Source organism: Achromobacter sp. T5-5, assembly GCF_055397965.1.
In genome coordinates this window covers 2,430,156-2,882,043 of record NZ_AP027919.1, presented here as the reverse complement: position 1 = coordinate 2,882,043, position 451,888 = coordinate 2,430,156, and the positions used below count along the sequence as shown (strand labels likewise).

424 protein-coding genes, 3 tRNA genes, 3 pseudogenes, 1 riboswitch and 1 other annotated feature (1 of these 432 running past the window's edge) are annotated in these 451,888 nt (G+C 65.3%); of the genes and pseudogenes, 190 read left to right on the top strand and 240 right to left on the bottom strand.

What is annotated here, in order from left to right:
• Positions 1-190: the 3' portion of a DUF6708 domain-containing protein gene (locus ACZ50Q_RS13050; protein WP_464081780.1), read on the top strand. It extends 641 nt beyond the left edge of the window; only the last 190 of its 831 coding nucleotides appear in the window; the start codon falls outside the window, past its left edge; its stop codon occupies positions 188-190.
• Between the two features lie 196 nt (positions 191-386).
• On the opposite strand, the gene ACZ50Q_RS13045 is transcribed toward ACZ50Q_RS13050, so the two are convergent.
• Positions 387-1,280 carry a LysR family transcriptional regulator gene (locus tag ACZ50Q_RS13045; RefSeq protein WP_464081779.1) on the bottom strand — a complete coding sequence of 298 codons (894 nt, stop codon included), beginning with the start codon at positions 1,278-1,280 and terminating at the stop codon, positions 387-389.
• A 149-nt stretch (positions 1,281-1,429) separates the two neighbouring features.
• Here ACZ50Q_RS13045 and ACZ50Q_RS13040 point away from each other — a divergent pair, with 149 nt between their 5' ends.
• Positions 1,430-2,947: an MFS transporter gene (locus tag ACZ50Q_RS13040; RefSeq protein ID WP_464081778.1), complete on the top strand. Its 1,518-nt coding sequence runs from the start codon at positions 1,430-1,432 to the stop codon at positions 2,945-2,947.
• Positions 2,948-2,960: 13 nt separating this feature from the next.
• On the opposite strand, the gene ACZ50Q_RS13035 is transcribed toward ACZ50Q_RS13040, so the two are convergent.
• The 4 genes from ACZ50Q_RS13035 to ACZ50Q_RS13020 all read right to left on the bottom strand — a co-directional run bounded on the left by ACZ50Q_RS13035 (position 2,961) and on the right by ACZ50Q_RS13020 (position 7,153).
• Positions 2,961-4,244 (bottom strand): cystathionine gamma-synthase family protein, encoded by a 1,284-nt coding sequence (locus tag ACZ50Q_RS13035; protein ID WP_092578420.1) that lies wholly within the window; start codon positions 4,242-4,244, stop codon positions 2,961-2,963.
• 147 nt (positions 4,245-4,391) lie between these two features.
• Entirely contained in the window at positions 4,392-5,381 is a 990-nt protein-coding gene (locus tag ACZ50Q_RS13030) for a Bug family tripartite tricarboxylate transporter substrate binding protein (RefSeq protein WP_464081777.1), read from the bottom strand.
• Positions 5,382-5,486: 105 nt separating this feature from the next.
• Positions 5,487-5,906 (bottom strand): aconitase X swivel domain-containing protein, encoded by a 420-nt coding sequence (locus ACZ50Q_RS13025; RefSeq protein WP_056561912.1) that lies wholly within the window; start codon positions 5,904-5,906, stop codon positions 5,487-5,489.
• 5 nt (positions 5,907-5,911) lie between these two features.
• Complete coding sequence (locus ACZ50Q_RS13020) at positions 5,912-7,153, bottom strand: aconitase X (protein WP_464081776.1); 1,242 nt, start codon at positions 7,151-7,153, stop codon at positions 5,912-5,914.
• 130 nt (positions 7,154-7,283) lie between these two features.
• On the opposite strand from ACZ50Q_RS13020, the gene ACZ50Q_RS13015 reads away from it, so the two are divergent.
• Complete coding sequence (locus ACZ50Q_RS13015; protein WP_464081775.1) at positions 7,284-8,210, top strand: LysR family transcriptional regulator; 927 nt, start codon at positions 7,284-7,286, stop codon at positions 8,208-8,210.
• Positions 8,211-8,270: 60 nt separating this feature from the next.
• Here ACZ50Q_RS13015 and ACZ50Q_RS13010 read toward each other — a convergent pair whose 3' ends face one another.
• Genes ACZ50Q_RS13010 through ACZ50Q_RS13000 form a run of 3 tightly spaced genes read right to left on the bottom strand, consistent with a single transcriptional unit; the run spans position 8,271 to position 10,936 of the window.
• Positions 8,271-9,749 (bottom strand): aldehyde dehydrogenase, encoded by a 1,479-nt coding sequence (locus ACZ50Q_RS13010; RefSeq protein WP_464081774.1) that lies wholly within the window; start codon positions 9,747-9,749, stop codon positions 8,271-8,273.
• A 51-nt stretch (positions 9,750-9,800) separates the two neighbouring features.
• Positions 9,801-10,400 (bottom strand): thiamine pyrophosphate-dependent enzyme, encoded by a 600-nt coding sequence (locus tag ACZ50Q_RS13005; protein ID WP_464081773.1) that lies wholly within the window; start codon positions 10,398-10,400, stop codon positions 9,801-9,803.
• Positions 10,400-10,936, bottom strand: a complete 537-nt coding sequence (locus tag ACZ50Q_RS13000; RefSeq protein WP_464081772.1) for a phosphonopyruvate decarboxylase — start codon at positions 10,934-10,936, stop codon at positions 10,400-10,402. Before ACZ50Q_RS13000 ends, ACZ50Q_RS13005 begins: the two co-directional genes overlap by 1 nt.
• A 115-nt stretch (positions 10,937-11,051) precedes the next feature.
• On the opposite strand from ACZ50Q_RS13000, the gene ACZ50Q_RS12995 reads away from it, so the two are divergent.
• The 4 genes from ACZ50Q_RS12995 to ACZ50Q_RS12980 all read left to right on the top strand — a co-directional run bounded on the left by ACZ50Q_RS12995 (position 11,052) and on the right by ACZ50Q_RS12980 (position 14,829).
• Complete coding sequence (locus ACZ50Q_RS12995; RefSeq protein ID WP_464081771.1) at positions 11,052-11,984, top strand: LysR substrate-binding domain-containing protein; 933 nt, start codon at positions 11,052-11,054, stop codon at positions 11,982-11,984.
• 116 nt (positions 11,985-12,100) lie between these two features.
• Complete coding sequence (locus ACZ50Q_RS12990) at positions 12,101-12,796, top strand: alpha/beta hydrolase (protein ID WP_464081770.1); 696 nt, start codon at positions 12,101-12,103, stop codon at positions 12,794-12,796.
• A gap of 69 nt (positions 12,797-12,865) precedes the next feature.
• Positions 12,866-13,834, top strand: a complete 969-nt coding sequence (locus ACZ50Q_RS12985) for a Bug family tripartite tricarboxylate transporter substrate binding protein (protein WP_464081769.1) — start codon at positions 12,866-12,868, stop codon at positions 13,832-13,834.
• Positions 13,835-13,872: 38 nt separating this feature from the next.
• Positions 13,873-14,829, top strand: a complete 957-nt coding sequence (locus ACZ50Q_RS12980) for a tripartite tricarboxylate transporter substrate binding protein (RefSeq protein WP_464081768.1) — start codon at positions 13,873-13,875, stop codon at positions 14,827-14,829.
• Positions 14,830-14,868: 39 nt separating this feature from the next.
• Here ACZ50Q_RS12980 and ACZ50Q_RS12975 read toward each other — a convergent pair whose 3' ends face one another.
• Entirely contained in the window at positions 14,869-15,789 is a 921-nt protein-coding gene (locus ACZ50Q_RS12975) for a LysR substrate-binding domain-containing protein (protein ID WP_464081767.1), read from the bottom strand.
• Between the two features lie 129 nt (positions 15,790-15,918).
• Here ACZ50Q_RS12975 and ACZ50Q_RS12970 point away from each other — a divergent pair, with 129 nt between their 5' ends.
• The 11 genes from ACZ50Q_RS12970 to ACZ50Q_RS12920 all read left to right on the top strand — a co-directional run bounded on the left by ACZ50Q_RS12970 (position 15,919) and on the right by ACZ50Q_RS12920 (position 26,957).
• Positions 15,919-16,578, top strand: a complete 660-nt coding sequence (locus ACZ50Q_RS12970) for an RraA family protein (protein ID WP_464081766.1) — start codon at positions 15,919-15,921, stop codon at positions 16,576-16,578.
• Between the two features lie 41 nt (positions 16,579-16,619).
• Positions 16,620-17,300, top strand: coding sequence for an RraA family protein (locus ACZ50Q_RS12965; protein WP_464081765.1), 681 nt, complete (start codon positions 16,620-16,622; stop codon positions 17,298-17,300).
• Between the two features lie 11 nt (positions 17,301-17,311).
• Positions 17,312-18,529, top strand: a complete 1,218-nt coding sequence (locus tag ACZ50Q_RS12960; RefSeq protein ID WP_464081764.1) for a pyridoxal phosphate-dependent aminotransferase — start codon at positions 17,312-17,314, stop codon at positions 18,527-18,529.
• 343 nt (positions 18,530-18,872) lie between these two features.
• The gene (locus ACZ50Q_RS12955; protein WP_464081763.1) at positions 18,873-19,748 is read left to right on the top strand and encodes an NAD(P)-dependent oxidoreductase; all 876 of its coding nucleotides are present in this window, start codon (positions 18,873-18,875) and stop codon (positions 19,746-19,748) included.
• 73 nt (positions 19,749-19,821) lie between these two features.
• The gene (locus ACZ50Q_RS12950; protein WP_464081762.1) at positions 19,822-20,787 is read left to right on the top strand and encodes a Bug family tripartite tricarboxylate transporter substrate binding protein; all 966 of its coding nucleotides are present in this window, start codon (positions 19,822-19,824) and stop codon (positions 20,785-20,787) included.
• A gap of 35 nt (positions 20,788-20,822) precedes the next feature.
• A complete protein-coding gene (locus ACZ50Q_RS12945) occupies positions 20,823-21,494 on the top strand; it encodes an RraA family protein (RefSeq protein WP_464081761.1) in 672 nt (223 codons plus the stop codon).
• A gap of 2 nt (positions 21,495-21,496) precedes the next feature.
• Positions 21,497-22,549 (top strand): hydroxyacid dehydrogenase, encoded by a 1,053-nt coding sequence (locus tag ACZ50Q_RS12940; protein WP_464081760.1) that lies wholly within the window; start codon positions 21,497-21,499, stop codon positions 22,547-22,549.
• Positions 22,550-22,610: 61 nt separating this feature from the next.
• Positions 22,611-23,270, top strand: a complete 660-nt coding sequence (locus ACZ50Q_RS12935; protein ID WP_464081759.1) for a GntR family transcriptional regulator — start codon at positions 22,611-22,613, stop codon at positions 23,268-23,270.
• A gap of 217 nt (positions 23,271-23,487) precedes the next feature.
• Positions 23,488-24,963, top strand: a complete 1,476-nt coding sequence (locus ACZ50Q_RS12930; RefSeq protein WP_464081758.1) for an aldehyde dehydrogenase — start codon at positions 23,488-23,490, stop codon at positions 24,961-24,963.
• Positions 24,964-25,000: 37 nt separating this feature from the next.
• On the top strand, positions 25,001-26,032 hold the full coding sequence (locus ACZ50Q_RS12925) for a Bug family tripartite tricarboxylate transporter substrate binding protein (RefSeq protein ID WP_464081757.1): 1,032 nt from the start codon (positions 25,001-25,003) through the stop codon (positions 26,030-26,032).
• 16 nt (positions 26,033-26,048) lie between these two features.
• Complete coding sequence (locus ACZ50Q_RS12920) at positions 26,049-26,957, top strand: NAD(P)-dependent oxidoreductase (protein WP_464081756.1); 909 nt, start codon at positions 26,049-26,051, stop codon at positions 26,955-26,957.
• Positions 26,958-27,019: 62 nt separating this feature from the next.
• Here ACZ50Q_RS12920 and ACZ50Q_RS12915 read toward each other — a convergent pair whose 3' ends face one another.
• The 11 genes from ACZ50Q_RS12915 to ACZ50Q_RS12865 all read right to left on the bottom strand — a co-directional run bounded on the left by ACZ50Q_RS12915 (position 27,020) and on the right by ACZ50Q_RS12865 (position 38,026).
• Complete coding sequence (locus tag ACZ50Q_RS12915; protein ID WP_464081755.1) at positions 27,020-27,910, bottom strand: LysR family transcriptional regulator; 891 nt, start codon at positions 27,908-27,910, stop codon at positions 27,020-27,022.
• A 115-nt stretch (positions 27,911-28,025) separates the two neighbouring features.
• A complete protein-coding gene (locus tag ACZ50Q_RS12910) occupies positions 28,026-29,429 on the bottom strand; it encodes an MmgE/PrpD family protein (RefSeq protein ID WP_464081754.1) in 1,404 nt (467 codons plus the stop codon).
• Between the two features lie 58 nt (positions 29,430-29,487).
• Entirely contained in the window at positions 29,488-30,291 is an 804-nt protein-coding gene (locus tag ACZ50Q_RS12905; protein WP_464081753.1) for an N-acyl homoserine lactonase family protein, read from the bottom strand.
• A gap of 21 nt (positions 30,292-30,312) precedes the next feature.
• Complete coding sequence (locus ACZ50Q_RS12900; protein ID WP_056561970.1) at positions 30,313-31,026, bottom strand: ABC transporter ATP-binding protein; 714 nt, start codon at positions 31,024-31,026, stop codon at positions 30,313-30,315.
• Entirely contained in the window at positions 31,013-31,810 is a 798-nt protein-coding gene (locus ACZ50Q_RS12895; protein ID WP_464081752.1) for an ABC transporter ATP-binding protein, read from the bottom strand. The genes ACZ50Q_RS12900 and ACZ50Q_RS12895 overlap by 14 nt, the downstream gene beginning before the upstream one ends.
• Positions 31,807-32,808: a branched-chain amino acid ABC transporter permease gene (locus ACZ50Q_RS12890; protein ID WP_464081751.1), complete on the bottom strand. Its 1,002-nt coding sequence runs from the start codon at positions 32,806-32,808 to the stop codon at positions 31,807-31,809. Before ACZ50Q_RS12890 ends, ACZ50Q_RS12895 begins: the two co-directional genes overlap by 4 nt.
• A 7-nt stretch (positions 32,809-32,815) precedes the next feature.
• Complete coding sequence (locus tag ACZ50Q_RS12885; RefSeq protein WP_464081750.1) at positions 32,816-33,679, bottom strand: branched-chain amino acid ABC transporter permease; 864 nt, start codon at positions 33,677-33,679, stop codon at positions 32,816-32,818.
• A gap of 19 nt (positions 33,680-33,698) precedes the next feature.
• Complete coding sequence (locus ACZ50Q_RS12880) at positions 33,699-34,874, bottom strand: ABC transporter substrate-binding protein (protein WP_464081749.1); 1,176 nt, start codon at positions 34,872-34,874, stop codon at positions 33,699-33,701.
• A gap of 84 nt (positions 34,875-34,958) precedes the next feature.
• Entirely contained in the window at positions 34,959-35,270 is a 312-nt protein-coding gene (locus ACZ50Q_RS12875; protein ID WP_464081748.1) for a DUF4387 domain-containing protein, read from the bottom strand.
• Between the two features lie 15 nt (positions 35,271-35,285).
• Positions 35,286-36,650: an acyclic terpene utilization AtuA family protein gene (locus tag ACZ50Q_RS12870; RefSeq protein WP_464081747.1), complete on the bottom strand. Its 1,365-nt coding sequence runs from the start codon at positions 36,648-36,650 to the stop codon at positions 35,286-35,288.
• 11 nt (positions 36,651-36,661) lie between these two features.
• On the bottom strand, positions 36,662-38,026 hold the full coding sequence (locus ACZ50Q_RS12865) for an LLM class flavin-dependent oxidoreductase (RefSeq protein WP_464081746.1): 1,365 nt from the start codon (positions 38,024-38,026) through the stop codon (positions 36,662-36,664).
• A gap of 106 nt (positions 38,027-38,132) precedes the next feature.
• On the opposite strand from ACZ50Q_RS12865, the gene ACZ50Q_RS12860 reads away from it, so the two are divergent.
• On the top strand, positions 38,133-39,068 hold the full coding sequence (locus tag ACZ50Q_RS12860; protein ID WP_464081745.1) for a LysR family transcriptional regulator: 936 nt from the start codon (positions 38,133-38,135) through the stop codon (positions 39,066-39,068).
• 158 nt (positions 39,069-39,226) lie between these two features.
• On the top strand, positions 39,227-40,315 hold the full coding sequence (locus ACZ50Q_RS12855; RefSeq protein ID WP_464081744.1) for a flavin reductase: 1,089 nt from the start codon (positions 39,227-39,229) through the stop codon (positions 40,313-40,315).
• 20 nt (positions 40,316-40,335) lie between these two features.
• Here the strand turns inward: ACZ50Q_RS12855 and ACZ50Q_RS12850 are convergent, their stop codons facing one another.
• The 9 genes from ACZ50Q_RS12850 to fes form a co-directional block, all read right to left on the bottom strand.
• Positions 40,336-41,349, bottom strand: coding sequence for a diguanylate cyclase (locus ACZ50Q_RS12850; protein ID WP_092578429.1), 1,014 nt, complete (start codon positions 41,347-41,349; stop codon positions 40,336-40,338).
• Between the two features lie 34 nt (positions 41,350-41,383).
• The gene (gene cheB / locus ACZ50Q_RS12845) at positions 41,384-42,394 is read right to left on the bottom strand and encodes a chemotaxis-specific protein-glutamate methyltransferase CheB (RefSeq protein ID WP_464081743.1); all 1,011 of its coding nucleotides are present in this window, start codon (positions 42,392-42,394) and stop codon (positions 41,384-41,386) included.
• Complete coding sequence (locus ACZ50Q_RS12840; protein ID WP_464081742.1) at positions 42,391-44,766, bottom strand: response regulator; 2,376 nt, start codon at positions 44,764-44,766, stop codon at positions 42,391-42,393. The genes cheB and ACZ50Q_RS12840 overlap by 4 nt, the downstream gene beginning before the upstream one ends.
• Positions 44,763-45,416 (bottom strand): chemotaxis protein CheW, encoded by a 654-nt coding sequence (locus ACZ50Q_RS12835; RefSeq protein ID WP_464081992.1) that lies wholly within the window; start codon positions 45,414-45,416, stop codon positions 44,763-44,765. The genes ACZ50Q_RS12840 and ACZ50Q_RS12835 overlap by 4 nt, the downstream gene beginning before the upstream one ends.
• Positions 45,417-45,420: 4 nt before the next feature.
• On the bottom strand, positions 45,421-46,704 hold the full coding sequence (locus tag ACZ50Q_RS12830; RefSeq protein WP_464081741.1) for a CheR family methyltransferase: 1,284 nt from the start codon (positions 46,702-46,704) through the stop codon (positions 45,421-45,423).
• The gene (locus tag ACZ50Q_RS12825; protein WP_464081740.1) at positions 46,701-47,240 is read right to left on the bottom strand and encodes a chemotaxis protein CheW; all 540 of its coding nucleotides are present in this window, start codon (positions 47,238-47,240) and stop codon (positions 46,701-46,703) included. Before ACZ50Q_RS12825 ends, ACZ50Q_RS12830 begins: the two co-directional genes overlap by 4 nt.
• A gap of 8 nt (positions 47,241-47,248) precedes the next feature.
• The gene (locus tag ACZ50Q_RS12820; RefSeq protein ID WP_464081739.1) at positions 47,249-48,868 is read right to left on the bottom strand and encodes a methyl-accepting chemotaxis protein; all 1,620 of its coding nucleotides are present in this window, start codon (positions 48,866-48,868) and stop codon (positions 47,249-47,251) included.
• 274 nt (positions 48,869-49,142) lie between these two features.
• Positions 49,143-50,606: an amidase gene (locus tag ACZ50Q_RS12815; protein ID WP_464081738.1), complete on the bottom strand. Its 1,464-nt coding sequence runs from the start codon at positions 50,604-50,606 to the stop codon at positions 49,143-49,145.
• Positions 50,607-50,811: 205 nt separating this feature from the next.
• Positions 50,812-52,401 (bottom strand): enterochelin esterase, encoded by a 1,590-nt coding sequence (gene fes, locus ACZ50Q_RS12810; protein ID WP_464081737.1) that lies wholly within the window; start codon positions 52,399-52,401, stop codon positions 50,812-50,814.
• Positions 52,402-52,578: 177 nt separating this feature from the next.
• Between fes and ACZ50Q_RS12805 the strand changes: the two genes are divergently transcribed.
• Complete coding sequence (locus ACZ50Q_RS12805; protein ID WP_464081991.1) at positions 52,579-52,941, top strand: group III truncated hemoglobin; 363 nt, start codon at positions 52,579-52,581, stop codon at positions 52,939-52,941.
• Positions 52,942-52,953: 12 nt separating this feature from the next.
• On the opposite strand, the gene ACZ50Q_RS12800 is transcribed toward ACZ50Q_RS12805, so the two are convergent.
• From ACZ50Q_RS12800 to ACZ50Q_RS12775, 6 genes are all read right to left on the bottom strand, one after another.
• Positions 52,954-55,227 carry an ATP-dependent DNA helicase gene (locus ACZ50Q_RS12800; RefSeq protein WP_464081736.1) on the bottom strand — a complete coding sequence of 758 codons (2,274 nt, stop codon included), beginning with the start codon at positions 55,225-55,227 and terminating at the stop codon, positions 52,954-52,956.
• Positions 55,224-56,870 carry a VRR-NUC domain-containing protein gene (locus tag ACZ50Q_RS12795; protein WP_464081735.1) on the bottom strand — a complete coding sequence of 549 codons (1,647 nt, stop codon included), beginning with the start codon at positions 56,868-56,870 and terminating at the stop codon, positions 55,224-55,226. Before ACZ50Q_RS12795 ends, ACZ50Q_RS12800 begins: the two co-directional genes overlap by 4 nt.
• 21 nt (positions 56,871-56,891) lie before the next feature.
• Positions 56,892-57,458: a P-loop nucleotide/nucleoside kinase family protein gene (locus tag ACZ50Q_RS12790; RefSeq protein WP_464081734.1), complete on the bottom strand. Its 567-nt coding sequence runs from the start codon at positions 57,456-57,458 to the stop codon at positions 56,892-56,894.
• Positions 57,459-57,741: 283 nt separating this feature from the next.
• Positions 57,742-59,070, bottom strand: coding sequence for a c-type cytochrome (locus ACZ50Q_RS12785; protein ID WP_464081733.1), 1,329 nt, complete (start codon positions 59,068-59,070; stop codon positions 57,742-57,744).
• Between the two features lie 12 nt (positions 59,071-59,082).
• Complete coding sequence (locus ACZ50Q_RS12780) at positions 59,083-60,858, bottom strand: GMC family oxidoreductase (RefSeq protein WP_464081732.1); 1,776 nt, start codon at positions 60,856-60,858, stop codon at positions 59,083-59,085.
• Between the two features lie 2 nt (positions 60,859-60,860).
• Positions 60,861-61,574 (bottom strand): gluconate 2-dehydrogenase subunit 3 family protein, encoded by a 714-nt coding sequence (locus ACZ50Q_RS12775; RefSeq protein ID WP_464081731.1) that lies wholly within the window; start codon positions 61,572-61,574, stop codon positions 60,861-60,863.
• Between the two features lie 442 nt (positions 61,575-62,016).
• Here ACZ50Q_RS12775 and ACZ50Q_RS12770 point away from each other — a divergent pair, with 442 nt between their 5' ends.
• A complete protein-coding gene (locus ACZ50Q_RS12770) occupies positions 62,017-63,630 on the top strand; it encodes an NAD(P)/FAD-dependent oxidoreductase (RefSeq protein WP_464081730.1) in 1,614 nt (537 codons plus the stop codon).
• Positions 63,631-63,647: 17 nt separating this feature from the next.
• Here ACZ50Q_RS12770 and ACZ50Q_RS12765 read toward each other — a convergent pair whose 3' ends face one another.
• The 3 genes from ACZ50Q_RS12765 to ACZ50Q_RS12755 form a co-directional block, all read right to left on the bottom strand.
• A complete protein-coding gene (locus tag ACZ50Q_RS12765) occupies positions 63,648-66,167 on the bottom strand; it encodes an AAA domain-containing protein (RefSeq protein ID WP_464081990.1) in 2,520 nt (839 codons plus the stop codon).
• A 10-nt stretch (positions 66,168-66,177) separates the two neighbouring features.
• A complete protein-coding gene (locus tag ACZ50Q_RS12760) occupies positions 66,178-66,555 on the bottom strand; it encodes an imm11 family protein (RefSeq protein ID WP_464081729.1) in 378 nt (125 codons plus the stop codon).
• 127 nt (positions 66,556-66,682) lie between these two features.
• Entirely contained in the window at positions 66,683-67,495 is an 813-nt protein-coding gene (locus ACZ50Q_RS12755; RefSeq protein ID WP_464081728.1) for an SDR family NAD(P)-dependent oxidoreductase, read from the bottom strand.
• A 90-nt stretch (positions 67,496-67,585) separates the two neighbouring features.
• On the opposite strand from ACZ50Q_RS12755, the gene ACZ50Q_RS12750 reads away from it, so the two are divergent.
• A complete protein-coding gene (locus tag ACZ50Q_RS12750) occupies positions 67,586-68,383 on the top strand; it encodes an aminoglycoside adenylyltransferase family protein (RefSeq protein WP_464081727.1) in 798 nt (265 codons plus the stop codon).
• 48 nt (positions 68,384-68,431) lie between these two features.
• Here the strand turns inward: ACZ50Q_RS12750 and ACZ50Q_RS12745 are convergent, their stop codons facing one another.
• Genes ACZ50Q_RS12745 through ACZ50Q_RS12735 form a run of 3 tightly spaced genes read right to left on the bottom strand, consistent with a single transcriptional unit; the run spans position 68,432 to position 71,629 of the window.
• Positions 68,432-69,715, bottom strand: coding sequence for a hypothetical protein (locus ACZ50Q_RS12745; protein WP_464081726.1), 1,284 nt, complete (start codon positions 69,713-69,715; stop codon positions 68,432-68,434).
• Positions 69,716-69,760: 45 nt separating this feature from the next.
• A complete protein-coding gene (locus ACZ50Q_RS12740) occupies positions 69,761-70,657 on the bottom strand; it encodes a methylenetetrahydrofolate reductase (protein WP_464081725.1) in 897 nt (298 codons plus the stop codon).
• 54 nt (positions 70,658-70,711) lie between these two features.
• A complete protein-coding gene (locus tag ACZ50Q_RS12735; RefSeq protein WP_076520538.1) occupies positions 70,712-71,629 on the bottom strand; it encodes a LysR family transcriptional regulator in 918 nt (305 codons plus the stop codon).
• A 216-nt stretch (positions 71,630-71,845) separates the two neighbouring features.
• Between ACZ50Q_RS12735 and msuE the strand changes: the two genes are divergently transcribed.
• The 4 genes from msuE to ACZ50Q_RS12715 all read left to right on the top strand — a co-directional run bounded on the left by msuE (position 71,846) and on the right by ACZ50Q_RS12715 (position 75,666).
• Entirely contained in the window at positions 71,846-72,427 is a 582-nt protein-coding gene (gene msuE, locus ACZ50Q_RS12730) for an FMN reductase (protein ID WP_464081724.1), read from the top strand.
• Positions 72,428-72,595: 168 nt separating this feature from the next.
• Complete coding sequence (locus tag ACZ50Q_RS12725) at positions 72,596-73,579, top strand: DUF1852 domain-containing protein (protein WP_464081723.1); 984 nt, start codon at positions 72,596-72,598, stop codon at positions 73,577-73,579.
• A 27-nt stretch (positions 73,580-73,606) separates the two neighbouring features.
• A complete protein-coding gene (locus tag ACZ50Q_RS12720; protein ID WP_464081722.1) occupies positions 73,607-74,635 on the top strand; it encodes a methionine synthase in 1,029 nt (342 codons plus the stop codon).
• A gap of 269 nt (positions 74,636-74,904) precedes the next feature.
• Entirely contained in the window at positions 74,905-75,666 is a 762-nt protein-coding gene (locus ACZ50Q_RS12715; protein WP_464081721.1) for a class I SAM-dependent methyltransferase, read from the top strand.
• Positions 75,667-76,053: 387 nt separating this feature from the next.
• On the opposite strand, the gene ACZ50Q_RS12710 is transcribed toward ACZ50Q_RS12715, so the two are convergent.
• The 4 genes from ACZ50Q_RS12710 to ACZ50Q_RS12695 form a co-directional block, all read right to left on the bottom strand.
• The gene (locus tag ACZ50Q_RS12710; RefSeq protein ID WP_464081720.1) at positions 76,054-77,097 is read right to left on the bottom strand and encodes a TOPRIM nucleotidyl transferase/hydrolase domain-containing protein; all 1,044 of its coding nucleotides are present in this window, start codon (positions 77,095-77,097) and stop codon (positions 76,054-76,056) included.
• A gap of 95 nt (positions 77,098-77,192) precedes the next feature.
• Positions 77,193-78,341 (bottom strand): UvrD-helicase domain-containing protein, encoded by a 1,149-nt coding sequence (locus ACZ50Q_RS12705; RefSeq protein WP_464081719.1) that lies wholly within the window; start codon positions 78,339-78,341, stop codon positions 77,193-77,195.
• Positions 78,334-79,935 (bottom strand): ATP-dependent nuclease, encoded by a 1,602-nt coding sequence (locus tag ACZ50Q_RS12700; protein WP_464081718.1) that lies wholly within the window; start codon positions 79,933-79,935, stop codon positions 78,334-78,336. Before ACZ50Q_RS12700 ends, ACZ50Q_RS12705 begins: the two co-directional genes overlap by 8 nt.
• 66 nt (positions 79,936-80,001) lie before the next feature.
• Entirely contained in the window at positions 80,002-80,871 is an 870-nt protein-coding gene (locus tag ACZ50Q_RS12695) for a DUF5677 domain-containing protein (protein ID WP_464081717.1), read from the bottom strand.
• 227 nt (positions 80,872-81,098) lie between these two features.
• On the opposite strand from ACZ50Q_RS12695, the gene ACZ50Q_RS12690 reads away from it, so the two are divergent.
• Positions 81,099-82,016 (top strand): hypothetical protein, encoded by a 918-nt coding sequence (locus ACZ50Q_RS12690; protein WP_464081716.1) that lies wholly within the window; start codon positions 81,099-81,101, stop codon positions 82,014-82,016.
• Between the two features lie 182 nt (positions 82,017-82,198).
• Here the strand turns inward: ACZ50Q_RS12690 and ACZ50Q_RS12685 are convergent, their stop codons facing one another.
• Together ACZ50Q_RS12685 and ACZ50Q_RS12680 are read right to left on the bottom strand one after the other, a co-directional pair.
• Complete coding sequence (locus ACZ50Q_RS12685; RefSeq protein ID WP_464081715.1) at positions 82,199-82,438, bottom strand: DUF2274 domain-containing protein; 240 nt, start codon at positions 82,436-82,438, stop codon at positions 82,199-82,201.
• Positions 82,435-82,818 (bottom strand): annotated as a pseudogene (locus ACZ50Q_RS12680) (TraB/TrbI/VirB10 family type IV secretion system protein); the annotation flags it as partial. The gene ACZ50Q_RS12685 and the pseudogene ACZ50Q_RS12680, both read right to left, overlap by 4 nt.
• Before the next feature lie 158 nt (positions 82,819-82,976).
• Here ACZ50Q_RS12680 and ACZ50Q_RS12675 point away from each other — a divergent pair.
• Both ACZ50Q_RS12675 and ACZ50Q_RS12670 read left to right on the top strand, forming a co-directional pair.
• Positions 82,977-85,094, top strand: a complete 2,118-nt coding sequence (locus tag ACZ50Q_RS12675; protein ID WP_464081714.1) for an ATP-binding protein — start codon at positions 82,977-82,979, stop codon at positions 85,092-85,094.
• A gap of 46 nt (positions 85,095-85,140) precedes the next feature.
• Complete coding sequence (locus ACZ50Q_RS12670) at positions 85,141-85,572, top strand: very short patch repair endonuclease (protein WP_464081713.1); 432 nt, start codon at positions 85,141-85,143, stop codon at positions 85,570-85,572.
• Between the two features lie 3 nt (positions 85,573-85,575).
• Here the strand turns inward: ACZ50Q_RS12670 and ACZ50Q_RS12665 are convergent, their stop codons facing one another.
• Both ACZ50Q_RS12665 and ACZ50Q_RS12660 read right to left on the bottom strand, forming a co-directional pair.
• Positions 85,576-87,015 (bottom strand): DNA cytosine methyltransferase, encoded by a 1,440-nt coding sequence (locus ACZ50Q_RS12665; protein WP_464081712.1) that lies wholly within the window; start codon positions 87,013-87,015, stop codon positions 85,576-85,578.
• Positions 87,012-89,114 carry an ATP-binding protein gene (locus ACZ50Q_RS12660; RefSeq protein WP_464081711.1) on the bottom strand — a complete coding sequence of 701 codons (2,103 nt, stop codon included), beginning with the start codon at positions 89,112-89,114 and terminating at the stop codon, positions 87,012-87,014. The genes ACZ50Q_RS12665 and ACZ50Q_RS12660 overlap by 4 nt, the downstream gene beginning before the upstream one ends.
• A gap of 106 nt (positions 89,115-89,220) precedes the next feature.
• Here ACZ50Q_RS12660 and ACZ50Q_RS12655 point away from each other — a divergent pair, with 106 nt between their 5' ends.
• The gene (locus ACZ50Q_RS12655) at positions 89,221-89,502 is read left to right on the top strand and encodes a hypothetical protein (RefSeq protein WP_272570001.1); all 282 of its coding nucleotides are present in this window, start codon (positions 89,221-89,223) and stop codon (positions 89,500-89,502) included.
• A 355-nt stretch (positions 89,503-89,857) separates the two neighbouring features.
• Positions 89,858-90,220 (top strand): helix-turn-helix transcriptional regulator, encoded by a 363-nt coding sequence (locus ACZ50Q_RS12650; RefSeq protein ID WP_464081710.1) that lies wholly within the window; start codon positions 89,858-89,860, stop codon positions 90,218-90,220.
• A gap of 234 nt (positions 90,221-90,454) precedes the next feature.
• Here ACZ50Q_RS12650 and ACZ50Q_RS12645 read toward each other — a convergent pair whose 3' ends face one another.
• Genes ACZ50Q_RS12645 through ACZ50Q_RS12635 form a run of 3 tightly spaced genes read right to left on the bottom strand, consistent with a single transcriptional unit; the run spans position 90,455 to position 92,575 of the window.
• The gene (locus tag ACZ50Q_RS12645) at positions 90,455-90,979 is read right to left on the bottom strand and encodes a helix-turn-helix transcriptional regulator (protein ID WP_272570005.1); all 525 of its coding nucleotides are present in this window, start codon (positions 90,977-90,979) and stop codon (positions 90,455-90,457) included.
• Positions 90,980-90,983: 4 nt separating this feature from the next.
• Complete coding sequence (locus ACZ50Q_RS12640; RefSeq protein ID WP_464081709.1) at positions 90,984-91,259, bottom strand: hypothetical protein; 276 nt, start codon at positions 91,257-91,259, stop codon at positions 90,984-90,986.
• 59 nt (positions 91,260-91,318) lie between these two features.
• A complete protein-coding gene (locus ACZ50Q_RS12635; protein WP_464081708.1) occupies positions 91,319-92,575 on the bottom strand; it encodes a tyrosine-type recombinase/integrase in 1,257 nt (418 codons plus the stop codon).
• On the opposite strand from ACZ50Q_RS12635, the gene ACZ50Q_RS12630 reads away from it, so the two are divergent.
• On the top strand, positions 92,562-92,795 hold the full coding sequence (locus ACZ50Q_RS12630) for a hypothetical protein (protein ID WP_464081707.1): 234 nt from the start codon (positions 92,562-92,564) through the stop codon (positions 92,793-92,795). The genes ACZ50Q_RS12635 and ACZ50Q_RS12630 overlap by 14 nt on opposite strands.
• An 81-nt stretch (positions 92,796-92,876) precedes the next feature.
• Here ACZ50Q_RS12630 and guaA read toward each other — a convergent pair whose 3' ends face one another.
• A complete protein-coding gene (gene guaA, locus ACZ50Q_RS12625; protein ID WP_076520533.1) occupies positions 92,877-94,469 on the bottom strand; it encodes a glutamine-hydrolyzing GMP synthase in 1,593 nt (530 codons plus the stop codon).
• Between the two features lie 100 nt (positions 94,470-94,569).
• Positions 94,570-96,030, bottom strand: coding sequence for an IMP dehydrogenase (gene guaB / locus ACZ50Q_RS12620; RefSeq protein ID WP_076520532.1), 1,461 nt, complete (start codon positions 96,028-96,030; stop codon positions 94,570-94,572).
• Positions 96,031-96,159: 129 nt separating this feature from the next.
• On the opposite strand from guaB, the pseudogene ACZ50Q_RS12615 reads away from it, so the two are divergent.
• The 5 genes and pseudogenes from ACZ50Q_RS12615 to ACZ50Q_RS12595 form a co-directional block, all read left to right on the top strand.
• A pseudogene (locus tag ACZ50Q_RS12615) lies at positions 96,160-96,408 on the top strand (DUF2239 family protein); the annotation flags it as partial.
• A 64-nt stretch (positions 96,409-96,472) separates the two neighbouring features.
• Positions 96,473-97,846 (top strand): HdeD family acid-resistance protein, encoded by a 1,374-nt coding sequence (locus tag ACZ50Q_RS12610; protein ID WP_464081706.1) that lies wholly within the window; start codon positions 96,473-96,475, stop codon positions 97,844-97,846.
• Between the two features lie 101 nt (positions 97,847-97,947).
• Positions 97,948-98,169: a hypothetical protein gene (locus ACZ50Q_RS12605; RefSeq protein ID WP_464081705.1), complete on the top strand. Its 222-nt coding sequence runs from the start codon at positions 97,948-97,950 to the stop codon at positions 98,167-98,169.
• A gap of 217 nt (positions 98,170-98,386) precedes the next feature.
• Positions 98,387-98,764 (top strand): DCC1-like thiol-disulfide oxidoreductase family protein, encoded by a 378-nt coding sequence (locus ACZ50Q_RS12600; protein WP_464081989.1) that lies wholly within the window; start codon positions 98,387-98,389, stop codon positions 98,762-98,764.
• A gap of 72 nt (positions 98,765-98,836) precedes the next feature.
• Positions 98,837-99,337 (top strand): hypothetical protein, encoded by a 501-nt coding sequence (locus ACZ50Q_RS12595; RefSeq protein WP_464081704.1) that lies wholly within the window; start codon positions 98,837-98,839, stop codon positions 99,335-99,337.
• Positions 99,338-99,400: 63 nt separating this feature from the next.
• Here ACZ50Q_RS12595 and ACZ50Q_RS12590 read toward each other — a convergent pair whose 3' ends face one another.
• Together ACZ50Q_RS12590 and ACZ50Q_RS12585 are read right to left on the bottom strand one after the other, a co-directional pair.
• Positions 99,401-100,525 carry an extracellular catalytic domain type 1 short-chain-length polyhydroxyalkanoate depolymerase gene (locus ACZ50Q_RS12590; protein WP_464081703.1) on the bottom strand — a complete coding sequence of 375 codons (1,125 nt, stop codon included), beginning with the start codon at positions 100,523-100,525 and terminating at the stop codon, positions 99,401-99,403.
• 27 nt (positions 100,526-100,552) lie between these two features.
• On the bottom strand, positions 100,553-100,975 hold the full coding sequence (locus tag ACZ50Q_RS12585; protein WP_076520527.1) for a CopG family transcriptional regulator: 423 nt from the start codon (positions 100,973-100,975) through the stop codon (positions 100,553-100,555).
• A gap of 185 nt (positions 100,976-101,160) precedes the next feature.
• Between ACZ50Q_RS12585 and ACZ50Q_RS12580 the strand changes: the two genes are divergently transcribed.
• On the top strand, positions 101,161-101,544 hold the full coding sequence (locus ACZ50Q_RS12580) for a hypothetical protein (RefSeq protein WP_076520526.1): 384 nt from the start codon (positions 101,161-101,163) through the stop codon (positions 101,542-101,544).
• Between the two features lie 13 nt (positions 101,545-101,557).
• On the opposite strand, the gene ACZ50Q_RS12575 is transcribed toward ACZ50Q_RS12580, so the two are convergent.
• Positions 101,558-102,469: a LysR family transcriptional regulator gene (locus tag ACZ50Q_RS12575; RefSeq protein WP_464081702.1), complete on the bottom strand. Its 912-nt coding sequence runs from the start codon at positions 102,467-102,469 to the stop codon at positions 101,558-101,560.
• A 173-nt stretch (positions 102,470-102,642) separates the two neighbouring features.
• On the opposite strand from ACZ50Q_RS12575, the gene ACZ50Q_RS12570 reads away from it, so the two are divergent.
• The 18 genes from ACZ50Q_RS12570 (at position 102,643) to ACZ50Q_RS12485 (ending at position 119,321) form a co-directional block, all read left to right on the top strand.
• The gene (locus tag ACZ50Q_RS12570; protein WP_464081701.1) at positions 102,643-103,638 is read left to right on the top strand and encodes a Bug family tripartite tricarboxylate transporter substrate binding protein; all 996 of its coding nucleotides are present in this window, start codon (positions 102,643-102,645) and stop codon (positions 103,636-103,638) included.
• A gap of 55 nt (positions 103,639-103,693) precedes the next feature.
• A complete protein-coding gene (locus ACZ50Q_RS12565; RefSeq protein ID WP_464081700.1) occupies positions 103,694-104,659 on the top strand; it encodes a 2-hydroxyacid dehydrogenase in 966 nt (321 codons plus the stop codon).
• A 129-nt stretch (positions 104,660-104,788) separates the two neighbouring features.
• Complete coding sequence (locus tag ACZ50Q_RS12560) at positions 104,789-105,082, top strand: hypothetical protein (RefSeq protein WP_464081699.1); 294 nt, start codon at positions 104,789-104,791, stop codon at positions 105,080-105,082.
• A 132-nt stretch (positions 105,083-105,214) separates the two neighbouring features.
• Positions 105,215-105,526 carry a hypothetical protein gene (locus tag ACZ50Q_RS12555; protein ID WP_464081698.1) on the top strand — a complete coding sequence of 104 codons (312 nt, stop codon included), beginning with the start codon at positions 105,215-105,217 and terminating at the stop codon, positions 105,524-105,526.
• Between the two features lie 80 nt (positions 105,527-105,606).
• Positions 105,607-106,287 (top strand): class I SAM-dependent methyltransferase, encoded by a 681-nt coding sequence (locus ACZ50Q_RS12550; RefSeq protein ID WP_464081697.1) that lies wholly within the window; start codon positions 105,607-105,609, stop codon positions 106,285-106,287.
• A 168-nt stretch (positions 106,288-106,455) separates the two neighbouring features.
• Entirely contained in the window at positions 106,456-107,433 is a 978-nt protein-coding gene (locus ACZ50Q_RS12545; protein ID WP_464081696.1) for a LysR family transcriptional regulator, read from the top strand.
• A complete protein-coding gene (locus tag ACZ50Q_RS12540) occupies positions 107,430-108,899 on the top strand; it encodes a flavin-containing monooxygenase (protein ID WP_092578493.1) in 1,470 nt (489 codons plus the stop codon). Before ACZ50Q_RS12545 ends, ACZ50Q_RS12540 begins: the two co-directional genes overlap by 4 nt.
• The gene (locus tag ACZ50Q_RS12535; RefSeq protein WP_092578495.1) at positions 108,896-109,870 is read left to right on the top strand and encodes an ABC transporter permease; all 975 of its coding nucleotides are present in this window, start codon (positions 108,896-108,898) and stop codon (positions 109,868-109,870) included. The genes ACZ50Q_RS12540 and ACZ50Q_RS12535 overlap by 4 nt, the downstream gene beginning before the upstream one ends.
• Positions 109,867-110,784, top strand: coding sequence for an ABC transporter permease (locus ACZ50Q_RS12530; RefSeq protein ID WP_076520516.1), 918 nt, complete (start codon positions 109,867-109,869; stop codon positions 110,782-110,784). Before ACZ50Q_RS12535 ends, ACZ50Q_RS12530 begins: the two co-directional genes overlap by 4 nt.
• Positions 110,781-111,794, top strand: a complete 1,014-nt coding sequence (locus ACZ50Q_RS12525) for an ABC transporter ATP-binding protein (RefSeq protein ID WP_464081695.1) — start codon at positions 110,781-110,783, stop codon at positions 111,792-111,794. Before ACZ50Q_RS12530 ends, ACZ50Q_RS12525 begins: the two co-directional genes overlap by 4 nt.
• The gene (locus ACZ50Q_RS12520) at positions 111,791-112,810 is read left to right on the top strand and encodes an ABC transporter ATP-binding protein (protein WP_464081694.1); all 1,020 of its coding nucleotides are present in this window, start codon (positions 111,791-111,793) and stop codon (positions 112,808-112,810) included. The genes ACZ50Q_RS12525 and ACZ50Q_RS12520 overlap by 4 nt, the downstream gene beginning before the upstream one ends.
• A 75-nt stretch (positions 112,811-112,885) precedes the next feature.
• Positions 112,886-114,457, top strand: a complete 1,572-nt coding sequence (locus ACZ50Q_RS12515) for an ABC transporter substrate-binding protein (RefSeq protein ID WP_092578501.1) — start codon at positions 112,886-112,888, stop codon at positions 114,455-114,457.
• A gap of 3 nt (positions 114,458-114,460) precedes the next feature.
• The gene (locus ACZ50Q_RS12510; protein ID WP_464081693.1) at positions 114,461-115,777 is read left to right on the top strand and encodes an acyl-CoA thioester hydrolase/BAAT C-terminal domain-containing protein; all 1,317 of its coding nucleotides are present in this window, start codon (positions 114,461-114,463) and stop codon (positions 115,775-115,777) included.
• Between the two features lie 20 nt (positions 115,778-115,797).
• Positions 115,798-116,967 carry a CMD domain protein gene (locus tag ACZ50Q_RS12505; protein ID WP_464081692.1) on the top strand — a complete coding sequence of 390 codons (1,170 nt, stop codon included), beginning with the start codon at positions 115,798-115,800 and terminating at the stop codon, positions 116,965-116,967.
• An 89-nt stretch (positions 116,968-117,056) separates the two neighbouring features.
• Positions 117,057-117,905 carry a class I SAM-dependent methyltransferase gene (locus ACZ50Q_RS12500; protein WP_076520510.1) on the top strand — a complete coding sequence of 283 codons (849 nt, stop codon included), beginning with the start codon at positions 117,057-117,059 and terminating at the stop codon, positions 117,903-117,905.
• Between the two features lie 26 nt (positions 117,906-117,931).
• Positions 117,932-118,486, top strand: coding sequence for an SMI1/KNR4 family protein (locus tag ACZ50Q_RS12495; RefSeq protein ID WP_464081691.1), 555 nt, complete (start codon positions 117,932-117,934; stop codon positions 118,484-118,486).
• Positions 118,487-118,591: 105 nt separating this feature from the next.
• Positions 118,592-118,882, top strand: coding sequence for a contact-dependent growth inhibition system immunity protein (locus tag ACZ50Q_RS12490; protein WP_464081690.1), 291 nt, complete (start codon positions 118,592-118,594; stop codon positions 118,880-118,882).
• A 106-nt stretch (positions 118,883-118,988) separates the two neighbouring features.
• Entirely contained in the window at positions 118,989-119,321 is a 333-nt protein-coding gene (locus ACZ50Q_RS12485) for a hypothetical protein (RefSeq protein WP_464081689.1), read from the top strand.
• A 185-nt stretch (positions 119,322-119,506) separates the two neighbouring features.
• On the opposite strand, the gene ACZ50Q_RS12480 is transcribed toward ACZ50Q_RS12485, so the two are convergent.
• The 3 genes from ACZ50Q_RS12480 to ACZ50Q_RS12470 form a co-directional block, all read right to left on the bottom strand.
• Complete coding sequence (locus tag ACZ50Q_RS12480) at positions 119,507-121,042, bottom strand: hypothetical protein (RefSeq protein ID WP_464081688.1); 1,536 nt, start codon at positions 121,040-121,042, stop codon at positions 119,507-119,509.
• 207 nt (positions 121,043-121,249) lie between these two features.
• Positions 121,250-122,062, bottom strand: a complete 813-nt coding sequence (locus ACZ50Q_RS12475; protein ID WP_464081687.1) for an IclR family transcriptional regulator — start codon at positions 122,060-122,062, stop codon at positions 121,250-121,252.
• Positions 122,059-122,691: a flavin reductase family protein gene (locus ACZ50Q_RS12470; protein WP_464081686.1), complete on the bottom strand. Its 633-nt coding sequence runs from the start codon at positions 122,689-122,691 to the stop codon at positions 122,059-122,061. The genes ACZ50Q_RS12475 and ACZ50Q_RS12470 overlap by 4 nt, the downstream gene beginning before the upstream one ends.
• 242 nt (positions 122,692-122,933) lie before the next feature.
• Here ACZ50Q_RS12470 and ACZ50Q_RS12465 point away from each other — a divergent pair, with 242 nt between their 5' ends.
• The 6 genes from ACZ50Q_RS12465 (at position 122,934) to ACZ50Q_RS12440 (ending at position 127,734) form a co-directional block, all read left to right on the top strand.
• Positions 122,934-123,902: a Bug family tripartite tricarboxylate transporter substrate binding protein gene (locus ACZ50Q_RS12465; protein ID WP_076520503.1), complete on the top strand. Its 969-nt coding sequence runs from the start codon at positions 122,934-122,936 to the stop codon at positions 123,900-123,902.
• Positions 123,903-124,027: 125 nt separating this feature from the next.
• Entirely contained in the window at positions 124,028-124,408 is a 381-nt protein-coding gene (locus tag ACZ50Q_RS12460; RefSeq protein WP_464081685.1) for a RidA family protein, read from the top strand.
• A gap of 12 nt (positions 124,409-124,420) precedes the next feature.
• On the top strand, positions 124,421-125,293 hold the full coding sequence (locus tag ACZ50Q_RS12455) for an amidohydrolase family protein (protein ID WP_464081684.1): 873 nt from the start codon (positions 124,421-124,423) through the stop codon (positions 125,291-125,293).
• A complete protein-coding gene (locus ACZ50Q_RS12450) occupies positions 125,290-126,177 on the top strand; it encodes a fumarylacetoacetate hydrolase family protein (protein ID WP_464081683.1) in 888 nt (295 codons plus the stop codon). The genes ACZ50Q_RS12455 and ACZ50Q_RS12450 overlap by 4 nt, the downstream gene beginning before the upstream one ends.
• The gene (gene hpaH, locus ACZ50Q_RS12445) at positions 126,167-126,949 is read left to right on the top strand and encodes a 2-oxo-hept-4-ene-1,7-dioate hydratase (RefSeq protein WP_464081682.1); all 783 of its coding nucleotides are present in this window, start codon (positions 126,167-126,169) and stop codon (positions 126,947-126,949) included. The genes ACZ50Q_RS12450 and hpaH overlap by 11 nt, the downstream gene beginning before the upstream one ends.
• Before the next feature lie 8 nt (positions 126,950-126,957).
• Positions 126,958-127,734, top strand: coding sequence for an HpcH/HpaI aldolase family protein (locus tag ACZ50Q_RS12440; RefSeq protein WP_464081681.1), 777 nt, complete (start codon positions 126,958-126,960; stop codon positions 127,732-127,734).
• Positions 127,735-127,791: 57 nt separating this feature from the next.
• On the opposite strand, the gene ACZ50Q_RS12435 is transcribed toward ACZ50Q_RS12440, so the two are convergent.
• From ACZ50Q_RS12435 to ACZ50Q_RS12425, 3 genes are all read right to left on the bottom strand, one after another.
• Positions 127,792-128,007 carry a hypothetical protein gene (locus ACZ50Q_RS12435; RefSeq protein WP_076520497.1) on the bottom strand — a complete coding sequence of 72 codons (216 nt, stop codon included), beginning with the start codon at positions 128,005-128,007 and terminating at the stop codon, positions 127,792-127,794.
• Between the two features lie 130 nt (positions 128,008-128,137).
• Positions 128,138-128,746, bottom strand: coding sequence for a hypothetical protein (locus ACZ50Q_RS12430; protein WP_464081680.1), 609 nt, complete (start codon positions 128,744-128,746; stop codon positions 128,138-128,140).
• 103 nt (positions 128,747-128,849) lie between these two features.
• The gene (locus ACZ50Q_RS12425; RefSeq protein ID WP_464081679.1) at positions 128,850-129,599 is read right to left on the bottom strand and encodes an SDR family oxidoreductase; all 750 of its coding nucleotides are present in this window, start codon (positions 129,597-129,599) and stop codon (positions 128,850-128,852) included.
• A 152-nt stretch (positions 129,600-129,751) separates the two neighbouring features.
• On the opposite strand from ACZ50Q_RS12425, the gene ACZ50Q_RS12420 reads away from it, so the two are divergent.
• Positions 129,752-131,734, top strand: a complete 1,983-nt coding sequence (locus ACZ50Q_RS12420; RefSeq protein ID WP_464081678.1) for an eCIS core domain-containing protein — start codon at positions 129,752-129,754, stop codon at positions 131,732-131,734.
• Positions 131,735-131,776: 42 nt separating this feature from the next.
• Positions 131,777-132,199 (top strand): hypothetical protein, encoded by a 423-nt coding sequence (locus tag ACZ50Q_RS12415; RefSeq protein WP_092578533.1) that lies wholly within the window; start codon positions 131,777-131,779, stop codon positions 132,197-132,199.
• Between the two features lie 13 nt (positions 132,200-132,212).
• Here ACZ50Q_RS12415 and ACZ50Q_RS12410 read toward each other — a convergent pair whose 3' ends face one another.
• Positions 132,213-133,241: an NADP-dependent oxidoreductase gene (locus tag ACZ50Q_RS12410; protein ID WP_464081677.1), complete on the bottom strand. Its 1,029-nt coding sequence runs from the start codon at positions 133,239-133,241 to the stop codon at positions 132,213-132,215.
• A 111-nt stretch (positions 133,242-133,352) separates the two neighbouring features.
• Here ACZ50Q_RS12410 and ACZ50Q_RS12405 point away from each other — a divergent pair, with 111 nt between their 5' ends.
• The 3 genes from ACZ50Q_RS12405 (at position 133,353) to ACZ50Q_RS12395 (ending at position 135,873) form a co-directional block, all read left to right on the top strand.
• Entirely contained in the window at positions 133,353-134,252 is a 900-nt protein-coding gene (locus ACZ50Q_RS12405; RefSeq protein ID WP_464081676.1) for a LysR family transcriptional regulator, read from the top strand.
• A 181-nt stretch (positions 134,253-134,433) separates the two neighbouring features.
• On the top strand, positions 134,434-135,177 hold the full coding sequence (locus ACZ50Q_RS12400) for a DUF899 domain-containing protein (RefSeq protein ID WP_464081988.1): 744 nt from the start codon (positions 134,434-134,436) through the stop codon (positions 135,175-135,177).
• 117 nt (positions 135,178-135,294) lie between these two features.
• Positions 135,295-135,873: a hypothetical protein gene (locus tag ACZ50Q_RS12395; protein ID WP_464081675.1), complete on the top strand. Its 579-nt coding sequence runs from the start codon at positions 135,295-135,297 to the stop codon at positions 135,871-135,873.
• A gap of 3 nt (positions 135,874-135,876) precedes the next feature.
• Here the strand turns inward: ACZ50Q_RS12395 and ACZ50Q_RS12390 are convergent, their stop codons facing one another.
• Positions 135,877-136,929 (bottom strand): C1 domain-containing protein, encoded by a 1,053-nt coding sequence (locus tag ACZ50Q_RS12390; RefSeq protein WP_464081674.1) that lies wholly within the window; start codon positions 136,927-136,929, stop codon positions 135,877-135,879.
• Between the two features lie 171 nt (positions 136,930-137,100).
• On the opposite strand from ACZ50Q_RS12390, the gene ACZ50Q_RS12385 reads away from it, so the two are divergent.
• From ACZ50Q_RS12385 to ACZ50Q_RS12375, 3 genes are all read left to right on the top strand, one after another.
• Positions 137,101-137,604, top strand: coding sequence for a nucleoside deaminase (locus ACZ50Q_RS12385; RefSeq protein WP_464081673.1), 504 nt, complete (start codon positions 137,101-137,103; stop codon positions 137,602-137,604).
• Positions 137,605-137,779: 175 nt separating this feature from the next.
• Positions 137,780-138,421: a hypothetical protein gene (locus ACZ50Q_RS12380; protein ID WP_092578543.1), complete on the top strand. Its 642-nt coding sequence runs from the start codon at positions 137,780-137,782 to the stop codon at positions 138,419-138,421.
• A 13-nt stretch (positions 138,422-138,434) separates the two neighbouring features.
• Complete coding sequence (locus tag ACZ50Q_RS12375) at positions 138,435-138,917, top strand: hypothetical protein (protein WP_464081672.1); 483 nt, start codon at positions 138,435-138,437, stop codon at positions 138,915-138,917.
• Here the strand turns inward: ACZ50Q_RS12375 and ACZ50Q_RS12370 are convergent.
• Positions 138,823-139,902 carry a GlxA family transcriptional regulator gene (locus tag ACZ50Q_RS12370; RefSeq protein ID WP_464081671.1) on the bottom strand — a complete coding sequence of 360 codons (1,080 nt, stop codon included), beginning with the start codon at positions 139,900-139,902 and terminating at the stop codon, positions 138,823-138,825. The genes ACZ50Q_RS12375 and ACZ50Q_RS12370 overlap by 95 nt on opposite strands.
• A gap of 105 nt (positions 139,903-140,007) precedes the next feature.
• On the opposite strand from ACZ50Q_RS12370, the gene ACZ50Q_RS12365 reads away from it, so the two are divergent.
• Both ACZ50Q_RS12365 and ACZ50Q_RS12360 read left to right on the top strand, forming a co-directional pair.
• Positions 140,008-140,703: a GNAT family N-acetyltransferase gene (locus ACZ50Q_RS12365; RefSeq protein ID WP_464081670.1), complete on the top strand. Its 696-nt coding sequence runs from the start codon at positions 140,008-140,010 to the stop codon at positions 140,701-140,703.
• An 86-nt stretch (positions 140,704-140,789) separates the two neighbouring features.
• A complete protein-coding gene (locus ACZ50Q_RS12360; protein ID WP_464081669.1) occupies positions 140,790-141,623 on the top strand; it encodes a TetR/AcrR family transcriptional regulator in 834 nt (277 codons plus the stop codon).
• On the opposite strand, the gene ACZ50Q_RS12355 is transcribed toward ACZ50Q_RS12360, so the two are convergent.
• The 4 genes from ACZ50Q_RS12355 to ACZ50Q_RS12340 all read right to left on the bottom strand — a co-directional run bounded on the left by ACZ50Q_RS12355 (position 141,567) and on the right by ACZ50Q_RS12340 (position 146,630).
• Complete coding sequence (locus ACZ50Q_RS12355; RefSeq protein ID WP_464081668.1) at positions 141,567-142,412, bottom strand: enoyl-CoA hydratase/isomerase family protein; 846 nt, start codon at positions 142,410-142,412, stop codon at positions 141,567-141,569. The genes ACZ50Q_RS12360 and ACZ50Q_RS12355 overlap by 57 nt on opposite strands.
• An 88-nt stretch (positions 142,413-142,500) precedes the next feature.
• Positions 142,501-143,238 (bottom strand): SDR family NAD(P)-dependent oxidoreductase, encoded by a 738-nt coding sequence (locus tag ACZ50Q_RS12350; protein WP_464081667.1) that lies wholly within the window; start codon positions 143,236-143,238, stop codon positions 142,501-142,503.
• Between the two features lie 23 nt (positions 143,239-143,261).
• The gene (locus ACZ50Q_RS12345) at positions 143,262-144,908 is read right to left on the bottom strand and encodes an AMP-binding protein (RefSeq protein ID WP_464081666.1); all 1,647 of its coding nucleotides are present in this window, start codon (positions 144,906-144,908) and stop codon (positions 143,262-143,264) included.
• 63 nt (positions 144,909-144,971) lie between these two features.
• On the bottom strand, positions 144,972-146,630 hold the full coding sequence (locus ACZ50Q_RS12340) for an MFS transporter (protein ID WP_464081665.1): 1,659 nt from the start codon (positions 146,628-146,630) through the stop codon (positions 144,972-144,974).
• A 353-nt stretch (positions 146,631-146,983) separates the two neighbouring features.
• On the opposite strand from ACZ50Q_RS12340, the gene ACZ50Q_RS12335 reads away from it, so the two are divergent.
• On the top strand, positions 146,984-148,285 hold the full coding sequence (locus ACZ50Q_RS12335) for a UDP-N-acetylglucosamine 1-carboxyvinyltransferase (protein ID WP_464081664.1): 1,302 nt from the start codon (positions 146,984-146,986) through the stop codon (positions 148,283-148,285).
• A 173-nt stretch (positions 148,286-148,458) separates the two neighbouring features.
• Complete coding sequence (locus tag ACZ50Q_RS12330) at positions 148,459-149,052, top strand: YceI family protein (protein ID WP_464081663.1); 594 nt, start codon at positions 148,459-148,461, stop codon at positions 149,050-149,052.
• 24 nt (positions 149,053-149,076) lie between these two features.
• Here the strand turns inward: ACZ50Q_RS12330 and ACZ50Q_RS12325 are convergent, their stop codons facing one another.
• The 8 genes from ACZ50Q_RS12325 to ACZ50Q_RS12290 all read right to left on the bottom strand — a co-directional run bounded on the left by ACZ50Q_RS12325 (position 149,077) and on the right by ACZ50Q_RS12290 (position 158,589).
• Positions 149,077-150,381: an acyl-CoA thioester hydrolase/BAAT C-terminal domain-containing protein gene (locus ACZ50Q_RS12325; protein WP_464081662.1), complete on the bottom strand. Its 1,305-nt coding sequence runs from the start codon at positions 150,379-150,381 to the stop codon at positions 149,077-149,079.
• 25 nt (positions 150,382-150,406) lie between these two features.
• A complete protein-coding gene (locus tag ACZ50Q_RS12320; protein ID WP_076520475.1) occupies positions 150,407-151,396 on the bottom strand; it encodes a Bug family tripartite tricarboxylate transporter substrate binding protein in 990 nt (329 codons plus the stop codon).
• Positions 151,397-151,632: 236 nt separating this feature from the next.
• Complete coding sequence (locus ACZ50Q_RS12315; protein ID WP_092578564.1) at positions 151,633-153,294, bottom strand: TRAP transporter large permease; 1,662 nt, start codon at positions 153,292-153,294, stop codon at positions 151,633-151,635.
• Positions 153,295-153,296: 2 nt separating this feature from the next.
• Positions 153,297-153,959: a TRAP transporter small permease subunit gene (locus ACZ50Q_RS12310; protein ID WP_076522063.1), complete on the bottom strand. Its 663-nt coding sequence runs from the start codon at positions 153,957-153,959 to the stop codon at positions 153,297-153,299.
• Between the two features lie 121 nt (positions 153,960-154,080).
• Positions 154,081-155,175 carry a TRAP transporter substrate-binding protein gene (locus ACZ50Q_RS12305; RefSeq protein ID WP_092578566.1) on the bottom strand — a complete coding sequence of 365 codons (1,095 nt, stop codon included), beginning with the start codon at positions 155,173-155,175 and terminating at the stop codon, positions 154,081-154,083.
• A gap of 359 nt (positions 155,176-155,534) precedes the next feature.
• Positions 155,535-156,092, bottom strand: a complete 558-nt coding sequence (locus tag ACZ50Q_RS12300; RefSeq protein WP_076520472.1) for a DUF1415 domain-containing protein — start codon at positions 156,090-156,092, stop codon at positions 155,535-155,537.
• Positions 156,089-157,558: a M20 family metallopeptidase gene (locus tag ACZ50Q_RS12295; RefSeq protein ID WP_092578568.1), complete on the bottom strand. Its 1,470-nt coding sequence runs from the start codon at positions 157,556-157,558 to the stop codon at positions 156,089-156,091. The genes ACZ50Q_RS12300 and ACZ50Q_RS12295 overlap by 4 nt, the downstream gene beginning before the upstream one ends.
• 113 nt (positions 157,559-157,671) lie before the next feature.
• Positions 157,672-158,589, bottom strand: coding sequence for a LysR family transcriptional regulator (locus ACZ50Q_RS12290; RefSeq protein ID WP_092578570.1), 918 nt, complete (start codon positions 158,587-158,589; stop codon positions 157,672-157,674).
• Between the two features lie 161 nt (positions 158,590-158,750).
• On the opposite strand from ACZ50Q_RS12290, the gene ACZ50Q_RS12285 reads away from it, so the two are divergent.
• Positions 158,751-159,707 (top strand): alpha/beta hydrolase, encoded by a 957-nt coding sequence (locus tag ACZ50Q_RS12285; RefSeq protein WP_464081661.1) that lies wholly within the window; start codon positions 158,751-158,753, stop codon positions 159,705-159,707.
• 19 nt (positions 159,708-159,726) lie between these two features.
• Entirely contained in the window at positions 159,727-160,710 is a 984-nt protein-coding gene (locus tag ACZ50Q_RS12280; RefSeq protein WP_092578574.1) for a Bug family tripartite tricarboxylate transporter substrate binding protein, read from the top strand.
• Positions 160,711-160,827: 117 nt separating this feature from the next.
• Here the strand turns inward: ACZ50Q_RS12280 and ACZ50Q_RS12275 are convergent, their stop codons facing one another.
• Both ACZ50Q_RS12275 and purL read right to left on the bottom strand, forming a co-directional pair.
• Positions 160,828-162,459 (bottom strand): methyl-accepting chemotaxis protein, encoded by a 1,632-nt coding sequence (locus tag ACZ50Q_RS12275; RefSeq protein ID WP_464081660.1) that lies wholly within the window; start codon positions 162,457-162,459, stop codon positions 160,828-160,830.
• A gap of 208 nt (positions 162,460-162,667) precedes the next feature.
• Positions 162,668-166,717: a phosphoribosylformylglycinamidine synthase gene (gene purL, locus ACZ50Q_RS12270; protein ID WP_464081659.1), complete on the bottom strand. Its 4,050-nt coding sequence runs from the start codon at positions 166,715-166,717 to the stop codon at positions 162,668-162,670.
• A 359-nt stretch (positions 166,718-167,076) separates the two neighbouring features.
• Between purL and ACZ50Q_RS12265 the strand changes: the two genes are divergently transcribed.
• The 3 genes from ACZ50Q_RS12265 to ACZ50Q_RS12255 all read left to right on the top strand — a co-directional run bounded on the left by ACZ50Q_RS12265 (position 167,077) and on the right by ACZ50Q_RS12255 (position 170,023).
• Positions 167,077-167,619, top strand: a complete 543-nt coding sequence (locus ACZ50Q_RS12265) for a TRAP transporter small permease (RefSeq protein ID WP_464081658.1) — start codon at positions 167,077-167,079, stop codon at positions 167,617-167,619.
• Entirely contained in the window at positions 167,616-168,914 is a 1,299-nt protein-coding gene (locus tag ACZ50Q_RS12260; protein WP_092578590.1) for a TRAP transporter large permease, read from the top strand. Before ACZ50Q_RS12265 ends, ACZ50Q_RS12260 begins: the two co-directional genes overlap by 4 nt.
• Positions 168,915-168,994: 80 nt before the next feature.
• Positions 168,995-170,023 (top strand): DctP family TRAP transporter solute-binding subunit, encoded by a 1,029-nt coding sequence (locus ACZ50Q_RS12255; protein ID WP_076520458.1) that lies wholly within the window; start codon positions 168,995-168,997, stop codon positions 170,021-170,023.
• A 129-nt stretch (positions 170,024-170,152) separates the two neighbouring features.
• Here ACZ50Q_RS12255 and greB read toward each other — a convergent pair whose 3' ends face one another.
• From greB to ACZ50Q_RS12240, 3 genes are all read right to left on the bottom strand, one after another.
• Positions 170,153-170,704 (bottom strand): transcription elongation factor GreB, encoded by a 552-nt coding sequence (greB, locus tag ACZ50Q_RS12250; RefSeq protein ID WP_092578592.1) that lies wholly within the window; start codon positions 170,702-170,704, stop codon positions 170,153-170,155.
• A 68-nt stretch (positions 170,705-170,772) separates the two neighbouring features.
• Positions 170,773-171,618, bottom strand: coding sequence for a 3',5'-nucleoside bisphosphate phosphatase (locus ACZ50Q_RS12245; protein ID WP_076520456.1), 846 nt, complete (start codon positions 171,616-171,618; stop codon positions 170,773-170,775).
• Positions 171,619-171,686: 68 nt separating this feature from the next.
• Complete coding sequence (locus tag ACZ50Q_RS12240; protein WP_464081987.1) at positions 171,687-172,553, bottom strand: alpha/beta fold hydrolase; 867 nt, start codon at positions 172,551-172,553, stop codon at positions 171,687-171,689.
• Positions 172,554-172,888: 335 nt separating this feature from the next.
• Between ACZ50Q_RS12240 and cfa the strand changes: the two genes are divergently transcribed.
• Positions 172,889-174,079: a cyclopropane fatty acyl phospholipid synthase gene (cfa, locus tag ACZ50Q_RS12235; RefSeq protein ID WP_083714301.1), complete on the top strand. Its 1,191-nt coding sequence runs from the start codon at positions 172,889-172,891 to the stop codon at positions 174,077-174,079.
• A 99-nt stretch (positions 174,080-174,178) separates the two neighbouring features.
• On the opposite strand, the gene ACZ50Q_RS12230 is transcribed toward cfa, so the two are convergent.
• On the bottom strand, positions 174,179-175,801 hold the full coding sequence (locus ACZ50Q_RS12230; protein WP_464081657.1) for a GMC family oxidoreductase: 1,623 nt from the start codon (positions 175,799-175,801) through the stop codon (positions 174,179-174,181).
• 247 nt (positions 175,802-176,048) lie between these two features.
• On the opposite strand from ACZ50Q_RS12230, the gene ACZ50Q_RS12225 reads away from it, so the two are divergent.
• The 7 genes from ACZ50Q_RS12225 (at position 176,049) to ACZ50Q_RS12195 (ending at position 184,965) form a co-directional block, all read left to right on the top strand.
• A complete protein-coding gene (locus ACZ50Q_RS12225; RefSeq protein ID WP_464081656.1) occupies positions 176,049-176,996 on the top strand; it encodes a LysR family transcriptional regulator in 948 nt (315 codons plus the stop codon).
• A 341-nt stretch (positions 176,997-177,337) separates the two neighbouring features.
• Entirely contained in the window at positions 177,338-179,899 is a 2,562-nt protein-coding gene (nirB, locus tag ACZ50Q_RS12220; RefSeq protein WP_464081655.1) for a nitrite reductase large subunit NirB, read from the top strand.
• Positions 179,899-180,249: a nitrite reductase small subunit NirD gene (gene nirD, locus ACZ50Q_RS12215; protein WP_464081654.1), complete on the top strand. Its 351-nt coding sequence runs from the start codon at positions 179,899-179,901 to the stop codon at positions 180,247-180,249. The genes nirB and nirD overlap by 1 nt, the downstream gene beginning before the upstream one ends.
• Positions 180,250-180,299: 50 nt before the next feature.
• A complete protein-coding gene (locus ACZ50Q_RS12210; protein ID WP_076520447.1) occupies positions 180,300-181,112 on the top strand; it encodes a formate/nitrite transporter family protein in 813 nt (270 codons plus the stop codon).
• Positions 181,113-181,125: 13 nt separating this feature from the next.
• Positions 181,126-182,871 carry a protein kinase domain-containing protein gene (locus ACZ50Q_RS12205; RefSeq protein ID WP_464081653.1) on the top strand — a complete coding sequence of 582 codons (1,746 nt, stop codon included), beginning with the start codon at positions 181,126-181,128 and terminating at the stop codon, positions 182,869-182,871.
• Between the two features lie 12 nt (positions 182,872-182,883).
• On the top strand, positions 182,884-183,660 hold the full coding sequence (gene cobA / locus ACZ50Q_RS12200; RefSeq protein WP_464081652.1) for a uroporphyrinogen-III C-methyltransferase: 777 nt from the start codon (positions 182,884-182,886) through the stop codon (positions 183,658-183,660).
• Between the two features lie 42 nt (positions 183,661-183,702).
• Complete coding sequence (locus tag ACZ50Q_RS12195; RefSeq protein WP_464081651.1) at positions 183,703-184,965, top strand: nitrate- and nitrite sensing domain-containing protein; 1,263 nt, start codon at positions 183,703-183,705, stop codon at positions 184,963-184,965.
• Positions 184,966-184,975: 10 nt separating this feature from the next.
• Here ACZ50Q_RS12195 and ACZ50Q_RS12190 read toward each other — a convergent pair whose 3' ends face one another.
• The 3 genes from ACZ50Q_RS12190 to ACZ50Q_RS12180 all read right to left on the bottom strand — a co-directional run bounded on the left by ACZ50Q_RS12190 (position 184,976) and on the right by ACZ50Q_RS12180 (position 189,174).
• Positions 184,976-186,502 (bottom strand): MFS transporter, encoded by a 1,527-nt coding sequence (locus ACZ50Q_RS12190; protein WP_464081650.1) that lies wholly within the window; start codon positions 186,500-186,502, stop codon positions 184,976-184,978.
• A 112-nt stretch (positions 186,503-186,614) separates the two neighbouring features.
• Complete coding sequence (locus ACZ50Q_RS12185) at positions 186,615-187,076, bottom strand: MarR family winged helix-turn-helix transcriptional regulator (RefSeq protein ID WP_092580382.1); 462 nt, start codon at positions 187,074-187,076, stop codon at positions 186,615-186,617.
• A 97-nt stretch (positions 187,077-187,173) separates the two neighbouring features.
• A complete protein-coding gene (locus tag ACZ50Q_RS12180) occupies positions 187,174-189,174 on the bottom strand; it encodes a transcriptional regulator (RefSeq protein ID WP_464081649.1) in 2,001 nt (666 codons plus the stop codon).
• Between the two features lie 149 nt (positions 189,175-189,323).
• Here ACZ50Q_RS12180 and ACZ50Q_RS12175 point away from each other — a divergent pair, with 149 nt between their 5' ends.
• The gene (locus ACZ50Q_RS12175; protein WP_464081648.1) at positions 189,324-190,172 is read left to right on the top strand and encodes a class I SAM-dependent methyltransferase; all 849 of its coding nucleotides are present in this window, start codon (positions 189,324-189,326) and stop codon (positions 190,170-190,172) included.
• A 263-nt stretch (positions 190,173-190,435) separates the two neighbouring features.
• On the opposite strand, the gene ACZ50Q_RS12170 is transcribed toward ACZ50Q_RS12175, so the two are convergent.
• On the bottom strand, positions 190,436-191,497 hold the full coding sequence (locus ACZ50Q_RS12170; protein WP_092580379.1) for a LacI family DNA-binding transcriptional regulator: 1,062 nt from the start codon (positions 191,495-191,497) through the stop codon (positions 190,436-190,438).
• 112 nt (positions 191,498-191,609) lie between these two features.
• Here ACZ50Q_RS12170 and ACZ50Q_RS12165 point away from each other — a divergent pair, with 112 nt between their 5' ends.
• The 5 genes from ACZ50Q_RS12165 to ACZ50Q_RS12145 are packed head-to-tail and all read left to right on the top strand — an operon-like array spanning position 191,610 to position 197,755.
• On the top strand, positions 191,610-192,632 hold the full coding sequence (locus ACZ50Q_RS12165; protein WP_464081647.1) for a TRAP transporter substrate-binding protein: 1,023 nt from the start codon (positions 191,610-191,612) through the stop codon (positions 192,630-192,632).
• Positions 192,633-192,643: 11 nt separating this feature from the next.
• Positions 192,644-194,524, top strand: coding sequence for a TRAP transporter large permease (locus ACZ50Q_RS12160; RefSeq protein WP_076520439.1), 1,881 nt, complete (start codon positions 192,644-192,646; stop codon positions 194,522-194,524).
• 60 nt (positions 194,525-194,584) lie between these two features.
• Positions 194,585-195,124, top strand: a complete 540-nt coding sequence (locus ACZ50Q_RS12155) for a VOC family protein (protein WP_464081646.1) — start codon at positions 194,585-194,587, stop codon at positions 195,122-195,124.
• Positions 195,125-195,149: 25 nt separating this feature from the next.
• Positions 195,150-196,427: a ribulose-bisphosphate carboxylase large subunit family protein gene (locus ACZ50Q_RS12150; protein ID WP_464081645.1), complete on the top strand. Its 1,278-nt coding sequence runs from the start codon at positions 195,150-195,152 to the stop codon at positions 196,425-196,427.
• Positions 196,424-197,755 (top strand): four-carbon acid sugar kinase family protein, encoded by a 1,332-nt coding sequence (locus ACZ50Q_RS12145; RefSeq protein ID WP_464081644.1) that lies wholly within the window; start codon positions 196,424-196,426, stop codon positions 197,753-197,755. The genes ACZ50Q_RS12150 and ACZ50Q_RS12145 overlap by 4 nt, the downstream gene beginning before the upstream one ends.
• Before the next feature lie 268 nt (positions 197,756-198,023).
• Here ACZ50Q_RS12145 and ACZ50Q_RS12140 read toward each other — a convergent pair whose 3' ends face one another.
• On the bottom strand, positions 198,024-198,299 hold the full coding sequence (locus ACZ50Q_RS12140) for a hypothetical protein (protein ID WP_464081643.1): 276 nt from the start codon (positions 198,297-198,299) through the stop codon (positions 198,024-198,026).
• Between the two features lie 118 nt (positions 198,300-198,417).
• On the opposite strand from ACZ50Q_RS12140, the pseudogene ACZ50Q_RS12135 reads away from it, so the two are divergent.
• Positions 198,418-199,108, top strand: a pseudogene (locus ACZ50Q_RS12135) (IS3 family transposase); the annotation flags it as partial.
• Positions 198,707-198,823, top strand: a sequence feature (AL1L pseudoknot). (Overlaps the previous pseudogene by 117 nt.)
• 89 nt (positions 199,109-199,197) lie before the next feature.
• On the opposite strand, the gene ACZ50Q_RS12130 reads toward ACZ50Q_RS12135, so the two are convergent.
• The 3 genes from ACZ50Q_RS12130 to ACZ50Q_RS12120 all read right to left on the bottom strand — a co-directional run bounded on the left by ACZ50Q_RS12130 (position 199,198) and on the right by ACZ50Q_RS12120 (position 216,482).
• Positions 199,198-199,464: a hypothetical protein gene (locus ACZ50Q_RS12130; RefSeq protein ID WP_464081642.1), complete on the bottom strand. Its 267-nt coding sequence runs from the start codon at positions 199,462-199,464 to the stop codon at positions 199,198-199,200.
• Positions 199,464-213,566: a LysM peptidoglycan-binding domain-containing protein gene (locus ACZ50Q_RS12125; RefSeq protein ID WP_464081641.1), complete on the bottom strand. Its 14,103-nt coding sequence runs from the start codon at positions 213,564-213,566 to the stop codon at positions 199,464-199,466. Before ACZ50Q_RS12125 ends, ACZ50Q_RS12130 begins: the two co-directional genes overlap by 1 nt.
• 612 nt (positions 213,567-214,178) lie before the next feature.
• Positions 214,179-216,482 carry a DNA internalization-related competence protein ComEC/Rec2 gene (locus tag ACZ50Q_RS12120; protein WP_464081986.1) on the bottom strand — a complete coding sequence of 768 codons (2,304 nt, stop codon included), beginning with the start codon at positions 216,480-216,482 and terminating at the stop codon, positions 214,179-214,181.
• A 286-nt stretch (positions 216,483-216,768) separates the two neighbouring features.
• Here ACZ50Q_RS12120 and ACZ50Q_RS12115 point away from each other — a divergent pair, with 286 nt between their 5' ends.
• The 4 genes from ACZ50Q_RS12115 (at position 216,769) to ACZ50Q_RS12100 (ending at position 220,712) form a co-directional block, all read left to right on the top strand.
• Entirely contained in the window at positions 216,769-217,692 is a 924-nt protein-coding gene (locus ACZ50Q_RS12115) for a LysR substrate-binding domain-containing protein (protein ID WP_464081640.1), read from the top strand.
• A 166-nt stretch (positions 217,693-217,858) separates the two neighbouring features.
• Positions 217,859-218,836: a Bug family tripartite tricarboxylate transporter substrate binding protein gene (locus ACZ50Q_RS12110; protein ID WP_464081639.1), complete on the top strand. Its 978-nt coding sequence runs from the start codon at positions 217,859-217,861 to the stop codon at positions 218,834-218,836.
• A 47-nt stretch (positions 218,837-218,883) separates the two neighbouring features.
• Positions 218,884-220,170 carry a M28 family peptidase gene (locus ACZ50Q_RS12105; RefSeq protein WP_464081638.1) on the top strand — a complete coding sequence of 429 codons (1,287 nt, stop codon included), beginning with the start codon at positions 218,884-218,886 and terminating at the stop codon, positions 220,168-220,170.
• Positions 220,171-220,262: 92 nt separating this feature from the next.
• On the top strand, positions 220,263-220,712 hold the full coding sequence (locus ACZ50Q_RS12100; RefSeq protein ID WP_464081637.1) for a PA2169 family four-helix-bundle protein: 450 nt from the start codon (positions 220,263-220,265) through the stop codon (positions 220,710-220,712).
• A 53-nt stretch (positions 220,713-220,765) separates the two neighbouring features.
• Here the strand turns inward: ACZ50Q_RS12100 and ACZ50Q_RS12095 are convergent, their stop codons facing one another.
• Positions 220,766-222,469, bottom strand: a complete 1,704-nt coding sequence (locus ACZ50Q_RS12095) for a hypothetical protein (protein WP_464081636.1) — start codon at positions 222,467-222,469, stop codon at positions 220,766-220,768.
• Between the two features lie 183 nt (positions 222,470-222,652).
• Between ACZ50Q_RS12095 and ACZ50Q_RS12090 the strand changes: the two genes are divergently transcribed.
• The 3 genes from ACZ50Q_RS12090 to ACZ50Q_RS12080 all read left to right on the top strand — a co-directional run bounded on the left by ACZ50Q_RS12090 (position 222,653) and on the right by ACZ50Q_RS12080 (position 226,478).
• The gene (locus ACZ50Q_RS12090; protein ID WP_254792017.1) at positions 222,653-223,219 is read left to right on the top strand and encodes a DUF2846 domain-containing protein; all 567 of its coding nucleotides are present in this window, start codon (positions 222,653-222,655) and stop codon (positions 223,217-223,219) included.
• Positions 223,220-223,314: 95 nt separating this feature from the next.
• A riboswitch (TPP riboswitch) is annotated at positions 223,315-223,441 on the top strand.
• 29 nt (positions 223,442-223,470) lie between these two features.
• Positions 223,471-224,286 (top strand): hydroxyethylthiazole kinase, encoded by an 816-nt coding sequence (thiM, locus tag ACZ50Q_RS12085; protein ID WP_464081635.1) that lies wholly within the window; start codon positions 223,471-223,473, stop codon positions 224,284-224,286.
• A gap of 74 nt (positions 224,287-224,360) precedes the next feature.
• Positions 224,361-226,478, top strand: a complete 2,118-nt coding sequence (locus ACZ50Q_RS12080) for a 5'-nucleotidase C-terminal domain-containing protein (protein ID WP_464081634.1) — start codon at positions 224,361-224,363, stop codon at positions 226,476-226,478.
• 51 nt (positions 226,479-226,529) lie between these two features.
• Here the strand turns inward: ACZ50Q_RS12080 and ACZ50Q_RS12075 are convergent, their stop codons facing one another.
• From ACZ50Q_RS12075 to ACZ50Q_RS12055, 5 genes are read right to left on the bottom strand one after another with little or no spacing between them, the layout of a single operon-like run.
• Positions 226,530-227,288: an iron ABC transporter ATP-binding protein gene (locus ACZ50Q_RS12075; protein WP_092580363.1), complete on the bottom strand. Its 759-nt coding sequence runs from the start codon at positions 227,286-227,288 to the stop codon at positions 226,530-226,532.
• Positions 227,285-228,247, bottom strand: a complete 963-nt coding sequence (locus ACZ50Q_RS12070; protein WP_464081985.1) for an iron chelate uptake ABC transporter family permease subunit — start codon at positions 228,245-228,247, stop codon at positions 227,285-227,287. Before ACZ50Q_RS12070 ends, ACZ50Q_RS12075 begins: the two co-directional genes overlap by 4 nt.
• 13 nt (positions 228,248-228,260) lie before the next feature.
• Positions 228,261-229,253 (bottom strand): ABC transporter permease, encoded by a 993-nt coding sequence (locus ACZ50Q_RS12065; protein ID WP_464081633.1) that lies wholly within the window; start codon positions 229,251-229,253, stop codon positions 228,261-228,263.
• A 28-nt stretch (positions 229,254-229,281) separates the two neighbouring features.
• Positions 229,282-230,232: a siderophore ABC transporter substrate-binding protein gene (locus tag ACZ50Q_RS12060; protein ID WP_464081632.1), complete on the bottom strand. Its 951-nt coding sequence runs from the start codon at positions 230,230-230,232 to the stop codon at positions 229,282-229,284.
• A 41-nt stretch (positions 230,233-230,273) separates the two neighbouring features.
• Positions 230,274-232,295, bottom strand: a complete 2,022-nt coding sequence (locus ACZ50Q_RS12055; RefSeq protein ID WP_464081631.1) for a ligand-gated channel protein — start codon at positions 232,293-232,295, stop codon at positions 230,274-230,276.
• Positions 232,296-232,507: 212 nt separating this feature from the next.
• On the opposite strand from ACZ50Q_RS12055, the gene ACZ50Q_RS12050 reads away from it, so the two are divergent.
• Positions 232,508-233,221: a response regulator transcription factor gene (locus ACZ50Q_RS12050; protein ID WP_464081630.1), complete on the top strand. Its 714-nt coding sequence runs from the start codon at positions 232,508-232,510 to the stop codon at positions 233,219-233,221.
• Positions 233,221-234,627 (top strand): HAMP domain-containing sensor histidine kinase, encoded by a 1,407-nt coding sequence (locus tag ACZ50Q_RS12045; protein ID WP_464081984.1) that lies wholly within the window; start codon positions 233,221-233,223, stop codon positions 234,625-234,627. The genes ACZ50Q_RS12050 and ACZ50Q_RS12045 overlap by 1 nt, the downstream gene beginning before the upstream one ends.
• A 37-nt stretch (positions 234,628-234,664) precedes the next feature.
• Here the strand turns inward: ACZ50Q_RS12045 and ACZ50Q_RS12040 are convergent, their stop codons facing one another.
• The 3 genes from ACZ50Q_RS12040 to ACZ50Q_RS12030 form a co-directional block, all read right to left on the bottom strand.
• Positions 234,665-235,483, bottom strand: coding sequence for a TatD family hydrolase (locus ACZ50Q_RS12040; protein WP_464081629.1), 819 nt, complete (start codon positions 235,481-235,483; stop codon positions 234,665-234,667).
• A gap of 90 nt (positions 235,484-235,573) precedes the next feature.
• Entirely contained in the window at positions 235,574-236,287 is a 714-nt protein-coding gene (locus ACZ50Q_RS12035; RefSeq protein WP_076520421.1) for an ABC transporter ATP-binding protein, read from the bottom strand.
• Complete coding sequence (locus ACZ50Q_RS12030; protein ID WP_231952292.1) at positions 236,280-237,512, bottom strand: lipoprotein-releasing ABC transporter permease subunit; 1,233 nt, start codon at positions 237,510-237,512, stop codon at positions 236,280-236,282. Before ACZ50Q_RS12030 ends, ACZ50Q_RS12035 begins: the two co-directional genes overlap by 8 nt.
• 178 nt (positions 237,513-237,690) lie before the next feature.
• Here ACZ50Q_RS12030 and ACZ50Q_RS12025 point away from each other — a divergent pair, with 178 nt between their 5' ends.
• From ACZ50Q_RS12025 to ACZ50Q_RS12000, 6 genes are all read left to right on the top strand, one after another.
• Positions 237,691-238,641: a hypothetical protein gene (locus ACZ50Q_RS12025; protein WP_464081628.1), complete on the top strand. Its 951-nt coding sequence runs from the start codon at positions 237,691-237,693 to the stop codon at positions 238,639-238,641.
• Complete coding sequence (recJ, locus tag ACZ50Q_RS12020; protein ID WP_076520418.1) at positions 238,623-240,323, top strand: single-stranded-DNA-specific exonuclease RecJ; 1,701 nt, start codon at positions 238,623-238,625, stop codon at positions 240,321-240,323. The genes ACZ50Q_RS12025 and recJ overlap by 19 nt, the downstream gene beginning before the upstream one ends.
• A gap of 197 nt (positions 240,324-240,520) precedes the next feature.
• Positions 240,521-241,625, top strand: a protein-coding gene (prfB, locus tag ACZ50Q_RS12015) for a peptide chain release factor 2 (protein WP_139208535.1) whose coding sequence is annotated in 2 segments (ribosomal slippage) — positions 240,521-240,601 and positions 240,603-241,625 — 1,104 coding nt in all. Because the reading frame shifts where the segments join, the coding sequence is not laid out codon by codon here.
• Between the two features lie 43 nt (positions 241,626-241,668).
• On the top strand, positions 241,669-242,424 hold the full coding sequence (locus ACZ50Q_RS12010; protein WP_464081627.1) for an SDR family oxidoreductase: 756 nt from the start codon (positions 241,669-241,671) through the stop codon (positions 242,422-242,424).
• Positions 242,425-242,436: 12 nt separating this feature from the next.
• The gene (gene lysS / locus ACZ50Q_RS12005; RefSeq protein ID WP_464081626.1) at positions 242,437-243,960 is read left to right on the top strand and encodes a lysine--tRNA ligase; all 1,524 of its coding nucleotides are present in this window, start codon (positions 242,437-242,439) and stop codon (positions 243,958-243,960) included.
• Positions 243,961-243,975: 15 nt separating this feature from the next.
• Positions 243,976-244,296, top strand: a complete 321-nt coding sequence (locus ACZ50Q_RS12000) for a preprotein translocase subunit TatB (RefSeq protein WP_076520415.1) — start codon at positions 243,976-243,978, stop codon at positions 244,294-244,296.
• Here the strand turns inward: ACZ50Q_RS12000 and ACZ50Q_RS11995 are convergent.
• From ACZ50Q_RS11995 to ACZ50Q_RS11960, 8 genes are all read right to left on the bottom strand, one after another.
• A complete protein-coding gene (locus tag ACZ50Q_RS11995) occupies positions 244,280-244,930 on the bottom strand; it encodes a TetR/AcrR family transcriptional regulator (RefSeq protein WP_092580343.1) in 651 nt (216 codons plus the stop codon). The two genes, ACZ50Q_RS12000 and ACZ50Q_RS11995, sit on opposite strands and share 17 nt — an antisense overlap.
• A gap of 5 nt (positions 244,931-244,935) precedes the next feature.
• Positions 244,936-246,090, bottom strand: a complete 1,155-nt coding sequence (locus ACZ50Q_RS11990; RefSeq protein ID WP_464081625.1) for a thiolase family protein — start codon at positions 246,088-246,090, stop codon at positions 244,936-244,938.
• A complete protein-coding gene (locus tag ACZ50Q_RS11985) occupies positions 246,087-247,955 on the bottom strand; it encodes an AMP-dependent synthetase/ligase (RefSeq protein ID WP_464081624.1) in 1,869 nt (622 codons plus the stop codon). Before ACZ50Q_RS11985 ends, ACZ50Q_RS11990 begins: the two co-directional genes overlap by 4 nt.
• Positions 247,952-248,746: an ABC transporter ATP-binding protein gene (locus ACZ50Q_RS11980; RefSeq protein WP_083714458.1), complete on the bottom strand. Its 795-nt coding sequence runs from the start codon at positions 248,744-248,746 to the stop codon at positions 247,952-247,954. The genes ACZ50Q_RS11985 and ACZ50Q_RS11980 overlap by 4 nt, the downstream gene beginning before the upstream one ends.
• A gap of 64 nt (positions 248,747-248,810) precedes the next feature.
• Positions 248,811-249,992: an ABC transporter substrate-binding protein gene (locus ACZ50Q_RS11975; RefSeq protein ID WP_092580335.1), complete on the bottom strand. Its 1,182-nt coding sequence runs from the start codon at positions 249,990-249,992 to the stop codon at positions 248,811-248,813.
• A gap of 52 nt (positions 249,993-250,044) precedes the next feature.
• Entirely contained in the window at positions 250,045-251,082 is a 1,038-nt protein-coding gene (locus ACZ50Q_RS11970) for a branched-chain amino acid ABC transporter permease (protein WP_076520410.1), read from the bottom strand.
• 3 nt (positions 251,083-251,085) lie between these two features.
• Positions 251,086-251,964 carry a branched-chain amino acid ABC transporter permease gene (locus tag ACZ50Q_RS11965; protein ID WP_008159212.1) on the bottom strand — a complete coding sequence of 293 codons (879 nt, stop codon included), beginning with the start codon at positions 251,962-251,964 and terminating at the stop codon, positions 251,086-251,088.
• Positions 251,964-252,788, bottom strand: a complete 825-nt coding sequence (locus ACZ50Q_RS11960; RefSeq protein WP_464081623.1) for an ABC transporter ATP-binding protein — start codon at positions 252,786-252,788, stop codon at positions 251,964-251,966. The genes ACZ50Q_RS11965 and ACZ50Q_RS11960 overlap by 1 nt, the downstream gene beginning before the upstream one ends.
• A gap of 253 nt (positions 252,789-253,041) precedes the next feature.
• Here ACZ50Q_RS11960 and ACZ50Q_RS11955 point away from each other — a divergent pair, with 253 nt between their 5' ends.
• Positions 253,042-253,845: an enoyl-CoA hydratase/isomerase family protein gene (locus tag ACZ50Q_RS11955; RefSeq protein WP_464081622.1), complete on the top strand. Its 804-nt coding sequence runs from the start codon at positions 253,042-253,044 to the stop codon at positions 253,843-253,845.
• Between the two features lie 30 nt (positions 253,846-253,875).
• Here ACZ50Q_RS11955 and ACZ50Q_RS11950 read toward each other — a convergent pair whose 3' ends face one another.
• From ACZ50Q_RS11950 to ACZ50Q_RS11940, 3 genes are read right to left on the bottom strand one after another with little or no spacing between them, the layout of a single operon-like run.
• Positions 253,876-254,661 carry an enoyl-CoA hydratase/isomerase family protein gene (locus ACZ50Q_RS11950; RefSeq protein WP_464081621.1) on the bottom strand — a complete coding sequence of 262 codons (786 nt, stop codon included), beginning with the start codon at positions 254,659-254,661 and terminating at the stop codon, positions 253,876-253,878.
• Positions 254,658-255,869 carry a CaiB/BaiF CoA transferase family protein gene (locus ACZ50Q_RS11945; protein WP_464081620.1) on the bottom strand — a complete coding sequence of 404 codons (1,212 nt, stop codon included), beginning with the start codon at positions 255,867-255,869 and terminating at the stop codon, positions 254,658-254,660. Before ACZ50Q_RS11945 ends, ACZ50Q_RS11950 begins: the two co-directional genes overlap by 4 nt.
• 20 nt (positions 255,870-255,889) lie before the next feature.
• Entirely contained in the window at positions 255,890-256,864 is a 975-nt protein-coding gene (locus ACZ50Q_RS11940; RefSeq protein ID WP_464081619.1) for a Bug family tripartite tricarboxylate transporter substrate binding protein, read from the bottom strand.
• A gap of 128 nt (positions 256,865-256,992) precedes the next feature.
• Between ACZ50Q_RS11940 and ACZ50Q_RS11935 the strand changes: the two genes are divergently transcribed.
• Positions 256,993-257,934 carry a LysR family transcriptional regulator gene (locus ACZ50Q_RS11935; RefSeq protein WP_464081618.1) on the top strand — a complete coding sequence of 314 codons (942 nt, stop codon included), beginning with the start codon at positions 256,993-256,995 and terminating at the stop codon, positions 257,932-257,934.
• Between the two features lie 3 nt (positions 257,935-257,937).
• Here ACZ50Q_RS11935 and ACZ50Q_RS11930 read toward each other — a convergent pair whose 3' ends face one another.
• From ACZ50Q_RS11930 to uvrB, 11 genes are all read right to left on the bottom strand, one after another.
• Complete coding sequence (locus tag ACZ50Q_RS11930; RefSeq protein WP_092580331.1) at positions 257,938-258,822, bottom strand: methylglyoxal synthase; 885 nt, start codon at positions 258,820-258,822, stop codon at positions 257,938-257,940.
• Between the two features lie 170 nt (positions 258,823-258,992).
• Positions 258,993-259,187 (bottom strand): Fe-S cluster assembly protein IscX, encoded by a 195-nt coding sequence (iscX, locus tag ACZ50Q_RS11925; RefSeq protein ID WP_076520406.1) that lies wholly within the window; start codon positions 259,185-259,187, stop codon positions 258,993-258,995.
• Positions 259,187-259,528, bottom strand: a complete 342-nt coding sequence (gene fdx, locus ACZ50Q_RS11920; RefSeq protein ID WP_092580329.1) for an ISC system 2Fe-2S type ferredoxin — start codon at positions 259,526-259,528, stop codon at positions 259,187-259,189. The genes iscX and fdx overlap by 1 nt, the downstream gene beginning before the upstream one ends.
• A gap of 9 nt (positions 259,529-259,537) precedes the next feature.
• Entirely contained in the window at positions 259,538-261,400 is a 1,863-nt protein-coding gene (gene hscA, locus ACZ50Q_RS11915; protein ID WP_464081617.1) for a Fe-S protein assembly chaperone HscA, read from the bottom strand.
• Positions 261,401-261,473: 73 nt separating this feature from the next.
• Positions 261,474-261,986 carry a Fe-S protein assembly co-chaperone HscB gene (gene hscB / locus ACZ50Q_RS11910; protein WP_464081616.1) on the bottom strand — a complete coding sequence of 171 codons (513 nt, stop codon included), beginning with the start codon at positions 261,984-261,986 and terminating at the stop codon, positions 261,474-261,476.
• Between the two features lie 3 nt (positions 261,987-261,989).
• A complete protein-coding gene (iscA, locus tag ACZ50Q_RS11905; protein ID WP_008159199.1) occupies positions 261,990-262,313 on the bottom strand; it encodes an iron-sulfur cluster assembly protein IscA in 324 nt (107 codons plus the stop codon).
• Positions 262,314-262,315: 2 nt separating this feature from the next.
• Positions 262,316-262,720: a Fe-S cluster assembly scaffold IscU gene (gene iscU / locus ACZ50Q_RS11900; protein WP_076520401.1), complete on the bottom strand. Its 405-nt coding sequence runs from the start codon at positions 262,718-262,720 to the stop codon at positions 262,316-262,318.
• 33 nt (positions 262,721-262,753) lie between these two features.
• Positions 262,754-263,965 (bottom strand): IscS subfamily cysteine desulfurase, encoded by a 1,212-nt coding sequence (locus tag ACZ50Q_RS11895; RefSeq protein WP_076520400.1) that lies wholly within the window; start codon positions 263,963-263,965, stop codon positions 262,754-262,756.
• 21 nt (positions 263,966-263,986) lie between these two features.
• Positions 263,987-264,526 (bottom strand): Fe-S cluster assembly transcriptional regulator IscR, encoded by a 540-nt coding sequence (iscR, locus tag ACZ50Q_RS11890; RefSeq protein WP_092580324.1) that lies wholly within the window; start codon positions 264,524-264,526, stop codon positions 263,987-263,989.
• Positions 264,527-264,717: 191 nt separating this feature from the next.
• Positions 264,718-265,209 (bottom strand): low molecular weight protein-tyrosine-phosphatase, encoded by a 492-nt coding sequence (locus tag ACZ50Q_RS11885; RefSeq protein ID WP_006386176.1) that lies wholly within the window; start codon positions 265,207-265,209, stop codon positions 264,718-264,720.
• Positions 265,210-265,460: 251 nt separating this feature from the next.
• The gene (gene uvrB, locus ACZ50Q_RS11880; RefSeq protein ID WP_076520398.1) at positions 265,461-267,527 is read right to left on the bottom strand and encodes an excinuclease ABC subunit UvrB; all 2,067 of its coding nucleotides are present in this window, start codon (positions 267,525-267,527) and stop codon (positions 265,461-265,463) included.
• Between the two features lie 75 nt (positions 267,528-267,602).
• Here uvrB and ACZ50Q_RS11875 point away from each other — a divergent pair, with 75 nt between their 5' ends.
• Positions 267,603-268,802, top strand: a complete 1,200-nt coding sequence (locus ACZ50Q_RS11875) for an amino acid aminotransferase (protein WP_464081615.1) — start codon at positions 267,603-267,605, stop codon at positions 268,800-268,802.
• 151 nt (positions 268,803-268,953) lie between these two features.
• Positions 268,954-269,604 carry a transcriptional repressor LexA gene (gene lexA / locus ACZ50Q_RS11870; protein WP_076520396.1) on the top strand — a complete coding sequence of 217 codons (651 nt, stop codon included), beginning with the start codon at positions 268,954-268,956 and terminating at the stop codon, positions 269,602-269,604.
• Positions 269,605-269,747: 143 nt separating this feature from the next.
• On the opposite strand, the gene lon is transcribed toward lexA, so the two are convergent.
• The 5 genes from lon to loiP form a co-directional block, all read right to left on the bottom strand.
• Positions 269,748-272,198, bottom strand: coding sequence for an endopeptidase La (gene lon / locus ACZ50Q_RS11865; protein ID WP_076520395.1), 2,451 nt, complete (start codon positions 272,196-272,198; stop codon positions 269,748-269,750).
• A 258-nt stretch (positions 272,199-272,456) separates the two neighbouring features.
• The gene (gene clpX / locus ACZ50Q_RS11860; RefSeq protein ID WP_056318854.1) at positions 272,457-273,755 is read right to left on the bottom strand and encodes an ATP-dependent Clp protease ATP-binding subunit ClpX; all 1,299 of its coding nucleotides are present in this window, start codon (positions 273,753-273,755) and stop codon (positions 272,457-272,459) included.
• A 102-nt stretch (positions 273,756-273,857) separates the two neighbouring features.
• Entirely contained in the window at positions 273,858-274,511 is a 654-nt protein-coding gene (gene clpP / locus ACZ50Q_RS11855; protein ID WP_092580318.1) for an ATP-dependent Clp endopeptidase proteolytic subunit ClpP, read from the bottom strand.
• A gap of 4 nt (positions 274,512-274,515) precedes the next feature.
• Positions 274,516-275,826 carry a trigger factor gene (tig, locus tag ACZ50Q_RS11850; RefSeq protein ID WP_092580316.1) on the bottom strand — a complete coding sequence of 437 codons (1,311 nt, stop codon included), beginning with the start codon at positions 275,824-275,826 and terminating at the stop codon, positions 274,516-274,518.
• A 164-nt stretch (positions 275,827-275,990) separates the two neighbouring features.
• Positions 275,991-276,746 carry a metalloprotease LoiP gene (loiP, locus tag ACZ50Q_RS11845; RefSeq protein ID WP_464081614.1) on the bottom strand — a complete coding sequence of 252 codons (756 nt, stop codon included), beginning with the start codon at positions 276,744-276,746 and terminating at the stop codon, positions 275,991-275,993.
• 259 nt (positions 276,747-277,005) lie between these two features.
• On the opposite strand from loiP, the gene ACZ50Q_RS11840 reads away from it, so the two are divergent.
• Positions 277,006-277,548 (top strand): TIGR00645 family protein, encoded by a 543-nt coding sequence (locus ACZ50Q_RS11840; protein ID WP_092580314.1) that lies wholly within the window; start codon positions 277,006-277,008, stop codon positions 277,546-277,548.
• A 144-nt stretch (positions 277,549-277,692) separates the two neighbouring features.
• On the opposite strand, the gene ACZ50Q_RS11835 is transcribed toward ACZ50Q_RS11840, so the two are convergent.
• The 5 genes from ACZ50Q_RS11835 to ACZ50Q_RS11815 all read right to left on the bottom strand — a co-directional run bounded on the left by ACZ50Q_RS11835 (position 277,693) and on the right by ACZ50Q_RS11815 (position 280,288).
• On the bottom strand, positions 277,693-277,899 hold the full coding sequence (locus tag ACZ50Q_RS11835; protein WP_042794090.1) for a cold-shock protein: 207 nt from the start codon (positions 277,897-277,899) through the stop codon (positions 277,693-277,695).
• Positions 277,900-278,199: 300 nt separating this feature from the next.
• Positions 278,200-278,763 (bottom strand): DUF924 family protein, encoded by a 564-nt coding sequence (locus ACZ50Q_RS11830; RefSeq protein ID WP_464081613.1) that lies wholly within the window; start codon positions 278,761-278,763, stop codon positions 278,200-278,202.
• Positions 278,764-278,902: 139 nt separating this feature from the next.
• Complete coding sequence (locus ACZ50Q_RS11825; RefSeq protein WP_006220190.1) at positions 278,903-279,106, bottom strand: cold-shock protein; 204 nt, start codon at positions 279,104-279,106, stop codon at positions 278,903-278,905.
• 370 nt (positions 279,107-279,476) lie between these two features.
• A complete protein-coding gene (locus tag ACZ50Q_RS11820) occupies positions 279,477-279,797 on the bottom strand; it encodes a hypothetical protein (protein WP_076520388.1) in 321 nt (106 codons plus the stop codon).
• A 92-nt stretch (positions 279,798-279,889) separates the two neighbouring features.
• A complete protein-coding gene (locus ACZ50Q_RS11815; protein ID WP_092580310.1) occupies positions 279,890-280,288 on the bottom strand; it encodes a hypothetical protein in 399 nt (132 codons plus the stop codon).
• A gap of 124 nt (positions 280,289-280,412) precedes the next feature.
• On the opposite strand from ACZ50Q_RS11815, the gene ACZ50Q_RS11810 reads away from it, so the two are divergent.
• On the top strand, positions 280,413-280,712 hold the full coding sequence (locus tag ACZ50Q_RS11810; protein ID WP_076522051.1) for a DUF2513 domain-containing protein: 300 nt from the start codon (positions 280,413-280,415) through the stop codon (positions 280,710-280,712).
• 49 nt (positions 280,713-280,761) lie between these two features.
• Here ACZ50Q_RS11810 and ACZ50Q_RS11805 read toward each other — a convergent pair whose 3' ends face one another.
• The gene (locus tag ACZ50Q_RS11805) at positions 280,762-281,049 is read right to left on the bottom strand and encodes a hypothetical protein (protein ID WP_464081612.1); all 288 of its coding nucleotides are present in this window, start codon (positions 281,047-281,049) and stop codon (positions 280,762-280,764) included.
• A gap of 68 nt (positions 281,050-281,117) precedes the next feature.
• Positions 281,118-282,275, bottom strand: coding sequence for a DSD1 family PLP-dependent enzyme (locus ACZ50Q_RS11800; protein ID WP_464081611.1), 1,158 nt, complete (start codon positions 282,273-282,275; stop codon positions 281,118-281,120).
• Positions 282,276-282,399: 124 nt separating this feature from the next.
• Between ACZ50Q_RS11800 and ACZ50Q_RS11795 the strand changes: the two genes are divergently transcribed.
• On the top strand, positions 282,400-283,314 hold the full coding sequence (locus ACZ50Q_RS11795) for a LysR family transcriptional regulator (RefSeq protein WP_464081610.1): 915 nt from the start codon (positions 282,400-282,402) through the stop codon (positions 283,312-283,314).
• A 17-nt stretch (positions 283,315-283,331) separates the two neighbouring features.
• Here ACZ50Q_RS11795 and ACZ50Q_RS11790 read toward each other — a convergent pair whose 3' ends face one another.
• Positions 283,332-283,730, bottom strand: a complete 399-nt coding sequence (locus ACZ50Q_RS11790) for a RidA family protein (protein ID WP_076520382.1) — start codon at positions 283,728-283,730, stop codon at positions 283,332-283,334.
• A 153-nt stretch (positions 283,731-283,883) separates the two neighbouring features.
• Between ACZ50Q_RS11790 and ACZ50Q_RS11785 the strand changes: the two genes are divergently transcribed.
• On the top strand, positions 283,884-284,192 hold the full coding sequence (locus tag ACZ50Q_RS11785) for a hypothetical protein (RefSeq protein ID WP_076522050.1): 309 nt from the start codon (positions 283,884-283,886) through the stop codon (positions 284,190-284,192).
• 39 nt (positions 284,193-284,231) lie between these two features.
• Here ACZ50Q_RS11785 and ACZ50Q_RS11780 read toward each other — a convergent pair whose 3' ends face one another.
• Together ACZ50Q_RS11780 and ACZ50Q_RS11775 are read right to left on the bottom strand one after the other, a co-directional pair.
• On the bottom strand, positions 284,232-284,489 hold the full coding sequence (locus ACZ50Q_RS11780; RefSeq protein ID WP_076520381.1) for a hypothetical protein: 258 nt from the start codon (positions 284,487-284,489) through the stop codon (positions 284,232-284,234).
• Positions 284,490-284,583: 94 nt separating this feature from the next.
• Positions 284,584-286,233: a PqiB family protein gene (locus tag ACZ50Q_RS11775; RefSeq protein ID WP_464081609.1), complete on the bottom strand. Its 1,650-nt coding sequence runs from the start codon at positions 286,231-286,233 to the stop codon at positions 284,584-284,586.
• Positions 286,234-286,393: 160 nt separating this feature from the next.
• On the opposite strand from ACZ50Q_RS11775, the gene ACZ50Q_RS11770 reads away from it, so the two are divergent.
• Positions 286,394-286,879, top strand: a complete 486-nt coding sequence (locus ACZ50Q_RS11770; RefSeq protein WP_076520379.1) for a GNAT family N-acetyltransferase — start codon at positions 286,394-286,396, stop codon at positions 286,877-286,879.
• A gap of 13 nt (positions 286,880-286,892) precedes the next feature.
• Here ACZ50Q_RS11770 and ACZ50Q_RS11765 read toward each other — a convergent pair whose 3' ends face one another.
• The 4 genes from ACZ50Q_RS11765 to ACZ50Q_RS11750 form a co-directional block, all read right to left on the bottom strand.
• Positions 286,893-287,201 carry a DUF3892 domain-containing protein gene (locus tag ACZ50Q_RS11765; protein ID WP_076520378.1) on the bottom strand — a complete coding sequence of 103 codons (309 nt, stop codon included), beginning with the start codon at positions 287,199-287,201 and terminating at the stop codon, positions 286,893-286,895.
• A 66-nt stretch (positions 287,202-287,267) separates the two neighbouring features.
• Positions 287,268-288,125 carry a 3-deoxy-8-phosphooctulonate synthase gene (kdsA, locus tag ACZ50Q_RS11760; protein WP_076520377.1) on the bottom strand — a complete coding sequence of 286 codons (858 nt, stop codon included), beginning with the start codon at positions 288,123-288,125 and terminating at the stop codon, positions 287,268-287,270.
• 92 nt (positions 288,126-288,217) lie between these two features.
• A complete protein-coding gene (aqpZ, locus tag ACZ50Q_RS11755; RefSeq protein ID WP_092580301.1) occupies positions 288,218-288,931 on the bottom strand; it encodes an aquaporin Z in 714 nt (237 codons plus the stop codon).
• A gap of 286 nt (positions 288,932-289,217) precedes the next feature.
• On the bottom strand, positions 289,218-289,427 hold the full coding sequence (locus tag ACZ50Q_RS11750) for a cold-shock protein (protein WP_076520375.1): 210 nt from the start codon (positions 289,425-289,427) through the stop codon (positions 289,218-289,220).
• Between the two features lie 691 nt (positions 289,428-290,118).
• On the opposite strand from ACZ50Q_RS11750, the gene ACZ50Q_RS11745 reads away from it, so the two are divergent.
• From ACZ50Q_RS11745 to ACZ50Q_RS11730, 4 genes are all read left to right on the top strand, one after another.
• The gene (locus ACZ50Q_RS11745) at positions 290,119-290,658 is read left to right on the top strand and encodes a hypothetical protein (RefSeq protein ID WP_464081608.1); all 540 of its coding nucleotides are present in this window, start codon (positions 290,119-290,121) and stop codon (positions 290,656-290,658) included.
• A 10-nt stretch (positions 290,659-290,668) separates the two neighbouring features.
• The gene (locus ACZ50Q_RS11740; protein WP_464081607.1) at positions 290,669-291,331 is read left to right on the top strand and encodes an SOS response-associated peptidase; all 663 of its coding nucleotides are present in this window, start codon (positions 290,669-290,671) and stop codon (positions 291,329-291,331) included.
• Between the two features lie 187 nt (positions 291,332-291,518).
• Positions 291,519-291,695, top strand: a complete 177-nt coding sequence (locus ACZ50Q_RS11735) for a hypothetical protein (RefSeq protein ID WP_464081606.1) — start codon at positions 291,519-291,521, stop codon at positions 291,693-291,695.
• Between the two features lie 93 nt (positions 291,696-291,788).
• On the top strand, positions 291,789-292,031 hold the full coding sequence (locus ACZ50Q_RS11730) for a CrpP-related protein (protein WP_464081605.1): 243 nt from the start codon (positions 291,789-291,791) through the stop codon (positions 292,029-292,031).
• A 68-nt stretch (positions 292,032-292,099) separates the two neighbouring features.
• Here the strand turns inward: ACZ50Q_RS11730 and ACZ50Q_RS11725 are convergent, their stop codons facing one another.
• The 29 genes from ACZ50Q_RS11725 to ACZ50Q_RS11585 all read right to left on the bottom strand — a co-directional run bounded on the left by ACZ50Q_RS11725 (position 292,100) and on the right by ACZ50Q_RS11585 (position 315,075).
• On the bottom strand, positions 292,100-292,276 hold the full coding sequence (locus ACZ50Q_RS11725) for a hypothetical protein (RefSeq protein WP_464081604.1): 177 nt from the start codon (positions 292,274-292,276) through the stop codon (positions 292,100-292,102).
• A complete protein-coding gene (locus tag ACZ50Q_RS11720) occupies positions 292,209-292,625 on the bottom strand; it encodes a hypothetical protein (protein ID WP_464081603.1) in 417 nt (138 codons plus the stop codon). Before ACZ50Q_RS11720 ends, ACZ50Q_RS11725 begins: the two co-directional genes overlap by 68 nt.
• Complete coding sequence (locus ACZ50Q_RS11715; protein WP_464081602.1) at positions 292,622-293,032, bottom strand: M15 family metallopeptidase; 411 nt, start codon at positions 293,030-293,032, stop codon at positions 292,622-292,624. The genes ACZ50Q_RS11720 and ACZ50Q_RS11715 overlap by 4 nt, the downstream gene beginning before the upstream one ends.
• On the bottom strand, positions 293,029-293,307 hold the full coding sequence (locus tag ACZ50Q_RS11710; RefSeq protein WP_464081601.1) for a hypothetical protein: 279 nt from the start codon (positions 293,305-293,307) through the stop codon (positions 293,029-293,031). Before ACZ50Q_RS11710 ends, ACZ50Q_RS11715 begins: the two co-directional genes overlap by 4 nt.
• 1 nt (position 293,308) lies before the next feature.
• A complete protein-coding gene (locus ACZ50Q_RS11705; protein ID WP_464081600.1) occupies positions 293,309-293,617 on the bottom strand; it encodes a hypothetical protein in 309 nt (102 codons plus the stop codon).
• 67 nt (positions 293,618-293,684) lie between these two features.
• Positions 293,685-294,353 (bottom strand): hypothetical protein, encoded by a 669-nt coding sequence (locus ACZ50Q_RS11700; RefSeq protein ID WP_464081599.1) that lies wholly within the window; start codon positions 294,351-294,353, stop codon positions 293,685-293,687.
• Positions 294,353-294,640, bottom strand: a complete 288-nt coding sequence (locus tag ACZ50Q_RS11695; protein WP_464081598.1) for a hypothetical protein — start codon at positions 294,638-294,640, stop codon at positions 294,353-294,355. The genes ACZ50Q_RS11700 and ACZ50Q_RS11695 overlap by 1 nt, the downstream gene beginning before the upstream one ends.
• 1 nt (position 294,641) lies before the next feature.
• Positions 294,642-297,830, bottom strand: a complete 3,189-nt coding sequence (locus ACZ50Q_RS11690; protein ID WP_464081597.1) for a TipJ family phage tail tip protein — start codon at positions 297,828-297,830, stop codon at positions 294,642-294,644.
• Between the two features lie 8 nt (positions 297,831-297,838).
• A complete protein-coding gene (locus tag ACZ50Q_RS11685; protein WP_464081596.1) occupies positions 297,839-298,441 on the bottom strand; it encodes a tail assembly protein in 603 nt (200 codons plus the stop codon).
• Positions 298,434-299,237, bottom strand: coding sequence for a C40 family peptidase (locus tag ACZ50Q_RS11680; RefSeq protein ID WP_464081595.1), 804 nt, complete (start codon positions 299,235-299,237; stop codon positions 298,434-298,436). Before ACZ50Q_RS11680 ends, ACZ50Q_RS11685 begins: the two co-directional genes overlap by 8 nt.
• A 1-nt stretch (position 299,238) precedes the next feature.
• Entirely contained in the window at positions 299,239-299,985 is a 747-nt protein-coding gene (locus ACZ50Q_RS11675) for a phage minor tail protein L (RefSeq protein WP_464081594.1), read from the bottom strand.
• Positions 299,986-300,017: 32 nt separating this feature from the next.
• Complete coding sequence (locus ACZ50Q_RS11670) at positions 300,018-300,476, bottom strand: hypothetical protein (protein ID WP_464081593.1); 459 nt, start codon at positions 300,474-300,476, stop codon at positions 300,018-300,020.
• On the bottom strand, positions 300,473-302,275 hold the full coding sequence (locus ACZ50Q_RS11665) for a pyocin knob domain-containing protein (protein ID WP_464081592.1): 1,803 nt from the start codon (positions 302,273-302,275) through the stop codon (positions 300,473-300,475). The genes ACZ50Q_RS11670 and ACZ50Q_RS11665 overlap by 4 nt, the downstream gene beginning before the upstream one ends.
• Before the next feature lie 20 nt (positions 302,276-302,295).
• Positions 302,296-302,631: a phage tail protein gene (locus ACZ50Q_RS11660; RefSeq protein ID WP_464081591.1), complete on the bottom strand. Its 336-nt coding sequence runs from the start codon at positions 302,629-302,631 to the stop codon at positions 302,296-302,298.
• Positions 302,631-305,426, bottom strand: coding sequence for a phage tail tape measure protein (locus ACZ50Q_RS11655; protein WP_464081590.1), 2,796 nt, complete (start codon positions 305,424-305,426; stop codon positions 302,631-302,633). The genes ACZ50Q_RS11660 and ACZ50Q_RS11655 overlap by 1 nt, the downstream gene beginning before the upstream one ends.
• Positions 305,427-305,428: 2 nt before the next feature.
• Entirely contained in the window at positions 305,429-305,674 is a 246-nt protein-coding gene (locus ACZ50Q_RS11650; protein ID WP_464081589.1) for a DUF1799 domain-containing protein, read from the bottom strand.
• Between the two features lie 62 nt (positions 305,675-305,736).
• The gene (locus ACZ50Q_RS11645) at positions 305,737-306,048 is read right to left on the bottom strand and encodes a phage tail assembly chaperone (RefSeq protein WP_464081588.1); all 312 of its coding nucleotides are present in this window, start codon (positions 306,046-306,048) and stop codon (positions 305,737-305,739) included.
• The gene (locus ACZ50Q_RS11640) at positions 306,048-306,701 is read right to left on the bottom strand and encodes a phage tail tube protein (RefSeq protein ID WP_464081587.1); all 654 of its coding nucleotides are present in this window, start codon (positions 306,699-306,701) and stop codon (positions 306,048-306,050) included. Before ACZ50Q_RS11640 ends, ACZ50Q_RS11645 begins: the two co-directional genes overlap by 1 nt.
• Before the next feature lie 62 nt (positions 306,702-306,763).
• Positions 306,764-307,123, bottom strand: coding sequence for a DUF3168 domain-containing protein (locus tag ACZ50Q_RS11635; protein ID WP_464081586.1), 360 nt, complete (start codon positions 307,121-307,123; stop codon positions 306,764-306,766).
• Complete coding sequence (locus tag ACZ50Q_RS11630; RefSeq protein WP_464081585.1) at positions 307,113-307,610, bottom strand: HK97 gp10 family phage protein; 498 nt, start codon at positions 307,608-307,610, stop codon at positions 307,113-307,115. The genes ACZ50Q_RS11635 and ACZ50Q_RS11630 overlap by 11 nt, the downstream gene beginning before the upstream one ends.
• Positions 307,603-307,953, bottom strand: a complete 351-nt coding sequence (locus tag ACZ50Q_RS11625; RefSeq protein WP_464081584.1) for a phage head closure protein — start codon at positions 307,951-307,953, stop codon at positions 307,603-307,605. Before ACZ50Q_RS11625 ends, ACZ50Q_RS11630 begins: the two co-directional genes overlap by 8 nt.
• On the bottom strand, positions 307,950-308,369 hold the full coding sequence (locus tag ACZ50Q_RS11620; protein WP_464081583.1) for a head-tail connector protein: 420 nt from the start codon (positions 308,367-308,369) through the stop codon (positions 307,950-307,952). Before ACZ50Q_RS11620 ends, ACZ50Q_RS11625 begins: the two co-directional genes overlap by 4 nt.
• Positions 308,370-308,371: 2 nt before the next feature.
• Positions 308,372-308,749: a hypothetical protein gene (locus ACZ50Q_RS11615; protein ID WP_464081582.1), complete on the bottom strand. Its 378-nt coding sequence runs from the start codon at positions 308,747-308,749 to the stop codon at positions 308,372-308,374.
• 66 nt (positions 308,750-308,815) lie between these two features.
• Positions 308,816-310,054: a phage major capsid protein gene (locus ACZ50Q_RS11610; RefSeq protein WP_464081581.1), complete on the bottom strand. Its 1,239-nt coding sequence runs from the start codon at positions 310,052-310,054 to the stop codon at positions 308,816-308,818.
• Positions 310,055-310,122: 68 nt separating this feature from the next.
• Positions 310,123-310,863 (bottom strand): head maturation protease, ClpP-related, encoded by a 741-nt coding sequence (locus tag ACZ50Q_RS11605; RefSeq protein WP_464081580.1) that lies wholly within the window; start codon positions 310,861-310,863, stop codon positions 310,123-310,125.
• Positions 310,829-312,169 (bottom strand): phage portal protein, encoded by a 1,341-nt coding sequence (locus ACZ50Q_RS11600; protein WP_464081579.1) that lies wholly within the window; start codon positions 312,167-312,169, stop codon positions 310,829-310,831. Before ACZ50Q_RS11600 ends, ACZ50Q_RS11605 begins: the two co-directional genes overlap by 35 nt.
• On the bottom strand, positions 312,169-313,872 hold the full coding sequence (locus ACZ50Q_RS11595) for a terminase large subunit (RefSeq protein ID WP_464081578.1): 1,704 nt from the start codon (positions 313,870-313,872) through the stop codon (positions 312,169-312,171). The genes ACZ50Q_RS11600 and ACZ50Q_RS11595 overlap by 1 nt, the downstream gene beginning before the upstream one ends.
• A 3-nt stretch (positions 313,873-313,875) precedes the next feature.
• A complete protein-coding gene (locus tag ACZ50Q_RS11590) occupies positions 313,876-314,415 on the bottom strand; it encodes a terminase small subunit (protein ID WP_464081577.1) in 540 nt (179 codons plus the stop codon).
• A 375-nt stretch (positions 314,416-314,790) separates the two neighbouring features.
• On the bottom strand, positions 314,791-315,075 hold the full coding sequence (locus ACZ50Q_RS11585) for an HNH endonuclease signature motif containing protein (RefSeq protein WP_464081576.1): 285 nt from the start codon (positions 315,073-315,075) through the stop codon (positions 314,791-314,793).
• A 225-nt stretch (positions 315,076-315,300) separates the two neighbouring features.
• Here ACZ50Q_RS11585 and ACZ50Q_RS11580 point away from each other — a divergent pair, with 225 nt between their 5' ends.
• Both ACZ50Q_RS11580 and ACZ50Q_RS11575 read left to right on the top strand, forming a co-directional pair.
• Positions 315,301-315,567 carry a BrnT family toxin gene (locus tag ACZ50Q_RS11580; protein WP_464081575.1) on the top strand — a complete coding sequence of 89 codons (267 nt, stop codon included), beginning with the start codon at positions 315,301-315,303 and terminating at the stop codon, positions 315,565-315,567.
• The gene (locus ACZ50Q_RS11575) at positions 315,554-315,832 is read left to right on the top strand and encodes a BrnA antitoxin family protein (protein WP_464081574.1); all 279 of its coding nucleotides are present in this window, start codon (positions 315,554-315,556) and stop codon (positions 315,830-315,832) included. Before ACZ50Q_RS11580 ends, ACZ50Q_RS11575 begins: the two co-directional genes overlap by 14 nt.
• A gap of 3 nt (positions 315,833-315,835) precedes the next feature.
• Here the strand turns inward: ACZ50Q_RS11575 and ACZ50Q_RS11570 are convergent.
• From ACZ50Q_RS11570 to ACZ50Q_RS11525, 10 genes are all read right to left on the bottom strand, one after another.
• Positions 315,836-315,929: transfer RNA gene (locus ACZ50Q_RS11570), tRNA-OTHER, on the bottom strand.
• A gap of 3 nt (positions 315,930-315,932) precedes the next feature.
• Positions 315,933-316,005 (bottom strand) — tRNA-Gly (locus ACZ50Q_RS11565).
• Between the two features lie 63 nt (positions 316,006-316,068).
• The gene (locus ACZ50Q_RS11560; protein ID WP_464081983.1) at positions 316,069-316,377 is read right to left on the bottom strand and encodes a four-helix bundle copper-binding protein; all 309 of its coding nucleotides are present in this window, start codon (positions 316,375-316,377) and stop codon (positions 316,069-316,071) included.
• Positions 316,378-316,589: 212 nt separating this feature from the next.
• Entirely contained in the window at positions 316,590-317,273 is a 684-nt protein-coding gene (locus tag ACZ50Q_RS11555; RefSeq protein ID WP_464081573.1) for a hypothetical protein, read from the bottom strand.
• A complete protein-coding gene (locus ACZ50Q_RS11550) occupies positions 317,273-317,695 on the bottom strand; it encodes a putative PDDEXK endonuclease (RefSeq protein WP_464081572.1) in 423 nt (140 codons plus the stop codon). Before ACZ50Q_RS11550 ends, ACZ50Q_RS11555 begins: the two co-directional genes overlap by 1 nt.
• On the bottom strand, positions 317,692-318,396 hold the full coding sequence (locus ACZ50Q_RS11545) for a hypothetical protein (protein WP_464081571.1): 705 nt from the start codon (positions 318,394-318,396) through the stop codon (positions 317,692-317,694). The genes ACZ50Q_RS11550 and ACZ50Q_RS11545 overlap by 4 nt, the downstream gene beginning before the upstream one ends.
• The gene (locus ACZ50Q_RS11540; RefSeq protein WP_464081570.1) at positions 318,380-319,210 is read right to left on the bottom strand and encodes a YdaU family protein; all 831 of its coding nucleotides are present in this window, start codon (positions 319,208-319,210) and stop codon (positions 318,380-318,382) included. Before ACZ50Q_RS11540 ends, ACZ50Q_RS11545 begins: the two co-directional genes overlap by 17 nt.
• The gene (locus tag ACZ50Q_RS11535) at positions 319,207-319,683 is read right to left on the bottom strand and encodes a nuclease domain-containing protein (RefSeq protein WP_464081569.1); all 477 of its coding nucleotides are present in this window, start codon (positions 319,681-319,683) and stop codon (positions 319,207-319,209) included. The genes ACZ50Q_RS11540 and ACZ50Q_RS11535 overlap by 4 nt, the downstream gene beginning before the upstream one ends.
• Positions 319,674-319,979 carry a hypothetical protein gene (locus ACZ50Q_RS11530; RefSeq protein ID WP_464081568.1) on the bottom strand — a complete coding sequence of 102 codons (306 nt, stop codon included), beginning with the start codon at positions 319,977-319,979 and terminating at the stop codon, positions 319,674-319,676. Before ACZ50Q_RS11530 ends, ACZ50Q_RS11535 begins: the two co-directional genes overlap by 10 nt.
• 294 nt (positions 319,980-320,273) lie before the next feature.
• A complete protein-coding gene (locus ACZ50Q_RS11525; protein ID WP_464081567.1) occupies positions 320,274-320,717 on the bottom strand; it encodes a phage regulatory CII family protein in 444 nt (147 codons plus the stop codon).
• 256 nt (positions 320,718-320,973) lie between these two features.
• On the opposite strand from ACZ50Q_RS11525, the gene ACZ50Q_RS11520 reads away from it, so the two are divergent.
• Entirely contained in the window at positions 320,974-321,195 is a 222-nt protein-coding gene (locus ACZ50Q_RS11520; protein WP_105240807.1) for a hypothetical protein, read from the top strand.
• Between the two features lie 154 nt (positions 321,196-321,349).
• Here ACZ50Q_RS11520 and ACZ50Q_RS11515 read toward each other — a convergent pair whose 3' ends face one another.
• Positions 321,350-321,550, bottom strand: coding sequence for a hypothetical protein (locus tag ACZ50Q_RS11515; RefSeq protein ID WP_142054242.1), 201 nt, complete (start codon positions 321,548-321,550; stop codon positions 321,350-321,352).
• A gap of 96 nt (positions 321,551-321,646) precedes the next feature.
• Here ACZ50Q_RS11515 and ACZ50Q_RS11510 point away from each other — a divergent pair, with 96 nt between their 5' ends.
• The 13 genes from ACZ50Q_RS11510 (at position 321,647) to ACZ50Q_RS11450 (ending at position 333,793) form a co-directional block, all read left to right on the top strand.
• Complete coding sequence (locus ACZ50Q_RS11510) at positions 321,647-322,750, top strand: S24 family peptidase (protein ID WP_464081566.1); 1,104 nt, start codon at positions 321,647-321,649, stop codon at positions 322,748-322,750.
• Positions 322,751-322,877: 127 nt separating this feature from the next.
• Positions 322,878-323,891, top strand: a complete 1,014-nt coding sequence (locus tag ACZ50Q_RS11505) for a hypothetical protein (protein WP_464081565.1) — start codon at positions 322,878-322,880, stop codon at positions 323,889-323,891.
• A gap of 647 nt (positions 323,892-324,538) precedes the next feature.
• Positions 324,539-325,246 carry a hypothetical protein gene (locus ACZ50Q_RS11500; protein WP_464081564.1) on the top strand — a complete coding sequence of 236 codons (708 nt, stop codon included), beginning with the start codon at positions 324,539-324,541 and terminating at the stop codon, positions 325,244-325,246.
• A gap of 21 nt (positions 325,247-325,267) precedes the next feature.
• Positions 325,268-325,516: a hypothetical protein gene (locus tag ACZ50Q_RS11495; protein ID WP_175137416.1), complete on the top strand. Its 249-nt coding sequence runs from the start codon at positions 325,268-325,270 to the stop codon at positions 325,514-325,516.
• Positions 325,517-326,023: 507 nt separating this feature from the next.
• On the top strand, positions 326,024-326,149 hold the full coding sequence (locus tag ACZ50Q_RS11490) for a hypothetical protein (protein WP_464081563.1): 126 nt from the start codon (positions 326,024-326,026) through the stop codon (positions 326,147-326,149).
• The gene (locus tag ACZ50Q_RS11485) at positions 326,146-326,379 is read left to right on the top strand and encodes a hypothetical protein (RefSeq protein ID WP_464081562.1); all 234 of its coding nucleotides are present in this window, start codon (positions 326,146-326,148) and stop codon (positions 326,377-326,379) included. The genes ACZ50Q_RS11490 and ACZ50Q_RS11485 overlap by 4 nt, the downstream gene beginning before the upstream one ends.
• Positions 326,376-326,648 (top strand): hypothetical protein, encoded by a 273-nt coding sequence (locus ACZ50Q_RS11480; RefSeq protein WP_464081561.1) that lies wholly within the window; start codon positions 326,376-326,378, stop codon positions 326,646-326,648. Before ACZ50Q_RS11485 ends, ACZ50Q_RS11480 begins: the two co-directional genes overlap by 4 nt.
• A 37-nt stretch (positions 326,649-326,685) precedes the next feature.
• A complete protein-coding gene (locus ACZ50Q_RS11475; RefSeq protein ID WP_464081560.1) occupies positions 326,686-327,582 on the top strand; it encodes a recombination-associated protein RdgC in 897 nt (298 codons plus the stop codon).
• 300 nt (positions 327,583-327,882) lie between these two features.
• A complete protein-coding gene (locus ACZ50Q_RS11470; RefSeq protein ID WP_464081559.1) occupies positions 327,883-328,884 on the top strand; it encodes a ParB/RepB/Spo0J family partition protein in 1,002 nt (333 codons plus the stop codon).
• Positions 328,881-329,582 carry a hypothetical protein gene (locus tag ACZ50Q_RS11465; RefSeq protein WP_464081558.1) on the top strand — a complete coding sequence of 234 codons (702 nt, stop codon included), beginning with the start codon at positions 328,881-328,883 and terminating at the stop codon, positions 329,580-329,582. The genes ACZ50Q_RS11470 and ACZ50Q_RS11465 overlap by 4 nt, the downstream gene beginning before the upstream one ends.
• Complete coding sequence (locus tag ACZ50Q_RS11460; RefSeq protein WP_464081557.1) at positions 329,576-331,588, top strand: DNA cytosine methyltransferase; 2,013 nt, start codon at positions 329,576-329,578, stop codon at positions 331,586-331,588. Before ACZ50Q_RS11465 ends, ACZ50Q_RS11460 begins: the two co-directional genes overlap by 7 nt.
• Positions 331,585-332,355: a hypothetical protein gene (locus tag ACZ50Q_RS11455; RefSeq protein WP_464081556.1), complete on the top strand. Its 771-nt coding sequence runs from the start codon at positions 331,585-331,587 to the stop codon at positions 332,353-332,355. Before ACZ50Q_RS11460 ends, ACZ50Q_RS11455 begins: the two co-directional genes overlap by 4 nt.
• Before the next feature lie 196 nt (positions 332,356-332,551).
• Positions 332,552-333,793 carry an Arm DNA-binding domain-containing protein gene (locus tag ACZ50Q_RS11450; protein WP_464081555.1) on the top strand — a complete coding sequence of 414 codons (1,242 nt, stop codon included), beginning with the start codon at positions 332,552-332,554 and terminating at the stop codon, positions 333,791-333,793.
• A gap of 32 nt (positions 333,794-333,825) precedes the next feature.
• Here the strand turns inward: ACZ50Q_RS11450 and ACZ50Q_RS11445 are convergent.
• Positions 333,826-333,912, bottom strand: a tRNA-Leu gene (locus ACZ50Q_RS11445).
• A gap of 47 nt (positions 333,913-333,959) precedes the next feature.
• Between ACZ50Q_RS11445 and dapC the strand changes: the two genes are divergently transcribed.
• The 5 genes from dapC (at position 333,960) to ACZ50Q_RS11420 (ending at position 340,071) form a co-directional block, all read left to right on the top strand.
• Positions 333,960-335,156 carry a succinyldiaminopimelate transaminase gene (gene dapC / locus ACZ50Q_RS11440; protein ID WP_464081554.1) on the top strand — a complete coding sequence of 399 codons (1,197 nt, stop codon included), beginning with the start codon at positions 333,960-333,962 and terminating at the stop codon, positions 335,154-335,156.
• A 24-nt stretch (positions 335,157-335,180) separates the two neighbouring features.
• Entirely contained in the window at positions 335,181-336,002 is an 822-nt protein-coding gene (dapD, locus tag ACZ50Q_RS11435) for a 2,3,4,5-tetrahydropyridine-2,6-dicarboxylate N-succinyltransferase (protein ID WP_076520373.1), read from the top strand.
• On the top strand, positions 336,002-337,141 hold the full coding sequence (gene dapE, locus ACZ50Q_RS11430; protein ID WP_464081553.1) for a succinyl-diaminopimelate desuccinylase: 1,140 nt from the start codon (positions 336,002-336,004) through the stop codon (positions 337,139-337,141). Before dapD ends, dapE begins: the two co-directional genes overlap by 1 nt.
• 105 nt (positions 337,142-337,246) lie before the next feature.
• A complete protein-coding gene (prmB, locus tag ACZ50Q_RS11425; protein WP_464081552.1) occupies positions 337,247-338,143 on the top strand; it encodes a 50S ribosomal protein L3 N(5)-glutamine methyltransferase in 897 nt (298 codons plus the stop codon).
• Positions 338,140-340,071 carry an ABC-F family ATP-binding cassette domain-containing protein gene (locus tag ACZ50Q_RS11420; RefSeq protein ID WP_092580294.1) on the top strand — a complete coding sequence of 644 codons (1,932 nt, stop codon included), beginning with the start codon at positions 338,140-338,142 and terminating at the stop codon, positions 340,069-340,071. The genes prmB and ACZ50Q_RS11420 overlap by 4 nt, the downstream gene beginning before the upstream one ends.
• Before the next feature lie 72 nt (positions 340,072-340,143).
• Here ACZ50Q_RS11420 and ACZ50Q_RS11415 read toward each other — a convergent pair whose 3' ends face one another.
• The 3 genes from ACZ50Q_RS11415 to ACZ50Q_RS11405 are packed head-to-tail and all read right to left on the bottom strand — an operon-like array spanning position 340,144 to position 343,882.
• Positions 340,144-340,449 carry a chorismate mutase gene (locus ACZ50Q_RS11415; protein ID WP_076520370.1) on the bottom strand — a complete coding sequence of 102 codons (306 nt, stop codon included), beginning with the start codon at positions 340,447-340,449 and terminating at the stop codon, positions 340,144-340,146.
• Between the two features lie 5 nt (positions 340,450-340,454).
• Entirely contained in the window at positions 340,455-342,749 is a 2,295-nt protein-coding gene (locus tag ACZ50Q_RS11410) for a UvrD-helicase domain-containing protein (RefSeq protein ID WP_464081551.1), read from the bottom strand.
• Positions 342,746-343,882, bottom strand: a complete 1,137-nt coding sequence (locus ACZ50Q_RS11405; RefSeq protein WP_371467162.1) for a DesA family fatty acid desaturase — start codon at positions 343,880-343,882, stop codon at positions 342,746-342,748. Before ACZ50Q_RS11405 ends, ACZ50Q_RS11410 begins: the two co-directional genes overlap by 4 nt.
• On the opposite strand from ACZ50Q_RS11405, the gene ACZ50Q_RS11400 reads away from it, so the two are divergent.
• Together ACZ50Q_RS11400 and ACZ50Q_RS11395 are read left to right on the top strand one after the other, a co-directional pair.
• Positions 343,802-343,978 (top strand): hypothetical protein, encoded by a 177-nt coding sequence (locus ACZ50Q_RS11400; protein WP_464082053.1) that lies wholly within the window; start codon positions 343,802-343,804, stop codon positions 343,976-343,978. The two genes, ACZ50Q_RS11405 and ACZ50Q_RS11400, sit on opposite strands and share 81 nt — an antisense overlap.
• A 341-nt stretch (positions 343,979-344,319) precedes the next feature.
• Positions 344,320-344,700, top strand: coding sequence for a hypothetical protein (locus tag ACZ50Q_RS11395; RefSeq protein WP_254792016.1), 381 nt, complete (start codon positions 344,320-344,322; stop codon positions 344,698-344,700).
• Here the strand turns inward: ACZ50Q_RS11395 and ACZ50Q_RS11390 are convergent.
• On the bottom strand, positions 344,684-346,024 hold the full coding sequence (locus ACZ50Q_RS11390) for an RsmB/NOP family class I SAM-dependent RNA methyltransferase (protein ID WP_464081982.1): 1,341 nt from the start codon (positions 346,022-346,024) through the stop codon (positions 344,684-344,686). The two genes, ACZ50Q_RS11395 and ACZ50Q_RS11390, sit on opposite strands and share 17 nt — an antisense overlap.
• 1,078 nt (positions 346,025-347,102) lie before the next feature.
• Positions 347,103-347,759 (bottom strand): phosphoribosylglycinamide formyltransferase, encoded by a 657-nt coding sequence (gene purN, locus ACZ50Q_RS11385; protein ID WP_156902942.1) that lies wholly within the window; start codon positions 347,757-347,759, stop codon positions 347,103-347,105.
• Between the two features lie 125 nt (positions 347,760-347,884).
• Between purN and ACZ50Q_RS11380 the strand changes: the two genes are divergently transcribed.
• From ACZ50Q_RS11380 to ACZ50Q_RS11355, 6 genes are all read left to right on the top strand, one after another.
• Complete coding sequence (locus ACZ50Q_RS11380; protein ID WP_092580288.1) at positions 347,885-348,850, top strand: bifunctional riboflavin kinase/FAD synthetase; 966 nt, start codon at positions 347,885-347,887, stop codon at positions 348,848-348,850.
• Complete coding sequence (gene ileS / locus ACZ50Q_RS11375; RefSeq protein ID WP_464081550.1) at positions 348,840-351,701, top strand: isoleucine--tRNA ligase; 2,862 nt, start codon at positions 348,840-348,842, stop codon at positions 351,699-351,701. Before ACZ50Q_RS11380 ends, ileS begins: the two co-directional genes overlap by 11 nt.
• Before the next feature lie 2 nt (positions 351,702-351,703).
• On the top strand, positions 351,704-352,234 hold the full coding sequence (gene lspA, locus ACZ50Q_RS11370; protein WP_254792014.1) for a signal peptidase II: 531 nt from the start codon (positions 351,704-351,706) through the stop codon (positions 352,232-352,234).
• A 158-nt stretch (positions 352,235-352,392) separates the two neighbouring features.
• Complete coding sequence (coaBC, locus tag ACZ50Q_RS11365) at positions 352,393-353,589, top strand: bifunctional phosphopantothenoylcysteine decarboxylase/phosphopantothenate--cysteine ligase CoaBC (protein WP_092580284.1); 1,197 nt, start codon at positions 352,393-352,395, stop codon at positions 353,587-353,589.
• A 279-nt stretch (positions 353,590-353,868) separates the two neighbouring features.
• Positions 353,869-354,696, top strand: coding sequence for an RNase A-like domain-containing protein (locus tag ACZ50Q_RS11360; protein WP_464081549.1), 828 nt, complete (start codon positions 353,869-353,871; stop codon positions 354,694-354,696).
• Complete coding sequence (locus ACZ50Q_RS11355) at positions 354,693-354,986, top strand: contact-dependent growth inhibition system immunity protein (RefSeq protein WP_464081548.1); 294 nt, start codon at positions 354,693-354,695, stop codon at positions 354,984-354,986. Before ACZ50Q_RS11360 ends, ACZ50Q_RS11355 begins: the two co-directional genes overlap by 4 nt.
• Before the next feature lie 139 nt (positions 354,987-355,125).
• Here the strand turns inward: ACZ50Q_RS11355 and ACZ50Q_RS11350 are convergent, their stop codons facing one another.
• From ACZ50Q_RS11350 to ACZ50Q_RS11325, 6 genes are all read right to left on the bottom strand, one after another.
• A complete protein-coding gene (locus ACZ50Q_RS11350) occupies positions 355,126-356,115 on the bottom strand; it encodes a Bug family tripartite tricarboxylate transporter substrate binding protein (protein WP_464081547.1) in 990 nt (329 codons plus the stop codon).
• A 112-nt stretch (positions 356,116-356,227) separates the two neighbouring features.
• Complete coding sequence (locus tag ACZ50Q_RS11345) at positions 356,228-356,917, bottom strand: AroM family protein (protein ID WP_464081546.1); 690 nt, start codon at positions 356,915-356,917, stop codon at positions 356,228-356,230.
• Positions 356,914-357,843, bottom strand: coding sequence for a DUF1177 domain-containing protein (locus ACZ50Q_RS11340; RefSeq protein ID WP_464081545.1), 930 nt, complete (start codon positions 357,841-357,843; stop codon positions 356,914-356,916). The genes ACZ50Q_RS11345 and ACZ50Q_RS11340 overlap by 4 nt, the downstream gene beginning before the upstream one ends.
• Positions 357,840-358,544 (bottom strand): dipeptidase PepE, encoded by a 705-nt coding sequence (pepE, locus tag ACZ50Q_RS11335; protein WP_464081544.1) that lies wholly within the window; start codon positions 358,542-358,544, stop codon positions 357,840-357,842. The genes ACZ50Q_RS11340 and pepE overlap by 4 nt, the downstream gene beginning before the upstream one ends.
• 99 nt (positions 358,545-358,643) lie before the next feature.
• Positions 358,644-359,411, bottom strand: a complete 768-nt coding sequence (locus tag ACZ50Q_RS11330; RefSeq protein WP_464081543.1) for an IclR family transcriptional regulator — start codon at positions 359,409-359,411, stop codon at positions 358,644-358,646.
• A 137-nt stretch (positions 359,412-359,548) separates the two neighbouring features.
• Positions 359,549-360,589: a metal-dependent hydrolase gene (locus ACZ50Q_RS11325; RefSeq protein WP_464081542.1), complete on the bottom strand. Its 1,041-nt coding sequence runs from the start codon at positions 360,587-360,589 to the stop codon at positions 359,549-359,551.
• 106 nt (positions 360,590-360,695) lie between these two features.
• Here ACZ50Q_RS11325 and ACZ50Q_RS11320 point away from each other — a divergent pair, with 106 nt between their 5' ends.
• The 3 genes from ACZ50Q_RS11320 to ACZ50Q_RS11310 all read left to right on the top strand — a co-directional run bounded on the left by ACZ50Q_RS11320 (position 360,696) and on the right by ACZ50Q_RS11310 (position 362,645).
• A complete protein-coding gene (locus ACZ50Q_RS11320; protein ID WP_076520356.1) occupies positions 360,696-361,334 on the top strand; it encodes a DedA family protein in 639 nt (212 codons plus the stop codon).
• Positions 361,335-361,347: 13 nt separating this feature from the next.
• Positions 361,348-361,887: a hypothetical protein gene (locus ACZ50Q_RS11315; protein ID WP_464081541.1), complete on the top strand. Its 540-nt coding sequence runs from the start codon at positions 361,348-361,350 to the stop codon at positions 361,885-361,887.
• A 107-nt stretch (positions 361,888-361,994) separates the two neighbouring features.
• A complete protein-coding gene (locus tag ACZ50Q_RS11310) occupies positions 361,995-362,645 on the top strand; it encodes a dUTP diphosphatase (protein ID WP_464081981.1) in 651 nt (216 codons plus the stop codon).
• Positions 362,646-362,734: 89 nt separating this feature from the next.
• Here the strand turns inward: ACZ50Q_RS11310 and ACZ50Q_RS11305 are convergent, their stop codons facing one another.
• From ACZ50Q_RS11305 to ACZ50Q_RS11280, 6 genes are all read right to left on the bottom strand, one after another.
• Positions 362,735-363,847 (bottom strand): NADH:flavin oxidoreductase/NADH oxidase, encoded by a 1,113-nt coding sequence (locus ACZ50Q_RS11305; RefSeq protein WP_464081540.1) that lies wholly within the window; start codon positions 363,845-363,847, stop codon positions 362,735-362,737.
• A 94-nt stretch (positions 363,848-363,941) separates the two neighbouring features.
• Positions 363,942-364,712 (bottom strand): ectoine/hydroxyectoine ABC transporter ATP-binding protein EhuA, encoded by a 771-nt coding sequence (gene ehuA, locus ACZ50Q_RS11300; protein WP_092580260.1) that lies wholly within the window; start codon positions 364,710-364,712, stop codon positions 363,942-363,944.
• A complete protein-coding gene (ehuD, locus tag ACZ50Q_RS11295) occupies positions 364,709-365,380 on the bottom strand; it encodes an ectoine/hydroxyectoine ABC transporter permease subunit EhuD (RefSeq protein WP_464081539.1) in 672 nt (223 codons plus the stop codon). Before ehuD ends, ehuA begins: the two co-directional genes overlap by 4 nt.
• The gene (gene ehuC, locus ACZ50Q_RS11290; protein ID WP_464081538.1) at positions 365,377-366,030 is read right to left on the bottom strand and encodes an ectoine/hydroxyectoine ABC transporter permease subunit EhuC; all 654 of its coding nucleotides are present in this window, start codon (positions 366,028-366,030) and stop codon (positions 365,377-365,379) included. Before ehuC ends, ehuD begins: the two co-directional genes overlap by 4 nt.
• 9 nt (positions 366,031-366,039) lie before the next feature.
• The gene (gene ehuB, locus ACZ50Q_RS11285; protein ID WP_464081537.1) at positions 366,040-366,954 is read right to left on the bottom strand and encodes an ectoine/hydroxyectoine ABC transporter substrate-binding protein EhuB; all 915 of its coding nucleotides are present in this window, start codon (positions 366,952-366,954) and stop codon (positions 366,040-366,042) included.
• 177 nt (positions 366,955-367,131) lie between these two features.
• Complete coding sequence (locus ACZ50Q_RS11280; RefSeq protein ID WP_092580254.1) at positions 367,132-368,286, bottom strand: ABC transporter substrate-binding protein; 1,155 nt, start codon at positions 368,284-368,286, stop codon at positions 367,132-367,134.
• A 279-nt stretch (positions 368,287-368,565) separates the two neighbouring features.
• Here ACZ50Q_RS11280 and ACZ50Q_RS11275 point away from each other — a divergent pair, with 279 nt between their 5' ends.
• Together ACZ50Q_RS11275 and ACZ50Q_RS11270 are read left to right on the top strand one after the other, a co-directional pair.
• Positions 368,566-368,991, top strand: coding sequence for an OsmC family protein (locus tag ACZ50Q_RS11275; protein WP_076520348.1), 426 nt, complete (start codon positions 368,566-368,568; stop codon positions 368,989-368,991).
• Between the two features lie 141 nt (positions 368,992-369,132).
• Entirely contained in the window at positions 369,133-370,422 is a 1,290-nt protein-coding gene (locus ACZ50Q_RS11270; protein WP_092580252.1) for an Nramp family divalent metal transporter, read from the top strand.
• A 76-nt stretch (positions 370,423-370,498) separates the two neighbouring features.
• On the opposite strand, the gene ACZ50Q_RS11265 is transcribed toward ACZ50Q_RS11270, so the two are convergent.
• Positions 370,499-370,720 carry an XRE family transcriptional regulator gene (locus ACZ50Q_RS11265; protein WP_076520346.1) on the bottom strand — a complete coding sequence of 74 codons (222 nt, stop codon included), beginning with the start codon at positions 370,718-370,720 and terminating at the stop codon, positions 370,499-370,501.
• 181 nt (positions 370,721-370,901) lie between these two features.
• Positions 370,902-371,525 (bottom strand): TetR/AcrR family transcriptional regulator, encoded by a 624-nt coding sequence (locus ACZ50Q_RS11260; RefSeq protein WP_464081536.1) that lies wholly within the window; start codon positions 371,523-371,525, stop codon positions 370,902-370,904.
• Positions 371,526-371,648: 123 nt separating this feature from the next.
• Between ACZ50Q_RS11260 and ACZ50Q_RS11255 the strand changes: the two genes are divergently transcribed.
• On the top strand, positions 371,649-372,932 hold the full coding sequence (locus ACZ50Q_RS11255; protein WP_464081535.1) for an MFS transporter: 1,284 nt from the start codon (positions 371,649-371,651) through the stop codon (positions 372,930-372,932).
• Between the two features lie 46 nt (positions 372,933-372,978).
• On the opposite strand, the gene ACZ50Q_RS11250 is transcribed toward ACZ50Q_RS11255, so the two are convergent.
• The 13 genes from ACZ50Q_RS11250 to clpS all read right to left on the bottom strand — a co-directional run bounded on the left by ACZ50Q_RS11250 (position 372,979) and on the right by clpS (position 396,075).
• A complete protein-coding gene (locus ACZ50Q_RS11250) occupies positions 372,979-373,707 on the bottom strand; it encodes an ABC transporter ATP-binding protein (protein WP_076520343.1) in 729 nt (242 codons plus the stop codon).
• Positions 373,704-374,507 carry an ABC transporter ATP-binding protein gene (locus ACZ50Q_RS11245; protein ID WP_464081534.1) on the bottom strand — a complete coding sequence of 268 codons (804 nt, stop codon included), beginning with the start codon at positions 374,505-374,507 and terminating at the stop codon, positions 373,704-373,706. Before ACZ50Q_RS11245 ends, ACZ50Q_RS11250 begins: the two co-directional genes overlap by 4 nt.
• The gene (locus tag ACZ50Q_RS11240; RefSeq protein ID WP_076520341.1) at positions 374,504-375,592 is read right to left on the bottom strand and encodes an ABC transporter permease subunit; all 1,089 of its coding nucleotides are present in this window, start codon (positions 375,590-375,592) and stop codon (positions 374,504-374,506) included. Before ACZ50Q_RS11240 ends, ACZ50Q_RS11245 begins: the two co-directional genes overlap by 4 nt.
• Positions 375,589-376,440 (bottom strand): branched-chain amino acid ABC transporter permease, encoded by an 852-nt coding sequence (locus tag ACZ50Q_RS11235; RefSeq protein ID WP_369825618.1) that lies wholly within the window; start codon positions 376,438-376,440, stop codon positions 375,589-375,591. Before ACZ50Q_RS11235 ends, ACZ50Q_RS11240 begins: the two co-directional genes overlap by 4 nt.
• A 228-nt stretch (positions 376,441-376,668) precedes the next feature.
• On the bottom strand, positions 376,669-377,814 hold the full coding sequence (locus tag ACZ50Q_RS11230; RefSeq protein ID WP_076520339.1) for a branched-chain amino acid ABC transporter substrate-binding protein: 1,146 nt from the start codon (positions 377,812-377,814) through the stop codon (positions 376,669-376,671).
• A gap of 243 nt (positions 377,815-378,057) precedes the next feature.
• Positions 378,058-381,879, bottom strand: coding sequence for a trifunctional transcriptional regulator/proline dehydrogenase/L-glutamate gamma-semialdehyde dehydrogenase (gene putA, locus ACZ50Q_RS11225; RefSeq protein ID WP_464081533.1), 3,822 nt, complete (start codon positions 381,877-381,879; stop codon positions 378,058-378,060).
• 169 nt (positions 381,880-382,048) lie between these two features.
• Positions 382,049-382,744, bottom strand: coding sequence for a PqiC family protein (locus ACZ50Q_RS11220; protein WP_464081532.1), 696 nt, complete (start codon positions 382,742-382,744; stop codon positions 382,049-382,051).
• A 6-nt stretch (positions 382,745-382,750) separates the two neighbouring features.
• Positions 382,751-384,415 (bottom strand): PqiB family protein, encoded by a 1,665-nt coding sequence (locus ACZ50Q_RS11215; protein ID WP_464081531.1) that lies wholly within the window; start codon positions 384,413-384,415, stop codon positions 382,751-382,753.
• Between the two features lie 47 nt (positions 384,416-384,462).
• Positions 384,463-385,797 (bottom strand): paraquat-inducible protein A, encoded by a 1,335-nt coding sequence (locus ACZ50Q_RS11210; RefSeq protein WP_464081530.1) that lies wholly within the window; start codon positions 385,795-385,797, stop codon positions 384,463-384,465.
• The gene (gene clpA / locus ACZ50Q_RS11205; RefSeq protein WP_076522044.1) at positions 385,797-388,109 is read right to left on the bottom strand and encodes an ATP-dependent Clp protease ATP-binding subunit ClpA; all 2,313 of its coding nucleotides are present in this window, start codon (positions 388,107-388,109) and stop codon (positions 385,797-385,799) included. Before clpA ends, ACZ50Q_RS11210 begins: the two co-directional genes overlap by 1 nt.
• A 55-nt stretch (positions 388,110-388,164) precedes the next feature.
• The gene (pbpC, locus tag ACZ50Q_RS11200; RefSeq protein WP_464081529.1) at positions 388,165-390,375 is read right to left on the bottom strand and encodes a penicillin-binding protein 1C; all 2,211 of its coding nucleotides are present in this window, start codon (positions 390,373-390,375) and stop codon (positions 388,165-388,167) included.
• Positions 390,372-395,582 (bottom strand): alpha-2-macroglobulin family protein, encoded by a 5,211-nt coding sequence (locus ACZ50Q_RS11195; protein WP_464081980.1) that lies wholly within the window; start codon positions 395,580-395,582, stop codon positions 390,372-390,374. Before ACZ50Q_RS11195 ends, pbpC begins: the two co-directional genes overlap by 4 nt.
• A gap of 178 nt (positions 395,583-395,760) precedes the next feature.
• Entirely contained in the window at positions 395,761-396,075 is a 315-nt protein-coding gene (clpS, locus tag ACZ50Q_RS11190; protein WP_008168033.1) for an ATP-dependent Clp protease adapter ClpS, read from the bottom strand.
• A 226-nt stretch (positions 396,076-396,301) separates the two neighbouring features.
• Between clpS and ACZ50Q_RS11185 the strand changes: the two genes are divergently transcribed.
• Both ACZ50Q_RS11185 and ACZ50Q_RS11180 read left to right on the top strand, forming a co-directional pair.
• A complete protein-coding gene (locus tag ACZ50Q_RS11185; protein ID WP_006220277.1) occupies positions 396,302-396,547 on the top strand; it encodes a cold-shock protein in 246 nt (81 codons plus the stop codon).
• Positions 396,548-396,645: 98 nt separating this feature from the next.
• Positions 396,646-397,191, top strand: coding sequence for a DUF192 domain-containing protein (locus tag ACZ50Q_RS11180; RefSeq protein WP_464081528.1), 546 nt, complete (start codon positions 396,646-396,648; stop codon positions 397,189-397,191).
• A gap of 97 nt (positions 397,192-397,288) precedes the next feature.
• Here ACZ50Q_RS11180 and pcaF read toward each other — a convergent pair whose 3' ends face one another.
• The 3 genes from pcaF to ACZ50Q_RS11165 form a co-directional block, all read right to left on the bottom strand.
• On the bottom strand, positions 397,289-398,494 hold the full coding sequence (gene pcaF, locus ACZ50Q_RS11175; RefSeq protein WP_076520333.1) for a 3-oxoadipyl-CoA thiolase: 1,206 nt from the start codon (positions 398,492-398,494) through the stop codon (positions 397,289-397,291).
• A gap of 166 nt (positions 398,495-398,660) precedes the next feature.
• Positions 398,661-400,055 (bottom strand): chloride channel protein, encoded by a 1,395-nt coding sequence (locus ACZ50Q_RS11170; protein WP_092580228.1) that lies wholly within the window; start codon positions 400,053-400,055, stop codon positions 398,661-398,663.
• A 111-nt stretch (positions 400,056-400,166) separates the two neighbouring features.
• Entirely contained in the window at positions 400,167-401,873 is a 1,707-nt protein-coding gene (locus ACZ50Q_RS11165) for a methyl-accepting chemotaxis protein (protein WP_464081527.1), read from the bottom strand.
• Between ACZ50Q_RS11165 and ACZ50Q_RS11160 the strand changes: the two genes are divergently transcribed.
• Positions 401,845-401,979, top strand: coding sequence for a hypothetical protein (locus ACZ50Q_RS11160; RefSeq protein WP_255376812.1), 135 nt, complete (start codon positions 401,845-401,847; stop codon positions 401,977-401,979). The genes ACZ50Q_RS11165 and ACZ50Q_RS11160 overlap by 29 nt on opposite strands.
• A 171-nt stretch (positions 401,980-402,150) precedes the next feature.
• Here the strand turns inward: ACZ50Q_RS11160 and sodB are convergent, their stop codons facing one another.
• Both sodB and xseA read right to left on the bottom strand, forming a co-directional pair.
• Complete coding sequence (gene sodB, locus ACZ50Q_RS11155) at positions 402,151-402,729, bottom strand: superoxide dismutase [Fe] (RefSeq protein ID WP_056324270.1); 579 nt, start codon at positions 402,727-402,729, stop codon at positions 402,151-402,153.
• A gap of 224 nt (positions 402,730-402,953) precedes the next feature.
• The gene (gene xseA, locus ACZ50Q_RS11150) at positions 402,954-404,321 is read right to left on the bottom strand and encodes an exodeoxyribonuclease VII large subunit (protein WP_464081526.1); all 1,368 of its coding nucleotides are present in this window, start codon (positions 404,319-404,321) and stop codon (positions 402,954-402,956) included.
• 351 nt (positions 404,322-404,672) lie between these two features.
• Here xseA and ACZ50Q_RS11145 point away from each other — a divergent pair, with 351 nt between their 5' ends.
• The 10 genes from ACZ50Q_RS11145 (at position 404,673) to rpsT (ending at position 412,820) form a co-directional block, all read left to right on the top strand.
• Positions 404,673-405,296, top strand: a complete 624-nt coding sequence (locus ACZ50Q_RS11145) for a MotA/TolQ/ExbB proton channel family protein (protein ID WP_092580224.1) — start codon at positions 404,673-404,675, stop codon at positions 405,294-405,296.
• The gene (locus tag ACZ50Q_RS11140) at positions 405,293-405,706 is read left to right on the top strand and encodes an ExbD/TolR family protein (protein ID WP_076520329.1); all 414 of its coding nucleotides are present in this window, start codon (positions 405,293-405,295) and stop codon (positions 405,704-405,706) included. Before ACZ50Q_RS11145 ends, ACZ50Q_RS11140 begins: the two co-directional genes overlap by 4 nt.
• On the top strand, positions 405,703-406,791 hold the full coding sequence (lpxK, locus tag ACZ50Q_RS11135; RefSeq protein ID WP_464081525.1) for a tetraacyldisaccharide 4'-kinase: 1,089 nt from the start codon (positions 405,703-405,705) through the stop codon (positions 406,789-406,791). Before ACZ50Q_RS11140 ends, lpxK begins: the two co-directional genes overlap by 4 nt.
• 69 nt (positions 406,792-406,860) lie before the next feature.
• On the top strand, positions 406,861-407,043 hold the full coding sequence (locus ACZ50Q_RS11130; RefSeq protein WP_092580219.1) for a Trm112 family protein: 183 nt from the start codon (positions 406,861-406,863) through the stop codon (positions 407,041-407,043).
• Positions 407,044-407,053: 10 nt separating this feature from the next.
• A complete protein-coding gene (kdsB, locus tag ACZ50Q_RS11125) occupies positions 407,054-407,818 on the top strand; it encodes a 3-deoxy-manno-octulosonate cytidylyltransferase (protein ID WP_464081524.1) in 765 nt (254 codons plus the stop codon).
• A gap of 91 nt (positions 407,819-407,909) precedes the next feature.
• The gene (adk, locus tag ACZ50Q_RS11120; RefSeq protein ID WP_076520325.1) at positions 407,910-408,566 is read left to right on the top strand and encodes an adenylate kinase; all 657 of its coding nucleotides are present in this window, start codon (positions 407,910-407,912) and stop codon (positions 408,564-408,566) included.
• Positions 408,567-408,700: 134 nt separating this feature from the next.
• The gene (locus ACZ50Q_RS11115; protein ID WP_076520324.1) at positions 408,701-409,459 is read left to right on the top strand and encodes a 3-hydroxyacyl-CoA dehydrogenase; all 759 of its coding nucleotides are present in this window, start codon (positions 408,701-408,703) and stop codon (positions 409,457-409,459) included.
• 105 nt (positions 409,460-409,564) lie between these two features.
• Entirely contained in the window at positions 409,565-411,124 is a 1,560-nt protein-coding gene (murJ, locus tag ACZ50Q_RS11110) for a murein biosynthesis integral membrane protein MurJ (protein ID WP_464081523.1), read from the top strand.
• Positions 411,125-411,319: 195 nt separating this feature from the next.
• Positions 411,320-412,279 (top strand): FecR domain-containing protein, encoded by a 960-nt coding sequence (locus tag ACZ50Q_RS11105; protein WP_092580211.1) that lies wholly within the window; start codon positions 411,320-411,322, stop codon positions 412,277-412,279.
• Positions 412,280-412,556: 277 nt separating this feature from the next.
• The gene (gene rpsT, locus ACZ50Q_RS11100) at positions 412,557-412,820 is read left to right on the top strand and encodes a 30S ribosomal protein S20 (RefSeq protein ID WP_043542310.1); all 264 of its coding nucleotides are present in this window, start codon (positions 412,557-412,559) and stop codon (positions 412,818-412,820) included.
• A gap of 125 nt (positions 412,821-412,945) precedes the next feature.
• On the opposite strand, the gene ACZ50Q_RS11095 is transcribed toward rpsT, so the two are convergent.
• Positions 412,946-413,863, bottom strand: coding sequence for a LysR family transcriptional regulator (locus ACZ50Q_RS11095; RefSeq protein ID WP_092580209.1), 918 nt, complete (start codon positions 413,861-413,863; stop codon positions 412,946-412,948).
• Between the two features lie 114 nt (positions 413,864-413,977).
• Between ACZ50Q_RS11095 and lysA the strand changes: the two genes are divergently transcribed.
• Positions 413,978-415,210 (top strand): diaminopimelate decarboxylase, encoded by a 1,233-nt coding sequence (gene lysA / locus ACZ50Q_RS11090; protein ID WP_092580207.1) that lies wholly within the window; start codon positions 413,978-413,980, stop codon positions 415,208-415,210.
• A gap of 117 nt (positions 415,211-415,327) precedes the next feature.
• On the opposite strand, the gene garL is transcribed toward lysA, so the two are convergent.
• The 5 genes from garL to ACZ50Q_RS11065 form a co-directional block, all read right to left on the bottom strand.
• A complete protein-coding gene (gene garL, locus ACZ50Q_RS11085) occupies positions 415,328-416,095 on the bottom strand; it encodes a 2-dehydro-3-deoxyglucarate aldolase (RefSeq protein WP_076520319.1) in 768 nt (255 codons plus the stop codon).
• A gap of 83 nt (positions 416,096-416,178) precedes the next feature.
• Entirely contained in the window at positions 416,179-417,924 is a 1,746-nt protein-coding gene (gene araD / locus ACZ50Q_RS11080; RefSeq protein ID WP_464081522.1) for an L-arabinonate dehydratase, read from the bottom strand.
• 71 nt (positions 417,925-417,995) lie between these two features.
• Positions 417,996-419,036 carry an Ldh family oxidoreductase gene (locus ACZ50Q_RS11075; protein ID WP_254792023.1) on the bottom strand — a complete coding sequence of 347 codons (1,041 nt, stop codon included), beginning with the start codon at positions 419,034-419,036 and terminating at the stop codon, positions 417,996-417,998.
• Between the two features lie 120 nt (positions 419,037-419,156).
• A complete protein-coding gene (locus ACZ50Q_RS11070; RefSeq protein WP_076522041.1) occupies positions 419,157-419,873 on the bottom strand; it encodes a FadR/GntR family transcriptional regulator in 717 nt (238 codons plus the stop codon).
• A gap of 188 nt (positions 419,874-420,061) precedes the next feature.
• Positions 420,062-420,991 carry a dihydrodipicolinate synthase family protein gene (locus ACZ50Q_RS11065; RefSeq protein ID WP_092580201.1) on the bottom strand — a complete coding sequence of 310 codons (930 nt, stop codon included), beginning with the start codon at positions 420,989-420,991 and terminating at the stop codon, positions 420,062-420,064.
• 281 nt (positions 420,992-421,272) lie between these two features.
• Here ACZ50Q_RS11065 and ACZ50Q_RS11060 point away from each other — a divergent pair, with 281 nt between their 5' ends.
• The 3 genes from ACZ50Q_RS11060 (at position 421,273) to ACZ50Q_RS11050 (ending at position 424,395) form a co-directional block, all read left to right on the top strand.
• A complete protein-coding gene (locus ACZ50Q_RS11060) occupies positions 421,273-422,274 on the top strand; it encodes a Bug family tripartite tricarboxylate transporter substrate binding protein (RefSeq protein ID WP_092580408.1) in 1,002 nt (333 codons plus the stop codon).
• Between the two features lie 74 nt (positions 422,275-422,348).
• Positions 422,349-423,320 carry a Bug family tripartite tricarboxylate transporter substrate binding protein gene (locus ACZ50Q_RS11055; RefSeq protein ID WP_092580199.1) on the top strand — a complete coding sequence of 324 codons (972 nt, stop codon included), beginning with the start codon at positions 422,349-422,351 and terminating at the stop codon, positions 423,318-423,320.
• Positions 423,321-423,438: 118 nt separating this feature from the next.
• The gene (locus ACZ50Q_RS11050) at positions 423,439-424,395 is read left to right on the top strand and encodes a 2-hydroxyacid dehydrogenase (protein WP_464081521.1); all 957 of its coding nucleotides are present in this window, start codon (positions 423,439-423,441) and stop codon (positions 424,393-424,395) included.
• A gap of 177 nt (positions 424,396-424,572) precedes the next feature.
• Here the strand turns inward: ACZ50Q_RS11050 and ACZ50Q_RS11045 are convergent, their stop codons facing one another.
• The 3 genes from ACZ50Q_RS11045 to radA form a co-directional block, all read right to left on the bottom strand.
• Entirely contained in the window at positions 424,573-424,797 is a 225-nt protein-coding gene (locus tag ACZ50Q_RS11045; RefSeq protein ID WP_464081520.1) for a hypothetical protein, read from the bottom strand.
• A gap of 196 nt (positions 424,798-424,993) precedes the next feature.
• On the bottom strand, positions 424,994-425,773 hold the full coding sequence (locus ACZ50Q_RS11040) for a sulfite exporter TauE/SafE family protein (protein ID WP_464081519.1): 780 nt from the start codon (positions 425,771-425,773) through the stop codon (positions 424,994-424,996).
• 28 nt (positions 425,774-425,801) lie between these two features.
• Entirely contained in the window at positions 425,802-427,163 is a 1,362-nt protein-coding gene (radA, locus tag ACZ50Q_RS11035; RefSeq protein ID WP_076522039.1) for a DNA repair protein RadA, read from the bottom strand.
• Positions 427,164-427,579: 416 nt separating this feature from the next.
• Here radA and ACZ50Q_RS11030 point away from each other — a divergent pair, with 416 nt between their 5' ends.
• The 3 genes from ACZ50Q_RS11030 to hpaI all read left to right on the top strand — a co-directional run bounded on the left by ACZ50Q_RS11030 (position 427,580) and on the right by hpaI (position 429,709).
• Positions 427,580-428,230, top strand: coding sequence for a hypothetical protein (locus tag ACZ50Q_RS11030; protein ID WP_092580193.1), 651 nt, complete (start codon positions 427,580-427,582; stop codon positions 428,228-428,230).
• Positions 428,231-428,398: 168 nt separating this feature from the next.
• A complete protein-coding gene (hpaR, locus tag ACZ50Q_RS11025) occupies positions 428,399-428,863 on the top strand; it encodes a homoprotocatechuate degradation operon regulator HpaR (protein ID WP_092580191.1) in 465 nt (154 codons plus the stop codon).
• Positions 428,864-428,908: 45 nt separating this feature from the next.
• Entirely contained in the window at positions 428,909-429,709 is an 801-nt protein-coding gene (gene hpaI, locus ACZ50Q_RS11020) for a 4-hydroxy-2-oxoheptanedioate aldolase (protein ID WP_464081518.1), read from the top strand.
• Between the two features lie 72 nt (positions 429,710-429,781).
• Here hpaI and ACZ50Q_RS11015 read toward each other — a convergent pair whose 3' ends face one another.
• Positions 429,782-430,501: an SDR family oxidoreductase gene (locus ACZ50Q_RS11015; RefSeq protein ID WP_076520305.1), complete on the bottom strand. Its 720-nt coding sequence runs from the start codon at positions 430,499-430,501 to the stop codon at positions 429,782-429,784.
• A 155-nt stretch (positions 430,502-430,656) separates the two neighbouring features.
• On the bottom strand, positions 430,657-431,784 hold the full coding sequence (gene alr / locus ACZ50Q_RS11010) for an alanine racemase (RefSeq protein WP_092580181.1): 1,128 nt from the start codon (positions 431,782-431,784) through the stop codon (positions 430,657-430,659).
• A 150-nt stretch (positions 431,785-431,934) separates the two neighbouring features.
• Here alr and hpnC point away from each other — a divergent pair, with 150 nt between their 5' ends.
• Genes hpnC through hpnE form a run of 3 tightly spaced genes read left to right on the top strand, consistent with a single transcriptional unit; the run spans position 431,935 to position 434,961 of the window.
• Entirely contained in the window at positions 431,935-432,765 is an 831-nt protein-coding gene (gene hpnC, locus ACZ50Q_RS11005; protein ID WP_464081517.1) for a squalene synthase HpnC, read from the top strand.
• 13 nt (positions 432,766-432,778) lie between these two features.
• On the top strand, positions 432,779-433,642 hold the full coding sequence (hpnD, locus tag ACZ50Q_RS11000) for a presqualene diphosphate synthase HpnD (protein ID WP_076520302.1): 864 nt from the start codon (positions 432,779-432,781) through the stop codon (positions 433,640-433,642).
• Positions 433,639-434,961, top strand: coding sequence for a hydroxysqualene dehydroxylase HpnE (gene hpnE / locus ACZ50Q_RS10995; protein ID WP_092580175.1), 1,323 nt, complete (start codon positions 433,639-433,641; stop codon positions 434,959-434,961). The genes hpnD and hpnE overlap by 4 nt, the downstream gene beginning before the upstream one ends.
• A 25-nt stretch (positions 434,962-434,986) precedes the next feature.
• On the opposite strand, the gene ACZ50Q_RS10990 is transcribed toward hpnE, so the two are convergent.
• From ACZ50Q_RS10990 to ACZ50Q_RS10970, 5 genes are all read right to left on the bottom strand, one after another.
• On the bottom strand, positions 434,987-435,442 hold the full coding sequence (locus ACZ50Q_RS10990) for a carboxymuconolactone decarboxylase family protein (protein ID WP_076520300.1): 456 nt from the start codon (positions 435,440-435,442) through the stop codon (positions 434,987-434,989).
• A gap of 78 nt (positions 435,443-435,520) precedes the next feature.
• Positions 435,521-436,507: a tripartite tricarboxylate transporter substrate binding protein gene (locus ACZ50Q_RS10985; protein ID WP_464081516.1), complete on the bottom strand. Its 987-nt coding sequence runs from the start codon at positions 436,505-436,507 to the stop codon at positions 435,521-435,523.
• A gap of 73 nt (positions 436,508-436,580) precedes the next feature.
• Positions 436,581-437,585: a cyclase family protein gene (locus ACZ50Q_RS10980; protein WP_464081515.1), complete on the bottom strand. Its 1,005-nt coding sequence runs from the start codon at positions 437,583-437,585 to the stop codon at positions 436,581-436,583.
• A gap of 52 nt (positions 437,586-437,637) precedes the next feature.
• Positions 437,638-438,867 carry a CaiB/BaiF CoA transferase family protein gene (locus tag ACZ50Q_RS10975; RefSeq protein ID WP_464081514.1) on the bottom strand — a complete coding sequence of 410 codons (1,230 nt, stop codon included), beginning with the start codon at positions 438,865-438,867 and terminating at the stop codon, positions 437,638-437,640.
• A gap of 92 nt (positions 438,868-438,959) precedes the next feature.
• The gene (locus ACZ50Q_RS10970) at positions 438,960-439,805 is read right to left on the bottom strand and encodes an HpcH/HpaI aldolase/citrate lyase family protein (protein ID WP_464081513.1); all 846 of its coding nucleotides are present in this window, start codon (positions 439,803-439,805) and stop codon (positions 438,960-438,962) included.
• Positions 439,806-439,890: 85 nt separating this feature from the next.
• Here ACZ50Q_RS10970 and ACZ50Q_RS10965 point away from each other — a divergent pair, with 85 nt between their 5' ends.
• The 3 genes from ACZ50Q_RS10965 (at position 439,891) to ACZ50Q_RS10955 (ending at position 442,632) form a co-directional block, all read left to right on the top strand.
• Positions 439,891-440,772 (top strand): LysR family transcriptional regulator, encoded by an 882-nt coding sequence (locus tag ACZ50Q_RS10965; protein WP_464081512.1) that lies wholly within the window; start codon positions 439,891-439,893, stop codon positions 440,770-440,772.
• An 80-nt stretch (positions 440,773-440,852) separates the two neighbouring features.
• Positions 440,853-441,818, top strand: coding sequence for a tripartite tricarboxylate transporter substrate binding protein (locus ACZ50Q_RS10960; RefSeq protein ID WP_464081511.1), 966 nt, complete (start codon positions 440,853-440,855; stop codon positions 441,816-441,818).
• A gap of 25 nt (positions 441,819-441,843) precedes the next feature.
• Entirely contained in the window at positions 441,844-442,632 is a 789-nt protein-coding gene (locus ACZ50Q_RS10955; RefSeq protein ID WP_464081510.1) for a GntR family transcriptional regulator, read from the top strand.
• 10 nt (positions 442,633-442,642) lie between these two features.
• Here ACZ50Q_RS10955 and crcB read toward each other — a convergent pair whose 3' ends face one another.
• Together crcB and ACZ50Q_RS10945 are read right to left on the bottom strand one after the other, a co-directional pair.
• A complete protein-coding gene (gene crcB / locus ACZ50Q_RS10950; protein ID WP_464081509.1) occupies positions 442,643-443,035 on the bottom strand; it encodes a fluoride efflux transporter CrcB in 393 nt (130 codons plus the stop codon).
• 5 nt (positions 443,036-443,040) lie between these two features.
• Positions 443,041-443,595, bottom strand: coding sequence for an HdeD family acid-resistance protein (locus tag ACZ50Q_RS10945; RefSeq protein ID WP_076520293.1), 555 nt, complete (start codon positions 443,593-443,595; stop codon positions 443,041-443,043).
• Positions 443,596-443,812: 217 nt separating this feature from the next.
• Here ACZ50Q_RS10945 and ACZ50Q_RS10940 point away from each other — a divergent pair, with 217 nt between their 5' ends.
• Genes ACZ50Q_RS10940 through ACZ50Q_RS10920 form a run of 5 tightly spaced genes read left to right on the top strand, consistent with a single transcriptional unit; the run spans position 443,813 to position 448,257 of the window.
• Complete coding sequence (locus tag ACZ50Q_RS10940) at positions 443,813-444,439, top strand: PepSY-associated TM helix domain-containing protein (protein ID WP_464081508.1); 627 nt, start codon at positions 443,813-443,815, stop codon at positions 444,437-444,439.
• A gap of 27 nt (positions 444,440-444,466) precedes the next feature.
• Positions 444,467-444,982 (top strand): DUF2271 domain-containing protein, encoded by a 516-nt coding sequence (locus ACZ50Q_RS10935; RefSeq protein WP_464081507.1) that lies wholly within the window; start codon positions 444,467-444,469, stop codon positions 444,980-444,982.
• Between the two features lie 47 nt (positions 444,983-445,029).
• A complete protein-coding gene (locus tag ACZ50Q_RS10930; RefSeq protein ID WP_092580157.1) occupies positions 445,030-445,830 on the top strand; it encodes a DUF4198 domain-containing protein in 801 nt (266 codons plus the stop codon).
• A 15-nt stretch (positions 445,831-445,845) separates the two neighbouring features.
• Positions 445,846-446,874 carry an FAD:protein FMN transferase gene (locus tag ACZ50Q_RS10925; protein ID WP_464081506.1) on the top strand — a complete coding sequence of 343 codons (1,029 nt, stop codon included), beginning with the start codon at positions 445,846-445,848 and terminating at the stop codon, positions 446,872-446,874.
• 6 nt (positions 446,875-446,880) lie between these two features.
• Positions 446,881-448,257: a sulfite reductase subunit alpha gene (locus ACZ50Q_RS10920; RefSeq protein WP_464081505.1), complete on the top strand. Its 1,377-nt coding sequence runs from the start codon at positions 446,881-446,883 to the stop codon at positions 448,255-448,257.
• Positions 448,258-448,351: 94 nt separating this feature from the next.
• Here ACZ50Q_RS10920 and ACZ50Q_RS10915 read toward each other — a convergent pair whose 3' ends face one another.
• Together ACZ50Q_RS10915 and ACZ50Q_RS10910 are read right to left on the bottom strand one after the other, a co-directional pair.
• Positions 448,352-449,311 carry a tripartite tricarboxylate transporter substrate binding protein BugE gene (locus ACZ50Q_RS10915; RefSeq protein WP_464081504.1) on the bottom strand — a complete coding sequence of 320 codons (960 nt, stop codon included), beginning with the start codon at positions 449,309-449,311 and terminating at the stop codon, positions 448,352-448,354.
• 29 nt (positions 449,312-449,340) lie between these two features.
• On the bottom strand, positions 449,341-450,798 hold the full coding sequence (locus ACZ50Q_RS10910; protein ID WP_464081503.1) for an N-acyl-D-amino-acid deacylase family protein: 1,458 nt from the start codon (positions 450,796-450,798) through the stop codon (positions 449,341-449,343).
• An 89-nt stretch (positions 450,799-450,887) separates the two neighbouring features.
• On the opposite strand from ACZ50Q_RS10910, the gene ACZ50Q_RS10905 reads away from it, so the two are divergent.
• Positions 450,888-451,853: a LysR family transcriptional regulator gene (locus ACZ50Q_RS10905; protein WP_464081502.1), complete on the top strand. Its 966-nt coding sequence runs from the start codon at positions 450,888-450,890 to the stop codon at positions 451,851-451,853.
• The last annotated feature ends 35 nt before the right edge of the window (positions 451,854-451,888 follow it).

The following is a 451,888-nucleotide window of genomic DNA, read 5'->3' as shown; positions in this document are numbered from 1 at the left end:
GCAAGCGCTCGAACCCTGCGACGCCCCGATGCGCGACGCCAACGACACCTACAACCCCATCACCCGACTGGCCCCTAAGGTGCAGTGGCCAGAGGCGATGGATATCGAATCGCGCACTGCCCCATCCTCGTATTCCGGTGCGCCTGCCGCCGGCGTTTTTCTCTGTGGGCAATCGCCGGAACCGCGATGAACCAACCACGTGTCGTCCTGAACGATACGACGACTTACGGCGCCACGCTCGTCGCCTCCCAGCGTGGCGTCAGCGTGCGGGCGTGATTCCGCTCAAAGATGAATGCCCCCAGCAAGAATAATCAAGCCGGCAGGGCATCCGGAGCACGTTGCCTCCGGTCCCATCCCCAATAAACTCGCCTGAACCTGCCGCAGGACTAGCTGACCCGCACCCCAGACCCATCGGCCCGCAGCAACTGCTCCATGCGCTGCTGCAACCACAACTCCGTTTCACCCGGCGCCGCGCCCTGCAGCCACAGCGTGCGCACGGACAACATCGGCAACGCCAGTTCCGCGCAGGGCACCGGGGTCAGCGTGGTGCGAAAGCTTTCGTATTCCGCGATGTTCAGGGGCAGGATCGCAAAGCCCAGGCCGTCGGCCACCATCCCCGCGATGCTGTAGAAGCTGTCGGTGCGCCACAACGTCGGGCTCAGCACCATGTCCTCGACGCCTTCCATCTGCATCACAAGCTGGCGGTGCCGCGCCAGATCCTTGCGCGACACGCTCGGCAAGGCCGCCAGCGGGTGGCCCGACGCCACGAAAATGCCCTGCGCCACGGTGCCCAGGTACCGGTGCGCGAAGTCGCTGCCCGGATCGCCCCGGTCGAAATGGAACGCGATGCTCGCCCGGCCCTGCCGAACGAAATCGGCCACTTCGGTCGCGGTGCCGTTCAACTGGGTCAGCTCCAGCGCCGGAAACCGCTCGGCCAATTCCACCACCAGCGCGCCCAGCACGAGATACGGCAGGGCCTCATCCAGCGCAATGGACAGCCGCGCCTCTTGCCCGCCGGCGAACGACAGCGCGCGTTGGGCAAGACCGCCGGCCTGCCGCAGCAGCTCCCTCGCTTCCAGCAGCATCACTTCGCCGGCCGGGGTCAGCACCGCATTGCGCCGGGACCGGTCGAACAGCGCCACGCCCAGATCCGCCTCCAGCAATCCCACCGAGGTGCTGACCGCCGACTGCGCGCGGCCGATGCGCCGGCCCGCCGCCGAAAACGAGCCCGCCTCTGCCGCCGCCACGAATTGCCGTAATTGATCCAGGGTCCATTGCATGGTCCGCTCCGGTTGATTCCGTTTTACCCATCGATTTTATAGATGGAATCCAACTTCTAATTGAAATTATCCAGATGGATAATGCGCGCCCAGGGACCGGTGCGCGCCAGGCGCGCGCGCAAATCCCTGCTTTATGAAGGAGTAGAACCATGCAGCGCACTTCCCACGCTGTCGCCGCGTCCGCCCCCGGCCGCTGGCTGGTGCTGGCCATCGTGTCCAGCGCCTTGCTGCTGATCGTCGTCGACATGACGGTCCTGTACACCGCCCTGCCGCGGCTCACGCACGAACTGGGCGTCACTGCCTCGGCCAAGCTCTGGATCGTGAACGTCTACGCGCTGGTCGTGTCCGGCCTGTTGCTGGGCATGGGCACGCTGGGCGACCGGCTGGGCCACAAGCGCCTGTTCATGATGGGGCTGGCCGTGTTTGGCGCAGCTTCGCTGGCCGCCGCCTATTCGCCGGGCGCCGCCGTCCTGATCGCGGCGCGCGCGCTGCTGGGCGTGGGCGCGGCAATGATGATGCCCGCCACCCTGTCCATCCTGCGCCTGGCCTTCGCCGACGAGCGCGAGCGCGCCGTCGCCATCGGCGTCTGGGCCTCGGTCGCCTCGGGCGGCGCGGCGCTGGGGCCCGTGGTGGGCGGCCTTCTGCTGGAGCATTTCTGGTGGGGCTCGGTGTTCCTCATCAACGTGCCCATCGTGCTGCTGGCGCTGCCGCTGGCGTGGCGCTGCATCCCGGCCAGCGTGCCGGACGCCTCGCGGCCCTGGGATCTGACCGGTTCGCTTCAGGTGATGGCGGGCATGGTCCTGTGCGCCTACGCGCTCAAGGAACTGGGCCGGGCGTCGCCGTCCTGGCTGCATGCCGCGCTGGCCTGCGCGGCGGGCGCGGCGATCCTGACCGTCTTCGTGCGCCGCCAGCGACGCCGGCCCCACCCGCTGATCGACTTCGCCATCTTCCGCAACGCCTCGTTCAGCTCGGCCGTGGCCGCGGCGCTCTTCGCCGCGGCCGCGCTGCTGGGGATGGAACTGGTGTTCAGCCAGCGGCTGCAACTGGTGCTGGGCATGTCGCCGATCCAGTCCGCGCTCTTCATCCTGCCGCTGCCGCTGGCCGCCTTCGTGGCCGGGCCGCTGGCCGGACTGCTGCTGGGGCGCGTGGGCAGCCGGCGCATGCTGTTCCTGGCGCTGCTAGTGTCGGGCGTGGGCATGGGCGGCTACCTGCTGACCTACGACGCCGCGGTCGTGCCGCAGATGATCAGCCTGTGCGTGCTGGGCCTGGGCATCGGCGCCACCATGACGGCCGCGTCCAGCACCATCATGCAGAGCGCCACGCCCGAGCGCGCCGGCATGGCCGCATCGATCGAAGAGGTGTCCTACGAACTGGGCGGCGCGCTCGGCGTGACCCTGATGGGCTCGATCCTGTCGGGCGTCTACGCGCAGACGCTGTCCGTGCCGGCCGGGGTTGCCGAGGCGGCCGCCACAAGCGCCGCGCGCGACAGCCTGGACGAAGCGCTCGTCATCGCCGCCGGCCTGCCCACGGAGCTTGCGGCCACCCTGACGGCGCTGGCCCGCGGCGCCTTCGAGACCGGCTACGCGGCGGTCATCGCCACCGCCACGCTGATGCTGCTGACCACCGCCGCCTTCGTGTTGCTGAATCGCGCCCGGCGCACGGGGTAGCCGGGCTGACGGTTCAACAGTTGCGAAACGCGTGATCCAAGTCCGCGATCAGGTCTTCCTCGTGCTCCAGGCCGATGGACACCCGGATCAGGCCTTCGGACACGCCCGCCGCGTCGCGCTCGGCGGCGGGTACGCCGGAGTGCGTGGTCGACGCCGGGTGGCAAATCAGCGTCTCGGTGCCGCCCAGGCTGACCGCCGAGCGGAACAGATGCAGGGCGTTGATGAAGCGGAACGCGCGCTCGCGGCCGCCCTCCAGCACGAAGGCAAAGGTTGAGCCGGGGCCAGTGCACTGGCGCTTGTACACCTCTTGGTAGGCGCGGTCGGCGATCAGTTCCGGATGGAATATCTGCACCTTCTCGTGCGGATTACCCGCCAGCCATTGCGTGACCTTGGTGGCCGTGCGCGCGGCCTGCTTCATGCGCAGCACCACCGTCTCCATCGACCGCGTGATCATCCAGCAGGAATGCGGATCCAGTTGCGATCCGAACGCGCTGCGGATCGCGCGCACCTTCTTGATCAGCTCCTTGCTGCCCGTGACGGCCCCGGCCACCAGGTCGCTGTGGCCACCCACGTACTTCGTCAGCGAATACACCGACAGGTCCACCCCGTGCTCGGCCGGCTTCTGGAAGATCGGCCCGAGCAGTGTGTTGTCGCACACTGAAATCGGACGGTAGCCGTGGCGCGTCTCGAACGCGTCCAGCTCATTCTTCATGGCCTCGAAGTCGAATAGCGCATTCGTCGGATTGGCGGGCGTCTCCACGTAGAACAGCTTTACCGGCCCCTTGGCCGCCGCCTGTTCCAGCGCCGCGCGCATGCTGCTGGGCGACAGCCCATTGGCCACCGGATGGGAACCAATGCCCCATTCGGGAAAGACCTTGCCGATCAGGGTCTCGGTCCCCCCGTACAGCGGCACGGACTGCACCAGTTGATCGCCCGGCCGCAAAAACGCCATCAGCACCGCGCTGATCGCGGACATGCCGCTGGACGTTACCGCCGCGTCCTGCGAGCCATCCAGCAGCGACAGCCGGTCTTCGACGATCTCCAGGTTCGGATGATTGAAGCGGCTGTACACCAGCCCCGCCGACTCGCCCTGCGGCAGGGGCTTGCGGCCCGACACCAGATCAAAGAACGCGGCGCCATCCTCCGCCGTGCGAAAGGCAAACGTGGACGTGAGGAACACCGGCGGCTTGACGGCGCCTTCCGACAGGAAGGGATCGTAGCCGTAGGACATCATCTGCGTTTCGGCATGCAGCGGGCGGCCGAAGATGTCCTTCTTGTGGTAGCTCGAGTAAGTCATGGAGTGCCTCTCTCTGGTGTTCCAGCCGACCGGGCGGGCGCGTCACGCATCTTCCAGACAATAACGCCGAGCTGCGGGGGAGTTATTGCAGGTTGTGACGTGCGCGCGCCGCGCAACAGCAGGATCCGGGAGAGGCGGCCCCAGGCCTCAGTCCACCGTTGCCCCGGACAGCTTCACCAGCTTGGCCCACTTGTCGATTTCCTGGTCCAGGAAGGCCTTGAACTGCGCCGGCGACTGGCTCGTGGGCGCGGAGCCTTGATCCAGCAGCACCTTGCGGAACGCTGGGTCTTGCGTCACCGACTTCAGGGCCTGGGCGAGCCCATCGACAACGGCGGGCGGCGTGCCGGCGGGCACGAACACACCGTTCCACAGCGATACGTCGAATCCGGGCAGCGCTTCACCCACCGCCGGCACATCGGGCAGGCGCGGCGAGCGCTCCGGGGTGGTCACGCCCAATGCGCGCAACTTGCCACTTTCCAGGTACGACAGCACTTCCACCAACGGCGAAAACACCGCCTGCACCTGGCCGCCCATCAGGTCCACGTTCGCCGGCGCCCCGCCCTTGTACGCCACATGGACCATGTCGCCCTTGGCCATCGCGTTGAACAGCGCACCGGACAAATGTGAGGCCGACCCGTTGCCCGCGGAACCGTAGTTCACCGGCGCGTCCTTCTTCTGGACCAGCGTGATGAACTCCGTGAGCGACTTGGCCGGCACGCTGTTGTTCACGGTCAGCACATTCGGAATCGACGCGATCTGCGACACGGGAATCAGATCACGGCGCAGGTCGAAGCCCATGTTCTTGTACAGCGTCACATTGGTGGCGATCGTGCTGGTGGCCAGCAGCAGTGTGTAGCCGTCGGGCGTTGCGCGCGCCGCCACGCTCGATCCCAGGTTGCTCCCCGCCCCCGCCCGGTTCTCCACGATCACCTGTTGCTTGAGTTGCCGGGACAGATGTTCGGCGAGGAGCCGCGCGGTCGCATCCGTGCTGCCGCCGGCCGCAAAGGGAACGATCATCGTGATGGCCTTGCGCGTGGGCCAGTCGGCGCCCGCGTCGGGCTGGGCCGCGTGCGCGGCCGGGGCGCCCGCGCCAAGACAGGCGCCCAAGACAAGGGCGATGCGTACTCGTGAGGTCATGGTTGTCTCCTTGATTGGAATAAGCGCGGCCGTTCCGGGCGTTGCGTCGTGCGCGCAACTACCCGAAGGCCGGTGAAGAGTGCGGCTGGCGCCGCGTGCGAACTGCTATTGCGGTGTCACGACAACGGTGCCGGCGTCGGCATCCACGTCCAGCCAGTCGCCCGTGGCGATGGCCTTGGTCGGGTCTTCGTCCAGCCCGGCCACGACGGGGATGGCGCCGATGATCGCGCCGATCGTCGTGATCGGTTCCGGCGTCACCTGCACGAACGCCAGCGGCGCCGTACCACGCGAGACCATGTCGTAGATCTTGTAAGAGCCGCCGGTCGATCCCTTGCCGGTCAGAAAGACCAGCACCTTGCCGGCGATGTTCACGCCTTCCAGCTCGTGCCCGGGTTCGGTGACGATACCCGTCATGTTGTCGACGCCGCCGTTAAAGCTGATCGCCTCTCCCGTCACGACGGCCTGTCCGCTGGTCTTGCCCTTGACGATCTTGCGCCCCGTCAGGACGCGTTTGGCTTGGATCATGGCGCTTACCTCCAGACGCCGCTGACGGCGGCCTGCATGACGCGATTGAGATTGCCGTAATGCGTGGGCAGGCCGAACTGGCCGGGCGCGTAGAACGCCATTTTGGCGGAGTTGGTGGTCAGCGTGCGATAGCCCTTGGCTGGCGCGATCACGCGGCTGCGGGCCAGGAACGGGCAGGTTTCGCGCACCACCGTCCCGCCGGCATCCTTGATCGTCTGGATGTATCCCATGCGATCGGCCATGGCGTACATGGCGCCGGCCGTGGTGACCCACAGCGCGACGTCCGGATGCACCCGTTTGCCCTCCAGCGCCTCGGCCACCTCGCGGATCTCCTGCACCGACGCATTTGGACAGCCCACGAGGATCCAGTCCACGTGATCCGATTGTTCCTTGTTCAGCGCGGCCTCGGCCTTTTTCTTTTCGGCGTCGTCAAAGACCAGCACTTTTTCGGGCTCATGGCCACCGAATGCCGCCTCAAGCGTGGGCGCTTCGGGCGTGACGCCGACCGCATGGAACATGCTTACCGCGCCCGAAGCCGCCAGCGCGGCGCTCAGCGCTTTCAACTGCTCCAGCGTGGGATCGGAGGGGATGCCCGTGAACACCGGCGTGTCCTGCCCAGCGATGCGGCCGGCAAAGTAGCCCAGCGTGCCGTAATCGGTCATGTCGTCGAGCGTGGTCTCGACCTTGACCAGCAGTTTTCCGTAGCGGTTCTCCGTCAGGTGAAATCCGTACTCCGGCGTGCGTCCCGTCAGCGCGGTGGCCAAGCCGCTGGGGCCGCCTTCGCGATTGGTGCGGGCGCCGCACACCGAGTTGGCGTACACCACAGCAGACGACTCGCCCCACGCCATGTGCTCGCCGAATCGCGGACTGTTGCCCACCAAGTAGGGAATACAGGTATTGCAGGTGTTGGCGCCCATGCCGGCATAGGCGTCCGTCAGGCGGGTTTGCAGCGCGCTGTCCGACTCCGGAATGCCGATCTCGCGCCACTGCACCGGATCGACTGCCGTCGGGTTCGTGGTCACCCGGGTGACGAACGTGCCGCCCTGGCGCTTGATGTCTTCGACAAAGCGCGTGCCGGCCTCTTCCGCGACGAGGACAGACGAACCTGCCATGTGGACGTTGCTGACCTGCAGCAGGCGTTTGGCGCCAAAACTCTCACCCAGGGCCACCAGGATTTCCATGGCCTTTTGCACGGCAGGCCCCTTGCCGCCCGCCAGCATGACCGACTCTTCTTCCGTGAGAAACATATGCACGCCTCCAATGCGTTCGAATCCTCAGGCACAAATTGTGATCGCGGCGTTAAATCAAAAAAAGCGATAAATTGGAATCCAATCAGATTCCTCAATTAGATGTTTTCCGGCCACAAAGGAGGCGCCGTTGATCACGTTCAAGCAGCTCGAAGCCGTGTATTGGGTCGTTCAGCTCGGCGGGTTTGCACCGGCGGCCAACCGGCTGCACACCACGCAGTCCGCGGTATCCAAGCGCGTGCAGGAACTGGAAGCGCTCTTCGACACGCCGCTTTTTGACCGCACGTTGCGCACGGCCCGGCTGACGGAGAAAGGCGAAGAGATGTTCCTGCTGGCCAAACGGCTGCTGGAACAGCGCGATGCGGCCATCGAGCAGTTCCAACGGCCGGACGTCATGGAGCGCCATGTGCGCATCGGCATCACGGAACTGACGGCCATGACCTGGTTGCCCAGACTGGTAAGCGCCATCCAGGCGCGCTATCCCCGGGTCATCATCGAGCCCCATGTCGATACCAGCGCCATCCTGCGCGACAAGCTGCTGGCCGACGAGGTGGACCTGATGATCGTGCCGGACGTGTTCGACGACCAGCGCTTCGTCTCCCGGCGGGTCGGTCAGGTCGTCAATTCGTGGATGTGCAAGCCGGGGCTGGCGCCTCGGCGGCGGCTCAAGGTGCAGGACCTCGTCAAGCACCGGCTGCTGACGCAGGACGAACGCTCCGGCACCGGCCAGCTCTACAACCGCTGGTTTCGCTCGGTGGGGGTGCGGCCCGAGCAGACCGTGCTGAGCAACAGTCTGGTGGCATTGATCGGTCTGGCGATCTCAGGCATGGGCATCAGCTACCTGCCCAAGACCTTTCTGGCGCCCATGGTGGAGTCGGGCGCGCTCGAGATCCTGACGGTGACGCCCGCCTTGCCGCCTGCGGCCTATGCGGCGGTCTTTCGCGGCGACCGCCCCAGCAGCCTGATTACCGCCATCGCGGCGCTGGCACAGGAACAGTGCGATTTCGGCAAGATCTTCCAGTCGGATGCGCAGGCGACGCGCGTGGCTGGTACGTAGCAGGCGGCAGGGGCGGGAAACAACGCAAGCAAGGCGCGGCCCGTGGCCGCCCATGCCGGATCAACGCAGTACGAACGGATTGCTGGCGGTCGCCCCGCTATTGAGCCAGACGCTCTTGACCTGCAGGAACTCCTTGACGGCGTCCATGCCGTTCTCGCGCCCCAGCCCCGAATCCTTGTAGCCGCCAAAGGGCGCCATGAAGCTGACCGCACGATACGTGTTGACCCAGACCGTGCCGGCCTTCAACCGTTCCGACATCCGGATCGCGCGGGCGATGTCCTGCGTCCACACCGCGGCGGCCAGTCCGAAGCGGACATCATTGGCGATCCGCAGCGCCTCGGCTTCGTCCTTGAAGCGGATGATGGACAGCACCGGCCCGAACACCTCTTCCTGGGCGATGCGCATGTCGTTGCGCACGTCGCCGAAGATGGTCGGTTCCACGAACCACCCCTTGCCGCATTCCGGCCGTTGCGCGGCCTTGCCGCCCAGCAGCAGGGTTGCCCCCTCGTCCCGCGCGATGCGGATGTAGTCCAGCACCTTCTGGAATTGGGGCGGCGTCGTCACCGGCCCGACCTGCGTGGCTGGATCCATCGGATCCCCCATGCGCGCAGCGGCCGCCAGCGACAGCAGCTTTTCGACAAAGGTGTCGTAGATGCTGTCCTGGAGCAACAGGCGCGAACCGGCGATGCAGGTTTGCCCGCTTGCCGCGAAGATGCCCGAGATCGCGCCGAATACGGCCTGTTCCAGGTCCGCGTCCTCGAAGACGATGTTGGGCGACTTGCCGCCAAGTTCCAGCGAGGAGTGCTTGAGCAGACGCGCGGCCTGCTCGTTGATCAGGCGGCCGGTCTGGTCCGACCCCGTAAAGGTGACTTTCTGCACCAGCGGATGCTGGACCAGCGCGGCCCCCACTTCCTGGCCATAGCCCGTCACCACGTTCAGCACGCCGGGCGGAAACCCCGCCTCGTCGAACAGTTCGGCGAACTCAAGCGTCGACGCGGATGTGAACTCCGACGGTTTCACGACCACCGTGCAGCCGGCCGCCAACGCCGGCGCGATCTTCCAGCCCAGCAGCAACAAGGGCGAATTCCACGGCGTGATCGCCGCCACCACGCCCAGCGGCTCGTGGCGCGTGTAGGTGAAATAGCCTTTCTTGTCCAATGGCAGCGTCGACCCGTGGATCTTGTCCGCCAGGCCGCCGTAGTAGCGGAACCATTGCGGCAGGTAGGTCAACTGTCCCAACATCTCGGCGAACAGCTTGCCGTTGTCCTGGACTTCCGTTTCCGCGAGCTTGCGCGCATCGCGTTCGATGAGATCGGCCAGTCGATACAGCAACCTGCCGCGCTCGGTGGCGGTCAGTTCCGCCCACGGTCCTTCCGAAAAGGCGAAGTGGGCGGCCTGCACCGCCACATCGACGTCTTGCGCGGCTCCGCGGGCAACCCGCGCCCAGGCCTCGCCAGTGTAGGGGTTCTGCGTCTCGAACCATTCGCCCGAGATGGCAGCGGCCGGCGCACCCGCAATCCGCATTGAGTAAGTCTTCATCACAGCCTCCTGGCCTGAATGCAGCATGGCAGCCCAAGGGGCTGCCGCTGCTCAGAACGTCGAAAATCCCAGGGCGGCCCGGAAGCGGTTCTTGACGTACACACCGTCGCGCGGCGGCAGCGCGCGCGGCGGTTCGTCCGGCTTGATGAACACCTGGGCGAAGGCGACGCCACGACGCGCCATCACGCGCTCGGCGACCTCGCCCGCCCGGCCCGCTTCCCTGACGGCAAACGCGTCCTTGATGCCGAACCCCTGCGCCACGGCCACCAGGTCCGTGCCGAGGCTGGTATGGCTGCGCTGCATGCCGGTCTCGCCGAAATGGCCGTTGTCCAGCACCACGATGGTCAGGTTCCTGGGCTGTTTGGCGCCGACGGTGCCCAGCGTGCCCACGCCCATCAACTGTTCGCCGTCGCCGGTGATGACAAGCACGGGCCGGTCCGGCTGCGCAAGCGCCAGGCCCAGGCCAAGCGCCACGGCGCCGCCCATGGCGCCCCACAGATAGAAATTCTGGTCCCGGTCGCCCGCGGCAAAAACGTCATAGGACGGAGACCCCAGGCCCGAGACGATCAGCGCGTCGGGCGACGCCGCGATCAGTTGCGACACGAAGGCGCGGCGGTCCACGGCGCCCGAAGCATTCAAGGTGGTCGACATCAGTTGCGCTCCCACTTCTTACGTCCAATCAAGGTTTGCGACAGCAGGACGGCTACCTGCTCGCCTGCCAGAAATGCGGAGTCGGCAGCGGCACTGACGATCTCTCCGACCTCCTCGGGGTTCGACGCCCGCAGCACCGTGATGCCCATCAGTTCAAGCGCCTGCTGGGTGGTCTTGCCCATCGGCCCCTGCCAGGGATTGAATTCCGCGTACTCGCCCCGCATCGTCACCAGCGTGAGAAAGGGAAAGTTGCAGCTGCGCAGCAGCGAGAACATGTTCACGCAATTGCCCACGCCGCTGCTTTGCATCAGCAGCGCGGCACGCTGGCCGCCCAGCCACGCGCCGCTGACGACGGCGACGCCCTCTTCTTCCGTGGTCAGGACCACGTCGGTGATGTCCGGATCTTGCTGCGCCTGCCGGATGGCATAGGAATGGCCGGCGTCCGGCACGTACGCGATCTGGCGGACGCCGCCGGCTTTGAGCGCGTCGAACACGGCTTGCTGCCAGGCAGGCGCCTCGGTGGTGGTGGTAGTCATGAGTGAATTTCCCGGTGGCTAAGTGCTGCGAGGCATCTTATATCGCTATAGAATCACCAACTAAATAGAATTTTGTGATGGAATTCATCACCCTTGCGCATACCCGGAGCCGCAGATGGACTTGAAGCAACTGAAGGCGTTCGTGACCGTGGCCGAGACCGGCAGCGTGACCAGTGCCGCCCGCCTGCTGAACATCGTGCAGCCAGCGGTCTCCCGGCAACTGAAGCTGCTGGAAGACGATATCGGCACGCCGCTCTTCACGCGTGGCCGCCTCGGCATGGAACTGACCGACGCCGGCAAGACGCTCGAGGATTACGCCCGCCGTGCCCTGAACGAACTGGACCGCGCCCGCGCCGAGATCCGGCCGTCCAGCGGCACGGTGGGCGGCATCGTCACCGTGGGCCTGCTGCCCAGCACCGCAGACATGCTGTCCAGCGCGCTGCTGTCCGCCGTGGCGGCCCACTATCCCGGCATCCGCCTGCGGCTGACGGCGGGGTATGCCGGACACCTGCAGTCGTGGCTGGAGACCGGCGACGTGGACATCGCGCTGCTGTACGACTCCAAGCCGAATCCCGCGCTCAAGTTCCGCACCTTGCTGGAGGAGAGCCTGTGGTTCGTGGGTCCGCCAGACAGCGGACTCGATACCCGCACGCCCGTTCGCATGGCCGTCATCATCGGCCGGCCCCTTGTGCTGCCGGGCGCGCCACATGGATTGCGCTCGCTGGTCGAACAGGCCGCGCGCACGCAAGAGACCGAGCTGCACATCGTGGCCGAGACCAATGCAATGAGCGTGCAGAAGCGCCTGGTGCTGGACGGCCACGGCTATACCATCCTGCCCTCGATCGCCGTGGCCGACGACGTGGATCGCGCAATCCTGGCCGCTGCCCCGGTCGTGGATCCGCTGCTGGTGCGGCGCATCGTGCTGGCGCAACCCGCCACCCGTCCCATCGCCAATTCCGTGCATTGCGTCATGAACGAATTGATCCAATGCGCCCGCGACGCGGTGCGCAATGCACGCTGGCCCTCCGCCCGCTGGTTGGCCAAATAGCCCCGCCCGCCGGCCGCGCCATCTCCCGCCGTGATGAAACCCATCACAAAATTCTATTTATTCGGCTTTTTCATAACGGATTAATCTGGGACACCTGACAGCGCTATCTAGCCGACATGTCCCACCTGATTGATACCGCACTCCCCGCCGGCGCAAGGACGGAAACACGGCTGATCCCCGGTCCGGCCGGTCCGCTGGAACTGCTGATCGACCGCCCCGTCACGCCGCGCGTTGGGGTGGCCATCGTTACCCATCCGCAACCGCTCTTGGGCGGCACGCCGCGCCACAAGATCCCGCACAGACTGGCGCACGGCGTCCGGGATGCGGGATGGCTTGCGATACGGCCCAGCTTTCGGGGCGTAGGCGCCAGTGCCGGCGTGTATGACCACGGCCTGGGCGAATCCGAAGACATTCTCGCCGTCGTGCATGCCGTGCGTGCCGAAGCCCCCGATACGCCACTGGCGCTCATTGGCTTTTCATTTGGCGCTTACGCCCTGGCCCACGCGATTCGCGCGCTGACCGACCAGGACGCCGCGCCTGCGGCCGCCGTCCTGGCCGGGCTGCCGGTTGGCGCCGTCGAGGACGACCGGGTCTACGACACGCCCCCCTTGCCCGCCGACGTGGTGCTGATCCATGGCGAACTGGACACGCAGGCGCCCTTGCCGCCGCTGCTGGCGTGGGCACGGCCCACCTCCCATCCGATCATCGTCATCCCCGGCGCGGATCACTTTTTCAACCATTCGCAGGACCTGCTGCTGTCCCTCGTCCTTGCGTATCTTCCCAAGGAGGCCGCCACGGCTAGTACAGATTGATCGCGGCGCCTTTTCACACCTCCCCGACACGCCACCGAGCAAGAGGGAGGGTTCAACAAGGAGACAACCATGCGCTTTCCCATCAAGCGTTGGGCGTGCGGCGCCCTCGCATCCGCGTTCAGCGCGGCCGTCATGGCCGCCTCGCCGTATCCGGACAAACCGATACGCCTCATCGTGCCGTGGCCCGCGGGCGGCTCGGCGGACACCATTGGCCGCTCGCTGGGCGATGCCTTGGGCAAACGCCTGAATGCGACGGTCGTGGTCGAAAACGTGGCGGGCGCTTCCGGCACCATCGCAACCACTCAATTCGCCCGCGCCGCGCCGGACGGCTACACCCTCCTGCTGGCCAGCAGCTCGGCCAACGTCTCGGCGCCCAACCTGTATGCCAAGGTGCATTTCGATCCGATCAAGGACTTCACGCCGATAGGTGAAGTCGCGCTGGTGCCCAGCGTGCTCATCGTCCCCGAGAACTCGCCGTTCAAGCGTCCGGCCGACATCGTCGCCGCGGCGCGCAAGCAACCCGGCAAACTGACCTACGGCTCCGGCGGCACCGGCAACTCGGGACATCTGTCGGGCGAACTGTTTCGCGCGATCAACAAGATCGAGGTCACGCATGTGCCCTACAAAGGCAACAACCCTGCCTTGACCGACCTGATGGGCGGACGGCTGGACTACATGTTCGACAACGGCGCGATTGGCCACATCCAGAGCCAGCGCGTCCGCGCGTTGGCCGTTGCCGCCGACGCCCGGCTCAAGGCCATTCCCGACGTGCCGACGTTCGAGGAACTGGGCATGGCGGGCATGCAACTGACCACGTGGTTCGGCCTGGCGGCGCCGGCCGGCACGCCGGCGCCCATCGTGGACAAACTGAGCCACGCCCTGAACGCCGTGATGTCCGATCCCGCCTATTCGCAACGGCTCATCGCCATGGGGGCCGAATTGCGCCAAAGTACGCCCGCGGCGTTCACGGCGTTCTGGGCAGAGGAACTGGACCGCTACCGCCAGCTCATCCAGTCCGCAGGCATCCAGGTCAATTGACGCGCAAGGGCGCACGACAGCCATTCAAGGAGACAGGCATGAAGGCAAATGCATTTCAGCGGATTCTCGTGGCCGGGGCGCTGGCCCTGGCGGCCAACGTGGCACATGCCGCCTGGCCCGACGACCGTCCGATCGAACTGGTGGTGGGTTTCGCACCCGGCGGCGGCACGGACGTGATGGCGCGGCTGGTGGCCCAGCACATGGAAAAGCGCCTGGGCGACAAGACCCGGATCATCGTCATCAACAAGCCCGGGGCCGGCGGCGAGATCGCCGTGCGCTACGTAGCGGCGGCCAAACCCGACGGCTACACGCTGGGCATGATCAACGCGCCCGGCTTCGTGTACCTGCCCGTCAGCAAGGGCGCGAAGTACAAGCCCGACGACATCCGGCTCATCGCGCGTCTGGTCGACGACCCGCTGCTCTTCATCAAGCGCCGCGGATCCAACGCGCCGGATGACCTGCCCGCGCTCGTCACAAAGCTGAAGCAGTCTCCCGAATCGCTGTCCTTCGGCCACAGCGGCGACGGCACGACCGGCCATCTGGCGCTGATGGACATGGAGCGCAGCCAGAACGTGCAAGGCACCAGCGTGCCCTTCAAGGGCGGCGGCGACATCCGCCTGGGGATCCTGGGCGATCACATCGACTACGGCCTGATCACCGTGAGCGAGGTGCCGGAACTGATCGACCCGAAAGGCCCTTTCGAGGCCATCGCCATTGCCAGCGACAAGCGCCACAACGCCATCCCCACCGCGGCGGAATCCGGGGTGGCGCTGCGATACTCGTCCGAGCGCGGCATGGGCGGCCCGGCGACCTTGCCGGACGCCATCCGCGACAAGCTGGAACAGGCGCTCCAGGACACCCTCAAGGATCCCGCCTTCCTCGCGGCATCGGGGCGCGACGCGGCCGTGCTGGCCTTTCAGCCGGGTGAGGAATGGCGGGCCAGCCTGGCCCGGCAGACACGCGCCTTCCAGCAAGAGGCCGCCGCGAAAAAGTAGGCGTCTGATGCCAGGCAGCGCTTGCCCCGTCGCCTGGCATCACCCTTCCGGACGCCGCTTGCGATGCGTCTTTTCAAGCCACTGCACCGCCACATCGACCAGCGGGTGAAAGCGCGCCGCATTCCACGCCAGCGCGGCAGTGACCACCATGACCTTTTCCTTCAACGGCCGGATGACGACGTTCGCGGGCGCCAGCTTCTTCATGGACGCCGGCACCAGCGCGACGCCCTGGCCGCATCCCACATAAGCGACCTGCGAGGCCACCGACCGCACCTCGTGCAGCACGCGGGGGGTGAAGCCGTGGGCGCGGCAGATCGCGGTGAGCATGTCGAAATACACCGGGCTGACCTGCCGAGAAGACATCACAAGCTGCTCTGCCGCCAACGCCTGAAGGCGCACACGAGGCAGCGCCGCCAGCTTGTGATCGTCAGGCAGCGCCACCGCCAGCCGGTCCTCAGTCAACGGCAGCGTCGAGATGCCCTCGCCGACGTCGCCATCGATGCGCACGAACGCCATGTCCAGTTCCCCCGACAGCAGCGCCGGCACCGCCTCGACACTGTCGATCTCCCGCACGAAGACCGTCAGGCTAGGGTGCGCCCGCTTCAGCTCATTGAGCAGCGGCGGAACGGTGTCCAGCATTGCCGAGGTGATCGCGCCCACATGCAGCACGCCCGACTGGCCCGACGCGACCTCCCGCACGACACGCTCCAGGTGTTCGACCTGGCCGGCGAACTGCCGCACCGCGGGCAGGATCGCCGCGCCCGCGCCCGAAAGCTGCGTGCCACGGCGCGACCGTTCGAACAGTTGGAGTTTCAGCGATTGTTCCAACACCTTGATCTGCTCGGTCAGCGGCGGCTGCGACATGCCCAGCCGCGCTGCCGCCCGTCCGAAATGCCGTTCCTCGGCCACCGCCAGAAACATCCAAAGCTGCCGTATCAGCCTGAAGTCGATCGTGCTCATGCCCTGCCCTCGTTGCTGGCTGCGCGCTTCCGCGCTGATCCTGAAACCGTATCACAGAGATACTTGAAAACGATTTTATCTATCAAGAAGCGGTTCCCATAATAAAGCCTTCACTCAGGAGGTTTCCCCATGCCCCAAGCATCCACGCTCGACCGCCTTGCCTCGCTGGATACCAATACCGTCTCGGACGCCCTGGACTTTCTGGGACTGCCCGGCGCCACCTACGGCCTGCGGCCGCTGTGGGACTGTCCGAAGATCGTCGGCCGCGCCAGCACCATCCAGCTGGGCCCAAAGACGGACGCCAAGCCGGCCGTGCATCTGATCTCGCCCGTCATCGACGCCGTGCAGACCGGCGACCGCGTGCTGGTCATCGCCGGCGGCGCCGAGGGCATTTCCTGCTGGGGCGACATCCTGGCCAATGCGGCGCGCGCCAAACACGTGCGAGGTTCGGTCATCGACGGCCTGAGCCGCGACATCGAAGGCAGCGAATCGATCGGCTATCCCGTCTATGGACGCGGTGTGACGATGATCAGCGCCCGCAACCGCGTGATCCAGATCGATGCCGGCAAGCCCGTGCAGATGGCCGGCGTCACGGTGCATGAAGACGATTACGTCATCGCGGACCGCTGCGGGACTGTGTTCGTGCCTGCGGCCCGCATCGACGCAGTGCTGGACCTGGGAGAGCGTATCGCCAGGCGGCAGGATGGGATGGTCGCCGCCGTGCGCGCGGGCCGCTCGGTCGCCGAGGTCATGCACGACAAGGAATTCGAAGCCATCCACGCGAAGTGATCCGACGCGCCCTCATTGCCCCTCTCACCAAAGGAACGACGATGACAAACCCCAAGAAAGCCGCCGCACACGACCAGGAGTTGGTCGCCCTGTTTGAAGGACTGGATACGCCGGGCGTGTCCGACGCCATGGACAAGCTGGGCCTGCACGGCCAGGCGCTAGGCATCATGCCGCTGGACAACTATGCCCGCCCGGTTGTCGGCCCCGCCTTCACGATCAAGTACGTTCCCGCCGCGACGCCCGCCGGCACCGTGGGCGACTTCATCGATGACGTCGCCGAAGGCGACATCGTTGTGATCGACAACGATGGCCGCACGGACTGCACGGTATGGGGCGACATCATGACGCAGTACGCCGGCCTGCGCGGCATCGCCGGCACCGTGATTGACGGCGTGTGCCGCGACGTGGGCAAGGCGCTGGGCGACGGCTATCCGGTTTTCAGCGCCGGCCGCTTCATGCGCACCGGCAAGGACCGGGTGGAGGTGGAGTCAGTCAACACCACCGTTGCGGTGGGCACCGTTCGCGTGGCCGCGCGTGACATCGTGGTGGCCGACGCCAACGGCGTGGTGATCGTGCCGCGCGAGCGCGCCCGTGAAGTCGCCGAGACCGCGCGCAAGATCGAATCCGTGGAGGCCGCGATCCGCGAGCGGATCAGCCAGGGCGCGACCATCCGCGAAGCGCGCGCCGCGTTGGGCTATCACCTGCTGCAACGAAAGGAATGAAGCGCTCCGGCATGAATCCCAAAGTCCAGCCCCTGAACCGCCACCTGGCGCAAGCCCGGCCATCCGCCACGTACAAGGTGATGGATCGCGTCGCCGCGCGTCTAAGTTCTGGCGCCCGCATCATCTCGCTGAGCGCGGGTGAGCCAGACTTCGACACCCCTGAACATATCCGCGAGGCCGGGATCGCCGCGATTCGCGCGGGCCATACCCGTTATACCCAAGTCGCGGGACTGCGCCCCCTGCGCGAAGCCATCGCGACGAAGTTCCAGCGCGAGAATGGCCTGCAGGTCGACTGGCGCCACACGCTGGTAGCCAACGGCGGCAAGCAGGTCATTTTTAATGCGCTGGCCGCCACGCTCAATGAAGGAGACGAGGTCATCGTGCCGGCGCCCTACTGGGTCAGCTATCCCGAGATCGTCCAGTTGTGCGGCGCGACAGCCGTCAACGTGACTTGCGGCGCTGAAGCCGGCTTCAAGCTTACGCCTGGCGCGCTACAGGCCGCGCTCACCCCCCGGACGCGCTGGATCATCCTGAATTCGCCTTCGAACCCGACCGGCGCGGTGTACAGCCGGGCTGAATTGCAGGTCCTGGCGGAAGTACTTCTGGCCTACCCCGACGTTCTAATCCTGTCGGACGACATCTATGAACACCTGGTGTTTGACGGACTGCCCTTCCACACCATTGCTCAGGTCGCGCCGCGCCTTCGCGACAGAACATTGACCATGAACGGCGTTTCCAAGGCTTACGCCATGACCGGATGGCGCATCGGGTTCGGCACGGGGCCGGACTGGCTGATTGATGCCATGGAGAAACTGCAGGGACAGCAGACTTCCGGCGCCAGCACCATTTCCCAGCACGCTGCCCTGGCGGCGCTGACCGGGCCGCAAGACTTTATCGCGCAGTCCCGCACAGCATTCAAACGTCGCCGCGATGCCGTTGTCGACGCCATCAATCAAGCCCCTGGCCTGCATGCGCAAATTCCACAGGGCGCCTTTTACGTGTTCGCCTCGTGCGAAGCGTTGCTGGGCAAGACCACGCCAACTGGCACGCAGCTCAATACCGATGAAGATGTCGTCAACGCGCTCCTGGACGAAGCGAATGTCGCCACCGTGCATGGCAGCGCCTTCGGCCTCGGCCCCTACTTCCGCATCGCCTACGCGCTCGATGACGAGTCGCTGCGCCAGGCTTGCCACGCCATCCATGGCTTTTGCCAATCCCTTTCCCGTTGAAGCCAGGACAGATTGCAATGCAGCTTGAAATTCAGCGCACCGCCCATGCCCTGCGCGTGGACAAGGTGGACCTGCGTGTCGCCGCGAGCCAGCGGGCGGCCCGCTGGCGCCGATCCTGCTTTTGCACGGGTTCGGCTCCACCAAGGAAGACTACGCGGACATCGCGCGCCACCCCGCATTCGACGGGCGCCCGTTCCTGGCCTACGCCGGCTGAGTTTTCCCTGCCCAATGCCTGATGTTTTTTTTATGTATTTTTTTTCGTAAGAACTTAGGGTAAATACCTGCTTTTATCCGCGGGACCGCGGATATATAAACACTTATTGTTTTTTTAATGTGTTTTTTTATGAAAATTGCACTCATTGGATGCGGCGAAGTCGGACACTGCTATGCCCGCGCCTGGACCGCCGCCGAACATCGCATCGTCGGCATCTGCGATCTGCGATCGGACGCCGAAATGGCGGACCGCGCAGTGGCCGCAGGGGCGGCCTTGCATGCCGAACCGGGACCTTGGCTGGCCGAGGCCGACGTCGTGGTCTCGGCCGTGTACGGCTACAGCGCGGCGGAAGTCGCCGCACAAGCCTTTCCCCATATGCGCGCCGGCGCCGTCTACGCGGATTTCACCACCGCCAGCGCGCCCGACATGCAGAAAGCGGCCGCGGCCGCCGCCGCGAGCGCCATCCCTTTCATGGACGTGGCCATCATGGGCGCCATCGCCTTGCTGGCCGAAAAGACGCCACTGCTATGCGCCGGCGAAGGCGCGGCCGTGGTGACGGCACTGGGCGAAAGCGCGGGCGCAACGGTCCGGATCATCGAAGGCAAGCCCGGCGACGCGGTGCGCCTGAAGCTCTTGCGCAGCATCATGACCAAAGGCATGGAAAGCCTGGCCGTCGAATGCCTCGTTGCGGCCGAGCGCATGGGTCTGCGCGAATCGCTGTACGAAGTGCTGGCCGACATCGACCGCACGCCGCTGACCGCGTTCATGGACTCGTTCGTGCGTTCGCATGTGCTGCATGCCCCGCGCCGGCTGGCAGAGGTGCGCGAAGCCCGCGACCAGCTGCACGAGGCGGGCCTGGAGCCCTTGGTGCTCAATGGCGTCGAGCAGCTCTTTGACCGGACGACCCGCGGCATCGAAGCCGCGCGCGCCAAGGGCGACGCCCCCGCGCCCGACACGGTCGAAGCCCGGCTTGCCTGGCTGACCACGCTGGCCCGCCAGCCCTGAATTCCAACCCAGACTACCGACCCCGCCGCAGAGCGCGGGCCCGATCCCAAATAAAACCCCTGTGAGGAAGACAATGAAACTGTTCAAGAAACTGCTGGCCGCAACGCTCGTACTGAGCTGCGCCGCCGCGCATGGCGCCGACCTTGGCAAGTCCCCCATCACGCTGATCTCGCCGTTTCCCCCCGGCGGCGGCACCGACACGCTGACGCGCATGATCGGCAGCGCCATCAGCCAGGACGCTGGCTGGAACATCGTCGTCGAGAACAAGCCCGGCGCGGGCGGCAACCTGGCGCTGGATGCGACGGCGCGCGCCCGGCCGGACGGTCACACGCTGGTCATGGCGCAGACCGACAACATCGTGCTGAACCCCTGGCTCTACAGCAAGCTCAGCTACGACACCTTCAAGGACTTCAAGCCGGTGGGCCCGGTGGCCTCGTCGCCCAGCGTCTTCGTCGTGCTGCCCGATTCCCCGTTCAAGTCCATCGCCGACGTCGTGAAGGCCGCGCAGGCCAAGCCCAACCTGGTTTCGCTGGGAATTCCGGGCATCGGCGGCACGGGCGACCTGACCGGCTATCTGTGGCGTAAGGCCGCGAACATGGAACTCATGCATGTGCCGTACCGCGGCTGGAGCCAGGCGTTCCCCGACCTGGCCAGCGGCCGGATCGACATGTATGTCGGATCGGTCGCGTCGCTGCTGCCGCAGATCCGCGGCGGCAAGGTGCGCGCGCTGGGCGTCGTCGCCGATGAACGTTCGCCCGCCCTGCCCGACGTGCCCACGTTCGTGGAGAGCGGCTTCAAGACCATCAACCAGTCGATCTGGTGGGGCCTGATGGCGCCGGGCAAGACGCCCGATGACGTGATCGTGGCGCTGAACAAGGAGCTGCAGAAGGTGCAATCCAACCCCGAACTGATCAAGAAACTGGAAGACGCCGGCTACACCGTCCTGAAGGGCTCGCCCGAGGATCTGGCGCGCCGGCATCGCGCGGACCACGACGCCTTCGGCAAGGTCGTGCAGGAAGCCGGCATTCCCAAGCAATAGTCCCCTACGGCATACATCCCCCATCAGGAGCAGTGATGACAGGCTTTGAAATCCATGCCCGCCAGCGCGCGGTCAGCCAGGAACTCGTCGAAAAATTCCGCCAGGTGCCGGTCGCCAACGTGAGCGACTGCATGTCGCGCATGACGGCCGGCGGCGCGCGCCTTCGCCCCATGCACGACGGCACTCCGTTGGCCGGCCCCGCCCTGACCGTGCGCACGCGGCCCGGCGACAACCTGCTGGTGCACAAGGCCCTGAGCCTGGCGCAGCCGGGCGACGTGATCGTGGTGGACGCCGGCGGCGACCTGACCAACGCGATCATCGGCGAAATCATGACGACCTACGCCGAGTCGCGCGGCATCGCGGGCATCATCATCAACGGCGCCATCCGCGACTGCGGCACGATCCGCCGCAGCGCCTTTCCGGTCTACGCGGCCGGCGTCACCCATCGCGGCCCCTACAAGGACGGCCCCGGCGAAATCAACGGCGTGATCGCGCTCGACGGCATGACCATCGCCCCGGGCGACCTGATCCTCGGCGACGACGACGGGTTGCTCGCCGTCCCGTACGAGCAGGCGGAGGCCATCTACCAGGCCGCCGCGGCCAAGCATGACGTGGAAACCAAAATGCTGGCGGACATCGCCGCCGGCACCCTGGACACCTCCTGGATCGACGCCCGTCTGCGGGCCCTGGGCTGCTCGGGAGTCTGACCATGAGCGTTCCGGCAGTCGGCAGGCCCGCGTTGCGCGTCGCGCGGCTGGATCTCTGGATCGATCCGGCATTCGATGCGGCGATCGCGCGCGACCACACCCTGGACCTGCGCGTGCTGCCGGTCAACGGCGATGCCGTGACGGCGGCCGGCCTGGCCTGCGCTCACGCCTACCACGTCAGCGCGGCCAAGGACGAGGTGCCTGCCCGCTGGCAGGTCTCAGCCGACCTGCTGGTGCACTGTCCGCAATTGCTCTGCGTGTCTTCCGGCGGCGCCGGGTACGACACGGTCGACGTCGCGGCCTGCACCCGGGCGGGCGTGGCCGTGGTGAACCAGGCCGGGGCCAACGCCGCCTCGGTCGCGGAAATGACCTTCGCCCTGCTCCTGTCCCTCGTCAAGCGGCTGGGCGAGTCCGAGGCCGCGCTGCGGGCCGGCACGGCCGTCAGCCGCGAAGCCCTGATGGGCCACGAAATCGAAGGCCGCGTGCTGGGCATCGTCGGCATCGGTGAAATCGGCCGGCGCGTGGCGGCAATCGCGGCGGGCTTCGGGCTGCGCGTCCTCGCCTACGACCCGCTGGTCGCGCCGGACGAGATTCGCGCGCGCGGCGCCCAGCCCGTCACCTTCGACGCGCTGCTCGAACAGGCCGACATCGTCAGCCTACATTGCCCGCTCGATGGCGTCACCCGGAACCTGTTCGACGCCAGCGCCTTCCAGCGCATGAAACGCGGCGCGCTGTTCATCTCCACCGCGCGCGGCGGCATCCACGACGAGGACGCCCTGCTCGCCGCGCTCGATTCCCGCCACCTGGCCGGCGCCGGACTGGATGTATGGAAGGTGGAGCCGCCGCCGCCAGGCAGCGGCCTGCTGCAGCGTTCCAACGTGGTCGCCGCCTTCCACACGGGCGGCGTCACGCACGAAGGCCGCCGCAAAGTGGCGCAAGGTTCGGCGACGCAGATCATGGACATGCTCGCTGGCCGCAAGCCCGCCCGCTTGCTCAACCCCGAGGTCTGGCCGCGCTTTCTGGCGCGCCTGGCCGAGTGCGGCGTGAAGGCGTAGCGTCGCGGCGCGCGCCGTTGGTATAGTCCACTGTTTCACATCCGCAAGGGCAAGCCCTCTCATGTCGAGCGCCAGTGATTACGTATACGGGGAATTGCGCCGGCGCCTGATGGCCGGATCGTTCCTGCCCGGCGAACCGCTGCGCGAAGAACACATCGCGACCCAGCTCTCCGTCAGCCGCACCCCCGTGCGCAACGCCATCGAACGCCTGATCGCGGACGGCCTGGTCACCCGCGAAGGCCGGCGCGGCGCCGTCGTGCTGGGCTGGCAGGACCGCGACATCGACGAAGCCTTCGAGCTGCGCATGCTGCTCGAGCCCTATTCCGCCAAGGCGGCCGCCCAGCGCGCAACGCCCGAACAGATCGACGAACTCGAGCGCATCAACCAGTGCATGCTGGACGCCATCAACGCCGGCGCGCCCGACCACGTCGCCCAGGTCCAGCACTACAACAACCAGTTCCACCACGCCCTGCTCGATGCCGCGCAATCGGCGCGGGTGCGATCCCTGGTGGAAAACCTGCTGGATATGCCGATCATCATCGGCTCCTTCTATTTCTACGGCCGCGACGACATGCTGCGCAGCGTGGAACACCACCGCCAGATCATTGCCGCGCTGCGCGCCCGCGACGCCGAATGCGCCGAGCTCGCCATGCGCTTTCATCTGGCCGCGACGCATTTGTTGTTCCGGACGCACCGGAAGGATCGCAAGACGGGCGGGTAATCCCGGCCTTCCCGCTTCTCCCAGCCCGCGGCCCGGCCCTGCTTCGGCCCGCGGCGCCGATACAGCCACGTATCGCTATCACAGAATTCGTGATTCCGTATTGGACGCGCGCAAGGCGCGGCCCCAGACTTTGCGCATGGCACGAAGCGGCCGGCGCACGCAGCACCGGCCGCCCTTCGCAACAAAAATCCCCTCATGCCAATCGGAGACCGCGCACATGCAGCGTTATGGCTTGTTCATCAATGGTCAGAGCATCCCGCCCGCGCAGGGACGCATGATCGCCGCCCACAACCCGTACACCGGAGAAGTGTGGGCCGAAATCCCTGACGCCTGCGCCCAGGACGTCGACCGCGCCGTCATGGCGGCGGAACATGCCTTCGAACACACGTGGCGTCACACGCCCGGCATCAAGCGCGCCCAATGCATGCTGCGCCTGGCGGAACTGATCGAGCAGAATGCCGACCGGATGGCACGCATCGAATCCACCGACAACGGCAAGATCATCCGCGAAACCCGGCCGCAGATGGTGTGGGTGGGGCGCCAGCTCCGCTATTACGCTGGCTATGCGGACAAGCTTTATGGCCAGCAGATTCCGCTGGACCAACCCGACACGCTGGACTACCTGAGCCTGGAACCCTACGGCGTGGCGGCCTTGATCACCGCCTGGAACTCGCCGCTGGCGCTGCTGGCCAACAAGCTCGCGCCGGCGCTGGCGGCAGGCAATTGTGTCGTGGTCAAGCCCAGCGAACACGCGTCCGCGTCGACGCTGGAGTTTGCCAGCCTGGTGCAGGCGGCCGGGTTTCCGGACGGGGTGTTCAATGTGGTCGCGGGCGGCGCCGACACGGGCCGCGCGCTCGTCGAGCACCCCGGCGTCGCACTCGTCAGCTTTACTGGCAGCCCCGCGGTGGGCGCCGAGATCGCCTCGATGGCGGGCCGGCGCCTGACGCCCGTGAAACTGGAACTGGGCGGCAAGTCGCCCAACATCATCTTCGAGGACGCGGACCTCGACAAGGCGATCGTGGGTGCGCTGGCCGGCATCTTCGGCGCGACGGGCCAGACCTGCGTGGCGGGGTCAAGGTTGCTGGTGCAGCGCAGCGTGATGGACCGGGTTCTGCCGCCGCTGATCGACCGGGCGCGCAAGATCCGGCTGGGCAATCCGCTGGATACGGCGACCGAGATGGGCACCGTCGCCAACCGGCCGCAATTCGATCGCATCCTGGCCACGATTGATCGCGCGCAGACCGCGGGCGCTACGCTGGCTTGCGGCGGCAAGCGGGCGCTGGGCCCAGGCCTGGAGCGTGGCTACTTCATCGAGCCGACCATCTTCGCCGGTGTCGACAACGACAGCGAGCTGGCGCAGGAAGAGATTTTCGGGCCGGTGCTGGCGGTCATTCCGTTCGACACCGAGGAGGACGCCATCCGCATGGCCAACGGCACCCGTTATGGCCTGGCGGCCGGCCTGTGGACGCGGGACCTGAACCGCGCCATGCGCGTGTCGCGGGCCATGCGCGCCGGTTCGGTCTGGGTGAATACCTACCGCGCCATCGCCGCCCAGGCGCCCTTCGGCGGCTTCAAGCAGTCGGGCATCGGCCGCGAGCGTGGCGAAGCCGGACTGCGCGAGTTCCTCGCCACACGTAACGTCATGATCGATTTTTCCGAAGCGGTCCGTGACCCCTTCGCCATTCGGACCTGAGCCGATCGAGCCAGGCCAACCTGCCAAAGGAAGAGACATGAACGCACGAAAACTGGAGCCTCGGCCCGCGAGGCGCCGCCTCCTGCGCGCCGCTATCACCGCCATGGCGGCGACGGCCGCACTGCCCTTGTGGCAAGTCGCGCACGCCACCACGCCATGGCCCGCACAACCCATCCGCATGGTGGTGCCCTTTCCGCCAGGCGGCTCGGTCGACACCGTCGCCCGCACGCTGGGCCAGGCACTGCAGGACGCATTGGGTCAGCCCGTGATCATTGAGAACAAGCCGGGCGCCAGCAGCGTGCTCGGCGCCCGCTACGTCAAGCAGGCTGAGCCGGACGGCTACACATTGCTGCTCAACGCCTCGCTGCAGGTCGCCAATCCGCTACTGCTCGACACCGTCACCTACGACGCGCTCAAAGACTTCGCGCCCGTGACCGAAATCGGCGCGCAGCCCCAGCTCGTCCTGGTGCGCAAGGACAGTCCCTACCAGACCCTGAAGGATCTGGTGGCGGGCGCGAAGGCCAAGCCGGGCGAACTGACCTGGGCCATCGCCGCCTACGGCGCCGCGGGCCACTTGGCGTGCGAACTGGTGAACGAACAGGCTGGCGTGAAGATGGAGGTCATTCCCTACCGGGGCGGCGGCCCGGCGCTGGTGGACCTGATGGGCGGTCAGGTCACCGCGATGACCGAGCCCATGGCATCGGCCTATCCCCACGTGCGGGACGGCAAGCTGCGCGCGCTGGCCGTAACCAGCAGCCAGCGCGTCGCCTCCATCCCCGACATTCCCACCGTGGCCGAGGCCGGCTACGCGGGTTTCGACATGCCCAGTTGGTACGGCATCTGGGCCCCCGCCGGCACGCCACAGGCCGTGATCGACAAGGTCTATGCCGCAACGCAGCAGGCGCTGCAGCATCCCGCGGTCAAGGCAAAGTTCGACGCCCTTTCCTTCATTCCGGTGGGCTCCAGCCCAACGGAATTCGCGGCCTTCCAGGCCAATGAATACAAGACCTACGAGAAGATCATCAGGGCCATCAAGGCCCGCGGCGCCAACGCCGCTCCCCGTACCTGAGCAAAGGAGACATCGCATGAAGCAGAACGAATCGGAAGTCCTTGGGTTCATCGGCCTGGGCGTCATGGGCGGGCCCATGTGCGCCAACCTGCTGAAAAAGGGCGGCCGCAAGGTCGTCGCGTATGACTCGGCGCCGTCCGCCGCCGACGAGGCCGCCGCCCAGGGCGCCGAACTGGCAACCGGCGTGGCGCAGGTGGCCGAAAAGGCCGACATCGTCTTTCTGTCCCTGCCATCCATCGACCAGGTCGAGTCGGTCTGCGAGGCCATCCTGGCCTCGCCCCGCCGTCCGTCCCTCATCGTGGACATGAGTACCAGCAACGTCACGCGCTCGCGCGCGCTGGCCGGGCGTCTCAAGGCCGAAGGCATTGCCTTCGCCGACGCGCCCGTGGCCCGCACCAAGCAGGCCGCCGTCGACGGCAAGCTGTTCATCAGCGTGGGCGGGTCCGAGCAAGACTTCGCGCGGGTAGCGCCTTACCTCAACTGCATGGGCAGCGACGTACTCCATTGCGGCGAGGTGGGCTGCGGCCAGATCGTCAAGATCCTGAACAACTACATAGTGTTCATGACGGTCAACGCGCTGTCCGAGGCCATCACCATCGGCCGCCAGGCCGGCATGGAGGCCGAAAAACTGCTGTCGCTCCTGTCGCAAGGGTCGGCCGACAGCTTCGTGCTGCGCAACCATGGCATGAAGTCGCTGGCCAAAGACGACTTTCCGGAGAAGACCTTTCCCATGACCTACGCCATCAAGGACTGCTCGCTGGCGCTGGACCTGGCGCGGGAAGGCGGCTTCAGCCCACGCATCGGCGCGTACACGCACGACATGATGTGCCGGGCGCGCGACGCGGGCTATGCGCAGAACTACCATCCCGCCGTCATCCGGCTGATTGATGGCCGCGTCAAGGCCGACCTGCCCGAGCGCGTCTGAGCCCCGATATCAGGTCGAACGGGCAGCTCTGCCGGAATTGCCATGGGCCGTGAAGACGGCTGTCAGGGGTCGAGCGCCATGCGTTTCGCCAGGTGGCCCAGGACGCGCCGAGCCAGGTCGCTGGCGTGCTTGTCGCTCCAGATCAATTCCATGCAGACCTGCCCCGCGCTCTGCGGCAGTTCGCGAAACACCACGCCTGCAAAGCCCGTGGTCGCGTAGGACGCCGGCGCAATCGATACGCCCAGGCCCAGGCGCACCATCTGAAAAATGGTCAGCGGGCTGCGGGCCATGTGCCGGATTTCCGGACTGAAACCGGCCTCATGGCAGCAGGCCAAGATGGCGTCATAGATCGCGGGCCCGTGCTCGCGATGCAGCGCCACCATGGGTTCGTCCGACAGCATGGACAGCTTGAAGCCCTCTTGCTGAGCCAGCGGATGCCGGCTGGGCAGCACCGCCACCAGCGGCTCGCGGTGGATGAGCTGGCGCCGCACGTCGGTACGCTCCGGCCTCGCATGGACGATGCCTGCATCCAGCAGGCCCAACGAAACCGCCCTCACCTGTTCGGCCGACACCATATCCACCAGCGACAGCGTCACGCCCGGAAACTCGGCGGACACCAGGCGCTGGATGACGGACACAAGGTGGAACAACGCGGACGTGGCCACCCCCACGCGCAGCACACCCGTGTCGTCGTTGCCGGCCCGCACCGCGGCATTGACCGCCGTGCGCATCTGGTCCAGCAGGATGCGCGTCTCGCGCAGAAAGGCCTGCCCGGCCGGCGTGAGCCGGACCTCGCGGCGGGTGCGCTGGAAAAGCTGCACCCCCATCTCCTCTTCCAGCGATTTGACGTGCTGCGACAAGGGCGGCTGGGAGATGTTCAGCCGTTCAGCCGCCCGCCGGAAACTGAGCTCCTCGGCAACCGTCACAAAGTAGCGCAATTGGCGCATGTCCATGGCATGACATCTTCTATCTGGGGTCAGTGTTGCGGACCGCCCTGTGGCAGGCGGCCGGCTAGCATACTGCGCCCCGTTGTCCTTGCCCATCCTGAACATGGCGCCGGCGCCGCCCTCACCCCAGCAGTTTCGTCAGGTCGCGCACCGGCGTGGAGGAATCCGCCGACAGGAAGGCGTCCAGGATCAAGGTGGTGCGCACGTCGGGCAGCGTAAGGCCCGCGTTGGCCTTGAACTTCTCGACGATGGCGGCCTGATCCAGCGCCCGGTCGCCGCTGCCCAGGTTGACAGGCACGTCCTCGCGCAGCTGCGTGCCGTCGTGCAACGTCACGGTCACCGCGCCCGAGAAGTACTTCGGAAACGCAGTCACCTCCTGCGCGCGGCAAGTGGTACGGCCGGCAAGCGACAGCAGCGCATTGTCCGCCAGCCGGGCAGGCGCGAGTTCCTGCAACGTGAAGCGGCCCAGCGCCAGGCAGGCGGCCACGACGAACTGCACGCTGAACTTGGCGTCGTAGTCGCTGCGCGGCCGGGTCTTGATGTGCGCCGGCTCGGCGACGATGGGCAGCGTGGCGGCAGGCAGTTCGCACTCCACCGAACGGATGCGGCCCGCGTCCAGGATCCGCCCCTGGATGCGCAATGCGGCTTCGGCGCAGCCGTGAATGAAATGGCACACGGGGTAAGGCTTGATGGACGTCTCCAGCAGTGTCCACTCGTGGCCCAGCGCGCTGATGACGGAGTCGGCGTCCACCTGGTCCGCACGCGTCTGCATGTGGGTCTCGTACAGGCCGAACTGCCCTTCGTAGGGCCGGCGCGGGCCGAAGAAACCGGCCTGGGCCATCTGCGCCGCGGTGATGCCGGCAAAGGCGCCCCAGCCCGGGTGCAGGCGCTTGGTCCAGGCCCCATCCTCCAGGAATACCTGTACGCCCGACGCCGTGCTTGCGGCGATGCCCTGCGCCGCCACAAGCTGTTCCTCGGTCAGCCCCAGCAGCTTGCCGGCCACCAGTGCCGAGCTGAAGTGCGACACCACGCCGGTGGCATGGTAGCCGCCCTGATGAAAGCCGCCCTTCACCGACCTGCCCAGGCGTATGGCCGTCTCCATGCCGATGGCGTAGGCGGTCAGCAGCTCGCCCCAGCGCATGTCGCGGGTTTCGCCCAGCGCCAGCGCCGCGGGCAGGCAGGCCACCGACGGGTGCACGATGGCGCCGGGATGCGTATCGTCGAAATCCAGCCCGTGCATCAGGTAGCCATTGGCCATGGCGGCGTCGCGCGCCTGCAAGGCCGGGCCGCCGCCGATGACGGTGGCGTCGCCGGACGCGCCGGCCGCGCGGATGCCGGCCAGCCCGGGCCCGGAAAAGTCGAACTGATGCGCGGCGATGCCCAGCCCGATGGCGTCGATGATGTGGAGCAGCGATTTTTCGCGCACCGCCGCCGGAAGCGATTCCAGCGTCAGGCCGCGCGCAAAGCGGGCCAGGCCCAGCGCCAGGCTGGATGACGGGGCGCGCAGATTGGAGGTTGCATGCATGATGACCAGGGTTCCAATGTGAGGGTCGGCGCGCCCGGCGAGCGCGCCGCTTGGGTGTTCAATCCAGGGGGTTTTCGTGCAGCACGGCGACCGGCACGGGCAGGTCGCCCGGCAGGCGGGGATAGCGTTTGAGCACTTGCGGGTCGTGGCCCGGCACGAAGTGGCTGACCGAGCCCGCCAGTTTCAAGAGGCGCTTGTGACCGGCCAGCATCTGCTCCACATCCACCACCACGGGAAACGGCAGCTTCAGCGTCGCGTTGTCGTAGTAGTGCGCGGCGTCCGAGGCCAGCACCACCCAGCCGCGCGCCGTATGCACGCGAACCGCCTGCAGCCCTTTGGTATGGCCGCCGATGCGCAGCAGTTCGATGCCGGGTTGCAGCACGTCGTCGCCATCGTGGAACTCGACGCGGTCTTCGTACAGCCGGTGGACGAATTCGCAGACGTCCTCGACCGCGAAGGCGCGGCGCAGCACCGGCTGGCACATGCACGGGCCCGTCGCAAACGCCGCTTCGGCCTCCTGCAGGTGGAAGCGCGCATTGGGCAGCTTGTCCAGGTTGCCGGCGTGATCCCAATGCAGGTGCGTCAGGATCACGTCCCGGATCTGTTCGGGCCGCACGCCAAGATGGCGCAGCGCGTCGATGGGGCAGCAGTCCAGCGGCCGTCCGCGCTGCGTCGCGCCGCGCTCGCCAAAGCCGGTGTCCACCAGAATCGCGGTGTCGCCCAGCTTGATCAGCCACACGTAAAAGTCCATCTCGACGGTGCCATCGTGCGCGTCGTGCAGGATGAAATTGTGCGAGGCCGGACGGGTCATACGCGCGTATCGCAGCGCATAGACTTCATAGCAGGGTAAGTTGTCGGTCATGGCCGGGCGCCTCCTACGCCCTTATACGCCAAGATAGGCTTGCCTTACGAAATCATCTTCAAGCAGTTCCTGGCCGGTGCCGGTGCGCACGACTTCGCCGCGCTCCAGCACGTAGGCCCGGTGCGACAGCCGCATGGCAAGCCGGGCGTTCTGCTCGACCAGCACGATGGACAGCCCCGATTCCCGGTTCAGCCGTTCGACGGCTTGGGCAATTTCCGCGATCACCTTGGGCGCGAGACCCAAAGATGGCTCGTCCAGCAGCAGCAGTTTCGGCTGGGCCATGAGCGCCCGGCCGATCGCCACCATCTGCTGCTCGCCGCCCGACAGCGACCCGGCCATCTGCGCGCGCCGTTCCTGCACGCGCGGAAACAGCCCATAGATCATGTCGAGCGTTCGCCGCCGTGTGGCCGCGCAACGCGTGGTGTACGCGCCCAGTTCCAGGTTGTCCATGACCGTCATCCGCGGAAACAGGCGCCGGCCCTCGGGCGACAGCGCGATGCCGCGCGCCACGCGGCCCGCTGCGGGCATGGCGGCGATGGACTGGCCGTCCCAGCGCAAGTCCCCGCGCGCCAGCGTCTTCAGCCCCATCATCGCCTTGAGCGTGGTGGATTTGCCGGCGCCGTTAGACCCCACCAGCGCCACAATTTCGCCGTCGCCGACCTGCAGCGACACGTCGTGCACGGCCTCCAGCTGGCCGTAGCGCACGGCAATGGATTGGGCTTCAAGCATGGGCATAGTCGGGGGCTCCCAGATAGGCTTCGATCACGGCGGGGTTGGACTGGATCTGTTGCGGGGTGCCTTCCGCGATCTTGCGCCCCTGGACCAGCACGTAGATGCGATGGCACAGTTCCATCACCACGGCCATGTGGTGTTCGACGAACAGCACGGAAATGCCGCGATGCGTACGCAGCCGCTGCAACAGCCGGCCCAGTTCGGCGCACTCCTCGCCATTCAGGCCGGCGGCGGGCTCGTCCAGCAGCAGGATCTTGGGATTCGTGGCAAAGCCGATCGCCACGCCCAGCAGTTTCTGGTGCCCATAGGCCAGCCCGCCCGCCGCCACGTCCCGGTACGGCCCCAACCCGGACAGTTCCAGAATCTCGTCCACCTCGCGCGCCACGCGCTGCAACGCAGCCTTGCGGGCACGGGTGGTGACGGTGTGCGTCCACACGGAGCCCGGCAGCGTCGACAGCGCGCCGCGCAGCAGGTTCTGAGCCACCGTGGCGCCCTGGTAGACCGAGGTCGACTGGAACGTACGGGCCAGGCCGCGCCGCACCACCGCGCTGGGCGCCTTGCCCGTGATGTCCGCGCCCTCCAGCACCACCTGGCCGGCCGTGGGAATCAGCGTGCCGCTGATCAGGTTGAAGGCGGTGCTCTTGCCGGCGCCGTTCGGGCCGATCAATCCCACCACCTCGTCCCGCGCCACATGCAGGTCCAGGCCGCTGACCGCCTGCAGGCCGCCGAATCGTTTGGACAGGCCCTTGACCTCAAGCAGGGGCCGCGAAGTCGTTGACGTCGTCATGGCTGCTTCCTCCATTTACGCGGCAGGCGCATGCCGGCCAGCCCTTGCGGCAGGAACCGCAACATCAGAATCAACGCCACGCCGTAAAGGATGTCCTGCGATTCCACCGCGCCGCGAAAGAGCTCGGGCAGCGGCGTCATGACCAGCGCGCCCACCAGCCCGCCCAGCAGGTATCTGCGCCCGCCGACCACCATCATGATGATGAGCGCGACCGACAGGTGCATGTTGAACGACTCGGGCGAGATGTAGCCGACGTAATGCGCCAGCATCGCGCCCCCCAGCCCGGCGAAGACGCTGGCAAGCGTGAACGCGAACAGCTGCGTCCGGCGCACGCCGATGCCGCTGGACTCGGCCAGCGCCGGGTTCTCGCCGACGGCGTCCACCGCCTCGCCTGCCGGCGACGCGTAAAACCCGCGAAAGAACGCCAGCACGGCAATGGCGATTACCGCCGCCAGCGCATAGAACGCCGGTTTGTCCAGGAAGACGTACCCGGCGATGGCGGCCGGGGGAATGTTGGTGATGCCGTTGGCGCCCCCCGTGACATCGCCGAATTCCAGCAGCACCAGGCGCAACAGTTCGCCGAAGGCAAAGGTCACCAGCACGAAGTACACGCCCTGCAATCGCAGCACGATGCGCCCGAGCAGATAGGCGACGAGACCCGCGGCGGCCATTGCCGCCACCATCCCGACGGCGAACGGCAGCCCCAGCCCCTTGACGCAGAACACCGACGCATAGGCCCCGATGCCGGCCAGTGCGCCGTGGCACAGCGAGATCTGCCCTGCCCTGGCCAGTACCGACAGCGACGTCACGACGATGGTGTTGATGCAGATGAAGATGGCCAGGTGATAGGTGAAAGCCTGATTCAGCAGGAACGGGATGCAGACCAGTCCCGCGAGGCCCACCAGGCCCACCGCCCCCAGCGGCTGCGGAGCGGCGGCCCCGCGGATCAGGGCCTGCGGCGCGCCCGGCGGCATTGACGGCAACACGGCTTTGCTCATATCCATTTCACGCCTCCGCCTTGCCCAGCAGCCCTGCGGGCCGCATCACCAGAATGCCCATCACCAGCGCGAAAATCAGGATCTCCGCGAGGCTGTTGCTCATGAAGGAACTTGCCAGGCTTTCGGCCACGCCCAGCAGCAGGCTCGCCGCCGCCGCGCCCGGCACGCTGCCCAGCCCGCCCAGAATCACCACGATGAAGGCCTTGAGCAGGGGCGTGCTGCCGATAAAGGGCGACACGGAAAACAGCGGCGCCATCAGCGCCCCCGCGATCGCCGCCAGCCCCACGCCGATGCTGAAGCCCAGCGGGTACATCAGCTTGGCCCGCACGCCCTGCGCCGTCGCGATCTCCATGTCCTGCACGGCAGCGCGCAAGGCCTTGCCCTGCCGGGTATGGATCAGGAACCCATACAGCACCGCCAGCACTATCACCGAGCAGACCGCGACGTACAGCCGCGACGCCGGGATGATCACCGTGCCAAGGTGGAACACGCCCTCGGCGACCTGCGGCATGATCTGCGAGTCTGGTCCGAACACCACCAGCGCCACCGACTGCAGGATCATCCCCACGCCGATGGTTGCAATCATGCCGTTGAGCTCATCGTGGCGGAAGGGCTTGAGCACGGCCCACTCCACGAGCCAGCCCAGGGCCGCTGTCACGACGAAGGCGCCCAGCAACGCCAAGAGGAACGGCGCCTGCCAGTGGCTCATCAGAACGTAGGTCGCGAACGCCCCGACCATGTAGAACTGGCCGTGCGCAAAGTTGACGACCCGCATCACGCCGAACACCAGCGTGAACCCCACCGCCATCAGCAGGTAAAGCAGGCCGATGATGACGCCGTTAACCAGCGCCTGGGCTAACAAGTTGGACATGGAATCCCCTTTCGCCGGCTTATTTCTGGATATCGACGCACTTGTCGATATCGCAGCGCGCCACGGTGACTTCCTGGCCGTTGCGGACCTCGGAAATGAAGAAGGGCGATGCGACCTGATGGTCGATGCCGTAGCGCGCCTTCCCGCTCCAGTTCACGATGCCCTGGATGCCCTTGTAGTCCTTCAGCTTGGCGAGTTCATCGCGGACCCTGGTGCTGTCGGTTACCGTGCCGGCGTTCTGCATGGCCTTGAACAGCATGTGCGTGCCATCGTAGAAGGCGGGGCTGAATCCGTTCATGTTCTTCTTGTATTTGTCCTGGTAGCGCTGGGCGTAATGCGCCACCTCCTTGTTGTCCGGATCCTGCAGCGACGTGACCATCATGCCCTCGGTCGCCGTCTTGCCCGCCACCGCCACGATCTCGGGCGTGGCTGGCCCGCCATTGCGCACGATCGGCCCCTTGAAACCCAGCTCCCGCGCCTGCCGCACGATCATTCCCGCGGTAGCCGGCGAGTTGCCGTCCAGCTCGATGGCGTCGATGCCCGAGCTGATCATCCGGGTCAGCAGCGGCACCATGTCCACCCGCTGGCGTTCGAAGAATTCCTTGCTCGACAGCGCGGCGCCCGCCTTTTCGTAGGCCTTGGCCAGGTCGTTGGAAATCTGCTGGCCGGACTCGTCGTTGGGGAACAGTCCGCCCACCTTCTTCAGATTGAAGCGCTTGACCAGCCACGCGATGATCGGCGGGGCCGTCTCCTCGGTCGTCAGGTTGGGCCGGAAGGAGTACGGCTTCTCCGGGCTGAGCGCCTTGTTGGTGAAGCCCAGCGTCATGATGATGACCTTCTCGCGCTCGGTGACCGGCTGCACGGCCAGCGCTGGCGCGGACCCCATCGGGCCGATGATGTACTTGACCTTGTCGTCGCTGACCAGGCGGTTGGCGGCCGTGACCGCGTCGGCCGACTGGTACTTGTCGTCATAGGGAATGACGCTGATCTTGTACTTCTTGCCGCCGACCTCCAGGCCACCCTGCGCGTTGACGTCGTCGGCCGCGAGTTCGGCGCCGTACAGCAGCGCCTGGCCCCACGCGGCGCCTGCGCCGGACAGCGTCACCAGTGCGCCAATCTTCAGCGTGTCCTGCGCCATGGCTGCGGCGGGCAGCGCCAACGCCAGGGGCAGCACCACCTTGCAAATTCGATTCATGTCTCTCTCCTGTCTTTTTTGTGTAGTCAGTGCGTGAACAACAGGTGTCGTGCGCTGGGGACGGCCGCGGACGGCCACCCGGCGTCACAGGGGGATTTCGATATCCAGCAGGGGCGCGTGCTGCTGCGCACCGTATACGTCTACATCGCCCACCGCGCCCGAGGCGACCGGCCGCGGCAGGGTCGCCTTCCATGCCAGGGCCGGCGGGTACTCGGTGAACAGCACCTCCTCTACGTGCACGCCGTACAGCCGCGCGATCAGCGCGGGGCTGATGACACCCGTGGCGCGCACGCGCTCGAACAACGCCGGGTCATCGAACATGATGTCCAGCGTGATGGCGAACGGCCCCGCGTTCTTGCTCTTGCAAGCCTTGGCGATATCTTTGAGTCTGGCCATGTCGGTCTCCCTCGCTCAGACGGTTTCATACTCGATGGGAAACAGGCTGAGCGGGTCAGCCACCTCGATGACGTGCTGCATGAAGAATTCATAGATCGGCCCGCGCTCGATGTCCGAGGGCGAAAACGGAAAGGCCATGTTTCCCTCACGGCACATGCGTCCCGGAAAGTCGGAATGCAGCAGCGTCACGCGCGCCAGCGACAACGCCGCGTTGGCGATCTCCTGCGTCCTGCCCACGACCTCTGCGACGATGGCCAGCTCCTGCGGCCTGAAGCCCGGTTCAGGCTCCCAGTCCCCCATCACCCCGTTCGTCCCATACACCCTGAGCACGAGCTGCCAGTCCTGCGGTGCCAGCCCGAGGGCCGCGACTTTCGTTGCCGTGGACGCGCGCACGAAGTCCAGGAAACCGGCGGCCTGGCCGATCAGGCCCGGGTCGCGCGTCGCGGCAAAGGCAACCGCGCTGAACCCGGCCCGCTTCACGCCTTCCAGCTTGATGGTGTAGGGCTGCGCCTCCCACTTCATGCCCGTGATGCGCACGCGGCGATCCGACACCGCGCGCATCTCGCAGTCGCGCGTATCGACGCAACCACCCGGCTCATAGCGCAATACGGGGCTCGCGTTCTCGTGCAGCGCCTGCACCGCCACCGACAGCGGCGTGCAGCGCAGCTCCGGGTTGAGCGGCTCGGCCTCCACGTAGTCCTCGCCCACCGTGACCATCAGGCAATCGTGCTTCTTGGGAATGGCGGCATTGCACGCGCATTCGAGCATCTTGCCGGCGTACCAGGCGGGCGCCTCGGGGATGCCGTGGTGCATGGCCAGCGCCACCCACGGCGCCGGGTCCGTGCCTCGCCCGCCCAGGATCACCTGCGCGCCCTCGGCCAGGGCCTGGCGGTAGGGCTCCGGCCCCATCATGCCGACAATGCGCACGGCCTCGTCGACATCTTCGGCCGTCAACGCCCCCGCCGCCCCCAGGGCGCGGATGCGGCCCTCGGCCAGCGCCGTCCTGATCACCGCCGGATCTTGCTCGGCGTGGATGAGCGCCATCTTGAAATGCAGGCCATGTTCACGGGCGATCTCGCGCACGATGTCGGCGCAGGCCTGCAGATGCGGCTCGCCGCCTGCGCCGCCGCAAGTGCCGACCATCATGGGAATGCCGTTGGCGATGGCCGCCCGCAGCAACAGCGACAGGTCGCGCTTCATGGCCATCCGCGAATTCAACGTCTTGCCGGAACCCAGATAATGCGGACCGGGATCGCTGGAGCCGCCGTCCACGCCGACCATATGGGGCTTGAGTTCCATCGCGGCCTTCACCGACGCTTCCGGAAACCCGTAGCCCAGGATGCCGCTGGCCGACATCATGCGCACGCTTTTATTGGTCATGTCCGTGGTCCTTAGCGGCTGCCGGCCTTCCAGTCGCCGGCGCGCGGTCGGCGCAGGCCCAGGTTCCCGCGCAGCGTGCCGCCGCCATACTCCTTGCGAACCAGCCCGCGCTTTTGCAGATGGGGAATGACGAGGCGCACGATCTCTTCGTATGTCCCGGGCACCGCCGTCGCCGACAGCACGAAGCCGTCGCAGCCCTTGCTGAACCACTCCTCCATCATGTCGGCCACCTGCTCGCCCGTGCCGCAGAACACCGGTCCATCGTTCAGCGTGCCGCGCCCCGAGGCTTCGACGAAGTCGCGCACCGAGGGATTCTTCTTGCCGCTCACCTGGACAACCTTGTCACGCAGGCTCTGCCAGGACATCGCGGCCAGTTCCTCGTCGGTGAAAGGCTGGTCGTAGGGCCGGCCCGAGAAGTCGATGTTGGCCGTCTCGCCGATCATCGTCAGGCCATCGATGGGCCGCGACAGGCCAGCGATCATCTCGCGCTTTTCGCGGGCCAGGCTTTCGGTTTCGGCAGCGATGATCTTGACCTCGGCGGCCACCTTCAGGTCGTCAGGATTGCGGCCGGCCTTGGCCACGCCGTCCTTGAGCGCCTGGTACTGCTTGATGCCGCCTTCCAGCGTGGGGTACTTGGCGAACACCACTTCGGCCCAGCGCGCGGCGAACGCCAGCCCGCGCCCGCTCTGGCCGGCCTGCAGGATTACCGGGTTGCCCTGCGGCGAACGCGGTACGGTCAGCGGGCCGCGCGACCGGAAGAATCGGCCTTCGTGGTCCAGCCGCCGCACCTTATCCGGATCGGCAAAAAATCCCTCGGCCTTGTCGGCGACGATGATGTCGTCTTCCCAGGTGTCCCAATGGCCCATGACCACTTCCATGAACTCGTCGGCGCGGTCGTAGCGCAGGTCGTGCTCCAGGTGTTCGGTGTGGCCGAAGTTGGCGGCCTCGGAATTGTTCATCGACGTCACCACGTTCCAGGCCACCCGGCCCTTCGTCATGAGGTCCAGCGTGGCGAACAGGCGGGCCACATGGAAAGGTTCGTAGTAGGTCGTGGAATAGGTGGCGCCCAATCCAAGGTGGCGGGTGGCCATGGCCATCGCCATCAGGACCGCCGTCGGCTCGAGCTTCACGGCGCGAACCCCATGGCGCACGGTTTCCCTGTGATCGCCGCCGTAGATATCCGGCATTGCCAGGCGGTCATCGAAGAAAGCCATGTCGAAGCAGCCATCCTCCAGGGTGCGCGCGATGCGCTGGTAGTACTCCGGGGTCAGGTAGTCGGCCATGCTTGAGGGATTTCTCCACGAGCCGACATAGTTGGAACAATTCTGGGCTTGCAGAAAGGCCACCAGGGCCATTTGACGGGCGTTTGTGCTCATTGCTTTTCCGGTTTCCGGTGGGTTCATCGTGATGGCGAAGTGGCGTCAGTATTGGTGTCGACTCGGATATGCACAATTTCCGCGGCGTGATACATCTATAACCACCATGAATCAATCAACCGACCGCCCCGCCCTCACCCGGCTCGAACTCTCCGAGCTGGAAACCTTTCTGTGGGTCGTGAGCGAAGGCAGCTTCAGCGACGCCGCCCGCAAGCTGCATCTCTCTCAGCCCGCCGTCACCAATCGCGTCAAACGGCTTGAAGACAAGCTGCGCACCAAGCTCCTGCACCGGACCACGCGCCAGGTCTCCGCCACGCCGGAGGGCATGCGCCTGCGGGACGCGGCCGAAGCCGCCCTGGCGGGTCTGCGGGATGTCATGCGCCAGTTCCAGATAGGGGCCGAGACCGGCCGCAACCGTATCGTGGTGGCCTGCACGCCGATGCTGGCGGCGACGGTGCTGCCGCGCCTGATCCACGACTACCAACAGCGCTACCCGGATATCCAGGTCGTGCTGCGCGACTTGCCCTATGCGCAGGTCGTGCAGGCAATCACGCAGGATGCGGCGGATTTCGCCGTCGCGGCGCTGGACACCAAGCAGCGCGGACTGCAGTTTCAGTCGCTGGCCGAAGAAAAGGTGCTGCTCGTCGTCCCCGCCGGGCACCCCCTGGCCGCGCACGCCCGCGTCACGCTGTCCATGATCGCGCCTTACCGCATCATGTTCCTGGACCGCTACCTGTCGCTGCGCAAGCACCTGACCGAGGAATTCGCCAAGCAGGGATTGCGTTTCGAGCACACCACGGCATCGACCCTGCCGACGTTGCTGGGCATGATCGACGCAGGCAATTGCGTCACCTTCCTGCCGCGCACCATGGTGCAGCGCAATGCGCAGTCATCGCGCGTGCTCATCGAGATCCAAGATCTGGACGCCACCCGCCACTGGGGCTGCATCCTGTCGCGCCGGGCAGATCTGTCGACCGCCGCCCAGGCGTTCAAGGACTACCTGCGCAAGCACTTTCGCGAACAGCTCGCCGAGCCGGTCTGACCTGCTGCATTCATAACGGGGCGTAATAGACGCATACCGGAACGCAATTTGTGGGCGCTTTCCCCCGCTCCTAGACTTGGCGGCATGCCAGGCGGGAAGGCGGCGGAACGGACTCCGCCGCCCCAAGGCGCCGGCTCCCACGAAATCAGGATGCAAGCATGACACCCTTCGACAGCAAGGAATTCCGACGCGCGCTCGGCGCGTTTCCCACCGGCGTGACCGTGATCACCACATGCGATGCAGCGGGCAAGCCCTACGGGGTCACGGCCAATTCGTTCAGCTCGGTCTCGCTGGATCCCCCGCTGATCCTGTGGAGCCAGTCCACGACCTCCAGCAGCTACCCGGCGTTCCGCGACTGCCCGCGCTTCGTCGTGAACATCCTGGCCGACCACCAGGTCCACATTTCCAACCAGTTTGCAAAGTCCGGGGCCGACAAATTCCGCGAAGTCCCGGTCACGGCCGGGCTGGGCGGCGTGCCCATCATCGACGATTGCGCGGCGCATCTGGAATGCGTGAAGGTCGCCGCCTACCCCGGTGGCGATCACGTCGTCTACCTGGGTCAGGTGGAAAAGATCAACCGTAGCGGCCACCATTCACTGGCCTTCGGCGACGGCAAATATCTCAGGACCTTTGCACACGACCTGGGAGAGGTCGGCCACCCTTCCGGCGCGGCCGGCCTGGGCTGTCTAAAGGCCCAGCGGCTCGCCATGGAGGCGCTGCCTGCGATCTGCGAGCGCATCGGCCAACGTACCGTGGGCATCGCGGTGTGGGGCAACCAGGGCGCCACCATCGTCGGTTGGGAGCCGTCCGCGCATCCCGTCAGTCCGTTTCTGCAGGCCGGCGTGGTCGTAAGCCTCACGCAATCGGCCACCGGAATCGCCTTCGCGGCGTTCATGGCACCCGAGCAGACGCAGGCGGCCATCGACGAAGAGCTCCAAGCGCGCGCACGCAGCGGTCAGCCGGACAACGGGCAGTTCGCCCTGCGCGTGGCCGAAGCGCGGCAGCATGGATTGGCACGGGCCGTGGGCACCGCCGCCTCGCCCCGGCACCACGTCAAGGTCAATGCCTTCAGCGCGCCCGTGTATGACGCGGGGGGCAACATGGTGATGGCAATCTCCACCACCTGCGAGGCGCAACGGCTGGCCCCGGATTGGGATGGCAGCGTGCCAACCGCGCTGCGCGAGGCGGCGCGTCTCCTGTCGCAGCGGCTCGGTCACCTATCCGGCGATCCCGTCATGGCGGGCTGATCGCCAGCGCCGGGCGCTGGTCAGATCTGCCCCGGCACCACCCGGTTGCGCCCCTGCCGCTTCGCTTCATACAACCCCCGGTCCGCCGCCTGGATCAGCTCCGTGCAGGGCTGGCCATCCTGCGGCGTCGCGGTGGCCAGGCCCACGCTCACCGTGAGCCAGGGACCGGCGCCCGCGTCGCGTTGCGGGATCTGCATGGCTTCGACGGCGCGGCGCAGTTTCTCGGCGGCCAGGCGCGCGCTCCCGGCGGGCGTGCCGGGCAGCACCAGCGCGAACTCTTCGCCGCCGAAGCGCGCCGCCAGGTCGGTGGAGCGGTCGCAGCTTGCAAAGATGGTGTTGGCCACGCGCTTGAGGGCCTCGTCGCCCGCGATGTGGCCGTAGGTGTCGTTGTAGGACTTGAAGTGGTCCACATCGATCATGAGCATGCTGATCTCGCGCCGGTCGCGGCCCGCGCGCAGCCATTCGGCGTTGAGGTATTCGTCGAAATAGCGCCGGTTGCCCAGGCCGGTCAGGCCGTCCGAATTGGTGAGGCGGCGCAATTCCATGTTGCTTTCCAGCAATTGCTGCTGGCTCTGGCGCAGGGCCTGGTAGGCCTCGTCGCGCTGCACCAGCGCCATGTAGGAGCGCGAGTGGTAGCGGATGCGCGCGATCAGTTCGATGGAGTCCGGCAGCTTCACGAGGTAGTCGTTGGCGCCCGCGGCAAACGCCGCGCTCTTGATCGCGGGGTCTTCCTTGGTGGACAGCACGATGATGGGGATGTCGCGCGTCACCGGGTGGCCACGGTACTCGCGCACGAGGCTCAGGCCGTCCACGCCGGGCAGGACCAGATCTTGCAGGATGACCGTGGGCCGCGTCTGGATCGCCACGCTCAAGGCCTTGTAGGGATCCGAGCAATAGTGGAAATCGATGTTGCCCTCGGGCACCAGCGCCCGCCGGATGGCTTCTCCCACCACGACCTGGTCGTCAACGAGCAACACCATCGCCCCATGCGAATTCAGATCCGCAGAGACCGCGTCGTCAGAGGAAGCAAGCATAGTAAGTCCTTGATTTCTGCACATATGCCGCGGCTCAGGCAAACGCCTGGATGACGCGGGAAGCAATTTGTTCGAGGGGCCTGATCTCGACCGCGGCCTGCATGGCCGCGGCCGCCTTGGGCATGCCATAGACGGCGCTGGTGGCCTGATCTTGCGCGATGGTCAGGCAACCGCGCTCGCGCAGCGCCTTGAGTCCACGCGCGCCGTCCTGGCCCATGCCCGTCAGCAGGACGCCGACCGCCACGCCGCGCCAATGCTGCGCCACACTATGAAAAAACACGTCGATGGAAGGCCGGTACAGGCTTTCACGGGGGCAACTGGTGTATCCAAGGGTGCCATCCTCGCGCAGCGCAAGATGGTCATCCGTGCCCGCCAGCAGGATCTGTCCCGGCAGCGGCCGCTCGCCTTGGCGCGCCAGCCGGACCGGCAGCGGCACCTGGTCGTTGAGCCAGTCCGCCATGCCGGCGGCAAACAAGGCGTCCACATGCTGCACCAGCACGATGCCCGCCGGAAAGTCCAGCGGCAGGTCGCGCAGCAATTGGGCGAGCGTGGCCGGTCCGCCGGCCGACGCGCCGATCGCCAGCAGCCGTCTTGCGCCTGCCGGCGGCGCGGGCCTGGGGACAGGGGTCAGTGCCGGGCGATTGCCGTAACGGCCGATCAGCCAGCCGATGTTGCGGATCTTGCGCAGCAGCGGCGCCGCCGCACTGCGCATGTCCGAGCCGCCGACGACCGGCGTGTCCACCGCGTCCAGCGCGCCGTGGCCCATGGCATCGAAGACGCGCGCGGTCTGGCGCTCGACGTCGGACGTCACCACGACGATGGCGCAAGGCGTTTGCGCCATGATGCGGCGCGTGGCCTCGACGCCGTCCATGACGGGCATGATGAGGTCCATCAGCACCACGTCGGGACGGTCGCGTTCGCACTGCTGGACTGCCTCCAGGCCGTCGGCCGCGGTCCAGGCAATCTCCAGGCCGGGCTCGAGCGCGATCGCGCGCCGCAGGGTCTCGACCGCGAGGGGCATGTCATTGACGATCCCGATTCTCACGTCCGTGCCTTCCCGATGAGGTCTTCGACGGCATCGAGCAGCGCATCGTCGTGGAAGCTGCCCTTGGCGAGGTAATAGTCGGCGCCGGCATCCAGCCCGCGCCGCCTGTCCTCTTCCCGGTCCTTGTACGACACCACCATGACGGGCAGATTCTGCAGCTTGGGATCGGCCTTGATGCGCGACACGAGTTCGATGCCGTCCATCCGCGGCATGTCGACGTCGGTCACGATCAGGTCGAACTCCTCGCTGCGCAACATGTTCCAGCCATCCATGCCGTCCACGGCCACGGCCACATCGAAACCGCGGTTCAACAGCAGCTTGCGCTCAAGCTCGCGAACCGTCAACGAGTCATCGACGACCAGGACGCGCTTGCGGCGCCGCGTCGCCGTCGCGCCGGCCCCGCTGTCGACGCGCGACAGCCGGCCGCCTTCGATCAGTTTTTGCACGGACACCAGCATGTCTTCCACGTCCAGGATCAGCAGCGGCGTGCCGTCGTCCATCAGCGAGCCCGCCATCACGTCCTGCACCTTGCCCAGCCGGGGATCCAGCGGCTGCACGACCAGCGTGCGCTCGCCCACGTAGCGGTCCACGGCGATGCCGTAGAGCAGCTCGTGATCCCCCACCACCACCACGGACAAGGTATCGGCGGCCGGCGCCGGCTCGCCAGCGCGCAGGATTTGCCGCGCCGACACCAGCCCGATCTGGCGGTCCATGAAACGGAAATGCTGCTGGCCTTCGAGCTGTTCGATGTCCTGGGCGTCCACCTGCAGCGCATGGCTGACGTAGGCCAGCGGAAACGCGTAGATCTCGCCCTGCACTTCGACCAGCAGGCTGCGCACCACCGAGAGGGACAGCGGCATCTCCAGCACGAACCGCGTGCCCCGGCCCTGCTGCTGGTGGACGCGCACCGCGCCGCGCAGTTGCCGCACCATCGTCTGCACCACGTCCAGCCCCACGCCGCGCCCGGATATCTCAGTCACTTCGTCGCGGGTGCTGAAGCCCGACAGAAAAAGGAATTCCAGCAGCTCGGCCTCGGTCAACCGGGCCGCGGTCTCCGCGTTGGTGAGCTTGCGCTCGACGACCTCGCCGCGCAGATGGTCCAGCGAGATCCCGGAACCATCATCGGCCAGCTCGACCAGCAGCATGCCGGCCGAGTGGCGCGCCGACAGCGTGATCAGGCCCTCCGGCGGCTTGCCCGCCCGCTCGCGGGCCGCGGGCGATTCGATGCCGTGGTCCACGGCGTTGCGCAGCAGGTGGGTGAGCGGCGCATCCAGTTTTTCCAGGATGTCGCGGTCCACCTGCGTCTGCTCGCCTTCGATCTCCAGGCGCACCTGCTTGCCCAGTGAGCGGCCCAGGTCGCGCACCATGCGCGCCATGCCGCCCACACCGTCGCTGAAGGGCCGCATGCGGCAGGCCAGCGCGGTGTCGTAGAGGCGCCGCGTCAGATGGCTCATGCGCCAGCCGAAGTCGTCCACTTCGCTGGTGCGCTGCGTCAGTTCACGCTGGCACTGTTCGAGGATGCGCTGCGCATCGTCCAGCGCCGCCTGGCCGCGCGCATCGAGGTGCTGCTCGGCCAGCACGGCGCGCACGCCGTCCAGCGCACGCGCCGCCCCCGCCTGCAGGCGCCGCAGCCGCAGCATGGCGGCGCTGAAAGGGCCGACCCATTGCGACTCGACCAGTGTTTCGCTGGACAGCCCCAGCAGCTTGTTCAAGGTGTCGGCCGTGACGCGCAGCACGCGCTCGCCCTCGCCCGCCGTGCGGTCGGAACTGCGGCGCGACGGCGATGCGGCGGCATTTGATGCACCGGGCGTTGATACCCCGGAGGCCGATGCCGCCGGGGTCGATGCCGCGGTCCCCGACACGGCGCCTGTCGGTCCGGGCGACGCCGCCGTGAAAGCCGGGCCCGCAGCGGCGGGCTCGTCTTCGAGCCGCACGATCGGCGGCAGGAAGTCGGATGGCCGGGGCGCGCGCGGCGGCGGGGCCGGCGGCGCATTGGGCGCGTTGCTCAGCCGCGCCACCAGATCGGTGATTTCCGTGTCCAGCTCCACGCCGGGCGTCGCGACGCGTTGCAGCAGGTCCGCGCCCAGCAGCAAGGCGTCGATGTCGGCGGCCTGCAGGCGCAGGCGGCCTTCCTGCGCCGCGACGAGACAATCTTCCATCGCATGCGCGATGCGCACGGCCGGATGCAGGTCCACGATGCGCGCCGCGCCCTTGAGCGAGTGGGCGGCGCGCATGCAGGCTTCGAGGTCCGGCGCGGACGTGGGATTCTTTTCCAGGGCCAGCAGGCCGTCGTTGAGCACCTGCACCTGCGTGCGGGTCTCGATCTGGAACAGTTCGAGGAGCGAGGCGTCGCGCATCTGATCGGGATTCACGCGAGACTCCGTTGCAATGCCTGCATCAGCAGGGTTTCATCCAGCACGCCGATGGCGCGGCCGCCGCAGCGGGCCATGCCGCGGGAATACTTCAGGCTTGCACCCTGTACGGTCGACGGCAACGGATCGAGCGCCTGCAGGTCGACGTCGTGCATGCCCTCGACCTCGTCCACGGGCAGCACCACCGCCCGGCCCGCGCCGCCGAATATCAGCATGCGCGCCGCGGCTGGGCGTTCGCGCGCCTGCGGCGCCGCGCCGTCCAGCCCCAGCAGGCGCGCCAGCGACACGCATACCGTCAGCGTCCCACGCACATTGGTGACGCCCAGCACGGCGGGATCGCGGCGATGCGGCAGGCTGATGATGCCCCGCATGCCCGCCACCTCGTCCAGCGACCGCGTCGGCAGCCCCAGCCATTCGCGTTGCAGGCGGAACACCAACAGTGACGACAGGTTGGCCGCGTGCTGCGGCGGCGGCGGCGCTTCATCCTCTCCCGCCATGCCCGGCGGCAGGCGGTCCAGGATGCGTTTGGCCGCCGAGGCGTACACCGGACAGTTGCGGCAATGCACGTGCGCGGCAAGCTGGCCGCAGCTTTTGTCGCCGCGTATCCCGATGCGGTTCCAGCAATCGTCCACGTCGGACAGCGCCCCCATTGCGTCAGCCACGGCGTGCCTCCTGGCGCGCCGCGCGCGCCTGCAGGCGGGTGGCGCCGTCGTGGTCACCTTCCGCGGCCACCAGCGCGGCAAGGTGCAGCAAGGCTTCGCGGTGGTTCGGGTCCAGGTACAGCGCCTTGCGGTAGGCGGCCTGCGCCTGCCGCGCCTGGCCATCCGCGTCCAGCAGCAGGCCCTGCAGGTGCAGCGCGTCGGCGCTGGCGCCGTGGAGCTCGATGTGCGCACGGCATTGCGCCATGGCATCGCGCACCCTGCCCTGGTCGGCCAGCGCGGCGATATGGCGCAGCGAGGCCTGGGCCGCCGGCTCCGGCGGCGCGGCGGGCGTGTCGGCGATGGCGGCGTGCGGCACGGGCAGCCGCGGCGCGGGCGTCTGCGCGACCGGACGCCGCGGCGGCGCCCAGGCATGCACGATGGGACGCGGGCCAGACTGCGGCGGGCGCGGTGGCGCAGGCGTGGCCGCGGGCGCCGGCGCGGCCTTTGCGCGGAACGCGAACGACCGGGCAAGCGCCACCGACGGCAGGCGCCGTCCCGTCAATAGGCTGGTCTCGGCCGGCCCCACGAAAATCACGCCGTCCTCACGCGCGAATCTGCGCAGCACCTGCACCGCGCGCTCCTGCGTAGCCATGTCGAAATAGATGAGCAGATTGCGGCAGAACACGAAGTCATAGGGCGCGGCGCCCGCCAGCAGGTTCGGATCGAACAGATTGCCGGACTGGAACCGGACCTGGCCGCGCACGCGGGCGGCAAGTTGATGGCCCTCGGGCACTTCCGAGAAATACCGGTCGCGAAACGCCAGGTCGCCGCCGCGGAACGAATTGCGGCCGTACACGGCGCGCTGCGCGAATTCCACCATGCGTACGCTGATATCCACGGCGTCCACGTGGAAACGCTGCGGCGGCACGCCCGCGTCGAGCAGCGCCATGGCGATGGAATACGGCTCTTCACCGCTGGAACAAGGCACGCTCAGCACGCGCAGCACGCGGCCCTCGCTGCCGGGCGCAAACAGCCGTTCGCGCGCGAGGGTCGCCATGGCGACCTGGGATTCCGGATACCGGAAAAACCAGGTCTCCGGCACGATCACGGCCTCGATGAGCTGCTGCATCTCGTCGGGCCAGGCCTGCACCCGCGTCAGGTAATCCTGTTCGTCGTCCACGCCGGCCGCGTGCATGCGATGCCGCACGGCCCGTTCGACGGCGGCCTGGCCGATGGAGCCGCTGTCCAGCCCCATCCGGCGCTTGAGCAGGCCGCTGAATTCCTCGAGCAGGCTCATGCAGCCACCTCGCCCGCCGCGCCATCGCCGGACGGAAAAAGAAGCGCCCGCACGGCGGCGGGCAAGAGGTCATCGACCTTGACGGCCTGGACCATGCCGCCCGCGTCGGCCAGCACGGGGCCCAGGTATCGGGCCTGCGTATTGTCCAGCGCATGCGGCTGGAACGCGGCGGGGTCATAGTGCATGGTCTCGGTGGCCTGTTCCAGGATCAGACCCAGCAGGCGCTCGGCGGCGCCCGCGCCGGGCCGGTAGCGCACCAGCGCCAGGCGCGTGCTGGTCACGGCGGCACAGGCGCCGGCGCCGGCCAGCGCGCTCATGTCGATGACGGGCACGGCCACGCCGCGGCGTTCGGTCATGCCGGCCACCCAATGCGGCGCGCCCGGCACCTGTTTAAGCGCGCGCAGCCCCAGGACTTCGGCGACGTCCCCGGCGTCCAGCGCATAGCGGTCCGCGCCGATGCGGAAAAGCAGATAGAGCCGGCGCCCGGGGCCGGCATGGCCCGCGGCGGTCCGTGCGCGGACGGCGGCAGATGTCATGGCAGCGTTCACACCTTGAAGCGGGACACGCCGCTGCGCAGATCATTGGCCACCAGCGTCAGCTCTTCGATGGCAAGGCTGGATTGACGCAGCGATTCCACCGTCTGCTGCGCCGCGTCGCTCAGTTGCTGCAGCGCCTGGTTGATCTGTTCGGCGCCCGTGGCCTGGGCCTGCATGCCCTCGTTGACCATCTGCACGCGCGGCGCCAGCGTCTGCACCTGCTGGATGATCTGCGAAAGCTGGTCTCCCACCTGCTGCATGTCCGCCATGCCGCGGCGGACTTCTTCAGAAAACTTGTCCATGCCCATCACGCCAGCGGACACCGACGACTGGATTTCACGCACCATCTGTTCGATGTCGTAGGTGGCGACTGCCGTCTGGTCCGCCAGGCGCCGGATCTCGGTGGCGACCACCACGAAGCCGCGGCCGTACTCGCCGGCCTTCTCCGCTTCGATGGCCGCGTTCAGCGACAACAGGTTGGTCTGGTCAGCCACCTTCGTGATCGTCGTCACGACTTGCGTGATGTTGCCCGCCTTTTCATTGAGCACCGCCAGTTTGGCGTTGACCGACCCGGCCGCGCCCACCACATTGCGCATGGTGTCCTCCATGCGCGCAAGGCCCACCTGCCCGCTGCCCGCCAGCGTGGCGGTCTGTTCGGCGGCGCTGGAAACCTCGGTCATGGTGCGCACCAGTTCGCGCGAGGTCGCCGAGATCTCGCGCGAGGTGGCGCCGATTTCCGTGGTGGTGGCCGCGACTTCCGACGCGGTGGCCTGCTGTTGCTTGGACGTGGCGGCGATCTCGGTCACGGACGTGGCCACCTGCACCGCGGACCGCTGGGTCTTGCCGACCAGGCCGGTCAACTCGTCCACCATGCCGTTAAAGCCGATTTCAATGGCATTGAACTCATCCTTGCGCGACAGCCTGAGCCGGCGGCTCAGGTCGCCTCCGCCCGTCGCTTCCAGCGTCTTCACGATTTCGCGCATGGGATTGGCGATGGCGCGCATCAGGAGGTAGCCGCAAACGATGGACGCGGCGATGGCCATGGCCAGAGACACCAGCATGCCGACCTCGGCTGCTTGCACGGATTCGCGGATGCTCACGGCCGCTTCGTCGGCCTGCGCCTTGTTTGCGCTCACCATTTTGGCCAGGATGTCGCGGCCCCGATAAAAGGACGGGCGCAATTCTGACTGGATACGCATCAGCGCAAGGGACGTATCCGCCTGCACGCTCGACGACAGGATGTCGGCGCGGATGCGCTTGTATTCCTGCAGCTCCTTCTGGAACTCCTCGAACATGTGTTCGTCGTCCTGCCGGCCGATGGTGCGCAGGTAGAACTCCACGTACTCGTCGAGCTGCTTGTCGTTGCGCGGCAGGGCTTCCAGCGCCGCGCGGCGGTCCGCCTCGGTCGGCGCATGGAAGGCGTCCTGCACGGCCACGAAGCCGGCGAACCACGCTGCCCGGATCGACGTGCTGTAGTAGATGCCCGGCACGGCGTCGGCGTTGATCATTTCGACTTCCGCTTCGACATGCAGAAGCCGCCGGTAGTCCACCACCACCATCAGCGTCATGATGGCGAGAATGGCCAGGAAACTGGCCAGGATGCGCTGGCGGAGCGTCACATTCTTCATACCGGGAGACCTTTGCACTGTATCGAATTGCGACGTCCTGCCGGGACGCCCCAGGGGTGATTCCCCTGCTGTCCGGAATTCCGGACAGCCCTTATCGGTGGGGAAGATGGGAAATATCGATAATTATTACAAAGGTGCCGCATCACAGCCATGAAAAACAGGGCAAAACGCAAAACATGGCTGACTTCGTCCGAAAAATGCAAATATCTATTACAAAAAATCAACCGGTATTTGTTAGCGCAGGTAGCACGAGTAGCGCAAGGTGCAAACCGCGTCACGCGGCGTCGGCCCACAGCGCCTGCGGCGGACGCGCCCGCACCCAGTCGCGCACCCCTTCGTAGGCGTGGGCCAACTGCAGCACCGCCAGGTCGCCCCGCGGCGGCCCGATGAGTTGCATGCCCATCGGCAGGCCCGCCGCGTTGAAACCCACCGGCACGCTGATGACCGGGCACCCCGCCAGCGTCCAGGGCGTCACGGTCTCCATCCAGCGATGGTAGGTGTCCATGGGCCGGCCCGCGATCTCCTTGGGCCAGTCCAGCGTTACATCGAACGGAAACACCTGCGCCGACGGCACGGCCAGGTAATCCACGTCGTCGAACATGCGCAGGACGGTCTGATACCAGGCGCTGCGCTCTTCGGTGGCCTGATACACCTGGCGCGCCGTCATGCCTTCCAGGCCTTCCACCTCCCAGATCAGGGCTGGCTTGACCAGCTTGCGGGTCTCCGGATCGTGGACCAGGGCATGGAACTGCCCGCCCACCATCAGGTGGCGATGCGCCAGCCAGATGCGCCAGAGCCGGTCGCCCGCGAACGGCACCTGGTAGTCGTCCACGCGGCAGCCCGCCGTCTCCAGGTCTTGCAGCGCCTGCGTGCACAGGTCCAGGATGCCCGGCTCCATCGGCAGGTAGCCGCCCCAGTCGCCCAGCCAGCCCACGCGCTTGCCCGACAGGTCTGCCTCCAGCGGCTGCGCGTATAGAGACGGGTCGTCCGTCAGCGACAGCGGCGCCCGGCGGTCGTGGCCGGCGATCACCGACAGCAGCCGGGCCACGTCGCGCGGCGTGCGGCCCATCGGCCCTTCATAAGAAAGCTGTTTGAGGAACACCTCGGGCGAGGGTCCGGACGGCACACGGCCCGCGGAGGGGCGCATCCCGTAGACGTTGCAGAACGCCGCCGGATTGCGCAGCGAGCCGCCGAAATCGCTGCCGTCGGCCACCGGCAGCATGCGGGCGGCCAGCCCCGCGGCCGCGCCGCCGCTGCTGCCACCGGCCGTCTTGCTGGCGTCGTAGGGGTTGCCGGTCGCGCCATAGACCTGGTTGTACGTGTGCGACCCCAGTCCGAATTCGGGCACATTGGTGCGGCCGATGAAGATGGCGCCGGATGCGCGCATGCGCTCCACCAGGATCGAATCGTGCGGCGACACCACGTCCTTGTAGACCAGCGACCCCATCGACGTGACCATGCCCCGCACCGCGGTCAGGTCCTTGGGCGCCTGCGGCATGCCATGCAGCCAGCCCAGCCATTGCCCCGCAGCCAGTTGCGCATCCCGATCATCGGCCTCGCGCAGCAGTTCGTCGCTGTCGCGGCGCGCGACGATGGCGTTCAGCTTGGGATTGACCCGGTCGATATGCGCGAGGTACGCCTGCATCACCTCGCGGCAGGACACCTTGCGGCCGCGAATGGCGTCCGACAGCGCGTGCGCGGGCATGGCCACGATTTCGTTCAGCGGGGCGGGGGTCATGGGCATTCGTCTCCTGGAAGCGCGCCGCGAATCCGCCGGGCGCGCGTATGGTCGGTGGGCGCGTTGCGGCGGCACGTCGCGCGCATGGCGACGATACTACGCAAAATTGCTGCGACGCGCCCGGCCCCGCGCGCCGCGGACGCGCCAGGTGGGCGCCCACATCCGCATCGGCGTCCGCGGCGCGAAACCGCCCCGAACCCGCCGGCTATTGCCGGGCTTGAGCGCCCGTGCCGATCAGCGCCAGCAGCCCGTCCGACAGGGTGCCGCGCCAGCTCAGGTAGTCATGGCCGCCGGCCACCTCGCGGTGTGTCACCCAGTAGCCCTTGGCGCGCAGCACGTCGCGCAGGTGGCGATTGGTTTCCAGGATGCCGGGCTGGCCTCCCCGCCCCGACTCGAACAGGCCCGCCCCCAGGAAAAACCGCACCGGCAGCTTGCGCACGGCGACGAACTGCCGGGTCAGCCACTGGTCCTCGTCGCCGGGCGGCGCCCACCAGTACGAACCGGACTGGCTGAGCACATTGCCGAAAACCTCGGGATGGCGCAACGCCGCGTACGACGAGGCAAGACCGCCATAGCTGGACCCGCCGATCACCGTGCGCGCCGCGGGCGCGGCGATGCCCTGCTTGCGCGCCCACGGCATGAGCTCGCGCGCCAGGAAATCGGCGAAGTCGGTATTCGGCGGCAGTTCCCGCGCCCGCGAATCCGCGGTGGGGTTGTCGATCAGCAGCGCGGCCGTCGGCGCGATGACGCCCGCCGCGATCATGTTGTCCAGGATCGTCGGCGTGGGCACTCGTCCCAGGTAAGCGCCCGCGTCGAACAGCACGAGCACGTGGTTGTCCGGGCCGCCAGGCTGCCATCCGGCTGGGCGATAAACGTGGATCTTGCGCGTATTGCCCAGGATGTCGCTGCGCAGCTCCAGCGCCTGGACGGTGCCGGCGGGCACGCCCGCGCGCGGCTCCACCCAGGGCTGCGGCGGCGCATCCGCCAGCTCCAGCACGGAATAGGTCTGGAAGGCGTCGATGCCGCGCTCGGGATAGACCTTGGGATTGTGCGGATCGGCCTGCGCCGTGGCGAGGATCGCGCGGCGCCGCGCCATGCCCGTTCCCGGCAGTTCGGGCACGTCGGGCGCCAGCCGGTACGACAGCCGCGCCGTCTTCGGCACCACAAAGCTCACGTACCAGACATCGGAATCGCCCAGCCGCGCCAACTGCGCGTGGTCCGTCGACGGGCCGCCGAACAGGCGCACATTGCGCTCCGCGCCCCGCCACAGGAAGGTGATGCGGTCGTGCGTGGCGGTCGCGGGCTCCACCAGCGGCGTGCCCTGGCGTTGGATCTCTTCCCAGAACGCGGCCGTCGTGCCGCCCTGCGCCAGCGTCTGCGCCAGCGCAGCCAGGCGCGGGCTCTCGATGGCAGGCGCGGGCGCGTGCTGTTTGGACAGCGGCAGCCGTTCGTCCACCGACCATTCGTATGCGCCCCGGCCCTGCGCGCGCACGATGTACTCGCCGTCCGCCGGACCGACCAGCATCAGTACGCCGGCGGGCTTTTCACGGTCGCTCAAACGCCGGACGTGGCGCCCTTGCGCATCCAGCAGGTCCAGGGTCACACCGCTGTCCGCCGCCCACTTACCCGAAAGGAATTCCCCTTTTTGCATCGCGATACGCTGTTGCGCCGCGGCCTGCGGCGTCACCGCGCCCCGCGCCGACTGCGCCGCCGCCTGACCGCACGCCATCATGGCCAAGGCAAGCGCCCACGCGCCCGGATTCAGGCAATGGCGCGCCACTTTCATCTGTTGCATATCCACCCACCATAATAAGAATGGATATCATTATTGCCCAAAAGCCCCATCCCGCTTGAGCCAAGTCAAAGCCGCGGTCCCGGCCCCCGACCTAAGATCGGCACCAGCCCCCGTCCGGAGACCATCTTGAGCACCAGCGCCACCGCCGACCTCTGCACCGAAGCCGAAATCCGGCACATGGTCCACACCTTCTACGGCAAGGCGCGCGCAGACGAATCGCTGGGGCCGATCTTCAACGGCATGATCCACGACTGGGACGAACACCTGGCCACGCTGTCGGATTTCTGGTCCGCCGTGCTGCTGGGCACCCGGCGCTTTTCGGGCATGCCCATGCCCAAGCACGTGGCCATGCCCAACCTGAACGCCGAACTCTTTGAACGCTGGCTGGTGCTGTTCACGGAAACCACCGACGCCCTGCCCAACCGCGCGCTGGCCGACGCCGCGCAGGAAATGGCCAAGCGCATGGCGCGCAGCCTTTGGTACGGCTACCAGCTCTCGCGCGATCCCAACCAGCCGCTCACGGAACTGCGTCCGGCCTAGCGCGACGCCCGCTCAGTCCACCTGCCACCAGCCGGGCAGCAGCCCACGCACCTTGGGGCGGCGATAACGATCGTCGATGAGATGCACCGTGCCCACGTCGTGCTCCGTGCGGATGACCCGGCCCGCCGCCTGCACCACCTTCTGCATGCCGGGATACAGGTAGGTGTAGTCGTAGCCGTTCTCTTCGCCATAGCGCAGGTCCATCGCGCGCTTCATGTTTTCGTTCACGGGATTGACCTGCGGCAGGCCCAGCGTGGCGATGAACGCGCCGATCAGCCGCCTGCCCGGCAGGTCCACCCCTTCCGAAAACGCCCCGCCCAACACGGCAAACCCGACGCCCTGTCCCGTTTCCGTGAAACGCGCCAAGAACGCCGCGCGGCCGGGCTCGTCCATGCCCGGCGTCTGCAGCCAGATCGGCACCTGCGGATGGCGCTCGCGCATCAGGTCGGCCACGCGCTTCAGGTAGTCGAAGCTGCTCAGGAAGCCCAGGTAATTGCCGGGCCGTTCGGCATATTGGCGCGCGATCAGGTCGGCAATGGGCGCCAGCGAGCGCTCGCGGTCGCGATAGCGCGTGGACACATTGCCCACGACCCGCACCGCCAGTTGTTCCGCCTGGAACGGCGCGGCCACGTCGATCCACGGCGTGTCCTTGGGCAGCCCCAGCGTGTCGCGATAGAACTGCTGCGGACTCAGCGTGCCCGAAAACAGCACCGTGGCGTGCGCCCCCGCATAGCGCGCGGCCAGGTACGGGGCAGGTATCACGTTGCGCACGCACAGCGTGGACGGCGGCGTCTTGGCGCCGGCGAACCCCACGTCGCCCAACGTCACATCGAACAGCGCATGCGAACCGAACTGCTCCGCCAGCCGCATGAAATGCAGCGCCTCGAAGTAGAAGCCGAGCAGCGGATCGTCCTGCGGCAGCGGCGTCTGGCCGATGTGCTCAGTGATGGCCGCGACCGCCTTCTGCACCGCCGCCAGCACGCCCGCCGGCGCAGCCTCGTACGCCTGGTAGCGTTCAGCCTGTTTCTTGTTCAACGCATTCCAGGACCGATGCAGCCCATCCAGCGGCTTCTTCAAAGCCTTGGGCGCGGCGTGGCGCGCGGCCGTGAGCCGGTGCTGGTCGAGCTCGCCCGTATACATGCGGCGCGCGCGGTCCACCAGATTGTGGGCCTCGTCCACCAGCACCGCCACCTTCCATTGATGCGCCTGCGTCAGGGCGTAAAGCATCGCGGTGGCGTCGTAGTAGTAGTTGTAGTCGCCCACCACCACGTCGCTCCACCGAATCAGCTCCTGCGACAGGTAATACGGGCAGACGTCATGTTCCAGGGCAGTGGCGCGCACGGCCGGCGCGTCCAGCCGGGTATGACGCGCCAGCGCCGCGGCGCGCGCGTCGGGCAGGCGGTCATAGAAGCCTCGCGCCAGCGGGCAGGAATCGCCATGGCAGGCCAGGTCGGGATGCACGCAGCTCTTGTCGCGGGCCTGCAGGTCCAGGACGCGCAGGCCGGGCGCAGCAGGCTGCGCGTTGATCGTGTCCAGCGCCTCGACCGCCAACCCCCGTCCGGAACCCTTTGCGGCAAGGAAGAACACCTTGTCCAGGCCGGTACCCGGACTGGCCTTGAGCAGCGGAAATATCGTCCCGAGCGTCTTGCCGATGCCCGTGGGCGCCTGCGCCATCAGGCAGCGGCCGTCCCGCGCCGTGCGGTACACGGCCACCGCCAGATCGCGCTGTCCAGCGCGGAATTCGCCATGCGGGAACGCCAGCTTTTCCAGCGCCGCGTCGCGCGTCTGGCGATGCGCCAATTCCGTCTTTGCCCAGGCCAGGAACCGCTCGCATTGCTGCTGAAAGAAGGCGGCAAGCGCCGCCGCGTCGTGCGTTTCCACCAGCACCGTCTCTTCTTCGGTCGCCACGTTGAAGTACACCAGCGCCACGCGCACGCTCGCCAGCCCCCGCGCCTGGCACAGCAGATGGCCATAAACGCGCGCCTGCGCCCAATGCACCACGCGGTGGTTCTCGCGCACGCTGTCGAATTGACCGCGGTAGGTCTTGATCTCTTCCAACTGGTTGGCCACGGGGTCGTAGCCGTCGGCGCGGCCGCGCACCAGCAGGCCTTCAAAAGCGCCGGACAGGGAAACCTCGGTCTCGTATTCGGGGCCCCGCCGCCCCGTCACCACCGCATGCCCCGCCATGCCCTCCAGGCCGCTGGGCGCGGGCGTGAAGCGCAGGTCCAGGTCGCCCGCCCGGGCCGTGAATTCGCACAGCGCGCGCACCGCCACCGCGTAGCTCATGCCGCATCCCCCTGCCAGCTCACGTGGCAGACACGCACCGGCATGCCGTGCGCGACGCAGTATTGCAGCCAGCGGATCTGGTTGTCCTGCAACTTGTCGCCAGGCCCCTTCACCTCGATCATTTCATAGCGGCGCTCGGCCGGCCAGAAGCGCACCAGATCCGGCAGGCCGGTCCGGTTGCCCTTGACGTCACGCAGCATGCGCGTGAAAAACAGTTTCAGGTGCGCGGCGGGAACGCAGTCCAGCGCCTGCGCCAGCAAGGTTTCGGACAATGCGCCCCAGAACACGAACGGCGATTGCACGCCAGCCTTGTCGGCGTATCGCCGAAGGATGACGTCGCGATAGGTGTGCGTATCCAAGTGCGCAAGGCACGCGTCGAACTGCGCCTGCCGACGCGCGTGGAAGTCTGGCGATTCAAGATCGGCGGGGCCGCGCTGGAAGGGGTGAAAGAAAGCGCCAGGCAACGGCGCAAACACCGCGGGCCAACACAGCAGGCCGAACAGCGAATTGATCAGCGCGTTCTCGACGTAATGAACCGGGGCGTCGTCCTGATGCAGGTGATCGCGCGTCACGTACTCCACCGACGACGGCTGAACCGGGCGCGCGAGCGACAGGTCGGTGCGCGGCACGACCGGCGGGGCGATGCGCGCCGCCGCGCCCTGCCCCAGCCCGCGCCGCAGCCGCGCCATCATGCGCGCCACGCGCTGGCTCTCTTCCTCGCTTTCGGGCGCGCTGCCGGCCTGCAAGGCCAGCGCCATCGCTTCCTCGAACCGCTGCATCCGTTCATACACGCGGATGCGCCGATGCCGCGCGCCGGGATAATCGCAACACGCATAGGCGCGCTGCGCGGCCTCCCAGTCCTGCGCCCGCTCGCAGGCTTGTCCGATGCGCAGCAACACCTTGGCGCGGCGCTTTTCCAGCCAGGCATTGCCGCTGACGCAGTCCTGCGCGGCGCGCAGCAGTTCGTCCACGGCCGCGCCTTCGTCCAGCGCCTGGCGGCAGGCATGCAAGGCCAGATAGCAATCGACGTCCTCGCGCGTCTGGAATGCCCGCGACGCGGCGTCGAACGGCACGGCTTCGTACTGGAACACGCCCAGGTCCGCCAGCACGAACTCCGACCAGTCCTGATGCAGATTGCCGAAGAACATGAGGCGCAGGCGTTCGCAGCGTTGCGACACCATCACGCGCCACACGGCTTCGGCGGAATCCGGACGCCAGCAACCATAGGGCCGCGCATCCGAGAATTCGCCGCGCAGCGCCTCCAGCATGTGGGCCTTGCGCGCGGCCGGCCTGGCCACTGCGTGTGATGCGAACACGCGGCAGAGTTCGGGCTTGGTCAACAGCCCGAACAGCTCGTCCAGCGTCATCGGCGCCCGCGCATCCAGCCAGCCCAACGCCTGCAGCGGCGCGGCGGCCTCTTCGACGCCGGGGATCTCGTCGTAGACCAGCCGGCTGGCGCGGAACCATGGCCCGCGCCGCATCAGCATGCGTACCAGCAGCGCTTGCGGAGCCTGCGGCAGCGCCGCGAAATCGGCCAGGAAACGACAATCGTCCGCATCCAGCAGGTCGGCGTAGCGATCCGAAATCCACGCCAACGCGCGCTGGAAATTGTGCAGGTAGTAATAACGGTGCGGGGGCAACATCGGCGACGGCCGGAAGACTGTTTATTTATCCAGTGATAATAACAGCCCGGCCGCGGGCGAGACCTCCTCCCCCGCCAGCCATGCATGCCTGATGATGCACAACCCTTCCGCCGCCTCCGGCTCGACGAAATATGCCGTGATCGCGTCGTACTCCGCATCGCTGGTCTTGTAAGGATGCGTGCCCGAGGCATTGCGCGCGTGCAACCGCGCCTTGCAGACCGCGTCCGGCACGTCCAGGTAATGCAGTTGGTGCGGACAGCCCGCCTCCTGCGCCACCGCAAGCAGCCACTCGCGGCTGCGCCGCGTATTGGCGGGAAAGTCCAGCACCACCGACAGGCCTGCCGCCACCAGCGCCGCCACATGCCCGCCCATGGCGTTGCGCAAGCGGCTGGCGCAGCGGCCGTAGTCGGCCACGTCCACGATCTCGCCGGGATACAACGCCGCCAGCCAGCGGTCTTCACTGAGCAGCAACGTGCGCGGCGGCGCGGCCAGCCGTGCGGCCAGCGTGGACTTGCCCGCGCCGATCTTGCCGCACAGGAAATGCAGCATGGGCGTGGCAGCCGAGCGGGAGGATTCGAGGGATGACATGGAAGGCTCCTGTGGGAAAACCAGGAGGCGGAAACAACAAACCCGCCTCGTTGGCGGGTTTGTGCAGCGATATGTCCGGATGCGCGCTACCCCACCATCAAACCGATGGTGGCAATAATCAAAGCGAAAGGCGCGTGTGACCGGGGCATAAGGCGCAGCTTGCCCGCCCATGCGCCCCTTGTCAAACCGCGCACGAAAAACGGCGCCGGAAAGCCTGGGCTCTCCGGCGCCGTTTGCGTCCCGCCCACGCCCGGGCGGAACAGCCAATCACGGCATCGTCAGATCACTGCGCGCGCACCGGCTGCGGCGCCGCGCCGATCTCCTTGCGCACCTTGGCCACGTCGGACGCGGTGACCGCCGCGCCCTGGTTGCCCCAGCTCGACCGCACGAAGCTCACCACGTCGGCGACCTCCTTGTCGGTCATGCGCCAGTCAAAGCCCGGCATCGCGTACGCGGTCGGGGCGGACGCCGTGCCCGGCATCTGCGCGCCCTTGAGCACGATGTGGATCAGCGAGGCCGGATCGGCCGAGTTGACCGTCGAGCTCAACGCCAGCTGCGGGAAGGTCTCGGTGTAGCCCTTGCCCGTGCTGCGGTGGCAGGCCGCGCAGTTGTTCAGGAAGGCCATGGCGCCGTCGCTCTTGTCCTTGCCGGACCGCAGGGCTTGCGCCACGGTCTCGTCATAGGCCAGGGGCTTGGTGGCGTCCTTGTTCACCGGCGGCAGGCTCTTCAGGTACACCGCAATGGCGTTCAGGTCGTCGTCGGTGAGGTGCTGCGTGCTTTCCTCGACCACCTGGGCCATCCCGCCGAAAGCCGCCGAATGGCCGTTGCGGCCGGACTTCAGGAAGGTCGCGATGTCCTCCTTGCTCCAGCTACCCAGGCCGTCCGTGGCGTCGCCGCGCAGGTTCTTGGCCAGCCAGCCTTCCACCACGCCGCCCGACAGGAATGCGGAACCGTCCGCGTCCGTCAGCGCCTTCTCCTGCAAGGCCACGCCGCGAGGCGTGTGGCACGTGCTGCAATGGCCCAGGCCTTCAACGAGGTACTGGCCGCGCAGCAGCGCCTGCTTGTCGGCGCCGCTGGCGTTTACCGTGACCGGAGCCGTCGCCACGTCGGGCGCGAACATCCAGCGCCACACCGTCAACGGCCAGCGCATGGACATGGGCCACACGATATCGGTGTCCTTGTTCTCCTGCTTCACGGGCTCGACGCCGTGCATGAAGTAGGCGTACAAGGCCTTCACGTCTTCGGGCGTGACCTTGGCGTACGCGGTGTAAGGCATGGCCGGGTACAGCGAATGTCCGTCCTTGGCCACGCCGTGGCGCACGGCCTGGTCGAAGTCCTCGAGCGAATAGTTGCCGATCCCCGTTTCCTTGTCCGGCGTGATGTTCGTGGAATAGATCATGCCCAGCGGCGAATCGATCCCCAGGCCGCCGGCAAAAGGCTTGCCGCCCTTGGCCGTGTGGCAGGCGATACAGTCGCCGGCGCGGGACAGGTACTCGCCCTGCTTGATCATCTGTGCATCGGTCGATGCCGGCGTGCCGTCGGCCGCGAACGCCGCACTGGCAACCAGGGCCGACATGGCCGAGACGGCCGCAACAATGGTCTGCTTCAACATTGTTCCGTCTCCTTAAGCCTGGACCAGCGGGCCGGGGTTCTTCAGGTACTGCTCGCGGATCGCCTGCGCGGCCCAATAGGCCAAGGCACCCACCAGCCCCGTCGGGTTGTAGCCCATGTTCTGCGGGAACACGCAGGCGCCCATCACGAACACGTTCGGCACATCCCAGCTCTGCAGGTACTTGTTGACCACGCTTTCCTTGGGATTGGAGCCCATGATCGCGCCGCCCGTGTTGTGCGTGCTCTGGTAGACGCGCGTGTCGTAGCGCGCGCCCTTCTTGCGCACGCCCACAAAGTACTTCTCGGGATTCATCGCCTTGGCCACGGTTTCCATGCGCTTGCCCATGTAGCCCAGCATGTCGAACTCGTTGTCATGCCAGTCGAACGTCATGCGCAAGAGCGGCTGGCCGAAGGCGTCCTTGTAGGTCGGATCGAGCGACAGATAGGCGTCGCGGTACGACATAACCGAACCGGAAATCCCGATCGTCATGTAGCGCTGATAGGCGTCCTGCACGCCCGCCTTCCAGGCCGTGCCCCAGGTCGCGGTGCCCGGCGGCGTAGGCGTCTGCTTGATCGGACGACCGCCGGTGCGCACATGGCGAATGCTGGCGCCACCCACGAAACCCAGCGGGCCGTGGTCGAACTGGTCGCCGTTCAGGTCGTCCATGCCCACGCCGCCGGCGCCGGTGCCGGCGAAGGGGTTGAGCTGGGTGCCCTTGGGCAGCAGCACGTTGATCCCGCCGTTCATCTGGTACGCGTAGTTCTTGCCAACCACGCCTTCATTGGTCTTCGGGTCATAGGGCTTGCCGATGCCCGACAGCAGCAACAGGCGCACGTTGTGCATCTGGTAGGCCGACAGGATCACCAGATCGGCAGGCTGATCGATCTCGTTGCCGTCCGCGTCGATGTAGGTCACGCCGACGGCCTTCTTGCCGGTCGAATCCAGATTGACCTTGATCACCTGCGAACGCGTGCGCAGCTCGAAATTCGGCTTCTTCAACAGCACCGGCAGAATGGTCGTCTGCGGCGAGGCCTTCGAATACATGTAGCAGCCGTAGTTCTCGCAGAAGCCACAGAAATTGCAGGGGCCAAGGCGCACGCCGTACGGGTTGGTGTACGGACCGGATGCGTTGGCGGCAGGCGTGGGATAGGGATTGAAGCCGACTTCGCGCGCCGCCTTCTCGAACAGCGACGCGCCATAGGTAGTAGCCAGCGGCGGCAGCGGGAACTCCTTGCTGCGCTTGCCTTCCAACGGGTTGCCGCCTTCGACGATCTTGCCATCCAGGTTGCCGGCCTTGCCCGACGTGCCACAGACGTACTCGAACTTGGTGAAATGCGGCTCCAGCTCGTCGTAGGTCACGCCGAAGTCCTGGATCGTCATGCCTTCCGGGATGAACTTCTTGCCGTAGCGCGTTTCGTAGCGCGTGCGCAGCTCCAGCTCTTCCGGCAGCACACGGTAGTGCATGCCGTTCCAGTGAAAGCCCGCCCCGCCCACGCCCGTTCCCAGCAGGAACGAACCATTCTGGCGATACGGCACCGCCACGTCGTCCACGCCGTGGCGGATCGTCACGGTTTCCTTGGACAGGTCCTGGAACAGATAACCGCGCACCGAATACTTCAGCTCGTCGATCACCTTGGGATACTCGGCGTCCTTGGGCGTGTCCTGCATACCGCCACGCTCCAGCGCCAGCACCTGCAGGCCCGCCTCGGTCAGCTCCTGGCCCAGGATCGCGCCGGTCCAGCCGAACCCGACCAGCACTGCATCAACTTTGTCTTTCTTGATCGCCATGATTAACCCTTCTCCCCAGAAATCGACACGGGGCCATAGGGGTACTTCACATTGGGCTGGTCCACCCAATCCATAAAGTCGGCGCGCGCGCCGGGAAAGCCCACCATCTTCCAGCCGACCATGCCCTTGTTGCCGCCATAGATCGGATCGGCAAAGAACCCTTCCTTGGTGTTGGCCAGCAGGAAGCTGAAGAACGTCTTGGACGGCACCGACTCCAACACGATCTTGCCGGCCTGCAGGTCCTTCAGGATCTGCTCCTGCAAAGCCTTGTCGAGCTGCGCGTACACCTTGCCGTGCGTCTTCACGCACCAGGCGTCACAGGCCTCGATGCCATGGCGATACACCTGGCGGGGATTCTGGTTCAGTTGATAGCCCAGTTCCGGCACCTGGTCGGTGTGGAACGGCCCATCCATGTACCAGAGCTTGCCGTGGCCGAAAGGCGTTTCCATCTGCCGATCGATGAACTCGGGCACGCCGGCCGCGATGGCGCCAGGACCGTACTCGTCGGCTGGAATCAAGTGATCCACCGCGGCAACGATGAAGGCCCATTCGGCCTGGGTGAAATAGGTGGGCTCGTAAGGCTTGGCCGCTTGAGCGGCGTTGCCCTCGGCGGCGTTGGTACAGCCGACCGTCAGGCCGCCGACCGCCAGCGTGGACGCTGGCACAATGGCCATCGCCTGCAGAAACCGCCGGCGCGGCTTTGCGTCATCAGTCATGGACATCTCCGTGAATACTCCAAGTTGTCCTAGCGCGCTACCGAACATGAAACCTGGAAACACGAACTGCCCGAGCTAGAGACAACACGCTCTTTTCTTGCTGAAAATCAAGACTGCTCTTTGAAAAGGGACGTAAGAGCAGGTGCGGGCATTATGCGCTTCTGATCCGCTCAATCGACCGTATCAGATGGAAATTCTTGACGTGGAAAAGTCTTTTGCATTAAGGACAAAGTAAGAACAAGGAAAAACGCAGGGTTTCTGACAGCCAGATGAACGAAAAGCCTTGATTCACGCGGGCGGCGGCGTCCAGACTGCGCGGACCGCTCCCCCGCATGCCATTCGCCTCGTCGCACGCCCCGCCGCGCCCACTTTCGCGGCGCGCGGCTCCAGTACAATCCGCGTTTGGCGACGTTGTGATCGCCCATCTGTCTGGACCCCAAGCATGTTGCGTCTGTCTGAAATCAAGCTGCCGTTGAACCACACGCCCGAGGAACTGCCCGCGGCAATCCTCAAGAAACTGGGCATTCCGGCCAGCGACCTGAACGGCTACACCATCTTCCTGCGCAGCTACGACGCCCGCAAGAAGCACAACATCCTGCTCATCTACACGCTGGATGTCGACGTCGCCAACGAAGCCGCGCTGCTCAAGCGCTTTCACGACGACCGCAACGTCAAGCCTTCCCCCGACACCGAATACAAATTCGTCGCCCAGGCGCCCGCGCAGTTGTCCAAGCGGCCCATCGTCATCGGCACCGGCCCCTGTGGCCTGTTCGCCGGCCTGGTGCTGGCGCAAATGGGCTTCAAGCCCATCATCCTGGAACGCGGCAAGGCCGTGCGCGAACGCACCAAGGACACCTGGGGCCTGTGGCGCAAGCGCATCCTGAACCCCGACTCCAACGTCCAGTTCGGCGAAGGCGGCGCGGGTACGTTCTCGGACGGCAAGCTCTACAGCCAGATCAAGGACCCCAAGCACTACGGCGAGAAGGTGCTCAAGGAATTCGTCCTGGCCGGCGCGCCGGAGGAAATCCTCTACGTCAGCAAACCGCACATCGGCACGTTCCGCCTGGTCGGCATGGTCGAAGTCATGCGCGACACCATCACCAAGCTGGGCGGCGAGGTCCGCTTCTCCAGCAAGGTCGAAACGCTGCACCGCGAAAACGGCCAGGTCACCGGCGTCACGCTCTCCAATGGCGAACACATCGAAGCCGACCACGTCGTCCTTGCCATCGGCCACAGCGCCCGCGACACCTTCCAGATGCTGCTCGACCAGGGCGTCTTCATGGAAGCCAAGCCGTTCTCGATCGGCTTCCGGATCGAACACCCGCAATCCCTCATCGACCGCGCACGCTTCGGCCCCAACGCCGGCAACCCGATCCTGGGCGCCGCCGACTACAAGCTGGTGCACCACGCCAGCAACGGCCGCTCCGTCTACAGCTTCTGCATGTGCCCCGGCGGCACGGTCGTCGCGGCCACGTCCGAGCCCAACCGCGTCGTCACCAACGGCATGAGCCAATACTCGCGCAACGAACGCAACGCCAACGCGGGCATCGTCGTGGGTATTTCACCCGAGGTCGACTACCCCGAACACGTCCTCGCCGGCGTCGACTTCCAGCGCAAATGGGAATCGCAGGCCTTCGAATTGGGCGGCCGCGACTACAGCGCGCCGGGCCAGTTGGTGGGCGACTTCCTGGAAGGCAAGGCCTCGACCGAGTTCGGTTCCGTGCTGCCCTCGTACACGCCGGGCGTGCACCTGACCGACCTGGCCACCGCCCTGCCCGACTTCGCCATCACCGCGATTCGCGAAGCACTGCCGGCGTTCGACAAGACCATCAAGGGCTTCAACATGCCGGATGCGGTGCTGACAGGCGTGGAAACGCGGACGTCCTCGCCGATTCGCATCAAGCGGGATAACGAGACGCTGGAAAGCATCAACACGCAGGGCTTGTTCCCGGCGGGCGAAGGCGCGGGTTACGCCGGTGGGATTCTGTCGGCGGGGGTGGATGGGATCAAGATTGCGGAGGCGGTGGCGCTGAGCATCATGGGGCGTCAGGGATAACCAACAAGCCGGCTGCCTCACGCAGCCTCGCGCACCGCCCAGTTCAAAAGAAACTGCGCAAGCCGTTCTTCGATACGGCTCTCTACCGTCTTGAGCCGCAGCACGGCGATGCCGCTTTTTTCCAGAATGCTGTCCTTCAACGCGTCCCGCTCCGCTTGCTCGGGCGCGTCATGCGTCCCGCCGTCGACTTCGATCACGCCCACGGGCGTCTTGCCCACCCGGAAATAGACCACGAAATCGCAGCTGGCGCCCTGTCCCATAAACTCGCGTTCGCGGGCCGTCAGCGCGGGATTGGACGTTGCCGCGACCTGATTGAGCGGGACCTGCGAATGGGACATCAATGCCCCGCAGGATGGTTCGGATAGCGCGTCGCGCATCAATGCCGCCAAGATACGTTCAGACTTGAACGCCGAATCCTTTTGCTGTAATCGCGAGGCAAGCCGATCGAGCGACCTGTCGTATTCGCTGTACAACAGATCAAAAGCCGACACCACGGGCGCACGCAGGACCTGCTTTTCTTCCGCGTAATACTCCATGTACCGGATCAGGGCAGCAATGGGGCCATTTCCTGCCGTAAAGACATCATCCCCCGTCACCAACGTGAACCGATTCTTGGCACGCGACACCGCAACATTGACCATGCGTGCGTCATCGACAAAATCCATCCGCTTTTGATTCTCGCGCTTTTTGTCGAGCACCGTGGAGAACACGATCTCGTCGCATTCCCGCCCTTGAAACTTGTGCACGGTGTCACGAACGAAATCGCCAGGCAGACGCGATCCGGACAAGACGACCTGCGCCCGGAAGGGGGCAATAAACCCCCTGCCGCCTTCCTGCCACGCGCCTTCCGAGCCCGGCGCTTCCAGTGATGCCATCAGGGAATCCAGTTCGCGAAGATTGCCGTTGCCGCGCGAGTGATTGCCCTTGGCGGTGACGACAAGCCTTAACGCGCCATTGCTGGCGTCGCTGTTCATCGGTATGAGTTCGTTGCCATAGAACTGCTGATTGCAGAACTGGATGATCCTCGTATGGCAGCGATAGTGCTCTTTCAGCAGCGTCCTGGACAAAGATCGTTTGAACACACCAATGCTGGAGTCCAGGAGGCTGTGCTTCTCGCAGTCGTATTCGGCGGCAGGCGCAGGGATGTCAACACCCGATGGAATATGCGCCAGCTGTTTGCTGTCGCCAACGATGACGGCGTTCTTTGCGCACCCCAGCGCCAGAATCCCCGGGATGATGTCTTGCTGGGACGCTTCGTCGATGATGACGTAGTCCAGCACCGCGCCGGATTCGATGGAATTGACGATCGAATGCGTGCTGCTGGTCAGGATCGGAAAGCGCTTCAGGAAGGCGTCGAAGTCGCGGCGGTACGTGTCTTGTTCGAATGGCTTGGCATCTTGCACATGCCGATGAAGATGCGCTTTCAGATACGTCATCGACCCCTTGGTCATGTCTTCAAGCAAAGCGCGGAAGTTGCCGCTGGCCAGCACCGCTTCGCAGGCCGCCAACTCAGCGCGCTTCTCGTCATGCAAGTTGTCGTAGTACTGCATCTGCAAAGCTTGGACGGCTGCACGCCGCCGCTCCCCGTCCCCGAAGGCTTGGACGCGGAGTATCTTGAAGTTCAGAAACAGGTCAAGCCGATTCCTCAACCCGATGCGGCCGTCGCCAAGCCGCGTCAGATAGGCCATCAGATCCGCCAACTTTTGCGCAGGCAGTTTGAGCTTGCGCAACGGCTCGCCGCGCGGGATTGTGTTTTCCTCCCGCCACTGCCTCAAATACCGCCGCTCCACCGCCACGTCGTCAATTTCCGCCCTGAGTCTGGCCGCCGCGTTGTGTGCAGTCAGGAACTGCTTCAGCGCCGTTTGTATCTTCTGCAGTGACTCCATTGTCGGCGGCGATTCCGGTTCCTGGGTCGGCACCTCCGGCTGGGTCGCAAAAAAGTCCTCACGGTTCTGTTTGCTTCCGAGGCAAGCCACCAGGTAGTCCAGCCCGCACTTTCCGAGCTTTTCGTAGACGTTCCCGACAGCGGAATTATTGTTGGAAAGGATTGCTACCGTTTGGCCCCGCAAGAGGATATTCGCGATGATATTGAGGATGGTCTGCGTCTTGCCCGTCCCGGGCGGTCCCTCGATCACGCTCACCTGCGCCTCAAACGCGCGGTTCACTGCCAACAACTGACTTTCATTGACGCCGAAGGGAAAGATCAGGTCGCCGACGGATCCCCGCCGCGCATTCTGTCCTGTGCAGTAGGCATACAGCGCGGTGTCTGCTCGGGGAGGCAACCGATCCAACTGCCGAGTCACATTGGCCGCCACCCTCTTCTGGTCCCCAGTCGCCGCGCCCTCGCGACCGTTCGCCACCGAAACGAAGTACTGGAAGACATCCGCGCGATGCAACGGCGCCTGCGGCATAAGTTCGATGTCTTCGAGCTTCTCCACATAAACCCTTGAAGCGCCCGGATACTCGATGGCGACGAATTTATCACCATAGACCAGCGCCCTCTCGACGGGCTTGGCTACCGCGCTTCCCTTCTTCATGCGCAGCATTTCATTCAGTTCGCGGGTCGGTTCGATCCGGCAATCGCTGATCGGGCGGCTGAACGACTTGCCCGAGGGAAAATGGCATGTCAGCACCAGGTTCTGGTGCTTGTCGCTCCAGTGGAGTGTCCAGTCGCGGATCTGCCGCGTTTTGTCTTCGCCAAGAACAAATACCGATGCCATAGCTTTGCCACCAAATACTCCAAGCCAACTGCCTATCAAGACACGCAGGCTGGAACGATAACAAATCCGCCGCATCCCTTGGCATTCCGCCTTCTTCCGGCACGTGGACCACGTGCGCCCTTTCGCAATATTGCGAGGGATCGCCATTTGGCGGGTCCATCGTGTACATGCCGGGCGGCACCAGCTTTTCCTCGTTGGCGATCACCAGGCGGCGGCCAATGCCCTCGCGCCACAGGCTCGCCCCAAGGATGAAGTACTTCCATTTTGCGATACCGATGTGGTCACGTGAACGTTCGCCTGGCGCTTGCTCGCGCCTTTGAAAGGCAAGACGCCTATTCCGACGGCCGCGTCTGCGTCAACCCAGTCGGCGGCCCGTCAATCGCCGTCCACCCCGCATCCACCGCCAGGCTGCTGCCCGAAATATAGCTGGCCGCATCCGACGCCAGAAACGCCACCGCCGCGCCCACCTCGGACGGCTGGCCCCAGCGGTTCAGCACGGTATGCCCGGCGTACGTGTTGTAAATGTCCGGACGCTCCTTCAGCGGCTCGGTCAGGCGGGTCTCGATGATGCTCGGCATCACCGCGTTGACGCGCACGCCGTAACCGCCGACCTCGGCCGCGAACGCCTTGACCATCTGTTCTATGCCGGCCTTGGTGGCCGCATAGATGCCCAGTCCGGGCTCGATCGTCACGGCGCGCATCGACGAACACAGGATCATGCTGCCCGCGCCCTGCTTCATCATCGGCCGGCCGAAGTGGCGCATGAAGTGGAAAGCGCCGCGCAGGTTCAGGTTCACGACCTGGTCGAATTCTTCTTCGGTGTAGTCGACGATCAGCTTGCGGATGTTCAACGCGGGCGTCGCCACCGCGATGTCTATCCTGCCTTGTTCGTCCAGCACCTTGGCGGCCAGCGCCGCGATGGACTCGCCGCTGGCGGCATCGGTCTGCGCCCAGCCGGCCGGACCGCCTGCGTCAACGATCTGCGTCGCAGTAGCCTGCGCGCCGCCCTCGTCGCGGTCGGCGCACGTCACATAGGCGCCCATCGCGCCCAGCGCATGCGCGGATGCCTGGCCGATGCCGGAAGCGGCGCCCAGCACGACCGCGGTTTTGCCTTTCAGGCTGAATAGTTGGGGGTAGTTGGTCATGAAAACGTCGATGAAAACGGTTATGGAAGGGGCCGCCTCGCCACGGTCAACGGACTGCCCACTGCGATACGGCCAGGCTATCATCCTTGCATGACCCGCACGCTACCTGCCCCGATCGCTGTGCAGATCGACGAGGCCAGACGCCTCATCGAACGCCATCTCGGCACACGCCTTGTCGCCATCCATCTGTTCGGCTCAGCGGTGGATGGCGGGCTGCAACCGCACAGCGACATCGATCTGCTCGTCATCGTGGATCAGCCGCCCGGCGAGGCCGCGCTCCGGGCGCTGGCGACGGCGCTCCTCGCCGTCTCGGCGCCCCCGGGCCAATCGCCGAAACTGCGCGCGCTGGAAGTCACCGTACTGGCGCTCGAACATGTCGTCCCGTGGCGCCACCCGGCCCGGCGGGAACTCCAGTTCGGTGAATGGCTGCGCGACGATCTGACGGCCGGGATCATGGAGCCGCCCATGATCGACCACGACCTCGCCATCATTCTTACCCAGGCGCGCGGCCACAGCATTGCGCTCGTTGGACCGCCGGCCCACCAGGTATTTGACCCCGTTCCCCAACACGACCTCACGCGTGCCCTGCTCGATACGGTCGCCCAATGGACCCGACCCGAGGACTGGGCGGGCGATGAGCGCAACATCATCCTCGCGCTGGCGCGCATCTGGTACACGGCGGTTTCTGGCGAGATCGCTTCCAAGGCGGATGCGGCGGCATGGCTGTTGCCGCGAGTGGAAGCGTCGTACCGCCCGATCCTCAGCAAGGCGCGCGCGATTTATCTTGGTCAGGCCGACGACGATCTGGCGGCACGCCATGCCGCCGAAACCGAGGCGTTCATCGCTCATGCGCGCGGCGCTATTGAAAGGATTTGCTCCACCGCCTGAACGGCGGAGCATGCCTTCAGCGCTCAGTCTTTGGATCCCTATCCGTTCTTAGCGCGACGCGCCGATCTGCAGCAACGCAAGATCGCGCTGCATATAGCGAGTCATGATCTGGCTCAGGATCGGGTTGCCCGCAGTCTCGGCTTTCGCAGCGGTCAGGCTGACGACCGCCGCACACAGCTTGCCTGCCTGGACGGTGCTTCCCTTTACGTCGGCTTGCACTGCGCCGGCCATGGTTTGCTTCCAGGCGGCGGCTACGCCGTCAACGGCCTGCTGGGCAGCGCCACAATCCGCGTATGACAGGGAAATCACGACCCCGGGCGCGTTCTTGACCTGCACGTCCGCGATGATTCCTGAAAAGTAAGGCGGGATGCCGCGACCGCTGGATGCCGCGATCGCTTCAAGCTTCTGCTTCGCGCTTTGCATGTCGCCGGGATCGGCAAACAACACCTTTGCCGGATCGACGCCTTGCAGACCCAGCACGGGCGAAATGACGGCCGCTTGCACAATCCGGGCGCCGTCCGAGGGCACGGCTTGCTTGAGCCCCGCGATCGAAGCGGCAACCATCTGGCTGTCCGCCACCGAGGGAGACGTTTTGGCCAGCGCCCGCATTCCGGTTGGGGATGACGCCTGGACCAGGGCCGCGTCCAGCGGCAGCACGAACGTGGGCATACCCATCGTGCCTCGCCAAGGGTCTCGTCCGCTGGCCTTGGTCATGTCAGGTTTGTTGGCCTCGCCGTTCGCCATTAGACCAGCCACATCGCCATTCAACGGCTTGAAATCGGACTGCACGAGGCGATCCACCAACGTCGCGGCGGATTCTTTGTCCTTCAGCCCCCAATACGAGACATTGCCGGGCGACTGGCCAAACCCGCCGAAATAGGACAGTTCATCGAAAGGGATCTTGGCGTGATCGGCCCACTGGTCCAGCCCGTATCCAATGGATTGAAGCGGGCTGATGGCCTGGGCGATGGAGAGCCGGCGCATGCCGTCGGCGGTTGGCCCGGACTTCTCCAGGGCTCGCCAGGCTTGAACGTCGAGAAAGAAGAATTGCATCGCGTCAGAGGCGGTCAACACTACCTGGGGCACTTGCTGGAAGGCTTGCTGTAGTGTCCTGGTGCTGTCCTGGGCAGCGACCGACGTGCAGCAAACTGAAAACAGGCCGAGTGCAAGAGCCCTTACGCGCATTGAATATCTCCCGTTAACCAATTTTTCAGCCGGATATGGCGCCTTCGGCATCACTATCGCAGCCAAGACCATCCAGACAATGCGTTCGTCTTTACCTTGAACGGTGTGCACGGTGCCGATGAAGCATTCAATCTGGTCATCCTCCAATCTGCCGGGGAGAATACCACTCCAATTATGGGAACTTCGCCCTTGTCATAACAGGGCTGCGCTGACGGGGCGCAGCTTCTCGGCGCGAGAGCGGTACTGCTCTATCCATTTCACGGACTGCGCGATGCCTCCGAATGGAAAGAAATGCAGGCTCACGTTTCCATGTGCTTGCGTCAGCCCTGCGGCCAGGCGATCCACAAACACATCGGGCCCCGCCGTGCCAAACAGCTTGCCCAAAGAGATTCCGTATTTAGACCACATCGACGCGCAGGCGCTGACGCCGCACAAGGCCGCATAGCGAGCAAGCACCGCGATCCCTGCGGGGCCGGGCACGCCCACCCGAACGGGATGTTCAATGCCACGCTCGCGCAGGGTTTTCAACCACGTCAGCACGATGTCGGCATCAAAACCAAACTGCGTGACGATCAGGGGCGTCATGCCGCGCATGCCGATGCCATGGCACTTGCGTTCGAGCACGTTCCATCGATCGGTCGCGCTCATGACCGGATGGCCTTCCGGATGTCCGCCTACGCCCACAACCTGAATGCCCGCGCGCTCGAAAACGCCAGTTTCGATCAGCGAGGTGCTGTCGAGAAACGGCCCCAGCGGCGTCGGAGGATCTCCTGCGATCACGAAGCAGCGCTCAACGCCAGCCTCAGCGACCGCGCGCCTGACGAACGAATCAAGCTCGGTAAGCGACGCGATACGGCGCGCGGAAAGGTGCGGCATCGGCTCCAAGCCCAGCGCCCGCACGGCTCGCGCTGCGGCCAGTCGCGCGTCATTGTCCTGGCCTGGCAGGTAGGGAATGGAAATGGTCGACCCTGGCGGTATCCGCGACGCCGTTGCGGCCAGCGCGGAAATGTCCCTCGCGCTGACTTCCAACGAATAGGCGTCGGTGATGTTGCCGGGGGACTGGTATGTGCTGGGATGAATCAAGGACATGACTGAAGGGCACGCCGAACGGCTCGGCAGGCGGTTGGTGTTCGACGGCCGACCTCATCCATTGGCTTTTTGCGCAATGGCAGGGGCAATTGCCGGCTGGCGAGCCAATTCAATGAAGGCCCGCACATAGTCAATGCCAGTCTCCGCCTCGCGCGCGCCCAGGAAGATCTGCTTGGCAATGCCGCGCACCCCCAGCCTCACTGGCACCACGTCCATCCTGGCCGCGTATTCCTCGACCAGCCAGCGCGGCAGCGCTGCCACGCCGCGTCCGCTGGCCACCATCTGCACCATGATGTCGGTGGTCTCGATGGCCTTGTGACGCTTGGGCGTAACGCCGGCCGGCAACAGGAACTGGTTGTAGATATCCAGGCGCTCGATGTCGACGGGGTAGCTGATGAGCACTTCCTGGGTCAACTGCTGCGGCCTCACGTACGCCACAGACGCCAGCGGATGGCCCTTGGGCACGACCAGCACCTGCTCGTAGTCGAACACGGGCTCGAACTTGAGGCCCGGTTTGAACAGCGGATCGGGCGTGACCAGGAGGTCGATCTCAAAACCGAAGAGTGCCCCAATCCCGCCGAACTGAAACTTCTGCTTGACGTCCACATCCACGTCGGGCCATGCGGCCAGATAAGGAGAAACCACCTTGAGCAGCCATTGGTAGCAAGGGTGGCACTCCATGCCGATGCGCAGCGCGCCGCGCTCGCCTTGCGCAAACTGTCCCAGGCGCTCTTCGGCCAGATCCAGTTGCGGCAGCACGCGATTCGCCACCGCCAATAGATATTGGCCGGCCTGCGTCAGGCGAAGGCTTCGCCCTTCTCGCAGCCAGATGTCGGTGCCCAGCTGCTGTTCCAGCTTCTTCATGCTGTGGCTCAGGGCCGACTGGGTCAGGCTCAGCACGCCAGCGGCGGCCGTCAACGACCCCTGCTTTTCGACCTGCTGAACGATGCTGAGATGGATGCGCTCAAGCATTCAGATGAATTCCGCTCATGGATTTGTGAAATAAAACCATTTTACTTCATCACTCCCGTCCCCTAGTATCCCGTCCCATTGATCGTTCGCATGTTTGCAAGCGGACCTTGCCATTAATCAAGACTTGAATTCACGAGCACCCGCGCCGCTTCCGGCGGCGCACACGCATACGGCATTGCCGCAGCGGCGCGTGGATCCATCTTCATGAAGCCCAGAATGACACGTCCCCTCCGTCTAGTCGCAGTTTCCGGCGGACTGCAACGCCCCTCCAAATCCGCAGCCCTGGCGGATCACCTGCTGGACCTGATCGCTGACGAACTTCCGTGCGAACAACGCCTGGTGGAACTGGGCCAGCTTGCGCCGCAACTTGCTGGAGCGGTCTGGCGCTCCCACCTGCCCGAGACGGTGGAGCGCGAACTTGCGGCGGTCGAGCAGGCCGACGTCCTGGTGGTGACCACCCCGGTTTTTCGCGGCTCTTACACCGGCCTGTTCAAGCACTTCTTCGACTTCATTCATCAGGACGCCTTGGTCGACAAGCCGATCCTGCTGGCTGCCACCGGCGGCAGCGAACGCCATGCCCTGGTGATCGACCACCAACTGCGGCCGCTGTTCAGCTTCTTCCAGGCCCGCACCTTGCCGCTGGGCGTCTACGCGACCGACAAGGATTTCGCCGATTACCGCCTGCAGGACGCAGCCCTGATCGAGCGGGCCAGACTCGCAGTCCACCGCGCGATGCCTTTGATCGCATTGGCGCGCCAATCGGCAATGGCCGACGCCGAGGAAGCGGTCGCGGCCTGAAGCCATCCCGGCCCACGCAGCCTCCCCCCGGCGGAGGTTGCAGGGTCTTCCAATCCGACTTATGCCCCTGAGCACCCACCGCAGGCGCGCTTCCCGCGTGTCGCGTCCGTTCAGAAAACGGCCTTAACTCTCCGCACACTTTTCGCAAAATCAGCGCAGCAGACCACCATGAGCAACGCGTTCACATTCAATATCAAGAGCATCCATTTCGACGAGAACTATCAGCCGTCGGACAGCACGCGCATCACGACCAACTTCGCCAATCTGGCCAGGGGAGCGAGTCGCCAAGAAAATCTGCGCAACACCTTGCGGATGATCGACAGGCGCTTCAACAACCTGGCGCATTGGGACAACCCGACCGGGGACCGCTACGCGGTCGAACTCGAGATCATTTCCGTTGAAATGAACATGGGCGCCGAAGGCGGCAACGACGCCTTTCCGCTGATCGAAATACTGCAAACCCATATCGTCGACAAAAAGCGCAACGAACGCATCGAGGGCATCGTGGGGAACAATTTCTCCTCTTACGTGCGCGACTACGATTTCAGCGTGCTTCTGCCGGAGCACAACAACGACAAATCCACGTTCAGCACCCCGGACGATTTCGGGGTGTTGCATGGCAAGCTGTTCAAGCACTTTGTGAACTCAAGCGCCTATAAAGAGCGCTTCAGCAAGCCGCCTGTCATCTGCATCAGCGCGTCGAGCAGCAAGACCTACCATCGCACCGAAAACCACCACCCCATCCTGGGCGTCGAGTACCGGCAAGATGAGTTCTCATCGACGGATCAGTACTTCGAAAAAATGGGGTTGCAGGTCCGCTACTTCATGCCCCCGGGCAGCGCCGCCCCCCTCGCCTTTTATTTCCAGGGCGATCTGCTTGGCAGCTACACCAATCTGGAGCTGATCAGCCTGATCAGCACGATGGAAACGTTCCAGAAGATCTACCGCCCGGAAATCTACAACGCCAATTCCGCGGCAGGCAGGCTCTATCGACCGAGCCTGAAGAACCCCGACTACTCCTTGACGCAGATTGTCTATGACCGCGAAGAGCGCAGCCAGCTCGCCGTCAAGCAAGGGAAATTCACGGAAGCGCACTTCATCAAGCCCTACAAGAAAGTGCTCGACTCCTGGGCAGCCAACTCCGCTCTCTAAACACTCGACATACACGGAACACTGATCATGAAAAAACTCCTGCCCACTTCGACCGCCGGCAGCTTGCCGAAACCGTCCTGGCTGGCCCAGCCCGAAAAACTCTGGTCGCCCTGGAAACTGCAGGACGAGGAACTGGTCGAGGGCAAACAGGACGCCCTGCGCCTGGCGCTGCAAGAACAGCAACACGCAGGCATCGACATCGTCAGCGACGGCGAACAGACCCGTCAGCACTTCGTCACCACGTTCATCGAGCATTTGAGCGGCGTCGATTTCGAAAAGCGTGAAACCGTCCGGATCCGCGATCGCTATGACGCAAGCGTCCCCACCGTCGTCGGCGCCGTCAGCCGCCAAAAGCCGGTTTTCGTCGAAGACGCCAAGTTCCTGCGCCAGCAGACCAAGCAGCCCATCAAATGGGCGCTGCCTGGCCCCATGACGATGATCGACACGCTGTACGACGCCCACTACAAGAGCCGTGAAAAGCTGGCCTGGGAATTCGCCAAGATCCTGAACCAGGAAGCCCGCGAACTGGAGGCTGCCGGCGTCGACATCATCCAATTCGACGAGCCCGCATTCAATGTCTTCTTCGACGAAGTGAACGACTGGGGTATCGCCACCCTGGAACGCGCAATCGAAGGGCTCAAGTGCGAAACCGCCGTGCATATTTGCTATGGCTACGGTATCAAGGCCAATACCGACTGGAAGAAAACGCTGGGTTCCGAATGGCGCCAGTATGAGGAATCCTTCCCCAAGCTGCAGCAATCCAGCATCGACATCATCTCGCTGGAATGCCACAACTCGCATGTGCCGATTGATCTGATCGAACTGATTCGTGGCAAGAAGGTGATGGTGGGTGCGATTGACGTGGCGACCGATACCATCGAAACGCCGGAGGAAGTGGCCAATACCTTGCGCAAGGCGCTTAGGTTTGTGGATGCCGACAAGCTGTATCCGTGCACGAATTGCGGCATGGCGCCGCTGTCGCGTCGGGTGGCGAATGGCAAGCTGAGTGCGTTGAGTGCGGGTGCGGAGATCGTCCGGAAAGAGCTTGCGGGCTGATGCCGATCTGAAAATCTGAAAAGGACAAGGCGCTGATGCGCCTTTTCTTTTTTTACACAGCGGGCAGGATTGGCCGCAGGCCATTACGACGAATCAGGACCACCTCCCGATAATCGCCTGCTCGATCCTTGACGCAGTGACAATCAATAAGTCTGCCTTATTCCACTCCCTCTTTCCCGACCACACCAGCCCCATCGTTGATCGCGGCAGATGCGCGGTATGCCCAAGGCATTTGAGGTAGCATCCCCGACTCGGCATGGAGAGTAAGAATGCAAAACAGGTACGGAAAACTCGCCTCTTGGATCTATCACCTGGATAAGCCCATTGGCCACTCCTTTGGCGATCTCGAGTACTACCAGCAGCGTCTGACCGATTGTGAAGGTCCCATATTGGAGCCGGCGGTCGGCAATGGCCGCATTTTCATACCCTTGCTTGAAATGGGCTTCGCCATCGAAGGCTTCGACGGCTCACAAGACATGCTCGAATATTGTCAGCAGGAATGCCGGAACCGGGGGCTTCTCAATACCCCTACACTTCAGACATTCGAGCAGTTCAGCTACGACCAACGTTTCGCGGCCATCATCATGCCCGCTGGATCATTTCAATTGATCACGCAAACCGCCTCGGCGATGACCGTACTCAGGCGGTTCTGGGATCACCTGCTCCCCGGCGGAAGAGTCATCATGGACATCGACCCCGTCGAAAGCATCGTCGCAGAGGCAAATGCCGCACGCAGTTGGACGGTGGGCGGCGACAGTCTGCTCACGTTGACCAGTCACCGGGCCGAGATCGATTACGTCAAACAAACGACGCTCTCCCATCTGCACTATCAACACTGGCAAGGCGGCATTTTGCAGTCCGCAGAGATTGACCTGTTTCACTTGCGCTGGTGGGGTGTCGATGAGTTGGCATTCGCAATGCGCGAAGCGGGTTTTGTGGATGTGGTGGTATCGGGTGATTATCAGCACGGCCGCCAAACCTGCAAGGGCGACCGGATCATCAGTTTCGAGGCGAGTCGACCAAGCCGGTGAGTTTTGAAGCGGGCATCCTTGGTGAAACCGCTGGTACTGACATACAGCCCACGATCATCCTTGTGGCGGCCGCCAAGAACCTGATACACGCCGTAAAAAAAGGCGCCGAAGCGCCTTTTCATTACCGCGAACTCAACTGCCGCAGGATCACTCCCACTCCATCATCAACAGGCCACCCAAACCCGCGTGGTTAAAGGGATTGGCTGCGATTGAGATAGGCCATTACCGTCGCTTTTACCGTCAACGGAACGCAGCTTTAGAGAAGCGGATTCGGGACGATTTACGGAGTGCAAAGCTATCATCAATCGGCTTCAATCATACCGAATAGAGTAGCCGGATAAAAGTTGGACGCAGCGGAGTTGGTTCTTCGCAGGACAACCAAGAAGGTCAGCCACCCAGGATTGCCGCACAGAACTTCTCGAATTGCTCGTCCTGCTGGCGGAGTGCGTCGATGTCGAGCGTTTCAGCGGCGCTCCGAGAGACCTCGATCCAAGATTTGCCAGGCCGCCGCAACTTGTTAAGGTTGAGCCATGTCTCGATCGATGGATTCGGGATCGCTGCGACCCAATTTTCGAATTCTAGGCCATTGGCGAGCATCATAGCCGTGCCAGCTGGGTCGTTGTCGCCATCAGTGACGATGAGAACTTTGGATTCCGAGTGGAATGTGTTCCACATGGCATTGGCGACGCGGGGGATGGTGATTTTGCCCATGGCGGTCAGAATCTTGATTGATCGGCTGGAGCCTGCGGCAGCGAGGATCCGCTCAGCGAGCGTGGCAATTACAACGCGATCGGAATCCCCCTCGCATACGATGAGGAGATCAGCCGTGGCCGGTTCGGCTGGCCGAGTGTCAAACACGCTCCCGGTCGTCTGGTCGAAACGCAGCAAATCAATCTCGATGCTTCGCGTCTTCGTGGCGGTAACGAGTTCGCCCTCTGCCGGGAAGTAGATCGCACCCTCTTCCGCAGCCTTGCGCAGCTTGTGCTTCAAAACATTCTTGAAGCCTCCGCCACGGATGATCGCCGCATCCATGTCACGCTGATCAAGAAGAATGATGTTCAGCGCCTTTCCAAGAATAAGCGCGTCGACAGCATCTTCCGCATAGCCGGACATAGAGATGAAAATGCCGATCGTGCCGGCAAGCTTTCCGTCTACCTTCCCTTTGAACTGGTAGAGCGTGGACGCCGGCAATGGATCTGCGTGCCATTTGGCTTCGAGAAGATAAATCCTGCCATCAAGATAGATGGAGCCGTCTACTTGCTCACCCGATGGCCGGTAGCCAGTGCGTGGCTCAAGGTCCTCGTACACAAAGAGCCTATTCAATAGGCGCTCAAAAGCAAATCCGCGCCGCCGCTTAGCGTTGCCGTCAGCGTCGACCGGAAGATTTGCAAGCCCCTCGTATTCCGTCCTGATCGCGTGCAATTTGCTCATCTGACTACTCAAATAATATTGTTGACAGCAATAGTCTCATCGGAAGAAAGAAGCGCATTTCGACGAAATTATTACGTACATGGCTGCATATACTCTTACCTGGTTATGCACAGATGATTCGTCGCTAAACTAGAGACTTCCGAATCGTTATCGAACTCAGCTAGGGATGGCGGTGCCGGACGCCAATAAGGCAAAACGGACTTGCCCGGCTTATCCATGACGATGGCGACGCTCTGTCTTGCTCGGGTCACGGCGACGTAGAAGCTGGAAGCGGAACTCGCTTCTAAATGGACCCCAGACGCAATGAACTTGGCGATTGGCCCAGTCGGTACGATCAGCACCCGTTCGTATGTCATACCCTTTGACACTTTGAAGTTCAGATAGGCGAGATCGAATGCAAGGCCTGAAAGTACGTTGTACCGCAGACACTGGGGTTGAAATGAACGAACATACTCGATGACGTCCTTTGTTGCGACCAGGAATACGCCATCGTGGGCTGTCGCCGTTTCATTCTCGGATTGGGTTTCTGGGAATCCCCAGGAGGGATCAAAGATGCTGTCAGAAAACTTCGCAACGACGGGATGACATCGCCAAGTCGTCACGCTTTCCACGATTTCGAGCCTCCCTTTCGCCTGGCGCTCTCGCGCCCAATTGATGGCTCCGGCATAAGAGTACTTTGAGTTCTTGGAGCTACGCGGATTTGTCGCTAGAACGGACTGCCGGATATCACCGACCATGCGAATCTCTATCGACGAACACAGTAGCACGTCGATGATGTCCCAGTCATAGGCGCTGAGATCTTGCACTTCATCGACCAGAATTTCGTCGTAGATGCACTCTAGCCTTTTCAAGAGCGCCCCCCTGCTTTCTTCAATCAATTCGCGGGCGAGTCGGCCAAGTTCACACCCATATACGGCGCCGCTCTTGTCCATAAATCGATCGATGCCCTTTGCCATGCGATGGGGTCGTCCGTCGAAGTTAAAGCCCAGGACGCGGCATCCAGGGAACTTGAACGGAAGGAATGGCCTCGCGAAATGTCGCAGCAGAAACGTAAACCACCCCATCACCTCGACGTGGTGGTGGTCGCCTGCATACTGTTTCAGTCGACTGATCAGCTCCTCTTGGTTAGCCTGGGTGTATGTCACGACCAATACTCGGCGCTCGTGCGACGCAGAAGCACAGCGCTCCACGATACTCTGAGTTTTTCTGGAGCCGGCGACGGCGAGCGTCAGTTGGTTACCCATGGGCAAACTTGACCGCTTCGAGAATGTAGGCCGGGGGAACGATTTTCTTGGAGGACACTCCGATCCGAAGCGCCGCCTCAGTCTTCTCCCGCGTCATCCACTTCAGCAGGTCCGCATGAGGAGCGACGCCGAGAATCTCACGGAGGACTGCCTCGCCGTTGTAGTGAATCAACTGAGGCTCCAAAGTCGCGCCGTGGACAGTCTCACCAATGAAGATTTCCCGTTCACCCCTCTTCAGCCATACATCTACCGAGCTGCGAAGTTCAGCAGGATCAACGCCGTCATTATCACGAAGCGCAGCTATCGGTTTGTTGAGGGCGGCACACAGTTCCAAACCTCGCGCCAGTGAAAGTCCACGCATGCTTAGTACGTCGACGCCGCACTCCATCGGCCGTTTTCCGTACGTGTCATGGAAGACTCTTTCAAATATGATCTCGTCCGATGGCCCCTCTACCAACACGATTTTGCTCGCGAGAACAATACGTAACGTGTCGTATCCTGGGAGTCTCTTGAAGTAGCGGACCGTTTCCGGATCGAGCATCGAGAGTTTGGCCGCGACATCCTTGCCCATCAAAAGAAGCGCATCAAGCCCCAAGCGGTTCAGCACGAAAGAGCTATGGGTAGTGACGAACAGTTGCTGTTGGTCACCTGCAAGCGACTCAATCCTCGAAAGGAGTGTGGTCAGACTAGTGTGCGTCAGATGGTTCTCGGGCTCTTCGACCATAACGAACTTGGCGCGTCCGGCGTGGCGGTTCATCGCCAGCGAGATCTTGATCGCCGACTGCTGCCCCTGGCCAGACATGCTGAACGGCACATCACCTACGTGCGGAGTTACGACCCCTTCCCAAGATGTCCTCGCGCTCTGATCCATGGCGAGCGCGATAGGCCGGCTGTGCAAGGTGGCATGCACAGAGCTCATCCTTGTGTTGACAGCACTTAACGCCGTCGTCGACATTGAGGCTTTCACGCGACGGTATTCCAGGGATATCTGAGCCCTCTCCGCCGGCTCGAGTTGATCCCCCAGGATTTGACGCAGGTGATAGTCAATCCCGCTGGATGTTCGAACCGTGTGCGAATTGATGACAGCGGTGACCAGGACCTTCGGCCGTATTGTCAACTCCTTGTCCGCGAAGGATCGCCAGTCGCAACGATAGTACTCAACTGGCAGAAGAGTCGTCGGCGACCTTGCCCACTCCTCCAACTCTGGCCCGTAGTCCGGATTCGCGGAGATCCGCATTGTCACGCCTGGACAGGCAGTTGTCGGAACATGCGTATTGATGGCCCCACAAAGCGTCTGCAGTTCCGAAAGGTTTTCGAACGTCAGCTCAATCAATATCTCCGGGAAGCTAACCGGAATACCGCTGGCTCTTTTCTCAATAAACTCCCGCACAACGCCTGTATTGAACCAATGTGGGTTCAGCTCTTCGGCAACACTGCGGCCATTGATACGCCCGGTCAACGCAAGCGCGACGGCCTCCATGAGGGTGGATTTTCCGGATTCATTGGCTCCGACGATAAGGTTAAACCCTAGGTTCGGCTCGACCGTCAGATCCTTGTGAATTCGATAGCCTCGAATCTTGATTTTTCGTATCACTAGTTCTCCCCTTGGCGCTTCGTCTTTACCCGCTTATCCTGCCTGCGACCGAATACGAAGACCACCCTACACCTGGGGCACCCCTGCAGCCTCGGCCAACTCATGAACGCCTTTTGCAAGCCCTCGACGCAGAGCCTGCAAGTCCTCGTTGTCACCACGGCCGTAGCAGATGACGCAAGAAGCCACGGCCTCTACAAAGAACACGCACACGAGGCGACTCATCATAGTCGAATAGGCCCACGCCTCGGCACCCACCTTATTTCGACTACCGTCGTCAAGCGACAGCGCCATAAGCGCAGTCAGTGTATCTTCGCCAGTGATATGACTTGCCCCACTCAACCGATGATAACTCTCGTAATAATCTGTCTGGCGACCAAGCAGCTCAAACCGTTTCAGAAGCGTTGACGGCCAAACGTACGATCCCCGAGCCTCTTCGATTTGACACTGGATTTGGACGAGCGAAAGGTACTTAGCATATCCGTCCACCAGCTCCTTCCGTTCTGCGATCATCTTTCCGATAGATTCGGCGTGCTCAGCATCAACCCTATCACCCCAATCACCGAGCTTCTTCTTGTGTTCTCGAACCCAAGATTCCAGGAAAGCAACCAAGGTGCTTGCATTCCCCACTGTCGCGAGATACATCAGATTGACCGAGCCCTCCACCACAGTTCGACCAAGTGCTTCGCAGCTCGCTGGTGAGCCAGTTGCCAGCGCCACGAGCATGGCTTGAGCATGCTCATATATTCTGGACATCAAGTTAAGAAAAGCATGAATGCGAAAACCGTCTTCCGGACTAAGGGGTTCGACATCCGAAAGAAAACTGAAGCCAATCGCCTGAGCGTCGTAAACGGCATTCACTGCGATTCTTATTGTTCCGAGATCCAACTCCGAATCAAGCCTAAACTGCCTTCGAAACGTGTGAAGATGATCTGCCATGGCATCTTTTCCTAATGCATACCGGGTTTTTGCTATTTCGATTACTGGGGCTGCGTCCAACGCGACGCAGCCTCGGAAGAGGCGTTAGAATATCAGGCGAATGAAATCCCCCTTTCCTTCCGATAAAATCGGACTCAATTATTTTTGTAACCGTCGCCCTTAAGACAGGCTTGCACCCATTAATATGCTCCAGAGGAAAGGACGACTAGCATGGAAGCACCCAAACTATGAGCGATCTGTTCAACGTTGACGGCGCCAATCTCGATCTGGGGTTCGAGAACCTGAAGGCCGCCGAAAGCCCGATTGAGCAGCAGCTTCGCGTCACTCTGCAGGAGATGTGGACTCGCTACGAGCCCTATGCCGATCCAGACTTCCGTCAAGGATTCGCGCGTGACGTGGATGGACGCTTCTGGGAAATGTATCTGGGTTGCATGTTTCTTGAGGCGGGACGCACGTTGTTGCCCGTCGCCGACCGGCGGCGCGAAGGCGGCCAGCCCGATCTATGCGTGCTCGACGAGAATCGCCGCATCTGGATTGAAGCTATCGCTCCAGACGGAGGCGCTCCGGGACCGGACCAGATCGTGCGACCTCTGCCGATCAATGAGGGCGGCGGCCTCATCGCCGCGCCAATCCGTCAAGCGCAGCTTCGGACCTCCGGGGCATTCTGGACCAAGGCAAGGAAGATCAGCAGATATATCGAACAGGGCGTGATCGCGCAGGAAGACGCTCGCATCGTCGCGATCAGCGCCAGCCGCTTCGGAATGTATGTTCCCGAACATCCCTTACCTCTCATCATGACAACGCTGTTCCCCATCGGCGACGCTTTCCTCACAATCAATCGCGATACAGGCGATGTCATCGAAGAAGGCTTTCACGCCGCGCCCTTGATCCACCGACAACGCAATCCGATCCCGCGCACGGCGTTTCTTGACGAGCGCTTCGCCGACATCTCTGGCGTGATCTGGTCACGAGTTGGCCTTGGTAACCTCTCGCGTCAGGTTCGGCCGATCACCTATGTTCACAATCCTCTGGCACAGGCACCATTGCCCGTGAGCTGGGGCGTCTGGGACCGTGAGTTCGTGACAACCCGTCAGATCGACAACTGGGAATCCACCGACATCCTTGCTGCACGGGAAGTGTTCTGAAGATGAACTTGAGTTCGCGCATCTACCACCGACAAGGCTATGGGGGCCGACAAAGTCCCCAACCGACGCAGCTTGACTTGTCACCTCAATCAGCCAGCGCCAATTAGAGATCAATACGCTGTCGCTCGAACACGCCCCAATTTCGATCCCGTACATATCAAGCATCGGTCTTCCCTCAGGCCTCATTTAGACGAGAGCTTTGATGGTCCCTGCCCTGCCCTCTTAAACCCTCTATCCCCGGCCATGAAGGCTTCCAGCATGTGCGGAATCAGCACCGCGGCATCGACTGCTTCGCCGTAGGTCTGCGCGTGCAGCGCGGCGTAACGGTCGAGGTCAGCTTTCAGGCTGGCCGGGCAGACAAAGGTCAGCTTCGTGGATTCCGTTTTCGGCAGCGGCCCGAGCCGCAGCTTGCGCGTCGTCATCGTGAAGCCCCCCGGTTGAAGAAAAGTGGCTGGTAAGGACGCAGCACCAGATCGCGGTTGACGATGATGCGAACCGGCAGGCCCGGCCGTTCGGTCAGCGTCGGCTGGATGTTCATATTTCGCCGGGTCATCTCTTGGCCGACCTGATTGATGCTGTCTTGGGCGCTGTCGCGCCCTGCGATGACGATGCGGTTGCCGTCCTGCCGATTCTCTGGCGCGGCCAGCTCGCCCCCGACACCCAGCAGCGTCGTCAGCGCCGCCCCGGCGAAGATGCGGCCCCAGTGATAGTCCACGTCGTCTTCCAGTCCGGCATAACCAGCCGGGTCGGTGCCGGCCAAGTTGTCGAGCGTGAGCGAAGACGTGTCGGGCAGGATGATCCGCTTGATGCGGAGCACGACAGCGCGGCCCGGCAACACCGGGAGACGTAATACTCAAATCATGTAACAATAAGAAAACGCAATAACGCAAGTACTTTCACGGCAATTGATACCGTCGTAGCTGGGCCTAAATGGATTGAGCCATCGACGCAGGGGACCACATGAATCAGTCAGCGCCTAATTCGCCTCAGCTTACTCTTCGGTTTGCACATAACGTCATCGAGCATCTCGGCCTGAAGCTTTATCAAAATAAGCCAACGAACGTCCTAGCAGAATTGGTTTCCAATTCGTGGGATGCAATGGCTTCCAACGTCTTTATTGATCTAAGCGTGTCCGAACAAGGCACACCTACAGCCATCAGCGTTTACGACGACGGCCAAGGAATGAGCAAAGAGAGCCTGATTAAAAATTATTTAGTGGTCGGGCAACCCAAACCAAGACCGAACGACGCAAACCATGAGGTAATCGGCCGATATCCTACGGGAAGAAAAGGGATAGGCAAGCTCGCTCCATTCGGAATTGCCCAGATCGTTCACGTAATAACGGTTCATGATGGAACCGCGATGTGGCTCCGATTTGACTATGCAGCTATGCTCGCTTCAGAGCAGCAGGATGCATCAACCACCGCAATTTATGCCCCCGAAATATTAGCTGACGAAACCCCACTTAATGACGTTCTGATTGAAAATGATTCAATCATGAGTGGAGTTTTTCTAAAGTTTAGAGATGCTATTGCAGCCTCCGGCTCGGGGACGCTGATATATACAACCTCATTGACTATCAAGAAGCAAATCTCAACGAATCAGCTACGAGAGTCTCTAGGCCGCCGATTCACTGTAACTCTAGCACGCCCCGACTTCAATGTTCATGTAAATGGCGGAATTCTCACCGAGGCCGACGTATTCCCAGAGTGGGAGCTTCGAATACCCGAGCAAGGAATGTCGGAACACGTTCTAAATACACCTATCGGAAATCGCTCAGTTAAATTCTGGGTCGGGTTCGTTAAATCTGCTAGCTGGTCTCAAGAGGAAGCTGGAGTGGGGGTCTATGCTCATGGCAAGATTGCCCAGGATCGGCCATTTTTCTTTGGGGTGAAAGGCCGCGAAATTTTCTCAAGATATATGTATGCCGTAGTTGAGGCGGACTGGATTGACGAGTTACAACAAGACACTATTTCGACTGATAGAACGAGCGTCAACTGGGAGGACTCTGATCTTGAGTCACTGTATTCTTGGGGCGCCCAATCCGTAGTTACATGGATTTCAGCCTACGAGCAACGCAGAAAAGAAATCTCCAAAATCGAAGACGTAGCACTAGTCGAGGGGTTCCTCAATAACACCCGGGACATTCGCCTGAGAGAATCAGAGAAGGGGCATCTGGTCGAGCTAATAAGTGACGTAACACCTCGCCTTGGGAAAGACAATGATGCAAAGAATCGCCTCATTGAAGCTGCAGCAAAAGCATGGGTACATGAGCCGGCCAGAAAATTGATAAAGGAGCTTTGGACGCAGGTCACTACGTTCGAACCGTCCGCTTTTGTCTCATCCGTAAACAGACTAAGTGATGAATTGGTGCCGGAAAGCTTGTCGCTAGCCGTAGCGTTCTCTCTACGTGTTTTTGCCTTAACTCAACTTCATGGTCACATACTCAAAGGTCAAGAAACGCAACTTCAACAGCTAATCGAAAATTTCCCGTGGATACTGCATTCAAAATATGAGAAATACGTCTACAGAAAAAGCCTGGCAAACATTGTAAAAGACGAAGCAGAGTTAATTGCTAAGCGCAATCCGTTCCCTGCCATCCCAGCAGATCGGACGCTTCCAGATTTCGTCTTTTTCGGAACAGCTGAAGATAGGGAGATTCTAGTCGTCGAACTTAAAGGACCTGGCGATATTGCCGAGCACGAGGAATATCAACAACTACATTCTTATGTGCTATATCTAGCATCACGCTTCCAAGGTGCCAAGGTTTATGGCTTGCTCGTATCAGGCGGCCATGCACCCTACCTTTCGAGTTATCGCTCAGAAGCCATAGATTTCGAAAAATGGAGCGACGTACTACTGCGGTCTAGACGGGGGCATATGGATCTACTGACGGCACTCTTAGTTGGGACGGATCCTGTAGGAGACGATGCACGTATACAGCAGGTATGTGAGCTAGGTGGCCAGGCGGTTCAAGATTTTCTTACCCAAATGAGTGAGCGCGAACCGACACTCCGTGATTTAGTTAATCGTCTAAAGCCAGTGCCGGGGACGCCAAGGCCGAATTCCCAGCCCTAGGCCTGCTATTAAGAGACCAGTTTTTTAAGAGAAATTCTCTAATCTAATGGCAAAAGCGAAATCACTGTCATACATTGACGTATCTGCTGCCACACGTCGCCGCATGCAAGCAGTGCGAGGGGAAGATACGGCACCGGAGCTGAGGGTTCGTCGCCTATTGCATGCGATGGGTTATCGGTTCCGGTTGCACGTCAAGAAACTACCTGGATCACCAGACATTGTTCTTCCGAAGTACAAAAAGATCGTACTGATTCATGGATGCTTTTGGCATGGCCACATGGATTGCAAGCGCTCCAAGCTACCGGCTAATAACTCAGAAACTTGGAGATCCAAGATCGCAAGCAATCAGGCGCGCGACCTTAGAAACACTTCTGCCTTGCACGACTTGGGATGGGACATACTAGTGGTATGGGAGTGCGAGACAAGAGATCAGGTAGCACTTGTCAAACGTCTCAAAGAGTTCCTCCCATCTGACTAGAGTTCAGTTCCCCGCATTCACGACTGAAACAGTGGCAGTGGAATTATGACTATTGGCGCGTCGACGAATTAACACATCGCTAGAATACGAGAAGTAAGTAGCTGGATCTGGGCGTCCATCTTTTTTTGCTGCAGAAGACAGTTTTTCCCACCCTTTGCGGCATCGCTCGTCACTTTGCGCCATTGGTGCACGCTCCCATTCTCGCGTCAAGATGCCGTGCAGAACTTCACCATGCATCTTGGTAAAAGCAGGAGGAACTGCTTCACCAATCATCTCTCTGACGTTCGAGTGACCAAGCTTCTTTAATGCGTCCCCCCACTGGAAATCTCTTGGAAAAGTTTGAATTAACGCACACTCAAGCGGACTGAGCAGTCTGTGCTGCGTAGGATGAATAGTATAGTCACTTCCGATGTGCCCACTAGCCGTCGTCACGGTTGCAGCAGGCTTATCCCCATGCATCCTCCGATAGCTACTTTTGAATCCTTTAACCAAGCGATAACTGCCATCGGCCTCTTGAACGATGGGCCGAAGTAGTGGCTGATTGCAAGACGGGCATAGTACCGTATGGGGTGACGCCTCAACTGGGCCACAATGGTAACAAACGTTATTTTCCCATGCACTTTTCCCTGTGGGAGGTATCGCCTTTACCATCGCGTACATGCGCTCATTCCATACGGGAACGGCATGAAATCCGGCATATTCGTCTGCAGATGCCGTTTCTGGGCTGGCAGCGTCCAGCGCAGGCAAGGCAAAGCGTTCCAACGCAGCAGACAGTGTTATTGGTTTTGCGTTCCCCACATCGGAAGCGTGCGTTGCACGAGGGAATGGCGTACGGCCGATACGGAGCAACTGCTTGAGTCCCGGCAGATCCTTTCTTACGAACGTGAGAAAGGCGCGATTCCGAGACTGTGGGACACCGAAGTCACACAAGTCAGCCACCATGGGAAATGCAACATAGTCATCGGCCAAGGCCGTAATTAAATAATTGGCAGCAGACACGGGCCTGCTGTCCGTAGGATGATGCACCTTTCGAGTTAAAAAGGCAGGCACGTTTTCCACGACTAACAATGCGGGCTTCAACTCCATTGCCACATTGGCAACAACGGTAACCAGCAAATTGCGCTCATCTTTAGAGCCTGCATCAGCGTCATCGTGACTACCCTTCCCCGAGCGCGCTGAACTCATTCCTTGACAAGGCGGGCAAGCACACAATAAGGCGGGGCGTGCTTTCCCTGCTTTAGCTCTATATTTCTTTACGACAGTCTTCCAGGTCTCGCGAAGATCGCCGGGCACACCTTCCGCACCGGGGTGATTAAGAAGGCACACCTCTAGCCTGCGATGGTCTAATTCCGCCATTACTTCAAAGCAGAAACCTGCCTCACGATAACCAACGTCGCCCGCACCGCAGTTAGAGAAGAGACTGACAGCTCGAAGCTTCTTCATTTTCTATTACCTTGACGTTTTTGCACGCTCAAATCGTGCACGTCCAAAAACTGCTCATGAACCTTCTTAGCACGAGAAAGAAAATCACGCCATGACATCCTCCGGACTCGATTCTTTTCTTCAAGTCCATGAAAAGTACGTAAATTGGCGCTTTGTTTAAGTTTCAATCCATCTGCCACTAAGTCAATTCGCCATTCTCGATAGAATTCAGCCACAGTCTCTTTATTTTCTTCAAAAAACTGCTCAAAAGCATCGACATAATTGATCAAGCGAGAAAAGTCTGCATCATCGAACGCGTGATCCGCTTTCTTTATTTCTACTATATGTAGAAGTCCGTCAATACTCACCAACGTAAAATCAGGACGCTTGGTTTCATAATCAATTGCCAAAGACACTTTCGCACCATGCTTGCTTTTCCAGAATTTCTCAAAAGCATGCTTAAAATTCTTCAAGCTCTGGTTCTTGGTTATGACAGTCCATGAAGGCTCGATCAACCAGGGAGCGTTCGCAATAAGCCCTTGAAATTGATTCTCATCCATCGACACATCGATGATCTGCTGCAACTCGTTAATGACACGCACTCGCTGAGCGGCAATCTGCGCATACGATGCAAGCTCTGCAATTTGCGCTTTGCTAAAGATGTCAAGCATTTGATCCATCGAGGCCTCTCCTTTCATCACCTGATTCGTGAATTCGTGGAAGGCTTCCATTAGCGCCTGATGCGGGGCTACCGACAGGATAATTTGCGATAAATCCTCAACGTAAACATCGTCGTTGAGTTCATCTTCTGCTGCAAATCCACCAAATTTCTTGGCCAAGTCTATGGCGACGCGTGCTACTTGTTTGTCGCCAAAGCGCTCACGCGCGCGATCTTCAATCTTGGATTTCCGTAAGAACTCATCACGCACGCGTGTTCGACGAGGTTCTCGCGAAATACGGGCAATCTCTTTGATCAGCTCTGCCCCCCATCGGCGAAGCAATTGTCCGTAATCAGAATCCCACAGAATGTCTTGCCGGTCCGTTCGAACTAGATCATCCCCCTGATCAAGATCAAGCCACTCTGCTTCCACTTGTCCTACCAAGTACGACCGCATGGCAAACTCGCCGGTAAATCCAGCCGGCTGATTAAAATCGCGGGTTACTCCTGCAATTTTGCCACGAGCATAGATGCGGACCCCCATCATTTCCTCGTTCTTGTACGCTTCTTTAGCCATACCTAACCAGCCGGAGACGGGCAAAATTGAGCCGTCATCGTCAACCACAGGTCGGCTGGACAGATCAATTTTTGATCCTGGAAGAAGTGGAATCTCCAGTGGATTGACCTGCACTGGTTTCTCACTATCCTTGGTTGCGTCAACAATGAGAATTTTGAAGTCAGGCTTGGCAAACGTGAAACGCACTGCGAGTTGTCGTAAAAACGTATCTAGGTCTGGAACCCGTTTAGCCAAAAATGAGGTTAAGCGAATCCGAGTTCCAGATTTTTTGCTCCAGGTTTGATCGTCACCTCCCACCTCCAACGGAACGGCCTCGTCCTCATCCGTGACGATCTTTTCAAAGTCCATGAAGAAATGAGTAACGGCGTAGCCTTTCGCCGTTTTCACACCACCAGCAGACCAAACCTCAATCCGCCGGCAAATGCCGAATGGCGCGAGTTTTCCTATCCCTTTTCGCCCCATCACTGGACGTTTCTTTTTACGCGAGCGACTTCCGTCCTGGCCTTTACGGCTACGACGATCTGCCCCAACCCGCAAGTAGAAGCCAATAGCTTCATCGGGCGTCATTCCATGGCCGTCGTCTTCCACGTCGATGACGTATCCAAGATCGGTAAGCGTACCACCCGCTTTGGATGCCAACTGTAGGTTTAGAGGTAGCCGAACCGTGACGGTTTCAGCGTCCGCGTCGTAGCCGTTGGCAATCAGTTCCGCAACAACGGCGCTCGCTTTGTCGTAAAGCTTCACCCCGAGCTTGTCTACGGTCAGACGCGAAATGCGCAGATGGTACGGAGACGGCTTTGCTGATGGCTTCTTCGCGGCGACTTTTTTGGCGTGGCCCAACTTGCCACGTTCGGCTGACACAACGCGACGAGAAGATGTGGCCATCGGCAACTCCAGAGTGGTGAACGCAGTTTAGCCTGCGCTACGATACTTGTTGTATGCGCATACTGCACACACGGTATTATCGCATGATCGCCGATAGGAGCCGACCATGTCCACCCGTACCAGCAAAGGCCAGAAAGCCCACGAGAAGAGTCGTGCTAAGTCAGTGGTCAGACGAGCGTTCTCGATGCAAGAATCCGATGCGCGCCTTATAGAGACACTCCGACTTCGTTGTGCCGCACACGGGATGCTCATGAACCAGAGCGAGGTCGTAAGGATCGGACTGCAAGCGCTGGCCGACATGACCGACGAGCAGTTGTGCGATGAAGCAGCCAAATTGGAACGCTTAGCTGGCACGGCGCGCGAAAAAGTGGATCCGCCGACCTTGTAACGAATCCAGCCAGGATCGGGAAGCGAGGTTTTCGGAAAAGGGCCGGAACTCTTGCTCCTCCACCAGCCCTAGAACATCCTTGGCCTTTCCCATCACGACACCGCGCGGTACAGCGCAAGCCGTCACAGGGTCGAAGAGGGGCATGCCACAGCGCGCAGAGCCCGTCCAGCGTTCCGGCTCGGAGGCATCAGGAATCAAAGCCAAATGACCGCGACTCGCAGAGGCGCGGGGCATAAGCCCGCGAGCCCGGTGGCAGGATGCTCGCGCCCTACGCCTGACCTAGCTGCAACAAGTTGTCGCGATCGCCGCCGATAGTCACCATGAGGCTCATCACGACCCTCATGGATTCTGGACGATGGCTGCCGACTCGGAGTCGATCATGATCTCAACGCAATCCAACGCTTCCCTGCCCCATCCCTGCACCGAGCAGTATGCCCAGCTTCCGCAATTCTCGAAAGGCTCTCCGCTCCCCTTTCGCCGCACGATCCGTCGCCGCGAATTGCATCAGATCGTGCCTCTGGCGGAGACCACCATTTATGAAATGGAGCAGCGCGGCGAGTTCCCCCGGCGTTTCCGACTGACTCCACGCTGCGTGGTCTGGGATCTAGAAGAAGTCGAAGCCTGGGTCGAAGCCCGGAAACAGGCCTCACGAACCACGAAGACCGATGTGCATACTGGCCCGGACGTCAGGCAGCGCCGATTCCGGCCCGTGCGGTGAATAGCCCTACTTTGACCGTGGACACGTGCAAAAAGCGAACTGCCCATGCAAATTCGATGACGGGCGCATAAAAGCGGTTAGGAAAGCGCCAGTCTGCGTAAAACCGATTACGGTTCATCAAAATAGCAAGAGAATCACTCAGGGTGACCCTTCTGCGTGAAAACCAAACCTCTGAGGCTGGTGAAGCGTCCCTATCCTTCCGCCCCTAATCAGCCAGCAGGCCGAGAGCGCCGCTCATCCAACCAGGGCTTCCAGCTCCTTGGACGCCGCACGCGGCAGCCTCCGGCCCTCCTTCGCCACATTGACCTGCAGGGCTGCCCGTGCCACCTCCAGCACATCCTTAGCCAGCGAATAGCTGCCCTTGGTCTGCAGCCAAGCCAACACATCCGCTAGGTGCCAGATCGACGCACTTCCTTCATGCACCGGTGCGGGGAAGCTGCCGGGATGGGCCAGCATCAGCTTGCGCATGTTCTGCCGCGATACGCCAACAATCTCCGCCACATCGGTCAGACCAACCAAGTCCGGCGCCACCTCGATCAGCCGTGCCAACGGCACGGCACGGCGCACATCTGCCAGCGCGCTGCGAACCGCTTCGTTCGCATCCACCGCCTCGCGGATGAACTCCAGCGCCAATCGACCTGGTTGCCCGATGCCGACCAGGGCATCGTCGCAGCCAGCCTCGCCCAGGCGCTCGACCAACACGTCCGGGTCGTGGTCGTCGTCGGCAAGCTGGTATTTCAAGGTGAAGGTGTATTCCATCGCGCTACTCCTTGACATCGTCATCAGCCTCGCGCTGCTTGCGATGCATGGTGCACTTGTCCACGACACGCCGCAAAGCGCGGGCGTGGTTGCTAGGGCTCTTCGGCGTACTCCATATCGACGTGATACAAAACTCACCGCAGCGGCATTCCTCGTCGTTGTACGGACAGTAAATCCGCCCCCAGGCGTGGCTCCCGCCGACTTCGACACGCCAGCCCTGCCCTTCGGCGTGCCTGAGAGCTTCCTCGACCTCTTTCTTCGGATGAGAGGAACGGGTCATCAATGATCTCCAGTATGAGGATGACCAGCCAGGTTGTCAAATGACAACCTGGCCGCCCTTCAGACCGTTGCGCTCAACGTAGGAACGACGACGTTTTCTGGCATCAGCTTCGGCACGTAGGTCTGCCCGTCGATCCAGGCATCAACCATGTTCGCCCACTCCTGCAGCATGTGGCGCCGCTGCTCGGCGTACTCGGCCTTGTTGTAGATCGAGCGTGAGGAGCGCCCCTCTTCGTGTGCCAGACACTTCTCGATCCAATCGCGGTTGAAACCGATTTCGTTGAGTAGGGTCGATCCGGTACGGCGCAGGTCGTGGACGGTGAAAGGCTCCAGCGGCAGACCAGCCGCCTTCGCACGCTCCGCGACGATCTGCGTGACGCGATTCAAGGTCGCGTTCGACATGCAGCGGTCGGCGTCGTAGCGAGATGGCAGCACGAACTTGGAACCGGCAGCGCAAGTGTGCAGCGCTACAAAAATGTCTAGCGCCTGACGAGAGAGATGGACCACATGCGGGTTGCGACCCTTCATCCGCTGCTTTGGAATCGTCCAGGTCGCACTCTCGAAATCGACTTCATCCCAAGTGGCCTGGATCAACTCGCTCTTACGCACCGGCGTCAGCAGGATCATGCGCAGCGCCAGCCGGATCGTCGGATAGGTCGCCACCGATTCCATCTGCCGTGCCATCAACCGGATTTCCAGTGGCGATAACGCGCGATCCTTCGGCACGAAGGTCGCGATCGACGCCGCGCCGACGCCGTCGGCGGGATTGTCCACCCTCTCGCCATGCAGGATGGCGAAGGCATAAACCTGCTTCACGATGTCGCGGATATGTACCGCAGTGGCGGGCGCACCACGTGCCTTCACCTTGCTGCAAAGGGCGCGCAGATCATCGGCAGTGATTTCGTTAAGTTGTCGGTTCTGGAAGACCGGCAGAATGTCCCGATCGACGATGTGCTTGCGCATCGCCTTGGTGCTATCGGCCATCCGAGCACCTTCCAGCCATTTCGCGGTCACGTCACCGAAGGTCTTCGCGGCAGTCAGCCGGCGCTTCTCGCGCTGCTTCTCCAGCGCAGGGGACTTGCCCTGAGCGACGGCCTTCTTGGCGTCGATCAGCTTTTCACGGGCCAATGCCAACGAAATGCCCGCCGGACCGTAGCGGCCAATGGTCAGCGTCTCGCGGCGCCCGTTGAGACGGTAATCGTAGCGGAAGGTGACGGTACCGGTAGGCGATACCGTCACGTACATCCCGTCGCGGTCTGAAGCCTTATAAATCTTGGACTTGGGCTTGAGATTGCGCAGTGCCGTGTCGGTAAGCATCGAGGTTTTTCTCCTGTTTCGTGACGGCTTTTACCGTCAGGGGCCAGGAGACCTGCTGATGCCGGGAAAGCCGCATAAAACAAGCTTTCCCGAGGAGACCTTTACCGTCAAAGACGGTTTAGGTCTGGATAGTGAACGGGACGGTCTTAATCCGGCCTCCGGTTCTTACCGCCACTTCCACCGCCAACCTGTTCTGCTGGCCGGCGATAGTCACCGATAGCTGCCGCGACGTATCCACTTAAAAATCAACGTGTTACGGCAGTTTTTCGATAGCTGGCGATAGTCCCCGAAGGACGTCAACTCACTCCCACTCAATCGTCGCAGGCGGCTTGCTCGACACGTCGTACACCACCCGGTTAATCCCACGAACCTCATTAATAATCCGCGAAGAAACCCGAGCCAGCAACGGATGCGGCAACGGCGCCCAATCGGCCGTCATGAAGTCAAACGTCTGCACTGCGCGCAGCGCCACGACATACTCATACGTCCGCCCATCACCCATCACCCCCACCGACTTCACCGGCAGGAACACCGCAAACGCCTGCGACGTCAGCTCATACCAGGTCAGGCCGCTGGCCTCGTCCTTGGTGTTGCGCAGTTCTTCGATGAAGATTGCATCGGCGCGGCGCAGCAGCTCCGCGTACTCGTGCTTGACCTCACCCAGGATGCGCACGCCCAGACCCGGACCGGGGAACGGGTGGCGGTAGACCATCTGCGGCGGCAATCCAAGCGCCACGCCCAGTTCGCGGACTTCGTCCTTGAAGAGTTCGCGCAGGGGTTCCAGCAACTGCAGGTTCAGCGTGTCCGGCAGGCCGCCCACGTTGTGGTGCGACTTGATGGACGTGGCCTTGCCCGTCTTGGCGCCGGCGGATTCGATGACGTCGGGGTAGATGGTGCCCTGGGCCAGCCACTTGGCGCTTTGCTGCTTGCCGGCCTGTTCCTGGAACACTTCGACGAATTCGCGGCCGATGATCTTGCGCTTGGCTTCGGGGTCGGCGACGCCGGCCAGCTTGCCCATGAATTGGGCGGTGGCGTCGACGTGAATGATCTTCACGCCCATGTTTTCGGCGAAGGTCTGCATGACCTGCTTGCCTTCGTCCAGGCGCAAGAGGCCGTGGTCCACGAAGACGCAGGTGAGCTGGTCGCCGATGGCCTTGTGGATCAGCGCGGCGGCAACAGACGAATCCACGCCGCCGGACAGGCCGAGGATGACTTCGTCGGTGCCGACCTGCTCGCGGATGCGGGCGACGGCCTCGGACACGTAGTCGGGCATGTTCCAGTCGCCCGAGCATTCGCAGATTTCGTTCACGAAGCGGGCCAGCATGGCCTTGCCCTGGACGGTGTGCGTGACTTCGGGGTGGAACTGGACGGCGTAGAAGCGGCGGTCTTCGTCGGCCATGCCGGCGATGGGGCAGGACGGCGTGGACGCCATGAGCTTGAAGCCGGGCGGCAGCTCGGTGACCTTGTCGCCGTGGCTCATCCAGACCTTGAGCATGCCGTGGCCTTCGGGCGTGCTGAAGTCTTCCAGGCCTTCGAGCAGCTTGGTGTGGCCGTGGGCGCGGACTTCGGCGTAGCCGAATTCGCGGTGGTCGGAGAAGCTGACCACGCCGCCAAGCTGTTGCGCCATGGACTGCATGCCGTAGCAGATGCCCAGGACGGGGACGCCCAGTTCAAACACGGCGTGCGGCACGCGCATCGAGCCCTCTTCGTAGGCCGAAGCGTGGCTGCCGGACAGGATGATGCCCTTCAGGCCCTGCGCCATCTGTTCGCGCACGAAGGCGTCGTCGACGTCGCCAGGGTGAACTTCAGAATAGACGCCGGCCTCGCGGACGCGGCGGGCGATCAGCTGCGTGACTTGCGAACCGTAGTCGAGGATAAGAATGCGCTGGTGCATGGAAACTCTACCCGTTGGAAATAAAACCGCACCGGCAGACCCGCTGTTCGTTGCGGTTCTGCCGGTGCGCGATGCATGACATTGTAGTTGACTGTGCGGATCAGTCGGCGCGGTAGTTGGGCGCTTCCTTGGTGATCTGCACGTCGTGCACGTGAGACTCGCGTACGCCCGCGGAGGTGATCTCCACGAATTCGGCCTTGGTGCGCATGTCGTCGATGGTTGCGGCGCCGCAGTACCCCATGGAGGCGCGGATGCCGCCGACCAGTTGGTAAATGATGGCGAGTACGCTGCCCTTGTAGGGGACGCGGCCTTCGATGCCTTCGGGCACGAGCTTGTCGGCGTTGTTGGACGGATCCTGGAAGTAGCGGTCGGCCGAGCCGTCCGTCATGGCGCCCAGGCTGCCCATACCACGGTAGGACTTGTACGAGCGGCCCTGGAACAGCACGACTTCACCCGGGGCTTCTTCGGTGCCGGCGAACATGCCGCCCATCATGCACGCGAATGCGCCGGCGGCCAGCGCCTTGGCGACGTCGCCCGAGTAACGGATGCCGCCGTCGGCGATCAGCGGAACGCCCGTGCCTTCCAGCGCCTTGGCGACTTCGGAGATGGCGTGGATCTGCGGCACGCCGACGCCGGCCACGATACGCGTGGTGCAGATGGAGCCGGGGCCGATGCCGACCTTGACGCCGTCGGCGCCGTACTCGACGAGCGCGCGCGCGGCAGCCGCGGTGGCGATGTTGCCGCCGATGACTTCAACCTTGGGGTAGTTCTGCTTGACCCAGCGCACGCCTTCCAGCACGCCCTTGGAGTGGCCGTGCGCGGTGTCGACGATGAGGACGTCGACGCCAGCGGCGACCAGCTTTTCCACGCGCTCTTCGGTGTTGCCGCCCACGCCCACCGCCGCGCCAACGCGCAACTGGCCTTGGGCGTCCTTGCTGGCCATCGGGTGTTCGGTGTTCTTGACGATGTCCTTGACGGTGGCCAGGCCACGCAGCTCAAAGCCGTCGTTGACGATCAGCACGCGCTCCAGGCGGTGCTTGTGCATCAGGGCCTGCGCTTCGTCGAGCGTGGCGCCTTCCTTCATGGTGACCAGGCGTTCCTGCGGCGTCATGATGTTGCGCAGGGGCTGATCCAGGTTTTCTTCGAAACGCAGGTCGCGGTTGGTGACGATGCCGACCAGCTTGCGGCCTTCGACGACCGGCAGGCCCGAGATGCCATGCTGGCGCTGCAACGCAATGGCGTCGCGCACTTTCATCTGGGGGGTGACGGTGACCGGATCGATCACGATGCCGAACTCGTGGCGCTTGACGCGAGCCACTTCACGCGCTTGGGCGTCGGCGGAGAGATTCTTGTGGATGATCCCGATGCCTCCCTCTTGCGCCATGGCGATGGCCAAACGCGATTCGGTGACGGTGTCCATGGCGGCGGACACGAGGGGGATGTTCAGGCTGATATTGCGGGTAAGGCGCGTGGCCAGGGAGGTGTCGCGCGGCAACACCTCGGAATACGCAGGCACCAACAACACATCGTCGAAGGTGAGCGCTTTTTGAACGAGACGCATGGGTAACTCCGGGCGCAAAGCAAGATTATACGCCGTCAGTCTGATTTGACTAGGTGTTCACCCTAGGTTTTGGGCTGAAATTTATCGCCCCTGCAGCACCAGAATCTGTCCCTAATTAAGCCGGCAAGCGCCCCCCGCGGCCGTGGCCGGCCCAAGCTGGGCGTGGTGCCGCGCGAAGTGACCCTGCTGCCGCGCCACTGGGACTGGCTGGCCTCGCAGCCCGGCGGCGCGTCGGTGGCGCTGCGCAAGCTGGTGGACCAGGCGCGGCGCGACAACGAGGCGCAGGATGCGAAGCGCCAGCGCCAGGAAGCCGCCTATCGGTTCATGTCCGGCATGGCTGGCGATCTGCCCGGATTCGAGGAAGCCACGCGCGCATTGACGCATTCCCCCGGCAGCTTTTATTTTTCATGTACACGTTATCGACTGTTGCCGGGGCCGCGCCATGCCGCAATTGGTTCTGCTGTTGTTGGGAGTGACGTACCTGCGCCAGCGCTGGCGCGCACTGGCCATCGCGGGCGCGGTCTTCCTGCTGGCGGGGATCGTCGTGTTCATCGACGCGCTGGACGGCGCGGCCTATTTCCCCCTGAACGCCTTCGCCATCCTTTTCATCATCGAAGGCCTGGGCACGCTGCTGATCGCCTCCAGCGGCGTGGGCGGGCAGCGCGTCCTGCGCTACGCCAAGGGCCTGTTCGTCCTGCTGGCGGGCGGCCTGATCCTGGCCGGTCATCACCACGGCCACTTCGTGCTGTCGATGATCTTCGGCGCGCTGTTCCTGGTGGACGGGCTGCTGCAGTGTATCGCCGGCTACGTGGTGCGCTATGAGCGCTGGCGCTATGCGTTTGCCGGCGGCGTGGTGGAAATCCTGCTGGCCATCTTCTTTTTCCAGCCCTATCCCACCAATTACCTGGGCACCGTGCCGTATTGCCTGGGCCTCTTCCTGGGGATTGCGGGCATGAAGCTCCTGTGGCTGGCGCGTCGCGTGCGGCACCTTTCCTCCAACCCCGCCTTCGCCGCCACGCAGTCGATGGGTTTTGCCCCGACCGCGCCGGAGCAAGCCGCGCCGCGGGTCTGGGACGGCCCGCCGGCCGATTCCGAACGGGCGCTGACGGTGCACGTCTGGACGCCGTCCGGTTCGGCCAAGACGCAGACCCGCAGCTATCCGGTAGTGGACCGCTACATCGCCGCGGTGGACGTCAATGGCGTCATTTCCACGGGCCACGCAGCGCTGGAGTCGCCCGAGGGCATCTACATCAGCCTGTATCCGCAAGAAGAGATCGACCGGTCGCCCGACGATTTCAGCGCCCTGCTGCGCGCCACCGCCGAAAACGACATTCCGGGCGTTTACCAGCCCGACTACGCCACCGAATCCAAGGCCTGGTGCCCGTCGACCGTCCGCGTGCGGATCCGGAACTACGACGCGGAAAAGCTGGCGGCGTTCTGGGAGGAATACCGCAAGAATTCGACCTACAACCTGACGCACCGCAACTGCTCCAGCACGGTGTCGGGCGCGCTGGACGCCGCGCTGGACGGCGTCGTGGGCCGCCTGCATGGCGGCGAGGCCGGCTGGCGGGTGCTGATCCGGCTGCTGCTGACGCCGGAGCTGTGGGTGGCCTCCCAGATCCGCAAGCGCGCCCTGACCATGGCCTGGACGCCGGGCCTGACCCTGGACTACGCCCGCGCCATGAGCATGCTGGCCGACCCGCGGCCGTTCGGCTGGTGGAAGATGTCGCAGAGCGCGCTGCGCCGAATCGCCGAACTGCGCGAAAGCTGGCGGGCGCAGGACAAGGAAGCGCCGGCGCGCCGGCCGCGGACCTGAACCGCCCGTCCGGCTGTTGCAATTGATCCCTGGAGAATCCCCAGGACCGGGCGTAACGTGAAAGCGCGGCATATGCCGCGTCGCCTTCGCAGGTACGCATCATGACGCCCAACACTCCCCGCCCCGACTCCCGCCCCGATTCCCGCCATGCAGCGCCTGCCGCCGCGCCCGACCCCCATGCGCCGCCGCAGGCGGACAAAGCGCGGGCCAAAGCCGAGCATCAGCATGAAGACGCGCGCCGCAAGGCGCTGGTCGGCTCGCAGCACAAGGAAAACACGCGCGCCGTGGCCGCGCCGCGCTATCACGGACACCGGGGCGGATAACCAGCGGCCCGCAGCGCCCGCGCCATTTGCCGTGCGCTTTCTTCGGACTCGATGCACGCGCGTCGGGCCCGGGACGCACGGCGCCCGCGTATCTCCAGACCTTGGAACTGCCTGAATACCGGATTTCCGGGACGCGGAATCGCCCCTTTTCCGGACTGCCAAACCGTCAAACCGGATTTATGAGGTATGTTCCTGCAACTACCGACGGATCCCGATGATGCAGTCCGACGACAATTACCTCCTCTACGACGGCGATTGCCCCTTCTGCTCGAACTACGTGCGGATGGTGCAGTTGCGCAAGGCGGCGGGCCCCATCGCCATGCTGAACATGCGCGACCATCCCGACCTGGCCGCACGGCACCGCGCGCAGGGCTATGACCTGAACCAGGGCATGATCCTGCACCTGGACGGCCACGATTACTGGGGCTCGGAAGCCATACACCGGCTGGCGTTGCTCAGCACGGACAACGACCTGTTCAACCGCGTGAACGCCGCCATCTTCAGCAACGCCTGTCTGTCCAAGGCGCTCTACCCCTTCATGCGCACGGGCCGCAGCCTGACGCTGACGCTGCTGGGCAAGAAGAAAATGCCCTGATGCGCGCATCGTGCCGGCCGCGCGGGATGCGCGGACAACGCTTCTGTATCCCTTCAATCTGGAATTGACCCGATGCTCTACATCACTGGCGCCGTGCTTCTTGCGCTTACGCTAGGTTCCGTCCTCTATCGCCGCAGGCAGCGCAGGGACGGAGATACGGCCCGCGCCATCGGCCGCGACATGGCTGCCGGCGCCGCCATCTTTGCGTTCGTCGGGCCGCCCGTGGGCATTGCTGTCATTGCCCTGTTCATGGCCGTCGTCGCCTGGAGCTCGGATGGCCTGATGTTCGGGATCTTCGGGCTGCCCTGGGCTTATATCTTCGGCATCGTGCCGGCCATGTTTTGCGGGCTGACCGCGGGCGCCCTCAAGCCGCTCGCGCCCTCGTGGCTGGCCATTCTGCGCATGGGCGCGATTGGCGCGGTTTATGCCTTTGCGTTTCTGCTGACCTTCGGCGGACGCGACCTGTCCTGGTCGTCGACGCTATTTCCCCTGTACATGGGCGCCGTGCCCGCCGCCGTCGCCGGACTGGCGTGCGCCCGGCTGCTCTACGGCAAGCCCGCGCCGGTTCGCTAGGCCGGTTCCGTCGCGGCGAAGGCGCGGCGTGTTTCCGCGCGCCGCGGTGGCGGGGTCAGCGGGTCAGTGCTTTCCGGCCGAGCCGCGCTCGAAGAAGAATCGCAGCATCTGCGCCGTGGCGTCCGGACCGGCGCCGTCCGTATAGGAGCCGTTTGGCGTCCCGCCGGCCCAGGCATGGCCTGCGCCATGGACGTCCCAGCGTTCGGCGACGATGTCGCCCGCCGCATTGCGGTACACGTGCCGCGTGCTGTGGCGCTTGCCGGTTGCGCCCGCCACCCGCTGGGTCTCGGCGCGCGCCCCCGCCCCCGCGCTGGCCGCGATCACGCTTTCGGCGTTGCCCGGATGCACGGTGGCATCGCGGTCGCCGTGGAAGACGATGGTCGGCACGCCGCTGCCCGCTTGCCCGGCGGGCGCCAGGCCCGCGCCCTTCATGGCGGACAGCGCCGACGGAAGATCCGACGCAGCGCCCGCGGCCAGACCCGAATGCACACCCGCCGCCGCATAGAGCTCGGGATAGGCGCCGGCCAGGATCGCGGCCATTGCCCCGCCCGCCGACAGGCCGGCAACATACACGCGCGCCGGATCGATGGGATGGGCCGCCATGACCTCGCGCGTCATGCCCGCCAGGATGGATGGTTCGCCACGGCCCTGCTGCTGGTGGTTGTGCTTGAACCAGTTCCAGCATTTCTGGGGATTGGCGTTGCGCGATTGAACCGGATACAGCACGTAGAAGCCCTGCTCGCGCGCGGCCTCGTTCATGGCGGTGCCCGCCGCGAAATCGTCGGCGTCCTGCGTGCAACCATGCAGCATGACCACCAGCGGACGCGGCGCGCCATCCGGGTTGGGGTTGGGCGGCACGTACAGCTTGTAGGCGCGCTGGCCGGAGGAATTGCGGAAGGATCCCGCCGAAAACGTGTCACCCGAGACGGCGGGTTTGGGCGCGGGCCGGGCGGCATCGCCAGGAATGTCCCGTGCCGTGTCGGGCGCGCGGGCGGAATCCGGGACCTCCCAGGCTTCGACGTCGATGACGTCGATGACGTCGCTGACGTCCACATCGTCCTGCCTGCGCAGAACGGCAGGGGGACCGCCACGCAGCGCGGCCTGGATCGCGGCGGTGGCTGCCGCCAGATCGCCGGACCGGGTGAGCTGGGTGGCCTGATGCATGAGTTGCTGGAATTCAGGGTGCATGGTGTGTCCTTTTTGCGGCGTGTGGGATCAGCGGATGCGCTGACGCAGGGCGGCTTTGACGGCGGGGCTGGCATGCAGGGCGCCCAATACCGTCAGGGATTCGATGGTGGCAAGCGCAAGCTCGGGCGTGACATCGGACGCGATGGTCGCCAGGCCCAATACGCGGATCTGGAGCATTTCGCCCGCGGCCTGGACCGCAAGCAGATCCTGGGCGGTGTAGTGCTGGATACCCAGCACCAGCGTTTTTCGGCTGACGGCCTGACGCACCGCGTCGCCGTGGGTGGCAAGTTGGTTGCGGATCGCGGTGCGGATCAGGTCTGTCCGGTTGGCGTAGAACCCTTCCTGCACGAGCAGATCGATCTGGCCCAGGTCGACGTAACCCAGGTTGATCGTGATTTTCTCGTCGGCAGGCTTGGGGACGGAGGCGAGTTGTGAGGTGCGAGGCGGCATGAACGGAGAATAAAACCATCCACTTGGATGGTCTATGGATGTTTCAACTTGATAGATCCGCCTCGATCCTGCGGGCTTGACCGGCCGACAAAGCGGGAAATCAGCGGCCGATCACCGCCCGGATTCACCGATGCACTACAGTCTGTCCAGGCACAACGCCCACCCAAGACCAAAAGGAACACATCATGGAAAATCCATTCGGCGACGCCGACGAGCCGGCTGGCGACCATCGGCAGTATCTGGTCCTGATCGCGGCGTCCAAAGACAATGCCGCGCTGGCGCAGAAAATCCTTGAGAACCTCAAGAGCCACGTGGACGAGCGCGCCGCGCCCTTATGGATAGACGCCAAGGGAATCGGCGTGCTGGTGACGACGGAACTGGTCGCCTCCGAGATCTGGCGCGAGATGTTCCAGAAGGCGCCGGGCCAGGACTACGGCGACACCCGCAACCTGCTCATTCTTGAAATCGGCAAGGACTGGGCCGCCCGCCGGGATGACAAGATCGAACACTGGCTGGCCAGCCACGTTGGCGCGCCGCTGACCCCGCCACACCGCCCGAAGCGCCGCTAGGGCCGGACCGGCATCACGCCGGTCCGCCGATGCGGACAGCGCCCGGCCCGTCCACCTTCACCACGCGCTGCAGGAACGCGTCCAGCGCGGGATTGTCGTGCTGCGCATGCCAGGCCAGATACATGTCCGCGTAGAGATTGCGTTGTCCGATGGGCCGGAACGCCACCCCTTCAAAGCGCAGTTCGCGCGCCGAGTCCGGGACGATGCCCACGCCCAGGCCCGCCCGGACCAGCGCCAGCAGCGTGTGCGTCTGTCCGGCGCGCTGCACGTACTGCGGCTGCACGTCGGCCAGACCGAAAGCGCCGACGATGCGGTCGTAGAAGTACTTCCCTTCCCGGGGCGAATACAGCACGAACGGCTGCCCCTGCAGCAAGCGCAGCGGGACCGTCGTGTGCTCGCACAACGGCGAGTCCGCAGGCAGCGCCAGCACGAGCGGTTCGCGTTCGACCAGCCGGGATTCGATACCCGCCTGCTGCGGCACGCTGCGGGCCAGGATCGCGTCCAGTTCGTGTGCCAGCAGCAGTCGGCTCAGGTCCGTGGTCACGGTTTCACGCAGCTGGATCTCCACGCCCCCGAGCAGCTTGCGCGCCTGCATGATGAGAGAGGGCATCAGCCGATACGCGGCCACGGCGGTGAAACCCAGCGTGATGTGCCCGGCCTCGCCGCCGGACGTGCGGCGCGCGGTGGCGGCGGCCTGCGCCGAAAATTCCAGCAGATGTCGCGCATCGCGCAGAAAGCGCCGGCCTGCGGCGCTGAGCAGAACCTGACGGCTGTTGCGCTCGAAGAGCGTCACGCCCAGGTCCTGCTCCAGCAACTGGATCTGGCGCGACAGCGGCGGCTGCGTCATGCACAGGCGCTCGGCGGCGCGGCCGAAGTGCAGTTCTTCGGCGACCGCGATGAAGCATTCGAGCTGGCGGAATTCCATCGATCCAATCCTTGAATTGATTGATGCTATTTATAGCTCGAACGGCTATCCATGGACACACCTCCCTATACTCGGCCGCAGGGTCGGAATGCGGCCTGCAACGCCTCAGGAGCCTGCCCCGCAGCACCCTTTTTTGCGGCCCCGCCGCCATCAACGCCATAAAGAGAAAATCCATGGAGACAAAGAACACCGCCCGGATCCGCGTCCGGCTCCTCGCCGCGGCGCTGGCCCTGGCCGCCACCGCCGCCCTGCCGCACGCGGCCAGCGCCGCCGGCTATCCGGAGCGCCCGATCAATCTCATCGTGCCCTTCTCGCCGGGCGGAGGCACCGACATATCGGCGCGCCTGCTGGCGGCGGCCCTGGGTGAAAAATTCTCGTCATCGGTGGTGGTGGACAACCGGCCGGGCGCCGGCGGCCAGATCGCCGCCGACCTGGTGGCCCGCTCCCAGCCCGATGGCTACACGCTGCTGTTCGCCAACTCCGGGATGCTGGCGATCAACCCCTGGATCTACAAGCTGCATTCCGACCCGGTCAAGGCGTTCGCGCCCGTGTCGCTGTTCTCGGACCTGCCGTTCGTGCTGGTGGTGCCCGCCAGCCTGCCGGCCAAGAACGTTGCGGAACTGGTCTCGTTGACCAAGTCCCAGCCGGGCAAGCACACCTTTGCCAGCTCGGGCACCGGCGGCGCGCCGCACCTGTCCGGCGAGATCTTCCAACAGGCCACCGGCGTGGATCTGGTGCACGTGCCTTACAAGGGCGGCGGCCCGGCGATGACCGACCTGATGGCCGGCCGCGTCGACATGCTGTTCGCGTCGGTCCTGGAAACCATGCCCTACGTGACGGCTGGCAAGCTGCGCGCGCTGGCGGTCACGGGCGCCACCCGCTCGCCCGCCATGCCGGACGTCCCCACGATCGACGAAGCGGGCGTCAAGAACGCGCAAAGCGGCTCGTGGACGGCGGTGCTGGCGCCCGCTGGCACGCCGCAAGCGGTGATCGACAAGCTTTCCGAGGCGATCCGCGAGGTGGCTGCGGACCCCGCGGTCAAGACCAAGCTTGAATCGCAGGGCGCGGTCGCGCATGGCTCCACGCCAAAGGAATTGCAGGATCTGGCGGCCCGCGAGCGCGAACGCTATGGGCAGATCATCAAGTCCCGTAACATCCAGACCAACTGACCTCGCTGTCCGGCCCGCCTCGGCGGGCCTCCTCTTACCCCTATAAGCCGTATCCATGACCGCATCCCTACCCGCCTTCGCCGCCGACCTGTTGATGGTCGGTCCCTTGCTGCCCGAGCTGACGGCCGACCTGGAATCCCGCTACCGCGTCCACCGGCTCTGGGAAGCCGACGACACCGCGGCGCTGCTGCGCGAACATGGCGCCGCCATCCGCGGCATCGCCACCAGCGGCCGCTTCGGCGCAAAAAAGGAACTGATCGACGCCCTGCCCGCGCTGGAAGGCATTTTCAGCTTCGGCGTGGGATACGACACCATCGACATCGCGGCCGCCAAGGCCCGCGATGTCGTAGTCACCAACACCCCGGGCGTGCTGGACGCCTGCGTGGCGGACACCGCGCTGTCGCTGATGCTGGCGGTCTCGCGCCGCATTGCCGAAGCCGACCGCTTCGTGCGCGCCGGCCGCTGGCCCGCCGAGGGATTCGGCCTTGGGTCGCGCATGAGCGGCAAGCGCTGCGGCATCGTCGGCCTGGGCAACATCGGGCTGCAGATCGCCCGGCGCGCACAGGCGTTCGACATGGAAATCCTGTACACCAACCGCAAGCCGCGCCCCGATGCGCCCGCGTCCTACCACTATTGCCCGGACATCGTGGAGCTGGCGTCGCAATGCGACTACCTGGTCCTGGCCGTACCGGGCGGCGGCGCGACCCGGCACATGGTGAATGCGCAGGTGCTGGACGCGCTGGGCCCCGACGGCTGGCTGATCAATATCGCCCGCGGCACGGTGGTGGACGAAGCGGCGCTGGTGGCCGCGCTGCAGCAAAAGCGCATTGCCGGCGCAGGCCTGGACGTCTTCGAGCATGAACCCGCCACGCCCCCTGAATTGAATGGCATGGACAACGTGGTGATGCTGCCGCACATCGCCAGCGGCACGCACGAAACGCGGCGCGCGATGGCGGACCTGATGCGCGCGAACCTGGACGGGTGGTTCCGCGAAGGCCAGGTGCAGACGCGGGTGGTGTAGGCGTTTTTGCAGGCCACGGCCGCCCCGCGAGAGGGGCACGACGCGGGCGGGTGCAAGCTGACGAAACCCCTGATGACACGTCACCGTTTTAGGCGGACTATACTGGATATATAAACAGTATTTTCCGTCATGCCGTTCAAAGCCCCCCTCTCTCACGCCGACCTGCGCCTCATCCGCGAACGTCAGCCCTGGAACACCGACGTCATCTCCCTGCTCTGGGAGGTCAAGCGGCTGCGGTCGGTGCTGCTGCGCGCCTATCAACTATCCGGCGACTTCAAGCGCCCGGCGGGAATCACGGGCGAACTCTACGACGAATTCATGAAAGACCTGCGCACCGAGCCCTGCGTGCTTGAACGCGACGACATGACGGCCTCGCTGATGGAATCACCGGACAAGCTGCGCAAGGGGATGGCGCCGCGCTAGCTTTCCCGTATCCCGGCGGCCCCGCGCGGGTGGGGGCAGATCCCGGCGATGGCCGGGCGGCAAGAACTGGCTTGCGCGCATATCCAGGAGTATCGTCAAGACGCATTCTTGGCCCTTTCTTGGAGGCGCCCCATGCCTGACGTTCCAAACGTAGACCCGGAGATGAACCCAGCGATAGCCCCAGCGATAGCCCCGAACACAGACATCGAGCCCGGCGCGTCCCAGATGGGCAACCTGGTGCAGTTCCTGCTGTGGATCGCGGCGCGGCCTCGCACCTATTCCGAAACCATGGAGGCGTGGCGCACCAATTGCCCGCGGCTGTCGGCCTGGGAGGACGCCACCGCCAACGGACTCATCGACATGACCCAGGAAGAAAGCCCCGTGCGCGGGGAGTCCGTGGTGGTGCTGACCGCCAAAGGCCGCGCGATGCTGATGGGGAAATAGCCCGCCCCTGGGACAACTCCCATTCCTGGGGTCCCGGCGAGGCTGTAGCATTTTCAGGTCCTCGAAAGGAGCGCCAGGCGATGAGCGGGAAGGTTGATTTCGATGAGCACACCGAAAACTACAACAAGCTTCTGCGCGAAAGCGTCGGCTTCTTTTCGGAAAACGACGCGTACTTCGCGCGATACAAGGTCGAACTGGTCCACAAGGCCATCCCGGCGCCGCCGGCCCGCATTCTGGAATACGGGTGCGGCATCGGCCGCAACATCCCCTTCCTGAAGCAGTATTTTCCGGACGCCGTCATCGAAGGCTCGGACGTGTCGCCCGCCAGCCTGGACATGGCGCGCCAGGAACACCCGGACAACACCTTCTTCCTGGAAGACGGTTCGTACGAAGGCGAAGGCTACGACTTGATCTTCGTTGCCAGCGTCTATCACCACATCCCCCCGTCCGAGCGGCAGGCCGCCACCAACAGTCTGGCAAAGCGCCTGAAACCGGGCGGGTCGGTCTACGTCTTCGAGCACAACCCCTACAACCCGGTGACGCGGCGCATCGTGAATAACTGCATCTACGATGCCGACGCCGTCCTGCTCAAGCCCGCCGAGCTTAAGTCCCTGATCCGCAAGGCGGACCTTGACCTGAACGCCGTGGCGTACTGCCTTTTCATTCCGCCGAAACTGTCGGCCCTCATCTGGATGGAAAAGCACCTGGGCTGGCTGCCGCTGGGCGGCCAGTACTGGGTCTGCGCCACGCGCCCGGGGTAGCCCGCCCCAGCGCGCCGGCACCCATGGGCCGGCCAGCCGCTTGAAATAACTCGGCGTTATGAAATTCCCTAAGGTAAACCCCATTAGGGAATTTGCTTATGCGCTTTAATTATTTGCAAAGCGCATACTTGACCCGCCAGAATTCGTCCTTGGCATAAATCAACACCCATGGAACTTCGTCAACTCGAGGCCTTTGCGGCCGTCATGTCCACGGGCAGCGTCACCGCCGCGGGACGGCTGCTTGGACGCTCCCAGCCCGCGATCAGCCGTTTGCTGCAAGAGATGGAGGCCGAGATCGGCTACCCCCTGTTTGCGCGCAGCGGTCCCCGCGTGACGCCCACCGAGCAGGGCTTTCTGCTGTATGACGACGTTGAACGCGCGCTGGCCAGTCTGCAGCAGATCCGCAGCCGCGCGGAAGAAATTGCGCGCGGCCATGCCCAGCCGCTTCTGGTGGCCGCCACCTCCGCCCTGGCCGCGGGACTGGCGCCGGCCGCGCTCAAACGCATCGAAGACCGGGTCGGCGCCGCGCGCATCCAATTGCGCAGCGCATCGCCCGAACGCGTGGTGCACGCCGTGCTGTCAGGCGCCGCCCAACTGGGCGCGACCAGCCTGCCGCTGGAGCATCGCGGCCTGACGGTGCATTGGATCGGGCAAGCGCCCTGCGTGGTCGCCCTGCCCGACGACGATCCGGTCGCGCAACAGTCCGTGGTGCCGGTGTCGGCCCTGGCCGGACGCCGCCTCATCACCATGGCCAACCCCTATCGCCTGCGCCGCCGCCTGGACGCCGCGCTGGCGCAGAACGGGCGGGCCCTGGGCACCATCGAAACCAATTCGTCCATCAACGCCTTGGCCGCGGTACGCGCCGGCCTGGGCGTGTCGGTGCTGGAACCCGTGACCGCCTACGGCTCGCCCATGACGGGCGTGGCGATCCGGCCCATCGACCTGGACATCCCCTTCTTTTTCGGGGTCATCACCCCCCAGTCGCAAACGCTGACGCCGGCCTGCCAGGCCATGGCGGACGCGCTGGCCGACGCCGCCGCCGCGCTGCTGCCGGGCTTCGTGCTGCACGATGCCTCCGAGCATTCGGCGCTGTTGCAGTCGATCTACGGCGATGACGCCCCTGTCATGGAAACACCCGCACTATGAATCTTCCCCTCGCCACCCCGCCGCAAGGCCTGCCCGCCCTGGAGGCGCGCCTTCGGCAAGACCTGTCCTGGCTGGAACTGCCCGCCAAGAACTGGGTGACGCCCCGCCTGGTCGACGGGAATCAGGTGCTGGACGTGGCCATCATCGGCGGCGGCATGGCGGGTCTTGCGGCCGCCGCGTCGCTCAAGCACCTGGGTATCGACGCGCCGATCTTCGACCAGGCGCCCGAAGGTTATGAAGGCCCCTGGGCCACCACCGCCCGCATGGAAACGCTGCGCTCGCCCAAGCAGTTGACCGGCCCCGCGCTGGGCCTGCCCGCGCTGACGTTCCGCGCGTGGTTCGAAGCGCAGTTCGGGCTGGACGCCTGGGAAGCGCTGGACAAGATCCCGCGCCTGCAATGGATGGACTACCTGCGCTGGTACCGCCGCGTGCTGGCGCTGGACGTGCGCAACGAACACCGCATCCTGTCGGTGCAGCCGCGCGCCGACAGGCTGGTCGCGCTGGACATCGAATCGCCCGCCGGACGCAGCACCGTGCTGGCCCGCCGCGTCGTGCTGGCCACGGGCCGCGACGGCCTGGGCGGCGCGTACGTGCCCGACTTTGCGAAGAAACTGCCGCGCGACCGCTGGGCGCACTCGTCCGACGTGATGGACTACAACACCCTGGCCGGCAAGCGCGTGGGCGTCGTGGGCGCGGGCGCATCCGCCATGGACAGCGCCGCGACCGCGCTGGAAGCCGGCGCCGCCAGCGTGGACCTCTTGATCCGCCGCAACGACATTCCCCGCATCAACAAAGGCAAGGGCGCCGGCAATCCCGGCCTGACCCACGGCCACCTGACGCTGCCCGACGAATGGAAGTGGAAGATCCGCCACTACATCAACGCCGCGCAGGTGCCGCCCCCGCGCGGCAGCACGCTGCGCGTATCGCGCCATCCGAACGCCTTTTTCAACCTGGGCTGCGGCGTGCAGGACCTGGCGCTGATCGATGACGAGATCCACGTCACCACGCCCAAAGGCGTGTTCGTGCTGGACTTCCTGATCTTCTCCACGGGCTTTCGCATCGACTGGACCGTGCGCCCGGAATTCGCGCCGCTGGCCCCGCACGTGCGCGCCTGGGGCGACCGCTACACCCCGCCCCCCGGCGAGGAAGACCAGGAACTGCATGACTCGCCCGACCTGGGCGCGGTCTTCGAACTGCAGGAAAAGGTCCCCGGCGCCTGCCCCGGCCTGGATCGGGTGCATTGCTTCTCGTACCCCGCCGCGCTGACGCAAGGCACCATTTCGGGCGACATCCCCGCCATCAGCGAAGGCGCCAAGCGCCTGGCGCAAGGCATTGCCGGCCTCTTCTACCGCGAAGACGTCGCCACGCACTACGCCAACATGGAAGCGTTCTCCGAGCCCGAAGTGTTCGGCGACGAGTGGACCCCGGCCCCCGCCCCGGCCGCGCAGGCGGAGACCGCGCAATGACCGCATGGCTGCTACGCCGCGTGGCGCAGGCCGCCGTGGTCGTGTTCCTGATGACGCTGATCGTCTTCGTCGGGCTGCACGCCATCGGCAACCCCGTGGACATCCTGATCGGCCAGGACGTGGACCAGGTGGACCGCGCGCGCATCATCGCCGAACTCGGCCTGGACAAGCCCCTGTGGCAACAGTACCTGGCCTTCCTGAACGGGGCGCTGCACGGCAACCTGGGCAACAGCTTTGTCTACAACATCCCCGCGATCGAGCTGGTGATCCAGCGTCTGCCGGCCACGCTTGAACTGGCCATCACCGCGCTTTCCTTCGCCGTCATCATCGGCCTGCCGCTGGGCCTTTTCGCCGGTCTGTATCCCGACAGCCGCGTGTCCAAGACGATCATGGCGGGCAGCATCGTCGGCTTCTCGCTGCCCACCTTCTGGGTGGCGCTGATGCTGATCATGGCATTCAGCGTGTCGCTGGGCTGGCTGCCGGCCAGCGGCCGCGGCCAGACGGTGGAGTTCCTGGGCTTCCAGTGGTCGTGGCTGACGGCCGACGGCTGGCGCCACCTGATCCTACCGGCGTTCAACCTGTCGCTCTTCAAGATCTCGCTGGTGATCCGCCTGACCCGCGCCGGCGTGCGCGACGTGATGCCGCTGGACTTCGTGAAATTCGCGCGCGCCAAGGGCCTGTCGCCCTTGCGCGTGGTCTGTGTGCACGTGCTGCGCAACACCATGATCCCGCTGGTGACGGTGCTGGGCCTGGAACTGGGCTCGACCATCGCGTTCGCCGTCATCACCGAAAGCATCTTCGCGTGGCCCGGCGCCGGCAAGCTGATCCTGGACAGCCTGAACGCGCTGGACCGGCCGGTGATCGTGGCCTATCTGATCGTGGTGGTGTGCCTGTTCGTGACGCTGAACCTGATCGTCGACATTCTGTACAAAGTGCTGGACCCCCGGGTGCGGCTGGAGGCCACGGCATGAGTTCCGTATCCCAAACCGCGCAGGCGCCCGTCCTGCGCCGCGAGTCGCCATGGCGCCGCAACCTGGCCGAGTTCCTGTCGTCCAAGACGGCCGTGCTGGGCCTGGTGGTGGCGACGCTGCTGATCCTGGCCGCCGTGCTGGCGCCCTGGATCTCGCCGCAGAACCCCTATGACCTGCTGCAGATCGACGTGCTGGATTCGCGCCTGCCGCCCGGCACCATGAACGGCCTGGAGACCTTCCACTACTGGCTGGGCACCGACGGCCAGGGCCGCGACCTGCTGTCGGGCATCCTGTATGGCCTGCGCATCAGCCTGATGGTGGGCGTGGGCTCGGCGCTGATCGCCGGCGTCATCGGCACGCTGCTGGGCCTGTTGGCCGCCTACGCCGGCGGCAAGGTCGACGCCTTCATCATGCGCCTGGTGGACCTGATCCTGTCGTTCCCGTCGATCCTGGTGGCCATGATGATCCTGGCCTACCTGGGCAAGGGCGTGGGCAACGTGGTGCTGACGCTGGTGATCCTGGAATGGGCCTATTACGCCCGCACCGCGCGCGGCCAGGCCCTGGTCGAGCGCCGCCGCGAATACGTCGAAGCCGCCCGCTGCCTGGACATCCCCAACTGGCGGATCATGCTCAAGCACATCCTGCCCAACTGCCTGCCGCCGCTGATCGTCATCGGCACGCTGCAGATCGCGCGCGCCATCACGCTGGAAGCCACGCTGAGCTTCCTGGGCCTGGGCGTGCCCGTGACCGAACCGTCGCTGGGTCTGCTGATCTCCAACGGCTTCCAATACATGCTGTCCGGCGAATACTGGATCAGCTTTTACCCCGGCATCGCGCTGCTGATCACCATCGTGGCGATCAACTTGGTGGGCGACCGCCTGCGCGACGTGCTGAACCCGAGGACCCACAAATGACCGACCGCTCCGCCTCGGCTGGCGCGCCGGCCACGCTTGAAGTGCGCGACCTGCGCACCCATTTCCATACCCGCGCTGGCGTGCTGCCCGCCGTGGACGGCGTCTCCTTTACGCTGGAACGCGGCAAGATCCTGGGCCTGGTCGGCGAGTCCGGCTCGGGCAAGTCCGTGACGGGCTTTTCCATCATGGGTCTGGTCGACGCGCCGGGCCGCATCGTCGGCGGCGAAGTCCTGTTCAAGGGCCGCGACCTGACCAAGCTGCCCCCGCGCGAACTGCGCCGTCTGCAGGGCAACCGCATCGCCATGATCTTCCAGGATCCGATGATGACGCTGAACCCCGTGCTGCGGGTGGACGTGCAGATGATCGAGACGGTGCGCGCCCACAATAAGATGAGCAAAGAGCAGGCCCGCATCCTGGCGCGCGACACGCTGGGCATGATGGGCATTCCCAGTCCCGAGGAGCGCCTGCGGGCCTATCCGCATCAACTGTCCGGCGGCATGCGTCAGCGCGTGGCCATCGCGATTGCCATGCTGCACCGCCCGGACCTCATCATCGCCGACGAGCCGACCACCGCGCTAGACGTCACCATCCAGGCGCAGATCCTGTCCGAAGTGCAGAAGCTCGCGCAGCAGCACGGCACCAGCCTCATCTGGATCACGCACGACCTGTCCGTCGTCGCCGGCCTGGCTGACGACGTGGCCGTCATGTATGCCGGGCGCATCGTCGAACACGGCAAGGTCGACGACGTGCTGGACCGGCCGCAACACCCGTACACGGTGGGGCTGATCGACAGCCTGCCCAGCAACAACGCGCGCGGCCAGCGCCTGCGCCAGATTCCCGGCATGACGCCGAACCTGCTGCACCTGCCGGCCGGCTGTGCGTTCGCGGCGCGCTGCGCGCGCGCCACCGCCGCCTGCGGCCAGCAACCCGGCATCACCCAAGCCCTACCCGAACACAACGTGCGCTGCTTCCATCCTTCCATCCAGATCCACCGCGAGGTGGCGGCATGAGCGCGACCGCCCACGCCCCCACCCCGCTGATCGACCTGCGCCAGGTCAGCAAGCGTTTCGGCGAACGCAAGATCGGCGCCGCCGGCCGCGCCATGCAGTCGCTGGGCCTGTCCAAGCCGCCCGCGATCACGCGCGCGGTGGACCACGTGGACCTCATCGTGAATCCCGGCGAAGTCGTCGGCCTGGTCGGCGAATCCGGCTGCGGCAAGTCCACGCTGGGCCGCATCGCCGCCGGACTGCTCACGCCGTCGGGCGGCGAGGTCCGCGTCAATGGCGTGCGCCCCGCCGACATGAATGCCGCCGAGGCCCACGCCGCGCGCCTGAAAGTGCAGATGATCTTCCAGGACCCCTACGCCAGTCTCAACCCGCGTCTGCGCGTGGACGAGATCGTGGGCGAAGCGGCCCGCATCCACGGCCTGGTCGGCAACGGCGACTTCGACGACTACGTCAGCGCGCAACTGGAACGCGCCGGCCTGGACCCCGCCCTGCGCCAACGCTACCCGCACCAGTTCAGCGGCGGCCAGCGCCAGCGCATCGGCATCGCCCGCGCGCTGGCCGTGCAGCCGTCCATGCTGGTCTGCGACGAGGCCGTGGCCGCGCTGGACGTGTCGATCCAGGCGCAGATCCTGAACCTGTTCATGGACCTGCGCGAAGAGCTCAACCTGACCTATCTCTTCATCAGCCATGACCTGGGCGTCGTCGAACACCTGTCCGACCGCGTCGTCATCATGTACCTGGGCCGCGTCGTGGAGACGGCGACCGTGGAAGAAGTCTTCCGCCGTCCCAACCACCCGTACACGCAGGCGCTGCTGGCCGAGATCCCCACCCTGAAATCGCGCCACAAGACCTTCACCGCGATCAAGGGCGAGATTCCCAGCCCGCTCAACCCGCCCGGCGGCTGCCATTTCCATCCGCGATGTCCGCATGCGATGCCGCGCTGCAAGACCGAAGTTCCCACGCTGAAGGGAATCGCCATCAACCACCTGAGCGCCTGTCACCTGAACGACATGGCCTGACGATCAATGGCTGCGGCCCCACCGCCGCAGCCGCTGGACCCACACCGTTCCCCCCTATACCAAGGACCCCGGACAATGAAACGCCTGATTCTCTCGACCCTGACCGCCGCCATCCTGGGCGCCTCGGCCGCCGCCTCCGCCGACAACCTGTCGATCGGCTTCGCCGACCCGCTGTCGTCGCTGGACCCGCAGTTGAACAACCACGCCGGCGACCGCTCGGTGGCCCTGCACTTCTGGGACCTGCTGATCGAAAACAAGTGGAACAAGCTGCAGCCGGGCCTGGCCGTGAGCTGGAAGCCGCTGGACAACACCACCTGGGAATTCAAGCTGCGTGAAGGCGTCAAGTGGCAGGACGGCACCCCGTTCACCGCCGACGACCTGATCTACTCCTACACCCGCGCCCGCGCGGTGCCGGGCAGCGTCGCCACCTACGCCGGCTACCTGCGCACCATCGACACGATGACCGCCAAGGACCCGCTGACCCTCATCGTCAAAACCAAGGCGCCCAACCCCGACCTGCCCCTGAACCTGGCGTCCGTCCACGTCGTCAGCAAGCACGTCGGCGAAAAGTCCTCGACCGAAGACTACAACTCGGGCAAGGCGATGGTCGGCACCGGCCCCTACAAGTTCGTCTCCTACACCCCCGGTGACCGCGTCCTGATGGAACGCAACGACGCCTACTGGGGCGACAAGCAGATCTGGGACAAGGTCAACTACCGCTACATCAACAACGCCGCCGCCCGCACCGCCGCGCTCCTGGCCGGCGACGTGGACGTGATCGACAAGGTCTCGGTGTCCGACCTGGCCAAGCTGCAAAAGGCCTCCAACATCTCGGTCTACCCGTACGACGGCCTGCGCGTCATGCTGCTGCAACCCAGCTTCAACCCCGCGCCCAACCAGTACATCACCGACAACAACGGCAAGCCGCTGGACAAGAACCCGCTCTTGGACGTGCGCGTGCGCCAGGCACTGAACCTGGCCATCAACCGCAAGGCCATCGCCGACCGCATCCTGCAAGGCGCCGCCACCGAAGCCAACCAGTGGATGCCCAAGGGCACCTTCGGCTACAACCCCGACGTCAAGGACATCCCCAACGACGTCGCGCAAGCCAAGAAGCTGCTGGCCGAAGCGGGCTTTCCCGACGGCTTCAAGCTGACCATGCACGTGCCCAACGACCGCTATCCGCAAGGCCCGGAAACGGCCCAGGCGGTCGCGCAGTTCTGGACCCGCGTGGGCGTCAAGACGCAAGTGGAAGTCGTGCCGTGGGCCGTGTATTCGGGCCGCGCCAACAAGAACGAATTCGCCGTCAGCATGCTGGCGTGGGGCAACGGCACGGGCGAAGGCAGCTACGCGCTGGTCAACATCCTGGCCACCGCCGACGCCAAGAAGGGCCTGGGCGCGTCCAACTGGGGCCGCTACAGCAACCCCAAGGTCGACACCGCGCTGGAGCAATCCACCTCGGAATTCGACGTCGCCAAGCGTGAAGCCATCCTGCGCGACTCCGTCAAGATCGTGTCCGACGACGTCGGCATCATCCCGCTGTTCCACTACAAGAACATCTGGGCTACCAAGAAGGGCCTGAAGGTCACCCCGATGACCAGCGACCGCACGGCCGCCATGATGGTCACCAAGGTCTCGGACAAGTAAGCCATGGCGCCGACCCTGACCATCGCCCCCGCGGACGCCCTGATCGACGTCCCGCGCCAGATCCGCGTCGAACACGTCGCGCCCGGCGCGACCGTCGACATCACCGCCCTCACCCGCCGCAACGGTGTGCTCTGGCAAGCCCAGGCCACCTACACGGCAGGCGAAGACGGCGTCGTCGACCTGACCCGCGACGCGCCCGTTTCGGGCGACTACGCCGGCCTGTCCCCGATGGGCCTGGTCTGGTCGCAGTCCCCCGAGGACGGCAAGAGCCGCGAATACTTCAACCAGCCGGTGACCGACGCCCTGGTCACCGACGTGGTGGCCCGCGTCGAAGGCGCCGAGGCGCGCGCCAGCTTCACGCAGCGCCTGGCAGCCGACGGCGTCACGCGCGTTGAAGTCCGCGAGGAAGGCCTGGTCGGCACGCTTTACCTGCCCGCAGGCAGCGCCCCGGGATCGCATCCCGCCGTCATGATCCTCAACGGCTCCGGCGGCGGCATCAACGAACCGCGCGCCGCCCTGTACGCCTCGCGCGGCTACGCCGCCTTTGCGCTGGCGTACTTCAAGGCGCCGGGCCTGTCCGACTACATCTCCAACACCCCGCTGGAGTACTTCCAGACCGGCCTGCGCTGGCTGCGCAAGAAGGTCCAGCCCAAACACGACTTCGTCGCCATCAGCGGCCAGTCGCGCGGCGGCGAACTGGTGCTGCTGCTGGGCGCCACCTTCCCCAAGGAAGTGTCGGCCGTCGTCGCCTACGTGCCCGGCGCCGTCGTCCACAGCGGCCAGAACGCCTGCGACCCCAAGATCGGCCGCGAAGGCCCCACGTGGCTGCTGGGCGGCAAGCCCATTCCCCACGTCTGGGAAAACAACCGCACGGCCACCTGGGCCCCGTTCGATGAAGGCCCCGCGCCCCATCGCCACGAAAGGGCCATCCTGACCGCCCTGCAAGACCCCGACGCCGTCGCCCGCGCCCGCATCCGCGTGGAAGACATCGAAGGCCCGGTCATGCTGCTGTCCGGCACCGACGACGGCTCGTGGCCGTCCAGCCTGTACTCGAAGATGGTGCAGGACAAGCTGGTTCAGGTGCAGCACCCGTATCCGGTGCAGTGGCTGGATTACGAGAACGGTGGACACTCCATCCTGTTCCCCTACGTGCCCACCACGCAGCTCGTCTACGCCCATCCGGTGTCCGGCAAGATCAGCACCAGCGGCGGCAATCCCAAGGACAACGCGCGCGCCGACCAGGAATCCTGGGAAGGCGTGAAGACGTTCCTGGACGCCGCGGTAAAGGCCAAGGGCGCGGCGGCAGCGCCCGCCCAATGACATTCAAGGAGACCTCCTCAATGGCACAACAACCCATCGTCTACGACATCAGCAAGGACGTCGTAGACCAGCTCGTGGGCCTTGCGCCCGGCAACCCCACTTTCGACGTGCGCCACAAGCGCGACAAGGTCGCCGCCGCCACGCAAGGCAGTTACGACGCCCTGTTTGATCCGGCCCTGCCCGGCCTGTCGCTGGCCGACCGCCTGCTGGTCGCGCTGTATGCCACGCGCATCACCCCGTCGCCGCTGCTGGCGGCTCACTACCGCACCCGCGCGGTGGAAGCGGGAGTTGCAGCGGCGGACATCGCCGTCGCCGAATCGGGCAAGCCGTCAGACGCCGCCAACCCGCAACTGGCTGCCGTGCTGGAATACACGCGCAAGCTGATCGAAAAGCCGGTCGAAGGCGACGAAGCCGCGCTGAAGACGCTGCCCGCCGCCGGCGTCTCCACGCCTGCCGTGGTCACCCTGTCGCAACTGATCGCCTTCCTGTCGTACCAGACGCGCCTGGTCGCGGGGCTGGTCGCGATGAAGGCGGCTGAAGGACAGCGTTCCGGTGCCGCCGCCGGCGACGCGACCGCCGTGATCAACCCCGGCAACACCGAGCCCGGCGCCGTCATCAAGGCCCACGGCTTCACCAACGAAGTCCTGGAATGGAAGGCCTGGCTGGATGTGGTGAACGTCGACACCGCCACCCCCGAACAGATCGCCGTCCTGGAAGAAAGCCACCCCAAGGCCAAGGTCTCGGACTACTACCTGTTCCTGGTCCACCAGCCCGAAATCCTGCGCCAGCGCTCCACGGCCTTCAACGCCATCATGTACGCCCCGGGCGGCATGTCGCGCGCCGAGCGCGAGCTGGGCGCCACCGTCGTGTCGCGCGTGAACGGCTGCGTGTACTGCGCATCGGTGCATGCGCAGCGGTTCGAGCAACTGGCCAAGCGCAATGACGTGATCGGGCAGGTATTCGAGGATCCGCGCACGGCGGGCACCACGAAGCGTGAGCAGGCCATCGGCAAGTTCTCGATCCAGATCACCGAGGCGCAGGCCGACGTGAACGCGGACAGCATCCAGGCGTTGAAGGATGTGGGCCTGAACGACGGCGAGATCCTGGATCTGCTGCATTCGGACGCAATCTTTGCGTGGGCGAACCGCTTGATGCTGAATCTTGGCGAACCGGTCCTCGTGACGGTCTGACGCGCCCTGGTGTCTGACACGCGGAGGGGTAAAATGCCCCTTTCCGCACCTCTACGCGCCCCGCCCCAGCGGGGCGCTTGCCTTTCCCCATGTCCGAAAAAACCCACGACATCCGCCCCGGCCAGTCGATCGAACTCCTCAAGGCCCTGCACATCCTGACCCGCGACGGCAAGATGAACCAGGACAGCCGCCGCAAACTCAAGCAGGTCTACCACCTGTTCCAGTTCATCGAACCGCTGCTCAAGGACGTCCAACAACAACGCGGCGCCGTCACCCTGGCCGACCACGGCGCGGGGAAGTCGTATCTGGGGTTCATCCTGTATGACCTGTTCTTCAAGGAACAGCCCGAGGCGCTGAAGAACGGCTCCCACATCTACGGCATCGAAACCCGGGAAGAACTGGTGAAGTCGTCAGAGGAACTGGCCAAGCGGCTGGGCTTCGGCGGGATGTCGTTCTTGAACCTGTCGGTTGCGGAGTCGATTACGTCGGACAAACTGCCCGCGTCCATCGACGTCGTCACCGCCCTGCACGCCTGCAATACCGCCACCGACGACGCGATTCATTTTGCGTTGGAGAAGAAGGCGAAATACATCGTGGTGGTGCCTTGCTGCCAGGCTGAGGTGGCCTCGGTGTTGAGGAAGAACAAGGCGAAGGCCTTGGCGGATCCATTGGCGGAAATCTGGCGGCATCCGCTGCATACGCGGGAGTTTGGTAGCCAGATCACCAACGTATTGCGCTGTCTGCAACTGGAAGCGCACGGGTATCAGGTCAGCGTGACCGAGCTCGTCGGGTGGGAGCATTCGATGAAGAATGAGCTGATCATTGCGCAGTACAAGAATCTGCCGACGAGGAAGCCTGCGGAGCGGCTGACGGAGATGCTGGAGCGGATTGGCTTGCAGGAATTGAAGGACCGGTTTTTCCTGCCCCAAGCTGCATAGATCTGACAAAAGGACCGCAGGCGTCAATGAATTTCTCCAACTACCTGGACCGTGTCCGCGCGGTCTACGACACGCATGCATCCGTGCTACAGCTCAACCCAGGCGCGAAAAAAGCGGCGGTGGAAGCGGTCGAGGCACAACTCGGCTTCCCTATTTCTGCGGACATCAGGCAGGCTTGGCTCCTGGCCGATGGAGGCGACAGCGATGTGCCGGTGTTCATGCGGCCGGGTTATCTGACCGGCTACGATTTTCTGTCGTTGGAAGAAGCGATTGCCGAACGGGCGCGCATGGCCGATCGCGCGCCGCGATATGCCGGCTACGATGAACCGGCGTCGGCAGATGCGCGCATCAGGGAAGGCTGGTTTCATCAGGGCTGGCTGCCCTTTGCCAGCTTTGGCGCGGGAACGCTGCTGCTGATGGTCGACCACTCGCCGGGGGATGGGGGCACGATGGGACAGATCATCGCGTTTACGCATGATCCGGATCAAATCACTTGGGTGGCGCCGAGCTTTGCGGCGCTGCTGACGGGGTCGATTGTCGAGATTGAAAATGATCCGGAGGAGTTTCTGGGGGAGTATTAGGGCCTGGGTTAGGCGCGCGGGCAATTGGGCCAAATTTGCGTCCAATGGCGAACGGCTGCCGCTAAGAGAAATCGTCGTGGGGACTTGGGCATTGTAGGATTTCTGATGACTCAGCAAGAAAAATATCCCGAGCTCGAAGTCCTGATCGCAGGATGGTTCCATCAGGACTGGGCGGCTTTTGGCGATACCGTTGAGGACGTGGTCCAAGATTATAAAAATGTGGTCAACGGCAAGCGGGTAAATCAGGTCTGCTTGGACATGAACCAATTCATCACTGAATACGGCCCTGAGGTTGAAACCGCCTTCAAACAACGATGGGGTTGGCTCCGACCCGCAGGGTTGGGATACACGATCCCTGAGTTTTTTGAGGAATTGAAGAGAATTCTGACTGGCTGACAGCATCGATTAACAAGGCAGTTTCCGCTTCCAGCCGCGTTGCGCAGCCGGAGGCGATACTGCACCGAGTTTCCGGGAGTTATAAGGCCTAGGCCAAGCGTATCCCATGATGATGGTTCTTTTCTTCCCCCTTGTATTCCTTGGCGTCCTGGCGTTCTGGCTTGCTTACGTCTGGAAGAATCGCTCGGTAAAGTCGGTTCCATCCGCGATCACCACGGCGCTCCTTGTCTTGGTTTTTTGCTATGCCTTGAGTCTCATACTGATCTCCATGGACCCTTGGTACGACGACAACGGCGCGCCAGAATTCATCTCCTGGCAATATCGTTGGGCATGGGCCGCGTGGCTGGCGGGCTGGCTCGCGATGCTCATATTGCCCATAATTTTCGGATTGCGGGCATTTGTACTTTCGCGGGCTCAGCAATTAGAAAAAACTAGGTAAGCGGCGCAGACCATGCTGGGGGAGTTTTAGGGCTCTGGCCCTCCACATAAAATCCTGGACAGATCCCCCGACGGTCGCTTGCTAGGCAGAAACGGGCCTGATCCCGTATCAATTCTCAGATAGCCTTACCTATTAACAGTGCCCCTCGAGATCACGCGCAAACACTGTCAGCAAATTAGCGAAAGTCATTGCTGCGACCAAACAGGTGGAAGGCGTCTTAATTCGGACCGTGCTAAGGGCAAGCAAACATTGTTGCGAGAATGACCATCATCGACCGAAACGTCGCGTTTTTCTCCCGCCCCCCCCGTCCGCCACTTGCACAGCAGAACCGTATCACCAAAGGAATAGCCGACCCAGGCTCGCACGATCATTGGCGTGTCCCGGGCTACTAACACCTTCAGCGGTTTGGTTCCGTCCGGCGTTGTCCCAGTTCGTTGGTCCGTCGTTAGAACATCCCGAATTGGGACTTCCGGCGCCGCGACCGCAATTCCATTCTTTAAGTTCGTCGCATCTTGCTCTTTGCTGGCGCGCCATTTGTGCAATCCCGACACTGACGTAGGCATTGAGATTAGAGGAAATTCAAGCATGCTCAACGCGCTCGTCGCGACAGGAGAAGAAACCAAGAAGTACTCTTCCTGCGAACTCTGGATGTCCAGCAAGTGAAAAACCCTGTCGCGAATCGGAGCATACATCATCGCAAACAAGCACAAATAAACCAACCCACCTGCGGCCAAACTTGCATACTTGGCGGCCACTGCGGGGCTCTCGTCTTTACTTCGTTCGTGCAAATAGATAAATGCAGGAATAACGGCCAATCCTGCGCATAGCAAGACGATTGTCAGAGCAAGAGCAGTTCCCAAATTGGATTCCAATTGGTAGCCCCACAGCTTGATGAGAACCAGCAGCGGAGAGCTAGTTGCTACCGCGCTGATCAACGCCATGAAAACAACCCAGAACGGTCTCAGCCACGCAAAGCACACGCGACTCTTGCGATCACGTGCGGGGAGGGGCGAGGCTCTATCGGAAACAAATTCTCCTTTCTTATCTACGGGCTCAGGCATCGCAATGCCTGAGCAAGGAGCCAGCCAGTGGTCGCGAAATGTAGTACGCCACAGCCTGTCTATGTCCTTGTCATTCGTTCCATTTCGCAGCCCGGCGCTGCTTAGATCCTCACATGCTTTGCATGCCGCACGGAAACCCGGCGCGGCGTAGCCCACAATTCCTGCCGCATAAATGCCACCAAATACGCAATGCCAACGTATAGTCTCGAGAAAGCCATCAAGTAATTCAATAGCAGCAAAGATGGCCATCCACAGCACCGAAAAGCCGACCAAAATCCACTTTACGCGTGCAGGAATCGACCCTCCCTCATAAAGATCAAAGCCAGGAGAAAGGAGAAGCGAAGGAGATAGAAAAACCACGATGACAGCACCGACGAACACAACAGCGCTAATCGCGAGAAAAGCTAATCCACTTGGGGATGACGCAGTTGGCAATAAGAGATGAGCCCAACCAATCTCTCGCAGGAACGACCACAACATGAGCCCCGCGCCAAGCATAAAAACGGGACTCAGCTTCAAGATTAAGTCAAGACATTGATTAATGTTCTTAACATAGAAGTTAAAAGTGTTTCCCGCTGATTTCTGAGGTGATTTGCCAGCACATCCGTCTAGCAAACCTCCCTCCTGCCTTCCAATTTCGGGCTCGTCATTTCTATTCATGATGATAAGTTCATTCCATAGCACGAATATTTATGACGGCTTATGCAATCAAAAACTTAATAGACTCGAGAGACGTAATGCCTCAAAAAACAAAATCGGCAGTGCCCCGCACCGCTTTGCACCCAAAATTCCGGACAAATCCAGGCTGCAAACCGCAACTTACCTGCGTCGCCCGATCACGGTGCGCAACGTCTTGGAAATTGGGCCTTACCCTATCCCAACACGCTCGCCTACCCGCCCTTCAATTTGCGCATACCTCCCCGCAATCCCCCCCGCCGCCCCCCTCATCCTCTCAACCACCCCCTCAAACCGCTCCACCCCCAACCGCTCCGCCATCGCCGTCACGGTAATCGCCCCCAATGCCTCCCCTCGCGCCGACATAATCGGCACAGCCACCGCACTCGTCCCCGGCATTAACCCCGCCGGCGCATGCGCCAAGCCTTCCCTTCGCGCCACCTCCACCCGCGCAATCACATCCTCCACCCGCTCCCCAAGCACCTCCAGCCGCGCCGCATTACTCCGCACCAGCCGGACGCTCTCCTCGGCATCCAAACTGGCTAACAGCGCCACGCCGGACACCCCCACCCCGAGCGGCCGGCGAACCCCCACTTCAATCGACAACACCTGTATCGGATGCCGCCCAGTCCGCCGCCCGATGCAAATCGAATCATGCCCATGCCGGATACTGAGAAACACCGTATCCCCCACCTGATCCGCCAGCTCCGCCATATACGGATCCGCCAGCGTCAATAGCGGAAAGCGCCGCGTGCGCGCCAGTCCGAGTAGCGTGATTTCCTGCCCGATCAGATACCGGCGCGTTTCCGGATCCTGTTCGACCGCTTCTTCCTGCACCAAAGTTTTCAGCAATCGATGCACGGTTGGGCGGTTCAGGCCAGACATGCGTTCCAGATCCACCAGGCGCACGCCACGCTCCTGACCGCAGGCAATCAGGCGCAGCAGCGCCAATGCTCGCCGAACGGTTTGCGCGCCAGACGCGCTTTTATCTTCGGGATCGCTCATGCGACCTCCGGTTTCATGACGGATTTCGGTGTCTGCGCGATGCCGCGCTTGGTGATGATTTCGCCCAGCGACGCATAGTTGGGCCCGCCGATGCGGCAGATGGGGCGCAGCCTTCCGGTGTCGATCTTGCCGTCTTGCATCAGGCCGTCGCGGATGTGGAACATGACGACTTCGCCTACAAAAAACTCCGCACCGGTATTTCCGAAAGGCGTGACGCTATGGAGCCGGCATTCCAGGCTGATGGGCGCAGCAGCCAGACGCGGGGTGGCGATTGCCGCGCCCGCCAGCACCTCCAGGCCAAGCAATTCGGCCTCGCTGATTTCGGGCGGATGTTCCTGGGCGCTTTCATGCAAGGGATCCAGCAGCGTCTCGTCGGCGATGTTTACGACGAAGTGGCCGTTTTCGATGATGTTGCGGCCGGTGTCCTTGCGCTCGCCGGCTTTTCTGCCGATGTTGATGCCGACCATGGGCGGCTGGTTGGACACGAAGGTGTAGCAACTGAAGGGCGCCAGGTTGACGACGCCGTTGGCGTTGATGGTGCTGATCCAGGCGATGGGGCGCGGCACGATGATGCCGCTCATCAGGCGGTAGGTCTGTTCGGGGTTCAGGTCGCTTGCGGGGAAGTGCATGGTTGTCTCGCTCCGTAGTCCGGATATTGAACATCACATTGGGGGCACATCAATGCGGACAGAGTGCGCCAAGCCTGATTTTCCGGCCTAGCGAGGCCAATCCGAAAGTGGTACCAAAATCGACAGGCCCAAAGAGTCCAATATCCGGAACTTTTCGCGAAATTGCCATTGTTCCAACCCGCGCAAATTCCTAGAGTGTCATCAAACAAACAAAACGCGATGACACGCACAGGAGACTAAACATGAACCGCACCGCGCTCCGCGCCTGCGCCACTGTGGCGCTGACCGTACTTACCTCGATGGCGCATGCCGCCTGGCCCGAGAAGCCCGTGAAGATCGTTGTGCCCTACCCGCCCGGCGGGAATGTGGATGTGGCGGCGCGGCTGATCGCGCCGGGGTTGCAGGCGGCGCTGGGGCAGCCGTTCATCGTGGAGAACAAGCCGGGCGCGGGCGGGATGATTGCCGGTGAACAGGTGGCGCGTTCGGAGCCGGATGGGTACACGCTGTTCATGGCGGCGAATGGCCCGCTGCTTTTCTCTCCGCTGATCTTCAAGCGCGACGCCTACAAGTGGGACCGGGACTTCGCGCCGATCAGTTCGGTGTCCTATACGCCGCTCGTGTTGCAGGTGCGTCCTGAGCTGCCGGCGAAGACCCTGGCCGAGCTGCTGGCGCTGGCAAAGAAGGAGCCGGGCAAGCTCAACATGGCCTCGCCCGGCGCGGGCACGACGAATCATCTGGTGAGCGAGTTGCTGCAGTCGCTGACGGGCGCGCGCTGGACGACGGCGCAATACAAGGGCAATGCGCCGGCGACGACGGATCTGCTGGGCGGCCAGGTGGATTTCAATTTCGACCAGATTTCGGTGGCGCTGCCGTACGTGAAGGAAGGCCGGCTGCGGGCGTTGGCGGTGACGACGGCCAAGCGCGTGCCGTCGATGCCGGACGTGCCGACGTTTGCGGAAGCCGGGGTGCAGGGCATGGAGGCGGCGACGTTTACCGGCCTGCTGGCGCCCAAGGGCACGCCGCAGGAGGTGTTGGACAAGCTGAGCGCGGCGCTGACCAAGATCCTGGCCGAGCCGACGATCATCCAGCGCTTTGACGACCTGGGCGCGCAGGCGCGCGGCAGTTCGCCCGAGGAATTCACGCGCTACCTGGCCGCCGAGGACGCGCGCTGGACGCCGATCATCAAGCGCGCGGGCATCACGGCCAATTGAATGGCCACGAGATCAGCCACGAGATCAGCCACAACAGCGGCCACAACAGCGACCAGCCAGATCCCCGGGCGCGGCAACACGACGCGCCCCCTCCCCCGACACATCGACCCCACACGGAAGACCCCATGAGCAGACGCAGCATCTATGCCGAAGGCTTCAGCCACAAGAACCCCATCCCCGCCGCCTGCCGGATCGGCCCCATGCTGTATTCCGGCAGCATCCAGGGCACTGACCCGGCGACGGGCGCTTACGGCGAGTCCCTTGAGCGCCAGTGCGAACTGATGTTCGACCACGTGCGCCGCATCGTGCAAGCGGGCGGCGGCTCGCTGGATCACATCGCGAAGATGACGATGTGGATGCGCGACCGCAGCCAGCGCGCGGCGTTGAATGCGGTGTGGCTGCGCGCGTTTCCAGATGCGCAGAACCGTCCGGCGCGCCACACCATGCAGGCGGACCTGGATGGCGACAAGCTCATCGAGTGCGATTTCGTGGCCGTGATCGGCTAAAGGAGCCTGACGATGGCGCAATACCAACCCTTCAATCCCAATCCGACCGCGCCGGGCTATCGCCTGCCGCCGCGCGCGTGCGACAGCCAGTTCCATGTGTTCGGCCCGGCTGACCGCTATCCGGTGCGCCCGGGCGCGGCCTATGAGATGCCCAGCGCGACCATCGAGACGGCGCTGGGTCTGCATCGGCTGCTGGGCATCGAGCGCGGCGTGATCGTGCAGGCCACGACGTACGGCGCGGATCACCAGGTGGTGCTGGACGGTCTGGCGGCCGCCGGGCCGTCGTATCGCGGTTGCGCCAACGCCGTGGTGCTGGCCGAGCGCGATGACGCCTACATCCAGAAGCTACACGACGCGGGCGTGCGCGGCGCGCGCTTCACGCGCCAGGGGCTGGGCATCAGTATGGCGCCCGACGTGTTCGACCGCGCGATCGCTCGAATCCGCGAGCTGGGCTGGTACGCCAAGTTCCAACCCGAGCCCGACGGGATGATGGCGCAGGCGGCGCAGTTCGAAAACCTGGATATTCCGGTGCTGCTGGATCACATGGGCCGCGCGGACCCGACGGCGGGCGCCGCCGATCCGACGCGCCGCAAGCTGGAGTCGCTGCTCAAGCGCGGCAATTTCTGGGTGATGTTGTCGCTGACGGAAAAGATCTCGCGCACGGGCGAGCCTTGGGACGATGTGATCCCGCTGGCCCAGGCGCTGATCGCCGCAAACCCGGACCGCGTGGTGTGGGGCAGCGACTGGCCGCACCCGGTGTCGGTGAAATCCACGCCCAACGAGGGCCGCCTGCTGGACCAACTGGCGCGCTATGCGGGCGACGAGGCCACGCTCAAGAAGATCCTGGTCGACAACCCTGCCCGCCTTTTTGGATTCGACAAATGAAACTGCTCAGCTTCACCCACGAAAGTCGCGCGCGGTTTGGCGCGCTGCGCGACCAGGACCAGATCGTTGCGCTGGACGGCCAGGGCCACGACAGCCTGCGTGCCGCCCTGGAAGCGGGCGACCTGCCCGCGCTGGCACGCCTGGCCGAGACGCTGCCCGTCACGCACAAGCTGGACCAGGTGCGCCTGCTGCCGCCCATCCCCGCCCCTGAAAAAATCATCTGCGTGGGCGTGAACTACGGCAAGCGCAACGAGGAATACCAGGACGGCAGCGCACCGCCCGCCTATCCCAGCGTGTTTCCGCGCTTTCCGGGGTCTTTCGTGGGGCATGGCGAACCCTTGCTGCGCCCGCCGGAATCGGAACAACTGGATTACGAAGGTGAAATCGCCATCGTGATCGGCAAGGCCGGCCGCCGCATCGCCGCGCAAGACGCCTGGAGCCACATCGCGGGCCTGACCTGCCTGAACGAAGGCACGGTGCGCGACTGGCTCAAACACGGCAAATTCAATGTGACGCAAGGCAAGAACTTCGACGCCAGCGGGTCGATGGGGCCGTGGCTGGTGACGGCGGACGAGTTCGATCCGGCCGCCCCGCTCACCGTCAGCACGCGCGTGAACGGGGAACTGCGCCAGCAGGACACCACCGACAACCTGATGTTCCCGTTCGCCGAACTGATCCGCTACATCTCCATCTGGACCACGCTCAAGCCGGGCGACGTGATCTCGACCGGCACGCCGATAGGCGCCGGCGTGCGCTTCACGCCGCCACGCTTCCTGAAACCGGGCGACGTGGTCGAGGTGGAAGTCGCCGGCATCGGCGTCCTGTCCAACCCCGTGGCCGATGAAACGGCCACACCCGCACAAGGACCCCGTCATGCTCAATGAAGCCGATCGCGACCGCGCCGCCGGCCTGCTGCTCGAAGCAGAACGCAGCGGCGTGCCCACCACGCAGCTCGACCAGGCCTTTCCCAGCATCGAGATCGCCGACGCCTACGCGATCCAGAAGCGCATCATCGACCAGAAGCTCGCCGCGGGCGCCAAGCTGCGCGGCCACAAGATCGGCCTGACGTCCAAGGCCATGCAGAGCACGGTCGGCATCGACGAGCCGGATTACGGGCATCTGCTGGACACGATGTTTTATCAGGATGGCGAGACCATTCCGACCGACAAACTGATCGTGCCGCGCGTGGAAGTGGAGCTGGCCTTCGTGCTGGGCAAGCCGCTGCACGGGCCCGACGTGAGCCTGTTCGACGTGCTGGACGCGACCGACTATGTGGTGCCGGCGCTGGAACTGATCGACGGGCGCAGCCAGTATCCGCGTCGCATCGTGGACAACATCGCCGACAACGCCGCCTGCGCGGGCATCGTGCTGGGCGGCCGACCGGTGCGGCCGCTGGACATCGATCTGCGCTGGGTGGGCGCCCTGCTCCTGAAGAACGGCGTGATCGAGGAATCGGGCGTGTCGGCCGCGGTGCTGGGGCATCCGGCGCTGGGCATCGCGTGGCTGGCCAACAAGCTGGCCCAGCACGATACGGGCCTGGCTGCCGGGCAGATCGTGCTGGCCGGGTCGTTCACCCGCACCGTCGCGGTCAAGCGCGGCGACACGCTGCATGCCGACTACGGCAAGCTCGGCAGCATTTCGGTGCACTTTTCCTAGGACGCCGCATGGAACTTCCCATCAATACGTTCAAGCGCGCGCTGCGCGAACAGCGTCACCAGACGGGGCTGTGGGTCACGCTGGGCCATCCGAACAGCACGGAACTGGTCGCGGCCAGCGGCTTTGACTGGCTGCTGCTGGACACCGAGCACACGCCCGTGCTGCTGCCCACCGTGATGGCGCAGCTGCAGGCGGCGGCCGCGTACGGCAGCCATCCTGTCGTGCGGCCGTCCTGGAATGACAAGGTGCAGATCAAGCAGTATCTGGACATCGGCGCGCAGACGCTGCTGCTGCCTTACGTGCAGAACGCCGTTGAAGCCGAAAGCGCCGTAGCAGGCATGCGCTACGCGCCGCGCGGCGTGCGGGGCGTGAGCGGCACCATGCGCGCCACGCGCTACGGCCGGGTGCCCGACTACATGCGCCGTTGCGAAGAAGAACTGTGCCTGCTGATGCAGGCCGAGACCGGCGAGGCGCTGGAGAACCTGGACGCCATCATCGCGGTGGACGGCGTGGATGGCGTCTTCATCGGGCCGGCGGACCTGGCGGCCAGCCTGGGCTATCCCGGCGAGCCGCAGCATCCGAAGGTCGTGGCCGAAGTGGAACAGGCCATTCGCCGCGTGCGCGCCGCGGGCAAGGCGCCGGGCGTGCTGACGCCGGACGAGACACTGGCGCGGCGGTACATGGCGGCGGGAAGCCTGTACACGGCGGTGGGCGTGGACGCGGCGGTCCTGGCGCGGCACTGCGATCAGCTGGCGGCGCGCTTTGCGGGCGCAGCCAAGGCGTAGGCATACGACCTCTTGCGCAGGAGACGGCGTGCCGGGCGCACGCCGCTCGCCCGCGAATCAATTGCCCGAACTGCGGCGCAACCGATCCGACGATTCTTGATTCAAGCGCTTCGCTTCGTCTTCGGCGTAGTCTTCCTCGCCCGATTCGTACTGCCCTTCATACATGCAACTGCTGCGAAGCCATCCGCATTCGCCGGCTACCGTTGAGCAACCTGCACTCAGCGCAGCAAGGAACAGCATGACACCGCATCGGCCTAACATTTGAATCGACATATCGCTCCTTCGTGATCGGTCTCGTGTCGGGATTTTTTCCAGGATGGTCCAAGATGACAGCTTGCGCCCCACGCGGCGTGTCAAATTGTCTCTGGCTGTAGGGCGGCGGCGCTCGCGCCGATGCACGCCGTCACAAGTGCCGATGACTGCATCCCATGACCTGCCCCGCCAGCTCGCCGATCAATGACGCAAGGCCTTCCGCGCTCGCTCGATCCAGCCCCTCGCATCGCACCATCCGAAACCCCATCGCCAGGCTGTAGTGCCAATCCAGCTCAAGGATCCGGTAATGCCGCCCGCTCCGTTCGCAATGCCATTGCACCGCCGGGTTTTCGTGGGCTTGGCCGATGAGGTCCACGTAGGACTCGGACTCCATCGGACGCGCGGGTTCGCCCGATCCCGGGACTTGGGGCTCGCAGAGATTTTCGCCAACCATGACGCGGGGATGAGGACCGTCGTAGGCCAGCAATTGCAGGGGAAAGTTTCTGGAATCGGCGTCATAGTCCGCCCTGACTTGCTCGCTCAGATACGGTCTGGCCGCGGGGCCAAGGCAGTATTGCGGGCTGTGCCAGGATGCGTCGTCCGCGTCGGCGCTATCGCCCCGGATGGCGCTGTAGGGGATGTTTTCGCCTTGCGGGGCCAGCACATAGCCGCCTTCCAACAGCCGGGCTTGCAGGGCCGGCCAGTCCGGAGGCGGCAAATGGAAGTCGCGGGGAAAGATGAATTGGTGGTGTTCAGACATGACCGGTCTATCCGAGGGCCCAAGAGCCGGCGACGCGGCGTCACGCGATGACGGACGCGCCGCCTGGCGGCGAAGTCCGCAGTATTGCAGAAACGGCCAGCCGTCACTTCACCGCGGAATTCCCCCCGTCGGCAAACAAGGCGGACCCGCTGACGAAGCTTGCCATCGGGCTTGCCAGAAACAAGGCGGCGCTGGCGATCTCGTCCGGTCGCGCGATCCGCTTCATCGCATGCAGGCCTGCCGCCCATTCCTTCTGTGCGCTATCGCCCGCCATGGCTGTGTCCACGCCGCCCGGCATGAGCGCGTTGGCGCGGATGCCCCGATGGCCATAATCCGCCGTGATTCCCTTGACCAACCCCATCAATCCTGCCTTGGCGGCGCCATAGGCCGCCATCCCGGGAAGTCCCACGCTCGTGCCGACAAAACTGGAGGTAAAGAGGATCGCGCCGCCCCCGCGCGCCAGCATGGCGGGAATCTGGTGCGCGCTGCCAAGGAATGCCGCATGCAAGTTCACGGCGATCGTCTCCTGCCAATCGGGGAAGCTCAGGTCCGCCAGCGGTGCGATGGGTCCCGTCGCCCCGGCGTTGTTGAATGCGATATCCAGGCCGCCGAATGCCCCCACCGCTTCCGCAATCAGGCGCTCGTGCGTGTCGGGCTGGCTGGCGTCGCCCGCAACGGTGCGTACCTTTCCACCCCGGCCGCGAATGCTGGCGGCCACGTCTTCCAAAGCGGATTCGCCCCTGGCATTCAGGACCACGGCGGCCCCTTCGGCGCTGAACAACAGCGCGGCGGCGCGGCCGATTCCCGACGACGCCCCCGTGATGATGGCAATTTTTCCCTGCAGCAGGCCCATGTTGGCTCTCCGGTGTGCGTAGTGAGCCGCCATTCTCTGCGGGGGCTGCCCGCCCAGCCATCCGGTTCTTGCGGTCTGATTCCGCTGTTGCCGTCGGCTTGGGCCGTCAGCCTGCCGGCCCGTGGACGCCTTGCCGGGGTGAATGATGGGCGTTGGAATTCACCCGCCCCGATAGGCGGGTCACCCATAAAGATGGACAATATCCCGGCATCAGCGGTGTGAACGAACGGAGCGAAATCATGCGCACTTTCGTACAGCAGTCGAAGGCGTCCCCCCGCGCACCGGCCGTGCGCGGCGGACGAGGCAGCGCGGCCAGCAGGGCGGCGTGGAGTACGCCTGATGGCGCGGCCTCGGAGGATCGCAAAGCGATCACCGCGCCGTCCACGGCCGCGCCTCCTGTGCACGCGCTGGAGCGGATATCCGTGCATCCGCCGAGCGAGCCCCTCTCGATCAGCCAAGCGGGCGACCCGTCCGAGAAGCAAGCGCACCGGCTCTCCATGCAGGTTATGCAAGCGCCCGATCCGCGGCCGGGCATGCCGCGCGGCGAACCGGCGCCGGGTCGTGCGATGCGCTCCCTTCGGCAGGTTGACGTGGCCGGCGCGGCATGGGCGAGCGGATCGCCCCTTCTGGGCGAGGTCCTGGCGTCGCCCGGACATCCCCTTGATGCCTACACGCGGTCGTTCATGGAATCGCGATTCGGCACGGATTTCAGCGGCGTGCGCCTGCATTCGGACAAGCGGGCCATCGCGTCGACGGACGCCGTGCAAGCCCGCGCATTCACCGTCGGCCATCACATCGTCCTGGGTGACCACGAGTATGCGCCCGGCACGCCTGCGGGCCTGGCCCTGCTTGCGCACGAACTGGTGCACGTCATCCAGCAGTCCTCCTTGCCGGCCGGCGGCGCGATGCTGCTGCAGCGCGAGCCGCGCGGCCCAACCTACGGCAATCTGCCCAGGGACGCGCCCGCGTTCGGATCTTCGCGCGATGTGATCCGGCTCAAGAACGTCAATGGCACATGGAAAGAGGTCGGCGGCCGGTATGGCAGGACGGCGCGCGGCAACTATGACTTTGTCGTGAAGGATGGCGAGATATTCGCTGTCAAGGCCAAGAACAGGATGGGCGCGATCGGCCACACCGAGGCCGCCCGGGGCGAACGCGTCAACTGGGCCGGGCAGGTCGAGTTCGAGGGGGGCAAGGTCAAGTCCTGGAACGACGGCTCCGGGCATTACCGATCCCTGTCCAGCATGCGGCAACCGGCCGTGCAGGCCGGGCTTCCCGACGAGAAGTTTATCCAGCATCCCGAGACCGCCGGGCGCCCGCGCCCGAAGACGTCCCTGCCCCAGCTCCCGGTCGAACAGCCGGCCACCAAGCCGCGCGTCCCTGGCGAGCCGCCGAAGGTAGGCGCCGGCCCCCCGCGCATGGCGGAATTCGAGCAGCGCTATGGGAAGACGCCGGCGACCGTGCCCGCCACCGCCGCCAGCACCGTGGTGGCCGAGGAAGCGACATCGGTCCTGAAGGTCTCGGGCCGCACCGCCTCGGCGCTGGGCAAGATCGGCAGCGCCGCGGGCTGGGTGGCGGACTTCCTGATGCCCGGGCCGCAGGACGCGATCATGTTGATGGTCCAGTTCGCCATGACCTATGCCGAGGCGCAGGAGGCCGCGCGCGCGGAAGGCATGCGTTCGGGGTTTGGCCAGGGGCTGTGCGCGGGGCTGCTGCGGCTGAGCCGCGGCTGGATTCGCGACAATCTGGCGCCCAAGGTCATCAGCCGCAGCGTCGCCAGCCAGGTGGCCGCCACGACGGGGTATCGCGAGAAGGGCTTTATCCAGGGCCTCGTGGCGGGCATTTCGTTCGCGGAGCGTCTTTCCGCCGATCAGCGCAAGGCCATGATCAAGGAGGCGACGCGCGCGATGCGGGCCAAGGGCGACGACATGACGTTGCGCGCGCGCTGGGAGCGCGGCTACACGGCAAACGACATTATCGATATGGCAGTCGCCCTGGCGCCTCGCGTCTCGGAGATCCTGGAGGAAGCGCAGAAAAACGAGGAACTGCGGCAGGCGGCGGAGAACTGGCGCAAGTTCAAGCAATACGGTCCTCTCATGCCGCTGGCGCCGCTGTTCGAGGGCACTGGGCAATAGCCGCCCGCCCGTGCCGGCTGGCCGTTGGCTACACTGCCTTTTATGCGCAACAGGTCCGATCCCTTCGCCCCGCCCAGCAAGCAGCGCGCCGCGCGCCTGAATTCGCTGGTGTGGATACTTGAGCCCCTGGAGCGGGACGCAGGCTACATGCACCGCAAGATGTTCGGCGCCGATGCCGCCTACCTCGATGGCCTGCTGTACCTGATCGTCGCGGACCGCGACGATCCCTGGAATGGCGTGATGGTCTGCACGTCGCAGGAACGGCATGCGGCCTTGATGGCCGACATGCCGTCCCTGGTGCCGCATCCTGTGCTGGGCAAATGGCTTTACCTGCCGCAGACCGACGACGCGTTCGAAGCGACCGCGGCCGCGCTGGCCGGATTGGCGGTGGCCCGGGACCCGCGCCTGGGCGTGGCGCCCAAGCCGAAGGCGCGGCGCAGCAAGGCGCGCACCGTCGGCCAGTAAGGCGCCCCGGGCGTCAGTCGCCCACCCGCACCACCAGCTTCCCGAAGTTCTTCCCTTCCAGCAAACCGATCAGCGCTTCGGGCGCACGCTCCAGCCCGTCGACGACGTCCTCGCGCCAGCGCAGCTTGCCTTCGCGGATCCACTGCCCGGCCACGCGCAGGAACTCGTCTTCCTGCTCCTTCGGGAAGTCGAACACGATGAAGCCTTGCATGGTGATGCGGCGGGAAAGGATCTCGCGCATGGTCGCGGGCAGCCGGTCCGGACCGTTTCGGTCGGCTGGGCCGTCGTTGTAGTTGGCGATCGTTCCGCACACGGGCACGCGGGCAAAGTCGTTCAAGAGCGGCAGCACGGCATCCCATACATGGCCGCTGACGTTCTCGAAATACACGTCGATGCCGTCGGGGCAGGCCTCGGCCAGCTTTTGCGCGAAATCGGGAGCGCGGTGATCCACCACCACGTCAAAGCCCAGCGCTTCCTTGACGAAGGCGCACTTCTCCGGCCCGCCGGCAATGCCCACCACGCGAGCGCCCTGGATGCGCGCGATCTGGCCGACGACCGAACCCACCGCGCCGCTGGCGGCCGCGACGACGACGGTTTCGCCGCGCTTGGGCCGGCCGATGTTCAGCAATCCCACGTAGGCCGTGAGGCCGGGCATGCCCAGCACGCCCAGCGCGGTGGACGGCGGCGCAATGGCGGGATCGAGGCGGCGCAGGTCGCTGCCGTCGGACAGCGCGTAACGTTGCCAACCGGCGGCGGACAGCACGATGTCGCCTTCGCGCCAATCAGGGTGGCGGGACGTTTTGACCCGGGCGACCGTGCCGCCGACCATGACGTCACCGATTGCCATGGGCGCGGCATAGGACTTCTCGTCGCTGACGCGCCAGCGCATGTAGGGGTCCAGCGACAGGGTCTGGACTTCCAGCAGCACCTGGCCTTCGGCCGGTTCGGGAATGGGCGCGTGCTCGACGCGGAAATCACTGGCTTTGGGGCGGCCAACGGGGCGGGACGCGAGGACGACGCGCTGATTTTGGGGTTGTGTCATGGGGATGGCTCCTTGAATTGAGTCGGACATTTCGCGACAAGGGTCATCCTAGGCACGCCAGAGAGTTACAACTAGACTGATACCTCGTAAACCAGATTTCATGGATTGATAATGTCAGCCGACTTCGACCCTGCCCTGCTCCGCACCTTTGTCGCCGTCTGCCGTTACGGCAGCCTCAGCCGCGCGGCGGACCAGGCCGGCCGTGCGCAATCGGCGCTCAGTACCCAGATCCGCCGCCTGGAGGAAATGGTCGGCAAGCGCCTGCTGCATCGCACCGGCCGGGGCATGGCGCCCACGACCGAGGGGGAATTGCTGCTGAGCTACGCCAACCGCATCCTCGCGCTGGGCGAGGCCGCGGCGGCACGCTTGCGCGAGCGCGCGGTGGCGGGCAGCGTGCGCATCGGACTGTCCGAAGACGTGGCGGTGGCGGCGTTGCCGGCCGCGCTGGGGCGGCTTCGGCGTTCGTGCCCCAATCTGCATCTGGAGGTCGTGATCGACGACGGCGAGCGGCTGGCCGCGCGCTGGCAGGACGGCACGCTGGATGTGGCCGTGGGCGCCTGCGTGGGGTTCGTCGATGAACCCATCCAAACGTGGACCGTGGACCTGCACTGGGCATGCGGCATCGACGAGACCGTGGACCCGGACCAGCCGCTGGACGTGATCGTGTACGCCGAACCCTGCTCCTGGCGCCGGCTGGCGTTTGACGCGCTGACGGCGTCGGGACGTGATTTCCGGGTCTCGCTGACCAGCCACAACGTGGGCGCCACGATCGCCGCCGTCGAAAACGGCCTGGGTGTCGCCCTGCTGACGACCGAGTGCCTGCGCCCCGACACCATGCGCGTGATATCGATCGGCGACGAGGGCGCCCTGCCGTTGAGCGCGCAGTTTGGGCTGTACGCGGCGCATCGGCTGAACGAGAGCGGCCAGGCCGCCGTCGCGCTGCTGCGCGAAAGCCTGCGAGGGTGGACCGCGCAGGCGACCCCGCGCGAGGCCGCGCCGATACCCGCCTGACCGGGCTGACGCACGTGACGCCTTTACACGCCAGATTTGTTACTCCTGGCTGTGCCCCTCCTGGTGCCACACTGTTCCCACACCCCGCGCCGCATCGCTGCGCCCTCGGGATCGAAGCCATCATGAGGATCAAGCCATGACCACGCCCCCCGCATCCGGCGGCCTTGGCGCCCGGCCCGCCATGCAGACGCCCCCGGTCGTCTCCGCTGAAGACTGGGAAGCCGCCCGCCAACAACTGCTGATCAAGGAAAAAGCCCTCACCCGCGCCCGCGACGCCCTGGCCGCGGAACGCCGCCGCATGCCGTGGACGGCGGTGGACAAGGAATATGTCTTTGAAGGGCCGGCCGGCAGAGTCACGCTGCGCGATCTGTTCGACGGCCGCCGCCAGCTCATCGTCTACCGGGCGTTCCACGAACCGGGCGTGTTCGGCTGGCCGGATCACGCGTGCCGTGGCTGCTCGATGGTGGCCGATCAGGTCGCGCATCTGGCGCATCTGAATGCGCGCGACACGACACTGGTCTTTGTCTCGCGCGCGCCGCAAGCCGACATCGAACGCGTGAAGGCCCGCATGGGCTGGACGATGCCTTGGTTCACGATCACCGACCGTTTCGACGCCGACTTCGGGGTGGACGAATGGCACGGCACGAATGTGTTCTTTCGCGACGGCGACCGCCTGTTCCGCACGTATTTCCTGAACAACCGCGGCGACGAGCAGATGGGCGGCACGTGGAACTACCTGGACATCACGCCGCTGGGCCGGCAGGAGCTTTGGGAGGATTCTCCGGAAGGCTATCCGCAGACGCCCACCTACAAGTGGTGGAACTGGCACGACAGCTATGAGCCAGATGCGCCGCCGGACCAGAAGTGGGTAGAGGTGTCCGACGCGGGCGAGAAAGCGTTCCGGAACCACTGCGATCCCACGTAGGCGGAAACGGCGGCAAGGCGCATGTCTTAAGATACGCCCTCGCAAATTCTGCAGCGCGCGTCATGAAAATCGACCAAGGCCCACGCAACCGCCCGCAACGTTCCCGAGTCAGCCCGCATGAGCAGTGAACTGGCTGACTGGAAGCGCGCCTTCCGGCCTTGCCGCCTTCCTGCGATGGGTGCGCTCGTCCTCATCGGCATCGCCATCTACTGCTTTAACGCGGCAAGCGACATCCGCCTGCCCTATGACCCCGCGAAGCTGCACACGATTCAATTGCGGGTGGACAAGGTGGCAAGCTGCGACGCCCAGGCCCGGATACGCGGACGGTGGCAATCCTACAGCGTGCCTTGCGTGTATTCGGGCAACTATCCCTACATGGTGTTCAAATTCTTCGACGCGACCTACAACGTCCGGTACACCGAGGGCGAGCACGTGGAATTCATGGTGCTCGAAGACGAGGCGCAGCTTGCCGACGGCAAGATCGCGCTTCAGTACAACATGGCCATACCCGTCCGGGTCTATGGGGTGCGCAGGAACGGTGAAACGTTGGTCGACGCCAAGCAGGTCCATGACTGGAACCAGTCTCGCAAGGTGAAGCACAACATGACCGGCTGGATCGCGTTGATCCTGGCGGCCTGGCTGGCGGTGGTCACTTTCAAGCGAGCCCGCAAAATCTTGCACGAAGAAATGTGGTGAGCCTCACGCGCGCGGCGGGGCTGCGTCGAACACCCGGTTCCAGGCCTGCGCCAATGTCGGCGCGTCGTCCTCGGACACGTACTGCGGCGCGGCCCGCGCCATCGCGGCAAACAGCAGCGCATCGCAGGCGCCCTGCCACAGCGGATTGAGCGTCTGTTCGGTCTCGCCGTCTTCCTCGACCAGGATGAAAGCGCCGTCGCCCTCCACGCGCGCGGCGCGCTGCCGCAACTGGCTGTGGATCAGCAGGAACCCGGAATGGATCGGCGAGCGGGCCTTGTCGCCGCGCCGGCTGGCGGCCAGCACGCCGCGCCATTCGTCGGCGTCGCCGGCGCCCGGCTCGCCCGCTTCGTTGTGCCGCGACCACCGCATCCAGGCCCGGCTGTAGGCCATCCAGGCGTCGTGCGGCACGTTGTCGGCCAGCGCCTGCGCCTGGGCGCGCGTCAGCGTGTCGATCTTCTGGATGATGTCCAGCACGGCCTCGCCCTGCGGCCCGAACAGGACGGACAAGGGCAACTCGTCCAGCAGTTCGACCGTCACGGCGCGCCAGTAGCCGGGGTCGGCAACCAGGCCCGACATGTCGCCCAGCTTGACGACCCGCACGCGCCAGAGCTGCCCGGGCCAACGGCTGCCGATCACGATGGAATCCAGCGATTGATCCACTACCAGCCAGGGCGGCTGCGCTTGCGCCCGGGCCACGCGGCCCGCGGTCCGCTTCAATTCGACCGACGGGTTAAGGTCGTCGAACCAGTAGCCCTCGCGCACAACCGGAGGATCGGTCAGGCTCAACGCCTGCGTCACGTCGCCGCCACAGTGCCGGCACACGCGCGCCTCGCGCAGGATGCGCCCGCCGCACAAGGGGCAATCGATGTGCGCGGCCGGGATGGGTTGGCTCGCATGCGGTGACCGGTTGGCTATCGACATGAGGAACACGCCCGCCACCGGCGGGCTGATCAGGCCGGCCAGCACGGTCCAGCCGAATCCGTTGCGGCCGCGCCCCTTGGCCATGACGCCGACCACGATGGCCAGCGCGATCCAGAGAAAGAGGATGAATAGCATCGCGCGATGTTAAACCGTGCGGGGCGGCCTATATTTGACGACGCCCACGCCAGCCGGCACCCGATTGCGCCAGGCTAGGGGAATCGCCTGCCGCTGCGGTTGTCGTGTTGTAGTCCAATAAGCAGGTCGGGACCGGTGGGCGCCGGCCCATTCTTTACAAGGAGATCGCGTGTGATTACCGAAACGGACAAGCAGCATCTGGCCCGATGCGTCGAGCTGGCCAGGCAGGCGCTCGACGCCGGAGACCAGCCTTTTGGATCGGTGTTGGTGTCCGGCGACGGCCGGGTGCTGTTCGAGGACCACAACCACGTTTCCTCCGGCGACCGCACGCGGCACCCGGAGTTCGAGATCGCGCGCTGGGCCGCGGCCCATGTGCCCGAGACCGAACGCGCGGCGTGCACCGTCTATACCTCGGGCGAGCATTGCGCCATGTGCTCGGCGGCGCATGGCTGGGTGGGCCTGGGCCGGATCGTCTACGCCGTGTCGTCGGCCCAATACGCGACGTGGATGCGGGGCTGGGGCGTGCCGCCCTCGCCGGTGCGGTCCTTGCCCATTGCCGAGGTCGTCGAAGGCATCGAGACCGTGGGGCCGGTGCCGGAGTTTGTCGAACAGGTGCGCCTGCTGCATGAAGAGAACGTCCGCAGGAAGGGATTGGGACGCGGCGCCGGCATTTGAAGCAATCTGTCTTTCGTTTCACGAATCGATACACCTGTGCGAAAGACGGCAATTATTTGCGCGCGGGCCCATGCTAAGTTGGCGCCCGTGCCGTAAATCGGGGTCAGGGCCAATCGGCCCGGTCCCATCAAGATCGAAAGACGGCGCATCCCCTTTCCCCTTCTTGATACAGACCATGCAAACCAACGTTGATCGCGGCGCAGCCGGCGTCTCGGGTATCAAACGCCAGTCCGGAAATCTGATTCTCGCGCTGGGCCTGGCCTTTGCCGCCGCCGCGCCCGCCCTGGCGGCCAAGGATCCTGGCGCGGCCATCCTGCCTCCGCGCGCGGGTTCAAACAACCCGGCGCCGGTTCAACAGGCGCCCGTCCAGCAAGCGCCCGCTCAGCAAGCCCCCGCCCAACCGACCGCGGCTCAGCAGTCCCCCGCCGGCGCGCTCGCGCCCGTGCAAAAGACCCGCATCAACGATCAGGTCGCTTACGAGCGCCTTCTGAACAACAGCGGCGTGACGCTGCAATGGCTGTGGTCCGCCAAGCGCGGCAAGATGAACGCGATCGACGACAACGACGTGGTGCGCCTGGAGGGCACGCAGGCCAACCACGAAGGCACGCTGAAGGTCAAAGGCGAGGTCGTCTCGATCGACCGCGACCGCTTCGTGCTGCGCGGCACGATCCTGATCCTGGACGCGCCGGACAAGGGCCGCCGCTGCGAGCGCACGGGCGATTACGAGTTCAAGGCCACCGGCAAGCGCAAGTACTGGCGTCTTCAGCAGATGGAAGCCTGCGGCGGCCTGACGGACTACGTCGACATCTACTACTGATCTCCCGCGACCCATGCCTCCTACCGCGCTCAAGTGGCTTGCCAGCATTGTGTTCGGGCTGCTCATCGGCAGCGCGAGCTTCGGCATCACCAACCCGTTGCTGCAGGTCGTCTTCGGACTGAACCCACCCGCCGGCGAGCCGTACGTCCCCTTGGACCCCATCGCGCTGGAACGCATGCAGATCGCGGGCGCGGTCCTATATGGCGTAATCGCGGTGGTCGCGGCCGTTGTGCTGGCGCGGATTTCCAACCTGCGGCGGCTGATGGGCTGGGGCTGCGCGGTGCTGGGCGTGATCTTGCTGTTGACCGTGCCGGTCGCCCTGCTGCAGATGGACCCCGCCCTCCACACGGGCGGCGGCGCGGACGCGCGCGATGCCAACACCGCGCTGTTCTTCTTCCTGCTTATCTTTGGGCTGCCTTACCTGGGCGGCGGCCTGCTGCTGACGATCGTCGGCGCGGTGCTGGTTCGGAAGAATCGGGACAAGCCGGCGGCCTGAGCGCGGCAGGTCCGGACCGGACTGCCCCCATCCGCAATTCCCTCACCCCCTTGCCCAGCCGGCGGCGCAGCAAGGTTCGCAGCGTTGCGCCGTCCTCGTAGCCCACCTGCGCGGCGATGGCGTCGATGCTCAGATGGCTGGTGCGCAGCAGATGCACCGCGCGCTCCACCCGCAGATCCTGGAAGTACGACAGCGGCGACTTGCCCAGCACCGCCTCGATGCGGCGTTGCAGGGTGCGCGTGCTGGTGGCCAGTGCATCCGCGGCGGCGTCCAGCGAGAAGCCCTGCGCAAGGCGCTCGCGCGCCCAACGTTCAAAGCGCTCGACCAGCGGGTCTGCGCGCGCCAGGTGGTCGGGGATCATGTACGGCGCCTGCGATGGGCGCGCATCCACCAGCAGGTATCGCACGACCACGGCCGCGAGCGCGGGGCTCGCCTGGCCCAGCAGCCACAATGCAAGGTCCAGGTGCCCCATTGCCGCGCCGGCGGTGGTGAAGTCGCCGGACGGCACCATCATCCGCGCACTGTCCAGCTGGATTTGCGGATAGCGCTGGCGAAACAGCGGCGCCAGCCACCACGACGTCGTCGCCTCGTGGCCGTCGAGCAGGCCGGACTCCGCCAGCACGAAGGTGCCGATGCAGGCCGCCGCGATCCGGGCCCCGCCCGCGTGCGCGTCGCGCAGCAGGGCCAGCGCGTCCTTGACGTCGCGGCGTTCCAGCGCCGGCAGCAACTGCTCCGGCATCTTGGTGGCGATGGCCGGCAGCACCACCCAATCAGGGTTGCCCATCGCGCTCGCCGGCTTGACCGGCACGCGCATGCCCAGGCCGGTGTGCACCTCGCGCCGCACGCCGATGACGCTGATGTCAAAACGCGGTCCGGCGCCGGGCTGCTGCATTTCGGCCAGCTCGTTGGCGGTGGTAAAGGCGTCCAGGATGGCCGACAGCCCCGTATCGAAGCATCCGTCCAGGGCCAGCACGGAGAGTTTCATGGCGGAAATGACTCCAAAAATGTCACTCGCGACAATAGAGCCCGCATGCGTTCCTGTCTACATTGGCCTCACGCGCAACATGGCGCGGATCAAACTGGAACCGGCATGGATCAACAAGCACACAGTCTGGACAACCCGATCTGGACAGCACTGACGACCCACCACGCCCATCTGAGCGTAGGCGGGCCGCTTGCCCGCCGCTACTGTCCCGACGTGGCGCCGTTTGCCGCGATGGCGTCGGACGCCTCGCCCGACGCCTGGCTGGCACTGGCCCAGTTGCTGTCTGAGGGCGACCAGGTGGCGCTCCTGTCCTGCAGCCCCCTCAAGCCACCTGCCCGGCTACGCGCGCAGCCGGTCGGCAGGATCCATCAGATGGTTGCGACAACGAGGGATACCTGCCTTGCAGACCACGCCGACATCGTGACGCTTGGCGCGGCCGATGCGGCCGAAATGCTGGAACTGGCCTCCATGACCAAGCCTGGGCCCTTCTGCAAGCGGACGCACGAAATGGGCCGGTATATCGGCATCCGGTCACAGGGGCGGCTGATCGCGATGGCCGGCGAACGGATGCATCCAGGCGGACACGTTGAGATCAGCGCCGTCTGTGTGGACGCGGCGTGGCGCGGCAAGGGTCTGGCAGGACGCTTGGTGCAGGGACTGGAAGCGCAGATCTGGAAACGCGGTGAATCGCCGTTCCTGCATGTCTTGAGCAGTAACGCCGGCGCGATCGCGTTGTATGAGCGGCTGGGATTTCGCCTACGGCAGCAGTTTCACATGACGCGGGTTGAGCCGGCGGATTGACAGGCGCGCCAGCGCCCCCTGCCGACACACAAATTGTGCAAAAATTGGAGCCGGGTTTTATCTTTTACACAGGGAGCGCTAACCCCATGGCTGATGAACGGCATTCTGCTGTCGGAGGTCGGATCAGCATCTATCGCCGGCCGAACAGCAGATTCTGGCAATGCCAAGGCACCTTCGACGGCAAGAGCCAGCGTGTCAGCACCAAGACTGACGATCTGACCCAGGCGCGGCACTTTGCGGAAAACTGGTATCTGGCCAAGACAGATGCCCCGTCGGTCGCTTTGGGGCAACCCTCGGGACCGAGGAGCGGCCCGCGCGCGGAGCGGCCCACCTATAACCTGCCTCAGCACGACAAGCGCGCGCGATTTCTGGCGGCCGCCATCGATCTTGTCGCATCCGTGGGATTTCGCGAAACACAGGTCAATGCCATTGCCGAGCACGCGGGGATGTCGCCGGCGACGCTGTACCGATACTTCAAGTCGCGCGAAAGCCTGTTGGTGGAGGTTGTCGCCCATGTTTCGCAACACGAAGTGAATGTCGTGGCCGGCGTTGCAATGGGCGACGGTACGCCCGCCGATCTGCTGAAAGAATGCGCTTACACCTTCGGCAGCCGCGCCATCCGCGCCAAACAGCTTGGCTATGCCTTGGTCGCGGAACCCGTCGATTCGGCAATCGAGATCGAGCGGCTCAAGTACCGGAGCAAGCTGATGCGCGTGTTCCAGACCATCATCGAGCGCGGCATCCGCGGCGGCGACTTTGCCGATCAGAACCCGGAAGTCTCGTCGGCGTGCATCGTCGGATCCCTATTTGAAGCCCTCGTGGGACCGCTTGCTCGAAACAACGACATCGGCGAGCGCCAGCGACTAGACCGCGTCCGGGACATTGCCGAGTTTTGCGTCCGAGGCGTTGCGCGGCGTTGACGCGTGCCGGCGGCCGATGAACTGAGCCAGTCCCGCCTGCATGGCCGGGGTACTGGCATGCGCTTCCAGTGTCCTGATCTCGTTTTCCAGCGCGTCCGCCCTGCCTAGCGTAAAAGACGCGACGAGCAACGACTTTGCCCTTGCAAGCGTGTCCCGATGGGCGACCGATATCTCGCCAGCAAGCGCGACGGCGGCTTGCTTCAAGCGGTTTGCGGGCACGGTGGAATGCAGGATTCCCCAATCCACCGCCTGCGCCGCCGTGATGGACTGGCCGGACAGGATCATCCATTTGGCTCTTTGCATTCCGATGCATCGCGGCAACCGGACACTGCTGCCGCCGCCGGGGAGCAGTTCGCGCAGCGCATGCGCGTCTCCAATCGTGGCGTCGTCGGACGCGATCGCCGCATCGCAACACAGCAGCAATTCCAAGCCACCCGCGCGCACCGCGCCCTGAACCATGGCCACGACGGGCAATACAGACGCCTCGAATCGGCGGCCCACCTCGCGAAACCGGTCCAGCAAGGCCCGAACAGCCGTTCGTCCGCCTTCCAGCAGTTCGCCGAGATCCGCGCCCGCACAGAAATTTCGCCCAGCGCCACAGAATACGATCGCCTTCACGTCTGACGCAGACTCTGCCGCGTCCAGCGCCTCGAGCACGTCATCCAGCAGATCGGAATTCACCGCGTTCGCCTTCTCCGGCCGGTTCAGCGTGATCCAGGCTATACCGGCGTCCACGATGCAAATAGGCGTCAGCCGATGCCCGTTCCCATTCAATCCTGCGTTGTCCATCACATCACCTCACTCGTCATCGGCATTTACGTTGCAGCGCCCCATCGCGCCGCACCCACATTTCTTATCGCGCCTGCATAGGGCCCCGTCACGGGGCGAACCGCGTGCCGCCATCCAGCCGATAGCACGTCCCGTTGATGTAGGAATTGACCAGGATGGTCTGCACCATTGCGGCAAATTCCGCCGGAAGGCCGCTGCGCTTCGGACAAAGAAAGCCCTTTTCCATGGCCTCCATGCCCTTTTGCGGCACATTCATCGTGAGTTCCGTCTCAAAGACCCCCGGCGCGATTGCCATGCAGCGGATGCCGTATTCGGCCAGGTCGCGTGCAATCGGCAGCGTCATGCCGGCAATCGCGGCCTTGCTTGCGCTGTACGCGGCCTGCCCTTTCAGTCCGTCAAACGCGGCGATCGAACTTGTGTTCACGATCACGCCGCGCTCGCCTTGCGCGTCGACGGGGTTATGGATCATTTTTTCGGCCGCGAGGCGCAACACGTTGAAGGATCCCGTCAGGTTGATGGCAACGATGCGGTTCCATAGCTCCAGGTCGTGGGCCACTCCCCGCGAGACCGTCTTGGCAGCCGACGGCACGCCGGCGCAATTGACGACGAAACGCAGCTCGCCGAACGCGGCCGCGCCAGCTTGCACCGCTGCCTTCACTTCCTCCGGATTGCATACGTCGGTTTGAAGGGCCAGGTGATTGCCGGGCAGGTCCGATCTGGCGCGCTCAAGCCCCTGCCCATTCATGTCCAGCAGGACCAGCCTGGCGCCCTGCTCCGCCAGCAACTCCGCGGTAGCACGCCCCAGCCCGGACGCCGCGCCCGTCACGATTCCAGCCGCACCTTCAATGATCATGCCTTGACCTCCGCGCAGTCGCGCAGCTCTCTGCGCAATACGAAACGTTGGGTTTTCCCGGACGGTGTCTTGGGCAGTTCCTCCCGGTAGTGAATGCGACGCGGATAGGCATGCGCCGCGTAATCCGTACGCACTTTCTGTTTGAGCGCCTCGGACAGTTCCTCAGTGGGGGCATAGCCCTGGTTCAAGACGACGACCGCTTCGAGCACTTCGCCTCGGATCTGGTCGGGCACGGCAACGACCGCCACGTCGCGCACTGCGGGATGCGACGCGATGACCGACTCCACGTCGAACGGCCCGATGCGATAACCCGCCATGATGATCACGTCATCATCACGCGACGAAAAGCGGAAATATCCCTCGGGGTCATACGAAGCAAGATCTCCCGTCAGATACCACCGCCCGCAGGGCGTCAGCCGGTCACCATTCTTTTCGGGAGAATGGGCATATCCCTCAAACCATGCCAACGGACTGTCAGACAGGCGGGCTGCGAGCAATCCGGGTTGATCCGGGCCCAGTTCTTCATGCGTCGCCGGGTCGATGACGGTCATGTCCCAGCCCGGCAGCGCGCGCCCCATCGACCCCGGCTTGATTGGCATTGAGAGGTCGGGGTGGTGATGATTGTTGAGCAGCATCCCCGCTTCCGTCTGGCCGAAGTGGTCGTGAACCTGCGCGCCCAGACTGGCTGGCGCCCATTGGTTCACGTCCGGGGTGAGCGGTTCTCCCGCGCTGGAAGCACACCGTAAGGCGACATAACCGTCAGGGACGCCATGCGCCTTCAGGCTGCGGTAAACGGTGGGAGCCGCGGTAAAGTTGGTCACGCCTTCGCGCTTGAGCACGGCCAGCGTGCCGTCAGGCGTGAATTTCTCGACATGCATAATGGATTCGACCCCCGTCGACAGCGAAACCAGCACGCCAAAATAGAGGCCATATGCCCAACCGGGGTCAGCGGCATTCCAGAAAATGTCGCTTGGGACGAGGCCAAGACCGAATTTGCCATATGCCTGAAAGCCCGCGATCGCTCGCAGCGGCACGACGACCCCCTTGGGCTTTCCGGTGGTGCCGGACGTGTACACCTCGATCACGGCGCCGTCGCCCGAAGTACGGTGAGCTCGAAATTCGCTTTCTCCGCTCATCTCGATGTCGGCCAATGTGAGGTCGCTTCTGCCCCCGGCGCCCGCGATTGCCAGCGCCAGCCCGGGAAGCGCGCCGACCAGCCCATCGAGCTTCGGCCTCTGGGCCTCGTCGCAGACTACGAGCTTCGCACCGCTGCTGGCCAGCCGCATTTCAATGGCTGGCTTTGCAAACGCGGTGAATAGCGGTACGTACACGGCGCCCAGCCGCCAGATGGCAAGCAGCGTGACGAGGTAATCCTCGCCCTTGGACATCAGCGACGCAATGCGGTCTCCCACGCCGTAGCCCCGGCTTTTCAGGCCTGCGGCCAGTCTTTCGGAGCGCTCACGCAGCCGGCCATAGGTGACGGCGGTGGCCTCCCCATCGCTTGTCACGATGCGATAGGCGATTTTCTGCGGGTCGTGGCGGTCGCACAGCAGGTAACTCGCGCACGCATCGTCTGCCCGGTAGGCGTTGATGAGGTCCGCAAGCCGACTTCTTATCAGCGGGCTGTATTCCCGTGTTTTCATGGTTGTCTCCTTCTCTATGTCTCGTCCTGGGTAAGTCTGCAATCCGGCATTCGGCCGTTGCCTTCACCCTCGGGAGATGTCCGTCCCTTTGGTTTCGCGCGCGAACACCAGGCTCAGCACCGTGCAGGCCGCCGCAATGCCTACCGGGTAGTACAAGCCCGCGTAGATGTTTCCCGTGGCCGCCACGATCGCGAAGGCCGTCGCAGGCAGAAATCCGCCGAACCAGGCCGCGCTCAGGTGGTACGGAAAAGACATTGCGGTGTAACGGATGCGCGACGGGAACATTTCCAGCAGCGATGTCGTGGACGGGGCAAATGTGATGGTTCCGAAACTGAGCAGCACCATCAGCAGCACAACGATGACGGGGGCATTGACGTCCTGGGGATTGGCGGTGCCAAGCGGGTAGCCTTTATCGACAAGCGCGGCGCGCAACTCGGCATCGAACCGTTGCTTTTCCTGCGCCGCATTCGAGGCGTCCCCCCGATAAGACACGATCGCCTTGTCGCCTACCCGGATTTCGGCAAGGTTCGTGTTCGTGTTTGGCGTGCTCGTATAGTTCAGCCCCAGCGTCGTCATGGCATTGGTTGCAACGTCGCATGACGACGTGAATTTCCTCGTTCCCAGCAAGTTGAACTGGACCGAGCAATCAGCCGGATTTGCCGCGATCACGATAGGCGCGGCCTGCTGGGCGCGTTCCAGCGCGGGGTTGGCAAAATGCGTCAGCCCCTGGAAAACCGGAATCGTCAGCAACGCCGCGAGCACGTAACCGCCGATGTAGACGGGACGTCTGCCGATGCGGTCTGAAAGATTGGCAAAGACAATGTAGAGTGGCGCGGTAAGCAGCGTCGCGACGATCAACATGAAGTTCGCTGTCAGCGTTTCGACCTTGAGCACCTTGGTCAGGAAAAACAGCGAGTAGAACTGGCCCGTATACCAGAGCACCGCCTGCGCTGGCAGGATGCACAGCGCGCCGATCAGGATGAGGCGTACGTTCTTCCAGGTGCCGAAGGTCTCGGCAAGCGGGGACTTCGACGCGCGGCCTTCCGCCTTCATTTTCTTGAACTCGGGAGACTCGTCCAGCTTCAGGCGGATCCACAGCGAGATGAGAAGCAGCAAGATGGAGATGATGAACGGAATGCGCCAGCCCCATGCGGCGAATGTCTCCTGTCCCATGGTGAGCCGAAGCGGGATGATGACGGCCACTGCCAGCAGGAAACCGACCGCGGCCGTCAGGATCACCCACGCCGTCCAGGTTGCGCGCTTGTTCGTCGGGGCATGCTCGGCGACGTAGATCATGGCTCCGCCGAATTCCCCGCCCAGCGCCAGGCCCTGGACCATGCGCATCACGACGAAACCGATTGGCGCGATGAGACCGGCCGACTCGTAGGAGGGCAGCACGCCGATCAAGAACGTGGAGCCGCCCATCAGCACGATGGTGACGAGAAACGTGTACTTGCGCCCCACCAGGTCGCCCAGTCGGCCAAAGACGATGGCGCCGAACGGGCGAAGCATGAAACCCGCCGCAAACCCGAGCAGCGTGAAGATGAATCCCGCCGTCGGATTCACCCCCGAGAAAAACACGCGAGCGATCTCGGCGGCAAGAAGCCCGATCAGAAAGAAATCGTAGAACTCGAACACCGTGCCAAGGGACGCAGCGACGATGACGCGCTTGTCCCTTTTTGACATCGATGAAGAACGTGGTGCAGTTGCGGTAGCTTCCATTTCCCCTCCTCCTGTGTGAAGGCCTTCGTCTGGTAATGCTGAGGTTTCACCCGTACGGCCCAGCGGATCGCAGCGTCGGAACGCCTTCCGCTTTATGTGCAAGAATAATATTTATAATTATCGTATTTGTCCATATATGTGAAAACCCGAATACCGTGTCCCCGTTGGCCGCAGCGACGACGCGACCCTGACGATCGCTGGCCAATGCCGCGCGGCGACATTCGCAGACGCCCGGGTGCCGCGGGCGCTTTCAGATTGAAATGTCTTGGGGTGTTTGGTGGGGAATGGCGCCCGGGAGACCCCAGTACAATCGCGGCGCTCTCCCCTATTTCTTTCCTGGCGCGTCCATCCCCATGTCCAACCTCATCGTCCACGGCGGCACGCCCCTGCGCGGCCGCGTCGTCCCCTCGGCCAACAAGAACGCGGTGCTGCCGATCCTGTGCGCCACGCTGTTGACCGATCAGCCGCTGAAACTGCATGGGGTGCCGGACATCACCGATGTGCGCAAGATCCTGGACATCTTCCGCACGCTGGGCAGCGACGTCCGGCTGGACGACGCGACGCGCACGCTGGAACTGCATCACAAGAACACGGTTTTCGACGCGGCCAAGCACCGGCTGCCCGAGGAGATGCGGTCGTCGATCATGCTGGTACCGCCGCTATTGGCGCGCTTTGGCGTGGCGCGGCTGGAGGACAACGTCAAGGGTTGCACGCTGGGCGTGCGCGAGATCGATCCGCACGTGGACATCTTCCGCTCGTTTGGCGGCGAGGTGGAACGCGCCAGCGGGTCGCTGCTGGTTCGCGCGGGCGGCCCGCTCAAGCCCACGCACCATTGGCTGGACTATGCGTCCGTGACGACGACCGAGAATTTCGTGCTTTGCGCGGCCGCGGCCGAGGGCGAGTCCACGTTGACCAATGCGGCCTCGGAGCCGCACGTGCAGGAATTCTGCCGCTTCATGGCGATGATGGGCGCCGAGATCGACGGCATCGGCACGTCGCGCCTGGCGGTGCGGGGCGGCAAGCAACTGGGCGGCGGCGAATTCACTTTCGAGGAAGACTTCCACGAGATCACGACCTTCCTCGCGCTGGGCGCGATCACGGGCGGCGACGTGGTGGTGCGCAACAGCACGCCGGGCAACTTCCCCCTGATCGACCGCACGTTCGCCAAGTTCGGCGTGACGATCGAGCACAAGGACGGATGGTCGCGCGCGCTGCGCTCGGGGCCGCTGAAGGTGCAGACGCCCTTCACCAGCAATGTGCTGACCAAGGTCGAGGCGGCGCCCTGGCCGTATTTCCCGGTGGACCTGCTGCCGATCTTCATTGCGCTGGGCGTGTGCGCCGAAGGCAATGCGATGTTCTGGAACAAGGTCTACGACGGCGCGCTGGGCTGGACGGGCGAGCTCTCGAAGTTTGGCGCGCACGTGTTCTCGTCGGACCCGCACCGCGTGGTGACCTTCGGCGGCAATCCGCTGACGCCCGCGGTGGTGGAAAGCCCCTACATCATCCGCGTGGCGATCGCGCTCTTCATGGTGGCCAGCAGCATCAAAGGCCGCTCCGAAATCCGCAACGCCACCCCGATCCGCCGCGCCCATCCGCAATTTGTCGAGAACCTGCGCAGCCTCGGCGTGCAAGTCGAATGGGCGAACGACGAGTAGGCAACCTGGCTGGGCAAGGCGGATTGATACGAGGGAACGGGGTACGCGGGCTCCCCCTGCCTTTTTGATTTAGGCCGGGTTCCTGACAATGCACTGAATGTTATTGTCGTGCTTTCGCTGCACGCTGGCGGCCTGCCCCAGCGTGGCTTGAACGCCATCCACAAGGAGCCGCAATGAAGTTGATCCCGTCCCTGCTGCTGGGCGCCGGCGCGCTGGCGCTGACCGCCGCCGTGACCGCCGCAACCGCCGCGCCGGTCACCTATGACCTGGATCCCTCGCACACCTACCCCAGCTTCGAGGCCGACCACTTCGGCGGCCTGTCTACCTGGCGCGGCAAGTTCAACCAATCGAGCGGCGTGGTCGTGCTGGACCGCCAGGCGCGCACGGGCACGTTGGAGGTCACCGTGGACATCGGCTCGGTGGACTTCGGCCATGACGAGATGAATAAGCATGCGGTCGCCCCAGACATCTTCAACGCGGCCAAGTACCCCACCGCCACCTTCAAGGGCAAGTTCACCAAATTCGACGGCGACAAACCCGAAGAAGCCACGGGCGACCTGACGCTGCGCGGCGTCACGCGCCCGATGAAACTGGAGATCGACGACTTCAAGTGCATCGACCACCCGATGGTCAAGCGCGAGGTCTGCGGCGCCGACGCCTCCACGGAATTCAGCCGCAAGGATTTCGGCCTGGACTTCGGGCTGGACATGGGCTTCAAGCCCGAAGTGAAGCTGAAGATCCAGGTCGAGGCGGTGCGCCGGAACTGATCGGTGCGGGCCGCCCTGCCAGGGCTATTCGACCGCGCCCTGCCTCTGGCGCGCCTGCGCCAGAAAGTCCAGCGCCGCCCGGTACGACCCCTCATTGCCCGCCGCATTCGCCGACGGCGTGCCGCCCGCATCCAGCAGCAGGCCCGACATGGCGTGCGGTTTGTTGATCAGCGTGGCGGGCAGGCACGGATAGTGGACGTGGTGGCCGGCCCCTGCACACACGTAGTGGAACGTCGGCAGCCCGTGCGCCTGGCGCTGGCGCACCACCATTTCCGAATAGGCGGTGCTGGGCCAGAAGCCGTCATCCGACGCGCTGACCAGCATGACCGGACCGGGATAGTTTTCGACCGGGATGCGCGCCCGCTCGAATGCCGAGGCATCGCGCGTGGCGCTCAGGAACGCCAGGGTCTGCCGATACGGCGGCTCGGACGCATACGCGGCGTTCCAGTCTGCCGTGGCGTTGTCCTGCCACAGGTGCGGAAGCGGTTCGCCATGGCGGGTCCAGACCTGGGCGTCGCGCCCCGTTCCGGGCGAACCGGCGCTTACCACGCCATGCATGACGGGCGACGGCACATAGGCGACGACGGCGCTCACCAGGTCGGGAAAATGCGAGGCGACAAGCAGGGAGGTCTCGCCGCCCCGGCTGATCCCCGACACCGCCACGAAGCCATCGCGCGGCTGGAGGGATCTGCGGATCCATTTCAGCGCCGACTCGAAGTATTCGAGCGGCATATCGTTCAGGTATTTCGGCCGCCCTTCGTAGTTGAAGATCGCCAGCGCCAGGCACTGGTAACCGCGGGCGGCAAAGAGCGCGGCGCGCGGCGCATTGACGCCGCCCGACGAACCGTTCATGTAGATGACGGCCGGATGCGGGCCGGGACCGGCCGGGACGTAGAGCTCGCCGGACAGCATCATGCCGTCCACCTCTTCACGCACGGACCGGTGGGTGACGCCGGCCGCCAGGAACTCCTGGATCAACGTGGCGTCGGCCGACAATGCCCCGTTCGTCGCGTGCAGGTGCACGGTGAGCGCGTCGGTGCTGTCGGGCGGAAACACCACCTGGTCCATGTCCTGGCACATCATGGACCAGACGATGCCCATCGCGGCGGGCTCGGCATAAGAGCCCGACACCGGGCAGTCGCGGCGCAGGTCCAGGCGGCCGTCGTGCCCGGCCACGAAGACGGCCTCCGAGCGCCACGTCGCGCCGCACATGCGCATGCTGGCCGTGACGGTAATGAAGGCGTAGGCGGGAAAACCTTCGATGCGGATGTCGCGCTCGACGTCGATCAGCGCGCGTTCGGGTGTTACCGTGATGCGGGGCTGGGTCACAGTCGTCTCCTTGGCCGCCGCGGCCTCAAGCCTTCAGGTCCGTCTTGGGCACGTTGTTGGCCTTGATGACCTGGGCCCACATGGCCGATTCGTCGGCGATGACCTTGTCCAGGTCCGCCGACGAGGTGAACTCGACGGCCACGCCCTGCTCCGCGAACTGCTGCACCAGGCTGGGGTCGCGCGTGCCCTCGCGCACGGCGTGCTCCAGCGTCCTGGCCACGTCGGCGGGCATGGCCGCCGGACCCGAGATCATCATGCGGGTGTAAAGCTCGAAGTCGTCGACACCCGCTTCTTTCATGGTGGGCACGTCGGGCAGGCTGGACAGCCGCTTGTCCGAGGTGACGGCCAGCACCTTGACCTTGCCCGCCTTGATGTGGGGCAGCGCCGACGTGGGGAAGTCGAACGTGCTTTGCACGGTGCCCGCCATCAGGTCCAGCAGCGCGGGACCGCTGCCCTTGTAGGGCACGTCCTGGAACTGGGTGCCGGTCTTGGACTGGAAGTGCAGCAGCGCCAGATGGTTGATCACGCCGCGGCCGGCATGCGCGCAGGTGATGTCGTTGGGCTTTTTGCGGGCCAGCGCGACGAATTCCTGCACGCTGTTCACGCCCAGTTCGGGATGCACGATCAGCAGCATGGGGGATTTGCCCATCGATCCGAGCTGCTTGAAGTCCGAGGGCTGGTACGGCAGGTTGTTGTAAAGCAAGGGATTGAGGATCATGCCGTTGGTGCCGGCAAAGCCGAGGGTGTAGCCGTCCGGCTCGGCCCGCGCGACGGCGACGGTGGCGATGATGGCCTGCCCGCCCGGCCGGTTCTCGACGACGACGTTCTGCTTGAGCGTCTTGCCCATGCGCTCGGCCAGCGCGCGGGCGGCGATGTCGGTCAGGCCGCCGGGCGCAAAGCCCACCAGCAGCCGCACCGGGCGCGTGGGAAAGGCGTTCTGCTGGGCCCAGGCGGGGCGGGAAATCAGCGGCAAGGCGGCGAGCGCGCCCAGGGCGCGGCGGCGGGACATACGCATTCGATTCTCCGAACAAGGCAACGGGCACACAGGCCACCTGACGGGCGGATGCCGTCACGGTGACGGTATTCTGTATGCGATACAACGCGGGTGCCATTTAGGGATATCCCCAAATGAAAATGCCGGCATCGCTGCCGGCATTCCCTGTGGTGCGCACCTGACGTGCACACCTGACGTGCACACCTGCTTTCCGTTCCTATCGGGCATGCCTGTGCAGCATGCCCGCGGATCGCCTGCTATTTGAAGCCGGCTCCCGGATCGTCGTTGCCATAGGTGCTGGTCCCGTAAGACGTGTCCACCTCGATTTTCACCTTGGTCGCATCGACCTTGACCTCATCGCTCTTGTAGTGCATGACCAGTCCGGGGAACGCCATCACCGCGACGACCATCGCCAGCTGGATGACGATGAACGGAATGGACCCGCGATAGATCTGCCCCGTCGTCACGGGTTCGATCATCCTGCCCGTGACCTTGTCCTTGTACCGGTCCTTGGGCGCGACGGACCGCAGATAGAACAGCGCAAAGCCAAAGGGCGGATGCATGAACGAGGTTTGCATGTTCACCGCGAGCAGGACGCCGAACCAGATCAGGTCGATGCCCAGCTTGTCGGCGACGGGCCCCAGCAGGGGCACGATGATGAAGGCCAGTTCGAAGAAGTCCAGGAAGAACGCCAGCACGAACGTCAGCACGCTGACGGCGATGAGAAAGCCCAGCTCGCCGCCCGGCAGGCTGACCAGCAGGTGCTCGACCCACAGATCGCCGTTGACGCCGCGGAAGGTCAGGCCGAAGACCGTGGAGCCCACCAGGATGAACACCACGAAGGTCGACAGCTTGGTCGTGGTGTCCATCGCCTGCTTGAGCAGGTTCAGCGTCAGGCGGCCACGGACCAGGGCCATGATGATGGCGCCCACCGCGCCCATCGCGCCCCCTTCGGTGGGCGTCGCCACCCCGATGAAGATCGTGCCCAGCACCAGGAAGATCAGGAACAGCGGCGGGATCATCACGAAGGTCACGCGCTCGGCCAGGGCCGAGAGCATGCCGATCTTGAACACCTTGTTGACGCCGGCGATGATGAAGGCGGTCAGGCCCCAGATCAGGAGCGACAGCACGATCTGCTCGTCCACGGGCGCCGTGTCGGTTTCGATGTACTGGCCGACGAAGTACGCCGACAGCGCCGAAATCACCATCAGCACCAGCAGGGACCGGCCGCCGCGCGTGCCGTTGTCTTCACGGAACGAGCGCGCCTCCTCGGGAAGCGCCGGCGCCGAGCCCGGCCGGATGTACGACATGATGACGACGAACAGCACATACGTGCCCGCCAGCATGAAACCCGGCACGATGGCGCCGCGGTACATGTCGCCGATGGAACGGCCCAACTGGTCGGCCAGGATGATCAGCACCAGCGACGGCGGAATGATCTGGGACAGCGTGCCGGAGGCGGCGATGATGCCGCTTGCCAGCCTGCGGTCGTAGCCGTAGCGCAGCATGATGGGCAGGGAGATCAGGCCCATCGAGATCACCGACGCCGACACGACGCCGGTGGTGGCCGCCAGCATCGCGCCCACGAAGACCACGGCGATCGCCAGCCCTCCCCGCACGGTGCCGAACAACTGGCCGATGGTCTCCAGCAGGTCCTCGGCCATGCCTGACCTTTCCAGCACCAGCCCCATGAGGGTAAAGAATGGCACGGCCAGCAAGGTGTCGTTGGCGATGATGCCGAAAATGCGTTGCGGCAATGCCTGGAACAAGGCGACGTTCAGCAGGCCGAGTTCGATGCCCACCAGCGCAAAGAGAATGCCATTGGCGGCCAGCGCGAACGCCACCGGAAAGCCCAGCAGCAGGAACGCCACAAGCGTGGCGAACATGATGGGGGCCATGTTTGCAGTCAGAAATTCCATGGTCAGCGTCCGTCCTGTCCGTTCTTGTCGCGGCTGCCGCCGGGCCCTTCCGCGCGGTGCGCGCCCAGGGCGCGTTCTTCACGCTGGCGCGCTTCTTCCGCGATCTCCAGGGCCAGGGCTTCCTCGGCCGACATCTCGGTGGGACGGGCGCCGGGGTCCGGGCATTTGCCCATCAGGAAACCGATGCACTTGATCAGGTGCGACAACCCCGCCAGCACCAGCAGGCCGAAGCCAACCGGAATCAGCAGCTTCACCGGCCAGCGCACCAGCCCGCCGGTGTTCGACGACTGCTCGTTGGTCAGGAAGGAGTCCATGAACACCGGCCAGGACAGATAGGTGATCAGCAGGCAGGCCGGCATGAGAAAGAAGATGACGCCGAAGATGTCGATGTAGATCTGCTTGCGGCGCGACAGCCGCGAAGACAGCACATCCACGCGCACGTGTTCGTTGCGCAGGAGCGTGTAGCCGGCGGCGAGCAGGAAGATCGCGCCGAACAGATACCACTGCAATTCGAGCCAGGCGTTCGAACTGGTCTGGAATGTCTTGCGGATGATGGCATTGCCTGCGCTGACCACGACGACGACCAGCGTCAGCCACGTCACGCACCGGCCGACCACCGTGTTGATCGCATCGATCAACCGGGATAGGGCTAGAAGGGCATTCATGTTGGATTCCGGGACCGCGCGGCGCATGGCGCGCGGTCAATATGCAACTCGGGAGAGGAGAGAACCGACAAGCGCGCGCGGATGCGGCACATCCGCGCGCGCCGGCAAGACCAGTGGCCGCTTACTTGCCGCGGTTGATCGTGCCCATGTAGCTGTCATAGCTGCCTTCGGCGACGCGGAACCAGGGAAGCTGGTCGTCGCGGAACTTCTTCATGCTTTCGTAGACCTTCTTGAAGGCAGGGTTCTTGGCGCCCATTTCTTCGTACAGCTTGACCGCTTCGGCGTAGCACGCGTCCATCACCGGCTTGGGGAACGATTGCAGCTTGGCGCCCTGCGCGATCAGGCGGCGCAGCGCGGCCGGGTTCTCGGCGTCGTACTTGGCGATCATGTCGTTGGTCGCCGCGGCCGAGGCCTGTGCCAGGATGGCCTGGTACTGCTTGGGCAGCTTGTTGTACGCGTCCTGGTTGACGTAGAGCGACACCTGCAGCGTGCCTTCCCACCAGCCCGGGTAGTAGTAGTGCGGGGCAACCTTGTTGAAGCCCAGCTTTTCGTCATCGTAGGGGCCGATCCATTCGGCCGCGTCGATGGTGCCCTTTTCCAGCGCCGGGTAGATGTCGCCGCCGGCGATCTGCTGCGGCACCACGCCCAGGCGCGAAAGCACGGCGCCAGCAAAGGCGCTGACGCGGAACTTCAGGCCCTTCAGATCGTCGACGGTCTTGATTTCCTTGCGGAACCAGCCGCCCATCTGCGTGCCGGTGTAGCCGCAGGGGAAGTTGACGATGTTGTAGGCCTTGAAGACTTCGCGCATCAGCGTCAGGCCGTCGCCGTGACGCATCCACGAATTCATCTGGCGCGTGTTCAGGCCGAACGGAACAGCCGCGTCAAAGCTCAGGACGGGGTCCTTGCCGTAGTAGTAGTACGACGCGCTGTGGCCGCATTCGATCGTGCCGTTCTGGACGCCGTCCAGCACTTGCAGGGCCGGAACGATTTCGCCTGCGGGAAACACGCGGATGGAAAATTTTCCGCCCGTGGCTTCCGACACGTACTTGGCGACGCTTTCGCCACCGGAAAAGATGGCATCCGCGCTACGCGGAAAACTGGACGCCAGGCGCCAGTTCAGGGTGGGGGCCTCCTGGGCAATGGCGGGCGCCGCCAGGGTCGCGCCGCCGGCGGCAGCGCCCAGGGTGGCTTTTTTCAGAAAGGAACGGCGTTGCATCTAGTCTCTCCAACTTTGGGTAAAGTTCTCTCGATTCCGGGACGGATTGGTGGAGCCCCGACGCGCGATCCTGCGGGTAACAAACTGTCGCGCTTATTGATTTTCGGGGGGGATGCTAGCGGCAAACAGGGTGGGGACGTAGGGGGAAAACCCTTGCCGTAAGTTTCGTGAAATTTTTCTGCGCCGTATGGCTGGTATGACCAGCAGGGCCTCGGCGCACCATTATTCCCCTCAGAATGACGCTGCGCAGGCGCACGGCAGCGCCCGGCACCGGTATAAAAAATCCGTACCTATATAACCAGAAAATATTTAGGGAACGTGTCCGGAAACCGCCCGCGGGCCGGCGCGGGCGGGGCCGGTCAGGAACGGGTCATCAGCTTTTTCCAGCCATCCAGGCCGAGCTTGTTCATCGTGCCGATGTTCTTCTCGTAGATCTCGGCCGCGTCCGGAAAGGACTCCACGGCGCGGTCGATGCTGTCCTCGCGCAACAGGTGCAGGATCGGATACGGCGAGCGGTTGGTGTAGTTCTCGATGTCGTCCGGCTGCGTGTCGGCGAACTGGAATTGCGGATGGAACGTGGCCACCTGCAGCTCGCCCACCAGGCGCATGCGCTTGAGCAGGCGGTCGGACAGATCTTCGAAGTCGTTGAACTCCAGGAAGTCGTCCAGCGCGTCGGGGATGATGAGCAGCGTGGTGTCGATCTTTTCGGGATCGGTTTCGGCCAGCAACGCCAGTTCGTCCTGCAGGTCGGTCAGCACGCCCTCGGCATCGGTGGCGTCGCTGACCGCAAAGCGGATCTGGTCCTTGACCTGAACCGCTTTGGCGAAGGGACAAAGATTCAGGCCGATCACCGCCTGGTTGAGCCAGTGGCGGGTTTCCTCGACCACATTGGCGTAGGCATCAGAGGTGGAAATCATGCCGGCATCGCCGCCATGGTCTGGGCCACCGCTGCCGTCAACTTCTTGCCATAGGGCACGTGCAGGAACTCGTTGGGGCCGTGCGCGTTGGACTTGGGACCCAGCACGCCGCAGACCATGAACTGCGCCTGCGGGAAGCCCTTTTGCAGGATGCTCATCAGGGGGATGGTGCCGCCCTGCCCGATGTAGCCGCACGGCGCGCCATAGTATTGCTGCGAGGCGGCGTCCAGCGCCTGCGTCAGCCAGGGCACGGTGGCCGGGGCGTTCCAGCCGGTGGCGGCGCCCTCGTTGGCCTTGAAGATGACCTTGGCGTTGTAGGGCGCGTCGGCTTCCAGCAGTTCCTTGATTTCCTGCGAGGCGGCCACGGCGTCCACCAGCGGCGGCAGGCGCAGCGACAGCTTGAACGCCGTGCGCGGGCGCAGCACGTTGCCGGCGCTGGACAGCGGCGGCAGGCCTTCCGCGCCGGTCACCGACAGGGTCGGACGCCAGGTGCGGTTCAGGAGCGCCTGTTCGGGTTCGGTGGTCATGGGCAGCACGAAACCGCCGTCGGCGCCGCAGCTCCAGGGGAACCGGCGCCAGACTTCGTCGCCCAGGATGCGGGCGGTGGCGGACACCTGCTCGATGCGTTCGGCGGGGATCTCGCAATGCAGGCTTTGCGGAAGCAGGCGGCCGGTGGCGCTGTCTTCCAGGCGGTCCAGCAGATGGCGCAGGATGCGGAACGACGACGGCACCACGCCGCTGGAGTCGCCCGAGTGCACGCCCTCATCCAGCACCTGGACTTCCAGCGTGCCCGACACCATGCCGCGCAGCGACGTGGTCATCCAGAGCTGGTCGTAGTTGCCGGCGCCGGAATCCAGGCAGACCACCAGGGCCACGTTGCCCAGACGGTCGCGCAGCGCGTCCACATAGGGCAGCAGGTCGTAGCTGCCCGACTCTTCACAGGTTTCGACGATGCCCACGCAACGCGGACGGGGAATGCCCTGCTTGTCCAGCGCCATGATGGCGGTCAGGGAGGCGTACACGGCATAGCCGTCGTCGGCGCCGCCGCGGCCGTAGAGCTTGCCGTCTTCGTACTTGGGCGTCCACGGGCCCAGGCCCGCGCGCCAGCCCGAGAACTCGGGCTGCTTGTCCAGGTGACCGTAGAGCAGCACGGTGTCGCCGTTGTCGCTGCGGGTGGCGGGCGCGTCAAAGAAGATGACGGGCGTGCGGCCCGGCAGGCGCACCACTTCAAGCTTCAGGCCGGACACCTTTTGCGCTTCGACCCATTGCGCCGCATCGCGCACCACGCGCTCGATGAAAGCGTTCTTTTCCCAGTCGGCGTCAAAGGCCGGGCTCTTGGCGGGAATGGCGATGTAGTCGGTCAGCGCGGGGATGATCTCGTTGTCCCACTTGTCGTCCACAAAGTCCTGCAGGGCTTTCGGATCGAGGGTGGGCGGCAATGCGTCTTCGGGGATGCGTGCGTTCATGGCGCTGGCTTCCTGTGTGTGCGGGAAAGGGGCAAACGGCTATTTTATGCCTGCGCGGGGCGGCTGGCATCTTTTGTCCCCATGAAGGACCGGCCCCGGCCAAACCGGTGCCGCTACCGCGCCGCGTAGGCCTCGACGCGGCTCCAGACCTCGCGCGCCAGCGGCTTGGCGTTGCCCACCGACTGGTACAGCCGGATCTCCATATGGATGTCGTTGCGCGCGCCGTCGGCGCGCACCAGCGTGCCATCGCGCAGGTCCGGATCGACCAGCGTGTGCGGCAGCCACGCCAGGCCGAAGCCCTGGCGCGCCATCGCATGCAGCGCGTCGGCCAGGTCCGATTCGTACATGGTCTGCAGCAGCGGCACCTCGCAGAGTCCGCGCAGCTTGTCGTGCAGGATGCGGCCAAGCGACATGCTGTCGGCATAGGCCAGGAATGGCACGGGCGGGTCCGAGGCCAGCTTGGGCACGGCATACCGGGGATGGTGGCCGCCAGGCGCGACCGGGGCGCTGACCGCCACCAGCTTGTCGGCGCCCACGCGCCGGCACCGGTAGTTCGGATTGTCGATCTTGGCGTACAGCGGCTCGTGCGCATGGCACAGCAGGAAATCGACCTCGCCGTCCTGCAGCATGTCGACGCCGTAGTTGAGCGTGGTGGTGATCACCTTCAACTGGAACGCCGGCAGGCCCCGCTGCACACCGGCCATCAGCCCCGGCAGCACCGAATGCGCCAGCGTCTTGCCTGACGCGATGACGATCTTGCGGGCGCGTTCCTGCTCCGGCTTTTGCAGCGCTTCGCGCGTTTCGCGCAGGATGTCCAGCACGTCGATGGCGGCGGCCAGCAGGCTGCGCCCGGCCGCATTCAACGTCGACACCTGGTGGCCGCGCTCGACCAGCGGCACCCCGGCCCATTCCTCCAGCGCCTTGATGCGGCGCCCGAAGGCCGGGTGCGTCACGCTGCGCGCCTCCGCGGCCTGGAACAGGTTGCGCGACTTCGACAGCGCGACGAAGTCCTCCAGCCATTTGATGTCCACGTGTCTTCCTCCACCTCGGGTCCGCCACCTGTCTGCCGGGGCTGGATCCCTGTTTATCGTCGGCTCATCGTCTGTGCCCATTCAGCACAGAGATTGCGCATTTTGCACAAGGTGGAAACACCTTGCAACTAAGATCCCCGTGTCCACCTCTGGAAAACCCTATGCCAGACGCTCCCGTCCTGCTCAAGTCCATCCGCAGCCATTACCTGGGCGGCGCCGAGTTCGTGGCCGGCGAATTGCCGATGCAGCAGCAGAAGGTGGTCGGCAACGCGATGCCGCGCCTCATTGACATGAATGGCGGCTACAGCGCCGGCCAGTTGTATGTGCAGGAATACCGGCTGGCCCAGCCCACCCGCCCCTACCCCATCCTGCTGTGGCACGGCGGCGGCATGACGGGCGCCCAATGGGAAAGCACACCCGACGGCCGCGACGGCTGGCTGTGGCGGCTGCTGCAGGCAGGCTATGACGTGTTCGTGTCCGACGCGCCGGAGCGCGGCCGCGCCTCGTGGGCGATGTACCCGCAGGTCTACGACTCGGCGCCCATCTTCCGCTCCAAGGAGGAGGCCTGGCGCCTGTTCCGCATCGGGCCGGCTTCCGGCTATGCGCCGGCGGGCGAACCGCGGCGCGCGTATCCGGGACAGCAATTCCCGGTCGATGCCTTCGACACCTTTTCCAAGCAATTCGTCCCGCGCTGGCTGACGCACGGCGACATGGCGCTGGACGCCTACCGCGCGCTGCTCGACCTCGTGGGGCCTTGCATCCTGATCGGGCACAGCCAGGGCGGCGGCTTTGCCACCCAGCTCGCCCAGGAATATGCCGCCACCGTGCGCGCCGTCGTGGCGGTGGAACCCACCGGCACGCCGGCCCAGGCCTCGTGGCAGTTGCCGCCGCAACTACTGGTCTGGGGCGACCACTTCGACGCGGACGACACCTGGCAGCGCTATCGCGCCCAGACCGATGCGTACTGGAATGCCCTGCGCGCGGCCGGCCAACGCGCCGACGTGCTGGACCTGCCCGCAGCCGGCATCGCCGGCAACTCGCACTTCTGCATGCTGGATCGCAACAGCGACCACATTGCCGGATTGATCGTCGATTGGCTGGACCGCAGCCTCGACTAACCTTCTCGTGGAGATAGAGATGACCCTGAAGAAAACCACCATCGCGCTGGCGTTGCTGACCGGCGCCACGCTGGCGGCCGGCGCATCGGCCCAGCAGTCCGACTACCCGAGCAAGCCGATCCGCATGATCGTGCCGTTCGCCCCGGGCGGCACCGCCGACATCATCGGGCGCGTCTTCGCCGCGCAGCTCGGCACCGAACTGGGCGTCACGGTGGTGGTCGAGAACAAGGCCGGCGCCGGCGGCTCCATCGGCACGCGCTACGTCGCCGATGCCGCCCCCGACGGCTACACCATCCTGCTGGCCTCCTCCAGCACCCACGGCACCAACCCGGCCGTCTACAAGACCCTGACCTACGATGCGTCCCAGGACTTCACCCCCATCACGCAACTGGTGACCGTGCCCGGCGTGCTGAGCGTGACCAAGGACTTCCCCGCCGCCGACCTGAACGCCCTGATCGCGGAGTCGAAGGCGCACCCGGACAAGTACACCTATGCGTCCTCCGGCGCGGGCGGCCTGGGTAACCTGGCGATGGAACTGATGAAGTCGATGACGGGCGCCAAGCTCATGCACATCGCCTACCGCGGCGCAGGCCCGGCGTTCACGGACGTGATCAGCGGCCAGGTGTCGATGATCTGGGAACCGGTGCCGGCCTCCCTGCCCTACATCAAGAGCGGGCAGATCCGCCCCATCGCGATCGCCGCCGACGCGCGCTCACCGGAACTGCCGGACACGCCGACCTTCAAGGAAGCCGGCCTGGCGCGCTACGAAGCCAATGCCTGGAACGGTCTGCTGGCGCCCAAGGGCCTGCCCGAGAACGTGAAGACGAAGCTGCACGACGCCTCGGTCAAGGCGCTGAATGCGCCTGACGTGAAGGCCAAGATGGCCAGCCTGGGCGGCACGGTGGTGGCCGGCTCGTCGGACGCCTTCCAGCAAGTCATCGCCAGCGACGTGAAGAAGTGGAAGCACGTCGCCAGCGACGCCAAGATCCAGCTCGACCAGTAATCCAAAGGCAAAAGACCCCGGCGTGCTGCGCAGCGGGGTCTTTGCCGGGGGGCCCGGAACACCGGGATCCCGGGATGTGCAAGCCGGCCTTCATGGCCGGCTTTTTCATGGAATGGATCAGGCGCCGATGAGCGCCGGTTCGCCAGCCCGGCTTTCCAGCGCGGGCGCGTCGGCATCGATCACGCGGCCCGATTGCACCTTGAAGACCGCCACCGCCTCGCGCAGGCGCTGCGCCTGGGTTTCCAGCGATGCAGCCGACGCCGCGGCCTCCTCGACCAGCGCCGCGTTCTGCTGCGTGACGCTGTCCATCTGCGACACCGCCTGGTTCACCTGCTCGATGCCCTGCGACTGCTCCTCGGAGGCGCTGGAAATCTCGTTGATGATGTCCGTCACGCGGCGCACCGATGCCACGATTTCCTGCATGGTGGCGCCCGCGGCTTCCACCTGGTCCGAACCCACCGAGACCTTCTGCACGGAATCGTCGATCAGCGTCTTGATCTCCTTGGCGGCGGCGGCGCTGCGCTGCGCCAGCGCGCGCACTTCGCTCGCGACCACCGCGAAGCCCTTGCCCTGCTCGCCCGCCCGGGCCGCTTCCACGGCGGCGTTCAGCGCCAGGATGTTGGTCTGGAAGGCGATCCCGTCGATCACGCCGACAATGTCCGAAATGCGGTGGGAGCTGTCGGCGATGCCGCGCATCGTGCCGACCACGTCACCCACGGCCTGGCCGCCGCGCGTGGCCACTTCCGACGCCGCCATCGCCAGTTGCGCCGCACTGCGCGAGCTTTCGGCGTTGTTCTTCACGGTGGACGACAGTTCGTCCATGCTGGCGGCGGTTTCTTCCAGCGAGGCCGCCTGCTGCTCGGTGCGGGAGGACAGGTCGATGTTGCCCGCGGCGATCTCGCGCGAACCGGTATGGATTTCCTCGACGCCCAGGCGCACGGCCGAGACGGTGCGCGCCAGGCTGTCCTGCATGCGCTTGACGGCCGCGTACAGCACGCCGATTTCGTTATTGCCGCGCTGTTCGATGCGGTTGGTCAGGTCGCCGCTGGCGATACGGTCGAACAGGCGTCCGGCTTCCTGCAGCGGACGGAAGACCGCGCGGCCGAAGACCACGTACAGGCCCACGACCAGCGCCGCCACCACCGCCAGCAGACAGATCAGGACCACGATCGCGACGTTGATGCGGGCGGCGGATTCGCGGGCCACGCGCTGGCCGATCTCGTCGGCGAAGTCGACATACTTCTGGATGGCCTGGGTGAACTGGGTGCCCAGCGGGCTGACCTTTTCCTGGTTGATGCGGCCGGCCTCCTTGGCGTTGCCGGCGCGGATGGCGCCGATCAACGGGACGATGGCTTCGCGCGTGTAGACGTCGTAGGCGGCCAGCGCTCCCTCGAACAGGGGCTTGCCCTGCGGCGACGTTTCCGGCAGCTTGCGCGCGGCGTCGATCTGGCTGGTGGCCTTGGCGACGTAGCTGTCCATGCGCTGCATGTTGCTGGCCGTGGTGTCCAGGCTCTTGCCTTCCAGCAGCGCGCTGTGCGCCGCCAGCAGCACCACGCGGGCGCGCAGCAGGTCCGACGCCGCGTCGTCCAGCGCGTTGGCGCGGACCAGGTTGGTGTCCAGCATCACCTCGATGGAGGTCCGGTTGGAGGTGAGTTGCTGGTAGACCGCGATGCCGGTCACCAGAAAGAGTGCGAAGAAGACGCCCAGGGCGGTCGTCAGGATTGCGCGGATACTTAAATTCTTGAACATTGGAGCCACTCCGGGGGTTGCATAACGCTATCCCTTTAACGGCCCGATGAAATGAAAAGTTAAATATCTCATTGGGTTACATCCGCCTGCGGCGGTGGGCGGCGCCCAAGAAAACACCCCGCCGCCCGGGCGTCGGCCCAGGTGGCGGGGTGTGTCGGGCGTGGGCTCCGCGTCGCCGCGAAACAGCCCCGGCGCGCGGCCGGCTTGCTTACTTCAACCAGGCGCGCGCATTGCGGAAGATGCGCATCCACGGGCTGTACGCGCCGCCCGTGTCCGCATTGCCCCATTTCTCCGGCGCCCACGACATCATGACGTTGCGCGTCACGCGTTCCGGGTGCGGCATCATGACCGTGAAGCGGCCGTCGGCGGTGGTGACCGAGGTCAGGCCGCCCGGGCTGCCGTTCGGGTTGAACGGGTAGGCTTCGGTGGCTTGGCCGTTGTTGTCGATGAAGCGCGCGGCGACCAGCACGCGGCCGGCGTCGCCCTGCTGGGAGAAGTCGGCATAGCCTTCGCCGTGGGCCACGGCGACCGGCACGCGGGCGCCTTCCATGCCGGCAAAGAAGATCGAGGGCGACTTGGGCAGTTCCACCATGGACAGGCGCGCCTCGTACTTTTCCGACTGATTGCGCGTGAAGCGCGGCCAGAATTCGGCGCCCGGGATCATCGGGGCAAGCGCGGCCATCATCTGGCAGCCGTTGCACACGCCCAGCGCGAAGGTGTCGGGACGCGCGAAGTACGCGGCGAACTGGTCGGACAGCTTGCTGTTGAAGCGGATGGTGCGCGCCCAGCCTTCGCCGGCGCCCAGCACGTCGCCGTAGCTGAAGCCGCCGACAGCGACCAGGCCCTGCATCTGCGCCAGGTCCACGCGGCCGGACAGCAGATCGGTCATGTGGACGTCGATGGCTTCAAAGCCCGAGGTGTCGAAGGCCCAGGCCATTTCGACCTGGCTGTTGCAGCCCTGCTCGCGCAGGATCGCCACGCGCGGGCGCTTGCCGGTGTTGATGAACGGCGCGGCCACGTCTTCCTGCGGATCGAAGGACACGTTGGGGCTCATGCCCGGATCCTTGGTGTCGTTCCAGACGTCGAGTTCAGCCTGGGCGCACGCGGGATTGTCGCGGCGCGCCATGATGCGGTAGGACACTTCGGACCAGGCGCGGCCCAGGTCGGCGCGCGGCTGGCTCCAGACCTTCTTGCCGTCGCGGTAGAACTCGACCTCGTCGGCGCCGTTCAGGCCGCCGATGACGTGCGAGTGGGCCGACAGGCCGGCGCCGCGCAGCACTTGCATGACGGCGTCGCGCTGCGAGGCCGGCACCTGGATCACGGCGCCCGCCTCTTCCGAGAACAGGGCCTTGAGGGTGAGTTCGTCGCGCTGCACGGCGACTTGTTCCGGACGGATCTTGTAGTCGCCCCAATCCGCCGATTGCGGATCGAAGGTCAGCATGTCCAGGTTCACCGAGATGCCGGTGCGGCCGGCGAAGGCCATTTCGACCAGCGTGGCGAACAGGCCGCCGTCGGAGCGGTCGTGGTAGGACAGGATGGTGCCGGCTTCGGCCAGCGTGCGGATGGTAACGAAGAACGCGCGCAGGTCTTGCGGCGCATCGATGTCCGGCACGGTCTGGCCGACCTGGTTGTACGTCTGCGCCAGGATCGAGCCGCCCATGCGGTGGCGGCCACGGCCCAGGTCGACCAGGATCAGGACGCTGTCGCCCGCGTCGGTGCGCAACTGCGGAGTCAGGCTGGCGCGCACGTCGGCCACGGGCGCGAACGCCGTGATGACCAGCGACACCGGCGCCACGACCTGGCGCTGCTCGCCGTCCTGTTCCCAGGACGTCTTCATGGACAGCGAATCCTTGCCCACCGGAATGGACAGGCCGGTGGCCTGGCAGAGTTCGCTGACGGCGGACACGGTGTCGTACAGCGCGGCATCCTGCCCTGCCACGCCGCAGGCGGCCATCCAGTTGGCGGACAGCTTGATGTCTTCAAGGCGCGCCACGTCGGCGGCGGCCAGGTTGGTCAGGGCTTCGGCCACGGCCATGCGGCCCGAGGCCGGGGCGTCGAGCATGGCGATGGGCGTGCGTTCGCCCATCGACATGGCTTCGCCACGGAAGCCTTCGTAGTCAGCCAGCGTGACGGCGCAGTCGGCCACCGGCACCTGCCACGGACCGACCATCTGGTCGCGGCTGGACAGGCCACCGACGGTGCGGTCGCCGATGGTGATGAGGAAGGACTTGTTGGCGACCGTGGGGTGGCGCAGCACGCGGTAGGCGGCTTCGGTGAGATCGATGCCGGCCAGGTCCAGGGGCTCGGACACGCCGGGCAGGCGGGTGACGTCGCGCGTCATGCGCGGCGGCTTGCCCAGGATGACGTCGATCGGCACGTCCACGGGACGCACTTCGGCGTCGCCTTGCGGGCGGATCGTGTCCAGGCCGGGCAGGCCTTCGCCGTCGACCACGCGCAGTTGGCGCTCTTCCGTGGCCACGCCCACCACCGCGTACGGGCAGCGTTCGCGGCGGGCGATGGCGTCAAAGCGTTCCAGGTCCTTCGGCAGGATCGACAGAACGTAGCGTTCCTGGGATTCGTTGCTCCAGATCTCGGCGGGCGACAGGCCCGACTCTTCGAGCGGCACGCGCTTCAGATCAAAGATGGCGCCGCGGCCGGCGTCGTTGACCAGTTCTGGGAAGGCATTGGACAGGCCGCCCGCGCCCACGTCGTGGATCGCGATGATGGGGTTGTTCTCGGCCTGCTGCCAGCAGCGGTCGATGACTTCCTGGGCGCGGCGTTCGATTTCGGGGTTGCCGCGCTGGACGGAGTCGAAGTCCAGTTCGGCCGAGTTGCTGCCCATGCTGATGCTGGACGCGGCGCCGCCGCCCATGCCGATGCGGAAACCGGGACCGCCCAACTGGATCAGCAGCGCGCCGGGCGGAATGACGTCCTTGTGGGTCAAGCCCGCGTCGATGCTGCCCAGGCCGCCCGCGATCATGATGGGCTTGTGATAGCCCCAGCGCGTGCCGCCGGCGGTCTGCTCGAACGAACGGAAGTAGCCCAGCAGGTTGGGACGGCCGAATTCGTTGTTGAACGCGGCGCCGCCGATGGGGCCGTCGATCATGATGGACAGCGGCGAGGCGATGCGCTCGGGCAGGCCGTGGTGGTCGGCTTCCCAGGGCTGCATTGCGTCGTCGAAGCGCAGGTGCGACACGGTAAAGCCCGTGAGGCCCGCCTTGGGCTTGGAACCGCGGCCGGTGGCGCCTTCGTCGCGGATTTCGCCGCCGTTGCCGGTGGACGCGCCGGGGAACGGGGCGATGGCGGTCGGGTGGTTGTGGGTTTCCACCTTCATCAGCGTGTGGACGGTGGTGTCGCGGCGGATGTACTTGGCGCCGTCGGCGCCCTCGCCCGTCACGCCCGGCACGCCGGCCTGGAAGCGCTGCGCGGGGCCGCCCTCCATGATGGCGGCGTTGTCCGAATAGGCGACCACGGTGCCCTGAGGCTGCGCCTTGTGCGTGGCGCGGATCATGCCGAACAGCGTGTTGGGCTGTTCCTGGCCGTCGATCACCCACTGGGCGTTGAAGATCTTGTGGCGGCAGTGTTCGCTGTTGGCCTGCGCGAACATCATCAGTTCGACATCGGTGGGGTCGCGGCCCAGGTCGGTGAAGGACTTGGCCAGGTATTCGATTTCGTCGTCGGACAGCGCCAGGCCAAGCGCGGTATTGGCTTCAACCAGGGCCTGGGCGCCGCGCGCCTGCACGTCGACCGTGCGCATCGGCTTGCCGGCCAGCGGCTGGAACAGCGCCTGGCCGTCGAAGCTGGCGTCCACCACGGTTTCGGTCATGCGGTCATGCAGGCAGTCGGCCGCGCGCGCCAGCATGGCGTCGTCGAGGGACTTGGCGCCCAGCAGGCCGCGCTCGGGCGTGATGACGTAGCGCACGCCGCGTTCGATGCGATGCACCGAGGACAGGCCGCAGTTGTGGGCGATGTCGGTGGCCTTGCTGGCCCACGGGGAGATCGTGCCCAGGCGCGGAATCACCAGCAGGGACACGCTCTTGGCGGGCGCCTCGGAGGTGCTGGGCGTGCCGTAGTCCAGCAGTTGGGTGAGTTGCTGCTGCTGTTCGGCCGTCAGGGCGGCGTCGGTGCTGACGAAGTGCTCGTAGCGGGCGGATATGTCGGCCACCGGCAGGCCGGCTTCCTTCAATTGCGCCAGGAGGCGATCACGTCGAAAGGAGGACAGGACGGAGGAACCAGGCAGATGCTGAACTAGGGACACGATGCGGGCGCCGTATAAAGAGGGGTGCAAAGATGGGATTTTACCCGTTTAAGGGGTTTTCCCGGAGCCGAGTTTCATCGGCGGCCCCGCCGGCCCGATCTGGCCATTGTTACAAAAGAATTCCGGGACGTTTGCACCCTCATGGTGCAAAGCAATATCGAGGTTTGGGCGCCAAGTTCGTCCCTTCCCGCCTCATGGCGGTCGCGGTTCATCGGCGGCTGCTTGATGCAATGCAGCATGTTGCAGCGGCCCCGCATTGCGGGAAAACACGAAGACCGGCCCCGGCGACGCGACGGTAGGATGCAGCGACCCTATCCAACAAAAGAAAAGCGCCCCATGCGCGCTGGCCGTTGCCTCACATGTCCCGCTCAGAAGCCCCCGCCGAGCCCGTCGAACCGATCATCCCCGCAGAAACAGAACCCGCCGTGAAGGTGCCGCTGGCCATCGAGGACTGGCTGGCCGTCATCCTGCTGGCGACGCTGGCGATCATTACCTTCCTGAATGTGCTGGTGCGCTACTTCACCGACCAGTCCTTCGCCTGGACCGAAGAGATTTCGGTGTTCCTGCTGATTGTGCTGACCATGGCCGGCGGCAGCGTGGCGTTCGTGCGCAATCACCACATCCGGATCGAGATCGTGGCCGACTCGGGTTCGCCGCGCCGCCAGCGCATCCTGGCGCTGATCTCCAATGGCTGCGTGCTGGCTTTCTTTGTGATGCTGACCGTCCTGTCAGTGAAACTGGTGCTGGACGAGTACATCTACGAGGAAACCTCGCCGGCCATCGGCGTGCCGACCTGGTGGTATTCGATCTGGCTGCCGGTCATGGCCGCGGCGATCTCGCTACGCACGATCGGCACGTTGCGCCGCCTTGCTCGCGGCGCGGGCCAGGAAGCCCTGCGATGATCGCCGTCATCCTCTTTGCCGTCTTCATCGTCCTGATGGTGATCGGCGTGCCCGTCGGCGTGGCGCTGGGCATCGGCGGCACGGTGGCGATCGTGCTGACCAACCTGGACACGCCCTGGTATGGCCTTCTGACCGTGCCGCAGAATTTCTATGCCGGCCTGGCCAAGTACCCGCTGCTGGCGATTCCCATGTTCGTGCTGGTGGGCTCCATCTTCGACCGCTCGGGCGTGGCCAAGCGGCTGGTGGACTTTGCCATCGCCATCGTCGGGCGCGGCCCGGGCATGCTGCCCCTGGTGTCCATCGCGGTGGCGATGTTCCTGGGCGGCATCTCGGGCTCGGGTCCGGCGTGCGCCGCCGCGGTCGGCGCGGTGATGATCGCCGCCATGTCGCGCGCCGGCTACCCGGGCTCGTTCTCGGCCTCGGTGGTGGCCGCCGGCGCCGCCACCGACATCCTGATCCCGCCGTCGGTGGCCTTCATCATCTATTCCGTGCTGGTGCCCGGCGCCTCCGTGCCGGCCCTGTTCGCCGCCGGCATGGTGCCCGGCATCCTGGCGGGCTTCGCCCTGATCATTCCGGCCGTGTGGCTGTCGCGCAAGTACAAGATGGGCGCGCTGGAAGCGCACCTGCCCCGCCCGCCCTTCTGGAAGAGCCTGCGCGACGCGTCCTGGGGCCTGGCCGCGCCGGTGCTGATCCTGGGCGGCATGCGGCTGGGCTGGTTCACGCCCACCGAGGCCGCGGTCGTCGCGGTGTTCTATGGCCTATTCGTCGGCGGTTTCATCCACCGCACGATCAAGCTGCGCGACCTGTACACCATCCTGCGCGAAGCCGCCGAACTGTCCGCCGTGATCATGCTGGTGGTGACGCTGGCCGGGATCTTCGCGTGGGCGCTGTCCACGCTCAGCGTGATCGACCCGATCACCCACGCCATCGTCAATTCCGGCCTGGGCGAGTGGGGCGTGCTGGCGCTGCTGATCCTGCTGCTCATGACCGTGGGGATGTTCCTGGACGGCATCTCGATCTTCCTGATCTTCGTGCCGCTGCTCATGCCCATCGCCAATGCCTACGGCTGGGACCCGGTGTGGTTTGGCGTGATCCTGACCTTGAAGGTGGCGCTGGGCCAGTTCACCCCGCCGCTGGCCGTGAACCTGATGGTGTCGTGCCGCATCGCGCGCGTGCCGATGGAATCGACCGTGCGCTGGGTGGTATGGCTGCTGGGCGCGATGTTCCTGGTGCTGGTGGCGGTGCTGGCATTTCCTGAATTGGCGCTGTGGCTGCCGCGCAAGCTGGGTTATTGAGAGAGGCTGGACGGGGCCGGCCCGCACGGGACGACCGGCCATGGATGACAACAACAGAAAGCATAGAGAGGAGACGCAACATGAAATTCCGCAACCTGATCGGCGCCGCGCTGTGCGCCGCCGCCGTGGTGGGCATGGCGCCCGCGCACGCGCAGAACTACAAGCCCGAGTACAAGCTCTCCATCGTCGTGGGCACCACTTTCCCGTGGGGCCAGGGTGCGGTGATCTGGTCGGATCTGGTGCGCGAGCGCACCGAGGGCCGCATCAACATCAAGGTCTACCCGGGCACCTCGCTGGTCCAGGGCGACCAGACGCGCGAGTTCACGGCGATCCGCCAGGGCGTGATCGACATGGCCGTGGGTTCGACCATCAACTGGTCGCCGCAGGTCAAGCAGCTCAATCTCTTCTCCTTGCCCTTCCTGATGCCCGATTACGCGGCGATCGACGCGCTGGTGCAAGGCGACGTGGGCAAGGACATGTTCAAGCTCATCGAAAAGGCGGGCGTGGTGCCGCTGGCCTGGGGCGAAAACGGCTACCGCCAGGTCAGCAACTCCAAGCGGGAGATCAAGCAGCCTGACGACATGAAGGGCATGAAGCTGCGCGTGGTGGGCTCGCCGCTGTATATCGACACCTTCACCGCCCTGGGCGCCAATCCCACGCAGATGAGCTGGGCGGACGCGCAGCCCGCGTTGGCGAGCGGCGCGGTGGACGGCCAGGAGAACCCGCTGTCGATCTATACCGGGTCCAAGCTCTACACCGTGGGCCAGAAATACCTGACGCTGTGGAACTACGTGGCCGATCCGCTGATCTTCGTGGTCAACCGCGAAGTCTGGAACTCCTGGTCGGAAAAGGACCGCGACATCGTGCGCCAGGCCGCGCTGGACGCCGGCAAGCAGCAGATCGTGATCGCGCGCAAGGGCGTCACGCCTGAAGATCCGTCGCTGCTCAAAGAAATCGCCGGCCACGGCGTCACCGTGACCACGCTGTCGCAGGCGGACCACGACGCGTTCGTAAAGGCCACCAAGCCCGTCTACGAAAAGTGGAAAAAGCAGATCGGCGAAGACCTGGTCAACAAGGCCGAAAAGTCCATCGCCGAACGCAAGAAGTAAACCCGCGCAAGATTCGCAGCAAGCCCCAGGGGAACCGGCGGCGCAAGCCGCCAACCGAGGCAGGGACGCCAGAATCCCGCCCACCGCACGGGCGCCGGCCACAAACCGGCGCCCGTTATTTTTTGCCCCCTACTCCGGATACCTGACTTCCAGGATATCCAGTTCGTCGATCCCCGCGGGGGTGCGCAGCACGACCGTGTCGCCTTCGCGCGCCTTGATCAGCGCGCGCGCCACCGGCGAAATCCAGCTGATCTTGCCAGCCAGCGGTTCGGCTTCGTCCACGCCCACGATGGTGACGGTGTGTTCCTCGCCCGCCTTGTCCACATAGACGACGGTTGCGCCGAAGAAGGCCTGGTCGCGGTTGGGCTGGGCCTTGGGATCGACGACCTCGGCAATGTCCAGCCGCTTGGTCAAAAAGCGCATGCGCCGGTCGATCTCGCGCAGGCGCTTCTTGCCGTAGAGGTAATCGCCGTTTTCCGAGCGGTCGCCGTTGGACGCGGCCCACGACACCACCTGCACGACAGCCGGACGCTCCACGTTCATGAGCTGCGTCAACTCAGCGCGCAGGCGTTCGTAGCCCTCGGGCGTCATGTAGTTCTTGGTGCCGGCCGGCAGCGCCTGGGCCTGCGGCAGATCGTCGTCGTCCTCGTGGTCGGACTCTTTAACAAATGCTTTGTTCATGGCGGTTGCGTCGCGATGGCGCGATCACTGTCGATGGCTTGCAGGATGGGCGGCCAGGGCCGCCCGCGTCAGAACCAGTCGTGCCAGACCGGTTTCAAGTCGGATGGCAGGGGCGGCAGGCAGCCCAGGTCCATCCGGCTTTCCTTGGGACTGTGGAAGTCCGACCCGCGCGAGGCCAGGAACCCGTAGCGGCGCGCCACGTCGGCGTACTGGCGGGCCTCTTCGACGGTATGGCTGCCCGTGTTGACCTCGATGCCCACGCCGCCCAACTGCAGGAATTCGTCGAACAACGCGGCGAACTGCAGCGGCGTGTACTTGTAGCGGCCGGGGTGCGCAATGACGGCCTGCCCGCCCGCGCCGCGTATCCAGCCGACGGCATCGGCCAGCGTGGCCCACTGCATGGGCACATGGCCGGGGCAATCGTCGCCCAGGTGTTTGTTGAAAACGGTCTGCACGTCGGGGCAATAGCCGGCTTGCACCAGGTAGCGCGCAAAATGGGTGCGGCTGATCAGTTCGGGATTGCCGGCGAAGGGCAGCGCGCCTTCGTAGGCGCCCGGCATGCCCATGTCCGCCAGGCGTTCGCCGATGCGTCGGGCACGCTCGGCGCGGCCGGAGCGCGTCTTGCGCAGGCCTTCGATGAGCGTCGCGTTGTCGGGATCGAAGCGCAGGCCCACGATATGCACGGTCAGGCCGGCCCAGGTGACGGAGATCTCGACCCCCGTGGCAAAGCGCATGCCCAGTTCCTGCGCCGCGGCAGCGGCCTCGGCGATGCCGCCGACTTCGTCATGGTCGGTCAACGCCCAGACATCGACGCCATTGGCGAACGCCCGCTGCGCCACGTCCCGGGGCGCGAGCGCGCCGTCCGAGACGGTGGAATGGCAATGCAGGTCTATGTTCAAGGTGGGCGATTTCATGCGGCTATTGTAGAGAAGGCCCGGCGGCACGCCTAGCGCCGTGCCGTCCCCACATTGCCGCGCGCCGGTCAGCCCAGCAGGAAATCGGCCACCGGCTCCACCTGCTCATGCGCGATCAGCGTCGGCGCGTGGCCCACGCCGGCCACCTCGTGCGCCCGCGAGCGCGGGTTGCGCTTGAGCATTTCGTCGACGGTGGCGCGCGTCAGCAGATCGGAAAGTTCGCCGCGAACGACCAGGATCGGGCAATCCAGCGCATCATAGGACCGCCACAAGAGCTGTTCGCCCGCGGCCAGTTCTTCCGGCGTCTGCGCCGCCAGAGCCTGGGCGATCGCCAGATCGTAATGCTTGACCCACTTTCCCCCCTGTTCCGGGTACAGGTGCCTGGCCAGTTCAGCCCACTGGGCGTCGGTGTGCGGACCGAAGGTTTCGGAGTTGGCGCGCATCGTGGCCACCGCCTCTTCGAACGTGGCGAACTCCCCCGGCGCGCCCACGTATTGGCCGATACGCGACAGCGCGCCGTTCTCCAGGCGCGGCCCCACGTCGTTGAGCACCATCTTGTCCAGCCGCAGGCCCTGGGCGGGCGGCAACATCCCGGCATGCGGGCGCATCGCCAGCATGGCCTTCGCAAAGGCGGCGGCGCCCGACAGCGCCATGCCGATCAGTCCGCCCATCGACGTACCCACCCAGGACAGGTTGGCGGGCCGCAGACGCGCGATGAGGGTCACCATGTCCGCCACGTACTGCGGCACGGTGTAGAACGCCGGATTGACCAGCCAGTCCGACCGGCCGCGTCCCACCACGTCGGGGCAGACCACGCGGTAATGGCCAGCCAGCCGGCGCGCCAGCGCATCGAAATCGCGCCCGCTGCGGGTCAGGCCATGCACGCAGAGCAGCACGCGGTCGTTGGCGGGATCGCCCCACTCCCAATAGGCCATGCGATGCAGGCCGGCCGGGCTGGCGCAGTTGACGAAATCCAAACGGGGTTCCAGGCGGGCTTCCACTTCTATCGACTCCACGGATCTGCGCACGGCGGCGCGCTCTGGCCGCTATGTTATAGGAGCCCGGTACGGACTGCTCTGGACTATCGCGCCGGTCGTGGCTACGATCCTTGCAACCGCACCGCGCCCGGCTGGCCCCAGCGCGCCGGACATTGCCCTGGGCTATGGGCGCGATGCAATCATTAAATTGGAGTTGCACACCCTTCAGGGCGCACAGTAAAAAGCTTCAGGCATTGCCAGATCAGTCATCCCAAAATTGATATGGAGTCCGTATGCAGCAAAGCAGTCCCCTTTCTCCGCTGACCGACCAGCCTGCCGGTCAACCCAGCACCGCCTCCCCTCCCCCCGCCCCCCCCAAGGTCCTGCAGGACCTGATGGCGCGCGCCGACGTGCAGATCAACGGCTCGCGGCCGTGGGATATGCAGGTTCATGACAAGCACATGTACGAGCGGGTGTTCGCCAGCTGGTCATTGGGACTGGGCGAATCCTACATGGATGGCGAATGGGACTGCGACGCGCTGGACGAACTGTTCACGCGCCTGCTGCGCGCCGACATGGGATCGGCGGCCCTGGGCGTGGCGCGCATCAAGCTGATTGCCGAACACCTGCGCCACAAGCTGTTCAACCTGCAGTCCAAGCACCGGGCGTTCGAAGTCGGCGAACAGCACTACGACGCGGGCAACGACGTGTTCGAAGCCATGCTGGACAGCCGGATGATCTACTCCTGCGCCTACTGGGAACATGCCCAGACGCTGGAAGAGGCGCAGGTCGCCAAGCTGGACATGATCTGCCGAAAGCTGCAACTGAAAGAAGGCGAGACGCTGCTGGACATTGGCTGCGGCTGGGGGGGACTGGCCAAGTTCGCGGCCGAGCGCTATGGCGTCAAGGTCACGGGCGTCACGGTGTCCAAGGAGCAGCTTGCCCTGGCGCAGGAACGCGTGAAGGGCCTGCCGGTGGAACTGCTGCTGCAGGACTACCGGGACCTGCAGGGCCGCTTCGACAAGGTGGTCTCGGTGGGCATGTTCGAACACGTCGGCCCGAAGAACTACGACACCTACTTCACCCATGTGCAGCGGCTGATGGCGCCGGAAGGCGTATTCCTGCTGCACACGATCGGCATCGCCGCCACCAGCCAGAGCACCGATCCGTGGATCGACCGCTACGTCTTCCCGAACGGCAAGCTGCCGTCGGCGCGCGAGATCACGACCGCCGTGGAAAACCGCTTCATCATCGAAGACTGGCACAACTTCGGCGCCGACTACGACCGCACCCTGATGGCTTGGTGGGAGCGCTTCGAGCGCGCCTGGCCCGCGCTGGAACCGCGCTACGGCACCCGGTTCTACCGGATGTGGAAGTACTACCTGATGTGCTGCGCCGGGTTCTTCCGGTCGCGCGAGGGCCAGCTCTGGCAGGTGGTGCTGACGCATCCGCAGCGGCAGGAGACGTATCGGTCGTTGCGCTGAGGCGGGGGGTGCCCGGAACGGGGGTGCCCGGAACGGGGGTGCCCCGAACAATTGGGCCTGCGCTTCGGGCCTTGGCGGCGCCTGCGCCAACAACGCGGATCATGCCCCCCTTCCCGCCTCTTCCCCAATCATCTCCGCCGCCCGCTCCGCGATCATGATTGTCGGGGAGTTGGTGTTCCCCGACGTGATCAGCGGCATGATCGACGCGTCGGCGATGCGCAGTCCCTGCAGGCCGTGGACCCGCAGCCGCGCGTCCACCACGGCCCCGCCGTCCGGGTCCCGTCCCATGGCGCAGGTGCCGACGGGATGGAAGATGGTGGTGCCGATCTTGCCGGCGGCCTGGCGTAGTTCAGCTTCGGTCTGGAAAGCCGGGCCGGGCAGCCACTCCTGCGGCTGGTAGCGCTGCAGGGCGGGCGCGGCGGCGATGCGGCGCACCAGGCGGATGGAATCCGCCGCGACCCGCAGGTCTTCTTCGGTGCTCAGGTAGTTGGGGCGGATGACGGGTGCTTCGCTGCCCTGCTGGCCCGCGGGCCCTTGCGCATGGACGCTGCCGCGCGAGGTGGGGCGCAGATTGCAGACGCTGGCGGTGAAGGCGTCGAAACCATGCAGGGGCTCGCCGAATGCGCCCAATGACAGCGGCTGCACGTGGAATTCGACGTTGGCGCGGTCCTGGCCAGGATCGGATTTGGCGAACGCGCCCAACTGCGATGGCGCCATGCTCATGGGGCCGCTGCGGCTTACGAGGTATTCCAGTCCGATGCCCGCCCTGCCCATCCACGTGGACGCGATGCGGTTCAGCGTCTTGACGCCGTTCACCTTGATGATGACGCGCAATTGCAGGTGGTCCTGCAGATTCTCCCCCACGCCCGGCAAGGCGTGGCGCAAGGTGATGCCGCTTTCGCGCAGGCGCGCGGGCTCGCCGATGCCCGAGACTTCGAGCAGATGCGGCGAGTTCACCGCGCCGGCGGCCAGCACGACCTCGCGCCGCGCGCGCAGCGACAAGGCGCGGCCGCCTCGGTTGACGCGCACGCCGACGCAGCGCTTGGCATCGAATTCAAGCTGTTCGGCCAGCGCGCCAGTCATGACGTGCAGGTTCGGGCGCTTGCTCACCGGACGCAGGAAGGCCTTGGAGGTGTTCCAGCGCCAGCCGCTGCGCTGGTTGACCTCGAAGTAGCCGGTACCGAAGTTGTCGCCGCGATTGAAGTCGGGCACGCGTGGAATGCCTTCCTGTTCGGCCGCGGCGGCGAAGGCTTCCAGGATGTCCCAGCGCAGGCGCTGGGATTCCACGCGCCACTCCCCGCCCGCGCCGTGGAATTCGTCCGCGCCGCGGTGGTAGTCCTCGCTGCGCTTGAAGACCGGCAGGACCTGCTCCCAACTCCAGGCCGGGTCGCCCGACAGCGCGGCCCAGTCCTCGTAGTCCTGCTTCTGGCCGCGCATGTAGATCATGCCGTTGATCGACGAGCATCCACCCAGCACGCGGCCGCGCGGATAGATGAGGGACCGGCCGCCAAGCCCCGGTTCCTCGGCCGTGCGGTACATCCAGTCGGTGCGCGGGTTGCCGATGCAATGCAGATAGCCGACGGGGATATGGATCCAGTGGTAGTTGTCGCGCCCGCCGGCCTCCAGCAGCAGCACCTGCACGGCGGGATCGCGGCTCAGCCGGTTGGCCAGCACGCAGCCGGCCGAGCCCGCGCCCACGATGATGTAGTCGTATGTCTCCATAAGCTCTTCTTATCTAGTCGCGGGCCTGTCCAGGGCGTCCGCGCGGTGAGCCGGCCCCGGCTGCGGCGCCGGGCGCGCAGCGGGAATCTGCCATGACTCTGGCGCAGCCTGTCGCGGCTGTCCAATGAAATGTTGAAAAGCGCTTTATAAGCGCCTTTAATAATGCTCGACTGCCAGGGCGCAATGCCAAGGCTCGATTCCCCAACGCTCGATTCCCTTCCCCCGCTGCCCCTTACCAAAACACGCCATGGACCTGAAGCACATCCGCACGTTCGCCGCCGTTGCGCGCGAAGGCAACCTGACGCGGGCGGCCGAGCACCTGCACCTGACCCAGCCCGCGTTGAGCCTGCAACTCAAGAACTTCCAGGAGTCGCTGGACCTGACGCTTTTCTCACGTACGGCCCAGGGCTTGGCGCCCAACGCGGACGGGCGGGCGCTGCTGCCCCCGGCGCTGCGGGTGCTGGACGCCCTGGAGGATTTCCAGCGCGCCATCGGCGCCCTGCGCGACACCGTCCAGGGCGAACTGCGGATGGGCACCATCCTGGATCCCGAGTTTCTGCGGCTAGGCGCCACGCTGCAATACCTGGTTGAGCACTACCCCAAGATCCGCCCGACGCTGCGCCACGGGATGTCGGGATCGGTCGGCCGCCAGGTGCGCGCCGGCGAACTGGACGTGGGCTTTTTCCTGGGTCCGCAGGCACCGGAAGGCAGGTCACGGGAAAGCCACCCGCGGGACAGCCACCCGCGGGACGGCCACCCGCGGGGCGGCCACCCGCCGGGGCTGCATGCGCAACCGCTGGCCTCGTTCGCCTATTACGTGGTCGCGCCCAAGGGCTGGAGCGCGCAAGTCGCGGGCCGGGGTTGGGCTGACATCGCGGCGCTGCCCTGGATCTGGACGCCGCCCGACTCCGTGCACCATCGCCTGCTGTCCGACAAGTTCGGTGCGCTGGGGATCGCGCCCCATGCGGTGGCCGAGGTGGACCAGGAGGCCTCGATGCTGGACCTGGTGCGCTCGGGTGTCGGGCTGTCCCTGGCGCGGGACGCCATTGCGCTGCGGGAATCGCAGGCCAGCGGCCTGCAACTGGTGAAGGGGCTGTCGATCCAGGCCGAGCTCTCGTTCATCACGCAGGCCTCGCGCCGCGAGGACCCGCTGGTTGCCGCCGCGTTTGCGGCCGTACAGGCGGCGTTTGCCTGAAACCGGCCGCCACGGCGGCCCGCCGTGATGTTGCGGTGCGCCAAACGGGTGCAGGCCGCACACGGATATGCACCGATACGAAGCATCCGAGCGGGCCGCGGCCGCCGCCGCGCAAGGGGCTTTGAGGGGCTGCCGCCCCCGTCCTTCCCTATGAATCGCAAGGAAAACCCGGCCGCAATATCGCCTTTCGACATTCCTGGCATGGACTTTGCTTGATATGTCGTGTGCGGGTGCAAACCCGCCAAGACAATTCGAGCAGTACCGGCAATGGCGCCCCGACCGCAAGGTCCAGGGCGCCTTTTGTCTTCTGAAAACCGACATCCAAGCCCCGGGGAAATCCCATGAATGCAGCGGCCACATCCGATTCCTTGCAGACGCTGATCGTCATCGGCAACGGCATGGTGGGCCATCATTGCGTCGAGCAATTGATCGCCCGCGGCGCCCTCGAGCGCTATCGCATCACCGTTTTCGGCGAAGAGACCCGCCGCGCCTACGACCGCGTCCACCTGTCCGAATATCTCAACGGCCGCGACGCCGAATCCATGGCGCTGGGCGACGCGTCGCTCTATGAACAGGAGGGCGTGAGCCTGCGCCTGGGCGAACCCGTGCTGGAGATCGACCGCCACGCGCAGGAGGTCATCACCGCCAATGGCCGCACCGCCTATGACAAGCTGGTGCTGGCGACGGGCTCCTATCCTTTCGTGCCGCCGATCGCGGGCGCCGAGGGCACGTCGCGGCTGGTGTACCGCAGCATCGACGACCTGGACCTGATCCGCGAGGCGGCCAACGGGGCGCGGCGCGGCGTGGTCGTGGGCGGCGGCCTGCTGGGGCTGGAAGCGGCCAATGCGCTCAAGTCGCTGAACCTGGAGGCGCACGTCGTGGAATTCGCGCCGCGCCTGATGCCCGTGCAACTGGATGACGCCGGCGGCGCGGCGCTCAAGGCGCGCATCGAGGCGCTGGGCGTGGGTGTGCACCTGTCGCGCGCCACCCAGGACATCAAGCCGGGCACGCAGTACCGCTACCGCATGCGCTTTGCCGAAGGCGCGCCGCTGGAAACCGACCTGATCGTGTTTTCGGCCGGCATTCGCCCGCAGGTGTTCCTGGCGCGCAAGGCCGGGCTGGCGCTGGCCGAGCGCGGCGGCGTCGCCATCGACGAGCGCTGCCTCACCAGCGACGCCAACATCTACGCCATCGGCGAATGCGCGTCGTGGAACGGCACCATCTTCGGCCTGGTCGCCCCCGGCTACCAGATGGCCCGCATCGTCGCCGCCGATCTCTGCGGCGAGCCCGAGCAGCCCTTCTCGGGCGCGGACATGTCCACCAAGCTCAAGCTGCTGGGCGTGGACGTCGGTTCGATCGGCGACGCGCACGGCGCGACGCCCGGCTCGCGCAGCTACCGTTACATCGACGAGGCCGGTTCCAGCTACCGCCGCCTGGTCGTCTCCGGCGACGGCAAGCGCGTGCTGGGCGCGGTCCTGGTGGGCGACAACAGCTACTACGACACCCTGCTGCAATACGCGCAGAACGGCATCGCGCCGCCCGCGGACCCGTCCAGCCTGATCCTGCCGCAAGGCCAGGGCGCGCCGCTGCTGGGCGTGGACGCGTTGCCCGCCACCGCCACCATCTGCTCCTGCCACAACGTCAGCAAGGGCGCCGTCTGCGACGCCATCGACGGCGGCTGTACGGACCTGGGCAGCGTCAAGGCCTGCACCAAGGCGGCCTCGGGCTGCGGCGGCTGCGCCGGCCTGCTCAAGCAGGTGGTCGAACACGAACTCGCCAGCCGCGGCGTCGCGGTGGACAAGAGCCTGTGCGAACACTTCGCCTATACCCGCCAGGAGCTGTATGCGATCGTGCGCGTGGGCGGTATCGAGACCTTCGAGGAACTGCTGGCCAGCCACGGACGCGGCCACGTGGGCTGCGAGATCTGCAAACCCGCCGTGGGCTCGATCCTGGCGTCCTGCTGGAACCGCCCCATCCAGGACCCGCATCTGGTGCCGCTGCAGGACACCAACGACACGTTCATGGCCAACATGCAGAAGAACGGCACCTATTCGGTCGTGCCGCGCATGCCCGCCGGCGAGGTCACGCCCGACGGCCTGATCGCGATCGGCGCCGTGGCCAAGAAGTACAAGCTGTACGTCAAGGTCACCGGCGGCCAGCGCATCGACCTCTTCGGCGCGCAATTGCACGAGTTGCCGTCCATCTGGTCGGAACTGATCGCCGCGGGCTTTGAGACCGGCCATGCCTACGGCAAGTCCACGCGCACCGTGAAGTCCTGCGTCGGCAGCACGTGGTGCCGCTACGGCGTGCAGGACAGCGTGAAGATGGCGCTGGACATCGAGCATCGCTACAAGGGCCTGCGCGCGCCCCACAAGCTGAAGTTCGCCGTGTCCGGCTGCACCCGCGAATGCGCCGAGGCGCAAAGCAAGGACATCGGCGTGATCGCCACCGAGAACGGGTGGAACCTGTACGTGTGCGGCAACGGCGGCATGCGTCCGCGCCACGCCGAGCTGTTCGCCACCGACCTGGACGACGCCACCCTTATCCGCTACATCGACCGCCTGCTGATGTTCTATATCCGCACGGCCGACAAGCTGCAGCGCACGTCCGTGTGGCGCGAATCGCTGGAAGGCGGCCTGGACTACCTGAAGCAGGTCGTGATCGAGGACAGCCTGGGCCTGGCCGCCGAACTGGAGGCGCAGATGCAACTGGTGGTGGACCGCTACGAATGCGAATGGGCCAACGCCCTGAGCGACCCCGAAAAGCTCAAGCGCTTCCGCACCTTCGTCAACGACAGCCAGGGCGACCCCGACATCCAGTTCGTGCAGGAACGCGGCCAGCCCCGGCCGGCCCCGGCGCGCGCCGCCCAGCGCGTCATCCCGATTGCCGAGGAGATCGCCTGATGTCCGCACACAACGCTGAAACGCAGGTCTGGCGCCACGCCTGCCACCGCCAGGACCTGGTGGCCAACTCCGGCGTCGTCGCGCTGGTGGACGGCGCCCAGGTCGCCCTGTTCTACCTGCCGGACGCCGAAGGCCAGACCCTTTACGCCGTGTCCAACCGCGATCCGAAATCCGGCGCCAACGTCATCGGCCGGGGCATCGTCGGCCAGCTCGCCGGCGACGTGGTCGTGGCGTCCCCTCTCTATAAGCAGCACTTCCGCCTGGCGGACGGGAGCTGCGTGCAGTACCCGGACCAACGCCTGCGGACGTGGCAGGCGCGCTTTAACGGCGACGCGGTGGAACTCGCCTGACGGGCGCCACCGGATTCTTTTCAAACATCAGCACAGCAACAGGAAACAACATGTCCTACCTAGCTCCCTCCGAGTTCGTCACCAAGATGGTGGATGCGGGCGAATCCAAGCTCTACATGGCGACCCGCGACGTCCTGATACGCGCCTTCATGGCCGGCGCCATCCTGGCGATCGCCGCGGTCTTCGCCGTCACCGTCACGGTGCAGACCGAATCGCCCATCCTGGGCGCGGCGCTCTTTCCGGTCGGCTTCTGCATCCTGTACCTGATGGGCTTTGACCTGCTGACCGGCGTTTTCGTGCTGACGCCGCTGGCGCTCTTCGACAAGCGCCCGGGTGTCACGGTGGGCGGCATCCTCAAGCACTGGGGGCTGGTCTTCGTGGGCAATTTCCTGGGTGCGCTGACCGTGGCCGTCCTGATGGCCATCGTCTTCACCTACGGCTTCTCGGTGCCGCCCAACAAGGTCGGACAGGTCATCTCGCACATCGGCGAAAACCGCACGCTGGGCTACAAGGAATACGGCGCGGGCGGCATGCTGACCATCTTCATCCGGGGCGTGCTGTGCAACTGGATGGTGTCGCTGGGCGTGGTCGGGGCCATGATCTCCACGACCGTCAGCGGCAAGGTGATCGCCATGTGGATGCCGGTCATGCTGTTCTTCGCGATGGGTTTCGAGCACTCCATCGTCAACATGTTCCTGTTCCCGTCCGCGATGATCATGGGCGGCAACTTCTCGATCATGGACTACATGATCTGGAACGAAATCCCGGTCGTGCTGGGCAACCTGATCGGCGGCATCTCGCTGACGGGCCTGACGCTCTACACCACGCACATGAAGACTGCGCCCAAGCGCCGCTTCGTCTGATCGCCTCTTGCGCATGGACAGCCCTACGCCCATCGCACCCGCCGCCTCGCTGAAGGTGGCGGTGGGCCAGCACACCGATCCCGGGGTCAAGTCCGTGAACCAGGACTTCCACGGCTTGTGCGTGCCGGGCGAGCCGCTGCTGGGCGCCAAGGGCATCGCCATCGCGCTGGCCGACGGCATCAGCAGCAGCAACGTCAGCCACATCGCCAGCGAGACCGCCGTGGCGAGCTTCCTGGAAGACTATTACTGCACGCCGGAAACCTGGTCCGTGAAGAAATCGGCCCAGAAGGTGCTGAGCGCGGCCAACGCGTGGCTCCATTCGCAAAGCCGCCAGCGCCATGGGCAGGACCAGGACAGCGGCTATGTCTGCACCATGAGCGTGATGGTGCTCAAGGGCGCCACCGCGCACATCCTGCACATCGGCGATGCGCGCATCTACCGCCTGCGCGACGGCGCCGTGGAACAACTGACCGAAGACCACCGCGTCTGGGTGGCCCACGACAAGAGCTACCTGGGCCGCGCGCTGGGCCTGGCGCCGCACCTGGAGATCGACTACCACACGCAGGCGGTGGAAGCAGGCGACGTATTCCTGCTGGCGACCGACGGCGTGTACGAACACGTCACGGACCAGGACCTGCGCGACGCGGTCGCCGCCCACCGCGACCACCTGGACGATGCCGCCCGCGCCCTGGTTCAGCTGGCGCTGGAACGCGGCAGCGACGACAACCTGACGATGCAGATCGTGCGCGTCGATGCCCTGCCCGCCCGCCAGGCCGGCGAAATGGCCCAGTATTCCGGCAGCCTGCCCTGTCCGCCCTTGCTGGACGTGGGCCAGGTGTTCGAAGGCTTTCGCATCACGGACGAACTGCGCGCCAGCAGCCGCAGTCACGTCTACCTGGCCGAGGACCTCGACAGCGGCGACACCGTGGTCATCAAGATCCCGTCGCTGGACCTGCGGCACGATCCGGCCTACCTGGAGCGTCTCCTGACCGAGGAATGGCTTGCGCGCCGCATCGACAGCCGCCACGTGGTGCGCGCCTGGCCGCGCACGCGCACGCGCCGCTCGCTCTACACCGTCAGCGAATACATCGCAGGCTGCACGCTGACGCAATGGATGGCCGCCAACCCGCGCCCGGCGCTGGAGCCGGCAATCGCCATCGTGGAGCAGATCGCGCGGGGCCTGCAGGCTTTTCACCGGCTCGAGATCGTGCATCAGGACCTGCGCCCGGACAACATTCTCATCACGCCGGACGGCACGGCCAAGATCATCGACCTGGGGTCGGCCCGCACCGCCGGGATCCAGGAACGGGGCGCGGACGGCGACGAGCCCATGCCCGTGCTGGGCACCGCGCAATACGCGGCGCCCGAGTACTTTCTGGGCGAAGCGGGCACGACGCGCTCGGACATCTATTCGCTGGCCGCGATCCTCTACCAGATGCTGTCGGGGCGCCTGCCCTATGGCGCCGACGTGGCCCGCGCGCGCAGCCGCGCCGCGCAACTGCGCCTGGCTTACGTGTCGGTGCTGGACCGCGACCGGGAGATCCCGGCCTGGGTCGACAGCGTCCTCAGCCGCGCCCTGCACCCCGATCCACAACTGCGCACGCCCGAGCTTTCCGAGTTCACGCACGCCCTGCGCCATCCGGCGGACGTGCGCGGCGGCGAGCGCCTGCCCCTGCTGGAACGCAACCCGGTGGCCTTCTGGAAAGGGCTGTGCCTGGTCCTGGCCATCGTGATCGTCATCCTTGCCTTCAACCCCTGAACCGAGGCGCCCATGCCCGACCTGAACCCCACCGTGTCCCTGATCGGCGCCGGTCCCGGCGACCCGGAATTGCTGACCCTCAAGGCGGTCAAGGCCCTGGGCCGTGCCGACGTCGTGCTGGTCGACGACCTGGTCAACCCGGAGATCCTGCAACACTGCCCGCGGGCGCGCATCGTGCGCGTGGGCAAGCGCGGCGGCTGCCGCTCCACCCCGCAGGACTTCATCCAGCGCCTGATGCTGCGCTACGCGCGCCAGGGCCTGCGCGTGGCGCGCCTGAAAGGCGGCGACCCGTGCATCTTCGGCCGCGGCGGCGAAGAAGCCCAATGGCTCAGCGACCATGGCGTCGCCTGCGAGATCGTCAACGGCATTACCGCCGGGCTGGCCGCGGCCACGTCCGCCGGCATTCCGCTGACGCAGCGAGGCATGGCCCAGGGCGTTACACTCATCACGGCCCATTCCCAGGACGGCGCGACGCCCGACTGGTCGGGCCTGGCGCGCAGCGGCACGACCCTGGTGGTGTACATGGGCGTGGCGAAGGTGCATGACATGAGCAGCCAATTGCTGGCCGCCGGCATGGCGCCCGACACGCCGGTGGCCATGATCGAGCGCGCCTCCCTGCCCGGCCAGCGGCTCTGTCCATCGACGCTTGCTGGCATGGCCCGGGACGCCCAGGCCTTCGGGTTGCGCAGTCCCGCCGTGCTGGTCATCGGCGAGGTCGCCGCCTGCCGGATCTTCGGCCTCCTGGACGATAAGGCCGACGCCGATCCGCTGCCGCGCCGCATGGCCTGAGGTTCCGATTGACATCGCGCTTTTCACCGCATAGAGATTCCGATGGCTGAACGCCACATGCCGCCGCCGCTGCGCTTCCTGCTCGCCGCCCGCCGCAGCGAGCTCCATGGCCTGGAAGCCCTGGCCGCCACCTGCGACCTGGTGCTGCGCATCAGCGCCCTGGTGCACGCCCTGCAGAAGGAGCGCGGCTATTCCAACCTGACCCTGTGCAGCGCCGAAGACCGGCTGCAGCCCGCCCTCGCCAGCCTGTCGAGCGACGCCGAAGCGGTGGAAGCCGACGTGCGCGCCTTTCTGGACGGCCTTGAAGCCGACCCTGCCGCCGGCAGCGGGCGGGCGCGCCTGCTCAATTGCATCGCCTACGCGCTCTTGCGCCTGGACGAACTGCCCGGCCTGCGCCGCGCGGTCCGCGACCGTCGCGTGCCGGTCGAAGACGCCGACGTGCGCTTCACGCAGGTCATCGGCAGCCTGCTGGCGGTGGTGTTCGAAGCCGCCGATTCGTCGCTGGACCCGGGCGTCACGCGCCTGCTGGTGGCGCTGTTGAATTTCATGCAGGGCAAGGAATTGAGCGGCCAGGAGCGCGCCTGCGGCGTGATGGGCTTTACCGCCGGCTGGTTCGACGAAGCGCGCAAGGCGCGCATGCTGGGCCTGGCGGCCAACCAGGCGCGCAGCTTCAGCGTCTTTTCCCAATACGCGCAAGGCGCGCCGCTCCAGGCCTGGGACCTGGTGCAGCAGCAGGCCCAGCCGGTGCAGCGCATGCGCGACATGGCGCAGCACACGTCGGACGCGCAACGCGTCGACGGCGGCCTGGCCGAGCTGTGGTTCGACCTGTGCACCGCGCGCATCGACGCCATGCGCAACGTCGAGACGCAGCTGGCGCAGGAACTGGCGCAGCAGTGCGCCCGACGCATCGCCGAGACCCGCCAGGAACTGGACGACCGCCGCCTATTGCTCAGCCGCTACACCGACCACGCCAGCGGCCGTGCGCCCAGCCTGGTGTTCAGCGTACAGAGCCGCATCCTGGACGTACCGCCCGAGGACGGCGTGGGCAATGAGCTGGAACGGTCCATCCTGGACATGATGCGCGAGCAGACCCTGCGCATGCAGCGCGCCGACGACGCGCTGACCAGCGTGCGCGGCGCGCTGGACGAAAGAAAGCGCATCGACCGCGCCAAGCTGCTGCTGATCAGCCGCTATGGCCTGACCGAGCAGGCCGCCCACGAACGCCTGCAACGCGCCGCGATGGACGGCGGTCTGTCGGTGGCGGACGTGGCGCGGCAGATCATCGCGCAGTTGAGCGGACACTGACGCGGCGCGCCTATCGGAACACCCGCTGCACCAGGCTGACGGCAGCCGCGGCGACCGCCACGGCCGTGACGATGCGGAAATGATCCAGGCTGGCCAGCAGCACCGCCTGCTGGTTGAGCCATTGCGCGATCTGCGCCATGGCGAGCTGTTGCGCCTGCGCCGGTCCCACGGACGTCGCGAAGTAGGCCGACAACTGCGCCATCGCCGCCTCGAATTGCGCGTTGCCGGTAGCCACGCTGGCGTGCAGCACGGTGTAGTGCCGCGACGCGAACCACTGCTGGCCGATAGTGGCCAGCATGATGCCCAGCGCCTGCCCGATCTGCGCCAGCATGTTCTTGACCTGCTGCGCATGGGCGAACACGGCCGGATCGCGCGTCAAGCCGGTGAAGGTCTGCATCGCGGTCGTGGGCATGAGCGTCATGATGAACACGCCATAGCACGCCAGCGCCGGAAAGACGTCGGTCCACATGTTCGCGGTCGGCGTGAGGCGCGACATCAGCAGCCCGAAGGCCGCCAGCGCCAGGAAGCCGGTCACGAAGAATTTCCGGGGCGCGGGCCAGCGCGGCAGCAGTTGCGACATCACGGCCCAGGTGAGCACGCCCGCGCCCAGGCCCATCGCGAAGAACTCGCCCGCGGTGATCCACGCCAGTCCCAGCGCGCGCTGCAGCATCAACGGCACCAGGTAGCCGTTGGCGCCGAGCATCACGTAGCAGGCCATGAACAGGCCCAACCCGCAGAGGAAGCGCATCTCTTTCATGCCGCCCAGCCTGAGCAGCGGCGCCCCGTTGCGCGTCTCCGCCCACACGAACCAGCCCAGCGCCGCCACGCCCGCCACGGCCGACAACGCCAGCAGGCCGCCGTCGCTGAAGAAGTCGTAGTAAGAGCGCTGCAAGGCATGCAGCACCAGGAAGCTGCCCACGCCCAGGGCCGCGACGGGCAGGAGGCGCACGTTGCCGGCCAGCACCGAGCCGGCTTCGCGGCCCGGCATGGCCAGCATGACCGGGGCCATCGCCAGCAGCGACAGCGCGGCGATCAGCCAGAACATCAACGGCCAGCCATCGTGCTCGACCGCCATCGCGGCCAGCCAGGGCGCCAGGGCCGTGCCCAAACATAGACCCGAGGCCAGCGCCTTGATGCCCAGAAAGCGCGCCGGCCCGGGAGCAATCAGGTTGACGGTCAGCCGGGACGACGTGAGCATCGCCCCGCAGCCCAGCGCCATCAGCACGCGACCCAGCAGAAAGCCCGCGGGGTCTTGCGCCAGCGCGCACGCCGCCGCGCCGACGCCCGCGGCGGCCAGCGACGCCAGCAGATAGGCGCGCAGGCCCAACCGGTGGGTCAGCCACCCCTGCAGGGCGATCATCACCACCGCCACGCAGGCGTATACCACGGCGATGTGGGTGTATTCCTCGGGGCTGGCGCCGATCTCTCCCATGATGGGCGCGGCGCCGAACGTCGCCATGCCGTTCTGCAGGAAGTCGATGAATGTCAGCGCGCCGATGACCAGCAGCAGCGAAAGCGGGGGTTTGGATGGGGACATGGAACCGCCTGGGAAGCGCTTGAAGAAGCCTGAGCTTGCCCAGGCTGTATATGCCTAGGCAGATAAATAAATAAAAAAAAGGAAACGACCCCGGAAAAGAAGATGGCGTTCCCTACCCTTGGTCCGACCGCGCATTCATCAGCAGGCGCGACAGCAGCTTGTGCAGCATCTCCCCTTCGGCTTCCGAGAAGCCGGCCAACAACCGGCGAAACGCCACCTCCGTCGCCTGCCGCGCCTGCGGAAAGGCCGCCTGGCCCATCTCGGTCAGCTCGATCAAGTAACTGCGGCGGTCGGCTTCGTTTTCCACGCGGCGGATGAAGCCCTTGGCGGCGATGCGGTCCAGCAAACGGGTCATGGCGCCGGAGTCGTAAGCCAGCACGCGGCAGAAATCGCTGAGCGTGCGGCCCCACCCCTTGACGATGCAGTTCAGCACGACGTACTGCTGCACGGTGATCTGAAGCGGCGCCAGTTCGCGGTCCAGGGCCTCGTGGATGCCATTGCGCACGGACGTGACCAGAAAGCCGAGTTCGCCGGTGCAGAGTTCGTCCAGAACGGAAGGGGAATCGTTGCGCATGATGGGCCTGCCGCGCCGCGGCGGAATCGATCGACGCATATTAACTGCCTAGGCAGGCACATGCAAGCCTACGCTTTCCGCGCGGGGCCGTCGCGCCTCACCCTATCCCGATCCGCCGCGCGCCCTCACGGAACAGCGCCTGCGTGTCCGGCGCCAGCCTGAACGCCCCCAGGAAATCGTCCACGCGGTACGCCGGCGCCGCCTTGCGGATGGCGGGCAGAAAGCCGAGCGCCTCGTCAATCCGGCCCGCCATCGCCAGGCAGCACGCGGCAATGGCCAGGATGTGCACGTGGGCGTTGGGCCGCGCCGCCGCCTTGACCGCCCACCCCGCGGCTTCCTCGATGCGGCCCAGGCGCACCAGCGCCAGCGCGCGCACCGCCAGCATGCCGAACAGCAGCGGATCGAAGGGACTGAGGTGGCGGGAATGGTCGGACGCGCCGATGGCCGCTTCGGCGTCGCCCAACTGGCAGTCGACAAAGCCCAGCGTGTAATGTCCCAGGGCAAAGTTCGGGCTCAGGTCCACGGCAATCCGCAGTTCGCTGATCGACGGATCCTGGCTGCCGCGCAGCCACAGCGCGCGCCCCATTGCCCAATGCGCGGCCGGGTCGCGGTCGTCGGCGATCAGGCTTTGTCCGGCGGTCTCGAACGCCAGGTCGATGGCCGGCGCCTGCTCGCCCCAGCGCTGGAATGCGGTCTGCCAGTGGGTGAAGGACAGGCCCGCATAGGCCCGCGAGAACGTCGGATCCAGCCGCACCGCCAATTCGAAGAAATGCCGCGCCTGCTCGTTGTCGGTGCGGTTGAACCGGTACATGTGCCATAGGCCGCGGTGATGCGCCTGCCACGCATCCAGCGAATTGGGCGGCGTCAGGATGGCGCGGTTGCGCTCGGCGGCCTCGATCTCGATGTCGATCGATGCCACGATGCGATTGCCGATCTCGTCCAGGGCCAGCAAGGCGTCGTCAAACATGTGGTCCAGGACGTCGGCCCAGACGATGCGCGCCGTGCGGGAGTCGACGAGCTGCACCTCGACGGCCAGGCGCTGGTCGTGCCGCCGCAGCGATCCGCTCACGACGTAGTCCACGTTGAGCGTGCGTCCCGCCTCTTCCGGCCCCACGCTGCGCTGGTCCAGCGCGAACACGGTGCCCTGCGCGATGACGAAAAGACTGCGCAGCTTCGCCAGCCGGGTAATGATGTCGAAGGCCAGCCCGTCCGCCAGGCCGCCCCGCACGCCCGCCTGCGCCGACCGGTCCACGAAAGGCATGACGGCGATCGACGCGCGTCCCTGACGTTCCGGGGCAGGGTCCGACTGGCCGGGCGGCGGCGCGTCGGCCGCGGACGGGACGCCGCCCGCCAGGCGGGCGCGCACCTCGCGCCACGCGTCGCGCAGCGGCCGCCCGTCCAGGCCCTCGGCCTCGAACGCCCGAACGGCCGCGGCCAGGTGTTCTTCGCCTTCGCGCCATTGCCCGCGCAATCCCAACGCGCCCAGCATCTGCTGGTGCGCCTGCGGGTCGAAAGGCGCGAGCCGCAGCCACTGGTCCAGGCACGCGAAGCTGTCCTCCGACCCCGCCGGCAGCGCCGCGGCCCGGCGCGCCAGCACGGCCGCATGGCAGGCCCGCAGGCGCCGCCGCTGCGCGGTCAGCCAGCTATGGAAGAACGGGCTGCGGCCGATCTCCAGCCCTTCCAGGAAGTCGCCCGCGAACAGCATCGACAGGTCGCGCAGCCGCTCCGGGCTCGCGTTATCGATCCCGGCCTGCATCGCCGCGTCGATATCGAGGACGTCCACGCGGCAATCGGACAGGTCCAGGCGCACGCTGTCCTGCGCCGTCTCGACCCGACGCCTGCCGGGCTCGTCCAGCAGGCCCCTCGCCTTGCTCAGGCACCAGCGCAGTTCGCCGCGCGGATCGTTCGGAATGTCCCACAGCAATTCGCACAGGTGCGAGCGCATGACCGCATGGGGCGCCAGCGCCAGGTACGCGATCAGCGCGCGCAGCTTGCGCGAGGGCGGCAAGGCAACGGGCGCGTCCCCGCGCGTGATCGCCATCGGCCCCAGCATGCGCACGTGGATGGCCGCGCCGCCGGATTCCACCGCAGATTCCACGCCGGCTACCACGCTCGCCTCCACGCGCGGTTTCTATCGTGGTTTCCGGGGCGCACGGCACGCGAAAGCCTTCGCGGCGCTGGTTGCACCGCCCCGGCGCGCTGGTCATGGAGGCCGTCGCGCATCCCACGCTCTATCGGAGACACACCATGTCCATTTCCTCCCTTGCCACCAGAGACGTGCGCGACACCGCACAGCCTGACCTGGCCGCCTTGAAAACCCGCCAGCAGAGCACCTGGTCTTCCGGGGACTACGCCGTCGTCGGCACCACGCTGCAGATCGTAGGAGAACAGCTTTGCGAAGCGCTTGACGTGCGCGCCGGCCAGAAGGTGCTGGACGTCGCCGCCGGCAACGGCAATTCGACGCTGGCGGCCGCGCGCCGCTGGTGCGACGTCACCTCGACCGACTACGTCCCCGCGCTGCTGAGCCGCGGCCGCGAACGCGCCGCCGCCGAACGCCTGAAGATCGAATTCCAGGAGGCCGACGCCGAGGCGCTGCCCTTCCCGGACGCGGCGTTCGACGTCGTGATGTCGACTTTCGGGGTGATGTTCACCGCCGACCAGGACAAGGCCGCGGCCGAATTGACCCGCGTGTGCAAGCACGGCGGCAAGATCGGCCTGGCCAACTGGACGCCGGACGGCTTCATCGGGCAGATCTTCAAGACCATCGGCAAGCACCTGCCCCCGCCCGCCGGCGTGAAATCGCCCGCCTTGTGGGGCACGAAGGCGCGCATCGAAGAGATGGTCGGGGCCGAGGCGTCGTCGATCCAATGCGAACCCCGCCACTTCGTCTTCCGGTACCGGTCGCCCGACCACTGGATGCAGGTCTTCAAGACCTACTACGGCCCGCTGCTCAAGGCGTTCGGCGCGCTGGAGCCCGCGGCGCAGACGGCGCTCACGGCCGACATCACGGCACAGATCGACAAGTTCAACCGGTCCGGCGACTCGACGATGGTGGTGCCCAGCGAGTACATGGAAATCGTGATCACCCGCCGGTGACCGCGCCCTGGTCCCCGCCTCGCAGGAGGCGGGGCCGGCCATGCGGACGGCGGACAGGAAGCGATCCATGGCGTAGCGCCTTCACAGCCGTCCGCCGGCGGGCGCCGGGGCGGCCGTTGTTGAACAACCCTGCGTTGAGGTTGGCAATGGCATGCCGACCACTGCCGGAGTGGGTGCGAGCCCATAGCGGGAATCATACGCCCGCGAATCTCCGATTGGCGCATTCAGACGCCGCTGCCGAGCCGCCGGGCGCGGCCCCACGCCTACGGCAGGTTCTCGCGGAAGATCACCTGGCTGCGCGCCAGCTCCACCCCGTTCATTGCGCTGCGCTTGTCGCGCAGATTGCTGAAGATGCGCACGCAGCTCATCAAGGCTTCCATGGGGCTCTGCGTGATGACGGCGTCCATCGTGCCGTCGATCAGCAGCGCCCGCGTGTCGGGCGTGAGGCCATGCCCGATGAAAACAACCCGGTGCTGCTGCCCCGCCTCCTTCAGCGCGCGGGCCACGCCATCGGACGCGCCGCCGATGTTGTAGATGCCGGCAAGCTGCGGATACTGCTCCAGCAACTGGCGCGTCTGCTCGTAGTTGCGCTGCGCGTCGTCATAGCCTTCGCGCAGGTCCACCACCTGCATCGCCTGGAACTGCTCCGCATAGAGCTGCAGAAAGCCGCTTTCGCGTTCTTCGTGCGCCCGGTAGTGCCGTGATCCGGCAATCAGCGCCACATGCGCCGCGCGCAAGCCGATGAAGCGCGCAATAAGGTAGCCGGCCGTGCGGCCCGCGGCGCGGTTGTCCAGGCCCACATAGGCCACGCGGGCGCTGTTGGCGATATCCGAAATCAGCGTCACGGTCGGCACGCCCTGCTGCGCCAGCGCGTTCACGGCCTCGCGCACCACCGGATGCTCCAGCGCCATGAACGCGATGCCGTCGGCCCGCTTGCCATGCCGGGCCAGCGCCTGCGCCAGCGCATCGGGATTGAAGCTTTCCACGTAGTCGACCTGGCACTTCGCGTTCAGCGGGGCGAAGTGTTCGTGCGCGTAGCTGACGGTATCGCCCAGCATGCGCAGATAGCGATTGCTGCCGCGCGGCAGCAGGAACACCAGCCGCATCGGCTCGGGCGCGGCCGCCGCGTACGCCGCTTCGTCGGGCAGGTAGTCCAGGTCGATGGCGGCCTTGAAGACCTTTTGCGCCGTGGCGGGGCGGACACCGGGTCGGCGGTTCAGCACCCGGTCGGCGGTGGCGGTGGACACGCCGGCGCGGGCGGCGACGTCGGCCAGACGGGCGAGCTTGCGGTCGGAGGCGGGATTATTCACATCAAAAACCATCATGAATAAGATTTGACGATGATAGCGCCTATTCACTATTGTCCATTCTGCCGCATGGATCAGGCGGTTTTGTGGCACATCAAAAAACATCATAACTACGACTATGGAGACAACCATGAAGCTGCTGACACGCCGCAGTGCCTTGCGCCGCCTTTGCGCGGTTCCCGCCCTTGCCGTCGCCGGCACCGGCTTTCCGCTGATCGCCCGCGCCGCCGATTATTCGCTCAAGTACGGCAACAACCTGCCGGTGACGCATCCGCTGAACATCCGCGCCCAGGAAGCCGCCGAACGCATCCTCAAGGAAAGCAACGGCCGCGTCGACATCAAGATCTTCCCGAACAACCAGCTCGGCGGCGACACCGACATGCTGGCCCAGGTGCGCTCGGGCGGCATCGACTTCTTCACGCCGTCCGCCCTGGTGATCGCCACGCTGGTGCCGGTGGCCGCCATCAACGCCGTCGGCTTCGCGTTCAAGGACTACGGCCAGGTCTGGACGGCCATGGACGGCGCGCTGGGCGCCCACGTGCGCGCCGCCATCGCGCAGCGCAAGCTCTACGCCTTTGAAAAGATGTGGGACAACGGCTTTCGCCAGACCACCAGCAGCAAGGCGCCGGTCAACACCGCCGCCGACATGGACGGCCTGAAGATCCGCGTGCCGGTGAGCTCGCTGCCGATCTCCATGTTCAAGGGCCTGGGCGCCGCGCCGGCCAGCCTGCAGTTCAGCGAAGTCTATTCGTCGCTGCAGACCAAGGTGGTGGACGCGCAGGAAAACCCGCTGCCCATCATCCAGGTCGCCAAGCTGTACGAAGTGCAGAAATACTGCTCGCTGACCAACCACATCTGGGACGGCTACTGGTTCATCGCCAACGGCCGCATGTGGGAAGGCCTGCCCGCCGACCTGAAGACGGTCGTTGCGCGCGGCATCAACGAAGCGGGCCTGGCCCAGCGCGAAGACATCAAGAAGCTCAACGCCTCGGTGCAGTCCGACCTGGAAGCCAAGGGCCTCGTGTTCAACCAGCCGTCCGCCGACAGCTTCCGCGACCAACTGCGCACGGCGGGCTTCTACAAGGAATGGCAGGGCCGGTTCGGCAACGAGGCCTGGGGCTTGCTGGAGCAGTCCGTCGGCAAGCTGGCCTGAGGTCGCGCGCCATGTCCTCCCTGTCCGCTCCCCACGCCGCCACGCCCGCGCTGCCGGCCAATCCCCTGCGCCGGGCGGCCGGCGCGCTCGACAGCGTGCTGGGCAGTGTGGTCGAACACGTTGCCGCGGCGATCGTGCTGATCGAGATCCTGGTGCTCTTCGCCGGCGTCGTCTCGCGCTATGTGTTCCACAGCCCGCTGGTCTGGTCCGACGAACTCGCCTCCATTCTGTTCCTGTGGCTGTCCATGCTGGGCGCCGTGGTGGCGCTGCGGCGCGGCGAACACATGCGCATGACGGCGCTGGTGAACAACGTCAGCCCGGCGCGGCGCGCGCAGCTGGAAACCGCGGCGCTGGCGGCGTCGCTGGCGTTCCTGGTGCTGATCCTGGCGCCCGCCATCGAGTACGCGCACGAAGAGCACTTCATCATCACCCCCGCGCTGGAGCTGAGCAACGCCTGGCGCGCCGCCGCGATTCCCGTGGGCATGGGGCTGATGGGCGTCATCGCCGTGCTGCGCCTGCTGCGTACGCAGCCGCTGCCGCAGGTGGCGACGGCGCTGGCCGGCGTGGCCGCGATCGTGGGCCTGTTCTGGCTGGCGCAGCCGCTGTTCTCGGGCCTGGGCAAGCTGAATCTGGTGATCTTCTTCGTGGGCATCGTCGCGGCCACCGTGTTCTCCGGCGTGCCCATCGCGTTCTCGTTCGCGCTGGCCACGTTTTCGTACCTGGCGCTGACCACCAACACGCCGATGGTCGTCATGGTGGGCCGCCTGGACGAAGGCATGTCCCACCTGATGCTGCTGGCGGTGCCGCTCTTCATCTTCCTGGGCTCGCTGATCGAAATGACGGGCATGGCGCGCGCCATGATCCAGTTCCTGGCCAGCCTGCTGGGCCACGTGCGCGGCGGGCTGTCGTACGTGCTGATCGGCGCCATGTACCTGGTGTCCGGCATCTCGGGCTCCAAGATCGCCGACATGGCGGCCATTGCGCCGGTGCTGTTCCCCGAAATGAAAAAGCGCGGCGCCAAGCCCGGCGACCTGGTGGCCCTGCTGTCCGCCACGGGTGCGCAGACCGAGACGATTCCGCCGTCCATCGTCCTCATCACCATCGGTTCCGTGACGGGCGTATCCATCGCCGCGCTCTTCACGGGCGGACTGCTGCCCGCCGTGGTGCTGGGCCTGGCGCTGTGCACGGTGGTCTGGTGGCGCTACCGCAAGGAAGACCTGAGCCTGGTGCAGCGCTTCACCTTCAAGGAGATCGGCCGCTTCTTCATGATCGCGCTGCCCGCGGTGGCCCTGCCCTTCGTGATCCGCGCCGCCGTCGTCGAAGGCGTGGCGACCGCCACCGAAGTCTCCACCATCGGCATCGTGTATTCCGCCGTCGTGGGTCTCTTGATCTACCGGCGCTTTGACTGGGCGCGCCTCAAGCCCATGCTCATCGAGACCGCCTCGCTGTCGGGCGCCATCATGCTGATCGTCGGCTGCGCCACCGCCATGGCGTGGGCGCTGACGCAGTCGGGCTTTTCGGGCGACCTGGCCAAGCTGATGGCCGGCATGCCCGGCGGCAGCTACGGCTTCCTGGCGGTGTCCATCGTGGCCTTCATCATCCTGGGCAGCGTGCTGGAAGGCATCCCCGCCATCGTGCTGTTCGGTCCGCTGCTGTTCCCGATCGCGGTGCAGGCCGGCGTGCACGAAGTCCACTACGCGATGGTCGTGATCTTCGCGATGGGCATCGGTCTCTTCGCGCCGCCCTTCGGCGTCGGCTACTACGGCGCCTGCGCCATCAGCCGCGTCGACCCCAACGAAGGTATCCGCCCGATCTGGGGCTACATCGGCGCGTTGCTGATCGGCCTGATCGTGGTTGCCGCCTTCCCCTGGTTCTCCATCGGTTTTCTGTGACGCGACGCGGCTCCGCCCGGCGGGGCCGCGCACTCCACCTCTTTTAAGAAAGATTCCAACATGAGTCGTTTCCTGGGCGAGATCCGCCAACTCGGTTATGTCGTGCATGACATCGAAGCCGCCATGGACTACTGGAGCACCACGCTGGGCGTGGGTCCCTGGTACTACAACCCGCGCGTGCCCATCGTCAATTACCAATACGACGGCGTGGGCTACGAACCCCACAACTCGGTGGCCCTGGCCAACTCGGGCTACGTGCAGGTCGAACTGATCCAGACCCGCAACGACGTGCCTTCCATGTACCGCGACTTCCTGCAGGCGGGCCGCACCGGCCTGCAGCACGTCGCCTACTGGACCGAAAGCTACGACGCCGACCTGGAGCGCCTGCTGGCGCAGGGCTTCAAGCCCAAGATGAGCGGCGAAGTCGGCGAAAAAGGCCGCTTCATCTACTTCGACACCGAATACCACCCCGGCACCGTCATCGAACTGTCCGAAGTGGCCGGACCCAAGGGCCGCCTCTTCGACCTGATCCGCGAAAGCTCGCAGAACTGGGACGGCAAGGATCCGGTCCGCGCCTTCCCCGACCTGACCCGTCTCTGATCCGCCCTGCCGCCCCATCGCCACCATGAATTCCCAATCGTTTACCGCCACCTACATGATCGAAACCCCCGTCGACCCCGCCAAGGTCGCGGAGGTCATGGCCGGCGAGCAATCCTGCGGCACCTTCACGCGCGTCCAGGGCGAGACGGACGAACTGCGCGCCCGTGCGCGCGCGCGCATCGAATCCATCGAAACCCTGGAAACCGTCGACGCGCCCAGCCTGCCAAACGCCTATCTCGCGCGCCAGCCGGACGGCATGCCGGGCAAATTCCAGCGCGCGCGGGTACGCATCGCGTTTCCCGTCGCCAACGTCGGCGCCAACCTGCCCACGCTGGCGGCCACGGTCGGCGGCAACCTGTACGACCTCGGCGAAGTCACCGGCCTGCGGCTGGAAAGCATGGAGCTGCCCGCGAACTACCGCGCCCAGTTCGACCTGCCCCAGGTCGGCATCGCCGGCACGCGCGCGCTGACCGGCGTGGACCAGGGTCCGCTCGTGGGCACCATCATCAAGCCCAACGTCGGCCTGTCACCCGAGCAGACCGCGCACCTGGTCGCCCAGCTCTGCGCAGCCGGCGTGGACTTCATCAAGGACGACGAAGTCTGCGCCAACCCGGCCCACGCCCCGCTCGCCCAGCGCGTCGCGGCCGTGATGGCCGTGGTGCGCGCCCACCGCGACCGCACCGGCCGCAACGTCATGGTCGCCTTCAACATCAGCGACGAGACCGACGCCATGCGCCGCCACGCCGACTTGATCGAACGCGAAGGCGGCACCTGCGTCATGGCAAGCCTGAACTGGTGCGGCTACTCCGCCATCCAGACCCTGCGCCGCAGCACGCCGCTGGCATTGCACGGCCACCGCAACGGCTTTGGCGCGCTGTCGCGCCATCCGCTGTTGGGCATGGGCTTTCAGGCTTATCAGACGCTGTGGCGGCTGGCGGGCGTGGACCATATGCATGTGCATGGGCTGCAAGGCAAGTTCTCGCAGGAAGACAGCGAAGTCGTCGACTCCGCGCGCGACTGCCTGGCGTCGCTGACGCCCGGCATCGACGACGCCGTCATGCCTGCGTTCTCGTCCGGCCAATGGGCCGGCACCGTGCCCGCCACCTGGGCCGCCGTGCGCAGCGACGACCTGCTGTTCATGTCGGGCGGCGGCATTCTTGCCCACCCGGACGGCCCGGCGGCGGGCGTGCAGAGCATCCGCCAGGCGTGGCACGCGGTGCGCGACAACCAGGCGCTGGAAGACTACGCCCGCAACGCGCCCGAGCTGCGGCGCGCCCTGGACTTCTTCGGAAACCGCGCATGACGGGCGCTGCCGCGCCACAGGTCTGCTGGTATGGCGACGACTTCACCGGCGCCACCGACACGCTGGCCGAGGTCGCTCGCGCGGGGCTGCGCAGCCTGCTCTTCTTGAGCGTGCCCTCTTCCGCGCAACTGGAGCGCGCGGGTCCATTGGATGCCATCGGCATCGCTGGCGCCGCGCGCGGCATGGCACCCGAGGAGATGGCCTCTGAACTGCGCGCGGTCGGTGAGTTCATGGCGGGCACCGGCGCGCGCGTGCTGCACTACAAATGCTGTTCCACCTTCGACAGCGCGCCGCACATCGGCAGCATCGGGGCCGCCGTGCGGGAATTGCGGCGGCACCTGCCCAATCCCATCGTGCCCATCGTGGGCGGGCAGCCCAGCATCGGACGCTATTGCAGCTTCGCGCAGCTTTTTGCGCGAGCGGGCGCCGCGCCGGAAATCCACCGGGTCGACCGGCACCCGGTCATGAGCGTGCATCCCGTGACCCCGATGCACGAGGCGGATTTGCGGCGGCATCTGGAGGCGCAGGGGTTGGCTGGCATCCGCTCAGTGCCGCACATTGCCTATCCATCGGCCGCGGAGGTGATGGCGGTCGACGACTGGATCGACCGTCTTCTGGACAACGCCGACGGCCCGCTGCTGCTGGACCTGGTGGACGAATCGCAGCTTGCCGTCATCGGCCGCCTGATCCGCCGCGCGGCCGACCGCGCCCCGCTGCTGGCCGTGGGCCCGAGCAGCGTACAACAGGCGCTGGCCCGCGCCTCGCTAACCCCGCGCGAAGGCATGACCCCGCCGACGTCGCTCGCCCCCGCCGACGGCCCGGTGCTGGTCGTGGCGGGCAGCCTGTCGCCCGTCACTGCACGGCAAATCGCCGCGGCTGAAAGCTATGCCCGCCAACCATTGGTGACCGAGCGCCTGCTGGCCGATCCCGACTACGCCGCGCAACAGGTCCAACAGGCAGCCGCCACGCTGGCCCAGGGCCGCAACGTGCTCGCGCACACCGACCAGCCGTCGGGCCCCGTCAACGCCGAACAGACCGCCGCCACCGCGCTCGCCACGGCCCGGCTCGTCGCCGACATCGTGCGCGCCAGCGCCCAGGCCGGCCGACGCCTGAACCGCATCGGCATCGCCGGCGGCGACACGTCCAGCCAGGCCACGCTGGCACTGGGGCTTTGGGGGCTGGCGTTTCGCTGCGTCCTGGCGCCGGGGGTGACCGTGAGCGTCGCACGTAGCGATGACCCCGTGACGGACGGGATTGAATTGATGCTTAAGGGTGGGCAGATGGGGGGGGAGCGGTTGTTTGATGAGCTGGCGGCGGGCGGGGGGTGAGCTGTCGCCCCGGGCGCGCAAACGCCGTGCCGTTCATTGAACGAACGGCTGAACATGGTCGCAAAGAGCGCCCCCCGGCGTAATTATGACGCCTGAAGCATCCGGAGCATTTTCTGAGCCTGCTGGCGAGACGACTGAGGCATCAACTTGTTCTTGACAAAAGCCCCCAGCTCCTCACGAAATGCCGACCAACTAGTTTGGTCCGCCTTAAGCCATGCAATGGCTCGATCCGGCCAATAGCCAGAGAAGGATTCGTGGAATACTTGCTTTAACAAAAAAGTTCCAGGAAAGCAATAATCACCAAACCATGAACGGGATTTGCAATGGCCGCCCGATTCAAGAAATCATAGAAATCGCTAGGCGGTAGTTCTAACAACGGCCAAAGCAAAGTAAATCTGCCTTCCGAGTCGAGCGCGACCGCCTTTTCATTCGAACGCGTGCACCAACGGAACTCAGCATGCGTACCTACCAGTTGGCTTCCAATACCAATAAGCCAACAGTATTGGAGTTCGTCAATCGCGGGCTCAAGCAGTCTAAGTTCCATTAGCGTCTCCACGCTTGATGATTGACTAAAGTTCCAACCCGGTTACTGAGCCATTGTTGAAATTGCGCGCGAGTCTTGAATCGCCCCGGGTATCGCGGAGTCTCCAGCTCTTGAGAGAATGCGAGCCATGAGCAAGAACAATGCGAACAAGTTTTCCCCCGAAGTGGGCGAACGCGCGGTGCGCTTGGTGCAGGATCATCGCAACGAGTACCCGTCGCTGTGGGTGGCGGTCGAGTCAATCGCACCTAAGGCTGCTCGGCGCAGACGCTGCTGACCTGGGTCAAGCGCCATGAAGTCGACAGCGGGAAGCGCGAAGGCGTCACCACGAGCGAGCGCGAACGGATCAAGGAGCTAGAGCGGGAGAACCGCGAGCTTCGCCGCGCCAAAGACATTCTGCGCACGCCCAGCGCTTTTTTCGCGCAGGCGGAACTCGACCGCAAGCTGAGGTCGTAAACACCTACATCGACCGGCACCGGGAGGTCTGCGGGGTCGAGCAGATCTTCAAGGTGTTGCAGGTTGCCCCGTCGGCATATCGGCGCCACGCTGTGCGGCTGCGCGATCCGTCCCGGCGCAGCGATCGTGCTCGGCGTGACGAACATCTGACGCCGCATTTCCATCGGGTCTGACAAGAGAACCATCGCGTGTACGGTGTGGACAAGGTCTGGCGGCAACTGAACCGCGAAGGCGTGACGGTTGCCCGTTGCACGGTCGAACGCTTGATGCGCGCCCAAAGCCTGCAAGGTGTGCGCCGTGGCAAGCGGCTGCGCACCACCTTCCCCGACGATGCTGCCGTGAGGCTGCGGGATCGTGATTTGTGGTCTGCTCATCAGCGATCGCCTTGTAAGTCACCGCCCAGCAATAAGCGAGCGGAAGCCAGGTTTTTTTGACTAAGGAGAGATCAGTACGGCTTGTCGAGGTAGACCTCGACACTGACTTCTCCCGTTCGGCGATCCACACGTGCACAGGTGATTACCTTGGCATCGAGAGGCCTCTCCCCGGCGATGTACAGCTCAAAGATTCCTTCCTCATCGGTAACTCGAGTACCTAACGTCAAGTTTTCCGAGTCGACCGCCGCGAGCCGTGGATAGGGCAGCAACGCATCGTGTGTAGCCTTCTTTGCGAGGACTTCCATTTCCTTGAGCTTCAGCAATTTGCTCTTATCCATTACGGCCTCCAACCTTCCAGGCTATCGCCTCGGGGGGTGAACATGCTCCGTTGTCCCATAGAATTGAATATCGCGCTTCGCTGCGCACCCATCGCATCAAGAACAGCTCGGTCAGCGGTAGACGAACGCAGCACTCCCGCGTCACCTGGATGCGTGTGCGAAGACCAACGCCAGCCTTGGCCGGCCAATTGCTTGGCCATATCCGGATTGATCGGCACCGAGCGGGCACCGCCTCGGAATATCAGACGACGCCCACCTGCCGAGAACATGGCGAATTCGTCACCCGTCGCAGCGGTCAATGCAGACAGATCACGTTGACCGAATGACTTGTGCGCAATCGTGCTGGAACCGAACTCCGGCAATTGCTCCAACACCGCCGACTGACGCGAATTGAGCGCGCCTAATCCCCGGACAATGGCGGTCGGATTTCCCGTCGCGGGATTAGCCGCAATGGTCAATTCGCTGTTTGGAACTATATCACCCCCCGCAATGAACTTGGAATCGGTAGGCATAGCCCTGAGAGCCAGCGCTTGCCTCTGCAAGACGGTCTCCGCCAGTTCCGCCGCGACGGGGGTTAATTGACGGCCTGCGGTCAGCAGCTTCCCTCCAGCGCCACCCGCAGCCCACCCAAAAGCCGCTTCACCAAGTTGCTCTGGCGAACCCCCAACGATTGCACGCAGCGGTCGTCCAATAGCCCCATCTACAATTCCAAGCCCCATCTTTGCTGCTGTAAGGCCAAAGCCTTCCTGCTCCACCTGTCTGAAGAAGTTGCTCTGCGGACTGACTCTGTAACCCGAGTCCCCGTTCCACTCGCGCAACTGCCCGACGACATAGCCAGTCGCATCAGCCGAAGCAAAGCCAATTTCCTGCGCTGCCCCTAAGAGCGCCCCAGGCATTTCTTTGGCGGCATGGCCAGCCCCCGACAAGAAGCGTCCAAATTTGTTGAAGGTGAAGAACCCTTCCACTTTGCCTATCTCGCGCAAGGTGTCCGCAGGTCTTATATCAGGCAAGGGAACGCCAACAAGACCTTCCCGGTCGGCAACCGGATAAGACACGGCGTCGTTGTTCCAATAAATCTCTCCCTTTGAACCTCGGCCAATCTCCTTCAAGGAGCTTGTGTCGTTGAAGGCTGTCTGGTCCAAAGCAATGTTGTACTGACCTACGCCCAAAACTTGATTTTGCTCGCCCAACCTCCGAAGATCCGCCATGGTTTCGGCGCGGAACCTTGCTTTGACAGCGTCGTCTTGCCCGCGATCCATCGCCTCGCCGGGCGTGATACTTCCGCCAGATGATCTCTGCATCGGCTCGACAACGGAGTTTCCTAGGGCATTCCCAAACGCATCCACCGCAACCTGCACATAGTCCGCCTTGCCCCCAGACAGCACCGATGCCGCAACACCTCCTACCGCGCCCGCCACAAATCCGCGAGTCAACCGCTCACTGAACAATGAAGCGTTCGGAAGAAGCTCGGACCCAACCGCGGAGCCAACCCCCGCCCCGATACCCGCCGCCGCCACATTCGTCCAACTGAACTTGGACTGCAGACCCGTCGCCATCGCAACGCCCTGTGTGATCGTCGAGCTCACCATTGCTCGTCCCGCGAGTTCCAGGGCACGAGCGCCTGTAGTGTTACTGAGCGTCGCTGTCCCGCCAAATCCAGCGGAAACGCCGGCAGTCACCGCAGTGGCTACACCACCCACAGCCACGCCCGACCAACTGAACTTGTCCTGCGCGCCGATTGCCATGCCGACACCCTGACTGACGACACTCCCGACCACTCCCGCCGCCAAGCCGATCCCGACGCCCAATCCTACCCCCACGCCTCCAGTCAACGCCGCCACCCCTGCGGCCGCAAATCCGCCGAGTACAGTGGTCGTTCCTGCCACGGTTGCGGCCCCGGCAGCTATTGCAGGCGCAGCGGCGGCTAACATTGCCCCCGCCGTTAACACCGTCGCCACCACCGCCACCACGGCAACAATAATCGTCCCGATCCCGCCGCACCCACCTCCGCCATCCGCCTTCGGAACCGGCATCGTCGGTTGCGTATCCCCGATCAATTTGCCCGGGTCATACGGCTTGAATGTCTTGTAGTCGTTGTGATTCCCGGTCACGCGGTTCGGCACGGTGACCGTCGCACCCACCCGCAGATCCCGATCTCCCGACAGCCCGTTCGCCTCGGCAATCAAATACCAAAGCCGGCTATCCCCGAACGCCTGCTGCGCAATAGATTGCAGTGTGTCACCCGCCTGGATCCGATAAGACCCCGGCGCCGCCGACGGGTTTCCGCCGTCGATCGGTCGGAACGATGGCGAGAAATCATCGCCGCCGACCGTCGGCCCAGTAGTACCCATCAACTCACCATTCACGATCAGCGTGCGCGTGACTTTTCCGTCTTGGACGCGTTGCAGGATCTTGCCGTTGGCGTCGTTGACCAGCGTCTGGTTATTCTTCGTGTTCTTGGAATCCGTCACGCCGATCAGGTTGCCGTTCACGTCGTACTTGTACGTGGTCAGGCCGGGGTCCAGCATTGTGCTGGTGCCGGCGAGCGTGGCTTCGCGGTAGCCTTCGTAGCGCGCATGGGTGTAGTTGTAGGTATTGATGTAGTGGGAGCCGTCCCACATTTCAGTCTTGTATTGCGTAACGTTGCCGGCGGCGTCATAGCCGGTGTAGGCGTTGTTGTACTTGTTGGTGAATCCGCTGTTGCCCATCATCACGACGCGAACGTTCGATACCCGCCCTGCCGCGTCGTACACGTTGAGCTTGCGCTCGTTGACGAGGCCGGACGCGTCATAGAACGCCTTGCCATAGCTGCCATCGATGCCGCTCGTCACAACGCGGTCCGCGCCGTCGTAGTAGCGCTGATCGGTCAGCAGCCCGTCGCGGTGGATCGTGCTCAAGCGGTTGAGCGCGTCGTAGGAATAAGTTTCCGTCGTGAATCCGGCAGCGGTACTGCCACTGCTGGATATCGCCTTGTCCCAATACCTATCGCTCAAACGGTTTCCCATCACGTCATACGTGATCTTGTGGCCCTGGCTGGCATTGATCTCCAGATTGGCGTTAACGCCGTCGACCGTCGTCTGCCGGTTCATGACATCGTAGCCGTACCAGAGGTCCCGGTTGCGAACCGTGCGGCCGGCGTCCGTGTATTGCGTCTGCACGCGGGATCGGTTGCCGTTGGCGTCGTAGTCGATGGTCTCGCGCAAGTAGCCGTCGGACACTTCGCGCAGGCGGCCCAAGGCATCGTACGCCATCACATTGCTCTGGTACGCAATCGAGTTTTGTGTCGTACGTTCGCGGACTTTGTTGCCGGCATGATCGTAGGCGTAGTCGGTGATCTTGTTGAGCGAGCCATCGGTGATACGCGTCATCTGCCCCGCGGCATCGTAGGCGTGTGTCAGCGATTGCCCGCGCGAGTTGGTCTGCGTGATCAGTTGACGGGCCCAATCGTAGGTGTAGGCGTACTTGGCGCCGCCGATGTCAGTGTGAGACAACAGCAGGCCGAAGTAGTCATAGTTCCAAGTCGCGGCGTTGCCGTTGGCGTCCGCTTCGAAGGTCTTATTGCCGCGGGCGTCGTACGCCGTGCGCAGTTCCGTGGCGATACCTGGCTTACGTACTCCCGTGACGTTGCCGCGCAGGTCGTAGCGGAAGTAAGTCGCTTCCCCGGCCCCGTTGGTAGACGAAAGTTTGTTGCCCCACTCGTCATAGGTGACCCGTTCTATGACGGTCTTTGTTCCGTTAGCAACCAGGTTCACAATGTTCGACACGCGATACGCCGACACGGCCGCGTGCGAAGTCAGAACCAGACGCGCCAGATTGTCGTAGGCGTAGCTCGTCGTGTTGCCCAGCGCATCGACCCACGCAACCTTGTCGCCCAAGGCGTTGTAGTCGTAGCGATAGACACCGCCATCCGCATGGGTTTCACGGACGCGATTGCCACCAGCGTCATAGGTGATGCCATTGACATTCCCATTGGCGTCGCGCGTAGCGACGTTGTTGCCGTTCTGGTCGTAGTACAGATACGTCTTTGGACCGGCCCCCGCCACACCGTCCGAATTCGGACGGATTTCTGACGTCATCTGGTTGGAGGCGTTGTAGGTGTAGGACGTGACCCAGTAGGGCGAACGCGGGTCCGTCACGGTCAGAACGTTGCCCCAGCGGTCGTAGGTGCGCTGTACCGTGGGGCGGCTGGCTTGCGTGCCGCCATTATTTGCGCCGACTGGCGTCCACGTGCCGACCACGCCCAGACTGCCCGATGCCGACACGCTAATGGGGCCCGGGTTGGACGCGGTGGTGCTGGTTAAGCCATACCTGACAGGGGAACCCGCGATCGTGTAGCCCGGGGTGTACGGCGCGGTAGTCTGCGTCATACCCGGGCGCGGCACGACCGGCGGCACCCAGACCTGTTCGGAACGCTGTTCTTGGCGGTACTCAACCTTCCAGTATCCCGGCTGACCGCCTTCACCGCCTTCACCCGAGCCAGGAACCGGCGGGACCCAGACTGATACGGGCACCGTTACGGTGTAGTAACGCGTGTAGTAGTAGCCCGGCGTCGTCGCCCCTTGCGAGATCGTACCGATCCGATGCAGCGTGGGGCTGCTGCTGATTGCAGGCGTATACAGCAGATCGTATTCGTAGTTTCCGGCAGGCAGCGTACCGAACGCCACTGAGAATCGGGTAACCAGGCTGCCGTTTTCGCCGCCCTCCCCCCCTTCGCCACCGCCCGCCAGCGCGCGGGACATATTCACTTGCGACCACCCGGCGGTACCCTGCAAGCGATACTTCAACACGGCGGAACCGGTGTACTCACCGGGCGCTGTCCAGGTAATACTGGTATTGCTGGAGTCCAGCACCAGGGATTCGGCAATCGGCGCAATGCCCACCGCAGGCACCCAGCGATCAGGTACCGCGGCCAACTTATCGATCCGACCGGTCGCGTGCGCATAGGCTGCGCCGGTCTGCTTGTCGATCAGCAGCAGTTCGTAGTCGAAGGCGCCCGCACCCAACGCCGCCCAATCCACACCGTCGTGACCCTTGGTCCGTGCTACGACCGGAAGCGACGTCCATGTGCTGCTCCCAGCAGGCCGATAGCGGAACTGCGCGTTCACGCCGGCGCCGAACGACGGCCAACTGAAGACTTCGCGGCTGACGGTGCCGAACCCCATCGCGCTGCCGATCGAAGACAACGCCGGCGCCATCAGCGACAAGGTACCGTTGCCCGTCACTTTGACGACGCCATCGCGCCCGATATGGGACACGCGGTATTCGTAGCTCCCCAGCGCAAGGGCGGCGGCATCGTAGCGGTACGACTTGCCGTAGTTCACCATGGCCACTTCGGACCAGGTACCGTTAGGTTGGCGCAGTTCCAGCCGAACCTTGGTGGACGGATCCACCGGCGCGGTCACATCGATGAAGTTTCCGGTGTTGCCGAACGTGTCCTGTTGCTGGATCACGCTGCGATAAACACCCCCGGCGTCCTTCTTCTGCACCAACAAAGAAACGACCTTGCCAACGCCGCCGTCCAGCGTGTTGCTGGCGTTGCCGTCCCAACTGATGGTAACGCCGCCGCGCGCACCCTGCCCCGTGTAGTTCTTGGCGATGGTTCGGCGTACGCCAGACATGCTTTCGTACACCATGGTGACGCGGATTTCTCCGTCGCCTAGGTTGACCAGATTGGTCCAGGTCAACTGAACGCTGTTAGTGCCCTGCCAAGTCGGAATGCCAGTAGGTTCACCATTCTCGCCAGTCTCTCCATTGCCCCCGCCCGTTTCCGGATGTGGAAGATAGACCAATTTTGCGGAGGTGATGGCGGTGCTGGTGAAGTCGCGGCTCACGGACACACCGCCCTCGGCAACGGTGCGGACCGCCCCCCGCGTGGTGACCACATTGCCCAACAGGTCGTAGATCGTGTCGTCGCGCCGCAAATTGGACATTGCCGCTGCTTGCTGCGGCGTCTTTATTGCCGCCACGTTCACGTTACCGCCACCGATGCCTGCGCTGGTCATGTTGGCGGTGGCTTTCCCTTGCAGGTTATAAAGCGTGATCTGTTCGCGACCGTCCTTGGCATTGGTGCGGACCACGTTGCCGCCATTATCGTATTCGTAGTATTCCTGCGCACCGCCGTCGATGCCGCGCCGGGTCACTTCGCCGAACGCGTTGTATTGGGTTGCAGTATCGGACCAGCCCGCGTTGGCCTGCGATATATCGGTGATGCCCGAGCCGTTTGCCTCGGCATTGCTGCCTTCCCACTTGCTGACCCAGTTTCCGGAGGCATCTTGTTGCCATACCCGGATGTAGCTCAGTTGCGACACCCCGCCTTGCTCCACCTTGTTGTCCGACCAACTGATGGATACGCCGGACGCAGCCGCAGCCGCCGCAACGTCCACGGTGCGGCTGGTCGCCACGCTGGGCGACCCGAACGTCATCGTCGTTCCGCCCGTCGTTACGCCACCTTCCCCCCCTCCGCCGTTGCCAAAATTTTCGTCGGTTATCGTCTCGGTCGACAGGGTGCTGACGGTGTTGTAATACACCTGAACGCGCACCAACCCACCGCTCGCGTTGATCAAGGACGACCAGTTCACGTTGATCGTGTTTGTGCCCGTCATGCGGTAGCGGTAGAAGCCCTGGAACTCCTTGGTCGAAGACGACCACCCGGTCTTGACTCCGCTCTTCAACACCGAGGTCGACGCCGGATCAATCACCCGCGTCTGCTGGCCCAGCTTGTCATATTCGTACGCCTGGAACCAGCTCTTGACGCTGCCGTCGTTGCCCGTGACCGTGCGCCATTGTTTGGCCAACTGCCCGCCTGCGTTGAAGGACGCGTACGTGCTCTTGCCGTTGCCGTCGGTCGTCTGGATCTTGTTGCCGCGACTGTCATATCGCACAAAGGTCGCTCGGTCCTGGGCACTCGTGGTGGCTTTGAAGCCCGTGGGCGTCTCAGTCACAACCGACGTGCCGTTGGCGTGCTGGATCGTCGCGATGGCGTTGCCCAGCGCGTCGCGCCGGAACGTCGTCAATGGCGTCAGTGCGGCGCCGCCCACTTCCGCCTTGCGGGTGGGTTCGGCGATGGCCGCGACGCGGCCCAGCACGTCGTAATACGTATAGGTGGACGCGCCCTTCGCGTCGGTCACGCGCGTGCGATTGCCCAGCACGTCATAGCCGTACGTCGTCTTCAGGTCGCCACGCAGCACCGATGCGCTGGACTGCCCGCTGTACTCCACGCCGACGCGCGTCTCGGACACCATGCGGCCAAGCGCATCAAAGGCGTAGGTCGTGACGCGGTCGTTCGCATGCGCAACCGGCAAGGTGAATGACTGCGCATTCCACACGGTCGCAGCCGTCGCGTATTCTCGCATCGACGTCTTGTTGCCGTTGCCGTCATAGGACATTGTCGTCACGTAGCCCAAGGCGTCGACCTTGGCCGTGACATTTCCCAGGCGGTCGTAGTACTGCGTGGTGGTAGCCCACACCTGCGACACCGGGTTGACCAGTTCACGCACCACCACGACCTGCCCGAAAGCATCAAACTCGTTGCGGGTGATACGGTTGCTGACGAAGTACTGCGCGTTGGCTGCGGCCGACGAGTCGTAACCGTAGATCTGCGACTGGCTGACTTCGACCGCGCGGCCTAGCCGGTCATAGGTGGACACCACGCCACGATCGCCACCGTGGTCGACGCCCGCCGCGTTGACAGCGGCCGACACCGCAGCCGCGGAGATGCCCATGTAGCCATTACCCGTTAGCCCTGTCTTGGTCGCGTAGCGCAATTGCAGCGTCACGTCGCCATGGGCGTTGCGCTCGTACTCGGTGACGTAGCCTTCGGCATTCACCTCGTACTGCATGGCACCGCTCTTGTCATACACCTTGTAGCTGACCGCGCCGGCCTGATTGCGCCCGGCCACCGCGTTGCCGAAGGCGTCATACAGTACGTCCGACGTCAGCGCGATCGGCGCGCCTTCCTTGCGCTCGGCCAATCCCGCCGCCCCATTGGTCAACAGGTTGTCGGCGCCCGGGTCGTATACCGAGACAGGCGAGAAGATCGTGCGTATCTGCCGTCCTGCCGCGTCATAGACATAGCGGGTGGTGACCGCCTCCGGCCGCCCATAAGCCTCGGTGCGGCCCACCAGGTTGCCCAAGCCATCATATTCATAGCGGGTGACGATGGCGACCGCCGCGCTGGCACCCAGTGTCAGGTTGCCCGCCGCATCCGCATTCAGCCCCACCACGGCCACCTTGGGCGTGGTTTCGGTCAGGAGGCGACCCGCCGCGTCGTAGTCGTACGTCCACAGGCTGCCCAACTTGTTCGTGAACGTGCGCTTGTTGCCTACACCGTCATAGGTGTAGGACTCCGACTTGCCCAGTGTGTCCGTGCTGCCCAGCACCCGGCCAGCGGTGTCGTAGACGGTGGTTGTCACGCGGTCGATTGCCGCATTGGGAACCAGAGCCGCCGCGACTTGAGCCGCCGTCGGCTGGCCCGCCAAGGTTACCGCGGCGCCGTACCGACGGCTGAGCACCACGCGGCCGCTCGTGTCGTAATCCGACTGCGTGACGTAACCGCCCGCATCGATTTGGTAGACCGCCCGGCCTGTCGCGTCGAACACCGCGCGCGTGGTGCGATCCTGCGCGTTGACAGCAGGCTTGCGGGCCAGCAAGGCCGTCAAGGTCAGCGCGGTAGCGGGCTGGCCCGCCAAGTCGGCGCCCGTGAGCTTGCCTGCGTAGCGGGTAGCCCCCACCAGGTTACCCGCCGCGTCGTAGCGGTTTTCGGTGACGCCCATCAGCGCGTCCACCACCAGCACCGCGCGGTTGGCGCGGTCATAGGCGGTCGTCTGAACGCGATCTTGCGGTGAGGCAACGACGGCGGCCAGCATCGCATCAGCGGTACGCGGCACATCATTGCCCAGGCGGCCCGCATAGGACACGACCTGGATCACGTTGCCGTTGGCATCCAGCACCCTGCGCGTGGCTGCCCCGGTGGCGTCCACCGTCAGGATCTGGCGGTTGGCGCCGTCGTACACCCAGTCGGTGGTCCGGTCCTCCGGTCCGCCCTGGACCGTCAACGGGCCAGCGCCCGCCGCAACCAGCTTGGCATATTGGATCTGGCGAACCAGATTTCCGCCTTTGTCGTAGATGTTCTCGGTGACCGCGCCCACGCCATTCATGGTGTGAGTCAAACGCCCAGCGTTGTCGTAGACGTTGACCGTGCGCAGGTCGCGCCCTGGCGCTGCGGCGGTGACGATGGCCGCGGCAACAGCCGACTGCGTCAGCGGTGTGGCGCTGGGCAGGCGGGTCGCATAGGCGATGCGATCGATGACGTTGCCGCTGCTGTCGTAACGCTGCTCAACAACCGCCCCCGTGCCGTCCAACTGGTAGACAGCGCGATTGAGCGCGTCGTAGACCGTGCGCGTGCGCAGGTCGTGCGCAATGTCGACGGCCGGCGCATTGGGCTTGGCTGCCGCGCCGATCAAGGCGGCGGCCAGTCGATTGGCGTGTGCCACGCGCTCCAACACGTTGCCGTTGGCGTCGTAGCGGTAGGTCACGACCGCGCCCAGGGCGTCCACCGTCATTGCAAGGCGTCCACCCGCCGTGTAGTAACGGAATTCGCGCACATCCGCGGCAACGGGCACCAGCAAGGCGCGGACCTGGGCCTCGGTCGGAGCGTGCGACAGCGTAGCGAGTGCAATCGGATTGCTGTAACGGGTAGTGCCCGTCACCTGACCCGCGGCGTCGTAACGGCTTTCCGTCACACCGCCATTGGCATCGACCTTCAAGATGACGCGGTTCGACGCATCCAGCACGTAGCGTGTAACGCCGCCATTCGGGTCGATGGAGGCCACGACGTTGTCGTTGGCGTCGTAGACATAGCGGGTTGTCAGCTTCAGGCCGGTCGGGTCGACCACTTCCTGGGTGCGACGGCCCAGGTTGTCGTAGATGTATTGCGTGACCGTGCCGTTGGAATCGGTTTGCGTCAGCGTGCGGCCCGCCAGATCGTACGTATAGAGCGTACGCAGTTTCAGGCCGGCGGCGTCTAGATAGCTAAGCCTCACCCGGCCAGCCTTGTCGAAGGCATAGGACGTCTGCCGGCCATTGGGGTCCGTCACCACATAGCGCTGGCCCAACGCGTTGTAGCGGTAGTTGGTCGCTAGCGCCTGGCCGCCCACATCCACCGTGGTGGTGTAGAGCTGCCCTATCGCGTCATAGGCATGTACTGTCCGCACGCCGCGAGCATCCGTCGTCGCGACCAGGCGGTCCAGTTTGTCGTAGGTGTTCCTGACAACCGTGCCGCCTGTCTCGGTCGTCAGCAGCGAGCCCGACGCATCGTAGGTGTAGACCGTGTCGTTACCATTACCGTCCCGCACCGCGACCGTCTGGCCGTGCCGGTTGCGAGTGGTCGTCACCGACACACCGTCCGGCGTGGTCATCGTGACGCTGCGGTTCGCGGTGTTGTAGGCAAACGTCGTGCGGCGACCCAGCGCATCCTGCTGCCAAACGACGTTCCCGAACGCGTCCATCCCCGTCGTGCTCAATCCATCTGCGTTCTGCGTCAGGATGGTGCGGCCCAGCTTGTCGTATTGATAGGAAACTGCGTTGCCGTTGCCATCGCGGGCGGTTATCACGCGCCCGAAGGCGTCGTATTCGCGGCGAGTGACGCGCGCCAAGCCGCCCGGATCGGCCGTCGTACTCAACAGGCGACCCAGACGGTCATAGGAGAACTGCGTCGCCACGTTCAGGCTGGCCGTCAGCTTCGTTGTGCGCAGCACTTCGTTGCCGAACGCGTCGTAGTCATGCGACACCATGCCGCCATCGCCGGCCGTCTCGGTCAGCCGCCGGCCGTCAGCCGTGTACGTGTAGGTCTCGCGCACATCGGTGGCAGGCTTGACCTTGGCAGCGATGGCTGTCAGCAAGGTGTCATTGACCAACCCGCCGGTCAAACCCGTCAAGGCGATGCCGACGCTGTACTTGACCACCTCGACCAGTTGGCCCAGATTGTCGTAGATGCGTTCTTCCGTATAGCCCAGCGCGTTGACTGTATGGGTGAGCCGCCCCTCCGTGTCGTAGTAGTAGAGCGTTCGCTTACCCACTGCGTCGGTGGACGAGATGCGCCGACCGACCGCATCATAGGCGTAAGTCGTGCCATAGCCCGTCCAGATAGCGTTGATTTGCGCTTGCGTCAGGTTACCCGTCAGGCGAGCGGCGCCTTCGCCGGAGAGTTCGCCTATCAGCCGGCCTTGCAGGTCATAGCGCGCCAGCATGCTGCGCGCCTCGTTGGTGCCCGCGGCCACCACTGTCGACGTCAACTTGCCCATCGCGTCGTAGACGTACAGCGTCAGCGTCCCTTCGGCATTGCGAGCGGAAGAGACCTGGTTCAGTTGGGTATAGCTATTGGTGAAGACTTGGTCTGCCGCCGTGCTCACTGGACGCAATCCGACCAACGTACTGGTCGGGCCGGCACCCGTCGTGGCCGTCGCGTAACGGATTTTCGTCGTCAGGTTGCCGCTGCCGTCGTAGACGGATTCCGTCAGATAACCAGCACCGTCGACGTGACCGGAAACCTGGCCCAGATTGTTGTAAAGCCAGTATTCGCTGATGTCGGCAGCGGCGGAGGCGGGCTTCAACGCATCGAATTTCCCGCCGCCCGCCGGCACCGCGACCACCCGGTTGAACAACGTGGCTTTCGAGACCTGGCGGCCGGCATTGTCGTAGGTGTACTCGACCACCGTTCCTTCGGCGTCTATCGTGCCACGCAGCAGGCCGTCCGCCGTGTAATAGCGATAAGAACGAGCATCGCTCCCCGAAACTGCTGGCTTGACCGATTCGGGCTTCGTGTTGGGTCCCAGGGCGGCCGTCGCTACGCGCGTCGCGTACCGGATGACCTCCACCAATTGCCCCGCGCCGTCATAGCGATTTTCGGTCACTGCGCCAGTCGGGTCGACGATCTTGCTCACGCGACCGGAGGTGTCGTAGAGCTGCCAAGTATTGCGATCGCCCGCTGATCCCGCCGGCACGATCGCAGCCAGATCCGGGTTCAGCGCCGCGCCGTTCGAATCAACCAAGAGCGCCAAATTCACCGCATTCGTGTACTGCGTCGTTTGCGCCACGCGACCTGCGGCATCGTACCGATACTGCGTCAGCGCGCCAAGCGGGCTGATGTCGGCGACTTTGCGGCCGGCCGCGTCATACAAAACAAAAGCCCTCGCGCCAGCCGGATCGGTCGTCATCAGCAGCCGGCCATTGGCGTCATACGCGTAGCGGGTCTCACCAATCGCCACCCCCGCCGCGTTCTGCTGGATCTGGCTGACCTGCCGCCCAGCCTTGTCGTACACCGTGACCACGCGCAGGCCGTTGGCATGGGTGACGATGGCGCGGTTGCCCACGTCGTCATACTGCGTCAGCGTCACATTGCCCGCCGCATCCTGCACGGACACCAAACGGCCCAGGCCATCATAGGCATAGGTTGTGTTGCCGCTGGTCGGCGACACCTTCAGCAGCAGGCGACCGGCCTGATCATAGACGTACTTGGTCAGCACTTCGTTGCCGTCAGCCAAGCCCACGCCAGCGCTCGTCACCTGGGCATAAGCGATGCTTTGCTGAAGCATGCCGCGATAGTCGTAGGTAAAGTCTGTGCGCGACACCCGGCTCATGTCGGCCGCAGCCCCCCATGCCGCCAGTTGCGCCTCTGTGGGCACCGCGGTCGCAGCCAGCCCGGAAACGGCGTAGGCGCCCCCCGCGTATTGGAGGGTCGCGGCGCGCTCGCCGGTAGCGTGGTAGCGGTATTCGGTGACTCGTCCTTCAGGCGACAGCGCAAACCGCAGCCGGCCTACCGCATCGTAGGTGTAGCGGCGAGTCAGCGCACCCGAAGCTGCGGTCGAGCCGGCCGCTGGCACGGTGTAGACCGATTCTGTCAACACACGGTTGCCCACGTCGTACGTTCGAATAACCGTGTTGCCCAACGTGTCGCGCTGGCTCAGTTGGTTGCCGCGGGCGTCATAAGTCATCTTGATCGTATTGCCGCTCGGCTCCACGATGGTCAGTACGTTTCCATTGCCGTCGTAGGCGTAACTCGTCGCCTGCGACACGCCATTGACCGCCGGCGCGGTTACCATGGTCAAGCGACCCGCGGTATCGCTTTCGAATGTGGTGACCGCGCCCAGCCCATCGGTCACCGAGGTCTTGCGGTTCGGGGTGTCGTAGGCGTAGCGCGTCACCCTTCCCAGCGCATCCGTGACCGTGGCCACCCGGAAGTTGGCGCCGTCCTGCACATAGGTGAACGACTGCTGGCTGCCGTCGGTTTGCGACACGTTGGCCAGCCGATTGCTGGTGCCGTCGTAGGTATAGAAAGTCTGGAACACCTTGCCGTCGGCAATAGCGTTGTCTTTCGGCGTCAGATCCACCGCAACCGACGTCAGCCGGTTCAACGAATCGTAGCCATACCGCACACGGGTCTGGATGACCTGCGCGCCGTTCTCCACGCTGGCTGTGCGGATCTGCGTCAGATTATTGCCACTGTAGTCGTAGTAGGTAATACCGCCACTGGCGTCAGTGACGCGCGCCAGTTTGCCGTTGGCGCCGTAGGTATACGTAACCGTATTGCCGCTACCGTCCACCGAGTTCAGCAACCGCCCTGCGCCGCTTCCCTCGTACTTTTCGACTATTCCCGAGCCACCGTCGGTCCACACGTATTGTCCGCTCGCCGCATCCTTGGCCAGCGTGTCGTAAGCGCCCTCGCCGTCAGACGACACGTACAACGCGCGCGTCGCGTCAAATTTATAGATCTGTTCGGAGCCGTCTTCGTCGACCCGCGCCATCGTGCTGCCGGCCGCATTCAACTGCCCGACCAGACGAACCGACTTCAGCGCCGCACCTACCGACCACGGGGAGCCACCCAGGCTACCCTGGCTGTTGTATGTGCGCACGGACCCGAACAGGGATCCGTGCCCGGCCAACTGGTCGTCCACCGTGCGGAAAACGAGGTTGCCATTGACGACGTTGACGTATGCCTGGTCCGAACTGCGGCCAAGGTCAGCGTTGCCAAAGACCCCCCGGGTACCCAACGTGCCCAAAGACGTCAGGTTCAAACCCAGGCTATTTCCACTTACGATCGCGACCATTTTTTATTGCCCTAGAAGTCGTTCACTTTCTCGCAATGCGTTTGCAGGACGAGATGTCAGTGATCAACTTGTCCGTTGGCACGCTGCTCGGTTTAGCGCAAATGCCCAGCGTCTCCGTCGATTCATCCCTTGGCCTAAACCGAGCCGGCGCCATCCGGACAAGTTGCATGAGTGAGCAGAAGGCCGTCTGTTCACGTGTGGCTGGCCGGCAGGCGAACCGCCGTATTGACGGCGGAACAACCATGACACCACGCCGCAACCCGTTGCCGTTCAGCACGCCCCCAAGCGTTTCACCTGGAGTGTGTAGAGCCAACAGCGCCGCAGCCAGACCCTGCCAGTTCCGGCTGGCAGTAGCGAGAAAGGATGCGCATAATCGCGTGGGAGGCGGCTTCGCGGATCGCCTGCGCATCGGCGAAGTCATTCTTGTTGCCTTGCACGAAGCAAACCAGTCTCCTTGGCCCGGCCGATGGTCCGCCTGATTCATGATTACTTCGAACAGGCGGGCCGACTGACCGCCCCCGGGAGACTAGTGAGGACACGTTTGCTCCCATTTCAAACGCATGCCGTGGTACGGATTTATCAAGTCACGAACCGGCATGCACGACGCTGCCGCTATCGCCCGTGCCAGTACCGCCCGCCCCGCTCCCGTTGCCCCCACACTTCCAACCCCTCCGGCCGCGACTGCGCCATCACCGCGCCATCCCTGTCGCTGCGCCAGAATCGCGCCCCCGCCCGCATCCATCTCAACTCCACCGCCCGCGCCGGATGCCGGAACCGGTTCAGATGCCCCGCCTGCGCGATGACATGCGCCGCATTCACAGCCTCCACCAGCTCCCGGCCGGAGGATGACGCCGAGCCGTGATGCGGAGCCAGCACGACATCCGCTGGCTCCAACCCCTGCGCCACCATTTCCCGCTCCTGCGCCGTCCCCACGTCCCCCGTCAGCAGCAAGCTATGCCGCGCGCCCTTCACGCGCAACACACAGCTATCCGCGTTGCGGTCCTCGGCGCGCGCGTCCTTGACGCCATGGGGATGCAGAAACGTGAACTCCACCCCGTCCGCCTCCCAACGCAACCCTCGTTCGCAGCGCTCCATCTGCCTGGGCAGGGCCGGCTGCGGTTGACCGGCATCCGGCCACATCCTCGCATCGCGGCGCACAAAGGCGGGCAGGTCAAAGGACGCGTAGCTGCGCTCCACCGGCACCGCCGCCAGGACCGCGCGCGTTCCGCCGACGTGGTCCATGTCCGCGTGCGATAGCACCAGAACGTCCAGCCGCGTGACGCCGCGCGCCTGCAGGAACGGCGCCACCACGCGCTCGCCCGCATCGCTGCCGCCGAAGCTGCGGGGACCGGCGTCGAACAGCAGCGAGGTGGTTGCGGTCTCGACCAGGATCGCGCTGCCCTGCCCCACGTCCATCGCGCTCAGGCGCCAGTAACCGGGCTCCGGCCTGTCCGGCCGCCAGAACAACAAGGGCAGCATGCAGGCCCATCCCAGATGGCGGCCCGGCCAGCCTCGCGCCTGCAGCGCCCAGGCCATGCCCGCCACGGCCAGCAGCAGCCAGGGCCATCCCGCCGCGGCAACCGGGACGCTGGCCCAACTGGCGTTGCCCACCCAGGCCACCGGCGCCATGGTCAGGTCAAAGGCCGCCAGCCCGGCCTGCCCCGCCCACGCGGCGAGCCCGTCGGCCCCCGGCACGCAGGACAACGCCGCGCACAGCAGCGCCAGCGGCGTCACGATGAAGGTCACCGACGGAATCGCCACGGCATTGGCCAGAGGCGACCCGAGCGACACTTGGTGCACCAGAAAGGCCAGCAACGGCATCAGGCCGACGGTGACCATGAGCTGCAGACGCACGGCCTGACCGGCTCGGGCCGCCCACCGCGCACGCCAGCCGGCTTGGGCGTCGATGGGCGCGGCCGCGATGCGCAGCAGTACGGCCACCGCGCCGAACGACAGCCAGAAGCCCGCCGACACCGGCGCCCACGGATCGAGCGCAACCACCGCCGCGGCCGCGCAGGCCAGCACCCGGTCGCCGGACAACGGCAGGCGCGACAGCGCCGCCGCCAGCACCACGAGCAGCATGAAGAACGTGCGCCGGGCGGGCACGCCCCAGCCCGCGAGCAGGCAGTACAGCAGCGCGACCATCGCCGCCACGCACCCGCCCGCGACACGCGCCGGCATCCGCTCCGCCACGCCCACGCCGCGCCAGCGCAGGCGTCGCCACAGCGCCGACGCGATCAGTCCCGCAATGCCGGCGATCGACGTGACGTGCATGCCGCTGATCGAGACAAGGTGCGTGATGCCGCTGCGGTTGAAGATCCGCCAGTCCTCGCGCGACACGCCGGCCTGGTCGCCGATCGCCAGCGCGATCATCACCGGCGCATACCGATGCCCACCCAACGCCGCCCGCATGCCTTCGCGCACATGGTGCCGCGCCCGCTCGATGGCGATGCCAGGCGTGGCCCATGGCCGGTCCGCCAGCAGGTCGGGCTGTCCGCGCACCGTGCCCACGGCGCGCACGCCCTCGGCGAACAGGCGCCCTTCGATGTCTGGCCCCGCGGGATTGAGCAAGCCGTGCGGCCGCCTCAGCACCAGCGCCATGCGCCAGACCTGGCCGGGCAAGACCTGCGGCACGGCCTGGTTGGCGCCCGCGCCGGCCTGCCAGGTGATCTGGATGCGCGACGGAATACCAGGACGCGCAGGGCCGTCTAGCTCCGCCAGGAATCGCTGGCGCTGTGCATCACCCTCGGGCAGCGCCGCCACGCGCACGACCAGGCGGGAGACTTCGTCCTGATGCATGTCGGCCAGCGCGTCGTCCAGGCGAAGCTGGGCCTGCACCGCCGCGTTGAGCAGGCCAGCCGAAAATCCCAGCGCCAGCGCGGCGAGGATGCGCAGGCCAGGATGCCGGGCGCGCATGCAGACCGCACAGGCCGCGGCGGAGGCCGCCACCGCCAGCAACAGGATGAACGCGCCGGGCAGCGCCGGCAGGATCTGTGCCAGGCCCGCACCCGCCACGAACGCAACGCAGAACGACCGGCCCGTGATGTCTTTCTCCAGAAAGGACACAGCGTAGGCGGCGACCGCGCCCCGCGGACGGCAGGGTGAACGGTTTCATCCATGTCGGCCAACCGCGGGTTGCGGGCGCACGCCGTAAATGCGCACGCAGTAAATTACGGCCACCCCATGCCCCTTCCCGATCCCCATGAAAGGCACCCGCAACTCGTTATCCTCGCTGCGCATCTTCCTGACCGCCGCAGAAACGCTGAATTTCAGCCGCGCCGCCGAAGCGCTGAACCTGACCCAAAGCGCGGTCAGCAAGCACGTGGCGGCGTTGGAAGACCGCCTCGGCACGGCCCTCTTCAAGCGCATGCCCGCGGGCCTGCGTCTGACCTACGCCGGCGCCCTGTACCTTGAACGCATCAGCGCCGCGGTGCGCCTCATCGATGAGGCGGACGCGCTGGTGGCCAATCCCGCCTCGCGCGTCGCCCTCAACGTGGCGGTCTCACCGTCCTTTGCCCAGTTCTTCCTGCTGCCGCGTCTGTCCGAATTCTTCGAAGCGCACCCCGAGATCCGCGTCAACATCCGTCCGCGCCTGTTGCATGGGCGTGACCGCGCGGAGCGGTTCGACGCCGAAATCCAGCTTCACACCGGCTATGTGTCGGGCATGAGCGCGCAGTATCTGTGCGGCCGCGAGATGACGCTGGTCGCCGCGCCGTCGTTGCTACAACGGCATCCCGTCAAATCCGTGGACGACATCGCGCAGTTGCCGTTGCTCAAGCGCGCCCAGCGCGGCTATGGCTGGGACGAATGGCGAGCCGATGTCGCGCCCCTGTGGTCAGGACCCGCCGCGACCGCGGCCGAGTACGAAGGCTTTTCGATCCTGCTGCCGGCCGTGATGAATGGATTGGGCGCGGGGATCATGCCGCTGTGCATGGTGCTGGACCAGTTGAAGTCTGGCCAACTGGTGCGCCCATTCAAAGAAACCGTGGAAGGCCGCTACGGCTATCACCTGATGCAGCCGCGCCCCAATGTGGGCGGTCCGTATTGCCAGGCGTTCTGCGACTGGGTCGTCGCGCGCGGGCAGGAACTCAATGCCCGGACGCGCAGCTACGCGGGCCTGGCCTGACGCCCAAGCCCCAAGCCCAAGCCCCAAGCCCCAGCCCCAAGCCCCCCGCGGCCGGCCCGTCCGCGGCATTCCAACTTGGAATATCCCATGCGCATACTTCCTTTGCCTGGGGCCGCACGCACCCACCACAATGACGTGAAATTATTCATGGATCACCATAAAAATCATGTTCAAGTGGAAAAACACCCTGGCCGCCCTGGCCGCTCCCCTCTTCCTGGCCAGCGCGCAAACCGTCTCGGCCGCCTATCCCGATAAGCCGATCAAGATCGTCGTGCCCTATTCGGCCGGCGGCAGTTCGGACGTGGTGGCCCGCGCCATCAGCGATCAACTGGGCGCCCAGCTTGGCCAATCGGTCGTTGTCGAAAACCGCGCCGGCGCGGGATCGATGCTGGGCACTGCCTATGTGGCCACCGAGGCGCCCGACGGCTACACCCTGCTGCTGGCCGACGTGCCGTTCACCATCGTTCCGGCGCTGTACAAGGACCGCGTGAAATACGATGCGAAGCAGGATTTCGCGCCGATCACGCTCTTGGGACTGTCGCCCACGTACCTGTTCGTCAATCCCGCATTTGAAGCCCAGGACGTCGCGTCGCTGGTTGCGGCCGCCACCGCCAAGCCCGACACGATTTCCATCGGATCGGGAGGCAATGGGTCCTTGACCCACCTGATGGCCGAACTGTTCATGCTGACCACCAAGACCAAGCTCGCCCACATCCCCTACAAGGGCGCTTCCGCGTCGGTCAATGATCTGGCCGGCGGCCAGATCCAGGCCAGCTTCACCACCATGCCCACGGCCGTCGCGCTGTACCAGGGCGGAAAAATCAAGCCGCTTGCCGTGTCTGCGCCCACGCGCCAGGCCGGCACGCCCGATGTGCCGACGTTTCAGGAACTGGGTTATCCGGGATTGACCGTGCAGAGCTGGTGGGGCCTGGTGGCGCCGTCCGGTACGCCCGCAGACGTGCAGAAAAAGCTGGCGGACGCGATGGCCAAGGTCATGCAATCGGACGCGGTCAAGCAACGGCTGTCCAGCGTGGGCATGAACCTGCCGCCGGATACGAGCGCCGCTGCCCTGAAGGCGTTGTTGGCGCAGGATTTCCAGCGCTGGGCCGACGTCGTGCAGCGCGCCAACATCACGTTCGAATAACCACCGTTGTATGCGCCGCCCAGCGATGCGCGGCGCCGGAGACACCCATGACATCCTGGCAACAGGCGGCGGCCGGCGACTCGGCCCTGATGAACGATTTTCAGACCATTTGCGGTTTTGGCGGACGCCTGTCCGGCACCGGGCAGGACGAGGCGGCCATGGAATGGGCGCTGACGCGCCTGCGGGAGATTGGACCCGATGTCCAGCGGGTCAGCGTGCCCTACGATGGCTGGCGCTGTCTTGCCAGCAGCCTGACCCTGCAGGGCGGCAAGCCGGCGAACCTGGAATGCGTGCCCCTGTTGCGTTCGGCCTCCACCGCGCCGGAAGGACTGGAAGGCACGGTCCTGGACCTGGGGGCAGGCCGTCCGGAAGACTTCGAGCGCGCCGGCGATGCCGTGCGCGGCAAGATCGTGCTCGTGCGGCACGAGTATCCGTTTTCCCAAGGCCATGTGCATCGTCGCCGCAAGTACGACATGGCGGTGGCGCAAGGCGCGGTCGCTTTCCTGATCGCCAACCCGCTGCCCGGGGCCGGTCCCTTGTCCGGGTCTTCGGGCCGGCCGCGCGACGGCGCGGGCATTCCGGCGGCCTACATCGATCACGAAGCGGCCCTGGCATTGGCTGCCCAGCCCGGCGCACGCGTGCGCCTGCACATCCAGGGCGAGGAACTGCGCGATTCGATGGCCTGCGCCGGCATCCTGGACCTGCCCGGCGGACGCGACAGCCGGATCGTCATCAGCGCGCACATGGACGGCCACGACCTGGGCTGCAGCGCGCTGGACAATGCCACCGGCGTCGCCGTTGCGCTGGCCGCGGCGCGCATCCTGGAGCCCAGGCTGGGCCCCGGCACGCCAGGCCTGCGCATCTGCTTCTTCACCGCCGAAGAATGGGCGCTGGCGGGTTCGGCCCGCTATCTGGCCGATATGCCGGCTGCGGAACGCGACACCTTGAAGCTCAACATCAACCTGGACACTGTCGCGGGCGACGACACCCTGTGCGCGCTGATCAGCGCTTATCCGGCGCTGGCGGGCGTGGTGGACGGCGCCGCCGAGCAGGCCGGCGTAGCGGTGTCGCACTGGTTGCCCTTCATGCCCAATTCAGACCACGCCAATTTTGCGAAACACGGCATTCCCGCGCTGCGTCTGGTGGCCGGTTTCGAAAAGCCCGAGTCACGCGTGCGCCACATCCTGTCGCGCGGCGACGTAGCCGGCATCATCCACGAAGACGAATTGCGCAACGCATTGGCGGTGACCTGCGCCATGGCGTCGCTGGCCCTGGGCATGAGCGACGGCGACCTGAACGCGTTGAAGGCCGGATCGACCTGCCCGCGCGTCTGACCCGCCGGCGGCCAGCCCAGGCACGCGGCTTGCTGAGTCTCCTTCCTGACAGGCGGTAGCCGCCGCCTGGTATCCAAACCAAGGAGACCGATATGGTCGACCATGTGACCAAGGTGTTGAACGATCTCATCGAAATCTCGAAGGATGGCGAGAAGGGCTTCGCGGCTGCGGCCGAAGACACGAAGACCCCTGAACTTCGGGAACTCTTCGGGAACCGCTCGCGCGATTGCGCGGCGGGCGCTGCCGAGCTGCAGGCCCTGGTGGCCCAGTTGGGCGAGAAGCCGGAAGACAGCGGCACGGTGTCCGGCGCCATGCACCGGGGCTGGACCAACCTGAAGGCCGCCGTCGCAAGCCGCACGGACCTTGTGCTGCTCGAAGAGTGCGAGCGCGGCGAGGACGTGGCAAAAGCCGCCTACAGCAAGGCGCTGAAGGAAATGCTGCCGGAGAACATCCGCGCGGTGGTCGAACGCCAGTACCAGGGGGTGCTGCGCAACCACGATCAGATCCGCGACCTGCGCGACCGCTACCGCGCCGCGACTTGATGTGTCTGGCGGCCCCCGGCGACCGACTGGCGCCGGGGGCCGTCACACGCCCATCACGCGTGTAGCCAAAATGCGCTTTCGGCGAATTCCTCGCCTTTCCACCAGTTCGCCCGCCCCCGGCCCCGTTTGAAGTTCGTGGCCCCCGCCTGGCTCTGCACAGGCGCGACCACCTCGCCGGTGGCATCCCGTTTGGCGGTGACGTCCGCCGTTTCCGGCACCACGATGACGATGTGGCCGGACTTTCCGTCTTCCCTGCGCCGCGCCACGATGACGCCGATGGCCCCCTGGTTGGCTTCGGTCTGAAGCTTTGTCAGCGTGCCCGTCTGACGCCATCCAAACCCCGCCCCGAATTCGCGCAGCCACCGGAACAGGTCGTTCGCCCGCATCTCGAAAAGGGTATTACCCAGCAGGGGCTGCACCGGTTTGCCCTGGGCCAACTGCATCAACGCCTGACCGGACCACCACACCCTGGGTATGTAGGCGCCTGCGAGGCGGCAGAAGTCATGCGCATAGATATTGCAAAAGGTCGCGGTCCGGGTGGGCTGATATCGCAGGAAGTTGGGATTCTCGACATCCAGGTAGTCGACGATGGCGCCCAATTCCGCGCGCAATTCGTCAGGCGAGGTGCCGGACCGCCCGGGCGCGCCCTTTTCGTTCAGCGAGCGTGCCGTGGCCCGGTCCTTGCGCCGGGTCACCAGCCCGGCCTTCTCGGGCATATTGACCTCGACGACGCGCGAAGCCGCCGTTGCGTCGGCTGGCCTGCTGACGTCGATCTTCTGGTTGGACGGCCCGGCCACCAGAAATTTCGCCGAGGAGAATCCCTGGACCAGGGCGCCATTGAGGCTGGTCTCGATCTGGAAAAACCCTTTGGTCGGCCCCGCCAGGGCCCGCACGGGATGCCCATCGGGCAGATGGGCCACGACGTTGGCCTGCGGCGGGTCGCTGATGCGCGGTTCGCTGCGGACTCTGAGCATGCCGTCGGTGATGGCCACCTTCATGGGCGTGCCATCGCGCGTAACCGGGGAAGGGGCGGCGATCAACGCCTGGCCCGCTGCGGGCGTTTCCAGCAAGGGCGCGTCCGCGCCCGGATCCGGCACCGTGTGCGCTAGCCGGATGAGATCGAAGAGCGCCTGCCCGTAGTGCTTGCCGCCTTCGGGCTGGAACCCCTGTTCCAGGCCCTTGGATTCCTTGTAGCCCCCGGTGTTGTAGACAATGCCCACCGTCGCCAGGTCAAAGTCCGAAAGACTGGACCGGCCCTCGAAGCCCCGCTTCTTCAAGGCGAACTGCAGCACGCCCATCGCCCGCCTGAGCGACCCATCGAAGGTTGCCCATTGGCGCTCCAGGAAGTAGTCGGGCTCTCTCAGGAAATGCTGGATGTCCACCTGATACACCCCGAACGCATGACAGTACTTCTCGGGGTTGCCGGCGACTTTCTTGTAGGTGCCCCCCACGACGTTGGCCATGCTGACCAGCGCCTCGCGGCCCATATCGAACATGCGCTGTCCTTCAGGCTTGCTCAGCAATTCCGCCCGCGTCTTCGGAAACGCTCCCCGGCCGTCAAGCGTGTCGCCCACGCACAGCGCCATCACCTCATCGACCGAGGCGATCTGCCTCCGAGCAATGGGCCAGATTTCCCCGCTTTCCTGGCAGGCCAGCGCCGTGAGGAAATCGACAGTCAAGGGCGTGCCCTTTGTCGCCGCGGTCATCTTGCTGAAAAAGTTCGACTTGAACCAGGCGATATCGTCTTTCTTGACCATCCATGCTCTCCCCGAAGGCTGCGGCGAAAAACGGGCCACAAGCAATGCGCGTCGGCAACCTGAATCTGCATGGATGTTAGGGTCAGGGCGAGGAACGGCCATACCTCACATTGGGTATGGGCGCGCCGCATCGCGCCGGTCTGGACCGCCCTGAGCCGAGGGCGTGGACGTCCGATACAATTTATGACACACTCTGATATTTTTGGATACGCCTGCTTAAATCCGAGTACGGGCGGCTCGCAACCTCAGTCATCCATTGATATCCCGACCATGTATCGAACCCCGAAGAATGTGCTGAAAATGGCCGTTGCCTGCGGCGCCCTGCTTGCGGCAACGGGATGCGCCAATGTTCCGCTGGCGCCTGAAGAGAGCAACCAGAAGGCCAAGACCTTTGCGGCGCCTGACGAAGGCAAGTCCGGACTATTCGTTTATCGGGACAGCTACGTCGGCAAAGCGCTGAAGAAAGACGTGTATGTCGATGGAAACTGCATTGGCGAAACCGCCGACCGGGTTTTCTTCTACACCCAGGTCGAAGGCGACAAACCGCATAAGGTGTCGACCGAATCGGAGTTTTCCCCGAACGATCTCATGCTGACCATGGAGGCGGGCAAAAACTACTTCGTGCGGCAGTTCATCAAAATGGGCGTATTCGTCGGCGGGGCCGGCCTTGAACAAGTCCCGGAAGAAGAAGGAAAGCGCGTGATTTCCAAGCCAGAGGTCAAACTGGCCACCCAAGGTCAGTGCGGCTGATCATCAAGGCCTTTTGACCCAGCACACCGGCGCGCCCGGGTGCCTGGTTTGAAGCGGGAGCTTGACACCTCCCGCTCCCCCCCGGGAACATACCCTCCATTCACCCGGGGAGCTTCGCCAAGAAGCTGAGAATCCGTTGGCCTGCGCATGCAGGCAATGCACGGCGACCCGTCGAACCTGATCCAGACAACACTGGCGTAGGGATGGTGCGTGTCCCGCGGCGCGCGTCCCCTGCGCAAGGAACGCCCGGCATGACACCCAACGACCTTCACGCCCTCGCCCTCCCGTCCCAAACCCTCCTCGCCGCCGTGCGCCGCGACGCGCCGCTCGTGCAGTGCCTGACCAATTACGTCTCCATGAACTACGCGGCCAATGCCGTGCTGGCCATCGGCGCGTCGCCCGCCATGGTGCATGCCGAAGAGGAAGCGCCGGAATTCGCGCGCATCGCCGGCGCGCTGGTCATCAATATCGGCACCCTGTCATCGCCCTGGCTGCAAAGCATGCTGCTGACCGCGCAAGCCGCGAAAGCAGCGGGCACGCCCTGGGTGCTCGATCCCGTCGCCCATCACGCCACCGCGTTCCGGCGCGACGCCATCGCGCGGCTGCTCGACCTTGAACCCGCCATCATCCGCGGCAGTGCCTCGGAGATCATTGCGCTGGCGGGCGGCCGCAGCGCCGGCCGGGGCGTGGACGCCCGCGACGCCGTGGCGCAGGCCGAGGAGTCGGCCCGGGACATCGCCGCGCGCCGCCACACCGTGGTGGCGGTGACGGGCGAGGTCGACTACGTCACGGACGGCGCGCGCGCGGTGCGGATCGCGGGCGGTTCGCCGCTGATGCCGCGCGTGACCGCGACCGGCTGCGCATTGAGCGCGGTCGTCGGCGCTTTTGTCGCCGTGTCGCGCGACGATCCCTACGTTGCCGCCGTGGCCGCCCTCTCCTGCTTCGCCATCGCGGGCCAGCGCGCCGCCGTCCACGCGGAAGGACCGGGGTCGTTCGCATGGCGGTTCCTGGACGCGCTGGCGGCGCTGGAAGACGATTGCCTGACCCGCGAGTCGCCGCTGCGTTGATCTGACCCCGCGCATGTCACGCATGGGTCACACACTGTCCCCAAAATTCTTTCCTTCAACCTGGAGGAAAGACGGTGAAGCCACACCTACGCAAGATCTTTGCAGGGACGGCCAGCGTTGCGCTGGTCGTCGGCCTGTCCGCCTGCGGCGGCGATGACGATAACGACGACGCCGCCCCCGAGACACCGCCGCAGGCGAGCGTGCCGCAGGGCGCGACGCTCGACGTTGCGATCCTGGGCACCACCGACCTGCACGCCAACGTGCTGGGCTACGACTATTACAAGCTGGCCGAAGACAAAAGCTACGGCATGGACCGCACGGCCACGCTGATCGCCAATGCGCGCAAGCAGCATCCGAACACGCTGCTGTTCGACAACGGCGACACGGTGCAGGGCACCGCCCTGTCGGACTACCAGGCGCTGGTGTCGCCGGTGCAGTGTTCCGACATGATCGCGATCTACAAGCAGATGAAGCTGCTGTCGTACGACGCGGCCACGATGGGCAACCACGAGTTCAACTACGGCCTGCCCTTCCTGTCGCAGATCACCAATGTGGACTTCGGGCTGGACGGCATCCGCAAGGGCACGGCGCAGACCAACCCGACGGGCGCGAAGGACTGCGCGGCGCCGGCGTTCCCCTTCGTGTCCGCCAATGTGGTGTCGGCGGCGTCCAAGCAGCCGATCTTCAAGCCGTGGGTGCTGCTGGACAAGACCTTCCAGGCGACGGACGCCAGCGGCAAGGCCATCGACGTGCCGCTCAAGGTGGGCGTGATCGGCTTTGCGCCCCCGCCCATCATGCAGTGGGACAAGGCCAACCTTGAAGGCCACGTGGAAGTCACGGGCTGGAAGGAGACGGCGGCGCGCTACGTGCCGGAAATGAAGGCCGCGGGCGCGGACCTGGTGGTGGCGCTGGCGCATGGCGGCATCGACCTCGCGACGGCGTACAGCCCGGACATGGAAAACGGCGCAGCCTACTTGACCCAGGTGGCCGGCATCGACGCGCTGATCACGGGCCACCAGCATCTGCTGTTTCCCGACACGAATGCCAAGTCGCAATTCGCCGGCCAGCCGGGCGTCGAGCTGGAAAAAGGCCTGATCAATGGCGTGCCGACCGTGCAGGCCGGCCAGTGGGGCAACAACCTTGGCCAGATCACGCTCAAGCTCACGTACGACCAAGGCTGGAAGGTACGGAAGGACGCCACGCAGGTGCAGCGCATCTCGACGCGCCTGACGGCGCAGAGCGGCGCCACGCCCGCCACGTATGTGGAGCCGGACAGCGCCGTGCAGCAACTGGTGCAGGCCGAACACGCCGCGACGATCGACTACGTCAAGACGCCGATCGGCCAGAGCCAGTTCGACATGGCCACGTACTACGCGCTGGCCGGCGACGTGTCGGCGCTGCAGATCGTGAACATGGCGCAGATCGACTACCTGACGGACTACATCGCGAAGAACAGCCCGTCGTATGCAGGACTGCCGATCCTGTCGGCCGCCGCGCCCTTCAAGGGCGGACGCAACGGCCCCGGCGACTTCACGTATGTGCAGCAGGGCAACGTCGCCATCAACAACGCGGCCGACCTGTACCTGTACCCCAACACGCTGCAGGTGGTGCGGGTCAGCGGCGACATCGTGCGCCAGTGGCTGGAAAAGACGGCCGAACAGTTCAAGCAGATCGACCCCGCCCAGGTCGCGCCGCAGGATCTGATCGACACCAGCTTCCCGACGTTCAATTTCGACGTCCTGTACGCGACGGGCAATGCGCTGCGGTATGAAATCGACGTGACGCAGCCCAAGGGCTCGCGCATCACGGCGCTGACGTATAACGGCGCGCCGCTGGATCTGACCGCGCAATTCCTGGTGGTCACCAACAACTACCGCGCCAGCGGCGGCGGCGATTTTCCCGGCCTGGCCGGCGGCAAGGGCGACATCGTGCTGCAGGCTCCCGACGCAAGCCGCGACGTGCTGATCAGCTACATCAAGAAGAACCCGGTGCTGGATCTGGCCACCTTCGGCCTGGACCGCAGCTGGCGCTTCAAGCAGGTCAGCACGCTGGCCGGACCGGTGGTGTTCTCGTCGGTGCCCGGCACGCTGGCGATGGCCACCGCGCATGGCGTGACCAACGTGTCGGTCTACGACGCCACGCCGGACGCCACGACGCAGCTTTCGCGCTACGCGGTCGACCTCAGCCAGTAAGTCTGCAACGCGGCCGAAGCGGCGGGGCGTCCTGCAACGGGACGCCCCGCGCTAGCGGTAGTAGACGCAGATGCGCTTGCCGCCGATCTCGTGCACGTCGATCGGCAGCTCGTACAGATCGCTCAGCACGTCCGGCCGGATCAGTTCGTCCGGCGTGCCGTGGCGCGCAATGCGCCCCTGCCGCATCGCCACGATGCGATCCGCGTAGCTGGACGCGAAGTTGATGTCGTGCAGCACCAGCACCACCGTCTTGCCCAGTTCATCGGCCGCGCGCCGCAGCGTGCCCATCATGGCGACGGCATGCTTCATGTCCAGGCTGTTCAGCGGCTCGTCGAGCAGGACGTAGCGCGTGTCCTGGCACAGCACCATCGCGACGAACGCGCGCTGGCGCTGCCCGCCGGACATCTCGTCCAGATAGCGATCGGCCAGCGGCTCCAGGTTCAGGTAGGCGATGGCCTGGTCGATGTGGACCTTGTCATCCATCGTCAGGCGTCCGCCCGTGTGCGGATAGCGCCCGAAGGCCACCAGGTCCTTCACCGTGAGCCGCAGCGGCAGGTGGTTGTCCTGGCGCAGGATGGCCAGGCGGCGCGCCAGTTCCCGGCTGTCGGCGCGCGTCACGTCCAGGCCTTCGACCAGGACCCGCCCCGCGCTCATCGGCAAGAGCCGGCTGACCATGGACAGCAAGGTGGACTTGCCCGCCCCGTTGGGTCCGATGATGGCGGTGACGCCGCCGGCCGGCAGGTCCAGGCTGACGCCGTCGATCACCACCGTGTCGCCGTATTGTTTGCTGACGTTCTGGATTTCTATCATCGGCGCCCCTTGCGCAAGATCAGGACGAGGAACATCACGCCGCCCACGAATTCGATCACCACGCTCACCGTGGTATTGAGCCCCAGGACGCGTTCCAGCAGCGTCTGGCCGCCCACCAGGAAGATGACGCTCAACAGCGCCGCGGCCGGGACCGTGTGGCGGTGCCTGTCGGACCCCATGGCCTGGTACGCCAGGTTGCTGACAAGCAAGCCGAAGAAAGTCACGGGCCCGACCAGCGCCGTGGACACGGACACCAGCACGGCGATGGCCGCCAGCGTCAGCATGAGGGTGCGGCGGTAGTCCACGCCCAGGTTCAGCGCAATGTCGCGGCCCAGCGCCAGCACGTCGTAGCGGCGCCGCATCCGCCAGACCAGCAGGGACGCGGCGCACACCGCCGCGAACGCGATCGGCAGCAGCCCCACCCGCACCGAATTGAAATTGGCGAACATGCGGTCCTGCAGCACCAGGAATTCGTTCGGATCGATCAGGCGCACCACGAAGCCCGACAGGCTGCGAAACAGCAGGCCAAAGACGATGCCCACCAGCATCATCAGATGCAGGCTGCGCACCGCGTCGGAAAACAGCCAGCGAAACAGCAGGCAGGCAAACGCCGTCATGGCGCACACCTCCAGCAGGAAAGCGGCGACAGGATGGCTGACCGTGGCCGCTGCCTGCCCGAAGCCGAACACCACCACCGCCTGGATCAGCAGGTACAGGGCATCGAAGCCCATGATGGCCGGCGTCAGGATGCGATTGTGCGTGATGGTCTGGAACAGCACCGACGACACCGCCACGGCATAGGCCACCAGCAGCATGGCCAGCAGCTTGCCGCCGCGAAAGGGAATAACGAACGACCACTGGCCATTCGCGCCCAGCGTCATGAAGGCCACGGCGCAAAGCAGCGCCACGGCCCCCAGCGCCGCCAGGCGCCACGCCTGCGGCGGTCGCGCGGCCGCCATGCGAATCGAGGTCTCAGCCAAGGCGGTTCCTCCGCGTGCGCAGCAGCCACAGGAACAGGATGCTGCCCAGCACGCCCACGACGGTCCCGATGGGAATCTCGTAGGGATGGATGAGCAGGCGGCCGATGATGTCGCAGGCCAGCACGAACACGCCGCCCAGCAACGCCACCCAAGGGATGGCGCGGCGCATGTTGTCGCCCAGGACCAGGCTGACGGCATTGGGGACGATGAGGCCCAGGAAGGGGATACCGCCGGCGGTCACGACGACCACGGCCGAAATCGCGGAGACGATCAACAGGCCCACCAGCGTCAGCCGCGCATGGTTCAACCCGAGGTTCGCGGCGAACTCGCGCCCCATGCCGGCCACGGTATAGCGGTCGGCGGCGGCATAGGCCGCGCAGGCCAGCGCAAAGCCGATCCACAGCAGCTCATACCGCCCGCGCAGCACGCCGGAGAAGTCGCCGGTGGTCCATGCGTGCAGCGATTGCAGCAGATCGAAGCGGTACGCCATGAAGGTGGTGACGGCGTGGATGACGCCGCCCAGGATCAGCCCGATCAGCGGCACGATGAAGGGCGTGCGCAGCGGCACCCGGCGCAGCAGCGCCAGGAACAGCAAGGTGCCGGCCAGCGCGAAGGCCGTGGCCGTCAACATTTTTCCGATCACCGGCGTGTCGGGCGCCAGCAGCGTGACGACCAGGATGCCCAGCGTGGCGGATTCCACCGTGCCGGCGGTCGTGGGCTCCACAAAGCGGTTGCGCACCAGCATCTGCATGATGAGGCCGGCCACCGCCAGCGCCATGCCCGCCAGGAGCAGCGCCAGGGTCCGCGGAACGCGGCTCACCATGAGCAGGCGCCACGCGCGCTCGCCCTCCTCGCCCCCGTTCCAGAGCGCGGTCCAGGGCATCTGGCCCGCGCCCAGGCTGATGCTGGCCGCGCACAGCAGCAGCAACGCCACAAACACCGCGGCCAGGCCGCCCCAACCGCTGATCGCGCGCCGCCAGTTCACCGGCGGCCCTTTCCGTCTGGCATGCCGCTTACTTTCCTTGCGCCAGCGCCGCGGCGATCTGGTCCACGTTCTGCTGCATGGCCGTCAGGCCCGCGCTGCCCAGCAGATACCAGTTAAAGCCATTCAGGTAGACCACGCGCTGGTGCTTCCACGCCTTGGTCGGACGCACCAGTTCGTTGTCCAGCATGCGCTGGGCCGACACGCCTTCGCGGCCGATGGCGGCGTCGCGGTCGATCACGAACAGCCAGTCGGGATCGGTCTGGGCGATGAACTCGAACGAGATCGCCTGTCCGTGGTTGGACACGTTCAGGTCCGTGGCGGCGGGCTTGACCCCGAAGGCGTCGTGGATGACGCCAAAGCGCGAACCGGGGCCGTAGGCGCTCATCTTGCCGCCCGTCGTCAGCACGATCAGCGCGGTGCCGGCGCCGGCGGCCTTGTCCTTCAAGGCCGCGATGGATGCGTCCAGCGCCGCCAGCTTTTCCTTGGCCTGCGCCTGCCTGCCGTACAGGGCGGCCAGGGTTTCGGTGTTGCGCCTGACGCTGCCGACCAGGTCCTTGGCGTCGACGGTCAGGTCGACCGTGGGCGCCAGCCTGGACAGCTCGTCATACTTGGGCGCGGAACGGCCCGCCACGAAAATCACCTGCGGCGCGGCCGCGTGGATGACTTCGTAATTGGGCTCGAACATCGTGCCCGCCTTGAGATAGCGTTTGTCGGCGTACTGGCTCAGGTGCGGCGGCAGCTTGGCGGCGCTGGGCACGCCCACCGGGTCCACGCCCAGCGTGTGCAAGGTGTCCAGCACGGCCAGGTCCAGCACGATGGTCTTGGATGGGTTGGCCGGCACGGCGGTTTCGCCGCGCGCATGCTTGACGGACACCGTGGACTGCGCGGCGCACACCGCGGCCGCGGCGCTCAGCGCCAGGGCCAAGCCGGCCCGGGTTGCCCAGCGGCGGGCGGCGCCCACCTGTTTTCCATTGTTCATGCATACCTCTCTGTGTTGGGGCGCCGGGCGCCCCGTCATTCTCAGAACTTCACGCCCACGCCCAGCCAGTAGCGCCGGCCGTCTTCGACGTAGCCGAAGTCGTCGTAGGCAACCTGCTTGTCGAACAGGTTGTAGATGCCGGCGTACACCGACACGGTCTTGTTCACGGCGTACGAGCCGCCCAGGTCCACGAAGGTGTAGGACGGGGCCACCAGCGCGTCCGAGGACGGGCCCGTGGTCGGCTGGCTTTCGCGGCCGCGAAAGTTCACGCGCGCCCAGGCCTGCAGCGCATCGGACGGCTGCCAGTTCACGGTGGTGGTGAACAGGTGCTTGGGCAACTGGTTCAGCGGCTCGCCCTTGTACTGGCCCGACTTCTGCTCGGACTTGGTGAAGGTGTAGCTGCTGGTCATGGACCAGTCGGTCGAAAGCGGCAGCTTCAGGCTGGCCTCGACGCCGCGCGACACGGCCTTGTCCACGTTCATGTACGTGGTGGGATCCGAGCCGAACTGGTTGGGTCCCTCCGTGCACTGCGTGATGGGGCAAGCGACGCGGGTGATCTTGTCCTTGAAGTCGTTGTTGAACAGCGTGACGCCGGCGCTCATGCCTTGGCCATCGTCATACAACAGGCCGATTTCCTGCGTCACCGACTTCTCGGGCGTCAGGTCCGGGTTGCCGTACATATTGCCGCCGCGGCTGGTCTGGCCCCACCCGGCCACGGTGTTGCGCAGGTCGGGCGCCCGAAAACCGGTGGAGACGCCGCCCTTCAGGGTCCAGCGCTCGGCCATGTGCCACACGCCGTACAGGCGCGGGCTGAAGTGGCTGCCGAAATTCTCGTCCTCGTCCATGCGCAGGCCGGTGGTGACGGCAAAGCTCTCGGTCAGGCGCCATTCGTCTTCGGCGAACAGGGCCCACTGGTAGCGCTCGATCCTGCTCGGGCCGCCGGCAAGCTGGTTGCCGGTCTGGTCGTCCAGGCGCTGGTTCAGGTAGCTGCCGCCCAGCGTCAGCATGTGCGAGCCCAGCGGCAGCGACCAACTCGTCTGCATGTCCAGGTTCTTGATCTTCATCTGGCGCGAACGGTTGTCGAATTCTTCCTGCTGGACATAGCTGTCCGACACGCCCCAACCCCAGCGACCGGTGTGGGACAGCGCCCACTTGTTGCTGCGGTAATCGGTTTCCGAGGATGCCGGGCAACCCGTGCGCGGGCACGCCGTGCCGGGCGGGAGCGGCTCGACCGTCTTGCCCAGCGTGTCCTGGAACTTTTGGCGCATCGTGGTCGCTTCCAGCACGATGTCGTGGTCGCGATTCGGCGTGAGCGCCAGCTTGGCCGTCACGCTTTCGGCATTGCGTTTGCGGTAGCCGTTATAGATGTCGTCTTCGTCCCGCTGCGTGGCCTGGCCGTAGATCTGCAGGCCAAGCAGGTCGTTCTTGATCGGGCCGGCCAGGTAGAAATTGCCCTGGTAGATGTCGCCGGACTTGCTGCTCTCCTGGATCGTCGTATCCATGCGGATTTCGCCGTGCCATTCGGTCGGGACCTTGCGCGTGATGATGTTGATCACCCCGCCCATGGCGTCCGAGCCGTACAGCGACGACATCGGCCCGCGCACCACTTCGATGCGCTCGATGGCCGACAGCGGCGGCGTCCAGCCGCCTTCGACGCCGGTCGAGTCCGAGTTGGTGCGGGTCTCGCGCGAGCTCTGGCGCTTGCCGTCTATCAGGATCAGCGTGTACTTGGGCCCCATGCCGCGCAGGCTGATGTCCTGGCGGTCGCCGCCGCCCGTGACGATGACGCCGGGCACGCCCACCAGCGCGTCATTCAGGTCGCGGTAGAACTTCTTGTCCAGGTCTTCGCGGGTGATGACGCTGATCGAGGCCGGCGCATCCTGGATGCGCTGCTCGAAACCGCTGGCGGTCACGACGACGGTATCCATCGTGGTCGCGGTGTCGGCGGCCTGCGCCCAGACCGCGGCCGGCCCCAGGCCGAAACCCGCGGCGCACAAGGCGGTGGCCAGTTGCGTGCGCGACGCGCCAATGCGCTGGCCGGTGGCCAGTTCTTTCCTGCTCATGATTCCAACTTCTCCCGTCCCAGGTCCGCGCCGCGCCCCACGCGCCACGCCGCCCCGGCTCTTCATTTATTAATGAAAACCATTCTCATATTAGAATTGGGGCTTGCTGGACGCGGCAACACGCTTTCCGCAACTTTTATCTTCTTTGCACTTCTTGACACTCCGGCGCGCGGCGTTCGGCCACACTGCCGGATGCACGACGCCCACCACGCATGCCTTTCACTCACTCAGCGGTCGCGCGCCGCATCCTGCTCATCGACGACGACGTCGAACTGGCGCAGATGCTGCGCGAATACCTGGAACCCAATCAATGCCAGCTCACGCTGGCCCACACCGCCAAGCAAGGGCAGGCCCTGCTTGCGCAGGACGACTTCGAGCTGGTGCTGCTCGACCTGATGCTGCCCGACGGCAATGGACTGGACCTGCTCAAGCGCCACCGCCAGCGTTCGCGCCGCCCGGTCATCATGTTCACGGCCCACGGCGGCGAGACCGACCGCGTGCTGGGGCTGGAGTTCGGCGCCGACGATTACCTGGCAAAGCCGTTCAGTCCGCGCGAGCTCAAGGCCCGCATCACGGCCGTGCTGCGCCGCTTCGAGGACGCGCCCGCCCTCCCCGGCCCGTCGCTGACCCTGGGCGCGCTGACGCTGGACCCGTCCACGGGCCGCGCGCGCCTGGGCGCCGACGAGGTCATGCTGACGGGCGCCGAGCAACGCATCCTGGAGATCCTGATGCGCGCCCCGGGCCAGGTGATCGCGCGCGACCAGATCGGCCTGTACGCGCTGGGGCGCGCGCCGGACCGGTACGACCGCAGCATCGACACGCACATCAGCAGCCTGCGCAAAAAGCTGCGCCTGGATCAACAGGCCGACACGCTGTCCATCCGCAATCTGCGCGGCCTGGGCTACGTGCTGGCGGGCGCCGCGTGATGGCCTTCCTGCCGGCCCGGTCCCTCTTCTGGCGCGCGTTCCTGACCTTCTGGGGCGCCATGGCCGTCATCCTCGTGTGCGGCATGGTGCTGACCGCCGCGGTGGCCTGGTACCGCTTCAATTCGCTCGATGGCCTGAATCCCGGCAACCTGACGCGCGACGCCGCCCAGGTCGCCCGGACCCAGGGTCGGGAGGGGCTGGAACGCTGGGTCCGCGCCATGGACGGCAATTACTCCGCGCTGAAGATCTACATCATGGACGCCCAGGACACGGACATCCTGGGGCGTCGCCTGCCCACCCGCCTGCACGACTGGCTGGTGGCCTACCGCGCGGGGCCGGACAGGCCGCCCCAGACGGACTACGTGCCCGCCGATCCCGCGGGCGAACGCGTCTCGTGGTGGGAGCCTCAAATACTGATCCTTCCGGACGGATCGGAATTGCTGATGCTGTTCCTGCCTTTCGATTCCTCGCGCTGGGAAGTGCTTGCGCTGTCGCCCGTCGCGCTTGCCCTGCTGCTGTTCGCGCTGGCGGTGACGGCGCCCTTCTGCTGGGCGTTGACCCGGCACATCACCGCGCCGCTGGCGCAATTGCGCCAGACCACGCATGCGCTGGCCGCCGGCCGGCTGGACACCCACACGCCCACGAACCTGGCAACGCGCAAAGACGAACTGGGCCTGCTGGCGCGGGACTTCGACGCCATGGCCGTGCGCGTGAAGTCGCTGCTCGACACACGGGAACAATTGCTGCACAACGTCGCGCACGAGCTGCGGTCGCCACTGGCGCGCCTGCGGCTTGCCGCCGAACTGGCGCGGCGCAACGACGAGCGGCGCGACCTGCAGCTCGACCGCATCGAGCGCGAGTGCGAACGCCTGGACGCCCTGGTTGGCAATACGCTGCGGCTGGCGCGCATCGGCGCGCTGCCCGAGCCCTCGGAAAAGCTGGACCTGTCGGAAGTCGTATCCGGCGTGGTGGACGATGCGCGCTATGAAGCCGAAGGCCGGCACCTGCGCATCGATTGGGATACGCCGCCGCCCGTCTTGATCGCGGGCGATCGCGGCAGCCTGGCCAGCGCCATTGAAAACGTGCTGCGCAACGCCCTGCGCTTCGCGCCCGCGCACAGCGTCATCCGCGTGCGCCTGTTGACCAGCGCCAGCGAAGCCAGCATAGAGATCGAGGATCGCGGCCCGGGCGTGGCCACGCAGGAATTGGCTTCGCTTTTCGAGCCCTTCTACCGGGCGGGATCGGCCGGTGCGGCCAGCGCGCCCGGCGGCGGCGCGGGCCTGGGCCTGTCGATCGCGCAGGCGGCGATCGCCGCGCACAAGGGATCGATCTCGGCGCGCAATGTGGCGCCGCAGGGGCTGAGCGTGCGCATGGACCTTCCGCTTCCCGCAGCGCCGCAGGCGTAGCCGATGCCGACCACGCGGGCGCCCAGGAAAGGCGCAGTCAGTCCGAATCGGCCAGAATCGCGGCGGGCAGTCGCGGCAGCACACGCATGGCGTTGGCGGACGTGGCGTGCGCCACTTTTTCCGGCGTGATGCCGCGCAGTTCCGACAGGACCGCCGCAATGCGGGCCAGTTCGCCAGGACGGTTGCGCCGGTCGGGCGCGTGCAGCCAGGCCGGCGGGATGTCGGGCGCGTCGGTTTCCAGCACCAGGTGTTCCAGCCCCACGTCCACCGCGTGGCGGCGGATCTGCAGCGCCCGCTCGAAGGTCATGGCGCCGCCCATTCCCAGCGCAAAGCCCTGCTCGATGAAGGCCTGCGCCTGCTGGGCGCTGCCGTTGAACGCGTGCGCGATCCCTCCGATGCGCGCGTGGCGGCGCAGATGCTTCAGCAGGATGTCCTGGGACTTGCGCACATGCAGCAGCACGGGCAGGCCGAATTCCTCGGCGATGTCCAACTGGGCGGCATAGAACCGCTCCTGGCGCTCGCGCGGCTCGCCCGTGGCGATCTCCGGCACGAAGAAGTCCAGCCCGATCTCGCCGATGGCGACAAAGCGCGGATCGCCCAGCGCCGCTTTGACGGCGTCGCGCAGCGCGTCCAGGTCGGCGTCGTCGGCGCGCTGCACATACAGGGGATGGATGCCCAGCGCATAGGCCCCGCCGGAGATGCTGCCGGCCAGGTCGCGCACCACGGTGAAGTTGGCCCGCTCGATGGCGGGGATCACGATGGCCTCTACGCCCGCCTCGGCAGCGTGGTTCGCCACCGCGTCGCGGTCGGCGTCGAACTCGGCCGCATCCAGGTGGCAATGGGTATCGATAAGCATGGGCGCATCCTCCATGGGCGGATTATCCGCCCGCCTCCCCGCGCGGACCAGCGCCGGGTTGCCTGCCGCCGCCACCAACCGGCCAGAGGCCTAGCCTGACACCAGGCGGCCGTTTTCCATCAGCAACTGGCGGTCGGCGCGCGCGGCGAGTTCAGGATCGTGCGTCACGATGGCAAACGCCGTGCCCGATTCCTGGTTCACCCGCGTCAGCAGTTCGAACATGTTGTGGGCGGTGTGCCGGTCGAGATTGCCGGTCGGTTCGTCGGCCAGCACGCACACAGGCCGTGTCACCAGCGCGCGCGCCAGCGCCACGCGCTGCCGCTCGCCGCCCGACAACTGCCCCGGGAAGTGGCCTTCGCGAGCGGACAGGCCCACCAGCCCCAGGACTTCGCGCGCGGCCTCGCGCGCCTTGTCGCGGTTCTCGCGGCGCACGATCAGCGGCATTGCCACGTTGTCCAGCGCCGAGAATTCCGCCAGCAGGTGGTGGAACTGATAGACGAAGCCCAGGCTGCGGTTGCGCACGGCGCTCTTTTTCGCCTCGGACAGCCCGACGGCCAGTTGCCCGTCCACGGACACCGAGCCGCTGGTGGGGACGTCGAGCAGTCCCAGGATGTGCAACAGGGTGCTCTTGCCCGACCCCGACGCGCCCACGATGGCGACCATCTCGCCGCGCGCGACCGACAGGCTGACATTGCTGAGCACTTCGATCCGGGCGGGGCCCTCGTCGTAGACCTTGACGATGTTCTCGGCCTGCAGGGCCGGCGTCGTCCCGGCCGCGGGGTCTTGCGTCAGGGTATCAATCATGGCGCAGCACCTGTGCGGGTTGCAGGCGCGAGGCGCGCCAGCTCGGATACAAGGTTGCCAGCAGCGACAGCACCAGCGAGGTCACGCCGATGGTGACGATGTCGCCGACCTGCGGGTCGGACGGCAGCGCGCTAATGAAATAGATTTCGCGCGGCAGGAAGTGCACGCCCAGCATCCGCTCGATGAACGGCACGATCACGTCGACGTTGTAGGCAATGGCGATGCCGCCCGCCACGCCCAGCAATGTGCCGATCACGCCGATCAGCGCGCCCTGCACCAGGAAGATGCGGGCCACCTCGCCCGGACCCGCGCCCAGCGTGCGCAGGATGGCGATGTCGGATTGCTTGTCCTTGACGGCCATGACCAGCGAGGACAACAGGTTGAACGCCGCCACGGCGACGATCAGCGCCAGGATCAGGAACATCATGCGCTTTTCGGTCTGCACCGCCGCAAACCAGGTGCGGTTGTTGCGCGACCAGTCGCTGGCCATGACGTAGGGCGGCAGCACGTTGCGCAGCTCGGCCGCCACTTCGGGCGCCTTCTGCATGTCGGCGATGCGCAGGCGCACGCCAGCGGTGCCGCTTTCGCGGAAGACGCGGGCGGCGTCTTCGTTGTCCACGAAGGCCAGCGAGGAATCGTATTCATAGTGGCCGGAGGAAAACACGCCCACCACGGTGAACTGGCGCATGCGCGGCGCGAAACCGGCGGGGCTGATCGAGCCCTGCGGCGCCATCATCAGCAGCGTGTCGCCCACCTTGACGCCCATGCCGTCGGCCAGTTCGTTGCCCAGCACCACGCCAAAGCCACCAGGTTTCAGGTCGGTCAGCTTGCCCGTCACCATCTGCCGCGGCAGGTCGGACACGTTGCCCTCGGTGGCGGGGTCGATACCCCGGACCTGCACGCCGCGCAGCGCCTGGCCCCGCACCAGCATGCCCTGCGCCGCCACGAAGGGCGCGCCGGCCTTGACCTCGGGATTGCGCTCGGCGGCGGTGGCGAACTGCTGCCACTGCTCAAGCACCCGTTCGGGCGATGCGCCGGGGATGTAGAGCTCGATGTGCGGCAGCACCGACAGCATGCGGTCGCGCACTTCCTTCTGGAACCCGTTCATCACGGACAGCACCACGATCAGGGCGGCGACGCCCAGCGCGATGCCCGCCATGGAGCTGGCGGCAATGAAGGAGATAAAGCGATCGCGGCGGCCGCGTCGCTGGCGGATTCGGGCCAACCCGGCATAGCGGGCGCCGATCCATAGTTCGTAGGGTATTTTCAGCACGTGCGCATTATTGCATTAACCGCCCGCGTCTCGCCCCGCGGATGTGCGGATCCTAGACCAGGCGTGACAACGTATGGCAGCTCCATTCGGCGCTAAGTTCCCCATCCCGCCGCGGACTACAATCGCGGCCATGCTGATCGTCATTCCGGGCGCCCTGCCCGCCCTTCCCGTCGCCGCCGAGCTGGCCAAGCTGCTGCCCGAACGCGCGCCCACCCTGCACGGCTGGCTGCAGGCCGCCACCGCCCGCCCCCAGGCCTACGACCTGCGCGCGCATGGCTGCACGGCCTTTGAATCCTGGCAACTCGAACGCGCGGGCTACGTGCCTGAACAGGGCCTGCTTCAGGGCGCTGGCCTCGGGCCGTTGCTGGCCAGGGAGCAGGATGGCGCGGGGGCCGGCGAGCCGGTCTGGCTGGCCGAGCTGATCCACCTGGCCTTGGGGGCCGATCAGGCGACGCTCCTGGACCCCGCCGCCATGGACCTGCGTGACGAAGAAACGGCCGCGCTCCTGGAGACCGCCCGTCCCCTCTTCGAAGACACCGGCTTCTCGGTCGAGCCCCTGTCCGCCCAGCGTTGGCGTCTGCGCCTGCCGGCGGGCCTGCGCCCCCAGACCGCCAGCCCCATGGCCGTGGCCGGACAACGCCTGAACGATTGGTGGCGCCAGGATGCGGAAACGCGCCCGTGGCGCCGCCTGCTCAACGAAATACAGATGGCGTGGCATGAACACCCCGTCAACGACGACCGCGCGGCCCGCGGCCTGCCGCCCGTCAACGCGCTTTGGTTGTACGGCGGCGGCACCCCCTGGCCGGCGGCCCCGGCAGGCGCCGCGCAGGTGCTGACGGGACTGGACGCCCCGCAGCGCGCGGGCGACTGGGCCGCCTGGCTGGACGCGCTGGCCGAACTCGACGCGCAGCACCTGCGTCCGCTGGCCGCAGGCAAAGGCCTGCCCGCCACCCCCGTGCAGATGCTGCTCCTGGGCGACGACCGCAAGGTCGCCCTTGACCTGAAACCGCGCGGAGGCCTGCTCGGCTTGCTGCCCGCGCCCAAGAAAAACTGGAGCGCCTGGTGGTCTCACCCCGCTTAACGATCCGTCCGGCCGACCTGGCCGCCTGCCACGTCCTGGAAGCCTCGGGCATCCACCCCCTGCTGGCCCGTCTGTGGGCCGCGCGCGGCGTGACGCATCCCGATCAGACCCGGCTCGCGTGGCCCTCGCTGCTGCCCCCCGCCGGCCTGACGCATTCGGCGCATGCCGCCGGCGTCCTGGCCGACGCCATCCAGGCCGGCAAGAAGCTGCTGATCGTGGCCGATTACGACTGCGACGGCGCCACCGCCTGCGCGGTCGGGCTGCGCGCGCTGTCCGCCATGGGCGCGGACGTCGACTTCCTGGTGCCCAACCGCTTCGAGACCGGCTACGGCCTGTCGCCCGCCGTGGTCGAACTGGCCTGCCGGCACCGTGCTGGCAAGCCCGACATCATCATCACGGTGGATAACGGCATTGCCAGCGTCGACGGCGTCGCCGCGGCCAACGCGGCCGGCATCGGCGTGGTCATCACCGACCACCACCTGCCCGGCGACACCCTGCCCGACGCCCTGGCCATCGTGAACCCCAACCAGCCAGGCTGCGGCTTTCCGTCCAAGAACCTGGCCGGCGTGGGCGTCATCTTCTACATGATGCTGGCGCTGCGCGCCGAACTGCGCCGTCGCGGCGTCTACGCCCCCGACGGCGGCCCGCGCCTGGACGCGCTGTCCGACCTGGTCGCCCTGGGCACGGTGGCCGACGTGGTCAAGCTGGACGCCAACAACCGCCTGCTGGTCACACAAGGCCTGCAGCGCATGCGCAGCGGCCGGCTGCAACCGGGCCTGCGCGCGCTCTTTGCCGTCGCCGGGCGCGAACCGCGCAGCGCCAACGGCTTCGATCTGGGCTTCGCCCTGGGTCCGCGCATCAACGCCGCGGGCCGCCTGGCCGACATGAGCCTGGGCATCGCCTGCCTGACCACCGACGACGAAGCGCAGGCGCTGGAAATGGCGCGCGAACTGGACAACATCAACCGCGAACGCCGCACGATCGAAGCCGAGATGCGCGAGCAGGCGCTGGCCGCCATGGAAGCGCCCGACGCCGCCGCGGGCGCCACCGTCTGCGTGTTCGACCCGGGCTGGCACCAGGGCGTCGTGGGGCTGGTCGCCTCGCGCCTGAAAGAGAAATTCTGGCGCCCCACCCTGGCGTTCGCCCCGGCTGGCGATGACGAAATCCGCGGTTCTGGCCGGTCGATCCCCGACGTGCACCTGCGCGACGCGCTGGACCTCGTCTCCAAGCGCCATCCCAACCTGATCCGCAAGTTCGGCGGCCACGCCATGGCGGCCGGCCTGACCCTGGGCCGCGGCGACTTTCCGGCCTTCGCGCCCGCCTTCGACGCCGCAGTCCGCGAACTGACCGGACGCGACACCTTCGAGCCCGTCATCGAGACCGACGGCTCGCTGGAATCCGGCTACGCCAACGCCGACGTGGCCGGCATGCTGCAGCAGCAGGTGTGGGGCGCGGGCTTTGCCGCGCCGCTCTTCCTGGACGAGTTCGTGGTGCGCAACCAGCGCCTGGTCGGCGAAAAGCACCTGAAACTGTCGCTGGAGCGCGGCCACCAGCGCTTTGACGCGATCTGGTTCGGGCATGACCAGTCCCTGCCTGAACGCATCCAGGCGGCATACCGGCTGGAGCAGAACGTGTGGAACGGGATGGTGTCCGTCCAGTTGGTCATCGAGCACGCGGGTTAGGCGGGACCCTCGGAATCGAACGCGTCCCCCTATATAAGTAAGGTGTCTGACACCCGTGTGAGATCCGCTACATACCTAGTGCACTTCACACGGGTGTCAGACACCGGCCTGCCCCTTTGCCACCGCGCGCCCGCGAACTTGGCTCATCCACGGTAAAATGCCAGGTTTCGCACAAAAGTCATCAGGACAGGATCATCATGGAAGCCGAACGTCAGAACCAGCTCGCAGCCCGCCTCGCCGATTACGCGGAGCGCGAACAGGCTCTACGGAGGTATCTTTGACTACGATGCCAAAGCTGAACGCCTCCAGGTCGTAAACGCCGAGCTCGAAGACCCGGCCGTCTGGAACGACCCCAAACACGCCCAGGACCTGGGCCGTGAAAAGAAATCCCTCGAGGACGTGGTGGAAACGCTCACGAGCCTGGGCTCGGGCGTTGCCGACTCCCTGGAGCTCTTCGAGCTGGCCGCCGCCGACGACGACGGCGCCACCCTCGAATCCATCGAACAGGACGCCGACGCGTTCCAGGCGCGGCTCGAAGCCCTGGAATTCCGCCGCATGTTCTCCAATCCGGCCGACCCCCTGAACTGCTTCCTGGACATCCAGGCCGGCGCAGGCGGCACGGAAGCGCAGGACTGGGCGTCGATGCTGCTGCGCCAGTACCTCAAGTACGCCGAACGCAAGGGCTTCAAGGCCGAAATCCTCGAAGAATCCGACGGCGAAGTCGCGGGCATCAAGTCGGCCACGATCAAGATCGAAGGCGAATACGCCTTCGGCTACCTGCGCACCGAAACCGGCGTGCACCGCCTGGTCCGCAAGAGCCCCTTCGACTCCTCGGGCGGCCGCCATACGTCGTTCGCCAGCGTCTTTGTCTACCCGGAAGTCGACGAGTCCTTCGAAGTCGAAGTGAACCCCGCCGACCTGCGCGTGGACACCTATCGCGCATCGGGCGCGGGCGGCCAGCACATCAACAAGACCGATTCGGCGGTACGTCTGACGCACATTCCCACCGGCATCGTCGTGCAGTGCCAGAACGACCGTTCGCAGCACCGCAACCGCGCCGAAGCCATGCAGATGCTGAAGTCCAAGCTCTACGAACTGGAAATGCGCAACCGCATGGCCGAACAGCAGAAGCTGGAAGACTCCAAGACCGACGTGGGCTGGGGCCACCAGATCCGTTCCTACGTGCTGGACCAGAGCCGCATCAAGGACCTGCGCACGAACGTCGAAATCTCCAACACGCAGAAAGTGCTGGACGGCGACCTGGATCCCTTCATCCAGGCCAGCCTCAAGCAAAACGTCTAAGTTCCGCGATTCTTCCCGCTCTCACGCACCCAGAGGTCCACGAATGTCCGACACCATTGCAATTCTCACCGGCGCATCGCGCGGCATCGGCGCCGCCATGGCGCGCGGCCTGGCCAAACCCGGCACCCGCCTGATCACCCTGGCGCGCCGCGAAGACCCCGAACTCGCCGCCCATGCGCGGTCGCAGGACGTGCAACTGGAACAACTGTCCGTGGACCTCTCGGACCTGGGCGCGGCCGCCGCCGCGGCCGAGCGCATCTGCGCCGCGCTGCCGCGCGACGCCAAGCGCTATCTGCTCATCAACAACGCGGGCACGGTGCATCCCGTGGCGCGCACCGACGAACTCACCGACGCGGCAGCCATCACCGCCGCGTTCAACCTGAACGTCACCGCCGTCATGCTGCTCACGGCGCGCTTCCTGGCCGCCGTGGCCGACATCAAGGCTGACCGCCGCATCCTGAACATCTCCTCCGGCGCGGGCCGCAATCCGAACGCCGGCTGGGGCGTGTACTGCGCCACCAAGGCCGCGCTCGACATGCACGCCCGCGTGGTCAAGCAGGAACAGGGCGCCGACGGCGCCCGCATCGTGGCGCTGGCCCCCGGCATCGTCGACACCGACATGCAGGCCGCCATCCGCGCCAGCTCCGCTGAAAGCTTCCCCGCGCTGGCCAAGTTCCAGGACTTCCACGCCACCGGCAAGCTGTCCTCGCCCGCCAACGTGGCTTCCCGCATCCTCGCCTACCTGGATCGCGAAGATTTCGGCACGACCGCAATCGACGACATCCGCAATTACGACTGATCCCCCCCGACCATGACCGACCACTCGACCACTCCGGCTCCCGCCCAGGATGAAAACCGCTTGATCGCCGAACGGCGCGCCAAGCTGGCCAAACTGCGCGAAGCCGGGGTCGCGTACCCCAACGATTTCGTCCCGGACGCCCGCGCCGCCGCGCTGCATGACCAGTACGACGGCCAGGAGCAGGAAGCCCTCGCCGCCGCCGGCGTCACCGTCAAGGTCGCCGGCCGCATGATGCTCAAGCGCGTCATGGGCAAGGCCAGCTTCGCCACGCTGCAGGACAGCACCGGCCGCATCCAGATCTACCTGGACCGCGGCACGCTGGGCGAAGACGCCTACGCGGCGTTCAAGCAATGGGACATCGGCGACATCATCGCGGTCGAAGGGTCGGTCTTCAAGACCAACAAGGGCGAACTGTCGGTGCACGCCGCCTCGGCGCGCCTGCTGTCCAAGTCGCTGCGCCCGCTGCCCGACAAGTTCCACGGCGTGGCCGACCAGGAACTGCGCTACCGCCAGCGCTACGTCGACCTCATCATGACCGACGCCACGCGCCGCACCTTCGAGGCGCGCAGCAAGGCCGTGGGCAGCATCCGCCAGTTCATGCTGAACGCGGGCTTCCTCGAAGTCGAAACGCCCATGCTGCACCCGATCCCGGGCGGCGCGGCGGCCAAGCCCTTCGTCACGCACCACAACGCGCTGGACATGGAAATGTTCCTGCGCATCGCGCCCGAGCTCTACCTCAAGCGCCTGATCGTGGGCGGCTTCGAACGCGTCTTCGAAGTCAACCGCAACTTCCGCAACGAAGGCGTCAGCCCGCGTCACAACCCCGAATTCACGATGATGGAGTTCTACGCAGCCTACGCGGATTACCGCTGGCTCATGGACTTCACCGAGGAACTGATCCGCCAGGCCGCCATCTCGGCCACCGGCAGCGCCGTCCTGACCTACCAGGAACGCGAATTGGATCTGTCCAAGCCGTTCGACCGCCTGACCATCTGCGAAGCCATCCTCAAGTACACGGACGGCTACACCCAGGCCCAACTGGACGATCCGGCCTTCGTGCGCGCGGAACTCAAGAAGCTGGGCGCCGACGCCGACGGCCCGGTGCTGTCGCGCGCCGGCCTGGGCGCGCTGCAACTGGCCCTCTTCGAAGAGACGGCCGAAGCCAAGCTCTGGAACCCCACCTACATCATCGACTACCCGGTCGAAGTCTCGCCGCTGGCGCGCGCGTCCGACACGCGCGACGGCATCACCGAGCGCTTCGAGCTCTTCATGACCGGCCGCGAAATCGCCAACGGCTTCTCCGAGCTGAACGACCCCGAAGACCAGGCCGAACGCTTCCGCTCGCAGGTCGAAGCCAAAGACGCCGGCGACGAAGAAGCCATGTACTACGACGCGGACTACATCCGCGCCCTGGAATACGGCATGCCTCCGACGGGCGGCTGCGGCATCGGCATCGACCGCCTGGTCATGCTGCTCACCGACAGCCCCAGCATCCGCGACGTCATCCTCTTCCCGCACCTACGCCGTGAAGACTAAACCGCGGACGGCGTCATGATCTTCAAGATCCTGATGCTGCTGCTGGTCGTGGCGGGGCTGGTCTACTGGATCAAGCAGCCCCGCCGCATCCAGCCCGGCGCCCCTTACCCGTCCGTGCCCGCGCGCCGGCCGGCATTCATCGTGCTGTGCGTCGCCACGGCCATCTCCCTGGTCGCCGCCATCCTGACCGCGCTGCTCTGGATGGGAGGCGTCGCGGGCGGCGTCACCGGCGGCGGGTATCACGGCGAGGCCGATTTCCTGCTACCCGTCTCGGGCTCGCTCCTGGCGCTGGCCGTCGCCTGCGCCGTGGGCGCGTTCATCAAGCGGCGGGGCTAGGGCCCAGCGGCCACTTTCCGGCCCCCGCCGGCAGCGCCGGCAGGGACGCCTGCAGCATCGCATCGATGAACTCCGCGGGCGCCAGCCGCCCGCCCGGCTTGTACCATTGCACCGTCAGGTTCATCGCGCCCAGCACGCATCGCTTGATGATGCGCGCATCGCCGCGCAGCAGACCCGCCTCCACCGCCCCCGCCACCACCGACTGCCACATCGCCTCGTAGCGGTCGCTCAGCACCTTCACGGCCGCCTGGCTGGGCGCGGACAGGCTGCGCCATTCGTAGACCAGGGCGTTCATCGCATCGCCGCCGGCGCCGTGCAGCATGCTCCACATGTGGACGCGGAACAGCGCCGCCAGCCGGTCTGCGGGCACGCCATAGCAGGCCAGCGCCTTCTCGCCAAGGTCGATCACTTCCTGGATGCCATTGTTCATGACCGCGACCAGGATCTCCTCCTTGCTGCGGAAATGATGAAAGAGGCTGCCCGACTGCAGCCCCACGGCCTTGGCCAGCTCGCGCACCGTCGTGCGCTCGTAGCCGTGCCTGCTGAACAGCCTGCCGGCCGCCAGGACCAGTTCCCGGCGCCGTTCCGACTCCGCGCCATCGTCCCGCGACGCGGGGGTCCCGGTCTTGTCCATGCGGCTCAGAGCCTCTGGATGATGGTCGCGGTCGCCATGCCGTGGCCGATGCACATGAGCTGCATGCCCAGTTCGCCTTCGGTGGCCTCCAGCCCCGCCAGCATCTTGGCCATCAAGCCGGCGCCCGTGGCGCCCAGCGGATGCCCGTGTGCAATCGCGCCGCCCCACGGATTGACGCGCGCCAGGTCTGCGCCCAGCTCGCGCTGCCAGGCCAGCACCACGCTTGCGAAGGCCTCGTTGATCTCGATCCAGTCGATGTCGTCCAGCGACAGGCCCGCGCGGGCCAGCGCCTGCCGCGCCGCGGGGATGACGCCCGTGAGCTGCATCACCGGGTCGGAGCCCACCGCCACGCGCGCCAGAAAGCGCGCGCGGGGCCGCAGGCCATCGGCGAGCGCCGCATCCTTGTCCCCCAGCAGCACCGCCGCCGCGCCGTCCGCAAGCTGGCTCGCGTTGGCCGCGGTCACGCCGCCCTGCCCCGGTGCGCGCATGGCCGGCGCCATCGCCGCCATGCGGGCCGCGTCCGTGGTCTCGCGGATGCCTTCGTCGCGACGCGGCGCCCCCGGCGGCCCCGCCAGCAGCTCGGCATGCAGGCCGGCGCTGGCAGCCGCCCAGGCGCGGGCGTGGCTCTCGCGCGCCCATTGATCCATTTCCGACTGAGACAGCCCCCAATGGCTGGCGATGCGTTCCGCGCTCTCGATCTGGTGGATCAGCGGATAGCGTTCCAGCAAGGCCGGATTCAGCGATTCAAAGCCGCGGAACTCCGACTGGCCCAGCGTCACGTCCAGGAACATGGGCACCCGGCTCATGCTCTCGACCCCGCCCGCGACCACATAACGCATATCGCCCGCGGCAATGGCCTGGGCGCCGAAATGCACGGCCTGCTGGCTGGACCCGCACATACGGTTCAGCGCCACGCCCGGCACGCTTTCCGGCAGTCCGGCCAGCATCGCCGCCAGCCGGCCGATATTGGCGCCCTGCTCGCCCGCCTGGCTGACGCAGCCGGCAATCAGGTCTTCGACCTTGTCCCCCGGCAGCCCCGCGCGCGCCAGCAATTCCTCCACGGTCCGGGCCAGCAGCGTATCCGGCCGCGTCTGCGCCCACCCGCCGCCGCGCCGCCCGAACGGCGTGCGCACGGCCTCCAGGATCACGGCTTGGTTCATGCCGTCGTCTCCTCATCAACGTAGAGCATTTCGATTTCGTTTGCGTAGGTGCGGTAGATGCTGGCGCGCCGCACCTTCATCGTCGCGGTGACTTCGCCGTCGTCGTGATCCAGTTCCTTGGTCAACAGGTGAAAGCGCTTGATCTGTGCCACGGGCGCCAGCCCCGCATTGGCGCGCGCCACCTCCTGCTGCACCAGTTCGCGCACCTGCGGGCACTCGGCCAGCGACCGGAAGTGCGTGAAGGCAATGCGCCGAGACTCCGCCCACTTGCCCACCGTATCGAATTCAAGCTGGATCAAGGCGGACACATACTTCCTGCCGTCCGCGATCACAATGCATTCCTTCACGTAGGGGCTGCCCTTGACCGCATTCTCGATCTCCGACGGCGTGAGGTTCTTGCCGCCCGCCGTGATCATGATGTCCTTGAGCCGGTCGACGATGCGCACGCGGCCGTCGTCCTGCGCCACGACGTCGCCCGTGTGCAGCCAGCCGTCGCGCACGGCATCGGCCGTCGCATCGGGATTCTTGTAGTAGCCCTGGAACACCATATCGCCGCGCACCAGCAGCTCGCCAGCATCGCCGATGCGCCATTCCACGCCCAGGATCGGCTCGCCCACCGTGCCCACCTTCACGCGGTCCGGATGCTGTCCGAAGATCATCCCGGACGATTCCGTCAACCCGTAGACCTCGACCAGCGGCACGCCCAGGGTGCGGAAATACCGCACCACGTCCGGCGGTATCGGCGCGGCGCCCGTCATCGCCACCCGCACGCGGCGCAGGCCGATGAAATTCTGCAGCGCACGCAACACCAGCCAGTACCACAGCCAATGCGTCAGCCGTTCGCCCACCCCATACTGCCCGGCGGACTTCTCCAGGAACGGCGCGCACCGCGCCAGCGCCTTGCGGTACAGCCACTGCTGCAGGCGCCCGGCCTCCTGCATCTTGATGGAGATCGCCGCGTGCAGCTTCTCCCAGATACGCGGCACGCCCAGGAAAATCGTCGGCGCCACTTCGCGCAGGTCCTCCTGCACGGTACGGATCGACTCGCCGAAATTCACCTGCGCGCCCAGGTAGATCGGCACGAACGTGGACAGCATCTGCTCGGCCACGTGGCACAGCGGCAGATACGACAGGTGCACGCTGGACGCGTCCATGGACAGGCGCTCGGCGATGCCCGGCGCCACGCCGCGCATGTTGCGGTAGCTCAGCATTGCACCCTTGGGCTTGCCGGTGGACCCGGACGTATAGATCATCAGCCCGGTATCGTCCAGACGCTGGCCGTCCAGCATCGTATTCAGCGCGGCCAGTTCCAGGGTCTCGCGCTCGCGCCCTCCGGCCTCGACCTCGGCAAACGTCACGATACGCGAGCGGTCCTGCGCCGCGTAGGAACGCAGGCCCTTGGTCTCTATCATCACGATGCGCCGCAAGCGCGGCAGCCTGTCCGCCACCTGCAGCACCTTGTCGGTCTGCTCCTGGTCTTCGCACATCACCAGTTCGACGTCCGCGTGTTCCAGCACGTAGCCCATCTCCTCGGCCGGACTGGTGGAATAGACGCCCACCGCCACGCCCCCGACCGCGCCCGCGCCCATCTGCGCAAGCAGCCACTCCACCCGGTTGTCCGACACGATGGCCACCCGCCCGCCCGGGCTCAGCCCCAGCGCGCGCAGTCCCAGGCCGACGCGGCACGCGCGCTGCCAATATTCCGCCCAGGACAGGGGCTTCCAGATGCCGAAATCCTTTTGCCGGATGGCGACGGCTGACGGCTGCCGGCGCGCCTGCTCGCGCAGCATCTGCGGCAGCGTGAGCGCGGGCCAGCCGGCGGCGGCGTCGCGCGCGGCGTTCGGGCCTGCGGCGCCGTCCATCATGACAGCCAGCGCTTGCGGCGCTTGTAATGCTTGATGTCGCGAAAGCCCCGCGCCTCGCCGGACCCGCCGACGCCCAGGTAGAACTCGCGCACGTCCGGGTCCGCCGCCAGCCGGTCGGCCGACCCGTCGATCACCACCTTGCCGGTCTCCATGATGTAGCCGTAGTGCGCCACCGCCAGCGCCACGGATGCGTTCTGTTCCACCAGCAGCATCGACACCCCCTGTTCGATATTGATGCGCGCAATGATCGAGAAAATGCTCTCGACCAGCATCGGCGACAGACCCAGCGACGGCTCGTCCAGCAACATCAGCCTGGGCTGGGCGATCAGCGCGCGGCCGATGGCCAGCATCTGCTGCTCGCCGCCGGACAAATACCCGGCCAGGCCGCGACGCCGCTCGAACAGCCGCGGAAAGTAGCCGTAGACCAGGTCGAAATCCGCGCGCGCCGCAGGCCTGCCAGTCAGCGCGTAGGTCGCGGCCACCAGGTTCTCTTCCACGGTCAGGTCCTCGAACACCCGGCGCCCTTCCATCACATGCGCCAGGCCCGACCGCACCAGGTTCTGCGGCTTGACGCCCGCGGTGTCGCCGCCGCCGAAGACGATCTGGCCGCGCACCAGCTCGCCATCTTCCAGGCCCAGCAGGCCCGACACCGCCTTCAGCGTGGTGGATTTGCCGGCCCCGTTGCTGCCCAGCAGCGCCACGATGCTGCCGGCCGGCACCGACAGGGACAAGCCGCGCAGCACCTGCACCGCCTTGTTGTAGACGACCTCGATGTTGTTGATGTCGAGCACCGCCTGCGGCGGCGCCGCGGCATTCGTGTCCGCACGCGCGTCATGTCCCGGGTTCACGGCCGCCTCACTTCAGAACGATCCAGTCGGAAGCGGGCACCATCTGCTTCTGCTTCACGTCGGCGCGATAGATCCGGCCCACCGGTATCGAATTGCCCTTGATGGAGATCGGCACGCCGATCAGGCCGCCCGTGTCGAAATCCTTGATGCCGTCCAGCGCGGCCTTCATGTTGGCCGCGTTCAGCTCCTTGCCGGCGTCCAGCGTGCGCTTGGCCACTTCCGAAAACAGCATGGCGGCCAGGAAACCCTGCATGTAGCCGGTGCTCTGGTATTGGGGCCGCATTTCGCGGATCTTCTTGAGCATCGGCGCATCGGCCGCCGTGTCGTAGTAATAGCGATAAGGCATCACGCCCATGAAGCCCTCGGCATCCTCGCCCATCTGCATCACGGTCGAGTTATCCATCGTCCAGAACGTGCCCATGTAGCGCGTCTTCAGGCCCATGCGCTTGCCTTGCCCCACGAACTCGGGAATGGGCGCCAGCACGTAGCCATGGAAGATGGTGAAGTCCGGATCGGCGCGGCGCAGCTTGATGACCTCGGTCGACACGTCCACGCTGCCTGGCGGCGTCATGATCTCGGTGACCACCTTCAAGCCCAGCTTTTCCGCCACGGCGCGCGAACTGGCGATCGGATCGCGGCCGAACTCCGTGTCCGAATACACAAAGGCGACCTTGGCGCCCGGCTGCTCCTTGGCGATGTAGCGCAGCAGGATGCCGAACATCTCGGTGTAGTCAGGCCCCAGCATGAACTGCGCGGGGTACTTCGCCGGATCGTTCAGCTCGGTGGCGAACGAGGCGCCCGTCATCAGGATGTCGCCCGTGCGGTTGAGCTCCGCATTGATGGTCTTGGAAAAGCCGGTCGAATCCCCGTAGTAGAAATTCACCTTGTTCTGGCTGGTGATCTTCTTGAACGCCGCGACCGACGCGTCGACCTTGTAGGCCGTGTCCTCGGGCACATAACGCAACTTGCGGCCCTTGATCCCGCCCTGATCGTTCACGATCTTCACGTAATCCGTGATGCCCGCATGGATGCCCTGCCCGGCGAAGGCGAACACGCCGCTCAGCGGAATCGAGCCGCCCAGCACCAGGTCCTCGGCCGCCTGCGCCGCCGGCGCCGCGGACAACGCCGCCGCCAGGCCCAACGGGGCCAACCACCTCGATAAACCGCTGCCTATCCGGATGCGCTTCATGGTTTGTCTCCTGGGTCTTATGGGTGGCCGCCGTCACGCCGCGCGCGTCGCGCTACGTGCGAAATGGCCATAGGTGAAAGAATCGGCGCACGCGCCGCCAGATTTCCGCGAGCCCGTGCGGCTCGAAGATCAGGAAGCCCACGATCAGCAGGCCGAAAACAATGGTGCGCACGGGCGAAATCAGCCGCAGCGCGTCGCCGCCCACCGGCAGCCAGCCGACGACCAGCTTGAGGAACTCCGGCACCATCGTCATGAAGAGCGCGCCCAGGATGGATCCCAGAATCGATCCCATGCCGCCCACGATGATGGCCGCCAGGAAGAAGATCGACATGATGAGCGGAAAACTCTCCGGCGTGACCACGCGGAAGAAGTACGCCCACAGCCCGCCCGCCACGCCGGCATAGAACGAAGACAGCCCGAAGGACAGCAGCTTGTAGCGCAGCAGCCGGATGCCCAGCACTTCGGCCGAAATGTCCCGGTCGCGGATCGCGATGAAGGCCCGTCCGATGCGGGTGCGGAACAGATTCGCCGCGCCCAGCACCATCAGCACGGTCACGGGCACGATCAACCAGTAGATCTTGAACGAGGTATCCAGGTCCATGCCGAGGATCCGCGCCGGCGGCACCTGCAGGCCGCTGGTGCCGCCCGTGAACTGCCAGTTCGCGAAGATGAAGTGCGCGATGAACGACGCCGCGATCGTGGAGATGGCCAGGTACAGCCCCTTGACCCGCAGCGAAGGAATGCCGACCAGCAGCCCGCCCACCATCGCGACGCCGCCGCCGGCAAGCAGGTTGACGAGGACCGGCGTGCCCAGGCGCATTTCCATCACCGCCACGGTGTACGCGCCCAGTCCCATGAACGCCGCCTGCCCCAGGCTGACCAGCCCTGTATACCCCGTCAGGATGTTCAGCCCCGTGGCGCTCGCGATATTGATCGCGACCAGACAGGCGAGATACAGCCAATAGGCATTGGCCACGAAGGGAAACAGCACCAGCGACGCCGCCAGCAAGGCCAGCCACACGTGCTGCGTGCGCGTGTCGAAAAGCGCCTCATCGGCCAGGTACGTCTGCTTGGCAGTCGCGATGCGCATGGATCAGAGCCTCTCGATTTCACGGGTGCCAAAAAGCCCATAGGGCCGGGCCATCAACACCACGACCAGCACGACAAACGTGGCCAGCAGCTTGTATTCGCCGCCCAGGTAGGCGCCGGCCCAAGCCTCCAGCAGGCCGATGAAGATGCCGCCGACCAGCGCCCCGGCCACGCTGTCCAGGCCGCCCACGATCACGACCACCAGCACCGACAGGCCAAACACCCCCATCGACGAAGAGATGCCGCCGATGGCGCCCACGATCACCCCCGACACCGCCGCGATCGCGCCCGCGGTCACCCAGGCCAGCGAAAAAACGCGCGGCACATTGATGCCCATGGCATAGGCCGCGCCCTGGTCCGACGCCGTGGCCCGCAGCGCGACCCCGCCGCGCCAGTAGCGGAACACCACCAGCACCAGCAGGGCCAGGACCACCGCCACCCAGAACCCATAGAACACCTTGGGCGCCACGAACGCCTCGCCCACCATGACAGGCGCGCGCGGCATGAACTCCGGCAGGCGGCGCTGGTCCGCCGTCCAGATGAGTTCGACGGCGCCCACCAGGATGGACGCCAGGCCCACGGTAATCATGAAAACGGAGATCGGCGACTCGCCGAGCATCGGCCGTATCGTCAGGCGCTCGACCACGGCGCCCAGCGCGCCGGACACGACGACCGCGCCCACGATCGCCAGCCAGATCGGCCACGCCATGCCCGTGGCGAACGCATAAAACACGTAAGCGCCCAGCATCAGGAATTCGCCGATGGCGATATTGACCACGCGGGTCGCCTTGTAGACGATGACGAAGGCCAGCGCGGCCAGCGCATACAGGCCGCCGCTGCCCAGGCCCGCCAGCGAGACCTCCAGGAAGAACAGCCAGTCCATCAGGCCGCCTCCCGCAACCGGCGGCGCAGGTCGCCGACATCGCCCGCGCCCAGGTAAGCCTTGATGACCTCCGGATTGGCCTGCACCTGCGCCGGCGTGCCATCGGCAATGACCTGCCCGAAATTGAGCACCACGACGTGATCGGACAGGTCCATCACCATGCCCATGTCGTGCTCAACCATCAGCACCGTCACGCCCCACTCCGTCCGCGCATCCAGGATGAAGCGCGCCATGTCGTCCGTCTCTTCGCGGTTCATGCCCGCCACGGGCTCGTCCAGCATCAGCACCTTGGGCTGCATCGCCAGCGCCCGCGCCAGTTCCACGCGCTTTTGCAGACCGTAAGACAGCGCGGCCACCGGCGCGTGGCGGATATGGTCGATTTCAAGGAAATCGATGATGCGCTCTTCGATGTCGGCGCGCAGCGCCATCTCCTCGCGGCGCGCACGTCCCAGATAAAACAGCGCATCCAGCACATTGGTGCGCAGGTGTGCGTGGCGGCCCAGCTTGATGTTGTCCAGCACCGTCATGCCGCGAAACAGCGCAATGTTCTGGAAGCTGCGCGCCAGGCCCAGCCTGGCGCGCTCGGGCGCGGCCATGCGCGTGATGTCGCGGCCTTCAAAACGGATCTGCCCGGAAGCGGGCTTGTAGAAACCGGAGATGGTGTTGAACAACGAGGTCTTGCCGGCGCCGTTCGGGCCGATGACCGTAGTGATGGAACCGGGCGCGACGCGAAAGCCCACGCCGGTCAGCGCCTTGACCCCGCCGAACGCCAGCGTCACCCCATCCGCCTCCAGCAAGGCAGGCCTGTCGGACTGATCCACCATTTGTCTCCCCGCTTGTTATGCGAAGTTTTCTTGCCGCCTGAGGCGGACATTTTTTACGACGGTGAACCTGGCGAACCCGCGAGGCAGGAGATGCAACGAACCTGTCTTTACCTACGCCAGTACAGCGCCGGAAAATCGTTCTATGCGTTACGCTAAGCGTGCTTAAAACAAAACCAAGCAAGCGCTCGGTTCAGACCTTAGCATCGCGGTTTTTAGATCGACAGTTGGTATTTACCCGAAACGGAGACAAGCCATGAACCAGGAACTACCGACGTTCCAGACGCTGCTGCTGGAGACCGACGGCGCACTCGCCACCCTCACGCTCAACCGCGCGGATGCGCTCAACGCCATCGACGTCGCCATGGCGCGCGACCTGCAACGGGCCGCGCAATGGATCGAAACGCGCGATGCACTGCGCGTCGTGCTGCTGCGCGGCGCGGGCAAGGCGTTCTGCGCGGGCGGCGACATCGGCATGTTCACAGGCGAGCCCGCGACCGTGCGCGCCACGCTGTCCGACCTGTTCACGCCCTTGAATGATTTTGTCGGCCGCATCCCGCGGATGGACAAGGTCTGGCTGGCGCAGATCCACGGCGTCGCGGCGGGCGCGGGCCTGTCGCTGGTCCTGGCGTGCGACCTCGCCATCGCCGACGCGGGCGCACGTTTCATGACGGCCTACCTGAAGCTGGGCGCCACGCCCGATGCCGGCATGACGCATGGCCTCATGCGCGCGGTGGGTCCCAAGCGTGCACTCGATCTATTGCTGCGACACGACGCGTTCACGGCCGATGAGGCGCTGGCATGGGGCATCATCACGCGCACCGCCCCGGCGGGCGAGCTGACGGCCTCGGCACAAGCCTATGCGCAAGACATCGCTCGCCACGCGCCGCACGGCATCGCGGGCGCAAAAAGCCTGCTGCGCAGCGCCGCACACGCCACGCTGGAAACCCAGTTGGCCGAAGAAACGGCGCGCTTCCTGGACACGGCCGCGCGCGGAGACTTCAGCGAAGGCGTCGCGGCGTTCCGCGAAAAGCGCCCTCCCCGCTTTACAGGCCGATAACCACTGGCCTATGCCTGCTGGCCAACAACGCTAGCGCGGATCGCCCGCGTTGGCCCACGCCGGCGCGCGCTTCTGCATGAAAGCGCTCAAGCCTTCCCGCGCTTCGAGCGTGGCCGCGGCATTGCAGAACACCTCCACCGCCGTGGCCACCTTGCGCCGGTATTCATTGTCATTGGCATAGACGAAGGCGCGCCGGCCCATCGCCAGGACCTGCGGCGGTTTGTCGGCCAGCATCCCCGCCAAGGCGCGTGCCTGCTCCATCAATCCGCCTTCCGGCGCCAGCCGCGTGACCAGGCCCATCGTGTGCGCCTCCTGGGCGCTGAAGGTGCGGCAGGTAAAGAGCAGATCGAAAGCCCGATGCTTGCCCACGATGCCCGGCAGATGCACGTAGTGGATCGCGGGCAGCACGCCGACGTCTATCTCCGGATAACCGAACGTCGCGCTCTGCGCGGCCACGATCATGTCGCTGGAAATGGCCACCGTCATGCCCCCACCGCGAACCGCGCCTGACACTACGGATATCGACGGTTTGGTGAGATTGAATTGCGCGTCGTACAGCTTGATGTAAAGCTTGGTCAGCAATTCGTGCACCCGCGCAGGCGTGCTTTGCAACAACTTCTTCATATCCAGGCCGGCGCAGAAGCGTCCGGGCAGGCCGCTCGCCAACAGCACCGCGCGCACGTCCGGATCGGCATTGGCCCGCTCCAGCGCGCTGATCAACCCGTCAAGCACGTCCACATCCAGCGCGTTGACGGGCGCATGGCACAGATGAATCTCCGCGATGCGATCGCGCACTTCATAACGCAGGGATGTCATGCGGCGTCTCCGTTGTGGGCATTCTGCTGAATGCTGCCATCGGACAGCATCGCATCGATCTCGCAGGCTTCATAACCCAGTCCCGCCAGGATCTCGCGGCTGTGTTCGCCCAACATCGGCGCCGGCAACGCGGCCTTGCGCGGCTGGCGACCAAAGCGCACGGGCAGGCCCACGTTTCGCACTTCGCCCAGGACGGGATGCTGGCTGGTGACGATGAGCTCGCGCGCAGCGACCTGCGGGTGCGCCAGCGCCTGGTCCAGCGTATGGATGGCCGAACACGCGATCCCTGCCGGCTTGAGCGCAGCCAGCCATTGCGCCACGGTGCGCGTCTCGATCCGCGACTGCACCAGCGCGACGGTGGCATCAAAATTGCGGACGCGATCCGCATTGGTTGCGAACGCCGGCGCATTCGCCTCGGCCGCCAGGTCCGCGACCGCGCAGAAGCGCTGCCACTGCGCGTCGTTGCCCACGCCCAGCATGAGGTCGCCGTCGGCGGCGCGAAACGCCTGGTATGGACACATGGCGGGATGTCCGGTGCCCATGCGGCGCGGCACCTTGCCGGTGCGCCAGTAGTTCTGCGCCATGTACGACATCAGCCCCAGCGACGTATCCAGCAGGGACACGTCCAGGTACTGTCCCCGGCCCGTCTGGCTGCGCTCCAGGAGCGCGGCAAGAATGCCGCTCAGGGCGAACGAGCCCGTTCCCAGGTCCACCGGCGAAAAGCTGGCGCGCGCGAAGTTGCCGCCCGGTTCGCCCATGGTGCTGATCATGCCGCTGAAGGCCTGCAACATCACGTCGTAGCCCGGCTCCTCGCCCATCGGCCCCTCCCGGCCATAGCCCGAGATCTCGCAATACACGAGGCGGGGATTGATGACGCTCAGCGTCTCGTAATCCACACCCAGCCGCGCGGCGGTCCTGCCGCCGAATCCCTGCAGCACGACGTCGGCCTGTGCTGCCAGCCGATGCACCACGGCACGCCCGGCCTCGGTTTTCAGGTCCACCGCCAGGCTGCGCTTGTTGTGGTTGACGGCCAGGAAGGTCGCCGATTCGCCCGCATCCTGGGGCAGCCAGGCCCGCGTGTCATCGCCCGCGCCCACCGGCTCGACCTTGATCACGCGCGCGCCCAGCTCGCCCAGGTATTGGCCGCACAGCGGCCCAGCCAGCACCTTGCTCAGGTCCAGGACCGTGATGTTCTTCAATGGAGTCATGCGATCTTCGCCTGCCGTGTTCACTGTTCCGCCTTGAGTCCGATGGTGTTCGCGGCCTGCGTCCACTTGACGGTTTCCTGCTTGAAGAAGTCGTCCAGCTTGGCCGGCGCCACCTGGAAGGCTTCCGCGCCGCGCTCCTGCATCGCCTTGCGGTAGCCGTCGCTCGCCACGACGTTCGCGACGGCGGTGCGCAACTTCTGCACCACCTCGTCCGGCGTGCCCGCGGGGGTTTGCAGCGCAAACCAGAACTTCAGATCCAGGCTGGGATAGCCGGCCTCTTTAAGCGTGGGCACATCCGGCAACAGCGGCGAACGCTCCGCGGACGTGATCGCCAACGCCTTCAGGCGTCCGCCCTGCACCTGGCCGATGCTGGTGGACATGCTGTCGAACAGGAAGTCGACCTGGCCTCCGATCACGTCGGTCACCGCATTGGCGCTACCCTTGTACGCCACGCCCACCGCCTCAAAGTTCGCAAGCTTTTGCAGCGACGCCCCGTACACGTGCGGCGAACTTCCCGGCCCGAATGTGGCGTAGCTCAAGCCACGGGGCGCGTTGCGGGCACGCTCGACCAGTTCGGCCAATGTCTTGACGGGCGTGCGCTCCGGGTTCACGACCAGCAGGTTGGGCATGGCCCCGGTCGTGCCGACCGGCACATAGTCTTTCGACGGATGCATCTTGGCGCTGGGATACATCAGCGGGCTGATGGCCTGCATGGCCACCGTGTTGTGCATCAGCGTGTAGCCGTCGGCCGGGCCATTCAGCACGCTCTGATAGCCCACATTGCCGCTGGCACCCGGCTTGTTCTGCACGATGACCTGCTGTCCCAGCTCGCGCGAGAGCGGCTCGGCTACCAGGCGCGCGATGAAATCGGTTGGTCCGCCCGCGGAAAACGGCACGACCAGCGTGATGGGTTTGGATGGCCAGGTATCCGCAAATGCGGGCGCGGGCAGCGTCGCCGAAACGAGGCACGCGGCAAGAATTCTGTTGAACGTCATGATGTCTCCTGTGTTTTTGGTCTGGAATGACGCTCATTATGCGAAGCGTATTGATATATTAGAAATACCGTTTAAATATGCAGGCCATAACAAAAAAATGATGGCCTGGCGCATCCGGAGGCTCGCTAATGTCCCTGTCCATACGCGCGATGCAATGCTTTGTCGCCGTGGTTTCAACGGGTTCGATCAGTCGCGCCGCCGGCGCGCTGCACGTGGCGCAACCCGCGCTGAGCCTGCTCATCCGCAATCTGGAGGAAGACCTGGGTGTCGTGCTGCTGCATCGCAGCGCCCGCGGCGTCACGCCCACCGCCGCCGGCGCGCGGCTGCTGGCGCACGCCCGCGAGATCCTGGGCCGCATCGACGCGGCCCGCGCCGACGTGCGCGAAGACATCAGCACGCCGCGCGGAACGGTATCGCTGGCGATGTCGATGTCCATGGCCAAGCTGCTGACCGTGCCATTGCTGCGGTTCAGCCTGACGCACTGGCCTGGCGTCTATCTGAAAATCATCGAGTCCAGCACCGGGTACATCCCAGGCTTCGTCAGTTCCGGCCATGCCGACCTGGGACTCACATTCAGCGACGAGGCATCGGTCGATCTTCGGTTCCAGCACTTGATCGACGAGGAATTGGTGGTCGTATCGCCGCCGGCCGCACAGCGCGCCAAACGGCCGCCATCGACCCTGGCCGCATTGCCGGCGATCAGCCTGAGCGCCGTCTCGGCGCTGCCGCTCGTGCTGCCGGGCAACCCGCACAGCCTGCGCCGGCTGCTGGATCAATACCAGCAGCGCGAGCAGGTCGAGTTCCGCATCATCGCCGAGGCCAACGCCATTCCCCAGTTGATCGAACTGGCGCAGGCCGGCATCGCGCACACAATCCTCTCGTACGAAGCCGTGCGCCAGGAGGCCGAACGCGGCTTGGTGACCCTGCGCCGGATCGGCAGGCCCAGGCTGACCCGCCCGGTATATCTTTGTCGTTCGGATGTATTGCCGCTGTCGATGGCGGCGGCGGCCGTCGCGGACCAGGTCGCCCGGATCATCGGGGACGCCGGCCCTGCCGCAAGGCGCGCGTAGCGCTCAGACCACGCGCTTTTCCACCGCTTGCGCCCAGCGCCGCGCCACCGCGGGCGACGTCGCGCAGGTGGCGGACTCGGTGACGACACGGACCGCGCGCTCCAGCAGCTGGATGTCGGCCTCGTGCTGGCGCGCGACGTGCGGGTCCTCAAAGAAGATGACGCGCTGGCATTGATGCTCCAGCACCAGTTCCGCGATCTGCGCATCGCCACCCAGCGGCCCGCTCAGGTAGCGATGGACCCAGGGGGTGTCCTTGGGCCAGCCACGCGACCAGGCCAGCTCGTTCAGCCGGCCGCCGGTCGTGCCGGTGGCCACGCGCCGCGCGAAGCGCGACAACACATCGAAGTGCTCGCTGGCAAACGCGACCATTTCGTCCTTGAGCGCATCGTGCGCGATCATCGCCAGCGTCTGCCCCACAAAGTTGAAATGGCGGGACACGGACGCATCCGGGGCCAGCCCGGCATGGATGCGTTCGACTTCCATCCATTCGATGGCGCCGGCCAGCGTCGAGATGAACGGACGGCCATGCGTGATGCACTGGCGCTTGAGCGCCAATGCCTCGGGAAAAATCGAAGACGGGTCGACGGGATCAATCAGGTAGATCGCGCCGTCGAACGGCGCCTGCCCATCGCGGCCTTCGGTGACCCGCGCAACCAGCTTCATCAGACCGCCCTCGCGGCCATACGGATAGCGGATCAGGCCGGGGTAGCTCTGCAGCATGCCCTCGCGCACGATGGCGTCATGGGTGCGCCCCACCGTGTGCAACTGCACGCCCAGCTCACGGATGGTGGACGAGCACGCACGCAGCCAGGTGAACAAGGCGGCATCGGGGGTTTCGTGGTGCAGGCGATTGGCGGCCAGGCCAAAACGCAATTGGGCAGCAGGCATCGGTAGACTCGGTCGGGAATGGACAACGTACGGATACCCGATGATACCGTGGCCCGCGCGACGGCGGCATGTCAGGCGGCCAAGGACATGCCAAGGCGCTCGCCTCCTTGCCCGGCCCCAAAAAGAAAAACGCTCCGGGATGGAGCGTTCTTCGTATTTCAAGCCGGCGGTCAGTCGGCCTCGTCAATCCAGGCCATCTGGATGGCCTCCAGGATCTTCTCGCCGCAATGCGCGGGATCGTCGCTGAAATCCGGCAATGCCATGACCCATTCGCGAAGCTGCGTAAACCGCAGCGTCTGGGGGTCGACATCAGGATGCGCGTCGTACAGCGCAGCGGCAATCTCGTAGGTGTCGGTCCACTTCATCAATGGCCCTCTTTGGCGTGATTGATCGTGTACTTGGGGATCTCGACCGTCAGGTCGGCATCTTTCACCAGCGCCTGGCACGACAGGCGCGACGTCGGGGTCAGGCCCCACGCCTTGTCCAGCAAGTCTTCTTCGTCGTCGGTCGCGTCTTCCAGCGAGGAATAGCCCTGCTTGACCACCACGTGACAGGTCGTGCAGGCGCAGGACAGTTCGCAGGCGTGCTCGATGTCGATGTGGTTGTCCAGCAGCACCCGGCAGATCGACACGCCCTTGGGCGCGTCTTCAATCACCGCGCCTTCCGGACAGTAATCGGGATGAGGCAATACAGTCAGTTTCGGCATAGCTTTTTATCAGGCGATTTCGTCAAGTTTGCGGCCGGCCAACGCGGCGCGGATACTGCGGTCCATCCGGCGCGCGGCAAACTCGTCCGTGGCAGCGGACAGCGCCTGCACCGCTTGCGTCACGGTGTCCACGTCCTGCGCCTGCTGCGCTGCGATGGCGGCTTGCAGGCACTCGTCGACACGCTTGCGTTCTTCCGAGTCCAGCAGGTCGCCGTCGACGGCCAGCGCCGCCTGCACTGATTCCACCAGTTGGCGCGCGTCCACCTGCTGCTCGCGCAACATGCGGGCCTTGGCGTCGGTATCGGCCTGCGCCACGCTGTCGGCCAGCATCCGCGCGATCTCGTCGTCCGACAGCCCATAAGAGGGCTTGACGGACACCATGGCTTCGACGCCCTGGCTCTGTTCGCGGGCAGTGACGCTCAGCAAGCCGTCCGCATCCACCTGGAAGGTCACGCGGATGCGGGCGGCGCCTGCCACCATGGGCGGAATGCCGCGCAGCTCAAAGCGCGCCAGCGAGCGGGAGTCCGCCACCAAATCGCGTTCCCCCTGCACCACGTGAATGCTCATGGCGGTCTGGCCGTCCTTGAACGTCGTGAATTCCTGGGCGCGTGCCACGGGAATGGTGCTGTTGCGCGGGATGATGCGCTCGACCAGCCCGCCCATGGTTTCCAGGCCCAGCGACAGCGGGATCACGTCCAGCAGCAGCCAATCCTCGCCCGGGGCGCGGTTGCCGGCAAGCAGGTTGGCCTGCAGGGCCGCGCCCAGCGCCACCACCTGGTCAGGATCCAGGTCAGTCAACGGCTCCGTGCCGAACACCTTGGCCACGGCGGCGCGCACGACGGGCATGCGCGTCGCGCCACCCACCATCACCACGCCACGCACGTCGGCGGGCTTGAGCGACGCATCGCGCAGCGCGCGGCGCGCGCAGTCCAGCGTGCGCTCGATCAGCGGCTGGGCAAGCGTCTCGAACTCGGCGCGGGTCAGGGTCAGATCCACCTCGCGGCCGCCGGACAGCGTCAGCCTCAAGCTGGACGTTTCGGCATCGGACAACGCTTCCCGCGCGGCGCGCGCGGCCATCAGCAAGCCACGGCGTTCAGCCGGCGACAACGCTCCGGCGCCCAGCTTGGCCACCGCGTGATCGGCGATCAGCACGTCGAAATCGTCTCCGCCAAGCGCCGTATCGCCCCCGGTGGAAATGACCTCGAACACGCCTTGGGTCAGGCGCAGGATGGAAATATCAAAGGTGCCGCCGCCCAGGTCATACACGGCGTATACGCCTTCGGCGGCGTGGTCCAGGCCGTAGGCAATCGCGGCCGCGGTCGGTTCGTTCAGCAGTCGCAGGACGTTCAGGCCCGCCAGCCGGGCCGCATCGCGCGTCGCCTGCCGCTGGGCGTCGTCGAAATACGCCGGTACGGTGATGACCGCGCCCACCAGCTCGTCGCCCAGTACGTCTTCGGCGCGCTGGCGCAGCACCGCCAGGATCTGCGCGGACACTTCGACCGGGCTCAGGTCGCCCTGGACCGTGCGGATGCGCACCATGCCGGGCGCGTCCACGAATTCATACGGCGCGCGCGTGGCGCGCGCCTCTTCCAGCGAGCGTCCCATGAAACGCTTCACGGACACGACGGTGTTCAGCGGATCCTCGGCCTGCTGGGCCAAAGGCTCGCGCCCGGTCGTAACCTTGCCGCCGGGAAAATAGCGCACCGCCGACGGCAGCAAGGCGTGGCCTTGGGCGTCGGGCAGCACTTCGGCAACGCTGCTGCGCACGGCGGCAACCAGCGAATTGGTAGTGCCCAGGTCGATCCCGACCGCCAGCTTGCGCTGGTGCGGCGCGGGCGATTCACCGGGCTCGGATATCTGCAATAAGGCCATGATTCTGCTTTTTCTGGTCAATGGGCCGCGCCGTGCAGGCGCCCATCTCGGGAACGCCCCAGCGCGCCGTTGGCTATCCCGCGGGCTGCACGTGCGCCAGCTCCTGAGCCAGCTTTTCCACGAACATCCACTCCCGCACCTTGCGACCGGCCGCCTCGAAATCGCGTTCGTCGTCCAGCAGGCGCGTCAGCGTGGCGCGCATCTCGGCGCGCGTCTCGTCCAGTTCGGCCTGCAACGTGTCCAGAATGCCGGCGTCGTCGCGCGCATCGTCCAGCATCTCGCGCCAGGTCATCTGCTGCATGAGGAAAGACGCATCCATGGACGTGTTGCTTTCGGTCTGCAGGTCCACGCCGGCCTGCTCGCACAGGTAGCGCGCGCGCAGCAGCGGATCCTTCAACTGGCGGTAGGCTTCGTTGGCACGCGCCGCCCACTGCATGGCCACGCGGCGTTCCGCGGGACTGGCCGTGGCGTAGCGGTCGGGATGCACCTGCGCGGCGACGGTGCGCCAGGCCTTTTCGAGGGCCTGCGCGTCCAGCTCGAAGCGCGCCGGAAAGCCGAACAGGCTGAAGTGGTCGTCACCAGCCAAGACTTACACCGTGAACGACTCGCCGCAGCCGCAGGTCGCCTTTTCGTTGGGGTTGCGGAACTTGAAGCCTTCGTTAAGGCCCTCGCGGGCATAGTCCAGCTCCGTGCCATCGAGGTACGCCAGGCTCTTGGGGTCGATGAAGACCTTCACGCCGAAGCTCTCGAAGACGACATCTTCCGACTCCACCTCGTCGACGTATTCCAACTTGTAGGCCATGCCGGAACAGCCCGTCGTCCTAACGCCGAGCCGCAAGCCGATACCCTTTCCGCGCTTCTGCAAGTAGCGGCCGATATGGGTGGCAGCCTGTTGGGTCAGGGTAACGGACATGATCAGCCCGCCACAGCTTCGGCCGGGGCCGAGTGCTTTTCTTTGTAGTTCTGCACCGCGGCCTTGATCGCGTCTTCGGCCAGGATGGAACAGTGCACCTTGACGGGCGGCAGGGCCAGCTCTTCGGCGATCTGCGTGTTGCGGATGTTCATGGCTTGATCCAGCGTCTTGCCCTTGACCCATTCGGTCACGAGCGAGCTCGAGGCAATGGCCGAACCGCAGCCGTAGGTCTTGAAGCGCGCGTCTTCGATCACGCCGGCTTCATTCACCTTGATCTGCAGCTTCATGACGTCGCCACAGGCGGGCGCGCCCACCATGCCGGTGCCCACCGAGTCGTCCGACTTGTCGAACGAACCGACGTTGCGCGGGTTTTCGTAGTGATCCAGAACTTTGGTGCTGTAAGACATGTTAATTCTCCACGTATATCCAGGCGCGGGCGCTTAGTGCGCGGCCCACTGCACGGTGTTCAAGTCGATGCCTTCCTTGGCCATTTCCCACAGCGGCGACATATCGCGCAGCTTGCCAACCCGGCTCTTGATCAGTTCGACGGCGAAATCCACTTCCTTTTCGGTCGTGAAGCGACCCAGCGTGAAACGGATCGAGCTGTGCGCCAATTCGTCGTTGCGGCCCAGGGCGCGCAGCACGTAGGACGGCTCCAGGCTGGCCGAAGTGCAGGCCGAACCGCTGGAGACCGCGAGTTCCTTGATCGCCATGATCAGGGACTCGCCTTCGACGTAGTTGAAGCTCACGTTCAGGTTGTGCGGCACGCGCTGGTCCATGTCGCCGTTCAGGTAGACCTCTTCGATCTCCGACAGGCCTTTCCACAGACGGTCGCGCAGCATGCGGATGCGCTCGTTTTCGGTCCCCATTTCTTCGCGCGCCAGGCGGAAGGCTTCGCCCATGCCGACAATCTGGTGCGTGGCCAGCGTGCCCGAGCGGAATCCACGCTCATGGCCACCGCCGTGCATCTGCGCCTCGATGCGGATGCGCGGCTTGCGGCGCACGTACAGCGCGCCGATGCCCTTGGGGCCGTAGGTCTTGTGTGCCGAGAACGACATCAGGTCGACCTTCAGCTTTTGCAGGTCGATTTCCACCTTGCCGGTCGCCTGCGCGGCGTCGACGTGGAAAATGATGCCCTTCTCGCGGCAGATTTCGCCCAGCGTTTCCACGTCCTGGATCACGCCGATTTCGTTGTTCACCATCATCACGGACACCAGCACGGTATCAGGACGCAGCGCCGCCTTGAAGACGTCCAGGTCGATCAGGCCGTTGTCCTTGACGTTCAGGTAGGTGACTTCAAAGCCCTGCCGTTCCAGCTCGCGACAGGTGTCCAGCACAGCCTTGTGCTCGGTCTTGACGGTGATGATGTGCTTGCCGCGTTCGGCATAGAAGTTCGCGGCGCCCTTGATGGCCAGGTTGTCGGATTCGGTGGCGCCGGAGGTCCAGACGATTTCGCGCGGGTCGGCGTTGACCAGCTTGGCGACTTCCTCACGGGCGCGCTCGACGGCTTCTTCGGATTCCCAACCGAACGCGTGGCTGCGCGAGGCGGGGTTGCCGAAGTTTTCATAAAGCCAGGGCACCATCTTGTCCACGACGCGGGGGTCGACGGGCGTCGTGGCCGAATAATCCAGATAGATCGGACGGGTGGTCATTTCTACAACTCCTGATACTTCTTATACGGTGGCATTGGCGGCAACGGTGGTGGTCGGGGCGTTGGCGGCAGGCGCGCCTCCCACCCGATTCACACGCACCGCGCAGGCCTGCGCTTGATTGTTGGCTTCCTGCAATTGGCGCACACGCTGCTGATCGACCAGATCCTGCAGCGACACCGAATCCAGGTAATCCACCATCTTGCGATTCAACGTGGCCCAGAGTTCGTGCGTCATGCACTTGCCCGGCTTGCCGTCGTTGCCGCTCGTACAGTCCCGCTTGCCGCCGCAACTGGTGGCGTCCAGGGGTTCGTCGACGGCGAAAATGATGTCGGCGACCGTGACGTTGCGCGCAAGGCGCGCAAGCGAATAACCGCCACCCGGACCGCGCACGCTGTCCACGAGTTCGTGGCGACGCAGTTTGCCGAAGAGCTGTTCCAGGTAGGAAAGCGAAATGTTCTGACGCTGGCTGATGGCCGCAAGAGTGACCGGCCCACTATGCTGCCGCATAGCCAGATCGATCATGGCAGTCACGGCGAAACGCCCTTTGGTAGTTAGCCGCATGGTGAATTCCCTGTGATTCGGCAATGGCCGCCAGCGAATCCAGCGGTCAATACCCGAGTAATTGGCTCAAGTATAGCCTATTCCCGACTAATTTGGTATGGCTCCGGGCTACAAAAAACCGCGCATCTGCGCGGTTTTTCACTGCCTTGTACCTTGAGAGCCGCTCTGCAGGCGGCCCTACACCCATGCAATCAAGCAGCCTGGTACTGGGTGGCGCGCTTGCGGACCAATTCGAGGACGCCCTGACAGGCGTCTTCCAGATAGTCCAGCACCTTGCCGAAACCATCCGCGCCGCCATAGTAGGGATCCGGCACGGTGGCCTCTTCGAACTCATTGGCAAAGCGCATCAGCAGCATCAGCTTGTGCTGATAAGCCTTGGGGCATTGCTGCTGCATGGCGGACAGGTTGTCCCAGTCCATGGCAAGGATGAGATCGAAGTCGCGGAAGTCTTCCGCGGTGACCTGACGCGCCTCGCAGTGGGTGATCTCGTAGCCGCGCTTGCGTGCTGCGGCCTGCGCCCGGGCATCAGGCGCCTCGCCGATATGAAACGCGTGCGTGCCCGCGGAGTCGATGCGCACGACATCGCCCAAACCCGCGTCATTCACCAAATGGCGAAACACGCCCTCTGCGCTCGGCGAGCGACAGATATTGCCCATGCAAACGAAAAGTACCTTGGTCATCATGGAAGCAAGTGTGCGGGAAAACCCGAGATTAGGCAAGCTTTTTTTGCGCCTGCGCAATTGATTCAAAGCAACCCAGCCACCTTACAATCACCTTGAAAATCATTGACTTGCAAGGTGTTGTTCAGGTAACCACTGAAAATATGGGGCGTTAAAAATCCGGAATCGTTACACCCTGATTGCAACGCAGCAGCTTCCACCACGATTCAGCTCGATGTCAGCGTTTTGACATGAATTGAAACACGCCGACGGACCTAGACTGCCCCATCCAGCAACACGCGTTGCTTCAACGCATTAAGCGAATCGCGGGCTGCCGCGGCCTGTTCGAACTCCAGGTTGCGGGCATGATCCATCATCAGCTTTTCCAGGCGTTTGATTTCGCGCGCCAGCGCCTTCTCGTCCTTGAGCAGCTCGGCGGGAACGGCAGCTTCCAGCGTGTCGTGCTGGGCCGGCGCCACGATGCCGTCGATCAATTCGCGCACAGCCTTGTGCACGCCGCGCGCGGTGATTCCGTGATCCTCATTGAACTGCAGCTGCTTGGTCCGGCGGCGGCTGGTTTCGTCCATGGCGCGCTTCATCGAATCCGTGATGCGATCGGCGTAGAGGATGGCATGGCCATTGAGGTTGCGCGCGGCTCGGCCGATGGTCTGGATCAGGCTGCGCTCCGAACGCAGGAACCCTTCCTTGTCGGCATCCAGGATGGCGACGAGCGACACTTCAGGAATATCGAGCCCTTCGCGCAGCAGGTTGATTCCCACGAGCACGTCGAAGGTGCCCAGGCGCAAGTCCCGCAGGATCTCGACGCGCTCAACGGTATCGATGTCGGAGTGCAGGTAGCGCACCTTCACGCCATGTTCGCTCAGGAAGTCGGTCAGATCCTCGGCCATGCGCTTGGTCAGCGTGGTGACCAGCACACGGTCGCCCTGCGCAACGCGCGTTTTGATCTGGCCCAGCAGGTCATCCACCTGCGTGCGCGCGGGCAGCACCTGCACGATCGGATCCACAAGCCCCGTGGGCCGCACGACCTGCTCCACGACATTGTCGGTGTGCTCCTGCTCGTACGCGGCCGGCGTCGCCGAAACGAAGACGCACTGGCGCATGCGGGCCTCGAACTCCTCGAGTTTCAGCGGGCGGTTGTCCAGCGCGGACGGCAGGCGAAAACCGTACTGCACGAGGGTTTCCTTGCGAGACCGGTCTCCCCGGTACATGGCGCTGAGCTGGCCGATCGTGACGTGGCTTTCGTCGATGAACATCAGTGCATCGGACGGCAAGTAGTCGATCAGTGTCGGCGGCGGCTCGCCCGGCGCGGCGCCGGACAAGTGGCGCGAGTAGTTTTCGATACCCTTGCAGAAGCCCAGCTCCTGCAGCATTTCCAGGTCGAAGCGGGTGCGCTGCTCCAGCCGCTGGGCTTCCACCAGATGGCCGTCATCGACGAAGCGCTTGACGCGTTCGCGCAGTTCTTCCTTGATGGTTTCGATGGCGCGCAGCACGGTGTCGCGGGGCGTCACGTAGTGCGACCCGGGGTAGACCGTAAAGCGCGGCAGCTTCTGGCGTATACGGCCCGTCAACGGGTCAAAGAGCTCCAGGCTTTCGATCTCGTCGTCGAACAGCGTGACCCGCAGGGCGAGCTCGGCGCTTTCCGCCGGGAAGATGTCGATGGTTTCGCCGCGCACGCGGAATACCCCGCGCGTGAACTCGGCGTCGTTGCGCGTGTATTGCATGGCAACCAGCCGCGCCAGGATTTCACGCCGCGCGATCTGGTCGCCGGCGCGCAGGATCAGCACCATCGCGTGATAGTCGCCCGGATTGCCGATACCGTAGATGCAGGACACCGTGCCTACGATGATCGTGTCGCGGCGCTCCAGCAGGCTCTTGGTGGCCGACAAACGCATCTGCTCGATGTGTTCGTTGATCGACGAATCCTTTTCGATGAAAAGGTCGCGCGTCGGCACGTAGGCTTCGGGCTGGTAGTAGTCGTAATACGAAACGAAGTACTCGACCGCGTTCTTCGGGAAGAACTCGCGCATTTCGGCGTAGAGCTGCGCGGCCAGCGTCTTGTTCGGGGCCAGGACGAGCGCCGGGCGGCCCAGCCGCGCGATGACGTTGGCCATAGTGTAGGTCTTGCCGGACCCCGTCACACCCAGCAGGGTCTGGAACATCAGGCCGTCTTCGACACCCTGCGTCAGCCCCTCGATGGCCGTGGGCTGGTCTCCCGCGGGCGGATAGGGCTGATAAAGATGAAACGGGCTGTCAGGGAAATCGACGAATCCCGGACCTGCGGCGGGAGCGCCCGCGCTCGGGTCTATTGCGCTCTTAGGCATGCTAGACTGTTCCAGGGTAAACCCCCCATTATCCACAGCACTCCGTACTGCGTCCACCCACCTCATCAGAGTCCCATGAGCACCCTTTTCGATTCCGTCGAACTCGCGCCGCGCGACCCCATTCTTGGTCTGAACGAACAATACAACGCGGACACCCGCCCCGGTAAAGTCAACCTGGGCGTGGGCGTGTATTACGATGATCAGGGACGCATTCCCCTGTTGGGCGCAGTGCGCAAGGCCGAGGCCGCCCGCATCGAAGCTGCCGCCGCCCGCGGATACCTTCCGATCGAAGGCATTGCCGGCTACAACAGCGGCGCCCAGGCCCTGCTGCTGGGCAAGGACTCCGCGCTGGCAGCTGCCGGCCGCGTGCTGACCACGCAGGCACTGGGCGGCACCGGCGCGCTCAAGATCGGCGCCGACTTCCTGCGCCAGCTTCTCCCGGGCTCCAAGGTGCTGATCAGCGACCCGAGCTGGGAAAACCACCGCGCGCTGTTCGAGCGAGCCGGCTTTGAAGTCGGCACCTACGCTTACTACGACGCGACCACCCGCGGCTTGAACTTCGAAGCGATGCTGGCCGACCTGAAGGCGGCGCCCGCCAAGACCATCGTCGTGCTGCACGCGTGCTGCCACAATCCCACCGGCGCGGATCCCACCGCCGACCAGTGGAAGCAGATCGCCGCCGTCGTCAAGGAAAACAACCTGGTCCCGTTCCTGGACATCGCCTACCAAGGGTTTGGCGACGGCCTGACCGAAGACGCATCGGTCGTGCGCCTCTTTGCAGACATGGACATGACCATGTTCATCAGCTCGTCGTTTTCGAAGTCGTTCTCGCTGTACGGCGAGCGCGTCGGCGCGCTGACGGTCGTGGCGGGCAGCAAGGAAGAAGCCACCCGCGTGCTGAGCCAGCTCAAGCGCGTCATTCGCACCAACTACTCGAACCCGCCCACCCACGGCGGCACGGTGGTCTCGACGGTGCTCAACACGCCCGAGCTGTTTACCCTCTGGGAAGAAGAACTGGCCGGAATGCGTGACCGCATCCGTCTCATGCGCAAGCAGCTCGTCGACAAGATCAAGGAACACGGCGGCAAGCAGGACTTCAGCTTCGTGCTGAAGCAGCGCGGCATGTTCTCGTACTCGGGCCTGAGCGCCGCGCAGGTCGACCGCCTGCGTGAAGAACACGGCGTCTACGCCATCTCCAGCGGCCGGATCTGCGTGGCTGCGCTGAACAGCGGCAACATCGACAAGGTGGCCGCCGCCATCGCGGCAGTGCTTTAAAACCGCAGGCCGGCGCCACGCCGGCGGCAGCCAGAAACGGGACCCAGGGGGTCCCGTTTTTATTTGCGCCCGGCTCGGCTTGCTTTTTTGCGCTGCGCCCCCCAGAATGGCGCTGTATATATGTACAGTCCGCTCACAACGGATCATCGCCATGGCCAGCAAACTTACTGATCGCCAACAACAAATTCTGGATCTCATCAGGCAGACGGTTTCGCGCACCGGCTTTCCGCCGACCCGCGCCGAAATCGCCCAAGCCCTGGGTTTCCGTTCGCCCAACGCCGCAGAAGACCATCTGAAGGCGCTGGCCCGCAAAGGCGCCATCGAACTGACCGCCGGTGCGTCCCGCGGTATCCGCCTGAAGGACGCGGCGACCTCCCCCGCACAGGCCTCGTTGCCCATCCCTGCCCTGGCGCAGCTCCTCCTGCCCCTGGTTGGCCGTGTCGCAGCGGGCAGCCCCATTCTGGCGGCTGAACACGTCGAACGCGAAGTCGGCGTCGATCCCAACCTTTTCGCCCAGGCGCCAGATTACCTGCTGAAGGTGCGCGGCATGAGCATGCGCGATGCCGGCATCCTGGAAGGCGACCTACTGGCCGTCAAGAAAGCCTCGGAAGCCCGCAATGGCCAGATCGTGGTGGCCCGACTGGGCGACGACGTCACCGTCAAGCGCTTGCAGCGCCAGAACGGCCATATCGAACTCCTGCCCGAAAACCCCGATTTCGAGACCATCGTGGTCAAGCCCGACCAGGAATTTGCACTGGAAGGCATTGCCGTAGGCCTCATCCGCACCCAGGCGCTGCACTAGGCGCGTCGGCGCAGCACCCTAAATAAACAAACCCCGCTCAAACATCGAGCGGGGTTTTCGTATTGGGACGCCAGGGCTGGCCCGGGATATCCTGATCTGGATCGGGCGCCCTCTTTCGAAGGCGCCCGGGGTTCAAGCTGCGATCAGTGCTTCATGACCGGATCGGTCGACCCCGGATCGGCCGGCTTGGCCACCAAAGATTCCTTGACGGCTTCTTCCTCGGCGAGCGGTTCGGGCAGACGCTCCAGGGCAAGCTCCAGCACCTTGTCGATCCAGCGCACCGGCACGATCTCGAGGTGGTTCTTGACGTTGTCCGGGATCTCCGCCAAATCCTTGACGTTTTCTTCCGGGATCAGAACCGTCTTGATACCGCCACGATGTGCCGCCAGCAGCTTTTCCTTCAGGCCGCCGATCGGCAGCACTTCGCCGCGCAGCGTGATCTCGCCGGTCATGGCGACGTCGGCGCGCACCGGGATGCGCGACAGGGCCGACACCATGGCGGTGGTGATCGCGATACCCGCGGACGGACCGTCCTTCGGGGTCGCGCCTTCCGGCACGTGCACGTGCATGTCGTGCTTTTCGAACACGCTGTCGGCAAAGCCCAGACGACGGGCCCGCGAACGCACAACCGTGCGCGCGGCTTCGACCGATTCCTTCATCACATCGCCGAGCGAGCCCGTGCGCTGGATGACGCCCTTGCCGGGCATGTCCGCGACTTCGATCGTCAGCAGGTCGCCGCCGACTTCCGTCCACGCCAGACCGGTAACCTGGCCGATCTGGTTTTCCTTCTCGGCCATGCCGAATGCGTAGCGACGCACACCCAGGTAATCGCTGAGATTGTCTGCCGTGACGTTGACAGCCTTGACCTCCGGCGCCTTGCCTTCGGCCTTGGCGCGATCGCTCTGGGTCAGCAATTGCTTGATGACCTTGCGGCAGATCTTGCCGACCTCGCGCTCGAGCGCACGCACACCGGCTTCGCGGGTGTAGTAGCGCACGATGTCGCGCAGCGCGCTGTCATCGACAGTCAGCTCGGTATCCTTCACGCCGTTGTTCTTCATCAGCTTGGGCAGCAGATGGTCGCGGGCGATGTGGATCTTTTCTTCCTCGGTGTAACCCGACAGGCGGATCACTTCCATGCGGTCGAGCAGCGCCGGCGGAATGTTCAGCGTGTTGCTGGTCGCCACGAACATGACGTCCGACAGGTCGAAGTCGACTTCGATGTAATGGTCCTGGAACGTGTGGTTCTGTTCCGGATCCAGCACTTCGAGCAACGCCGACGAGGGATCGCCGCGGAAATCCATGCCCAGCTTGTCGATTTCATCCAGCAGGAACAGCGGATTGCGCACGCCGACCTTCGACATGTTCTGCACGATCTTGCCCGGCATGGAACCGATGTACGTACGACGGTGGCCGCGAATCTCGGCCTCGTCGCGCACGCCGCCCAGCGCCATGCGGACGAACTTGCGGTTCGTGGCTTTGGCGATCGACTGGCCGAGCGAGGTCTTGCCCACGCCCGGAGGGCCGACCAGGCACAGAATCGGCGCCTTCACCTTGTCCACGCGCTGTTGCACGGCAAGGTATTCCAGGATCCGTTCCTTGACCTTTTCCAGGCCATAGTGGTCGTTGTCCAGCACCGTTTCGGCGTTGCTGATCGAATTGTTGATCTTGCTCTTCTTTCTCCAGGGGAGATTGATGAGCGTGTCGATGTAGTTGCGCACCACGGTGGCCTCGGCCGACATGGGCGACATGAGCTTGAGCTTCTTGAGCTCGGCGTCGGCCTTCTTGCGCGCCTCTTTGGGCATGTGGGCAGCGATGATCTTCTTTTCGAGCTCTTCGATGTCCGCGCCCTCTTCGCCTTCGCCCAGTTCCTTCTGAATGGCCTTGACCTGCTCATTCAGGTAGTAGTCGCGCTGGCTCTTTTCCATCTGCTTTTTCACGCGGCCGCGAATCCGCTTTTCGACCTGAAGGATGTCGATTTCGGTTTCGAGTTGCGTGAGCAGGCCTTCCAGGCGTTCGGAGGTGCCGACGATCTCGAGCATCTTTTGCTTCTGCTCGAGCTTGAGGGGAAGATGCGCGGCGATCGTGTCGGCCAGGCGACCGGCATCATCGATGCCAGCCAGCGAGGTCAGGATCTCCGGGGGGATCTTCTTGTTGAGTTTTACGTACTGCTCGAATTGCGCAACGATGGCGCGGCGCAGGGCTTCGGTTTCGGAGCCTTGCATGGCGTCCGGCTCGATCGGCGACACCTGGCAGGTGAAGTGCGAATCGGCATCTTCGATGCTGTTGATGCGCGCGCGCTGCGTGCCTTCGACCAGCACCTTCACGGTGCCGTCAGGCAGCTTGAGCATCTGCAGGATGCCGGCGACGCAGCCGATTTCGTAGACGTCTTCAGGCGTGGGGTCATCCTTGCCGGCGGATTTCTGGGCCACCAGCATGATGCTTTTGCCCGCTTCCATCGCAACCTCGAGCGCGCGGATGGAGCGCGGACGGCCGACGAACAGCGGGATGACCATGTGCGGGAACACTACGACATCGCGCAGCGGCAGCAGGGGGAGGTCGATCGGGTCGGAAGGCAGGGTCTGGCTGGCAGACATATGGGGTTCCTCGGTATGACTCGGCGTATGGGGACGGGACACCCGGGAATACCCGAGCAATCTCGTCAATTACGTCTGTTATGGGAACAATAGCCGAAAATTCAAGATCTCGGCCGCCTGGATCACCAAAAAGGCCCCAAATAAGGCCCTGGAGCGCTTCCAGTATGCGGCCATGACAGCCGACTGAAAAGCGTGTTTTGGGATGGAGAAGCGCCCTAGGCAAAAAAACCCGTTACGAGAACGGGCTTTTTTGAAATATCAGGCAGCGGCGTCGCGGACTTCTCCGCGCTCCGGCTTCTCTGGCGCGGCGTTTTCATCCGCGTAGATCAGCAGGGGCTTGCCCTCGCCTTCGATGGCGTTCTCGTCGAGCACCACGCGCTTGACGTTGCCTTGGGACGGCAGGTCATACATGGTGTCGAGCAGTGCCTGCTCGATGATGGAGCGCAGCCCGCGCGCGCCCGTCTTGCGGCGAAGCGCCTTGCGGGCGATGGCCTTGAGTGCGGCAGGCCGCACGTCGAGCTCGGCGCCTTCCATGGCGAACAGCTTCTGGAACTGCTTGAGCAAGGCGTTCTTGGGCTCGGTCAGGATCTGGACCAGCGCGGCTTCGTCCAGTTCGTCCAGCGTCGCGACCACCGGCAGGCGACCGACCAGTTCAGGGATGAGGCCGAACTTGATCAGGTCTTCGGGCTCGACTTCGGAGAAGAGCTCGCCCACGCCGCGTTCGGACTTGGCGCGTACCGACGCCGAGAAGCCGATGCCGGACTTTTCCGTGCGGTCGCGAATGACCTTTTCCAGTCCGTCGAAGGCGCCGCCCACGATGAACAGGATGTTCGTGGTATCCACCTGGACGAAGTCCTGGTTGGGATGCTTGCGGCCGCCCTGCGGGGGCACCGAGGCGACCGTGCCTTCGATGAGCTTAAGCAAGGCCTGCTGCACGCCTTCGCCGGACACGTCACGGGTGATGGACGGGTTGTCGGACTTGCGGGAAATCTTGTCGATTTCATCGATGTAGATGATGGCGCGCTGCGCCTTCTCGACTTCATAGTTGCAGTTCTGCAGCAACTTCTGAATGATGTTTTCGACGTCTTCACCCACGTAGCCGGCTTCGGTCAGTGTCGTGGCGTCGGCCATCACGAAAGGCACGTTCAGCATGCGAGCCAGCGTCTGGGCCAGGAGCGTCTTGCCCGAGCCGGTGGGCCCGATGAGCATGATGTTGCTCTTGGAGAGCTCGACTTCGTCGCCCTTGATTTCGCCGTGCCGAATGCGCTTGTAGTGGTTGTAGACGGCCACGGCCAGCATGCGCTTGGGCGAGGTTTGCCCGATGACGTACTGGTCGAGGAAGGTCTTGATTTCGGCCGGAGTGGGCAGCTCGGAACGAATCGCCGCGCGCGCAGTGGCCTGCGCTTCCTCGCGGATGATGTCGTTGCACAAATCTATGCATTCATCGCAGATGAATACCGACGGACCCGCGATCAGCTTGCGGACTTCGTGCTGGCTTTTATTGCAAAACGAGCAATGCAGCACCTTAGCGTCTGCCGATCCCTTTTTTTCAGGCATATTTCTTTCGTATCTCAGGTAAAGATGCGCCAGGTCGGGCAAACGACCTAGCGCATGCGCTTACTCAAACATGATGGCAGCGGGTCAGAATCAACCGGGAAGTCAGCCTTCGGACCGGGAGGCCATGACCTTGTCCACCAGTCCATACGATACCGCATCTTCGGCCGACATGAAGTTGTCACGTTCCGTATCCTGCTCGATGCGCTCCATGCTCTGCCCCGTGTTGGCGGAGAGGATGCGGTTCAGGCGCTCGCGCAGGTCCAGGATTTCGCGGGCCTGGATCTGGATGTCCGACGCTTGCCCCTGGGCGCCGCCGGACGGCTGGTGAATCATGATGCGCGAGTTGGGCAGCGTGAAACGCTTGCCCTTCTTGCCAGCCGCCAGCAGGAACGCGCCCATGCTGGCCGCAAGGCCGGTGCACAGGGTGGACACGTCCGGCTTGACGAACTGCATGGTGTCAAAGATGGCCATTCCCGCGTACACCGACCCGCCGGGCGAGTTGATGTACAGGGAAATGTCCTTGTCAGGATTCTCCGATTCCAGGAACAGCAACTGGGCCACGACCAGATTGGCCGTGGCGTCGTTCACCGGCCCCACCAGGAAAATGAGCCGTTCGCGGAGCAGACGCGAATAGATGTCGTAGGCGCGCTCGCCGCGCCCCGACTGCTCGATCACCATGGGAATGTAGCCCAGGCCGGTGGGGGTCACCGAAGACCCGCCATTCATTGCCGCATAGAAATCGGTGAATCTCTGCATAGTGTTACGCCATCCCCATCAACTGATCGAAAGGCACCTTTTCGTCGGTGACCTTGGCCTTTTCCAACACGTGCGCGACGACGTTGTCTTCCAGCACGATAGCCTCGATTTCAGCACGACGCTGGCGGTCTGCCAGGTAATAGCTGACAACCTGGGCGGGTTGTTCGTAGTTCTGGGCGAATTCTTCGATGCGCGCGCGGACCTGTTCCGGCTTGGCCTGGAGCTGGGCTTGCTTGACCAGTTCGGAGACCAGCAGGCCCAGGCGAACGCGGCGCTCGGACTCGGTCGAGAAGGCTTCGGCCGGGATCGGCACGGATTCGGCGTTCGGCACGCCGCGCTGCTTGAGCTCTTCGCGGGCAGCGGCGACACGGCTTTGCACGTCGTTGTCGACCAGGGCCTTCGGCACATCGAACTTGCCGGCTTCGACCAGGGCGTCCATGACGCTGGACTTGGTGCGGCCTTGCGAACGGACCTTCACTTCACGTTCGATGTTGCTGCGGATGTCGGCCTTGAGCTTTTCGACGTCGCCTTCGGCTTGGCCGAGGGACTTGGCGAATTCGCTGTTCAGTTCGGGCAGGACGCCTTCAGCCACTTCCTTGATGGTGATGGTGAATTCGGCGGTCTTGCCGGCGACTTCCACGCCTTGGTAGTCATCGGGGAACTTGAGCTGGAAAACCTTGGTTTCGCCAGCCTTCAGGCCGCGGGCGGCTTCTTCGAATTCCGGCAGCATGCGGCCTTGGCCGAGCACGAACGGGAAGTCTTCGGCCTTGCCGCCTTCGAAGGGCACGCCGTCGATGGTGCCGGCGAAATCCAGCGTGACGCGGTCGCCGTCGGCGCTGGCACGGCCTTCACGGGCTTCGAACGTGGCGCGCTGCTTGCGCAGCACGTCCAGGGTCTGCTGCACTTCGGCGTCGGTGACGGCGGTTTCGTAGCGGGTGACGGCCAGGGTGGACAGGTCCGGCACCGCGACTTCGGGGTAGACCTCGAACGTGGCGGTGAACGCCAGCGTGTCGTCGGAGACGCCTTCCGTCTTGGGTTCGAGATTCGGGGCGCCAGCGACGCGCAGCTTGGCGCCGTCGATGGCTTGTTCAAAGGCACGGCCAACTTGGCTATTGATCACGTCGTAGCGGATGCTGGGGCCATGGCTGCGCTCGAGCATGGCGAGCGGCGCCTTGCCCGGGCGAAAGCCCGGAACCTTGGCGGTGCGAGCCACGCGCTTCAATTGCGCCTGGACTTCCTTTTCGACGTCGGCCACCGAGACGGCCAGATCAACACGGCGCTCCAGGCCGGAGAGGGTTTCAACCACAGGCTGCATTAAAAGACCTATTTTCCGAGAGATGAGATTACGGGCGGATAAACGCGGCATTTTACCGGAAACTTCCGGAACCCTGACGCAAAGAGGCGCGAGCCCCGGATTTGCCCGGATGCTCGCGCCCCATTTTTCGCCCAAAAAGCGAGGACGGACGCCTGGCTGCGAGGTTACTTGGCCTTGGCGATGCGGTCTTCGATGTGTTGCGCGCGCTTGGCCGAGGACGGGTGCGAGCTCATCATATCGCTCTTGCCGCCATCCAGCTCGGCGAGCTTCTGGAATGCGGTCACCAGGCCGCGGGTATTGAGCTTCTTGGATTGCAGCAGATCGAACGAATAATCGTCCGCCGCGCTTTCCTGCGACTGCGAGAATTGCGCGTTGATGAACTTTTCGGTCAGGTCGCCGAGCTGCGAGGAGCTGAGCGCCGCGACCGTCGAGCCGCCCGCCGCGCCCGCTGCGTCACGCGCGGCCGAAACCGTGTAGGCGGTCTGCATGGCCTTTTTCGAGTGGCCCAGCGCCACGTGACCGATTTCATGGCCCACCACGCCCATCACTTCATCATCGGACATCATGTCCATCAGGCCGCTGTACACGCGGATGCAGCCGTTGGCCATGGCCCACGCGTTGACGTCCTTGGTCCGGTAGACCTTGTAGCTCGCCTTCTGGCCATTGACCGTCCCGCCCAGCGACTTGGCGATCTTCTGCAGGCGGGCGTCGTACTTGCTGCCCGGCGCCGCGATCTTTTCCTGCGAGTCGCTCTGCGCGCACGCCTTGTCCGACAGGGTCTTGATCTCGGCATCGCTCAGCGTGGCCGCCTGGACCACCTTGGCGCCGGCACCCACGAGCCCTCCGATGTCCAGGGCCTGCGCGGCCGAGTAAGGCGCGAGCGCAACTGCCAGCGCGGCGACGGTGTAGCGAATCTTCATGGGAACAAACTCCTATTGACTTGTTCTATGCAAACGAGGCGGCAATTCTATATACGCCCAAAGCTTTCGAAGTATTCCGGCACAGAGTTTCGCAAATGCGAATTTCGCTTACATAAAAGCCGAGCAATCCCGAGGGAGCCATGCTAGGCAGCTGGTGAGGCTGACGGAGTTCAGCTAAAACAGATGACCGCCTGTCTTGTGGCATTGATAGAATTGCCGCCGCGCTTTTTTTCGCAAACAACATCGGCTCGCACCCAATATGATCCCGAATTCCCCTCCTCGCCTGGGCCTGCTTCCCAGCCTGATCTTCAGCTCGCGCTGGCTGCAGTTACCGCTCTACCTGGGCCTGATCGTCGCGCAGGGCGTCTATGTCCTGCTGTTCCTCAAGGAACTGTGGCACCTCGTGACTCACGCCACCAGCTTTGGCGAAATGGAGATCATGCTGATCGTGCTGGGGCTCATCGACGTCGTCATGATCTCCAACCTGCTGGTCATGGTGATCGTGGGCGGCTACGAGACTTTTGTGTCCCGCCTGCGGCTGCAGAACCATCCCGACCAGCCTGAATGGCTTAGCCACGTGAACGCCAGTGTGCTGAAGGTCAAGCTCGCAATGGCGATCATCGGCATCTCGTCGATCCACCTGCTGCGCACCTTCATCGAAGCGGGGACCATCGGCATGCCGAACGCGCGCTTCACGGAAGCCGGCGTCATGTGGCAGACGATCATCCACGCCATCTTCATCTTGTCCGCCCTCGGCATCGCGCTCGTGGACAAACTGTCGACCAGCAGCCCCAAGCACTGAGCAGCCGGGACAAAAAAAAGCCCCACGCAAAAGGTGGAGGCTTGACGAGAAAACCAACCCGATCCCCACGAAGCCGTGCGCTGAGTGGGGATTGTTCTATTCAGGGCTAGAACATTGGGAGCCCGGTGCGCGACCCTGGAGGCCTCAGGCCGCGACCTTGATGTTCTTGGCGCTGGGACCCTTGGGACCGGTTCCAACGTCGAACGTGACGCGTTGGTTCTCTTGAAGCGACTTATAGCCTTCGCTACGGATTTCGGAGTAGTGAGCGAAAAGATCCTTGCTGCCGTCGTCGGGCATGATGAAGCCATAACCCTTTTCGGCGTTGAACCATTTGACGATGCCGGTTGCCATGGGGATGTCCTTGACCTAAAAAAGCGATTGCTCGCGGGGCGCCAGATCATCAAGGATGGGAGAGGATAGCAACCGCGGCACCACTGACGGCGACCAAGGAGAACGCAGACCGCGTCGCTTGAGAATCTCGCTGAAATCAGTTTATTGGCGAACGTCGAAAAACGTCAAATAGCCGAAAGGCTGCTTTAGCCCGCGCGCAGCCGCTCCGCACCAGCAAAACAGGGCAAACCGCAAGCGGTTGGACGGGGAAAATTTTCAACTTGCCACCCACCGATACAGGTGGATACCGTGCGGTGCGGGCTACCCCGCAAACCCGCCCGAATCCAGGAACGCAAGCTCGGCCGGGGTCGTCTGGCGCCCCAGGGCCGCGTTACGGTGCGGGAAGCGCCCGAAGCGCGCGATGATGTCGCGATGCAGGACGGCCCAGCGCAGGGACTCGGGGCCAAGCGGTTCCATCAGGGAGACGCCACGGTCCTGCGCGGCCAGGTTCTCGGCATGTTCGAAGGGAAGATAAAAGAACTGGCGGACGACGGCATCCACCTTGAGGTCATGCCCCGCCGCGATCGCTCGCTCGGCAAAATGCAGCGCGAGAGCATCGGTCGCGAACATGTGCCCGGTATCGCGATAGGCGTTTCGGGGGAACTGGTCCAGGAGAATCATCAGCGCCAGGGCGCCCGTCGGCTCATCGAGCCAGCCATCCAACTGGCGCGCCGCGGCCGCCATGTGCGTTTGCTCGAAGCGGGCTTTGAATTCCGCATCGAACTGCGCGCTTTTGTTGAACCACCGCTTGGGGCCGGCATCCAGCCAGAATTGCGCCACTTCCTGTGGCTGTGTGGCAATAGGCAAGTCGGATGTGGCGGTCATGGAGGCGGCGAGTCCTGAAGGCAAGATAAAAAACAACGAGGGTCGCACAACGCGGGGCGCACTTTGATCGGCCGCCGCGCATATCGACCAAAAACAAAAAAAGCCCCACGAGGGGGCTTTTTTGCGAAAAATCAGAACCTTACAGGACCTGAATCTTCGTGGCTTGCGGGCCCTTGGGGCCATTGGCCGTCACAAAGCTGACGCGCTGGTTCTCTTCCAGAGACTTGAAGCCCGAGCCCTGAATTTCGGAGAAGTGAGCGAACAGATCCTTGCCACCCGCTTCCGGGGTGATGAAGCCATAGCCCTTTTCCGAATTGAACCACTTAACGACGCCGGTTTCCATACTGTATTTCCTAGAGATAATGGGCAAATGCCCGGAGGTCACGAATCAATCAAGGAGGGGACAGTAGAACAATAACGCTGAGCCGGAAAAGGCACGGCACTGATCGAAAATCGCAACGCTTGTGATCGTGTGCCGATACTATCGTTATGTTCCCCTCACAAGTCAACATAATCCTAAAAAATACGTGCCAATAATGCAACAAAGAGAAACTGCGCAGTTATTTCGCACGTTTATTTAGGCAACAAGAAGCCCTGCATAGGTGTTAACACCCATACAACCAAAAAAACAAACAGGGCTTATATAAATGCCATCAAAAGTGCGCACAACCTTCAATACGCCGTTTGGATGACACCATGGTTTGCCGCCAGGCTTACTCTTCGATAGGTAAACCCAACAAGTCGAGCGCCGCACCAAATGCATCGGGGCCCGAGCAAAGGAAAACCGCCACGTCGCCGGGGTTCATATTTTCCAGGACTTGGTCGATCTGTTCTTGCGCATTATCAACATTGTCGACATTAGCAGCGTGTATGTCCGCTCCGGCGTCGACTTTTTCGCGCGGCACGATGTCTGCGATTGCATTGAGATCGGTGACGCCCATGACGACATAGGCGCTGATGCTCTCGCCATCCAGCGTGGTATGCAGCTCTACGCCGCCCGCTACGTCGGCAACGTGCCGACTGAGTATTTCCATTTCCATCTTCCTTGATTTGCGGGCCTGGCCCGCCTGGGCACGCACCGCGCAGGTGCACACGCACGCCCAGGCGCGACTATAACAGCCTTGGGCTATCGTTTCTTGACATTCGGACCAAGCGAAGGGCGCGCGGCACCGGAAGTGGCCGCCACGCTGCGGCAGCGCACCCCGGCGGCGGTCAGGACGCGGGCCAGCGGCTTCTGTGCCGCGAGGAATGCGGCCTTCTCGTCGCCCGCCAGTTTGCAGAGGAACAGTTGGGCCTGGAGCTGTGTGCGGCGGGCCTTGCGGTTGTCGGCCTCTTGGGCGAGCCATTCGCCCACCCAGGACGCCGCCGCATCGGCGTCGCCTTGCTGCTTGACGTGCCCCAGCAGGTCGTAGACGGTCACCCCGTCGATGCGCTCATCCTCGCCGCGCGAGAGAAACAGCTTGGCGGCCTGGCCCGTGTAGCCGGGGACGACTGCCAGGCAGTCCCGTTCTGCGGGTTTTTTCATGGTGTATTCGAGTGTGGTTTATCGAGAACCCCGGACTGTAACGCAGGCGCGCTCGCCGTCCTATTGCTGCAGCCGAAGTCTGCTATTGTCATCGTGTTCTTTTTATCCCTTCATGGTGGACATCATGCAACGCGATTTCGATCTGGTCGTCACGATCCTGGGGGCTCTGCGCGACGCGCCGGGCCCCAACCTGAGCACCCACGACATCAAGAATGCCGCGCTCGCGCCGCATCCCGAAGAACAAGGCCTGCAACTCATCGCGCATCACCTTGACCTGCTGGAAGATGCCGGCCTGGTCAAACAGATCAGCGAGACGGCGGCGACCGCGGGCGCGACGCGCTGGCGCATCACCTGGAAGGGCTACGACGCCCTCGAGCAGGACGAAGACGACGAAGAGGACGAGGATTACGACGCGGAAGAATGACCACCTGGACCGCCAGGCGGAGAGCGGGCCGTTCAGACCTTGGGCAGCGCTAGGGACGATCCGCCCGGCGGCGTTGCAGGATGCGGCGTGTGAGCAGCGATGCCGCGGCGGCAATGACCAGGCTGAACATGAAGGCGGCGATGGACAGCATCGCCGCCAGATCGCTGAAGCCGCCCTGGCGCGCCAGCAGCAGCACCGCCACGAAGATGGCCGCCGCCAGCGCAACCACTCCCATCACCAGGTGTTTGACCGAATGCAGCCGGCCGCACAACGCGCCGCCCGCCAGCGCGGCGGCGACCAGGGCGGCCATGGACCAGAACAGATACTCGTAGTGCATGGGGACGGTCTCCGCCGAAGGCATTGAGGCGCCCGCATTATAGGCGGCGCCCGCCCCCGGCGGACGGCCTACCAGCCGCGGAACCGCTCCCAACGCGCCACCACGCCCGGCTCCCCCGGCCGCACGACGTCATAGGCGTCGTGCTGCGCGCAGGTGGCGCACGCATGATTGGGCAGGATGCGCAATTTGGCGCCGATGGGCAGATCGGGCAGGACAGCGGTGCTGCCGGCGCGCAGCTTGATGATGCCCTGCTCCTGGTTGGTTTCGGCCAGCAGCACATCCGGATAGACCTGGCCATCCACATCGCATACCAGCCCATACAACTGATCCACCGGCTGCTTGGCGGTGCCCCGGTCGCGCGACAGGGCCATCCAGCCGGCGTCGACCAGGATCCAGCCTTTTTCGGGCTGGTGGCCGATCACGGTGGTCAACACCGTGGCGGCGATGTCGTCGACGCGGCATACGCCCAATCCGGCCATGACCAGATCGAAGAACACGTAGACCCCCGCGCGGACTTCGGTCACGCCGTCGAGATGGCGCGCGAAGTGCGCGGTGGGCGTGGATCCGACGCTCACGACCGGGCACGGCAGGCCCGCTGAACGGATCGCCTGCGCACAGCTCACGGCGGCCCAGCGCTCCTGTTCGGCCATGTCTGCAATGGCCTCGACGCTGCGGCAGCCATAGGACTCACCAGCGTGCGTCATGACGCCACGCAGGCAGCCGACGTCGTCATGCAATGCGCGGGCAATCGCCAGCAGACGGTCTGTGTCCTTGGGCTGCACGCCGGCGCGGTGCCCGTCGCAGTCGATTTCGATGAGCGCCGGAATGCACAGGCCGGCCGCTCTGGATCGTGCCGCCAAGGCCCGCGCCGCCTCGACGCTGTCCACCACCACGGTCAGGTCGACGCCGCGCTGGCGCAATGCCACCACGCGGTCCAGCTTGGCGGGCGACACGCCGACCGCATACAGGAGGTCCGTGACGCCCGCGGCGGCAAATTGCTCGGCCTCCTGCAGGGTCGACACGGCGGCCGGCCCCTGGGGCGTTGCCATGAGCCGGCGGGCGACCTCGATGGATTTGGGCGTCTTCAGGTGGGGGCGCAAGGTGACGCCGTGCCTGGCCATCAGGGCATTCAGGCGTTCGATATTGCGCGTCATGCGCGCTTCGTCGAGCAGCAGGCAAGGCGTTTCCAGGGAGTCCAGCGTGCGCGTGGCGCTTTCCAGGTTCATGGCAGTCTCTTGGACGAAACAGTAAGGGCGGGCATCACGGCCCGCGCGAATCAGCACGGAGTATGGCGCGGATACGGCTTCCCATGTTTAATCCAGTATTAATCTTCCATTAAGGTCTGCCTAAATGCTGACTACCGAGGACCTGCGCTTTTTCCTGTGCCTTGCAGCGGCCGGCTCGCTCGCCCAGACGGCGCGCTCGCTGGACGTGACGCCGCCAGCCGTCACGCAGCGGCTGCACGCGCTGGAAAGGCGCCTGGGGGTGCGGCTGGTCAACCGGTCCGCGCGCGGCATCGCGCTGACCGATGAGGGTCGCCTCCTGGCCATGCGCGCCGGGCAGATCTGCAACGAGCTGGGCGATCTGGCCGATGAGCTTGCGGGGCGCCGCGGCGTGGTGGCGGGCCATCTTCGTGTGGTCGCACCGCTGGGTTTCGGTCAGCGATTCATTGCCGGGCTGGTGGCGGACTTTCGTTCCGCCAGCCAAGACGTTACGGCGAGCCTCACGCTGTCGGACGGCCCTCCCCGCCTGGCCTCGGACGATTGGGACGTCATGGTGCATATCGGCGAGTTGCGCGATTCCGCCCTCGTCGCCCATCCCCTGGCGCCCAACCGGCGCATCTTGTGCGCATCGCCTGCCTACCTGGCGCGGCGCGGTGCGCCAGCCAAGCCGGAAGACCTGCGCAATCACGACTGCATCGCCTTGCGGGAAAACGACGAGGACGTGACGCTTTGGCGGTTCAGGCATGCGCACGGAGCCGCCATGGGTGTGCGCATTGCGCCGATCCTGTCCAGCAATGCGGGCGCGACGGCGCTGGAATGGGCGCTGGCCGGGCACGGCATCGTGGCAAGGTCGGAATGGGACGTGGCCGCACATCTGCGCACGCGCGCGCTCGTCCCCTTGCTGGCGGAGTGGAACCTGCCTGATGCGAATGTGGTGGCGCTGGTGAAGTCGCGGCAGGAGCTGTCCGCGCGTACCGCCGGATTCCTGGCGTGCCTGCGCGCCGCGTTCGCAGTGCCGCCCTGGCGGGAGGCGTCGGCCTAGCAGGCCGGCGCGGCAGGTCAGTCCAGCATCGCTTCCGCCTCGATCTCGATCAGCCATTCCGGCAGCGACAGGCCGCTGACGATGATCCACGAAGACGGGGGCGGGTCGACCTTGAAGCGGTCGCGCAGCGCCTGCGCGACGACCTCCTGCTCGGTGCGGACCGTATCGCAGATGTAGATGCGCAGCATGATGACCTGCGCCAGATTGCCGCCCGCGGCCGCCAGGACCCGCTCGATGTTGTCCAGGGCGGCTTCGGTCTGCACCTGCAGGCCTGGGCCAACCGTCCGCTCGTTGGCATCGACGCCGACCTGGCCCGACAGCAGCATCCGGCGCTGCCCGGTCACGATGACGGCCTGGCTGAAGCCGTACTGCACGGAATTGAAGACCGTATCGGGATTCACGACGGTTCGGGACATCATCGGCTCCTTGGACTGCCGGCGTTGCGCGGCGGGCCATTCTAGCAACAGGCGTTATCGACACAGGGTTGCGGCGCGTCGACCAAACGCGGTATGGATTGGCGTGCCCGCCTTTGCTACGCTGGTTTCACCTGATCAGCCAGGGTGATGGCCATGAGCAACAAGATCCGAGTCCTGTGCATCCAGCCCGCCTCGATGTCGGCGCGCTTCGCTTTCCTAGCCATCGCCTTGAAGTGGTCGCTGGGCGTCACGCCCCGCCCTTCCCGTCTGCAGATCGGGCCGCACGATCTTGCGCCCGAGGGGTCGGAGGCGGCCTTCTGGCAGTTCGCGCTGCGCCACGCCTGCTCCAGCCAGTCCATTCTGGTCACCCGCGACGATCGTTGGGATGTGTCGGCGTCGGTGGATGGCGACGAGGTCAGAGCCTTCGGCCGGACCTTCGCGCTGCGGCAGTGCCTGTATTGACTCGCCCCCTTAGTTGACTCGCCCCCTTTGTCCCGCGCCTCAGGCGTCGAGCGGGGCCTTGCGGTGATATGCCGCCATTTCCTCGGGGGTCCAGCGCTGGCGCGCTTCGTCCTGGCAGCAGGTCCGGTACACCAGCGCGCCCACATCCAGGAAACGCTTCATTTCGGCTTCGGATAGTTTTCCCTGCACCTGCAACAGGCAATCCGCCAGGGTAGAGAGCACGCCATCCCATCCGTCGAACCTGCCCGGCGCAACCGGCAGCGTAATCATGCGCGCCATCATTTCACTATGGTCCATGCTGAATCTCCCCTGTGACGCGGCGCCCTATCCAGACTGGCAGAGGGCTCCCCAGGATTCCCAGCAAGTGGCGTTCCCGGCCAATCGCGGCCGCCTAGCGAGCGGGGGCGCGCGCCGGCACGGTATCGGGCGCCCGGCCGCGCAACAACGAGCCCGGATGGGTCTGCAGGTAGTCGGCCAATTCGCGCAACGACCGGGCCGTGCGGGCAAGCTCTTGCAGCAGCGTGGCCGTATTGACAGGCAGACCCGCGTCGGGACTGAGCATTCCGCCCACGACGGCAAGCGATCTGCCGGCCTGACGCAACATGGCGGACGCCTCGGGCGCCAACTGCGTGTCCAGGCGCTTGACCAGCCTGGACGTCCCCTGCAGCAGGTTGCCCACTTCGGCGCCCAGGCCATCGAAGGGAATCCGGTCGAGCTTGGTCAGGATGCTGTTTAGCTGGAGCTGCAACTGATCCAGATTGTTTGGCACGGTCGGGATGAAGGGCGCTTCTTCCATTTTGAACGTGGCCGGATCGGCATCGGGAAACACCGCCATGGCGACATACAACTGGCCCGTCAGCAGGTTGCCGATGCGCAACTGCGCGCGCAGGCCGCGATCGATCATGGCCGCCATCAGTTTGCCGCTGGGATGTTCCAGCGAGGACCCCGAAAATTCCCGGATTTCTTCAAACGTCTTGGCGCCCAGTCGCTCGGGATAGAGGGTGGCGCCCACAAGCGCGTAGAACTGATTGGTTGTCCGATCGAGCTCCAGGCCGATGGAATCCACCTGGCCGACGGGGGCGCCGAACGCGTCAATGGGCGCGCCGACGGACAGCCCCCGCACCGACTGGTCAAACCGCATGCGTATGCGCAGCGGCAAGCCGTCTGGCTGCGCACGCGCAGCCGTTTCGGACGAGTAGATCGGGAAGGAGGCATTGGGCTTGGCCGCGGCATGCAGACGCGTGTCGATGGTATCGAAGGCCACGCCGCCCACGATCACCGACAGCAGCGATTGCGACCGCACTTCCAATCCCCTGGAGTCCACCGAGAAATCCACGCCGCTCGCGTTCCAGAAACGCGTGCCTTCATTGACATAGGCGTCATTGGGTGCATCGACGAACACCTGGATGTCGACCCCGTTGCCGCTGCTGTCCAGGCGATAGCCCACCACCTGCCCGACCGAGATGCGCCGGTAATAGACGGGCGATCCGATGTCCAGCGAGCCGAGATCATGGGCCTTCAAGGTAAACCGCTTGCCTGGGCGATCCTGCGTCACTTCGGGCGGGACCTCCAGCCCGACGAAGGAAAACTTGGTGGCCTTCTCGGGTATGTCCTTGGCGTTGTGGCCAGCCGGATCCAGGCCGATGTATGCGCCGGAGAACAAGGTGCTCAGCCCCGAGACGCCGCTCAGGGTAAGGCGCGGACGCACCACCCAGAACACGGTTCCTTCCTGCAGGAGACCGGCCGCCTCCTTGTTGAGCCGTACCGTCGCCACGACGCCCGTGCGGTCCGGATTGAGCGCCACGCGCTGCACGATGCCCACATTCACTTCTTTGTAGCGGACCTGCGTCTTGCCAGACTCCAGCCCTTCCGCGGTCTGGAAGCTGATCGTGGCCTGCGGGCCCGCCTCCATCCAGACCCGCAGCACGAGCAGCAAGCCGCCAACCGCCGCAATGATCGGCACCAGCCAGATCCAGGAAAACCGCCGGCGGCTCCCGGCAGGCGGGGACGTTTTACCGGGGGCAGGAGCGATCTCGGGCATTGAGGAAACCCTCGGGAATGCGGAACCGGACTCTAGGCACAATCCCGATCAAGCGTCGCGCCAGGTGGCCCGCCGCGCAACAAGGGTATTCCCGACATGCCGGCCTGCCCTCGCACCCAATAGCGGGTAGGATAGCCATCCCAATAAACAGGAATGCTCCGTGAATATCGAAATCCGTCCCGCCGCTCCGTCGGACGCGGCCCAGATCCATGCTTTCATCACCGAACTGGCCGTTTACGAACGCGCGGCCCACGAGGTGATCGCCAGCGCCGAAGACGTCAGGCGCACCCTGTTCGCCGAAGGCGCGCCCGCGCGGGCGCTGATGTGCCTGCTGGATGGCAAGGCCATTGGCTATGCCGTCTACTTCTACAGCTATTCCACGTGGCTGGGAAAGAACGGCATTTATCTGGAGGATTTGTACGTCACGCCAGAGCACCGCGGCATCGGGGCCGGCCGCGACCTGTTGCGCCACTTGGCGCAAGAAGCGGTCGCCAATGGCTGCGGGCGGCTGGAATGGAGCGTGCTTGACTGGAACCAGCCCGCCATCGACTTCTACCAATCCATCGGCGCTCTGCCGCAGGACGAGTGGGTGCGCTACCGGATGGCCGGCGAGGCGCTGCGCAATTTCGCCGAGGGCCGCCGCTAGGGCTGGCGGCCGGTCAGAACTCTGGCAGGTCGAACAGCGTGTGCAGCGTGGAGCTGGGCACCGGCACCGACGCCAGGTGCTCGCGCCCGCCGTCATCCACCAGCACGCGCACCGCGCGCGATGCGACGGTCAGGCCGTCCACGCTGATCGCCGTTTCGACTTCCGCGCCATCCTTGATGAGTTCGATGACTTCGGAAGCCGCGGCGGTCGTGGGTTCCGAAATCCATCCGGGCACGCCGCGCACGGCCTGCCCCCAGCGCACGTAGGCGATATGGCCGCTCACGGCCTCTTTGCGCACGGCGACGATCACATACAAAGACATCCAGGCCTCCCTATTGTGTGGCCTGGATCGTATAACAGCTTGGCGTATCCGAGATGACCGCCGATATCAAGGTTCGATGTCGATGGGCGCAAAGGACTTTACCAGGTCGTCCAGCTGCTTGAGCTGGGTCAGGAAGGGTTCGAGCTTGTCCAGCGGCAACGCGCTGGGGCCGTCGCATTTTGCGTTCTTGGGATCCGGATGGGCTTCCAGGAACAGGCCCGCCAGGCCGACCGCCATGCCCGCGCGGGCCAATTCCGCCACCTGCTCGCGGCGCCCGCCCGACGCCGCGTCCAGCGCCGAACGCTGTTGCAGCGCATGCGTCACGTCGAAGATCAGGGGGCGGTTGCCGGACACTTTTTTCATGACGCCAAAACCCAGCATGTCCACCACGAGATTGTCGTAGCCGAAGCTGGTGCCGCGATCGCAGAGGATCAGCTTGTCGTTGCCGGCCTCGGTGAATTTCTCGACGATATTGAGCATCTGCGTGGGGCTCAGGAATTGCGGCTTCTTGATGTTGACGATGCGCTGCGTCTTGGCCAACGCCACGACCAGATCCGTCTGCCGAGCCAGGAACGCCGGCAGTTGCAGGACGTCGACCACTTCGGCGACGGGGGCCGCCTGCCAGGGCTCGTGCACGTCGGTAATGACGGGAACGCCGAACTCCTTTTTTACGGCCTCGAAGATCTTCATGCCCTCTTCCAGGCCCGGGCCGCGGTACGAATGGATGGACGAGCGGTTGGCCTTGTCGAACGAGGCCTTGAACACATAGGGAATGCCGAGCTTGGCGGTCACGCGCTGGTATTCCTCGCAGGCACGCAGGGCAAGGTCCTTGGATTCCAGCACGTTGATGCCGCCGAACAGCACGAAAGGACGATCGTTCGCGCAGGCGATCGAGGAAGAAATGACGACTTCTGGGGCGGTCATGATGGGCAATCCTGTAAAGATGAGGCAAGTGATAGTGCGTAATGTACAACCTGCCCCGCCCCTGCCTCATCTGCCGCCCGGTGGCCGCCCCCCTACGCCCGCTCTTCGGCCGGCACGCTGACCAGCCGATACGCGATGGCGCCGATGATCGCGCCCGCCACCGGCGCGACCCAGAACAGCCACAGTTGTTCCAGTGCCCACCCGCCCACGAACAGCGCGGGTCCGGTCGAGCGCGCGGGATTCACCGAGGTGTTCGTGACCGGAATGCTGATCAGGTGGATCAGCGTCAGCGCCAGGCCGATCGGGATCGCCGCAAACCCCGCAGGGGCCCGCTTGCTGGTGGATCCCAGGATGACGAACAGAAAGCCCGCGGTCAGCACCACCTCGGTCACCAGCGCGGACAGCAGCGAATATTTGCCGGGCGAGAATGCGCCATAGCCGTTTGCGGCGAAGTGGCTGCCTTTCAGGTCGAAGCCCAGCTTTCCGTTGGCGATGCACGCCAGCACCGCGGCCGCCGCGATGGCGCCCAGGACCTGGACGATGACGTAGGGCAGGATCTCCTTGGCGGGAAAGCGCCCCCCTGCGACCAAGCCGATGGTGACGGCGGGATTGAAGTGCCCGCCGGAAATATGACCCACGGCAAAAGCCATGGTCAGCACCGTGAGCCCGAAGGCCAAGGCGACGCCAGCGAAACCGATGCCAAGTTCGGGAAAGCCTGCAGCCAGCACGGCCGCCCCGCAACCGCCCAGCACCAGCCAGAACGTGCCGAAGAATTCCGCGCCGCAACGCTTGGATAGCGAGTACATGTCTACTCCTGGATTACGAAATCTAGAAGGTATCGCCAAGCGCGTATTGCGACAGTCAAGGATTGATAATCTTGACGATTCTTGTCTGCCATGCGCGAGCGGCCGTAGCCGGCCTCAACAAAATAGCCGCGCTTGAAAGTCCGGACGATCCGGCAAACGGGCGACGCGCAATGATGGAGACGGGGGCGTCAGGCCGCCCAAAACCAAAGGGCCGGATCCTTTGCTTCAAAGGATCCGGCCCTGCTACCTGCTACAGGCTGCTCGGCTATCGCGAGCAACCTGCCTATTAAATCGCTTTGATCATCGTCGCCGTGGGGCCCTTCTGGCCTTGGCCGGCAACAAACGAAACACGCTGGTTCTCTTCAAGAGACTTGTGTCCGTCACCCTGAATCTCAGAGTAATGGGCGAAGAGGTCTTTGCCACCCAGCTCCGGCATGATAAAGCCGAAGCCCTTGTCGTTGTTGAACCACTTCACAATACCAGTTTCAATCTTCAATGTAAGTCCTTGATGTACCGGGAAAATTATCCCTGGAGCCACTATGGACGAATACCTGCGACAAAGATATAGCAGTTTCAAATTGACACATTTGCCAGTGTTGCCGCGCGGTGGTTGCAGGTGGTTGCGTAAGGACGGTTTTGAAGTTGGCGGACGCGGATCGGCGCGCGCAATCGCGTCATTGTGGAGCGGTGGGCGCCGAGGGGAAGTGGAATTGCGATACGAACGCCAGGAAGTCGTCCTGGGCTGGGGATGGGGTCGCCGTGAACGATTTAAATACGTGAACGATTTAAATACGTGAACGATCTAAATATTCAAATGTCAGCTAGCGATACATCGAATCGCCGCGTCCTGAGACACATCGTTGATGTGCGAGGTATTGGCGATACCCGATCGGCGATTTGGAACGATGTAGAAAGTTGGTGCGAAGGAGGGGACTCGAACCCCTACTAGAGTCAATGTTTGTGCGGCTTTCCGGGCGAATGTTGGCGTCAGGCTGTCATTGTACGCGGAAAGCTCTTTTTGACTGCCGCTCACAAGACAGGCCCGCACACCGTTGCGGGCCTTTTTCTTTGGCCTTCACTGGACGGACCATCAGCGATCCCAGATTATTCCACTCGTTGCGGGTGACCCTTCCTTGTTCACCAAGGGCTACGTTATAACGGAGTTTCCCAGATGAAGGGTCCGGCCCATGGCGACTTACACCCACAGCCCTACGAAACGCTTTTTTGAACATCTTCCGCCGAACGGCGACCTTGAGTTGACGTTGCTGAAGTGTCATCTTCTCGTAGAGGAAGTGTTGATTGCGCTCATCGCGTCTAGGTTTCTAAAGCCGGACCGCCTTGATTTAGGAACCACGCCCTTCTCTACTAAAGCAATGTTGGCGCGCGCCGCCTTTCCAGGTGAAGACGATCCCTGGATTTGGGGTGCGGTCAACCTGCTTAACAAGGCCAGGGTCTCGCTCGCCCATGGGCTACAGGTAGACAAGACGGCGAACCTCATGAATAAGTTCATCGAACACGTCGAGAGCGCACAGCACTACCCTCTTGGAAACCCTGAAGGCCCTGGATTTGGCCGATTTCATTGGGCGGCGTTCGAAGTTTTCAATCACCTTGTGATCGTTGGCGGTGTCGCCGAACCCACTCGCAATTTAAACCGGTTGGCAGCCGCTCTACTCGCTTACCCACCTCTCGATGCGTCAAAGCTACCATACGTCGCCCCCGCGCCGTGAAGGTGCAGACATGTGCAGTCACTACCAAACGCTGAAAGACGCCGAGCTGCTGCTAAAGCGGTTCGGCGTGACCAGGCCGGGCGTCCTCGGCAAGTACGACATGTGGCCGCGGTATCAAGGGCTCTTCGTCCGCCGGCCACCGGAGCATGACGCTGGCGACGAGGCGGTGCCGAGCCTAGAGGCCGTCACCGGCCGCTGGGGCCTGATCTCGGGATCCACCCGGCCGGACGCGCTACCCGGCGCGGAGAAGCTGTCCACCTTCAACGCCCGCGACGACCGCGTTGCCAACGCCTTCACGTTCCGGAACGCCTGGCGCCGGGCGCAGCACTGCATCATCCCGGCCGACGCGATTTTCGAACCAGACTGGCGATCCGGCAAAGCGGTTGCCACCCGGTTCACCCGGGCGGACGGCGCGCCGCTGGGCATCGCCGGGCTGTGGGACCGCTACCGCGACACGGCCGGCCAATGGCACGAGAGCTATACGATGCTGACCATCAACGCGGACCACGATCCCCTCTTCCGCGACTACCACCAGCCCAACAAAGAAAAACGCATGGTGGTGATCCTTCCCGAGGGCGTGTATGGCGACTGGCTGACCGCGGGTGCCGATCAAAGCCGCGCCTTCCTCGTGCCCTTCCCCTCCCACAAGCTGACCGCCACACCGATGGTCTGACCCCGATTCTCCCGCAATATACTGTACATTCATACAGTCATGTCGCAACAGAATCATGCTTTGCTCAGTCGTCAGAACCCATTACCTCGGGCAGAAGCGCCGAGACAATGACCCCGCGCCCGCCGTCACCGGCACCGTGCGGATGTACTCCATCACGCGAGAGGATATGCGACGCCACGTGCGGGTAATGACCATGGACGGCTTAGCGAAGTTCGGCGCGACCCAGAAGGGGCCAATACCCGACCTGCTCGAGCCGGAGCTACTGACGTTCTGCTCTGACAGGGGGATGATGGTCTGCGGTTTCGAAGAGATCGACGGACGCCGCTACTACCAGGGGTGGTGGATGCAGTGGATCAGCAAATAAACGAAGCCCAGGAGTGCGGCAACACTATTGCAGTCACCACGCCGACAGCGCAATAATTGGTTCCCCCATCATCAACTTTTGGAGGCTATTGCAATGACTCGCGAAGACATCCAAAAGCTGGGCGCCAGCGCCGCCCGCGACGGATTGACCTTGTGGGACTGCCCCTACTACCGAGCGGTAGAAATGCCCGGCCACACCGGCGAATCGATAGCTGAATGGCGTGAAAAGGTTGACGCGTGGGAATCCGGATGGATGCGTGAGACGAACTCGTGGCTACCGCCTCCGGGCGGTCGTGTCCGCTATGCCCCACGTGCCACTGCCCGGCACCGCAACTGAGTATGGATCAGCGCCCCGAATTGGGGCGCTTTTTTTCCGCGACAGCTGCGCAAGAGGATGGCGCCGCGCTAGGGCTTGGCCCAGGCTTCTACCACCGCCTGATGCCGGGCGGCGCATACTGCGTACTGGAGTGCCAGCGCGGCATGGGCCTGCGCCAAGTCGTCCCAGGACGGTGAATCAACGCGCGGAATCGGCGGGCACGGCGCGCTGAGGTTGACGGGCAGCGTTGGCCGCGTCGATGGCATCGTTGGTTGCGCGCACCCTGCCAGGGTCGCGCACACAGTCAGCAGGCAAAGGGCGCTGAACGATTTCACGGGTGTACCTCTCGATGACCTGGGGCCGCGACGCGGCGAGCTGATAGATGCGGGCCTGCAGTTCACCGGACAGGCCGGTGAGCCGTTCGGCTTCGGACTTGAACTCTTCCAGTCCGGCCACGCGGTGGGCTTCCTGGCACTCGGCCCGGCCAGCTTCGCGCTGGCTGTGGCCGTACCAGGCGATGCCGGCACCGCCGGCGCCCAGCACCGCCGCACCAGCCAGCCCGGCCACCAGGTAGCCCTTCCAGCCAGCCAGAGCCTTGACGGCAGTGACAATCATGCGGGCCCCTTCCAATCGCGCGGGATCTGGAAATGCGGGCCGTCCTTGAACGTCTTCCAGTCGCCGCCCCACTCCACCAGTACGCCGAGCTCGGCGGCGCAGGCCTTGACCACCGCGGCCAGGTCGGCAAACGCCTGCCAGTTGTTCCAAGGAATTGCGCCGCCCACCAGCGGCGCCAGGTCAACGGCGTGGCCGAAGCCGTCCGCCTGCGGCAGGTGATAACTGGCCATGGTCTTGCTGCTCCCCCGGGCCACATACTCGCGCTGCTGTGCGACCGTTCGTACGCCTTCCACCACGGTGAAATCCACCCGCGTGCGCTTGATAGCCAGCTTCACGACCGCGACGAGGTCGGGGTGAACACCGGCTAGGCGCGTAAGGCTGCGCTGCGACAGTTGATATCTGCTCATTGCTTCGAACTCCTGATGTGCTTGGCCGTCACGGCGGCCACGTAGAAGGCGGCAGACGCGGCCAGCGCAGCATCGCCAGCGCTTGCCCAGCCCGCCACAAAGACACGGCAAGCAGCGCCTGTGGCGGCCAGGCAGACCGCCGAGAGACCAATTCGCTCCGGCGTCGTGTCTTTGATGGCACGGGCGAACACGGCAAGTCCCGCGCCCCCGGCAACTACCAGCCAGCAGACGAACGCGAGAACCGCCCACAGCGTCAGATAGATGGTGCTGTCCATGTCATGCCCCCTTGCCGCGTACGCGGTCGATCACTGCCTGCCAAAGGGCGGCAATAGGCGCGGCCTGCACCGCCTCCCAGGCGCGCGAGACGATGGCCATGCCGAACATGCCCATCAAAAAGCCCGCCAGCCCCTCGGGAATGCCCAGCATGAGCGACAGGTATGGCGAGGCGTAATAGGCCACCAGCGAGCCGCTAATTGCCATACTGATGCGAGCGGGCCAACTCCCCTGCAGGTATCGCATGGACACCGCGGCGCCAAGCACGCCGGCAAACTTTGCCGCGAGGGCGTCGAAGTCTTGAATGTTCAATCGCGTCCCCTTGAGACGAAAAAAAGCCCGCAGGCCGCGGGCAGGTTGTAGAGATTCTGGGCCGAAGCTACTGCCAGCCCGTCACGTCGATCACGGCAATGTCGTTTTCCTCCGCGTCACTTACAAAGCGGGTGTTGTACAGCGGAGCCCAGCCGTAGAATGTGCCCACCTGGTCCTGGATCTTGGAGTAGACGCCAGTGCTGCGCGCGGCATAGTTCTCGCCCCAGAGAACAGAACTCCAACCGCCGCCCGGAACGGGATAGCACTGATACCCGCGCCGGTTGAACGAAGGGCAGTAGGCCCATTTGCGCGCCGGCAGGCCGCCGACCTCCAAGCCGTTGATGTAGCCACTTCCGGTTCCGTCCGAATTCCAGTACCGGGGAATGCGCAAGTTTCCGTAAACGTTCATCGGCCGGGCTGTGCTCATGAAAATGTGCCTGCCGTCCTGCGCCCATATGTCCATCGGGCCGCCAGTGACCCACGGCCAATCGAAAATGTAGTATTCGACGGCCACCCCCACGAAGGTGACAGTGAAGGTCCCGTTCCCGTTGTTCACCAGGCTGCGCATGGTGGCGAACCCGCCGCCGGTTGGCACGAAGAACACCACAGGCCGGACAGCGGCGAACGTAAAGCCGCCGCTGGCCGTGCCCATGTACCGCAGGAACATATTGACGTTGCGGCTATCGCAAAGCAGGTTCCCGGCCTGGTCCCACAGCTCGAATGCTGCATCTGCCATTACTTCATCCCCCACATCACAAGCATGTTTGCCCGCTGCGTGTTGGGCTCCTCGGCAAAGGACCAGGAAATAACCGCGCCGTTTCTCTTGATGGTCGGATAGTTGTTCCCGCCGCTGGCCGCAGTCACCAGAAACCACGTGTTTGCGGTATCCGCAAGCTGCGGCACGTTCACGCTTCCGCTGGTCGTTCCCGTGTAAAACTCGCCAAGCTGGCGCGCGATGCGCATCCCTGCACTGAATAGCAGGACGCCCGAGGAGGACCACAATTCAAGGGGCATCACTGCCATATCAGCCTCCGAATCGCGCGCCCAACACGCCATTGGGGTAGTAGTACCGCATGCCCTTGTTGGTGATCTCGGTGCGCGAACCGTCCGCCTCCGTGCCGTTGAACGACATAAGGCCGGACCGCATGTTCAGGTTGAACACGGGCACACCGTTAGGATTGAGAGCATCGGAGCTGAGGTTGTCCTTGAGGTTGAGGGCTCCGATGGTGGCGCGGCCGATGATTGCCTCGTTCATGAACACCTGCCCGCCCTGCACCACAAAGGGCGCTTTCACGGATCCGGTGGATTCGTCCAGGATGGCGACGCGCGCCGCCGCCAGCAGGATCTGCGACGTAATGACACCATCGTTGTTCTCGACGCCCACACCGATGCCAGCGAGGTATGGAACGCCCCCCACCGTGAGCTGGGTTTTGATGGTGTACATCGCCGCCAGGGAGTTCACGATGGCGTCGATCTGCACCTGCGCGTCGCCTGCTTCATCGATCCGATCCAGCAACGCCTGGGCAAGCTGGGTTTCGGTGATCTGACCGGTGAGGTATTCCAGGATCTCGTCCGCGCTATTGCTGGACGTGCCGATGACCCCGGGGTTCCCGATAGGAAAGAAGTCACCCGGGATGCCGGTGCGATCAACCAATCGCGCCCAGAAGTACAGGCGCTTGCCGGCGGACAAGCCCATCATGTCATGGGTGTTCTGCGGAAATGCGAATTCGCCCAGCTTGATGGCGCTGCTCTGCGACTGCGATTCCGAATACCAGATTTCCGTCCGCTCGATGATGTAGTTGCCGGCTGGAAACCCCCAATTGAGCCGGATGCCGAAGACCATGCCCTGGGCGGTCAGGTGTGTCACCTGCGGCGGCGGCAGGACGTTGCCCTCCAAATCAGTGGACGCCGACATTCCCCAGGCTGAAGGGATGTTCGCGGCGTTGATGGCACGCACCCGCGCGAGGTAACGCCCGGTGCTGATGCCACGGATTTCGACGGACGCGGAGGCCGTCCGGCCCGCCTCAATCCAGTCCGAGTTGTTGCGCCGCCACTGGACTTGATACTCCACTGCGTCCTGCACCTTGTCCCAGGTAATGAGCGCGTTGTGGGTGGCTATCGTCTGGTCCAGTGTCGAATACGACGACAGCGCCACGTTCTGAGGCGCGGGCATCACCATTGGCGGGATAACGGTGATCGGCGGGTTCTCCAGACGCGTGCCATAGTCCACGGCGTCGAACTTGCCCGGGACGTGCTGCACCGCGCTGATGATCGCGTTCAACACGTCCTCGCGCGCCACGCTGATGACGCGGAATAGCTGCGTCGACAACTCTTCAGATTCCAGGGTCCAGACCGCCTCCGGCTCTGGAACCTCAGTAAACGGCTGGGTGACGGTGATTTCCAGGGTCGCCCCCTGGATCCCAATCATGTCTGCCGTAATCTCGGTGCTGTCAGCTGTCCAGATCGTCTGATCTGCGGTGATCATGGTTCCCACCGCGCCCTGCACAATGCGGGTTTGCGTCAGGCCGTTCGGCATATTCAGGATCAGGCGGTCGCCAGCTCGCACCCCGACAGCCAGGTCCACCTTGATGGTTGTGGCGGTGGCCGAATGAATTCGGCCGCCAATACGGCGGCCGGCGCGGTTCTTGTCGGCAATCCGGATCACAGAACCCGGCTTCACCACCGCCTGTTCAAGCCCTACGCCGAAGGTGACGCCCTGTGTCTCCCTTTGAGAGGTGAGCAGCGCCCATTTCGCTACTCGGACAGCCTGGCCTCGCGACGTGCAACCGAACGCGGTCAGCTGGTGCATCCGCACGCCGTAGCGGGCTATCGCGTCCCGGTCCTCGACCGCCTCCATTTTCGCGATGCCCTGATTCGTGTTGTCGTTCCACGAAACCTGAACGACCGTGTAGCGCGTGCGCCGCGGGCTGCCGGTGTAGCCGAACTTTCCATCCAACACGTTGGCGTTGGTGAAGTTGTACACCGGCTCGGACGGCATATCGGCCGACGTAGCAACGGCGCCATTCATCTCGTAGACGATGCCACGAAAGACGCTGGCTAGATCGGACATGACGCGATATGCGTCCGCTGCCTGTTGAATGTAGACATTGCAGGTAAAGCGTGGCTCCGTGCCCCCAAATCCGTCAGGGATCATCTCATCGCAGTATTGGCCGATGGGATAGAGCTGCCATTTCGCCATGGACACGCGCGCCGGATCCAGGAACGCGCCGGCGCCATACCGCTGGTTCGTCACCATGTCGTACCAGATCCAGGCCGGGTTGTTGGTCCAGGCCTGCTTGAACGTGCCATCCCAAACGCCGGTATAGGTGCGCGTCTCCGGGTCATAGTTGCTCGGCACGGCAATGATGCGGCCGCGGAATCGGTAGGCCCGGGTAGGGATGGCCGAAAATTGGCTTGCGTCCACCTGGATCCCAACCAGCGCAGACATGGGCATGCGCAGCTTTGCATCTAGGACGGTGGTGATGGACTGGATCCATGTGGCATTGGTCAGCGTGTCCGAGGTGGACTCAATTGACAGCCGACGCACACGCAGAACCCATCCAGTCTGAACGCCCTGGGGCAGATCAATGCGGTGGGTCCGCGCATAGGTCTGCGTGGTCTTGCCGTCGAACGCCGAAACCAGGACCTCCTGGAACGGGCCGCCATCCGCCTGGATATCGATGGCGTAATCGACGCGCGCGCCGTCGCGGTCGCCCGTCTCGGTGTTGACCTGGATGAGCCCGCGAAGCTCCAGCGTGACGCGCACAGCGGACAGCGTACGGTCCGTAATGGTCTGAACCCATGGCGTCCCATACTTGAGCTGCACACCCACGCCGGTGGTGCTTTCTGCCGCCGGGAAGCCCTGGATATAGTCCTGGGACTGCGTGCCATTGCGGAAATCGACGCGGACGCCCTGGAAATTCAGGGAGCCGTCGTCGTTTTCAATCGGCGTTCCGTCCAGGTAGATGCTACGCAGGATGGTGTTTGCGCCCGTCTCGGGGCCATGAATCGGACCTTCGCTGATCAGGTCCAGCACCTTGGCATATGAGATGCTGTGCAGGCTGTCCGGAGCCTCCACCGGTGCACGCGCGCCGCCGCCGCTCTTGCCGCCTTTGCGCCCCACGATGGTAATTCCGCCGTCGCGCGCGATATGGCGCAAGGGCCCATCAATAGAAAACCCGCCGGCCTCGGCGGGTGAAAGAAGACGTTGCATCGCCCCCCCTATGCTTGATCTTCGGCATAAATGCCGGCCGACACAACGGCGCTCCCGGCCCAGCCCTCACCGTAGTGGACCGGGACGCAATTGCCTTGCGCAGTCGTGTTCACGGGCCCGTTGAAGTTGTACGACGCGCCGTTGTCCGGACCGTCCTTCGTGGAAAGCCCCGTTTGCGTCGGGCTCGCCAATTGAATGACGCCGCCCAGCGCAACGACGGCGCCCATTTTCATGAGCGAAGTCCCGAACGCGGCCATCGTGCCCGAGCTAAGTACGTTGATCACTGCGCCCACGGCAACCATTGCCGCCCCGAGGATGGTCTGAAAAACGCCCCCGCGCTTGGCCCCTTGGATGACCGGCGCAAACCGGATTTCTTCCTCGTCCGAAGCGGCATGCTCAAGCCCGTCTTCTCCGATGTTGCGCCGGCCCAGGAACACCGCGTAGCGCACCCCGCGATCCCCGGAAGCGATCATTTCCTTTTCAAATCCGGGCAGGATGGCGCACAGTGCCTGCACCGCCTCTGCGGCGCTGCGTACCGCCAGTCGGTGTACGCGGCCGAACCGCGAGCCCAGCAGGCCGTACAGGCGAATGGTGCGGAGCTGGTTATCCATTCGGGGCCTCCTTGTGACGCAGCACCACGCGCGTGATCTCCTGCCAGTAGCCGCCATACACCTCACGGGTGGACAGCCGGCCGTGCAGGTGGTGGAGCATGGTTCCCTGCATGGGGAACAGATCCGGGCGCTCGGAAAGCCTGCCGTCCCCCAGATATACCGCGCCGTGATTGGTGACCTTCGCCAGATGGTTCATGAGGATCACATCCCCGCGCTGGATAATCTCGCCGGCGCCCAGCGGCCGGAAACCTGCGGCGGCGAAGTTGTCCAGGTAGACCTCCTCATCGCCCTCCCACCAGCCATCCGCTCGGGGAAAGTCGGGTAGGTAGATCCCCATTTCCCGCGCGTGAAAATCGCGGATCACGCTGTAGCAGTCCAGCACGCCGTGGTGGAACGTGCGACCAAGCAATGGCGCTTGATAGCCGCTCGGGGAGAAAGCCTCTATGGCCAGGGCCTTGGGCGCGTCCTGGCCAATGTCCTTGCGCACCTCCACGATGTACCAGGGCAAAGATCCGACACGCTCAGCCATCTCCTCGCAGGCAACCAGATCCGCCTCCGATGGCGCAGGGGTATTGTCAGGATGGGAATGCACGAAGGCCACCACTGCGCCCACGTCCTCGGCCGCCGCCCAGTCCTCCGGCCGCGTCACGAACCCGGACTCCGGGGAATCGGCCACGTTCTGGCCGCGTACGTAGATCTCGCGGCCCTCAAGATCGGACACCACGAAGCCCACGCATTCGTCGGGATACGCCTCCTCGGCGTGGCGGCGCATTGCCGCAAAAGTCGATTTCTTCACGTTATCGCACCCGATCCGCGGCGGGGAAACCGCCAAAGTTGATGATCGCCGCTTCAGGCGCAACGCCTTGCTCAGCGCCAAAGCGGAGTTGGCAGGAGCGAACCAGGCCGGGACAGTTGTCCTGGTCAGGGCTGGACACCGGTCTGTCCTGACCGTCGAAATAGGCGGACCCCGTGTACTGACAATACGGACCGCGATACCCACCAATCCATTTCCAGGGGCAGATGCTCGCAACGATCTGGCGCCCGGGGAGCTGGCGGCCGTCGAACGCGAGTCCAGTGGAAAGCTCGAAGTCCACCACCTCCGGGGATTCACTCAGCTTCTGCTCAATGAACCACACCTCCAGCGGCAGCTCCTGCGACGGGTCATAGTTGGGATTTCCATCCGGGAAGTTAGCCGGGTCCAGATACTTGGCCAGCGTCTCGCGCACCGTAAGCACGCAGCCCACCAGATCGTCCATGGCGAGGCACAGCGACGCGATGACGCCGGCGACGGGCTCTCCATCCGGGCCGACGCCAATATTTCCCACGGAAAGGGTGGGCGACGGCTGGGACGCCTCGCCCGTGCGCTGGAAATCGCGCGCTTCAAGCGCCCAGGGCGTGTACTCCTGGCCCTTCCAGAAGATCGGGCCGGCCTGGTTGTAGTTGTGAAAACGGAGGACCGGCCCGCCCTGGTTGCTGGTGTCCAGCTCAAACAGGCGCACCGAATCCCCCGGCTCCAGTTTCTGGATGTCGGTAATGATGCTCATGAGGGGGGGGTTCCTACAGAGGCTTTTTCCGGTCAGGCCTTGATGCTGCCGGCGAGGATAAACAGCGTGTCCAGATCGGAGGCGCTGAGGCCGAGGATGTCCGCCAAAGCCCGGAGCATTTCGCTGTCGCGGTGGAACTCTTGCAAGTCATCCCAGGCGCGCCGGTACATGGCCGGAGTGTCCGGAGAGGAAAGCGCGGCCTCAGCCGCATCGAACAAAGAACCGTCACCATGCGGCGTCTGGTGCATGGCCTCGCGCCCCTGAAACCGCGAAACCACCGTAGGCACTGGGGGAGGCGCTGGTGTATCAGGGTCGTGGGCGTCGTAGACCGCCAACACCGCCGCCACCTGCTCGGGCGTCATGGGGTTGGGGTTTAGATCGCTCGGCTCGGTGGCGAATCGAAACTCGCCATCCGAATTCCAGGAAAAGGGAAGCCCGGCCAATCCAGTCGCCATGAGTTCGTGACCGAAAGAGGGACCAATTTTTTTCATTGAAGCACCTGACCAGCAAAGTCCTGTTTAAATGCGACCGGGTTTGATGCCAGCGAAGTCTGCCCGTATGGCGCAAAACTCACTGCGGCATCGGTGGCTGGGGAGTAAACACTAGCAATAGCTGTGCTATACAAAGCCCCCGCCACGGGGAAATTGTTGCCATATCCGCCTGCAATGCCTGTCCCGTTTGCCGCAATAATCCAGTATCCGCCACCATTCGCAGAAGTGGACCACGCGACGCCAGTCGCGGTAAGGCTAACCAAATCACGCGCCCATATCAGGGCCGAAAAGCCGCTGGTAAGCTGCACGTAAGAGGTGGATGAGGTTGCGGAATTCGTAGGACCCTCAAGCAACGCGAACCGCGTTCGATTGAACCAGGACGCCACCCAGCGGTAGGTGGTGCTATGGACAAACTGGGCGCTTGCATTGGTTCTGATGTATCCAACCAGCGTTCGGCCCGCGTCACCCGATAGAATCTCCACGCCGTCCGTATGCGTGACGTGCGAAACGGTAGACCTCGCCTCCAGCGCAATACCGCCCGCGCCGTCATCACGCGCAAAAATGTAGTAATTCGTGTTGGCCACCAGCGGGGAATTGCTCAGCGCCACGCCGCCGGCGGGGATGCGGTACTGCCGGCCATTGATGATCAGGCCATTACCGTTGAACGGGACCAGCCGACATTCAGTGGCGCTAACGTAGTTAAAGCGGCACTGCCCATGATCGTACCGCCCCATCTCAAACCACTGGCCCCAGGTGCCGCCGCCCGTACCGAACCGCGCGCGAACATAGCGGCGCAAAACTCCGCCGGTACCGTTGCGCGTGGTGTAGGTCTGCGTCACCTGAGCGTTTCCGCCGGCGGCCGCCTCCACTTCCAGCGTGCCGGCAAGCTGCTGCGGCCAGTTAAGCGCCGCCGTGGCCTGGGCGTCCGAATTCACGTAGTACAGGCCCGGTAGCCAGAGGGTATTAGCGTCCGTGCCTGCCGCCACCACTGCGCTGTAGGGATACTGCGCGATTGGGCTTCGTCCACTGGTGTCCAGCGTGCCCACGCCCTGCGACGCGCCCAGCAGCGACGAGCGGACAACCTCCTCCCACGCAGACCAGTTTCCGCCCACCAGAGAGCGGAAATACTGGCGGTTTGAATTGCTGGCGATGTAAACCTGATTCGCACCAGTGGCCGCAGTGCCCCCCGGGTAGCCCGCCGAGTAGACCAGCAGGACGCCAGACTGACCAACCGGGAAATTGGTGCCGCCCTGCGCTACGCTGGAAGCAGTGACGACCCATATTCCGCGCTGCGTGTAGGTGTTTAGATCCTGGGCGGCCTCCATGGACCCTACGTAGGGCAGCACGTTGCCAGTGGTGGCCACCTCCATCCAGGGCGACCACGTTGTATTGATTGCGAAGCGCCAATACCGGCGCGGGCCGCTGGTTGGCGCTACCGGTCCAGTGGAGGCCACCGTGTAACGCTGAACTGTCTGCCCAGCAACCCCCGTCCCTTCCACCTGCAGCAGCCCGCCAATCTGGACCGGGTAATTTGCGCCAGAGGTTGCTCCAGCCGTTGATGCTTGGCGATAGGCCCCGGGCAGCTGGTAGCTATTGAGATCATGAGAGGTGGTGGGCAGGGTCTGCACTGCAGGAGCCTGCCCGGGGAGGAGCCTCCCGTCCGGGCCCAGCGTGGCGAAGCCACTGGCCGCCCCGAGCGCGTTGGCGATGCGGTCCATGTTCTGGTTGTGCTTCAGGAACGCATCACGGGCCCGATCTCCGGTCCCATCATTCGGCGCTGCGCCGATATTGATTTTCACAAGCGGATCCACGATTCCCTCTACGGTTTGAATACTTGCTGGAAGGTGGCGGAAACCGTGTAAACGTCTCCGCCGATGTGGGCCAGGTTGAAGCTCGGCGCCTCATACAGCCCCTCTTCGCCAAGCGGCGGCGTCCAATGGAACGACCTGATTCCAGCGTGTCTGCGTAGGAAGGCGGCTATAGCTTGCATTTCCTGCTTGCCGCCCGCGAAAGTGAGCGGCCAGGACTGGACCTCTGTGTTGATACCGTCACCGGCCACTTGGCGGTATCCGTCTCCGAACTGCGCGGTCAAGCGACGAAACGAGACCGTCCCGTTGGGCTCGCCCGTGGCCCGCCAGGTAAATCGTTCAGCCATCAGCCTCTCCCATTCCGCGCGCTCCAAGCGACCCCGCCCTGACGATGCGAACGGTCAACAACTCGCTGGGCGACCACTTCCATCTGCTTGAGCATTTCCCGGCCCATTGCTTCGTCCTGGCCCGAGACGCGCGATTCGCGCCCGCCGTCGTTAAAAATCACCTGGTTGGTGATCTGGTAACTGGCCCCACCACCAGCAGCGCCGCCAGTCACGCTGTTCTTCAGAGGGGTGACATAGCCGCCGTTTTCACCGCTCATCAGATAGGTTTGGCCCCCTTCCGTGTACAACTCGGGACCCAACTCCCTGACGCGGTAGAGCGAATTCGCTGCCGTTGGACCACCAGAGGCACGACCACCCGACAGGTTCCAGCCCGTCATGCCGTCTGTGTTGCCTACTGCTGCCATCCCGGTGCCCTGGTAGCTTGCCCCGGTCGATATTCCGCTGGTCGCCGAACCAGCAAGCAATCCGGCAAAGTTGCCTACCATCCCGACAATCGCCTGGCGGGCCGCAATCCTGGTCAAGTCAGCAACTACGGAAGTGGCGAAGTCCTTGAACGAGAGTTTCCCGGTCGTCACGAAACGGACGATTGCGTCCTCCATGCCTTGGAATGCGTTGGAAAACAGCGACTTCGTTTGCGCGGCGACGTTGGCCGCCGAATCTTGGTAGTTCTCGAGCGCAGAGGTGGCGCCGTTCCTCCAGTTGCCCTGCGCCTCGCGCACCTGGTCGAAATACTGCTGCTGCATCGACAGGCGCAGATCCAGGTGTTCTTTAAGGAGTGCGGTCTGGCTCTGGTAGGTCTCCTTCGAGATCTGACCCGACGCCATCGAGCGGTCAAACTGCGACTGCTGGCGCTGGTAGTCCCGCAAGATCGCCTGACGTGCGCGAAGCTCCTCCTGCGCGCGGTCACCCAGCCCCACACCCGCCACCTGGTCGGCATACTGCTGCTGCTCCAGATCCCGAGTCGAGGCCAAACTGGTGCGGAGAGCTTCGACCTTGGCAGTTTCCTGTTTGGTCCGTAGCTCCTTCTCAGCCGCTACATTCAGATCAAGCTGGCGGCGCAGCAGGTCCTGCTGAGCAAGCAAGCCCTTTTGATCCGCCGTCAGGACCTTCTTTTCCTTCAGGTCTGCGATCTGCTGTTCGAACTCCGCCCGCTTCTGGCCCCAGGTGGCCAGCTTCCCCTCGCTGGTGATCTGGGCCTGCAGGGATGCTTCGGCCTCGCGGTACTGCTGCAGGAGCTTGGTCGCGGCGTCCTCCGTGTACGCCTTGGCCGCGGGATCCTTGTACTTGTCGTTGATCTGGTCGATCAGCTTCTTTTGCGTCTCGAGGGTCGCCCCGGTAAGCTCGGCGTCCTTCTTGACCTGGGCGATTTCGCGCTCGCGCTTCTGCCGATTTGTCTCGGTTTCCTTGGCGAGGGATGACAGGCGGGCCTCGGCGGCGATCTTTTCGGCTTCCTGGCGCTTCTGCCAGCCCACGATTGCGGCCTGGTCGGCCTGATCCTGAAGCGCTGCTGCCTCGGCAATCAGGCGGCTGCTTTCCTGCTCGAGCGGCCGTGCGCGCCGGCGCGCACCGCGGCCGCCGTCTCCGAAGAACGCCTGCGATTCGTCCGTTTGCGGAGGCGCGTTGGCGCGCATCTGAACCAGCTCGGCGTTGACGGCGCGCAACTTGTTGGTGAGATCGTCAAAGCTCGGAGCGCGCCCCAGGCTCTTCATCGCCTCCCAGGCGTTGCTGGCGCCTTGCTTGACCGCATCCCACGCGGTTTCCAGCGTACCCAGGTTCTGCCGCACCTCCTCGGCCTGCTGCTTTACGGCGTCCGCATAGGTGCGCTGCGCCAGTGCCGCCGCTTCCTGGCTGCGCCCCTGCCGCTCCAGGCTTGCGATCTGCTGATAAATCTCCAGCGTAAGGAAATGCTGCTGCTCGTTCAGTGCGGCGATTGCCTCCGCCGGCTTACCGCGCAGCGTTTCGAACTCCTGCACCGTGTCGGCAATGGCCTTTCCGGTGGCGCGGTTCGCCGCAACCGCCGCTTCTCCAACCACCGCGAAGTTCTGCCCGGCAATCTTGCCCGAAGCCGCGATCTGGTTGAGCGCATCAACGGCCTTCCCGCGAGACCCCGCCACGTCCGCGATGCGCGTGGCCAGGTTGGACATACCTTCGGCAGTCTGCCCGGCTGCGTTGCCGCTCAGAATTAGCGTCTTGGTGAACTCCGGCAGCTCGCCCTTGCCCGACATGAGAGCAGTTGAGAAGACAGCGACCGCAGCTGCGGCTACCGTCCAGGGATTCACCAATCCCAGGATAGTGCTGCCGAGAGCCCGCGCCGCTGGCACGATGCCGCCAAACATATCCTTCAACTGTCCGCCCTGCTGCAGCAGCACGGTCAGCGGTTGCTGTCCGCCCTGCAGCGACACCACGATGTCGGTGATCTGTGCCGGGACGCCGCGAAGCGCTGCGGCCTGCTGTGCGGCGCTCACCCCATACTGGTTCATCTGCTTGGTGGCGCCGGCTGCGGCCGCCCCCGTCGCCGACATCTTGGCCTTGAGCTCGTCCAGGATCGACGTCGGTACACCGCGCAGGGCAGCGTTGTAAAGGATCTGCTCCTTACGAGTCATGCCGATTGTGTTGGCCTGGTTCACCAGGGCGTCAACACGGCGGCGCTCGGCAGCCGTGAGTTTCGCGTAGTCCGCCTGGGCCGACTGCGACATGTCGCTGGCGCCGCGCTTGGCCGAAGCGATCGCGGCGTCAAACTGCGAGGTATCGACGACGATATCTAGCCGCGCGGTGCCAATGCTTTCCTGTGCCATGTTCAACTCTTATGGAAGATTTCCAGGGCCGCCCGCTCGATGATCCGAAGGTCGTCCATGATTCCCTGCTGCTCTGCCCGGGGAAGCTCTTGACGGTCCAGATCGTGATACAGGACCCCGTAGTCCAGCCCTATCGGCCCTCCTGCCCCTACGCGCCACTGCGTATAGTTGCGGGTGAAGAGGTTGAATGCCGGCACGAGCTCCTGCCATAGCTCGACCGTGGGCCGTTGAAAATAGCGGGGTTTCAAACCGGCTTTTGCTAAGGTCGCGGCTGATGGCGGCTCCCACAGGAACGCCGCCACAGCCTCAGTTAGTTTTTTTTGCGCTCGACCCGAATCGAATCGTTGAACGCGCTCGCGATGGCAAGATCGGCACCGGGCTGATGCTCGCAAAGCAAGTCGAAAGCCTCCTTACTTACGGGCATGTCCGCATCCCATTTCTCGATCAGCAGAAGCAGCAGGTCGGCGGTCGAGATCTCGTCGGCCGCCAACTGCCTCATCAACGATTCATACTCTTTGCCCGTCTTGTGGCGAAAGGTCACGTTCAGTTCTTGCTTGCGGCCCTGGCCAACAATCGTCACCTTCGCATCGATAGTCGGGTTGGCTTTGATCTGGAACGTCATTACGCGCCCCCGTAAGTGACAGGATCCGCAATAAGCGACAGCGTGAACGTGTTCTGCAGGTTCACGTTCTGGCCGCCGGTCGGATTCTTGTTGAAGGACGGATAGCCGTAGTAATAGGTGATGGCGCCATCCGGATACTTCGTCTCCAACACCACCGGAGTGCGCAAGCGGTCCAGCTTGATGAGGGCCGCGTACCACGCCTTGTTCAGGTCGTAGTCGAGCGTGTAAGTGAGAACAGTGGGGCTTTTGACGGTCGGCTTCTGCCGTTGCTTGGCGCTGGGATCCTCAACGTACTGAAACTGGTGGTATTGCTGTTCCCCTCCGGTGATTTGCACGTCCGTGATCTGGTCCAGGCTGAACCAGTCGGCTACCTCCCGATAGCCGCCCCCCCCGCCGCCAGCGGGGTGCAAACGCAGGTCCGTGGTGTCAGCCCCCTCCAACTTGAAACCGTCGGCAGTTGAGTCCAGGGCGCGAAAGACAGATTCCGTCAGCGCCGACCAGCCGGAGTCAATGACCAGGATGTCGCCGTCCTCGGGCGGCGTCGTCGTGGACGCCACCGGGTCCACGCCGTTTGCAATCGAAGTGATGGCCACAGCCTGCGCAACCGACTTCGATACCCGGAATTGCGAACCGTTGATAAAAATGGAAGACATAGGTTTTCCTCAAATGGAAAAGCCCGGCGCATGGCCGGGCTCAATGTGAAAGCGGGGAAAAGTCAGGTTGGAAGGAACCAGATACCGAAGTCCTGGCGGGTGCCGTATTTCTTGATCGCCTCTTCGTAGAGGCTGGTGGGCGAGCCATACGGCTCAACAACAGGAAAGTCGCTTTCGCACAACGCTGTGCCGATCTGGTCAGCAATGTCGCTTGCCTGCGCCCGCGTGGCTGCCCACACGAACACCTGCACGCGCTGATGCCGCTTCTCGCGGCGTTTGCGCTCCACGTACCACTGTTCTTGCCCGCCAGCGCCTTGGTAAACGATCAACGGAAACACAGGCTTGTCCGGGGTGACATCTGGATAGGCACGCCCGCCGACCAACGCCCCCAGCACTGCGAGCAATTGGGCTTCAAGTGACATCGCGCACCTCCTCTCCTGCCAAAAGCTCCGGCAACCGTTGCCGGCCGCGCTGAATCATTGCAGCCTGCGCGCGGGCCGCGGCTGCCTCATACGCCGGCCGCAAGAACGGATAGGCGGGCACCCATTTCGGTGTCGCGAGCTTGCGGCGCTTGTCGGTCACATAGGTTCCGTCGGCCCTCTTGATCACCGGGTAGATCTGCCAGTGCCCGAACTCCACCAGGTGGCCGTGAGGCGCCTTACGCTTATTCCAGGTGACGGCGTACTGGACTTCTTGATCCGTCGAGTACCGTTCCCGGAAAGCAAGGTAGATGGCAGCGCCCAAAACGCCGTTGTGCGTATTCACCCGCGCCTTGGCCTCATCCCGCAGCACCTCGCCGCCCGCAACGGCCATGGAGCGCGCCAGGCTGACCCGCGCGGGGCCCAACAGCCGATCCAGCCCCTCCGACCAGCCCGAGGTGTCGAAAGTCGCCTGGAGCCCTTTAGCCATCGTTTCCTCCCTGCTCGCAAATCAGGAACGCATTCCTGCGATCCTTGAAGTCGCGGGTAATGCCTTTGACCTCGAATACCTCGCCGTCATGGAGGATCCGCATTCCCGGGTCAATACCCAGTGCCCTGGCGGCCTCGAAGCTCACGAGGAAGCTGTAACGAGCAATGGACGCGGACACATTGCCCTGTAGGCTTGACCGAATCGCCCCCAAGCCCGTCTCGTTCGCAATGCCCGCCCAAAGGGAACCGGCGTCCACCCATTCATCCACCGGTTGACCCGCATCATCCACCGTGCCGGAGCGACGCTGTACCAGGATGCGACGATTCCGCGCTCGGGCCGTCATGGCAGCACCCGTGTATATGGGAAGACGAGGCGCGCGAATCCGGGGTTTTGATGAAGTACCTTTTCACCCGCCGCCTCGGGATTCTCGATCATGTCCCCGACCAGCATGACAATGGCGAGCTTCAGGGGCTCCGGAGCAGGTCCTGGCTTGCTCGTGAACAGAACGGGAAAATCCCCCGGCTCGCTGGTCGTCTCACCCGGCCAGATGGGCAGCGGGGCTTCCCGCCCCCCTACTGGCGTCCACTCGTAGGACGCCTCGGCCAACGCAAACCCCGTCCGGCGTTCGACCAGTTCGCGGGCCGCTGTGATCAGCCCCGGGATGTCCTCGTCCAGCGCGTCGTGGTCAATGTGCAGGAGCCGCTTTGCCTGTGCCACGCTTACCGGTTCAGCCGCCGCGGCAGTGATCAGGCGCAGCATGGTCAGCTCCCTGCCGAGGCCACCGCGTTGGGATGCGGGTCGATGTAGCCGGCGCCCCTGAGCGCATCCACCTGGTCGGCGGCGAATTCGCGTACTTCGCCGCACTTGCCATAGATGCTGTCATGCAGCACCAGGGCCATGACCTTCTCTGGCTCGGCGTCACCATGATCGCCCGCCGGAGGCATACCCGACGCCTCGCTGTCGGGCGGTGAGGCGTCGGGTATGGGAGAGTTCTTCGCGGAGGCGGTCTCACTCACTGCCTCCTCCGCGACCGCCGCTTCCGTGGCAGAACCCTCTTGCCCTTCAGGAAGCCCGGACGGCGCGGGGACCTGGTTCGATTCTTCTCCGGCCGGAGCCTGGTTCGTCGATCTTCGTGCCATGATTTCGTCCTTGGAAAGTTCTGCCGGCGGTATTTCTCCGCCGGCGCGCACTGGCTGTATGGCCGCTTAGGCGGCGGCCCCGTGTTGGAACAGCTTCACCGCGCCGCCCACGTCGATCAGGTTGCCGCCCGAGCGCATCCACGCCAGGAAGCCAACCTGACCCTTCTTGACATAAGCCGAGTCGTTGAAGCGGAACAGCGTGATCGCCATTACGTCGCGGATCTTGTACAGGCTGAAATCGCCGAAGGCGATCGACTTCGCCGCGGCCGCCGGCACCGGCATGTGCTGGTTGATCTGAATGTCGCGATTCAGGAGGCGATCCGGCGCCCCCCCGGGGTTGCCCTGCTCGTAGCCGGGAACGAAGATCGGGCGGCCTTGGTCGTCCTTGATCTTGCGCACCATCTTGAGCATGTCGTCATGGAACATCCACTTGGCGCCCAGGCGATAGGCCGGGTCCACGCTGTGTTCCAGATCCACCAGGTCGTCGTAGGTGATGACGGGCGTTGCCGACACCGCGCCGATCTTGCCCGTCACTGCGGCAGTGACAACCCCGGTCGGGCCAGCCGTGCCGGGGCCAACGGTGTAATGGCGGTTGGTGACCCGGCCAAGGCGCGTTTGCAAGCGTTGACGGATGAAGCCCTCGATGTCCGAGGAGCTATCCTGCAACAGTTCCCAGGGGACAGTCACCACTTTGGAGCTGAACTTGTACACCGACAGGCCCTTGGTGCCGAACGACACGTCCTGGTCGCTGGCCGACTGATTCTCGGCGACGATTTCGCCTTCTTCGTTGGTGCCGTCGCTGGTCGGATACTGCATGGGCTCGCCACCGCCGGTCGTGAAGACGTTGGCGACTGCGCGCATCCCGCCGAACGCCTTGAGCGCGTCCAGAATGGAGGTCGCGACCGTCGTCGGAACGGTATAGCCGCCCTGCTCGGGATTGACCGCCGGATTGCCGCTCATGGCGTTCCGCACATGCGTCCAGTCCTCCGCCGTCAGTGCGTTGTCGCCACCACGGCACCACTTGTCGAACAACGCCACGTCAACGGGGCGGCCCTTGTTGGCGCTGGGGCGCACGTCGTGTTCGCGCACGCCGGCGTCGTGTAGGTCGTTTTCGGCTGTCAGATCCATCATCTTCTGATGGCGGCCGATGGCCGCGTCGATGCGCTCGATTTCCGCCGTGTTGTCGTCGTACTTCTTCTGATGCTCGGCGTTCCAGTTGGCGCCGGGGTTGTTGTCCAGCAGGGCGCGGGTTTCCTTGGCCAGCGCGTTGCGGCGCTCCCGCTCGGCTTGAAGATTGAAAGCCATAATCTAGGTTCCTTCAGTCGAAAAAAAACCGCCCGAAGGCGGTGGGTTGTCCTGCGTGCGGGAGCCGCTTAGGCAGGGGTGGCCTCGATCAGCGAAAACCGCCGCTCAAGATCGTTTCGCAGAGCTTTGACCTGGGCATCATCCACAACGGGAGATTTCGGCTCGGTCAGGGCTTTGGGCGCGTTCTGGTAGGCCGCCAGATTCCATGCGTTGGCGGTGGTCGGCTTTTTCGCAGCGGCGTCAACAACGCGATCGACAAATCCATGCTCCAGCGCCTCGTCGGCGCTGAACCAGGTTTCCGCGTCCATCCAGTTTCTGACCTGATCTGCCGACTGGCCGGAGCGAGCCACGTAGTCGGCCGTTATCGCGCCGTCGACCTTTTCAAGCAGATCCGCCGTTTCCCGCATGTCGGCCTTATTGCCGATGGCAACCGTCCAGGCGTTATGGATCATGAAGAAAGCCCCCTGCGAGATTTCCACCTCATCGCAGGCCATGCAGACGTCCGTCGCGGCGGAAGCCGCCAAGCCGTCCACGTGAGCAACCACCTTCGCCGAATGCTGGCGGATAGCAGTCATCATCGCGCGGGCGTCGAACACGTCGCCACCCGGCGAGTTGATGCGCAGATGGATCGTGTCAGCCGTGATGGCGGATAGGGCTTTGGCGAACTCGGTGGCGTCGATATCGCCCCACCAGCCCCCAATCACCCCGTGCAGGTAGATCGTCTGCTCACCGTCGTTCGCCTCAGCACGTAGCGGCTTCGATCCAGAGGCGTTATCACGCGCTAGCTGAAGCAGTTTCGGAATTTTCATTCTCGGTTTCCCTGTCTTGATCGTTATCGCCCTCGCGCGCGGGTTGCGCTTGCGCGCCCGCCCGCGTCGGACGGTCAAAATCGCCGCCCAAGGGCTGGAGATTCTTCACGCGGCGGACCTCATCCACGCTCATCCAGCCCTGTGTACCTGGTCCGCCCAGCGCCTTGGCGAAGTATTCCGCTTGGGCTTTGGAATCACCCGCCATGAGCCCATCTGTGTTGTGCTCGGTGAAATAACGCGCGGTGCGGAACAGCTTTCGATTCAACTCGCCCTTGATCCGCTTCAAGTGAGGGGCCAACGTGTATTTCACAAAGCCGATACCCATCTGTTCGATGCCGCTTCCCCAGCTGCTGGACTTTGTCATTTCGCCGATCATATGCGGCGGGACGCCGAAGGCTCGCGCAATGTCGATCACCTGCCATTGGCGAGATTCCAGCAATTGCTGGTCCACCGCCGACATCGTCAATTCCTTGACATCCAACCCTTCGGTCAGAATCAGCGGAATGCGGCGGTTACCCTGAATGCCGCCATACTTCGCAATCCAAGCGGCGCGAAAATCCTCTTGCATGTCCGGAGACATGGCGGCGGGCGCCTTGATCGCCACCTCGGGCTTGCCGCCTTCGCTGAAGAACTTCCCGGCATGCTCGTCGCCCTGGATGGCGATGCCAATACCGTTGCGCGCCCCCCACTGAATCACCGACATCGAACTGATGCCGTTGAAACCGAAGCCCGGAATGTGGATCACGTCGTCCTGATCGACAGTGAAGAATCCCTTGTCGTCATAGAACGTGTATTGCAGCCGCCGAAGCTCGCGCGCACTATCGCGCTCCTGTTCACGGATATCCACCCGAGAGCGCGGCCAGGGGATCAGGTTGGTCATCATGCCGGCGCGATTTCGAACGATGTATGCAATTCCATCGCCCCTCAACAGCATCTGCGTAACCAGGAACTCCCACGCGGCAGAAGCCACCCAAGTGGGACAAAACTGCTCATTGAGCGTCCACCAATAGGCGTGGTCCACCTGCTGCCGAGCGCCACCCACGCGCTCAAATACGGGAAGCGGCAACTGGGCGATGGACCCCGCGATCAGCGACACGCAGGCGTAGACCGCCGACACCCGCATAGCGGTCTGTTCATTGACCACCGCACCCGCCGCGGTCCGTGGATCGCCGAAGATCTCGAACATGCGGATATCAGACGATGAGACTGTCTCACCGTCCGCCAGGTTGCCAATTGCCGGCTCCTGTCGGCTGGCGGGCTGCGCCGGCTGGCCGTCCGAGCCGAAAAATCTGGAAAGTAGTCCCATCACATCACCACGAATCCCTGTTGAATTTTCTTAGGCCCGGCCAGTGGGTTGAGCGCCATTAGCTGCGCCGCATCGAGAAGGCCCATCAGCGGGTCAATCTTTGCCGAGCCGCTGGCTTGCTTCGTGATGAGAATGGAGTTCGCGCGCTGCTCAATTCGCGCGTTGCTGACTGACCATGCCATCATCGGCCGCCCCCCATGAAGAAATGAGCCTTCAGCGAGCTTTCTCTCTACGGTCTTTATCGTCCCGCCAAGGCGCCAGCCCTGCGATACGCCAACAAGCAGCCCCTCGGGAATTTCAGCGTCTGAGAACGCTTCAGCAAAGGTGATGCCACTAGGATCGGTGCCCACACCTTCCTTTTCAGGGAACAGGCCAGCATCAAAAACCCGCCTAATGATCTGCGCCAATTCGGCGACGTCTTCCCCGATCTTTTGCACAATGACCAGATCGCCTTCCCGCTCGAAGTCCCGTAATCGCGGTGCGATTTCTTTCCGACGCTCCAACACAGAAGGGTGCGCCCACGCCCGCCCCCAGTGGAGCCACCGCCCGGTCCCAACTTCCCTGCCAACCAGGCCCAGCCCCAACAGGTCGTCCAGGCCGCCGCCGTCGATGCCGCCGGTCACCACTTCCACCCGCCGTAAGAAGTCCTCCAACCGGCGCAGAGATGCGTCGGCTTGAGCCTGCCAGTGGTCAGCACCTGCCCAACGGTCGGAACGAAGGTTGAGCCCGATTTCGACATTCAGGTGCTTGGCCAGGAACTGCTGGAATGCTCCGTCCGTTCTGGACTGCAGTAGCCTGAGCTGATCTCCTAACCACTCAGCGCTGACCGACCGGCCGAGGTTGGGATTGGTGATGTAGAAGTTCGACGGGTCGAGATAGGCTTTTGCCTCGACCATTTCTTCCGGAAACTCGTACAGGATGCCCAGCGTCTTCGGATCGACCACGCGCCCGTCTCGCACGTCGCGCCAGTAGGCGAGCTTTTCTTTGAAGACACCCGCCGGCGGATCGTCGCTCTGTGTGGTCAGGTAGATTACCCAGCCTTCATCACGCGATATTTGGCCGCCGAGCGCCTCCAGGAACATCGCCACCGCGTTAGCGCGCTTGCCGAATAGCCACAATTCATCGACCAAGATGCGGCCGGACTTCTTGCCCGATACCGTATCGGTGTCGGCGGCCACCACCTTGAGGCTATTGCGCGTAGTCCGGTGAGTGATGGTGCGGATGTGGTCCTGAACGTGGAACATGTCGGACAGTTCCTCGTCCGCCCGAATCATCGCGGCTGCTGGCTTGAAGCTGTTGTCTGCGACTTCCTTGGTCGGGGCCAGGATCAAGTGTTCCTCTTCCTGGCGCCAGCAGATGATTACCGCCGTCAGCATGATGCCGGCGGCAATAGTCGATTTCGTGTTCTTCTTGCTGATCAATAGGCCATATTCCCGGATCCGTTGCTTGCCGGTGGCGGCGTCATATGCGCCGAAGATCGCCCGCACAAAGTCGAATACCCATTCTTCGGAGCACTCCCCGAAGGTCTGGTGTCGGTACGTCCCGATGGCCTCGTCGTAGACCTGCGCCAGATCTACGACCTTGAGCTGCTTGAAGATGCCCAGCGCATATTCGGCCTGGTCGGGGTAGATCGGCGGCGGAATGATCGACTGTCGCGTGCGCAGGCGTTCGGCCCAATCAGGGCACGCGGTTGTCCAGGCCATGGTTTACCCCTTTCCGACAACGCGTAGATGCGTGGGAGGCGGTGGCGGCGCGAATCGCCCACCGGTAGCAGCCTTGTTTGCCGCCTCCTGCTTCGCGCCCTTCTTGCCCTGCTCCGCAATTTTCCCGTGCGTGAACGGCATGAGCGCTTTGGCGGCCTCCAGCCGAAGTTTCGGCTCTTCTCCCGCGTCGTTCATGATCGCCACGAGAACAGCCCGCGGATCCGAGGTAAGCCCGAGAGCTTTCAGGCCGATTCCGTCCATGAGATCAGTGTCGGCGGCTGTGTCTTGCGGTCCGCTTGCCGGTGAATCCGACTCCTTGGGATTCGGTGATTCGGCCTTTTTGTTAATCCGATTTTTGTTAACTGATTTGTTAACCTCGGCAATCCGCCCCACGGCGGCCAGAACATGCTTGTCACGCATCAGTCGGGCGGCTGCTTGGGCCGCCCCGTTTTCGCTGTAACCCGCATGGATAGCGGCTTTCGCACCGGATAGACCCGACAGCAGCGCATCGACGAATCGGCGCTTTTTGTCGGTTAATGCCATAGGTTTTGGTTAACAAAATTGGGTTAACAATTTTCCGAAATGGGGAAATTTTCTGTGCGTGAGGGAACAGGTGGTTTCCGGTGTCGGGCTGCCCTGGACTTTCGACCCGCCCCCCCCTGCCGATGCCCCGCGGGAGCCGCGCAGAGGCCCTACAGGACGCGACGATGGACCTGGCGAGCCTCGGACTCGGCCTCGCGGCAGAGGCGCCCTACGGCTTCCTGCTGGCGTGGACGGACAGGCCGCGCCTGATCCACCATGCCACCTTGGTTACGTCCGGCGTTGCGCCGGTCAGGCGTGCCGCGATTTAGACGCCGGCCAGATACCAGCGCACCCACCACGCGACGCGAAGGGAAAGCTTGACCGTGATCGGTGCCATTACGTGCGGCTCCTGTATCCCATGTCCTGGCGCGTCTTGGAGTCGTGGCAGCCGACCTTGCGACCGTACGCATCTCGCGAGACGCACAGCACCTGCGAGTTCTCGTCGGTATCAGCTCCACCATCGTTCAGGCTGACCTTGTGGTCCAGCTCGAACCCGTATGGGTACACGGTCAGCGCGCCGCAGTGGGCGCAATGCGGGTCGGCAGACCAGACACGCAACCGGCGGTCTTGCAGCTTGCGGCCCGTCATGCGCTTTGCGCTGGGCGTCGGCGCTGTGGCCAACCTGGAACCGGCCATTGCTAGGCGCGGCTTGAGTGTCGTGAGCTTCACGCCGATTCCCTATGTGATCTTGCCGGGTGCTATCTACTGCACACCGCCCGGCGGCGATGCCCCTATCCCCGCACGCCATGCCCAGCGCACGGACCCTCGATAGCGAGAGGGAGCAGAGTTAAAACGTATGCACAAAAAGTCCTTGCGCGCGGGTTTTAATGTACATACAATAACTAAATGGACATCACATTCGACCCCGCCAAAGACCTGAGCAACCAGCGCAAGCATGGCGTTTCGCTGGCCGAAGCCGAAGAGTTCGAATGGGATGACGCCCTGGTGCGTGAAGACATGCGCCGCGAGTACGGCGAACGCCGCATGATCGCCCTGGGCTATATCGATGTGCGCCTGTACTGCGTCGTGTACGTGGACCGCAACGACGAACGGCGCATCATCAGCCTGCGTAAGGCAAATTCGAGAGAGGTGAATCTTTATGCCGAAGCTTAAGCCGGGGACGGTGGTCCCCACCCGCGAAGAAGATGAGGCCATCAACCGCGGCATCGCCGCCGATCCGGACACCTATGAACTCGGCGCGGCCGATCTGAAGCAAATGAAGAAGATCGGCCGCCCGAAGGCGGAAATCACGAAGGAACGCATCACCATTCGGCTATCGCCCGACGTGCTGGAGCGGTTTCGCTCGACAGGCGCTGGCTGGCAGACACGTGTAGACGCAGCACTTCGGGACTGGCTGAAGACTCATGCCCCTCGATGATTGCTGCGGCGGCTGGAATTGAACCAGCGTCCTCATCGTGTGCTTCGTTCTCGTTTAACTCTGCACACCAAGCGCTCTACCCCTGAGCTACGCCACAAACTGGAGCGGACAGAGGGAATCGAACCCTCGCTGCGCGGCTTGGAAGGCCGGCGGCTCGCCGTGAGCCTGCCCGCAAAAGCAAAAAAGCCCTGACCTGCTTACGGTCAGGGCATGAACCCCCCGGGCGAGGGTCGTGTTTAGAGCATCTTCTCGCACGCCTGGGCGCATTCGCGGCAGATACTTGCGCATGCTTCCATTCCTTCAATCTGGTCGCAGCTCGCCGCGCAGTCATTGCATATTGAAGCGCACGCCCGGCACACATCTTGATGATTGTCTGCACCGACCAGCATCGTATGTGCTGACGTGCGACATATTTCGGCGCACGTCAGCATATGGCGAAAATGGATAGGTTCCACATGTTCGCCGCCGGCTTCCAAGCAATGCCCCATCGCTTCCTGAAGGCATGTTCGGTAGCACTCGAGGCAGGCGTCTATACACCCTTTCATGTCTGCATTCATGGCGTTCATCGGTATTCCTCCTTGTGTTGGCCCGCAGTGGGCAATACACGGCCAGCAAACACCATTCCTGACGACAAGGGGATTCCGCAATCCAACCCCAAAAATGCGAAACCCGCCAGCTTTCGCGTGGCGGGTTCTTTTGAACGGACTAATACACCGTATCTGTTAGGGCCGTATATTGGGGGAGAAAATCCTATCCGTCAAATTTTTTCGGCCTCGTCGGTCTCGGCGATCCATCTGCACGCCTTCAGCCTGATGGTCAGCGCACTGTAAGCTTGCTGATGGAGACCCATAGCGTCATCCTTGTTTTTCTTGTCTGCCACGCCGAACAGCCAACGCTTCAGCTTCGCGTGGTGCGCGCCTACCGTGTTTTCGTCCACTTCGTACCGCTCGGCGAGTGAAGCCAGCGTTACCTTCGCCCCGAATAGCCGTTGGATCAGCGCCGACCGCAGACGGCCGTTGGACACGCAGCCGGGCAGCGCCCCCGAAGCCGCCGCCGTTGTCAGCACGCTCATCGCATCCTGCCATTCCGGATTGGTCTTCCAGCCCGAGCAGCACGCGATGCCGCAACCGCAGGGGATTTGCGGCGGTGCGGCGTGCGCCACGAGCACTGCCTGTTCAATCGGGCTGAGCCGCTCCAGTTCCGCCCGGATCATGCCCGCCTGCCCTGCCCCGTCCAGGCCCGAAAGCCCTTTTCCGCCCCCGGGATTCGTCCCGGCCGTCAGTTCGCCCGACGCAACCTTGTTCATAAGCGGCCTGTCGTACTGCTGCATCGAATAGTTCAGCGCGAACGTCAGCGCCGCATGGGCGCTGGAAAAGAGCGGCACCGCCTTCGCCGCCACGGTCGGCACTGAGGGCAGGCGCGAAATAGTCATCGTCGTCATCAAATAATCCCCGGGGAATAAGTCACTTTCGCGGGCAGCATTTCCCGCATCCATTGCATTGCTGCTTCCCATCCGAGGGTTACGGTGTGCCGCCCCCGGATAGGAAAAATCTTCGGGTTCACGTCGTTCGCGTCAACCATCACGGTTTCGCCGCGCGCCCCCGTCTGTCTGTAGATCAGGACCGGCACGCCCTCCGCCCCCGCCTGCTCCACCGCCTGACGCCACCAGGCGGGAAGGCACAGGACATTGGCGTGCTTACATTCGACGGTGATCCGCGCAAACGCAGGCTCATCGGCCACCACATCGCTATCGCCGGCCTGGTTGCGTACTCGGCGGCGCCAGGTCGTGCCGGTTGCGTCAGTCAGCAGGTTGGCAACCTTGCGCTCAAAGGCCGCGCCCTTGTTCCGCTGCATCGCGCTCATGCCGCGCCCCCGGCGTCCATCGGCGCACTGATGGCAGCCTGGGCCATGCGCAGCACCGCCGGGGATGGCAAACGCCCGCCTTCCCTCTGCGCTTCGGCCAGGATGCGCTTTGCCCAGCGGCGCGGATCGCGGCCAGTCTGATTTACGATGCCCTCCGCCCCCATCTTCGCCATAGCCTTGGCTGCGTCCTCGCGCGTGGCAAGCGTGCCACCAGGAGCGGGTAAGGCGGGGGCCGGCGTCGGCACGTCCTCCCACTGGCCCCGGGCGAACTCGTCCCGCAACGCACGCTCCCATCGCAGCTTCATGACCGCATAGCCGCAGTTCAGCAGGTCGTGCGATCCAACAGCGCGGGCAGCATGGAAAATCGCCGGGTGCGACCACGCTCCCATCTCGCCGCGCTTGCGGGCGGCCACGCCGGCAACGGCCTCATGGAACGCCGTCTCAGGCTCCATCCAGGGACGGCAGAGGCGCATGAACTCCGGCAGCGTCGGCGGCCAGTCACGGCCCAGGCACGCGACCAAACCGACACGGGCCTCCGCTTCTGTGAAGCCCGCCAGCTTCTGGTTGAAACTGTCTTTCACCTCGCGCGGGGTCAGGCCTTCCCACGCCTGGGCGAACTTGGCACCGTAGAGCAGGCGCAGTTCGGAAACCACCATGTCGCCCAGGGTGCGCACTTCCGGCGCGTCAGTGCGTTGTTGCATCGATCACTCCCATGTTGATTTCGCGGACAGCGCCCGGCGACCCGACCGCCGCGCCCATTTCCTCGTTCCACGATGCTCGCCGCTGCGCCGTACTCGGAGTACGTGCGGCCCGTGCCGCCCCCGAGCGCAAGACGCGTTGCAGGTACCCAACCGGCTCAATCGCCTGGTCATCCACGCACTGCTGGATGGCTCGCACGATGTCCGCGTCGTCATGGTTTTTGCGGAACATGCCGAGCATCGAGCGGGCCTGTTTCTCGGGCTGGCCAGCAGCGATCAGCAGCGGCAGGCCCAAGGCAAAAATCTGCTCCACAGCCGTAGGCGGCTCTGGCGGCGTGCCGCCCGTTCCGTCAGGAACGGAATATTTATTGGTTCTTGGTTCTTGGTTAGGGTTACGACTGGGTTTCTCCTGGCCCCCGACTGGGTTTCCCGTGGCATCCGCTTGGGTTTCTTCTGGCAACCCACCGGAAACCGACTGGGTTTCGTTGGGTTTCTTCTTCGGCCTTCCGCCTGCCTTTCCGTTAACCCGGTTGGTTTTTGCCTTCTCTTGATACGTGGCGATCTCGCTATCCGCCCGCTTATTGCGCCAAGCACCGTCCGCAAGCTCGAAGAACTCCTGCAGGATCATCGGAACTGCCGCACGCTCTTCCTCAGTGCGCGCCCCCACCCAGCGGCAGATCAGCGGCAAATCGTCCTTGATGGGCTGTTCCTCCGCGTAGTAGCGGCGCAGCAGGCGGCTGTATATGGCGTCCTCCACCAGGCTCAAGTGCATCGTGGCCTGGGCGTAGTCGCCGATGTTGTGGCTGTAGTAGTTCATTCGGTGACTCCATAGAGCGCCTGAAATCCGCGCTCCGCTTCCTCGGGCCATTTGCCCATGGCAAGGATTCGCAAGCGCGTAAGGCGCAAGCCGGGGATGAAATAGGTGAGCTTCTGTTCCAGCGGTGCTGGCGATTGGTCTATGAACCAGTGGCAAGGGCCGCAGCCGAACGCAATGGCCCAGTCGTGCGCCTTGATCCCCTTCCCCTTGCCGTCGCGCAGCAGGTTGGAATGGCAGGCCACCGTGGTATCCATGCCGCCCTGGCAGTACCGGGGCACGCGCAGCAAGCATTCCTCGCCTTTGGCAAGGTCCAGCAGCGCCTGGTTGCGATACACGGTCTTGGGCGGCTTCTTGCCCTTCTTGCGAGCCTTCATGGCGGCCCGCGGTGGCGGCATGGGCTTCGCGCGCATCATCGGCGCGCCACGCTTCAGCGGTGTCCGTTGCTTGAGGAGAGTCTTGCGCGTCAGCGACATTCCGCCCCTCCCTGCCCCTTCACGCGCCACCAGGCCGGGAACTTCCAGGCGTTCGCGTGGCGCTTGACCAGGCCGGCCCTCGCCGCGTCGAACAAGAACGAATCGACGGCGCAGGCGGCGGCTTCCGCTCGCGACGTGCTGGACCAGGGGTCAACAGCCTTCATGGCAGGCTGCACGATGGCCCGCAGCTCATCCAGGTTCACGCGCCCTCGGGTGTCGATGATGGCCTGCTTGACTTGCTCCACCGTCTCAGGCGGCACGCGGTAGCCCCGGAACATGTGCAAGCAGTCAGCCATAGATGCCGCTCCACTTCACGAAGGGCTTGCGCACCGCCTCATGGAACAAGGCAGCCGCTTGGGCGTTGTGGTCCAGCTGTGCGCGGCTGGTGATTCCGCATGCGTCTCGGACGAACTGCGCCGCGTGCTGGCTCGGGCTCACGCCATCGGGGGCGGCACCCACGCGGCTAACAACCCACCGCTGAAACTTCGCGCCGTTGCACATCATTGCAGCCGCACGCGACAAAGCCGCCCCCTTGCTCGCCGTGGACGCGGCGCGCGCCCTCACGGGAACACCGGATGATCCGCGCTGCATCATTGTTCCGCCATCCCGCTCAACCGGCGCGCCACATTGGCGACGGCCTCCATGACGACACGGCCAGCAGCAGTGACGCGCGCCACCTCTTCCTGGTCCACGCCCCCGTCGGCCAGCGCGTCGTAAACCTCGCGGCCAAACGTCCCATGGGCGACCATCAGGCTTGCCACCTGCTCCAGCACGGAGATGTCGCTATCCCCGCAGGAGTCAGGCGCCTTCACCAGGAGATAGCCATTGCCGTGCGCGAAGGCAGCCAGGATGCGTACATCCCCCGTCATCCGCACAATGCGGTCGGCCTCGGCCAGCGTCAGATGATGCGTGGTGTTGTTGGGGTTGACCTTGTTGCGCAGCACGGCCGGCGACATGCCGATGACCGCCCCCAACGCTTCGCTGCCGCCCTTGTAGTCATGCACCGTCAGATCGGCCGCAGTGGTGATGTTCATATGTGAATTTCCTGAACGTATCTATTGCTGAGCAGCGGCCTTACGATGCGCTGCATGGAAAAACGAATTGCGCCCTACACGTCCAACGGCCCGATCTGGACCTTGTCGCTAGGTTTTGCCGGTGCCGCCGGCCGCGGTGCCGGCTGGGCCGGCGTCGTCGCGCTATCCATGCGATCTCTCCTGAAAATGGGTGGTCAGCCCCTTAGAATGGTTGCTCTCACACAAGACACCCGCCCCAGTAAGGAGGGGGCCGACCATGACTTTGAAGTTTGTATCCATCGTGCAGCCCACCGAAGATTCGGAGTTTGTCGACGTGAAGTTCATGCTCGAATCGGATTTCACGGCTGTTCCACCCCACTTCATCGGAAAGGCGCAGATCTCGATTCCTCTTCGCGAAGCATCGGAAATGACGCTCGCAAAAATCATCGAATCCGCTCGCGCTCAACTCGCGTCGAAGTTGATCGATTGCGCCAAATAGCGCCGCCAGGCTGCATTGCCGCGGCGATACGCTCGTCGGCAATGCGCTCAGCAGCGGCACGAATCAGCCACAGCACGAAGCGGATGTAGAGGCTATGCATTGGAGGGCTCCTGTCGAGCGACAGCCGAACGCAAACCGAGGCGGTGCATTGATGTCATGCCGCCTCCTGCTGCACCGGCGCAGGGGCACGCAACCATTCATGCGCCAGCAGGACGCTCGACGGGATGCCTCGACGCTTCCAGTTGCTAACGCGCTGGACTGCGCCGGGCTCTTCAGCGATGCCGAGCCGCTCGGCAACCTTTGTGGGTCCGCCAAAGGCATCTATCCGCGCCGCGTCCCGATGAAGTTGTTCCATTCGTTTCTCCATATGCGCCCAATTAAACACCATGTTTAATTGTTGGGTCAACACGATGTGTATCAACAACGCGTTTATCCCGGCAACAATCGCCCTATGAAGCAAATGCACGAACAGATGGCGAGGATCTACGAGGCTGCCCGAGCCTCGGGGATGCTGGTGAGCGGCCCAGAGCAAGCGAATCTGGCGCGGCTGTTGAACGTCGCCCAGCAGAACGTCAACAATTGGGAGCGCCGCGGTCCATCGAAGGAAGGGATGTTGGCTGCCCAAAACGTCCTGGGAGTCAATGCCACCTGGGTGATGACTGGCGAAGGCGCAATGTTCACGACGTCCGCGCCCGCCAAGGCATCGGCCGAGCCTGAACCGGCGAAGGCGCAGCCGTGGCCCTTCCGCACGATCCCCGAGGACCAGTTGCGGGCATTGCCCGAGTCGCAGCTCAATGCGCTCGAGGGGGCCATTGCGCTTGCGATCGCCCAGATGAAGCTTGGGATCCAGGTGTCGCCGCCGCCCGCGTCCGCCGTGAACAACGTCATTCCTTTGCGGGCTCACAAGCCCGGCGGCCTAGTCGATATGGACCATGCTGATGACCCCTTCCCTATGCGCATTGCGGGCCTGCCGCCTGCTCCGTGGGAAGGCGGCCACACCACGTTCCAGGCCGAGCGCAATCCGAAGATCAGGATCAGCACGCAAACAGGCGTGACGGCGAACGCCGGACCGGGCGAGCCGCACGCTGCCAATGACCGATTCGAGAAAGTGCCGGAGCTGGCTGAGGTGCGCCTGGCTGCGGGCGACGGCATCGAGAACCACAGCGAAGACCAGACCGGCATGATCCAGTTCCGCCGCTCATTCCTCAAGGCGGTGGGCGCCGACAACGGAAAGGCACGTGTGGTGTATGCGAAAGGCGACAGCATGGAGCCGGTCATTCGTGACGGCGCGGCCCTGCTCGTCGTTCCCAACGAGAATCTGACGCTGCAGGACGTTGCGACCGGCGGCGTCTACGCCATTAATTACGACGGCAAGATGCTGGTGAAGACTGTCGTCAGAGACAAGCTCACTGGCCGTTGGGTTGCGCGCTCGTTCAACCCAGCCTACTACGACATACCGCTGGAAAACGGCCACCCTGTCCGCGTGCTGGGCCAGGTCGTCTGGGCCGGAGCTAAGCTGCGCGACGATGAGGCGGGGCAGTGGGTGCGGTCGTGATACAGCATCCCCTTTTCACCCTTTGCACTCCCATTTAGCTGCACGCAAGATCATCCTGCGTGCGTCAGGAAATCGACTCCCCTTTAGGTAGAGAACCTTGTTGAAACTTCAGTCAATAGAAGACGCCTTGGCATTCGTAGTCCAGCAAGCTGGAGATGGAGCGCCAAAATTCGAGGGCGTAGAAATCGCAGGTGACTGGGCAGCTCTAGATATAAAAATCACCGGCAAAAATTACCACGGCACTGTCCCGGGAAATCTGGCGCGCGGTTTGTGGGAGCTACAACAGGAACTCTATCGCGCAGTCGCTTTTGCGAAGTACGGGGTGGACGACATGCGCCGTATTCCCAAGCAAGAGCTCGAACAGTACACTTTGGTTTTCAAGGTCGAAGAAGGTTCTTCTTGGCTAACAGCCCCAATCGACAAGTTCCTGGAGACTCTTTCCAATGCCATGGCCGGTATGACAAGCGAGGAAAAAGCCAAACTCGTCGTGAAGATTGGGCTCATCATTGCGACAACCTGGGGCGCGACCAGCCTCTCGAATCAGTACTTCGACTACCGAACTAAAACCGAAGTCGCTGCCAAGCAACTTCAGGTGGATGCGCAACGACTAGAAATAGAAAAAGCACGAATAGAAGCCGACGTTCGCCGAAACAGCGAGCAAGCAGAATTGATTCTTGCACTCGCGGCTAATAACCCGACCCTCAGCCGCTTTAGGGACGCAAGCGCCGAAGGCGCCAAAGCGGTGGTTAAGAATGCCGCAGATGCAGACGAAATTCGGATAGGCCAAGCCAAGTTTGACCGAACTCAGATCAACGAAATAACCCAACGCGCCGATCGCGAATCGCCAGAATCCGTGGGCATCTCAGGAGAATTCCGAATCACCGGATTCAAGCGGGCCGTCGGGTCAGATGTCGCTCGGTTCTTGCTGACGAATGAAGCGGGCGAACTGTCGGTAATCATGGACTTGGCCGACACCGATTCGTTCACCCCGGAGCAATTGCGACGATTCTGGGTCGCAGTAGAAACTGGCGCTCCAATTGAGCTTGGCGTACAGAAAAGAGTGGTCGGCGACAAGGTAAAGCATGCTTGGGTCGAGTCGATTCTCGACGCAAAAGCTGATGTGGCCGTCGTCGCGAGATAGCCGAACTGAATTCGAAACCATTAGCCACCCCCGGGTGGCTTTTTTGTTGCCTGACTATCTCTAATTGATCATGACTATCCATGTACTAGGTCATCCAAAAACCTAGGCACAGGAGCAGTCAATGATTCGAATTTTGATCCCGCTCTTAGTGGTGCTACTGGCCCTCTGGGCCACACCAGCCTACTAAGCCTTCCCCTCAACCGCCCGCCTCGCGCGGGCTTTTTTGCGTCCAGAATTAAACACGGCGTTGACCAAACAAATAAACATGGTGTTTAATGATGTCAGCGCGTCACTAACCGGTGAGCAGAAGACCCCCACGGACCCTCAGCCAGCAGTCAGGGCATCGCCTTAAGAGGGAGACGTACCGCCACGAAGTCGGATGGGGAAGGCGAGCACCGCTCTTTAACAACCGAGGCCGCCCGCCCCCGCGAGGGAGGACGGGCGAAACAGGACAACCGGCCAGGCGCCAGCGCGCCCCCGGACCCTGTGTGCTTGGGCTTCCACAGCCAGGCAACGCCCAGCCGGGCGTGGCGACGATAACCCCGGCCTCTTCCGATTCCGCTGAAAAGCGGGTTTCGGCCAGCGCTGCGAGTCAGCGCTTACCGAAGCACTCCCCCATCCAGCGCATGCCCTCGCAAAGGAATCCTATGGAACTGAAAGTCAATATCGACCTGGAAGCAGCCGTCGCCCAGGCTGTCGCTCCTGAAAAGCTCCAGCCCATTCTGGACAAGCACATCACCGAAGCAATCACCAGCGCCATCAAGGACGCAACGGGCTATCGCAGCAAGTTCAGAGAGGCCGTTGAAGCGCAGTTGGTCGAGGCGATGCCTCACGGGCTCCGTCTCGATGACGTGGCGAAATTCCAGCATGTGCTGAACACGGCGCTTCAATCGGCGGTCCACGGGCAAAACTCGGAAGCTGTGTGTGCAGCCCTCGCCGAAGCTGCGAAAGCCGCCCTTCCGGAAGTGCCTCCCGTCGTCAAGATGTCGGAGCTGATGACCGCCGCACGCGAAGGCATGCTGTATTCCGATGAGCGGAAGGCTTTTTACGCCCTCTTCGAAAGATCGAGTTCCGGCGGTGGCTGGCTGTACCTGGACGAAAACGAAAAGCCCGGCAAGGGCTACGGACTTGACGGGGGAAAGTACAGCGCGAAGTACCACCTCGCGTTTCAAAAGGACGGCAGCGTCTATGCCTTGCGACTCGGCGACCAACAGATCACACCGGCGAGCCGGCCGGACGTCATCAGCTATTTCGACGCAATGCTCATGTCCATGTACGTCGGCCGCACCCGCCTGGAACTGGACATGGACCCGGATGCCGTGCAGTACGCAGCTGCCGAGCAGCACGACGACTGACCCCAGCAATGAGGAAATGACGTGGACTACCGCGAACTGTCGAACAAAGAAGTACAGACGCGCAAGCCGCATTCTTGCGGCTGGTGCGCCGAACGCATCGAAGCAGGTGAGCGGGCGCAAGCGCGCAGCTACATCAGCGAGGGCGAAATCACATCCGAGCGTATGCACCCCGAGTGCTACGTGGCGATGGAAACGTACCGACCGCAGAGCGATCTCTGGGACGGATGGACGCCCGGACAGTTTCAACGCGGCACGCACGACGAAGCCTGACAGTCCCGGCTCATGCCCCGCGTGCGGGGTATCGGCAGGCGCTGTTGCCTGGACACCATGCCCATACCAATCCACGGAGCAATGCCATGCTCGAAGCACTTGTACGCTTCATCGAAGAACTGATCGACGTTTTCAACTTCGGCAGCAACATCAGCAAGTAGCAGCACGCCAGCCCCGCACCAGGGGCGGCTTCGGAGAGCGGGCCGGCGCCGCAACGTCACCGGCGCAGAAAGTGACTTTCAGGATCTACCCGGGCTACCGGCCCGCTCTCCGAAGCTGAAGAACCAGAAGAGGGGCTGGACACATTGCGCCCTCCCCTGGCGGCAACAAACCCGCCAGGTGTACGCGACTCGCTGGCAGACGAGTGATAAAGCACATTGCCTCCGCGCCTTTATGGTTGGGCTTGGCGAGCCGCGGATAGGCCCACGAGACGGTCAGAAGCCAACTGGCGCCGGAACACGTAACCGGCACCCCATAACACAGCCGCGCAAATCTGCGCAGATCCCCATGCCCTTGACTGAAACCCTCGCCTGGGGCCTGGGCCTGCTCGCGTTCGCGCGGCTGGTGCTGGCACCGCTCGGCGACTACCTCTCCCGCCGCCACGCCGCGGCAGATCCCTGGACCCCGACATGAACACCATCAGCGCAAGCGCGCCCCCGGTGCGCCACCGTCACCCCATCACGATCAAGCAGGCGGCCCGCAAGCTGGGCGCCCTGATCGCTCCCCGCGACCACGCCGGCAAGGGCAACTGGAACGACGACGCGGATATCCCGCTGTGGGCCTGGCCCGCCAGCCTGGCGCTGGCCGCGTTCTTCCTCTTCGGCCCGGCGGTCCTGGGCTGGTTGCTGCGGGCGGTCACATGAACGGGATCGACTTCATTCTGAGGGATCGCACCGGCTGGACGCCGTCGGTCCCGGCGCCCCGCCGCCGGTTGCGCTGGGCCACGCCGAAGCGCGAAGCCATGCGCCCCGAGGAAGTTGCGTTCATCAAGGGCGCGAAGGGCCGCCTTACTGCGAAGGAGCTGGGCGATTGCTACGGCGTTTCTGCGCAGACCATCAGCAACATTTGGAGCGGTCGCTGCCCTGCCGTTCCTGTCCACCGCCCCATACCCGTCCGGCCGAAGCGCAAGTAGCCGCAGCCCCACTCAAACCCAATCGAAGGTCGCATCTATGTGGTTCAGAAATCTGAAGATTTACCGCCTGTCCGCTCCCCTTTCCGAATACGCCGAGAAGCTGAAAGCGGGCCTTGAGGCTCACGCCTTCCAGCCCGGCAACAACCTCGAAACGCAATCCCTCGGCTGGATCCCCCCCCGAGAAGGCGGCGAACTCGCTCACCCTGTGGCCGGCCGATTCCTGCTCAGCCTGCGCGCCGAGAAGAAGCTGTTGCCGCCCTCCGTGATTGCTCAGGTCGCCAGGGCGCGGGCCGAGGAAATCGAGGAGCAGCAGGGGTACAAGCCCGGCCGCAAGCAGATGAAGGAAATCAAGGAACGCGTCACGGACGAGCTCCTGCCGCGCGCCTTCAGCGTCTACCGCGATACCCGCGTTTGGATAGACCCGGTGAATCGCTGGCTGGTTATCGACACCGCCTCATCGTCCAAGGCGGATGAAGTGATCGGGATGCTGGCGAAGACGGTCGACCCCTTGCCGCTGGAAAATCTGTACGTGGCCCAATCGCCCGCCTCGGCCATGACCGGCTGGTTGGCCGAAGACGAGGCCCCGACCAACTTCACCATCGACCAGGACACCGAACTGCGCTCGTCCGGCGAAAGCGGCGCGGCGATCCGCTACGTCAAGCACTCCATCGATGCCGATGACGTGCGCCGTCACATCCAGTCGGGCAAGCAGTGCACCCGCCTGGCCATGACCTGGGCCGACCGCGTTTCGTTCGTGCTTACCGAAGGCCTGGATATCCGTCGCGTCTCGCCCCTCGATGTGCTGAAGGAAGGAGCGGACTACGCGCAGAACGACGACGAGAAGTTCGATTCCGACATGCTTCTTATGACCGGCGAGCTGGCCAAGATGATGGATGAACTCGTTGACGCACTTGGTGGAGAAAACCGGATCTAGGTTGGCCTGGGCTCCGTGGCAGGAGGTAGAGCATCGACAAACGCCTTTCCCCTCCCCTCACCGTCCCAATAAGCCGCGTCGGGATCCCCGAAAGGGGCCCCGTTACCCACATCTGCCCAGTCTTCGCCTTCACGCTGCACGGTCACGTTTGCCCGCCACATCCCGGTCCTGAAAGCCAGCATCTCCCCGGAGATCTCACGCACTCGGACAAAAACACGGCACCCCTGGTAAACGAATTCCTTGTCCATCACAACCCCATCTGCAGTCGACTCCTAAATCGTACTGCACTGAGGATTTCCCATGTCCGATCATTCCACAGCACCCGTATCCTTCCGGCAGAAGATCCTCTCCAAGGAAATCAAGCGCGCCCACGCCATGCAGGTCCGGTATGAGGATCTGCACGTCGAACCCGGTTTCAACCTGCGCACCCCTATCGAACTATTGGACGGCGAAGAGCGCGAACAGGCCGAGGCTGACGACGAGGCGCTGTTTCAACACATCATGGCGGGTGGCAAGATCCCGCCGCTCGAAGTCCGCCCCCGGCCCCAGGCCGGTGTGTGGATCGTGGACGGGCACCGCCGCCACGCGCAGATCGGCCGTGCCATCGCCGCCGGTGCGCCTCTGCAGGATGAGGACGGCGTTGTCTGGATCGACATCACGGCCTTCGTCGGCAACGACGCCGACCGCACCGCTCGGGTTATCAGCAGCGCCCAGGGCCGACACCTTACCCCGCTGGAAACCGCCTTCGGCTATGCCAAGCTGGCCGGGTTCAAGTGGGATAACGAGCGCATCAGCCGCCTGGAACACGTGTCCCCTCAATGGGTCGCCAAGATGATCGCGCTGGCCCACGCCAACAGTGATGTGCATGCCCTGGTGCGATCCGGCGCAGTCAAGGCGTCCACCGCCATTGAGGCCGTTGCCAAGCATGGCGAGGGTGCTGGCGCATTCCTGCAAGGCGAGTTTGAAAAGGCGAAGGCCTCCGGCAAGTCCCGCGTGACGCCCAGCACCATCCACGGCCGCGCACTGCCCCGGAAGGTCGTGTCCCCGCTCATCAGCGGCGTGGACACGTTCATGCTAGGCCTCGACGCCAACCAGCGAGCAACCCTTCTGGACATCCAGGAAGGCCGCGTAGCTGCCGAAACCATCACCATCCCGGCCGCCGCTCTGCTCGATCTGTTCCAGGCCCACGGCGCCGTCGAAACCGTCCGCGCCAAGCAAGCCGAAAAGCAGCGCCGTCGGGCCGAAGCCGCTGCAGCAGCCGGTCAGGCCGAAATCCCCACCGCAGAGGATGCCCACGCATGAACGCCCCCGACAAAATTGACGATCTGGACGACGTCGACCTGGCCGCCCTCTCCACCCGCGTCCTCCATGACATCGTTGCCAAGATGACCCCAGAAGACCGCCACCGCTATCGGGACGCCCTCGACGCCGCAGACGCCCCCCTCCGCAGTTTCCTGGGCGCCGCCCTGGGAACGCCCGAAACGTCGCACCCCGCCCCCAGCGGTCAGCCGGATCTGAGCAAGCCCCACGCATTCGAATTCGGTCGCGTTGACAACGATGGACGCTTCAGCGTGGTGATCGAGCACAGCTATCCACAGCGCGCCAAATCAGATTGGCCCGTAGTCCCCCTGTACCGACATCCGGCGCGCACCGCCCTCGAGGCGTTGTCTAACGCCTCCCGCGACGTGCTGGCTGAGCGCGAACGACAGATTTCGGTGGAGGGATGGACACCTCGACGTGACGATAGATACGACACGGGGGAAATGGCCGCCGCTGCGGCCGCTTATGCCCAGCACGCCGCTTTACAGGCCGCCGGCGCCCAGGGCGACGCGCTGCACATCCCATACATCGAGACTTGGCCCTGGGCAAGGAAATGGTGGAAGCCGAGTGATGCCCGCCGAAATCTGGTGAAGGCCGGCGCCCTAATCCTGGCCGAAATCGAGCGCCTGGACCGCGCTGCCATTGCCGCCCAGCAAACCGGAGAAACCGCAGCATGCTAACGCCTCAATTTGTCCTCGGCCTGGGCACCAAGATCGTCGTTGATATCTTCGCCGGCGGCGGTGGCTGGTCTACCGCCTACGAGCAGGCCACCGGCCAGCACGTCCACATCGCCATCAACCACAACCCCGACGCACTGAGCATGCACGAGGTGAACCACCCGCAGGCCCGGCACTACATCGCCGACGTGTGGGAAGTCTGCCCGCGCCAAGCTACAGACGGCATGCCGGTGGGCTGGCTGCACCTGTCGCCGGACTGCACCGACCACAGCCAAGCCAAAGGCGGGCAGCCACGCCGCAAGAACATCCGCGCGCTCGCATGGGTCACCGTGCGCTGGGCCGGGACCGTCACGCCAGACATCATCAGCCTGGAGAATGTGGTCCAGATCCTGAAGTGGGGCCGGCTGATTGCGAAGCGCGATCCTGCCACGCGCCGCGTTGTGAAGCTGGATGGCACGGTTGCCGCTCCGGGCGAGCGCGTACCCGTTGAGCAGCAATACCTGGTCCCCGATCCCAAGCAACAGGGCAAGCACTGGCACCGCCTGGTGGCGATACTGCGCGGCATGGGCTACATCGTCGAATGGCGTGAGCTGAATGCTGCAGACTACGGCGCCGGCACGACGCGCACGCGCCTTTTCATGATGGCGCGCCGGGACGGCCTGCCGATCACCTGGCCGCAGGCCACGCACCACAAGAAGCCTTCCAAGGGTCAGCGCGGCTGGCGCCCGGCCGCTGACGGCATCGACTGGAGCATCGAGGGCAAGACGATCTTCGGCCGAAAGAAGCCGCTTGCGGACGCCACAATGCGCCGCATCGCGCGCGGCATGAAGCGGTACGTGTTGGATAGCGCAGACCCGTTTATCGTGCCCATCGCCAACTGGAGCCGCGATGGGTCGCATTCCGCGCGGCAGCCAATCAGCACCATTACCGCAAAGCCCCGTGGTGGCGCGCATGCTGTAGTGGCGCCCGCGCTCGTACCGGCGACGCATCACGGCGCGGACCGCGTTTACGATCTGGGTGAGCCGGCCAAGACGATTACCGCAGCCCACCGCGGCGAGTTCATGCTATCCACCCCGGTGCTGATCCAAGCCGGCTACGGCGAGCGCGAAGGCCAGGCGCCCCGCTCGCTGGATCTGCAGCAGCCGTTGGGCACCGTCACGGCGGGCGGCATCAAGCACGCCCTGGCGTCTGGCTACCTCGTCCAGGCTGGGCACGGCGAGGGCAAGCCCGGCGCGCGACGCTGGTCCTATGGATGCAACGACCCGGCGGACCCTGTGGGTACGCTGACCGCAAGCAATGGGGGCTTCTCTGCCGCGACGGCGTTCATGGTCCAGGCGAACGGCGGGTACAACGCCACACCGGCCCACGACGTGCGCCGGGCAGCGTCGACCATCACGAACAGCGGCAGTCAGCAGCAGCTGATCACGGCGCACCTCGTGACGAATACCAGCGGACACGCCGGACGACGGTTGAACGCTTCGGCACCGACGATCACGACGGGAGGCCATCATGGCCTAGTTTCCGCGCACCTGACTGCGATGAGCCAGAACGTCATCGGATCGGACATGCGCGAGCCGGCGCAGACCGTCCTGGCGGGCGCTGCGCGCTTCGGCCTGGTGCAGTACGACCTGGCCCCCGAAGACGAGGCCGGCGCGCTCCAGGTCGCGGCGTTCCTGATGCGCTACTACGGAGAGGGCGGCCAGTGGGGCGACCTGCGCGAACCGGCCAGCACGCTTACCACCCGCGACCGCCTGGCGCTCGTCACCGTCCACATCCAAGGCACGCCTTACGTCATCGTGGATATCCGCCTGCGCATGCTTACGCCGGCCGAACTGTACGACCTGCAGGGTTTCCCTCCCGAATACATCATCACGCACGGCCACGACGGCCGCGTGTTCACGAAATCCCAGCAGGTGCACATGGTCGGCAACAGCGTAAGCCCACCGCCGGCCGTTGCTCTGATCCAGGCTAACGCGCCGCACGAACTTCTTTTGAGGAAGGCAGCATGACCAACCACACGCCAGTCGCCCCGGTGGCAAACACGAACCAGCTGAGCGATGAATACGTCAATGCCGTGACCCAGCGGCACGGTTACCAAAGCCCGGAGGCCGTCATCGCGCGGCTCAACCAGTGGATTGGCCTGCACGGTGGCGAAGACTCCGTGACGCTGCTCATGTACGAAGCGCACAAGGCGCTGTCCAAGCTACGCGCGGCCGCTGTGCCGAACGCGCAACCTGCCTTTTGGATAGACCTGGAGCCGATCAGCGGAAGCCAAAACCTGCTTATCCGCCAGTGGCATAACCTCGGCGCACTCGGGCCGGGCAAGCACACGCTGTTTCTCAGCCCGGCGGCACTTCAGGCAAGCGCCCCTGTAGCCGATGAGCTGCCGGAATGGGCGCAGATTTCGGCCAAGGCTTCGCGCGGCGAATCGTTGACGGCGCTGGAACGCTTCATTTTCGAGAACGAGCCTGGCAATGATGACGATGCTTGGCGGGACCAATTGGCTGCCGCTCTGGCAAGCTCCCGTGTAGCCAGGGAGGCGTCGACCAGGGACCGCCAAGTGCTGCGCGAAGCGATTCAGCGCTTCGGTAACGCGCGGGCCATGGCAGAGCACAACATCGCCTACCGCGACGAAGTGCGCAGTGCCGCCGAGGCCCTGTTCGCGCTGCTTGATGCCGCGCCCCAGGCCAGCGAGGCGCAATGCTCCTGCCCCAGCGGCGACGACCCCCTGCGCCCGCCGTGCGCGAAACATCCGAAGGGATCGCATCATGAATGAAGCATTATCGCGTCGAATGCGTCATTAAAGGAGCACCAATGGCAAGGTTTGTGACCATTGAAAAGGCGGCCGAGCTTACCGGATACTCTCCCGATGCGATCCGCTCCAAAAAGCGCGACGGCATTTGGCGGGAAGGACTCGAATGGGTTGAAGCCCCAGACGGCCGAATCCTCATCGACATGGAAGGATATGAAAAATGGGTAGAGACGGACGGGGTGTTAAAGCCGCCTCGGAAAGCAGCATCGAAATCACGTTTCAGTACAAAGGTCGGCGGTGCCGTGAGCGTATCCCGCTCAAGCCCACTCCCGCTAACCTGAAGCGGGCCGAACAACACCGCGGCGCCATCCTGCATGCGATAGCGACAGGAGTTTTCGACTACGCCGCCACCTTTCCAAACAGTCAGCGTGCGGGCCAGTACGCAGAAAGCCCGGCGCAGGTGCTTTCGGTCGAAAAGTATCTGGACGGGTGGCTGGATGCACGAAGGCCCACCCTGAAATCCAGCACATATCAGGGCTATCGAAGCATCGTTGACGGGCTACTGATTCCCCAATTCGGCTCTGCGATGCTGAGCGAACTCAAATGGTCGGCGATCAAGGCATGGCTGGCAGGCCTCGGCGGCGACAAGCCGGTCAGCAACAAGCGCCTATCCAACATCCAGAGTTGCTTGCGCTCCGCACTGAACGACGCGGTTGAAGACGAGGTGTTGGACGAGAATTGCATGCGAGGACGTCACTACAGCCGTCAGGAACAACCGGTGGATGATGGCGACGACGATGAGGTAGACCCTTTCACTCCTGACGAGCAAGCCGCCATCCTTGCGCGCCTGCCTGACCAAACGCGGAACTATGCGGTGGTCGCGTTGTGGACAGGCCTGCGGCCAAGCGAACAGATCGCTTTAAACTGGTCCGATATCGACTTTTCCCGCGGCGTCATCCTGGTGCGCAAGGCGATCACCCGAGCGGCGAAAGGCGTTGCTGAGCTGCCGAAAACGAAATCTAGCAGGCGAGAAGTGAAGCTGCTGGCGCCAGCACTTCAGGCGATTAATGACCAGAAATCCCACACATGGGTCGGATCCGAGCCCCACGGGGAGCTGTTCCGTAATCCAGGAACAGGCGAACGATGGTCAAGCAGCCAGGCAGTCCAGAAGATTTGGGCCACGGCTCTTAAGCGCGCTGGCGTTCGATATCGCCGCCCTTACCAAATGCGCCACACGTTCGCCAGTATGATGCTTTCAGCGGGCGAACACCCCATGTGGGTGGCACAGCAGATGGGGCACAAGGACTGGGCCATGATCATCCGCGTTTACGGAAAGTGGATGCCGTCTGCGGATCCAGATGCCGGCGGCAAGGCGGTCGATCTGTTTGGCGAAAAGCTGGCATTAAGCCGTCATTCCGTAGCCAAAACAGCCCCAAAAAGCCCCAAAACAATGACAGGCTAAAAACCTAAGCGATTGATTTTATTGGGGTTTGGTGGTGCGAAGGAGGGGACTCGAACCCCTACACCTGTTACGGCGTCAGGACCTAAACCTGGTGCGTCTACCAATTTCGCCACCTTCGCAATAGGCCAAGCCCGCTATTGTAGCTTGCTTGTTAAAATCTTGCGTCATGAATCCGCGCCTCGATGCCCTACACCCCTACCCGTTCGAAAAATTGCGGGCTTTGCTGGCTTCTGCCAGTTCGCAACCGGACGGTCTTACGCCCATCAATCTGTCGATCGGCGAGCCCAAACATGCCGCGCCCGAGCGCGTGGCGCAGGCCATCCGCGACAGTCTCGCGGGCCTGTCCGTCTATCCGTCCACCAAGGGCGACCCTGCCCTGCGCCGGGCGATCTCGGAGTGGCTGGCGCGCCGCTACAGCATCCCGGCGCCTGACGCCGAGACGCAGGTGCTGCCCGCGCTGGGCTCGCGCGAGGCGCTGTTTGCCTTCACCCAGACCGTCATCGATCCGTCGGCCGGCTCGGTGGTGATCTGCCCCAATCCGTTTTATCAGATTTACGAGGGCGCCACGCTGCTGGCGGGCGCCACGCCCTACTTCGTCAACGCCGATCCGGTGCGAAATTTCGGCAGCGACTGGAACCAGGTGCCGGACGAGGTCTGGAAGAAGACGCGCCTGGTGTTCGTGTGTTCCCCGGGCAATCCGGCGGGCAACGTCATGTCGCTGGACGAATGGGAGATGCTGTTCGAGCTGTCCGACCGTCATGGCTTCGTGATCGCGTCGGACGAGTGCTATTCCGAAATCTACCTGGACGAGGGCGATCCCCCGTTGGGCGGCCTGCAGGCGGCCCGCCGGTTGGGCCGCGACGACTACCGCAACCTCGTGGCGTTTTCGAGCCTGTCCAAGCGCTCCAACGTCCCCGGCCTGCGATCGGGCTTTGTCGCGGGCGATGCGGCGCTGATCGGCCGCTTCCTGCTGTATCGAACGTATCATGGCAGTGCGATGAGCCCGCTGGTGTCCGCGGCAAGCGTCGCGGCCTGGACGGACGAGGCGCATGTGAAAGAAAACCGCCGCCAGTACCGTGAAAAATTCGACGCGGTCGTGCCCATCCTGCAGAAGGTGCTGGATGTGTCGCGGCCGCAGGCCTCGTTCTATCTTTGGGCGGCGACGCCCGGTTCGGATACGGCCTTCGTGCGCGACCTTTTTGGCCGCACCGGTGTTACCGTGCTGCCGGGAAGTTTCCTGGCGCGGGAAGCACACGGCGTGAATCCGGGCCAGGGCCGCATCCGCATCGCGCTGGTGGCGCCTCTGGCCGACTGCGTGCAGGCGGCCGAGCGCATCGCCCATTTTGTACATACTTCTGTTTGATCAACCTTTAAAAGCTGAGCCGCTATGACTCTCGACCTCCAGACCACCATTGAACAAGCCTGGGAAAACCGGGGCAACCTGTCGCCCACCGACGCCAGCGCGGAAGTGCGCGAAGCGGTTGAACAAACCATCGCCGGGCTGGATCTGGGCCGCCTGCGCGTGGCCGAGAAAATCAATGACGACTGGGTCGTGCACCAGTGGATCAAGAAGGCCGTGCTGCTGTCGTTCCGCCTGAACGACAACGCCATCATGGGCCAGGCGCCGCTGCAGTTCTACGACAAGGTACCGCTCAAGTTCTCGGAATTCGGCGACAACGCTTTCAAGCAGGGCGGCTACCGCGTGGTGCCGCCGGCCGTGGCCCGCCGCGGCGCGTACATCGCCCGCAACGTGGTGCTGATGCCCTCCTACGTGAACATCGGCGCCTACGTCGATGAAGGCACCATGGTCGACACCTGGGCCACCGTCGGCTCGTGCGCCCAGATCGGCAAGAACGTCCACCTGTCGGGCGGCGTGGGCATCGGCGGCGTGCTGGAGCCGCTGCAGGCCAACCCCACCATCATCGAAGACAACTGCTTCATCGGCGCGCGCTCGGAAGTCGTGGAAGGCGTGGTCGTGGAAGAGAACTCGGTGCTGGCCATGGGCGTGTTCCTGTCGCAAAGCACCAAGATCTATGACCGCGCCACGGGCAAGATCACCTACGGCCGCGTGCCGTCGGGTTCGGTCGTCGTTCCTGGCTCGCTGCCGTCCGCCGACGGCACGCACAGCCTGGCCTGCGCCGTCATCGTCAAGCGTGTCGATGCGCAGACCCGCGCCAAGACCAGCATCAACGACCTGCTGAGGGCTTGATGAGCAATTCGGCCGTACTGGATCTGGTCAAGGACCTGATCGCCCGTCCCTCGGTGACGCCGGCGGATGAAGACTGCCAGGCGGCGATTGCCGCCCGGCTCGACCGCATAGGCTTTACGTGCGAGACCATCGCGCAGGGCGGCGTGACCAACCTGTGGGCCCGGCGCGGAAGCGCCGCGCCGCTGACGGTTTTCGCGGGCCACACCGACGTGGTGCCTCCCGGCCCGCGAGAGAAGTGGAACAGTGACCCGTTCGTTCCCACCGAGGTCGACGGCTGGCTGTACGGCCGTGGAGCGGCAGACATGAAAAGCTCGATCGCCGCCTTCGTGGTGGCGGCCGAGGAATTCGTGGCGGCCCATCCGCAGCATGGCGGTTCGATCGCCCTGCTGATCACGTCCGACGAGGAAGGCCCGTCCATCGACGGCACCGCCATCGTCTGCGACGCGCTGAAGGCGCGCGGCGAACAGCTCGACTACTGCATCGTCGGCGAGCCGACCTCCGGCGAGGTGCTGGGCGACACGTGCAAGAACGGCCGCCGCGGCTCCTTGTCGGGCAAGCTCACGGTCAAGGGCATCCAGGGCCACGTGGCGTACCCCCACCTGGCGCGCAACCCGGTGCACCAGTTGGCGCCGGCGCTGGCAGAGATCGTCGCCATCGAATGGGACCAGGGCAACGAGTACTTCCCGCCCACCACGTTCCAGGTGTCGAACCTGAATGCGGGCACGGGCGCCACGAACGTGGTGCCCGGCGAGGCCGTGGCGCTGTTCAACTTCCGCTTTTCGACGGCAAGCACGCCGGATAGCCTGAAGCAGCGCGTGCACGCGGTGCTGGACAAGCACGGTCTGGAGTATGAACTGGACTGGGAATTGGGCGGCGAGCCCTTCCTGACGCCGCGCGGTTCGCTGACCGACGCCTTGGTGAAGGCGATCCACGCCGAAACCGGCGTCACCGCCGAACTCTCGACCACCGGCGGCACGTCCGATGGCCGGTTCATCGCCAAGATCTGCCCGCAGGTCATCGAATTCGGTCCCGGCAACGCCACGATCCACAAGGTCAACGAGCGCATCGAAGTCGCTTCGCTGGACCCGCTCAAAAACATCTATCGGCGCACGCTGGAAAACCTGCTGCTGCCCGCATGATGCCTGCGCCGGCGGGACGAAAACGCCCGCCGCGCGCGCTTTCAGCCCCCTTTTCCAGGGGGCGCTTTTCCGTTACCCCCTGGGGCGGTGATCCGAATGCCTGATATGAATCCAACCTCCCGCGAAGAACTGCAGACCGTGCGCGACCTGATCCGCTACGGCGTCTCGCGCCTGAACGGCGCCCAGGTGGCGCTCGGGCACGGCAGCGACAATGCCTGGGACGAGGCGGTCTACCTGACCCTGCACGCGCTGCACCTGCCGCTGGACACGCTGGATCCCTTCCTGGACGCCCGCGTGGTCCGCGAAGAACGCGAGCGCGTGCTGGACCTGCTGGACCGGCGCGTGACCGAGCGCGTTCCCGCCGCCTACCTGACGAACGAAGCCTGGCTGCGCGGCCACCGGTTCTATGTGGACAAGCGCGTGATCGTGCCGCGCTCGCCGATTGCGGAACTGTTGGACACAGGCTTGTCGCCCTGGGTGCAGGACGCACTGGCCGTGGAAAACGTGCTCGACATGTGCACCGGCTCGGGCTGCCTGGCGATCCTGTCGGCGCTGGCCTTCCCCTATGCGCACGTGGATGCCGTGGACGTCTCGGCGGACGCGCTGGAGGTGGCGCGCCGCAACGTGGACGATTATGGTCTGGCCGACCGGCTGGACCTGCACGAAAGCAACCTGTTCGACAGCCTTCCCGCGTGCCAGTACGACGTGATTGTCTGCAATCCGCCGTACGTGAACAGCGGCTCCATGGACGTGCTGCCGCAGGAATACCTGCACGAGCCCCAACTGGCCCTGGCCGGCGGCGAGGATGGCATGGATCTCGTGCGCCGCATCCTGGCCGCGGCGCCGCAATACCTGACGCCAAACGGCGTGCTGGTGCTGGAAATCGGCCATGAACGGGATTTCTTCGAGGCTGCCTTCCCGCAGCTTTCGCCGGTATGGCTGGACACCGAGGAAGCCTCGGACCAGCTTCTGCTGCTGACCCGCGAGCAATTGACCCTGTGATACGCGCTACTGGACTGACCCTGCGCCGCGGCACGAAGGTGCTGCTGGACGGCGCCGAATTCGTCGTGAACCCGGGTGAACGGGTGGGGATCGTGGGCAAGAATGGCGCGGGCAAGTCCTCGCTGTTCGCGCTGCTGACCGGCTCGCTGGACCCGGACGCCGGCACGCTGTCGCTGCCCGCCGGCTGGCGCATTGCCAGCGTCGAGCAGGAACTGCATGCCGACGACCGCCCTGCCCGCGAATTCGTCATCGACGGCGACACGCATCTGCGCGCGCTGCAGGCGCAGCGTGCCGCGCTGTCGGACGATCAGGGCACGCAGATCGCCGAGGTGGAATCCGCGCTGGTCGAGGCAGGCGCCTGGAGCGCGCCCTCGCGCGCCGAGCAGCTGCTTGCCGGCCTGGGCTTCAAGCCCGCGGAATGGACGCAGCCGGTCGAGAGCTTTTCCGGCGGGTGGCGCATGCGCCTCGCGCTGGCCCGCGCGTTGATGGCCCCGTCCGAACTGCTGCTGCTGGACGAGCCCACCAACCACCTGGATCTGGACGCGATGCTGTGGTTGGAGAAATGGCTGGCGGCCTATGAAGGCACCGTCATGCTGATCTCGCACGACACCGAATTCCTGGACGCCGTCGCGCGGTCCATCCTGCACTTTGACCATGCCAAGCTGACGCGCTATCGGGGCGGCTACGGCGACTTCCTGACGCAGCGCGCCGAGCGCCTGCGCCAATCGAATATCGCCTACGAACGCCAGACGCGCGAAACGGCCCGGCTGCAAGGCTTCATCGACCGTTTCAAGGCCAAGGCCTCCAAGGCCAAGCAGGCGCAAAGCCGCGTCAAGGCGCTGGCGCGCATGCAGGTGCTGGCGCCGCTGCAGGCCGAAGCCGGCATCGACATCCGCATCCCGTCGCCCGAACAGGTGCCCGACCCCCTGCTGACGCTCGAACACCTGTCGGCGGGCTACACGGACGCCGAGGGCAACGCCGTGCCCATCCTGCGCGACGTGACCCTGATGGTGCGCGCGGGCAGCCGCGTCGGCGTGCTGGGCGCCAACGGGGCCGGCAAGAGCACGCTGATCAAGACACTGGCCGAAGAACTGCCGGTGCAGGCGGGCGAGCGCCGCGCGTCGCGGGGCCTGGCGATCGGCTATTTCCACCAGCACCAGCTCGACATGCTGGACGTGGACAGCACGCCGATCGCGCACCTGGCCCGCCTGGCGCCCGAGGCGCGCGAACAGGAACTGCGCAATTACCTCGGGGGATTCGGATTCTCGGGCGATACGGTGACCAGCAAGGTCGGCCCCATGTCCGGCGGCGAAAAGGCGCGGCTCGCGCTGTCGCTCATCGTCTGGCAAAAGCCCAACCTGCTGCTGCTGGATGAACCCAGCAACCACCTGGACGTGGAAACGCGCGAGGCGCTGGCCACGGCGCTGGCCGATTTCGGCGGCAGCATGCTGCTGGTGTCGCACGACCGCCACCTGTTGCGCACGACCGTGGACAGCTTCTGGATCGTGGCGGACGGCGCGGTGCGCGAGTTCGACGGCGACCTGGAGGACTACCGGGACTGGCTGGCGGCGCGCAATGCCGATGAGCGCGCGGAAGCGCGCGAAAGCGCCGACGGCAGCGAGCCCGTCGTCGACCGCAAGGCGCAACGGCGCGCGGAAGCCGAGCAGCGGCAGCGCCTGTCCGCCCTTCGCAAGCCCCTGGAATCCAAGCTGGCCAAGGTGGAATCCGAAATGGAAAAGCTGCGCGCCAAACTGCACGCCCTGGATGCCATCATTGCCGATCCCGACCTGTATTCAGACGCGCGCCGCGCCGAACGCCAGAAGGTCATGTCGGACCATGGCGAACACGGCAAGCGGATGGGGGAACTGGAAGAGCAGTGGCTGGAGCTGCAGGGCTCGCTGGAAGAGATAGACCAGAGCGAAGCCTGATCGGGACGGCGGCCGTCCAGAGGCCGCCGACGCCCGATGCCTGGCACGCCAAGCATCGGGCGCTGCCTGCAATTACGAGTACGGACGCTCGCGCAGGCGGGTATGGTGGTCGATCACGGTGTCGATCACTTCGCGCAGGATGGCTTCGCCGAGGTCGGGCGGAACGCCCGCCTCCACCGCAAGGCGGCGGATGCGCTCGATCTGCTGGGCTTCGCGCTTGGGATCAACCAGGTCCATGCCATGGTTCGTCTTCAGCTCGCCGATCATGTCCGTGCAACGGAACCGCACGCCCAGCAACAGCATGATCTGCTGGTCGATCTCGTCGACCTCGGCGCGCAGCGACGCCAACTCGGCTTTGGGGGAATCGTCGTTGGCCATATGTGTCACCCCTGAACAATGTCAAGCTTGGCGATGCCCAGCGCCAAGGTCTTGGCGCCGACGTCGCGGAAGTGGATTTCCGCCTGGGCGTCCTGTCCCGCGCCGCTCAGGCCGATGATCGTGCCGTCGCCAAACCGCGCATGACGGACGCCCTGACCTACACGATACTGCTTGTCGCCCACCGTGACGCCCGTCGCGACCCCACGGGGTTGACGCGGCGCAATGGTGTTGGTCGGCTTGCGGCCAAAGGCATCGCCGCGATTGCCGCCGCCCCAGCCCGCGCCCGTGGCGCTGACCGGCGCCAGCCCGGCCTTGGGCGTCAGCCACTTCAGGTGCTGCTCGGGAATCTCGTCCAGGAAGCGCGAACGCATGGCATAGCGCGTCTGGCCATGCAGCATCCGGCTTTGCGCCAGGCTGATGTACAGGCGCTGACGCGCGCGCGTGATCGCCACGTACATGAGGCGGCGTTCTTCTTCGAGCCCCGCGGGTTCGAGGATGCTGTTCTCGTGCGGGAACAGGCCTTCCTCCAGGCCGGTGATGAACACGGCGTCGAACTCCAGGCCCTTGGCGGCATGCACGGTCATGAGCTGGACCGCATCCTGGCCTTGCTGGGCCTGGTTGTCGCCCGCCTCGAGCGCCGCATGCGACAGGAACGCAGCCAGCGGCGTCAGGCCCTCGCCCGCCACCGCCGGCGCATCGACCACGCCCGGCATGAGCGTGGACGAGGTGTCGTGGTCGGGCACCACGCCGGCCGGCAGGCCGTCGTAGTTTTCCTCGGAGGCGAACACGGCTGCGGCCGTGATCAGTTCGTTCAGGTTTTCCAGCCGCTCGGCGCCTTCGCGCTCGGCCTTGTAGTGGGCGTTCAGGCCGCTGGACTCGAGCATGTGCTCGACCATTTCGGGTAGCGGCAGGTCGCGCGTTTCTGCGATCAGCCGGTGGATCAGCTGCGCGAACTGCGCGAGATTGGATCCGCCCTTGCCGCCGACCAACGCCACCGCGCCATACAGGCTGGTATCGTGCGCCCGCGCGGCATCGGCAAGCTGCTCCAGCGTGCGCGCCCCGATCCCACGCGTGGGAAAGTTGACCACCCGCATCCACGACGTATCGTCGTGCGGATTGGCCATCAGGCGCAGGTAGGCCAGCGCGTGCTTGATTTCCTGGCGTTCGAAAAAGCGCAGGCCGCCGTAGACCTTGTAGGGAATGCCGGCGGAAAAGATGGCGTGCTCGATGACGCGCGACTGGGCGTTGCTGCGATACAGCACGGCGATCTCGCGGCGATCGCTGCCTTCGTGGATCAGGGAACGGATTTCGTCCACGATCCACTGCGCTTCCATGCCGTCGGAGGGCTGCTCGATGACGCGGACGGGCTCGCCCTCGCCCTGGTCGGTCCAGAGATTCTTGCCCAGGCGGCCCGAATTGTGTCCGATGAGCGCGTTGGCCGAATCCAGGATGTGCCCGTAGGAGCGGTAGTTCTGCTCCAGGCGGATCACGGTGCCGTGCGCGTAATCGCGCTCGAAGTCGGCCATGTTGCCGACGTTCGCGCCGCGGAACGCATAGATGGACTGGTCATCGTCGCCCACGGCGAAGATGGCCGCCCCGCCGCCCGCCAGCAGCCGCAGCCACTTGTACTGCAGCGTGTTGGTGTCCTGGAACTCGTCGACGAGGATGTGGCGGAATCGGCGTTGGTAGTGCTCGCGCACCGGCGCGTTGCGCGACAGCAATTCATAGGCGCGCAGCAGCAGCTCGGCGAAGTCCACCACACCCTCGCGTTGGCACTGGGCCTCGTAGAGCTGGTAGATCTCGATCAGGCGCCGGCGATGGGCGTCGTAGGCTTCGACGTCCCCGGGCCGCAGGCCCTCTTCCTTGGCGCCATTGATGAAGCGCTGCACATCGCGGGGCGGATACTTTTCGTCGTCCACCCCGTTGGCCTTCATGAGACGCTTGATGGCCGCAAGCTGGTCGGTGACGTCGAGGATCTGAAAGCTCTGCGGCAGGCCGGCATCGCGATGATGCGCGCGCAGCATGCGGTTGCACAGGCCGTGGAACGTGCCGATCCAGAGGCCGCGCGTATCGATCGGCAGGATGGCCGACATGCGCGCCAGCATCTCGCGGGCGGCCTTGTTGGTGAACGTGACCGCCAGAAGCCCAAAAGGCGAAGCCTGGCCGGTTTGAATCAGCCAGGCCATGCGGGTGGTGAGCACCCGGGTCTTGCCGCTGCCCGCCCCGGCCAGGACCAGGGCGTGCTGCGGTTCTAACGTTACTGCGGCGCGTTGTTCAGGGTTGAGCTTCTCTAGCATCATGCCGCGTAGCGGCGCAGATGTTGAGCGAACTGCTCAAGCCCAGCGATGCCGCTTTGCTGGGCGCGCTGGCACCAGGCCTGCAGGTCGTGAAGAAGCTGTTCGCTGCTGGCGCTGGAGCTTTCCCAGATGCGGCCGAGTTCGCGGCGCATCTGCACCAGCGTCGACAGCGACTTGTTCTGGGCGATGGCCTTGTCCACGGCGGCCAGTTGCTCGGGCTGAAGGATTTCTTCGTTGCGGTGGATGGCACGGCGCACACGGTGCAGCTTGGTATAGCCGCACTCGGCGTTGCCTTCCTGGCGCGAGGCCTTGAGCTTGGCCAGTTCTTCGCGGGCAGCGCTCTTGATCACGTCCGCATAGCGGGCCATGACCTCGTAGCGGTGGGTGATGACACCTTGCAGCGTGCGCAGGTCGATGCCCGTGCGGGAGTCGTCCAGCTTGAGCTTGGGCGCGACCTTCTTGACCTTGGCCAGGCCGAAGAACTTCAGGATGCTGATGTAGCACCAGCCGATGTCGAATTCGTACCACTTGGCCGAGAACTTGGCCGACGTGCCATGGGCGTGGTGATTGTTGTGCAGTTCTTCGCCGCCGATCACGATGCCCCACGGAAACACGTTGGTGCTGGTGTCCGGGCTGTTGTAGTTGCGGTAGCCCCAATAGTGGCCGATGCCGTTGACGACGCCTGCCGCCCAGAACGGGATCCATGCCATCTGGACTGCCCACACCGTGACGCCGATGGCGCCGAACAGGGCGATGTCGATCGCGAGCATGGTCAGCACGCCCCACAGGCTGTGCTTGCTGTAGACGTTGCGCTCGAGCCAGTCGTCCGGCGTGCCGTGGCCGAACTTGGCCATGGTTTCCTTGTTGTTCGATTCTTCGCGGTACAGTTCCGCGCCGCGGAACAGAACCTTCCAGATGCCGAACAGCATGGGCGAGTGCGGGTCACCTTCCTTTTCGCATTTGGCGTGATGCTTGCGGTGAATGGCCACCCATTCCTTGGTGACCATGCCGGTCGTCATCCAGAGCCAGAAGCGGAAAAAGTGCATGACAGCCGGATGCAAATCCAGACCGCGGTGCGCTTGGCTGCGATGGAGGAATACCGTGACCGCAACAATCGTGATGTGCGTCACGACCAAAGTAAAAACGACGATCTGCCACCAAGTCGCTTGGGTCAGGCCGCCGGCAATGAAGGAGAGGATGTAATCCATATAGCTGTTATGAGCCTCGCTTGAGAAGTGGCTGAAAGTTTAGCTTACCTTAGCCGTCTGATGACAATCTAGTTTCAAAATAGTTATTGAGAGAAATCAAGGACTAAGACGCGGTTTTGAGCAAAAAGCCGCACTCTGCGTGCCGGAAGCGCGCCCGGAACCTTGGCCAGTGCCGAGGCAAACGGGGTTTTGCCCCGCCCGGAACGCCCGGGCATTCGCATCGGCACCCTATTTTGGCTACATTGCGCGATTAAAGTTCCTGTCAGGCGGGGCGGCAGTCTTGAAGACGCCACGATACCGGGTCACACTGGCCCCCTTTCGCCCGCCAAACTGTCTCATTTGTCCCACTGATGGCTGTCAATACAATGCGTCACTGTTTTTTCTCCGCCCTGGCCGCGCTCGGCCTGGCATTGCCGGTCCTCGCCTCGGCGCAAACGCTGAAATCGGGGGACGTGGCGGTCCTGGCCTCTTACTATGAGATTCGCGGATCGGACTGCCTGGCGCTGCGGGCGCCGCGCGTGTCGATCACCCGGATGCCGACGCTGGGCAAGGCCAGCATCATGCAGACGCGCGGGCAATCCAACGACTCCGGGCGTTGCGCATACAAATCCGTGCCGGTGGCGCAGGTGGTCTACCAGGCGGACCAGCCGGGCTCCGATACGCTGTCCTGGGAAGTGAAGTACCAGAACAAGACGATCGGAACCCGCCGTTACAGCGCCACCGTGGGCGTCACGCCGGGTCCTTGACCCCGCTTTCGTCTTCAGCGGCGGCTTCCGTGCTGGCAGTTTCGGCCTCAACTTCGGCCGCGGCGCCGTCGTCTGCTGCGGCAGCCTTTTTCCGGCGTTCGAACACGGCCGCAAAGAAGCCGTCGGTGCCGTGCAGGTCCGGGCGCAGTTGCACGTACGGACCTTCCAGTTTCAAGGTCTCGCAACGGGCGCCCAGGATTTCGGCCGCGTCCAGGCGCTCGAAATCCGGGTGGCTGGCCAGGAAACGCTCGGCCTGCACCTCGTTTTCCTCGGCCAGCAGACTGCACGTGGCGTAGACGAGGCGACCGCCCGGTGCGACGCAGCGCGCCGCGCTATTCAGGATGCGCTCCTGCAACTGGCCCAGTTCGGCCAGCGCCTCGGGGTGCTGGCGCCATTTCAGGTCCGGATTGCGGCGCAGCGTGCCGATGCCGCTGCAAGGCGCATCGACCAGCACACGCTGGGCCTTGCCGGCCAGGCGCTTGACGCGGGCATCGTTCTCGTTGTCGATGACCACGGGCACCACGTTCGACAGACCGCTGCGCGCAAAGCGCGGCTTGGCGCGCGCCAGGCGGGCCGCCGACACGTCGAAGGCGTACAGTCGGCCCGTCGAACGCATCAACGCCCCCAGGAGCAGCGTCTTGCCGCCCGCGCCCGCGCAGAAATCAATGATCATCTCGCCGCGGCGCGGGGCGACCAACAGGGCCAGCAACTGGCTGCCTTCGTCCTGGACCTCGATGCTGCCGTTCTCGAACTGGGGCCAGCGATTGATGGCAGGACGGCCTTCCATGCGGATGCCCCAGGGGGAATACGGCATGGCGGTCGGCGCGTAGCGGCCCGCGCTTTGCTGCAATTCGGCCAGCATGGCGTCGCGCTCGGCCTTGAGCGGATTCACGCGCAGGTCCAGCGAGGCCTGGCGGTTCAACGCCTCGACCAGCGTCTCGGGGCTGTCCATGGCGCTCAGGCGCTCATCCAGCCAGTCGGGAATACTGCCGCGCACCGCGCGGGGCAAGGTGGCCACGTCGATCCGCGCAACACGCTGGAGCCATTCAGCCTCGGCGCCGTCCATGCCCTCTTGCAGGGCTTCGGCGCCCAGCGTCGCATTCAAGCCCAGGATGGCCAGACGGCGCGAGGCCGGGCCGACGCCGCTTTCCGCATACTGGCGGTAGCGGCGCAGGTGGCGCAGCACGTCGTAGACGGCCTCGGCGACCTCGGAGCGGTCGCGCGCGCCAAGGTTCGGGTGCTGGCGCAGCCAGTGCGACAGCGACGCGTCGGCCGGATAGGTCCATTGCAGGATTTCTCCGAGGACACGCTGGACCTGATCGATGCGGATGGCCGCGTGGGACAGGCGGGGACGGTTGAATTGGGTTTTTTGCGGCGCGTGATCGCGGTCGCCGCCACGATGCTCGCCGCGCTGGCCGGCAAAGGCCTGGCGGGAATCCGGGCGGTCGTGGCCTTCGCGGCGATCCTGGCCGTAGGAACCGCGGTCGGTGCCGCGGCTGTCGCCGCGCTGGCCGCCGAAGGACGGGCGGGAATCCGGGCGGCCCTGGCCTTCGCGACGGTCTTGGCCGTAGGAGCCGCGGTCGCTGCCTCGGCTGTCGCCGCGCGGGCCGCCGAAGGACGAGCGGGAATCCGGGCGGCCCTGGCCTTCGCGGCGATCCTGGCTGTAGGAACCGCGCTCGCCCCCACGGCTGTCGCCGCGCTGGCCACCGAAGGACGGGCGGGAATCCGGGCGGCCCTGGCCTTCGCGGCGATCCTGGCTGTAGGAACCGCGCTCGCCCCCACGGCTATCGCCGCGCTGGCCGCCGAAGGACGGGCGCGAGTCCGGACGGCCCTGGCCTTCGCGACGATCTTGGCCGTAGGAGCCGCGATCGCTGCCCCGGCTATCGCCGCGCGGGCCGCCGAAGGAAGAACGGGAATCCGGGCGGCCCTGGCCTTCGCGGCGATCCTGGCTGTAGGAACCGCGCTCGCCCCCGCGGTTGTCGCCGCGCTGGCCGCCGAAGGACGAACGGGAATCCGGGCGGCCCTGGCCTTCGCGGCGATCCTGGCCGTAGGAACCGCGATCGTCACCACGGCTGTCGCCGCGCTGGCCGCCGAAGGATGGGCGGGAATCCGGGCGGCCCTGGCCTTCGCGCCGGTCTTGGGCGTACGAGCCGCGCTCGCTGCCGCGGCTGTCGCCGCGCTGGCCGCGCTCTTCGCGGGCGCGGCCAGCGGGCTCGGCCAGATCGCGCGACACCGGTTTGCGGGCATCGCCCTTGGGGCGCGAGAAAAAGGACCGGCCGTCGCGCCCTTCCGTGGCTGCTCCGAAGGAACCGGCCGGGCGGGAACGCGGGGATTGGGGTTTAGTCATGGTGTATTCCAGTGGGACGGAGGTGTTCCGTCCGATAAATGCGATTCTGGGCCGATCAGGCGGCCGGCGACCAGGAGAATAAGCGGGCTGGGTCGCCCTTGACGTCCACGCGATGGTCGCTGGTCAGGGTAACCCGCCCTTCGGCCAGCCAGCGCACGGCTGCCGGAAAAGCCTTATGTTCCACAGCCAGCACGCGCGCGGCCAGCGATTCCGGTGTGTCCCCCGCCAGCACCGGCACGCAGCCCTGGGCGATGATGGGACCGTGGTCCAGGACCGGGGTGACGAAATGGACGGTGCAGCCATGGACGCGCACACCGGTCGCCAGGGCCTGCGCATGGGTGTGCAGGCCCGGAAATGCCGGCAGCAGCGACGGATGGATGTTCACCAGCCGGCCGGCGTAATGATTGACGAACCCGGGCGTCAGGACCCGCATGAATCCGGCCAGGATGACGTAATCGGGCGCGTAGCGGTCGACTTCGGCGGCGAGCGCGGCGTCGAAGGCTTCGCGGCTGGCGTAGTCCTTGTGATACAGGGCTGCCGTGGGGATGCCCTGCCCCGCGGCCCAATCGAGGCCGGCGGCGTCGGGACGGCTGGCGATGACCGCGGCAATTTCCGCCGGCCAGCCCTCGTCGCGACAGGCCTGGGCCAGCGCCTGCATGTTGCTGCCCCGTCCCGAAATCAGGATGACGAGACGGCGCTTGGTAGAAGATATTTCCGGCAAGATGAACAATTCCAAGGCAATTCGGACGGGTCCGCCGCGGTTCGCCGGACGCGCGGAACGGCCGGCGCGGGCGGGATAGGAACAAACCCGTAATCCAAAATTGTAAACTCTCGCTCGTGAAACCATCGCTGCGCATCTACCGATCCCTTCCCCCGCCTGACCGGCGCGCCCCTTGCGCGCTGACAATCGGCAATTTCGACGGCGTCCATCGCGGACACCAGGCCATGCTCGCCCGCGTCTGCCAGGTCGCGCGCGAACGGGGGCTGGCGCCTGCGGTGATGACCTTCGAACCGCACCCGCGGGAATATTTCGCTGCCCTGAACCAGCGCCCCGAACTGGCGCCCACCCGCATTTCCGGCCTACGCGACAAGCTGTCCGCCCTGGCGCGCTACGGCATTACGCAGGTCGTGGTGGAGCGGTTCAATTCGCGACTGGCCGAGATGTCCGCCAACGCCTTCATCGAACAGCTGCTGGTGCAGGGCCTGCAGGCCAAGTGGCTGCTGGTCGGCGAGGACTTCCGCTTCGGCCACAAGCGCAGCGGCGATATCGACCTGCTGCGTGAAGCCGGCATGATGCACGGCTTCGAGGTGCAGACGCTGGCGGACGTGACGGACCGGCAGGGGCATCGCATTTCCAGTTCCGAGGTGCGCACCGCGCTGGCGGTCGGCGACCTGGAGCGCGCCCGCCATCTGCTGGGGCACCCCTTCCATATCAGCGGCCACGTCATCCACGGCCAGAAGCTGGGCCGCACGCTGGGCTATCCCACCATGAACCTGCGGGTGGCCGAAAGATGCGCGGCACGCTCGGGCATCTACGTGGTCCAGGTCCACGGCCTGGCCGACCGGGCATTGCCCGCCGTGGCAAGCCTGGGTGTGCGCCCGACGGTCGAGGACCGCGGCCGCGTGCTGCTCGAGACGCACTTGCTCGGCGAGACCCTCAATGCATACGGTAAACTCGTACGCGTCGAATTCCTGCAAAAGTTGCGGGACGAAGAAAAATTTCCTGACCTCCCTTCCCTGACTGCCGCCATCGCCGAAGACGCGCGAAACGCGCGCGCCTATTTTGCCGTTCATGGACTATAAAAAGACCCTCAACCTGCCCGACACCCCCTTTCCCATGCGGGGCGACCTCGCCAAGCGCGAGCCCGCCTGGATTTCGCAATGGGAGGAAAACCACGTCTACCAGGCGATCCGTGCGGCCAGCCGCGGCCGGCCGCGCTTCGTGCTGCACGACGGCCCGCCCTATGCGAACGGCGACATTCACATCGGCCACGCGGTCAACAAGATCCTGAAGGACATCATCGTCAAGAGCCGCAACATGGCCGGCTATGACGCGCACTACGTGCCGGGCTGGGACTGCCACGGCATGCCCATCGAAATCCAGATCGAAAAGAAGTACGGCAAGCACCTGCCGGTGGCGGAAGTGCAGTCCAAGGCCCGCGCCTACGCGCTCGAGCAGATCGACCGCCAGCGCAAGGACTTCAAGCGCCTGGGTGTGCTGGGCGAGTGGGATCGTCCGTACATGACGATGAACTACAGCAACGAGGCCGACGAGATCCGCGCGCTGGGACGCATCCTGGACAAGGGTTACGTGTTCCGCGGCCTGAAGCCCGTGAACTGGTGCTTTGACTGTGGTTCGGCGCTGGCCGAGGCCGAAGTGGAATACGCGGACCGCGTGGACCCGGCCGTCGACGTCGCCTTCCCGTTTGCCGACCATGCCAAGCTGGCTGGCGCGTTCGGCCTGGACTCGGTGGACGACGGCGCCATCGTCATCTGGACGACCACGCCCTGGACCATTCCGTCCAACCAGGCGCTGAACGTGCATCCGGAAATCGAATACGCCCTGGTGCGCGTGTCGCCGGCGCCCAAGTTCGGCCCCCTGCTGCTGATCGCCAAGGAACGCGTCGAAGCCTGCCTGAAGTCGTGGGAGCTGGAAGGCGAAGTCATCGCCACGGCGCCCGGCGAGGCGCTGTCGGGCATCGAATTCCGCCATCCGCTGGCGCAGTTCAATGCGGCCTACGATCGCAAGGCGCCCGTCTACCTGGGCGACTACGTGACGGCCGACTCCGGCACCGGTGTGGTGCACTCGGCGCCCGCCTACGGTATCGAGGACTTCGTGTCGTGCAAAGAGCACGGCATGAAGGACACCGACTTCATCAGCCCGGTGATGGGCGACGGCAAGTACGTGGACAGCCTGGCGCTGTTCGGCGGCCTGTCGATCTGGGACGCGAACCCCAAGATCGTCGAGGCCCTGAAGGAAGCCGGCGCGCTGATGCACGTCGAAAAGCACAAGCACAGCTACATGCACTGCTGGCGCCACAAGACGCCGATCATCTACCGCGCCACCAGCCAATGGTTCGCGGGCATGGACGTGGCCCCCAAGGATGGCGGTCCCACGCTGCGCGAATCGGCGCTGGCCGGCATCGACGCCACGGCGTTCTACCCGGCCTGGGGCCGCGCGCGCCTGCACGCCATGATCGCCAACCGTCCGGACTGGACCCTGTCGCGCCAGCGCCAGTGGGGCGTGCCGATGGCCTTCTTCGTGCACAAGGAAACCGGCGAACTGCACCCGCGTACCTCCGAACTGCTGGAGCAGGTGGCGCAGCGCGTCGAGCAAGGCGGCATCGAGGCCTGGCAAGGCCTGGACCCGCGCGAGCTGCTGGGCGACGAGGCCGACATGTACGAAAAGAACCGCGACACGCTGGACGTGTGGTTCGATTCGGGCAGCACGCACGCCACGGTGCTGGGCGGCAAGGACGGCGAATTCGCCGGCTCGCACGGCGCGGAGCTGGGCTGGCCGGCCGACCTGTACCTGGAAGGCTCGGACCAGCATCGCGGCTGGTTCCATTCGTCGCTGCTGACCGGCTGCATGCTGTATGGCCAGCCGCCCTACAAGGCCCTGCTGACGCACGGCTTCGTGGTGGACGGCCAGGGCCGCAAGATGAGCAAGTCGGTGGGCAACGTGATCGCCCCGCAAAAGGTGTCCGACTCGCTGGGCGCGGAAATCCTGCGCCTGTGGGTGGCGTCCACCGATTACTCGGGCGAGCTGTCCATCTCGGACGAGATCCTCAAGCGCGTGGTGGAAGGCTATCGCCGCATCCGCAACACGCTGCGCTTCCTCTTGGCCAACCTGGCTGATTTCGACGCGGTGTCGCAGGCCGTGCCCTACGGCGAGCTCTTCGAAATCGACCGCTATGCGCTCGCCATGACCGCGCAGATGCAGTCCGAAGTGCAAGCCTTCTACGAACGCTACGACTTCCATCCCGCCGTCTCGCGCCTGCAGACGTTCTGCTCGGAAGATCTGGGCGCGTTCTACCTGGACATCCTGAAGGACCGCCTCTACACGTCGGCCCCCGACAGCCGCGCCCGCCGCTCGGCGCAGACGGCCCTGCTGGACATCACGCAGACGCTGCTCAAGCTGATGGCCCCCATCCTGTCGTTCACGGCCGAAGAGGCCTGGAAGGAACTGGTGGCTTCCGCGCTCAAGAATCAGGCCGACGCGGCCCGCACGACGATCTTCACCGAGGTCTACCACGCGCTGCCGCCGTTTGCCGACGCCGAAGCCCTTTCGGCCAAGTGGACGCGCCTGCGCGCCATCCGCGCCGACGTCCAGCGCAAGCTGGAGGAAGTACGCACGGCCGGGGACATCGGTTCGTCGCTGCAGGCCGAAGTGGACCTGTACGCAAATGGCGAAGACCAGCAGTTGCTGGCCAGCCTGGGCGACGACCTGCGCTTCGTGCTGATCGTCTCGCGCGCTACCGTGCACGCGAGCGAAGGCGAGACCCGCATCGAGGTCACGCCGTCGGGCCACAAGAAGTGCGAACGCTGCTGGCACTGGCGCCTTGACGTGGGCCAGGACGCGGATCATCCCGAGATCTGCGGCCGCTGCGTGTCCAACCTGTTCGGCTCGGGCGAAGCCCGCGACAAGGCTTGAACATGGCCCGCCCCTCCGAACACGGGGTGACGGGCGCCGCCCCCGCCCGGCCCGCGCCGGCGCGCGTGGGCGGCTGGCTGGCGCTGGCCTTGCTGATCATCGTGCTGGACCAGTTGACCAAGGTCTACTTCAACACGGCATTCCAGTACGGCGAACGCGTCAACGTCCTGCCTTTTTTCGACTTCACGCTGGTGTTCAACCGCGGGGCTGCGTTCAGCTTCCTGGCGTCCGAAGAAGGCTGGCAGCGCTGGCTGTTCACCGGGCTGGGCTGCGTGGCGGCGGTCGTCATCGTCTGGATGCTGCGCCGCACGCACGGACAGCCGCGCTTCAGCCTGGCGCTGACGCTCATCCTGGGCGGCGCCATCGGCAACGTCATCGACCGCGTGGTGTATGGCCACGTGGTGGACTTTCTGCTGTTCTACTGGAAAGACTGGCAGTTTCCCGCCTTCAACCTGGCGGACGTCGGCATCACCTGCGGCGCGGTGCTGCTGGTGCTGGACGAACTGCTGCGCGCCCGCAAACCGCAAGCCTGACGGCGCAAGGGGGCCCGGCGCCCCCTGCCCGGCCGCCCGCGGCTTTTGTCTGGTTTGATGCCCCCTGAAGGCATGACGAACGGCGCGATGCGGCAATGCAGAATAAAATCCCCCTCAATTCCTCGATTTCGCGGCGCTGAACCCGCCGCCCCGTCCTCATGCTCGATCTCGCCCGCAAACGCATCGTCCTCGGACTGACCGGGGGCATCGCCTGCTACAAAATCGCCGAGCTCGTGCGGCGCATGACCGAACAAGGCGCCACCGTCGACGTCGTGATGACCGAGGCGGCCACGCACTTCATCACGCCCGTCACCATGCAGGCGTTGTCCGGCAGGCCCGTGTTCGTGGACGCCTGGGACGCGCGCGTGCCCAACAACATGGCGCACATCGACCTGACGCGGGGCGCGGACGCCGTGTTGATCGCGCCCGCCAGCGCCGACTTCATGGCCAAGCTGGCGCACGGCATGGCCGACGACCTGCTGTCCACGCTGTGCCTGGCGCGCGCCTGTCCGTTGCTGGTGGCGCCCGCCATGAACCGCGAAATGTGGGCCAACCCGGCCACGCAGCGCAACGTCGAACAGCTCCGCGCTGACGGCGTCACCGTGCTGGGCCCCGCGGCGGGCGAACAGGCCTGCGGCGAAACCGGCGACGGCCGGATGCTCGAGGCCCATGAGCTGCTGACCGACCTGATCGCCTTCTTCCAGCCCAAGCTGCTGGCCGGCCGCCACGTGCTGCTGACCGCCGGCCCCACGTCGGAACCCGTGGACCCCGTGCGCGTGCTGAGCAATCGGTCTTCCGGCAAGACAGGCTACGCCCTGGCGCGCGCCGCGCGCGAGGCCGGCGCCCGCGTCACCCTGATCACCGGCGCCACGTTCCTGCCCGTTCCGCGCGGCGTGACCGCGCTACCCGTCACCACCGCCCGCCAGATGCACGATGCCGTCATGGCCAGTGTCGGCGACGCCGACATCTTCATCGCCGTGGCCGCGGTGGCGGACTGGCGCGTCAAGAACGTCAGCACGCAAAAGCTGAAGAAAACCAGCGAAGGCGGCGGCGCGCCGTTGATGGAATTCGAACCCAATCCGGACATCCTGGCCGAAGTCGCCAAGCTCGAAAACGGCCCGTGGTGCGTGGGCTTTGCGGCCGAAACCGAAAAGCTGGCGGAACACGCGGAAGCCAAGCGCACGCGCAAGGGCATCCCGCTGCTGGTCGGCAACCTTGCGCACAAGGTCATGGACGCCGACACCACCGAGCTGGTGCTGTTCGACGCGCAGGGCACGCACCCGCTGCCGGCCGGCGACAAGCTGGACGCCGCGCGCCGCCTCATCGCGGAAATCGCGGCGCGCATGCCGGTTTAGACTGCGCCGGCAGGGACCGTTCCGCACGACACGAAACGCGCCAGCGCGGATATTCTGGCTACTGACAAACCCTCCCATAAAACGGAGGGTTTGTTCATGATGGCGCCCGCGCTAGACACGCCGACTGCTTGCCAGCGCAAACTGGCAATCGTGACATTGGAATGGCAGATTCCGGGTCGATGCCTGGCGGCTGACAGCGTGCACATCAGACAGTGCTGATCGACACCGATTGAGATTCTCGTGACATTTGTCGCTCTGTCGAAAGAGTGAGGTGCACAGATGGACGAGTCAGGCATTCGCATTGTGCTCACGCCAGTGCAGTTGGCGGCGATGTTGCAAGGCGAGTCGGTCAGCAGTGAATCGACGTTATCGAACAGATTGTGGGGCTCCCTTGCCTTGGCGGGGGGTGTGGCGGAAATGCTGGGCGGCGCAGCGCTATGCGCCGTGCCGGAGCCTACCGGCCTCACCAAAGCCGGCTGCGTGCTGTTGGGTGGACACGGCATAGACACCGCATCAACAGGTCTGCGAGAACTCTGGACCGGACAGCAGACTCGGTCCTTAACAGAGACCGGCATTGCGGAACTGGCCTCAAGACTTGGTGCGACGCCTGGGTCGGGTCAGGCGCTGGGCATCGCCGCCGAAATCGGCGTGCCTGCATGCTTTGCGGGCGCGATCAAGGCCGTACGGGTATCGAGTATCGTCGCCGGGCGCATTTCGTTGTCCAGGCACGAGGCCAACGTGGCTGGTGGACTGGGAGGTCATACCATTGCCAGGCACGTAGGAAAAACGAAGGCGCACCTGGAAGCTAGGTTGACAACGCAGCCTTACCTGGATGAGGTGTCGACCTTCCACTCCGTTCAAGACGCGGAAACCGCAATTAACAGACTAATGCGCGTTAACGCTGACCGGGTGGCCAGATGGGCGGCGACCGCTCCCGATGGAGAAACGCTGGATTTGCTTGGGCCAGCGTCCGGGAATCTTGGGGTCGTATTAGTCCGGGGTGCGACTAACCTTGTACAGGGTCGCACTGTGAAAATCGTACTGAAAAAAAGGCCCTACAACGGAATGCCATACTTCGTGTTAACTGCCTATCTGGAACTTCAATGACCGTGAACCTGGAACAGTATTCGGCGCTGAACGGACTGCTTGCTGGGTACTTCCATCAAGACTATGACCTGTTTGGCGAGACGATAGAGGACGTTGCCCTTTGCTATAAGCAGGAGGCCAGTCCCGAAAAGGTTGTACAAGCCTGTCTTGAGATGGACAAATTTGTCGCCGAGTTTGGGCCGAGATCGGCGGCGGTATTCAAGGAGAACTGGGGATCGTTCAATCCTGCCGCAGGCGGGTATACCATTCCAGAGTTTTTTGAAGCATTGAAGCGAGTATTGCTCGGATAGGTCGGTCGGATCGATCCAGCCAACTGCGCTGACCGCGCGACTTGCTACACAGAATAAAAGCCCCGGCACGGAGATTCCGGCCGGGGCTCTTGTATTCAGGCTTCGTGTTGCCTTGCGGCTTGCAAGCCGCCCGCGAGGCCTACTGCTCCAGGCTGATGTTCGCGGCCTTGACGATGTCCGCCCACTGCTTGCGGTCGTTTTCCAGGAACGCGGAGAACTTTTCCGGCGACATGCCGGTGACGGGCTCGGAGCCCAGGCCGGACATCTTCTCCACGACGGCGGGCTGCTTCAGCACGTCCTGCAGGGCCGCGTAATAGGCGGCCAGCACGTCGGCGGGCAGGCCGGCCGGCGCGAACACGCCTTGCCACGTGGGCATGTCGAAGCCCTTCAGGCCCTGTTCGTCCAGCGTGGGGACGTTGGGCAACTGGGCGGCGCGCTTGATCGACGCCACCGCGATGGCTTTCACCTTGCCTTGCGAGGCCAGCGGCGCGGCGGTGGAGATGTTGTCCATCGTCATGGCGATGTGGCCGCCGAGCAGGTCGGTGATCACGGGCGCCGCGCCACGGTAGGCGGCGTGCGGGACCTTGACACCCAGCTTGTACAGCATGGTCTCGGCGATCAGGTGGTTGGAGATGCCGACGCCCGCGGTGCCATAGGTGGCGGTCGGGGTCTTCTGGAAGTACTCCTTCAGTTCGGCCAGGTTGTTGGCCGGCACGTCCTTGTTCACGATGACGACGTTGGGCTGCACGGCGGCCAGCGTGATCGGCGTGAAATCGGCGGGCTTGTAGTTCGTGCCCTTGGGATTGAGGACATGGGTGATGGCCATGGAACCGGCCGCGGCGATACCGATGGTGTAGCCGTCGGCGGGCGCCTGGCTCAGGCGGTAGGCCATGATGTTGCCGCCGGCGCCGGCCAGGTTTTCGACCACGACGGGCTGGCCCAGGCGCGCGGACAGCGGCTCGGCCAGCAGGCGGGCCAGCGTATCGGCCGAGCCGCCCGGGGCAAAGCCGACGAGCAGGCGCACCGGCTTGGCGGGCTTCCAGGCGTCGGCGGCATGGGCGGAGGTGGCCGCCAGCGCGGTGACGGCGAACAGTGCGCCAGCGGCGCGGTGCAGGGTACGGCTGAACATGAAAAAACTCCCAACAATGATTGACGAAGTCGGCTTCGTCTCCTCTCGCCGCTCGCCCGGACCGACCGCGCGAAAGGACGCGGCCGGGGCTTCGGGATTGCGTCCGGCGGCGTTATTCCAGTAGTTGCGCAAGCGCCTGCGCGACCAGGCGGTTGGACAGCAGCACGGGACGGCCCGATGCCTCGGCCACCGCCTGGCGCATGCGCTGCGCATAGCCCATGCAATGCATGACGATCAGGTCGCACGACGCCAGAGCCCGGCCCGCGGCCTCGAAGTTGCGCGCGGCCTGCTGCGCGTCGGGCTCATAGGGCGAGGCATGCACCACCTGCGTCTCGCATTCCAGCGGCACGGCCATGTGAAACGCGTCGACCTGTGCTTGCAGCGGCACCACCAGCCCCACCTTGCGGCAGTGCTGCGCGAGGCCCGCGACGAGATGGTCCACGACTTGCTGCGGCTCCACCACGAGCGTGCGCATCGGCGCGATCGCCGTGCCGGTGCACAGCGGCACCAGGATGTCGTAGCCCTGGCCGTCCGCCTGCCGCATCACGTCCGCCAGGCGCGCCTCGGCGGCGGCCGCGTCCAGTTCGATCTGGGAGCCGTCGCGCATGCGCGTGGCGAAACGGTACTCGCGCGGACGCGGCGCCAGCGCGGCCAGGCCCGCGGCGTCCAGCCCGTCCAGCGCACCGAACTCGTCGATGCGCACGTGCGCGCCCAGCACGGGCGCCATTTCGGGCACGACGTCGCTGCGCGGCGATTGGCCGATGGTGAAGAACGCGACGCGGCGCGGCGCGCGCGCGCTCATGGCGTGGCTCCGTCTTCGCGGCCCACGGTCTGCAGGTGCGCCATCGACCCGTAGCGGGCCTGCAGCGCGCGCCATTCGGTGTCGTCGAAGAAGGTCATGGCGCCCTGGCCGTAGAGCTTGGCGATCTCGATGCAGAAGCGCATGGCGACATCCGCGTCCACCGCGTTGGTGACGCCGGTGGCGCAACCGGGCACGGTGGTCTGCGCCGTCAGCGCCACGCCGACCACCGGCGCGTCCGTGACGATGGCGGGCTGCATGAGCGAATTCACGTGCCACAGGCCGTTTTCGTAGGGCGTGATGTCCTGCGTGGTCAAAGGCAGCGTCACCGGCAGTTCGCCGCTGACCCAGCCCATCACGTCCAGCATGGTCTCGGGAATACGCAGCAGATAGCCCTGCTTGGCCACGGGCGTGAGCGCCACGCCGCGCTTGTTGACGAGCCGGTTGCCGCGCGTCGTGTCCACCGACAGGATCGCGTCCATGCGCGGGTCGACTTCGTGCGACATCATTTCGCGCATGGGAAACGGCGAGCGCATCATCGGCACCGGATGATGCGGCCGGGTGCCGGCGCGCGGGCAGATGTGCGTGCGGATGCGGACCGTGCCGGGCAGCACGTCGCCCTGCCGTGCCATCGCCATCAGCTTGAGCGCGGCAGCGATCGCGACCACGGCGCCGTCGCAGTCGGAGACCAGGCCCGTCACGGCGGGGCGCGCGCCGATGCCGCCCAGCCGCCCGACGATGCCCAGTTGCGGCGCCGACGCGTCCGCGCCCGGGATGACGATGGACAGGAAGTCCGTCGACAATCCGTTGCGCTCGAGGCGCGTCACTTGCACATCGCAATTGCCGGCGTCGCGCAGCACCTGCGCGACCGCCTCGCCCGTGACATGCGCGGACGACAGCAATTCGATGACGTCGATCACCTGCTTCATGCCGGGATCTCCACCGGACCGGGGCGGAACACGCGCGGTTCGCCCGTGCCCAGGAAGAGCGGCGCATCGTGCGGGCCGACCAGGGCGATGTTGTCGCCGCGCACGCGCAGCGCGGCGCCTTCGGGCAGGCCGAGCACGGGCATGGCGGGATTCAGGGTGCAGAACTCCGCCAGGCGCTGGGCGCGGGTTTCTCCGCGATGCCCGGGCGGGTGGGCATTGGTGTAGTGCGGGTTGATCTGGAAGGACACGAGGCCCAGCGCATCGAAGCCCTGCGGGTCCGTGATGGGCATGTCATTGGTGGTGCAGATGGTGGGACACGTCAGGTTGGAACCTGCGCTCCAACCCAGGTAGGCCGCCCCCTCGCGCACGCGGCGCGCCACGGCCTCGAGCAGGCCCTGGCGGCGCAACTGGCCCAGCAGGTTGAACGTGTTGCCGCCCCCGACGATGATGACCGCCGCCGCTTCCAGCGCCGCGACCGGATCCTGCGCGCGGTGCAGGCCCTGGATGTCCAGCCCCGTGTCCGCCAGCGCCGAAGCGACCAGCGCGGTGTAGTCGTCCCAGTTGCGCGTGACGCCCGCATAGGGCACGAACACCGCGCGGGCGCCTTGCGGCAGGGATTCGATCAGCTCGCGGATGTCGGGCATGGCGTGCACCAGATAGCCGGCATCGCTGCTGGAGTTGCTGAGGAGCAGAAGATTCATGGAAAAGGTCCGATAGGTAAAAGGTTCTGGAAGCGGGTGGCGGGAAGCCGGCCTGAAAGCCGGGCTGGCGCGGCCGATGCCGTCGCGTCCCGGGAATCGTCAGGTGAGCCAGTAGGGATCGTTGAGCTCGCGGCCCAGCGCCCCCACCTGTTGCAGCACGGATTCGCGCAGCACGGCGACGCGGGCGGCGTCGGCCTGGAACGACACGAACGACAGGCACAGGCCGCGCGTTTCGCCGGTGGCGGGGTCACGGACCGCCGCGGCCACGGCGCCGATCCCGGGCATGGCCTCGTCGATCGCGACGGCGCAATGGTCCGCGCGCGTACGCGCCAAGCGGTGCGCCAGATCGCCGACGGTGGCCGGGCAGTCGCGCCCTTCGACGGGCAGAGGCTGCGCGGGGTCCGCGCCATACAGGGCCTGGAATTCGGTGTCGGTCAGGCGCGACAGCAACGCCCGCCCCATCGCCGTGCCCGAGGCGGCGCGACGCGAACCGGGCGGCGACAGCACCTGCACGGGATGCGAGCCGTTCAGCCGCTGCAGCACGACGGTTTCGCGCTGGTTCAGCGTGGAGAGATAGGCCGTCAGCCCGCTGTCGTCGGACAGCCGGGCGAGGACGGCGCGGCAGGCCTCGTCCAGCGGCGTGGCGGCCATGCCGGCGCGCACGGCCTGCGCCAGCATGGCGCCCGGCCGATAGCGGCGCGTGGCCGCGTCCTGGTCGAGCAGCCCGTAATGCTGCATCTGGTTCAGCAGACGCGAGGCCGTGCTCTTGGGCATGGCCAGGCGCGCCGCGACTTCGGTGAAGCTCAGTTCGGCCGCGCCTTCCGCATAGAGCGAAAGCACTCGCTGGACGCCATCGAGAATACTCATTCTTGTTCCATAAAACGGAACATCAGTTCCTTATTAATGAACAAGAATAATGCAAGCGCTGGAAACCGGTCAATACGCGCGGCGCAAGAAAAAGCCCCCGACTCGCGGGGGCCTGCATCGGGTGGCGCGGGCGCGGCCTACTTTGTCGCCTGCTCTGCCCATTGCGCCAGGGGCAGCGGCGGTTGCGCGTCCAGGATGCGGGACAGGACCAGCTTGAATTCATTCCAGCCGCCCCGGTCGCTCGGCCAGACGGAAGGCGTGACTGCCGTCCAGGCACCATCCGGCGCGCGTTGGGCCATCTTGAAGCGAAACGTGTAATGCCCGGCCATGCCCATGCGCAGGTCCGAGACCACCAGGGCGTCGCCCACCACGTCGTACCGCAGCCAATCGTCCGTGAACCAGCGCAGGCGTTCATGCAGGGGCACGCCCGCCAGGGCGCGGCCTGTCTCGGGATTCAGAGGCAGGCGCACCCATTCTGGCGGACCGCGGTCAAAGAGGCTGCTGACCGCTTCGTAATAGCTGCCGTTGCCGTCCTTGGCGATCACGCGCCACACCAGGGTATTGAACGGCATGGGAATGGCGCGCAATTCCCCCACGGTGATGCCCTGTCCCTGCAGCGCGTCGCGTACGCGATGCTCGGCCGCCATGCGTCCCGCCAGTCCGAACCCCAGGTACGCGGTGCTGAATGCAAGCGTGGCCACCAGCACGCGCCGCGCGGTAAGCGTCATGCCGACGGCAAAGGCGAACAGGACGCCCAGCAGGAGCGGCACGGTATAGACCGGATCGATGATGAAGACGGCCGACCAGCTTTCCGGCGTCAGCGCGAGCGGCCAGAACAACTGGGTCCCGTACACCGTGAACGAATCCAGGATGGGATGCGTCACCAGCACCAGCCATAGCGTCAGGAACAATCGGCGCCCCCTGTAGCCCGGGTTGGGCCGGAATTTGCGGATCAGCCAGGCCAGCACGATGGCCACGGCGGTCAGCACGAAGACCGAATGCGAAAACCCCCGGTGATAGGTCATGAGCGATACCGGGTCCGGGTAGCTCATCAGGACGTCCAGATCGGGCACGGTGGCCAGCGCCGCGCCATAGAAGAGAGCCCGTCGTCCCTGCACGCGCCCCAGCATCGCGCCCTGAATGCCTGCGCCCAGCACCGCCTGTGTAACTGAATCCATGTTTCTCCAACGTTGAGCCTGCGCCATATGGCCGAGGCGTCTTTCGGCCGGCCGCGCAGGCGTTAACATACCCGATTGCGTTCAGCTAATTTTCAACTTTGCATCCATGGATGAATACATCACCCAGATCGGCCAGTTCATCGAAGCCAATCAGGCCTGGGCCGGGCCGATTACATTCCTGCTCACGTTGGGCGAGTCCATCGTACTCCTGGGCCTGTTCATTCCCGCCACGGCCCTGATGCTGCTCACCGGCGGCCTCATCGGCTCCGGCACCTTATCGCCATGGGGCGTGGTGGCCTGGGGCGTCGCGGGCGCCATCGTCGGCGATGCCCTGTCGTACTGGCTCGGGCGCTGGGCGGGACCGGGGGTGCTGCGGCGCTGGCCCCTCAAGCAGCAGCGGACCGCCGTGGCGCGTGCCCGCCTGTTCTTTTACCGCTACGGCTTTGCGTCGGTGCTGATCGGCCGCTTCCTGGGCCCCATCCGGTCCACCATTCCCACCGTGGCCGGCGTGATGGGCATGACGCAAGCGCGCTTTCAGTTGGCGAACGTGCTGTCGGCCGTGCTCTGGATGCCGCTGATGCTGGCGCCCGGCTACATCACGGCGCGCAGCCTGGGTGCGGCGGAGAACGCCCAGCAGATCGGCATGATGATCGGCGCCGGGCTGTCGGTTTTGCTAGGATGCGGGCTACTCCTCGCCATGGTGCGCAAGCGCCGCCAACCGGTGCGCGTGCGGCGGGGCAATTGATCCGGAGAGCCTCATGGCCATCGATGCCGAGCCCAAGAACGGCGATTTCGCGCGCTATATCGAAGAGCTGACCCGCGCGGGCGGGTCGCCCGGCCACATCGCAACCCGCCGGGAAGGCCGCAGGCCGGCCCAGCAGGCGCCCGCGCCCGTCCCGGCGCCGCCGTCCGCCACGCCCGGCTCGCTGTCCGATGCCCCCTGGGGCAATACCGCGTCCCCTGCTCCCCACTCGCGCACCACGCAGGCGCCGGTGGCGTCCGTCCCCGGCCAGCCGGACGACGTCACGCTCACGCTCGCCCGGCGCGCGCGCCAGCGCAAGATTGGCGTCGTGCTGACGATTGCCGGCATCATGGCGGGCTGGGCCGCCGCGAACATCGCCTTCCGGGCGCTGCACAGTCCTGAATTCGAATTTGACGAGCTGATGCCCGCCCTCTTCCTGGCCTTCTTTGCCTTCATGCTGTTCAAGGCGGCCAGCGGCGCGCGCAATCCGCGCAAGACGCCCCTGGACAAGCTGCCGCCGCTGACGCCGTCGTCGTACCGCAAGGACGGCGGCTGAGGCCCGGGAGGTGGTGCAAGGCGGGGTTGCCAAGCGATGGTGCTAACATTTCCGCCCATTGAACAGCCCCCACGTCTCCCGGAGTGAAAGTGAACAACGTAGTCGGATTGAACCAGGCCCAGGCGGCCACGATGCTGAAGCTGCAAGGCCACCTGAACAGCATGATCAATCCGGACTGGGTCAACGGCGGCGCCCGCTTCCTGCGCGCCGCCTTCGTCGAATCGGCCGAGGCCCTGGAGCACTACGGCTGGAAGTGGTGGAAAAAGCAGACGATTGACCTGCCGCAGGTGCAGATGGAGCTGGTCGACATCCTGCACTTCTACCTGTCGCACACCATCGTCGAAGCTGGCGGAGACGTCGAGGCCGCCGCGCGCGCCCTGGTCGCCGATCTGGCCTCGCCCGCCAGCGTTGCGCTGGACGGTAAGACCCACGCGCTGGACGCGCTGAACGTGCCCGAGCTGCTCGAGCTCATCGGCGGACTGGCAGTGTGCGGACGCGCCAGCTTCAAGGTGCTGGAACAGACCATGCGCGCGTGCGAGATGAGCTGGAACGACGCCTACACGCAGTACGTTTCCAAGAACGTCCTGAACATCTTCCGGCAGCAGCACGGCTACAAGGAAGGCACCTACATCAAGATCTGGAACGGCGAGGAAGACAACGTCGTCCTGGCCCGCCTGCTGTCGCAGCAGGACCCGGCCAGCCCAGACTTTGCCGAGGTCCTGCATCGCGAGCTGGAAGCGGCGTATTCGCGCCTGTAGGATGCTGTCGGCGGGCGCTTTGGCTTGCCCTTTTGCCCGCCCTTTTTCCCGCCATTTCGGCCCGGCGCATCCGGGCCGGCGCTTCCCGCCTACCGCTGGCCGAAGCGCGTTTCCCCGAACAACGACTTCAACTCGCGCGGCTGCGACCGCCAATACTGGCGCGGTGCGTCGACCTGGCCGCCAAGCTGGGCCGCGGCATGCCACGGCCAGCGCGGGTTGTAGAGCATGCCGCGCGCCAGCGCGACCATGTCGGCCTTGCCCTGCGCCAGGATGTCTTCGGCCTGCTGCGCCTCGGTGATCAGGCCCACCGTAATCGTCGGCATGCCGATCCGGCGCTTGATCTCCTCGGCGAAGGGCACCTGGTAGTTCGGCCCGACCGGAATCTTCTGCTGCGGCGACACGCCGCCGCTGGACACGTCGATGAACTCGCAGCCGCGCGCCTTCAGCGCCTGCGCAAACGCCAGGGTCTGCTCCAGGTCCCACCCGCCCTCGACCCAGTCGGTCGCCGAGACGCGCACGCCCAGCGCCACGGACGACGGCGTGACCTCGCGCAGCGCCTCAAACACTTCCAGCGGAAAACGCATGCGGTTTTCCAGCGAGCCGCCATAGGCGTCGTCGCGCCGGTTGGACAGCGGCGACAGGAATTGATGCAGCAGATAGCCGTGCGCGGCGTGCACCTCGATGGCGTCGAATCCCAGGCGCAGCGCGCGCTTCGCGCTGGCGACATAGGCGTCTCGCACGCGCGCCAGACCCGCCGCGTCCAGTGCGCGCGGCGCGGGCTCCTGGTCATTATGCGGCACGGCGGAAGGCGCCCAGCCCAGCCAGCCGCCGGCGCTTTCGGGCACGAGCTGGCCGCCATTCCAGGGCGCGTCGCTGGACGCCTTGCGGCCGGCGTGCCCAAGCTGGATGCCCAGCTTGATCGGCGAATAGCGGCGCACGGCGGCGACCACCCGGCCCAGCGCGGCTTCCGTTTCGTCGGACCACAGGCCGAGGTCGCCCGGAGAAATGCGGCCATCGGCCTCCACCGCGGTGGCTTCGACGAAGAGCAGCCCGGCGCCCGACAGGGCCAGGTTCCCCAGATGGATCATGTGCCAATCGGTGGCACAGCCTTCTTCGGCGGAGTATTCGCACATCGGCGCGATGACGATGCGGTTGGGCAGGGAAACATTGCCGAGGGTCGTGGGGCTGAACAGGTGACTCATGCGTGGGGCTCCGAAGCGTTGGACGCCACAGCATAGCGCCCGCGAAAGCCGGCATCGCCAATCCCAACGCCCCCGGCAGGGTTAAACCGGGCGGCTACTGCCCCTCGATCACCGAATCCAGGAACTGGCGCGTGCGCGGCTCCTTGGGCTGGCTGAACAGCACCGACGATTCCGCGTCCTCGACGATGTTGCCCTGATCGAAGAAGAGCGTCCGGTCGGAGCTGCGTTCGGCGAATTTCATCTGGTGCGTGACGATGATCATCGTCATGCTGCGGCGGGCGGACAGATCGCGCAGGATCTGCAGGATCCCGCCCACCAGCTCCGGATCCAGCGCGGACGTGACTTCGTCGAACAGCATGATCTCGGGACACATGGCCAGCGCTCGCGCGATGCCCACGCGCTGCTTCTGCCCCCCGGACAGTTGCGCCGGATAGACGTCCAGCTTGTCGCCCAGGCCAACCATGTCCAGGTATTCCACGGCACGTTCGCGCGCCTGGCTGCGGGTCATGCCCAGCACATGCATGGGCGCTTCCATGGCGTTGCCCAGCGCCGTCATGTGCGGAAACAGGTTGAAGTGCTGGAACACCATGCCGATCTTGCCGCGCACCTTGCGCAGGTGGTCGGAATTGGGGCCGACGGGGCGGCCCTGCGCGTCCGTCCACATCGACTCGCCGTCGATCTCGATATCGCCGCTGGTGGGCTGGTCCAGCGTCATCAGCACGCGCAGCAAGGTGGACTTGCCCGACCCCGAGGGGCCGATGACGGCCACCGTCTGGCCGGCGGGTATCTCGAGATTGATGCCGCGCAGGACTTCCAGGTCTCCGTATCGTTTGTGCAGATTCCTGATGTTCAGGCTGGCGCTCATCGCTTTCCTCCATATCGTTGCAGGCGGGCCTCCAGGCCGCGCACACCCCACGCCGCGACCAGGCTCAGCGCCAGGAACAGCAGGCCCACCAGGGTCAGGGGTTCGGTGTACCGGAACGTCGACGAACCGATCATCTTGCTTTGCTGCAGCAGTTCGACCACGGTAATGGCCGACAGCAGCGGCGTGTCCTTGAACATCGCCACCAGGTAGTTGCCCAGCGCGGGCACCACGGGCGGGATCGCCTGGGGCAGCACCACGCCCACCGCAGTCCGCCAGCGCGACATGTTCAGTGCCGTGGCCGCCTCCCATTGGCCACGCGGCACGGCTTCGATGCCGGCGCGGTAGACCTCGGCGCAGTAGGTCGCATAGTGCAGGCCCAGCGCCACGATCCCGGTCATGAGCGGCGACATCTGGACGCCGGTCAGGGGCAGCACATAGAACAGGAAATACATCTGCACCAGCAGCGGCGTGCTGCGCACGAACTCGATGAAGAACGCCGTGGGCAGCGACACGAGGCGCAGCCGGGAACGGCGCAGCATCGCAAGCACCAGGCCCAGCGTGACCGCCACCAGCATGCCCAGCACGGTGGCCTGGATCGTGATGACTAGCGCCGACCCCAGCGTGGGCAGGATTTCCAGTGCGAAAGACCAATCGAAAATCGGCGTCATCGGATCCGGACCCTCCGCTCAAGCAGGCGCACGCCCGCGGTGATCAGCAGGGCCACCGCGAAATACATCAGCAGCATCAAGGTGAAGATCTCGGTCGTGCGCAGGGTTTCGCTGCGCAGCAATTGGCCGCGGAACGTCAGGTCGGTGATCGTGATCAGCGACACCAGCGCGGTGTTCTTCAGCAGTTCGATCAGCAGGTTGCCCGCGGGCGGCAACATCGCGGGCACTGCTTGCGGCAGCACGATGCGCCGCATGATCTGCCGGCGGGTCAGGTTCAGCGCCACGCCGGCTTCGCGCTGTCCGGGCGGGACCGCCCGGATGGCGCCCCGCACCACTTCCGCGCCATAAGCGCCGGCGTTCAGCGCCAGCACCACGATGCCCACCAGCATGGCCGGCAACTGCATGCCGAACAGGGGCAGCACGAAATAAAACCAGAAGAGCTGCACCAGGGCGGAGGTGCCGCGGAAGACTTCGACATAGACCGAGGCCAGCCACCGCACCGGCCGCACGGAGGACAGGCGTCCCATGCCGGACAGCAGCGCCAGCGGCACGGCCAGGACCACCGCCCCCGCCAGGATCTGGAGCGTGACGCCCAGCCCCTCAAGGAGCGGCGGGACGAGCTCCGCGATAGGTTCCGAAAAGAACGACATCGGCGCCCCTTACTTTCCGGCGCAGAGCTTTTCTGCGGTCACGCCCTGGGGCAGCTCTTGGGCAGTAAAGCCGAACGGCTCGACGAGCTTCTTGTGCTCGTCGGTGCCGATGAACTTGGCCAGTTCGGCATTGAAGGCGTCGGCAAACGCCTTGTCGTCCGTGCGGAAGGCATACGCGCCATAGCCGCGCACGCCCTTGCCGTCGATCACCGGGTCGGTAAACGGATCGGCTTTTTCCAGCCCGCTGCCCTCTTGCGTCTTGACCATCAGGTCGTTGATGGTGAGCGCGGTCGCCGCGTAGGCGTCGGCGCGGCCGGCCTGCACGCCCGACAGCGCGCTGACGGCATCCGGAAACACCACGACCTGGTCCGAGGGGATCTTGACCTTCTCGGCATACTCGCCTTCGATGGCGCCGACCACCACGCCCAGCTTGGCGTCGGGGTTCTTGGCGACGTCTTCATAACTGTGCAGTTTTTTCGGATTGCCTTCCTGGACCAGGAACGCTTCGCCCACGCCATACGTCGGGTCCGAGAATGCCACCTGTTTGCAGCGTTCCGGCGTGACGTACATGCCGGCCGCGATGATGTCGAAGCGCTTGGCGGCCAGGCCCGGGATCAGCGAGCCGAATTCCGTCAGCACGCCTTCGACCTCATTGATGCCCATGCGCTTGAGCACCACGCGGGCGATTTCGACGGATTCGCCGGTGACCTTGGCCTCTTTGCTGTCCATGTAGGCAAACGGCGCTTCATTGGCGTAACCGATCCGGATCTTGCCGGCCGCCTTGGCGGCCTCGAGGGTGCTGGTGCCGGTCCCGGCCGCGCCGCCGGCCGCCGCCGTGGTCTTGTCGGCGCCGGAGTCGGAGCAAGCCGCAAGAATGCCCAGGCTCAGGGCCAACAGCAGACGTCTGGAACGGATCAAGGTCATGGAAATTTCTCCCGTATTTATTTCTAGGTACATGGCTTCACTAAAAATAATACGCTATTAAATGATTTCTACACGAATGATATAGCCGAAAAAAAGCAGGCCTAAGCCTGCTTTTGCCGCCCATTGCCCTATGGGGCGTCAGGACATGTTACGAACTGTAGGGGTATATGGCACCCTTTATTGCGCGTAGGAGAACCGCCCGTTCTTGACGGTGCCCATGACGCGGGCGCGCTCGTCGAACCCCTGGTGATTGTCCTTGGTGATGTTGAGCACGCCGTTGGGCACCACCAGGTCGCGCGTCTGCTCCAGCGCATCGCGCAGGGCCAGGCGGAACTCCGGCGTGCCGGGCTTGGCGCCCGTCTTCAAGGCGCGAGACACGGCCGAGTCCAGCAGCATCCAGGCGCCGTACGCGTCGCCCGCAAACTGCGTCAGGGTGTTGGGGCCGTATTGCTGTTCGTACTTGTCCGCGAATTCCACGGCCACCTTCTTGACCGGGTTGGAATCGGGCAATTCCCGCGCGACGACGCCGGGCCCCGTCGGGAACAGGGTGCCTTCGACGTCCTTGCCGCCCACCTGCAGGAACTCCAGCGTGCCGATGCCATGCGTCTGGTAGATGGCGCCCGTGTAGCCGCGTTCCAGCAGCGTCTTCTGCGGCAGCGCCGCCGGCGTGCCCGAGCCGGCGATCAGCACCGCGTCCGGCTTGGCCGCGATGACCTTCAGCACCTGGCCGACGACCGAGGCATCGGTGCGCTGGAAGCGTTCCTGCGCCACGAGCTTCAGATCGGAACCGGCCGCGGCCGAGAATTCCTTCCACCAGCTGTCGCCATAGGAATCCGCAAAGCCGATGAAGGCCACGTTCTTCAGGCCCTTTTTCTTCATGTCCTCGACCAGGACCGTCGCCATCAGCGAGTCGTTCTGCGGCATCTTGAAGGCCCAGGTGCGCTTGGGATCGGACTGCGGCTCGACGATGACGCTGGACGCGGCAAGGGCGATCATCGGGGTCTTGGTTTCGGCCAGCACGTCCAGCGCGGCCAGCGCGGACGCCGTGATGTTGGGGCCGACGATGGCATCGACCTTGTCCTCGGAGGTCAGCTTGCGCATGTTCTTCACCGCGCGGCTCACGTCGGTGCCGTCGTCCAGCACCACATAGCGCGCGGGCTCGCCGCCCAGCGTATTGGGCCAGAGCCGGATCGCGTTGTTGGTCTGGATGCCGATGGCGGCGGCGGGGCCCGTGGTGGACACGTCCACGCCGATCACGATTTCGGCTTGTGCGGACAGGGCGGGAACGGCCAGCGCGACGGCGCAGGCGTAGCGGGCAAGGATGCGAGGCATGACTACGGCTCTTGGGAGGAAGTGAAGGAGATGCCGCTATTTTGCCTGATGCGCAAGCGGCGCCTTTTGACCAGATCGGCCTGTTGCGGCGGCCCCGGCGCCGGCCGCGCCCCCCGTTACATCGGCTTGCCGTTGCGTACCGGCGTTTTCAGCGCCCAGGCGGGTGGCGGGCCGTATCATCGACGATGCCGCCTGAGGCAAGGCGCGCCGTCCCGGCGATGGCGCGTCCCCCACCCCGGACGCGCCCGCACGCGGCCGCGTCCCAACCAGGAGTCACGTATGAAGAAGACCGCAACCGCCGCCTGGACCGGCGATCTGAAGACTGGCAAAGGCACGATTTCCACGCAGAGCGGCGCGCTCAAGAGCCAACCCTACGGCTTCAACACCCGGTTCGGCGACACCCCCGGCACCAATCCCGAAGAACTGCTGGGCGCCGCGCACGCCGGCTGCTTCACGATGGCGCTGTCCAACATCCTGTCCGAGGCCGGCATGGTCGCGCAAAGCCTGGACACCAAGGCGGAAGTCACGCTGGACAAGGTCGATGACGGCTTTTCCATCACCGCCGTCCACCTCACCGTCGAAGCCGTCATCCCCGGCGCGTCGGCCGAGGCCTTCGAAGAGGCCGCACGCAAGGCAGAAAAGGGCTGCCCGGTCTCCAAGGTGCTGAACGCAAAGATCTCGATGGACGCCAAGCTGAAATCCTGATCGCCGCGCCTACGCGCGCACACAGGGTCCGGCCTTTGAGGGGGCCGGATCATTGGCCCGCCCTATCCCGGGCTTGGCCAAAATCAATTTGACGGTCCGCGGCTGCTTCCGGAAGATGAGAACTATTCTCAGGAGCAGCACATGACCCGATTCATTTACGCGATATCCGGCGGCAATGCCGTCCTGGCGCAAGATGCGCGGGTGTCCGCCAACCTGCGCCGGATGGTCGGATCCGGCATCCTGGTGGCCGTCGGCTACATAGATCCGGGCAATTGGGCCACCGACATCGCGGGAGGCAGCGGCTTCGGCTACGGCCTGCTCATGGTCGTCATCACGTCGGCCTTTCTGGCGCTGGGCTTCCAGGTGCTGGTGTCGCGCCTGGCGCTGGCCACGGGCCAGGACCTGGCCACCCTCACCGCGCGCCACCTGTCGCCGCGTCTTGCCAAGACGGCCTGGCTGGCCGGCGAGGCCGCGATCCTGGCAACTGCACTGGCCGAACTGATCGGCGGCGCGATTGCGCTGCGGCTGCTGTTCAATCTGCCGCTGATCGCGGGCGTCGCCGTCACGGGCATCGGCACATTTGCCGTGCTGGCCCTGACGCGCGGCAATGCCGACCGGCACGAGCGCGTGATCGCGCTGCTGCTGTCGGTGGTGGCGCTGTCGTTCGTGTTCCTGCTGTTCAAGGCCAATCCGGCCTGGACGGAAGTGGCGCACGGCGTGACGGAAACCGGCAAGGCGTTGCGCGACCCGCAGGGCTTCCTGATTGCGTTGGGCATCCTGGGCGCCACCCTCATGCCGCACAACCTCTATCTGCATTCCGGCTCGCTGGCGCAGCGGGCGCGGGATCTTCCGCCCCAAGCGCGAGATATGGCGATGCGGGTGGCGCGCAACGACACCATCGTGTCGCTGGGCGTGGCCATGCTGATCAATTCGGCCATCATGATCGTGGCTGCGGCGTCCCTCTCCGGTGCCGGCATGGTCGTGTCCAGCCTGGATGACGCGCATGCGGTGATTGGACACACGCTTGGGATCGGAGCCGCCGTCGTCTTTGCCGTGGCGCTCTATGCCGCGGGACAAAGCTCAACCATCACGGGCGTGCTCGCCGGCCGCATCCTGTCACAGGGTTTCCAGGTGGGCAGCAATTGGTCGGACCGGCGCCGCGCGCTCATGACGCGCCTGATCGCGGGCGCCGCCGCCATGGGCCTGCTGGCCTGGACGGGCGGCCAGGATCCCGATGGATTGCTGGTGCTCAGCCAGGTCATCCTGAGCCTGGCCCTGCCCTTCGCGCTGGGTCCGCTGGTGGTCCTGGCCTGCCGCAAGCGCCTGATGGGACGCTACGTGCTGCGCGGCGCCTGGGCATGGGCGGCCATCGGCGCAACCGTGGGAATCATCGTGCTGGATGGGTATCTGCTGCTGGACATCGTGGCCTGAACAAAGCCGGGGCGGGCCCGGCCAGGCACAAAAAAACGCCAGCGATCAAAGCTGGCGTTTTTTCTGGCGTAGTACTTCAGTGGTACGCGGAAACGACCGGGTGCTGGCGTCGGCCGGCGTCCATGTTGTGCAGGATCTCGCCGACGGCGCCGCCGAAACCGGCCATGCGCACCTTCAGGCGCAACCAGCGGGAGGCCGTGGACGAACCGGACAGGGTTTCCGCCTTGATGGCCTCGCGGATCAAGGACCGCTCCAGCGCATCCGACATACGGGCATTTTTCAACGCGGTATCGCTCATGATTCTCTCCTTGAGAAAGCGCGATGTGGAACAACGTGAATCCATCTTAGATCCGCGTATGCTGCGTTGCAATAAAAAAGCCAAACATTTTTTTCTTCGTTGTGCAATGGGTACAAACACCACCACAACGGTGCATGCGGCACCTGTTTGCGCACCGGTTTTGTGCGGATTAAGCCAAGAATCAGCCTGGCATGTGCGCCTGGATCAGCTTATCGGCCATTTCGGCGACCCTGCCGGCCGGCCCGCCCTGGCCAAACAGCTGGCTTGACACGAAGGCGCCCTCGATCAGCAGCAGCAGACCGTCGGCCAGGGCCTCGGGATCGGACGCGCCCATCCCGGCCGTCATGGCGTTCAACCGGCGGCGCAATTCCTGCTTGTGCGCCACCGCCACGGCACGCGCCGGATGGTCCGAATCCGGATACTCGACCGCCGCGTTCGTCAGGCCGCAGCCGCGGTAGCCGTTCTGGACGGCGCGACCGGCCATGCCCCTCAGGTACTCCAGCAATTGGGCCCGCGGATCGCCGGGATGGGCAGCGCAGGCCGCGTCAAAGCGCGCCCAGAACTCGGCGTCATAGTCGCGCAGGTAGGTTGCCGCCAGTTCGTCCTTGGACGAAAAGCTGCGGTACAGGCTGGGCTTGGTCACCCCTGCCTGGGTCACGATCGCATCGACGCCGACGGCGCGGATGCCGTCGCGGTAGAACATCTCGCGCGCCGTTTTGCGGATGCGGTCGGCCGCGGGCAGTGGCTTGGCAGCCGGTTTGCCGGTCGCCGGCGCGGAGGTGGGGGTCTGGGTCTTGCTGGCCATGCTCGGCTCCTTTTCTGCGGGCTGCGCGCGGCATGCCCGAAAACAGGGTCGCCAAGAAATGCTTGACGATGTTACTGACCGGTACGTACTATGCGCGAACCGCAATACGTACCGGTCAGTAACATGAGTATAGCCCGCCCTCCCTTCCCATTCCGCCACGCCGGCCAGAAATATGCGTTCGTCGTCGTCGGGGTGATTTTTCTGTCGCTCCTGGTGGCCGCCGGGCTGAGGTCGTCGCCCAGCGTGCTGCTGGTGCCGCTGGAGGAAGCCTTTGGCTGGAGCCGCAGCACCATTTCCTTCGCTGCGGCCCTGGGCATCTTTCTCTACGGCCTGGTGGGCCCCTTCGCCGCCGCCGCGATGGAGCGCTTCGGGCTTCGGCGCGTGCTGATCGGCGCGCTGATCCTGATGTCAGCGTCCAGCGCGGTCAGCGCGTACATGACCGAGCCCTGGCACCTGATCATGACCTGGGGGGTGTTCTCGGGCCTCAGTTCGGGCGCCGTCGCCATTGTGATGGGCGCGACCGTGGTCAATCGCTGGTTCGTCAAGCATCGCGGGCTGATGATGGGCTTGCTGACCGCCAGCGCCGCCACCGGCACGCTGGTGTTCCTGCCCGTGCTGGCCGCGCTGGCCTCGTCGGGCGACTGGACGCGCGTAGTCTGGACGGTCGCTGGCGCCGCCGCGGCGCTGGTGCCGCTGGCCTGGTGGCTGGTTCCCGACCGGCCGTCCAGCGTCGGCGTCGCGCCGTTCGGCAGCGATCCGCTGGCCCCGCCCGCGGCCGCCGCGCCGCGCACCGGCATGCTGGCGGCCACCTTCGGCACGCTGGCCCGCGCCGCCAGGACGCGCACCTTCTGGTATCTCTTTGCCACATTCTTCGTGTGCGGCTTCACCACGAACGGCCTGGTCGGCACGCATCTGATCGCGCTCTGCGGGGACCACGGCATGCCCGAGGTCCAGGCGGCGGGCCTGCTGGCCATGATGGGGATCTTCGATCTGCTGGGCACCACGGCGTCGGGATGGCTTACCGACCGCTACGATCCGCGCAAGCTGCTTTTCGTCTACTACGCGCTGCGCGGCCTGTCGCTGATGTACCTGCCCTATTCCGATTTCTCGTTCTACAGCCTGTCGATCTTCGCGATCTTCTTCGGACTGGACTGGATCGCCACAGTGCCGCCGACGCTGCGCCTGACGACCGAAGCCTTTGGCGAACGCGACGCCTCCATCGTGTTCGGCTGGATCGTGGCGGGCCACCAGATGGGCGCGGCCAGCGCCGCGTGGATGGCGGGCGCGCTGCGCGAGGCGCAGGGCAATTACCTGATGGCCTTCGTGATTTCGGGCGCAACAGGCATCATCGCCGCCGTGCTGGCCCTGATGATCGGCCGACGGCGCGCGGTGGCGCAGCCGGCCTGAAGCGACGCGGCGCAGGGCGGCAAAGACCGCCCCGCGCCGCCCGGGATCACTCGACTTCGCCCAGGTACGCCGCGCGCACCTTGGGATCGTGCAGCATGTCGCGCGCGGGACCGGACAAGGTGATCTCGCCCGACTCCATCACATAGCCGCGGTGGCTGTTCTCCAGCGCCAGCCGCGCATTCTGCTCGATCAGCAGGATCGTCACGCCTTCGCTGGCGATGGTGCGCACCACGTCGAACACCTTTTCCACCATCAGGGGCGCGAGCCCCATCGACGGCTCGTCCAGCAGCAGCAGTTTGGGACGCGCGATCATGGCGCGCCCCATGGCCACCATCTGCTGCTCGCCGCCGGACAAGGTGCCCGCGGCCTGCCTGCGCCGCTCGGCCAGGCGCGGAAACAGCGTGAAGACGCGATCGGTGTCCTGGCGGATCTGCGCCGCATCGCGGCGGACATAGCCGCCCATGGCGAGGTTTTCCTCGATGGTGAGCTGTCCGAAGATGCCGCGGCCCTCGGGCACCATGACCAGACCCTTGCGGACCAGCTCGTGCGACTTCTGTCCGCCAATGGACTGCCCGGCGTAGACGATCTCGCCGCCGGCCAGCGGCACCAGGCCGCAGATGGCGCGCAGCGTCGTGCTCTTGCCGGCGCCGTTGGCGCCGATCAGGCAGACCAGTTCGCCTTCGTCCACGCACAGGTCGATGCCGCGCACCGCGCGGATGCCGCCATAGGACACCTGCAGGCCCCGCAGCTCCAGTAGGGGTTGGGATGCCGTCATGTTGCCTGGCCCTCGTTGTGGATGTTCGGATCCTGGGCGGCCCCGGCGCCCAGATACGCTTCAATGACCTTGGGGTCGCGCTGTACCTGGGCGGGCTTGCCCATCGCCAGGACCTTGCCGTATTCCAGCACCAGCACGCGATCGCACAGGCCCATGACGAGCTTCATGTCGTGTTCGATCAGCAGCACGGTCACGCCGTCCGCGCGGATCTTCTCGACCAGCTTGCGCAGCACCACCGTTTCCGATGCGTTCATGCCCGCGGCGGGTTCGTCCAGCGCCAGCAGCTTGGGATCCGTCGCCAGCGCGCGCGCGATCTCCAGGCGCCGCTGGTCCCCGTAGGGCAACGAGCGCGCCACGTCATTGGCGCGGTGCCCGATGCCGACGTAGTCCAGCAGTTCCTGCGCGCGCGCCTCGATGGCGGCCTCTTCGGCGCGCGTGGCGCGGGTGCGCAGCACCGCGCCCAGCACACCCGCGCGGGTGCGCAAGTGGCGGCCGATCATCACGTTCTCGATCGCGCTCAGGTTGGCGAAGAGGCGGATGTTCTGGAACGTGCGCGCCAGACCCGCATACGCCACCTCGTGCGGCTTCTTGCCCGTCATGGACTCGCCATTGAAGGTGCACGTGCCCTCTTCGGGGATGTACAGACCCGTCAGCACGTTGAACAACGTGGTCTTGCCCGCGCCGTTCGGACCGATGAGCCCGTAGATTTCGCCCTGCTCAATGTCGAAACTGACGTCCGACAAGGCCTGCAGGCCGCCGAAGCGCTTGCCCAGGCCCCGGGCTTGCAGCAGTTTGCTCATGCCGCGCCTCCTTGCGTCTTGGTGGCAAGTTCGCGCTTGCGCACCGCCGACGGCCACAGGCCGGCCGGGCGGAACAGCATGACGCACACCATGGCAAGGCCAAAGAGCAGCATGCGGATGCCTTCCGGATCCAGCACCACTTCGCCGAACACCATGTGCTGGACGGGTTCAACCACCGCGCGCAGGAATTCCGGCAGCGCGGCCAGGATCAGCGCGCCCAGGATGACGCCCGGAATGTGGCCCATGCCGCCCAGCACCACCATGCACAGGATCGAAATGGATTCCATGAGCGAGAAGCTCTCGGGGCTGACGAAGCCCTGCATCGACGCGAACAACGCGCCCGCCACGCCGCCGAAGGACGCGCCCATCGCAAAGGCCAGCAGCTTGATGTTGCGGGTGTTGATGCCCATCGCCTTGGCGGCGATCTCATCCTCGCGGATGGCCTCCCAGGCGCGGCCGATGCGCGAGTTCTGCAGGCGCACGCACACCACGATGATGATCAACGTCAGCGCAAGCAGCAGGTAGTAGTACTTCTCGGGCCCGGTGAAGCGGATGCCCAGCAGGCTCTGCGTGCGTCCAAACGCAAACTCGCCCACCTTGAACGTATCGATGCGGTTGATGCCCTGCGGCCCGTTGGTGATGTTGATGGGCGCGTTCAGGTTGTTCAGGAAGATGCGGATGATCTCTCCGAACCCCAATGTCACGATCGCCAGGTAGTCGCCTCGCAGCTTGAGCGTTGGCGCCCCCAGCAGCACGCCGAACAGGCACGCCACCGCCAGCGCGATCGGCAGGATGGCCCAGAACGGCAGGTGCAGGCCGAAATGCGGCGACGCCAGCAGCGCCCACGTGTAGGCGCCCACTGCATAGAACGCGATATAGCCCAGGTCGAGCAGGCCCGCAAAGCCCACCACGATGTTCAGGCCCAGCGACAGCATGACGTAAAGCAACGCGAAGTTCAGGATGCGGACCCAGCTCTGCCCGGCCATGCCGATCACGAAGGGCAGCACCGCCAGCACGATGCCGATGAGGGCGATGCCGATCAGGTTGCGGGTCGAGAACCCGCTGTTTTTCAGGTGCGTGTTCATGCGCGATCCCCCACGCGTTCGCCCAGCAGGCCGGAGGGACGGAAGATCAGCACCAGCACCAGCACGAAGAACGCAAACACGTCCTGGTAATGGCTGCCCAGGAAGCCGCCCGTCAGGTCTCCGATGTAGCCCGCGCCCAGCGACTCGATGATGCCCAGCAGCAGGCCGCCCGCCATCGCGCCGACCAGATTGCCGATGCCGCCCAGCACTGCGGCGGTGAACGCCTTCAGGCCCAGCATGAAGCCCATCGTGTATTGCGACACGCCGTAATAGGTGGCGACCATCATGCCCGCCACGGCGGCCAGCGCCGATCCGATCAGGAAGGCCGCGGAAATCACCGTGTTGATGTTCACGCCCATCAGGCCCGCCACTTCGCGGTTCTGCGCGGTGGCGCGCATCGCGGTGCCCAGGCGGGTCTTGTGCACGACGGCCAGCAGCCCGCCCATGATGAGCGCGGCGATCACCACGATGGCGATCTGCAGCGTGCTCATGCGCGCGCCGGCAAACTCGAACACCTGCGGCGACAGCACCTGCGGGAAGTTCAGATAGTTGCGCCCCCAGCCCATCATCGCGAGGTTCTGCAGGATGATGGACACGCCAATGGCCGTGATCAGCGCCGCGAGACGCGGCGCGCGGCGCAGCGGCCGGTAGGCCACGCGCTCGGCCGTCCAGCCCACCGCCATGCACAGCGGCACGGAGACGAGCAGGCCCACGCCGAGCACCACGAAGGCGGAGGCGCCGGGGTCGCCGCCCACCAGCGAAATGGCAACCGTCGTGGCCGCCATCGCGCCGATCATGACGACGTCGCCATGCGCGAAGTTGATCAGCCCGATGATGCCGTACACCATGGTGTAGCCAAGGGCGACCAGGGCGTACACGCTGCCGAGCGTGACGCCGTTAATCAGTTGTTGAATGAAGATATCCATAGGGGCCGCTGAATAAGCCTGGAAAATCGCGGGCGGCAACCAGGGCGCAAAGGCCTGGCCGCGCAACGCGCGCCGCGGCGCCGGACGGCGCCTGCGGGAAGAAGCGGGCGGACCGTGGCGCAGCCAGCGTCCGCCCTCGTTCAAGCCGGCTTAATTAGCCTGGCTGACCATCGTTTCAACCATCTCCCACTTGCCGTTCTTGACTTCGTAGATGGTGACCGAGATTTCCTTCAGGTCGCCCTTGTCGTCGTACGAAATGTGCTCGCTGGTCGCGCCCTTGCGGTTCAGCTTGGCCAGCTTGGGCAGGTATTTTTCGGGGTCGGCGGAACCGGCCTGCTCGATGGCGGTAATCATGTTCCAGGCGCCGTCGTAGGCGTAGGGCGCGTAGACGCCGGGCGCCTTCTTGAAGCGCGCCTGGTACTTCTGCTCGAAGTCCTTGCCCGCGGCCATCTTGTCCAGCGGCACGCCGGCCAGCGAGGCGTAGGTGCCGTCGGCGGCATCGCCCGCCAGCTTGATGAAGGTGTCGCTGCGCGTCATTTCGCCCGACACCAGCGGCGCCTTCAGGCCCAGCGTGGCCAACTGGCGCTTCATCGGGCCCGACTGCGCGTCCAGGCCGCCGTAGAAAATGGCGTCGGGCGCGGAACCCTTGATGTTGGTCAGGATGGCCGTGAAGTCGTTGGCCTTGTCGGTGGTGTATTCGCGGCGCACGACCTGGCCGCCGGCGGCCTTGACCGCCTTTTCGACTTCGTCCGCCAGGCCCTGGCCGTAGGCGGTGCGATCGTCGATGATCGCGACCTTCTTGGCCTTCAGGTTCTGCACGATGAACTTGCCGACCGCGGCGCCCTGCTGGGTGTCGCTGGTCATCATGCGGAACGTGGTTTCGTAGCCCTGCTTGGTGTATTCGGGCGACGTCGCCATGGCGATCTGCGGCAGGCCGGCTTCGTGGTAGACGCGCGACGCGGGAATGGTGGTGCCCGAGTTGAAGTGACCCAGGATGCCCACGACTTCCTGGTCGACGAGCTGCTGCGCCACCTGCACGCCCACGCGCGGGTCGGCCTGGTCGTCGCGCGACACGAGCACGAACTTGGCCGTCTCTCCGTCGACCTTGATGCCCTTTTTGTTGGCTTCTTCCAGGGCCAGGTTCAGCCCGTTCTGCATGTCTTCGCCGTAATGCGATTGCGGACCGGTGAGCGGGGCTGCAAAGCCGAATTTGACGTCGGCGGCGTGCGCGGCCGCGGTCATGCCAGCGGCGGCGATGCTGGCGGCAAGAAGCTTCAAAGTGGTGCGGAACTTCATGGGGGTATCCTCCGGAATGTCGGACCTAAGGCCTGTTATACCTGAGCTTTTAGCCAGGGGTTTTGGTTTTTTCACTACCGCGGGCCCGGTGATCGCCGGGTCCCGCGCATGCATTTTCTGCAGTGCCTGGATGCCGGATTGCGGCAGCCAGGCCAGAGGTGCGACCGGATTTTCGTTCCAGTGCAACCTAGCCCGATATTGGAGATAACCCTTGGGTGGCCAAGGGTTACCCCTTGGCCGCGCTCAACCGATGGTCATGAGGCTGGCGTTGCCGCCCGCCGCCGCGGTATTCACGCTGATCGAACGCTCGGTCAACAGGCGCTCGGGGACATAGCTGGCCCCTGCCGCCAAGGCGTCCGAGGTCAGGCCATGCACCGCCAGGATGGCGCCCGGGCGCTGCGCGATGCGTTGGTTCAGCGCCTTCAGCGCATCGCCGTCGCCTTCGAACAGCACGGCCTGGTAATCCGCATCGTCGACGTCGGTGTCCGCCAGGATGCCCGCCTGGCCCTGCTGCTCGGCGTCCAGCGTGGCCAGCAGCGCCTGCGCCGCAGGCGTGTCCGCGAACCAGGCGTGGTTGCCCGTCAGGCGGGCCGCCGACCATTGCGCGCGCGCGCCGGCCTCGGTGGCCGCCACGCAATAGACCGCGCCGCGCGGCTCGACCATGTACGTATTGGTCTCGCCCGTGGGACCGGGCAGCGCGATCCGCTGCGGCAGCGGCGCCGCGGCGTCCAGGGCCGGCGGCAGACCCGCGGGGCGCGTGCCCAGCAGGCGGTACATGTACAGCGGACCGCCCGCCTTGGGACCGGTGCCCGACAGGCATTCGCCGCCGAAGGGCTGCACGCCCACCACGGCGCCCACGATGTTGCGGTTGACGTAGACGTTGCCGGCGTGGACCTGGCCGGTCACGTGGGCGATGGTTTCATCGATACGGGTATGCACGCCGAAGGTCAGCCCATAACCCGTGCCGTTGATCGCATCGAGCAAGGCGTCCAGTTCGTCGCGCTTGTAGCGCACCACGTGCAACACCGGCCCGAAGACTTCGCGCGTCAGTTCGCTGATGTGGTCGATCTCGATGATGGTCGGCGGCACGAAGGTGCCGTGGCGGCATTCGCCGTTCAGTTCGACCTGATCGATGCGGTGGCCGGCGGTGCGCATGGATTCGATGTGGCGCTGGACGCCGTTGCGCGCTTCGGTGTCGATGACCGGGCCCACGTCCACCGACAGGCGGTCGGGGTTGCCCACGGCCAGCTCGCGCATCGCGCCGCGCAGCATCGTCAGCACGTGGTCCGCATTGTCTTCCTGCACGCACAGGACGCGCAGTGCCGAGCAGCGCTGGCCGGCCGAATCGAAAGCGGAGCTGAGCACGTCGAACACGACCTGCTCGGACAGCGCCGACGAGTCCACCACCATCGCGTTCTGGCCGCCCGTTTCCGCGATCAGCGGAATGGTGTGGCCGTTGTCGTCCAGGCGGTCGGCCAGGGTGCGCGCGATGATGCGAGCCACGTCGGTGGACCCGGTGAACATCACGCCACGCACGCCGGCGTTGGCGACCAGTTGCGCGCCGATGGTCTCGCCGCGGCCCGGCAGCAACTGCACGGCGCCGGCGGGCACGCCCGCCGCGCGCAGGACGGCCACGGCCTGCGCCGCGATCAGCGGCGTCTGCTCGGCCGGCTTGGCCAGCACCGTATTGCCCGCGGCCAGCGCCGCGGCGACCTGACCGGTAAAGATGGCCAGCGGGAAGTTCCACGGGCTGATGCACAGCACCGTGCCCAGCGGGCGATGCGTGTCGTTGCTGAATTCCTGCTCGGCCTGGTCGGCGTAGTAACGCAGGAAGTCCACGGCCTCGCGCACTTCGGCGATCGCGTTGGGCAGCGACTTGCCGGCTTCGCGCACGATCAGGCCCAGCAGGGTCTGCATCTGCTCTTCCAGCAGTTGCGCGGCGCGGCGCAGGCATTGCGCCCGCTCGGCCACCGGCGTGGACTGCCAGATCGGCGCGGTATTGGCGGCGGCGCGCAGCGCGAGATCCACGTCCGAAGACTGGGCCTCGATGACATGGCCCACCACGTCACGCAGATTGGCGGGATTGCGCACCTCGATTGCGCGGGCGGCATCCCAGGGCTCGCCCTCTTCGCCCAACATCGGGCCGGCGCGCCACGGCGTGCCGGCGCTGGCCAGCAGCGCGGCCGACAGCGAACCCAGGCGATGCTCGTTGCTCAGGTCCAGGCCCGCGGAATTGGCGCGGGCGCCCTCTTGCGGGTTGCCGTAAAGATCGCGCGGCAGCGGAATCTTTTCATGCGGCGCGCCCAGCGGCACGATGCGCGAGGCGGCTTCCACCGGATCGGCGACCAGCGTCTCGACCGGGATGGTTTCGTCGCCGATCAGGTTCACGAACGACGTATTGGCGCCGTTTTCGAGCAGGCGGCGCACCAGGTAGGCCAGCAGCGTTTCGTGCGTGCCGACCGGGGCGTAGATGCGGCAGGGACGATTCAGCTTGCCCTGGGCCAGCGGTCCCACCACTTCTTCGTACAGCGGTTCACCCATGCCGTGCAGGCACTGGAACTCGTACTGTCCGGGGTAATAGTTCTGGCCGGCAAGCTGGTAGATCGCCGCCAGGGTGTAGGCATTGTGCGTGGCGAACTGCGGATACACGGCTTCCGGCGCGGCCAGCAGCTTGCGGGCGCACGCCAGGTACGCCACGTCCGTGTACACCTTGCGGGTGTAGACCGGATAGCCCTCCAGGCCGTCGACCTGCGCGCGCTTGATTTCGCTGTCCCAGTAGGCGCCCTTCACCAGGCGCACCATCACGCGATGGCGGCTGCGGCGGGCCAGGTCGATGACGTAGTCGATCACGAACGGCGCGCGCTTCTGGTAGGCCTGGATGACGAAGCCGATGCCGCTCCAGCCTTCGAGCTCGGGCGTAAAGCACAGCGCTTCCAGCAGATCCAGCGAGATCTCCAGGCGGTCGGCTTCTTCGGCGTCGATGTTCAGGCCGATGTCGTAGCTGCGCGCCAGGATGGTCAGCGCCTTCACGCGCGGCAGCAGTTCGGCCATGACGCGCTCGCGCTGGCCACGCGAGTATCGGGGATGCAAGGCAGACAGCTTGATCGAGATGCCGGGGCCTTCGTAGATGCCGCGGCCCGCGGCGGCCTTGCCGATGGCGTGGATGGCCTGCTCGTAGGATGCGTAGTAGCGCTCCGCGTCCTGCGCCGTGGTGGCGGCTTCACCGAGCATGTCGTAGGAATAGCGGAAACCGCGCGATTCCATCTTGCGGTTGTTGGCCAGCGCCTCGGAGATGGTCTGGCCCGACACGAACTGCTCGCCCATCATGCGCATGGCCATGTTCACGCCCTTGCGCACCAGCGGCTCGCCGCCCTTGCCGATCAAGCGCGTCAGCGCCTTGGACAGCGATTGCTCGCTGCTCACGGCGACCAGCTTGCCGGTGATCATGAGCCCCCAGGTGGCGGCGTTGACGAACAGCGATTGCGAGCCGCCCATGTGCGACTTCCAGTCGCCGCGGGCGACCTTGTCGCGGATCAGCGCGTCGCGCGTGGCGCGGTCCGGAATGCGCAGCAGCGCTTCGGCCAGGCACATCAGCGCCACGCCTTCCTGGCTGGACAGCGAGAATTCCTGGATCAGGCCTTCCACCCCGCCGCCGCTGCGCTTGCCGCGCAGCTTCTTGACCAGCCCGGCGGCCATCGCATGCACCTTTTCCAGGTTGGGCACACGGGCCTGGCCCAGCAGAAGCGGCACGCATTCGGGCTCCGGGCGGCGGTAGGCCGCCGTGATGGCCGCGCGCAGCACGGACTGCGGCTGCACGTCCTGGCCAAACTCGTAGAACGGAGGCGTAGGCGCGGAATGGAGTTCGGCGGCATCTTCGTCGCCAGCGGAGTCGGCGCCCAGATGGGACATCTCCGCGGGAAGATGGCCGCGCTCGATCTTGTCCAGATAGGAAAGAATCGCCTGCTTGTGCAGCCAGTGCGGCGTGCAGTTGAGCTTGTGGGCGGCGGCTTTCAGGCGGTCGCGGAGTGCGTCATCGACTTTGACGCCGAGGGTCGTGCTGGCCATAAGAGATTGCTTCCTGTCGCATGGCAAAGGTGTAACTGGGCTCGATCGAAACCCAGTAGGGGTAGGACCGTATGCTAGACAGGTTGCAACCGCGTTTGTATTAAGGTTAACCCTAGGTTGCCCCTGAGTTAACCACTTGAGAACGCAAGCTTATGCCGCCGCGGGCACGTCATTCCTTCAGCGCGGAACACCCCATCATCTGGACGGAGGCCGAACCGGCGGGCGCCTGACCCCGGATCGCATCGGCCATGACGCCCGCCAGGCTGACGACCGCGCGCTGCTGCGCGGCGATCAGGCTGGGCACTTCGCTGTCCGTAACGCTCTCGGTGACGACGCTGCGGCACAACACGCCAGTCCCCTTGGCGTTGACGGGCCGCACGCGCCACGTGGCGTCCAGCTGCGCCATGCTGCCCGACACCATCTCAAATCGCTGTACGTCGGTCTGCACGCGCCAGATGGGAGCGCCGGGACCAGGCTTGACCATCTGGACGTCCAGCGCGCCGAGGTCGCGCTTGAGCGCATCGGACAAGGCGTTGCGCAGTTCATCGCCCAGCGGCGAGCTCCAGCGCTCCGAATACAGGGCCGAGATGCTTCCGTCGCCGGTGCGCACCATGAGCTGCGGCTGGTCGGCCTGCATGGACAGGGACACGGGCTGCACTTCGAGCAGGAACGAGGCGGAGCCCGCGGCGGGGCCGCCTGGCTGCGACGCCGCGGGCGTCTGCAACGTGTAGTAGTGAACGGGCGGCGAGGAGCCGCACGCCGCCAGCGCACCGGACAGGGCCAGCACGGCCAGCGCGGCGCGCGAACGCCGCAAGGCAAGCCCGTCCCGGGCCTGGAGCGCATCGTGTGAGGGTCGGCTATTCATGAGCATCTAGTTCCTGACTGGGCCGGCGCCCGGAATGGGATCTTCGCCCCTGCCGCGCAACAGGGCTTCAGGGTTGGACTGCAGGAAGTCGGCCAGCGCGCGCAACGACCGCGCCGCGCGGCTCAGTTCCTGCATCGCCTTTTCGGCGTTGACCGGCAAGGAGGCGTCCGAAGCCAGCAGCGAATTGATGTTGGCCATCGAATCCTTGGCCTGCTTGAGCGCCTTCTGCGCCTCCGGCGCCACCTGCTTGTCCAGGCGGTTCATCAGCTTGGACGTGCTGGCCAAGGTCGCGCGCAGGTCCTCGCCGATCTTGTCGAACGGGATCTTCTCGATCTTCGCAACGATGTTGGTGACCTGCTGCTGGAGCTGATCCAGGTTGCCCGGCACCGTCGGGATCATCGCGGGCGTCGACATCTCGAACTCCACCGGCTTGGCGTTGGGCACATTGTCCAGCACCACATACAGCTGGCCGGTGAGCAGGTTCGCCGTGCGCAGTTGCGCGCGCAAGCCATGCTTGATCATCACGCCGAGCAGGCGGCCGCCCGCCACGTCGCCGTCCTTGAGCGCGCGCTCGCGCACTTCTTCGTACACGCGGCCCAGGCGTTCCGGATACAGCGTCGCGTCCACCAGCGAATAGAAGCGCTTGGTCTCCGGATCGAAGTCCAGCGTGATCTGCGTGACGTCGCCCAGCGTGATGCCGTTGAAATCAACGGGCGCGCCGACAGCCAGGCCACGGATCGACTGGTCAAAGCGCATGCGGATCGGGAAGGCCTCGCCGTCCGGATTGGCCTTGGCAGCAGCCTCTGTGGGATACAGGTCGAATTCGGCGTCGGCCGGCGCGGCCGCGGCCCCGTCGCGCGCGGTCTGCACGGGCGCGAAGGCCACGCCCCCCACCGCCATGGACACGAGCGATTGCGTGCGCACCTTCAGGCCATCGGCGTTGACGCTGAAGTCCACGCCGCTGGCATTCCAGAAGCGCGTGCCGTTGGTGACGAACTTGTCGTTGGGCGCATCCACGAAGACCTCGACGCTGACGGCGCTGCCGTCCTCGTCCAGGGCATAGCCGATCACGCGGCCCACGTTGATCCGGCGGAAGTACACCGGCGATCCGATATCCAGCGAGCCCAGGTCCGACGCCTTGAGCATGAAGCGCTTGCCCGCGCGGTCATGCGTGACGGCGGGCGGGACTTCCAGGCCCTCGAAGGACAGCTTGGTGGCGCGGTTGGTGCCGTTCTTGCCCTCTTCGGCATCCACGCCGATGTAGGCGCCCGACAGCAGCGTGCCCAGCCCGGATACGCCGCTCACGTCCAGACGCGGCCGCACCACCCAGAAATTGGTGCCTTCACGGGCAAGGTCCGAGACTTCCTTGGCCAGTTCGGCCTGCACGACCACCTTGCTGCGGTCGGCGTTGAATCCGATGGACTTGACCGTGCCGATGGTCACGTCCTTGTAGCGCAGCTGGGTCTTGCCAACCTCCAGCCCCTCGGCGGTGTTGAACGAGATGGAAATATCGGGGCCAGCCTGCATCCAGGTGCGCACGACCAGCGACAGGCCCATCAGGGCGGCCACCACGGGCACCAGCCAGATCCAGGAGATCCGGCTCTGTTTCTTGCGCGAGATCGCGGGCGACGTGAACTTCTCGTCACTGGACCCGGGGGCTTGCTCGGACATCTACTCTTTCCTTTTTTTGAGCGGAAAACAACGGCTGAAGGCCTTTCCTAGCCCACTTCCTTGCCGGCGACGGGGGTTCCGGCGACGGGCGCCGGCGCGCGCCGGGCCTCTACCGGCGCTGATTCAATGATCTCGGCCTGCCCCTCCAGGTCCCAGCTGCGGCGCAGGTCGAAGCTCATGGCCGCCAGCATCGTCAGGATGACCACCACGCCGAACGCGGCGGCACCCGCGCCAGCGCTGATCTCCATCAGTCCCTGGAAATCGGCCAGGGCCGCCAGCAATATAACGACAAATACATCCAGCATCGACCATTGGCCGATGAATTCCACCATCTGATACAAACGCGTGCGCGGCCGCAGATTGGTCGTGCTGCGCCATTGCTCGGTCAGCAGCAGCAGGATGAGCGCGAGCAGCTTGGTCAGCGGCACCGCCACGCTGGCGATGAACACGATCAGTGCGATATCCCAGGAGCCCATTTCCCAGAGCTCCACGACGCCGCCCAGGATGGTATGCGCGCTGTCGCCCAGCAGCGAACTGACCTTCATGACCGGCAGCACGTTGGCGGGGATGTAGAAAACGATGGCCGCGAGCAGCAGCGCCCAGGTGCGCGCCACGTGATCGGGCTTGCGGTAATGGACCACCGCGTGGCAGCGCACGCAGTGATGGTGCGCCTCCGGGTCGGCGTCGCGCGGCAGGGCCTGGACCTGGCCGCAGACGTGGCAGCTGGTCAATACCGAGTCAGGATTGCTTTCGGGCACGTGAACCGGCACCACATGCACGGATTCGGCATAGCGCCACAACACGTGGGGCGACAGCCGGCCCAGCATGGTGAGCAGCACCGTCAGCACGCCGAATGCAATCAGGCCGATACCCGGCGACACCGCGGCCATGCCCGCCAGCTTGACCACCGCGACCAGCACGCCAAGCAGGAACACCGGGATCATGCACCACGGCCGCAGCGCGCCCAAGAGGCGCATGGCGCCATGGAACCCTGCCGGCTCGCGGTGCCGGGACAACGGCCCCAGCACCCACAGCAGCACCGAGAGCTGCAGCAGCGGCAGCGCAAAACCGGCCAGGCCGGTCATGATGGCGACCACCCAATGGCCCTGGCGCCAGGTGATGGAAATGGCGTCCAGCAGTGAAGCCTGCTGGACCATGCCCTGCACGGACATCGAGGCGACCGGGTAGGCGTTGGCCACCCCAAAGACGATCAGGGCAGTGATGGCGAGCGCCAGCCAATTGGACAAAGTAAGCCCGCTGTAGCGCCAGAGCACGGCGCCGCAGCGGGCACAATTGGCAGTCTCGCCAGGTTCAAGCTGATGTCGGCGATAGATGCTGGCGCAGTGCTCGCACTCGATCAGCGGCTGGCGGTCCGCGGTCATCAGTCGACGAGTTCGACTTCCTGCTTGTCCGGCGCGTCCGACGAAGGCGGCTTGCCGCTGTCGTCAAAGTCCAGCGTCACCTTGCCCGACTCGTCCAGATCCACCGTGACCGAGCCGCCATCGACCAGCTTGCCGAAGAGCAGTTCGTCGGCCAACGCGCGGCGGATGGTGTCCTGGATAAGGCGTTGCATGGGACGCGCGCCCATGAGCGGATCGAACCCCTCCTTGGCAAGGTGTTCACGCAGGCGCGTGGTGAATACGGCTTCCACGCGGCGCTCGTGCAACTGGTCTTCGAGTTGCATGAGGAACTTGTCCACCACGCGCATGATGACCTCGTGGTCCAGCGCGGCGAAGGGGATGATCGCGTCCAGGCGATTGCGGAACTCGGGCGTGAACATGCGGCGGATTTCCGCCATTTCGTCGCCCACCATCCGCGAATTGGCAAAACCGATGGACGGACGGTTCAAGGTCTCGGCGCCCGCGTTGGTCGTCATGATGAGGATGACGTTGCGGAAGTCTGCCTTGCGCCCGTTGTTGTCGGTCAGCGTGCCGTGGTCCATGACCTGCAGCAGGATGTTGAACACATCCGGATGCGCCTTTTCGATTTCGTCGAGCAGCAGCACGCAATGCGGCTGCTTGGTGATGGCTTCGGTGAGCAGGCCGCCCTGGTCGAAGCCCACGTATCCCGGCGGCGCGCCGATCAGGCGCGACACCGCGTGACGCTCCATGTATTCGGACATGTCGAAGCGCAGCAGCTCCACGCCCAGCGTGAACGCCAGTTGGCGCGCGACTTCGGTCTTGCCCACCCCGGTGGGACCGGACAGCAGGAAGGCGCCGATGGGCTTTTCGGGCTTGCCCAGTCCGGAGCGCGCCATCTTGATGGCGGCGGCCAGCGCATCGATGGCGCCGTCCTGGCCGAACACCACGGTCTTCAGGTCGCGGTCCAGCGTGGCGAGCTTGCTGCGGTCGTCGTTGGAGACGGACTGCGGCGGAATGCGCGCGATCTTGGAGACGATGTTCTCGATGTCGACCTTGCCGATGACCTTCTTCTGGCGCGAACGCGGCAGCAGGCGCTGCGCGGCACCGGCCTCGTCGATGACGTCGATGGCCTTGTCCGGCAGGTGGCGGTCATTGATGAAGCGGGCCGACAGTTCGGCGGCCGCCGACAGCGCCGCGGCCGAATACCGCACGCTGTGGTGCTCTTCGAAGCGACTCTTCAGGCCGCGCAGGATCTGCACGGTCTGCTCGATGCTGGGCTCGGCCACGTCGATCTTCTGGAACCGGCGCGACAGCGCATGGTCCTTTTCGAAGACGCCGCGATACTCGGTGTAGGTGGTTGCGCCGATGCACTTCAACTGCCCCGACGACAGGGCCGGCTTGAGCAGGTTGGACGCATCCAGCGTGCCGCCGGATGCCGAACCGGCACCGATCAGCGTATGGATTTCGTCGATGAACAGGATCGCATCGGGGTTGCCGCGGATCTGCTTGAGCACGCCCTTCAGGCGCTGTTCGAAATCGCCGCGGTACTTGGTGCCGGCGAGCAGCGCGCCCATGTCCAGCGAATAGACCTGGGCCGCCTGCAGGATTTCCGGCACTTCGCCGCGCGTGATGCGCCAGGCCAGGCCTTCGGCGATGGCGGTCTTGCCCACGCCGGCTTCGCCCACCAGCAGCGGGTTGTTCTTGCGGCGGCGGCACAACACCTGGATGACGCGCTCGACCTCGTGTTCGCGTCCGATCAGCGGATCGATGCGCCCGGCAAGGGCGGCGGCGTTCAGGTCGGTGGCGTACTGGTCCAGCGGCGACTGACGGGAATCGCCCTGCTCTTCGCCATTGGGTTGTTGCTCTTTCTGCACGGCGGCGGACTCCACCTGCGGCTGTTTGGTGATGCCATGAGACAGGAAATTGACGACGTCCAGGCGCGTGACGCCCTGCTGCTGCAGGTAGTACACGGCATGCGAGTCCTTTTCACCGAAAATGGCGACCAGCACGTTGGCGCCGGTGACGGGCTTCTTGCCCGTGCCGCCCGCCGAAACGTGCATGATCGCGCGCTGGATCACGCGCTGGAAACCCAGCGTCGGCTGCGTGTCGACTTCGGCGCCGCTCGGGATCACCGGCGTGTTTTCCGATACGAACTGGCGCAGGTTGCGGCGCAGGTCATCCAGGTTGGCGGCGCATGCGCGCAGGACCTCGACCGCCGAAGCGTTGTCGAGCAACGCCAAGAGCAGGTGCTCGACGGTGATAAATTCGTGCCGGGCCGAACGGGCCTCGACAAAAGCCATATGCAGGCTGACTTCAAGCTCTTGAGAAATCACGCTTCCTCCGTAACGCATCGAAGCGGGCTAATACACGATTCATATTCTATGCCGATCATGGCGTAACGCCAGCGATTTCAAAAACCACGCTGTCGTGGCGGCCATGTGTATCCATGACGGTTAGCGTATACCGGCCGTCGTGCGCCAGCACCAAATTAAACGGATGACCCGCGGCGCCATGACTTGCGACACGACCATCGAGCATCCACCATACCTCGCCCTGCGCACCCTGGACGTCCACGTCCAGGGCTACCTGCCGCATGCCGGGCACGGGCCGCAGCACCGAGCCGTTGGCCACGCCGCCCAGACGCAGCGGCCCCTGCGTGGCGTCGGCATACCCGGCAAACGAGGGCGGCGCCGTGTCATTGAGCATCCAGGCTGCCCGCTGTTCGGGACACGCGCCCGAAGGCACGCTGCCCAGCCTGTAGCCCAAGGGCCAGCATGTCACCACCGCCTGCACCGTTTCGGGCCTGACGCGGACCTGCTGGGCGCCTTCCGGCAATGCCGCCACGATATCCTGCAGTAGCGGCGCCGCCACATTCGCCCCGAAAAATCCGGGATTCGGCGTACCGTCGGGCCTTCCGACCCATACGCCGATCGTCCATCTGTCGGTCACGCCGACCGCCCACGCGTCCCGGAATCCGAAACTGGTCCCGGTTTTCCAGGCCAGTTGCCGGCCGGGACTGCCCGACTGGTAGAACGGCCGGTCGGGATGACCGCCGCCTTCGAGAATATCCCGAACGATCCAGGCCGCGCCAGGACTCATCATACGGGACTCGACCATGGGCTGCTCCGCCCGAAGGCGAGGCCGTCCCGAGACGCCGTCCCGGGCCAGCGCGCGATAAGCGCCCACCAGTTCTTCCAATGTGGTGCCACCCCCGCCCAAAATCAAGCTCAGGTTCGGCTCGGCCCCGGCAGGCAGGCGCAACTTCACGCCTCCCGCCAGCATACCCGAGGCAAAACTGGCCGGCCCGACGCGGTCCAGCAGGTCCACGGCCGGCACATTCAGCGACCGCTGCAAAGCTTGCGCGACGCTGACGGGGCCGGAGAACGCCGCCTGGAAATTGCCCGGCGCGTAGCCGCCGAACGACAAGGGCGCGTCGATCAGCAGGCTTTCCGAATGGATCAGTCCCTCGTCCAGGGCCTGGGCATAAAGGAAAGGCTTGAGCGTCGAACCCGGCGAGCGCACCCCGCGCACCATGTCCACATGGGAATAGCGCGAATCGTCGGAAAAATCCGCCGAGCCGGCGTAGGCCTTGACCTCCAGCGTGTCGTTGTCCATGACCAGCACGGCCATCGACACCTTGGGCGGCAGGTTATCGACCCGATCCAGCAACATTTGTTCCACCGAGAACTGCATGTCCGCGTCCAGCGTGGACGTTACCAGGGGCGGGCGCCCGCCCGCGCGGCGCTCGCCGCCCGCTTCCTGCAGCAGGCGCTGCGCAGCCAGGGGCGCCAGCCAGCGCGCGCGCAGCGGCGGCGCGATGACGGTCTCGATCTTTGCGTCAGCCACCTCGGCCGGGGTCCAGCGGCCCAGCTCGGCCATGCGGTCCAGCACCTTGTCGCGCGCGGCCTGCGCGGCCTCGGGATGGCGGTCGGGGCGCAGCCGCGACGGCGCCTGGGGCAAGGCCGTCAGCATCGCGGCCTCGGCCGGCCCCAGGTCGCGGGCCGGCTTGCCCAGCCACAGGCGCGCGCCCATCTCCACCCCTTCCACGATGCCGCCCATGGGCGCATGGGTCAGGTACAGGGAAAGAATCTCGTCCTTGCTGTAGTGCATTTCAAGTTGCACGGCGCGCCAAGCCTGCCGCAACTTCGCGGAAAGGGTGCGCGAGGGCTTGCCCGCCAGCTCCGGATCGATCAGCCGCGCGACCTGCATGGTCAGCGTCGATCCGCCCGAGACGATGCGCCGGTTGGTGGCCCATTGCCAGCCCGCGCGCGCGAGCGCCACGGGGTTGACCCCGGGATGCCAGTAGAACCAGCGGTCCTCGTAGGTGAGCAGGGTTTCCAGATAGCGGGGCGATACCTGGCCGGACTGCACCGGATAGCGCCAGATGCCGTCGCGGCTGGGATAGTTGCGCAGCGGCGTGCCGTCGGCGGCCACGACCACCGCAGCCCCGCCCGAATCGATGGGCGGCAATGGGTACAGGCGGTCCAGCGCGAATAACAACGCGGCCAGCGCCGACAACGCGCTGGCCGCGAAGATGCCGCGCCGCCGCCAGCGGCGGGCGCGCGAGGCGCCCGCCGCGGGGGGAGCGCCGGCGTTCAAGGACGCTTGGCGCCGCGATCTCGGATTTCGACCGTGCTCCATTGCTCACCCACGCCGCGGATTTCGGGCCGGTACATGTCCTCGGCCACCGTCGACGGCACCGCGTAGCGGCCCGGCGTCACGACGCGCACCAGATAGAACACGTCCACCTTGCCGCGCCCCAGCGACACCGCGGCCACATAGCGGTCATCGCGGAACTCACGATGCTTGATGTTGGAGTCCGACATGGCATCGGCCACACGGCGTCCGCCGATCGTCCAGTCCTGCATCTCGGGGCTTTGCGAAAGGTTCAGGTTTTCGACTTCGAAACCCGCCGGCACGCGGTCGACCAGCAGCCCGTCGGGGATGTTCTGGTTGGCGCTTGCCTGCACCCAGACCACCAGCATGTCGCCGGTCTGCAACGTGCCGCCGTCCCACGGACGGCCGTCCGGACGGTACCAGCCGCGCTTGAGCTGGATGATGTCGTTGCGCGGCGCCGGGGTGGCGGTCGGGCTGCCCTGGATGTCGTACTCGACAAAGAGCGACTGGCTGCCCGTGTTCTGGAGCTGCGTGCCCGCCAGGTCCGCCGCGGTGAGCGCGACCGTCTGGTCGCTCTTGCCGCCGGACAGCGGCTTGCGCTCGCCATTGACCGTCAGCGTGGCTTCCCACGGCGTGCTCTTGCTGCCGCCCGCGGCGCGCGCGGCCAGCAGCAGGGCCATCTGTTCCTGCGTCGACAGGTAGGAACGATTGCCCAGGCGGCCGGCGAGCTGCGTCAGCAGGTTTTCACTGCGCTCATGGCGCAGGTCGTACTGCGAGACCAACGCGTAGGCCAGCGCGTAATCGCGCACACTGCTGCCGTAGTCGCCCATCCACTCGTCGTAATAGGCGCTGCTGCGGTTGTTGATGTTGATGCCATAGGCGCGCGTCATGGCCAGGTCGAGCGCCTGCTTCATGCGCGCTTCATCGCCCATCAGCTTGAAGGCGGCAGCCAGTTGCACCAGCGGCAGCGGCGAGCGCGCGCGTTCCTGGTAGTTGTCGAAGAGCTGGCGCACGGTCGACAGCGGGGCCTTCTTGTCGCGGGCCAGCGCCAGCGCGGCGGTGGCCAGGCCGGCGAAGCGGCGATGGTCCTCGCGCAGGATGTTGGCGTCGCTGCTGTCGATGCGGTTCGCCTCGACGTTGCGGCGCAGGTTGGCCGACCAGGTGCCGAATGCGCCCGTGCTCTGCTGCACCTGTTCAAGCAGCCAGGTCCGGGAACGATCCAGCGAGCCGTCCGGCACCTCGAAGCCCCGGTCGCGCGCATCCTGCATGAAGCCCACGGCATACGCCGTCAGCCACACGTCGCGCGACGAGGCGCCGCTCCAGAGGTTGTAGGAACCGACGGAATTGCGCATGCCCGACAGACGGCCGATGGCGCCTGCCACCTTCGCGGCGCGCTCGGCCTGCGTGCGCGGCTTCAGGCCGAACTGCTTGGCGGTGTCCTCGTCCAGCATCACCCACGGCAGGGTCGCGCTGATGGTCTGCTCGGTGCATCCGTACGGATAGTTGAGCAGGCCTTCGACCAGACGGTTGACGTTGAACGGAGGACGGTTGGACACGGTCAGGCTGACGGTCGTGGAGTCCGGATAGTAGGACGCGACCCACGATGCCTGGGGCGACTGCGTCTCGCCCGGATTCAGGCGCAGACGGCGCACCTGACGCTCCGGCGCATGGGCCGGCTGCACCTGCAGCACTGACTCGCGCACGATATGCACCGGCTTGTCGCCGCCCTGCCCGTCCACGGTCAGACGCATCAGGCCCAGCCCATACGAGCCCGTCGTCGTAGCAGTGAAGCGCAGGGTCGTGCGCTGCTTGTCCTTGAGCGTGACCGTGCGCACACCGTCGACGATCGCCAGCGGGTCCAGCGCCTCCAGCTTGACCGACACCTTCTGCTCGGCGCCGCTCAGGTTGGTGACGTCCAGCGCGATGGCCGCCTGGTCGCCCGGCGTGATGAAACGCGGGGTGTTCAGTTCCGCCACGATGGGCGCGGCCACCACCATTTCGGTGTCCGTGCTGCCGTAGTTGTCCGGCGTGAAGGCCACGGCCATCAGGCGCAGCGTGCCGTTGAAGTCCGGCAGGTCCAGCGGGATGTCGGCTTCGCCTTGCGCGTTGAGCGCGACCGGGCCCGAGAACAGGTCCACCAGCTTGACCTTCTTGGGCAGGCTCTTGCTGTCGCCGCGCATCGCGGCGTCGCCGCCCCACTTCAGCTTGCCCTTGGTGCCGTCCATCTTTTCGATGAGCTTGCCGTACATGTCCAGCAGCTCGGGCGCATAGCGGTGCTTGCCGAAGAAATAGTCCAGCGGATCGGGCGTGGCGTACTGGTTGATGTTCAGGATGCCGACGTCCACGGCGGACAGCGTCACCGTGGCCTGCTTGCCCTGGGCGCCGTCGACCTTGACGCGCACGGTCGTCTTGGTTTCGGGCACGGCCTTGGGTGCGGCGGTGAGCTTGACGTCCAGCTTGCGGTCGGCGCTGGCGATCGGCAGGAACGCGAGGCCCAGCGCACGGGCCGGCGTGACGCGGTCGCCTTCGCTGCCCGGGCGGAACACCGCCGCGGCCACGTACAGGTCGTGACGCTTCCATTCCTTGTCGACGGGAATCTCGACCTCGGTGCCGGTGGCCTTCACGGCCACCCACTTGGACCACAGCATGCGATCGCCTTCCACCGTGATGAGCGCCTGCCCATCATGCGGCGGCGTGAGCGTCAGCTTGACGCTGTCGCCCGGCTTGGCCGGCACGCCTTCCAGCTTCATCTGCACGCGATCGGGACGGTTGCCCATGGCATCGGCGTCCTGCGCGTTCCAGCCGGCATAGAAGCGATAGCGCATCGTTTCGCCGGTTTCCGGATCGGCGATTTCCAGGCGGTAGCGCCCCCACTTGACCGGCACGGTCAACTGGCTGCGGTCAGTGAGCGCGATCTCGCGCGAATCGACCAGTTCCTCGGTTTCGGTGTAGCCGCTGTTCCAGCCGCGCTGGTCGTCGAAACGCCAATAGTATTGGCGCTCTTCACGGAACAGCCGCATCTGGGCCTGGGCCAGCGGTTCGATCTTGCCTTGCGCATTGGCGCGGATCACCTCGAACGCCGCAGGCGCGTTTTCACGGGCCACGTCGCTGTCGAACTGCGGACGGACGGCGATCAGCTTGTCGGCGGGCCAGACGCTGCGCTCGATCGAGCGCACCACCGGACGGCCGCCGGATTCCAGCAGACTGGCGGACACCCGGACCTTCATCGGCGAATGCGTGCCGGCCGCGTTGGGATTGACCTCGAGCTGCGCGCGGCCCTTCTCGTCCAGCGCGGACTCCGGCAGCTCGCCGAAGCTGCGGCGCGTGTCGTCGGCCACGTCGCCGAAGATGAAGCCCGGCCATTGCTGGGCCAGCGCGTAACGGTCGCGCTTGACCTGGAAGGTCGCCAGCAGGCGGTTGCCCGCCGCGGGCGCGCCGTACAGGTAGTCGCCCTGCACGTCGACGGTCAACTCCTCGTCGGGCGACAGCACGTCCTGGCCGGACGTCAACGTCATCTTCATGCGTTCGGGCAGGAATTCTTCGACCTGGAATTTCCAGGATGCGTCGGGCGCGCGGGACGACGGATCGACGCGCAGCTCGAGCAGCCAGGTGCCGGTCTGCGCATCCAGCGGCAGATCGATGGCGCGCTCGACATAGCCCGGAAGATCCTTCTGGGGCTGCCAGAGCGCGGTCTGCACGGTGCGGCCGTCGGGACGCTTGAGGGTGGCGGTGAGCGGCGACGGCGTCAGCACGCGGCCGTCCAGGTCGCGCGGCAGCACCGACACGGTGAAGGTTTCGCCGGGACGGTACAGGTTGCGGCCCGCGTAGACGAACAGATTGTTGGCGCGCGACGCATGGCCGCCCGTATCGAATTCCGACAGGTCCAGCGCCGGTTCGCCCAGCGCGAGCACGGTCATTTCCTTGTCGCGCGCGGCGCGGATGACGCGGGCATTGGCGAAGCTGCCGTCGAAACGGACATGACCTTGCCCATCGGCCGCGGCCTTGGCCAGCGCCTTGCCGGCGCCATCGACCAGCTCGAAGACCGCGCCGGAAATGGGCTGGCCGGTCTTGAGGGAAACGGAATAGGCCTCGATGCGGTCGCTGTAGCGGCGCGCATGCAGGCCGATGTCGCTGACGTAGAAATACGTGACCTGGTATTCGTAGCGGAAACGCCCCGGCTGGCTCATGACCGCGACGTAGATGCCCGGCTCCTGCAATTCCTTGATGCCTTCGACCGGCAGGAACGTGACGTGGCGCCGGTTGGGCTTGTCGTCGGTGACGAAACGGCCTTGATAGACGCTGGTGGTCAGGGAATTCAGACGGTCCAGGTCCCAGTTGCTGACCGAGCCCTTCAGGCTGCGGTTGCCGGCATAGCGCCAGTCGTTCTCATCGTAGTTGCCGTCGTCTTCCTCATCGGAAGCGGCCGCGCCGCGGCCCACGCCGAGCACGGTGTCGAAGAGTTCCGGCACGCGCTCGGGCGACACGCGAAGAAACTGCACGTCGACTTCGGGCACGTTCACCGTCGCCACCGGCAAACCGCCGTTCTGGCCGGCCGGCAGCACCACGCCGCGGCTGGCGAAATAGAACGACGGCGGCATGGCCTGCGTGCTGACCTCGCAATGCGAGGCTTCGGTCAGCGCGACTTTTTCACCCGCGCCGGGCAGGCCCGAGCGCACGGCGATGGCGTAGGAGCGCTGCGGCTGCACATAAGGGAAGTAGATGACGCGAGGATTGTCGCCGACCACCCAATTGCCCTTGACGATCTTGCCCTTGGGCGCGGAGTCGCCCGGACGCACCGAGGCCGGCTGCTGTCCCGCGGCGGCAGCCGATTCGCTGTCCTCATCCGCCTTGCCGGCGGTCGAGCCCGTATCGGTAACCTGCAGGAAAGCATCCAGATTGCTCTTGGCATCCACGGGCTGCGTGAACGTCACGGCCAGGGACAAGGCATCGTTGTACTGGCGGGGCTGGCAATTCAGCGCCGCGAAGGGATCGGCGGCGCCCACCGTCGCGCTGGCGGGCAGCGCGGGCGCCGCGCCGCTGGACGCCTGCGCGGCCGCCGTCGTCGCCGTCTGTGCCGCAGGCACGGGGGCCGGACCTGCCGGCTGCCGCTCCTTGCCCATCCACCAGCCCACGCCTATGGCGCCGGCCAACACCGCGACGCCGGCTACCGCCAGCCAGCCCTTGCTGATCTTTCCACTCACAGCGAACCTCCCCGCCTACTCGAACGCAACGCTCCTTAGCGGCGGAGCTGCCGACCCGCATGTGCCGCGCGCTTCCCGGTACACGGCAAAATCGTTCAACCCGGAACCCGGGATACCATCGGCAGCACAACGCCGCCATTGCTGGCGGCGTTGTTTCTTGTGGATGTCAAACCGGTTCCATCACACATTGCAAAGGATGCTGGCGCGCCCGCGCATACTGCCCGACCTGGGCAATTCGCGTGGCAGCGAGGTCGCGCGGGTATACCCCGCAAACCCCACGTCCTTCGTGGTGGACCTGCAGCATGATCCGCGTGGCCTCTTCCTGATTCTTATTGAAGAACTTCTGCAGCACCTTCACGACGAACTCCATCGGGGTGTAGTCGTCATTGAGCAACAGCACCTGGTACATCGGCGGTGGCGCAGCGCGAGCCGGCGCCTTCTCGACGACCAAATCATGCTGGGTATCCAAGGTAGAACTCATAGGGCGGGTATTCTATTTAAACTGGGGACGGCAACCACTCAACTTACTGAAAATTACACGCAGAAATACGTAGTATCCATACTTGACGCAGCGGAGAAAAGCGGCGCATTATCCACGCATTCTGGGGTTTTCAATTCACCGAAAATCTGCCAGGAAGCCGGAGGGGGGACAGAGGTCTAGACCGCGATGCCCTTCTGTCAACATACGATTCAATGAGGCAGGCCGCATGTCTGATACGACCGCAACCGCCGTCCAAGGGGACAATCCCAAATCGACGGGCACCGTCAAATGGTTCAACGATGCAAAGGGGTTTGGCTTCATTACGCCCGACGACGGCGGTGAAGATCTGTTCGCCCATTTCTCGTCCATCCAGATGAATGGTTTTAAAACCCTGAAGGAAGGCCAGAAAGTGGCCTTCGAGATTATCCAGGGGCCTAAAGGCAAACAGGCGCTCAATATTACGGCTGCCTGAGTTACCCTTTAAAGCGCAACGGTATAGTTGTGCCATTATCCAGGCGGGGCTTTCGGGCCCCGCCTTTGTTATTTCCTTAATACTTACTGCGCCGGGCCATGCCGAAGATTGCCGTTTTGTTTTCCACTGTTCATACGCTGTTCAAAACAACATTCACCAAGGCTGGATCTGCAGGCGGCGCCACCGGGCGCACGGTTTCGGCAGCGGCTGCCGCGGCCATCGCGCTGGCGGCGCTGGCGCTGCCCTTGCCCGCCGGCGCCCAACAGCAGACGCGAGCCCAGCCGCGCCTGCCCATCACCCAACTGTCGGCCGGCATCCATATTATCCGCGCAGAAGTGGCCAACACCGACGCCACGCGGCGCGACGGCCTGATGTTCCGCACGGAACTGCCCGGCAACGACGGCATGCTGTTCGTGTTCGAACGGCCTGACGTGCAGTGCTTCTGGATGCGCAACACGCTCCTGCCGCTCTCGATTGCCTTTATCGCCGACGACGGCACGATCGTCAACATCGAGGACATGGCGCCCCAGACCGAAGATCCGCATTGCGCGAAGAAGCCGGTGCGCTACGCGCTGGAAATGTCGCAAGGCTGGTTCACCGCCCATGGCATCGCGGCGGGCAAGAAGCTCGATGGGCTGCCCTGAACCGCCGCGTCTGGACACCTGGCCGGGACCCTGCCCCCGGACCATGACAAAGGGAGCCCGAGGGCTCCCTTGTCGTTTCCGGCGCGGCAGGCGCGGGTTACACGCGCTCGACGATGAGCGCGATGCCCTGGCCCACGCCGATGCACATCGTGCACAGCGCGTAGCGGCCGCCGGTGCGATGCAGTTGATTGATGGCGGTGGTGGCCAGGCGCGCACCGCTGGCGCCCAGCGGGTGGCCCAGGGCGATCGCGCCGCCGTTGGGGTTCACGCGCGGATCGTTGTCGGCGATGCCGAGCTGGCGCAGCACGGCCAGGCCTTGAGCGGCAAACGCCTCGTTCAGTTCGATGACGTCCATCTGGTCCAGCGTCAGGCCGGTCTGCGCCAGCACCTTGCGGGTGGCGGGCGCCGGGCCGATGCCCATGATGCGCGGCGCGACGCCGGCGGTCGCCATGCCGACCACGCGAGCGCGCGGGGTGAGGCCATGGCGGGCGGCGGCCTTTTCGTCGGCCAGCAGCAGCGCGGCGGCGCCGTCGTTCACGCCCGACGCGTTGCCGGCGGTGACGCTGCCGCCTTCGCGCACCACGCCCTTCAGCTTGGCCAGCGATTCCAGCGACGTTTCACGAGGATGCTCGTCCTTGGAGACGACAATGGGGTCGCCCTTTTTCTGGGCGATCGACACGGGCACGATCTCGGCGTCGAAAAAGCCTTCCTTCTGCGCGCGCGCGGTCTTTTCCTGGCTGGCCAGCGCGAACAGATCCTGGTCGGCGCGGCTGACGTTGAAATCGTCGGCGACGTTCTCGGCGGTCTCCGGCATGGAATCCACGCCGTACTGGGCCTTCATCAACTTGTTGACGAAACGCCAGCCGATGGTGGTGTCGTAGATGGCGGCGCTGCGCGAGAAGGCGCTGTCGGCCTTGCCCATCACGAAGGGCGCGCGGCTCATGCTTTCGACGCCGCCGGCCAGCATCAGGCCGGCTTCACCGGCGCGGATGGCGCGCGCGGCGGTGCCGATGGCGTCCAGCCCCGAGCCGCACAGGCGGTTGACGGTGGCGCCCGGAACTTCGATCGGCAGGCCCGCCAGCAGGGTCGCCATGCGGGCCACGTTGCGGTTGTCTTCGCCGGCCTGGTTCGCGCAGCCCATGATGGCGTCGTCGAGTTCTTCCCACCGCACGCCAGGGTTGCGCGCCACGAGGGCCTTGATGGCTACGGCAGCCAGGTCGTCAGGACGCACGGAAGCCAGCGCCCCGCCGTAGCGGCCAAAGGGGGTACGGATCGCATCACAGATAAAGGCATTCACGGTCATGGGAAGCTCGGAGTGAAGTGAAAGAACTCGGGATCGACTGATCTTAACGCAGCGCTTTCGCGCCAAGTTGGTGCGTCGCCGGGATGTCCGCAGCACGGACAGTGTCCAATGGACGTTCACATCGCGGCGCGCATGCCTGCACGAAAGCGGGCGCCAGCGCCCGCTTTCAGTGCGCCGTGGACTTGGCCGCTCGGCCAGCTTCCACGATCGCCTGCCTGCGGAACCGTCCCGCCGCCAGATGGTAGAAAGGCTGCGGGCAGAACTGGCGCGACACCCCGGATGCCAGCAGCGATCCCAGCAGCAGCCAGAACAGCATGGGCTGGCTGCCCGTCATCTCCATCACCACGACGCTGGCCGTCAACGGCGCCTGCGTGGCGGCCGCAAGAAAAGCGGCCATCGACAGCAGCACGAGCACGCGCTGGTCGACGCCGTCGCCCGCGAGCTCCCAGATGTGATGGCCGATGCCCGCGCCGGTGGTCAACGCCGGCGTGAAGATGCCGCCCGGAATGCCGGCCCAGTAGGAAGCGACTGTCGCCGCAAGCTTGGCGATGCCGAAACCCTCGGGCACCGAGTTCTTGCCGTTCAGCAGATCGGCCGCCGCGGCGTAGCCGGTCCCGTACACGCTGCCCGCGGTGCAAAGGCCGATCACCGCCAGGGCCAGACCCATGATGAACGCCGTCCAGATGGGATGGGCGCGGATCCAGGCGCGCCACGATTGCGGCGCCGCGCCCACCGGCCCCTTGCCCAGCAAGCGGGCAAACACGCCGCCCAGCGCGCCATTGAGCGCGCCGCAGATGACGATCCACATCACCATGTTGTGCGACAGCTCGGCGCCGCCGAACACGCCGAAGTAAGGATTGTTTCCCTCCACCGCCACGACCAGAAAACCGGCGGCCAGCACGCCGATCAGCACCAGCCGCTGCCAGCGCAGCACCGTGCCGCGTCCGAGCTCCTCGATGGCGAAGATGACGCCCGCCAGCGGCGCGTTGAACGCCGCCGCAAGCCCGCCCGCCGCGCCGGCCGCGATCAGTTCGTTTGCATGGAAGCCGCGCAGCTTCACACCGCGGCGCTTCCAGAAGTCGCCCCAGGCAAGCATGAGCGCCGCGCCGACCTGCACGGACGGCCCTTCGCGGCCGATCGAGGCGCCGGCCAGCATGCCGAAGAACGCAAGCGGAATCTTCCAGAGACTTTGCGCCAGCGACACCAGGCTGCTCTGGCTGGGGCCCGGCGGCAGCGACAGCGCGCCGATGACCTGCGGGATGCCGCTGCCCGAGGCGTTGGGCGCAAAGCGCATTGTGAGCCAGCGCAACGCGGCCAAGCCGAAGGGCAGCACCAGTAGCGCCAACCAGCCGTTGTACGCCACCCATTGCCGGTTCCAGGCCAGCGCCTTGTCGGCCAGGTATGCGAACCCCAGCGACATCAGCGCCACCAGCCCCGCGCCCCCGAGCAGCAGTCCCAGTTGCACGCTTTTGCGCGACAGGCGGTTGATCTGGCGCACCTTGCGGCGCGCCACCCGGCGCGTTCGGGCGATGAGGCGGCGGACGGGGTCGGGCAGATTCATGGGCTGGAGGTTGGACGGCGGTTGGGCAGGTTGTGCGGGACGAGGTTGCTAACCTTACCATCCCGTCCTGACCCGTAGCCGAAAGCCCGCTCCCGTCCGGACCGCCCGGCGTCAGAAGGACGACCAGTCGTCCTGTGCCGCGCTCGCCAGCGCGGGCCGGGCCTGTGCCGGCCGCGCAGCGGGCTTGGCGGGCTTGGGCGCCGCGATGGGCTCGGCCGGCATCAGCCGCGCCTGGGCCTGCCGCGCGGAGCCGCCAGCCGCTTCCACCTTGAAGCGGCGCACCTCCTGCGCCAACCGGTTGGCCTGCTCCTGCATGCTGCCGGCGGCCGCCGCCGCTTCCTCGACCAGGGCGGCGTTCTGCTGGGTCACCGAGTCCATCTGCGAAACGGCCTGATTGACCTGCCCGATGCCCGTCGACTGCTCCTCCGACGCGCCCGCGATCTCGCGCACCAGGGTCGCGACCTGGCGCACGCTGTCGACCACTTCGCGCATGGTGCGCCCGGCTTCGTCGACCTGGCGCGTGCCGCCTTCAACGCGCGTCACGGACTCGTCGATCAGGGCCTTGATCTCCTTGGCGGCCACCGCGGAGCGCTGCGCCAGCGTGCGCACCTCGCCCGCCACGACGGCAAAGCCGCGTCCTTGCTCGCCCGCGCGCGCCGCTTCCACGGCGGCGTTGAGCGCCAGGATGTTGGTCTGGAAGGCGATGCCGTCGATCACGCCCGTGATATCGGCGATACGGCGCGAGCTGTCAGAAATCGCGCTCATGGTCTGCACCACGCCCTGGACCACCTCGCCGCCGCGCACGGCCACGTTCGATGCCTGATTGACCAGGCGATCGGCCTCGCTGGCGTTGTTGGCATTCTGCTGCACCGTGCTGGTGAGCTCTTCCATGGACGCGGCGGTCTCTTCCAGCGAAGACGCCTGCTCCTCGGTGCGCTGGGACAGGTCGGCATTGCCCTGCGCGATCTGCGACGAGGCCGAGGCGATGCTTTCACAGCCGTCGCGCACGTCGCGCACGATGCGCGCCAGGCTTTCGTTCATGGCCTTGAGCGCGCCCATCAGATCGCCGGTCTCATCGCGCGTGGAGACGCGGATATCGGCCGTCAGGTCGCCCGCCGCCACCTGGCGCGCCGCGGACACCGCCTCGCCCAGCGGCCGAACGATGCCGCGCGTCACCAGCCAGCCCAGCAGCATGCCGATGGCCACGCCCGCCACCGCCAGGGCAATCATGATGGCGCGAACCGTGCCGTAGAGCTCCGTGCCTTCCTGCACAGAGGCCTCGGCGGACTTTTCCTTGCTGACCGCCAGATCGGTCATCAGGTCGTCGAGCTTCTGCGAAGACGCGATCAAACGCCTTTCGATCTCGGCCACGCGCGGGTCGTTCTGCGTCAGGGGCTGCGACTTGGCCGCCTCGAAAAAGGCGCTGGCCTCGCGCTTCCACACCTGTTCGGTTTCGCCGAACTGCGCAAGCAATTGCCTGGTCTGCTCCGCGTCGAACGTGGCGGCAGCCTTGTCGCGCAGCGCATCCATGTTCCTGACCGCATCGTCGAACTGCTTGCGCAGCGCCTGCCGCTCCTGCTCGGAGGACGCGGCCAGAAAGGCGTTGCGCGCTCGGCCCGCGTAGATGAGGTTAAGGTTGGCTTCCTTCAGATCCGAGATGCCGCGCAGCTCGGTGTCGTAAAGCCTGTCGTTCATGGCATTGATGCGCGCCAGCCCCCAGACGCCGAAGGCGCCGATCGCACCACCAATTACCGCAACCAGTAAAAACGCGCCCGTCAGGCGAGCGCCAATGCGCATCCCCGAAAATAACCGCAACATGCTTTCTTTCCCTGTGGTAACCCCGGCGTGTCGCGGCGTTGCCGCAGCCATGCGCTCCGAGGTGCAGCCGCTGGCCGACGGCAAAGATATCGACCCTTTGACCTAGGGCTAACCCTGAAGAAAAGCCTGTTACCGGTTCAGTTCCCTGTAATGAAATCACCACGCAAGGGGGGTTTCCGAAACTGAATTTCTCCTGAATGAAAAACCCCTCGCCGGGGCGAGGGGTTTTGGTCACGGGACGCAGCGCCAGCGGCGCGGCGAGGTCCGCAAATGCCGTTCAGGCAAAGTTCTTGGCGGCGAAATCCCAGTTCGCCAGGGCCCAGAAATTCTCCAGGTACTTGGGACGCGCGTTGCGGTAGTCGATGTAGTACGCGTGTTCCCAGACATCACAGGTCAGCAGCGGCTTGTCGGCCGTCGTGAGCGGGGTGGCCGCGTTGCTAGTGTTGACGATGTCGACCGAGCCATCGGCCTTCTTGACCAGCCAGGTCCAGCCCGAACCGAAGTTGCCGGCGGCCGACTTGTTGAAGGCTTCCTTGAAGGCGTCGAAGCTGCCCCACTTGGCGTTGATGGCGTCAGCCAATGCGCCCGTCGGTGCGCCGCCGGCCTTGGGAGCCAGGCTGTTCCAGTAGAAGGTGTGGTTCCAGACCTGGGCGGCGTTGTTGAAAATGCCACCCGAGGACTTCTTCACGATGTCTTCCAGCGACAGCGTTTCGAATTCCGTGCCCGGGATCAGGTTGTTCAGATTCGTGACGTACGTCTGGTGATGCTTGCCGTAGTGGAACTCCAGCGTTTCCTTGGAGATGTGCGGCGCCAGGGCGTCGAGTTCGTAAGGCAGGGGGGGAAGAGTATGTGCCATGTGAGGGTTCCTTCTGTTGAGAGCACGATCAAGCCGTTCAATTGTATCGGCAACTAATGAGGATACCGTGTTAACCCCGCGCTGGCGCGGGGTTAAGGGACACATGGTTATGCGTTCGGTGACCGAGTCTTCGCAAACGCTACGGGCCGCGGCCTGGTACGAGGGCTTCGCGCGGCACACGGCGTGAAGACGCACCGCTTTCGGGCCCCAGGCCGCCCGGCGCGTCAGCCGGCGTCGCGTGTCTTGCGGGTCTGCTGCACGAGCACCTGGGCGCCGCCTTGGGCGAAGCTCAGGTCCAGCGGCTGGCCCGCCGACAGGGTCGCCGCGTCGCGAACGATGCGGCCCTCGGCGTCGCGCGCGATGGCGTAGCCGCGCGCCAGCGTGTTGCCCGGATCGAGGGCGCGCAGCTGCGCGCCGGCGGCGGCCAGCCGGACACGGCCCTGGGTGAGCAGGCGCGCCTGCGCCAGGCCCAATTGCCGCACGGCGCCCGCCAGTCGATCCGCGGCGCGGGCCGTGTCGGGAACACGATGCGCGAGGCGCTGGGCAAGCAGGTTGACGCGCGCGGCGCGCCGGCCTTGCGGCGCCGCCCAGGCCGACGCCAGCCGGAACCGCAGGCTGTTGAGCCGTTCGCGTTGATGCTCCAGCCGCTGGGCGGGAGACACCAATTGCCCGGCCGCGCGGTCCAACCGCTGCGCGGCGCGCTCCAGCCGCCGCTGCTGGCCGCGCGCCATGGACTGCGCGGCCTGCAAGACCTGCCCCAGCAGCTCCGAGCGCGGCGCGCAGGCCAGTTCCGCCGCGGCGGTAGGCGTGGGCGCGCGCAGGTCGGACACAAAATCCACGATCGTGAAGTCGGTCTCGTGCCCCACGCCGCTGATGACGGGAATCTCGCTGACCGCGACCTGGCGGGCCAGGTCCTCGTCGTTGAAACTCCAGAGGTCTTCGATGCTGCCCCCGCCGCGCACGATCAGCAGCGTGTCCACCTCGGCCCGCTGATTGGCCATGCGCACCTGCGCAGCCAGCCGGGCGGCGGCGTCCGCCCCCTGCACCGGAGCCGGGTAGATGATGACGGGCACCTGGGGCGCGCGCCGGGCCAGCGCGGAAAGGACGTCCCGCAACGCCGCGGCATGCAGCGACGTGATCACGCCGATCGCCCGCGGCAGGCGCACGGGCTCGCGCTTGCGGGCCGGATCGAACAGGCCCTCGGACGACAGTTGCTCTTTCAGGCGCAGGAACGCCTCGTACAGATTCCCTAGTCCGGCCCGCCGCATGGCGTCAGCCTGCAACTGGAAGTCGCCCCGGGGTTCGTACAGCGACACTCTCGCCCGGATTTCGACCTGGTCGCCCGCACGGGGCACGAAACCCACCGCGCTGGCGCGGCTGCGGAACATGACGGCCCGCACGGCGGCGCGGCTGTCCTTGAGCGTGAAGTACCAATGCCCGGAAGCTGCCTGCGTGAAGTTGGATATCTCGCCGCGAACCCACAGCGCCGGGATGCTCCGCTCCAACAACTGCCCCACTGCTTGATTAAGCTGGGCAACTGTAAGGATATCCCGCGCGAATGCGTTGTTTGTGACTGAGAATTCAATTGTCATGGGGCTTTCCGATGCGAACCTGTCCACAGGGCAAGCGTAGCGGGCCGCAATGATACCGCGTCACCAGGAATTTGCAGCAACGGTCCCGAAAGCAAGCATTTTCGGTGCAAGCATCTGATTTTTATACGTTATTTATCAAATGAAAGCTGCACGCATTTGAATCAAACAAGCGCAAGCCCTGTGCCCATAAGCCTTCCGGCTGAGTTCTACACAGAATTATCCACAGTTTCTGTGGATAGTTTCGGGATCACCCCGCCTTGCCACGCGGGCGCGGCGCCGTTACAGTTTCGGCTTGTTCAGATGCCACTGCGCGCCTCCACGGCGCCTTCGGCTCCTCAGGAGTTGACCGCTTTGCTTTCCATTCTGCGCGAGGCCGGCTGGCCCATCTGGCCCCTGCTGGCGACATCCGTGCTGGGCTTGGCGCTGATCTTCGAGCGCTTCCTGTCCCTGCGCCGCAACCTGGTCCTGCCGCGTGGGCTGAACGACCAGGTTGCCGACATGCTGCGCAATCACCAGGACACGCCGGAAGCGATCCACCGGCTGGAGCGCAATTCGCCGCTGGGCCGCGTGCTGGCCGAGGTGATGCGTCACCGGCACCTTCCCCGCGAAGAACTTCGCAACGTGGTCGAGGACGCCGGCCGCGCCGTCGCGCACGACCTCAGCCGCTACATCTCCGCCATCGGCACCATCGCCGTCGTCGCGCCGCTCATGGGCCTGTTCGGCACGGTGGTCGGCATGATCGAAATCTTTGGCTCGTACACGCCGGGCGGCGGCGACCCGGCCCAACTGGCGCGCGGCATCTCGATCGCGCTCTACAACACCGGCTTCGGCATCCTGATCGCCATTCCCGCCATGATCGCCCACCGTTATCTGCGCAGCCGCGTGGACGGCTACCTCAGCGCCATGGAACAGGCGGCGTCGCGCCTGATTCGCGCCGTCGCGCCGGCGCGCGCTCCCCGCGAGGCACGTCCATGAATTTCCGCGGATCCCGGGGCGACCGCGACGAGCTCGACATCAATCTGATTCCGCTCATCGACGTCCTGTTGGTCATCCTCATCTTCCTGGCGGCCACGACGTCCTTCACCCGTTTCACGCAGTTGAAGGTGACACTGCCGCAGGCGTCGTCCGAACAGGACACGCCCCCGGCCCTGGAAGTGGCGGTCAGCCAGGATGGCCGCTACGCCCTGAACGGCACCCTCATCGACGTCGCGACGCCGCCCGAGATCGCCGACGCCCTGCGCCAGGCCGCAGCCGGCAAGACCGAGCCGCTCGTCATCATCAACGCCGACGCCCAGGCCACCCACCAGTCCGTGATCAACGTCATGGAAGCCGCCCGCCTCGCCGGGATCGGCCGCGTCAACTTCGCCGCCCAGACCAACCGGTGAAAACCAGACGCGCATCACTGCTGGCCCGCCAATGGCAGCGCGGCGGCTGGCTGTCCACCGCCTTGCGTCCCCTTTCCGCGCTCACCGCCTGGGCGGTCGCGCGCAAGCGGGCCCGCTATGCCAGCGGCGCCAAGACCCCTTACCGGGCGCCGGTGCCCGTGGTCGTGATCGGCAACATCTACGTGGGCGGCACCGGCAAGACCCCGATGGTGATCGCCACCGTCGAAGGCCTGCGGGCGCGCGGCTACACGCCGGGCGTGGTCAGCCGCGGCTACGGGGTCAAGGTCGGCCCGCATCCGCGCGTGGGACTGGGCGAACTGGAAGCGGCGCGCTTCGGCGACGAACCCGCGTTGATCGCCCGCGCCACGGGCGCGCCCGTGTCCATCCACCCCAAGCGCGCCCTTGCCGCGCAGGCGCTGCTGCAGGCACACCCCCGCGTGGACGTCATCGTCTCGGACGACGGCCTGCAACACCTGGCCCTGGCGCGCGACATCGAAATCGTGGTGCAGGACCAGCGCGGCGTGGGCAACAGCCGCCTGCTGCCCGCCGGCCCGCTGCGTGAACCCGCCAGCCGCCTGGCCGACGTGGATGCCGTGGTGACGAATACCGGCACGCCCCCAGACAACCCCGGCCCGCAGGGCGCCGGACGTCCGCGCCAGGTGCGCATGTGGCTGGAACCGGGCGAGGCCCGGCATCTGGACGGACGCGCCACGCGGCCCTTGTCCGCGTTTGCCGGGCAGGCGCGCATCGCGGCCGCGGCGGGAATCGGCAATCCCGAACGCTTTTTCGCCACGCTGCGGGCCGCCGGCATCACGCTGTCGGCGACCCTTCCCCTGCCCGACCACCACGCCTACGCCACGTCGCCCTTCGAGGGCCTCTCGGCCGACGTGATCTTGGTGACTTCCAAGGACGCCATCAAATGCGGGGCGCTGAACGACGCGCGCTTGTGGGAAGTCCCGGTGCGGGCCGCATTTTCCGATCCGGGCCTCTTCGACTGGCTGGCCGAGGCCCTGCAAGCGTGCAAGCGCGGCGGCAACGGGAGGCAGAATGAGGGCCGGAACAGTGGGCGCAAGTCCCAGGCCTGACGCGCGGCCCGGGGCCCTGCCCGCGCACGGGGCGCTGTCCAGGCGCAAAACTGTTTTAGAATCGCGGTCATGGAATCCCGCCTTCTCGACATCCTCGTTTGCCCCTTGTGCAAGGGCCGCCTAGAACACGACCGGCAACAGGCCGAACTGATCTGCCGTGCAGACCGGCTGGCCTTCCCCGTGCGCGACGGCATCCCGGTCATGCTGGAGTCGGAAGCGCGCGCGCTGGACGACGCCGCAGCCCCCCGCTGAACGCCGCATCGTGAGCTTCATCGCCATCATCCCGGCGCGTACCGCCTCGACCCGCCTGCCCGACAAGCCGCTGGCCGACATCGCAGGCAAGCCCATGGTCGTGCGCACCGCCGACCGTGCCGCCCTGTCGCGCGCCTCGCAGATCCACATCGCCACCGATGACATCCGCGTCCAGCAGGCCGCCCAGGCGCATGGTCTGCACGCGCTCATGACCCGCGGCGACCATCCCACGGGCACCGATCGGCTGGCGGAAGCGGTCGAGCAGCTCGGCCTTCCGGACGACGCGATCGTCGTCAACGTGCAAGGCGACGAGCCCCTGATCGAGCCCGAGCTCATCGATGCCGTGGCTGCCAAGCTGCAGGCCTACCCTCAGGCCGACATCGCCACCTGCGCGTGCCCGTTGGCCGACGCCGAATCGCTCTTCAATCCCAACGTCGTCAAGCTGGTGTGCGCCGCCGACGACCGCGCGCTGTATTTTTCGCGCGCGCCCATCCCCTGGGCGCGCGATGCGCTGGCTGGCGGCGAACGCGTGCTGGCGCCGGGTCTGCCCGCCTGGCACCACATCGGCCTTTACGCCTACCGCGCGTCGTTCCTGCGCCGCTTTCCGACCTTGCCGCAAGGCGCGCTGGAACGGTTCGAGTCGCTCGAGCAGCTGCGCGCCATGGAACACGGTCACACCATCGTCGTACACCGGGCGTCGACGCCTCCTGCCGGCGGGGTAGATACCCCGGCGGACCTGGAGCGCGTCCGCTTGATCTACAGCAAATCGATATAAGGGTTATTTCGCATGGCGCAGCCCCGCATTGGCTGCTGCGTTGCGGCATAATCCCCCGGATCACAAAAAATAAACCCCTTCAGGAGCACTCATGCGTCTCATCTTGCTCGGACCCCCCGGCGCCGGCAAAGGCACCCAGGCCGCGTTTCTTACGCAGCACTTCGGCATTCCCCAGATCTCCACCGGCGACATGCTGCGCGCCGCGGTGAAGGCGGGCACCCCGCTGGGTATTGAAGCCAAGAAGGTCATGGACGCCGGCGGCCTGGTTTCCGACGAGATCATCATCGGCCTGGTGCAAGACCGCCTGAAGCAGCCCGACTGCGCCAATGGCTACCTCTTCGACGGCTTTCCCCGCACCATCCCGCAGGCCGACGCGCTCAAGAGCGCCGGCGTCAAGCTGGACTACGTCGTGGAAATCGCCGTGCCCGAAGAAGACATCATCGAACGCATGAGCGGACGCCGCGTGCACCAGCCCAGCGGCCGCAGCTACCACGTGCGCTTCAACCCGCCCAAGACCGAAGGCAAAGACGACGTCACCGGCGAAGACCTGATCCAGCGCGACGACGACCGCGAGGAAACCGTGCGCCACCGCCTGTCGGTGTACCGCGAGCAGACGCGCCCCCTGGTCGACTACTACTCGGCCTGGGCGCAGCAGGACTCCGCCGCCGCCCCGAAGTACCGCAAGATCTCGGGCGTGGGCGCGGTCGACGAAATCAAGACGCGCCTGTTCGAAGCCGTTCAAAGCTGATCGGCGCCTCGATGGCCCACAGGCCTTCGGCGCCGGCCGGACGCAGCGCGTTCCGGCCCCGGCCCGAAGGCCTTGTTGCATCCGGCGCCCGGCGCGCCGCCTTCCTTCCCTTGAACTGATCTGGTGGTACACACATGGAAATCGCGAACAAGGTATTCATCGTTACCGGCGGCGCATCCGGCCTGGGCGCCGGCACCGCGCGCATGCTGGTAGAAAACGGCGCCAAGGTCGTCATTGCCGACCTGCAGGACGAGCCGGGCGAAGCCCTGGCCAAGGAACTCGGCCAGCGCTACGTGCATTGCGACGTGACGCAGGAAGCGGACGGCAAGAAGGTCGTGGCCGCCGCCCTGGAACTCGGTTCGCTGTTCGGCCTGGTCAACTGCGCGGGCGTCGCACCCGCCGCGAAGATCGTCGGCAAAAATGGCGCGCATTCCCTGGACCTGTTCCAGAAGGTCGTGTCGATCAACCTGATCGGCAGCTTCAACATGATGCGCCTGGCCGCCGAGGCCATGAGCGCCAATGCGCCCGAGCCCACCGGCGAACGCGGCGTGATGATCAACACCGCGTCGGTCGCCGCTTTCGACGGCCAGATCGGCCAGGCGGCCTATGCCGCCTCCAAGGCGGGCGTGGCCGGCATGACGCTGCCCATCGCGCGCGACCTGGCCAAGACCGGCATCCGCTGCATGACCATCGCCCCGGGCATCTTCGGCACGCCGATGATCTTCGGCATGCCGCAGGAAGTGCAGGACTCGCTGGCTGCCAGCATCCCCTTCCCCGCGCGCCTGGGCCGCCCGGAAGACTACGCCAAGCTGGTCCACAGCATCATCACCAATGACATGCTCAACGGCGAAACGATCCGTCTGGACGGCGCCATCCGCATGCCGCCCAAGTAATGCAGGTCCGAGGCCGGCCCACATCGTGGGCCGCCTTTCGGGCGGCCGGCATTCCGTCCCCCTGGTCGCGGCGACCCGGCCCGCCTTTTCTCCAGTAGTACATCCATGAGCCTGTTTCGTTCGGCGGCCACGGTCAGCAGCTTCACGTTGCTGTCCCGCATTTCCGGCTTGATCCGCGACATCCTGGTGGCCCGCGCGTTTGGCGCCGGCCCCATTACCGACGCCTTCTGGGTTGCCTTCCGCATTCCCAACCTGCTGCGGCGCCTGTTCGCCGAGGGCGCCTTTGCCCAGGCCTTCGTGCCCATCCTGGGCGCCGCGCGCAACAACCGATCCGAAGAGGAAGTGCGCACGCTGCTCGACCGCGTGGCCCTGCTGCTGACCGCCGCTCTGATGCTGGTCACGCTGATCGGCATCGTCGCGGCGCCCTGGGTGGTGTCGGCCATGGCCAGCGGCCTGCGCGGCGCGGCGCGCGACACCGAATTCGGCGCGGCGGTCTGGATGACGCGGATGATGTTTCCCTACATCCTCTGCATGTCCCTGATCGCCTTCGCGTCCGGCGTGCTCAACACCTGGCGCCGCTTCGCCGTCCCCGCATTCACGCCGGTGCTGCTGAACCTGTCCATGATCGCCGCCTGCATCTGGCTTGCGCCGCGCATGGACGTGCCGGTCTATGCCCTGGCCATCGGCGTCATGATAGGCGGCGTGGCGCAATTGGCGGTGCAATGGGCGGCCCTGGCGCGCCTGGGCCTGACCCCGCGTTTTTCGCTGCGTTTCGGCCAGGCCTGGGCCGACCCCACCGTGCAGCGCATCCTCAAGCAGATGGCGCCCGCCACGCTGGGCGTATCCGTGGCGCAGATATCCCTGCTCATCAACACCAACATCGCGACCTGGCTCACGCCGGGCAGCGTCACCTGGCTATCGTTCGCCGACCGCCTGATGGAATTTCCCACCGCGCTCCTGGGTGTGGCGTTGGGCACGGTCCTGCTGCCCAGCCTGTCCGCGGCGCACGCGCGAGACGACCATGGCGGGTACAGCGCGCTGCTGGATTGGGGCCTGCGCCTGGTGCTGCTGCTGGGCCTGCCCGCCGCGGTTGGGCTGGCCATGCTGTCCGACGGACTGGTCGCCACGCTGTTCCACTATGGCGCCTTCAACGCGCAGGACGTGCTGCAGACGCGGCTGGCTGTCATTTCGTATTCCGCCGGCCTGATCGGCCTGCTGTCGGTCAAGATCCTGGCGCCCGGGTTCTACGCCAAGCAGGACATCCGCACGCCGGTGAAGATCGCCATCATGGTGCTCGTGGTGACGCAGTTGCTGAATCTGGCGCTGGTGCCGGTCCTGGCCCACGCGGGGCTCGCCCTGGCCATCGGCCTGGGGGCCTGCCTGAACGCGCTGGCGTTGCTGATCGGGCTGCGCCGCCGCGCGGTCTATGTGCCCCAGGCCGGGTGGCTGGCGTTCGCCCTGCGCCTGGTGCCTGCCCTGGCGGGGCTGGCGGCGCTGCTGTGGTACGCGGACTCGCGGATCGACTGGATTGCGCTGCAGGCGCACGCCGGCCAGCGCGCCGCCCTGCTGGCAGGCGTGCTGGCCGCCAGCGGCGTCGTGTACTTCGGATTGTTGTTACTGTTTGGATTTCGCCCCAGGGACTTCGGGCGACGTCCAAAGCAGTAATTCCGCCCGTTCGGCTTACATTCCGCTTGAAAAGCCGGCCAAACGCCGGCTTTTCGCATTAATTTCGTCAAGAATTGACAACCGGGCCGTAATCTTTGGTAAAAAACCTTTATTATTTAAAAATTGCCACTGAGAGGACCCCCCGCGGCCCCCGGCCTGCGGGAACATGAAGTGAAGTACGCCCAAGGACAACCCATGGCGGACCAGGTGATCAATTGGCTGCTGCTGCTGCGCTCCGGCAAGGCGACGGCCCAAGACTACAACGACTTTCTGGCTTGGCGAGCGGCCGACCCTGTCCATGAGAACGCCTGGCAGCAATTGACCGGCACTCTGGCGGGATCGTCGTTTGGCCGGCTTGGCGACGCCTACGCCACCGGCAGCGGGGCGGGTGCCCCCCAACCGTTGATCCCTCCTCCGCCGACCCTCGTGCCGCCGCGCCGCCGTTTCCTGGCAGGCACGCTTGCGCTCGTCGGTACCGGCGCCTGCGCCGCCTATGTCGGCAATGCCTTCTACCCCCTGAACAACGTGGCCGCCGACGCCGCCACCGCCACGGGAGAACGCCGCCGCTACCTGCTGTCGGACGGCAGCCAACTCTTGCTGGACGCCCGCAGCCGCGTCAACCTCGATTTCACGCCCGCATACAGGCAGGTCCGGCTGCTCGACGGCGCGGTCACGGTGTCCGTGGCGCCCGACGCCCGGCGCCCCTTCCTGGTCCAGACCGCGCAGGGCACGGTACGTGCCCTGGGCACGCGCTACATGGTGCGCCAGCAGGCCCAGCGCACGGTGGTGGTGGTCCACGAACACGAAGTCGAGGTCGAGACCATGTCGGGCGCGCACGGCACCGTTCGCGCCGGCACCGGCGCCCGCTTCGACAACGCCCGGATGGACACCCCGCGCGCCGAGCTCATGGCCGAGGCCGCCTGGGAATCCGGCTGGGTCGAAGCCCGCGGCCGTCCGCTGGCCGAGGTCGTCGCCGCCTTGCGCCCCTACCGCAGCGGCTCGCTGCGCGTCTCCATGGCGGCCGGCGGATTGCCCGTGTCCGGCCATTTCCCGCTTGACGACACCGACGCGGCGCTGGACAGCCTGCAGGACCAGATGCCCATCCAGGTGCGCCGGTTTACACCCTGGTTCGTGTCGATCAACGTCGCCGCCTGACAACGGCAACGCGGGGCGGCATGCCGCCGGGCCCGCTTCCGTTGTATAATCCGCACGGTGTTTTTATCCAGTGTTTTTACCCAGTAGGCGCCGCGCACTTTCCTCAAGGTTTCAAGAGGATCAGACGCAAGGGTTCTCCAACCCGGGAATTCTTCCCAGCAGCGCCCTCCCGCCCGGTTGACGGGCGCTCCATCGGTCAAAGCAACATTAAAAGCTTGCATTCCCCTCGGGACTTGCTACAATGTTCGACTTTGCCGAATTCAACTTACAAAGCAACATGGCCAATACCGCCCAAGCCCGCAAGCGCGCTCGCCAATCCGTTGAGCGCAACAAGCACAATTCCAGCCTGCGCTCGATGCTGCGCACCGCCATCAAGCGCGTTCGCCAATCCATCGCCGCTGGCGATAAGGCTGCGGCTGGCGAAGTGTTCCAGAAGGCCACCAGCGTGATCGATCGCGTGGCTGACAAGAACATCATCCACAAGAACAAGGCCGCTCGCCACAAGAGCCGCCTGGCTGCCGCCATCAAGGCGCTGGCCTAAGCCATTCTGCCGCCCCGCTTTCGGGGCGTCACGAATACGGCAAATAAAGAAGGATGCCCACGGGCATCCTTTTTTGCTGTCTGCGCGCTGCGGGCGCACCATCGGCGCCCGCCCTGCCCATCCCGCTACGTACCCTCCTCTGCCGCGAGCCTGGCTTCGATGGCGGCGGCGGCCTCGCGCAGCGAGGCCATGAAGGCGACGACGGGCGGATTGCCTGGCCGGTGTTCCGGAAACACCACGTTGACGCGGAACGGAAACGAACGCGTCAACGGCCGGATGTGCAGCCCGCGCCCGGCAAAATCCAGCGCCGTGAGCGGATTCACGATGGCCAGCCCGAGTCCCTGACGCACGAACGTGCAGACGGACACCGCGGTGGGGGTTTCGACGATGGATCGGGGCAGCACGCCCGCCTGGCCGAAGGCTTCGTCGATCTGGATGCGGTAAGGGTCGCTGGCGGACAGGCTGACGAAGGCCTGGCCTTCGAAATCCTGCAGGTCCAGCGCCATCCGGGCCAGAAGCGGATGGCCGTCCGGCAGCACGCAGACCTCGTCCACCTCCAGCAACAGTTCCAGCCGCGTGCCTGCGGGCGCCGTATCGTGCTCGGTGAGGCCCAGGTCATAGCGCTGCGCGGTCAGCCACTCTTCCAGCAGCGGCGATTCCTGTGTTTCCACGGACAGGCTCACGCCGGGATGACGGCCATGGAAGCGCCGGAACGCATCGGGCAGGATGGAATGGGAAAACGCGGGCAAGGTGATCACCGACAATTGCCCTTCTCGGAAGGCTCTTAGGCGAACGGCGGCGGATGCCACCCGTTCCAGGCCGGCGTAGGACTGTCGCACCTCTTCAAAGAGCGCCAGCGCCGGCATCGTGGGCCGCAGGCGCCCTGCGATGCGCTCGAACAACGCAAAGCCGATGGTCTGCTCCATGCGGGCCAGTTCGCGGCTCACGGTTGGCTGCGAGGTGCTGAGCAGGTCGGCCGCCTTGGTCACGCTGCCAGTGATCATCACCGCGCGGAAGACTTCGATGTGTCGATGCGTCAGCATCGCTCACCCCATATCAGGAATGAATGGATCTGGAAAATCAAAGCATTTTACTGGATGAGCCGCTTTAGGCATCATGCCGCCTTTGCTTCCATTTCCTCAAGGTTCCGACACGCCATGGCTTTCGATCCGCGCCAACTCACCCAACTTGCCGCCGAACATGGCACGCCGCTCTGGGTGTACGACGCCGCCGTCATCCGCGAACGCATCGCGCAACTGCGCCGCTTCGACACGATCCGCTACGCCCAGAAGGCGTGCTCCAACCTGCACATCCTGCGCCTGATGCGCGCGGAAGGCGTGGTGGTGGATGCGGTGTCCCTTGGCGAAATCGAGCGCAGCCTGGCCGCCGGTTTCGACCCGCGCAGCGAGCCGGAAGGCATCGTCTTCACGGCCGACCTCATCGACCACGTCACGCTGGCGACCGCGCTCAAGCACGGCATCACCGTGAACGCCGGCTCCCTGGACATGCTGTCGCGCGTGGGCCAGGCCTCGCCCGGCCATCGCGTCTGGCTGCGCATCAACCCGGGCTTCGGGCACGGCCACAGCAACAAGACCAACACCGGCGGCCCGCAAAGCAAGCACGGCATCTGGATCGGGGACGTGGCCGAGGCGGTCGCCATCGTCCGGCGCCACGGGCTCAAGCTGGTCGGCGTGCACATGCATATCGGGTCGGGCGTCGACTACGGCCACCTGTCCAGCGTGTGCGATGCGATGGTGGACGTGGTGAAGTCGCTGGACCACGACATCGAGGCCATTTCCGCGGGCGGCGGCCTGTCGATTCCGTACCGCGACGGCGAACCGCGCATCGATTGCGACCACTACTTCGAGCAATGGGATGCCGCACGCCAGCGCATCGCGCAGTATCTTGGCCACGCCATCCGGCTGGAGATCGAACCGGGGCGCTTTCTCATCGCCGAATCCGGCGCGCTCGTCGCCGAAGTGCATGCGATCAACCGGCGGCCGGAGCGCGACTTTGCGCTGGTCGATGCGGGCTTCAATGACCTGATGCGGCCGGCCATGTATGGCAGCTATCACAGGATCTCGGTGCATGCGCCGGACGGCAGCGTGCCGCAGGACGCGCCCGAGACGCGCATCGCGGTGGCCGGCCCGCTGTGCGAGTCCGGCGACGTGTTCACCCAGAATGAAGGCGGCGTCATGTCCGACCAATTGCTGCCGCGCCCGCGCATCGGCGACTTCATGGTGTTTCACAACGCGGGCGCCTACGGCTCGTCGATGTCCTCGAACTACAACAGCCGGCCGCTGGCGCCGGAGGTGCTGCTGGACAAGGGCGAGGCGCGGCTGATCCGCCGCCGCCAGACCATTGCCGAATTGCTGGCGCTGGAAGCCTGAGGCGTCCGATCGCCTTGCCCCGAGGGCCGGACACGTCGAATGTCCGGCCGGGCGCGGGGCTTGCCGCCAGCGCCCGCCACAGCGCGGGCCATGGCGCGCGCCATGGCGCGCGACCTGCTAGGTCGGAAACGCCTCGCGCAAGGCGAAGGTGGCCTGCTTGAACACCCCCAGGTCGGTTCCGACCGCCACGAAGTGCATGCCCATGTCCAGATAGCGGCGCGCGTCGGCGTGGACCGGCGCGAGAATGCCCACGGCCTTGCCCTGCGCCGTCACGCGCTGGTAGAGATGACGGATCGTTTCCTGCACCTCGGGGTGGCCCGGATTGCCGATATGGCCCAGCGCCGCGGCCAGGTCGGACGGGCCGATGAACACGCCGTCCACGCCTTCGACCGAGGCGATCTCGTCCACGGCTTCGATCCCCGGCCGGCTTTCGATCTGCAGCAGCACGCAGATGTTGTCGTTGATCGTCTGCAGGTAGTTGGGCACCGTTCCGTAACGGTTGCTGCGCTGCGCGCCCGCGACGCCGCGCATGCCTTGCGGCGGATAGCGCGTGGCAGCCACCGCGCGGCGCGCGTCCTCTTCGGATTCGATGAAGGGAATCAACAGGTTGTAGAACCCGATATCCAGCAGCCGCTTGATCTCGACCGGGTCGTTCCAGGACGGGCGTCCGACGGCGGCGCTGGCGCTGCCCTGCAGGGCCTGGAGCTGTTGCAGGAACATCGGCACTTCATTGGGCGAATGCTCGCCGTCCAGGAGCAGCCAGTCGAAATCCGCCAGCCCGACGAGTTCGGCGGTGATGTGGCTGGACATGCACATCCAGAATCCGATGAGGCGCTCGCGGGCCAGGATGCGTTGCCGGAAGCGATTGGGTAGAGGGGAGTTCATTGCCGCCTTCGTGTCAGGAATAACAGGAAAATTGCCGCTGATGGGATGGCCGGACCGTCGGTGACGGGGTGCGGCCATCCCGGTCAGTGGATTTCGGGCTCGCCCGCGGGCGCCGCGCGCTCCTCGGACTGAAGAAAATCGAAGTCGCAGCCGGTGTCCGCCTGGCCGATGTGCTTGAGATACAGGACGCCATATCCGCGCTCGAAACGCGGCGGCGGCGCCTGCCAGGCGGCGCGGCGCTCGGCCAGTTCCGCGTCCGGGACCAGCAGGTCCAGCCGGCGGTTGGGCACGTCGAGCGCGATCCGGTCCCCGTCCCGCACCAACGCCAGCGGGCCGCCCACATAGGCTTCGGGCGCGACGTGCAGCACACAGGCGCCGTAGCTGGTGCCGCTCATGCGCGCATCCGAGATGCGCACCATGTCGCGCACGCCTTGCTTGAGCAGTTTCTGCGGAATCGGCAACTGCCCCCATTCGGGCATGCCGGGCGCGCCTTGCGGCCCGGCGTTCTGCAGCACGATGACGCTGTCGGCATCCACGTCCAGATCCGGGTCGTCGATGCGCGCGGCCATGTCGTTGTAGTCCTTGAACACGACGGCGCGCCCCGTATGCACCTGCAGGCGCGCTTCCATGGCGGGCGGCTTGATCACCGCCCCATCGGGCGCGAGATTGCCGCGCAGCACCGCCAGGCCATCGCGTTCGATGAGCGCCTGCGCGCGCGGGCGGATCACGTCTTCGTTGAAGACGCGCGCGCCCGCGATGTTCTCGCCCAGCGTGCGTCCGTCCACCGTGCGCTGCGTCGTGTCCAGCAGGTCGCCAAGCTGCGCCAGCAGCGCGCGCAGGCCGCCCGCGTAGTAGAAGTCTTCCATCAGGTACTTGCCTGCCGGGCGCAGGTTGGCCAGAACCGGCGTGGTGCGCGCCAGATGATCGAAACGATCCAGGTCCAGGCCGAAGCCGCTGCGGCGCGCCATGGCGATCAGGTGCACCACGGCGTTGGTCGACCCCGCCAGCGCCAGCACGGTGCGCACCGCGTTGTCGTACGAAGCCGCGGTCAGCAGGTCCGACGGCTTCAGGTCTTCCCAGACCATCTCGACGATGCGCTTGCCCGTCAGGCTGGCCATCTGGGCATGGCGCGAATCCGGCGCGGGGATCGACGAGGCGCCCGACAGGCACAGGCCGAGGGCCTCGACCGCACCCGTCATGGTGGACGCCGTGCCCATCGTCATGCAGTGGCCCGGCGACCGCGCAATGCCGTCCTCCACGCCCTGCCAATCTTCTTCGGTGATATTGCCGGCCCGCAACTCGGCCCAGTATTTCCAGGTGTCGGAGCCCGATCCCAGCGTGTTGCCATTCCAGTTGCCGCGCAGCATGGGGCCGGCCGGCACGAAGATCGTGGGCAGGTCCATCGACACCGCGCCCATGATGAGCGCGGGCGTGGTCTTGTCGCAGCCGCCCATCAGCACGCAACCGTCGGCCGGATACGAGCGCAGCAGCTCCTCGGTCTCCATGGCGAGCAGGTTGCGGTAGAGCATCGTCGTGGGCTTCTGGAAGGGCTCGGAAAGGCTCATCGCCGGCATTTCCACCGGAAAGCCGCCCGCCTGCCAGATGCCGCGCTTGACCTCTTCGACGCGCTGCTTGAAGTGGCTGTGACAGGGGTTGATGTCGCTCCAGGTGTTGATGATGGCGATGACCGGCTTGCCGGCGTAATCGGAGCGGTGATAGCCCATCTGGGCGGTGCGCGACCGGTGGCCGAAGGACCGCAGGTCCTTCACGCCGTACCAGCGGTGGCTGCGCAGGTCTTCGGGTTTCTTGCGCTTGTCGGAATGGCTCATGTCTCGTTTCCTCTGCTCTTGGGCGGGGTCAATGCATGTTCATACCATAAGACGCCGAATCAGACGCCGAATCAGGCGGGATCCAGCAGGTACGGCGTGCCGGCGCGCTCGCAGATGCCGCGCAGGCGCTCGGCCAATGCCGCGGAAATCGGGATGCCCTCGCGCAGCCGGCGCGCGCGCTCGGCGGCTTCGGGCTCGCCCGCCACCAGCACGGGCTCGGACGGATCGGCCGGAGGCGTGTCGTGCATCGCGTCGATCATGTCGTCCATGTCGGATTCGAAGGAACCCGAGGCGCGGAAGGCATCGGGATTGAGCGCAAGAAAAAAATGGCCGACGTCGTCGGGTTCGCCGGGACGGCGCGTGGCCGCGCGCCGGGCCGCGAACGCGCTGCCGCTGAGCGTGCCGCCCAGGATCTGCGCCATCATCGCCAGCCCGTAGCCTTTGTGGCTGCTCATGGCGGACGTGCCGCCCAGCGGCGTGAGCCCGCCTTCGGGATGCTTGAAGATGAATTGCATGGCGGCGTTCGAGTCGGTGACCGGCGTGCCCTGCCCGTCCACCGCCCAGCCCGGCGGCAGGGGCTTGCCCAGGAAGTCGTAGACCTTGACCTTGTTGGCCGCCACGGTCGTGGTGGCCATGTCCAGCACGAAGGGTTCGTTGTAGGCGGCCGGCGCGCCGAAGGCGATGGGGTTGGTGCCCAGCATCGGCATCGCGCCGCGCGTGGGCACCATGATGACGCCGTTGGCGCTGCTGGTGACCAGTCCCACCACGCCGCGTTCCACGGCGATACGCGCGTACACGCCCGCCGCGCCGAAATGATGCGAATTGCAGACGGAGACAGCGCCCACGCCGTGTTCCAGCGCCTTGTCCACCGCCAGGTTCATGGCCTGGGCGGCGACCGGATAGCCCAGTCCGCCCATGCCGTCGATCAACGCGCTGGCGCCGCCGTCGCGCACCACGCGAGCGCGCGCGTCGAGCCGCAGCGTGCCCGCGCGCCACTTTTCCTCGTACGCGGGCAACATCGAAATGCCGTGCGAATCGATGCCCAGAAGATCCGTGCGCGCCATCAGGCCCGCCGTCGTATGGGCCAGGTCCTCGGCCATGCCCCAGGCCATCAGCACCTGCAAAATCTGTTCGCGCACCTGCTCCACCGGCACGGCCGTGACGCTTGCTCCGTTCCCTGGCACTGTCTGTCTCCTGTTGTCGTTGTGGGGTGGCGGGCTGCGGCAACGGCCTCAGTCTCGGTCGCGATCGACCAGCCTGTGCCGGGCCTGGCCCAGATGGAATTGCATGGCGACGCGCGCGCGCTCGCCGTCCTGTTCGCGGATGGCGTCCAGGATGGTGGCGTGCTCGTCCACGACGCGCTGCGCGCGCTGGCGCGAGCCGGTGCGCGTCAGGTTGAGCGTGAGCCGCATGAAGCCGCTGATGGATTCATGGATGCTTTCCAGCACGCCCAGGTAGAAGTCGTTGCCGCTCGCCTCGGCGATGCTGGCGTGGAATGCGAGGTCCGCTTCCGCGGACACCTGTCCGCTTGCCAGCGTGGCGGCGAAGGCCGCATGGGCCTCGGCGATCCTGGCGAGTTGTTCGTCGGTGCGCCGCAACGCCGCCAGGCGGGCCGCGTCGCCTTCGAGCGCCACGCGGACTTCCTGGGCGCGCAGGTAGGCGCCCACATTCTGCACGTCATTGAAGGCCTTCAGGCGCGGCGCGGGCTGATGGCTCACGAACGTGCCCAAGCCCTGATGCGCGGTGATGAGGCCATCGGCGCGCAGCCGCAGCAAGGCCTCGCGCACCACCGGCCGCGACACGCCGTGGCGTTCGGATATTTCGTTTTCGGACGGCAGCTTGTCGCCGACGTTCAGCCCGCCGGACACGATCTGTTCGAAGATCTGGCCGTAAAGCTGGTCCGCCAGCCGCACCCGGTGGCCGCGCTCCAGCGCCGGCGCGGCGGGCAGCGCCGGCTCGTCGGGCGCGTGCGGCGCGGGCTGCGGGGATGCTTTGGGTCGAGCCACGTAACCTCCTGGTAGTAGGGCCTGTCCACGCGCGGGGAACAGGCCCTGGGCACTGCGGCGACGCGCGGACGGCGCTCATCGTACCGTCATTGCGCCTCGCCCGCGACGCGGCCAGGCCGCACCGCGTCGGCTCACGCCGTGGCGGCCTCGCGGTCCCAGGCGGCGAGCGCGCGTGCCACGGGCGCGACACGCTCGCGCTCGGTGCTCGAAATGCCAGTCAGGAGCGGCAGCATCGGCCCCATGTCCGCCACGCCGGACAGCGTCACGGCGTCGTGCAGCACGCGAATCGGGCTGATGCTGTCGCGGCAGTCTTCCAGCCCGAGGTACTGCTCGCGCACGGCCTCCGCTTCATCGTAGCGGCCCTCGCGCAGCAGATGCAGCAGACGCATTGACCCGCGCGGCGCCACGCACACCGAACCCGAGGTAAAGCTCTTGAGCCCGAATTCGCGGTAGTGGACGATGGCGGGGCGCTCGCCGATGCCGCTCACGACCCAGCGCGAATCCACGGCCTGCAACAGGGCCGACAGGTAGGCATCCTCGGCGGGATCGTCGCGCACGACCGCGTACTTGAAGGCCACCAGGCGTCCTTCCTCGATGAGGCGCGCCGCGGTTTCCGGGGCCAGGTAGTCGGCCGACTTGATGTACACGACGGCCGGCTTGCCCAATGCATCCGTGAAGCGGCGCACGCCGTCGGCCAGTCCGGCGTCGGTGTACGGAAAGGACATGGGCAGCAGCATCGCCGTCGGGAAGGCGCGCGAACGCAGGATCGCGGCCTGGTCCATCATCTTGCCGTAGTCGGGGCCGACCGAAGGCAGGATCCACGTGTCCGCGCCCGCCAGGCCGGCCAGCATGTCCACGATGCGCGCGTATTCGCTCACGCCCACGTTGTAGAAGTTGGCGTTGCCGCCGTACATGACGTTGCGCACGCCGCCCGCTTCCAGGTGGCCCAGCAGCGTCTTGTTGGCCGCCTCGTTCAGCGACAGGTCGGCGTTGCGCGCCAGGGGCGGCACGGCGATGACCGAACGCTGCAGGTCCTGGACGGTGACCGGGGAAGTTTTCATGGACGGGCTCCTGGCTGATGGGGTGAATGCGGTTGAATGCGGTTGGATGCGGGTGAATCCGGATGGATCCGGTTGATCGCGCTTGTCAGATAAGTGGGGTGAAAAAAGTATACTTGGTTGACAAGCAATAGCTCAATACCTATATTTGTTTTACAAGTTGATCGGCAGCATCCAGTCGCATGAGGCGCGGGCCGCATGCGGCTTCAAGCTCCCGGCACGCCGGGAGCGGAATACCCCCAGAAACGATGCGCGGCCACGCGCACACCGAGGAGACGAATTCCATGCATGCAGCCCCTGTGCGAGGCCGGTTCTTTGCGGCCGCCCTGCTGACGGCCACCGCCTTTGTCCTGCCGGCCGCGCCGGCGCTAGCGGACTACCCCGAGCGCGAAGTCAGGATCGTCGTGCCCTTCCCCGCGGGCGGCACGGCGGACATTGCCGCGCGCGTCGTGGCGGCGGAACTGGGCAAGCGCTGGAACAAGCCCGTGGTCGTGGACAACAAGGCCGGCGCGGGCGGCAACGTCGGGACGGCCGAAGCCGCCCGCGCCGCCCCCGACGGCTATACCCTGCTGATGGGCACGGTCAGCACGCACGCCATCAACCAGTCCGTCTACGCCAAGCTGCCCTATGACCCCGTCAAGGATTTCGTGCCGGTGACGCTGGTGATCCCGGTACCCAACATCCTGGAGCTCAACCCCAAGTTCGCCGACAAGCACGATATCCGCACCGTGGCGGACCTGATCAAATACCTGAAAGCCAATCCGGGCAGCGTCAACATGGCGTCCACCGGCAATGGCACGTCCACGCACCTGTCGGGCGAACTGTTCCAGAGCATGACCGGCACGCGCATGACCCATGTTCCCTATAAAGGGAGCAGTCCCGCGCTGACCGATGTGATGGCCGGGTCGGCCGACCTGATCTTCGACAATCTTCCGTCTTCCATGGGATTCATCAAAGGCGGCAAGCTGCGTCCGCTGGCCGTGACCACGCCCCAGCGGTCGCCGGCGCTGCCCGACGTGCCCACGATGGCCGAGGCCGGCGTGAAGGGGTACGAGGCATCGAGCTGGTTCGGCCTGCTGGCCCCGGCCGGCACGCCGCCGGACATCGTCCAGAAGGTCCAGGGCGACGTGGCCGCCGCCTTGCAGCAGGAGTCCGTGCGCGCACAGCTCCAGGCCCAGGGCGCGACGCCATCGGGCAACACGCCCGCTCAATTCAAGCAGTTCATGGCCCAGGAAACCGTCAAGTGGGCCGACGTTGTGAAGAAATCCGGCGCCAAGGTCGACTGACCCGGCGCCGATCCGGGCCCGTGCGCAACGCGTGAGCGGCGGGCTCTTCATCATTACGCGAACCAGGAGACACCATGAACAAACTGATCAGCGCCGTATTCGCGGCGGGCGCCATTGTGCTTGGGTCGCCGGCAGCCCACGCTGCCGGTTACCCAGAAAAGCCCGTGACCATGATCGTGCCCTTCGTGCCCGGCGGGTCGTCCGACATCACCGCGCGTTCGGTCACGCCGGCGCTGTCGAAGATCCTGGGACAGACCTTCGTGGTCGAGAACAAGCCCGGCGCCAACAGCGCCATCGGCGCGCAGGCGCTGGCCCGTTCCACGCCCGACGGCTACACCATGATGGTGGGATCCATCGGCACCTTCGCCATCAATGAGGCCCTGTACAAGAACCTGGCCTACAACCCGAGCAAGGACTTCACATACCTGACGCAGGCGGTCCGCAATCCCAACGTGCTGGTCGCGGCCACGTCCTTCCCCGCCAACACGGTGGCCGAACTGGTCGACTACGCAAAGAAGAATCCCAACCGCGTGTCGTACGCCTCGTCGGGCACGGGTTCGTCGGATCACCTGTCGGCCGTGCTGTTCCGCCAGCGCACGCAAAGCACCGGCGTCGACGTGCCTTACAAGGGCGGCGGCGCGGCCATCGCCGACCTCATCGGCGGACAGGTCAACGTGTCCTTCCAGAACCTGGGCGCGGTGCAGAATCACATCAAGGCGGGCAAGCTCAAGGCGCTGGCGATCACCGGCGACACCCGCGCCAAGGACCTGCCCGACGTGCCCACGCTGGCCGAGACCGGCATCAAGGACATGGTCGTGTATTCCTGGCAGGGTTTTGCCGTGCCCAAGGGCACGCCGCAGGCCGTCGTGGACAAGCTGGCCGATGCCCTGCGCACCGCCCTGCGCGAGCCGAAGACCGAGCAGACGCTGCAGGGCCTGGGCTTCGAAGTGGTGGCCAACACGCCGCAGCAGTTTGCCGATTTCCAGCAGGCGGAAGTCAAGCGCTGGAAGGACGTGATCCAGAAAGCCAACATCCAGCTGGAATGAAGCGTGGGATAGTCCGCGCGGCCCCGGGTCCGATCGCCTGCGATCGCGGCCCGGGGCCTGCAAGACTCGCGCTTGAATCAAGTAGCATGAAGCCTTCGCCACCCAACCGTACGACAACATGACCACCAAGCAACGCATCATCCAGGTCGGCTCGCTGGCCGGCTCCCCTTCCGCCAACCAGCGTCTGGCCGACGGCTACGACGTCATCGAATTGTGGAAGTACCCGGATCGCAAGGCCGCCCTGGCCGAGCATGGCAAAGGCGTCACGGCCGTCGTCACGTCCGCGAATTTCGGCGCCAATGCCGAGCTCATCAACGCGCTGCCCGACCTGAAGGCCATCTGCAGCTGGGGCGTGGGCTACGAGACCATCGACGTCGAGGCGGCGCGCAAGCGCGGCGTGCTGGTGAGCAATACCCCCGACGTGCTGACCGACTGCGTGGCGGACCTGGCCTGGGGCCTGCTGATCGCGGGCGCCCGCCGCATGGGCCAGGGCGAACGCTTCGTGCGCGCCGGCCAATGGGGGCAGGTGCACGGCAGCATTCCCCTGGGCCTGCGCGTCAGCGGCAAGAAGCTGGGCATCGTCGGCCTGGGCCGCATAGGCGAAGCCATCGCCAAGCGCGGCATGGGTTTCGACATGGACGTGCGTTATCACAACCGCAGGAAGCGCGAAGACGTCTCGTACGGCTACGAAGCGTCGCTGACGGACCTTGCCAAGTGGGCCGACTTCCTGATCGTTGCCACCGTCGGCGGCCCCAGCACGCGCCACCTGGTGAACCGCGAGGTGCTCGAGGCGCTGGGTCCCAAGGGCATCATCGTCAACATCGCGCGCGGGCCGGTCATCGACGAGGCCGCGCTGGTCGCCGCCCTGGAAGCCGGCAAGCTGGGCTGCGCCGCGCTCGACGTGTTCGAGCATGAGCCCAAGGTGCCCGAGGCACTGATCAAAAGCGACAAAGCCGTGCTGCTGCCGCATATCGGCAGCGCCACCGAGGAAACGCGCCTGGCGATGGAAAACATGATGCTGGACAATCTGCGGTCGTTCTTCGAAACCGGCAGCGTGATCACGCCGGTGGAATAAACCGCGCGCGGCTTCGCGCCCCGATCCGTCGCCGCCCCGGCGGCGCGGAGGCGCGCTCGAAGCGGATACGAAAAAGCCTCTCGGCGCCCATACCGAGAGGCTTTCGACTTTCCGGCCCCCGCGTGTCCGGTCAGTCCATATTGCGCAAAGGAACGTGGGCGTTGCCGCCCGGTGCGCTTACTTCGTCGGCGCCATGGCGCCGGACTTGTTCATGCTGGCTGCGCCCGACTTGTCCGCCGCGTGCTTGGCGGAAGACTTGTCGGATTTGTGATGCTTGTGGTGCGCCTGGGACTTGGTTTCGCCGGACTTGGCGCCGGCCGCAAACGCCGAGGGCGCCGCAGCAAGGCCAAGGCACAAGGCCGAGGTGGAAAGAAACGCAGCAATGCGGGAGTGAGTCGTCATTTGGTGTACTCCTGGTTGGTGAAGGCCTGTGGCCTTTTGCCGATACGGGGCAGCAAGGTTGCCGCAATTCCCGTATGCGGTTTGAAGCTGGCCGGTCCAGAAGGTTCAACGCGGAAAAGATTTGTTGCCCGACGCTGCGCGCGCTTGCTGCCCGACGCGGCCGCCCGGCCTAACAGGACCGGGCAGCGGGCGGCCATCACCCCTCGAACGCGAGCAGCGCAACCGTTGCGAACAGCATGAGCGCGAAGCAGGCTCTCAGCTTGCGTTCAGGAAGCCGGTACGCAAGCCGCACGCCGATGGGCACGAAGATGAGGCTGCCGATGGCGAGCGGCGCGCCGATCATCCAGTTGGCCTGCCCCGCCCAGGTATACGTGATGAGCGCGATGGTGGAGCCCGGGATCACCATGCTGAGCGCGAGCGCCTGCGCGGCAGTCTGGGGCAGGCGGAAGACGGACGTGATGATGGGCACGGCCAGCACCGCGCCGCCCACGCCGAAGAATCCGCCCAACGTGCCGCACAGGATGCCCAGCACGCTCGCGCGGCGCGGCGTGAAGGCGGGCGCGGCATGCGTGGCCGGCGGCGCGCGGCGTGCGGCCGGGCGCGATGCGCGCCACGTCTGCCAGACGTAGAACAGGGCGATGAAAAAGAGGAACACCGCGAAGCTTCGGCGCAGCAGGGTCGAATCGATGCCCAGCGCCAGTTGCGCGCCCACCCACGTGAACACCACGGCGCCGGCGGCGCCCGCCAGCGCGACGCGCTTGTCGATGCGCGTCTGCTGGTTGTACTTGCGCACCGCCATCATGATGGTCGGCAGGACCATGATGAGCGCGGTGCCCTGCGCAAGCTGCTGAGACATCCCCATCAGCAGGACCAGCGCCGGAATGGCGATCAGCCCGCCTCCGATGCCCAGCACGCCCCCCATGAAACCAATCAGGCCGCCGGCGGCCAGGCATGCGGCGATAACGAACAGACTCAATGTTTGCTCCAGCAAGCGGCGCCGCGCTTCAGCGCAGCTTGTCCAGCGCCGCGTCCAACCGGTCCACCGCCCAGATCTCCAGCCCTTCGATGGGCTGGCGCGGGGCATTGGCCTTGGGAATGAGCGCAATCGAGAAGCCCAGCTTGGCAGCCTCGCGCAGGCGCTCCTGGCCGCGGGGCGCGGGCCGGATCTCGCCCGCCAGGCCCACTTCGCCGAACGCGATCAGTCCGCGCGGCAGGGGCCGGTCGCGCAACGAGGACATGATGGCAAGCAGCACCGGCAAATCGGCCGCGGGCTCCGTGATGCGCACGCCGCCCACCGCATTGACGAAGACGTCCTGGTCGAACGTGGAAACGCCCGCATGCCGGTGCAGGACCGCCAGCAGCATCGCAAGGCGGTTGCCTTCCAGGCCCACCGTCAGGCGGCGCGGATTGGGCGCATGGGAGCTGTCCACCAGCGCCTGGATCTCGACCAGCAAGGGGCGTGTGCCCTCTTGCGTGGCCATCACGCAGGACCCCGCCACCTGTTGTTCATGCTGCGACAGGAACAAGGCGGACGGATTGGCCACGCCCCGCAGGCCGCGGTCCGTCATCGCGAACACGCCCAGTTCATTGACCGCGCCGAAGCGGTTCTTGAAGGCGCGCACCAGGCGGAACGACGAATGCGTGTCGCCTTCGAAATACAGCACCGTGTCCACGATGTGCTCAAGCACGCGCGGGCCGGCCAGCGCGCCGTCCTTGGTGACGTGCCCGATCATGACGATGGCGATGCCCGTCTGCTTGGCAAGCCGCGTGAGCTGCGCCGCGCATTCGCGCACCTGCGACACCGAACCGGGCGCGGCGGTGAGTTCGCCGCTGTACAGGGTCTGGATCGAGTCGATGACGGCGACCGAGGGCTTTTGTTCGGATACCGCGGCCTGGATGGCTTCGAGCCGGATCTCCGCAAGCAGGTTGACGTTGCCGGTCTGCAGGCCAAGCCGGCGCGCGCGCAGCGCGACCTGTTCGGCCGATTCTTCGCCGGTCACGTACAGCACGTTGGTGGTTTCGGACAGCGAGGCCAAGGCCTGCAGCAGCAACGTCGATTTGCCGATGCCGGGATCGCCGCCGATCAGCACCACGGCGCCCGCCACCAGGCCGCCGCCCAGCACGCGGTCGAATTCATCCAGGCCGGTGGGCTGGCGCGGGGTTTCGCGGGCTTCGATTTCGGACAGGCTGCGCACCGGGCTGGATGACGCCAGCGGCGCGTAGCGGTGCGCGGAAGCCGCCGGCGCGGACGACTCCACGGTTTCTTCCAGCGTGTTCCAGGCGTTGCAATGCGGGCATTTGCCCTGCCACTTCGGGGTGGTGCCGCCGCAGTCGGCGCACACATATACGGTTCGGGTTTTGGCCATGCGCGAAAGTGTACCCGGCAACCCGCGCCGCCCGCCCGCCGCATCACCGGTCATGGCGCGCGTTTCGGACACATCGCGGCGGGAGCTTTCAATCTGCTTGCATAAACAGGGACGCGCCGCAGTTACATGATGCAAAGACAAGAAATTTACTGCCCGATTCGTTTCAAATCGCGCATAATCGCCAGGAGCAGCGACAGATTGCCTGCCGTCCACACCGGACGGCGTGCGCCACGACGCGCGTCCTGGTGACGCGCCGCGCGGGCAATCACGGCGCCATCATCCGCGGTCTTTCGATATGCCGCGCAAACCGGAACACGACCCCAGCACGACGAGACGCCGGCACACCGGCGCGGCGCACGCAAAAGGTCAAACGCGGATACGCCGTGCCACCCGGCGTATGTGCGAGGAGTACGCGCATGAGCATCACCTATCGCCCCCCTTTTGACGAAGACGACGAACGGGATCTGCGCGCCCTGTATCGCAAGCCGGGCCCCGGCGCCAATCCTGAACTGGATGCGGCCGTGCGGCGCAGATGGCATCCCGGCCATAGCTGGCATCCCGGCTGGGGCGCGGCCGTGTGCGCCGTGATGGTCGCCGGCCTGTTCGCCTGGACGGACATGCGCGAAGCCGTGGACGAACCGGAATCCCAGATGCAGCTGGTTGGCGTCCACGAGACCGAGAAGGCGCAAGGCGACACCGCCCCGCCGCCGTCCGCAGCCAACGATGCGCCGCCGCTGCGCCGCGTCATCGCGCTGCAGCCCGAGCCCGTCTCCGCGTCTGCGCCCGCGCAGGCACAGCCCGCCATGGCGCCCGCCGCCGCCGTCGCGCCCGAGACCGCCGCGGCGGAACCTGCCCAGGCGGCAGATCAAGCACCTGCCGCCGAAATGCAGGCCGTCGTAGCCTTCACGGAGCAGGACATCGAAGCCCGCGTGGCCCAGATCCGAGGCCTGATCGTGGATGACCGCGAGGAAGAGGCGGTACAGGCGCTGCGCCAATTGCAGCAAGGCGCGCCCGACTTCGCCTTGCCGGACGACCTGCAGGAGCTGTCGCGGCAGAACCCGGCTTAACAGGGACTGCCATGCCGAGGGGCTGACGGTCCGGGCGGCGGGCATTGCCGAGGGCCCGCCAATCGCGAGGGTCCGCCCTGGCCCGGCCCCGCCGCCGCGCCCGCGCAGGCTGCCCGGGGCGCGAAGATTTGGTCATTTTCCGGGCGGCTTCTTGCTAACATAGCCGCCATGAGTCCGAGCTTCCACCACCGCAATCTTCCCCATTTGCTGCTCTATGCGCGCGAGACGCTGATGGCGCATTTCCGCCCCGTGCTCAATGCCGCCGGCGTCACCGAACAGCAATGGCGCGTGCTGCGCACGCTGAGCGAAGTCGGCGCCCTGGAGCCCAACCAGATCGCGCGTGCCTGTCAGATCCTGAGCCCCAGTCTCACGCGCATGCTGGCGGGCATGGAAGAACAAGGGCTGATCAAGCGCACGCGCTCCAGCGCCGACCAGCGCCGCCAGGAAATCTCCCTGACCGCCAAGAGCCACAAGCTCATCGACCGCATGCGTCCGATGGTGGACGCGAAGTACCAGGAAATCGAAGCGAAGATCGGCAAGGAACTGCTGGACCGCCTGTACCGTGATGTGGACGCCATGGTCGACCTCATCAAGCGCGACGGTCCCCTCCCGCGCGATGCCGGCCGGCCGTAAGCGCGGCCTCCAATACACCTCCCCCCTCCACGCGATCCGCCCCCCATGGACCTTCTGACCAATACCTTCAAGCAGGCCTTGCGCGACGGCAAGCCCCAGATCGGCCTGTGGGCCGGCCTGGCCAGCGCCTACACTTCGGAAATCCTTGCGGGCGCCGGCTTCGACTGGCTGCTGATCGACGGCGAACACGCGCCCAACACGCTGGATTCCACCCTCGCCCAATTGCAGGCGGTGGCGCCCTACCCGGTCGCGCCCGTGGTGCGGCCCGCCTGGAACGACGCGGTGCAGATCAAGCAGATCCTGGACACCGGCGCCCAGACGCTGCTGGTCCCCATGGTGCAATCGCCGGCGGAAGCAGCCGCCGCGGTCGCGGCCGTGCGCTATCCGCCGCAAGGCATACGCGGCGTGGGCAGCGCGCTGGCGCGCGCGTCGCGCTGGAACCGCATCCCGAATTACCTGGAACGCGCCAACGACCAGATGTGCGTGCTGGTGCAGATCGAAACCCCGAGCGGCATCGAGGCGCTGGACGAGATTCTTGCGGTCGACGGCGTGGATGGCGCTTTCATTGGTCCGGCGGACCTGTCGGCCAGCATGGGCTATCTGGGCCAGCCGGAACACCCAGTGGTCGAGAAGACCATCGATGACGCCATCGGCCGCATCGTGCGGTCAGGCAAGGCGGCCGGCATCCTGCATGGCGGCATGGCCCAGGCGAAGCACTATCTGGCGCTGGGCGCCACCTTCGTCGCGGTGGGCGTGGACGCGGTGCTGCTGGCGCGCGCGGCCGAAGCGCTGGCCGGCGAGTTCAAGGAACTGAGCGCGGTCGCCGCAAGCAAGGGTCCGTACTGAGCGGCGCAGGCGCGCCGTCACGTTTGCCGCGGCGAGTCGTTGGCCTACGGCAGGACGTAGCGCCAGTATTACCTAGGACCGGCCGGCCAGGCTGCCGCCGCCATCCACGCCCAGCACCTGCCCGGTAATGAAACCGGCGTCGTCGGACAGCAGGAAGGCGATGGCCGCGGCCACTTCGGCCGGGGTGCCCAGGCGCTTCATGGGCACGGAGGCCAGCGCGCGCTTTTCGTTTTCGCTGCCGGCGGGCCGGGTGGCGCGGAACATTTCGGTTTCGATGGGACCCGGCGCGACCGCGTTGGCGGTGACCCCGTATTCGGCCAGTTCCAGCGCCCAGGTGCGGGTGCAGCCCACCAGCGCGCTCTTGGCGGCCGAATAGGCGGTGCGCTCCAGGCCGCCGTGGATGGCGCGGCTGACGACGTTGACGATCCGGCCGGCGCGGCGCACCTTCATGGATTCGATGAAGGCCTGCGTCACCTGCACGGCCACGCGCACGTTCAGGTCCAGCACGTTGTACAGGGTGGCCAGGTCGATCTCGCCGAGCGGCTGGGGCGAGGCGATGCCCACGTTGTTGACGACGGCATCGACGGGGAATTTCTCGCGGATTTCGCGCAGGACTTCTTCGGTGCGGCCGGCGTCCGCCAGGTCACAGGCGTACAGGTAGCCGGGAAAATCGACATCGGTGGTGTTGCGCGCGATGCCCACCACGTGACAGCCCATGTCGGACAGCCGCTGAGTAAGCGCCCAGCCTATGCCTTTGGTGGCGCCCGTAATGAGCACGCATTTGTCCTTCATGGATGAAACCTCGCAGTCTGTTTTCTTGGTCAAAAACGGGCGCCTGAGCGCCCGGTTTCCAAAGTAGACACCATCCGGCGTCCCCTGTCTTGTAAATTGCGTAGCAATTCTTGCCCTCCGGACGCCTCGGCTTGCCGCCGGCGACGGGGCCGGGCTCAGGCGTCCCGCGTGACCGGGACGCGCGGCGCCAGGGCGCAGAGCAGTTCATAGCCGATGGTGCCGGCGGCGCTGGCGACCTCGTCGACCGAGGGACCGTCTTCGCCCCACAGCGACACGGGCGAGCCGACGCCCGCGGCGGGCACGGGGCCCAGGTCGACGACCAGCATGTCCATGGACACCCGGCCAAGCAACTGGGTCCGGATGCCGGCCACCACGACCGGCGTGCCGGTGGTGGCGTGGCGCGGATAGCCGTCGGCGTAGCCGCAGGCGACGATGCCGATGCGCATGGCGCGTTCGGCGCGAAAGAGCGCGCCGTAGCCGACCGAATCGCCCGCCTTGATCTCCTGCACGGCGATGATTTCCGAGTTGAGCGACATGGCGGGCCTCAGGCCGAACGAAGACGCTTCGGCGTCGGCAAAGGGCGATGCGCCATACAGGCAGATGCCGGGCCGCACCCAATGGGCCTGGTTTTCGGAGCCAACGGCGATGTCGGCAAAGCGCAGGGCCGCGGCCGAATTGCACACGCTGACCGCGCCCGGCAGCTTATGCGTCACCGAATTGAAGACGCTCAGTTGCTCGTTCACGCCCTGCGGCCCGTCCGCGCAGGCGAAGTGGGTCATCTTGCCCACCGAGCCCAGCGTGCCCTGCTGCTGCAGCAGCGCCGCGCGCTCGTAGGCGGCGGGATAGGAGGCGGGGCTGAACCCCAGCCGGTTCATGCCGCTGTTGAGTTTCAGCATGATATCGACCCGGCGCGACAGCCGAGCGCGCGCCAGCATGTCGAGCTGGTCGCGATGATGGACCGTGCTGCTGAGGTGGTAGCGATCGACGATGTCCAGGTCGGACGGATCGAAGAAGCCTTCCAGCAGCAGGATCGGCCCGCCCCAGCCCGCCTCGCGGCAGCGCACGGCCTCGTCCAGGTCCAGCATTGCGAGGCCCTGCGCGTGGGAAAAGCCGGCAACCGCCTGTTCGATGCCGTGGCCGTAGGCGTTGGCCTTGATGACCGCCCAGATCGACGGCGGCAGGCCGCCGGCCGCGGCGGCGGTCTGGTCGAGGTGGCGGCGCACGGTGGCAAGATTGTGCGCAAGGGCGGAAACGGAAACGGTGGCGGTAATTGGACGCGGCATGATGTGAGATCCTGTGGCGTCCAAGTCTAACTGATCGCCGCCGTCGGCGGCATCGCGCCGGATCAAGCCGGGATGCTTACTCTAAAATGAAGCGAACCCGCCGCTTTGCGCCGTATCCACAGACCTAGTTCTGTCAACAGGCTTCTGTCCATGTCCATCGATCACTACGAGAATTTTCCCGTCGCCTCGCTGCTGCTGCCGCGCAGGCTGCGCGGCGCCGTGACCGATATCTACCGGTTCGCCCGCGCCGCGGACGACATCGCCGACGAAGGCAGCGCGACCGACGAGGAGCGCCTTGCCCAACTGGCGGCGTTTCGCACCGAGCTGCACCGCATCGGCGCCGAACCCGGCACGCCGCCCGCCCCGGGGCTGCCCCCGCTGGCCGACATCTTCGCGCCGCTGGCCCGGACCATCGCCCGGCACCAGCTTCCCATCACGCCCTTCTACGACCTGCTGTCCGCCTTCGAGCAGGACATTACCGTCAAGCGCTACGAGGACTACACCGCCCTGGCGGACTACTGCACGCGGTCGGCCAACCCCGTCGGCCGGCTGATGCTCCACCTTTACGAGGCCAGCACCCCGCAGAACATCGCCGAATCCGACGCCATCTGCACCGGGCTGCAGCAGGTCAACTTCTGGCAGGACGTGCGGGTGGACTGGCACAAGCACCGGGTATACCTGCCCCAGGAAGACCTGCGCCGTTACGGCGTCTCGGACGAAGACCTGGCCGCGTGCCGCCTTACGCCTGCCTGGCGCGAGCTCATGGCCTTCGAGGTCGAACGCACGCGCGCGCTGCTACACTTCGGCGCTCCGCTGGCGCGCCGCCTGCCGGGCCGCATCGGCCTGGAGCTGCGCATGGTGGTGCAAGGCGGGCTGCGCGTCCTGGAGCGGATCGAGGCGAGCGGCTACGATGTTTTCATGAATCGCCCCGAATTGGGCGCCAAAGACTGGGCCATCATGTTGTGGCGCTCCATCAAGTAACAGGCCGTGCCTAATGACCCCTGACGAGTATTGCCAGGAGAAAGCCGCCAAAAGCGGCTCCAGCTTCTACTATTCCTTCCTGTTCCTGCCGCCCGATCGCCGGCGCGCCATCACGGCCCTGTACGCATACTGCCGCGAAGTGGACGACGTGGTCGACGAATGCACCGACCCGTCCCTGGCGCGCATCAAGCTCGCCTGGTGGCGCACGCAGGTCGACCAGATGTATGACGGCAAGCCCGACCATCCCGTCACGCGCGCGCTGCAACCGCACCTGGAAAGCTGTTCGATCACCCGCGATCGCCTGCTGGCCGTGATCGACGGCATGGAAATGGACCTGGACCAGACCCGCTACCTGGACTGGCCGGGCCTGCGCAAGTATTGCTGGCATGCGGCCGGCGTGGTCGGCGAGCTGTCCGCCGGCGTGTTCGGTTATTCCGATCCCAAGACGCTGGTGTACGCCGAGAAGCTGGGCCTGGCGTTCCAGATGACCAACATCATCCGCGATGTGGGCGACGACGCGCGCCGGGGCCGCATCTACATCCCGGTCAACGACATGCAGCAGTTCCAGGTCAAGGCATCGGACATCCTGAACGGCGAGTATTCCGACCGTTTCAGCGCGCTGATGAAATTCCAGGCCGACCGCGCGCGCGAGCTGTACCGCGAGGCGATGAACAACCTGCCCGAGGCCGACCGCCGCGCCCAGCGCCCCGGACTCATGATGGCCGCCATCTACCACGCGCTGCTCGACGAGATCGAACGCGACAACTGGCAGGTGCTGCACCAGCGCATTTCGCTCACGCCCCTGCGCAAACTCTGGCTTGCCTGGAAAACCTGGGTGGGCGGCGGACGCGGACTGGTCCGCCGGTTGGCGCGGTGAAGGCCGCGGTCATCGGCGCGGGCTGGGCCGGCCTGGCCGCCAGCGTCGCCTTGCGCGAAGCCGGCGCCAAGGTCACGGTGTTCGAGGCCGGCCACACCCCCGGCGGGCGCGCGCGCCGCGTCTTTCATGGCGACTTCGACGCGCCGCTGGACAACGGCCAGCACCTGCTGTCGGGCGCCTACAAGGAAACCCTGGCGCTGATGCGCCGCGTGGGCCGCAACCCGGACGCGCTGTTGATGCGGCGCTCCTTGCGGCTCGCCAGCCTGGACGGCCGCTTCCACCTGTCCGCCCCGCGCCTGCCGGCGCCGCTGCACATGGCCATGGCCGTGCTGCGCGCGCGCGGCCTGTCCTGGGCCGACCGGCTGGCCATGCTGCGCCTGATGCGCGGCCTGAAGACCATGTCATGGATGCCGCCGCGCGACTGGACCGTGCTGCAGCTGCTGCACTATCACGCGCAGTCCGACGTGCTGATCCGCCAGGTCTGGGAGCCGCTGTGCCTGGCCGCGCTGAACACGCCGATCGCCACGGCCAGCGCCGTGCTGTTCGCCCGTGTGCTGCGCGACAGCCTGGCCGGCGCGCGCGAGGACAGCGACCTGCTGCTCCCCTGCACCGACCTGTCGGCGCTGTGGCCGGACGCGGCCGCGCGGCAGGTCACCATGCGCTACGGCAGCACGGTGCGCCAGCTCCATCCCTCGGTCCATGGCATCGACATCAACCAGGAACGCTTTGACGCCGCCGTGCTGGCCGTGCCGCCCGCCTTCGCGGCGCGCCTGCTGGACGCCCCGCTGCGCGAGGCTGGCGCCACAGGCCTGCTCGATGCGCTCAAGGCCTTTGACTACCTGCCCATCGCCACGCTGAACGTGCGCCTGGCCGATCCCTGGCGCCTGCCCGAGCCCATGATGATGCTGCGCGAAGATGCGGCCCGCGGCCATGCGGGCCAATGGCTGTTCGACCGCGCCCAACTGGCCGGCAACGCCAAGGCCGGGGAACTGGCCGTGGTGGCCAGCGCCGCCGTGGGCATGGGCGAGCGCAACCGGCGCCAGGTGATCGAGGCCCTGATCGACCAGGTGGCCGAGCAGGCCGCTGCCCACCCGCTGCGGCTGCCGCCGATGCCGGAGGTCGCGGCTGCGGAACTGTTCATTGAAAAGCGCGCGACCTTCGCGGCCGTGCCCGGCCTGACGCGGCCATTGAATACCACGCCGTGGCCCACGCTGGCGCTGGCCGGCGACTGGACCGACACCGGTTATCCCGGCGTGCTGGAAGGCGCGGTGCGCAGCGGCCTGCAGGCCGCGCGCGTGCTCAATCCGCGGGCGGACTGAGGGAGGCGGCGCGCGCCAGACAGGATCAGTCCTGTCCGGCGAACAGATCGGCCTGGCGCGGATCCGCGGGAGCCAGCTCGTAGCCGATCTGCGCCGCCACCTCGCGCAAAATGGCCTGGGCCAGATTGAAGGCGGTGTTGGCCGCCGGCACGCCTGCATAGATGGCGTTCTGCAGCAGCACTTCCTTGAGTTCATCGGGAGTCAGGCGCGATTCGTCCGGCGCCGTGAGCGCGGCGCGCACGTGCAGCTCGAACTCTTCCCAGCGGCCCAGCGACAGGGTCACCGCCAGCACCATCATCCGCCTTGCCTTGTGGGGCAAGCCGGGGCGGCTCCAGATGTCGTGCCACGCGTAGCGCGTGATCATGTTCTGGTAGTCCGCGGTAAACACGGTTGCGCGGTCCAGCGAACGCTGGACCCATTCATCGCCCAGCACGGCGCGGCGGTTGGCCAGGCCACGCTCAAAATCGTCTTTGCGGCTCATCCGAGGCATCTCCTTTCGACGGGGCCAGGCGGGCGCGAAGGCGGGCCGCCAAGCCCGCCCCCGCTGCCCGCCGGAAGATCAGTTCACCGTGATGCTATTGGTTTTCACGACTTCCGCCCAGCGCTGCTGTTCAGAGGACACGAACTTTGCGAAATCCGCCGCGCTGCTGCCCACGGGCGTCAGACCCAGCTTGGAGAGCTTCTCGCGGGTGTCCGGACGCGCAAGCGCCTTCTGCACCAGGTCCTGCAGTTTGGCGACCACCTCCGGGCTGGTGCCAGCCGGCAGGAAGAAGCCGTTCCATTCAACGACGTCGAAATTCTTGATGCCGCCCTCGCCCACCGTCGCGACGTTGGGCAGTTCCGGCATGCGCTTGCCCGACGAGACGGCAAGCGCCTTCAGCTTGCCGCCGCTGACATAGTTCAGGCTGGAGGCCGCGTTGGCGAAGTAGACGTCGACCTGGCCGCCCATCACGTCGACGATGGCGGGCGCGCCGCCCTTGTAGGGGACGTGCACGATGTCCACGCCGGCATCCTTCTTGAGCAGTTCGCCCGCCATCTGGGCCAGGCTGCCCGGACCGTACGACGCGTAGGTGTACTTGCCCGGGTTGGCGCGCGCGGCCTTGATGAAGTCAGGCAGGTTGTTGAACGGCGAACCCGGCGCGGCCACCAGGATGTTGGGCACGCTGACGGCCTGCGATACCGGGATGAAGTCCTTGTTCGCGTCGTACGGCAGTTTGCGCAGCGCGGGGTTGATCGAAAAGGCCGAGGCATCGTAGAGCACCGTGTAGCCATCCGGCTTGGCGCGCGCCACATAGGCCGCGCCGATGGCGCCGCTGGCCCCGCCCTTGTTTTCGATCACGACGCTCTGGCCGGCGACTTCGCCCATGCCCTGCGCAATGATGCGGGCGGCGTTGTCGGCGCCACCGCCCGCCGAATAGGGCACCACCAAGGTGATGGGCTGGTCGGGATAGCCGGCCGCATGGGCCGCGCCAAACGCGCCGGCCAGGGCGATGGCGGCGGCCAGCGGACGCAGTGCGGCAACGGCCGCGTGACGGGTTTTCTTCATGTGTGCTCCTCTCGTCTCCCCTGTGGGGATGTTCAGGTCGATCAGGGATCGTGACGCGATCCGTCCGCAGGATTCAGACGGTCGCGATGGGGTTGACCGGCGCGCCCACCAGCCCCGGCACGTACATTGGCGCCGCGGTCAGGAAAAAAGCGTGTCGGTGGTGCTGGCGCAGCCATTGCGCCAGCGGGGTCAGATGCCAGAGCTCGCCCAGCGGCAGCCCCAGCTTGAACAGGCAGTGTTCGTGCAGGGGCAGCAACGGCCCGCTGGCGCCCTGCAGGTGGTGATTGCGCAATTCGACCGCATGGTTGTCGGCCGCGATGGCCGCGATGCGGCTGCGCGTGATCCACGCGAGCAGTTCGGGGTCGGCGCCGTCCAGCACGCAGCAGCGGGTCTTGAGCAACTCCTGCTCGTCGTCGCCCAGCGTCAGCGCCAGATCGGCCAGCCCCGTGTGCAGGCACAGCACATCGCCGGGCCGGACCTGCACGCCGTCGGCTTGCATCGTGTCCATCAGGTCGCGGTAGGAGACCTTGCGCTGCGCATCGCCGTAGCGGGCCCGCAGGTCCACCATGACGCCGCGCCCCTGGATGCCGTGGCGTGCCATCGGTTCAATCGACAGGTCGCGCGTGCCGGCGAAGTTTTCCGCCTGCGCCTCGCTGACCGTGAAGCCGTTGTAGCCCGTCGGTTGCGCCTGCCCGGCGCCCAGCACGTCGACCATCGCGCCGACGTGGCCCAGCGCGTCCCATTGCGTCGAATACTGCGGCGACAGCGTGACGGCGTCGTCGCTCACCACGTCGGTGGCGCCGGGTACGTCGCGCCCCAGGCAATAGCGGTAAACCGGGACGCCATTCTTCTGGGCGGGCTGGATGACCGGGCCCTTGCGGCGCGGGTTGAGCACGGGCGCGCGCGGCACCGTCAGCGGCAGACTCAGGGAAAACGAAATGCCCTCCCGAATCTCGGCCACGGCCGCAAGGCGCGCCTGGCGGTCCAGGTAATTGAGCGTGCCGAGCTGGTCGTCTTGCCCGAAATCTCCCCAGTTCGAGCCCTCTGGCCGCTGAACGTATCGTTGCGCTTGACGCATGGTTCTTGTCTCCTCGTCCGGCTCGGACGATTGCTTTACTTATTGTTGCGGGCTATTGCACCACGGCCGATTGCAGCAGTTGTGCGATTTCATCCGCGGTGTATCCCAGCGTGGACAGTATTTCTCGACTATGTTCGCCCAAGCCCGGCGCGCCCCGGCCAGGCGCGGCCGCCACGTCCTGCCCGCCGCCGGATGACGGCTCGCCGTCGCCCGCGTCGAACCGGGCCCACTGCGCCAGCCCCAGATACCCGCCGGCCTGCGTGCTGCGGTAAGGACGCAGATGTCCCATCGCCAGCACCTGCGGATGGTCGAACATGTCCTCGACGCGCATTACTTCCGCGCACGGCACGCTCTGTCCGAAACGCTCCGCCCACTCGCGCGCCGACGCGCGCGCCAGCGCCTGCCGCACCATCGGCACCAGCACGGCCGCCTGGGCCGCGCGCTTTTTCACGGTGTCGTAATCGGGATGGTCGGCCAGTTCGGGCAGATCCAGATGGCCGCACAGGGCGCGCCAGAAGTGCGGCGTATTCGCGGACAGGTACAGGTGCCCCTCGCGGGTCGGATGAATGCCGGTGATGCCGCCCGAGCGCATGTCCCGCTCGATGTGGCGCGGCTCGCCGTCGGCCCACACCAGCCGCGCCGACTGCATCGCAAGGGCGCTGCCCAGCAGCGACACCTCGATGGCCTGGCCCCGTCCGGTCTTCTCGCGCCGGTACAGCGCGGCCGACACGCTATTGGAGATCAGCGAGGCGCCGTAGTAGTCGACGACCGACCCGTAAAGCACTTCGGGCGGTCCATCGGCCTTGGCCTGCGCGGCGCACATCCCGGTCATGGATTGCAGCACCTGGTCGTAGCCGGCGTGGCGCGCCATCGGCCCCGCCGCCCCATAGCCCGTCATGGCGCAGTAGACCAGGCGCGGATTGATGGCCGAGAGCGTGGCAAAGTCGATCTTCAGCCGCTCCGGCACGCCGGGCCTGAAATTGTGGACCAGCACGTCGGCCTCGCGCGCCAGGCGCACGAGCACCTCGTACCCGGCCGCGTCTTTCAGGTTCAGGCAGATACCCTGCTTGTTGCGGTTGATGCCCAGGAAGGCGCGGCTTTCAGCCGCCAGCGTGGAGGGATACTTGCGCAGGTTGTCGCCTTCGGGCGGCTCCACCTTGATCACTTCCGCGCCCATGTCGCCCAGCAGCGCGCAGCCGTACGGCCCTGCGATGTAGGCGCTCAGGTCCAGAACTTTGATGCCGGCGAGCGGCAGATGCGGTGGGGTGTCGTGTTCCATCATGGCATTCACTTGAACTTGATTGGGGCGGGACGTTGAGGCGCGCAGTTGCGGCGCGCCGTTGACGCGCAAAGCAGCGCCAGAGCCCGCGCGTTTCAGGCTGCCGCGCCGACCGCGCGCAGCACGTCCTCGGCACGGCGCACGAAGGGGGCATCGATCATCTTTCCGTCCAGCAGAAAGGCGCCCACGCCCTCGTGCCGGCGGCTGGCGGCCACGATCCGCCGCGCCTGCTCCACCTCGTCGGCGTCAAAGCCGAACACCTCGTTGGCAATGGCGATCTGGCTGGGATGCACGCAGGATTTGCCCAGAAAACCGAGCGAGCGCGCCAGCCGCGCCTCGGCGCGAAAGCCTTCGGCATCGCCCACGCGGGCATAGGCGGCGTCCATCGCGTACTTGCCCGCGCAACCCGCGCCCAGGCGCAGCGACAGCATCACCGCCCGCAGCGTCTCGGGCTGGTAGCGGTCGACGCCGAGCGGCTCGAACAGGTCGGCCAGCCCCAATTGCAGGCCGGCCACCCGCGGATGCGCCTCGGCCAGCTCGGCCGCCCGGACGAGCGCGCGCGGCGTTTCGACCGTGACCAGGAATTCACCCGCAAAGCCCGCCGCGATGGCCTGATCCACCGACGCCCGCAGCGCGGCGGCGTGCTCGACCTTGGGCAGATTGATCATGTCGATGGGCAGTCCGCCCAGGGCCTGCAGATCGCCGGCAAAGTGGGGCGAGTCGTCGGCGTTCACGCGGACGATAATTTTCTTGGCATGTCGTGCCTGCCCAGCCTCGAAGGCGGGCGAGGCGAGCCAGGCGGCCAGCGCCTCGCGCGCCGCTTGCTTGCGCGCCGGCGCGACGGCGTCCTCCAGATCGAAGGACAACGCATCGGCCTCGCTGGCCATGGCTTTATCGAACAGTTCCGGGCGCGATGCCGGAACAAAAAGCTTGCTTCTCATTGATGTCTCCTGGGCGCATTGTGTCGCGGAGCAGGCGTCCCAGGGGAAAGCCGCCATACGATAAGAAGATAGAATCTCTATCATCATGAACACAGACTTTCTGAACACGCTGGCCGCGGTCGCCCAATACGGCTCCATGGCGCAGGCTGCCCGCCGGCTGGGCCTCACGCACGGCGCGGTGGCCCAGCAGGTGCGCAAGCTGGAGCAGGAACTGGGCGTACCCCTGGTCGCGCGGGCCGGGCGCACGGTGCACCTGACCGCCAAGGCCACCGAACTGATCGGCCCCATGCGCGAGGTCCTGGAGAGGATCGAAAAGATCCGGCATCTGGCCCGATCCGACGAAATGATGGGAGAACTGCGGCTGGGCGCGGGCAGCACGGCGCTCAACTCCATGGTGCCCGCCATCCTGGAACACCTGGTGCGGCGGCATCCGCTCATCAGCGTGGAAATCCAGCCCGGGCATTCGGCGCGCTTCTATCCGGCCATCGAAAGCGGGGAACTGGATGCGGCCATCGCGCTTGAAGCCCCCTACCCCCTGTCCAAGAGCCTGGGCTGGCAACTGCTGCGCGAGGAAGCCTACGTGCTGGCGGCGGCGCAGCGCCATGCCGGCCGCGACGCGCACAGCCTGCTGACCGGCGAGCCCTTCATCCGCTATCGGCGCAGCGACTGGAGCGGACGCCACGTCGAGGACTATCTGCGGCGCGTCGGCATCACGCCGCACGACCGCTTTGAACTGAACGCGATCGAATCCATTGCCGTGATGGTGAGCCGCGACCTGGGCGTGGCGATCCTGCCCAGGTCGACCACCGGCGCGATTGAACGGCTGGGCCTGCTGGCTTTGCCGCTGCCCGTGCATTGCGAGCCGCGCCGCTTCGGCCTGATCTGGTCCCGGGGATCGCCGCGGCTGGCCCTGATCCAGGCGTTCCGCGACATCGCCATGGCGCAGTACGCCGCGGCGGCCCGGTAAGTTGCGCCGCTGGCGTATCGCCTTTTGCCCGGCTTCCCTATACTTGTATTGTCCTCAATACAACATATCAGGAGACAACCATGTCGGGACGACTTCGGATCGCCGCGGGCTGCGCGCTGCTGGCTGCGCTGGCCATGCCCCTTACCCCCGCCCTCGCGCAGGGCGACGCCATCAGGCTGGTCGTGGGCGCGCCCCCGGGCGGCACCACCGACACCGTGGCGCGCAGCATCGCCCAGCACATGGCGGTGGACTTGAAGCGGCCAGTGGTAGTGGAAAACAAGCCCGGCGCGGGCGGCAACATTGCCGCCGACTACGTCGCCAAGAGCAATCCCGACGGCAACACGCTGCTGGTCACCTTCACCAGCTTTTCCATCAACGCCACGCTGTACCGCAACCTGCCGTTCGATCCCGTGGCGGATTTCACGCCCATCAGCATGCTGGCCAACGTGCCCAGCGTCCTGGTCGTGCGCAAGGACTTCCCGGCCCGCACCATGCCGGAGTTCGTGTCGCTGGTGAAGGCCAGCCCCGGCAAGCACACCATGGCGCTGGGCGCCATCGGGTCCTCGCTGCACATGGCTGGCGAGCGCATGAAGATGATGGCGGGCCTGGATATCCTGAACGTGCCGTACAAGGGCACGGCGCCCGCCATCACCGACCTGCTGGGCGGCCAGGTGGACATGATGTTCGCCAGTTCGCTCAATGCCCTGCCGCACATCAAGAGCGGCGCGCTGCGGGCGCTGGGCGTGAGCAGCCCGCAGGCGCTGCCCCAGTTCCCCGGCGTGCCGCCGATTGGCGACACGATCAAGGGCTTTGAATCGAATGCGTGGTTCGCGCTCTTCGGGCCGGCCAAGCTGCCGGCCGATAAACTGGCGGCGCTCAATGCCGCGGCGCGCAAGGCGGTCGACACCCCCGCATTTCGCCAGCTTCTTGAACGCGAGGCCGCCAGCGCGGTGAGCAGCAGTCCGGAAGAACTGGGCGCTTTCGTGCGGCAGGACATCGAACGCTATGCCGAGATCGTCAAATTCACCGGCGCGACGGCCGACTGACCTTGCTTCCAGGAGCCCCCAAGCCGTGTCCGACAGCCCATTGCCGCTTTATCACAAGGTCTATCTGCTGCTCAAGCAACGGCTGGAGGCCGGCGGGTTCGCCCCGGACAGGGCCATGCCGGGCGAGAACGCGCTGGCGGCCGAATACGGCGTGTCGCGCCTGACGATCAGACGCTCGCTGGATGCGCTGGCGGCCGACGGGCTGATCGAGCGCCGCCAGGGGCGCGGCACGTTCGCCGCCAAGCCCGCGCAGTTTCCCGCCGCGCAGCATGGCGCGGGAATCGACGCCCTCATGGCGCATCTGGCCCGCATGGGGATGCACACCCAGGTGCGGCTGCTGGAACTGGAGACCACGCCCGCCACGCCGCAGGTGGCGGCGCGGCTGGAGCTGGCGGTGGGCGCCCCCGTGCAGCGCGCCGTGCGGGTGCGCAGCCACGAAGGGCAGCCGTTTTCCTGCCTGACCACGTTCGTGCCGGACGACATCGGACGGCGCATCCGCCGCGAGGATCTCGGTTCCAAGCCACTGCTGGCCATCTTCCGCGATCTGGGCGTGCGCGTGGCGCGTGCCGAGCAATCGATGTCGGCCGTGCTGGCCGAGCCCGGCGTGGCCGAGCTGCTGGACGTGCCGGTGGGATCGGCCCTGCTCAGTCTGCATCGCGTGGTGCGCGACGAATCCGGGCGGCCGGTCGAATGGCTGCACGCCCGCTACCGCCCCGACCGCTACGAATACCGCATGGACATGCAGGCACACGACATGCCCGGCCAGCCCACCTGGCTGCCCGCGGCGTCCCCGGCGCCCGAGGACGAGAAGTGAGCAGCGGCGCCTAGCGCAGCAGACTGACGGTGGCCAGGCCCGCCGCCGTCAGCGCCAGCGAGCCGGCCAGGCTGAAGCCGGCATACCCCACCGCGCTGGCGTAGGCGCCGCGTTCCAGCATCGCCACGGTTTCCGCCGAGAAGGTGGAGAACGTGGTCAGTCCGCCCAGGAACCCCGTGATCGCCCCCAGCCGCACCCAGGCGGGCCATTCGGGATGACCGGCCACGAGGGCCAGCGCCACCCCGATCAGATAGCCGCCCACCAGATTCACCGCCAGCGTGCCCCAGGGCCAGGAGCCGACGTTGAGCCAAAGGCCGAGCAGCCAGCGGGACCAGGCGCCCAGCATCGCGCCCAGGCCCACGGCCAGGAAATTCAGGGGTACCAGCGTTTGATAGGCAGACATCGACATCAGGTGGCGCCGTGTTGTTTGAGACGCAGGGAAAAGACCAGCAGGAGTATGCCGAAAAAAACGGCGTAGATGCCAATCACCCACACCAGCGCCAGCGCCCCCGCGCCGGGCTGCATGATGAGCATGGCGCCGAAGGCGACCGACACCAGCCCCGCCAGGCCAAGCAGCCATTCGTTGCGGATGGCCTTGCGAAAGCGCACGGCGGCGATGATCTGGAACACGCCCGCCACCACGGCCCAGACGGCGATGATGTAGAGCAGGATCAGCGCGGTGAGCCCGGGCCACAGGAAGGTGACGATGCCCGCCGCCACGCCCAGCAGGCCCACGACGATCAGCGCCCAAAGCGGCTTGCCGTTGTCGCGGATGCGAAACCCCGCGATCAGCGCCAGCACGCCATCCACCAGCGCAAACGCGCCCCACACCAGCACCAGCGCCGACAAGGTGATGGCCGGCATGAACATGGCCATGAAACCGAACAGGATGGCGACGACGCCGCGAAGCGCCACCCATCCCCAATGACGACCGATCTGATCCACCACTTGCTGTTGCAGCATGACGACCTCCGGTGTTTGCAAAGGGTGGCCTATCTTAGCCCCGGAAAGGATGCGGGCGCACGCCGCATGCGGCGCGGCGCCGCATGCGGCGCGGCGCCGCGCCAGGCCGTCGTTCAGAGCCGAAATCGATTGAAATTTCCGCGCGCGCGGCGGCCCGGCTTTTTTAAGAGTAATTCTCATTAAATGCTAGAATCCGCCGCTTCCAGACCGATTTCCCATGGACACCCAATCCGTTCCTCGCCGCCGCGCCTACTGGCTCAAGACACTGCATCAGTGGCACTGGATCAGCTCTGCGCTCTGTCTGCTGGGGATGCTGTTGTTCGCCGTGACGGGCCTGACCCTGAACAACGCCTCGCACATCGAATCGAAGGCCGTGGTGACCAGCCGCCAGGCCCGCCTGCCTGACGCCATCCTGAACCAGCTTGCCGCGGCGCCCGCGCAAAAGCAGGCGCCCCTGCCCGCGCCCGTGGCCGAGTGGCTGGACGAGGCGCTGGACGCTTCCACCGCCGGAAAATCCGCCGAGTGGTCGCCCGACGAGGTCTATCTTTCCCTGCCCCGCGCGGGCGGCGACGCCTGGCTGTCCATCGACCGCGCCAGCGGCGACGTGGAATACGAGCGCACCGACCGCGGCTGGATTTCCTACCTGAACGACCTGCACAAGGGCCGCAACACGGGCCTGGCCTGGCGCTGGTTCCTGGACGTGTTCGCCGTCGCCTGTCTGGTGTTTTCGCTGACCGGACTGGTGCTGCTCAAGATGCACGCCGGCAACCGCAGCGCGACCTGGCCCATGGTAGGGCTGGGCCTGGTGATTCCGCTGGTGCTGGCCCTGCTGTTCATCCATTGATTCCATCGATACGCCCTGGAGATTTCCATGCGCAAGCTGCTGTTGCCGGCCCTCTTGGCCGGCCTGATCGCCCGGACGGCCCATGCGGCCGACATCGGCCTGTCCATCGAGGTGCCGCGCCTGGACGTGGCCGAATACCACCGCCCCTACGTGGCGATCTGGATCGAGAACCCCGACCAGAGCGTCGCCACCGACCTGGCCGTCTGGTATGACGTGGCCAAGAAGAACAACGAAGGCACCGAATGGCTCAAGGACATGCGCCAGTGGTGGCGCCGCAGCGGACGCAACCAGCAGTTCCCGGTGGACGGCGTCAGCGGCGCGACCAAGCCCGTGGGCAAGCACGCGCTGTCCTTTGACGCGGCCAGCAAGCCGCTGTCGCAGCTCAAGCCCGGGCAGTACGCCGTGGTGGTGGAAGCGGCGCGCGAAGTCGGCGGCCGCGAGCTGCTGCGCATCCCCTTCCAGTGGCCGCCGCAAAAGGCCGAGCAATTGACGGCGCGCGGCGAACACGAACTGGGCGCGGTCGCGCTCGACCTCAAACCCTGATCACGTCCTTCAGTCCTTCAGTCATTCAGTCCTCTAGGAACGCAACGATGAAATCCGCCGCCAAACTGGCCGCCGCCCTCGCGCTGAGCCTGCCCTTCGCCGCCCATGCGCATGACGTCTGGATGGTGCCGTCCTCGACGGTGCTGTCGGGCGCCGATAGCTGGATCACCGTGGATGCCGCCGTCGGCAACGACAAGTTCTACTTCAACCACGCCCCGCTGCGCCTGGACGGCCTGACCGTGACCGCGCCGGACGGCTCCGCCGCCGAGGCCGAGAACGTCAACCGCGGCAAGCTGCGCAGCACGTTCGACCTGCAGCTCAAGCAGAGCGGCACCTACCGCGTGGCCGTGGTCAACGACGGCGTGTTCGCCCGCTGGAAGGAAGACGGCAAGAACAAGCGCTACTTCGGCAAGGCCGAAGGCCTGGCGCAGGCCGTGCCCGCCAAGGCGGACGAACTGGAAATCTCGCAGAGCCTGGGCCGGGTCGAGACCTTCGTGACGGCCGGCAAGCCGTCGGCCGTCAAGCCCGTGGGCCGCGGCCTGGAGCTGGCGCCCGTGACGCACCCGAACGACCTGTTCACCGACGAAGCCGCCACGTTCCAGATGCTGCTGGACGGCAAGCCCGCCGCGGACCTGGAGGTAAACGTCGTGCCCGGCGGCAGCCGCTATCGCGACAAGGTCGGCGAGATCGCGCTCAAGACCGACAAGGACGGCAAGTTTTCGGTGAAGTGGCCGCAGCCCGGCCTGTACTGGATCGAAGCCGGCATGGAAGACGCCAAGGTCAGCGTGCCGCAGGCCAAGAAACGCCGCCTGTCGTACGCCGGCACCGTGGAAGTGCTGCAACCCTAAACCGCAGGCGCACGCGTGGCCACATCCCCTTCCTACGCCCCGCGCGGCGCGGCCGCCCCGGCCGTGCGCGTCGCCTATGGCGCCATGCCCGCGCGCCCGGCCGCGCAGGCCGCCGCGCTGGCCGGCGCGACCATGGGCACGACCTGGTCCGCGCGCATGGCCTTGCCGGCCGGCGTCGCCGAAACGACGGCGCGGCTTGCCATCCAGGCCGCGGTCGACGAGGTGGTCACGCAGATGAGCACCTGGGAAGCGGACTCGGACATCACGCGCTACAACCGCGCCGGGCCCGGCTGGCAGGCGCTTCCGGACGGTTTCTTCCATGTGCTGCGCCACGCGCTGCGGCTGGCCGAGGACTGCGGCGGCGCCTACGATCCCACGGTGGGTCCGCTGGTCAACGCCTGGGGCTTCGGGCCGCACCAGCGCGCGCATGAACCGCCCTCCGCCGCCGCCATCCAGGCCGCCCGCGACCGCTGCGGCTGGCGGCGCGTGCGGCTGGACGAAGACCGCCAGGCCGCCTACCAGGCCGGCGGCACTTACCTGGACCTGTCTTCCATCGCCAAGGGCTACGGCGTGGACCGCGCCGCGATGGCCCTCGATGCGCTGGGCATCGCGGACTACCTCGTCGAAGTGGGCGGCGAACTGCGCGCCCGCGGCAAGCGCCCGGACAGACAGCCCTGGCGCGTGGCCATCGAGGTTCCCGACGCCAGCGACGCCCACGCCCTGGCCCTGCCGCTGGCCGACTGCAGCATCGCCACGTCGGGCGACTACCGGCGCCATGCCGGCGACGGCGATGCGCGCTACGCCCACACGATCGATCCGCGCACCGGCCACCCCGTGCGCAATGCCCTGGCGTCGGTCACGGTGCTGCATCCGGTCTGCATGCAGGCCGACGCGCTGGCCACCGCGCTGACGGTGCTGGGCGAGACCGAGGGGCTGGCCTATGCCCGCCGCCACGCGCTCGCGGCGCTGTTCATCGTGCGCGAGCGCGACGCCTGGCGCGTGGTCGCCACGCCGCCGTTCGAAACCCTGGCGCTCGCGCGCTGACCCCTTATGTCCCAACCCCGATTGATCGCGGCGGCGTGCGTGGTGCTGACCTGGGCGCTGCTGTGCCTGTGGGCCTGGCGCCGTGCGCGGCTGCAGCAGGCGCAGCATGCACGCGCGCAGCAGGCCTTGGACGCGCCCGCCCCCGCAGACGCGCTGCTGGTGGCCTACGCCAGCCAGACCGGCTACGCCGAAGCCCTGGCCGCGCAGACCGCGCAATCCCTGCGGGCCGGCGGCCTGACGGTGCGCGTCGCCGCGCTGGACCAGATCGACGCCGCGCGCCTCGCCGACTACCGGCGCATGCTGTTCGTCGTCAGCACCTACGGCGAAGGCGATCCCCCGGATGCGGCGGCGGCCTTTGCCGGGCAGATGCAGCAGATCCCCGCCGGCGCCTTGCTGGCGGGCGCGCAGTACGCGGTGCTGGCGCTGGGCGACAGCGAATACGCGCACTTCTGCGGTTTCGGCCGTCATCTGGACCACTGGCTGCACGCGCAAGGCGCGGTGCCGCTCTTCGATCTGGTCGAGGTCGACAACGGCGACCCGGCCGCGCTGCGCCATTGGCAGCACCACCTGGGCCTGCTGGCCGGCCGCAGCGACCTGCCCGACTGGGAGGCGCCGGTCTACGAATCCTGGCGGCTGGCGGACAGGACCCTGCTGAATCCCGGCAGCCAGGGCGGCCCCTGCCTCCTGATCACACTGACGCCGCCTGCCGAAGGCTCGCGCCCGTGGCAGGCCGGCGACATCGCCGAGATCGGCCCCCGGCGGGAACGCGGCGGCGCCTTGCAGGCGCATCGCGAATACTCCATCGCCTCGCTGCCCGAAGATGGCGGCATCCAGCTCCTGGTGCGCCAGATGCGCGGCCCGGACGGCGCGCTGGGCCTGGGCAGCGGCTGGCTCACGCACATCGCGCAGCCCGGCGACGAGATCGCCCTGCGCGTGCGCGCCAACCGCAATTTCCACGCGCCCGCGGACGACCGCCCGATGATCCTGGTCGGCAACGGCACCGGCCTTGCCGGCCTGCGCGCCCTGATCAAGGCGCGCCGCGCCGCCGGCCATCGCCGTAACTGGCTGATCTTTGGCGAACGCAATGCCGCCTGCGACGCGTTCTGCGGCGAGGACATCGCACGGTGGCGGCAAGACGGCACGCTGGAACGCGTGGACACCGTCTTTTCGCGCGACCAGGCCGAGCGCCGCTACGTGCAGGATTGCCTGCGAGAACAGGCGCACGCCGTGCGTGCCTGGGTGGACGCGGGCGCCGCCGTGTATGTGTGCGGCAGCCTGCAAGGCATGGCGGGCGGCGTGGACGATGCCCTGCAGGACATCCTGGGCGCCCAGCGTCTGCAGGACCTGCAGCAAGCCGGCCGCTATCGGCGCGACGTGTACTGAAAGAACATGCCCGCGACGCGGCGCACGGGCGCGCCGGCGCGGGCAGATGGATCGATCCGGCCGGATCAATGCCGCATGGCCGCCGCCGCGGGGATCACTGCAGCTTGATCTGCGCCTTCTCGATCACCGCCTTCCATCGGTCGCGTTCGGTGCGGAGCTGCTCGCCGAACTGCGCCGGCGTGTTGCCCAGCGGGAAAGCGCCCGTCTCTTCCATCTTGGCCGCAGTGGCCGGATCGCGCACGGCGCGCGCGAAGGCGTCCGCCAGCTTGTCTCGCACATCGGCCGGCATGTCGGCCGGACCCACCACGCCGTACCAGGCCGTCACGTCGTAATCCTTGTAGCCCTGTTCAGCGAAGGTCGGCACGTCCGGCAGGCGCGGATTGCGCGCTGTGCCGGTGATCGCCAGCGCCTTCAGGTGATTGCTCCTGACGTAGGGCAGCGACGACGGGAAGTTGTCGAAGATCACCGGCACCACGCCGCCCACCGTATCGGTCAGCGCGGGCGCCGAGCCGCGATACGAAATGCTGTTCATCTTGCCGCCGATGATCTGCAGAAACCAGATCATGCCCAGGTCGTTCACGCCGCCCGCGCCAGCGTTCGCGTACCCGTCCTTGCCGGGATTGGCGCGCACGTAGGTCACGAACTCGGCCAGCGTCTTGGCCGGAAAGCCGGGGTTCACGCTGAGAATGTTGGGGCTGGTCACCAGGTTGCTGATGGGTGTGAAATCCTTGACCGGGTCGTAGGCCAGGTTGGGGAACAGGTGCGGCGCCGTGCCGTGCGTGCTGACGGTGGCCAGGCCCACGGTGTAGCCGTCCGGCTTGGCGCGGGCGGTGGCCGTCATGCCGATCGTGCCCGAAGCGCCCGTGCGGTTCTCCACCACGATCTGCTGGCCCAGGATCTCGCCCGCTTTGGCGGCGGCCACACGGCCGACGATGTCGGTGGGACCGCCCGCCGGGAACGGCACGATCAGGGTGATGGGCCGGTCGGGAAAGGCGGCGTGGGCGGCCGGCAGCGCGGCGGCCAGCGCCAGGGCGGCGAAAGTCTTGCGGAACATGATGGTGGATCTCCTGGAAATTGCTGTTGTTATCGAAGGGGTGGCGCCGCGTCCCCGACGCGGCGAAGGATCCTGCCGGGTCGCGGCATGTCCGCGGCGGCCGGGAATACGGGCGTGCCATTGACCAGCACGTGTTCCACGCCGGCCGAAGCCAGCGTCGGCGCTTCCCAGGTGGCGCGATCTACGACCGTGTCGGCATCGAACACCACGATGTCGGCCCACGCGCCCACGCTGATCTGGCCGCGGTCCGCCAGTCCGAAGACGCGCGCGGGCAAGGCCGTCATCTTGGCCACCGCCGCCTCCAGGGTCACGAGCCGGGCTTCGCGCACATAGCGGCCCAGCACCCGCGTGAAGCTGCCCCACAACCGGGGATGCGGATGCGCGTCGTTGGGCAGCCCGTCGGAGCCCACCATGCAGCACTCGTGCTGGAAGATGCGGCGCACTTCGTTCTCGTCCATGGCGAAGTAGATGGCACCCGCCGGGCACAGCCGCTCGGCCGCCGTGGTCTTGTCGCAGCCCCAGCGGGCCGCGATGTCGCTCAGGTACTCGCCATTGCACTCGGGATGCGGCGTGGACCATGTGATGCGGATGTCGTCGATCGTCTCGGCGCGTTCCGGGATCAGGATGGTGGAGCTGCCCGGATAGGGATAGATGTCCAGCGCCACGTCCACGCCTTCGGCGCGGGCGCGGTCGACGTTGGCCAGCGTGGCGGCGCTCTTGCCCCAGTTGCGCGGCATCATGCATTTGTGATGCGACAGCACGGTGGCGCAGCCGGTGGCGCGGCCAATGGCAAGCACCTCGTCGACGGCCGCCTCGACGTTGTCGCCTTCGTTGCGGATATGGCTGGTGTGCATCGCGCCGCGCGCCGCCGCCACGCGGGCCAGGCCCTCGAGTTCCGGCGGCTTTGCCACGCCGCCGGGCTGGTAAGCCAGGCCCGTGCTGAAGCCCACCGCGCCGGCGTCCAGCGCCTCGGCCAGCATGCGCTGCATGGCCTCCTGTTCCTCGGCGCAGGGTTGGGCCGTCGGATCGCGCATCACCGCCAGGCGCAGGTTCGCGTGGCCTACCAGCGCCGCCACGTTGATCACCGGCTGGCGCTCGCGCAGTTCATCGAAATAGGCCGCCATGCTGGCAAAGAGCGGCGTCTGGCCCAGCAGCGCCAACGCGGCGGCGGTGTTGCCCGCCAGCGGCGCGGGCGCGCCGCTCACGCCGCAATTGCCCACCACGACCGAGGTGATGCCCTGGCTGGTCTTCCAGGCCAGATCCGGCTTTTCCACGAACATCAGATCGTCGTGGCCGTGCACGTCAATGAAGCCGGGCGCCACGATCTTGCCGGCCGCGTTCACGCGCCTGACCGCGGCCACGGCTGACAGGTCGCCGATGGCCGCGATGCGTTCGCCCGCCACGCCCACGTCGGCGCGCCGCCGCGGGCCGCCCAGCCCGTCGATGAGCCAGCCGCCTTCGATGATCAGATCCAAAGTCCCCTGCATGGTGTTCCTGCCTTGATGAAGGCCCTAGTATCGTCCGCGGGATCAATCTGGAAAAATTGTTTTTATTGATCCATCTATCGCGTTTTGAAATGTATCGCCTGCCCAAGCACGTCACCTTGAAGCACCTGACCGCCTTTGTGGCGGTGGCCCAGGAATCCAGCTTCACGCATGCCGCCAAGCGCCTGTTCCAGACGCAATCGTCGGTCACCAGCCTGGTGCGCCAGCTTGAAGACGGGCTGAGCACCCAGCTCTTTGCCCGCACCAGCCGGCGCGTGCTGCTGACGCCGGCCGGCGAGGAATTCCTGCCGCGCGTCATGCGGCTGCTGGCGGATTTTGACGGCGTGATCGAGGACGTGGTGCGCTTTGGCGCGCTGGAACGCGGACGGGTTGGCGTGGCGGCCGCACCGTCGGCCATCACGCAGCTCATCGCGCCGGCTGCCGCTGTGTTCGCGGCGCACTATCCGGCGGTTCGGCTTTATCTCAGCGACGACAACTCCGGCCGCATCCAACGCAAGGTGGCTGCGCGCGAGGTCGATTTCGGCCTGACCAGCCGCTGGGCCGACGCCCCCGGCCTGCAATTCGACGCCCTGCTGGAAGACCGCTTCGGTGTGCTCTACCGGCAGGACGACGCCACCCTGCGCCGAGGACGTGACGGCGCCATGCGCTGGTCCGACCTGACCGGGCGCAAGCTGGTGGGCGTGGTGGATGAAACGGGCATCATGGCGCTGCTGCGCGCCCGCGCCGATTTGCCGATCGAGGCGGCGACGCCGTTCTATGAAGCGTCGAGCACGACGTCGCAAGCGGCGCTGGTCAAGGCTGGCATGGGCGTGGCCGTGCTGCCGGCGCTGGCCGCGCAACGTGTGATGGAGCCGGGCCTGGCCTACGCGCTGCTGGCGCGGCCCACGGTGGTGCGCACGCTATGCATCATTCGCAACAAGGAATATCCGTTGAGCCCGGCCGCACAGGCATTGATCGCATCCATCCACGACTACCTGCGCACGGCCCAACTGCCCGCAGGCTGCCGCCGCCTGCCCGCTGCGCGGCCGAAGCACTAGGTGTGCGGGCGTCACCACCGTGCAGATCGGTGTCG

Bases quoted from the DNA above. Each gene is read 5' to 3' on its own strand.
- ACZ50Q_RS12050 (WP_464081630.1), top strand. From the start codon at position 232,508: ATGCCTTTCACTCACTCAGCGGTCGCGCGCCGCATCCTGCTCATCGAC.
- ACZ50Q_RS11160 (WP_255376812.1), top strand. From the start codon at position 401,845: ATGCGCATCCCCGAAAATAACCGCAACATGCTTTCTTTCCCTGTGGTA.
- ACZ50Q_RS12920 (WP_464081756.1), top strand. From the start codon at position 26,049: ATGAAGCAGAACGAATCGGAAGTCCTTGGGTTCATCGGCCTGGGCGTC.
- ACZ50Q_RS12320 (WP_076520475.1), bottom strand. From the start codon at position 151,396: ATGCGTATGTCCCGCCGCCGCGCCCTGGGCGCGCTCGCCGCCTTGCCG.
- ACZ50Q_RS12095 (WP_464081636.1), bottom strand. From the start codon at position 222,469: ATGGTCAAGAAAGACGATATCGCCTGGTTCAAGTCGAACTTTTTCAGC.
- lon (WP_076520395.1), bottom strand. From the start codon at position 272,198: ATGTCTGCCAGCCAGACCCTGCCTTCCGACCCGATCGACCTCCCCCTG.
- lspA (WP_254792014.1), top strand. From the start codon at position 351,704: ATGGCCCGCCCCTCCGAACACGGGGTGACGGGCGCCGCCCCCGCCCGG.
- ACZ50Q_RS11460 (WP_464081557.1), top strand. From the start codon at position 329,576: ATGCTAACGCCTCAATTTGTCCTCGGCCTGGGCACCAAGATCGTCGTT.
- kdsA (WP_076520377.1), bottom strand. From the start codon at position 288,125: ATGACCGCCCCAGAAGTCGTCATTTCTTCCTCGATCGCCTGCGCGAAC.
- ACZ50Q_RS12715 (WP_464081721.1), top strand. From the start codon at position 74,905: ATGCAAAACAGGTACGGAAAACTCGCCTCTTGGATCTATCACCTGGAT.
- ACZ50Q_RS11950 (WP_464081621.1), bottom strand. From the start codon at position 254,661: ATGACATCCCTGCGTTATGAAGTGCGCGATCGCATCGCGGAGATTCAT.
- ACZ50Q_RS12950 (WP_464081762.1), top strand. From the start codon at position 19,822: ATGAAACTGTTCAAGAAACTGCTGGCCGCAACGCTCGTACTGAGCTGC.
- ACZ50Q_RS11490 (WP_464081563.1), top strand. From the start codon at position 326,024: ATGCCCTTGACTGAAACCCTCGCCTGGGGCCTGGGCCTGCTCGCGTTC.
- ACZ50Q_RS12410 (WP_464081677.1), bottom strand. From the start codon at position 133,241: ATGACACAACCCCAAAATCAGCGCGTCGTCCTCGCGTCCCGCCCCGTT.
- ACZ50Q_RS11630 (WP_464081585.1), bottom strand. From the start codon at position 307,610: ATGGCTAAAGGGCTCCAGGCGACTTTCGACACCTCGGGCTGGTCGGAG.
- ACZ50Q_RS12925 (WP_464081757.1), top strand. From the start codon at position 25,001: ATGAACGCACGAAAACTGGAGCCTCGGCCCGCGAGGCGCCGCCTCCTG.
- ACZ50Q_RS11690 (WP_464081597.1), bottom strand. From the start codon at position 297,830: ATGCAACGTCTTCTTTCACCCGCCGAGGCCGGCGGGTTTTCTATTGAT.
- ACZ50Q_RS12280 (WP_092578574.1), top strand. From the start codon at position 159,727: ATGACCCTGAAGAAAACCACCATCGCGCTGGCGTTGCTGACCGGCGCC.
- ACZ50Q_RS10935 (WP_464081507.1), top strand. From the start codon at position 444,467: ATGCGCAAGCTGCTGTTGCCGGCCCTCTTGGCCGGCCTGATCGCCCGG.
- ACZ50Q_RS11095 (WP_092580209.1), bottom strand. From the start codon at position 413,863: ATGCTGACGCATCGACACATCGAAGTCTTCCGCGCGGTGATGATCACT.
- ACZ50Q_RS12470 (WP_464081686.1), bottom strand. From the start codon at position 122,691: ATGCACTTCCCCGCAAGCGACCTGAACCCCGAACAGACCTACCGCCTG.
- ACZ50Q_RS12395 (WP_464081675.1), top strand. From the start codon at position 135,295: ATGAGCAGTGAACTGGCTGACTGGAAGCGCGCCTTCCGGCCTTGCCGC.
- ACZ50Q_RS12345 (WP_464081666.1), bottom strand. From the start codon at position 144,908: ATGAAAACACGGGAATACAGCCCGCTGATAAGAAGTCGGCTTGCGGAC.
- ACZ50Q_RS12660 (WP_464081711.1), bottom strand. From the start codon at position 89,114: ATGGCCACATCTTCTCGTCGCGTTGTGTCAGCCGAACGTGGCAAGTTG.
- ACZ50Q_RS11895 (WP_076520400.1), bottom strand. From the start codon at position 263,965: ATGACCACCCGTCCGATCTATCTGGATTATTCGGCCACGACGCCCGTC.
- dapE (WP_464081553.1), top strand. From the start codon at position 336,002: ATGAGCAATTCGGCCGTACTGGATCTGGTCAAGGACCTGATCGCCCGT.
- ACZ50Q_RS12525 (WP_464081695.1), top strand. From the start codon at position 110,781: ATGACCGACCGCTCCGCCTCGGCTGGCGCGCCGGCCACGCTTGAAGTG.
- ACZ50Q_RS11735 (WP_464081606.1), top strand. From the start codon at position 291,519: ATGACCATGGACGGCTTAGCGAAGTTCGGCGCGACCCAGAAGGGGCCA.
- ACZ50Q_RS12105 (WP_464081638.1), top strand. From the start codon at position 218,884: ATGACATCCTGGCAACAGGCGGCGGCCGGCGACTCGGCCCTGATGAAC.
- hpaR (WP_092580191.1), top strand. From the start codon at position 428,399: ATGAGTCCGAGCTTCCACCACCGCAATCTTCCCCATTTGCTGCTCTAT.
- ACZ50Q_RS12380 (WP_092578543.1), top strand. From the start codon at position 137,780: ATGCAAACCAACGTTGATCGCGGCGCAGCCGGCGTCTCGGGTATCAAA.
- ACZ50Q_RS12635 (WP_464081708.1), bottom strand. From the start codon at position 92,575: ATGCTTACCGACACGGCACTGCGCAATCTCAAGCCCAAGTCCAAGATT.
- ACZ50Q_RS12245 (WP_076520456.1), bottom strand. From the start codon at position 171,618: ATGAAATCGCCCACCTTGAACATAGACCTGCATTGCCATTCCACCGTC.
- dapD (WP_076520373.1), top strand. From the start codon at position 335,181: ATGACTCTCGACCTCCAGACCACCATTGAACAAGCCTGGGAAAACCGG.
- ACZ50Q_RS12255 (WP_076520458.1), top strand. From the start codon at position 168,995: ATGAAATTCCGCAACCTGATCGGCGCCGCGCTGTGCGCCGCCGCCGTG.
- ACZ50Q_RS12435 (WP_076520497.1), bottom strand. From the start codon at position 128,007: ATGTCGATTCAAATGTTAGGCCGATGCGGTGTCATGCTGTTCCTTGCT.
- pcaF (WP_076520333.1), bottom strand. From the start codon at position 398,494: ATGACCGTGAATGCCTTTATCTGTGATGCGATCCGTACCCCCTTTGGC.
- ACZ50Q_RS12930 (WP_464081758.1), top strand. From the start codon at position 23,488: ATGCAGCGTTATGGCTTGTTCATCAATGGTCAGAGCATCCCGCCCGCG.
- dapC (WP_464081554.1), top strand. From the start codon at position 333,960: ATGAATCCGCGCCTCGATGCCCTACACCCCTACCCGTTCGAAAAATTG.
- ACZ50Q_RS11785 (WP_076522050.1), top strand. From the start codon at position 283,884: ATGAGCAACAAGATCCGAGTCCTGTGCATCCAGCCCGCCTCGATGTCG.
- ACZ50Q_RS11730 (WP_464081605.1), top strand. From the start codon at position 291,789: ATGACTCGCGAAGACATCCAAAAGCTGGGCGCCAGCGCCGCCCGCGAC.
- ehuC (WP_464081538.1), bottom strand. From the start codon at position 366,030: ATGTCGTTCTTTTCGGAACCTATCGCGGAGCTCGTCCCGCCGCTCCTT.
- ACZ50Q_RS10960 (WP_464081511.1), top strand. From the start codon at position 440,853: ATGTCGGGACGACTTCGGATCGCCGCGGGCTGCGCGCTGCTGGCTGCG.
- ACZ50Q_RS12530 (WP_076520516.1), top strand. From the start codon at position 109,867: ATGAGTTCCGTATCCCAAACCGCGCAGGCGCCCGTCCTGCGCCGCGAG.
- ACZ50Q_RS12150 (WP_464081645.1), top strand. From the start codon at position 195,150: ATGAATTCCCAATCGTTTACCGCCACCTACATGATCGAAACCCCCGTC.
- ACZ50Q_RS12595 (WP_464081704.1), top strand. From the start codon at position 98,837: ATGCTCTACATCACTGGCGCCGTGCTTCTTGCGCTTACGCTAGGTTCC.
- ACZ50Q_RS12895 (WP_464081752.1), bottom strand. From the start codon at position 31,810: ATGACGACGTCAACGACTTCGCGGCCCCTGCTTGAGGTCAAGGGCCTG.
- ACZ50Q_RS12825 (WP_464081740.1), bottom strand. From the start codon at position 47,240: ATGACATCTGCCGCCGTCCGCGCACGGACCGCCGCGGGCCATGCCGGC.
- ACZ50Q_RS12960 (WP_464081764.1), top strand. From the start codon at position 17,312: ATGAATCCCAAAGTCCAGCCCCTGAACCGCCACCTGGCGCAAGCCCGG.
- ACZ50Q_RS12965 (WP_464081765.1), top strand. From the start codon at position 16,620: ATGACAAACCCCAAGAAAGCCGCCGCACACGACCAGGAGTTGGTCGCC.
- ACZ50Q_RS12995 (WP_464081771.1), top strand. From the start codon at position 11,052: ATGGACTTGAAGCAACTGAAGGCGTTCGTGACCGTGGCCGAGACCGGC.
- ACZ50Q_RS10945 (WP_076520293.1), bottom strand. From the start codon at position 443,595: ATGCTGCAACAGCAAGTGGTGGATCAGATCGGTCGTCATTGGGGATGG.
- ACZ50Q_RS12100 (WP_464081637.1), top strand. From the start codon at position 220,263: ATGGTCGACCATGTGACCAAGGTGTTGAACGATCTCATCGAAATCTCG.
- ACZ50Q_RS12805 (WP_464081991.1), top strand. From the start codon at position 52,579: ATGGTCCACACCTTCTACGGCAAGGCGCGCGCAGACGAATCGCTGGGG.
- ACZ50Q_RS12990 (WP_464081770.1), top strand. From the start codon at position 12,101: ATGTCCCACCTGATTGATACCGCACTCCCCGCCGGCGCAAGGACGGAA.
- ACZ50Q_RS12935 (WP_464081759.1), top strand. From the start codon at position 22,611: ATGTCGAGCGCCAGTGATTACGTATACGGGGAATTGCGCCGGCGCCTG.
- ACZ50Q_RS12335 (WP_464081664.1), top strand. From the start codon at position 146,984: ATGTCCAACCTCATCGTCCACGGCGGCACGCCCCTGCGCGGCCGCGTC.
- ACZ50Q_RS12955 (WP_464081763.1), top strand. From the start codon at position 18,873: ATGAAAATTGCACTCATTGGATGCGGCGAAGTCGGACACTGCTATGCC.
- ACZ50Q_RS10930 (WP_092580157.1), top strand. From the start codon at position 445,030: ATGAAATCCGCCGCCAAACTGGCCGCCGCCCTCGCGCTGAGCCTGCCC.
- ACZ50Q_RS12155 (WP_464081646.1), top strand. From the start codon at position 194,585: ATGAGTCGTTTCCTGGGCGAGATCCGCCAACTCGGTTATGTCGTGCAT.
- ACZ50Q_RS11540 (WP_464081570.1), bottom strand. From the start codon at position 319,210: ATGAACTACTACAGCCACAACATCGGCGACTACGCCCAGGCCACGATG.
- ACZ50Q_RS11515 (WP_142054242.1), bottom strand. From the start codon at position 321,550: ATGGAACAACTTCATCGGGACGCGGCGCGGATAGATGCCTTTGGCGGA.
- ACZ50Q_RS12795 (WP_464081735.1), bottom strand. From the start codon at position 56,870: ATGTTGCCCCCGCACCGTTATTACTACCTGCACAATTTCCAGCGCGCG.
- ACZ50Q_RS11215 (WP_464081531.1), bottom strand. From the start codon at position 384,415: ATGTCCGAGCAAGCCCCCGGGTCCAGTGACGAGAAGTTCACGTCGCCC.
- ACZ50Q_RS11795 (WP_464081610.1), top strand. From the start codon at position 282,400: ATGCTGACTACCGAGGACCTGCGCTTTTTCCTGTGCCTTGCAGCGGCC.
- lysS (WP_464081626.1), top strand. From the start codon at position 242,437: ATGACCGACCACTCGACCACTCCGGCTCCCGCCCAGGATGAAAACCGC.
- ACZ50Q_RS11840 (WP_092580314.1), top strand. From the start codon at position 277,006: ATGATCCCGAATTCCCCTCCTCGCCTGGGCCTGCTTCCCAGCCTGATC.
- sodB (WP_056324270.1), bottom strand. From the start codon at position 402,729: ATGGCACATACTCTTCCCCCCCTGCCTTACGAACTCGACGCCCTGGCG.
- ACZ50Q_RS11250 (WP_076520343.1), bottom strand. From the start codon at position 373,707: ATGACGGCATCCCAACCCCTACTGGAGCTGCGGGGCCTGCAGGTGTCC.
- ACZ50Q_RS12905 (WP_464081753.1), bottom strand. From the start codon at position 30,291: ATGACCGACAACTTACCCTGCTATGAAGTCTATGCGCTGCGATACGCG.
- ACZ50Q_RS11060 (WP_092580408.1), top strand. From the start codon at position 421,273: ATGCATGCAGCCCCTGTGCGAGGCCGGTTCTTTGCGGCCGCCCTGCTG.
- clpX (WP_056318854.1), bottom strand. From the start codon at position 273,755: ATGCCTGAAAAAAAGGGATCGGCAGACGCTAAGGTGCTGCATTGCTCG.
- ACZ50Q_RS12510 (WP_464081693.1), top strand. From the start codon at position 114,461: ATGGCGCCGACCCTGACCATCGCCCCCGCGGACGCCCTGATCGACGTC.
- ACZ50Q_RS11045 (WP_464081520.1), bottom strand. From the start codon at position 424,797: ATGACGACTCACTCCCGCATTGCTGCGTTTCTTTCCACCTCGGCCTTG.
- ACZ50Q_RS12040 (WP_464081629.1), bottom strand. From the start codon at position 235,483: ATGCTTATCGATACCCATTGCCACCTGGATGCGGCCGAGTTCGACGCC.
- ACZ50Q_RS11165 (WP_464081527.1), bottom strand. From the start codon at position 401,873: ATGTTGCGGTTATTTTCGGGGATGCGCATTGGCGCTCGCCTGACGGGC.
- iscU (WP_076520401.1), bottom strand. From the start codon at position 262,720: ATGTCTTACAGCACCAAAGTTCTGGATCACTACGAAAACCCGCGCAAC.
- ACZ50Q_RS11510 (WP_464081566.1), top strand. From the start codon at position 321,647: ATGAAGCAAATGCACGAACAGATGGCGAGGATCTACGAGGCTGCCCGA.
- ACZ50Q_RS11500 (WP_464081564.1), top strand. From the start codon at position 324,539: ATGGAACTGAAAGTCAATATCGACCTGGAAGCAGCCGTCGCCCAGGCT.
- ACZ50Q_RS11685 (WP_464081596.1), bottom strand. From the start codon at position 298,441: ATGGATAACCAGCTCCGCACCATTCGCCTGTACGGCCTGCTGGGCTCG.
- ACZ50Q_RS11745 (WP_464081608.1), top strand. From the start codon at position 290,119: ATGGCGACTTACACCCACAGCCCTACGAAACGCTTTTTTGAACATCTT.
- ACZ50Q_RS11625 (WP_464081584.1), bottom strand. From the start codon at position 307,953: ATGACGGCCCGAGCGCGGAATCGTCGCATCCTGGTACAGCGTCGCTCC.
- cfa (WP_083714301.1), top strand. From the start codon at position 172,889: ATGCAGCAAAGCAGTCCCCTTTCTCCGCTGACCGACCAGCCTGCCGGT.
- ACZ50Q_RS11260 (WP_464081536.1), bottom strand. From the start codon at position 371,525: ATGGCCAGCAAGACCCAGACCCCCACCTCCGCGCCGGCGACCGGCAAA.
- ACZ50Q_RS12480 (WP_464081688.1), bottom strand. From the start codon at position 121,042: ATGAATAGAAATGACGAGCCCGAAATTGGAAGGCAGGAGGGAGGTTTG.
- ACZ50Q_RS12655 (WP_272570001.1), top strand. From the start codon at position 89,221: ATGTCCACCCGTACCAGCAAAGGCCAGAAAGCCCACGAGAAGAGTCGT.
- ACZ50Q_RS11935 (WP_464081618.1), top strand. From the start codon at position 256,993: ATGTCCCTGTCCATACGCGCGATGCAATGCTTTGTCGCCGTGGTTTCA.
- ACZ50Q_RS11970 (WP_076520410.1), bottom strand. From the start codon at position 251,082: ATGCGCATCGCGACTGCCAAGCAGACGTACCTGGCCGATGAGGCGCTT.
- ACZ50Q_RS12000 (WP_076520415.1), top strand. From the start codon at position 243,976: ATGATCTTCAAGATCCTGATGCTGCTGCTGGTCGTGGCGGGGCTGGTC.
- ACZ50Q_RS11185 (WP_006220277.1), top strand. From the start codon at position 396,302: ATGTCTGATACGACCGCAACCGCCGTCCAAGGGGACAATCCCAAATCG.
- ACZ50Q_RS11720 (WP_464081603.1), bottom strand. From the start codon at position 292,625: ATGATTGTCACTGCCGTCAAGGCTCTGGCTGGCTGGAAGGGCTACCTG.
- ACZ50Q_RS12110 (WP_464081639.1), top strand. From the start codon at position 217,859: ATGTTCAAGTGGAAAAACACCCTGGCCGCCCTGGCCGCTCCCCTCTTC.
- ACZ50Q_RS11170 (WP_092580228.1), bottom strand. From the start codon at position 400,055: ATGAATCTGCCCGACCCCGTCCGCCGCCTCATCGCCCGAACGCGCCGG.
- ACZ50Q_RS12910 (WP_464081754.1), bottom strand. From the start codon at position 29,429: ATGCATGCAACCTCCAATCTGCGCGCCCCGTCATCCAGCCTGGCGCTG.
- ACZ50Q_RS12885 (WP_464081750.1), bottom strand. From the start codon at position 33,679: ATGTCCAACTTGTTAGCCCAGGCGCTGGTTAACGGCGTCATCATCGGC.
- ACZ50Q_RS12275 (WP_464081660.1), bottom strand. From the start codon at position 162,459: ATGTTCAAGAATTTAAGTATCCGCGCAATCCTGACGACCGCCCTGGGC.
- ACZ50Q_RS13010 (WP_464081774.1), bottom strand. From the start codon at position 9,749: ATGAAGACTTACTCAATGCGGATTGCGGGTGCGCCGGCCGCTGCCATC.
- coaBC (WP_092580284.1), top strand. From the start codon at position 352,393: ATGCTCGATCTCGCCCGCAAACGCATCGTCCTCGGACTGACCGGGGGC.
- ACZ50Q_RS12390 (WP_464081674.1), bottom strand. From the start codon at position 136,929: ATGCTATTCATCCTCTTTCTCTGGATCGCGCTGGCCATCGTGGTCGGC.
- ACZ50Q_RS12600 (WP_464081989.1), top strand. From the start codon at position 98,387: ATGCAGTCCGACGACAATTACCTCCTCTACGACGGCGATTGCCCCTTC.
- ACZ50Q_RS12125 (WP_464081641.1), bottom strand. From the start codon at position 213,566: ATGGTCGCGATCGTAAGTGGAAATAGCCTGGGTTTGAACCTGACGTCT.
- ACZ50Q_RS12490 (WP_464081690.1), top strand. From the start codon at position 118,592: ATGACTCAGCAAGAAAAATATCCCGAGCTCGAAGTCCTGATCGCAGGA.
- ACZ50Q_RS11015 (WP_076520305.1), bottom strand. From the start codon at position 430,501: ATGAAGGACAAATGCGTGCTCATTACGGGCGCCACCAAAGGCATAGGC.
- lexA (WP_076520396.1), top strand. From the start codon at position 268,954: ATGGCCAGCAAACTTACTGATCGCCAACAACAAATTCTGGATCTCATC.
- ACZ50Q_RS10985 (WP_464081516.1), bottom strand. From the start codon at position 436,507: ATGAAGAAAACCCGTCACGCGGCCGTTGCCGCACTGCGTCCGCTGGCC.
- ACZ50Q_RS12815 (WP_464081738.1), bottom strand. From the start codon at position 50,606: ATGACCCCCGCCCCGCTGAACGAAATCGTGGCCATGCCCGCGCACGCG.
- ACZ50Q_RS11355 (WP_464081548.1), top strand. From the start codon at position 354,693: ATGACCGTGAACCTGGAACAGTATTCGGCGCTGAACGGACTGCTTGCT.
- ACZ50Q_RS11545 (WP_464081571.1), bottom strand. From the start codon at position 318,396: ATGCAACAACGCACTGACGCGCCGGAAGTGCGCACCCTGGGCGACATG.
- msuE (WP_464081724.1), top strand. From the start codon at position 71,846: ATGACACGTCCCCTCCGTCTAGTCGCAGTTTCCGGCGGACTGCAACGC.
- pepE (WP_464081544.1), bottom strand. From the start codon at position 358,544: ATGAATCTTCTGCTCCTCAGCAACTCCAGCAGCGATGCCGGCTATCTG.
- ACZ50Q_RS12160 (WP_076520439.1), top strand. From the start codon at position 192,644: ATGTCCTCCCTGTCCGCTCCCCACGCCGCCACGCCCGCGCTGCCGGCC.
- hpnD (WP_076520302.1), top strand. From the start codon at position 432,779: ATGACCCCTGACGAGTATTGCCAGGAGAAAGCCGCCAAAAGCGGCTCC.
- ACZ50Q_RS11660 (WP_464081591.1), bottom strand. From the start codon at position 302,631: ATGGCTGAACGATTTACCTGGCGGGCCACGGGCGAGCCCAACGGGACG.
- ACZ50Q_RS12145 (WP_464081644.1), top strand. From the start codon at position 196,424: ATGACGGGCGCTGCCGCGCCACAGGTCTGCTGGTATGGCGACGACTTC.
- nirD (WP_464081654.1), top strand. From the start codon at position 179,899: ATGTCCGCACACAACGCTGAAACGCAGGTCTGGCGCCACGCCTGCCAC.
- ACZ50Q_RS12360 (WP_464081669.1), top strand. From the start codon at position 140,790: ATGGCTGATGAACGGCATTCTGCTGTCGGAGGTCGGATCAGCATCTAT.
- ACZ50Q_RS12055 (WP_464081631.1), bottom strand. From the start codon at position 232,295: ATGAGCAGGAAAGAACTGGCCACCGGCCAGCGCATTGGCGCGTCGCGC.
- ACZ50Q_RS12500 (WP_076520510.1), top strand. From the start codon at position 117,057: ATGTCCGAAAAAACCCACGACATCCGCCCCGGCCAGTCGATCGAACTC.
- ACZ50Q_RS11210 (WP_464081530.1), bottom strand. From the start codon at position 385,797: ATGACCGCGGACCGCCAGCCGCTGATCGAGTGCGAGCACTGCGCCAGC.
- ACZ50Q_RS12720 (WP_464081722.1), top strand. From the start codon at position 73,607: ATGAAAAAACTCCTGCCCACTTCGACCGCCGGCAGCTTGCCGAAACCG.
- ACZ50Q_RS12260 (WP_092578590.1), top strand. From the start codon at position 167,616: ATGATCGCCGTCATCCTCTTTGCCGTCTTCATCGTCCTGATGGTGATC.
- ACZ50Q_RS12870 (WP_464081747.1), bottom strand. From the start codon at position 36,650: ATGACCAATAAAAGCGTGCGCATGATGTCGGCCAGCGGCATCCTGGGC.
- ACZ50Q_RS12550 (WP_464081697.1), top strand. From the start codon at position 105,607: ATGAGCGGGAAGGTTGATTTCGATGAGCACACCGAAAACTACAACAAG.
- ACZ50Q_RS11255 (WP_464081535.1), top strand. From the start codon at position 371,649: ATGAGTATAGCCCGCCCTCCCTTCCCATTCCGCCACGCCGGCCAGAAA.
- ACZ50Q_RS12690 (WP_464081716.1), top strand. From the start codon at position 81,099: ATGAGCGATCTGTTCAACGTTGACGGCGCCAATCTCGATCTGGGGTTC.
- ACZ50Q_RS11605 (WP_464081580.1), bottom strand. From the start codon at position 310,863: ATGAAAATTCCGAAACTGCTTCAGCTAGCGCGTGATAACGCCTCTGGA.
- fes (WP_464081737.1), bottom strand. From the start codon at position 52,401: ATGCAACAGATGAAAGTGGCGCGCCATTGCCTGAATCCGGGCGCGTGG.
- ACZ50Q_RS12495 (WP_464081691.1), top strand. From the start codon at position 117,932: ATGAATTTCTCCAACTACCTGGACCGTGTCCGCGCGGTCTACGACACG.
- ACZ50Q_RS12945 (WP_464081761.1), top strand. From the start codon at position 20,823: ATGACAGGCTTTGAAATCCATGCCCGCCAGCGCGCGGTCAGCCAGGAA.
- ACZ50Q_RS11075 (WP_254792023.1), bottom strand. From the start codon at position 419,036: ATGGCCTGGGGCATGGCCGAGGACCTGGCCCATACGACGGCGGGCCTG.
- ACZ50Q_RS12310 (WP_076522063.1), bottom strand. From the start codon at position 153,959: ATGAATGCCCTTCTAGCCCTATCCCGGTTGATCGATGCGATCAACACG.
- ACZ50Q_RS11130 (WP_092580219.1), top strand. From the start codon at position 406,861: ATGGAATCCCGCCTTCTCGACATCCTCGTTTGCCCCTTGTGCAAGGGC.
- ACZ50Q_RS11305 (WP_464081540.1), bottom strand. From the start codon at position 363,847: ATGAGTCACCTGTTCAGCCCCACGACCCTCGGCAATGTTTCCCTGCCC.
- ACZ50Q_RS12175 (WP_464081648.1), top strand. From the start codon at position 189,324: ATGTCCATTTCCTCCCTTGCCACCAGAGACGTGCGCGACACCGCACAG.
- ACZ50Q_RS12035 (WP_076520421.1), bottom strand. From the start codon at position 236,287: ATGATTGATACCCTGACGCAAGACCCCGCGGCCGGGACGACGCCGGCC.
- ACZ50Q_RS11995 (WP_092580343.1), bottom strand. From the start codon at position 244,930: ATGGACAAGACCGGGACCCCCGCGTCGCGGGACGATGGCGCGGAGTCG.
- ACZ50Q_RS12330 (WP_464081663.1), top strand. From the start codon at position 148,459: ATGAAGTTGATCCCGTCCCTGCTGCTGGGCGCCGGCGCGCTGGCGCTG.
- ACZ50Q_RS11655 (WP_464081590.1), bottom strand. From the start codon at position 305,426: ATGGCACAGGAAAGCATTGGCACCGCGCGGCTAGATATCGTCGTCGAT.
- ACZ50Q_RS11320 (WP_076520356.1), top strand. From the start codon at position 360,696: ATGGATGAATACATCACCCAGATCGGCCAGTTCATCGAAGCCAATCAG.
- ACZ50Q_RS11105 (WP_092580211.1), top strand. From the start codon at position 411,320: ATGGCGGACCAGGTGATCAATTGGCTGCTGCTGCTGCGCTCCGGCAAG.
- ACZ50Q_RS11245 (WP_464081534.1), bottom strand. From the start codon at position 374,507: ATGAGCAAACTGCTGCAAGCCCGGGGCCTGGGCAAGCGCTTCGGCGGC.
- ACZ50Q_RS12365 (WP_464081670.1), top strand. From the start codon at position 140,008: ATGGATCAACAAGCACACAGTCTGGACAACCCGATCTGGACAGCACTG.
- ACZ50Q_RS11345 (WP_464081546.1), bottom strand. From the start codon at position 356,917: ATGAGCGCGCGCGCGCCGCGCCGCGTCGCGTTCTTCACCATCGGCCAA.
- ACZ50Q_RS12860 (WP_464081745.1), top strand. From the start codon at position 38,133: ATGAATCAATCAACCGACCGCCCCGCCCTCACCCGGCTCGAACTCTCC.
- ACZ50Q_RS11830 (WP_464081613.1), bottom strand. From the start codon at position 278,763: ATGACCGCCACATCCGACTTGCCTATTGCCACACAGCCACAGGAAGTG.
- ACZ50Q_RS12545 (WP_464081696.1), top strand. From the start codon at position 106,456: ATGGAACTTCGTCAACTCGAGGCCTTTGCGGCCGTCATGTCCACGGGC.
- ACZ50Q_RS12575 (WP_464081702.1), bottom strand. From the start codon at position 102,469: ATGGAATTCCGCCAGCTCGAATGCTTCATCGCGGTCGCCGAAGAACTG.
- ACZ50Q_RS11475 (WP_464081560.1), top strand. From the start codon at position 326,686: ATGTGGTTCAGAAATCTGAAGATTTACCGCCTGTCCGCTCCCCTTTCC.
- ACZ50Q_RS11400 (WP_464082053.1), top strand. From the start codon at position 343,802: ATGCAAATCCAGACCGCGGTGCGCTTGGCTGCGATGGAGGAATACCGT.
- ACZ50Q_RS12075 (WP_092580363.1), bottom strand. From the start codon at position 227,288: ATGATAGAAATCCAGAACGTCAGCAAACAATACGGCGACACGGTGGTG.
- ACZ50Q_RS11180 (WP_464081528.1), top strand. From the start codon at position 396,646: ATGCCGAAGATTGCCGTTTTGTTTTCCACTGTTCATACGCTGTTCAAA.
- crcB (WP_464081509.1), bottom strand. From the start codon at position 443,035: ATGTCTGCCTATCAAACGCTGGTACCCCTGAATTTCCTGGCCGTGGGC.
- ACZ50Q_RS11415 (WP_076520370.1), bottom strand. From the start codon at position 340,449: ATGGCCAACGACGATTCCCCCAAAGCCGAGTTGGCGTCGCTGCGCGCC.
- ACZ50Q_RS11985 (WP_464081624.1), bottom strand. From the start codon at position 247,955: ATGATGGACGGCGCCGCAGGCCCGAACGCCGCGCGCGACGCCGCCGCC.
- ehuB (WP_464081537.1), bottom strand. From the start codon at position 366,954: ATGACCTTGATCCGTTCCAGACGTCTGCTGTTGGCCCTGAGCCTGGGC.
- ACZ50Q_RS12610 (WP_464081706.1), top strand. From the start codon at position 96,473: ATGCCGCAATTGGTTCTGCTGTTGTTGGGAGTGACGTACCTGCGCCAG.
- ACZ50Q_RS12300 (WP_076520472.1), bottom strand. From the start codon at position 156,092: ATGATTTCCACCTCTGATGCCTACGCCAATGTGGTCGAGGAAACCCGC.
- rpsT (WP_043542310.1), top strand. From the start codon at position 412,557: ATGGCCAATACCGCCCAAGCCCGCAAGCGCGCTCGCCAATCCGTTGAG.
- ACZ50Q_RS11600 (WP_464081579.1), bottom strand. From the start codon at position 312,169: ATGGGACTACTTTCCAGATTTTTCGGCTCGGACGGCCAGCCGGCGCAG.
- ACZ50Q_RS12120 (WP_464081986.1), bottom strand. From the start codon at position 216,482: ATGCGCGCCCGGCATCCTGGCCTGCGCATCCTCGCCGCGCTGGCGCTG.
- ACZ50Q_RS11780 (WP_076520381.1), bottom strand. From the start codon at position 284,489: ATGGACCATAGTGAAATGATGGCGCGCATGATTACGCTGCCGGTTGCG.
- ACZ50Q_RS12070 (WP_464081985.1), bottom strand. From the start codon at position 228,247: ATGGCGGCCGCGCGACCGCCGCAGGCGTGGCGCCTGGCGGCGCTGGGG.
- ACZ50Q_RS12565 (WP_464081700.1), top strand. From the start codon at position 103,694: ATGACCGCATCCCTACCCGCCTTCGCCGCCGACCTGTTGATGGTCGGT.
- ACZ50Q_RS13005 (WP_464081773.1), bottom strand. From the start codon at position 10,400: ATGTCGACCACCTTGAATGCTTCGGGCGCCGTGGACCGCCGCGCCTTC.
- araD (WP_464081522.1), bottom strand. From the start codon at position 417,924: ATGAGCCATTCCGACAAGCGCAAGAAACCCGAAGACCTGCGCAGCCAC.
- ACZ50Q_RS12785 (WP_464081733.1), bottom strand. From the start codon at position 59,070: ATGTTGAAGCAGACCATTGTTGCGGCCGTCTCGGCCATGTCGGCCCTG.
- ACZ50Q_RS13035 (WP_092578420.1), bottom strand. From the start codon at position 4,244: ATGACTTACTCGAGCTACCACAAGAAGGACATCTTCGGCCGCCCGCTG.
- ACZ50Q_RS13040 (WP_464081778.1), top strand. From the start codon at position 1,430: ATGCAGCGCACTTCCCACGCTGTCGCCGCGTCCGCCCCCGGCCGCTGG.
- clpP (WP_092580318.1), bottom strand. From the start codon at position 274,511: ATGCAGAGATTCACCGATTTCTATGCGGCAATGAATGGCGGGTCTTCG.
- ACZ50Q_RS11235 (WP_369825618.1), bottom strand. From the start codon at position 376,440: ATGGTGTACGGCATCATCGGGCTGATCAACTTCGCGCATGGCGACGTC.
- ACZ50Q_RS11470 (WP_464081559.1), top strand. From the start codon at position 327,883: ATGTCCGATCATTCCACAGCACCCGTATCCTTCCGGCAGAAGATCCTC.
- ACZ50Q_RS11065 (WP_092580201.1), bottom strand. From the start codon at position 420,991: ATGAAAACTTCCCCGGTCACCGTCCAGGACCTGCAGCGTTCGGTCATC.
- ACZ50Q_RS12170 (WP_092580379.1), bottom strand. From the start codon at position 191,497: ATGATGGTTTTTGATGTGAATAATCCCGCCTCCGACCGCAAGCTCGCC.
- ACZ50Q_RS12230 (WP_464081657.1), bottom strand. From the start codon at position 175,801: ATGGAGACATACGACTACATCATCGTGGGCGCGGGCTCGGCCGGCTGC.
- ACZ50Q_RS12475 (WP_464081687.1), bottom strand. From the start codon at position 122,062: ATGAGCGATCCCGAAGATAAAAGCGCGTCTGGCGCGCAAACCGTTCGG.
- ACZ50Q_RS12900 (WP_056561970.1), bottom strand. From the start codon at position 31,026: ATGCCCATGCTTGAAGCCCAATCCATTGCCGTGCGCTACGGCCAGCTG.
- ACZ50Q_RS12775 (WP_464081731.1), bottom strand. From the start codon at position 61,574: ATGACTGATGACGCAAAGCCGCGCCGGCGGTTTCTGCAGGCGATGGCC.
- hpaI (WP_464081518.1), top strand. From the start codon at position 428,909: ATGGACCTTCTGACCAATACCTTCAAGCAGGCCTTGCGCGACGGCAAG.
- ACZ50Q_RS12865 (WP_464081746.1), bottom strand. From the start codon at position 38,026: ATGAGCACAAACGCCCGTCAAATGGCCCTGGTGGCCTTTCTGCAAGCC.
- ACZ50Q_RS12800 (WP_464081736.1), bottom strand. From the start codon at position 55,227: ATGAGCTACGCGGTGGCGGTGCGCGCGCTGTGCGAATTCACGGCCCGG.
- ACZ50Q_RS12830 (WP_464081741.1), bottom strand. From the start codon at position 46,704: ATGAGCCTGCTCGAGGAATTCAGCGGCCTGCTCAAGCGCCGGATGGGG.
- ACZ50Q_RS12315 (WP_092578564.1), bottom strand. From the start codon at position 153,294: ATGGAATTTCTGACTGCAAACATGGCCCCCATCATGTTCGCCACGCTT.
- ACZ50Q_RS10970 (WP_464081513.1), bottom strand. From the start codon at position 439,805: ATGAGAAGCAAGCTTTTTGTTCCGGCATCGCGCCCGGAACTGTTCGAT.
- ACZ50Q_RS11270 (WP_092580252.1), top strand. From the start codon at position 369,133: ATGACCCGATTCATTTACGCGATATCCGGCGGCAATGCCGTCCTGGCG.
- ACZ50Q_RS12665 (WP_464081712.1), bottom strand. From the start codon at position 87,015: ATGAAGAAGCTTCGAGCTGTCAGTCTCTTCTCTAACTGCGGTGCGGGC.
- ACZ50Q_RS11450 (WP_464081555.1), top strand. From the start codon at position 332,552: ATGGGTAGAGACGGACGGGGTGTTAAAGCCGCCTCGGAAAGCAGCATC.
- ACZ50Q_RS12195 (WP_464081651.1), top strand. From the start codon at position 183,703: ATGGCTGAACGCCACATGCCGCCGCCGCTGCGCTTCCTGCTCGCCGCC.
- ACZ50Q_RS12875 (WP_464081748.1), bottom strand. From the start codon at position 35,270: ATGGCCAGACTCAAAGATATCGCCAAGGCTTGCAAGAGCAAGAACGCG.
- ACZ50Q_RS11330 (WP_464081543.1), bottom strand. From the start codon at position 359,411: ATGAGTATTCTCGATGGCGTCCAGCGAGTGCTTTCGCTCTATGCGGAA.
- ACZ50Q_RS11790 (WP_076520382.1), bottom strand. From the start codon at position 283,730: ATGTCCCGAACCGTCGTGAATCCCGATACGGTCTTCAATTCCGTGCAG.
- ACZ50Q_RS12735 (WP_076520538.1), bottom strand. From the start codon at position 71,629: ATGCTTGAGCGCATCCATCTCAGCATCGTTCAGCAGGTCGAAAAGCAG.
- ACZ50Q_RS12225 (WP_464081656.1), top strand. From the start codon at position 176,049: ATGGACCTGAAGCACATCCGCACGTTCGCCGCCGTTGCGCGCGAAGGC.
- ACZ50Q_RS11030 (WP_092580193.1), top strand. From the start codon at position 427,580: ATGAGCATCACCTATCGCCCCCCTTTTGACGAAGACGACGAACGGGAT.
- ACZ50Q_RS13000 (WP_464081772.1), bottom strand. From the start codon at position 10,936: ATGACTACCACCACCACCGAGGCGCCTGCCTGGCAGCAAGCCGTGTTC.
- ACZ50Q_RS12820 (WP_464081739.1), bottom strand. From the start codon at position 48,868: ATGAAGAATGTGACGCTCCGCCAGCGCATCCTGGCCAGTTTCCTGGCC.
- ACZ50Q_RS12210 (WP_076520447.1), top strand. From the start codon at position 180,300: ATGTCCTACCTAGCTCCCTCCGAGTTCGTCACCAAGATGGTGGATGCG.
- ACZ50Q_RS12265 (WP_464081658.1), top strand. From the start codon at position 167,077: ATGTCCCGCTCAGAAGCCCCCGCCGAGCCCGTCGAACCGATCATCCCC.
- murJ (WP_464081523.1), top strand. From the start codon at position 409,565: ATGAGCCTGTTTCGTTCGGCGGCCACGGTCAGCAGCTTCACGTTGCTG.
- ACZ50Q_RS12090 (WP_254792017.1), top strand. From the start codon at position 222,653: ATGACACACTCTGATATTTTTGGATACGCCTGCTTAAATCCGAGTACG.
- ACZ50Q_RS11885 (WP_006386176.1), bottom strand. From the start codon at position 265,209: ATGATGACCAAGGTACTTTTCGTTTGCATGGGCAATATCTGTCGCTCG.
- ACZ50Q_RS12685 (WP_464081715.1), bottom strand. From the start codon at position 82,438: ATGACGACGCGCAAGCTGCGGCTCGGGCCGCTGCCGAAAACGGAATCC.
- loiP (WP_464081614.1), bottom strand. From the start codon at position 276,746: ATGAAGATTCGCTACACCGTCGCCGCGCTGGCAGTTGCGCTCGCGCCT.
- ACZ50Q_RS11930 (WP_092580331.1), bottom strand. From the start codon at position 258,822: ATGCCTGCTGCCCAATTGCGTTTTGGCCTGGCCGCCAATCGCCTGCAC.
- ACZ50Q_RS10915 (WP_464081504.1), bottom strand. From the start codon at position 449,311: ATGTTCCGCAAGACTTTCGCCGCCCTGGCGCTGGCCGCCGCGCTGCCG.
- ACZ50Q_RS12285 (WP_464081661.1), top strand. From the start codon at position 158,751: ATGCCAGACGCTCCCGTCCTGCTCAAGTCCATCCGCAGCCATTACCTG.
- ACZ50Q_RS12450 (WP_464081683.1), top strand. From the start codon at position 125,290: ATGAAACTGCTCAGCTTCACCCACGAAAGTCGCGCGCGGTTTGGCGCG.
- ACZ50Q_RS11700 (WP_464081599.1), bottom strand. From the start codon at position 294,353: ATGGCAGATGCAGCATTCGAGCTGTGGGACCAGGCCGGGAACCTGCTT.
- ACZ50Q_RS11610 (WP_464081581.1), bottom strand. From the start codon at position 310,054: ATGGCTTTCAATCTTCAAGCCGAGCGGGAGCGCCGCAACGCGCTGGCC.
- ACZ50Q_RS12375 (WP_464081672.1), top strand. From the start codon at position 138,435: ATGCCTCCTACCGCGCTCAAGTGGCTTGCCAGCATTGTGTTCGGGCTG.
- ACZ50Q_RS12560 (WP_464081699.1), top strand. From the start codon at position 104,789: ATGCCGTTCAAAGCCCCCCTCTCTCACGCCGACCTGCGCCTCATCCGC.
- alr (WP_092580181.1), bottom strand. From the start codon at position 431,784: ATGCCGCGTCCAATTACCGCCACCGTTTCCGTTTCCGCCCTTGCGCAC.
- ACZ50Q_RS12970 (WP_464081766.1), top strand. From the start codon at position 15,919: ATGCCCCAAGCATCCACGCTCGACCGCCTTGCCTCGCTGGATACCAAT.
- ACZ50Q_RS11805 (WP_464081612.1), bottom strand. From the start codon at position 281,049: ATGCACTACGAGTATCTGTTCTGGTCCATGGCCGCCCTGGTCGCCGCC.
- ACZ50Q_RS11230 (WP_076520339.1), bottom strand. From the start codon at position 377,814: ATGAAGTTCCGCACCACTTTGAAGCTTCTTGCCGCCAGCATCGCCGCC.
- thiM (WP_464081635.1), top strand. From the start codon at position 223,471: ATGACACCCAACGACCTTCACGCCCTCGCCCTCCCGTCCCAAACCCTC.
- uvrB (WP_076520398.1), bottom strand. From the start codon at position 267,527: ATGCCTAAGAGCGCAATAGACCCGAGCGCGGGCGCTCCCGCCGCAGGT.
- ACZ50Q_RS12185 (WP_092580382.1), bottom strand. From the start codon at position 187,076: ATGCGCAACGATTCCCCTTCCGTTCTGGACGAACTCTGCACCGGCGAA.
- ACZ50Q_RS11525 (WP_464081567.1), bottom strand. From the start codon at position 320,717: ATGAACATCACCACTGCGGCCGATCTGACGGTGCATGACTACAAGGGC.
- ACZ50Q_RS12060 (WP_464081632.1), bottom strand. From the start codon at position 230,232: ATGAACAATGGAAAACAGGTGGGCGCCGCCCGCCGCTGGGCAACCCGG.
- ACZ50Q_RS11480 (WP_464081561.1), top strand. From the start codon at position 326,376: ATGAACGGGATCGACTTCATTCTGAGGGATCGCACCGGCTGGACGCCG.
- aqpZ (WP_092580301.1), bottom strand. From the start codon at position 288,931: ATGTACTCGCTATCCAAGCGTTGCGGCGCGGAATTCTTCGGCACGTTC.
- ACZ50Q_RS12590 (WP_464081703.1), bottom strand. From the start codon at position 100,525: ATGCACCCTGAATTCCAGCAACTCATGCATCAGGCCACCCAGCTCACC.
- ACZ50Q_RS11550 (WP_464081572.1), bottom strand. From the start codon at position 317,695: ATGAGCGCGATGCAGCGGAACAAGGGCGCGGCCTTTGAGCGCAAGGTT.
- ACZ50Q_RS11575 (WP_464081574.1), top strand. From the start codon at position 315,554: ATGCCGAAGCTTAAGCCGGGGACGGTGGTCCCCACCCGCGAAGAAGAT.
- ACZ50Q_RS12405 (WP_464081676.1), top strand. From the start codon at position 133,353: ATGTCAGCCGACTTCGACCCTGCCCTGCTCCGCACCTTTGTCGCCGTC.
- ACZ50Q_RS12415 (WP_092578533.1), top strand. From the start codon at position 131,777: ATGCGCAACAGGTCCGATCCCTTCGCCCCGCCCAGCAAGCAGCGCGCC.
- iscA (WP_008159199.1), bottom strand. From the start codon at position 262,313: ATGTCCGTTACCCTGACCCAACAGGCTGCCACCCATATCGGCCGCTAC.
- ACZ50Q_RS12045 (WP_464081984.1), top strand. From the start codon at position 233,221: ATGGCCTTCCTGCCGGCCCGGTCCCTCTTCTGGCGCGCGTTCCTGACC.
- hpaH (WP_464081682.1), top strand. From the start codon at position 126,167: ATGCTCAATGAAGCCGATCGCGACCGCGCCGCCGGCCTGCTGCTCGAA.
- ACZ50Q_RS13030 (WP_464081777.1), bottom strand. From the start codon at position 5,381: ATGACCTCACGAGTACGCATCGCCCTTGTCTTGGGCGCCTGTCTTGGC.
- ACZ50Q_RS12460 (WP_464081685.1), top strand. From the start codon at position 124,028: ATGAGCAGACGCAGCATCTATGCCGAAGGCTTCAGCCACAAGAACCCC.
- ACZ50Q_RS12835 (WP_464081992.1), bottom strand. From the start codon at position 45,416: ATGGGGGCGCTGTCCGACGTGGACGATTGCTGGAACCGCATCGGGATA.
- ACZ50Q_RS10965 (WP_464081512.1), top strand. From the start codon at position 439,891: ATGAACACAGACTTTCTGAACACGCTGGCCGCGGTCGCCCAATACGGC.
- ACZ50Q_RS11315 (WP_464081541.1), top strand. From the start codon at position 361,348: ATGGCCATCGATGCCGAGCCCAAGAACGGCGATTTCGCGCGCTATATC.
- lysA (WP_092580207.1), top strand. From the start codon at position 413,978: ATGGCTTTCGATCCGCGCCAACTCACCCAACTTGCCGCCGAACATGGC.
- ACZ50Q_RS11645 (WP_464081588.1), bottom strand. From the start codon at position 306,048: ATGACGTTCCAGATCAAAGCCAACCCGACTATCGATGCGAAGGTGACG.
- ACZ50Q_RS12695 (WP_464081717.1), bottom strand. From the start codon at position 80,871: ATGGCAGATCATCTTCACACGTTTCGAAGGCAGTTTAGGCTTGATTCG.
- ACZ50Q_RS11820 (WP_076520388.1), bottom strand. From the start codon at position 279,797: ATGGAAATACTCAGTCGGCACGTTGCCGACGTAGCGGGCGGCGTAGAG.
- ACZ50Q_RS12770 (WP_464081730.1), top strand. From the start codon at position 62,017: ATGTTGCGTCTGTCTGAAATCAAGCTGCCGTTGAACCACACGCCCGAG.
- ACZ50Q_RS12370 (WP_464081671.1), bottom strand. From the start codon at position 139,902: ATGAAACTCTCCGTGCTGGCCCTGGACGGATGCTTCGATACGGGGCTG.
- ACZ50Q_RS13025 (WP_056561912.1), bottom strand. From the start codon at position 5,906: ATGATCCAAGCCAAACGCGTCCTGACGGGGCGCAAGATCGTCAAGGGC.
- ACZ50Q_RS12520 (WP_464081694.1), top strand. From the start codon at position 111,791: ATGAGCGCGACCGCCCACGCCCCCACCCCGCTGATCGACCTGCGCCAG.
- ACZ50Q_RS12295 (WP_092578568.1), bottom strand. From the start codon at position 157,558: ATGAACGCACGCATCCCCGAAGACGCATTGCCGCCCACCCTCGATCCG.
- ACZ50Q_RS11555 (WP_464081573.1), bottom strand. From the start codon at position 317,273: ATGACGACGATGACTATTTCGCGCCTGCCCTCAGTGCCGACCGTGGCG.
- ACZ50Q_RS11640 (WP_464081587.1), bottom strand. From the start codon at position 306,701: ATGTCTTCCATTTTTATCAACGGTTCGCAATTCCGGGTATCGAAGTCG.
- ACZ50Q_RS12355 (WP_464081668.1), bottom strand. From the start codon at position 142,412: ATGGACAACGCAGGATTGAATGGGAACGGGCATCGGCTGACGCCTATT.
- ACZ50Q_RS11835 (WP_042794090.1), bottom strand. From the start codon at position 277,899: ATGGCAACCGGCATCGTCAAATGGTTCAACGCCGAAAAGGGTTATGGC.
- ACZ50Q_RS10940 (WP_464081508.1), top strand. From the start codon at position 443,813: ATGGACACCCAATCCGTTCCTCGCCGCCGCGCCTACTGGCTCAAGACA.
- ACZ50Q_RS11280 (WP_092580254.1), bottom strand. From the start codon at position 368,286: ATGCCTCGCATCCTTGCCCGCTACGCCTGCGCCGTCGCGCTGGCCGTT.
- ACZ50Q_RS12580 (WP_076520526.1), top strand. From the start codon at position 101,161: ATGGAAAATCCATTCGGCGACGCCGACGAGCCGGCTGGCGACCATCGG.
- ACZ50Q_RS12675 (WP_464081714.1), top strand. From the start codon at position 82,977: ATGAATCAGTCAGCGCCTAATTCGCCTCAGCTTACTCTTCGGTTTGCA.
- ACZ50Q_RS12850 (WP_092578429.1), bottom strand. From the start codon at position 41,349: ATGCTTGCTTCCTCTGACGACGCGGTCTCTGCGGATCTGAATTCGCAT.
- ACZ50Q_RS12985 (WP_464081769.1), top strand. From the start codon at position 12,866: ATGCGCTTTCCCATCAAGCGTTGGGCGTGCGGCGCCCTCGCATCCGCG.
- ACZ50Q_RS11875 (WP_464081615.1), top strand. From the start codon at position 267,603: ATGAGCACCCTTTTCGATTCCGTCGAACTCGCGCCGCGCGACCCCATT.
- ACZ50Q_RS11800 (WP_464081611.1), bottom strand. From the start codon at position 282,275: ATGAACCTGGAAAGCGCCACGCGCACGCTGGACTCCCTGGAAACGCCT.
- ACZ50Q_RS11675 (WP_464081594.1), bottom strand. From the start codon at position 299,985: ATGAGCATCATTACCGACATCCAGAAACTGGAGCCGGGGGATTCGGTG.
- ACZ50Q_RS10910 (WP_464081503.1), bottom strand. From the start codon at position 450,798: ATGCAGGGGACTTTGGATCTGATCATCGAAGGCGGCTGGCTCATCGAC.
- ACZ50Q_RS12980 (WP_464081768.1), top strand. From the start codon at position 13,873: ATGAAGGCAAATGCATTTCAGCGGATTCTCGTGGCCGGGGCGCTGGCC.
- ACZ50Q_RS12205 (WP_464081653.1), top strand. From the start codon at position 181,126: ATGGACAGCCCTACGCCCATCGCACCCGCCGCCTCGCTGAAGGTGGCG.
- ACZ50Q_RS11595 (WP_464081578.1), bottom strand. From the start codon at position 313,872: ATGGCCTGGACAACCGCGTGCCCTGATTGGGCCGAACGCCTGCGCACG.
- hpnC (WP_464081517.1), top strand. From the start codon at position 431,935: ATGTCCATCGATCACTACGAGAATTTTCCCGTCGCCTCGCTGCTGCTG.
- ACZ50Q_RS12790 (WP_464081734.1), bottom strand. From the start codon at position 57,458: ATGTCATCCCTCGAATCCTCCCGCTCGGCTGCCACGCCCATGCTGCAT.
- ACZ50Q_RS11710 (WP_464081601.1), bottom strand. From the start codon at position 293,307: ATGGACAGCACCATCTATCTGACGCTGTGGGCGGTTCTCGCGTTCGTC.
- ACZ50Q_RS11725 (WP_464081604.1), bottom strand. From the start codon at position 292,276: ATGCCATCGACGCGGCCAACGCTGCCCGTCAACCTCAGCGCGCCGTGC.
- ACZ50Q_RS11520 (WP_105240807.1), top strand. From the start codon at position 320,974: ATGACTTTGAAGTTTGTATCCATCGTGCAGCCCACCGAAGATTCGGAG.
- iscR (WP_092580324.1), bottom strand. From the start codon at position 264,526: ATGCGGCTAACTACCAAAGGGCGTTTCGCCGTGACTGCCATGATCGAT.
- ACZ50Q_RS11395 (WP_254792016.1), top strand. From the start codon at position 344,320: ATGCGTCACTGTTTTTTCTCCGCCCTGGCCGCGCTCGGCCTGGCATTG.
- ACZ50Q_RS12535 (WP_092578495.1), top strand. From the start codon at position 108,896: ATGACCGCATGGCTGCTACGCCGCGTGGCGCAGGCCGCCGTGGTCGTG.
- ACZ50Q_RS10905 (WP_464081502.1), top strand. From the start codon at position 450,888: ATGTATCGCCTGCCCAAGCACGTCACCTTGAAGCACCTGACCGCCTTT.
- ACZ50Q_RS11050 (WP_464081521.1), top strand. From the start codon at position 423,439: ATGACCACCAAGCAACGCATCATCCAGGTCGGCTCGCTGGCCGGCTCC.
- ileS (WP_464081550.1), top strand. From the start codon at position 348,840: ATGGACTATAAAAAGACCCTCAACCTGCCCGACACCCCCTTTCCCATG.
- xseA (WP_464081526.1), bottom strand. From the start codon at position 404,321: ATGACAATTGAATTCTCAGTCACAAACAACGCATTCGCGCGGGATATC.
- ACZ50Q_RS12725 (WP_464081723.1), top strand. From the start codon at position 72,596: ATGAGCAACGCGTTCACATTCAATATCAAGAGCATCCATTTCGACGAG.
- ACZ50Q_RS12670 (WP_464081713.1), top strand. From the start codon at position 85,141: ATGGCAAAAGCGAAATCACTGTCATACATTGACGTATCTGCTGCCACA.
- ACZ50Q_RS12605 (WP_464081705.1), top strand. From the start codon at position 97,948: ATGACGCCCAACACTCCCCGCCCCGACTCCCGCCCCGATTCCCGCCAT.
- ACZ50Q_RS12555 (WP_464081698.1), top strand. From the start codon at position 105,215: ATGCCTGACGTTCCAAACGTAGACCCGGAGATGAACCCAGCGATAGCC.
- ACZ50Q_RS11635 (WP_464081586.1), bottom strand. From the start codon at position 307,123: ATGTCACTTGAAGCCCAATTGCTCGCAGTGCTGGGGGCGTTGGTCGGC.
- ACZ50Q_RS11960 (WP_464081623.1), bottom strand. From the start codon at position 252,788: ATGGTGGATCAGTCCGACAGGCCTGCCTTGCTGGAGGCGGATGGGGTG.
- tig (WP_092580316.1), bottom strand. From the start codon at position 275,826: ATGCAGCCTGTGGTTGAAACCCTCTCCGGCCTGGAGCGCCGTGTTGAT.
- ACZ50Q_RS11455 (WP_464081556.1), top strand. From the start codon at position 331,585: ATGACCAACCACACGCCAGTCGCCCCGGTGGCAAACACGAACCAGCTG.
- ACZ50Q_RS12025 (WP_464081628.1), top strand. From the start codon at position 237,691: ATGCTGATCGTCATTCCGGGCGCCCTGCCCGCCCTTCCCGTCGCCGCC.
- garL (WP_076520319.1), bottom strand. From the start codon at position 416,095: ATGAACTCCCCTCTACCCAATCGCTTCCGGCAACGCATCCTGGCCCGC.
- ACZ50Q_RS11410 (WP_464081551.1), bottom strand. From the start codon at position 342,749: ATGATGCTAGAGAAGCTCAACCCTGAACAACGCGCCGCAGTAACGTTA.
- ACZ50Q_RS12515 (WP_092578501.1), top strand. From the start codon at position 112,886: ATGAAACGCCTGATTCTCTCGACCCTGACCGCCGCCATCCTGGGCGCC.
- ACZ50Q_RS12010 (WP_464081627.1), top strand. From the start codon at position 241,669: ATGTCCGACACCATTGCAATTCTCACCGGCGCATCGCGCGGCATCGGC.
- ACZ50Q_RS11975 (WP_092580335.1), bottom strand. From the start codon at position 249,992: ATGAAGCGCATCCGGATAGGCAGCGGTTTATCGAGGTGGTTGGCCCCG.
- ACZ50Q_RS10975 (WP_464081514.1), bottom strand. From the start codon at position 438,867: ATGATGGAACACGACACCCCACCGCATCTGCCGCTCGCCGGCATCAAA.
- ACZ50Q_RS12740 (WP_464081725.1), bottom strand. From the start codon at position 70,657: ATGTCCTTGATTCATCCCAGCACATACCAGTCCCCCGGCAACATCACC.
- prmB (WP_464081552.1), top strand. From the start codon at position 337,247: ATGAATCCAACCTCCCGCGAAGAACTGCAGACCGTGCGCGACCTGATC.
- iscX (WP_076520406.1), bottom strand. From the start codon at position 259,187: ATGAAGTGGACCGACACCTACGAGATTGCCGCTGCGCTGTACGACGCG.
- ACZ50Q_RS12455 (WP_464081684.1), top strand. From the start codon at position 124,421: ATGGCGCAATACCAACCCTTCAATCCCAATCCGACCGCGCCGGGCTAT.
- ACZ50Q_RS12440 (WP_464081681.1), top strand. From the start codon at position 126,958: ATGGAACTTCCCATCAATACGTTCAAGCGCGCGCTGCGCGAACAGCGT.
- guaA (WP_076520533.1), bottom strand. From the start codon at position 94,469: ATGCACCAGCGCATTCTTATCCTCGACTACGGTTCGCAAGTCACGCAG.
- ACZ50Q_RS12650 (WP_464081710.1), top strand. From the start codon at position 89,858: ATGGCTGCCGACTCGGAGTCGATCATGATCTCAACGCAATCCAACGCT.
- ACZ50Q_RS10990 (WP_076520300.1), bottom strand. From the start codon at position 435,442: ATGAGCCGCAAAGACGATTTTGAGCGTGGCCTGGCCAACCGCCGCGCC.
- putA (WP_464081533.1), bottom strand. From the start codon at position 381,879: ATGGCCAGCACGACCCTCGGCGTCAAAGTCGATGACGCACTCCGCGAC.
- ACZ50Q_RS11560 (WP_464081983.1), bottom strand. From the start codon at position 316,377: ATGAAAGGGTGTATAGACGCCTGCCTCGAGTGCTACCGAACATGCCTT.
- ACZ50Q_RS12240 (WP_464081987.1), bottom strand. From the start codon at position 172,553: ATGGCCTATTGGGAGTGGGGCGATCCCGCCAACGACCGCGTGCTGCTC.
- ACZ50Q_RS11580 (WP_464081575.1), top strand. From the start codon at position 315,301: ATGGACATCACATTCGACCCCGCCAAAGACCTGAGCAACCAGCGCAAG.
- ACZ50Q_RS11535 (WP_464081569.1), bottom strand. From the start codon at position 319,683: ATGTCGCTGACGCGCAAGACTCTCCTCAAGCAACGGACACCGCTGAAG.
- ACZ50Q_RS12165 (WP_464081647.1), top strand. From the start codon at position 191,610: ATGAAGCTGCTGACACGCCGCAGTGCCTTGCGCCGCCTTTGCGCGGTT.
- ACZ50Q_RS12915 (WP_464081755.1), bottom strand. From the start codon at position 27,910: ATGGACATGCGCCAATTGCGCTACTTTGTGACGGTTGCCGAGGAGCTC.
- ACZ50Q_RS11765 (WP_076520378.1), bottom strand. From the start codon at position 287,201: ATGTCTTTGTATGTGATCGTCGCCGTGCGCAAAGAGGCCGTGAGCGGC.
- ehuD (WP_464081539.1), bottom strand. From the start codon at position 365,380: ATGACGCCGATTTTCGATTGGTCTTTCGCACTGGAAATCCTGCCCACG.
- ACZ50Q_RS11240 (WP_076520341.1), bottom strand. From the start codon at position 375,592: ATGAACACGCACCTGAAAAACAGCGGGTTCTCGACCCGCAACCTGATC.
- ACZ50Q_RS12340 (WP_464081665.1), bottom strand. From the start codon at position 146,630: ATGGAAGCTACCGCAACTGCACCACGTTCTTCATCGATGTCAAAAAGG.
- ACZ50Q_RS11940 (WP_464081619.1), bottom strand. From the start codon at position 256,864: ATGACGTTCAACAGAATTCTTGCCGCGTGCCTCGTTTCGGCGACGCTG.
- ACZ50Q_RS11485 (WP_464081562.1), top strand. From the start codon at position 326,146: ATGAACACCATCAGCGCAAGCGCGCCCCCGGTGCGCCACCGTCACCCC.
- ACZ50Q_RS12400 (WP_464081988.1), top strand. From the start codon at position 134,434: ATGCAGACGCCCCCGGTCGTCTCCGCTGAAGACTGGGAAGCCGCCCGC.
- ACZ50Q_RS10920 (WP_464081505.1), top strand. From the start codon at position 446,881: ATGTCCCAACCCCGATTGATCGCGGCGGCGTGCGTGGTGCTGACCTGG.
- ACZ50Q_RS11955 (WP_464081622.1), top strand. From the start codon at position 253,042: ATGAACCAGGAACTACCGACGTTCCAGACGCTGCTGCTGGAGACCGAC.
- ACZ50Q_RS11340 (WP_464081545.1), bottom strand. From the start codon at position 357,843: ATGAAGCAGGTGATCGACGTCATCGAATTGCTGTCGTCCGCGCATGTC.
- ACZ50Q_RS11615 (WP_464081582.1), bottom strand. From the start codon at position 308,749: ATGGCACGAAGATCGACGAACCAGGCTCCGGCCGGAGAAGAATCGAAC.
- ACZ50Q_RS13045 (WP_464081779.1), bottom strand. From the start codon at position 1,280: ATGCAATGGACCCTGGATCAATTACGGCAATTCGTGGCGGCGGCAGAG.
- ACZ50Q_RS12430 (WP_464081680.1), bottom strand. From the start codon at position 128,746: ATGTCTGAACACCACCAATTCATCTTTCCCCGCGACTTCCATTTGCCG.
- radA (WP_076522039.1), bottom strand. From the start codon at position 427,163: ATGGCCAAAACCCGAACCGTATATGTGTGCGCCGACTGCGGCGGCACC.
- ACZ50Q_RS11325 (WP_464081542.1), bottom strand. From the start codon at position 360,589: ATGGATTCAGTTACACAGGCGGTGCTGGGCGCAGGCATTCAGGGCGCG.
- ACZ50Q_RS12975 (WP_464081767.1), bottom strand. From the start codon at position 15,789: ATGAGCACGATCGACTTCAGGCTGATACGGCAGCTTTGGATGTTTCTG.
- greB (WP_092578592.1), bottom strand. From the start codon at position 170,704: ATGAACAAAGCATTTGTTAAAGAGTCCGACCACGAGGACGACGACGAT.
- ACZ50Q_RS12485 (WP_464081689.1), top strand. From the start codon at position 118,989: ATGATGATGGTTCTTTTCTTCCCCCTTGTATTCCTTGGCGTCCTGGCG.
- ACZ50Q_RS11965 (WP_008159212.1), bottom strand. From the start codon at position 251,964: ATGGACTGGCTGTTCTTCCTGGAGGTCTCGCTGGCGGGCCTGGGCAGC.
- hscA (WP_464081617.1), bottom strand. From the start codon at position 261,400: ATGGCCTTATTGCAGATATCCGAGCCCGGTGAATCGCCCGCGCCGCAC.
- ACZ50Q_RS12645 (WP_272570005.1), bottom strand. From the start codon at position 90,979: ATGGAATACACCTTCACCTTGAAATACCAGCTTGCCGACGACGACCAC.
- adk (WP_076520325.1), top strand. From the start codon at position 407,910: ATGCGTCTCATCTTGCTCGGACCCCCCGGCGCCGGCAAAGGCACCCAG.
- ACZ50Q_RS13020 (WP_464081776.1), bottom strand. From the start codon at position 7,153: ATGTTTCTCACGGAAGAAGAGTCGGTCATGCTGGCGGGCGGCAAGGGG.
- ACZ50Q_RS11220 (WP_464081532.1), bottom strand. From the start codon at position 382,744: ATGAATAGCCGACCCTCACACGATGCGCTCCAGGCCCGGGACGGGCTT.
- ACZ50Q_RS11695 (WP_464081598.1), bottom strand. From the start codon at position 294,640: ATGGCAGTGATGCCCCTTGAATTGTGGTCCTCCTCGGGCGTCCTGCTA.
- ACZ50Q_RS12465 (WP_076520503.1), top strand. From the start codon at position 122,934: ATGAACCGCACCGCGCTCCGCGCCTGCGCCACTGTGGCGCTGACCGTA.
- ACZ50Q_RS12890 (WP_464081751.1), bottom strand. From the start codon at position 32,808: ATGAGCAAAGCCGTGTTGCCGTCAATGCCGCCGGGCGCGCCGCAGGCC.
- clpS (WP_008168033.1), bottom strand. From the start codon at position 396,075: ATGAGTTCTACCTTGGATACCCAGCATGATTTGGTCGTCGAGAAGGCG.
- ACZ50Q_RS12425 (WP_464081679.1), bottom strand. From the start codon at position 129,599: ATGGGCCTGCTGCAGGGAAAAATTGCCATCATCACGGGGGCGTCGTCG.
- ACZ50Q_RS12855 (WP_464081744.1), top strand. From the start codon at position 39,227: ATGACACCCTTCGACAGCAAGGAATTCCGACGCGCGCTCGGCGCGTTT.
- ehuA (WP_092580260.1), bottom strand. From the start codon at position 364,712: ATGAGCGCCAGCCTGAACATCAGGAATCTGCACAAACGATACGGAGAC.
- nirB (WP_464081655.1), top strand. From the start codon at position 177,338: ATGAATGCAGCGGCCACATCCGATTCCTTGCAGACGCTGATCGTCATC.
- ACZ50Q_RS12705 (WP_464081719.1), bottom strand. From the start codon at position 78,341: ATGGGTAACCAACTGACGCTCGCCGTCGCCGGCTCCAGAAAAACTCAG.
- ACZ50Q_RS11990 (WP_464081625.1), bottom strand. From the start codon at position 246,090: ATGAACCAAGCCGTGATCCTGGAGGCCGTGCGCACGCCGTTCGGGCGG.
- ACZ50Q_RS11590 (WP_464081577.1), bottom strand. From the start codon at position 314,415: ATGGCATTAACCGACAAAAAGCGCCGATTCGTCGATGCGCTGCTGTCG.
- ACZ50Q_RS11140 (WP_076520329.1), top strand. From the start codon at position 405,293: ATGAATTTCCGCGGATCCCGGGGCGACCGCGACGAGCTCGACATCAAT.
- cobA (WP_464081652.1), top strand. From the start codon at position 182,884: ATGCCCGACCTGAACCCCACCGTGTCCCTGATCGGCGCCGGTCCCGGC.
- ACZ50Q_RS12780 (WP_464081732.1), bottom strand. From the start codon at position 60,858: ATGGCGATCAAGAAAGACAAAGTTGATGCAGTGCTGGTCGGGTTCGGC.
- ACZ50Q_RS12305 (WP_092578566.1), bottom strand. From the start codon at position 155,175: ATGCAACGCCGTTCCTTTCTGAAAAAAGCCACCCTGGGCGCTGCCGCC.
- ACZ50Q_RS11620 (WP_464081583.1), bottom strand. From the start codon at position 308,369: ATGCTGCGCCTGATCACTGCCGCGGCGGCTGAACCGGTAAGCGTGGCA.
- ACZ50Q_RS11670 (WP_464081593.1), bottom strand. From the start codon at position 300,476: ATGAAAAAAATTGGTCCCTCTTTCGGTCACGAACTCATGGCGACTGGA.
- ACZ50Q_RS12940 (WP_464081760.1), top strand. From the start codon at position 21,497: ATGAGCGTTCCGGCAGTCGGCAGGCCCGCGTTGCGCGTCGCGCGGCTG.
- ACZ50Q_RS11265 (WP_076520346.1), bottom strand. From the start codon at position 370,720: ATGAGCGATACCGCGTTGAAAAATGCCCGTATGTCGGATGCGCTGGAG.
- ACZ50Q_RS11530 (WP_464081568.1), bottom strand. From the start codon at position 319,979: ATGGCTGACTGCTTGCACATGTTCCGGGGCTACCGCGTGCCGCCTGAG.
- ACZ50Q_RS12115 (WP_464081640.1), top strand. From the start codon at position 216,769: ATGAAAGGCACCCGCAACTCGTTATCCTCGCTGCGCATCTTCCTGACC.
- ACZ50Q_RS11740 (WP_464081607.1), top strand. From the start codon at position 290,669: ATGTGCAGTCACTACCAAACGCTGAAAGACGCCGAGCTGCTGCTAAAG.
- guaB (WP_076520532.1), bottom strand. From the start codon at position 96,030: ATGCGTCTCGTTCAAAAAGCGCTCACCTTCGACGATGTGTTGTTGGTG.
- ACZ50Q_RS11360 (WP_464081549.1), top strand. From the start codon at position 353,869: ATGGACGAGTCAGGCATTCGCATTGTGCTCACGCCAGTGCAGTTGGCG.
- ACZ50Q_RS12640 (WP_464081709.1), bottom strand. From the start codon at position 91,259: ATGACCCGTTCCTCTCATCCGAAGAAAGAGGTCGAGGAAGCTCTCAGG.
- ACZ50Q_RS12140 (WP_464081643.1), bottom strand. From the start codon at position 198,299: ATGGAACTTAGACTGCTTGAGCCCGCGATTGACGAACTCCAATACTGT.
- ACZ50Q_RS12540 (WP_092578493.1), top strand. From the start codon at position 107,430: ATGAATCTTCCCCTCGCCACCCCGCCGCAAGGCCTGCCCGCCCTGGAG.
- ACZ50Q_RS12880 (WP_464081749.1), bottom strand. From the start codon at position 34,874: ATGAATCGAATTTGCAAGGTGGTGCTGCCCCTGGCGTTGGCGCTGCCC.
- ACZ50Q_RS11815 (WP_092580310.1), bottom strand. From the start codon at position 280,288: ATGAAAAAACCCGCAGAACGGGACTGCCTGGCAGTCGTCCCCGGCTAC.
- ACZ50Q_RS11810 (WP_076522051.1), top strand. From the start codon at position 280,413: ATGCAACGCGATTTCGATCTGGTCGTCACGATCCTGGGGGCTCTGCGC.
- ACZ50Q_RS10980 (WP_464081515.1), bottom strand. From the start codon at position 437,585: ATGCGTCAAGCGCAACGATACGTTCAGCGGCCAGAGGGCTCGAACTGG.
- ACZ50Q_RS11945 (WP_464081620.1), bottom strand. From the start codon at position 255,869: ATGACTCCATTGAAGAACATCACGGTCCTGGACCTGAGCAAGGTGCTG.
- ACZ50Q_RS11775 (WP_464081609.1), bottom strand. From the start codon at position 286,233: ATGCCCGAGATCGCTCCTGCCCCCGGTAAAACGTCCCCGCCTGCCGGG.
- ACZ50Q_RS12765 (WP_464081990.1), bottom strand. From the start codon at position 66,167: ATGAAGAAGGGAAGCGCGGTAGCCAAGCCCGTCGAGAGGGCGCTGGTC.
- fdx (WP_092580329.1), bottom strand. From the start codon at position 259,528: ATGCCGAAACTGACTGTATTGCCTCATCCCGATTACTGTCCGGAAGGC.
- ACZ50Q_RS12585 (WP_076520527.1), bottom strand. From the start codon at position 100,975: ATGCCGCCTCGCACCTCACAACTCGCCTCCGTCCCCAAGCCTGCCGAC.
- ACZ50Q_RS11465 (WP_464081558.1), top strand. From the start codon at position 328,881: ATGAACGCCCCCGACAAAATTGACGATCTGGACGACGTCGACCTGGCC.
- ACZ50Q_RS11275 (WP_076520348.1), top strand. From the start codon at position 368,566: ATGAAGAAGACCGCAACCGCCGCCTGGACCGGCGATCTGAAGACTGGC.
- ACZ50Q_RS11825 (WP_006220190.1), bottom strand. From the start codon at position 279,106: ATGGAAACCGGCGTCGTTAAGTGGTTCAATTCGGAAAAGGGCTATGGC.
- ACZ50Q_RS12750 (WP_464081727.1), top strand. From the start codon at position 67,586: ATGACCCGCACGCTACCTGCCCCGATCGCTGTGCAGATCGACGAGGCC.
- ACZ50Q_RS11115 (WP_076520324.1), top strand. From the start codon at position 408,701: ATGGAAATCGCGAACAAGGTATTCATCGTTACCGGCGGCGCATCCGGC.
- ACZ50Q_RS12190 (WP_464081650.1), bottom strand. From the start codon at position 186,502: ATGTCCCCATCCAAACCCCCGCTTTCGCTGCTGCTGGTCATCGGCGCG.
- ACZ50Q_RS12505 (WP_464081692.1), top strand. From the start codon at position 115,798: ATGGCACAACAACCCATCGTCTACGACATCAGCAAGGACGTCGTAGAC.
- ACZ50Q_RS12710 (WP_464081720.1), bottom strand. From the start codon at position 77,097: ATGAGCAAATTGCACGCGATCAGGACGGAATACGAGGGGCTTGCAAAT.
- ACZ50Q_RS12130 (WP_464081642.1), bottom strand. From the start codon at position 199,464: ATGGATAAGAGCAAATTGCTGAAGCTCAAGGAAATGGAAGTCCTCGCA.
- ACZ50Q_RS12755 (WP_464081728.1), bottom strand. From the start codon at position 67,495: ATGACCAACTACCCCCAACTATTCAGCCTGAAAGGCAAAACCGCGGTC.
- ACZ50Q_RS11055 (WP_092580199.1), top strand. From the start codon at position 422,349: ATGAACAAACTGATCAGCGCCGTATTCGCGGCGGGCGCCATTGTGCTT.
- ACZ50Q_RS11350 (WP_464081547.1), bottom strand. From the start codon at position 356,115: ATGTTCAGCCGTACCCTGCACCGCGCCGCTGGCGCACTGTTCGCCGTC.
- ACZ50Q_RS12570 (WP_464081701.1), top strand. From the start codon at position 102,643: ATGGAGACAAAGAACACCGCCCGGATCCGCGTCCGGCTCCTCGCCGCG.
- ACZ50Q_RS11715 (WP_464081602.1), bottom strand. From the start codon at position 293,032: ATGAGCAGATATCAACTGTCGCAGCGCAGCCTTACGCGCCTAGCCGGT.